Below are 461373 nucleotides of genomic sequence, written 5' to 3'. Positions count from 1 at the left end.
AGCGCCGCGAGCAGGTAGAAGGCCACCTGCCCACCGAACAGCGCGCGCGCCGCGTAGAGCGTCCATGAGGCGTCGCCGCTCGCCTCGGCGCCCATCCACGCGACCGTCGACGTGATCAGCAGCGCGACGAGCGCCCAGGGGCACACGAGGCGGAGCAGCTTGTGCGAGAAGATCTCGAACCAGGATGGGTTCCTGAACGGGACGAGGAGCGCCGGGAGCAGCGAAAAGAGCTGATAATTGCCGGCCAGCGTGCGCACCTTGCGGCCGAACTCGCGCTCGTCGCCGAACGCGTCGTCGTACGCGATCGCGTCGGGAGCAAACAGGATCGAACGCCCCTCGAGGCGGAGCCGCATCGGCACCCACATGTCGTCGAGGATGACGCCCTCCGGGAGATGGCTCATGTCGGCGCGGCGGATCGCATAGATGGGACCGGTCACGCCCACCATGCTCCTGAACCGCCCTTCCTGGAGGCGGATCCAGTTCTCGTAACGCCAGTACGCCCCCGACCCCGCCGATCCCTTCAGCACCAGGTTGCCAGAGACGCAGCCCGCGTTCGGATCGGCCAGGAGCCGCACGAGCGCGCGCAGCGCCCCAGGCACGAGCGGCTGGCGGATGTCCGTCATCAACAGCACCTCTCCCGTCGCGACCCCGAGCATCGTGTTCACGCCGATCGGCTTGCCACGACGCGCCTCGCTGACGATCACCTTCACCCGAGGATCGCGCTCGGCCAGCTGTCGCGCCACGAGCACGCTGTCGTCCGTCGAGCCGTCCGAGAAGAGCAGGACCTCCAGCTTGTCCTTCGGATAGTCGAGCGCGAGGAGGCTCTCGACCTTCGTCGGGAGATACGACGCCGCGTTGAAGACGGGAATGCACGCCGTCACCGTGGGGACGTAGTCCGGATCCTCCTTCCGCTGCGCAGGCCAGAGGCGCGCCAGGATGCCGATAACGATCGGGTACCCGAAGTACGTGTACACGAGCACCGCGACGGCCAGAAAGGAGGCAATAACCACGCTAAACTGTAGAGCGCCGGTCGGGGGCGGTTGTCAACCGACATGGATGGGCCACGCCGCGACACGGCCATTCATGTTGCACGCGCGTCACGCGCAGCACAGGACCGATGCGTGGCGCATGTCGCCCACGCCGTGAAGCGCGCCGCGTGAGGCGCGCCGCGCGCGCACGCCACACAGGCGCCGCGCGCCTCAGGTCATCACAGGACGCGCACGCCGCGCGCCGTCGGCGATCAGTCCCGCACCTTCACGCTCCGGATGATGTCCCCATCCGCGAGCGCAGCCCACGGCCCGGCAGCGGCGCCGACGGCCGCGTACTGGCCGTCGAGGTGCGGCGCGCGCGCGTGCATCACGAAGAGCTGGCTCGATCCGGTGTCGCGGCCGGCGAGCGCGACGCCGACCCGGAGCGGCTCGAACGCGACCGGCGACGTCTCGCAGCGCAGCGCCGGCCTGCCGGGCGGACCTCCTGCGCCGTCGCCGAACGGCGCGCCGAACTGGGTGACGAAGCCGGGCACCACGCGATGGACGATCTTGCCGTCGTAGTAGCCGGAGCGCGCGAGATCGACGAAGCGGGTCACCGCGACCGGCGCGAGCGCAGGGTCGAGCGTCATCGTGAGCTCGCCGGCGTCCGTGTCGAAGATCAGCGCCGCCGGCGCGCGCACGAGCGCGGAGGCCTCGGCAGGCACCTCACCGACCGGCGGCGCGACGGCCGGCCGCCCCGCCGCGCCCGCGTCCCCCGGCAGACCGGCGTCGCACGCGATCTTCCGGCCCCTGAGCACGCCGAGCGCCGTCCCGGCGCGCGCGCGCGTCGTGGGGTGGCTCGATCGGCAGAGCTGCTCCAGGCGAGCCTCCGCCGGCTTGAGCGCCAGCGCCCCTACCGCGTCGACGACCGCGCCGATCAGCTCCGGATCGTCGCGCGCGCCCGGGCGGTCGAGGATCGAGAGCAGCGCGGCCTCGATCGCCGGCGACGTGACCGCTGCGGGAGCGTCCTTCTCGTCGCTCCGCTTCCTGCGCTTCCGCTTCCCCTGCCCCGGCGCCTCCGACGCGCGCTGGGGCTGCCGCGCGATGACCTCCGCCGCGGCGGCGACGAGGCCCGGCTCCTCCGCGGCGAGCGCCTTCGCGAGCAGGTCGGGCGCGCCGGCGATCTCCTCGTGCGCGGCGATGAGCTCGATCGCGGCCTCCCGCGCGCGCAGATCGCCCGACGCGGCGTACGCGCGGAACGCAGCGAGCCGCGGGCCCGTGATGGCGTCGCGGCCGATCACCTCGACGACCGCCCGGGCGCCGATCGAGCCGCGCACCGGCGCGCCGGCGTCCGGCTTGCTCCCCGGCTCCGCCGGCGCCGTGACGTCACAGCCGAGCAGCAGCGGATCGCGGTAGTCCCCGCCCGCGAGGAGCCGGGCCGCGCCGCAGCGGAGCCACGCGACGCGGCGGAGGATCGCCGCGGGCGCGCTCGGCGGCGGCGGCAGGGCGGCGAGATCGCGGAGCGCCTTGCGCGCGGTGACCGCAGATCCGAGCGCGTCGAGCGCGGTGAGCAGCACGCCGAAGTCCTCGCTGACGAGGCCCGTGAGCGCGATCGGGTCCGCGCTCGGGGCGAGCGCGGCGACCGCGTCGGCGAGGGCGCGCTGGCCGGGCGGGCCGAGCCGCTTGAGGGCGCGCGCGGCCTCGGCGCGCTCGCTCGCGGTGAACACGCCCTTCGCGGAGAGCACGCGCGCGAGCTCGGAGGCGGCCGCCTCCCCTGCCCGGCCGAGCGCGCGCACAGCGAAGAGCCGCGCGTCGGAGGCCTCCGCGAGCCGCGCGGTCGCGACGTCGCGGATGCGGGGGATGACCGTGAGCGGGACGTGCTCGAGGCGCCCGATCGGGTAGAGCGCCTCGGGGACCGGCGGGCTCGCCGCGCTCCCCGAGGCGAGGTTGAGCAGCGCGACGAGCGTCTCCTCGCGCAGCTTGAGCTTGATCGCGGCGAGATCGCCGAGCGCGTACGCCGCGTGGATCGCGCGCTCGCGCGGGCCGTCGAGCCACGCGACCAGCGTCGGCTCCGACGCCTCGGCGCCGCACCGCCCGATGGCGCGGGCGAGCGCGCCGCCCGCGTCGAGCGGCGGCGCCGCTGCAGGCGCGCCGCCGCTCGGCGCCGCGGCGCTCGCCGCGCTCGCCGCGGCGCTCGCCGCACCCGCAGGGCTTGGGCGGGCGTCGCGGGCGAGGGCGCGCGCGACGAGCGCCGAGACCGCCTCGGCCTCGCGCTCCTTGCACGAGAACCCGAGCCCGTAGGCGGCCCACGCGACCACCTCGTCGTCCTCGTCGGCGAGCGCCCGCGCGAGCCCAGGCCACGCCGCGTCTCCGCCGATGCGCGCGAGGGCCCGCGCGGCGGCGCGCCGCACGCCGACGTCGCGGCTCTGCTGGTCCGCGGGGCTCACCTCCAGGGCGGCGCGGCGCTGCTCGGCGGCGAGGAGGGCGTCGAGCCGCCCCGCCGCCCCGGCGCTGGCGGCCGGCGTCGCCGCGGAGCTCCCCGCGTCGGGCGCAGGGCCCGGCGCCGGCTGCCCGGTGCAGGCGGAGAGGGAGAGGAGCAGCGCGAGGACGAGGAGAGGGGAGGAGCGCCTTCTCGGCATGATCACGGTTCACCCTGACGAGCGGTGTCGAGCAGCCAGGCGGCGCTCTCGCTGAGGATCCGCCTGCGGCGCATCGCGCGCGCGTCGAGCCACATCGAGATCACCTCGTGACCGCGCTGCCATGCGCGCGCAACCACCGGTTCGCCCACGCGCGACGCCGGCAGCCCGCAAGCGTCGATCCCGACGTCGTGGAAGTTCTGGAGAGCCCTGGCCATGTGCCAGGAGCAGGTGACGATCGCCGCGCGCCGCGCGCCCACGCGGCGCAGGAGCGCCGCGCTGAAGATCGCGTTCTCGTGCGTCGTCAGCGACCAGAGATCCTGCAGGATCGCGTGCGCCGGGACGCCGGCGCGCCGCAGCTCGGCGGCGAGCACGCGCGCCTCGACCTGCGCGCCCCAGCGGCGCCCGCCGCTGGCGATCACCCACGGCGCGACCCCGTCGCGGTAGGCCTCTGCGGCGCGCGCCGCGCGGCGCGCGCCGGGGGCCGCCGGGCGCCCGGAGGGAAACACCCTGCAGCCGAGGACGACGATGGCGTCCGCGTGGAGCGGCATGGGACGGACCATAGCCCATCGGCCGCGGCCTTCGCGTGCCCGCTGCGCTCGATCGTCCTGCCCTCCCGCGGCCGCCCGCGGGCCGTGCCGCTCCCATGCCTGCGCCGCCCTCAGGCCGACCTGTGGCCGCCACCTGCGCCCCCCGCCCAGCCGCAAGCGCCTCTGCCCCGCCGCCACGGCCTCTGCCCCGCCCCGCCGCCAGCGCCCCCCGCCCCGCCGCCCAGCCGCCGCGCGCTCCCGCCCCCCAGCGGCGGGCACGGCCTGCCGCTGGGCCCACAATCTATCCCCTGACTACATTGGCGCCTTGGCCCTGCTCCCCCGGCCAGGTCTCCACGTCTGCGACCTTCCTTGCTCCCGGTGCACCAGGCGGCTTGACGCTGCCCGCGCTCGGAATCTAATAGCTCTATCTTGAAACGGGCGGGGTTCAGCGAGCGAGGCAGGATGCGGATCAAGATGTGGGGGGTTCGCGGAAGCATCCCCACGCCCGGTGCAGGCACGGTCGAAGTAGGCGGCAACACGAGCTGCTATGAGATTCGTGCCGGTGAAACGCTGGTCATCCTCGATGGCGGGACGGGGCTCCGTCTCCTCGGCCAGGATCTGGTCAAGGAGATGCCCTTCGAAGCCTGGATGTTCTTCAGTCACGTGCACTGGGATCACATCCAGGGCTTCCCGTTCTTCACGCCCGCGTTCGTGCGCGGGAACAAGATCCATCTCTACGGTGGCCTCAACGTCTCCCGGACGCTCGAGGAGACGCTGGCCGGGCAGATGGACTACCCGAGCTTCCCGGTGCACCTCACGGAGATGGGCGCGGCGATGACCTTCCGCGATCTCTACGAGGGCGAGGTGGTCACGATCGGCCCGAACGATGATGTGCGCGTGACCAACGCGCGCGGCAACCACCCGAACGGCGTGTACGCGTACCGCGTCGAGCACGAGGGCAAGGTGGTCGTGTACATCACCGACTCCGAGCACTACGCGATCGTGGATCCGAAGCTGAAGAAGCTCGCGATGGGCGCCGACGTGCTGATCTTCGACGCCATGTACACGCCCGAAGAGTACGCGGGCGAGGTGGGCGGCGGCCCGAAGACAGGCTGGGGTCACGCCACGTTCGTCGCGGGCTGCGAGCTCGCGAAGGCGGCGGGCGCCAAGCAGCTCGTCCTGCACCACCACGACCCCAACCAGACCGACGCGATGGTGCGCGAGAAGGAGATGCGCGCCCGCGAGCTCTTCCCGAACACCATCGCCGCGCGCGAAGGCACGGTCATCGAGATCTAGCGCGACGCCTCGCCAGGCTCGCAGCGCGCCCCAATCGCCGCCCGTCTCCACCGACGACGGGCGAGTGCGCGCCGTCCCCAGCAACACCGCCGCGGCACTCTCCCGCACGCGTCCGCACCGCAGCGCGGCGCTCTCCCGAACCGCACGCGTCCGCACCGCAGCGCAGGCGCAGGGCTCTCCCGCACAGGAGACGGGCCCAGATCGGCGTTTTCGGCGCGGAAGCGCACTCCAGTGCGCTGAGCACCGAAAACGTCGAGATGGGCCCGTATCCGAAGCGGGAGAGCCCTGCGCCTAGGCGCTTTTGGCCATGGGCTCTCGGGTGATCTCTTCGATGCGCGCGCGCATCCGCTTCTTCGCGCGCTCCTCGATCTGCCGCACGCGCTCCTTGCTGACGCCGAAGTCGGCGCCGAGCTGCTCGAGCGTCACGGGGCTGTCCGTCAGCCAGCGCTGGTTCATGATGGAGCGCTCGCGGGGCGACAGCTCGTTCACGACCTGGAGCAGCGCGCGCGAGAGCTGCGCGCGCTCGTCGGCGTCGCAGGCCTCCTCCTCCGGCGTGTGCGCGTTCGACGCGAGCCGCTCCACCGGAGCGACGCCGTCCTCGGTCGGAGAGCGCTCCAGGCTGACGTCGCGCGCCATGAGCAGCGGCAGCAGCTCGGCCGCCCGCTCCTCCGACAGGCCGCTCAGCTCCGCGAGCACCGCCGGGTCCTTCTCGTGCGTCTTGCGGTAGATGCGCAGCGCGCGCCGCTCGCTCTTCGACGACCCGAGGCGCACGATCCGGTAGCCCCGCGCCACGTGCTCGCGGATCTCCGCCCGGATCCAGTAGGCCGCGTAGGTCGCCAGGCGGCAGCCGCGGTCCGGATCGAAGCGCTCCGCGGCCTTCAGGAGGCCGATGTTCCCCTCCTGCACGATGTCCTCCATCGGCAGCCCCCAGCGGCGGTACTCGAGAGCGATCGTCATCACGAACGGCAGACACGCCTCGATGAGGCGCCGGCCAGCGTCCTGGTCACCAGCTCGCCAGCGGAGCGCGAGCTCCCGCTCGGCGTCCGGGCTCAGGGTGGCGTAGTTCGCGAGCTCTGTACGATAAGCCGAGAATGCCGCACGATCCCAGGTGGCGCTCATGATCTCTCCGCTCTCCACCGCGCGCGCCGATCAAGGAGGGCTGGAGTGCGAGCCCCTGCGAGCCGGCGGGCGGCACCGGGGCAGATGCAGGCGCGATGCCGGGATAAACCCTAGGAAATCGCCTTTTTTTGCGCTGGAATGCGCAACGTGTTCGGATCCCTCGACGGAAGCGAAAGCTTTGCGGGAAAGCGGAGGAGCACGAATGCGCAGCGCTGAGCCCAGATCCACGGCGCACGAGCGGCGAACGAGGCGGACGAGGTGCGCGCTGAGGCTCCAGTCCGCGGGCGACGGCGCCGCCCGCGTGGCGCGCGCGCTCGCTCTCCGCACGGACGCCGCCACGGTCGCCCCTGCCCCCGCGCTCCGCATCGTGATATCCGGGGAGCAGTGAGGACGCGCGTCGCGGGCTCCGTCGCGTGCATCGCCGCAAGCCTGGCGACGCTCGCCTTGCTCTCGCGCGAGGCGGAGATCCCCCTCGCCAGGGCGCGGCGCGGGCTCGCGCAGCCCTTGCTCCACACCGTCGCGCCGGACGACGAGGAGATCGACGGCGTCGGCTGTGACCCGAACGCCCTCGACCGCGGCATCGCGGTGCCGACCGGGGCGCCGACGTCGCTCGGCTGCGAGCAGGCCCGCGCCATCGTGGCCCAGGCCCGCACCACGCTGGCCGCTCCGCCGCTCCGCGTCGATCCCGCAAAGTTTGCCGAAGCAACCTCCGACTGGCTGGATCCGCACGGCCTGTGGTCGGTCGCCCCCGACGCGCCCGTGGGTGCCTCGCTGCGGCGGGAGGCCGTCGCGCTCCTGGACGAGCTGCAGGCGCCCGTGGGCAGCGGGCCGTGCGCGGCGGCGCTGCGCGTCGGGCAGGAGCTCGCCCGGTGGTCGCGCGAGCTCGAGAGGCTCTTCGATGACGGCTACCGGCGCGGCCTGGCCAGCCCGCCCGCGACCCACGCCGCGGCGTGGGAGCTGGTGTCGTCGGCGCCGTTCGAGGACGGCGAGGTGACGCGCAGCGCCCGGGACCTCGCGCGCAAGCTCGGCCGGGAGGTCGGCGGGCTGCGCGCGCACCTCGGGGAGCCGCTCGACCGCTACGCCGACGCCGTGCGCGAGCGGGCGGCGCCCTCGATGAGCGAGGACGGCTGGGCGCGCACGGTGATCGCCGCCGCGGTGCGCGCCTACGTGCCCCAGCTGGACGCGCACGGCGCCTGGGCGCCGCTCGAGGAGGAGGTCTCCATCTACGATCTCGACCTCGAGGCGCACCCGCCGGCCCGGCTCTGGCAGGAGATGACGCGCACCGCGATCGGGGTGCGCATCGACCGCGGCGCGCTCGCGCCGCTCGAGGACGGAGACGTGGTGCTCCGGATCCAGGATCTGCCGATCTCCGGCATGAGCGTCGAGCAGGCCGAGCAGCTCGCCGTGCTGTCCGACGTGCACCCCGGGACGACCGCTCGCGTGGCGCTGCTGCGGCGCGGGGTCGCGGCGCCCCTCGAGCTGACCGTGGCGCCGCACCCGGTCGGACCGCAGCCGCCCGAGGCGGCGCCCTCCGAGCTGCCGCTCGATCTGGTGCGCTACGGCGACGGCAAGGTCGCTGTGATCGCCATCCCCGACGTGCCCGACGACCTCGGGGATCGGGTCGCGGCGGCGCTCCTCCGCGCGCGCGCGCAGGGCGACACGCGGGGCGTGATGCTGGACGTGCGCGCGAACGGCGGCGGCTCGACCGACGGCGCGATCGCCGCGCTAGGGCTGTTCTTGCCGGGCGTACCGCTGTTCCCGATGCGGCGCCGCGACGGCGGCGTCGAGGTGGAGCGCTCGCCCGACGTCCCGGAGGAGCGCGGGTGGAGCGGGCCGCTCGCGGTGCTCGTCGACGGCGACTCCGCGAGCGCGGCGGAGATGATCGCCGGCGCGATCGGCAGCTACCGGCGCGGCGTGATCATCGGCGATCGGACGTACGGCAAGGGGTGCGCTCAGGAATACCTCGACGACGACGCCCACGTCGGCGTGCTGCGGCTCACGACGCTCCTCTACGCGCTCCCCGACGGCGCGCCGGTGCAGAAGGTGGGCATCGTGCCGCAGGTGCAGCTGTCGCTGCCGGCGACGAGCGAGCGAGAGGCGCGCGTGGACCGGGCGCTCGGCCCGTGGCGAGGCCCCGACGTGCGCGATCTGCACCGCGTGCGCGACGTGCCCTGGCCGGCGCACGCAGGGCGGATAGGGCCCTGCCACGACGAGACGGTCTGCCGCGCGCTGCGGTCGCTCGGCGCGGTGCCCGCGGCAGCGCGCTGACGCGCGTCAGCGCGCTGCCGCGCGTCAGCGCTTCCAGAACTTGCCGAGGAGGCCGCCCGCGGGCGTCGGATCGTTGGTCGTGCGGCTCCGCATCTCCTGCAAGCGGACCTCGCGGATGGCGTCGAGGTTCTTGGGGTTGAGCTCTGCCGCCAGGCGGAAATCGCCGATCGCCTTGTCGATCCTCCCCGAGCGCTTGAGGAGCATGCCGCGGTAGAAGAGCGCCCGCTCGTAGCGAGGCTCCTTCTCCAGGACGGCATCCAGCGTCTGGATCAGGTCGTCGTAGTGCGCGCTCGTCGCCCCCTCCGCGAGCACAGGCGGGTCGCCGCGCCGCTGCGCCTGGATCCAGACGAGCAACGTCATGTACTCGGGCTGCTCCGGATCGGCGTTGAGCGCGCGCCGCGCGCGGGCCTCGGCGCCCGCGAGGTCGTTCTTCTTGAGCAGGATCTCGGCCTTCTGGAACTCGAGCGCGGCGTCGACGGCGCGGGCGATCTTCTGCTCATCCTCGGCGGGGGGCGGGGCCTCCTTCGGCGTCTGGTACTCGGCGCGCCGCTTCGGATCGCTCAGCGTCTGGTAGGCCTCGCTGATGCGGGCGAACACGCGCGCGACGAGCGGCTTGACGTCCTGGAGCTCCGCCGGCGTCCGGTCGGGGTGCCACCGCTTGGCGAGCGCGAAATAGGCGCTCTGCACGCGCTCCGGAGGGGCGTCCTCCGTGACGCCGAGCATCTCGAAGAAGCTCTCGCCGTCGATCGACGCGGCGCGCGCCTCGATCTCCGCGCGGCGCGCGGCGAGCTCGGGGTTCGGCGCGGCGCGCGGCAGCGGCGGGAGATCGGGCGCGAGCGCCGCCGGTCCCTGCGGCTTCGGCGGCTCCGCGGCGCGCGCCGGCGGCACAGGCGACGGCGCCTCGGCGCGCCCTGCCCCTCGCGCGGCCCTGCCCTCCGGGCCGACCGCCGCCATCTTGACGGTGGGCGCCTGCTGGGGCGGCGGCGCAACGCGGGCGCCGGTGAAGGTCGGCGCAGGAGGCGGCCTCAGCGCCTTGGGATCCACGCCGCGGTAACCGCCGCCCGGATCACCGCCGGACGCGCGCGGGTCGAAGGGCGCCACCGGGCTCGGGGTCAGCGCGCCCCTCGACGTTGCCGCCTCCGGCGCCGCGGCCGGGGGCGGCGCCGTGGAGCGGCGCGGGGCGACCGGGACCCCAGCGCGCCTGCTGGACGGCGCCGCGACGTCGTCGGGCTGCCGCTGCGGTGCGCGGCCTTCGGCCTCGCCGCGCGCCGGGCGTGGACCGGGCATCGTCGAGCCCGCGGTGGGCCGCGGCGAGCGCGCCGCCGCGCCGGACGGCTCGCGCTGGGGCGCCGTCCCCGCGTCGGCCGCTGGCGCACCAGCGGCCCGCTCCCGGCCGGGCCCGGCGGGACCGCCGACCCCGACAGGGCGCCGGCCCGGCGCGCCGAGCTCGAGGTGCCGCGTGATCGCGAGCGCGTAGATCATCAGCCGCACGACGCGCTCCTGCGCGACGCCGGCGGCGAGCAGCTCGGCCAGCGTCATGCGCCGCATCCGCAGGAGATCCACGATGGCCGCCTCGTCGCGATGGAGCTGGAACCGCTTCATCTCGGCCTCGGCGTGGAGCCCGAGCTGCCGGTTCTGGATCCGGTCCAGGGTCGTGTCGATCAGCGGATCGTCGGCGTGGAGCCGGACGCCCGCCATGATCACCGCGAGGGGCTCGCACCCGATGAGATCCGGACCGCCGTAGGACGACAGCAGGTTCTGGGCGTCGTAGTAGGCGTAACGCGTCGCGGGCGGGAGATCGTAGAGCGCGACCAGCTTGCGCACGAGCTGCTCGCGCAGCACGCCGAACACCGTCTCCCTGTCGAGCAGGCCCCGGGAGACGAGCAGCCGGCCATGCAGCACCCGTCGCTTGATGATGTCCCGGAGCGTCTCCCGGAGCGTCGCCTCGTCCAGGAGGCCCAGATCGAGGATCACCCGATCGAGCGGGGCGATGATCGTCCCGGTCCAGATCTTGGCCGGCACGCCGTCGCTGAAGAAGATGCCGTGGCGGACGCCGTCGGGGTCGATGAAGCACGTCGTGCCGGTGAGGCGCCGGTCGAGCATGTACACGAGCAGGTGGACGAGCGGCGTGCGCGCGAGCGTGCCCTCCGCGGTCGGCGGGTCGCCCGGCAACGACAGCACGGCGATCGGACCGGCCATCGCCGACGGAGGCAGATCAGACACGGGGTTGCGCTCGCGCCGCTGCGGCTGATCTCCCCAGCCGCGGGTGCGCACCGACGGCGGCCGCGCGCTCTCCTCGGGGACCTCGTCCGGATCGCTGTCTGTCTGCACCGACCACGACTCCTCTCCATGAGCGCCCGGGGCGGGCGAGTACGGGTCCGCCACCGCGGCGGGCTCCAGATGCGGTGGATCGGGCCAGCGCGCGGTCGTGCGCCCTGGCCGCAAGGTCGGAGAGAGCCTGCCGGACGGCGCAGGCGGCAGATCCGCGAGCATCCTGGCCTCCGCGCCGTCGTCGGGCAGCCCCCCGAACGTGGCCTCGGGCGGCGAGGCGGGCCCGCGGGCGGCGTCGCTGGCCCGCGGCTGCGTCCTCCGGCTCGCCGGCGCGTTGGTCATCGGCAGCGTGGGCGACGAGGGCCGCGTGATCTGCTGCTGCGGCGGCATGCGCAGGTTGCCGAGCGGCGACGCCGGCGCGTTGCGGATCGGCGGCGACTCTACGGCGAGCCCCTGCGAGCGGAGCGACACCTGCGGCGCCTCCTGGATCGCCGCGTGGGCGCGCATCGACGCGACGGCGGGGTCGTCGCTCGTCGCGACGATCCGGCGGATGTGCCGCGGCGGCTCGCCCTGGCGAGGCCGCTCGGCGAGATCGACCTCGAGGGCGCGCGCGATGGCGCCGCCGGCGGCGTCGAGGACCAGCCGGACGCGCGGCTGCGAGTACCGGGCCGGGTGCGCCGGCGTCTGCACGACGAGCGCGACCTCCCCGGTCGAGAGCTCCACGAGCGTGCCGGTCGGAAAGATGCCGAGCGCGCCCACGAGCAGCCGCAGCACCGCGCGGTCCGCCGGATCGGCCGCCTCCTGCTCGAGCTTGGCGATGGCCTCGTCGGCGGAGAGCGGCGCCTCGCCCGGGGCCGCCGTCAGGAGATCGTTGAAGGCGCGGGCGGTCGCGAGGAGCCGCGCCTGGAGCGTCGGCTGGCGGAGGCCGCGGTAGACCGGGCCGAGCGCCGGCTGGCGGCGAACCCAGTGCGCCTCGTAGGCCACGACGGTGCGCATCACGCTGGGCTCGTTGACGAGGCCGAGCGCGGTCAGCACGACCGCCGTGCCCGCCGGGACGTCCGCCTCCTGCTGCTCGCTCAGCTGCGGGACGAGCCCGCCCGAGCCGCTCGTCGCGGCGCCCGTGAGGCGCGGCCGGGCGATGTCGAAGAGCAGCGCCGCCATCGAGAGCCGCTGGAGCAGGACGACGTCGCTCGTGATCTGCCGCGCCATCGCGAGGCTCAGGATCGCGGTGTTCACGGCGCGCCCGGCGTCGTCGTGGTTCTGGTTGCGCAGCGCGGTGACGCCCAGGAAGGCCGGGGTCTCGTTCGCGGACAGGTCCACGAGGCGCTGCGTGATGCGCTTGACGCCCTGCCGCAGCGTGTACCGGCCGTGCCGCAGGTCGTCGTAGAACCGGCGGATGATCACGATCGCCGTCGCGTAGGTGCGCACGATCGCGGAGGTCTCGTCGCCCTCGCGATCGATCGCCACCTCGCGGCGGAGCACGGCCTCGTCCACGGCGCGCAGGCGGACGCGCGGCGCCGGGCGGTCGGCGAGCGCCGGCTTACTGCTGCGGAGGGCCTCGGCGAGCGCGGAGGCGAGCGCGTAGAGATCGCTCGCGCGGACGTCCTTGGCGACGCCGATCTCGGAGTAGCCGCAGCGGCTCAGGACGTCGCCGAGCTCGAGCGCGCCCTCGTAGACGGCGCGGTTCGCCTTGAGGAGCTGCCCGGAGACGAACACCGAGCCGCGGGTGAACAGGATCGAGACGTTGTGACCGGAGCGCTGGCCGAAGTCCTGGACCAGCGAGACCGTCTCCTCGACCTGCCGCACCATGGCCTGGTTGTCGATCGCGTGCAGCGTCGAGAGCTTCACCAGCCGGAAGAGGGCCTGCACCACGCTGGCGGCGAGATCGCGCGCTTGCTCGCGGCGGATGTTCTCCGACACGTTCTGGCTGATGACGTCGACCTGGGGCGCCATCAGGGGACCTCCCCGGCGGTCGAGATCCGCTTGCCGAGGCGCGCGGCGATGGCCTCGGCGGCGGCGCCCGCGGCGTCGCGCAGCGCCTGGCTGTTCCAGGGCCGCCGCTTCGTGGCCGCGAGCGCCGCGTCGAGCGCCTCCTGCGAGCGCGCCTCGCGGCCGAGCAGCTCCGCCGAGAGGCAGCGGGTCTGCTCCGCCGCGTCGTCCGCGAGGAGGCCGTGCCGCTGGAGCAGCTCGACGGCGACCGACTCGCCGCGCGCCGGGTTGAGCGTGTGGAGCGCGCCGAGGAACTCGCGCCGCTCGTCGAGCGTGAGCTGGTGGAACGAGCTGTCCTGCACGCGGCGGACGAGCAGCGGGCCGGCCGCGCGGACCTGGTGGTGCGCCAGCGTGCGGAGCGCCGCGACGCGCACGTCGGGCGGCGCCGACTCGGCGAGCGAGAGCAGCTCGTCCCGGATCTGCTCGGGGCTCGTCGCGAGGTGCGCGATCGCCTCGCAGCGGAGCGCCGCGTTCGCGCACCCGGAGAGCCGCTTCAGCGCGCCCAGGGCGCCCTGCGTCCGCGACGCGGCGAACATCTTGAGGATCGGGCGGGCGACGTCGAGATCCAGCGTCATGAGCGCGTCGACGACCCCCTCCTCGTGCCCGGGCAGCGTCCGCTCGACGTGGCCGAGCAGCGCGCGGCGCAGCGCCTCGTGGCCGGTGTGCCCCACGACCTCCATCGCGACGGGCAGGGTCTCGCTGCCGAGCTTGTGCAGGATGGGCGCGAGCCGCTGCGCGACCAGATCGAGGTCCACGGGGGCGGGCTGCGCCGCGCCGCCGGGGGCGGCCGTCATGACGACGCGCGTCGCCTCGCGGAGGAGCAGCCGCATCGTGTCGGGCGGGAACATCCCCCGGGCAAGCTCCGTCGCAAGCGCGCCCCCCTGCTGCTTGGGCGCGAGCGCGTCGAGGGCCTTCTCGATGGCGTCGTGCATCCCGAAGAGCACCTCGAAGCGGCGCGCGAGGATGAGATCGCGCGCCGAGGCGGCCATCGGCTCGGTCACGAGCTCGACGTCCTTGTACCGCCTGGCGTTCAGGAAGGCGTCGGCCACGACCTCGACGAAGCGCTCGCTCCAGCGGTCCGGGCTCATGACCAGCTGCGTGCCGAGCGCGCGCTGCGCGACGGGGTCGAGCGCGAGCGCGCTCGCGGCGCGGCGCGCGGCCCGCAGCGCGGCGGCGTCGGTGTCGATGACCATCGCGGCCGCCTCGGCGCGGTTCGCCTTCTCCTCGGCCGCGCGCCGGGCCATGCCCTCGAGGTCGTCGGCCTCGTGCCAGAACTGCTCGCGATCGGCCGCGTCCCCCTCGACGAAGATGCTCACCACGTCGTAGCGCACGTGCTCGAGGCGGCGCTCCCACAGGGCGGCCGCGACGTCGTCCTCCGGGGCGAGGTCGCGCAGCGGATCGAGCAGCAGCACCTCGCAGAGGGCGCGCAGCTCGTCCTCCGTGATGCCAGGGAGCAGCTGGACGCGCCGCACGCCGGCCGCGAAGAGGTTGTACGGGACGAGATCGAGCGGGTGCGACGGCTCCCACACCGTCCGCCGGCGATGCTCGAAGGCGTACGGCGTCAGCGTCCAGTGGACGAGGCTCCCGTCCGCGCGCAGCGCCTCCACGATCGCCTGGAAGGTCGCGCGGAGCTTGTTGTCCGCGTCCGGATGGCGAAAGCCGTAGTGACGCACCGCCGGGAGCAGCCGCTCCATGCGGCGGAACACCTCGGTGAGCCGCGTGACCGCGGGGTCGTCCGGCTCGGCCTCGCCCGGCTCGTCCTGCGGCACGGGCTCCTCCGCCGCCCGCATCCCGACGGCCGTGGGCGAGTCGTCCGGCGGGGGGCGCCTCGTGCTCTGCGGCGAGGAGCGGCGGGGGACGGAGACGCCGACCTCCTCGAGGACGCGCAGCACCTCCTGCCGCATCTGCTCGGCCGATTCGAAGCGGTTGCGCTTGTCCCAGGCGAGCGCCTTGTCGACGAGGCCGATGACCGAGGCGGGCAGCTCGGGCGCGATCCGCGCGAGCGACGGCGCCGGCGTCGTCGCTGCGAGGATGAACGCCTCGTTGTCCGAGCGCCCCTGGTGGAGGCGCTGCCCGCTGAGCACGGCGTACAGGGTCGCGCCGATCGAGAAGAGATCCGCCCGCCCGTCGACCCCCTCGGTCAGCCCCATCGCCTGCTCGGGCGCCATGAACGAGGGGGTCCCGAGCGCCGTGCCCGCCTTGGTCTTGTCGCCGGGCGCGCCGCGCATCCTCGCCACGCCGAAGTCGAGCAGCTTCACCACGTTGTCCTTCGTGATGAAGATGTTCGCGGGCTTCAGGTCGCGGTGGACGATGCCCTCCGTGTGGAAGCTCTCGAGCGTGAGGAGCACCTCCGCCGCGATCCAGAGCGCCTCGGCGACGGGGAGCTTCCGGCTCTTGCGCTTCCAGAGCTGCTGGACGGTCTCCCCGTCGAGCAGCTCCATCACGAGGAACGGCTCGTCCTGCTCGGTGATGTCGTCGTCGAGGATCGCGACCCGGCCGGGGTGATCGATCTTGTTGGCGACGTAGCCCTCGCGCAGGAACCGGTCGCGGATGCCGACGTCGCGCGCGAACTCGGCGTGCAGGATCTTCAGCGCGGCGCGCGAGCCGTTCCGGTGGTGGGTGGCAGCGTACACGGAGGCCATGCCGCCCACGCCGAGGAGCGAGTCGATCCGCCACTTGTTCTTGACGGTCATCCCGAGGCGGGCGCGCGCGCGCTGCTTCTCGTCCGGCGCGTCCGTGACTTCCGAGGGCGGAGGGATGACGGACTCGGGGATGACGCCACGTGAGGTCATTCGGCCACCGGAAGGCGGGAAATCGTATCACCTCCCCGCCCGCGCCAGGTTCCGGATTTCACGCGGGCGGGCGGCCGGCCTTACGGTCCCCCGCGCTCCCTCCGCGGGCGCCCCCGGCGACGCCGCGGGAGACCGCGATCAGGAGGCCCCCCGCGCGGCGAAGATCGCGCGACAGCGCGCGTCGTCGAGCACGGGGCGCACGCCGCGGTTCGATGGAAAGAGCGCGTTGAGGCGCGCGGTGACCGCAGGATCGCCGGTGAAGACGTCGATCTGGCGTCCGACGACCTTGATGCCGCGATCCTCGGCGACAAAGCACCCGTCGTGTCGACCCCCGCCCGGGAGCGGCAGCCCGACGAGCTCGGGCACGAAGAGGGACGTGCCGAGCGGAATCACGCTCGAGTCGACCGCGACCGTGCGCAGCGGCGTGATAGGGCGCCCGGTCGCGCCGCGGCCATACGGGAACCGCCGCGGATCGAGCCGCTCGAAGCAGACCTGCTGGCCGGTGCGCGGGCAGACATCGGCGCACGCGCAGCCGCGTCGCGCGAAGCTTACCGTGTCACCCGAAGCGAGCCGGCCGCTGCCCTGGACGCAGACCTGGTCGTGGAACGCGCGCGGGACGCTCGCGATCGGCGCGCAGGCAGCGTCGTAGAGGACCGCATCCTTCGGCCCTCCGCCCTCGCTCGGGAAGTCGTAGTAGGTGTTCCGGAACATCCCGGGTGCGAGCCCCAGCGCCGCCTGTGGCGCTGGCGCCGGCGTCGCGCGCGCGGGCCGGCCGTGCTCGCGCACGAGGATCGCGGGGTCGCCCTGCGCGGCGGCTACGCCCGCGGCGCCGCCCAGATCGGCCTGCGCCGCGCCGGGCGCCTCGCCCTGCGCGCCGTCGACAGTGGCGCTGGCGCCCCGGTCGCGATCGCCGTCGTCCGGGGAGGGCTCGTGGAGCCAGCCGCCGCCTCCGCGCGCGATCTGCGGCTCGCTCGAGCTGTCATGGACCCAGTCTGCGCCCCCCTTGGTCGTGCACCCCGCAGGGAGCGCGAGCAGGAACGCATGGATCCCGCCAAGGACGAGCGCTCGCGCGCGTGCCGCGCTCGTCAAAAGGCGCCTCCGAGCCGGGCGAGCTCCCGGATCGCCGCGGCGGCGACGTCGGCGCGCGCCCAGAACGCGGCGGGTGAGCCGGCGCTCTCGGGCGCGGCGCCGGCGGCGATCACCACGGGCGCGGTGTCGCCCGCGCCCGGCTGGCCAAGGCGGCTCGCGACGAACCGCAGCGGCTCGATCACCAGCGCGAACGCGATGTCCGAGCCGAGCGGCGCCAGCGCGGTCTTCATGGACGGGACCTCGCCGAGGCGCTCTCCCTGGAGCGCGGCGACCACGCTGCGGAGCCCCGCGCCCGGATCGTTGCCGACGGACGCGAAGAGGCCGTCGTCGCGGACCAGATAGAGCAGCTCGATCGACGACGGAGGGAGCGACGCTCCCTGCGCAGCGGGCCCGCCCTTGCCGCCTTGCGGCCCCGCGCCCTGCGGCCCCTTGCGCGCCGGCGCCCCTCCCGCGCCAGCGGGCTCGCTCGCCCCGGCGGTCCGCTCGAACCGCACCCGCCGCACGTCACCATCGAGCAGCGGAAGCGCCGCCTTGCCCGCGGAGACCCGGAGCCCCTCGCGCTGCAGCGCGGCCTTGATCGGCGGGAGCTCCGCGGTCCCGAGGAGATCCTGGATGGAGGCCTCGAGCTTGGCCCGATCGCCCACGGCGGCGCGCACGAACGCCGTGGGACCCGCGCCGTCGAAGCGGAGCCCGCCGGCGAACCAGTCGCCGCGCGCGTCCGACGCCGCGCGGATCGCGGCGCCGAGCCGCTCCCGCTCCGCGGGCGGGAGGTCGCCCTCGACGAGCCCAGCGAGGGCGTCGACGAGCCTGGGCACGTTCTCGGCCCGCGTCGCGGCCCGATCGCGGACCAGGATCCCGACGAGCGAATCGGCGGGCAGATCGAGCAGCGGCTTCACGTCGCCGACGGCGAGATCGGCCGACGCCTTCGACGCCGGGCCGCCCCCTGTCTTCGGCGTTCCGGCGACGCGCAGGTGCGCGTTCTCGTCCAGCACCAGCGTGAGGCGCGCTCGCTCGAGATCGCCGAGCATCGCGAGCGCGCTCTCGATCATCGGACCGAGCGGCACCGCGGTTGCGCGCGGCGCGCCGTCGGGCCCGCGCGCCTTGTCCCAGGCGCTCCGCGCCGCCTTGAGCACCGGGCCCTCGAGCGCGGCCCTCGGGATCTCGACCGCGAGATCCTCCTTCGGCACCTGCGCTTGCGGCATCGTCCGCGCGACGTACGGGCCCAGGGAGATCAGGTCGCCCGGCGTCTCCGCGACGAGCAGGTAGTTGCCGAGGACGCCGAGGGCCACCGGGCTCGCCCCCTGGAGCGGCTCGAGCAGCGCGATCGCGGTCGCCGCGTCGGGCTTCGCGCGGAAGCGCGCACCCTCGCCTCGCGTGAGCTGGTCGATGAAGCGTCCCCCGTCCTTCACGTGGATGCCGAGCGCGGCCCGCGGGCGCGCACCCTCCGCGGCCTCCACGGCCGCGCCGAGCACCGGCACCCCGCCGTCGATCTCGGACGCCACGGTGATGGGCAGGCCGAGCAGCGACGCCGCGAGGGCGCCGGCGCTGCTCGGGAGGAGCGCCGCCGAGCCGCCGATGAGGGCGCGCGCCTTGGCCCACGTGGCATCGGGCGTCGGGAGAAACGCCTCGGCGATGAGCCCCGCCGGCGCGGGAACGGGGCTCATCGCCGCGGCGCCGGCGTCGGACGACGCGCCAGGCGATTTGCAGCCCAGAGCGCCTGCGCTCAGGCCGAGGACGATGGCCAGGAGCGCCGCGGCGCCGCGGCGCACGGCAGAGGTCGATCGCACGATCACGACCCGAACGGTAGCGCCTTCCCGCCGCGGTCGACCACGAACCTGCAAAATCGCCGCGCGCGCCGGGCAACGCACGTGAGGTCCTCGCCGCCGAGCGACTCGTGCGCGAGGAAGCGACCCCCGGGCACATCGCATCGATCAGGCGAGGAACCGTCGGGCCGCGGTCGCGGACAGAGAGAGCCCTTGGCTGCAGCCGCGGGTGCACGCCCCGGCCGGACAGCGGCGAGCGGCGTGGCAGCTGCCCCCATCACCCCTGCGCTGGCCCGAGGCGGCCTCAGCGGAAAGCTGCGGAGCAGGCGCACCGCTGCGGTAAGCTCCAGGCGATGCCTCGCCCCGGCTACGACAGCGTGGTGCTCATCACCGGCTTCCCCAAGTTCATCGCGCGGAAGATGCTGCAGCACCTCCTCGCGTCGGAGCCGCGCACGCTCGTGTACGCCGTCGTGATCGCGAAGTCGTCGGCGCAGGCCACCGCGGAGCGCGACGCGCTCCCGGCGGCGGACCGCGAGCGCCTCGTGCTGCTCGAGGGGGACGTCGCGGCGATGGATCTCGGGCTGTCGGGCGCCGAGTTCCGGCAGCTGGCCCGCGAGGTCGACCGGATCCATCACCTCGCGCACGTGGGCCACGCCGGGGCCGACCGGAGCACCGCCCACGCCGTGAACGTCGTCGGGACGGCCGAGGTGATCGAGCTCGCCCGCGCCTGCACCTCGCTCCAGTGCCTCGTCCACCAATCGACCGCGTTCGTCGCGGGGGACCGGACGGGGATGGTGTACGAGGACGATCTCGAGGCCGGCCAGGCGTTCCGCAACCCCGTGGAGGAGACGCGGATGCGCGCGGAGGTGCTCGTGCGCCGGGCGATGCGCCACGTGCCGGCGGCGATCGTCCGGCCGACCACGGTGGTGGGCGACGCGACGACCGGGGAGATCGACCGGCTCGACGGCCTGTACCTCCTGGTGCTGCTCATCATGGCAGCGCCGGCCGACATGGCGATCCCGATGCCCGGCCGCGGCGACGTGCCGCTCAACATCGTCCCGATCGATCACGTCGTCCGCGCGACGCACGCGATCGGCCTGAACCGCCTCGCGCCGGGTCGCACGCTCCACATCACCGATCCGCACCCGCTGTCGGCGCGGCGGGTCTTCGATCTCATCGCGCGGGCGAGCGGCCGCCGCGCCGCGCGCGGTCACATCCCGTCGAACCTCGCCAAGGCGCTGCTCCGCACGCCCGGGATCGAGCGCTTCGTCCGCAGCCCGCGCGCGTTCGTCGAGCAGCTGATGACCCCGGTGCGCTACGACGCCCGGAACGCGGATCTCGTGCTCACGGCCGCGGGGATCGCGTGCCCGCCCTTCGAGTCGTACGTCGACGTGCTCGTCGGCGCCGTCCAGGAGCGCGTCCGCGAGCGGCGCGAGCGCCAGGAGATCGAGGTCAGCGCGGACGCCGAGCTCGACGTCGAGGATCCGCTGTCGTGAGGGGCGCAGCCCGCCCCGCAGCCCGCGCGGAGATCCCGGAGCGCCGCGCGGCGTCCTGCCGCGCCCTGCGGAAGTGCGCGCCGGCGCGGCCCCTCACCGGGGCGTCGCGGCGCGCCCTCGCGGCGCTGCTCGCGGCCGCGGCGCTCGGCTGCAGCGCGACGCGCGAGCACGTCGCGCCGCCCGCGCCCGAGGTGGGATCCGCGCCGCCCGCGCCTGCGCCCCCGCCGCGCCTCGCAGAGGCCCCCGCCCCGGAGACAGCCGCGCCGCGCCCCACGGAGGCCGCGCCGGCGCGCCCGCCAGAGCTGGATCTGCTGCGCCCCGAGGACGGGGCTTACGCCCACTTCTTCGCGGCGCTCCGCGCGCTCGAGCAGGGTCGCCGCCGGGATCACGTGCGCATCGCCTGGCTCGGCGACTCGCACGCCGCCGCGGACTTCTGGAGCGGCGCGGTCCGCACCGCGCTCCAGCGACGCTTCGGCGACGGCGGGCTCGGCTTCGTGCACCTCGGCTATGCCGCCTACCGCCACGACGGCGCGCGGTTCACGGCCGACGGCAAGTGGCGGCCCCGCCCGAAGTCTCCGGGCGGCTCCACGCCGGCCGACGACGGCGTCTTCGGGCTCGGCGGCATCCTCTTCGGCGCGCAGACGGCCCCGGTGCGCGCTGAGATCGCGCTCACCTCGGCGGGGCCTCCCGCGCGGCTGCTCTGGGACGTGTGCTTCCGCCCGAGCGCGCCGACCGACGAGGTCGCGGTGACGATCGAGGGCGGCCCGAGCGAGGTGCTCCGCGCGGCCGCGGGCGAGGCCCCCGGCGCGCTGCAGCACACGCGGCTGGCGAGCATGGGCGCGGTGAAGCTCGGCGTCGCGCCTTCGGGCGGGGCCGAGCTCTGCGGGCTGGTCGTCGAGCGCGATCCGGAGGCCGGGGCCGGGGTGGTGCTCGACACGCTCGGCATCAACGGCGCCCGCCTGGCGACGCCGCTCCGGTGGAGCGAGCTTGGCTGGGCCGCCGAGCTCGCGCGGCGCTCGCCGGAGCTCGTCGTGATCGAGTACGGCACGAACGAGGCGGGCGACGTCACCACGGATCCGTCCCTCTACGCGAAGCAGCTCGCCGAGCTGCTCGCCCGCACCCGCAGGGTGGAGCCCGACGCCGACTGCCTGGTGCTCGCGCCCACGGACCGGAGGGACGCGCCGGAGCGCACGCCCGTCGTCCGAGACGTCCTGCGCGACGCCGCGCGGGAGGGCGGCTGCGCGTTCTGGGACACGTACCACGCGATGGGCGGAAGGGGCTCGATCGAGACCTGGTACCGCGAGCGCCCGCCGCGCGCGTCGCGCGACGGCGTCCACCTGACCTTCCGCGGCTACCAGGAGCTCGGCGTGAAGCTCTCGAACGACATCCTCGAGCGCTATCGCCCCTGACGAGCGTCGCCGCCTCCGGGGTCGGTTCGACGCCGACGGCGGGCGGCCGGCCTGGTGGCCTTGCTCGTGCTTTCCGCTGTCGGTGCTCGATCGGCGTGAAGGCTTCTCACGCGCGATGGGCGAAGGGGGCACATGCTTCATGCCGGGGACGTTGCAGGAGGTCGCTTCCGGCTGATCCGGCAGATCGGCGCGGGTGGGATGTCGAGCGTGTGGTGGGCGCGCCATGAGCTCATCGGCCGGGACGTGGCGCTCAAGCTGTCCCCGGCGCTCCGGGACGAGCAGGTCGTCGGGCGCTTCATCCGGGAGGCGAAGATCATCGGCAAGTTCCAGCACCGGAACATCGTCGGCGTGGTCGACGCCGGGGAGCTCCAGGACGAGGGCTACCTCTTCCTGGCCCTCGAGCTCCTGCGGGGCTCGCCGTTCGCTGACCGCCTCCAGCCGAACCGGCCGCTGCCGCCCGAGGAGGTGGTGCCCGTCCTCATCGAGGTGTGCTGCGGGCTCTCGGCCGCCCACGCCGAGGGCGTCGTACACCGCGACATCAAGCCAGAGAACATCATGATGGCGATGGTCCCCGGCGAGGGGATCGTGCCGAAGATCGTCGACTTCGGCATCAGCCAGCTCACGGGCGCGGGCGACGCCATCACCGTCGACGGACAGCTGCTCGGAACGCCGTCGTACATGAGCCCGGAGCAGGCGCTCGGCAAGCGCACCATCGACGCGCGCGCCGATCTCTGGGCGGTCGGCGTGATGCTCTACGAGGCGCTCAGCGGCGCGCAGCCGTTCATCGGAGGCAACCACCACGCGGTCCTCCGGCGCATCCTCGAGACCGATCCCGCGCCGCTGCCGACCTCGATCCCGCCACGCCTCCGGAAGATCGCCGGCCGATGCCTCGAGAAGGACCCGGCGCGGCGCTATCCGGACGCGGCCTCGCTGCGCGCGGATCTCCAGGCCGCGCTCGACGATCTCGCCGCGAGCGCGCCCGCGCCGATCGCGGTCTTCTCGCCGCAGGTCGCCGGCTCGCGGCCCGGAGAGATGACGCGAGCCCGCGGCGCGCTCGCCGCGCCCCAGAGGCTCGCCGTTCGCGCCCTCGAGCGGCTCTGGACGCGGGTGCCACGGGCGCCTGGATGGCGGGAGGCGACGACGATCGGACGCACGCAGGGCGCCGCCGCCCCGCAGAGCGCGGCGCGCCGCGCGAGGACGATCCTGGCGATCCGGCTCGCGGGCGTGGCCGCGCTCGCGGCGGCGCTCAGCTCGGCCGCGCTGCGGGAGCAGGCGGACGCGGGGCCCGAGAGCGCGGCGCGCGAGAGCCTCCGCCCCGTGCTGGCCACGGCCTTCGCTGACAGCGGCGCCGCCCGGCGGCGCGGCGCCAGCGCGCCCGAGGCGACGCGCAGCGACACACCGCCTCGGAACGCGGCGAGCCGCGGCCGCGCGCCGGGCTCGCCCGAGCGCGCCTCGGAGGACCCGGGCATCGACGACGTCGCGTCGGCCTCCGAGGACAAGCCCCCGCGCGGGCAAGCGCCGCGCGGGCCATCTCGACCCCGCATCACGAGCCCCGGGTTCTGATGACCAGCGCCGCACCGATCACCGCTCTTCGCCGACGCCGCTGGCGGCGCGCCGCTGCGCTCGGGCTCGTTTGCTGGGCGCTGCTCTCGCCATCCTGGCTGCATGCGCAGGACGACAGCGCGACGCGCGCGCTGAGGCTCCAGTTCGCGCAGGGGCTGACGCTCGAGATCGCGGGGCGCTGGGCCGACGCGCTCGACAGGTTCGAGGCGATCGCCCGCCGGCGGCCGACGGCGAACGTGACGTACCACATCGCCCTCTGTCACGAGCGGCTCGGCCGGCTGCGCACGGCCGAGCGGACGTACCACAACGCGCGCGCGATCGCGGACGCGAACGCGCGGAAGGCGTCGCCGGGGGTGCTCGCCGAGATCGACGCGCGCCTCGAGGACCTCGAGGGACGGATGCCGAGGATCGTGCTGAACCTCGCCGGCGCGACCGACGGCGTGACCCTGCTGCTCGACGGCGAGGTGACGCAGCCATCGCGGGCGATCCGGGTCGATCCGGGCCCTCACGTCGCCGTGGCGTTCCGGCACGGGATCCCCGTCGCCGCGAGCGCCTTCTCGAGCCACGAGCGCCGAACCAGGTTCGTGACCCTGACCGTTCACCCGGTCGCGCTCCGCGTGTCCAGCGTGTCACGCCCCTGAGCTCGCCGAGCCGGCGCCCGCCTGAGGCAGGCGTGGCGGACGGCTCGCTCTCCTCGCGATCGCGCGATCGCCGGTTGGCCCTGCTCCTCGCGCGCGGCGCTGGCCGCGCTGGTCCGGAGTCCGGCGAGGCATTGCGGAGCCTGCTCCACCGTCAGCGGAGCTGACCTGGACGGCCCACACCGAGCTCCCCACACCCGTGCACCTGTGTGTGAACAGAGGGGCCCGCGCCCCTCGCTCCGGACATGATCGCGCAGCGGTGGCGCGCCTTCGAGGAGCGTCCCCGCCCCGCGGCCCCGCGGCTCGTCGCGGGCGTGTGACCGGCCTCGCGGAGCGCCCACGCGCCGGCGAGATCTCGCGAGCATGTGGCGTTTCGCCGCGCGCGCGGCGCTGGCCCGACCGTCCAGCTCCCGCTTGGATCCCGTGCGAGGCTCACCTGACAGGGCGCTCCGGACACGCCGAAACTCGCCGAGTCGCCGGCCGTGAACGCTGGATCCAGCTTCTGACGTCCTGATAGCATGCGAGTCCCATGGCGCTCGACAGGCCGCCCGGTGCGGGCTCTGCTTCGCGACTCGGCAACTATGAGCTGCTGAGAGAGCTCTCCGGCGGCGGCATCGGGTCCACGTGGCTCGCGCGGGCGTCCTCCGACGAGGGCGAGGCGAAGAGCGCGCCGCCTGTCACGATCCTGCGCATCTACCGGCACCTCACGAAGAAGGCCGAGACCACCGACAGCATCCTCCGCGAAGCCGGGATGGCGCAGCAGGTCCGCTTCCCCAACGTGCTCTCGGTGCTCGACGCCCGCATCGCCGACGGCGAGGTCTTCATCGTCTCGGAGTACGTGGAAGGCGAGCCGCTGGGCGCGCTGGTGCCTTTGGCCGGCGCGGAGGGGCTGCCGCCGCCGGTGTCTCTCCGGATCGCGATCGACGTGCTGCGCGCGCTCGCGTCCGCGCACACGGCGCAGCCAGCGCCGCTCGTTCACGGCGAGCTGAACCCGACCCACATCTCCGTCGGCATCGACGGCGTCACCCGGGTCGGCGGGCTCGGCGTCGCGCGGGCCATCGCCGGGCTCGCGCCCATGGGGACGAGGAACCCCGATCGGCTGGGCTATGCCGCGCCCGAGCGGGTCAAGGCGATGGCAGCGCACGCGGAAGCCCCGCTCGAGCCGCGCGCGGATCTCTTCTCGGTCGGCGTGGTCCTCTGGGAGCTGCTCGCGCGGCAACGGCTGTTCTCGTCGAAGCTGGAGGCCGCGGTCATCCAGAAGGTGCAGTCGGCGCCGATCCCGGCGCTCGCGGGGCTCGCCGGGGGCGCCGTCCCGGCCGAGGTCGTCGATGTCGTCCAGACGGCGCTCGAGCGCGATCCGGCGCGCCGCTTCGAGAGCGCCTCGGCGATGCTCGCGGCGCTGGAGGCCGCGGGAGCCGGGCGGATCGCCGGGGATGAGGACGTGGCCGCGGCGGTGAGCCGGCTGGCCGGCAAGACGATCGAGCCGCGCAGGACGATGATCGCGGCGGCCATGGCGAGCCCCGCTGGCGCGGACGGGTCGCGGCCGCCGCCGCGCGCGCGGGGGATGACGCTGGTGGGCGTGGCGATCCCCGCGGCCGACGGCGCGCTCTCCCCCCGCGGCGACAGCCCGCGTCAGGCGATCACCGCGCCGTCGCCGCGCGCGCGCGCGAACCCGGCGACGCCTGGCGCGCCGCCGGTGGCCGCGGGCGGCGCGATCGCCGCGAGCCAGGTTCGCCCGACGAGCGGCGCGACGGCGACGAAGGACGCCGCCGCGCCGAAGAACGGCCTGGCGGCCAAGCCGGTGGCCGGCGCAGGCGCGTCGAACGGCGCGGGACCTGCGGGCACCGATGCGGCGCACACCAGCATCGACACCGGGTGGGGCTCGGTGGACGAGGTCGCCGCGCGCGACCTGCCCGGGCCGCGGCGTCCCGCAGAGACCCTTCCGCGGATCGAGCTGTCGGGCCAGGGGACGGAGGACCGCGCCGCCGCCGGGACGAGCACCGAGCGCGCCGCTGCGACGGGGGCGGCCACGGCGAAGGAGCAGCCGCCCGCGCGGCCCGTCGCGCCGCGCCCGGGCGATCCGGGCGACCCCCTCGTGGGGGCGCGGGCGACGCCCACACCGGCCGAAGGGACGGCGCCGAAGCCGCCGACGCCGGCCGCGGGAGGGGCGTCCCCGAGGCCGCCTCGCCCGCCGCCGCCGGCTCGCGCGGCGTCGCCGGCGCAGCCCGAGACGCACGGCAAGGTCACCGCTGCAGCGCCCGCCGCTGTCGTGCCAGCGCTCGCGCCGAGCCCTCCGACGCCTCGGGTACCTGTGCCGCCCCCGGCTCCGCCGGCCGCTGCCACGCGCCGCACGCCCGTGGTGCCCGCCGTGACGCCGGCGCCACGCGCGGCCGCCACGCCCGCGCCGCCGCCGGCGAAGACCGCGAGCCGCGCGCCGGTGACACCGGCGGCGCCCCTCCCGCCGGCTGCGCACGCGCCCGCCGCGTCGGCTGAGCCTTCTCAGCCCCTGCCCCCCGCTGCGCCCGCGTCGGCCACCGCGCCTGCGATCCCTGTCGCAGCGAAGACCCCGCCGCCTCCGCCGGCGGCGGCCGCGCCTCCGGGCCGCGCGCCTGCGGTGGCTTCAACGCAGGAGAGCGCGCGCGGCAACGGTCCGGCATCGACCTCCAGCAGGACGGTCGCCACGCCGACCGGGATGCAGGGCCCGAACAAGCTCTGGGGTCGCGCGGCATCGGCCGTGGATCAGCTGGGTCCGGGGAGCACCCTCGGCCGCTACGAGATCCTCATGCCGGTCGCCAAGGGCGGCATGGCGGCCGTCTGGGCCGCGCGCCTGCAGGGCACCCGCGGCTTCAGGAAGATCGTCGCCATCAAGACGATGCTGCCCGACGTCTCCGACGACCCCGACTTCGAGTCGATGTTCCTCGACGAGGCGCGGGTCGCGGCGCGGATCCGGCACCCCAACGTGGTCGAGATCCTCGACCTCGGCGAGGAGGACGACGTCCTCTACATCGTGATGGAGTGGGTCGACGGCGAGACGGCCGGCACGCTGCAGAAGGCGGCGAAGCGGCTCGGGGGCATCCCGCAGCGGATCGTGCTCCGCATCGCCTCGCAGATCTGCGCGGGGCTCCACAACGCGCACGAGCTCCGCGACGACAGCGGCGTGCTGCTCGACCTCGTCCACCGGGACATCTCGCCGGCGAACGTGCTCATCTCGACCGCCGGGTTCGTGAAGATCGTCGACTTCGGCGTGGCGAAGTCGAAGGGACGCCTGCACGTCACGCGCGCTGGCGGCATCGTCAAGGGGAAGACGCCGTACCTCTCGCCGGAGCAGCTCGGCGGGCTCCCCATCGATCGCCGGAGCGACATCTTCTCGCTCGGCGCGCTGCTGTACGTGCTCACGACGGGGCTGCACCCCTTCCGCGCCGAGACCGAGCTCGCGACCATCGAGAACATCACCATCAAGAACCCGCTCCCCCCGCGCGAGCTGAACGGCGCGATCCACCCCGAGCTCGACAGGATCATCCTCAAGGCGCTCGAGAAGGACCCCGAGAGCCGCTTCTCGACGTGCGCGGAGATGCAGCGGGCCATCGATCAGGTGGCGTCGACGCTGGGCGAGCCCACGACCGACGAGGACGTGGCGGCCTTCGTGCGGCAGGCGATCGGCGAGATCCAGGCGAAGCGCGCGCAGGAGCTCCGCGACGCGATCGCGGCCGTCGACGCAGGCGCCGCCGTGAACTCGGAGCGCCGGCCCGCGGCCTCTCTGGAGGGCCACGCTGCGCTGGCCGACGTCGGCGTGGGCTCGCACGAGGGCGGTCCCGCCGCCGCGGCGCCTTCCCCTGCGGCAGCGGCGCCCGCCAGCGCCGGCCCGGCGTCCAGCAGAGGGGCGGCATCACCGATCGCGGAGAAGGACGAGGAGCCGCCGGTCAGCCTGGAGCCGATCTCGTTCGAAGAGATCGCCGTGTCGGCGCAGCCTGCCGAGGTGCCGCCGCGGCTCATCATCGCGCCCGCGCTGCAGGTCGACGTCACGCCCGGCGAGCTGGCCGAGCCGGTGAGCCCGCGGCTCGCCGCCCGGGAGGGCAAGCCGCTCGGCTCGTCCGCCAAGCGGATCCTCCCGGCGGCCGGTGTTCCCCCGACGAAGGTGCTCGCGGCGGCGGATCCGCCCGCGTCCCGGGCCGCGGCGCTCAGCGAACGCCTGAGGGGCGGCTCGCGGAGCCTCGCCCACGACGTCGGCGAGGTCACGGCGGTCGACCGATCGTTCGAGACCGGGGAGCGCCGCAAGCGGCTGCAGCTGATCGTGGCTGGCGCGGCGATGTTCTGCGTGGCGCTCGGGGCCGTCGCGCTGGTCGTGCGCGGCGGCGACGAGCGCTCGCGTCCGGAGATCGGCAAGGCGCGCGTCGATGCGTTGCCCGCGGCCGCGGCGGCCGACACCACCGCGACCGCGGCTGCGGCGGAGCCCGTCCCGGCTGCGCCCGTTCCGCCGGCGGAGCCTCAGACGGCGCAGCCGGCGTCGCCGCCCGCTCCCGAGGCGTCGGCGACGCCTCCCGAGGCGGCGCCGGCGCCCTCGCCGACGCCTCCCGCGGCGGAGCCGACGCCTTCCCAGACGGCCAAGGCGCCCGCGGCAGCGGCGGCGCAGCCCATCGCCGCGCCGCAGGCGTCGCGCCCACCGTCGACCGCGCGCCCCCGGACGACGTCCACGCCGGCGAAGCCTGCGCCCAAGCCAGCGACGACCGGCAAACCCACCCCCAAGAAGAAGTACAACCCATCGGGTATCTGAACACCGTGCGATCTCGACCCTGGCTCCGTGCGCTGCTCTTCGGTGCGGCATCTTGCCTGTGCTTGTGCACGCTCCCCGGGCCCGCAGCCGGCGCGGACGGCGCCGCGGCGACGCCCGCGCCGGACGCGGTGGAGAAGGCGCAGAACCACTTCAAGAAGGGCGCTGCCCTTTACGAGAGCAAGCGCTACGCGCTTGCGCTGGAGCAGTTCCGGGCCTCGTACACCACCGTGCCGAGCCCGAACTCCCACCTCTACATCGCGCGCTGCCTCGCGGATCTGGGCGATCATATCGAGGCGTACCTCGAGTTCGATCAGGTCGCGGCGGAGGCCGCGTCCCGGGCGAAGGACGAGCCGCGCTATGCCCAGACGGAGCAGACGGCGCAGCTGGAGCGCGACGACCTCGCGCGCAAGATCGCCCTCGTCACCGTCACGGTCGCGCACCCGGAAGCGGCGACCTCGCTCGCGGTGGGCGGCAAGGACGTCCCGCGTGAGCGGTGGGGCAAGCCGTTCCCGGTCAAGCCCGGGAAGACGGAGATCGTCCTGCGCACCAAGCTCACCTCGACGCCGCAGACCCTCGATCTCTCGGCGGGCGAAGCGAAGACCGTCGCGCTCGACGCCGAGCCGAGCGGCCCGACCGAGGCCGCCTCCGGCTCTCCGGCGCTCCTCGACGAGGGCCCGATCACGCCGTTTTCGGAAGCGCCCTCGCCGCGTGCGTACCTGCGGCCTTACGCCTTTGCCGCTGGTGGCGTGGGTGTTGCGGGGCTCGCCATGTTCACCGTCGCCGGGCTGATGGCGAACAGCACCTACAGCGATCTCTCCGAGACGTGCGGGGGCCCCTGCCCCGCCGATCGCCAGGAGGACGTCGACGCCGGCAAGACCCAGAAGACGGTCGCGAACATCGGCGTCGTGGTCGGCGCGCTCGGGCTCGTCACGGGCACGACCCTGTTCATCCTGAGCTTCACCGGAGGCGGCGCTGGCAGCTCGCAGAGCGCCACGTCCTCGACGCAGCTGCTCGTCGGCCCCGGTTTCGCCGGTCTACGCGGCACTTTCTAACGCGCGGGGCTCACCCGCTGCGGTGACGCGGACGCCCGAGCTCGCGGCGTTCAGAAAAAGGAACGGGCGGGATCGCTGCTGCGACCCCGCCCGCTTTGATGTCGATGCGCTCGCGGTTGGCGCGGAGCGATCAGCGACCGCCCGGGCCGCCCTTGGCGACCTTGGCCTTCTTGTCCCCGGAGTGGCCGTGGAACGTGCGCGTCGGGGCGAACTCACCCAGCTTGTGGCCGACCATGTTCTCCGTCACGAACACGGGAACGAACTTCCTCCCGTTGTGCACGGCGAAGGTCAGACCGACCGACTCGGGCAGGATCGTCGAGCGGCGCGACCACGTCTTGATCACCTTCTTGGCATTGGTCGCCTGGGCCGCCTGGATCTTCTCCAGCAGGTGACCGTCAATGAAGGGCCCTTTCTTGATGCTCCTCGGCATGACTAACCCTTGGTCCCGCGCCGCCGGACAATCATCCCGTCGGTGCGCTTGTTGTTCCGCGTCTTGAGGCCCTTGGAGAGCTGACCCCACGGCGAGCACGGATGGCGCCCGCCGCTCGTCCGGCCCTCACCACCGCCCATCGGGTGATCGACGGGGTTCATCGTGACACCGCGGTTGTGCGGCCGGCGCCCGAGCCAGCGCGAACGCCCCGCCTTGCCGAGGCTGATGTTCGCGTGCTCGGAGTTCGACACCTGCCCGATCGTGGCGCGGCAATCGAGGTGCACCTTGCGGATCTCGCCGCTCGGCAGCCGGACCTGCGCATAGTCGCCGTCCTTCGCCATGAGCTGCGCAGCCACGCCGGCCGAGCGCACGAGCTGACCGCCCTTGCCCTTCTTGACCTCGACGTTGTGGATCGAGGTGCCGGGCGGGATGAAGCGGAGCGTCAGGCTGTTGCCAGGCTTGATGTCCGCGTTCCGGCTCGCGAGCAGCGTCGCCCCGACCGCGAGGCCGTCGGGCGCCAGGATGTAGCGCTTCTCGCCGTCCACGTAGTGCAGGAGCGCGATGCGCGCCGTCCGGTTCGGGTCGTACTCGATCGCGGCGACCTTCGCCGGGACGCCGATCTTGTCGCGCCGGAAATCGATGATCCGGTAGCGCTGCTTGTGACCACCGCCGCGGAACCGCGACGTGATCCGGCCGTTGTTGTTCCGGCCGCCGGTGGACGTCTGCTGCTCCAGCAGCGACCGCTCGGGCTCGACCTTCGTGATCTCCTTGAAGTCGCTGACCGAGTAGTAACGCCGCGCCGGCGAGGTCGGCTTGAAGGATCTGATTCCCATCGCTATTCCGCCTTCTCGTCGAAGAACTGGATCTCGTCACCCTCCTTGAGGGTGACGATCGCCTTCTTCCAATTGCGCAGCTTCGCGTAGCCGCGCCCCATGCGCTTGTCCTTGCCGCGCATGATCAGCGTGTTGACGTCCACGACGCCCACCTTGAAGAGCGTCTGGATGGCGTCCTTGATCTGGATCTTGTTCGCCTCGCGGCGGACCTCAAAGATGACCTTGTTGCCTTGGTCGCGGAGCCGGCTCGACTTCTCCGTGAGGATGATTGGCCGGCGGATGATCTGCTCGGGCTGCATGTCGGACTCCCCTGACTAGCGAAGGCAACGCGCCTCGAGCGCCTTGGCGGCGTCCCTCGAGACGATGAGGTGGTCGTGCCTGAGGAGGTCGTAGACGTTGACCCCTTCCGGCGGCAGGTACTGGTGGTTCTCCAGGTTGCGGAGGCTCTTCACCAGCTTCTCGTTGCCGGCCGTGTCGACGACCAGCGACTTCCGATCCGCCTGCAGCGTCGTCAGCGTGGCAGCGATCGCCTTGGTCTTGATCTCGGAGACCTCCAGGCTGTCGAGCACGATGAGCCGCCCCTCCTTCGCGAAGAGCGAGAGAGCGCTCTTCAGGGCGCCGATCCGCACCTTGCGCGGCGGACGGTACGACCAGTCCTTCGGCTCCAGGGCGTGCGCCATGCCGCCGCCCGCGTGGTGCGGCGCGCGGATCGAGCCCTGGCGAGCGCGGCCGGTGCCCTTCTGGCGATAGAGCTTCTTCGTGGAGCCGGCGACCGCGCTCCGCTCCTTCGTGGCCTTGGTGCCCGAGCGGCGGGACGCGAGCTGCGCCTTCACGACCTCGTAGAAGAGGTGCTCTTTCACCTCGGTCCCGAAGACCTCGTCCGAGAGGTCGAGTTCGCCGACCTGCTCCCGCTTGAGGTTGTAAACGGTAACCTTCATGGTACCTGGACTCCTAGCTCTTGATCTCTACGTCGACGCCGGCCGAAAGGTCGAGCTTCATCAGCGCGTCGAGGGTCTGCTGAGTCGGCTCGATGATGTCGAGAAGCCGCTTGTGCGTCCGGATCTCGAACTGCTCGCGCGACTTCTTGTCGACGTGGGGCCCCCGGAGAACCGTGTAGCGGCGGATCTCGGTGGGCAGCGGGATGGGCCCCGCGACGTGCGCCCCGGTCCGCTTCGCCGTCTCGACGATATCGCTCGTCGACTTGTCGAGCAGCTGGTGGTCGAAGGCCTTGAGGCGAATCCGGATCTTGGTTGTATCAGCCATGGTGCTCTTCCTACGCGAGGATCTTGGTGACGACGCCGGCGCCCACCGTCTTGCCGCCCTCGCGGATGGCGAAGCGCATCTGCTCCTCCAGCGCGACCGGGGCGATGAGCTCGATCGTCATCGTGATGTTGTCGCCCGGCATCACCATCTTCACCCCCTCGGGGAGGTTCACCGTGCCGGTCACGTCCGTCGTCCGGATGTAGAACTGCGGCCGGTAGTTGGTGAAGAACGGCGTGTGGCGCCCGCCCTCCTCCTTCTTGAGGACGTACACCTCACCGGTGAACTTCGTGTGCGGCGTGATCGACCCGGGCTTCGCGAGCACCTGGCCGCGCTCGATCTCTTCCTTCTCCACGCCGCGGAGCAGACACCCGACGTTGTCGCCCGCCTGACCCTGATCGAGCAGCTTGCGGAACATCTCGACGCCGGTCACGACCGACTTCTTCGTGTCCTTGAAGCCGATGATCTGCACCTCGTCGCCGACCTTGATGATGCCGCGCTCGATGCGGCCCGTGGCCACCGTGCCGCGGCCCTTGATCGAGAACACGTCCTCGATCGCCATCAGGAACGGCTTGTCGATGTCGCGCACCGGCTCGGGGATGTAGCTGTCCAGCGCGCTGAGGAGCTGCTGGATCGTCTCTTCCCACTTCGGGTCGCCCTGCAGCGCGGGCAGCGACGCGCCGCGGACCACCGGCGCGTTGTCCCCGTCGAACTTGTACTTCGACAGGAGCTCGCGGACCTCCATCTCGACCAGGTCGAGCATCTCCGGGTCGTCCACCGCATCGCACTTGTTGAGGAACACCACGATGTGGTTCAGGCCGACCTGCCGGGCGAGCAGCACGTGCTCGCGCGTCTGCGGCATCACGCTGTCGAGCGACGACACGACGAGGATCGCCCCGTCCATCTGCGCCGCGCCGGTGATCATGTTCTTGATGTAGTCGGCGTGCCCGGGGCAATCGACGTGCGCGTAGTGGCGGTTCGCCGACTCGTACTCGACGTGCGCCGCCGCGATGGTCACCGTCTTGGTCTCGTCACGGACCGTCCCGCCCTTCGCGATGTCGGCGTACGAGATCGCCTTCGCCAGGTTGCGCTTCGACTGCACCTTGACGAGCGCCGCCGTGAGCGTGGTCTTGCCGTGGTCGATGTGACCGATGGTGCCCACGTTCACGTGCGGCTTCGTACGAGTGAATTTCTCCTTGGCCATGGCGTCTTTTTAACCTCGCTGCTTGGCGACGATCTCTTCCTGGATCGCTGCTGGAACCGGTGCGTAATGAGAAAACTGCATCGAATGGGTCGCGCGGCCTTGCGTCTTGGAACGGACGTCGGTCGCGTAACCGAACATGGTGGCGAGCGGGACCTCCGCGCGAATCACCCGGGTGTTCGCGCGCTGCCCCATATCGAGGATGCGGCCGCGCCGCGAGTTGAGGTCTCCGATGACGTCCCCGAGGTAGTTCTCGGGCGACACGACCTCGACGGCCATCATCGGCTCGAGGAGCACGAGCCCCGCCTTCTTCGCGCCGTCCTGGAAGGCCATCGACGCGGCGACCTCGAACGCGGGCCCGGAGGAGTCGACCTCGTGGTAGCTGCCGAAGTGGAGCCGCACCTTGATGTCGACGACGGGGTAGCCCGCGAGCACGCCGCGGCCCATCGCGTCCCGGATGCCCTTCTCGATCGAGGGGATGAACTCCTTCGGGATGATGCCGCCGACGATGTCGTTCTCGAACACGAAGCCCGCGCCGCGCTCGGCCGGCTCGATGTCGATCCTCACGTGACCGAACTGGCCGTGCCCGCCCGACTGCCGGACGAAGCGCCCCTCCACGTCCGTCGCCTTCTTCGAGATGGTCTCCTTGTAGGCGACCTCGGGCTTGCCGACGTTGGCGTCGACCTTGAACTCGCGCTTCAGGCGGTCGACGATGATCTCGAGGTGGAGCTCGCCCATCCCGGCGATGATCGTCTGGCCCGTGTCCTCGTTCGTGAAGGTGCGGAACGAGGGATCCTCGTAGGCGAGCTTCTGCAGGCTGAGCCCGAGCTTGTCGAGATCGACCTTGGTCTTCGGCTCGATGGCGATCGAGATCACGGGGTCGGGGAACTCCATCCGCTCCAGCACGATCGGGTGCTTCTCGTCGCAGAGCGTGTCCCCGGTGCGGGTGTCGCGCAGCCCCACGGCAGCGTAGATGTTGCCCGCGTAGCAGACGTCGATCTCCTCGCGCTTGTTCGCGTGCATGCGGAGGATGCGCCCGAAGCGCTCCCGCTTGCCGCGCGTCGAGTTGAGCACGCTGACGCCGCTCTTCGTCGTGCCGGAGTAGACGCGGAAGAAGGTGAGGTTGCCGAACTGGTCGTTCATGATCTTGAACGCCAGCGCCGAGAACGGCTCGTCGTCGCCCGCCTTGCGCGAGACGACCTTGTCCTTCTTGTCGGGCAGCGTCCCCTCGACGGCCGGGATCTCGACCGGCGACGGCAGATAGTTCACGACGCCGTCGAGCAGGAGCTGGACCCCCTTGTTCTTGAACGCCGAGCCGCACAGCACAGGGACGATCTTGAAGCCGAGGGTGCCCGCGCGGATGGCCGCGTGGATCTCCTGCTCGGTGATCTGGTCGATCTCGCCGGCGATGAACTTCTCCATCACCTTGTCGCTCGCGTCGGCGCACGCCTCGATGAGCTTCTCGCGGAGCTCCTTGCACCGCGGCAGGAGATCGCCCGGGATCTCCTGCCAGGCGTAGCGCTGGCCCTTCGTCTCCTCGTCGAACACGGCGGCCCGGAGGGTCACGAGATCGATCACGCCGCGGAACGAGTCCTCCGCGCCGAGCGGGTAGTGGATCGCCACCGGGTTCGCGCCGAGGCGCTCGCGGATGGAGTCGACGCACATGTCGAAGTCGGCGCCGACCTTGTCCATCTTGTTGATGAACGCGATGCGCGGGACTCCGTACTTGTCCGCCTGCCGCCACACCGTCTCGCTCTGCGGCTCGACGCCGTTGCCGCCGTCGAACACCGCCACCGCGCCGTCGAGCACACGAAGGCTCCGCTCGACCTCGATGGTGAAGTCGACGTGACCGGGCGTGTCGATGATGTTGATCCGGTGAGAGACGCCCTTCTCGGGGCCCTGCTCCGGCGCCCAGAAGCAGTTCGTCGCGGCGGACGTGATGGTGATGCCGCGCTCCTGCTCCTGGACCATCCAGTCCATCGTGGCTGCGCCCTCGTGGACCTCGCCGATCTTGTAGTTGACACCCGAGTAATAAAGGATGCGCTCGGTAACCGTGGTCTTGCCCGCATCGATGTGGGCCATGATCCCGATGTTGCGCGTCCGTTCCAGGCTGTACTCGCGTGCCACTTTTCCTTCTCCGTCGTGTGATGCGTGGGGTGAGGGTTTCGGACTCAGGATGCAAAACACCCTCTCCAGCCCGGCCCGCCGCCTTTGTGGCGGGCACTTGAACCTGGAGAGGGTGTCGGGGTACAGCAGCAGCTTTTCTAGGTCCCGCGAGGACGAGCGCTGTCGCGCTTCCTCGAGAAGACCGGCTCTGTAACCCGATCCTTATGTCAGCTGTGCCATCTCGCTCTACGCGTCTCCTCGCCTGGGAATCGGACCTGAAATGACGAACCAGCGCAGATCCGGGATCTGCGCTGGTCTCGCTGACCTACCAGCGGTAGTGGGCGAACGCCTTGTTGGCCTCCGCCATCTTGTGCGTGTCGTCGCGCTTCTTGACCGCGTTGCCGCGGTTCTGCGCCGCGTCGACGAGCTCGGCGGCGAGCCGCTCGCGCATCGTCTTCTCGCCGCGGCCGCGCGAGTAGGTCACGAGCCACCGCATCGCCAGCGCGACGCGACGCTCGGGGCGGACCTCGACGGGGACCTGGTAGGTCGCGCCGCCGACGCGCCGGCTCTTCACCTCGAGCTTCGGCTTCACGTTGTCGAGCGCCTTGCGGAAGACGTCGATCGGCTCCTCCTTGAAACGGTCGCGCACGATGTCGAACGCGCCGTAGAGGATCCCCTCGGCAGTCGCCTTCTTGCCCGACTGCATCAGGGAGTTCGTGAACTTGGCGACGAGCTTGTCCTTGTACTTCGGGTCCGGAATGATCTTCCGCTTCGGGACTTCGCGACGACGGGGCATCTTCGTTCCTCTGCTGGCTTTCGCGCGGTCAGGCCGTCAGGCCTTCGGGCGCTTCACGCCGTACTTCGAGCGCTTGCGGTTGCGGGTCGCTTTGTTGGTGGAGCTCGGCCCGGCAGCACCGGACGCGTCGAGCGTGCCGCGGACGACGTGGTAGCGCACGCCCGGCAGGTCCTTGACACGGCCGCCGCGGATGAGGACGACCGAGTGCTCCTGCAGGTTGTGGCCTTCGCCCGGGATGTAGCTCGTCACTTCCATCTGGTTGCTCAGCCTGACGCGGCAGACCTTGCGGAGCGCCGAGTTGGGCTTCTTCGGCGTGGTGGTGTAAACACGTACGCACACGCCTCGCCGCTGCGGGCAGGACTTGAGCGCAGGAGAGGCCGTCTTGTAACGAGCGGCCTCGCGGCCTTGGCGGATGAGCTGGCTGATGGTCGGCATAGTGACGCGGATTTCCACCTGAGGGATGGGGACGCGCAGGATACCCAGGAGGCGACCCATGTCAAGCGGGACGACACGCGTTCGTGTTGGATACGCCAGCGTGCCGTTCGTTCGCGTCGATCCCGTGCGTTGCGTCGTTGCGTCCGCCGCGTCGGTCGCATCGTTCACGTCGTTCACGTCGTTCACGTCGCTTGCGTTGTTCACGCCGGTCGCGTCGGTCTCGTCGGTCTCGTCCGTTGCGCTGGCTGAGGCGCTGCATCGTTCGTGTCGGGCGCGTCGGTCCCGCCGCGCCTGCGAGGGCCGTGTTCTGCGCGTCCCGGCCCCGCGCGACGAGCTCGTGGGTCGCTGCGCGCGGCGGGGGCCGTCCGTGCGCGTCTCGTTCGACGGGGCGCTCGGCGTGCGACGGCAGCTCCCGGGACGCGCGGGGACCTGCGCGCGCCGCACGAGTCGGACGCCGTCACGCGCCGCGGGCCCTTGGCGGCCCGCCTGCTGTTCGGTACGGTCGCTGCGTGGCGAAGAAGCTTTCACGCGCCCAGCGTAAAGAAAGCCGGCGCAAGGCGCCGCAGAGCAGCGCTGCGTCGAGGACTGCGTCCGGCGTGGACACGGAGGGCGCGGGGCCCTCGTCGCGAAGCGATCAGGGCGACAGCGCGACGGCGCGAGGCCCCGCGGTAGCGCGCGTCGATCCGACGGCGAGCCGAAGCGGCGACGACGCGCGCGGCGCACGCGCCGCCGCTGCGCCGAGCAGCGCAGAGCCCGCGCGGGCGCGCAACGCTGGCGATCGATCCCATCGTCGAGACGGCGTCGAGGCGCAGCCCGCGCGAGCGCGCGGCGGAAGCGCACAGACGAAGCCAAAGCGAGATCGCGTGCTCCTGGTGTTCCTGGGCCTCGTGGCGCTCGCCGCGGTGATCGTGTTCGCCGCGCAGTCCCCCCGCTCCCCGGAGCGCGCCGCGCCGGAGCCCGCGAGCGCCGCTCCGGCAAAGACACACGCTGCGGAGCCGTCCACCGCGTCCCTCGCCGCGCCGACGGCGACGGACGAGCTGCCGGCTCCGCCTCCCGTCGACTCGTCGCCGCCAACGATCGTCACAGCCGAACCGGCCGAAGCGGAGGCGGCGCGCGCTGCAACCCCGCAGCGAGGTGCAGCCGGCGCCTCGCCAGAGGGGACAGCTGCCAGCGCCGCTCCACCAGCAGGAGCGGCCACCGGAGCAGCCGCAGCCGCCCCGCCGAAGAAGCGCACCAGCGCGCCGAAGCCGGCCGCCGCGCCGCCCGTGGCGACATCGACGGCGGGCGCGACGCCGGCAGCGGGGGCGCCGGCAGCGGGGGCGCCGACAGCGGAGGCGGCGCCTCCGCCAGAGCCAGCGCCAAAGCCTGCCGAGCTTCCACACGAGTGATCGCAACCGCCGTGATGAAAGGACGCCCGAGATGCTTCGCTTGAATGCTTCGCCCGACGCCGCCCGAACGCCGGGCCGCTCGCCGCGCTCCCGCGCGCGGGCGCTCGCCCTGCCGCTCGGCGTCGCGCTGTCCGGCCTCCTCGCCGCGGCGACGGCGGGCGCGCAGCCGGCGCCGCAACCCGCTCCGCCGGCCGCCTCCGCGCCGCCCGCTGCCTCCGCGCCGCCCGCTGCCTCCGCGCCGCCCGCTGCCTCCGCGCCGCCCGCTGCCTCCGCGCCGCCATACCCGGTGGACTTCTCGCAGGAGGTCCCGCAGGCTCCGCCAGGCGCCTCGCCGGGCTATCCGCCGCCGGGTCCTCCGGGCGGCTACGCTCCTTACGGCGGCGCCTACCCTCAGCTCCCGCCGGGCTATCCGGTGAGCCCGGCGGAGGTCCCGCCTGCTCCGCCCCCGGTTCCCCTGCGCCGGAAGAGCGCGGGCCTGATGCTGGGAGGCATCGCGCTCACCGCCGGCGGCACGATCGCGTTCTTCACCGGGACCGGCCTGCTCGCGTCGGCGAGCAACCGATACGAGATCTACTGCGATTTCGGGGGCTTCACGGGCATCTGCGAGACGCGCTCCGATGGGCGCCGTCAGCTCGCCGGCGCGCTCGTCTCCGTGGCAGGCGGCATCATGATCGCCGTGGGCATCCCGCTCTGGGTCATCGGCGGAAAGAAGGTGCCGGTCAGCGACGCAGCGCCCAAGGCGTCTGTCCAGACCACGCTCTCGCTCGGCCCCGGCTCCGCCGCGTTGCAGACGCAGTTCTGAAGCGCTCCCCGCGCGCGAGGCCGCGGGGACGCCTCTGCTGCTCCTGCGCGTCGTCGCTCAGGGCAGGCCCTTCTTCTTCTTGGCGCCCTTGCGGTGGCGAGGCCCGCCGTCGTCCGTGCCCGCGGGCATGCGGAGGATGTGGAAGCGCCCGCCGCCGCGCGCCAGCGGGTCGCTGAGCTTCACCCGCTCGCGCGCGAGCTCGATGAAGCGGTGCTGCGACCGCAGCAGGGGGGCGCCGTTGGGCTGCTGGAGCTTGTGGTAGCTGCCGTCGCTCGCGAGCTCCCAGGTCCTCGTCGTGTCGGACATCACGGTGTTCAGCATGTCCTCCACGCGCGCGCGGGTGGCGGGCTCGACGATCGGGATCATCAGCTCGACGCGGCGATGGAAGTTGCGCGGCATCCAGTCGGCGCTCGACATGTAGATCTCCTCGTTGCCGCCGTTCGCGAACCGGAACAGGCGCTTGTGCTCGAGGAAACGATCGATGATCGCGCGCACCTGGATCCGCTCCGACAGGCCCGGGATCCCCGGCCGGAGGCAGCAGATGCCGCGCACGGCGAGCTTGATGTCGACCCCGGCCTGCGACGCCGAGTAGAGCGCGTCGATGACGTCGACGTCCACGAGCGCGTTCATCTGCGCCACGATCTCCGCCTTGCGCCCGGCCCGCGCGTGCGCCTCCTCGCGCGCGATGAGGCCCAGCACCGCCTCGTGCAGGCCGAGCGGCGCCACGAGGAGGCGGTTCCACTTGGGCGGCGCGCTGTAGCCTGTCAGCAGGTTGAAGAGCGACGTCATGTCCTCGCCGATCTCCCGGTTCGCCGTGAACAGGCCGATGTCGGTGTAGAGCCGCGCGGTCTGCGGGTTGTAGTTGCCCGTCGACAGGTGCACGTAGCGGCGCAGCTTGTCCTTCTCGCGCCGCACCACGAGCAGCGCCTTCGCGTGCGTCTTCAGCCCGAGCAGGCCGTAGATCACCTGCACGCCGCTCTGCTCGAGCGTCCTCGCCCACTGGATGTTGCTCGCCTCGTCGAACCGCGCCTTCAGCTCGACGATGGCCGTCACCTGCTTGCCGCTCTCGGCCGCGCGCGCGAGCGCCTTCAGGATCGGCGAGTCGCCGCCGGTCCGGTAGAGCGTCTGCTTGATCGCGAGCACGTTCGGGTCGTCGGCGGCGCGGGAGACGAACTCCGCGACCGGATCGAACGACTCGTACGGGTGGTGCAGGAGCACGTCCTGCTCCCGGATGACGGCGAAGATGTCCTCGACGTCCCGGAAGAGCGGCGGGACCTGCGGCGCGAACGGCTCGTCCCGGTACTCGCGGCGCTCGTCGTCCGCGACGATGCCCATCAGGTCGGCGATGTGGAGCGGCCCCGGCACCCGGTAGACGGCGTGCGACGCGTCGACCTTGAGCGCGCGGCAGAGCCGCTGGACCGAGGTGCCGGCGCCCTCGCCGAAGCCGATCTCCAGGCGCACGGCGTTGCCGCGATCGCGCCGGCGGAGCTCGGCCTGGATCGTCTCGAGCAGGTCCTCGCCCTCCTCCTCGTCGATCTCGAGGTCCCAGTTCCGGGTGACGCGGAAGGGGTACGTGCCGCGCAGCCTGCCCGAGGGGAAGAAGTCCTTCACGTGCCGGGCGATCACGTCCTCGAGCAGGACGAACGCGCGCGTCGCGCCCTCCACGCGGACCCGCATCAGCCGGCTCAACCCCGGCGGCACCTGGATGACCGCGAAGCCGGGCTCCTGCGCTTCATGCTCCCGGGAGAACATGATCCCGAGGTTGATCATCTTGTTGCGCAGGTGCGGGAACGGGTGCCCCGGGTCGATCGCGATCGGCGTGAGGATCGGGAAGATGTCCGTGCGGAACCGATCGTCGAGCGCGCTGAGCTCGGTCGCGTCGAGCTCATCGGGCCGGACGATCACGATGCCGGCGCGCTGGAGCGCCGGGATCAGATCCGAGTGCCACAGCTGGTAGGCGTCATCGACGAGCGCGTGGACCCGCGCGCTGATCGCCACGAGCTGCTCGTGGGGCGTGAGCCCGTCCGGCGGGACCTCCGCGATCGTGCGCTGCGTCTGCGCCTGGAGGCCGGCGACGCGCACCATGAAGAACTCGTCGAGGTTGGAGAAGAAGATGCTCAGGAACTTGAGGCGCTCGAACAGCGGCACCTCGTGCGACCTGGCCTCCGCCAGCACCCGCGCGTTGAACTCGAGCCACGAGAGCTCGCGGTTCAGGTAGTGCGTCGGGTCCCCCTCGATCGGGATCGCCCCCGGGGCGGCCGAGATCGATACCGGGCCGCTGGACGGGGCGGTGCTCCCCCCGGAGCGGGTGCTGGAGGGGCCGCACGGGCGCGACGCAGGCCCGGCGACCTGAGCTGAATCTACGTCGTCTTCGGAGTCGGGAGCGAGGGCACTATCTGGGGTGGACGGCGGGTCAACCATGATCGAAGCTCCGATTTTGCCGTACGTTTGATAGGGTTCAATTATGGAGTTTTGGCGACATCCTGGCGACCTCAGGGTGGCGTGCGACCGGGCGCGAGCGGCTGGGCGCCGCGTCGGCCTCATTCTGACGATGGGCGCGCTCCACGCAGGCCACCTCGCCTTGATCGCGGAGGCGCGGCGGAGGACCGACTTCGTGGCCGTGACCGTCTTCGTCAACCCGACCCAGTTCGGCGCGGGCGAAGACCTGGCGCGCTACCCGCGGACGCTCGAGCGAGACCTCGCCGCCTGCGCGGAGGCCGGCGCCGACGGCGTGTTCGCGCCGGACGTCGCGGCGATGTATCCGCCCGGCGACGAGACGCGCGTGCGCGTCGGCGCGACCGCGGGCCCGCTCTGCGGCGTCTATCGGCCCGTGCACTTCGAGGGCGTCGCCACCGTGGTGACGAAGTTTCTCTCGCTCGCCGGCCCGTGCGTCGCCATCTTCGGCAGGAAGGACTACCAGCAGCTCCAGGTCATCCGGCGGCTCGTCGCTGACCTGTTCCTGCCCGTCGAGGTCGTCGGGGCGACGACGGTGCGCGAGCCGGACGGCCTCGCCATGTCGTCACGGAACGCCTATCTCTCGCCCGAGCAGCGGAGCGCGGCGCGCGCCATCCCGCTCGCTCTCGCCGGCGCGTGCCGCGCCTTCGCCCGCGGCGAGCGGCGCGCCTCGGCGCTCCTCGAGCCCGCGCGCGCGCGCCTCGCGGCTGTCGCGACGAGCATCGATTATGTGGACCTCGCCGATCCGGAGTCCCTGGCGATCTGGAGCGACGCAGCGGCGATCGGCGATCGGGCGCTGCTGGCGGTCGCCGTCCGCGTCGGGACGACGCGGCTCATCGACAACGTGGTGCTCGGGGAGGACGCGCCGCCCGTGGCGGAGTCGACCGAGGAGGCGAGCTAGATGCCGAAGACGAGAGGCGAGCAAGAGAGCCCCGCGTCGCGCCCGGCGTGGGAGGCCGGCCGTGGCGTCTTCGTGGTGTTCGAGGGCATCGACGGCGCCGGCACGAGCACGCAGGCCGAGCGCTACGCGGCGCACCTCAGGGCGGCGCGGCGCATGGTCCACGTCACCCGAGAGCCGAGCGCCGGGCCGGTGGGCGCGCTGCTCCGGCAGGTCCTGACCCGCCGGATCTCGCTTCCCGGCGCCCGCCAGGCGGAGATCATGGCGCTCCTCTTCTCGGCCGATCGCCTCGATCACCTCGGCGCCGAGATCGAGCCGCTCCTCCGCGACGGGTATGTCGTGATCTCGGATCGCTACGACCTGTCGAGCCTGGCCTACCAGTCCACGACGGCGGGCGAGGACGGGGCGGGCTCCGGGGCCATCATCGAATGGATCCGTGAGCTCAACCGCCACGCCCTGAGGCCCGACGTCACGGTGGTGATCGACGTGGCGCCCGAGATCGCCGAGAAGCGCCGCCGCGGCCGCGGGGGGGCGGAGGAGCTGTTCGAGAAGACCGAGCTGCAGGCGCGGCTCGCGGAGGCATACCGCCGGGCGGAGGAGCTCGTCCCGGGGGACCGGGTCATCCATATCAACGGGGATGGCGCGGTCGACGAGGTCTCCCAGGCGATCACGGCGGCGCTCTCGGCCGTCGTGGAGCGGTGAGCCAGGGCCCCCGCTCGAACATCGGAGTCGAGCTGCCGAGGGCGCAAGGTCCCTGGGTCTCCCCGCGCCCCGTCATGCCGTCTAGGGGCAAGCTGCGTTCGTGATCTCCACATCGTCGATGTTCCAGCTCGACACGGTGTCGACGAAGGCCTCCCGCCCGATCTCGTAGCCGAAGCGGACCCGCAGGCCGGCGTTCTTGTAGCGCGTCAGGTCATAGACGACCTTCGTCCAGGCCGAGTCGCGGACGCCGGGGTACGCCCCCGACTCGAAGAGCACCTTCCAGCGGACGCCGTCATAGACCTCGACACGGTTCGTCATGTGAGGCGTCTCATCGCTGTTCAGGGTACGCCAGAACGTCAGGTACACGCCGCCCGCGACATCGGCGTTGACGACCGGGCTCGTCAGGTAGAAGTACGGGTGGACCCCGAGGGGCGCGTTCCCTCCGATGACCACGCCGGCCACCCCGTTGTCCGACGTCGCCGTGTGATCGAGCGCCGGATCGGCGTGCCCGTAGGTCTGCCCGGTTGACGCCTTCGCCGCGCCGATCTGCCAGGTCGGACCGAGCTCCCACCCGGCCCCGTCGCTCTCGAACGTATCCCGGAAATAGACCACCGGCGCAGCCGCCGCGGCGCCGCCCTGACAGACGCCAGCCAGGCAGGACTCCCCCACGGTGCACGAGTCGCTGTCAACGCAGACCCCGCCGTCGGGAACCGGGCGCGCCGTGCACACCCCGGCCTCGCTGCAGACGCCGCGCGTGCAACCGACCGCCTGCGAGAGGCACGACTCCCCGGGAGTGGGGATGGAAATACAGGCGCCGCTCTCGTCACAGACGCCACGATTGCACTCGTCGGTCCCAGAGAGGCAGGCGCCGCCCGGTCCAATCGGCTCAGCATAGCAATTGCCAGAGCCCGGATCACAGGCGCCATCGTTGCACCCGACGCTCAGCGCGCTGCAGTCCTTCGGGACGCCCCCCTCGCAGCGGCCGCTCTGGCAGGTCTTGCCGACCATGCAGAGATCGCCGGAGTCCGCGCACGGCGCCCCGTCGTTCCCCGGGACCGCCTCGCACGCACCGGTGGCCGGGTCGCACGCACCCACATGACAGGAGTCCGGTACGTGGAAGAAGAAGCAGTCCCGCGGAGTCCCGACGCAGGCGCCGTCCAGACACGCCGCGTCGAGGATACAGCGGTCTTCCGTCGCGCACGGGGCCCCGTTCGCCCTCGGCTCCACCCCGCAGCGAGGAGCGCCGCCCGCGTCGACGCACGTGACCACGTGACAGGCGTCCGGCGCGAGGCCGCAGTTCTCCTGGGCCCCGCCCTGACAGACACCCTCCGCGCACACCTCGCCGACCGTGCAGGCGTCCCTGTCGTCACAGGGCTCCCCGCCCGCGCTGGGGACGAGCTCGCAATCGCGCGTCGCCTCGTTGCACACGGCCACGACGCATTGCGAGGTCGGAACGAGCGAGCAGTCGATCCGGCACGGCGCGCCGTCCCCGCCTGCGCCGCCCCCTCCGCTCGAGACAGCCGCCCCAGCGGCGCCGCCGGCCCCCGCCGGGCCCGAGCTGCCCGCGGATGTCGCAGTCGAACAGCCGAGATCCGTCAGGGCGACAGCGGAAAGTACCCATGGAATCCACCTAGTCATGTTCGCCTCTTTCCAGCAAGCGTGACGCACCTCGTGGGAATTACGCGTCCTTCGCGGCTGCGCAAGGAAACATGATGTTCCGGCGCGCGAGCACCCGGAACGGTCGGCGCAATCAGCGACGAGCAAAGACGCCGAGCCCCGCCGCGCCGACGCGCGCGAGACCGGCGAGAGCAACGAGAGCAACGAGAGCTGCGACAAGCAACGAGAGCTGCGACAAGCAACGAGAGCCGCGACAAGCGACGAAAGAAGAGAGAGCAACGACAGCACGACACGAGCCGGGCTTACAAACCGGAGAGCCCCTATCGCGCCTCGATCGCGAACTGCATACACTGACGAGATCGTCTCGGAGCTCGGCCATCCCTCGATAGACAGACCACTTCGCGCGTGGAGCCCCGCGGCCGCGAGCCACGTCGCACCCAATTTCAGAGGAGCGCAGAGATGTCCTTCCGACGTCATTTCGTGTTTGCCCCTTTCCTCGTCGCCGCCGGGATCGCGGCGCAGTCGGGCGGCTGCGCGGCCACCGAGGACAAGAAGCCCGCGAACATCTCCGGGCCGGATGACGCCGCGAGCGGCGGCGGCGGCTCCTTCGGCGTGAGCAGCGCGAGCGGGAAGACGTCGCTCGGCGAGGGGGGAGGGCTCGGCGGCGCCGGCGAGGGCGGCCTCGGGGAGGGGTCCTCCTGCGCCCAGGCGAGCGCGGAGGCCACGCTCGTGCCGCTCGATATGCTCATCCTGCTCGACCGATCCGGCAGCATGCTCGGCTCGAAATGGGTCGGCGTCACGAATGCGCTCTCGGCGTTCGTGACCGACGCCGCCTCGGCCGGGATGAACGTGGGGCTCACCTACTTCCCGCGGAGCAGCAATGGGCAGAGCGACTGCAACCACACAAGCTACGACGAGCTCGCGGTCGCCATCGGTGAGCTGCCGCTGAACACGCCGGAGCTCACCGCCTCCATCCAGGGCACCTCGCCGGGCGGCGGGACGCCCATGCGCCCGGCGCTCCAGGGGGTGCTCATGAACGCGACCGCCTACAAGGACGCGAACCCTTCCCACAAGGTGATCGTCGTGCTCGCCACCGACGGCGATCCCTCGGGCTGCTCCGGAAACACCGTCGCGAGCACCGCGGACATGGCGCAGAAGGCCCTCCGCTACAACGGCGTCCAGACGTACGTCATCGCGGTGCAAGGCTCGACGCTCACCAACCTGGACCAGATCGCCGCCGCCGGCGGGACGACCCGCGCGTTCGATGTCACGGCGGACATCACGGCGTTCTCGGCGAAGATGTCCGAGATCCGCGCGTCGGCGCTCCCGTGCGAGCTCCTCATCCCGGCGCCGCCCGCGGGCGCGGTCCTCGACACGAGCCGGGTCGCTGTCAGGTTCGCGCCCGAGGGCGCGAGCCCGCTGGAGGTCCCGAAGGCGGACGACGCAGCGGACTGCGGCACGGGGCCGGGGTGGTATTACGACGACGAGGTGCTCCCGAAGAAGATCATCCTCTGCCCCGCGTCCTGTACGACGGTGCAACACGAGGTGCGCGCGGAGCTCGACGTGCTCTTCGGGTGTGCGCCGACGCTGAACTGAGCCGCGCTGGCCCCACCCCCGCCGCCCGCGCGGGGCTCACGGCCGCTTCGGCGCCGCCGTCTTCAGGGCGTCGAGCGCCGCGAGGAGCTCGGCCTCGGTGAACGGGAGCCTCGCGAGGGCCGCCTGCTCGTCGGCGAGCGCGAGCTCTATCTCGCGCTGCGCGTCGCGGGCGCGGAGGACCCACGCCGACGACTCCCCGGTGCGGTCGCCGAGGCGCACGGTGCCGGCGAGCATCTTCTGCCCCTTCTCCAGGAGCACGCGGTAGCGCAGGCGCATCGCCCCCTCGAACAGCTGCCTCTCCCTCGGGGTGTCGGCGCTCCGCGGCGGCGGGACCTGCATCACGTCGCGGTGGAGCTCCTTGTAGAGCTGCCCGATGCGGTAACCCGCCATCGCCGACCAGTGGGCGTCGAGGCTGCGCATGGCCTCGGTGTAGGCGCTCTGCGCGTCGAGCAGCCCCTGGCAGCGGCGCTCGAGCGCCTCGGCAAAGCTCGCCGGCACCGGCACGAAGGTGATCGCCTCGCTCCGGCGCCGCCGCACCTCGCCGAGCGCGAAGCTCACCTGCGCGAGCTCGATCGGCGGCTTGCCGGACTCGCCCAGCCGGTGCTCCTCGATGAGATCGCGCGCGAGCGCGACCTGGCGCGCCGCCTCCTCCACGAGATCCTGCTCGACCAGGCCGAGCGCGAGCGCGCCGCGCGCCTCGATCACCTCCAGCACGCTCAGATCGCCGAGGCGGAGCAGGCGGCGCGACACCTCGACGAGCTCGGGCCACCGCTCGAGGGCGGCCGCCGCGCGCGAGAGCCGGAAGAGCGCGCCGCGCGCGACCGCGTGGTCCGGGAAGCGCTGCGCGACCTCGCGGTAGCGCTCTGCCGCGAGCGCGCGGTCGCCGAGCGCCTCGTGCGCGACCCCGGCGTTGAACAGGCTCGGCGGCGCGACCTCGCCGTCGGGCGCGAGGCGCGCGAGCCGCTCGAACAGGGGCGCCGCCTCACGCGCCTTGTCGGCCAGGAGCAGCGCGCGCGCCCGCTCGAACTCCGCCGCGAGCTCGGCGTCCGAATAAGGCGACACGACGACCGGCGCGAGCTCGACCGGCGCGCGCGCCGAGGCCGGCTGCGGCGATCGCGCCCGCGCCGGCACGTTGGCCTCCGAAGTGCATCCGCCCAGGACGACCGCAAGGGCCAGGAGGGCGACCGAGGTGACGCTGGAACTCGACATTGCCGGGGAAGAATAGCCCCCCGCTCGAGGTTGTTCCGCAACGTGCATGGACGGAGAGTCTGGCCCGGCCGTCCGGGACACCGGTGGATTGCTGTACGCCTTAGGGCAATCCCTGGCTACAACGGCTGCTCTGTGAAATTGCAGAAGGGCCTCGCCCGACAAAAAGCCTGCATGGATCCGCCATGTTGCGGTAATCTCGCATTCGTTCATCAGGCCGCTGTCTCGGCGTGTAGCTCGGTCGGCGGCGATCTCCTCTCCAGCGACGATCAGAACGAGGGCTTCTGTTGTGGGCCCTCGAAGGCATCACGGCCCCGTTGTGGGGCCTTGGAGGTGGGCACATGAAGCATCAGATCATCTCTCCTCGCGCGGTGACTGCAATCGGCCCGGAGCAGCGGCTGAGCATGGCGGAAGCGCGTCATCGCGAGCTCGACTCACGCCTCAGGCAGCTGGGTCGACGGGCGTTCCTGACACCGGGGGAGAGAATGGAAGCCGCCCAGCTCAAGAAACACAAGCTCGCCGCAAAGGACGAGATCGAATCGCTGCGCCGGCGGGTGTCGTAGCGAGCGACCCCTAGCCGACCATCGATCCCGCGCCACATACGGCGCCCCCCGCCACGTTCCGTTCCATTCCAGACATCCGGCGCCGCAATGGGCCGCTCGCACGCTGTGCATGCCGCACGAATCTGCGCGCGCTGCAGAGGGATGCGCACACGCCCGCTCGCCACGGCGGACACACCGACGGGGACGCGCGCGCCGCGCGATGCTCGCCCCCGATTCGATGCCCGCGAGGCGCGATGTGCGAGGGCGTCAGCGCGCTGCGGTCAGAGCGTGGGCGCCGACGGCTCGGACGGCGGCTCCTCGGGCGAGGCGGGAGCGTCGGACGGCGGCGCGGCGCCCCCCTCCGGCAGCGTCTCGGCGCCGCCATACACGTCGCGGTTGAGGTCCGCGAGCGTCTCGGTCAGGCGGTTCTTCTGCTCGCTGGTGATGCCGCCGGGGGCCAGCTTCTCGGTCGCCGCGGCGAGCCCGAGCCAGTGGCGCGCGTTGTCGCGGTAGCCCTTGCGCGGATCGGCGACGCCGGTGCCCTGCGGCGCGAGCTCCGCCAGCCGGTAGTCCGTCATGCCCCGGAGGTAGGCGTACTGCGCCCGCTCCGGGACCGAGAACGAGTCCTGATCGTGCTCGAGCACCCGGAACAGCGCCAGCGCCTGCTCGAACCGGTTTGCCTCGTAGTGGCTGCGGGCGCGATCGAGATCCTGCGTGTAGGTCGCGCAACCCGACGCAAGGGCGAAGGACGAGAGAAGGAGGACGCACGGGACCAGGCGGCGCATGCGCGCAGGGTATCTCCCGCGTCGCCGGGCGATCAAGCACGAAGGCAGCGCACCACACACCACGCGCCACGCTGGCCGCTGACCCACGCCACGCCACGCCGCGCCGTCGCACGCCGCTCCGCATCCAGCGGATCGCCGTCAGCGCAGGAGCGTCGCGGCGAGCACGCCGCTGACCGCGAGCAGCGCGATCGCCAGCAAAACGACCGCCCAGACGAGGCCGCGCGCGGGCGCGACAGGGCGCGCGGCCGCGACCGCGCCCGGCCCCGTGGCCGACGACAGGGGGGCGACCGGGGGCTGCGGCGCAGCGGCGACCGGCGCCTGCCTGTCGCCCGAGGGCAAGGCCACCGTGTCGGCCGTCTCCCACACCCCGGCAGGGGGGCGCACAGCCGAGGGCGGCTTGCCGTCCGGGAGGCCCGCGGAGGAGCCGCGATCCATCGAGTCGGCGACGCCCGACGCCACCATGAACGCCTCGGAGAGCTCCCGGGCCGAGGCGAAGCGCGCGTCCGGCTCGACGGCAAGCGCCTTCCGCATCCAGGCCTCGACCTCCACCGGGATGGCAGCGCCCGGCGCCGCCGCGGACAGCCCGGGCGGGGGCGTCCCCAGGATCTTGGCGATGAGCGGCCCGAGCGCCGGGGCGGTGAAAGGGCGTTGCCCCGTGAGACACTCGTAGACCACGACGCCCAGGGACCAGAGATCGGACCGGTAATCGACGCTCTTCAGGCCTTTCGCCTGCTCCGGGCTCATGTAGTAGGGCGTCCCGAGGAGCGCCCCCGTGCGCGTGGGATCCATCCCCGTGATGGCGAGCGCGTCTGTCACCTTTGCCACGCCGAAGTCGAGGATCTTGACGATCTCCCCATCATCCTCGCGCGCGATAAAGAGGTTCTCCGGCTTGATGTCGCGATGGACGAGCCCGACCTCGTGGGCGCGCGAGAGGGCGCGGCAGACGTGAGAGACGATCTTCGCCGTCTCCGCCGGCGTCAGGCGCCTGCGCGCGGAGAGGCGATCGCGCAGGCTCTCGCCTGCCAGACACTCCATCGCGATGTACGGTAATCCATCGTCGGTGAGGCCATGGTCGAGCACCTTGACCACATGGGCGCTGCGGATCCGCGCCGCGATCTGCGCCTCACGGTCGAAGCGCGCCCGGGCGGTCGCGTTCTTCGCGGCCTCGACGTCGATGAGCTTGATGGCCACCGGCGTGCGCAGCGACAGGTGCTCTGCCAGCCACACCGAGCCCATCCCGCCCTTGCCGAGGAGCCGGGCAAGGCGGTACTTCCCGGCGATACGTTGACCTTCCATGGCGCGGGAGCAGGGTAACGCGGGGCGCGCTCGCCGTCAGTACGGGAGTTGGTCGACGATCCCCCGCGCTTGCGTCGTCGGCGCCGACGGCGGCGGCCCAGACGCCGGTGTCGCCGGTGTCGCCGGCGCCTTCAGCGTGCCAGAGAGAGCTCTCGATGAGGGCCGCCTGGACGACGACGCCGCGGACGGCGCGACGCCCGCGACCGCAGGCTCGTCCCGAGAGGGAAGGGCCGGAGCGGGCGCGCTCGACATGGCTGCTGGAGGCGCCGCGGCCGCCACGGGCGGCGGCTCCACCGCCGCTTCCGCCGAGGCGGGGACCGGAGCGGCAGACCCGTCCGGCGATGGGCGACGGAGCGCAGTGAACGCCGCCACGAAGGCCACCGCGAGGAGCGCTGCGACCGCGAGCGCCCTCTTCAGCGATCTCGCGCGCCCGCCGGGGGCCGCGAGGGCCGGAGGCGCCGCTACGGCTCCCGAGCTCGGAGACGCGGCGAGCGGCGCGAGCGCGCCGACGACCTTGCCTCCCGCGAGCGCGCCCGCCGACGAGGGATCGGCGTAGCGGCCGAGGACCTCGACGAGCGGCCCCAGATCGTCGAGCCGATCCTCGCGCCGCTTTTGCAGGCAGCGGTCGAGCACCCCGGCGACGTCCGCGGGCAGGTCGGGCACGGCCGAGCGGATCGACGGCACCTCGCGCTGCAGGAACGCCGTGTACATCTCGCCGAGGTTCTCGAACTCGAGCGGCCTCCGGCCGGTGAGCGCCTCGAAGAGGATGACGCCCATCGCCCAGATGTCCGCGCGATGATCGATGTCCTTCTCGCTCATCGCCTGCTCGAACGACATGTAATGAGGCGTCCCGAGGATCGAGCCGGTGCTGGTGTTGCCGCCCTGCGTCTCCGAGCTGATCGAGGTCGGGTCGAGCACCTTGGCGATCCCGAAGTCCAGCACCTTGGGAACGCACCCGCCGGCCTGCGGCTCCGAGAGGAAGATGTTGTCCGGCTTGAGGTCGCGGTGCACGATCCGCTTCTCGTGCGCGGCGCGGAGCGCTGACGCGACCGGCACGAGGAGGCGCGCCGCCTCGTACAGTTGCAGGGCGCCCCTGCGCTTGCGCAGCCCGGAGAGCGGCTCGCCGCGGAGCAGCTCCATGACCATCACGGGCGTGTGGTCCTCCTCGAAGACGTCGAGCACCTCGATCACGTTCGGGTGCTGGATCGCGGTCGCCGCCTTGGCCTCGCGGAGGAAGCGCCGGGTCTGCCCGGCGTCGACGACGCCGCGGATGATCTTGAGCGCGACGTCGCGCCCGGTGCCGACGTTCCTGGCCGCGTACACCTCGCCCATCCCGCCGCGGCCGATGAGGCGCTCGATCCGGAAGCGCCCGGCGATGATCTTGCCGGCCGGGAGGGAGCCCTGGAGATCGTCCGACACGAGCGGCAGCGTATCGTGGTTCCCCGCCGGACGCAGCGTATCGCGGTCGCCGGCCGGCCGGGAATCACGGCAGCGCGGTCACATCGGCTGTGCGCAACGGAAGCCGGTGGCCGGATTGAACGCCGACGCCCTCTCATGGCTGCGCGCCGTGGCCCGGGCCCCCAACTTGTAACCCGACCAGGAGCTCCCGCGATAGGAGAAGCTCGGCGCCGCGCCGGGCGCAGGCTCGCGACACACCGGATTGACGAGGAGCGGCCCGCCCGACTGCCAGCAAGGCGCGGCGTAGGGAGCGAAGGTGTCGGCCACCCACTCGGACATGCTCCCGGCGAGGTTCCGGATGCCAAGGGCGGTCACATCGCTCGGGGCCCCTCCGGCGACAGGCCCCCAGGGCACTGGCGCGTCGAGCGGGCGACAGCCGGAGTTCTCGAACACGTCCTGGTCGACCTCCCCGCTGCCCCTGCCCCTGCCGAGGAGCGCCATCGCGCAGAGATCCCCGCCGTTCCCCCAGGGATAGGCGGTCTCGTCATCGAGGTTGCCGGCCGCGTACTCCCATTCCGCCTCGGTGGGGAGCCGCTTTCCCAGCGCGGAACAGGCCTCCTCCGCCAGCGCGTGGGTGACGCAGTTGACGGGCAGCGCGTCGTTCGCGCCGTCGGACGCGCCGAGGTACGTGCAAGCGCCCAGGTCCGACCCCGGCGCGTCGATGTCCCTGGCAATTGGCGCCGATCGGATCTGCCCTGTCGCCACGAGCTCCCGGACCGTGCCCACGGTCACCTCGTCCGCGTCGATGGCGAACGCGCCGAGCTGCACGAGGCGCTCGGGCTGGCTCAGCTCGTCGAGATCGACGGTGTAACCGGGCCGCGGCGTCCCGAGAAGGAAGACCCCTCCGGGCACACACACCATCCCCGCCGGCACCGGCCCCTGGCAGGGTACCGGGGCCGCGCTCGGCCAGGAGCCGGGCTCGGGCCGGGCCTCGACCTCGGAGAGCAGCGGAAGCACCGGCTCCGGCGCGAGCGCGCCCGCCTCCGGGTCGCAGGTCGCGCGCTGCTCGGGGAGGCTCGGGACGCCGAAGCAGCGCATGGACAGATCGAGGGCGACGTGCGTCTCGCCATCGAGCGGCGGGAGCCTGGCCACGGCGTCGATCAGCGCCTGACCGCGGGGGAGGCCGTCGGGGCCCGCCTGCTCGGCCCGGTAGAGCCGCGCGCGGACCCGCACGGCGGCGCCTTCCTCCCGCGGGACCACGCCAAAGCTGACGGGCAGGCTGTCCGGCCCATCCACCCCGATGAGCCGCATGCAGCCGGTGCAGATCGCGCCCTCGCCCATCACCTCGAGCAGCAGGTGATCGCCGAACCGGGGCGCCGGTGCGTCGGTCGAGGCGCTGACGAGCCACTGGCGCGGCTCGGGCTCGCACGCCGAGAGCGCCGAGAGCAGAAACCCGGCAGCCGCGAGCGCCGTCGACAGGCCACGAGCCGTCACGGCGCACCTCCCGCGTAGACGCACCGGAAGCCGTGCAGCGAGTCCAGGACATCCCCTCTCCGGAACGCGGGCCTGGTGTTCGCTGGGCCGCTGGCCCAGTCTCCACCGCGGGCGGCGTGTGCGTTGATGCCGTCATCGTCGCAGCGGGGCTCGACGAAGATCCCGGGCGCGCTCCAGCAGCCCTCTCCATACGGAACCAGCTTGTCGGCGCACAGCTCGCTCAAGCTCCCGCCGAGATCCAGGACGCCATCCCTGGAGCTGTCGCCCAGGCCACCGCACGTCGCCGAGGGCCGATGCGAGCCGACCTCCTCCGGCCCCGGATCGCCAGGGCACAGCGTCCCCCGCCCGGCGCTCGCCGTGCAACACGCGGGAGACGCGTCACCCCAGGGATAGATCCGCCCCTGCCCTCGACCCCGCGCGGCGTGCTCCCACTGCGCCTCCGTCGGCAGATCACCGCCGCTCGCTCGGCACGCCTCCCGGGCAAGGCGCCAGGAGATGCAGTTGAGGGGATACCCATCGTTCGCTCCGTCGGTGGCGCCCAGCCAGCGGCAGTCTGCGAGCCCCGTCCTGCTCGGATCAGGCCCGGCGAGGTCATCGCCCTCGGCGTGGAGGAGCCCCTCGTTCAGCAGCGCACGGAAACGACCGACCGTGAACTCCGTCCTGTCCATGAAGAACGGGCCCACATGCACCGGCCGCGGCGGCACGACCGAGACGTAGCTCTGCTCGTCGACGCCGGCGAGCTCGGCCTGACCGATGACGCTGAATCCGCCGGGGATGCAGACGGCATCAGCGCCCTCGGGCGCGGCGCCGCAGGGGACCTCCCGCGCGCGCGGCCACATGCCGGCGCGCGTCGCGCCCATGTCGGCCTCCGATCCGACGAGGACGCCCTCCGATGGGGCCGCCATCCGCCGGATGGCGTCGATGCATGTGTGCGGCGGCTTGCGCAGCGACGCGGGCACACCCAGGCAGTCGGCCGAGAGCAGGAGTTGCACCGTCTCCACGCCGGACACGGGGAGCGCGATCTCGATCAGCCGGTCGATGGCGGCCTCTGGCGGAGGATCGATGGTCGAGAACACCCTCCCCTCGATGGAGTCCTTACCCCGCGCCGCTACGGCGCCGCGGAACGCTCGGATGCGCAGGCGGAGCACGGCGCTCTCCGCCTCCGGCGCGGCCACCCCGAAGGAGAACGGCCAGGACGAAGGGTCCGGCAGGACGAAGTTCGCCGTACAGTCGACGTCATCGATGCAGCCGGGACGCCACGCTTCGTCGAACCCGTCGATACGCACCGTATCGATGACCGCCTCCGGAGAGATGGAGGGGTCTGCCAGGAGCTGCGCAGCGACCGGCGCGTCGGTGTCCACGACGACGAGGAGCTGCGGTCGCTCTCGCTCGCCGCAGGAGCCGGAGAGCCCTGCCGCAGCGAGCACGACGAGGATCGAGAGCGCGCGTGTCGGTTCGACCACCTGCCGCCTTTCGCCTTTCTCGTTGCCGCCCGACAGGACCCAGGAGTAGTCTCCTCGCTATCATCGAGGAGGGGCGAGGCCAAGAGGGTTCTTTCGCTGCTCCACCCGAATCCCCCGAATCCCCCGAATCACCCGAATCCCCCGAATCACCCGAACATCGCTCTGCCGCTCGCGAGGAGATTGTATGTCGTGGGTCACCCGGCCTGTGCTCGCCGCGCTCTCCGTAGCCATCGCGGCGGCGCTCTCCCCCGCGTGCGACGGCGATTCCTCCTCCGAAGATCCGGGAGCGGCGGCGAGCACGGGCTCAGGCGCCGGCGGCGGCGGCAACGGTGGTGGCGGCGGTGAGGCCACTTACGGCGCGAGCGCGTGCGGCACGTGCGTGGAGCAGACAGCGTGCTTGTCCCAGGTGAACGCCTGCGCGGCCGACCCGGGCTGCGCCGCCTACCTCGACTGCCTCGACGCTTGTCCGCTGAGCCCGAGCGGGGACGCGGACATCGCGTGCGAGCAGGCGTGCCCGCCCGTCACCGGCTCTCTTGGCCAGAGCGCGAAACAGGCCTTCATCGACTGCCGCCTCGCCGGCCCGGGCGCGGCGTGCGCCGGTTGCGGTCAGATCCCCGCCCCGACAGACCCGGATTTCAACCAGACGTGCTCGCCGTCGACGGATCCGAACACCTGTTACAAGTGCGAGGACGAGCGCTGCTGCGAGACCTACCAGGCTTGCAGAGACGACCAGGATTGCCAGGACCTGGTCACGTGTGTCAAGGCGTGCGCCGAGGACCCGGATGATGCGGCCTTCTCGCCCTGCGAGAGCGCGTGTTACCAGGCGCACACCGCAGGTTACGTCGCCTACAGCCACCGGATGGCGTGTATGCAGTACTTCTGCTTCGACAACGACGCTTGCGGCAACGAGCCGCTGGACCCCTGCGTCAAGTGCCAGAACCTGCACTGCGCCGATGAAATGGCGGCTTGCCAGCACGAGTTCGAGTGTGCGTTGCTGGACAACTGCAAGGTCCCGTGCGACGTCGCGGACCAGGCCTGTCTCATGGAGTGTGATGCGATGTTCCCGGACGCGGTGGCGACCCACAAGGCCGGGCTCGATTGCGCGCTCGCCCACTGCGAGATCGCTTGCGGCGGGACGGACTGAGGGAGCGGCCAGGGACGAGGGGTACGATGCGGACGCGATGGATCCTGGGTGGCTTGGTCGTGGCGGCGCTCGAACTCTCGACGGCCGGACGCGCGCGCGCCGAGGCGCCGGACCCGGCGGCGGCGCCGGCAGAGGCGCCGGCGGTCGATGAGCGCACCGCGCGCGGCAGGGCGGCGTTCCTGCTCGGCGTGCAGCGATCGAAGGACGCGCAGTGGGGCGAGGCGCTCGCCGCCTTCGAGGAGGCGGCGGCGGCGCGGGACGCGCCCATCGTCCAGTACAACATCGGCTTCTGCGAGCGCGCCCTGGGCCGCTACGTCGCCGCGCGCCGCACCTTCCGCCGCGTGCTCGCGGGCACCGAGGGCCTGGCGCCCGCGCAGATCGACGACGCCAGGGCGTTCGTCGCGGAGCTGGATCAGCTCGTGGTCCGGGTGGCGGTCACGCTGGATCCCCCGGGCACCCCGCTGACCGTCGACGGGCGCGCGCTCCGGCTGGCCATCGACGATGGGACCCGGGTCTTCGTGACGCTCCCCGGGTCCGCCGAGCGCGCAGCGGCGCCGGGGGAGAAGACGTTCACCGTGGAGCTCGATCCCGGGGTCCACCTCTTCCGCGCGGCGCGGCCCGGGCGCCAGGATGCGTTCGTCCAGAAGACCTACAGGCCGGGGGACAAGGCCACGCTCGATCTGCACCTGGACATCCTCCCCGCGCATGTGGCCGTGCGCGCGGAGCCGGCGCAGGCGCTCGTGCGTGTGGACGGCCGCGAGGCCGGGCTCGCGCCCATCGACCTCGAGCGGCCGCCGGGGAAGTACAGGATCGAGGTGGTGCGGGACGGGTTCGAGACGTACGCGGCGACGCTCGATCTGCACGCGGGGCAGCGGGCGGATATGACGGCCAAGCTGATCCCCGTGCGGCCGTCGCTGTGGACGCGGTGGTGGTTCTGGACGGGCGCGGCGGCGGTGGTGACGGGGGGCGTGGTGCTGACGTACGCGCTGACGCGGCCGGAGCCGGACTACAACGGGGGGAGCCTGAACTGGGTCGCGGAGCCGGCGGCGATGAGGTGGTGAGACACCTCGCTCGCACGCGCGTCACCGCCGAAACGGTGGCCGTGACACGCGCGCGGCGACGGCTCGCTCCTGTGAGCGAGCAGCGGCTCACCCCCCGAGCCGCCTCCCGAGGAGCCGCGCGGCGAGCTTCCGCAGCCAGTCCGCCCGCCGGGCGTCGGGCGCGACGAGCCGCCCGGTGCGCGCGGCCTCCAGGATCGCCGCCGTCTCCGGCGTCGGGTCGGCGCACGCCTGCAGCACCCGGAAGACCGTCGCGTCCTCGTGCGCGACGCCCGCCTCCTCCACCCAGGCGTCCACCGACGCCGCGAACGCAGGATCCCCAGGGAACGGCTGCTCGACCGCGTTGCTCGGGCCAAGCCCGTTGATGCTGCTGATCACGAGGTCCTTGCGATCCTTGTAGGTCAGCCCCGCGAGCTCCTCGGGCAGCAGCGGGCGGCCGATCCAGATGTCCTGCACGCCCATGCCGAGCGGGAACTCGAGCCGCCGCTCGAGCGGCTCCGGCGGCAGCGCGCCGGAGAAGCGCACCGGCACCACCGGGACGCCCACCGCGAGCGCCATGTCGATGAACGAGCCGCTCATCTTGCGCACCGGCGTACGGCACTCGAGCGACCGCGTGCCCTCGACGTGCACCATCACGCCCTTGCCAGCCCCCTGCATCTCGGCCCCGAGCTCGGCGATGATGCTCCCGAGCGACGCCTTGTCCTCGCGATCGAAGTACGTGATCACCTTCGGATCGCGCGCGCCAGGGTACGCGAAGCAGTGCGCGAGCATCGTGCCGAGCCACGTCGCCCGGTGCTCGGCCTTGGCCAGCGTGACCGTCGAGACCTCCGTCAAGCCGGACACGGCGATGCCGAACAGCAGCGACTCCACGCCGACCTGGTGATTGCCGAGGTAGAGCAGGCTCCGGCCCTTCACAGCGCTGAACGCCTCGGGATCGACGACGTGCACCCGGCGGATGAACCGCTCGATGAGCCCGAAGTACAGGTCCTCCGCCGGCCACCGGCCGATGCCCATGGCCGCGCCCCAGTAGCGGCGGACCGGCGCGATGTCGATCACGGGCGGGCCCGCGTCGCGGACCGCGACCTCGGAGCCCTCGCGCGCCACGGTGAACGGCCAGCGCGTCAGCGGCTGCGCCGAGGAGACGCCGGCGAGGGACACCGTCGACGGGTGCACGCCCGCGCGCCGCGCGACGTGATCCTTCACCGCCGCCGCCTCGACGAGGTCGCCCGACGCGGCGTAGAGCTGCGCCACGGTGCCGGGCATCCAGTCCATCGTGCGCACGTCGGCGGGGCTGCAGCGCGCCTCGCCCGACGCCGCATCGACACGCGAGACAGCGAGGTCGACCGGCGCGCGATCGCGGAGGAACGCCCGGCGGATCCCGGGCGGCGCGCCGCCGATCGGCCCCTGCGGGAGCAGCACCTCGACCAGCCGGAGCTCCAGCCAGACGCGCTCTCCCGCCGCGGCCCCGGCCTGCGCGATGGCCTGCACCCGGAACGAGACGAAGCGATCGTCACGGCCCTCGTAACGCACCTCCACGCGCACCGGCGACTCGGGCGCCGGCCCGTACAGGCGGAGCGACGGGATGCGCGACGGGAACGCGATCTGGGCGGGCGGGCACTCTGGATCCCACAGCGACAGCCGGTCGTGCGGGATGGTGTGGGTCAGGGCGTCGAGCATGCCCTGGTGCAGCGTGCCGGGGGGCACCGAGCCCTTCGCAGGGTCCAGCACCGCCGAGGAGCCGCGCGCGCCGAGCCGGAGCGCCGTCAGGTACTGGAACGCAGGGCCGTGGAACAGCGTCCCCGCCGCGTACGGATCGTCCGCCTCCGGCGCGTCGAGCGCCGGCTCCGGCGCCGGGGCGGGCGGGTATTCGCGAGCCACCCGCACGCGGCCGGTGCACACGGGCTCGAACCGCGAGAGCGCCGGGTTCGATGCCTCGCGCCACGCGAGCAGCCGGACATCGAGGACGTCGCCCGATCCGGTCGCCTCGGCCTTGACGCGCACCGGCCCCGGCACGGGCAGCCAGCGCTGCACAACCACGTCCTCCACGGCCACGACCACGCTCCCCGGGCGCGCCCGCAACGCGGCGCCGGCCAGCCGGTCGACCATGCTCATCCCGGGGAGCGCCGGGACCGTCCACGTGGGGCGGTGGTCCGCCACCCACCCGTCCGGGTCCAGCACCTCCTCGACGTCGTCGAGCGCCGGCGCCGGCGCGGCCTTCGCCGCGGGCTGCTCCTGCGGGCGCAGGCGCGGGCTCCCGCCCACGGCGCCCCGGAGCGACGCGAGGCGGCGCGCGCTCGCGCGCGGGTCGAAGCCGACGTCGGACCGCGCCCGAGGCGAGGCGCCGTCGACGATCCGCACGCCGAGCGTCGCGCCGTAGATGCGCAGGCCGTCCACCCAGAGGTAGGACTCGGCGATGACGTAGGGCCCGCGGTCGTCGCGGCCGACCTCGAGGATGTCGGTGTCGACCGTCACCCGCCGGCTGGCCGGCAGCACCTGGCCCCGGTACCGCCAGGAGTGCTCGTGCCCCGTCATCACGGGCTCGAACCGCGGATCGCGGAGGCCCGCGTGGAGGTCCTGGTGCAGCATCCAGAACTGGATCGTCTGCAGCATCGCCTCGATGCCGAGCGAGCCTGGCTGCACGGGATCGCCCAGGAAATGGGCCTTGAAGAACCACTCCGACGCGTGGACGTCCCGCCGCGCGCGGAGCCGGCCGAGCCCCTTCCGGCCGCCGGCCTGCCACAGACCGTCGATCCGATCGATCATCAGCAGCGAGGGCCGCGCGAGCCCGAGCTTGCCGCCGCAGTACCGCGCGGGGCGCTCGCGGAGATCGACCTCGAAGTCGGACGGCTCATCGAGGGCGGCGACCTCCTCGGGCCTCGGCGGGATCCCGATCTGCGTCGCGAGCGCGGCCTTCGGGAAGAAGCCGAACACCGTGTCGAGGTCGTACACCCGCGCGCCGCCGAGGCTGCATTCGACCCGGAACGAGAGGATGATCATGCCGCCCGACCGCGACATGTTCGTGAGCCGCGATCGGGTGCGCAGCGCGCCGCCGGCCGCCGCCGGCAGGACCTCGGCGTGCAGCGTGCCCTTGCCGTCGAGGTTGCGGAAGTACAGCGCGCCGTCGGTCGAGAGCGCGCAGCCGGCGTAGCTCGCGAGCCAGCCGCACGTCTGGAGCGCGGCCTCGAGCACCACCGCGAACGGCATCGTGAGGCTCGCGTTCTCGTCGAAGTACCACGCTTCCTCCGGGACGTCGTACTCGACCTCGACCTCGGCGCCGGCCTTCATCGCCGCCATGGGGCGCGAGACCGACAGGACCCGGCTCATGAAGTGGTACGGCGGCCCCGGGAGCCGGGCGACGTGCTGGCCCCCGTCGAACCTGCGGTAGAGCGGGCCGAACGCGTCCGACGGCCTGCCCCAGGCGCAGGAGAGCAGGCTGCGGTAATCGAGCGGGAAGCCGCCGGCGTCCGCTGAGGCGCCGTCCGGCGGCGGCGCGCCCGTCTCGGACCAGGGGACGCGCGCGACCGGCACCGGCTCGACGTGGCCGTCGAGCAGCTCGGGGGCGCTCGTCAGCGGCCAGTCGGGGCTGAGGCGCAGGCCCACGCGGCGGGCGTGGAACGCCTTGAGGCCGTCGACCGTGCACAGGAAGTCGGCGAACACCGTCGGGCACGGGCCGTCGTGGACCTCCTCGACGAACACCTCGTAGGTGAGCACGCGGCTCGCCGGGACCACCTGGCCGCGGCAGCGGAGCAGGTAGGGGATCTCCGGCACGGGCTCGAAGCGAAAACCGTCCGCGTCCACCGTGAAGCCCATGGCCGCCATGTAGAACGCGAGCGCCTGCAGGCAGCCCTCGAACATGAGCGTCCCCGGCATGCAGGGGTCGTCCTTGAAGTGGCCCTCGAAGTACCAGCCGTCCTTCGTGATGGGCAGCGTGGCCCGGAGATAGCCGCGCTTCCACGGGCCGCCCGCCGGGTCGAACACGTCGACGCGATCGAAGAACAGCATGGGCGGGGCGCTGATCCGCGGCGTCCTGACGTGGGTGCTCAAACGATCGAAGCCGGGGCCGAACGCCGCCGCGCCGTCGCCGGCCGCGAACGCGAGGAGGTCGGCCCGGTCGAACGCGGACTTCTGGCACGCGATCCGGGGCGGATCGAGGCGGGCGGTCTTCGCAGGCTCGGCGGTATCCGCGTCCCAGAGGACGCCCCCGGAGCTCGCGAGCTCCTCGTCGGTGAAGAAGCCTGCCTGGCCCTTGCGCGTCTTCAGGCGCAGCTCGCCGCCGATCCGGCAGTCGTAGTGGAAGAAGAACAGGCGGACGTCGCCGTGCTTCGCGTGCCCGTCGACGTGGATGTCGTAGACGAGCGTGTCGCCCGGGCGCGGCAGGCCACCGTAGAAGGTGAGCTCGCAGCCGAGCAGGCGGTAGACGCGCTCGCCCTTGTTCTCGAAGTCGGCGCCGAGCCAGCTGATGAGCAGGAGGTCGGCCTGGCCGCTCTCGATCATGACGCCGGCCGGCATCGCGCCGTCGTGCAGGTACCAGGAGTCCCACCGCACGTCGGTCTCGGTCCACATCGTGCCGAGCTTCATCGAGCCGGGCTCGGCGTCGATCCCGGTGACCCGATCGGCGAGCAGGAGCGGCGGCATGGGCATGCGCACCTGGCGGCGATAGGCGTCCTGCCGGGCGAAGAGCGGGCCGAACACGTCGGAGATCCGGCCCGAGGCGAGGTGCTCGAGCTGCTCGCGGCTGAACCGGGGGCCGCGGGGCGCAACGGCAGGCGCCGCGGAGAGCTCCGGTTGGGCGGCGGGGCGCGGCGTAGGCGGCGGCGCGGCGGCGCGGCGCGGCGTAGACGGCAGCGCGGCAGCGGCGCGCGGCGCAGGCGGCTGCACGGCGGAGGGGCGCGGCGGCTCGACGACACGCGACGGTTCAACGACACGCGGCGGCTCGAACGGACGCGGCGACTCGGCGCGGGCGAGCTGCGGCGCAGCGGCGGGACGCGACAACTCAACCGGGCGCGGGGCATCGATCCGGACCGGCGCGGCGTGGGGCACCTGCGCCAAGGGGGCCTCGTACACCACCGCGGCTGCGCCCGACGACGCCTGCACGAGCGAGTCCAGCGCGCGCTGCCGCATCTGAAGGAACCGGCGGTGGACCTGAGCCTGCTGCTCCGCCCACTCCTTGTGGATCTGCGCGAGCTGCACGGTGAACGCCGCGGCGCCGGCGATCACATCGCCCGGGATGTCCACGGCAGCGGCCGCGACGACGGCCGGTCCGACCGGCGGCGGCTCCTCTGCGAGGCTCGCGGCGACGGACGTGACGACCGCCAGCCCGACCGGCGGCGGCTCATCCCAGGACGGCGCCTGATCCGCCTCGGCGGCAGAGAACCCCGTGGGCCCGGGGTACAGCGGCGGCAGGTCGTCGAGAGCGGACGGCAGAGGCGGCGCAGGTTCCATGGAGTCTCCGGGGGATGAACAGGAGGCCGCGCCGGGCACGACGATCGCCGGCGGGTGGGCGGGGAGCGTGAGCATCGGCCCCTCCGCCGATCGCGGCGGCGGGAGCGGCGCAGCAGGGCCGCCGGCCCCGATGCGGACCGACAGCGAGCCGCCGCCGAGGCCGGCGCAGCGGACCTCGGCGACCCGGATCTCGTCGGACCACGGCGCCCCGTCGGGCTTGCGGCCATGACGGCACGCGAGCACCGCGGCGGCCACGTGCAGCAGGCCCGAGGCGGCGTGCGCGTGGCCGAACCGCGGCGCGAGATCCGTGGACGACAGCACGAGGCCAGGGTCGCCCGGCTCGTCCACGACCACCGCAAGGACCGGGTGCCGCTCCCGGACGGCGTCGTCGAGGCGCTCGAGCACGAGCACCACGGCGGCGTCGCCGGGGGGCAGGCGGACGCCGAGCGCCTCGAGCGCGGCCACGTGGGCGGGCTCGCACGAGAGATCCACCGCGCCGACGATCGCCGCGTCCACCACGCCGGCGCGCAGGGCGCGGGACGCGACGCGCAGCGCCCAGGGGCCGGACAGCTCCTCGGCCGCGATCGTGAACGACGGCCCACCGACGTCGAGCTGGCTGTTCAGCCGGTTCGCGGGGATGTTGGGCATGTTCCCGACGACGCCCGCCGCCTGCAGCGCAGGGATGATCGCGTCCCGGAGCGCGCCGACGTCGACCGACGGACCGAGCCGCGCCGGCGCCGTCTCGGCGAGCCGCCAGCGCGTCATGTACCGGCACACCTCGGTGTCGGCGCCCATGCCGATGAGCACGGCGGTGCGATCGCGCGGCAGCGCGAGCCCCTCGGTGGCCTCGATCGCCGCCTCGAGCAACAGCGTCTGCTGGGCGAGCGCCTGCTGCAGATCGCGCGGCGGGAACCGGAGCCGATCCGCGGGCAGCGCCACGGTCGCCCGGCGGGGATCCGCGCCGCGACCCGAGAGGAGCGGCTCAGCGAAGGCCCGGACGCCGCTGAGCTCGCCGACGCACAGGCCCATGGCCACCACGGCCAGGGGGCCTGCCGGCGCGGGATGCGCGGCCGCGACAGGGCGCGAGGCAGCAGCGGCGGGCTGCGGCGCGGCGTGGGCCGCGCGGCCCCTCGGCGAGGACGGCTCGTACGCCTCCACGAGGAGGTGGGCGTTGTTCCCGCCGAACCCGAACGCCGACAGGCCCGCGAGCCGCCGCCCCTCCCACGGCTCGGCGCGCTGCAGCACCCGGAAGGGGCTCGCGGCCACCGCGTCGCTCAGCGGATCGGCGTGCAGCGTCGGCGGGCGGACGCCGGCCGCCATGGCGCCGAGCAGCTTGAGGAGCCCGGCCGCGCCGGCCGTCGTGACGAGGTGACCGAGGTTCGACTTGAGCGAGCCGAGCGGGACCTCGCGGGAGCCGAACACCTCTTTGAGGGTCGCGATCTCGGTCGCGTCGCCGAGGGGCGTGCCCGTCGCGTGGCACTCGAGCAGCGACACCTCGCGGGGATCGAGGCCCGCCATGGCGTACGCGGCCCGCATCGCGCGCAGCTGGCCCTCGACGGAGGGCGCCAGGAGGCCGCGGCCGCGGCCGTCGTTCGACAGGCCGATCCCGCGGATCACGCCGAGGATCGGCCTGCCCGCGGCCTCCGCGTCGGCCAGGCGCTCCAGGACCACGAACGCCGCGCCCTCCGCCGGGACCAGGCCGTCGGCCTCCGACGAGAACGGGCGGCTCTGCCCGGTGCGGCTCATGGCCGACAGCGCGCAGAACCCGATGTGCATGAAGAGGTCGTCCGAGCGGCACACCGCGCCTGCGAGCATCCGGTCGGCCTCGCGGTCTTGCAGCCGCTCGCAGGCGAGCGCGATCGCGTACAGCGACGACGCGCACGCGGCGTCGAGCGCGAACGCCCCGGCCCCGAGGCCGAGCACGTCGGCCAGCAGGTGGGCGGGCAGCCCCGACATGAACCGGTTGCGCGGATCGGGCCGCGGGACGCCGGCGAGATCGCCGAGCCACGTCGACTCGACCCACGCCGACATCGCCGACGACGGGAACGAGAGGTTCCCGAACACCGCGCCCGCGCGGTCGGACGGGCCCTCGTGACCCGCCTCGCGCAGCGCCTCGCGGCCCGCGTAAAGCACCCACTGGAAGAGCGGGTCGAGCGCGAGCAGGGACTCGGGCGGCCCGCCTCGCCGCGGGAACGGGTCCCTGGCGAGCACGCTGCGGAAGTGCTCGTCGAACCCGGTGACGTAGCCGCCGCGGTCGCTCCACGCGCGGTCCTTCGCGTCGCGCACGTCGCGCGCGTCGCGCGTGGAAGCCCCCGCGAGCGCGCGCTCGCGGGAGAGGCGCCAGCGGCCGTCGGGCGCGGCGGACAGGAGGTCCCTGCCGGCGAGCACGTTGTCCCAGAGGGCCGCGGGGTGGAGCGCGCCCGGGAGGACGCACCCGCGGCCGACGATCGCGATGGGCTCGAACACGCTGGCCTCGATCACGCCTGGCCGCGCGCCGTGTCGGGGCGCAGGACGTACTGCACGTCGCGCAGCTCCGCGACGAGCGAGCCGCGGTCGTCGACGAACGCGATGTCGGCCTTCGTGCGATCGCGGGCCACGATCTGCCCGCGCACCACCGCGCGCAGCGGGCCGTCGGACGGCCCCTCGGCGAAGGTGTGCAGCGCGCCCACGGACATCGGGAGCGCCGCGCCGCCGAGCACGTGCTGCGTCCACAGCGTCGCGAGCTGCAGCCCGCCGTCGAGCGCCGCGGGATCGGTCTTCCACGGCTGAGCCACCCAGCCGGCCTCGCGGAGGCCCACGACCGTCCCCGCGATCCCGTCGCGGCTCACGCCGTCGAGCTGTCGGATCACCTGGAAGTCGCGGCCGTGGAAGAGCGTGCGGCCGTCGTACAGCTCGCCGCCGGCGGGCCACGGGCCGAGCTCCGGCGCGGCCGGGCCCTTCGGGGCCACGCGCCCTTCGGGCTGCTGCATCTGGATGGTCGCCGCGTAGTGCAGCGCCCCCTGCGGCCCGCGCAGCTCCGCCGCGAGCACCGCGCCGTGGCCGTTGCTCACCTCGCGGCAGTCGACGCGGAACACCTCGCCGCCGGACTCGTACGCCGCGAGCTTGATCCCGCGCAGGACCCGCACGTCGCGGAGCTCGGTCACGACGAGATCCGGCCGGCACGCGCGCGCGGCGCGGGCGAACCACTCGAGCGCGATCACCACCGGCACCACGGGGACGCCGTTGATGGCGTGATCGCCGAGGTAGGGGTGCGTCGCGCGGTCCGCGCGGACGGCCAGCGCGACCCCGCCGCCGTGGCCCTGGGCCGCGAGCGCCTTCGGCTCCGCGCCGAGCACGAGCTCGACCGCGCCGGGCGGGGCGCCGCCTTGCCCGCGCGCGCCGCGATCGCCCGACCCGTCGCACAGCTCGTCGAGGAGCATCTTCGCGCCCGCGGCGAGCGGGATGAGCGGCACGCCGAGCTGCGCGAAGTGGGCCTCAAGCGCCGCGTTCACCATGCCGCCTTGCCAGGGACCCCAGCCGAGCGACTTCACCCGGCAGCCGGGGCGGCGGTCTGCCTCGGCGGCCGCGACCTTGTTCAGGACCTCGTTCGCCATCGCGTAGTCGCACTGCCCCTTGTTGCCGCCGCGCGCGGCGATCGAGCTGAAGAGGACGATCGCCTTGAGCGGGTCGCGCACGGTCGCGCCGAGCAGCGCCCGGAGGCCGTCGACCTTCGTGCTGAACACGCGCTCGAACTGCTCGACCGTCTTCTCGGCGATGAGCTTGTCGGCGAGCACGCCCGCGCCGTGGACGATCGCCGTGACGGGGCCGAGGGCGCCGCGCACGCCGTCGAGCGCCGCGGCCACCGCCCGCGCGTCGTTCACGTCGACCGGGACGTAGAGGGCCTCGCCGCCGGCGGCGCGGATCGCGTCGAGCGTCGCGCGGACCTCGCGGTTCGCGAGGATCTTCGCGACGCTCCGGCCGATCTCCGCCGGGGTCACCCGCTGGCCCGCGGAGGTCGCCGCCTTGACGAGCGCCGCCTTGAGCGCGGCCTCGCCGTCGGCGCCGCGGCAGGCGGCCGGCTCGTCCTCGAGCGCGGTGCGGCCGAGCAGCGCGAAGCGCGCGCGGCTCGCCCTGGCGAGCGCGATCAGCGTTGCCGCGGTGACGCCGCGGGCGCCGCCGCTCGCCACGACCACGTCGGACGGCCCGAGGGGGAGCGGCCCGGGCAGCGCGTCCTGCCGGACGCTGCGCGGGGTGGTGCGCCGGCCATCCGCGCGCAGGCCGATCTCGAGCTCGACGCCGCCGGACAGGAGCTCCGAGGCGATGGCCTCCGCGAGCTCGCCGTCGGAGCGGCCGGCGCGCTCGAGGTCGATCGCGCGGCAGGACGCCTCGGCCCACTCCAGCGCCGCGGTCTTCACGAGGCCCGTCAGCCCGCCGATCCAGGCGCGGTCCGAGCCCGCGATGCCGAAGTCGCCGCCGGTGTCCTGGACCGAGACGAAGAGGGCCGGCTTCGCCGCGATCGCCTGGGCAGCGAGGAACGCCTCGCGATGAACGGCGAGCGCCTCGTCGGCCGTGGCCAGCTCGCGCAGACCGCCGAGGAACACGGCGCCGCGCGCGCCGCGGGGCACGGCGGGGGCGTACTCGGCGGCGATCCCGCGCGCCGCGAGGGCCGCGACGAGCGCGGGGCCGACCGCGTCGTGGCCGGTGACCACGAGGGTGCCCGCGTCGAAGAGGCCGGGCATCGCGAGGCCGGCGGCGGGCGCCGGTTCCTCGACGAGCGTCCACCGGCCGAGGGGCGCGGAGGCCGGCTCCTCGGCGGGCTCTGCCGGGGCAGCGCCGGAAGTGACAGCGGCGGGACCGAGGCTCGCGCGGAGGTGGTCGACGACCTGCCCCAGCGTGCGCAGCTGCGCCAGCGCCGAGGCGTCGACCTCCGCCAGCCCGGGCGTCCCGTCGCGAACCGCCGACAGGATCTCCACCCGCTTGATGCTGTCGATGCCGAGATCGCTCTCCAGCTCCATCTGCAGCCCCAGCATCTCCGCCGGGTAGCCCGTCGTCTCCGCGACGACCGCCATCACCACCCGCTCCACCTCGGCCGCGCCGGGCGCCGCGCCGGACGCGACGGAAGGCGCCGCGATAGCAGGCGCGGTGGCGGCGGGCGTGACGACTGCCGGGCTGGCGCTGGCGGCCGGCAGCGAGGCGCGGAGGTGGTCGACGACCTGCCCCAGCGTGCGCAGCTGCGCCAGCGCCGAGGCGTCGACCTCCGCCAACCCCGGCGTCCGGTCGCGAACCGCCGACAGGATCTCCACCCGCTTGATGCTGTCGATGCCGAGGTCGCTCTCCAGATCCATCTGCAGCCCCAGCATCTCCGCCGGGTAGCCCGTCGTCTCCGCGACGACCGCCATCACGACTCGCTCCACCTCGGCCGCGCCAGGCGCCGCGGCGGAAGCGACGGCGGGCACCGCAGCGGTGGACGCCTTCGCGGCGGGCGCGGCGACAGCCAGACTGGCGCTGGCGGCTGGCCCGGCGGCCGGCAGCGAGGCGCGGAGGTGGTCGACGACCTGCCCCAGCGTGCGCAGCTGCGCCAGCGCCGAGGCATCGACCTCCGACAGCCCAGGCGTCCGGTCGCGGACCGCCGACAGGATCTCCACCCGCTTGATGCTGTCGATGCCGAGATCGCTCTCCAGCTCCATCTGCAGCCCCAGCATCTCCGCCGGGTAGCCCGTCGTCTCCGCGACGACCGCCATCACGACTCGCTCCACCTCGGCCGCGCCAGGTGCCGCGCCAGACGCGACGGCAGGCGCCTTCGCGGCGGACGCGGCGACAGCCGGACTGGTGCTGGCGGCAGGCAGCGAAGCGCGGAGGTGGTCGACGACCTGCCCCAGCGTGCGCAGCTGCGCCAGCGCCGAGGCATCGACCTCCGACAGCCCCGGCGTCCGGTCGCGAACCGCCGACAGAATCTCCACCCGCTTGATGCTGTCGATGCCGAGATCGCTCTCCAGCTCCATCTGCAGCCCCAGCATCTCCGCCGGGTAGCCCGTCGTCTCCGCGACGACCGCCATCACGACTCGCTCCACCTCGGCCGCGCCAGGTGCCGCGCTCGACGAGGCGGCAGGCGCCGCGACGGCAGGCGCCTTCGCGGCGGGCGCGACGGCCGCCGGACTGGCGCTGGCAGCCGGCCCGGCGGCCGGCAGCGAGGCGCGGAGGTGATCGACGACCTGCCCCAGCGTGCGCAGCTGCGCCAGCGCCGAGGCGTCGACCTCCGACAACCCAGGCGTCCGGTCACGGACCGAGGACAGGATCTCCACCCGCTTGATGCTGTCGATGCCGAGGTCGCTCTCCAGCTCCATCTGCAGCCCGAGCATGGAGACGGGGTATCCCGTCTTGTCCGCGACCACGTCGAGGACCAACCGCTCGATATCGACACGCGGCGCAGCGGCGACCGCTGCCTGCGTTGCCACGACGGCCGCAGGCGCGGTGACGGGCGCAGACACTGCCACCGCCGGCGCCGCGGCTGCCGCCTTCACAGCCGCAGCAGGCGCCGCGGTGGCCGCCTTTGCTGTCACGGCGGGCGCTGCAACTGCCACCTTGGCTGTCACGGCAGGCGCGGCCTGCGCCGGCAGCGCGACAGCCGTATGGAGCTCCCCGCCTGCGCCGTTCAGGCCGTCCAGGGCCACGTTGCTCTTGCCCTCGCCGGAGCGCGCGGTCGGCGCCCCTGCAGGCCGAACGGACGCCTCCGAGACAGGCCCCACATGCACCGGAGCGAGGAGAACCGGCGCAGGCCGGACCTCGGACACCGTCGTAGGAGCGACGGGGTACGGAGCGCCGGTCGCCAGCGCGGCAAGCCCTGCGAAGGACGCCTCGGCGGCCTGAAGGAAGGCGATGTGGCTCTCGGCCATCGTGCGCTGGTACACGCTGTGGGCTTCCGCCGTGGCGCGCTGCGCCTCCTGGTACGCGGCCAGCCACGACGCGCTCGCTGCCGGCCGAGACGCGCTCACCACAGGCGTCGACGAGCTCACTGCCGGCCGCGACGCGCTCACCACAGGCGCCGACGAGCTCACTGCCGGCCGCGACGCGCTCACCACAGGCGCCGAAACGCTCGCCACCGCAGACGCCGACGCGGTCACCGCCGGCTGCGACGCACTCACTAGCGGCCGCGGCGCGCTCACCACGGGCGCCGACGCACCCACCGCCGGCCGCGGCGCGCTCACCACAGGCACCGACGCGCTCGCCACCGGCGCCGACGCGCTCACCCCCGGCCGCGGCGCGCTCGCCACCGGCTGCACCGCTGCCCGCGCCGCCTCTGGCGCCGGCTTCTGCGCCGCCCGCGGCGGGCTCGCCGCCGGCAGCGCCTTCGCGCCCCCCTGCGGCGGGTACGGCTTGCCGTAGTTGCTGCCGTTGATCTGCAGCGCCAGCTTCGGCTTCGGCAGCGCCCGCGGATCGCTCGGCGCCGCGAAGCCCTCCCAGAGGACCCTCGCATCCAGCGGCACCCCCGCCACGGCGAGCCGCGCCACCGCCTCGAGCAGGCTCGTCACGCCGTGCTTGCCCTTGCGGTCGAGCGCCACCGCCCGGTGCGGCCGGCCGTTCAGGATGTCGCCGACCAGGTTCGTCAGCACCGAGCCCGGCCCGACCTCGACGAACGTGCGCACGCCGTCCGCGTACATCCGCTCGATCTCCTCCACGAACCGCACCGGCTCCGCGAGCTGCCGCGCCAGCCGGTCGCGCGCCGCGTCGCCGCCGCCCGCGTACGGCTCGATCTCCGCGTTGCTGTACACGGGCGCCGCCGGCGCCTCGACCGCGATGCCCGCCAGGAACTCGCGGAGCGGCGCGCTCGCCTCCGCCACGAGCGGCGAGTGGAACGCCGCGGCCACGTCGAGGCGCCGCGCCTGGATCCCGGCGCCCTTCAGCCGCTCCTCCGCCGCCTCGATCGCCGCGACCGAGCCCGACAGCACCACCTGCTTCGGGCCGTTGTGGTTCGCGATCACCACGCCGCCGAGGCCGAGCGCCCGCACCTCGTCGATCCCCCGCGGGACCGCGATCATCGCGCCCCGCTCCGACGACGCGGCGCCCATCAGCTCGCCGCGCCGCCGCGCCACGCGCAGGAGGTCCGCCGCGGACAGCGCGCCGGCCGCGTGCAGCGCCGTGATCTCGCCGAAGCTGTGGCCCGCGAACGCCTCGGCCCGCACCCCGAGCGCCGCGAGCAGCGCGAGGTGCGCGAGGCTCGTCGCGCCGATCGCCGGCTGCGCCCACCGCGTCTCGCGGAGCCGCGCCTCCTGCGCCGCCCGGTCCTCGTCCGAGAACACCGGCCGCGGGAACACCACCTCGTGCAGCGGCGCGTCCGCGATCGCGACGCCCGCCGCCGCGTCCCAGGCCGCGCGGGCCGGATCGAACGTCATCAGCGCGTCCGCGCCCATCCCGACGTACTGGCTCCCCTGCCCCGGGAACAGGAACGCCACCCGCCCCGGCGCCTCCCCGCTCGCGCAGTGGACGAGCGGCGCCGAGAGCGCCTGCTCCGGCCTCGCCTCGAGGTGCGCCGCGACCTGCTCGAGCTTCTTCCTGAGATCCGCCTCGTCCGTCGCGCACAGCCCGAGCCGCGCCGGCCTCGACGCGTCGAACGAGAGCACCGACTCCCGCGCCAGGAAGCGCAGGATCTCGGGCACCTCCGCCTCCTTCGCCAGCGCCCGCGCGCGATCCGCGAGCGCCGCCGGCGTGTCCGCCGACAGGAGGACCAGCTCCGCCGGCAAGGCCCGCACCCGCCACGCCTTCGGCGCCGGGCCCGTGTACTCCTCCAGCGCCACGTGGAAGTTCGAGCCGCCGAAGCCGAACGAGCTCACCGACGCCCGCCGCGGGTGGTCCCCCGGCCGGATCCACGGCCGCGCCTGGGTGTTGAGATAGAAAGCGGTCTTTTCTATGTCGAGCTTGGGGTTCGGCTTATCGACCTTGATGGTCGGCGGGAGCACCTTGTGGTGCAGCGCCATGATCGCCTTGAACAGCCCGGCCGCGCCGGCCGCCGCCTTGGTGTGGCCGATCTGCGACTTCACGCTGCCGAGCGCGCACCACTGGCGGTCTTCGCGCCCCGACTCGTCGAACATCGCGCGCAGGCCCTCGAACTCGGCCGCGTCGCCGGCCTTCGTCCCGGTGCCGTGCGCCTCCATCAGCTCCACGGTCTCGGGGCCGTACCCGGCGGCGGCGTACGTCCGGCGGATCGCCTTCGCCTGCCCTTCCGGCACCGGCGCGTACACGCTCTTGCTGCGCCCGTCCGACGACGAGCCGATCCCGCGGATCACCGCGTAGACCCGGTCCCCGTCGCGCTCGGCGTCGTCGAGCCGCTTGAGCGCCACCATCGCGATGCCCTCGCCGAGCAGCGTGCCGTCGGCCTTGTCGGAGAACGGCCGGCAGTCGCCCGACTTGGACAGCGCAGGCGTCTTGCTGAAGCACATGTACATGAACGCGTCGTTCATCGTGTCGCAGCCGCCCGCGATCACGAGATCGGACTGGCCGAGCGCCAGCTCGTTGATCGCCATCGACATCGCCGACAGCGACGACGCGCACGCCGCGTCGGTCACGCAGTTCGTCCCGCCGAGGTCGAGCCGGTTCGCGATGCGCCCGGCCACCACGTTCCCGAGCAGGCCCGGAAAGCTCGACTCCTGCCATGGCACGTAGTTGCCCGCGATCTTGTCGCAGGCGCGCTTCACCTCGTCCTCCGGATACCCGAGATCCCGGAGCGCCTTCGCCCACACCGGCCGCTGGATCCGGCTCACCATCGAGGCGAGCAGCTCCTGCGCGGAGGTGACGCCGAGGATCACGCTCATCCGCTCGCGGCTCATCGACTCGAACTGCCCCTGCGCCGCGTCCTCCAGGACCCGCTTCGCCACGATCAGCGCGAGCAGCTGCGTCGTGTCCGTCGCCGGCACGATCGAAGGCGGGACACCCCACTCGAGCGGATCAAACGGCACGTCCTTGAGAAAGGCGCCCCGCTTCGCATACGTCTTGTCCGGGGCGGACGGATCGGGATCGTAGTAATCCTCGATCAGCCAGTGGGTGCTCGGGACGTCCGTGATAAGGTCTGTCCCGGACAGGATATCGCGCCAGAAGCCGTGCGCATCGAGCGAGCCGGGGAAGATGGCGCTCACGCCGACGACGGCGATGTGCGGGATACGCGAAGACGAAGGGTGCATGAGGACCTCGGCAGGTGGTCAGGCGCTCAGGCGAGCGGGCGAGGAGTGAAGTGGAATGCGGCGCTCGGCACGGGAACGCCGTACGTCCGGAGCTGCTGCGCGCGCGTGACGACGGCCGCGCCCTCGAGCAGGTTGCGCGCGACCTGGACCGCCGTGCGGCGCGAAGGGTCCTCGAGGAACGACCCTTTGACCCAGCGATTGAACGCGCCCATGGCCGGGCCGCACCAGATCTGGTAATCGGCGCGGCGCTTCGGGTCCCCGGCGATCGCCCACTTGCTGGACATGCCGAGATACCAGCGGAAGATCAGCGCCATCTTGTGCTTCCGGTCGCGCGCGGCGCGCTCGAGCTCGGCCGGGTCGCGCTCGGTGAAGAACCGCTCGCAGCCCGCCCACACCTCGTCGCACGACATCTGGAACAGCTCTCTCTCGATGCGCGCGCGCACGTCTGCTGGCAGCGACTCGATGGAGTCGTGGGCGACGTAGAGATCGTAGAGCCGCTGCGCGCGCACCCCGAACATCGTGCCGCGCTTGAGCACCTGGACCTGCACGCCGAGCTCGAACATGTCGGCGGCCGGCGTCATCACCACGTCCGGGAGATCGGCCTGGGCCAGCATCTTCTTGCCCTCGTCGGACAGGCCCGACTCGATGCACGACTGGTTGACGGAGCCCGTGAGCACATACGCCGCCCCGAGCGCGAACGCGGCGGCGACCGACTCCGGCGTGGAGAGACCGCCGGCGGCGCCGACGCGGATCGGCCGGTGATATCCGTATTTCGCCGCGAGCTCGTCGCGGACGCCGAGGATCACCGGGAACAGGGCGACGAGGGGTTGATTGTCGGTGTGACCGCCGGAGTCCGCTTCCACGGTGATGTCCTCGGCGACCGGGAGGCTCCGCGCGAGCTCCGCCTCGTCCCGGGTGAGCCACCCGTTGCGAACGCAGGTATCGAGGATCTCGGCCGGCGCGGGCGACAGGAAGCGCGCGGCGACCTCCGGGCGCGAGATCTTCGCGAACAGGTGGTTCTTCCGGTCGACGCGGCCGTCGGGCAAGCGCTTGACGCCGCTGTAGGCGAACCGCACGACCATCGGGTTCAGGCCCATGTACGCGGCCGCCTCGGCCCTCCGGACTCCCCTCTTCAGGTAGAGCTCCACCGTATCACTCTCCAGCCTGGGCTGGTTCGGAGCGTGGATGAGGTTGCAGCCCCAGGTAGGGCCTTCCGTCCCGAGCGCCGCGGAGATCTCGTCAATCGCCTGCTCGATCCGGTGCAGCCCGAGGCCTGCGGCGCCGAAGAACCCCATCATGCCTGCCTTGGCCATCGCGATCGTGAGCCGCGTGGTGTGGATGCCGTTCGCCATCGCGCCGGCCACGTAGGGGAAGCGCAGGCCGTGGACCTCGACAAAGGAGCGGTCTCCGAGCCACTCCGGGTACAGGGCGGGCAGCGTGCCAAGGAGCGGGAACGTCGGGACCCCGTTGACCTGATCCTCGCGGAGGACAGCGCCGCCCCGGGACACGCCGACGCGCCCATCCGGCGTCTCACGCACCACGTGCACCGGCTCTCGCACGCAGGAGACGGCCTCCCGCAGGTCTGTCGATGTGAAGGCGGGGAGCCAGGGCCCGCTGCGCCAGATGCCGATCGGCTGGAGGCCGGCGCTGCGGATAACCTGCGGATCCTCAATCATGCTGAGCTGCCTCCTAATGACAAGCACGGCCTCTATAACACCCGTCGTGCGCCGCCTGCGGTAATGGTTCGGTCACGGCGCAACGGCACGCTGGACCCCTTCACCAGGCGATGAAAGCGCTTTCCCTCGGCTCCTCTGGGCCTGACGCGCCCTCGTGACGCACCGCGCCTGTGTTTCGTGTCTGTCACACGCGCGCCAGCGCGGCGGTCACCGCACAGGCGACGGGCCCGTCGCTCTATAAGGAATAGCCACCATCGCTGACGAGGAGCGCGCCCGTCATCGTGGCAGAGGCGTCGGAGAGCAGGAACGCGATGAGCCCGGCGATCTCGTCGGCGCTCGCGAAGCGGCCCAGGGGCGTCGACGTCGCCGCCATCTGATCGAACGCGGCGCGCTCGCTGCCGGCCGTCGTGACGAGCGCTGGAAAGAAGGGCAGCTGAGCCCAGAGCGGCGTCTCGACGCCGCCGGGCAGGACGCCGTTCACCCGGATCTTGTCGCGCGCGCCCTCCTTCGCCGCGACGCGAACCAGCTGCGCCGCTCCCGCCTTGGAGGCCCCATAAGCAGCGCTCCCCGGCTCGGCCTTCACGGCCGCGACCGAGGAGACGACGACAGCCGTCCCGCCACGACCGGCCTTCCTGAGGAGACGAAGGCCCGTCCGGAGCGTCAGAAAGACCCCATCGAGGTTCACGGAGAGGACCCGCCGCCAGTCGTCAAACGACGTCTCCTCGATCGGCGCGCCGTGGGCGATACCGGCGTTCGCGACGACATGATCGAGCCTCCCGAAGCGACGCTCGACAGCCTCCTCGATCTCGCCCCACGAGGCGTCGTTCCCCACATCCGCTTCGCGCAGCATCAGCTCCGGCCCGCGGAGCTCGCCCGCGAGGGCGTCGAGCGCGTCGCGGCGCCGATCGATCAGGACCAGGCCGGACGCGGTCTGCGATAGCTTGCGCGCGGTCGCCGCGCCGATACCCGACGCCGCTCCGGTGATGAGCGCGACTCCATCCACCATGGGCGTACCTCCTCTGGCTCTGGTCTCTAGCACGGCGGCGCCGCCGTGCGCAGGCGCCGGTTCAGGGCCGGTGGGACGAGGGGGAGACGCGCGCAGGCCAGCGCCGCCGGGAGGGCTCGACGGGACGGACGCCGGGCGCTACCACAGCGCCCAGCGGCGAGGTGAGCGGCGGATCCGACGCGCCAGCCTGCTCGAGCGTTATTTTACACGGCCGCGCGCGCTCAACCGAGGCGTTCCCGTGCTGAGCAGGTTTGATGTCGCCCGCGCTCGCCTTATGCTCCTGTGACGATACGACGATGAGACGTCTCTACCGCCTCTCTGCCAAGATCAGCAGGCTCCTCACGGCCCGTCGGACGCGCGAAGCACACGCGCGGACGCCCCGTGTGGCGCCGCCGGCCGAGGCCCCGACTGGCACCGCCGCCCAGGATCAGGAATGGACGCCGGGGCCCCTCGAGCAGCAGCAGGCGGTGCTGAAGTACGTCATCGCCAACGTCCCCCACGCCATCTTCTGGAAAGACCGTCACGGACGGTTTCTCGGGGGAAATCAGAACTTCCTCAATGACACCAACACGAAGGTGCTGGAGAACCTCGTCGGCAAGACCGATTTCGACGTGTGGGGGACCAAGGACGCCGAGTGCTTCGTGCGCATCGACCGGGAGGTCATGGAGGGCGGCACCCCGATGCTCGACATCGAGGAGCCGCTGCTCCGCCCGGACGGCGAGCAGCGGTTCCTGCTCACCAGCAAGGTGCCCATCCGCGACGAGCGCGGCGATGTGACGGGGATCCTCGGGATCTACGCGGACATCACCGAGCGCAAACGGATGGAGATCGAGCTCCAGAAGGCCAAGGAGGCGGCGGACGCCGCGGCCTGCGCCAAGGGGGAGTTCCTCACGGTGATGAGCCACGAGCTCCGGACGCCGCTCTCGCTCATCCTCGGACCACTCGAGTCGCTCCTGTCCAGCCGGGACGAACTGCTCTCGCCGCGGGTACGGGGGGACCTCGAGCTCATCCAGCGCAGCGGGCGGCGGCTCCGCCGGCTGGTCGACGATGTCCTCGATCACCAGAAGATCGAGGCCGGCAAGATGCAGATCGACTGGGAGGCCGTCGACGTCGGAGAGCTCGTCTCGGACATGGTGGAGGAGGCTCGCCCGGCGGCGGCGCGCGGCGGGCTCGATCTATCGATTCATGTCGATCCCGAGCTGCGGAGGGTCCCCGCCGATCGGCGCAAGCTCGAGAAGATCGCGCTCAACCTGCTGGGCAACGCGCTGAAATTTACCCCGCCTGGCGGTCGCGTCGCTGTCGACCTGCGGGCGCTCGATGGTCTGTTCGAGCTCTCGGTCGAGGACACCGGCCCTGGCATCCCGGCGGACAGGAGACACCTGCTCTTTCAACGGTTTCAGCAGATCGACGCCTCGGCGACGCGAAAGCACGAGGGGACGGGGATCGGGCTGTCGCTGGCCAAGGAGCTCACGGAGCTCATGGGCGGCACGGTCGGCGTGGAGAGCGAGCCCGGGATCGGCTCTCGTTTCTTCGTGCGGCTCCCGCGCGCCGCGGATTTCCTGGCAGCGCGGCGGGCGCCCATCGCGCCTGAGCCGCCGAGGTCACTCAACGGCACGGGCACCTCCGAGCCCCCCCCGTCGTCGGTCAACCTCCGCAGCTTCGAGGTGCCTCCGCTGCCCGCCGCAGGCGCGCCCCGCGCCGACGGCGGCGCGGAGGGGCCGCGCGTGCTCGTGGTGGACGACAACCCGGACATGAGATCGTACCTGGCGGACATCCTGTCGGCCGGACACGAGATCGTCCTGGCGACGAACGGCCGGGAAGCGCTCGAGTCGATCGCGGCGAAGCGGCCCGATGTCATCGTCTCGGACGTGATGATGCCTGAGATGGACGGATTCGAGCTGGTCAGGCGGCTCAAGGGGGATGCCGCGCTCCGGGACATCCCGGTCCTCCTCTTGACGGCCAGGGCGAGCGGCGCGGAGGCCGTGGGGGGGCTCGACGTCGGCGCCGACGAATACATGAGCAAGCCGTTCGACCCCCTGGAGCTCAGAGCGCGAGTCCGCGCCGCGGAGCGGCTGCACCGCGCCTATCTGGAGCTCGCGGCGAAGAACAGCGAGCTCGCGGCGGCGCTGGAGCGGCTCTCGGAGACGCAGCAGGAGCTCCTCCAGGCGGGCAAGATGGCGGCGATAGGGACGCTGGTGGCGGGGCTTTCGCACGAGATGAACAACCCGGTGTCGGCCATCCTGATGAACGCCCAGCTGCTGCTCAGGCGGCACCGGAAGGGGCACGGCCTGCCCGACGAGGCCTCGCTCCTGAAGGCGCTCAGCACCATCGAGCGGCAGGCGATCCGGTGCTCGGATCTCGTGACGGCGCTGCTCGAGTACTCGCGCGGCAAGCCGATCGGCCGGGAGCCGTGCGACGTGCGCGCGGCGCTCCGCCGCGCGGTCGACCTGTCCGCGCCGCGGGCGCGCGAGCGAAGGGTCCACCTCGAGGCGGACGGCACCTCATCGGCGCTGCCCGAGGTGCTCGTCAACGCATCGCAGCTCGAGTCGGCCTTGCTCAACGTGATAGGCAATGCGCTCGACGCCAGCCCTCACGGCAGCGCCGTGGTGGTCGAGGCTCGCCCGCTCCCGCGCGGGGACATCCACGGCGTGGAGATCGACGTGCACGACCACGGCTGCGGCATCCGCGCCGAGGACCTGAGCCGCATCTTCGAGCCGTTCTTCACGACCAAGCCGCCCGGGCAAGGGACCGGGCTCGGGCTGTCGCTGACGCACCGGTTCATCGAGGAGCACCACGGCAGCATCCGTATCGAGAGCGCGCTGGGCGAGGGCACGACGGTGCGGATGTGGCTGCCCGCGCTACAAGCGGAAGGGGCGGAGTGAGGCGAGGGAGCACGCATTCACGACCACGCCGGCCACGCCGGCCACGCGGCGTCAGCTCACCGGCGAGGCGCAGAGCTCCGCGGCGAGCGCCGCGCCCAGGGCGAAGAACGCCGGACGGGCGGGCTCCGGGCCACCGCCCAGCCGGCGCTCGAGCCGCGCCGGATCCCAGCCGCAGGCATCGTAGGTCTCCAGCGCATGCCGGTCGCGCCTGGACAGCCGGGCCCTCGCGCCGTGGAGCGCTGCGGTCATGGCCGGCAGCGCCGCGGAGAGCGCGCGGCCGGTCTCCCCCCAGTCGTCGAGCGACGAGGGGCTCTCCAGCACATCGACGACAAGGCCCGTGAAGAACAGGCCGACGACGGCCTCGCAGAGGCGATCCAGCGCGCCGCGCGCGGCGTCATCGCCCATCGTCCAGAGGGCCGGGTCCGGGTTGAAATAGCCCAGGAACGCTTGCAGCATGAGCATCGGCGTCTCGGGCATCAAGAAGCGACGCTCGCCCCGCTCGCGCGCCCGCCTGCGGAGCACGCGCATCATCGCGATCATGATCTCGCCGACCGCGAACCCCTGCTGCGCCTGCTCGGCGAGATCGTCGCCCATGTCCACCTCGACGCGGACTCCGGGGGCGAGCCGGGCGACGAACGAGATCCCGAGCGGGTGCACAAACAGAGTCCTCGTGGCGAGCATCTCGACGTCACGGAGGACATCTGCGGGGAGAATCGCCGCATAGGCGACGAGCGCACGCTGGACCGCGCCGGTGATGAGCGGGTCCTCCGGGACGTCGTCGACCAGGTCACGCAGGCTCATGATCGACTCCGCATGATCGCGGAATAGCACAGCTGGACGAGGAGCGGCGCCCGCTTCGCGCCGAACGCTCTCGATGCCGCCTGCGGCAGCGCGACATCGGATCTGTCATTTATTTGCGGCGAGCGATCTGTCATTTATTTGTGACGAGAGATCCCGTCATTTATTGATAATGAAAAGGGAGGGAGGCCACGGCGCCCCGCGACCCCCTCGAGCCTACAGCGCACCGCATCAAGCTCGTCCTCGAGGCGGAGCTCGATCTGCTTCAGGCCCTCGAGCTCTCCCACCCTCTCCTTGACGGCCGAGAGCCCTCGGCGATCTGGTCGTGGCGGGCCTTCGGTCTCCACGCCGTCGCGGTAGGGGGCGGGCATGGCGGCTTGGATGCCCTGGGGCGGCCAGAGATTGGCTCGGAGCCTGCGGCGCGACGGCAACGGATTTTGGCAGATCCGTCGGCGGCCGAGCGCGCGGCGCGCGCGCCGTACGGGCGTCCCTGTGTGGTAGCTTCGGCGCATGACCAGCGCGGGCGCGACGCTGCCAGTCCCGGTCGCGACGCCGCGTCGAGCCGCGTTGCGCGGCCATCTCATCGAGTTCCTGCTCGTCGGGGGCGCGACGCTCGTGCTCTTTCCGCTCGCGTGGCTCGCCCGCAGGGCCGTCGGGCTCGACGCGGCGGAGCTCGCGATCGGCTTCCTGACGTTCCACGCCGCGTCCGTGATCAACGATCCTCACTTCGCGGTGACGTACCTGCTGTTCTACAAGGACGCGAAGCGCCGCGCGTTCGGCGGCGCGTTCGCCCCGGCGCAGCGAGCCCGCTACATCGTGGCCGGTCTCCTGGTCCCGGTCGCGCTGCTCGCGTGGGCGATCGGGGCGCTCTCGACCGGCTCCGCGCGGTCGATGGGCTTCATGATCCAGCTCATGTTCCTCCTGGTGGGCTGGCACTACGTGAAGCAGGGCTTCGGCGTCCTGACGGTGCTCTCGGCGCGGCGTGGGTTCCGGTTCGGCCCCCTGGAGCGCAAGGTGTTCCTCGTGCACTGCTTCGCGGCCTGGGCTTACGCGTGGGCGAGCCCGGCGGATCCGGGCAGGGAGGTCGAGGAGAAAGGCGTTGTCTACACGTCGCTCGCGCACCCGCCGGCGCTCGAGCCCGTCACCGGGCTCGCGTTCGGGCTCAGCGCGCTCGCGCTGCTCTGGGTGATCGCGCGCAGGTGGCGAATGGAGCGGCGCCTCCCGCCGCTCGCGCCGCTGTCCGGTTTCCTCATCACGATCTGGCTCTGGACGGTCTACTCGAGCCTCGACCGGCTCATGGTGTACGTGATCCCCGCGCTCCACTCCGTTCAGTATCTTTATTTCGTCTGGCTCTTGAAGCGGAACGAGGCGCGCGACGCCGAGGGCCCGCCGCTGTTCGGGCGGCCGACCGGCCTGCGCCTCGGGATCCTGGCGGCGACCGCCGTCGGCCTCGGGTGGGTCGTGTTCCGCGGCGCGCCCGCGCTCTTCGACGGCGCGCACGGCGCGCACGGCGCGCTGGTGCTGAGCTCGAGCGACGGCGAAGCGATGTCCGACCTGGGCCCGACACCGTACTTCGCAGCCGTCTTCGTGTTCGTGAACATCCACCACTATTTCATGGACAACGTGATCTGGCGCCGGGAGAACCCAGAGACAGCGTATCTGCTGCGGCAGGACGACCGAGGCAGCGCGGCCGGCTGAGCGAGCAGCCCGGCGCGGCGGCGCCTCGACCACCCCGGCCGTGCGAAGACCGGAGCGCCGGCCGCCCCTCAAGGCCGCTTCACGCGCTCCTCTTCGCGGCCGCCCCCGCCGCGCGCGCGGCGAGCCGGACGGCGGCCGCCGCGGCGCCGAGCGCCGTCGCCGCGAGCAGGGAGACCCGCAGCCACGCGGCGGCGACCTTCTCTGGCCGGTAATCGGGCAGGTACGGGCGGGCGGCGCGCGGCAGCACCCAGGCCTCGCTCCCGGGGCCATCGCCGCCGATCGCGTGCACCACGCGCGCGAGGCGGGTGCCGGGGTACGAGCGGCTCTGCAACCAGGGGATGAAACGGAAGAAAGGGACGTGGCCAGGCGCCTGCCGCTCCATCCAGGCGAGCGCACGCTCCAGCTCGGCGGCCGTCGCGGGAGCGCCGCCGTCGCCTTCGAGTCGGCGCCATTCGCCATGGCCAGGCAGGAGCCACGCGAAGCGGAGGTGGCCAGCGCCCGCCAGCGCCACAAGGCGGCGCACGGAGCGGATCTGGCGCTCCCAGTCGTCCCAGCAGTGGAGCCGGAACGCCACGATCTGGCCGATGCGGCGCGAGTAGGCGAGGTGGTCGCCGGTGAACAGAAAGCGGCCCCGGTACAGCAGGCACATCGAGCCTGCGGTGTGGCCGGGCTGGGAGAGCACGGCGAGCTCGGCGCCGGCGAGGTCGCCGTCGGCGAGCGGCGAGCCGTCGAGGGCCATGGGATCGAGGCGGTCGCTGAGCTGGATCTCCACATCGGAGGTGGCCGGATTGCGCCCGTCGCCGCGCGCGATCACGTCCGAGGCGCCGAGGACGCGGCGGCACCCAGGGAAGCGGGCCGCGAACTCGGCGTGGTGCGCGGTGTGGTCACGGTGGGTGAGGAAGATCCACCGCACGCCGCCGTGCTCTTCGAGGAAACGGAAGACGGCCTCGGTCGGGCTCGGCAGGTCGACGAGCACGCCGCCGCCGGGGCGCTCGATGAAGTAGGCCGTCGCGCCCGCGTTTTCGCGCGCGGGATGGCCGAGGGCCCAGACGTCCTCTTCGATGCGGCGCGGCCAGGCGCGGAACGGGGCGCCGAGCGCTCCCAGCCCGGCGCGCGCGCGGGATGGCGACGATCGGAGGCGCAAGGCGTTGACCGGACAGGCGGCGACCGCCGAGCGCGCCGCCTCGAGGTCGGCCCGGCTCCGGGGCTGGCGCAGGATGCCGGTGAAGGCCCCTTCGTCATAGGTGCCCGCGAGCACGGCGGGGCCGCGGCGCCGGACGTCGCCGTCCATGGCTTCCCAGTGCGCGGGTGCGACCTCGCCCAGGAGCTCTGGAGCGAAGTTCCTGCAGACGCCTGCACCACAGCAGGCGCGCGTGACGTGAAGTCGTCCCCAGTCTCCCTCCTCGATATCGTCGCTCTGCGCATTGTCCATAGGCGAGCAGACTACCACGCTGTTCGCGAGCTGGCATGTGCGCCGATCGCCTCAAGCGGCCGGGCGCGCCGAGCAGGACAACCACCATGACATCATCACCACACCACCCGATCGTCCAAGTCGTACACCATCGTCCTCAGTATCTGTGACATCCGCGACGCGCGGAGATCGTCATGCCGGCGGCTGAATGCGCGCATCGTCTCGGTAGAAGAACGTGGATGGGGACATGGGAGCAGAAAGTTCTACCTCCGCGGCGGGACGTCGCGCCGGATCAGCAGAGACACCTCCATGACGTCAAGGCCGCCTGGAGAGATGCGTTTGCGCCGCCGTGACGCTCAGCCGCCCTGTTTCCCCGATTGTTTGGCGTCCTCGCCGAGGCCGCGCGCACAAGCGCGCTCCCTGACGGTGACCCATGAATCTATGAACCGGTTAATACAGCGCCGGGCCTGCAGGCCACGCGCCCGCAGCGCCTCGGCGAGCGCCGGCTGCGACGCGCCGCGGCATCATGGCAAACGCACGCGCGCGACGAAACCAGCACGAAACCGGCGGCGGCGGCGTGCCCAGCACGTGGCTGTTGACACTGAACCGATTAACACGTTTTATTTCGCCCCGTCATTGCCACCGTTCGCAGGGAAGAACCCATGAATCTCATCCAGCTCAGCCCACGCTTCTATGCCGCATTCCTCCTGTGCTTGACGGCCGCATGCGGGTCGTCGAGCGACGACACGCCGCCGGAAGGCTCGGGGGGCGGGTCGTCAAGCACCTCCGGAAATACATCGTCGAGCGCCTCGGGGGGCGGGTCGTCGAGCGCGTCCGGAGGCGCGTCGTCGAGCACCTCGACAGGCACGCCGGACGACACACCGGAGTTTCCGGACACGCCGAGGGGTGACCTCCTCGAGGACCTCTGGACGTCGTCTCGAGCCGGCAAGTTCCGGTTCGGTTACGAGAACGCCATCACGTGGGGGCTCTACGATCCGGGCACCAAGCAGTTCGTGTCGACCAACGACTGGTTCTCGAGCATGGCGGGCGCCGCCAGCCGCGGCGAGCGGGGCTGGTCGTCGGACGCCGGCTCCACCGTGGGAGAGAACCCCGGGTTGCTCGGCATCTCGCTCGACGCGATGGTCTTCGATCCGGTCCCCTGGAATCGCCGCGACGTCACCGCGGCCGCCGCGGCGTACATGCTGGAGCAGCCGGGCGGGATGGTGGCCTTCGACTGGCACACACCCCCGTGCAACTACGACATCAGCACCTCGGACTTCGCGGACGCCATCGAGACGCCGCTCGCCACCCTCTCGGTCGACGGCCAGAGCGTCCCGATTCACGCCCAGGGCGGAGGCACCCCGTTCTACGCCGAGACGTACTATTCGCGCTCCCTCGGCTCCAGCGCGGACATCCCGGAGAACTTGAAGTGCATCTGCAAGATCGCCAACGATGTGCCGATCGAGCAGGGGACCCACGCCGGGATCTCGGCGCGCGACTGGCTCGTCGCCCACGCGAAGTACGTGGCCCAGTTCTTCCGCGAGCACGGGCTCGACGGCAAGCCGATCGTCCTCCGTCCGTTCCACGAGCACACCGGCGGATGGTTCTGGTGGGGTCAGCCCTACTGGAACTGCCAGGCCCTGCTCGACGACGATCAAGCCGTCACCGGCCCCGCCGCCTACAGCGCCGCGTACCGCACGTTCGCCGAGGCCATCCGGAGCGAGCCGGGGATGGAGAACGTGATCTTCGCGTACTCGACGGACAAGGTGCGCAAGCTGAGCGACAGCTCGGTGACGCCCGCCGAGGCGAAGGTCAGGGATCCAGAGAGCCTCTCTCGTGACATGCTCCGGGCCCGCCTCCTCGGGGAGCTCACCGAGCTGGGCGCGGCGTACGAGAGCCCGCCCCAGGAGGCGATCGCGGCGCTCGAGGACGACAGCCAGCCGCCGTCCGCCCTGCTGGAGGAGTACTACCTCGAGGCGTACCCTGGCGACGACCTCATCGATATCCTCGGCATCGATCTCTATTACCCGTACGAGCGCGCGGCGTCCTCGGCAGATCTCGAGGACATGAAGGCGATGGCGAGCGCCGTCGCGGCGATCGGCGCGGCCAAGGGCAAGCCTCACGCGCTCACCGAGACGGGCACCTACCGGCTGCACCTCCTCCACCGGGTCAGCAAGCTCGCGGCGGGCGCGTCGCTCACGCTCTACCCGGCAGACCACGTGAGCAAGTGGCACGACACCCTGTTCGATCAGAGCCTGCGGACGGACTTCCTGGCCAACTACGGCCTCAGCTCGGCGGGCGCAGTCGCGCTCTCTTCCGCCGAGGTAACGAGCCTGTTTCCGGACGCGGGGCAGGGCGCGCTCACCGAGGACTGGTACAACACCCACCTCCTCGATCTCGCCAAGAGCGCCGGCGTCGCTTACGCGCTGACGTGGCAGACCTACTACGACGGCAGCGACTTCGACAACAAGGCCGTCTACTACTACGTTCCCTTCCCGGGCCACCCGGAGGCGGACAACTTCCGTCGCTTCGCGGAAGATCCGGCGGTCTGCTTCGGCGCGACAGCCTGCCAGTAGCCCGGCGAGGAGCGGGGCGCGGACATCCGCTCTAGACGTGAAGGACACGCCGAGCCGCAGGCCTCGCGGTCAGGCGTCGAGGGTCACGCGATCCCAGGCGGCCGAGAGCCGCCGGAGCGAGGGAGCTCCGGCGGCTCTTTCACTGTCATTGTCGCCGCAGCTGAGGGCGCCCTCCCCGGCGCGCGCTGGCCACGACGACCGCGCTGGAGTAAGGGGAGATCGTTCAGGAGGCACCATGGGCATCTCCATCGCGTACTCGGGCAAGCTCCGCGACCCGACCGTCGTCCCCGAGCTCGTCGCGGATCTCGCCGCCAAGGCCGCGGCCGCCGGCTGGCCCAGCAAGACCATGAAGGAGCTCATCGCCGATCGGCGCGTGACCTGCTCGGGTCTCGAGGGGATCACGCTCTATCCTCACCGCGAATGCGAGCCTCTCCATTTCCACTTCGACGCTGAAGGCACCTTCATCAACCACACGTACCACGCGCTGCTCAGCGACTCGAAGATGGCGGACATGATGCGTCAGGCGCTGGCGGAGTCCGCGGCCATCACGCGCAACCTCAGCCGCGCGTCGCAGGAGAAGGCGGGGCGCGGCGGAGGGCCGCGCGTCAGCGTCCCCAGCCTGCCAGAGGCGCCGGGGGTCGAGTTCTTCAAGGAGGGGAGCCGCTACAACTGGACGAAGACGCAGTTCGCCGGCCCCAAGGTGCACGTCGCCGTGTGCGCCATCCTGCGGTACGTCAAGCAGCGCTATGCGCCCGAGCTCGACGTCAAGGACGACAGCGGGTACTTCGCCGACGGGGACTACGAGAAGCTCGAGGGCCAGCTCGCCTACGTCGAACGCCTCACCTCGCTCGCATCGCAGGCCATCGAGGCCGCCGCCGCCGCGAGCAAGGGCCCGATGACGCTCGACGCGTTCGTGGACCGGATCAACGAGGAGCTCGCCGAGGCCAAGGACAAGCTGCACTGACGAGCGCCCGCGCCGCCGCCGCGGTGAGCGCGCCGCGGTCTCGTCGCGCGAGCCTCATCCCATCTCTCCCGCGAGGTCCGTCCGGGAGATCACGCGGCGCGAGGAGCGGGCGGGGGCGAACTCGCGAGGATCCGCGATAGCCCGCTTGACGTGTCGTCCACGCCTCGCTGTTCTCTCGTCATGAAGCTCAGCGCGCTCCGGATCGCCGAGCCTTGCCATGAGGACTGGAACGTCATGCCGGGCGACGCCCGGGAGCGCAGCTGCGCCGCTTGCCAGACGCGGGTCCTGAACCTGTCCGAGCTCTCCCGCGCCGAGGCCGAGGCAGCGCTCGCTCGCCGTCCCCCCGACGGCCGGCTCTGCGTGCGGTTCGCGCGCGACGAAGGCGGCGAGATCGCCACGCGGACCCACCAGGAAGAGCGGCTCCTCGCGGCGCTCCAGGCGCTCGCGGGGCGGCGGCGGGCAGAGGAGGCGCCGTGAGCCTCACCCGCGAGCAGGTCATCGCGTACATCGAGGGGCTCACGGCCGAGGAGCTGGGCGAGCTCACGAGCGAGCTCATGCAGCGGCTCGGTCAACCGGCGACCGAACCCGCGCCCCCGAGCTTCACCATGGGGGCCCTCCCGCCGACGCCCTGGTACGACGAGGACACGTCGGTGGTGCTGCGCAGCTTCGGCCGGGAGCGGATCGCGGTGATCAAGGCGGTCCGGGAGCTGTGGGGGCTCGGCCTGGACGACGCGAGGAGGCTCGTGGAATCGGCGCCGATCGTGCTGCGGGAGGGCTTGAACCGCATGGAGGCGCAGGCCGCAGCCGAGCGCCTCACGAGCGCGGGGGCGGAGGTCGAGCTGCGCTGAGGCGCGGTTGCCCCAACCCGGGTCGGGTCGGCTCACGCATCCGGGTGCTGCCCCAACCCGGGTTGAGGCGCGGCTGCCCCAACCCGGGTCGGGTCGGCTCACGCGTCAGGGGGCCCCTGCGCGTGCTGCCCCAACCCGGGTTGAGGCGCGGCTGCCCCAACCCGGGTCGGGTCGGCTCACGCATCAGGGGGCCCCTGCGCGAGCCCCTTGCCGAGCACATCGAGGACGGCCGCGGCGAGCTCCATCGCGCCCTCGCGCGGCAGATGGCCATCCAGGAACATGCGCGCGAGCCCGTAGACGATCGCCCGGCCCGCGACCTCGATGACGATGGGGTCGGTCGGGCGCAGCTCGCCCTGCGCGCGCGCCTCCTCGAGCATCTCCTGAAGCCGGGACCGCGCCTCATCCTCCGCGGCGACCAGCGCGCGCGCGTGCTCCGGATCGGCGCGCAAGGCAGGGCTGTTCAGGAGCTCGAACAGCGCAGGATGCTGGAGAGCAAAGCGGACCGAGGCGAGCCCGAGCGCGCGGAAACGCAGAAGCGGGGTGGGCGCCGCCGCGACCTCCGCCGCCGAGACGAGCTCGAACCGCTCGATCCCGGCGAGCGCGACGGCGCGCAGGAAATCCTCCCGCGAGGGGAAGTGACGGAAGGGCGCTGCCGGAGAGACGCCCACCCGCCGCGCCGCCTCGCGCACCCGGACCGCGTCGATCCCGTCTTCCTCCAGGAGCGAGAGCCCCGCGTCCACGAGGGCCCGCTTGAGGTCCCCATGATGGTAGCCGCGCGCCGGCCGCTTCGATGCCCTCCGCTCGGCAGGCGACTTCCTGGCGGGCGCCTTCTTGGCGAGCGACTTCCTGGCGGGCGCCTTCGTGGCTGGCGCCTTCTGCGCAGGCGGATCCTCGTCGCGCTTTCGACCCGGGGGCATGCCGCGCTTTCCGGGTGGCGTACGGCGGCGTCAAGGAGCGGCGTACGGCGGCGTTCAAGGAGGAGATTCGGCGACAGGGCGCCAGCTGCCCGGGTCCGCGGCGGCATCGGGTAGACTTCCGCATCGTACAGACGGCCGCATCGGGCACCTCGCGCAGCCGGAGTCCGCAGGGAGCAACCGGACGCCCAGGGCCCGGCTCCGCAGGATCCCGCTTGCGCCAATGTGATCGATGATTACATCACCAGCACCCCGATGTGATCACCGATCACATCGGCCCCCCCGGAGGTCCCATGTCCATCGCCCTGTCCGCCCCCGACTTCGACGCCGCCCTCGACGCCGCCTTCGCCGGCGCGGGGGGCGCCTCCACGGACGCCGCTCGCGGAGCGCGCGCCTTCGATCACCCGATCGACCTCGAGGCCGAGTACGGCTTCACGCCGCTCTCGGTCGAGGGGACGCTGCCTGAAGGCCTCGAGGGCACGCTCTTTCGGGTGGGCCCGGCCCGCGCGACCCTCTTCGGCGTCCGCGTGCCGCACTCTTTCGAGGCCGACGGAGGGGTGCTCGCGGTGCGGCTGTCGGGCGGCCGGGCGGAGGGCGCGCACCGCCTCGTGCGCAGCCGCGGCCTTGTGGAGGAGCTCGCGGCCGGGCGGCGCCTCTACGGCTCGACCCTGTCCTGGCCGAAGCGCGTGCTCCACGCGCTGCAGGGCAAGAGCAAGGGCAAGAACGTCGCGAATACGAGCCCCTTCATCGCCGGCGGCCGGCTGTTCGCTCTCGTGGAGTCCGGCAGGCCGACGGAGCTCGATCCCGCGACGCTCGACACGCTCGGCGAGAGCGATCTCGGCGGCGTGCTGGGTCCCACCTTCTCGGCCCACCCGCACCGGGTGACCGCCAGGAAGACGAGCTACAACTTCGGCGTCCGCTACGGGCGCAGGACCCAGCTCGACCTCTACGCAGTCGACGACGACGGGCGCGCGCGCGCGCTCGGCGCGGTGCCGCTCCCGGCGCCGGTGATGCTCCATGACTTCTGCGCCACCCGCCGGCACCTCGTGTTCTTCGTCTCACCCGCGATCATCCGGGTGGGGCGCGCGATGCTCCAGTGGGGAGGCTTCGAGTCCTGGGTGCGCTTCGAGCCCAGCCGGGGCACGGAGGTGATCGTCGTCGACATCGACGACGTCTCCCGCGTGCGCCGCTTCGGCGTCGACGCGTTCTTCCAGTGGCATTTCGCGAACGCCTACGACGACGGCGAGGACCTCGTCGTCGACCTCGTCCGCCACCGCACGCTCGCCACGCTCGGCGCGATCGGCAAGGACCCGGATCGGCCCGAGCTCGCCGCCGTCGAGGGCGGCGTCCTCGTGCGCCACCGCGTGCGCGCGAGCCGCGAGCAGCTCCTCGTGGAGGACCTCGGCGGCGTCGCCGGCGAGTTCCCGCGCGTCGACGCCCGGGTCGAGGGGGAGCGGCACGGCGTCGTCTTCCTCGCCACGAAGGGGCGGGCCGACGACCCGAACGGAAACGCCATCGCCCGCGTCGACGTCGACACGGGCGCGATCACCGTGGCGCCCATCGCACACCACGAGCGCCCCTCGGAGCCGGTCTTCGTGCCGCGCGCGCCCGGCGCTCCCGAGGGCGACGGCCACGTGCTCGCCCTGGTCACCGACGCGAAGGCCGGGAAGAGCGCGATCCACGTCTGGGACGCTGCGCACCTGGACGATGGGCCAGCGGCGCGGGTCCACCTGCTCCACGCGTCGCCCCAGACCTTCCATGGGGCGTTCCTGCCCCGCGCGGACTGAAAGCCGCTGCGTCCGCCCCGGCTGGCGCGTCGCCGTCAGGCCGCGAGAGGAGGCGGGGCCGCGCCGAGCGAGAGGCTCGTCGGGCCTCGAAAGCGCGGTGAGACGTGGAGCTAAAGCGACAAACGGGTTGAAACCACGAGAAAAAAATCGGGAATTTCACAGGGAGGCGGGGAGGCGGGGAGCGAGAGACGGCAAGAGGGAGAGATTCATTTTTTTCTTCCTCCCCGCCTCCCCTCCTCCCTGTGAAAATTCTCCGGGTCTCAACGTGATCGGTGTCTAGAAGATCGGGAGCCCGCTCATGGTCGAGTTGGGCACGGAGCGCCGCGAGTCCCAGTGCTCGACGATGTCGCCGCCCTCGACGCGGAACAGATCGTAGAAGCCATAGGCTGCGTTGTTGCGCTTCCCTTCCGACAGGGTGAAGACGAAGTTCCCGTCGGCGATGACGTGGTGCACCTTGACATAGCTGATGCCCTCGTCCTTCATGTACTCGACGAGCGCGGCGGGGCCGCTCGCGTCGGTGTCGCGGTGCTCGACGTAGCTCGCGCCGAGGAACTCCGACGCTCGCGCGTGCGCCCCTCCGATGAGCACGGCGTCGATGAAGCTCAGCACGTGCGCGCGGTTCTGCCCCGTGAGCGCCTCGTCCTCGACGTCCTTCGGGCCGTCCGTCGCCGAGGCCTGGTTCGAGTCGGAGTCCCAGTGCTCCATGATCCTGTCGTCTTTCACGCGGAACATGTCGAAGATCACGCCGGTCCCCGAATAGCGGCCCTGCACGACCACGAGATCGCACTCGCCGAACGTGCGCAGGCGCTGGTAGCTGAACGACCCCGACGTGACGATTCCCCGCATCAGGTTCTTGAGCGTGGCAACGCCGCTCGTCGCGATCGGGTTGTGCTGGAGGTAGGGATCGGCCCAATAGCGATCGATCGCCGAGACGTCCTTCTGGACGAACAGCGCATCGATGGCCTGCGCGACGAGGGCCTTGTTCGCGCGCGACTCCTCCGGATCGCAGCGGCTCCCGGCGCCTCCAGCGCCGCTGCCTCCAGCGCCGCTGCCTCCAGCGCCGCTGCCTCCAGCGCCGCTGCCTCCGGCGCCGGCGCCGCCCTGCGCGTCGCCGCCCGAGCCCTGCGCGTCGCCGCCCGAGCCCTGCGCGTCGCCGCCCGAGCCCTGCGCGTCGCCGCCCGAGCCCTGCGGCTCCCCGCCGCTCCCCGCGGAAGCGGGAGAACCAGCCGAGGACGTCGAGCCCGAGGACGTCGAGCCCGCGGGCGACGCATCGCCTCCCGCGCCACTGTTGCCCACCGACGCTGCTGTCGTGTTGCTGCCGGTCGTGCTGCCTTGATCGTCAGGCGTGTCGCCCGATTCGTCGGAGCACGCCACGAAGAGACAGACGGCCGCCAGCCCGATCCAAGGAGCGATGTTCACCCACGTCCCCTATCGCGCCGCGTGCCCAGAGGCAATCCGCGGTGCATGGATCGCGGAGCGTTTCAAACATGCTGAAGTTCTGAAGGAGCCTTTCGACCGGCGAGCTCAGCGTCTGCGCCGAAAAGTGAAGCGCCGCTCCCCACGCTCGAACGCTCACCCTCGCGTCGCTCGCTCTTTGGCGATCTCGTCGCGGCCGCCCTTCTCGACGAGCGCCGGGAACATCCTTCCGAGGCGCCAGAGGAAGCGTGCGCGTGAGGGGAGCACGATGACGGGCACGTCGTCGGCTGCGGCATCGAGCGCCTCGCGCGCAAGCGCGTCGGCCGGGTAAGGCGGGCCGGCAAGGGCCTCGAGCAGGCGTCTCGCGTTCGGAACCCACGGGACCGCCGGCAAATCGCGGGGATTCTCGGAGTCCAGGATCGGGGTCTCCACCGCGGCCGGGCAGAGCACGCTGACGTGGACGCCGTATGCCGCCGCTTCGATTCGCAGGCTCGTGCTGAGGCCGACGACGGCGTGCTTGGTCATCGCGTACGGCGTGAAGAGCGGTGCTGGACCCAGGCCGGCGAGCGAGGCCACGTTGAGGATATGGCCGCTCTTCTGACGCACCATGATCGGGTAGCCCACGACGATGCCGTGCAGCACGCCGCGCACGTTGATGTCGAGGACGCGGTCCCAGTGCGGGAGCGGGATCTCGTGCGCCTCGCCGGCGACGCCGATTCCCGCATTGTTGATGAGCAAGTCGAGGCGCCCGCCACGGGCCGCGGTGTCCTCGATGGCCTCGCGCATGCCCGCTTCGTCGCGCACGTCGAGCGCGCGCGACGAAGCACCGTTTCCAGCCTCGGCCGCCACCTTCGCAGCGGCGTCGCCGTTCACGTCCGTCACCGTCACTCGCGCGCCGCGCCGCGCGAGCTCCAGGCTGAGCGCTCGACCGATCCCCGAGCCGCCGCCTGTGATGAAGGTGACTGCATCTTTCCACGCTTTCTTCATGGGCTCTCCGAGCAGGACAGGCCATACGATAAAATCGCTCGTGTCAAGCTCCTGTTCGGCCGTATCACCGTCCGCTGAAACTGCATGCTAGCCGGCGGTTGGCCGCAGCGCTCGATGCCCTGTGGCCGCGAGCGCCGCAGCTGCCGCAAGCTTGTGTTTAGCTTGCCAAGGCAGCCCGATCGATCGACCCATCGCGGACAGAAAAGCGTTTACGTCTTCGCGGCCGAGCACCGTTGCAGCATCGCGAAACACACGCTCGCGGTCATACCAATGCACGGACCAGCCGCGCGCCTCGGCGGCGGTCGCGAGGGCCTCGCGATACATTACGGAGTCGGCGACCGTCTGCGCGCGATCGTCAGCGATCCGCTCCTCGGTCGTAGGCGGAAGCTTGGGGCACGCGCGGATCGCGATGCTCGCAATCGGCACGGGCGCCGCCGCGGCCAGCGCCTCGAGGCTCTCGCGCGGCGCGCGCGTGCGAGCGCCAGGGCGTCAGCGAGCGAAAGCGCTCGCGCTCCCGGGATGTTCAGGTAACGGCCCACCGCCCACGACCCTTCGTGGTGATGTAGGTGCGTCGGCAAACCGCGATCGGTGAGGTCGATGAGCCGACGATCGAGGAGCTCGCCGCCGGGCGTGACAGTGACGAGCACCGCCGAGTTACCGTGCTCGGCGACGCCGACGGTCGCGGCTCGCTGCGTTCGTCCTCTCGCCACATCTTCCTCCTTCGGGGGCGCGCACCTGCGGCTGACGCCGTCGCTCACTCTCGTCCGGATAACGACCAGGCTTATGCCGCGAGCGGGGGCGCTGCGCGCCCCCGCTCGTCGGAACCAAGCCTGAGTTGGGCGGCATGTTGTCCACCGACGAGGGCATGCATCGACACGAGGTCGCGGAGAGCTCATTCACATAGTGCCGAACGATTATCCGCGATCATATCTACCGAGCTGGCGCGCCCACTCAACGAGGTCGGCCATAGCGGCGGTCCCCGCGGCCACGTGCTTGATCAGCTCTTTGCGCTCAGCATCGAGTGCGGGATTGTGGAGGGCCGATGCCTGTGCACAGACAATAAACGCAACTGGCGTGAGGTACCGAACCTCGAGACGGGTCTTGAGGCGAATAGACTTACCGTCCCGAAAAACACGACCATCATCGTGCTCAGCACGAGTTACAACCATACTATCCGAGACGCCATACTCTTCGGAGTAGTAGCCAAATTCGTTCACATAGTTGCGCATCTCGTCCTGGTCTGGCACAGGGTAGAGTCCGATGGGAGGGTCTGCCTCGCACTCGACCAAGACAAAGTTTCTCCAATATGCTTCAGACGTGTAGGCGTGCACGGCGCGAACATTGAACAGCTCAGAGTCGATCCGGACGTGCCCCTTATCCACACGACGAAATTCGTCGATCGGCAATGAGCCGGATACGTTGAGGTACCAGAAAGGAGAAAACGCATCCGTTCCGAGCGGTCTCCTCAGTAGCACCGCAAGCCTGCTAATGCCTTCGTCGGCATTCTTCGCCAGAAACGTGCCCCTGACCCCGGGGAATGCGTCACGGAACCTGTCCAAGAACGCGACCGTGGTGTCTGAAAGACGATGGATCGGACGCAGCGCGGCATCGTCCCAATCATCGTCTTCCTCTGACACGGCGGCAACATCTTCGTCGGGTTCGTTGGTGACCCTCTCGGTAGAAGCGAAGGCCATTGCGGCATTTGAGAAGGTGGTGATCGGTGGTGGCCTGGAAGCACCGGGCGCTGGCTCTGTCGGTACGGCCGTGCCACCGTCCTGAGGGTCAGTCTCCCCTTGACTCATGCAGTCCACCGGAGCGGCGAGAACCTCCGGCGGACGGATCAAGGGGCGGCGAACCGAGCCGCGGCAGCCTCGATCCCGGCCGCCACATTGGTCCACGCCTCGTCACGGTTGGCCCAACTCGTCACGGGTTTGGCGTCCTTAGGCAAGGCCTGCAACTTAGCAAAAGGTGCACGGCTCCAATTGCAGTCGCGTAGGATGATCGGGAGCACAATTGCCTCTCGTGCGTCGTACCGTGCGAGCGCGCGCTTCATCTCGACGTCATAGCAGTAGTCCGACGCGAGAAAATCCGCGCTCACAAGAAGCAGGATTGCATGTGCGGCCTCGAGGTTCTTGTCGATGGCAGCCTTCCACTCTTGGCCCGCCCCAATCCTGCGATCGTGCCAACTGCGAATGACGCCCGTGCGCTCAAGAAGCTTTAGGTGGGTCGCAAGTTGATCGCGAAGTTCTTCGTCCTTATGAGAGTACGAAAAGAAGACATCGATCGCGTTGGGCATGGTGGCTCCGTGTTCCCGAAACTGATTCGTGTTCGCAGAAGACGAAAAGTGGACAGCGGGCGTCGACAAGACCATGCTGCGACCATTCGGTCCGCGCGTGGCCGAAACGAGCGATCGAAACACAGATCCTCCGCGCCCCTTGCCCACCTGAAGCAAGCCCTCTTCGACAAGCTGCTTCTTAATCTCGTCGTAGAACTGCTGTTCCCATCCGAGTTGACTTACCAGGCTCGCATTGGATACAGGGCTGCCATCTCCGGGAACGAGTGCGAGGAGCTCTCCCTGACGTGACTCCATCCCCCCGGAGGCAAGCATAACACTTCCCCCGCGACCTTTCCCTAGCCAGATCAATTCTTTCTGAAGTAAATTGGAACGTACGAGAAAGTACTTATCTTCGTCCCATCCAAGCATGTCGCGGAGGCTGCCATTCCCAAGCGCGGTGCCGTCCTTTGGCAGCAACGAGAGCATTCTCTCTTCGTTAGACCTCAACTGCTGGACATAAACCTCGCCCGGGCTGCATTCAGCGCCACCGAGGCCAATATTCTTAAGTAGCTTGTTGGCCCGATGCGCAGCTAGGCTGTTGCGCACGTCGTGTTCGTTGAGCGCAAAGGCCTCCGCTAGGTCGGCAAAGAGATCGTACTGGCGAATCGTGCCGACGGTCTGATCAGATAGAATCTCGCGAAGGTACCGCTCGCGCTCGTCGCGTTCGACTTTTCCCGGCCACGCAAAGTCGAACGCATTGTGAATTCGCATGCGAGCGGAGGCATGTTCGAGAACGAAGGCGACCATTCCAGCACTGAGGCTCGTCACACGCGCGATCTTGTCATCCAGTCTTTTCGCTTTGGCACCAGCGACGGTCTCGCAAGCGAGTTCGCCCGCGAGGTCTGGCCATTCGTCTACGAACACACTGCGAATCCGTGCATTCCCTCGAGCACCGTCTAGACGTCGGCGGACGGCTTGAGGAGACAATCTCGTCGTTTCGGCGATCTCGACAAGCAGATCCTCGCCGGAGGCTCGCACCTCAGTCACTGTGAGGTCACCGATCACGGGCATGCCCACGGAGACCAGCACACTTCGTCGCACATGTCAACGTCCACGCGGACTTCGCTCGCGAGCGGCCCGTCCAACGAGTGACGCTGTGCTGCGCCGCGCCGTGCCGAGCACAGCGAGACTCGGTGCGACGTCAGCAGCAGCGGCGAGTTGGGCGGCTCGATCATAGCGAGTCCTGGACCAGAATAAGATTGTCAAGCCGCCAGCCTGCTCGCTACCGAACGAATGCCGGAGGACCGGCAACGTCGATAGTCGGGACGTTGATATCGGATCGTGTATAGGTGGGCACCTCGACGCTTACCAGCAGGGCACCACGCAGCACCCCACCGCGCTGACGTTGTTCCACGTATACCCGAGTGACAGGAGCTGCGCGAAGCGTTGGGTGAAGGCGTCTGCCGGAACAAGATCCTCGCGCTCCACGCTCGTTTGGGTGGTGTCCGGAATAGTCGGTCTCCCAGACCGCGTGTCCGGAACCTGAAAATGCAGTGTCCGAAATGCTGATATCTGTTGTGACCTCGTGATCGGCCCGTAGGCTTCCGCCGGGAGTAAGTGACCCCCGCGACGCTTGCCGGCGCCCGGGGATCTTGGCCGAACCCCGCTGCAAACGAGGTCCGACGATGTTGACCCTAGCACCAACGTGAGGCAGCCCTGAGGTCAAGGGCTGCCTCATCGTTGGTGCTAGGTCATCGAGTGGCCTCGCTTACTCGCAGTGGAACCAAGGTTCTTCCGGCCCAACCTACCGGCGTTCAGCTGCGGGCGCTAGAGGGAGCGCGAGGCGCGACCGACAAGCTCGCCAGCTGCAACATCAATTTAGCCAGCATTTTACGCGTTGCTACTGCTGCCGGCGCTTCCCCGGTTCAAGCGTGTACTCTCGATACTCGCTTCGCGCAGGCGTGTAGGCTGCAAACGGCAACGACCACATTGTGTGCACTTGTTTCAGGTCCGGCCGCATGATCACCGGCTTCTCTGTTTGAATGCCGACTTCCACCCACGGCACAGCCTCCTCGTCCGGCGTCAGCGGTGGCTGCCACTTCCAAACTTCAGCTGGCGGCGCACCACAAGACCGTAAGGCGCTCTTGTCAGCAGCGAAGATTTTGTAGTCGTTGACATATAGAGCCACAGACTCAAGTCGCTCGAATAGTGGCGCCGTGACCCAAAGCATCATCGTTCCCTCATCAAAGTCCCTGAGATACTTGAACGGACCCTTGCCGAACATATGACTCGACGACACAAAGTCTCGCTGTCGGGCCTGCATCCCCAAACGCGTATCTTGGACGAACTCATCCGGCGCCTGCGACCAGATCAGCACGTGATCTCCAAATGCCAAAATTGGCCCCTCCGGCCCTTGAACTGTCAGGTAGGCGTCTCGGCCTCCAACATAGAGCGTTGGCGCGGGGTCTTCCGATCCCACCTTTGTCACTATGAACAGAAATCGAAAATGACCTAGATCGCTCGGTGAGTATCCACCATCTAGAGTCACAACGCCAGCGACGTGCCGAACAGGCTTCTCACATTCGTGCAAGAACTCTATGCGCGCAAGTTGTTGATCGACTTGATCAAAGCGACCAGTAAGCAGTTCCTCAATCCGACCACCGAGTTGGGCGAAGAAGGCTGCTTGCTCGGCATCCGACATCGATAGGCGGAGGTACTGATAGCGGTAGGCAAGGCCCTTGGGACTGTCGAGCCCTATGCGGAGCCGCTCGCGATAGAAAATCTCCACAAATTTCAACCTTGCCTTTCTCGCGTACGCCTCGAGGTCTCCGACCTCAGCCGGCGTTAGGTCGATGTTGGTGAAGAACACGAAGCCATAGAGATCGGCGCATTCAGCGAGGGCCTTATCCACGTCGGCGCGGAACTTGTCTCGGACCCAGGTCTTGTCATCGTGAGAGTCAATGGCGTTATTACGAAAACCGACTCCTCCCCAGACCAGGTGAGACCCGTCGAGCACGGCCTCGATGTCGCGTCCCCCATCGGGGCCACCCTTCGGGCGGCGTGGTCGAACGTTCGAGAATCGCTCGTCCAGCGCGAGCAGCCCAAGGCACAGCCGCTCACGTTCTGCTTGCCCCAGCGTCCAGGTTCGGAGACGCTCTTCTGTTTCCTGTGGCGTTGCCATTGTCCCTCAGCGGTTTTCACTCGTCTGGCTAACGACGGGTCGACTGGTCAACCTAAGCAGGTGGCCCAGGTCTGTCTATCGGGCGCCCTTGGTGACCTCCCGCACAGAGGATCACACAGATCCGCGCTGCGCCGCAACCACCGTGCGCTTTCCAGCGCCGCAGGGCAGAGCCGCCCAACACCGGCGGCAGGCGCCGATTTTCCGTAGTACTGGAGTGCGACGCCCCTCGGTCAGGCCGAGGTCACCAGGATGGCCGCGGCTCGCGCGGCCGCAGCTTCAGGGCTCGCCGGCGAGCTTCTTCACCGCGGCGAGCAAGAGATCCGGCTTGAACGGCTTGATGATCCAGCCCTTCGCGCCGGCCTTCCGGGCCTTCTCGATGAGCTCCGGCTGCCCCTCGGTGGTGAGCATCAGGATCGGAACGCCCGACGCGAGCCCCTTGTCCCGCAGGCTCTGGATCATCTCGATGCCGTTCATCACGGGCATGTTCACGTCCGCGATGATCATCGCCAGCTCATCCTTGTGGGTGGCGACCGCGGCGACCGCATCTCGGCCGTTGTCCGCTTCCAGCGTGCCATAGCCGGCCCCCGACAGGAGAATGCCGACCTGCTGGCGGACCGTACTCGAATCCTCGACGAGAAGAATTTTCTTGGCCATGTGACGTGTCTCCTCTTGCGTGTACGGCCATCCGGCTCAGAACAGCAGCACTTCGCCCTCGGGCTGCGGATCGGGCATGTTCACTTCCTCGAGCTCGAGCGCGTTATCGGGCGCCAGCGCGTCGAAGAGCACGACGAGCCGGTCGGGCCCCGCGGCGAACAGGAGCCGCCGGAAACCCTCGCTCTGCTCCTCCCTCGCGCGCAGGTGCTCGCCGATCGCGGCGCTCGGCGTCGAGAGCACGATGACCAGCCCGAGGTGGCGCAGGCGGTTCTTCACCCGGCCGAGGAGCTGGTTGGCGAGCTCGCTCGCCCAGTCGCACACCATGTCTTCGTCGATCTCGCGCTGCTCTCGCAGCGGGTGGCTTCGCATGATGAGCGCCACGGGCGCGACGATGGTCAGGCTCCCGCGCAGGTGGTCGCCCGTGAAGCCGATGAAGGAAACCACCGCGTTGCCCGGCGTCGCCTCCGACGCCGCGTCGTCCAGCCGACGGAGGTCGACGCCGTTGTCGCGAAACAGGTGCACGCACGACGAAGCGAGCTCCTCATGGATGCGGTCCCAGCTCTCCGAGTTCATTCCCCTCTCCTCGATCTCTCGCTCTGCATTGTCGATGTGCTCACCGTGTCACGCGCTCCCCGACGCCATACCCGGGCTCGATCCGCCCCGCGAAGGGGGAGGTACCAGCGAGCCCCGCCCGCTCGGAGGCGGCAGCGAGGCAGGGAGCGACACCCCCGCGGCGTCGCCCTGATCCCGGGGGAACCGGAAGCGGAAGGTCGTCCCCTGCCCACGCTCGGTGTCGAGCTCTATCCGGCCCGCGAGCCGCCGGCACTCGTGGAGCGCGACGCCAAGACCGACGCCGCGGCCGGAGACGTCCGTGACCTGCTCGGCCGTGCTGAAGCCGGGCGCGAACAGCGCGGCCTCGAGATCTCGCCGCGTCGCGCCCGAGAGCCCGACAGCCACGGCCTTCTCGCGCACGCGCTCCCAGTCGATGCCCGCGCCGTCGTCGCCGATCTCGATGACGATCTCGTCCGCCGTGGTCCGCGAGCGGAGCGTGAGCGTGCCGTTCGACGGCTTGCCCGCCGCCTCGCGCGCCTCCGGCCGCTCGATCCCGTGGTCCATCACGTTGCGCACGACGTGGCCCAGCGCCTGCCACATCCCGGCGAACCGCGACGCGGGCAGCCGGACGCCCCCGGCGTCGATGCGCACCTCGGGCTTCGGCTTGCCGAGCTTCCGCGCCAGCGTCTCGGCCTGGTCCTTCATCCGGCTGAACCGCACCTCGGTCCGCTCGTCGCGGAGGGCCGCGACGGCCCGCTCGATCTCGGCGGGGTCGCGGCGCTGGCGCACCATCGCGAGCAAGGCATCGACCTCTTCATGGCCGACGTCGGCGCGCGTGGACTGCGCCGTCGACGCGAGCAGGACGCTCACGCGCCCCACGAACGCGAGCCACACGTCCCTCAGCGCGTCGATCTGCTCGTCGGACGGCAACGCGCGCTCCTCGACGACGAAGCTCTCGATCTCGTGCGCCACCCTCGCCACGCTCGTCACGTCCCAGAGCCCGGCGTTCCCCTTGATCGTGTGCACGAGGCGCATCACCTCGTCCACCTCGCCGCTGGACCGCGCGCTCACCGCGTCGACGAGCTTGGTCGTGTCGTTGACGAAGCCGACGAGGCCGAGCCGATCCTTCACGGCCCGCTCGAACACCTGGATATACTCGTGCTGCTGCTCGGCCTCGCGCACCGAGGCGATCGTGGACGTGACGTCCGTGATCACCATCAGCGCCCCGCTGAACTGGCCCTCTCCCGAGAGGATCGGCTTGAAGCCGAGTGCGAGGTAGCGGCCCTCGCGGTGCAGGGTCTTCGGGAGCTGGTCGAGGACGACCTCGAGCGGGAGGAAGTCGTCGCAGGCGGCCTCCCACCCCATCCTGAGGAACGCGCGGACCCGCGGATCGTGGCCGGCGATGCGATCGGCGAAGTGCTCATCGAGCGCCGGTACGCCGAAGAGGCGCTCGAAGGCGGCGGAGTGCACGGGCTCCATCGTGCCGTCCCGGTGGATGGTCACGAGCGCCTGATCGACGTTGTCGAGGACGAGGCGCATCTCCCGGTTGCGCTTCTCGAGCTCCGAGGTCCGCTCCGCGACCGTGGCCTCGAGGTTCTGCCGGTGGCCCTCGAGGACCTCGTCGCGCGCCTGGATGCCCGCCAGCATCTCGTTGAAGGCGTCCGTGAGCGCCCCGAACTCGTCGTCGGCGGTCTTGCGGGCGCGCGTCGTGTAGTCGCGCGTCCGCCGGACGTGGGCCGCGGCCTCGCCGAGGACCTCGAGCGATCGGGAGATCCCCCGCACGAGGACGAGCGCCAGCGCGACCGACACGAGGAGCACGAACGCAGAGACCGCGACGCCGTCGCGCACCGTCCTCTGCGTGTCCGCGACCCGGGTCGCCGCGGCGCGCCTCATCCCGGAGATCGCCTCCTGCTCGATCGCGGCGAGCCCGTCGACGCGCCCCTGCTGCGCCTCGAACCACGCGTCGTGATCGATCGCCAGCGCCTCGTCCGTCGACGCGATCGCGGCGGCGCGCAGCTCGTCGGCGCGACGCACGCGCGGGTTGGAGCGGGCGGCGTCGTAGAGCGCCCGCGCCGGCTCCGACGCGTTGGCGATGAACTCCTCGTGATAGAGCTGCTCCTCCGTCATCAGCGTCACGAGCGTCTTGAACGCGCCCGGCTCGAACTGCGTGGACGCGAAGGCGTGCGCGAGCAGCGCGTGCTGGCGGCTGGCGCGCTCGGCGAACTCGTGAACAGCGACGATCGACTGGATCCTGCGCAGGAGCTCGCCTTCGTCGCTCAGCTCGGAGAGCCCGGCGTTGGCCCGGATGAGGCTCACGTTGATGCCGCCGAAGACCCTCAGCACGCTGTCGAGCGACACCGTCTTCGCGTCGGCCTGGCTCCGGAACGCGCCGAGCTCGCCGACCTTGGCGCGCGCCTCGGCGAGGTCGCGGGCGAGCCGCGGCGGCAGCCCGGAGAGGTCGCGCGCGGCCAGGAACGCGTCGAGGTGAGCGAGGCTCTCGTCGGTCGCCGCCCGCGCGTCCCGGAGCTGGCCGCCCGCGCGCAGGAGCTCCGCTGCGCGGTTGAGCGGCGGCGTGGCGCGCCGCTCGCCCTCGACGTCGGTCGACTCCGGCGGCCGGGCCTCCAGCCCCTCGACCAGCGCGGTCCACGCCCGCTCCTTCTGCAGGGCGTGCAGCGGCTGCGCCATGATCGAGGAGAGCTGCGCGAGGTCCTCGATCGAGCCTATCCCCGCCGCCCTCGCCGCCTGCTGCCGCGCGTCGCCGACGATCATCGCCGCCAGCAGCAGGGCCCCCGCGACGGGGACGCCGGCGAGCGACCACAGCTTCAGTCGAATCGAAGCGCTACGCACTGTCGGCATGCCCCCGTCCCCCCGGCGTGGCCCGCGCGGCGCGGCGCCCGCGCGCATCTCGTGTGCTTCGTGACGAGGGGTCTCGCGCGAACACCTCTCCCCCCGCGCGGCGCTCTCAGCATGAGCACCTGGCGAGCTGAGCCTTGCGCGCGACGCTGATGATGCAAACGACAATCAACGCGTGCACACGTGGAGTCATCATCGACGTTCGCCCGCACACCATGTGTGCTCTCCTGATTCACATTCTTTCCTGTTGTGATGTCTCACCCAGCTGTGGTGCGAGCGTGACGGAGCGCGTCGAGTTCCCCCCCGCCCTCGTTGCTGTGTATGCTACGCGTGAAGTTCGCGAGTCCGCAAGAGCGCGTGCGACGTCGGCTGGAGCCGCAACGAAGGCTCTGCGAACGGGGAGAAATCAATGATGATGGGTCGGAGTTCACTGCGGCGAGCGCGAGCACGGCGCCTCGCGCGCGCTTCGAGCGCAGCCATCGGAGCGGTGCTCGTCACGGCATCTCTCGCGCATGCGCAGAGCCCTGGCGCCGGCGTCGCCCCGGCGCCCGCCGCGACCGGAGCGCCCGCCGCCGCGCCTGCCACGACCGGAGCGCCCACGGCCGCGCCCGCCACGACCGGGGCGCCCGCCGCCGCGCCCGCCACCGGCGCAGCCGCGGAGACCCCCGCCGCCACCGGAGCGGCCGCCGCCGCGCCTGCCGCCGCCGGAGAAGATGCGATTGCCGCGCGGCTCGCGGCTTCAGAGAAGCGTTCGGCGGAGCTCGAGAAGCGCCTCGAGGCGGTCGAGGAGGCGCAGGCCGCCCCGCCTGAGCAGGACGACAACAAGGATCTCTTCCGGATCTACGGGTTCGTCGACGTCGGCGTCCAGCGCACATGGGTCCCGGAGAACTCGGGCCTCGCGGCCGCCCTCCCGCAGGCGAACGCCACGAACTTCGTCGTGGGGAACTTGAACCTTTACCTCGACGCGCAGCCGACCGATCACTTTCGCTTTCTCGGGGAGCTGCGGTTCACGACCGCTCCCGGCGGCTCCCCGGTCCCGGTGGATGCGGCGATGCTGCCGCCCGGCGTGGTGGCCCGGACGACCACGCAGCCATACGGGACCTTCGACTCGACAGCGATCGCGATGGGCTCGCCGATCACCTATGGGGGGCTCGTGTCGATCGAGCGCGCCCACATCGACTGGACGCGCTTCAACCTCTTCAAGGTGCGTGTCGGGCAGTTCTTTACCCCGATCGGCATCTACAACGTCGACCACGGGAGCCCGGTGCTCATCACCGCCGCCATCCCCTATTTCATCACATCACGCCTGTTTCCCACGCGGCAGACCGGGATCATGATCTACGGCAGCACGTTCGCGGGCCCGTGGGAGCTCGGGTACAACGCGTACGTGAGCAACGGGCGCAACGAGGACGCGCCGTTCGCCTTCGACGACAACCGCGGGTTCGGCGGCCGCCTGCACGCCAGCTATGAGGACCCCGGCAAGATGACGTTGAAGCTCGGGGCGTCGTTCATCGCGAGCAGCTCCCGCGACTGGGTCGCCGATTACAAGATCGGAGATTTCAACCCCGACATCCATGCGACGTGGTCGTTCCAGGAGTACACAGGGGCCGGCGACGTCTCGCTCGACATCGGGACCACCCGCCTGCGCGCGGAGGCCGCGGTCGTCCGCGTGGTCTACGACGAAGGGAAGCGCCAGGGGGGATTCGGGGTCTACGCGCCGGACGCCTGGAAGACCTCCACGTACGCCGTGGCGGCGCACCGGCTCGATTTCCTGAACATGGAGCCGTTCGTCATCGGCGCCGCCCTGCACGCGCCGTTCTACGGGCACGACACCATGTTCCAGCTGGGCGGCGGCTTGAACTTCTACATCACCCCGGACGTCACACTTCGGACCCAGGTGCTGCGCACGACGATGACCGTCCTGCGCGACCAGCCCCCGGGGGTGCCGGAGATCGAGGACTTCAACACCACGAGCGCGCTCGCGCGTCTGATCCTGGCCTTCTGAGAGAGGTTCGACGCAATATGAAGCGTTACTCCCTGCTGCTCCTCCTGGCCCTGCTCGGCATGACCCCATCGGCCTCGTCCTTCGCGGTCGAGGACGAGATCGTCATTGTAGTCAACCAGACCAACCCAGCGCGGGCTGCGAGCCGCGACACACTCCGCCCGATCTTCCAGACGACGCGCACGGAGTGGTCCGGAAGGTCGGTGATGCCGGTGAACCTCCCCGAGGACTCCCCGCTGCGAAAGCGCTTCGACATGGCGGTGCTGGGCCTCGATCCCGACGGCGTCGCCCGCTACTGGATCGACAGGAAGATCCGCGGCGGCGAGCGGCCGCCGCGCAAGGTGGCGAGTCCGAACGCCGTGCTCCGCGCCGTGGGCGAGGAGGCGGGCGGTATCGGGTACATCCTTGCCAGCGACGTGAACCCCACCGTCAAGGTGATCGCGCGCATCCGCGACGGCCAGGTGTTGCCGCCGTGAGTCCGTGGAGAGAGGAACGAACGATGGTCATTCACCCGTCTCGCATCATGCCGCCCGCCCGTCGCGGCGCCCTGGTCGTCGCCCTCGGCGCGATCTCCGCGGCGATGCTCGTGGGATGCTGGGATTCCGACCCCTGCGACCCGGGCCAGCAGGTCATCGGAAACGCGTGCTTCGCACCGTTCCCGCCGCCCGGCGCCACGAGCAGCGGCAGCGCCGTCGGCAGCGGTGGCAGCGACGCCACAAGCAGCGGCGCCACGGGCAGCGGCGGTAGCGACGCCACCGGCAGCGGCGGCAGCGGCGCTGCCGGCAGCGGCGGCGCCAACGGCAGCGGCGGTAGCGACGCCACCGGCAGCGGCGGCAGCGGCGCTGCCGGCAGCGGCGGCGCCAACGGCAGCGGCGGCAGCGGCGGCGCCACGGGCAGCGGCGGAGCCGGCGGTACCGGCGGCGGTAGCCCCTAGACTGCGCGGCGCGGGTGCCGCGCAAGGGTGCTCAGAACAGGATCACCTTTCCATCGAGCGGAAGCGGCGACGAGTTCGAGAACACCAGCGAGCTCTCGTCGAAGTCGCCGCCCAGCGTGACGACCACCTCGCCCTTCAACGTCCGGAAAGCATAGCAGAACTGCTGTTTGCTGCCCCGGTACCGGCGCGCCACGTCGCTCGCGCGGCGCAGCTGCGGCAGCTCGGCGTGAAGCGCTATCTGGAACCGCGCGAGGCGGCTCTTCACCTTGCCCATGAGCTGATTGACGACCTCGCGCATCCAGTCGTCGACGCTATCGAGCGTGGGCGGCAGCCCCGTCATCGCGCGAAACACGCCAGGGTGCGCTGACAAGGCGAGCACGCCGGAGAAGCCGGGCGCCGAGAACTCGACCGTGCTCGCAGGATCGCTGTGAACGAGCGCCTCGTCGCGGCTCTCCCCGCTGTCCGCAGGCGCTATGGCGACGCCGTAAAAGTGGAAGAGCTCCACGGTCGCGCCCTGAACGAGGACGTCGATGGTCCGCACTTTGCGCGAGGAAGCAGACCTTGGAGCAGGCGACCGCTCGCTGGACGGGCCGGAACGCCCGGGCCCGGACGGCTGCCCGGATCGAGGCGGGGGGATCGAATCGCGACGCTCCGCGCCAGGGCGGTCAGGGATGCTGTGCCCCGACCTCATGTCGGACTCACCCTCCCGTGTCGTGCCCCGCCGCCGCATGACAAACGCTCAACTTAGCTCATCTATCCCTTGAGGACCAATGCGGTCCTCGGACAGGACTCACGAGCACGCGACAGCTTATCTACCATGCTTGGTCACGTTTGACCACGTCCGTCAACGCTCGGCCACGCTTGACCACGTCCGTCAACGCTCGGTCATACTCGACCACGCGTGAGCACACCCACTTACCCGACTTACCGGACGCCGCGCTTTGCAGGGATGGCCGGCAGCGCGCGAAGCGGCGGGGTCCACGAGGAGATTGACACCGGCGAAAGTTCCAGGATTCCCTGATCGCCCGATGCTGAAGCGCAGAGATTTCCTTCGAGCCACGCTCGTCACCGCCGGCGCGCTGGTCATTCCGGCCTGCGGCGACAACCCCGAGACCATCAACCCGCTCGATCTCGATAACGAGCGCGAGCTCGCAGACGGCTCCGAGTACTTCCCCCAGTCGGTCGCCTCCGGCGATCCGCGCCCCGGCAGCGTCGTCCTCTGGACCCGCGTGCAGGACGGCGCGGATGATCTCGATCTCGAGGTCGAGGTCGCGACCGACGCCGGGTTCGCGCAGCGGGTGGCGCTCGACGCCGGACAGGCGAACGTGAAGGCGCTCGCGAGGCACGATCACTGCGTGAAGGTGAAGGTCCGCGGCCTCGCGGCGGGTACCGTCTACTACTACCGCTTCATCTACGTGAAGGGCGGCACGAGCTACGCATCTCGCGTGGGGCGCACCAAGACCGCCCCGGCCAACGACGCCGACGTCAAGGTCCGCTTCGCCTACGTGTCGTGCCAGGATTACGTGGGGCGGTACTACAACACCCACCTGGCGCTCGCCCAGGAGGAGCTCGATTTCTTCGTCCACCTCGGCGATTACATCTACGAGACGGACGGCGATCCCAGCTTCCAGAGCACGACCGGGCGCCGCGTCGTCTTCACCGACGTGGCCGGCAGCATCTCCCTCGGTGAGGGCGACGGCGCCTACCACGCGGCGAAATCGCTCGATAATTACCGGGAGCTCTACAGGACATACCGCTCCGACGCGAACCTCCAGAAGGTCCACGAGAGCTTCCCGATGATCGCCACGTGGGACGACCACGAGTTCTCGAACGACTGCTTCGGCGCCACGGCCACCTATTTCGACGGCCGGCAGGACGAGACCGACGCGGACCGGCGCAAGGCCGCGAACCAGGCCTGGTTCGAGTACCAGCCCGTCGATTACGGCGACGACGTCGAGCTCGACCCGGAAGCCTCGCTCCCGGACGAATTCCACATCTACCGCGACTTCGTGTTCGGCCAGCACGTCCACCTGGTGATGACCGATCTGCGCAGCTACCGGCCGGATCACCTCATCCCCGAGGACGCTTTCCCCGGCAGGGTCGCGCTCGATCAGCCGACGCTCGTGGCCGAGCTCGGGGAGGTCCCCGCGGCCGCCCTGCCCTACGTGGACGTGGAGACTTACGGCGACGGCATCTATGCGCCGGTCCTCACCGGGGCCGCGGAGACCGTGGGTTACGACCCCGCCGAGGTGACGGGGAACATCAGCGTCGCCTTCATCAACGAGATCGTCACCGCCGCGAACAAGGACCTGCCGGCGGACATGCAGATCCCGCTCATCGACGCCGCCGAAGCGGGCCTGGAGCGGGGCATCGCCTACGTGGATTTCGGCAAGATCAACGCGTACGGCATCATCGGCTCCCGCTACTTCACGGCCAAGGACACCTTCGATATCTACGCTGCCATCCGCTACAAGGAGACGCAGGGCGCGAGCGAGGACATGATGGGCGCCGAGCAGGAGGCCTGGTTCCTCGACACCATGGCAGGGTCGAAGGCGACCTGGAAGGTCTGGGGCAACGAGTTCTGCCTCGTCCAGCTCGCCGTCGATCTCAGCCCCTATTCCCTCCCCGCCCAGTTCAAGCGCAGCTTCTACACGACCACCGACGCCTGGGACGGCTTCCACAACAAGCGGGATGAGCTGCTCGAGAAGCTCGTCGAGCTGGGGGGCGTCGTGGCGATCACCGGCGACGTCCACGCCTTTTACGCTGGTACGCCCGGACTGAGAGGCGATCCCACGAAGAAGATCGTCGAGCTCGTGGGCGGCGCCGTCTCCTCGGCGTCCTTCCGCGAGATCCTGACGAGCCAGGTCTCGGGCGATCCAACGCTGCGCGGGCTCCCGGGCGCCGCGGCGCTCGCCCTCAGCATCGACACGCTGCTCACGTCGCCTGAGACGAAGATCAACCCGCACCTCGCCCACGCCAACAGCAACGCCCACGGCTATGTGGTGGTCGAGGCGAGCGGGCAAGAGCTCGTCGCCGACATGCGGAGCATCAAGGCCGCCGAAGCGCAGACCGACTACTCGGGAAGGATCGGTGATCTGAAGATCAGCAGCAAGCGCTTCCGCACCCTCCCCGGGAAGAGCGAGCTCTACACGGACGACGACGGCGCCTGGAAGCGCTGGGATCCCACGACGCAGGCGTGGGTCTGACGCCCGGCAGCCCTCGTACCTGATCGAAGGGACCGTTCACGGCATCAGGTGGAGCATCGCCATCATCCCCAGATCCGCGTGGTCGAGGATGTGACAGTGGAACATCCACATGCCAGCGCGGTCGTCGAACGGGATGGCGATCCGCACGGTCTCTCCAGGCACGAGGTTGACGGTATCGCGCCATGCGCGCACGGGCGGCTCGGCGCCGTCGATGTCGAGCACCTGAAAGAAGAACCCGTGCAGGTGGAACGGGTGATCGTAGTTGGTGGTGTTCGTCAGCGTCCAGATCTCGACCGTGTTCGTCTTGGCAGACAACATGAGAGAGCCGTCCGTCTGGCCGTTGATGCCGAGCACCGCTCCGTCGGCATCGCCCTGCTCCATGAACTCCACCGCCTGTCGTTGCGCGCCCGCGGTGTCGATCGAGGCGATCTCGGCCAGACGCTCGGGAAGCGGCCGTGCGCCGCGCCCCGGAGGCTCGTCGACCAGATCGAGACGCATGAGGTCCTTGGGCTTCTCTTCGCTCGGCAGGTGGAATCGATTCGCGTCGAGGAGCGGGATCACCACCGGCTCGCCCTCGACGGGCAGCATGGTGAGCTCGGCGCGCTCCCCCGGGGCGAGCGTCACCTCGTCCACTTGTAGCGGGCTCTCCGAGAGGCCCCCGTCTCCACCGATGAGCACGAGCGGCTGGCCCGGCACGGCGAAGCGGAAGTAGCGGCTGCGCGCGGCGTTGACCACCCGCCAGCGCTGCGGAACCCCCTCCCGCGCCTCGACCGTCGGCAGGATCTTCCCGTTGACCAGGACCGTCGCGCCCTCGCGCCCGAAGTAATCGCCGAACCATCCGCTCTCGTCGGCGGCGGCGAGCGAGCCGTCCTCCTCGATGGTGATGTCGCTCATCACGAGCAGCAGCTCATCGCCGAGCGGCGCCTCCTCTGCGGCATCCTCGACAACGAACGCGCCGTAGAGGCCCGCGCCGACCTGGGCGCTCGAGCGAAGGTGCGGGTGGTACCAGAACGTGCCGGCGTCCGGCACGGTAAAGGAGTACTCGAAGCCCTCGCCCGGCTCGATGGGCTTCTGCACGTGCTGCGTCCCATCCATGGCCGCCGGCACGCGCAGGCCATGCCAGTGGACCGTCGTCGCCTCGGGAAGGTGGTTCTCGAACTTCACCACCACGCGGTCGCCCTTCTTCGCGCGGATCGTCGGACCGGGGAGCATCCCGTTGTAGGTCCAGACCTCGGTCGTGAGCCCTGGGACCACCTCGATCTCAGCCACCTTGGCCTCGAGGTGCACCTCGACCACATCGGGCGCGGGGTCGTGATCCTCGGCATCCGGCAGCCGCAGCGCGTCGTCCCAGCCCGCCGGCTGCCGGAGGTCCGGCGGCGGCTCTTCCGCGCCGCACCCCACGAGCAAGCTCACGAGCGACAGGATCACCGCAATCTCTCCGGCAAAGAGTGCCGAGGACACGCATCCTTTGCGCCTTGCACGGGGCAAGGCGCATCCGATCGAGCGCATGCGCCGCCCTCTGCAAGGCGCGATCCCTCACGGGCGAGCCGACCTGGGTTGTGTGAGGTGACCCGCGGGCTGTGGAGTGAGCCTCGCCGCGCGGGGCTGTACGGCGCGGGCTACCGCCCGAACGCGCCGATCGTGAGGCTCGCGCCGTCGTTGCGCGCCCTGGCCTGCTGGTGCGGCGTGTACTGATGCTCGACCGGCGGGAGGCCGTCGAGCGAGGCGCCAGCGCCGATGAGCGGCGCGCTCGCGGCCGGCATGAAATCGTGGTCTGCCGCCGACGCGAACGCCGGATCGACGCCGAAGATCGAGTCGTCCAGGCCGTCCACCTGCCCGACCACCTTCACCACCTCCCGGATAGGATCGAACGGCAGCCACCCGTTCGTCACCCAGTTCCCGGACAGGGTGAGGGCCCCGGCGGCCACGCCGTCGCGATCCCCTAGGAAGGTGACCGCGCGGAGCTCGGTCGGCTCGAGGCTGCTGGCGAACACGTTGTTGCGGGCGTCGATCTGCTCGTCGTTGGTCGAGGCCTCGAACATCGCCGAGCGATTGTAGTCCTCGTAGTTGTCGTTCTTGACGAAGACGGTGTTGGCGAAGAAGTGGAGCGTGCCCTTCCTGTAGTACTCGGTCTGCCCGCTGTCCCCGCCATAGTGGATCATCGACGGGCCGTAGCCGTTGCGCAGGAGCACGTTGCCGTAAATGAACGTCTCGTGGAACGACGGCGATGCGACCGAGTCGGTCGCCTCCTGCGCGTCGACGAGGTCGATCAGGTGGGCGCCGTCCTCGATCCAGTTGTACCGGATGACGACGCCGGCCGAGCGCTCCTTGATGTTGTTGCCGTGGCCGCCGCGCGTGGGGCCGAAGCGGTTGAACTGGTAGATGACGTTCGAGGCCTCGTTGTAGACGTTGTGCTCGTTGTAATCATCCATGCCGTTGTCGTGGATGTAGTTGGATTCGATGAGCACGTTCGTGGTCAGGATATCCCCGCCGGCCGTGCCGATGAAGAGGCCATTGGCGTTCTCGTGCACCTCGCAGGCGCGGATGGTCACGTGATCGCCGCGCTCCACGAAGACGCCGGCCGCGTTGCCCGCGTAGTCCGCCCCTGACCCCGCCTTGTCGGTGAAGCGGTGGGGAGGCGCTGCGTTCTTGATCTCGAGCCCCTCGATCGTGATGTGGGTGGGCTCGAGCTCGTAGTCGTCGTCGTGCTTGTGCCCGACGATGATGAGCCCCCGCACCTGGTGGCCGTCGAAGGGGAAATCGAGCTCGGGCCGGGTGGTCGCGTCCTGACCGTCGATCACCGGCAGCTCGCCGTTCGGCCCCGGGACGCCACAGAGCCGGATCGGCTGCTCGGCCGTCCCCTGGCCCCCGAGCATGATCTTCTCGTGGTACCCCTCGGCACGCCAGAAGACGCGCACCGTGTCGCCGGCGACGAGCGATTCAAGCGGGACGTCGCCGATCGCCTCGAATTCCTTGCCAGGGCCGACCTGGTAATCCTTGCCGCTTCCGACGTGGCTGCAATCGATGTGAATCGGCGGAATGTTCACGACGGGCGGAGGGAGCGGCGCCGGACCGCCGCCACCATACGTCGTCCCGCCAAGCTCGCCGGTGCAACCGGCGGCGAGGAGCAATCCGGTCACGCAAGCTCGAACCCTCACAGAATTCTCCACGATATGGGCCATAAAAGCTCCACTGTAATTTTACAGATTGCGAGGCCTTCTCGCCTCGGTGAGGCAAGATGACACGCCGATCCACTTTGTCATGCGCCCAGACATTGCTGTGGTCGCATCTTCCGCCCCCCAGGTAGCAGGATGTAACCCAGACGCGCGCCAGATGTCGCTTTCGCAAAAGGCTTGCTGATGGCGCGTTCCTTACATCGACACATCTTCAACCATCGAACCCTCGATGATAACGGCGCTCCTGTGAGAAGAAATTGAGCCGCCAAGGACGCCAAGAAGGGATTTTTATGGCTCCTCTTGGGTTTTTGGGGTCCTGACGGCTCTCTTCAATCAACGGCCCCTCGCGTCATTCGAGTCGATGACGTAAGATGTGCACAGGGTGCATGGTCACCATGCATCCTTTGAGCTGGATCCCACCGAGGAGTTCGTTAAATCTCCACGATGGTTGGAAGCCCCGGTTCGGCGATCGCTCGATGCCGATCCCCGGCGGAAGGCGAACACACAGCACAGCGCGGCTCGATAATTCCCGGGAGAATCGAGTAGAGGCCCCTGCGATCCAGCCCGCTGTGTTCAGCGACCGCGCGAGGACTGATGCCATGAAGCGAACGAAGCCTGGCGGCGTGAAACCCCTCGACGTTCTCGATAGATTCACCGCGCCAGGGCGGCGCGCGGCGGCGCTCGCCGGCGCGATTGTCCTCGCGGCACCCCACCTGCTCTCGGGCTGCGTCGGCGACCTCGGAGGCGACCGCGGAGGCGACCGCGGCGGGTCGCCGAGCGCGAGCGGGCTGGTCGACGTCGCTCCGGCGGGGATGCGCCGGATGACACCGGAGCAGTTCACGAGCTCGATGCGCGACCTGTTCGGCGATCCGGGGCTCGAGCTCGACCTCGACCCGGACGCGGGAGAGGCCGCCTCGCTCCTCGCCGTGGACAAGCTCAATGCCGCGGCGGAGGCGATCGTCGCGCGGCGCGCGTCGTGGGGGACACCGGTGTTCCCGTGCGACACGAGCGGCGCGGACGACGAGGCGTGCGTGGACAGCTTCGTGCGGACGTTCGGGCGCCGCGCCTTCCGGCGCACGCTCGACGAGGCCGAGGTCGCGATGCTCAAGGGCCAGTACACCCGGGCGCGGAAGGAGCAGTCGTTCGAGGACGCCCTCCTCGTCGTGCTCGAGACCATGATCCAGTCGCCCAACGTCTATTACTTCGTCGAGCTCGGCCGCGACGGCGACGGGAGCGAGCCGCTCGCCTCCGGCGTCCGTCGACTCACGGGCTGGGAGCGGGCGTCGCGCCTGTCGTATTTCCTCTGGAACACGACGCCGGACGACGCGCTGCTCGACGCAGCGGAGTCCGGCGCGCTCGACACGGCGGAGGGCGTGCGCGCGCAGGCGGAGCGGCTCCTCTCGAACGACCGCGCCCGCGCCACGGCGAGGCGCTTCTTCGCCGATTGGCTGGAGCTCAATGGCACGAACAAGCACGCCTCGCTCGAGAGCGCGCCGAAGAGCCCCGAGATCTATCCCGAGGATTCACCCGCGCTGCGCGCTGCCATGCGCACCGAGCTCGAGGCCCTCGCGGAGCGCGTGCTCTTCGAGGGGGACGGCAGGTTCGAGACGTTGCTCACGACGACGGACGCCTATGTGAACGGGCCCCTCGCCGCGCTCTACGGGGTGGAGGGCCCCGCCGACGAGCGCACGTTCTCGTGGGTCTCCCTCCCCCGCGATCAGCGCGCGGGGATCTTCACGCGGGCGGCCTTCCTGAGCGTGTTCGGCAGCCTCGAGGTCAAATCGCCGATCCGCCGCGGCGCGTACATCCTGGAGCAGGTGCTCTGCCGCCCCCTCGGCCCGCCGCCCCCCAACGCGAGCGACGTGCCGGTCAAGGGCGGAGCCGTCGAGGAGAACGGCGAGGTGGTGCACAGGACGATCCGCCAGGACGTCGAGGCCAAGACGTCGAGCGGCGCCTGCGCGAGCTGCCACAGGCTCATCAACCCGATTGGCTTCGCATTCGAACATTACGACGCGTTCGGGCGATGGCAGCCGCAGGAGGCGGGCGGGGACGCGCAGGCACCCACCATGCTCGACATCGACGCACGCGGCAGCCTCCCTGCGCTCCCTCCAGACAACGATGGCGTGGAGGTCGACGGCGGCGTCGGGATGTCGGCGGCCCTCGCGGCGAGCCCCGCGGCGCGCGCTTGCCTCACGAAGCGCTTCTTCCAGACGGCGCTCCGGCGCGTCCCGATCGACCAGGATCTCGCGTCGATCGAGGCGGCCACGCCGACGCCCGAGAGCGGCGGCAGCATGCGTGATCTCATCCTCTCCCTCACGACAAGCAATGCCTTCTTGCACCTGCGCCAGATCGAGGAGTGAACCCATGAGCCGCGCCGCTTTCAGCCGAAGGAATTTCCTCCGTACCGCGACCGGTCTGTGCATCGCCCTGCCGTTCCTCGAGGCAACCCATGGGGACGTCTGGGCCGCGAATGGCAGGGCCAGGCGGTTCATCGTGTTCTTCAGTCACGGGGGCACGATCACGTCTCGCCACTCCTCCGGGGAGAAGGGGGATCCATGGAAGCCGGGCGCCTGGAGCATGCTCGACCTCTGGGCGCCCGGCGACGAGGGGTCGGCGCTCGAGGTTCTCGGCGAAGAGATGGCGCCGCTCGAGGCCCACAAGGGCGACCTCACCCTGCTCCGCGGCGTCGACGACGCCGCTGGGATGCTCCAGGGAGACTACGGCGGGCACCACGGCTGCTCCAACGCGACCGTGCTCACCTGCGCCGCTACGACCTCGGGAGGCGACGACGCCAGGGCGCTCGGCCCATCGATCGATCAGGTGATCGCGCAGCGGCTCGCCGGCGACAGCCCGGCGCCGTTCTCGTCGATCGATCTCATGGTCGACGGACACAACTACGGAGAGCCGCTGTACAACGCGGCGGGCGAGCAGGTGTCCAGCGAGAAGGACCCGACGAGCGCCTTCGACCGGCTCTTCCAGGATGTCACGGAGACCGCGTCAGGTCCGACGCCCGAACAGCTCCGGCTCCGCGCCCACCGGAAGAGCGTCCTCGACGGCGTGAGCGAGCACCTCGCGGCCCTGAAGGGGCGCGTGAGCGCAGCCGACAGGCACCTGCTCGACGCGCATGCCGAGCACATCCGGAGCCTGGAGAAGAAGCTCGAGGGCATCTCCAACCTGGCGGCCTGCACGAAGCCGGACGTCGGCGGAGCGCCCGTGTACCAGGGATACGGATCCTACACGGGAGGGGGAATCGAGGAGGCCGCTCCCCTGCTGGTCGACGTCCTCCTGCATGCGTTCCGGTGCGGTCTCACGCACGTGGCCACCTTCCAGGTCGCCGACGTCCTGACGAGCTGGCTGCCCCAACCCTACAGCACCGACCTCGGCCACAGCCTCGGCCACGCCGCCCTCGACGTCGGCCCGAGCGGCGCGGAGCCCGACAGGCTCGAGGACTGGCGCGCGACCATCCTCGCGAACCGCAACTGGCGTATGGAGCTCTTCGCACGCCTGCTCGACGGGCTGAAGAGCACCCCCGAGGGCGACGGCACGATGCTCGACAACAGCGTCGTGCTCTTCACGAGCGAGTTCGGGTGCGGCGGCGGGCACTCGCCCCGCGATATCCCCGTCCTGCTCGCCGGCAAGGCAGGCGGCAGGTGGGCGGGCGGCCGCCACGTCAACTACAACAAGCGCGCGAGCGCGGATCCCACCCAGTCCGAGTACGAGACCGACGCCTCGATGCACAACGTCTACACATCGATCCTGCGCGCATTCGGCTACGAAGACGAGCACTTCGGAAACGACAAGGCGTACAGGAAGGGCCCGCTCGCGGAGCTGCCGTGATGGCTTCCCCTCTCACCGCTGGCCATCGCTGCGGCGAGCGCGACGACGCTCGCGATGAGCCATTTCAACTCACGCCTGTTCGTCCTCGGGGTGAAGCACCGCGGACCCGGAGAAGGTAGGGTTGTCGCGCCTCGGGGGCATCTTGCTCATCGCCCGTTCGGCCATCGCGGTGATGGTGAGCGACGGGTTCACGCCCAGGTTCGACGGCACCATCGAGCCGTCGACCACATAGAGGCCCTCGTGGCCGAACACCTGGTTGTGCTGGTCGATCACCCCGCGCTCGGGGCTCTCGGCGATGGCGCAGCCGCCAAGGATATGCGCCGTGGTCGGCACGTTGAGCACCGCTTCGTTGATCGCGTTGCGCGGGGTGCCGTCCATCAACACAGCGAGCCGCTTGCCGACCTCGTTGGCGACGGGGATGTACGCCGGCGGCTTTGGCTGGTCGGGCGGCCTGTGGGTGGTCATGCCGCCGCGTTTCCAGACAAGCTGCATGTAATTGTCCAGCGTCTGCATCACGAGGAGGATCGTGGAGCGCCTGGCGAATTTGAACGGCAGGAGCCCGGAGATGAAGTCGATGGGGTGGAGCAGCCGCCGCCCCAGCCAGCGCAGCCAGCGCGGCAGGCCTGGCGCGTCGTCGGTGAGCACCGTGCCCAGCGCGCCCATCACGTCGGAGCCGGCCGGGTAACGCACCGGCTCGATGTGCGTGCGCGCGTCGGGGTAGATGCCGCTCGTGATCGCAATACCACGCGAGTAGTCGACCCGATCGTCGCTGGCCGTCACCCCGAGGATGACCTCGCTGTTGGTGCGCACGTGATGGCCGAGCTGCGGGGAGAGATGGGGTAACCGGCCCTCGGCCCTCGCCTTCAACAGGAGCTTCACCGTGCCCAGCACGCCGGCGCTGAGCACCACCGCGCGCGCCCGGAGCGTGCGGCGGCGCTTCCTGAGCAGCGCGGTGGAGCGCTCCAGGGTGAGCTCGTAGCCGCCGCCCGGGAGCGCGTCGATGGCGGTGACCAGCGTCTCGGGCTGGATGGTACAGCCCTTCTTCTCGGCCAGATAAAGGTAGTTGAGGTCGAGCGTGTTCTTGGCGCCGAAGCGGCAGCCCACCATGCAGCCGCCGCAGTGGACGCACGTGGCGCGCTCGGGGCCCTCGCCGCCGAAGAACGGGTCCGGCAGGCGCTGCCCCTCCTGCTCGCCCTCCCTCGCGAAGAGGACGCCCACGCTGGCGACGTGGAAACTGTCCCCTCGGCCCATCTCGTCGGCGATCTGCCGGAGTTGCCGGTCGGCCGGCCAGAGCTTCGGGTTCGGGGTCACGCCGAGCATCCGCTTCGCGAGCTCGTAGAACGGCATCAGCTCGTCGCGCCAGCGCGTGCCAGCCGGCCAGCCGGGGCTGGCGAAGGCCTCGGGCGGGGGCACCAGCAAGGTGTTGGCGTAGACCAGCGAGCCGCCGCCCACGCCCGCGCCCGAGAGGATGAGCGTGTCCCTGAGCAGCGTCAGCCGCTGGATGCCGTGACAGAGCAGCCTGGGCGCCCAGAGGAACTTCCGTACATTCCAGTTGGTCTTCGGGAAATCCTCCTTGCGCCAGCGCTTGCCGCACTCGAGCACGGTGACGCTGTAGCCCTTCTCGGTGAGGCGCAGCGCGGAGACGCTGCCGCCGAAGCCAGAACCCACGATGGCGAAGTCGACGTCGAAATCCATGCCGCCCGCTTCTCGAGGCGGAGTATGACCCGGTCAGTCTCCCGAGCCCACCGCGGACGCGGCTCGGCCTCGCGCCTCGCGCTCCGCCGACGAAGCGCCCGCGCTTCCACGCCGCCGCCGCCGCGAGCGACGCGCGCCGTCCTGGAGAGGCGTGCGCCTCCGCACGGATCTCGGCGGCCGGAGGACGCTCTCGACGTCCGCGGTGCGCCCAGGCCAGCGCGGGTGCTGGTCGGCTGCTCGCTGCGCAGCAGCGTTGCGCGGCAGCGCCCGGCGCAACACCTCCACCCGCGGTTTCCACCGCTGGTACGCCCCGTGCGTAGCGCCACCGCGGACGAGACGAGGAGACGCGAACCATGGGCCATCCGACGATTTACCCCACCGGGGTCACCCTCTATGACCCGGACCGGAGCTGGAACGGCTATACGATCTTCCAGGCTGCAGGGCTCGGCGCGCTGCTCATCGACATGAACGGCCGCGAGGTGCAGCTCTGGAGTGGGCTGCACGGGTTTCCCAACAAGCTGTTGCCCGGTGGACAGGTGTTCGGCAGCACCGGGGAGCGCGACCCGCGGCACGGGGCGCAGGACCAGATCGACCTCGTCCAGGTCGACTGGGAAGGCAACGTGGTGTGGCGCTTCGACCGCCTCGAGCACATCCACGATCCCGGCGAGGCGCCGCGCTGGCTTTCGCGCCAGCACCACGACTTCCAGCGGCAGGGCAATCCGGTTGGCTATTACGCGCCCGGCCAGGACCCGCTGGTCGACCGGGGGAGCACGTTCCTGCTCGTGCACGAGAACGTGCAGAACATCGCCATCTCCGAGCACCCGCTGCTCGATGACAAGATCATCGAGGTGGACTGGAAGGGCAACATCGTGTGGGAGTGGCGCGCCCATGAGCACGTCGAGGAGCTGGGCTTCGATGAGGCCGCGCGCGCCGCCCTGCGCCGCGATCCCAACCTGCGCGCGCCGGGTGGCAGCGTCCTCGGCGCGGGCCCCGCGGGCGGGGGGATCGGCGACTGGCTGCACATCAACTCGCTGTCTCTGCTCGGGCCGAACCGGTGGTACGACGCCGGGGACAAGCGCTTTCACCCCGACAACCTGATCTGGGACGCGCGCGAGGCGAACATCATCGCGATCGTCGACAAGAAGACGGGGCGGATCGTGTGGAAGCTCGGCCCGCGGTACGACGGCAACGAGGCGGAGCGCCGGCTCGGCTGGATCATCGGCCAGCACCACGCCCACCTCATCCCGCGCGGGCTACCGGGCGAGGGCAATCTCCTTGTCTTCGACAACGGCGGCTGGGCCGGATACGGCGCCCCCAACCCCGGCGCGCCGAGGGGCCTCAAGACGGCCCTGCGCGACCACTCGCGGGTGCTGGAGATCGACCCCACCACGCTGGAGATCCGCTGGCAATACACGCCCAAGGAGGCGGGCTTCGTGATGCCGCTCGACGCGGCGCGCTTCTACAGCCCCTTCATCAGCAGCGCTCAGCGGCTGCCCAACGGCAACACGCTCATCACCGAGGGCTCCGACGGCCGCATCTTCGAGGTCACCGCGGGGCACGAGATCGTCTGGGAGTACATCAGCCCTTACTGGCGCAAACCCCCGCTCAGCCTCAACCTGGTGTACCGGGCCTACAGGGCGCCGTACGCCTGGGTGCCCCAGCTCCCGGCGCCGCGGCAGACGCCGGTGCCGCGGCTCGACGTCACCACGTTCCGCCTCCCGGGCGCGGCGCCCCTCGGCCGGGACCGGGTGGTGGAGCTCCGCGGCGCCCAGGGCTACGCCGCCGAGGCGGATTTCTGCGTCGCGCCCACGGAGGGGAGCGAGGCGCAGAGGTGATCGGCGTCAGGCGGACCTGCGCGCGGGCGCCCACGTGCTCGGCGCGCTGCCGTGCGCCTCGCGGCGCGGCGAGCCGGCCTCGTCGGTCGCTGCGCGGAACGACGAGCGCTCGCTGCTGGTGACCGGCGGGGCGCTCGCGGAGGCGCCCCGGGACGCGCTGCGCGCGGCGGCCGCGCCCGGAGCCGAGGAGGCGTCGGCGGGCCTTCTGTGGTGGGGTGCGTGGCGGCCTGGTCCCGACGAGCGCGCGGTCGCCCGCGGCGGCGGCGCGGAGCCGAAGCGCCGCGACTCGACCGCGGTGCGCCGGGAGGGGTGAGCGCCCGGCTCCGAGCCCTCCAGCGGCTGCGCGCCATCCGGAGGCGCGGCGTCCCCCCACCGGTCGTCCCAGGCCTCGATCCTCGCGTCCGCCAGCTGGCGCGCGACCACCTCGAAGAGACGATCGAACGCGGAGCGCTGGGTCTGGTCGCGGGCCGTACGGTCCCGCTCCCCCGCAGGATGGGGGAGGAGAAGGATCGAAGCTATCCGGAAGTGAAGGCCAAAGGCGAGCACGACCTCGGATGCCCCAGCCGATCCTCGGCGGCCCGCCGCTCCCCTCGGAAATTCCCCCGAACCCGAGCACGCCGCCGGGGCTGCCGCAGCGACCGCAGCAACCCTCGCAAGAAATAAGGATTCCCGCCTCATACCCGTACGTACCCCGAGCGTTCTCGTTCGGCTCAACGAAAACGCACGGCGCTCTCAGCGGAAGTTTCCTGTTAGGAGCTCTTCCTTTGTGGCGGCGAGGCGGTCCGCGGGAGAAGAGGGAGCGCAGCACGACGATGAAGTTCCGTGTCTGCCGGAGGTCGTGGACGGCGCAGCCGACAATACGCAGCTGCGTTGACGCCATCACGCCCCCGATGACCGGCGTACGCTGGAGCGGCCCCTCTTCCGTGTCCTCGACCCCCTAGTTCCGTCCTCCAGAGGTTCGGCCAGGGATCCCGGCGAGAGATTTCAACGCAAAGTCGCAAAGTCGCAAAGTCGCAATAACAGACTTTGTGCATTTTTGCGCCTTTGCGCCCTTGGCGTCTTTGCGTCAAATTCTCGCTTCGTTCGCGAGACAGATCCCTGGCGGGACGATTCTGTGAGGGCGAACCGTCGCGATCCGGTGCTTTGCCCGGGATTTCAGGGAGGCCTGACGACGGATTGCAGCCCGTCGGTGGGGGTGGGCCCAACCGGCGAGCCTCGATCCTGGGAAGCTCGCGTCGGCCGACACGTCGCCTCGGGCCGTCGTGGTTGCCTCGCTCGCCGGCACCCTGAACCGCGCCGTCGTCCTTGGGGATGAGGAGGCGGCGCGGATCGTTCACGAGGCGATCGGTCGGCTGCTCGGCCTGGTGCCAGCACCGGAGGGGAGAGAAAGGTCGCGCCGACGGTAGCAAGCCGCATTGACGAGGCGCCCGGATAGGACAGGTGCGGAGCGGGCGAGCAACTCGCTGCAGCTCGACGAGATCATCGCGCTCTACGTTGGCAAGATCCTGAACGACCCGCTGCCTGTCGCCCTGGTGCACAACCATCACCCCATGGTGCCCAGATCGACGCTCGAGGCCGGCTTTCGGTGGACGCTGCACGGCCTCGACTCTGAGACGTTCCTCGAACGCCGCCGTTCCAGAACGCCCCCTGGCATCGTTCCGGCCATCTTCGCATACTCCGGACGTAATCCTCAGTGTCGCGGCGACGGGACGGCCGGTGCCCTCGACGAGCTGACGTGCCGGCGCGTTCCGCGCGTTTCGGGCGGAATCCCGCCCTCCCGCTCAGCGGCTGCTCGCGACCTGAGCGCCCTGCCCCAAGCGCTGGGCGAGGGAGCGGCGCGCCCACACGATGGCCGGCCCCGGGTGCTCGAAGACCGCCTGGGGAAAAGCCGGCGGCGACAGCCAGCGGATCGCCGTGAGCGCGCCGCGGGCCAGGGCGCTGCTGAGCACGTAGGCCTGCCCTGCGTTGTACATCCGATCAATGGCCAGAAGCCGCCGATCGGTGTCGGCCACGAGCTGCCGCTGCTTCGCCGAGATCCCGCGCGCCTTGCGGGCGTCGATGACGAGCGCATACGGCCCCCTGAGCGCCTCGCAGAAGGCGCAGAGCTCTTCGTGGAGGCGAATGAAGAGGTGTTCATCGAGCCGCTCCGGCAACGTGAACACGAGGAGCGGCGATTCCGAGTCGTCCACCCAGGGATGCTCCCACTGGTACATTGACATCGATCCTACCGGAGCGGTCGCCGAGGATGGAAGGCTTGCGTCCATGGCGTCGAACGCAACCGCCGCGCCCGCGCGGTGCCCCGCCTGCGCCCTGCGGGCGCCTGGGGAAGGTGCGCGACGGCCACGACGTGGCCTAGCGCGCCCACACGGCTCTCCGTCGCTGACGCACGCCGCCCTGGACCGCGGAGCACGGGACGTCTCCACCCGACCGGACGGCGCGGGGTGGGCCTAGAGCGACAAACGGGTTGAAACCCCATGCAAACAGCAGCGGATAGGAAACCATAGAGCTCTCGGCCGCACCAAGCCCCGTGGGAACGGCGCCGGGCGAGCCGTCTATCGCGCATCAAACACCCGCTCGCCCCGTCGCAGGGATCGCGCGCCGTGCATTGGGTGCAGCTCTGGCTCGACGACCGCGACGTGCGTTCGCCATGACGGGCTCGGGCCGGGTGCCCACCTACGACGCGTCGAACCCGAACGCCATCGGTTCCCACGTTGGATCGCGCGCGGGTGCTGCCGTTCGGGGCTGCGAGGGCAAGTTCAGATGATCGAGGATGCGGCGCACCACCGCTGAGTCGGTGATCGTGGAAAGCACGCGCATCCTCCGTTCGCATCTCGGGCAGCGGAGCGCATCGAAGCCGAACGAACGCTTCATGAGCACGGCCCACTCGACGTAGCGCGACGTTGCGAACAACTCCCCTTCGAGCAGCCGCCCCCAGGCGCGCCGAGCGCGAGGTTGGACGCTCGCTTTCGTGACGTTTCCGTCGTCAACGCGACTGCGAGGTGCGCTCCGGAAGCGTGGGTTTACCGAGTCGGGCGTGGTTGTGCTCGCCTCTCTTCGACGTCATGCTCGGCGAAGGAGGCGGCCCACTCGACGCGCTCGTCCGCTACGCACTGCCCGTCGGCGGCGGCCTCTACGTAGCTTCACCGTCCGAAGCATAGCTCCGCGAGGCCACTCCGTGACGCCGCCTCTTAAAGCTTGCCCTTTCGACTGGCCGCCATCCCCCAGTCGCTTCCCATTTCGCCCCACACCTCAGAAGGAGAACGGCATGAGCTACGAATCGAGACTAGGTCCTAGCCTGGTTGGCTATAACCTGACGCACTCGGGATACGAATACGTTCAGAGGATACTGGATCTCGGGATGCTGGAGGGGGAGCTCGGCCATATGAAGCCGACCCCCGCGGTGGCGGAAATCATCAAGGCGCTCCACACCGTCCTCGCGGGGGGCGAGGTAAAGATCGAGACGGTCCATCGGGGAAATCCAGACATCGTGAACGAGCTCCAGGAACGCACGGAGCAGATGCAGTACGACGCTAACACAATCAACGAGAAGAGCGGCTTCTACGTGACGCTTACCTCCTGAGCTTCGTGGCCATCGTTTCGACCCAACTCAATATGAGCGGCGGGATGATCTTCCAGCACGCGCTCCGCATCGTGTCGCGGAGCGAGCTCGGCGACGAGGCCGAGCGCGAGATTCTCCGCGCACTCGAGGCGGCGCGGCCTGGAAACCTCGCGTTTTCCTACCTCGCCACGGCGGGGCTCGAGCTCCCTCGGGAGCTCGTCCTCAATCGGTGCGCAGCGAACTTCTTCGGCTACGCGTGCATCAACCTCACCGACGATCTGTCGGACGGCGACTGCACGTACTTGCCGGAGCCCGCGCGCACCGGGCCGACGGTGCAGTACCTGCTCCAGAACCTCTTCGCCGCGACGATGGTGAAGGCGTCGATCCCCGCGGACACCATCGCGCACGTCGCCGCGGATCTCCTCGCCGCTGGCGCGGCGCAGCTCGCCGAGACACGCACGACCGAGTGGAACTACGCGCGCTCGCGGGCCCTCGCCGAGGGCGGCGCGGGGCGGCAGTGGGCGGCGTACGGGCGCGTCCTCTTCGCCGCGACGCCCCTCGATGAGCGCGGGCCGCGTCTCACCCACGACCTCGGCATCGTCGGGCACGTCGCCCGCGACGTCGAGTCCAACGACGTCCGCATAACGTCGCTCACGGAGGACGATCGAAATCGATTCTTGGACTGGGCCCGAATGCTCTCTCGCAATCTCAGAGAGGAGAACCTCGAATGGATCGAGCTGGGACTCCGGTCGACGGACCGAGCGCTGTGCCCTCGTCCGCGCTGACCACCTCCGATGGCATACGACCGACGCGCAACGAAATCGCCACTTACTACGACGAGAAGACGGCGCGCATCCTCGACAAGTACGGACCGGGTCCGAAGGTCCATTACCACACGGGTCTCGTGGACCGCGCGTCGGTCGTGCCGCACGCGCAGTCCGATCTGCGGCGGACCATGCGCTCCGCGCAGGAGGCGGTCCTCGTGTACATGGCCGACTCGCTGCCCGACCGCGGCCGCGGCGTCCGCCTCCTCGACGTCGGGTGTGGCCTCGGCGGCGGCTCGATCTTCTGGGCCGAGCGCGGCGCCCAGGTGACTGCGATCACCATCGCCGCGCGCCACGTCGATCTCGTGCGCGGCTTCGCGCGCGAAGCGGGCGTGGGCGGGCGCCTCGACGTCCTCTGCGCAGACGCGCACACGCTCCCGGGCGAAGCACTCTACGACGCCGCCGTCGCCGTCGAGAGCTCGTCCTACCTCGATCGCGCGGTGTGGCTCCGCCGCGTCGGGCGCTTGCTCCGCCGCGGCGGCACGGTCCACGTCTTCGACTGGATGGTGCCCCGCCCCGGCGCCGCCCCCGGCGTCGACGCCCACTGGAAGACGCGCATGGGCACACCCACCGAGTACGAGACCCAGGGCCGCGCGGGCGGCCTGCGCATAGCGGCGTACGAGATCCTGAACGATCGCACGAGCGACTTCTGGGTGCTCGCGCGGCGATGGAACGAGATGGCGCTCGCGGCGCCCGACCTCCCGCCCCCGGAGCGTGCGCGCCTCGAGCGATCGACGACCGAGCTCTCGGCCCTGGAGGCAGCGTTCCGCGAGGGCTCCGTGCTCTCCGTTCACATGGTGCTGGAGCAAATGGGATGACACAGACGATCGACATGCCGGACTTCGCCGCCGTCGGGCGGCACTACGACGCGAAGGGCACGGACGACCTCAACTACCTATCCTCGGAGGACGGCCTCATCGTCCACCACCACACCGGCTGGTTCGAGGGCGGCGTGGTCCCTCCGCTCGACGACGAGGCGAGCATCCTCCGCGAGCTCGGACGGAGCGAGACCCGCCTCACCGAGCTCGGCGCGCGGATGCTGGCGCTCCGGGTGGGCGAGCACGGGCTCGACTGCGGCTGCGGGCGCGGCGCATCGTCCCTCCTCTTCGCGAAGCACCATGGAGTGACGATGGAGGGCATCACCGTCTCCGCTACGCAGGAGGCCTTCGCGACCTCCGCAGCGCGGTCCCTCGGTCTCACAGCGACGGCGCGCTTCTTCGTGGAGAACGTCTACGATGCGAAGCGCCCGACCGCCGCGTACGACTTCGTCTGGGCCTGCGAGAGCACCGAGTACATGGCCGATCGCCGCGCGCTCTTCGCGGAGTGGGCCCGTGTGCTCAATCCTTCCGGCCGCGCAGTCGTCTTCGTCCTCACGTGCGTCGCCTCACGGCGCCATGAGATCGACGACGCGATCCGCGCGCTCGACACCCACTATGTCTCGCGCATCGGCGACCTCTGCGAGTACACCGACGGCGCCGCCGCGAACGGCATGCGCGTCGACGACGTGGTCGGCCTCGAGCGGGAGACCCTGCCCTACTGGCGCCTCCGCCTCCGCTCGAAGCACCGCGCCGGCACCGAGCCGCTCCTGATCCGCGCGTTCGAAAGTGGCGCCCTCCGCTTTCTCGCGATGCGGTTCGTGAAGCCGGGTTCGTAGGTTGAATTTTAAATCGAGCCGCGACCTCACCAAGGAACGGTCGTCGGGGTCCCCACCTGCGCACGCGCTGTCGGGAGTCCCACCTCGATCGGGGACTCGGCGATCTCCCCCTCGAACGCGGGGCTCCTCGCCCGAGTGTGGGCGGCGCCTCCGTGGACAACTTCAGATGAGCGAGGCTAGATGAAGAGGCAAGCAAAGCTCCGTCCACCCATTCCGAAATTCGACAGATTGCCACAACGCTTCTCATCCTGAGAATTCGTCGCATGCGGGCAAAGCGCGTAGCTCAGGATTAATCCGCTACCGAGGGTGAAGGCGCTGCATACGAGCCCGACTGGGCTCCACTTCTGCTGTACCTGACCAATGTGCCCATCGGGCTCGCTCGCGAGCGCCTCGTCCGTCTCGCCGATCGATTCCGCACCGCCGAGCACCGACGCACATGAGACGTCTTCGTAGCTCCCGGATGCGAGAGTGAGCGAGCCTGTCAACCAGTGCCACGGCCCTTTGTGGCTCCGGAGCGAAGCGCCCGAGCTCGGCACACGCTCGGATCCGCGGAGGCGTCCACTTCGAGCTGCAGCGGAGTTGCTCGTGCGATCGAGCGATGGAGAAGGACTCGCCGCAAACGAACAATTACGTTTATGGACGAACAATTGCACCGACTTGCGGATAGGAAAGCGGATAGGAAACCATAGAGCTCTCGGCCGCGTCGAGCCCCGTGGGAACGGCGCCGGGCGAGCCGTCTATCGCGCATCAAACACCCGCTCGCCCCGTCGCAGGGACCGCGCGCCGTGCATTGGGTGCAGCTCTGGCTCGACGACCGCGACGTGCGTTCGCCATGACGGGCTCGGGCCGGGTGCCCACCTACGCCGCGTCGAACCCGAACGCCATCGGTTCCCACGTTGGATCGCGCGCGGGTGCTGCCGTTCGGGGCTGCGAGGGCAAGTTCAGATGATCGAGGATGCGGCGCACCACCGCTGAGTCGGTGATCGTGGAAAGCACGCGCATCCTCCGTTCGCATCTCGGGCAGCGGAGCGCATCGAAGCCGAACGAACGCTACATGAGCACGGCCCACTCGACGTAGCGCGACGTTGCGAACAACTCCCCTTCGAGCAGCCGCCCCCAGTGCAAGACCGAGATCAGGGTCGGCTCAACTCGCACCGTGGGCTCGGCATGCGCGAGCGACCTCGCTGAGAGCGCCGGCGGAGCGCACGGCGACGCGGGCGCGGGCGATGCGGACGCGGCGGGCAGAGACGCGTGCCCCGAGCACGGCTCAGACTTCGCGGCGCGGGCCGGAGGTTTGGGTGTCACGAGAGAGCGCCACGACGAGCGAGGCGCGAACACGCCATGCTATCTCACAAGCGGGATCTTCGGCGGAGGAATCAAAGCCGCGAGCCGGGCCATGAACTCCATTGGACTCATGACGCGGTGAGTGCGTCCCCGCCGAGGTGTCTTCAGCAAGTACGCCATACGCCCATCGGGCAGGAGCTCGATTCGATCGAGTGCGAAGGCCGGGCGGGAGCAGTACCGCACGAGCCTCTCGCGCGCGGGTCGTCGACCGCCGTCATCCGCTGCGATGCGCACCGCGCAATGCACGTCGAACCCGTCGCACGCCGCGGAGAAGCGTCGCTCTCGGCGCTCGAAAGCCGCGTCGGGACTGTCCTTGTGCTCGTTTGGCCGCAAGCGCACGCAGCTCAAACGGCTGCTCGGCGAGACCACGCCCGAGCTCGCGTCGTGACCTCTGCTGTGGGCTGAATCGCTTGCCCCGACAGGGGTTTCACGACAGCGTTGCCGTCGTGAAGATCCTGGTGCTGGGCGGTTCGAAGTTCCTGTCCAAGGCGGTCGCGGCGGATGCCGTCGCCCGCGGCCACGATGTCACGTGCGCCAACCGTGGCACCTCCGGGTCAGTGCCCGAGGGCGCGGCGCTCGTGCGTTGGGACCGCTCCGAGCCGGTGCCCGCCGACCTCGCTGCCACGGCGTACGACGCGGTCGTCGACGTCGCCCGGGTGCCGTCGTGGGTGCATGCCGCCGTGGACGCCTTCCCCGACGCGCACTGGGTCTTCGTGTCGACCCTCAACGTCTACCCGGACCCTCACGAGCCGTTCGGCACGCCCGCCACGTCGCCGCTGCGCGAGCCGCTGACCGAGGACGTCGACCCGAGCTCGAGCCCGGAGGCGTACGGCCGGATGAAGGTCGCGTGCGAGCAGACCGTGCGCGCGGGCGCCGCGTCGGCGACGATCATCCGGCCCGGGCTCATCGTCGGGCCGGAGGACCCGACCGGCCGGTTCACGTACTGGCCCGCACGGTTCGCCGGCGGCGGCGAGGCGCTGGCCGGCGGCAGCCCGGACGACCGGCTGCAGGTGATCGACGTCCGCGACCTGGCGGCGTGGATCGTGACCTGCGCCGAGCAGCGGACGACCGGCGACTACGACGGCGTCGGCGAGGTGCTGCCCGCGGGTGAGCTGCTCGCCCGGGTGGCTGCCGGCGTCGGCGCGACGCCGGAGCTGACCTGGGTGCCGCACGAGCTCCTGGAGGAGCAGGGCGTCGAGCCGTGGGCGGGCCCGGGCTCGCTGCCGCTGTGGCTGCCCCGTCCGCTCTACGACGGCATGGCCGCACACGACCCCGCCCCGTCGTACGCTGCCGGACTGACCCTGCGACCGGTCGCGGACACCGCCCGCGACACCCTCGAGTGGCTGCGGGCGACGCCGGACGCCGTCGTCACGGGGATGACCCGGGAGCGCGAGGCCGAGGTGCTGGTGGCCACCCGGAGCTGACCGACCCTGCCTCGACTAACGCCGTTCGGGGCTGCGAGGCTTTGCCTGGGAAGGTACACCCACGCGCGACCGAGGCCCCATGAAAGCCGTGGAGACCTGGAAGGTCCAGGTGGGCTCCGCCGATGCCACCGTCAGCCGCACCAGCCACTTCTTCGGCCATGAAAAGGAGGTCCTCGTCGCCCACTTCGAGGGTCCTCCTCCCGCGCGCCGCAGGTACATGATCTACACCACCCGCCTCGACCGCGCCGCGTTCGATGGCCTGCTCGCGGCCATCCGTTTCTCCCCCAAGTGATCGGCCGAGCACCTCGCGACCTTTGTCGCGCACGCGGCGCGCACCTCCACGGCCCCGCTGCCGAAGTACGTTGTCGCCGCCTTCGCACCTGCGTCGCCCGCGCCTGCGTCGCCTAGAGTTGTTCGCAACGTCGCGCTACGTCGATTGGGCCGTGCTCATGAAACGCACCTTCTGATTCGATGCTTTGTGGCCCGGCGCCTCGGCCCGCCCGAGCTCGATCCGATGGCCATGTTCGTGGTGGGGTATGCGTCGGCCCGGGCGCTCGCCGCTCCGCCAGCGAGGCGCCGCAAGCCCCTCGCGGAGATCCTGATCCGCGGCTCGTGGGAAAAGACCTGAGCGTATCGTCCGGCGTCGTCCGGTCTGCGGTCGGCCCGGGCGCTTGCGGCGCCGGGCGCTCCGAGGCACGATCGAAATAAAGGAGGATTCGTGCCCATCCATTGGCCCACGGGCATGAAGGTCGCTCAGGTGCGGATCGCCCGACCGACGGACCGTCTCGAGGAGGTCGTCGCGTTTTACGAGCAGGGCCTCGGCTTGCCGCGCCTCTGCGCGTTCGAAGGACACGCCGGCTACGACGGGGTCGTGCTGGGCCTGCCGGGCCGCGAGTACCACCTCGAGTTCACCCGGCACGAGGCAGGCAGCGCGTGCCCGGCGCCTTCGCGCGACAATCTCCTCGTGCTCTACGTCCCCGATCCTGTCGAGCTCGAGCAGGTGCGCGGCAGACTGGAGGCGCTGGGGCACCACCTGGTTGAGCCCGAGAACCCCTACTGGCGCGACAAGGGGTTCACCTTCGAGGACCCCGACGGGTGGCGGGTGGTCCTTTGCCAGACGGCCGGGATCTGACGAACTGCCGTGTGAGACCCCTGGTCGCTCTCGCGTACTACCCGCTCTGGGCCGCTGCCGTGACGGTCGCGGTCACCGCGCTGCGGCTCGGGCGCAACGTGGGCCGCGGCCTCGTCGCCCTCTGCTTCTTCCTCGCCTTCTGGGTGACAGGGCTCATCCTGCTCGAGACCGACGGCACGCTCGCCCTCGCCGAGCACGTCCTCCCGAGCGGGCTCATCGTCTCCGCGGGCCTCGCCCACGCCTACGCCGACGTCACCGGCGGCTCGCGCCGCCCCGCCGCCCCGTCGTCGCGGCGTACGCCGTGAGCGCCGCGATCGCGCTGCTCGGGGCCGTCATGAGAAGGCGACGAGCACATCGTGACCGCAGCCAACGCAGTGACATCGGACGAAACCTCGCGCGAGATCGCCACAGGCGAGGTAGCCATCGAAGGCGGCGACAACGTACTTCGGGAGCGGGGCCGCGTACGTGCGCGCTGCGTGCGCGACGTAGGTCGCGAGGTGCTCCTGAACAAGGCCATACAACACGGTCTGATGCGGTTCGCGAGGCGCGTAGGCGTGCGGCGCTGGCCGCGAGGTCCTTGGACGCGCCGACAGCGGCCGAGACTCCGCTCGGGTGAGCATCCCGGCGGCTGCGAGCGAAACACGGGCCGCTCGTGCTCCGCAGGGATTTCTGACACGCGGAACTACCGACAGATACCCGTGATGCAGTTCTGTCCCTCGGCGCAGGCGGCGCCGCACGCCCCGCAGTTGCTCTCATTGTTGCTGAGGTTCACGCATCCGCTGCCGCAGTACGCCTGCCCCGCATTGCAGGAGCACTCTCCGGCGATGCAGAAGGCGCCTCCGCCGCATGTGTTGCCGCACGCCCCGCAGTTGAACTGATCGAGGTTCGTGTTGACACAAAGCGGATCGCAGTAGGTCTGCCCCCCCAGCGGGCATGTGCAGGCGCCGGCCTGGCAGGTCGAGCCCGCTTTGCACGTGGTGCCGCAAGCCCCACAGTTCATGTTGTCCGTCTGCGTATCGACGCATGTGGGATCACAGAACGTCTGGGTCGGGGGACACGGAGATTCGCTGGCCCCACCCTGTCCCCCCGAGCCGTCGACGCCACCTTGCCCCCCGGCGCCGCCGACGCCGCTCCCGCCTTGTCCTCCGACGCCCCCGAGCCCGCCCGCGCCGCCGGTGCCACCCGCGCCGCCGTCACCGCTCCCACCTTGCCCTCCGGCGCCCCCGAGCCCGCCCGCGCCGCCGTCACCGCTCCCGCCTTGCCCTCCGGCGCCCCCGAGCCCGCCCGTGCCCCCCTGCACGTCTCCACCGCTCCCCCCGTCCCCGCCGGTAGCGCTACCCGTGCTCGTGGTGGTGGAGCCTGACGTGGCGCTCGTCGCCTCCTGGGTGCTCTCGCTGCTGCTACATCCGACCATCGATACCGAACAGACGCCCACGCCCGCCAGCCAACCCAGGATCCACATGTTCACGCGCGCACGATGCATGTCGTCCTCCAGATGTAAGAGGTAAGTGGAGTCGTGCCAACATCATGGCTTGCTCTTGGCAGCTTCGACGACTCCCATGGACCGCTGTTGCTGCAGACGGCGCGCGCGGCTCAGCTTTCTTTCATCTCGAGTCCGAAGAGCGACAGCCTATGTGCGGGGAGCCACGGAGAGCCCAGAACGACACGTTCGCTCGCCCCTCGCGTCCCCCATGAAAGATGCGCCCGCATTTCAGCAGGACACACCTGAGCCCCGATACCGGCCGAACGGCCCCGTCCTCGACAAGGAGGAGCTCAACTCCCACCGTTGCGTCACCACGGCGGAGTCGGCCCACGACGAGGGTCGGCGGCGCACATGCGGAGTTGGGCTCTGCTCGGCGCGCATGCTTGGCGCCCTCCAGCGACCGGCAATAGCCAGTTCAGCGCGCTTTGCAGGAGCTTCAGATCACCTGAGCGCAGATCGCTCCGCCACACGCGCCGTGATGAATGTCTGGGCGAGGATCGCGGCGGCGGCTGTCAGGCATCCGATGTTCGAAAGCGTGACGTACAGCGTTGCCGCCATCCGCCTCACGCGCCCCGTCCAGCGCGCCCGACGGGCTCAACCGTCGTCGCGGCTGGGATCCAGCGGCGCGCCCTCGGCCGAGCGCGGCCGCCTCCGGTAGAGCAGCCGGCTCACCGGCAGCCCGTCGGCGATCGCGTGGTGCTCGCGGGGGCTCCGTGCGCCGTAGGGGTTCTCGGCGAGGTGCGGCGAGCCGGGCGCGTCGCCCGCCGGCTCGAACGCGGGGTGCGCGCCGATCTGCTCGGCGTACAGCACGCCGCGCTCCTCGACGTCGGTCTGCACGAAGAGCTCGCCGCCGTCCACGAGCAGGCGCGCCAGGCTGTCGAGCAGCCCCGGGCCCATCACGAGGCGCTTCGTGTGGCGCTTCTTCCACCACGGATCCGGGAAGTGCAGGAAAAATCGCGCGATCGACGCGTCGGGCCGGAGCCGCGCGAGCGCCTCGCGCGCGTCGGCGTTGAGCGCCCGCACCCGTCCGCCGAGGCCGCCCTTCCTCAGGCGCCCGTCGACGATCGCCGACCACTTCAGGCGGATCTCCAGCCCGAGCAGCCGCGCCTCGGGGCTCGCCGCAGCACGCTCGAACAGGAAGCCGCCGCGGCCCGGGCCGATCTCGATCTCGACGGGGCCGGCGCCCGGGATCAAGGCGTCGATGGAGACGTCGTCGCCGTCGGGGAAGCGAGGCGCGTCGGCGTAGGGGTGGTTCGGGCGCGGCTGGAAGACCATGGAGCCCCGGCGCTCTACCAAATGCCGGCCGCCCCCGCGCGGGAAATCCGCCGGCCACCCGGCGCGCGAAATCGCTGTCCCCGGGCGGCACGGTGGTATGCGTCGGGCCCCATGGCGGCACCTCCGGCCCCCTCCCGGCTGCGCGCCCTCGCCGCGCGCGCCCTCCCCTATGCGCCCGCCCTCGCCGCGAGCGGCGCGCTCGGCGCGCTCTGCATCAGGGCGATCGTTGCGCAGGCCGGGCGCCCGGCCCTGCCGCTCGACGACGCGTTCATCCATATGCAGTACGCCCGGCGGCTCGCCGAGGGCGGCTTCTTCAGCTTCGTCGCCGGCGACGGCTACTCGAGCGGCGCCACCAGCCTGCTCTGGCCCGTGCTGCTCGCCCCCTTCCACGCGCTCGGCCTGCGCGATCTCTCGCTCGTCTATGCGGTCTGGGCGCTCGGGCTCGTGTTCCACGCCGCGCTCGCCGTCGAGACCGCGCGCCTCGCGCGCCCCCTCGCCGGCCCCGCGGCCGCCGCCGGCGCAGGCGCGATGTGCGCCGGGTTCGCCGCGTTCGCGTGGTTCGCCTGGAGCGGGATGGAGACGGTCGCCTTCGCCTGGATCCTCACCCGCACCGCCCGCCTCGCGGCCACGCTCTGCGAGCCGGCACCGCCAGAGCCCGCCACCGACAGCGCGGCCTCCGCGCAGCCGCCCAGCGCCTCCGCGCAGCCGCCCAGCGCCTCCGCGCAGCCGCCCAGCGCCTCTGCGCAGCCGCACACCGCCTCTGCGCAGCCGCACACCGCCTCTGCGCAGCCGCACACCGCCTCGATCGCCCGCTCCCTGGCGCTCTGCGGCTTCGTCGCGCCCCTGCTCCGCCCGGAGGGCGCGCTCGCCTCCCTGCTCGCCGCGCTCGCGCTCGCCCTCTCGGCGTCACGCGCTGTGCCTCCAGCACCGCTCCCGGCGCCGCTTCCCTCCGCTCCACCGCGCTCCCGCGGCGTCGAGGCTCTCCGGCGCTCCGCCGGGCGCCTGATCGCCCTCGCGCCGCTCCTCGGTCCGCTCGTCGTGCCGGCCTTGAACCAGCTGCTCGCGGGCCACCCGACCTCATCGACGACCTCCGTCAAGTGGCTGATCGGCAACCCCAACTACGACGGACCGACGCTCAGGTCCGCGCTCCTCGACAACGTCCGGCTGCTCGTGACCGACGTGATCGACGGCGGCCAGTGGACGGCCGTCTTCCTCCCCGAGGGCTCCGCCGCCGTCATCGCCCTCGGCGCCGTCGCGCTCGCCGTGGCGGCGCACCGGAGGGGCCGCCCCGCGCACGCCGCGATCGTGGGCGCCCTCGCGCTCGGCGCGCTGCTGCCCTGCACGTACCTCAGCTTCCTCTGGAACCGCGTGCGGTACGTCTGGCCCTTCGCGCCAGCGTGGATCGTCATGGCCGCCTGCCTCGCGCGCGAGCTCGGCGACGCCGCCCAGCGGCTCCGGCCCTCGCTCCACTACGTGACGCCCCTCCTCGCGGGCGCGTTCGCCGGCGCCCTGGCCTCGCGGCTGCCGTGGGCCATCAACGACCTCGCCAACTCCGCCCGCGCGATCGATCGGCAGCAGGTCTGGCTCGGCCGCTGGGCCGCGCAGCACCTGCCGGAGGACGCCACGATCGGCGTCAACGACACGGGCGCGCTCGCCTACTTCAGCGGCCGCAGGACCTTCGACGTCGTGGGCCTGACCACCGAGGGGGAGGCGCGCTACTGGGTGGCCGGCGCCGGCTCCAGGTTCGAGCACTACGAGAAGCTGCCCCCGGAGCGCCGGCCAACCCACTTCATCGTCTACCCGCACTGGATGGCGTGCGCGCCCGTGCTGGGCCGCGAGCTGGTCGACGCCACCGTCGAGGACCAGGCCATCCTCGGCGGCACCACGATGATCGCCTACGAGGCGCGCTGGGACCTCCTCGGCTCAGGGGCGCTGCCGGTGCGGTCCGTGCCCGGCGAGCGGATCCTCGACGAGCTCGACGTCTCGGACCTCGAGTCCGAGGCGGCGCACGCCTATGCGCTCGATCCGCTCGCGGACCAGCGCAACATGGCGATCGCGCTCGCCGCGCCCGAGAGCAGCGCGCCAGGGGAGCTCGACCCCGCGCGCCCTGCGCTCGCGGACGGCGGCCGGTACCACCGGACAGCCGACCGCTTCGTCGCCCACCTCGCCGCGCCCCCCGCCGAGGCGCGCCTCGTGCTCCGGGTGGCCTCGGACGACGGCGCCGAGCTCGCCGTCTCCGTGGCGGGCGAGGCGATCGGCTCCGTCGATGTGCCGCGTGGACCGTGGGTGGAGCGGGCGCTGCCCCTCCCCGCCGCGCGCCTCTCGACGCCGGCCCCGATCGCGATCGCCCTGCGCCGCGGCGCTGGATTCCACGCCTTCCACTACTGGATCGCCGGGCGCTGACGCCGGCCCCCCCGCGCGGCCGGCTCCCGGGGAACACCACACCTTCTCACATCGAGCTCCCATCGAGTCGCGCCAGGGAGCAACTCCCGCTCCCAGGATGCCCTCTGGAGAGCGCTCCGGCGGGCTCTCGGCCCTCCACGTCGAGCGTTCAGGACAGTCATTGACGCATCCGGGCATTCGTGTAACATCGGGATGTTCGCGCAATACAGCAAGTCAGCGAACAGATTCGTTGCAGACTCGTGGGGGAGACCGGGCAGCGCGCTCCCGCTGGCGTCGCCACGCACAGCCATCGCCGGCGGTCCAGGCGTGCTCCAGGACCTCGGGCCATCGACACGCCGGCTCGCCCCGATCCTGTGCGCCCTGCCCGGCGCTCGCACGTGGGGGAATCGATGCGCAAGTCGGCTTTGCTCCTCTGCTCGCTGCTGTGCCCTCTCGGGGCGGCGGGCTCTTCCTGGGCGCAGACCCCGGGGAGCGAGGCGCTGGCCAGCGGCGATGACGGCGGTCAGGGGCAGTTCCTCTCGCTCGATCTCGAGGAGCTGCTCAACGTGAAGGTCTCGTCGACTGGCTTCTTCGAGACCGAGAGCAAGACGTCGACCGGGCAGGCGCGCCTCTACGACGCGCGGACGCTGAAGCTCTATGCCGTCCGCTCCCTCGACGACCTCTTGCAAGCCCACCAGCCCGGCGTCCTGATCGGCGAGCACGAGCGCACCTCGCGCCTCATCGGCGTGCGCGGCGTGCTCATCGACAACAACGCCAAGACGCTCGTCATGGTCGACGGCGTGAACACGAACATGCGCGCCCATTTCGGCGCCATCGGGAGCACGCTGGCCGTGCCCCTCACCGGAGACATCGAGCGGGTCGAGGTGATCCTTGGCCCCGGCGCCATCGTCCACGGCTCCGGCGCGATCAGCGGCTTCGTCAACGTCCTCAGGCCCACGGGGATCACCCGCCCCGGGCTCTGGGGCAAGGCGTCGTATGCCTCCGGCGACACGCGCACCCTGGAGGTCAGCTACGGCGGCCTGCTCAGCGAGAAGCACAACGCCGATTGCTTCCTCTACTTCGGCCACGCCGACAACGAAGGAGAGCTGCCCCAGGCGCCCCGGCCGAACACGGCGGAGCTGTATGGCAAGGCCTACGCCGCCGTCACGACGTCTCCCTTCCTGCACACCACGCGCGTCAACGCCCTCGGCGAGCCGAGCTACAAGGGCTTCGGCCGCTTCCGCTACGGCTCCGAGAGCAGCCCCGTCAGCGTCGATCTGCGGCTCGACTACGCGCAGACGTCGATGATGGGCAACGCCCCGAACAGGGCCTTGACCCGCGAGCAGCTCGCGGGCCAGTGGTCCGACAGCAACACCGGCCATGTGCGACAGAGGACGTTCGCCGTCACGCCGGAGATCCACGTCCACCTGTCCAAGCAGCACAAGGTCGAGCTGGTCCCGACCTTCTCGGCCTTCGAGACGGCCCTCGTCGCAGCCGACTGGGTCGTAGACGAGATGGCGAAGGCGTCCAATCCGGTCCCGGGCGGAGGGATCCTGCCGGTCGGGGGCCTCGGCGAGGAGCACCGGGACATCAAGGCGGTCTACAAGACGACGGCGCTGCCGAACAGCCAGATCGCGATCGGCGCGTCGGCGAGCCACAAGCGCTTCAACGGCCAGAGATCCCGCTGGGGACGGCTCTACGGGACCGCCTTCGAGTCCCCGGAGAGCTTCTCGTGGACCGAGCTCGCCGCCTTCGGCGAGAGCACGGCCACCTTCCACGATCTCACCGTCTCCGCGGGCCTGCGCTTCGATCACACCGAATTTGGAGAGCTGAACCTCCGTGGGGGCCTCTCGCGCGAGCCCGAGCCGGTGAACAGCCCCTCCTACCGCGTCGCGGCCGCCTACGCGATCAGCGACACGCAGAACATCAAGCTGTCCTACCAGAAGGGCTTCCGCTTCCCGGACGCCGCTTATTTCAACTGGCTCGAGCAATTCAACGCCGCCTTCGAGGACGAGCCCATCGCGCCGCTGCCCTCGCTCGTTCCGGAGTCCTCCCACCTCGTGGAGCTCGACTACATCGTGGGCCTGCTCGACGAGCGCCTCGCCCTCGACGTCGCGGTCTTCTATGAGCGCTACAAGAATACCCTCGGCTGGGTGTCGTGGGATCAGGTGCGGCCCGGGGACTTCGAGGAGCACGTGGCCCACAACCCCAGGCACCCGTCCGCGGGCGGCTGGTGGGGCAGCTTCTCGAACAGCACCGCGGACGTCGACGCCCTCGGCGGCGAGATCGGCGCGATCGGCGACCTCGGCGGCGGGTTCACGGGGGACCTCTGGTACAGCGTGTCGAAGCCGTTCGGCGCCGAGAGCGAGCTCAACATCCTGACCAACTGGGACGGCGAGACCTGGGCCAACTACCCCATCCACCTCGTCAAAGGCCACCTGAGCTACAGCGCTAGCCGGTTCACCGCCGGGCTCGCCGCGACCTTCCGGACTGGCATGAACAGCCACGGCTCCAGGGACGCGCCCGCCCACGACACGGACGAGCTGCCGCCCAGAGATCAGCTGGCGGCGCGATCGGCGTTCAACCTCGACGCTTCTGTGTCTTTCTCGCCGATCGAGCGCGTCTGGGTCTCCGTGTTCGGCAAGAACCTCACCTTCAACAAGGTCCCTCCACCGTCCTACGCCTCGCACCGGCTGATCATCACCACCGGTCGCCCCTACGTGGGCGCCTCGGTCGAGGCGTCATACTGACGCCGCCGGCCTGCGCGGGAAGGCGGCGCGCACGCGCACGCCGCGCGCGCACGACAGCGACAGCAGAACCGACGTCAGAAATCTCCTGACACCGCGCAGCCCGATACGAATGCACCTCCCTGGCGTCTGCCCTTGTGATAAATCGAGGACACCTTGTCCGAAGCAATGAGCCAGGGTCACGATCTGCTCGACGACACCCCGGACAAGGGCCTGCGCGAGAGGGCCGTTGTCGATTTCCTGCTCTTCGAACTGGGCGCTGTGACTTTCGCGCTGAGGGCGCAGCAGGTCGAAGAGGTGATCGCGTGGCGCGCCCCCATGCCGCTGCCGCGCACCGACCCCCGGGTGATGGGCATCCTCCAGGACCGGGGGAGGATCATCGTCATCGTGTCGCCCGTCCTCGCGGAGCCGGCGGCTACCCCGCTCCGCATCGTCGTCTGCCGCGCTGCGCGCGGCTACCTGGGATTGCCCGCCGGCAAGACGCGGTGTGTCGCCGCCATCAAGGTGTTCGGGGAGCCCGCGCCGAACGCCGTCGTCGACACCAGCGAGGGAGCAGTGACCTTCCTCGACGTGACCCACCTGGTCGACGCTTCCGACGCTGCGCCTCGGCCCTTCGCGGCGACGCGCGAAGCTCAGGGCATCTGGTCGAATCCATGAACGTTCCGAGCTCCCGATCGCCTGCGTCCAGGGCCAGACCGCCGCTCGATTCGGCCGATGAGGCGTCCCCGGCGAGCGCGACCCCGCTGCCGCGGTCGCAGGCGAGCGCGCCGGCGAGCACGCCAACAACCGCGCCGGCGAACGCGCCTGTGCTCGTGATCGACGACAGCGAGATCGCCCGAGAAGAGGTGTCTCGCGTGCTGCGCGCGGCCGGTTTTCAGGTGCTCGCGCTCCCCTCCCCCATCGGGGCGACGCAGGCCATCGTGCGGCACCAGGTGCGCATCGTCGTCCTCGACGTCTTCATGCCCACCATCCGTGGGGACCGGCTGCTCACCCTGTTCCGGAAGAACCAGCGGCTCGGGCAGCTCAGCGTCATCCTGATGTCCGGGCACTCCGAGCGGGAGCTCGAACAGCTGAAGCTGGAGGTCCAGGCGGACGCGGTCCTCTCGAAGCGCCACCTCGATCGTCTGCCGGCCCTGGTCAAGCGGCTCGCCGGCAAGGAGCGCTGAGGTGGGGACCGCGGTCGCCTGATGCCACGCCCGTCGAGGATCCGTCCGCGATCGTACAGAGCTCGCCAGCGGAACATGGTGTCTCCGATCTCGTCGATTCGAATGCTGATGGCCGCGGCGCTCCTCACGACCGTGAGCACCGAGAGCCGCTCTGCCGCCTCCGTCCCCTACGAGCTGCGGGGCGCCATCCTCCTGCGGTCGATCGGCTATGAGAGCGGGTTCGCGAGCCGCGCGGGCACGGCCGTGCTCGCGGTCGTCGGGGCGGAGTCAGGCGCGAGCGCGGAGGACGCGAGCGCGATGGCGGCCGTGCTCTCCAGGCTGGCCGCGAAGACGACCGTGGCCAAGCGGCCGGCGTCCGTCCTGCGCGTGACGTACAGCGGAAGGGCCCAGCTGCAGGAGGCGCTGCGCGCCGCCGGCGCCGAGGTGGTCTATGTGGCGCGCGGGCTCGCCGCGGCCATCCCGGACATCCCGTCGCGCGAAGGGGCCGTCGTCCGCATCGTCGTGTGCGGCGACGGCGACGACACGAAGCGCGGCTGCGCCGTCGCCGTGGGGCTCTCGGGCGCCAAGCCCGAGCTCCTGCTGAACGTGAAGCACGCCAACGCCATCGGCCTCCGCTTCGACCCGCAGCTCCTCCGGCTCGCCCGCATCGTCGACTGAGGCCCTCGCGACGTCCGTCACCGGACACCGCGCATCGCCGCTCGCAGGTTCACAGCGCACGGCTCACGGTTCACGACTCGCGATCTCGATACAGCGCCCCTCGTTCAGCGTCCGCCATCGCCGCCCCTCACCCGCCATGCTCAACTTTCGCTCTATCCGCTGGAAGATCGCCGCCCTCGTCGCGTCGGTGGCCATCGTGCTGTCGGCGCTGGATCTGTGGCTGATCCCCGAACACGCCGCGCGGGCGAGCGAGGCCGAGCTGCGCGAGCGCGCCGGGATCCTCGCGACCATGCTGAAGGAGCCCATCGGCGTGGCCATGGACCTGGAGCAGCCGCCGGAGACCTTCCCGGACACGCTGCGCACCGCGATGACCGATCCCCTGGTGAGCTGGGTGTCCGTCTACGACGCGAGGGGGCAGCGCATCGCCGCGATCGGCGCGCCGCAGGCGCCCGAGGGCGCGCGGGGCCGGGGCGACGCCGGCGTCGTCGTCAGCGAGGCCCCGATCCGGTCGCGGAACGGCGATCGCCAGCTCGGGACGCTGGCCGTCGGGCTGCGCAGCGACCGGATCGCCGAGCGCCGCGCCGACGCGCGCAGGACCATCGCCCTGCAATCGGCGGGGATCGCGCTGCTCGGCCTGGGCCTCGCCTGGGTCATCTCGGCGCGCATGACGCGCTCGATGGCGCACATCAAGGAGGCGGCGGACCGGATCGCCCGCGGCGACGTCTCGGCCCGGCTGTCCCTCAGGATCTCCGACGACGAGCTCGGGGACATGGCCAGCGCGTTCGAGCGGATGAACACCCAGCTGCGCCAGCTCCAGGAGACGGCCGCGCGGGTCGCGGGCGGCGATTTCACGTGCAAGATCACCGGCGACGGGGAGCTGTTCGCCGCGTTCCGCTCCATGGTGACGAGCCTCCAGGAGCTCACCTCGCGGATCGGCAACACCTCGGCGGAGGTCGCGTCGGCCGCCGCCGGCATGTTCTCGTCGGTGCGCGAGCAGGAGACGAGCGCGAGCCAGCAGAACGCGGCGCTCGAGGAGATCCGGCGGACCGTCGAGGCCCTGACCGCCAGCGCGGATCACATCGCGAAGGACGCGGCGACCGTGCACGAGATGGCGCAGCGGAGCCTCGTCAGCGTCCAGCACACGGCCGAGCAGACGCGCCTCGTCAGCTCCCACTCGGACCGCATCGGCGAGATCCTGTCCTTGATCCAGAGCATCGCCGACAAGTCGGACCTGCTCGCGCTCAACGCCGCGCTCGAGGGCACGAAGGCCGGCGAGGTGGGGCGCGGGTTCTCGCTCGTGGCCGCCGAGATGCGCCGCCTGTCCGAGCACGTCATGGACTCGGTGCGCGACATCCGGAGGCTCGTGGCGAACATGCACGCGGCCTCCCACGCGTCCGTGCTCGCGACCGAGGACGGGATCAAGCTGGCCCGCGACACGGCCGCGGCCGCCGCGCAGATCTCGGACGCGGTGGACCACCAGCGCGAGGGGACGGCGCGGGTCAAGACGTCGATCGTCGACATCGTCGGGGCGGTGAACGACGCGCTGACGAGCAGCGTGGCCGCGACGCGCTCGGCCGAGTCGCTGCTCCAGCTGTCGCACGTGCTCAAGACGACGGCGAAGGCCTTCCGGGTCAAGCCGCTGGGGGCGAAGGCCGGCAAGCCCGAAAGCGCGGAGGCGGACGCGGATGAGGAGCCGGGCTGATCTCGTCGCCGCGTTCCACCGGACCATGCCGGACCGCGTGGCCCAGGCGACGGACCTGTGGCTCGGCTACGAGCAGGGCCAGAGCGGCAACCTGCAGGTGCTGCGCCGGCTCCTGCACACGCTGAAGGGCGAGGCGCACATGCTGGAGCTCGCCGCGTGCGGCGACCTGGCCGAGCTGGCGGAGGACGTCATCGACGCGGTGCGGGGCGGCGCGCGCCCCACGCAGCTCACCGGCGACAGCCTCCTCGGCGCGCTGGAGGGGCTCGGGCTCCTGTCGGCGAGCCCCGGCGCCGAGGCGGCGCCCGAGCTCGAGATCGTGAAGGAGACCCTCCGCGCGGCGCGCGCGGAGCTCGGCGGCAGCGGCCCGCCCGCCGGCGAGCCCACGCCGCCGCTCGCCCCGCCGCTCGTGCCAGCGTCTGATGCGGTGCACGAGAGCGTCCTGCCGCCGCGCCTGGACCAGCCCGACGCGCCGCCCGACCCCGCCCAGCCGACCGCCCGCGCGGCCCTCGACGCCGAGGCCGTCGGGGCGCTCTTGCAGGAGCTCCAGCGGCTCCACGGCGAGCGGGAGGTCATCCAGCGGCGGCTCCGCGAGTCCCAGCGCATGCTCCGCGCGCTGCTCGTCGAGATCGACCCCCGGGGTGCGGATGTGGATCGATTTGCGGAGCGCATCGCGAAGACGCTCGGCTATGGCGCGGAGATCGAGCGCCTCCTGGGCGCCGTCCGGGCGGACTGGTCCAGCAACGAGTTCGCGACGGGGCGCGCCCTCGGCGAGCTCGACGAGGTGGTCCGGAGGGCGTCGGTCGTGCGCACCGAGCGCCTGCTGAACCAGGTGTCGCTCGCCGCCCGGAGCGCGGCGCGCATGCTCGGCAAGGACGTCGAGGCGCGGGTCGAGGGGACCGGGCTGCTCGACGCGGCCGTGGAGCGCCGCCTCGAGCCGGCGCTGCTGCACCTCGTGCGCAACGCCATCGACCACGGGATCGAGCCGGCGGACGTCCGGGCGCGCCGCGGCAAGCCCGCCCGCGGGACGGTGGCGGTGACCGTGGTCCAGACCGACGCCGCCGTGCGGGTCGAGGTGAAGGACGACGGCGGCGGGGTCGACTTCGCCCGCCTGCGCGAGGTGCTCGCGCCGTCGGTCCCGGGCGCCTCGTCCCTCGACGACGCCGAGCTCATCCCGTACCTGTTCGCGCACGGGCTCACGACGAGCCGCAGCGTCGGCGCGATCTCGGGCCGGGGCGTCGGGCTCGACATCGTGGCGCGCGAGATCGGCGCGCTGGGCGGGCAGGTACGGGTCGACTCGAAGCCCGGGCTCGGCACGACGATCCTGCTCGTGGTGCCGAAGAACCTGCACGGCGAGGAGGTGGTCCCCCTCTCCAGCAGGCGCTTCCGGTGCGCGGTGCCCACGCACGCCGTGCACTCGGTCGTGCTGCTGGAGGACGAGGAGCTCCTGCGCACCCCCGACGGGCCGCGCGTGCGCCTGACCAGCGGCGCCGACGCGGAGCTCGCGCCGCTGTACGCGCTCGGGGCGGTGCTCGGCGACGGAGGCCAGCCCGAGCTCGGGGACGCGGCGCTCGTGCTGCACCACGCCGCGGGCCTGTTCGCGGTGAGCGTGGACCGCTACGAGAACCCTCGGCTGGTCGCGCTCGTGCGCTCGGAAGAGATGCCCTTCACCTCGCCGCTCGTGCGCGGGGTGGCGCCGACGGCGGACGGCGAGGCGATGCTGCTCCTCGACGTGGAGCGGCTGTTCGCGTACGCCCGGCAGGCGCCGCGGGAGGCGCCCTTCGCCGCCGCCGAGCAGAAGCGGGAGCCGCTCGCGCTGGTCGTCGAGGACGCGCCCGTCGCGCGGGAGCTGCTCTGCGGCATCCTGCGGTCGATGGGGCTGCGCGTGGAGGAGGCGAGCGACGGACGGGAGGGGCTCGCGCGGGCGCGGGCGACGCCGCCCGACGTGGTGCTGACCGACCTGGAGATGCCCTACATGAGCGGCCTGGAGATGGTGGCGGAGCTCAGGCGCTCGCCCGGGCTCGCCCGGGTGCCGGTCGTGGTGCTGACGACGGCGGCGCAGGAGCAGAGCGAGGCCGCGCTGCGCGGGCTCGGCGTGCGGGCGGTGCTGTCGAAGCAGCGGTTCGTCGAGGAGGAGCTGCGCCGGATCATCGCGGCCAGCCTGGGGGGCGCGTGACGGCGCGCCCGTCGAGCGCCCTCGCGACCGTCACTTCGCCGCGGGTGAGGCGCCCGGCAGCGCGATGGAGATCTCGACGCGCCCCGGGGGCAGCTTGGTCTCCCCGAGCGCGGCGGCCGCGGGGTCGTTTTCGGCGTGCCCGACCGCCGACAGCCGGGCCCCTGCCACCGCGCACTTGTCCTGGAGGGTCTGCGTGACGGTCGCCGCCCGGACCGCCGAGAGCTCCCACGGCGTCGGATAGGCGGCCTGCAAGGGCGCCGGTACCGAGGCCGGAGGACCGCTGACCGCGCCGACGCGCAGCGGCGCCTGGCCGCCGCCGCTCGCGGACAGCACGCCCGAGACCTGGCACAGGAGGGCTTGCCCCTGCGGGCTCACGTCGACCGTGTTGGGGAGGAACACCGCGCTCTCCGAGAGCGCGACGAACGCCTGTCCGTCGGCGACCGCGACCGCCGCGACCCCTTTCTTGACGTGCTTGTCGAGCTTCCCCGCGAGCTCCGCCTTGATCTGCTCGACCCGCTCGACGCCCGACTTCTTCGCGGCCTCGGTCTGCTGCCGCTCCGCCTCGCCCTTCTCGATCTGCGCCGTCTTCGCCTGGAGCTCCCCGCGCACCTGGCTCAGCGTCTGTTCGAGCTCTTTGCCCCTCTGGTTCGACTTCCGCTGCTCTTCCAGCAAGAGCACGTGAGCGCGGTGAAGCGGGACGTAATATGCCGCCACGAACGCGGCGGCCGCGACGAGGAGGAGCGCCGGCATCACGCGCATCCAGCGTCGGAAGCTGGACGATCCAGCGCTGTTGCCGGCCGTGATCGCCTCATCCGCGATGTTCATGACTGCCTCCATGCTCCGCCGCCATCGCCGGCGAGAATACCGGCATGGCGAGGATCCCGCCAGCGCGACGGGTCACAGCGCTACGGCTCACACCTCAGTCATTGCAAAAATCCGCACCGTCTCGAAAGCACGCGGAGGCGCATGTCGGTGTGTACGGTGCGCTCGCGCCGTGGCATCCTCGGGGGCGCAAGGGAGGACTTTGTATGAAACCGCCGCCCCTTCCGGCCAGGCGCCCGGCGCCGCCCGTTCCGGCCACCGATGATCGCGAGAGTCTCTGGCACGTCGCGATCGCGCCTGACGACATCAAGGTGCTCACGTTGGAGAAGCTCGACGACCTGTTTCGTCTCGACGTCATCGACGAGACGACGAAGATATGGCGCCCTGGGATGGCCGCCTGGCAGCCGCTCGGCGTCGTGGCGGGAATCGAGCCGACGCCGCCCGAGCCTGCGCAGGTCCAGGGTCCTCCGCCGAGCACGGCGCGCCGGGGCCCGCCTCCGCCGCCTCCGCGCGCCCCTGCGCGGCGGAACATGGACTCCGACCATCCGACGCCGGTGGCGTCGAACATGTCCTCCACGATGCCGCTCGGCGCCCCGATGTCGCTCGGCGACACGATGCCGCTCCGAGCGCTGGACGACAGCTCCCCTAATCTCGTGACGCGGACCGAGGTGCAGGCGCCGCCTGCGGCGATGCTCGCGGCGTCTCGGCCCACCTCGCCGCCGTGGATGCCGGAGGCGCGGGCGCCGGAGTTGTTCAACGAGTCGCCCTACGCGGCGCCTCGCGCGCGCGAGACGGGCCGGGCGCAGCGCCTGACGCTCGCGCTGTCGGTCGTCGCGGGGCTGCTCGTGACGCTCTACCGCAATGACGTCCTCCTCGACGCCGCGCGCTCCTCTGGGCATCAGGGTGAGTATCTGAAGATCGAGACCGCGCTCGGCGGGCCTGGCTTCGGGACCCCACGCTCGATCGAGAAGCTCGAATTGTCCTCCGAAAAGACGCACTGACCGCGGAGGCGCTCACTCCGCCCCACCGGCCCAGAAGCTGAGCGCTGGCGTCCAGGCGCGAGCAGCAGGGGTCTCTCCGCCGGCCCCTGACCCGTCTCCGGCCACCTCGCTCGAAGGCGCCCTGCGCCGGAGCATGGCCGGTCGGCAACGTTTGCCGACCTGAGCGAACCTTGCGTTCTCCACCCGCGCCCATCGCGCAACGATTGCTCTCGGCGCAGCGCGGCCCCGGCAGCGCCGGCCGATGCCGCCTGGCGCGCCGGTTGCTCAGGAGCTCCGCCCGTGGAGGCTCGCTGCGCCGGAGCACGCGCTCCAGGGCAGCGGGCATTCCGCATCACATAACCGAGCTGCCTCCGTCTCATGAGAGCCAGCCATCAAGAGGAGTGGTCGATGAACATCCGAACTAGCCTTCGCGCGCTCGTCTTCGTGGGGTCCTGCATCGTTGCCGCGCCGGGCTGCGGCGCACCGGTGGAGGACGACGATCTCGCCTCCGGCTCCGTCGCGCTCGATGAGGGCAACGCCTCCGACGCCTGGACCACGGAGCCGAGTGACACGGTCGCGGCGTCGCGCCTCGAGGCCGAGGGAGACACAGCGGTCCCCACCGGGGAAGGCGATAACGCTTCGCTGCTCGCCGAGATGTCGTCTCTCGGCGCGGCCGATCTCGATCTGGGCGTCGAGGGCCGCGAGCTCGCCAACAGCGCCTCGCTGTCCAGCTGCACACCCGCGCTGATCGGCACCCAATACGAGAATTGGGTAGATATCGGCTGCGGTGGCCGCAGGGACACGACGTGCTGCTGGGGCTTTTCATGCACCACGTACTACAACGCGTGTTACCTGGAGCGCTTCCAGCGGCGCAACCGAAGCATCTATCGCTCCTGGGATTGCAGCACCACCTACGGCTCCTGGAACTACGAGTACAAGCTCGAGTCGCGTCCCGTCTGTCACTGACGGCGCGCTGCGCACCTCGACCCACGCACGTCGACCGTCGAGCTGCCCTTCCCCGGCGCGGCGCTCCATGGACGACCGCAACGTCCGTGCCGCTGGCGAGGCAGCTCGCTGAGAGTGTGCGCCTCACCACGTTGCCAGCCCTCTCGAGCGCGGCGCATAGGACACCTCACCACGATCCATCGGAGTGCTCGCGCGCTCGAGGTGTCATGACCGCCCTCCTTCGCCATGGAGAGGATCCCCCCTCGGGCGGTCGGATGGCGTTCGTGTTCAAACCTCCCACACGAGTCGCGAGAGCGCGGGAGCCATCAATTTCAGCAGTGTCTCGACATGACGCAGGCGCGTCGTGATGCGCGCTGTGTCATCCACGCTTCCACACGGATTGATCTTGACACTGCTGGGGTGCTTGGCGCTTGATATAGTAAGGACCTTACCCTAACCGGGGCACGCCTTACCGGATGTCACGCAATCCCCGGTTGTATGCCGAGATTTTCCCAGCGCGTCCGCCACGCCATGGCGCGGTGGGAACTGGTCATCACCGACATTTGAAAGTCCCTTGAACGAGACAGGGAGGTAGTCCTATGTCGCCCTTTATCTCACGCAACCTGGCTGTTGTTCTGGCTCAAGTTGGTTTGCTTACCACGGCTTCGTGGAGCCTCACCGGATGTGGCCAGGCGGGTCCCCCGGACGAGCCGCTCGAATCCCATGCTCAAGCCATCGTCAGCGAGGAGGCCGACGAGGCCGAGGATCCCGGTGATACCGACGATCCCGGCGATGGCGATGAGGTGTGCTCCGGCGAGGAGCCGACGTTCACCTCGCGCGAAATCGTACGGGATCTCTCGTTTCCGATGCGGATCGTCTGGGGGCCGGATGGCTACCTGTGGCTGACGGAGCGCACCGGGAAGCGGGTCGTGCGCGTGAGGCCGGAGGACGGCCTTCAGAAGACCGCGATCACCGTCTCGGAAGCGTTCCAGTCGGGAGGTCAGGACGGGCTGCTGGCCCTGGCGCTGCACCCGGATCTGCTCAAGCACAAAGGGAAGGACTACGTCTACGTCTCCTTCACCTACAACGTCGGAGCAGATCCAGCGGTGGACCGCAGGACGAAGATCCGCCGCTACACGTACAACCGGGTGACCGAGACCCTCGGGAGCCCTGTCGACGTCATCACGGGCCTGCCGGGGAGCGACGATCACAACTCCGCGCGGCTCCTGTTCGGCCCCGATGGGAAGCTCTATTACACCATCGGAGATCAAGGGAACAACCAGTTCGCCAGGATGTGCAACCCGAACCGCGCGCAGGAGCTGCCCACGGCGGCCGAGGTTGCGGCGCAGGACTGGCAGAAATACGTCGGCAAGATCCTGCGCTTGAACGTCGATGGCTCGATCCCGAAGGACAACCCGAAGATCGACGGGGTCCGCAGCCATATCTACTCGTACGGCCATCGCAACGCGCAGGGCCTCACGTTCGGCCGAGGCGGCAAGCTCTACGCGAACGAGCACGGGCCGAAGAGCGACGACGAGCTGAACCTCATCCAGGCCGGCAAGAACTATGGCTGGCCGTACGTCGCCGGCTACCAGGACGACCAGGCGTACACGTACGACAACTGGTCGGCCTCGAGCCCGACGCCGTGCAACGAGCTCTTCTGGAACGACTGGTTTCCGCCTGAGTCCGTGCCGCGGCAGCTGGAGAGCGCCTTCAGCCATCCGGACTTCACGGAGCCGCTCCTCACCTTCTACACCGTCCCCAACGACTACATCTTCTTCGACTGGGCGTGCGGGTTCAGCCAGTACATCTGCTGGCCGACGATCGCGCCCTCCTCGCTCCACTACTACCCTGCCGGGCACGGCATCCGCGGGTGGGGGCACTCTCTCCTGATGACCTCCCTCAAGAAGGGCGCTGTGTACCAGGTGAAGCTGAGCCCGAACGGGAAGACCGTGGAGGGCGAGCCCGTCGTCCTCTTCCAGACCACGAACCGGTACCGCGATCTCGCGATGAGCCCGGATCGCAAGACCTTCTACATCATCACGGACACCACCGGGAACACGAGCGGACCGACCGGCGGCGTCACGACGGTCCTGGACAACCCGGGGGCGATCCTCGAGTTCAAGTACACGACATCGCACTGAGCCAGCACCGGAGTCGCAGGGCCTGCGTCGTGCCGGCGCAGGCCCGCGATCTCGCGAAGGCCCCGCGCCGGCGCGCCCGACAGGCCCCCTGACGGGGCGCTGCGCTCAGTTCCAGAGCCGCCGCCTCGCCCCGGATCCGGAGAAGCCCAATCCCAGCTGCGCCGCCCTCACCCGGCGGTCCCAGCCCGCACGCACCGTCTTACAAGGTGTGAGCTGCTCCCCGTCACGATACGCGAGGCCGCTCGAGTCGCCGCGCCCGAAACGGATAGCGCGGCTGCCCTGTGTGTCAGTAGAATGGAGAATCCTTGAACTCTGAATGAGGTCGTAGTGGAAAATCATACCATGGTTAAACGAGGGCGCTTTGCCCGGTTTCACCGTTCCATCTCGCTCGCCCTGATCTCTCTGAGCGTTGCTTGCGGCCAGGCACCGGCTGGCGACGGCGCCGCGGCGCCGATCCCGTCCCTGATCGGGGATGTGTCGTTCTCCACGCCTAGCCAGACGTTCAGGGATCAGATCCAGGTGGGGATGTCCACGGCGATCGAGGGGGCCGAGATCCGCTACACGCTGGACGGGCTGCTGCCGACCGCGTCCTCCACGTTGTACACGGGCCAGCCCGTGACCCTCACCGTCACGACGCAGGTCCGCGCGCAGGCGTTCGTGGGAGGCGCCGCGAGCGGCGCGGTGAGCACCGGCATCTACATCGCGCGCACCTTCGACGCGACCTCCAATATCCCCATCGTGATCATGGACGGTTACGGCACGGGCAAGCCGACCGACAAGGAGGTCTACTTCGACGCGGCGGTGATGATCTGGGAGCCGGTCAACGGCGTGGCGTCGATCGCCTCGCTGCCCACGATGGCGATGCGCGGCGGGTATCACGTTCGCGGTCAGTCGTCGCAGAACTTCCCGCAAACGCCGTACAAGCTCGAGCTGTGGGGCAACGACGACAAGGACCTCGACTACCCGGTGCTGGGCATGCCCGCCGACTCGGACTGGGCGCTGATCCCTCCCTACTATGACCGCACGTTGATCCGGAATCCGTTCACCTTCACCCTCGGCCGTGACATGGGCCTCCAGGTGCCGCGCGTCGAGTTCGCCGAGGTCTACCTGAACTACGACGCGCGCGTCATCGGCGAAGCGGATTACCAGGGCATCTACTGGATCTCGGAGACCATCAAGAACAACAAGGTCCGCACCGATCTCAAGGAGCTCAAGGAGACGGACCGGGGACTGCCGGACATCAGCGGCGGCTACATCTTCAAGTTCGACCAGGCGGCCGCCGAGCAGCCGCAGCTCACCTGCACCGGCTCGGATCCCCTCCCGTCGTTCGGCTTCGGCGGCGGCGGGGGCCCCCGTCCCGACGAGGGCGGCACGTGCTGGATCGATCTCGAGGTCGTGGATCCCGATCCCCTGAACGACGAGCAAAAGACCTGGCTGACGCAGTACATCCAGCAGTTCCACGACAGCATCCATCAGACGCCGATCGGCGATTACTCGTCGTACATCGACGTGACCTCGTTCATCGATTACCTGATCATCAGCGAGCTGACGCTCAACGTGGACGCCTACGTGCGGAGCGCCTATTACTTCAAGGATCGCGATCAGAAGCTCAAGGCCGGCCCGCTGTGGGACTACAACTTCGCGCTCGGCGGGGTGGGCGCCCAGAGCGCGACGCCGCAATCGGAGGACGAGACCGGCTGGCGCTTCAGCGGCACGAGAAACGTCAACAACTGGTATCAGATGCTCACCGCAGATCCGAGCTTCATGGCGCAGGTGAAGGCGCGCTACACGGCGCTTCGCCAGACGCACCTGTCCGAGGCCGCGATCGAGCAGCGCATGAACAGGCTGAGCGCGCCGCTCTCGCAGGCCGTGGCCCGCGACTTCGCCAAGTGGCCGGTGTCGAGCGTCATCGAGTCGAGCGAGGGCTTCCTCGGCGGCCCCACAGCGCCGACGTGGGAGGGGCAGCTGCAGGGCATGCGCGACTTCCTGCGGGCCCGACTCGCCTGGATGGACGCCAACTTGCCGTGACGCGGCGCGAGCCGCCGCGCAGCTCGCGCGGCCCTTCTCGACCGCGCGCGACCAGGCGCTAGCTGCGCTGAAGCCGGCTCATGGCGAACGCGCCGTCGCCGAGGAGGGCCTGCGCGCCGAGCGCGATCATCAGGAAGGCGACGTACTCCCAGCCGCCCCCCTGGCCGGCGAACATCCAGCCGTTCGGCAGGTGCACGAGCAGCGCGCCGATCATCACCGGCAGGAGCAAGAGCGAGACCAGGCGCGTCCTGAGCCCGGCGAGGAGCGCCGCGCCGCCGAGCAGCTCGGCGAGGAACACCGGATACGCCGTCCAGCCCGGGAAGCCGCTCGCCGCGAAGAACGCGACGGTGCCCGGCAACGTGTACACGAGCGGCTTGGCGAGCGCGTGCGCCAGGAACACGGCGCCCAGCCCGAGGCGCAACATCAGCGCGGCCAGCTCGGCCGAGCGGGGAACGGAGAAGATCGTTTCGACACGGTTCATGGGTGATGCCTCCATGACCCGAGGAGTAAGCCCCGGCGCCGCGCCACGGTAGAGCGCGCCCGGGAACGAATTGTTCTCCGGGGAGAACGATCTGCCGCTACGCCCACGAGATCCCGCGGAACGCGGCCGCCAGGTGCTCGATGAGCCGCCGCACCCGCGCGGGCGGGCGCCGGCCGGCCGCGTGCACCGCGTAGATGCCCATGGGCCGGGGCGCGAACGCGTCGAGCAGCGTGACCAGGCGCCCGGCCGCGAGATCCTCGTCGACCATGAAGCGCGGCAGCACCGCGAGGCCGATCCCGGACACGGCCGCCTCGCGGAGCGCCGTCCCGTTGCTCGCCGTCAGCGGGCCGGAGACGGGGACGGAGATGCGCCCGCCGGCCCCGTAGAAGCGCCACTCGTCCTCGACGCGCAGGTGGAGGTAGCGCAGGCAGTCGTGGCGCAGGAGATCCCCCGGCTCCTCGGGCCGCCCCCGCCGCTCGAGGTAGCCCGGCGCGCCGACCACGTGCAGCGCCGTCGTGGCGAGCTGGCGCGCGACCAGGCTCGAGTCCTTGAGCTTCGTGATCCGGATGGCCAGGTCGACGCGCTCCTCCACCAGGTCGACGAGCCGGTCGTTCAGCATGAGCTCGACGTGCGCGCCCGGGCTCGCCCGGAGGAACCGCGCGAGCGGCTCCGCCAGGTACATCTGCGCGAAGCTGACCGGCGCGTTGAGCCGGATGCGGCCCCGGTCAGCGTCGGACGCGCCGCGCACCGCGGCGGCGGCCTCCTCGAGCACGCGCGCACCGCGCGAATAGAGGTTCATGCCGGCGTCCGTGACGGTGAGCTTGCGCGTGGTGCGCACGAGCAGGCGCTCGCCGAGGCGCTCCTCCAGGCGCGCGACCCGGGTGCTCACCATCGACTTCGACACCCCGAGCTCCGCCGCGGCCGCGGTGAACGAGCGGCGCTCCACGACGCGCGCGAAGCACAGCAGGGCGGGCAGATCGTCGAAGAGCGGGTCGACCATGCGCCCACTGTGCACGGCGGGGTGGATTGTTCGCAACGGCGAACATCCGGGGATCGGCGTCGCCCACGACGACCCCGCGAACACGCTACCGCGCGGCGGGCGGCCGGGGCCTCCTCGCGGAGCGCGATGTTCAGAGGAGACCAGGCGACAACGCCGTGACGCTCCGCTGGCCGCGTGACGCGGCGCGCGACCGCCGTACGCCTAGCGCACGGATCGGCACCCGGCTATAAAAGGACTCACCACACGAGAGGGGGTCGCATGGCCAGTTCATTCGGTTACCTGAGCACGAGCGTCGACGTCTCGTCCGTATCGTTCGACGCCATCAGCAAGTACATGCAAGTGCTCCTCCTGCGGAACTTCGCGACGGGGACGTGGGTCTTCAGCAAGGGCTCGATGCAGTCCGTCAAGGGGTGTGTGCTCGCGTCCCCGTCCCTGCCGGACGACAGGGGCCAGACCGACCAGGACTATGTGCACCACTGGATCCGGGACGCGGCCATTTGCATCCCGGAGGCGCTCGACAACCCGGTCTTCATGGCTCGAAACATCTGCGAGGATTACACGATGTTCTCGGCGCTGTGCCAGGAGAACGCCGAGCGAGCGAGCAGGTTCGCGCTGGCGTGCTTCCATATCGACGGCACCGTGCGCGACAACTGGACCTCGCAGACGGATGGCCCGGCGCACCGCATCCTGTCCCTCCTCGCCATCGAGGATCGGCTCTCGCTGCCGGCGCTCGCCACGGCCAGGTCCATCATCGAGAAGGACACCCGGTACCTCCTCTCGGCCTACAAGGAGCAGACGCACAACCTCTGGGAGGAGACGGCCGGGTTCAGCTTCTATGCCCGCTCCGTGCAGCGAAAGGCGTTCCTCTCGCTGATCAGCCGCGCCGACGAGCACGGGCTGTCTCCGTACATCAACGACATGTGGGCGGCCGCAGAGTGGCTGGGCAGCCAGATGGCGACGCACCAGGGCACGTACGACGGGCAGCCGTACTACGCGTCCATCACGGGGCCGAACGGCAGGCCCGTCGATGGCAGGGGAGCGACGCTCAACGTGGATATCGTCATGTCGGTCGTCTACGGATCCGCGAACTGTACGGACCCGGTGCTGCTCTCGACGGCTGCGCTGGTGCGCGAGGCGTTCGCCCAGAGCGACCGGCGGTACCGCATCAACGACGCCGATCGGGCGCTGCCTCGGAGCAGGGGGCCGATGATCGGGCGGTACCCTGAGGACACGTACGACGGCAACCTCTCGGATCATGGTCCGGACGCCGGTCACCCGTGGGCGCTCACGACGTGCAACTTCGCGGAGCTCTACTTCATGCTCGCAGCGAAGATCAAGAGCTCCCCCGGCGCCGTGCTCGTGAACGCCACGACGCAGAAGTTCTTCGCGCAGGTGGGCGTGAGCGATCCCGCGGATCCAGACATCGCCGCGAAGCTGATCGACGCGGGCGACAGGATGCTCGAGGCGGTGATCTACCACTCTGATCGCCTCCAGCTGAGCGAGCAGTTCGATCGCGACAACGGGTACGAATGCAGCGTGAGCGATCTGAGCTGGAGTTACGCCGCCTTCCGGAGCGCGGTCAGGGCGCGCGAGGCCGCTGTGGGGGACTTTCCAAGCCGCCACGGGTAGCCGGAGCGCGGCGCGCCCGTACGAGAGGTGCCCGGCGGCGAGGCTCGACGCAGGTCAGGTCAGAGCGTTGTCCTGACGGTTGAGCACAGCGTTGAAGACGACCGCCGGCACCCGCAGGCGCTCGTCGCCCTCGTAGAGCTGGCGCAGCTCGGCGAAGCGCGCGTCGGGCGAGCGGGTGATCGCCGCGAGCCGATCGAACAGCGCGAGCTGGTCGTCCCGCAGCGGCTCGTCGGGTCCAATCATCGCACCCCAGGCGTCCCACGGCAGCATCTCCATGTTGTTGAGCGCCGCGAGATCGCGCAGGACGTTGCCGCTGATGAACCAGAACCCGCGCATGTCGAACATGCCGAACTTCGACGGATCGGCCTCCCCGGCGCGGCACTGCGCCCAGGCGTCGCCCGCGATCACGAAGCGGTGGCGCGGCACGTCGAGCACATCGAAGTCGGGCTTCAGCGCCGCCCGTTGAACGTCGTCAATCTGCGCGTCGACGAGGATCCAGCGCGCCTCGGCGGCGTTCCAGTACTCACAGACCCAGTGGTCCACGAGGTCGCCGGCGTGGAAGTAGCCGCCGAAGCCGCAGCGGGCGCGGGCAGGGATCCCTTTGGCGCGCAGAAAGGCGACCAGCAGCACCGTGAAGTCACGGCAGGAGCCGACGAGGCGCGTGTCGAGCGGCCGGGCGGCGGAGAGCGGCCGATCGTCGTGGGCGAAAAGGCGATCCAGCCTCCGGTCCGTCGGGCGGAGGTGGGACTCGCCGCGGCGCTCGTCCGAGAGCTCCACGCCATAGGCCTGTGCCCAGTGCACATGCAGCAAGAGGCCCTGCACGACGCGCACGAGCGAGGCCACGTCGCCCGGCAGCTCGTCGAACCGGGGCGCGTGCGCGCCGCCGGACGTCATCGCCGCGGGGCGCGTGTAGAAATCGAGGATCTCTCGGGTGGTCGTCATCATTCGTTCTCCGCGAGGTAGTCCGTCCAGGGGATGGTGTCGTCTACCCGGAGAGGTCTAGATGAAAGCGGCATGAATTTCGAGCTTGACGGCAAGGCGCCGCCGTCATGGTCGCCCCCGCGCCGCTTCAGACCATCCCATCCTGATGACCTTGTTGCCGCCGTCAGGCTCGGTCCTCGGACGCCACCGTGATGGCGACGCTCCCCCTCTTGCGTCCCGTGTCGACATACCGGTGCGCCTCGGCGATCCGCTCCAGCGGATAACACCTATGCCCGCTCGACCGCTCGACCGTTCGCCCGGCGCGGCGCTGGACAGCCCCGCGCCGCTCGGGGAACACTCGGGCATATGGGATACGAGGGGGACGACGAGAGAGCTCAGCTGGTCCGCCGCCTGGAGGCGATGGAGCAGGAGATGGAATCGCTGCGGGCGGACGCACGCAGATGGCGCGCGCTGATGACGGCGCGCTGCCTCAGCGTGTCGATCCACCACCCCGTCGGCAAGACCCACGCCGTCAATGCCGGCTGGGAAGCGCTCTGGCGGGCCCCAGCCGAGGTTTTCTTGCAAATGAACTACAACATGCTGGAGGACGCGCAGCTCGTCGAGAACGGGATCATGCCGCACGTCGAGCGGTTCTTTCGCGGCGAGGAGGTCGCGATCCCGCCGATCAGCTACGACACCGACCTTGTCGAGGAGCTCACGGGCAAGAAGGGCGGAGCGGTGTGGGTCTGCTCCTTCGGCGTGCCGGTGCACGACGCCGGGGACGGCTTCGAGGGCGTGCTGTTCCAGTTCGCCGTCCCGGAGGCGGCCGAGATCCAGCACAAATACGAGGCCCTGATCGAGGAGCAGCGGACGCTCCAGGCGTCGCTGGAGGCGCGGAACCGGGAGCTCGAAGAGACGGTGCGGGTGATCGCGGCGCAGCGGGACGCGATCCAGGCGATGAGCGTCCCGGTGATCCGCGTCGCGGACGGCGTGCTCTGCCTCCCCATCGTGGGCATGATCGACGACGCGCGGGCCAGCATGCTCCTGGAGCGCCTGCTCGAGGCGATCGCCGCGCAGCAGGCGGCGCAGGTGCTGCTCGACATCACCGGCGTGCCGGCGCTCGACGCCCGGGCCGCCGCGCAGCTCGTCGGGGCGGCGTCCGCAGCGCGGCTGCTCGGCGCGTCCTGCACGCTGGTGGGCGTCTCGCCCGCGCTGGCGCAGACGCTGGTCGAGCTCGGCGTCGACCTCGGCGGCCTCGACACCGCGGCGACGCTGGCCGAGGGGCTGACCCGGGCCCTCGCCGCGCGCCGCGGGGCGGCGCAGCGGAGCGCGGCGGTCGCGGCGCGCGCGCCCGAGCGAGGCGAACGGGGAGCGGCGCAGCGGAGCGCGGTGGTCACGCCGCGCGCGCCCGAGCGAGGCGAACGGGGAGCGGCGCATCGGCCGGCGGCGCTGCTGCCCCCTGGAGAGGCTCTCTATCGCAAGCGGTGAGCGCTCGTCCGGCGACGGCGCCGTCCACCGGATGGCGAACGGCAGGGTCGTGAGGTTCAGGCCGAGCCGCGTCCCGTGCAGCGCAAGGCCGGCGCACGAGCAGAGCACTTAATCGGTTCAGAATTCCCCGCCGTGAGCAGGCGGCGCGCCCCGCCGACCCGGGATCGCGGCCGTGGAGGCGGCGGGGCGCCGTACCGGCGCGGCGAACCGCGGGCTGCGCTCCTTCGGCTCGCCTCTGGCCCCTCGCTCCTGCGCGCGGTCGTGGCGGCCGGGCGGCGCCATGCACGTCTTGCATGAGCTCCATGATGCATTCGAGTTGGAAGGGTGCCAACCGTCGCCATAAACACTCTCCGTCGCACCGATACGACGCGGGGGGCGCGAGGCGTCGAGACACGCGGGGCGACAGGAGAAGCAACCAGTGCGCGCACCTGTATATGCTTTGCTCTCATTGTGCTTGGTCGCCTGCAGCGTGGAGGGCTACAACGAGACCTCCGAGGAGATCGGCGCGGCGGACGACGCGCTGATCGGGGGGCAACCGGCGCTCGAATCGCAGTATCCGTCGACGGTCCTCGGCCCGGGGTGCACCGCGGCGAAGGTCGGGCCGCGTCACTTCCTCACCGCGGCACATTGCGTGGATGACGAATACGCCGCCACCGTGGCTGCGGGCTACGGGCCGGGCGGCTCCTACTCGGTCAGCGCCGACAACACGCCCCCGATCTCGCCGTACGTCAACCTGACGATCCAGCAGACCTATATCCATCCGAAGTGGCTCGAGGTCTGCGCCGCCGCGCTGGCAGGGGGAGCGGCCGATTGCGGGGTCAACGTCCTGAACCCGGGGTACGCGCCCGACCTCGCGGTGGTCGTCGTCAACGAGCTCTCGCCGACGATCCCGGCGGCCGTGGTGGACGGGGCGCCGGTCGCGGTGGGTGATCCCGTCGTGGCGACCGGCTATGGCTGCGAGAACCCCGGCGGCGGGGGCGGCGGCCTCTTCAAGCTCCAGGACCTCAGCGCGGCGCCTGCCTCGATCCTGGATCACCCCGGCTCGTACGTCTCTGGCACCGCGATCAACGACGTCGCCGCGGCCTACGTGCTCACGCCGGGTTATGCCAGCAGCACCACCTATGCCAGCCTGTGCCCCGGCGACTCGGGCGGCCCCCTGTATCGCCAGAGCGCGACCGACCTCGTGCTCGTGGGCGTCAACGCCTATTACACGTTCCCGTCCGGCTGGAGCGGCCCGGCGCCCTCGCAGACCAACTGGCACACGCGGCTCGACACGGCGGCGCGCTACCCGGTGACGACGTGGCTCCAGGGCCTCGGGGTGAGCGTGATCAACGGCGGCACCGCGCCGACCTGCGCCGACGGCGTCAAGAACGGCACCGAGACGGACGTCGACTGCGGCGGCACGTGCACGGCCGATTGCGCGAACGGCAAAGCGTGCGTCACCGGCGCGGACTGCACGAGCCTGAGCTGCGTGGCCGGCGTCTGCCAGCCCAGCACCGGGACGGCGCCGTGCAGCAGTCTGTGCACGGGACCCACCGTGTTCTCGAGCGCGAGCTACAGCTCGGGCAACCTCGGCTCCGGCGCGCGCTGCTTCGAGACCACGGCGAGCCTGAGCGGCGCCAACTGCGGCAACTTCGCGGGCGGCCGCACGTTCGCGGTCAACGGCACGACCGTGACGTGCAATGGCGGCAACATCACCCTGCCCGCGAAGCGAAACGGCGGATACTGCTTCCAGGCCTCCGCCGGCAACGAGGCGTGGGCTTACTTCACGAGCTGGTAGAGCCCGACGCACAGCGACCGGACCGCGGCCGCACCCCGGGCGGGGGCGGCCGCGGCCGTTCCATCACCGGGGCGCCGCGTCGGCCTTGGCGGGCGGGGCGCCGAGCCCGAGCTCCTTGAAGAGGAACGCAAACACGTCGGCTTGCTCCTCGATCTCCTCGGAGAGCGGTGTCCCGGCCCCGTGGCCCGTCGAGCCGCTCGCCCGGAGCAGGATGGGCGCCGAGCCCGACGAAGCCGCCTGCAGCCGCGCCGCCATCTTCCGCGAGTGCCATGGATCCACCCGCGGGTCGTTGGCGCCGGTCAGGAACAGGGTCGCCGGATACGCGGTGCCCTCCTTGACGTGGTGATAGGGCGAATAGCCATAGAGCGCCTTGAACTGCTCGGGATCCTTCACCGTGCCGAACTCGGTCACGTTGAACGCCCCGTTCGGCGTGAGCTCCACCCGGAGCATGTCGTAGATACCGACCTGCGACACCACCGCCTTGACCATCTCCGGGCGCTGCGTGAGCTGCGCTCCCATCAGCAGACCGCCGTTCGAGCCGCCGAGGATGGCGAGCCGCTGTGGGCTCGTGAGGCGCCCGTCGACGAGGTGCTGCGCGCACGCCGCGAAGTCGTCGAAGACATTCTGCTTCTTCGTCAGGTTGCCGCCGTGGTGCCACGCCTCCCCGAACTCGCCGCCGCCGCGCAGGTTGGCGATCGCGATCACCCCTCCCTGGTCGAACCACAGCCGCCAGAGCGGCTTGAACCCGGGAGCCATGCTCGTCCCGTAGCCGCCATATCCCGTGAGGAGCGCCGGCGACGTCCCGTCGAGGGGTGTGCCCTTCCGGCGCAGGATGTTGATGGGAACCTTGGTCCCATCCTTCGAGGTGCACGACTCCCGGGCGACCTCCACGTCGGCATAGGAGACAGGGGCCGTCATCGCGAGCGGCGTCTTCGTCACCTTGCCGTCCTTCGCCGAGTAGGTGAACCAGGCCGCCGGCTCGGTGTAGCTCACGCCGCGAAAGAGCATCTCGTCGCCTTGCGTGCGCACGAGCTGCCGCACCGAGGAGACCTGCGGGATCGGCACCGTCCCGAGCGCCTTGCCCTTCAGATCGAAGACGCGGACCTGCGACGGGCCGCCGAGCAGATCGCGGACGTAGAGCCGCCCTGTCGTGGGCAAGAAGTCCTGGATCACCGCCTCGCTCTCGGGCACGACGAGCTCCGCCCTGGAGAGGTCCAGCTTGCCCGGCGAGAGGCGCAGCACCTTGCCGCGCGGCGCGTCCTTGCGCGACAGGAGGTAGAGCCGGTCGTCGGCGCCGAACACGACCCGGATGACCTTGTCGGGCAGGTCGGCGAAGCGCGTCCATTTGCCCGAAGCGTCGAGGAGATAGTGCCAGTACTCGCCCCCATCGCCGTTCTGGACGCTGGCGAGCACGAGCTTGCCGCTCTCGCTCGTCGTGAGCTCCACCTCGGCGATGCGGGGGAACTCCGTGCCGAGCGCGTACTTGTCGTCCTTGTCCGGCGTGCCGAGCTTGTGGAAGTAGATCTGCTGAAAGAAGCCCATGTCCTCTCGCGGGCGCTCCCCGGGCCGAGGGTGCCGGGTGTAGTAGAACCCCTTGCCGTCGCCGGTCCACGCCAGGCTGCCGCCCGCGGTGCCGCTGTTCGCGTAAGGGACGGTGTCGCCCGTCTCCTTGCCTGTCGCCACGTCGTAGACGCGCACGGTGCCGCTCTCGGTGCCGCCTTCGGACAGGGAAACAGCCACCTTCTTGCCGTCGCGCGACGGGACGAACCAGTCGATGGTGGTGTGCCCTTTCGGGTCGATGACCTCTGGATCGACGAGGGTCCGCGCGGAGGCGGGGTCGTTCACGGACCTCAGGACGACGAGGAAAGGCTGCTGCTTCGGCGGCTGGTCCTTGAGCGCGAAGATCTGCCCACCGGCCTCGTCGAGCGCGTAGTAGTTCGCGGAGGTCGCCGACAGGATCTCCTGCACGCGCGCCCGGATGGCGCCGCGCGCCGGCACGGCGTCGAGGTACCCGCGCGAGAGCTGGTTCTGCTCGGCGACCCAGCGCTCGACCTCGGGGGAGCTCCCGTGCTCCAGCCACTGGTAGTCGTCGACGACCCGGGTGCCATGGTACTCGCTCGCCACGGGCCGCTTCGCGGTCGCCGGATAAAGAAGCCGCCCCGGTCCGGGGGGCGCTTCCGGCGCGGCGTGCGGCGGCGAGGTCGCGGCGGCCGGGGACGCGGCCGGCTTGTCCAGCGGCCTCGACGCGGGGGCGCTGCACGCCGCGAGCAGCGGCAGCGCCAGGGTGACGGCGGGGGTCGTGCGCAGGCGGTTCATGTCCCCGACGCTAGCCGGCGAGAGGGCGGTCACGGAAGAGGGCGAGCGCCGTCGCGATCCTGCAACCGTGCAAGCCGGCTCCTCGCAGAATCGAAACCCTCCCGATCGACGCCCGAGACATAAGTAGGGGATTTTCCGAAGTGTGTACCTGGTACGGAGGATGCTTAGTCGGGGACCAGCTCCGCCGGCGGCCTCCGCCTAACCCCCCGAGGCGCCCGGCGGCGCTGCTATTTTGTCCTCTTGATTTCGGGCAGCCGCTCTGGTCGCGGCGCCTCGATGGTTGAGGCCGCGGGGCGCCGACGCCCCTGCGTCGATGGCAGAGGTCGCCCAGGCACCCTGGGCACCGCGAGGCGCGGCGCCCTTCCTGCTACCCTGGGTCGCATGGCGACTCATGGGAACGAAGGGGCGGCTGCGAATGGCGAGGTCAGCGAGGTCGACGAGAGCGTCCTGAGGGATCTCGAGTCGAGGTACGCCGACGTGGCTTGTCCGGTGCACGGCGAGCCACCGAGCTTCGAGCTCGCGCCCGACGGCTCCGTGGTCGAGCGCTTCTGCTGTCCAGCGCTCCTCTCGATCGTCCGCGAGCTCCAGGTCGCCGCGGGCGAGCGCCCTCCGCCTCCAGAAGGCGAGGACGAAGAGGTCAGAGGCTAGTTCCGCCCACTGGAGTCCAGCCAGGGATCCGGGGGAGAGATTTCAACGCAAAGGCGCAAAGACGCAAAGGCGCAATAATGAACAAATATCATGCCTTTTTGCGTCTTTGCGTCTTTGCGCCTTTGCGTTGAAATCTCTCTCCGCTCGCGAGGCAGAGCCCTGGCAGGATCTCCGACCCGCGGAGCTGATTCCGCGTCACCTGAGTTCCTCCTCCGTGAGATGCCCACAAGGCGGGGGGAGGACCGTTCCCGGCCGGCGCGCTTTAAGCTGCGCGCCATGCTGGACATCGATCGCCGCACCTTCATCGCCGGCGCCGCGGCCTCCGGACTGCTCGCCTCGTTTCCCCGCCTCGCCAAGGGCGCGAGTGGCAAGGCCGTCGACCTCTCGCCGGTATACGACAAGATCGCCGAGCAGCGGAGGCAGTCGATCGAGCGCATCCAGCGCTGGATCCAGCAGCCGTCGATCTCGGCGCAGAACGTCGGCATCGCCGAGTGCTGCGACCTGACGATGGATCTCCTGCGCGACGCCGGCTTCGGAACGGTCAAGAAGATGAAGACCGACGGGCATCCGGGCATCTTCGCGACGCTCGACGCCGGCGCGAAGCAGACCATGGGCTTCTACTTCATGTACGACGTACAGCCGGTGGAGGAGAAGGAGTGGTCCTCGCCGCCCTTCGCCGCCGAGCTGGTCGACAAGGCAGACGTCGGCAAGGTCATCGTGGGGCGCGGCGCGGTCAACCAGAAGGGACCGCAGGGGGCGTTCCTGGCAGCTCTACACGCGGTGCGCGCCGCCGGCTTGAAGCTGCCGGTCAACCTGGTGGTGGTCGCCGAAGGGGAAGAGGAGCTCGGCTCGCCGCATTTCTCGCAGGTGGTGTGGAACGATGAAGTGATGAAGGCGCTCGAGAAATGCCAGGGCGTGATGATGCCGGCGGCGGACCAATCGCTGTCGGGCACGGTCAACGTCGTCCTGGGCGCGAAGGGTATCGTCTACGTCCAGCTGGAGGCGAGCGGCGAGGCGTGGGGGCGCGGCCCGCGCGACGGGGACATCCACTCCAGCATGAAGGTGATCGTCGACAGCCCGGCCTGGCGGCTGGTGCAGGCGCTCGGCACGCTGGTCTCAGCGGACGGCAACGAGCCGATGATCGACGGCCTCACCGACGCCGTGCGCCCGGTCTCGAGCCAGCAGAAGAAGCTGCTCGACGACCTGTCGGCGCGCTGGGACGACGCCGACTGGAAGAAGGTCTTCGGGGTCGACAGGTGGGTGAACGACCTCGACGAGCGCGCCATGCTCGAGCGCTACGTCTCGCGCCCGTCGGTGAACATCGACGGCCTCTACGCCGGTTACATCGGCGAGGGCTCCAAGACCATCCTGCCGCACCGCGCCTTCGCCAAGATGGATATCCGGCTGGTGCCGGACATGACCGCAACGGACGTGCTCGCCAAGCTGCGCAAGCACCTCGACAGGCGCGGCTACAAGGACATCGCTATCAAGAAACTGGGCAGCTACGACCCGACGGACACCGCGCTCGAGGCGCCGCCCATCCAGACCCAGCTCGCCGTCTACAAGGCCGCGGGCCTGGCCCCGGTGATCTGGCCGCGCTTCGCCGGCTCCTGGCCCGGCTACCTCTTCACGGGAAAGCCGCTCGAGCTCCCCGCCGGCCACGTCGGCCTCGGCCACGGCTCCGGCGCCCACGCCAAGGACGAATACTTCGTCATCGAGCCCGCCGCCGGCAAGAAGTACCTCGGCCTCGACGGCGCCACCCGCTCCTTCGTCGATTTTCTGTTCGCTCTCTGAAGCCCTCTGAGCTCCTCCCAGCGCTACTCGTCGAACGCCGCGCCCGCGATGACGTCGCAGAAGTGGATGGGTCGAAACCCGTCGAGCCTGCGCTCGCCGACGTCGGCCACGACCGGCGAGGCGGCCGCCGCCTCGTTTCGGCGGAGCAGCCCGCAAAGCGCGGAGGTCATCGCCTCCTTGAAGCCGAGCCGCGGGTAGCGCCCGAGCGCCTCCTCGACGATCCGATCGGGCAGGAGCGTCCGGGGCGCGTAGCCGACGTCGACGGCTGCGCCCATCTGGCAAAGGGCGATCTCCGGGCGCTTGCGCTGGGGTATCACCATGGTGGTGTGCAGGGCGATCGCGTCCCAGACGAGCTCCTGCTCGCGCGCGCCGACCCCGCGCGCCGCCAGGAAAGCCCTGGCCGCGTCGGCCCCCTCGACCTCGAAGCGCGTCTCGACAGGAGCCGAGTCGGTCAGGCCCAGATCGTGGAACACACACGCCAGATAGAGCAGCTCGCGGTCGTACGACAGCCCTCTGCTCCGCCCCAGCGCGTCCCCGAAGATGTACGTGCGCGCCACATGGTTGAAGAGGAACGGGGCGCTGACGGCCCTGGCGTGCTCGGTCGCCTCGGCACAAAGGGCGCTGTCCGGAATCTCGGGTAGCTCGATCGCATTCATTGGCTCCTCCCGGGTTTGCTTGGGCCTGGCTCGGGACGTCACGAAGCGCCGTCACGACGGCGCAGCGCCCGAGCCTGCGGACGGCCCGCGGCCGCGCCGCCGGCACGTCGCCAGTGGGTACCAGACGGCGCGTCTGTCCCAAAAGACAATGAAGCTGCAAATTCGGCCACGGCGGACACACTCGCTCTGTGGCGCGTGCGGCCCGGTCGGTCTGGTTCCTCGCCTTTCCCGACCCCGAGCGGCTCGTCTGAGCGGCGCCTCGCGCGCCCCTCCGGTGGGTCGCTTGAGCCAGCCGCCGCCACGCTTTATCCTGGTCGCCGGCGATGCTGCTCGGACACGACGCGCTGAGGAACCTCTGCCGGGCGCGGGACCTGCTCTCCGAGGTGCGCGAGTCGAGGTTGTCGATCGAGGACGTGGCGCGGGAGGTGGCGATCTCGCCCTATCACTTCATCCGGCAGTTCGAGGCGGTGTTCGGCGTGACCCCGCACCAGTACCGCATCCGGCGGCGCCTTGATCTGGCCAAGCAGCTCCTGGCGGCTGGACATCACTCGGTGACCGACGTGTGCATGGAGGTCGGGTTCTCCAGCCTCGGAAGCTTCAGCGCGCTGTTCGCGCAGCGGATCGGCGTGCCGCCGTCGGCGTACCGGCGCCGCGTGCGCGCGATGGTCCAGGTGCCGGGGAGGCTCCCGTGGGAGCTCGTCCCCGGCTGTCTCACCCTGATGGGCCGGCTGCCGCCGGGCGCGTTTCGCAGTTTTCGAGAAGCGTGAGCCGGGCGGCCCTGGCAGAGTCGGCCCGAACCGTCAGCTCAGCGAGGCGATCGATGAGGATCAAGCTCAACAGCATCATGGTCGAGGACCAGGCGCGCGCGCTCAAGTTCTACACGGAGGTGCTCGGCTTCAAGAAGAAGAACGACTTCCCGGTCGGGGAGTACCGGTGGATCACCGTGGTCTCGCCGGAGGGCCCCGACGACCTGGAGCTCGTGCTGGAGCCGAACGCCAACCCGGCGGCCAAGACGTTCCAGCAGGCGATGTTCGCGCAGGGCATCCCGCTCACCGCGTTCGAGGTGTCGGACCTCAAGGCCGAGTTCGCTCGCCTGAAGGAGCACCAGGTCGCGTTCACCCAGGAGCCCACGCCGATGGGCCCGGTCATGATCGCGGTGTTCTCGGACACCTGCGGGAACCTGATCCAGCTGTATCAGCCGCTCTGATACCGCATCACGGAGGCCACCCCAGCCCTGATGGGGTGTCGCCCAGGGACGAGCGGCTCGCAAGGCATTGCGCGCGTCACCGCGGTGGCGCTGGCGCTGGCTCGGCCTCGACGTCGCGGTCCTGATCGCGCCGGTCTCGACGGCACGGGCCGAGGTTCTTCAGCAGCTCGACGGGCAGCGCCACGTCGACCGAGAAGCGCTGCTCCTCCGGCTTGCTCGCCCAGGGAGGGCGCCGCGCCTGCGTCTCCACCCGCGCGTGGTCGAGCAGCTCGGCGAGCTCGTCATTGTCTTCGCGCTTCGCGTTGAGCCGCCCCATGGAGAGCGCAGCGCCAAACAGCTTCGACAGGTCGTCCATCTCCTGGCCAGCGGGGCCGGCGACCTCGGCGACAACGGCGACATCCTCCGAAGCGTCGACGTGGATCTCCACCCGCTCGACGGTCTCTCGGATCCGCTCGGCGAGCTTGTCCTGCTCCGACGGCAGCATCTTCGAGAGATCGTCGGGCGAGAGCACTCCATAGACGTCGCTGTAGGCCTGGTATTCCTGAAGGATGGATCCCTGCGCGGGATCGGTCGATTCGAGCCGATCGATCGCATCCTCGACGAGATCGGGCTCGGCACGCGGGTTCAAGATCAGGACGTCAGGCCCCCACGTCGCGACGCCCCTGCCCGTGTCCTTTTCCTCGTAGAGGATGCCTCTCTCCCCGTACGTTCGCGTGGACCATCGCTCACGCTCGAACCTCGCGCCCTCGAACGATCCCTGGAGCACAATGAGCCCCGTGCTCGACGCGGCGATGCGCTCCACGTCCTCCAGCACGTCGATCCCGTATCGGTCCTTCAAGCGCGCGAAGCCGGCGCGCTCGTCGCCGCGCGACAGCATGCAATCGAGCCAGATCTGCATGATCGGCGACTCTTTGAGCGCCTCGATCTCGAACACCATGGCCGAGCGCTTCGGATCGGCGGGCAGGGCGGCGAGCACCGGGTCGCGCTTCCATTGCGGCGCTTCGACGCCGGGCGGCGGCGCGGACAGCGGTGGCAGCGTGCGGCGACGGCTGGCTCGCTCCACCTCTGCCGGCTTCGGATAGCGCGGAAACTCGATCTTCCGGGGCCGGACCGTGGGCTTCTCCTTGTCACCGCGCGACATCAGCCACGCGGCGAGCGCGAGCAGGACCATCGCCGCCGCGAGCCACACGCCCCGCTTCTTCATCGGTCTCATCGGGCCATCACCCCCGCCCAGGCGCCGCGGAGCTGCCGATGTCGATCGCTCACCGCCTCGTCCAGCATCGCCGCTTCACCCTAGAAATCCTTCTCTTCGAACACGTGGATGCCCACCGCGAGCGCGGCCAGGCCGAAGATGAGCAGCCCTGCCACCTGGCTGGCGAGCACATCCCCCTTGATCGCCGTCGCCACCGCGATATCCGCCGACGCGTCGGCGAGCGCCGACACCCGCGGCAGCACGAGCGTCACCGCGCGGAAGGCCCCGCGGGCAAGGCCAGGCTCGAAGAACGAGTCGAGCTGCTCGCGGTACCCCGCGATGATGCCGAGGAAGAACAGCGCGATCCCCACCGCCGCGGACAGCGCGGCGCTCCGCACCATCACCGCGGTCGTGAGCATCGCCCCGTAGATGCCGGCGAACGTCGCGCTCGCGAGGAACGCGGCCACGATCGGGCTCGCCATCCACACGCCCGCCCTCAGCCCGAAGATGACCGTGATCCCGAGGGCGCCGTACAGCGTGCTGAGGAGCGAGAGCGCGAGCACGCCGAGGAACGTGCCGAGCAAGAGCTCGAACCGCCGCACGGGCAGCGAGAGCAGGTGCTCGATGCGCCCCGGCGCCAGCAGGCTCGGGCCGAAATCGGCGCAGGAGACGATCCCGAACGCGAGCCCCCCGTAAAACAGCACGTACGCCAGCGCGCGGCCGACGTAGCGGAGCGCGACGTCGACAGAGCGGATCTCGCCGCGGCCGAGCTCCCTGCCGAAGAGCCGCGTCGCCGCGAGCGCGCCGTCCACCACCTCGAGCTGCAGCGCGCTCCCGATCACCACGAGCGCCAACGTGACGCCGATCCCGAGGGCGAGGAACCACCGCCGCGACGAGGCCTCGCGCAGGAGGTCGCCGGCGACGCTGAGCGCCGCCCTCACGCCACACCTCCGCGGGCGCCGCCCGCGCCCAGCGCCTCGGCCAGCACGTCCTCCAGGTCGCGCAGGTCCCGCGACAGCTCGACGAGCAGGGCGCCGGCGCGCCGCGCCTGATCGAGCGCCTCGTTGAGCGCTGCAGGGCTCTCGGCCTCCAGGCGCCACCCGCCCTCCCCGTCGATCGGACGGAACCCGAGCGCGGCGAGCCTCGCCGCGTCGACGCCATCCGCGAACCGCACGCGGTACGCCGTCTCGCTGCCGCACAGCTCGACGAGCGCGCCCTCGCGCACGAGCCGCCCGCCCGCGAGGATGCCGATGCGGTCGCAGATGCGCTCGGTCTCCGACAGGAGGTGCGAGTTCAGGAACAAGGTCGCCCCCCGCGCGCGCTCTTCGCCCAGGATCCTGCGGATCTCGGCGCGGCCGAGCGGGTCGACGCCGTCGGTGGGCTCGTCGAGCACGAGCAGCTCCGGCTGCCCGAGCAAGGCCGCGGCGAGCCCGAGGCGCTGCCGCATCCCCTTCGAGAACCCGCCGATCTTGCGGTCCGAGTCGACCCCTAGCCCTACCCTCTCGACCAGCGCGCGCAGCGCGCCCTCGCCGAGGGAGAGGCCCTTCATGCGGGCCACGCTCGCGAGGAACTGCCGCGGCGTGAACGCGCTGGGCAAGAAGAGCCGCTCCGGCAGGTACCCGATCTTGGCGCGCACGCCCGGGTCCTCCGGCTCGCCGCCGAGCACACGCACGGTGCCGCTCGTGGGGCGCACCACGCCGAGCAGCGTCTTGATGAACGTCGTCTTGCCCGCGCCGTTGAGGCCGATGAGCCCGAAGGCGGCGCCGCGCTGGATGGCGATGTCGAGGCCTGCGAGCGCCGTCTGCCCGCCGCTCCGGCGGAAGAAGCCGCGGTAGACCTTCCTCACGGAGGACGCTTCGATGGCGAGCACGGCGGCGTAGTCTGGCCGGCCGACCGCCCCACGCAAGTGGAATGCCCGTGGCGAGGGAGAGCGGAGCAGGAATCCTTCAGTCGCGACGGCGCGACCAGGCGCGTGCTGAGTCCACCTCGAAACACAGGTTCAGATCCCAACCCATCGTGAGGGAGCGGGAAGTCCAGGCGCTCCGGAGGCGTTCCGGCCCCATCCTCCGCCCGCGGGCAGCGTCAAGCGCCAAGGAGCACGTGGTTATGACAGACCATGTCCGACCGGGTCTACGCCTCGATCACCCCCCGTCCTCTCCAGTTCTCCACAGGGGTTCTCCACAGGACATCCCCTGGATAACAGCTGGATTCTGTCGATTACCTTTGCCGCGCGCGCCGCCTCTCGTCATGGCCACTCGCGCGGCCTGGAGGCGCCCCGTGCCGCCGGGTGAGCCGCGCCCGACCACTCACGCAACCATTCGTAATTACAACACTTTTTCGACCAACGGCGCATCCGTCCGCCCTCGACAGGTTGGGACAATGTCCGTCCGACCGATCCCTTTCCTGACGGGTCGAAGATGACTATCCATGGTAGACACCAAGGACGCGGCGCGACGGCGTGTCTCTCGTACGACGCGTGTCAATGGCGCGCCGGAATGCTTCGTTTTGCAGGAGACTTCATGGAAAAGATCTCGCTCACGTACTTTGTCGACTTCGTTCTCAAGGCCGGGACGCCCAAGCTGACCGGCGTCAGGGAGTTCAAGGAACGGAAGGACGAGCTCTACACGGACTTTTACAGGCAGGTGCGAGAGGCGATCGTTGACATGCACAGGAGCGGAAAGCCCACCAGCGTGCTCGACGGCTTCCTCGCCGCGCAGCACGACGAGCGGCGCCGCCGCATCTACCCGTCGGTGGTGAATGGATATCGCAAGTTCCTCGCCTCGGCGAAGATGACCTGGTTCGAGCCGCCGGCGTCGACGTACCGCCTGGGCGATCTCGAGATCAACGTCAATCCGGAGCTCGGGCTCATCATCGATGGGACGCCGCACGTCATCAAGATGTATTTCCGCGGCGAGCCGCTGTCGTCCAAGCGCGTCTCGGTCGTGCTGAACCTGCTCATGAACGGGCTCGCGGAGAGCACGCCGGGCGGCGCCTTCGCGGTGCTCGACGTGCGAAACGCCAAGATTCACACCTTCAAGGTGCCGAACCCGCGGCTCAGCCTGCTGCTCCGCGGCGAGGCGGCCTCCTTCGCCACCATCTACACCGGGCTCTGATCGCGGCGGCGCCGCGCGAGGCGGCGCCGCGCAGCGCGGACATCACGCCACATCATCACTCGATCACCTTTCCGGGGTTGAGGATGCCGCCCGCGACCGCGCGCGCCTCGGCCGCGGCGTCATTTCCATCGAACACGACCAGAGGGTGAAAATTGCCGTCGCCCGCGTGCGCCACCGTCGCGATGGTGGTCTGCGTCGCGGCGGCGATCGCCTCGATTCGACGGAACATTTCCGGCATCTGCGGCAGCGGCAGGATCGTGCGGTCCATGATCTGAACAAGGCCGGCGCCGCAACGCCTTGCGCATTTACGCAACACGGAGCGCGGTGTTCCCAGCAATCGTGAGAGCGCCGCTCGCACTTGTGGCGCTCAAAGAGCCCTTCTCGACCACAGCGTATCGCTGTCTGCGTGATGGCACGGTCGCTGCACTCGGCAGCTACGCGCTGCCGTGGACCTCGCGGTGGGCAGCGTCGCGTATCCAGCCTTCGTCTGACGGGAGAGAAGGCTGCTGCGTACGTCGCGACTGTTACGAGTTGCTTGAACGATAGTCAACAGAGGAAGGTAGAGACATGCTCAACGTCTTGAAGCCGATCGCGCGCGGTACGATCGCCGTCGCGCTGGTCACCACGGTTCCGGCCTGCGAGAGCAGCAAGGAGGGCGCCGAGGGGACCGGCACCATCCAGGCGGCGCTCACGATGGGTGGCGAGCGACACGATGTCACGGCGATTCATTACAAGGTCGTCGACGCCGGCAGCACCTGCAGCGGCGCGGCGATCGCGGAGACCACCAGCGCCCTGGAGCCCGAGGCGCTCCCGGGCACCGTGCTCACCGTGGGCGCGGGGACCCACGCCGGGGCGGATGGGCTGTTTGTGCTGCCTTCCGGGGACTACCGCGTTTGCGTGCTGCCGATGAGCGCCGACGCGCCGTCGAAGGAGTGCGCTCCCGCCGAGGGGACGGCGTCCGTCTTCTCCGGGGCCACGACCGAGATCGTGCTGGTGTCGCAGTGCGGCGGGGATCAAAACGGCGGGCTGGACGTGGTCGTGGCGCTGAACGACCCGCCGAAGTTCAACGACCTCGACATCACGCCGAGCAAGTTCATCACCCAGTGCGAATCGGCGGTGATCACCGCGGCCGCGGAGGACCCGGACGGCGATCAGATCGTCTATTCCTGGTCGCTCGTCTCGAGCCCGGCCGGCGCCGCGCCGAGCCTTCAGGCCGTCGACGGCGTGGCCACGTTCTCGACGAACGCGCCGGGCGACTACCAGGTGCAAATCACGGCGACCGACGTGCACGCGGCCTCGAGCTCCCTGACCTTCCCCATCCACGTGTCGGCCGACAACTGCGGCTGCACGTGTCCCGAAGGCTTCACGACGCTCCCGGACGGCAACTGCGCGCAGAGCTACGACATCGGCGCGGACCTGCTCGTCAACCAGGACCAGAGCTGCGACGATAGCGGAGTCAATCGGCACAACGGCTGTTCCGGCCCCTATGGGTTCCAGTGGAACGATGTCGGCGCGTTCGGCTCGGTGGTCCAGGTCGACGTCGAGCTCGAGGCGGGCATCGACTGCAGCGGCGGCAGCCGGACGGCGACGCTCAACGGCGTCCCGATCGGGAGCTTCGACAGCGTCGGCACGTGCGACTGCTTCTCGCCGCACGGACTCGTCTCGTTCCCGGGCGTGGATGTCAGCTCCTATGTTCAAGGTGGAACGAACTCGGTGTCCATCAGCAGCGTCAGCTGCGATGGGCTGAGCCAGAGCGAGGCGCTCGGCGGCGCGTACGCGCGCGTCACCGTGACGTACAGCTGCGGCGCGGACGCGTGCGAGGGCGTGACGTGCGCCCCGCAGGATCAATGCCACGTGGCGGGCTCCTGCGACCCGGCGACGGGGCTCTGCTCGAACCCGAACGCGCCTGACGGCACGGCGTGCGACGACGGCGACCCGAGCACGCCGACGTCGGTCTGCGTCTCCGGCACGTGCAGCAACGGCGTCCTCACGCACCCGCTCTTCGCCAACGGCCCGGGCTTCAGCTGCCCGACGGGCCAGACGAGCTTCGCGTACGCCGGCGCGCTCGATCCGACGAGCTCGGAGCAGGCGCGGGCGGCGTGCGAGGCGTGCTACGGGGTGGGCGCGTGCTTCCTCGAGTCCGCGGACTGCGCCGGCCTCGGCTGGGGCCCGCGGCCTCCGGGCGAGTACCAGTGCGGCGAAGCCTACTTCGGCTTCGAGAACGGTTGCAGCGGCGACGACGGGCGCGCGTGGGGCATCTGCAACTCGTACGATTCGTACGGCTACTGGGGCCGGTTCTAGCGCGGAGCGCGACGGCGCCGCGGGCGCGCCCGCGGCGCCGCTCTGACAGGGCTCACCACGTACGCCCTGCATGCCCTCATCGCGGCTGACGCCGCACCTCACGCATCGGTACCCGCCTGGGATGGGGCGCGCCGCTTCCGCCCGGGCGGCCCGATGCGATGGGTCGGCCGGCGCGAGCTCGCCCCGCTCAGCGGCATGGTGGGAGGCAGTGGCCATCGTGCGCTGGACGGCGCGCAGGTGTCCCGCACGTCCCCACCACGAGATTGATGAGCCGCGGCGCCCCGGCGGACGCACTGCTGTCCAGGAAGTCGAGGGAATGCCACGACCGAGCCGGCGCTCGCCGGCGAGGCACGGCATGGCAACGGAGGAACCGATGGTCCGTAGGACTCGTATCGCGCTGGCGTCTCTCACGCTCGCGCTCCTTCCCGCCTGCGGCGAGGCCACGGCGACGGCCAACGCGGAGATGGCCCTGAGCGAGGAGCTCGGCGCCGCGGCGCTGGTCGAGGAGCACGACGAGGGGAATGTCGCCTGGCGGATCGACGGCGACGGCCAGGTGAAGGCCGCGATCACCGCAAGCTCCGGTGTGCGCATCAAGGAGGACGTCGGCGGCACGCTCGTCTGGAAGCTGCCGTCCGGAGAGGCGCGGACGATCCCGCTCGCGATCGACGCGAGGACGGGGCTCCTGGTCGCGGCGGGGCCGAAGCTCGAGGCGGACCTGACGGAGATCAGCTACACGCTCACGATCTCGGGCAAGCCGTGGAGCGGCGTGCTGCACGTGCCCGTGGGCGGCACGGCGGAGCTCGTGGCGAGCGCCAGGGTGAGCGCGGAGAGCAAGGTGTCCGAGGTCACGGTGGGCCCCCACGGCGGCTCCGTCCAGGTGGTCGGTGACGACCGGCTCGAGATGGTCGCCAACGAGGCCACGGGAGAGGTGCGCGTCTATGTGCTCGATGCTCACCTCAAGCCGGTCGCCATCGAGGGGCGAACGCTCAAGCTGGGTCTCGTGGCCGAGCGACCCGAGGTGCTGATCCTCGCGCCGGCCTCTGCTGGATTCTACTTCGTGGGCAAGCTCGCGGCGGTGGTGAACCCGCTCCGACTGACGGTCGCGCTCGGATTCCGCGGCACGACGCGCGTGGCGCTCTGGGGCTACCGGCCCGGCGTGCGCGTGATCGCGACGGCCGCGCGGGCGCCGCGGGTCAACATCCTCGTGAAGAGCTTCGCCGATGGGCCTGACGTCGACGTGCACACCGGCGCGCGCGCCGACGTGGATGTGAAGGTGCACGACCATGATCGCGGCGGCGACAAGGTCAAGGTCATGATCCACGACAACGACCATGGCGGCGGCGACAAGGTCAAGGTCATGATCCACGACAAGGATCATGGCGGCGACAAGGTCAAGGTCATGATCCACGACAAGGGTCATGGCAGCGGCAGCACCAAGGTCATGATCCATGACAAGGATCATGGCGGAGGCGGCACCAAGGTCATGATCCATGACAAGGACCATGGCGGCGGCAAGGCGAACGCGCATGGGAGCGGCGGCGGCGCGGCGAAGGCAGGCAGCGCCAAGGGCAAGCGCTGAGCTGCGCCGAGCCCCAGGTGCCGCCGTCGGGGCTTGACGTCCCCGAGACATCTGGACTTCCTTCCCCGGTGCGGCCCGAGGCAACGACAAGGCGGACTCCACCATCGTCGCCCGTTCGGGTCACCCGGCCCCTTGCCACCCCTCCTCCCCGTCAAGCATACTCCGATCACCAGGCGCCGTAAGAGCGCCCCAGTCGCTCGCGCCGCGTGCGGGACGAAGCGGAATGTCCCGGCCTTCGACCCTCGAACCAGGTACAACGCGAGTTCTTGACGAGCAGGGAACCGACGGTAGAGTACCGCCGACTGGCAAGCGCTCTTCCATCGCTCCTCGCGCGCGCCGGCCGTAAGAAGTCCCGTCGCAGCTGCACCGACGCACACGCTTTCCAGCGCTGGTGCTTCCGCATGCTGACACGGAGTTGAGCTCGCCTCGCCCGGGCGTTCCTCTGTTGCATTCATGCATGCACATGGCGATGCCCTGCCCGCCGGGCTCGCGACGGGTGACGATATCGAAGCGAGAGGTTGACAGCGATGCATACGAGAGTGCTCTGGGGCTCTGGCTTCGCTCTGTTGATCGGGTGTGCCATCGGTGTGCCGCTCAGCGCGGTCCTCGCCGACGAGCCCGAGAACACGGCAGGGTTCCGCAGGGCAGTGACCCTGGCGGGGATTCGCGAGCACCAGCTCGCGCTGCAGTGGATCGCGGACGCCAACGGAGGCAAGCGGATCGCCGGCACGCCCGGCCACGATACGTCGGCGAATTACGTCGCTGCCAGAGCGGCAGCGGCGGGGTACGACGTGAGCGATGACCACTTCGAATTCGAGCTCTCGACCGACCGAACACCGCCGATGTTCCATGTCGTATCGCCCAGCACGGTGACCTTCGAGGCTGGTCTTGACTATGCTACGATGAGATATTCCGGCTCGGGTGACGTGACCGCGCCGCTCTACGCGGTTGCATTGGAAGTGCCGTCTCGACCCGACCCCGGTCCACCCAGCGGCTGCCGGCCAGAAGACTTCGCGGGGTTCCCGGCAGGAGCGATCGCGCTCATTCAACGTGGCGGTCCTGGCTGCTTGTTCAGGCAGAAATACCAGAACGCGCTGGCTGCCGGCGCTGCGGGCGTGATCATCTTCAACACGGGGACTCCCAACCGGATTCACCTGAGCATCGGCACGCTCGGCGCTCCCCAGGGCCCGGTGCCCGCGATCATCACCAGCTTTCCCGTGGGGGACACCCTGAGGAACGGTGTCTTGAACGGCCCAACCGGTCTGACGGTGCGCCTCAGGGCCGACGTGTTCGCGGAGCGCCGGCAGACGCGCAACGTCATCGCGGAGACGCTGGACGGGGATCCAGATCATGTGATCGTGGTCGGCGCGCACCTCGACAGCGTCGAGAACGGCCCTGGGATGAACGACAACGGCAGCGGCTCCGCTGCCATCCTGGAGATCGCCGAGGCGTTCGCCTCTCAGCGACGCGAGCCGAGGAACAAGCTGCGCTTCATCTGGTTCAGCGCCGAGGAGCAAGGGACCATCCACCTCGGCGCGGACCACTACGTGGCGGGGCTTTCACAGCAGGAGAGGGATCAGATCGAGGTGATGCTGAACTTCGACATGCTCGGCTCGCCGAACTTCGTCCGGTTCGTGCACAACGGTACCGGCGCTCCGAGCGGCTCGCGCGCCATCGCGAAGGTATTCACCGACTATTTCGCGTCCCAGCGGCTCGCGAGCGCGCCGGCGCCGCTCGACGGTCGCTCTGACTACGCTCCGTTCCAGGCCATTAACATCCCGGTCGGCGGAGTGCACAGCGGCTTTGGCGGCTTGAAGACGGCAGGCGAGGCGCGCCGCTTCGGCGGCGTGGCCGGAGAGCAGTACGACGACTGCTACCATTTGAAGTGCGATAAGTTCGCCAACAACAGCGCCACCGGGCTCGACCAGCTATCGGACGCGGCGGCGCACGCGGTCCTCCTCTTCTCGAAGCGCAACTTCCGGAAAGACCCCCTCATGGACCCGCCGGCGGGGTCCGCCCAGCAAGCAGGCGACGCCGCGCCGATCCTCGCGGGCGACTCCGACGTCGAGTAGCAGCGGGCTCCGTCGCTGTCGCGCGCGCCAGCGGGCTCCCGCCCTCAGGGCGTGAACATGCCCGTGTACGTCTGTGACTGGGCCAGCGTCGCTCCTCGGTACTTGAAGGGCGCCTGTCGCGTGTGCGTGCCCAGGTACGCGGTGATCTGCACGCTGTAGTACCGCCCGCTCTCGAGCACGCCCTCCGGCACCTTGACCGTGGTCGCCGTGGTGTCGACGCTGAGCACGCTGGTGCGCTGGCTCAGCACCGCGCCGTCCGCGTCCTTGACGTCATCGTAAAGGAAGACGACGACGTGATAGCCGTCCGGCGCGCCCAGGTCCGGCGGCTCGAAGGTGATGGTCGGTGTCGCGCCGGCCCCCTCGGTCACCGTGTCCACTGGCAGGCTCACGCCGTCGATCCGCGGATCCCGCGGCAAGCCGAGCAGCGGCTCCACCGCCGCGCCGTTCGCGTCCTCGGCGCTCGTGGCGACCGAAACGAAGCCGCGCAGGCTGTCCTGGACCTCATCGACGGGATGCATCACCCGCGTGCGGAACGTCACCCTCACGTCGAGCAGCTCCATGCCTCTCTCGGCGTACGGATTGCCGTACTGGTACGTCGCCGCGTGGTCGCCGGGGTGGAACGTCGTCAAGGCAGCGTTGCACCCATCCGGGCAGAGCTCGGGCTCGCATGTGTTGTCCGTCGAGTAGCAGATCGGGTCGACCGGCTCCTGGCCGCTCGTGACCTGCGCCTGAAGCAACGTGGGTGTGCTTCCATAAAGGGGCACGCCGGTGCCGGGCTCCTGGTACATCGCCATCGAGGTGACCGTGCTCGAGAGGACGGCTGGCGCGTTCGCCGTCACCTGCGCGATGAACCGCGATATCCTGAGATCGGCCGCGAAGCTCGACAGCTCGAGCGGCGCAAACGAGCCGCCGAGGGCGATCGCCTCCCCGTCTTGCATGTTCACCTCCCGCGTCGAGAACGACGCTTCCGCCGCCTCGTAGGTGAACGAGGACCAGGGATCGTGCGGGTCCGCCTCCTCCGGCGGCGAGCCCACCTGGTGCTCGATGAGCTGGGTGACGTGCAGCACATCGCCCTGGGAGCCGTCGACCAGCGGCCGCCCGCCGTCGTGCGACGCCGGGAAGACCTTCGCCCGCCAGTTGAACGCCCAGCCCGAGCAGGCCGTGTCCCCGTCGGCGGGCGCGCCTTTCGTCCCCTCCTCCGGGACGAGCGAGGCGAGCGCGTCGACATTGAAGCTGTAGAGCTCGAGCCTGTCCTGGAGCGGCTGGACCACCGCGCCCTCCGTGTCGAAGCTGAACTGGTGCCAGGGCTTGAGCCCGTCCGCGGTGAGCGCAGCCTCGGTGTCCTGCGTCGCGTTGCCGTTGTCGGGCCGCCCGGAGTACGCGCGACCGAAATCGACGGTGCGCGCCGTCGCCTGCAGCATCGATCGGCTTTTCGGCGCGTTCGTCGCGCGCTCGTCCGGCGCGGTGGTCGTCACGATCCAGTACTCGCCCTCGGGCACCGCCGGGATCTCCCAGCGCGAGCCGTCAGCCGACAGCGCGCCCGGGAAGGTCTGCACCGCGCCGTCCGCGGCGATCACCTGGGCCTCGACGGACTCGTACTTCGACATGTCCCGGCTCACGGTGATCTCGCCGCCCTCGGTGACGTACCGATCGGTCAGGCCGAGGACCACGCCCTCGAACGGCTCTCCGTCATCTCCACATCCCGGGACGGCCGCAAGGATCGCTATCACCAGCACTGAAGAGAGATGAGTCCACGTGCGCATCGTCCCAGTAGACGAAAGCGTGAGGAAGCAGTGCAAGCGGAAAATTCCGCCCGGCTCGTTTCTCCCTCAGGCGCGCTCGCCGCGGCCGCTCACGCGGCGACGAGCATCCGTTCCCCGTCGCGCCGCGCCGCCGCCCACGTCTCGTCCCAGGCGGCGTCGGCCTCCGCGCGCCGGAGCCGGCCGAAGGCCTGCACCTCCTTCCGCTCGCCCTCGACCTCGGCGTCGTCCGCCGGCGGCGCCGGCGCCGGCCCGGTCATCGCGTCGCCGACCGCCTCGCGCACCTCGCGCCCACCCTCGGCCAGGCAGTAGGCGAGCACGCGCCACCCGAGCTCGGCGTGCAGCGCCTCGTCGCGCGCGATCTCGCCGAGCGCCGTGCGCACGCCCGCGTCCTTCGCGCCCGCCAGCGACCGGCGCGCCCGGGCCGCCGCCGCGCCCTCGCCAAGACAGCCGTCGTGCCACGCCTCGAGCGCCATCCGGACGAGCGCCGCCTGCCGGTCCGCGTCGCGCGCCGCCGGAGGCGGGAGAAGCGCTGGCCTCAGGCGCCACCCCGCGAGCGCGCTCGCGATCTCGCTGCACCGCGCCGTGTGGCGCACCTCATCGCCGAGCGCGGCGAGCGCCCGCGCCACGAGCGACGCGGGCGCCCCCACCGCCGCGAGGTCCCGCGCGAGGGCGAGGAACGCCGGGATCGAGCCGCACTCGGCCCGCGCGCTGTCCAGCCACGCAGCCGCGAGCGCCGCCCGGGTCGCGCGATCGAGCCGCGCCGGGGGCGACGCAGCGGGGCCCAGCCCGAGCACCGGCGGGAGCACCACCCCATCGGCCGTGCGCAGCGGCCGGCCGTCGATGGCATGGGACCGCTCTCCGAAGGGCCGATTGGCGCGGACACCCATGCCAAACATCCCCTCGGGGACGAACAGCTCGCCCGACACCGGAATGACCGCGCGCGCCGAAAAATCGACGACCACCGGCTCGAACAGGCTGGCCATCGCGCCGACGTGGAGGCCGTGCTGCGCCGGGAACTGGTCGCTGATGCGGGTGCGGTACGTCCAGCCGAGCTCACCGTCGATGCTGCAGGCGACCTCGGGGGAGTTGCCCGAGGTATCGCCGCCGCCGTGGCTACCGATCGCGAAGCGGCCGGCAGAGAAGTCGAGCCATGTCGCCTGCGCGAACGGACCGAATCCCATGTGCCCCGAGTCAAACGCTCCTGCGAAGCTGCCCTCCATGAGGAACGTCCCGCGGAGGTCGGCGCCAAGACCGAAGGCGAGCTTCTGGCCGAAGGAGACCGACACGGAGACCCCGACCGACATGGCGAAAGCATCGTCGTCGGCGCGCGCCTGGCCGGGCAGCGAGACGAGGGCGGCGACACCGAGGGCGGCGAGCGTGGGCGGGAGCGCGCGGGAACAAGAAGACATGGAACCTCCGTAAGCCAAAAGGGGAGCCAAGGATCGATCTCAGCTCCAAATTTACCAGAGGGCGCGAACCGGCACGACCTCGGTGGATGACGGAAAGCGGCTCTGGAGGACGGGAGCTCGCGCCGCGCAGTCCGCTCAGAGATCCATCTCGCCGCGCGACCGACGGCGAACGCGCTCGTGGCGGAGAAGGCGTCACGCGCAACAGAGCGCGACCTTCTGGGCGGGACCTCACATCCAAGAGCCCGCGAAAAAAGATTGACCCTCGACGCCGCGGCGTCGCCACATAGCCATCTGGGTGTTGCAAAAAGTTTGCCGAATTGAGAAATTCCCCTCGCCAGGCGGATGGGGCACCGGCGCGTTCGGCTGGGTCGCAGCCCCCTGTCTTTCGCCTGCTCGATCTCGGGGGTGCGGCCGGCAGCAACCACACGTCGGGCTCGGGGGGCGCAGGGCGGTGGGCTCCACGGCGATCGCGCCCGGCCGGGTCGATCGGGTCATCTCGTCCCCGATCGAACGGCCGTTGGTGATCGCGGGGCTCACCTCCTGCGACGACAGCACGCAGCGCCCCGAGGGCAGGACCTGCCGCGCGCCCTCCCATGCCAGTGACCCTCGCCGCTCCGCGGCTGCCCTTCCTGCTTAACACGAGAAAGGAAACGGAGACCATGACACGCACTTATCGCCACTTGATGCTGCCTCTGACCCTCGCGCTCTTCTCGCACGTGGTCGGCTGCTCCGGTTCAGACTCGGATGCGGACGCCTCGAGCGATGGATCGACCAGCACCTCATCCACCTCCGGCGGCAGCACCACCTCATCCACCTCCGGCGGCGGCACCTCATCCACCTCCGGCGGCGGCACCACCTCGTCCACCTCCGGCGGCAGCACCACCTCATCCACCTCCGGCGGCGACACCACCTCATCCACCTCGAGCGGCGACACCACCTCATCCACCTCGAGCGGCGACACCACCTCGTCCACCTCAGGCGGCGGGACGACCGAGAAATTCAGCTTCTTCGTGACCAGCCTCGCCGCCATGCGGGAGCTGTCGGGCTCCCAGGACGGCTTCGGGGGCGACCTCCGCTTCGGGGAGACGGGGGCAGGCGCCGGTCTCCGCGGCGCGGACAAGATCTGCGCGACGATCGCCGAGAAGAGCCTCCCGGGCGCAGGAAGCAAGATGTGGCGCGCGTTCCTGAGCGCCGCGGCAGGCGAGGACGGGAAGCAGGTCAACGCGATCGACCGGATCGGCGAGGGGCCCTGGTACGACCGGCTCGGCCGGCTGGTCGCGAACGAGAAGGAGGAGCTGCTCAACACGCGTCCCAGCGGGGCCGACGAGGCGATCATGAACGATCTGCCGAACGAGGACGGCGTCCCCAACCACCAGCCCGATCCAAACCAACCCGCTGTCGACAACCACGACACCCTGACGGGCTCCAACGCCCAGGGGCAGCTCCAGGGCGCCACGGCGACGTGCAAGGACTGGACGGCCAAGACGGGAGACAGGGCCGAGGGTGGACCGCAGCTTGGACACTCGTGGCCGCGGGGCGGCGGCGGCGGCCCGGGCGGGGGCGGGAGCGGGTCCCACTGGATAACGTCTCACAATGCACCGGGGTGCGCGCCGGGGGTCACCATCGTGGACGTAGGAGGCCCCCAGCAGGGCTCGAACACCGTCGGCGGCGGCGGCGGCTACGGCGGCATCTACTGCTTCGCCCTGACGCCCTGACGCAGGCAACCCGGCGCGCGCCGCCTCCCGGCCGACAACGCCATGCGCCGCCCCGAGCTGCCGGCTGAACGACGAGTTCATCGAGCTCACCGCGGGGGCGTCGTGCTGGATCGGGTACCCCTCTTCCCGGCGTCAGCGACCGCCGAAGCCGGGAGCGAACAGGGCCGTCATCCGATCCGGACGGCTGGCGCCGAGACGGACCATCGCGTCGTCGGCCGTCCGGACGAGCGCGCGGCCCTCATCACCGCCAAGCACCTCCCCTAGCCGCCTGCGCGCCGCCGCGGCGCTCAGCCCGATCTCGCTCGCGTCGAACCCGGCGATCGCCGCCTCCAGGTGCGTGCGCGCGAGCGCCGCGTCGCCGCGCGTCCAGGCGACGGCGGCCAGCGTGAGCCACGCCTGGGCGCTCGCCCAGCCCACCCGCTCCCGCAGGAGCACGCCGGCCACGCGCTCCGCGGTGCGCAGCAGCGGGGCCGGATCCGCCGCGCTCGCGACCGCGTCGAGCGCCGCCCGCCCGCGCAGCTCGATCGCGCCGATCCGCATCGGGCTCATGCGCAGGTACGTGGAGGCCTCGACCGTCGGCCACGCGGCCGTCAGCCGGCGCCACGCGGCGCCTGAGTCCTCGCAGTACAGATCGATGAGCACGCCCGCAAAGAGCCCAAAGAAGTGCTGCAGCTGGAACCCCTGCTGCCGCCATGCCGCGAGGGCCTCCGCGAGATCCGCGCGCGCACGCGCCGGGTCGTCCGCGGCGAGCGCGACCAGGGTGTGGCCCCCCGTGACCATGCGCAGCGACGTGACGGTATACCTGTCGCCGCGCGCCTCCGCTTCCTTGATCCAGGTGGAGAGGCGCTGGGCGAGCCTCCTCAGATCGCCGAGCTTGCTGAGCCCGATCATGCAGATGGTCTGCGCCGTGCCGATCTCCCAGGCCACCCCGGTGCACCGCTCGCGGAAGATGCGCTCTGCCTCCTCTGCGTGCATCACCGTCTCTCGAAACGACGTCTCGTGAGCGGCGATCGCCCGCTGGATCCGGAGGACGCCCTCGGCGCGCGCGTCGCCGGAGCGCTCGAGGAGCGGCGTCACCGCGGCGATGGCGCGCTCCACGGAGCTGCCCGCCGACTTGCCGATGATCGACGCGAACAGCGCCATGAACGCGAGCCCGAGCGCGACGCGCCCCGGCTCCCTCGCGGCCAGCGCGAGGAGGATGTGCTGCGCGTGAAAGCCCACCGCGCGCACCGGATCGACCGCGCAGAGCCCGAGAAACGCAGAGAAGCAGACGTCGACGCGGCGAAGCTCGCCGGGATCGATCTGGCTCGCGTCGCGCTCCTTGAACCCGAAGCCGCGCAGGGCGAGCCGCGTCCGGTGAACGAGCGCCGCGGCGAGGGCGCGACGCTTCGTCTCGGGGTAACGCAAGCCCGTCTCGGAGAGCACCTCCCGGAGCACCGCGACGCCCTCTTCCGTGTGGCCGCTCGTCAGGAGCTGCTCGGCCGCGAGGCGCTTGCAGTCGAGGACGACAGAGGCCGCCGCGGCGTCCGCCGCGCCGAGGTAGGCGCGGGCGGCGTCGGCGCCGCGGCCCGCGTTCGCGAGCGCATGGCCGAGCTGCAAGAGGAGCCCGTGCCGGCGCTCGCTGCCCGCCGGCGCGCAGTCGAGCGAGAGCTGGTAGAGCCGCGCCGCGTTCTCGAACGCGAGCGCAGCGGCGGCCCTGTCCGCCGCCTCCGCAGCGTACGCGCCCGCCCTGTCGACGTCGCCTGCGCCATGGAAGTGACGCGCGATCTGCTCGGGATCAGCGCGCCCCAGGGCCGCGAGCTCCTCGCCGAGGCGGCGGTGATGGTCCTTGAGCCGCGACGGCTCGATCTGACCGGACGCCGCCTCGCGCACCCGGTCGTGGTACGCCTCGACAGGATCGGCCTCCTCGAGCCCGCCGGTGCGGACCAGGTGCCATGTCCGCAACGCGTGCAGCGCCGAAGCGGCGTCCCCCTGCAACCCGGCGGCCCTGAGCGCGACGCGCTGCTCGATGGGGAGCCCGGCGACGGCGATCACCTCGAGGAGCCGCCGAGCGTCCGCCGGCAGATCCGCGAACCTCGCCAGGAGCAGCGCCTCCAGCGACACGGGCGGCGCCGGGGAACAGGCGTCCTCGTGACCCGGGTGAACCGGCGCTGTGCGGCCCAGGTGAAGCGCGAGCTCCGCCAGGAAGAAGGGGCTGCCCTCGGACTCGCGGGCGAGATCCGACGCCTTGTGCGAGGGGCCGTGGCCGCCCAGGAGCGAGCGAGCCAGCGACTCCGCTTCTTCACGAGCGAGCGGGCCGAGGCAGAGCTTCCGGTGCTCGGTGGCCCCCGTCCACCTGGGCGCCGGAGCGCCGAAGAGCTCCCGCAGGAATGGACTCGATGCCTCGTCCTCGGACCGATACACGCCGAGCATGAGCATCGAGGGCGGATCGGGCGGGCCGAGGAGGTCAGCGAGGAGCAGCGCGCTGTCGCGGTCGCCCCACTGCAGATCGTCGATGGACACGACGAGCGGCCCCTTGTCGGCGAGCGCCGACAGGAGCTCCTTCAGCGCTCGAAACGCGCGGAACCGGAGCTCCTGGGCGTCGTGGATCTCGAAGGCGCGCCGCGGGACGTCCTCGATCGCCGCGACGACGCGCAGGGCGGGGAACACGCGCACGAGCTCGTGGATCCCGCGCGGCAGGAGGCCCGCGGCCTCGGAGCGCGGCAGCCGCTTGAGATGGCGGCAGAGGGCGTCCAGCACGCTGTCAAAGGCCTTGAACGGGACGGACTCGCGCTCATAACACCGGCCCGCCAGGACCACCGCGGCGCGGCGGCTGCGCAAGTCGTCGAGGAAATGCTGGACCAGCGCCGACTTGCCCATGCCGGAGCGGCCATGGACGTAAACCGCCACCGGGCGGCCAGCTCGCGTCTCGTCGAACGCTCCCTGGAGCGCTCGCAGCTGCTCGCCGCGTCCCATGAACAGCGCGCGAGGGAGCGGCGTCGGCGCCTCGCCGCCAGGCGGCGGAGCGCCGGGCCGGGGAGCGGCGCCCGGCGCTGCCGCGAGGGCGACCGCCGCCTCGCGGAGGACGCGCAGCACGTCCGCGCCCGTGGCCCGCGCGCGCGGGTCGCGCTGGAGGAGCTGCAGGCACAGATCGCTCAGCGCCCGAGGTGCGTCCGGCGCGATGAGGTGAGGCGGCGGCAGCTCGCCGAACGCCTTGGCCTCGACGATGTCGAAGAGACTGCCGCTGAACGGGGTGCGGCCGGTGAGCGATACGTAAAGGATCGCGCCGACCGCGTACCAGTCCGCGGCGGCGGACAGCTCTCCACGCATGTGCTCCGGCGCCATGTAGATGGGCGTCCCGGCGACGGGGGCGTCTGTCTCGGCGGTCGCGAGCGCCGTCCTGCGAGCGCCGGTGTCGCGGGCGATGCCGAAGTCCAGCACGACCACCCGTCCGCTCTGGGCCACGAGCACGTTCGAGGGCTTGAGATCCAGGTGCAGCTTGCCCGCGCTGTGCAGCGCCTCGACGGCGTGCACCAGCTGTTCGAGCGCCTGGCAGAGGCGGGCCACGTCGACCTTGGGCTGTGACGCGGGCTCGCCGCCGGAGGCCGTCGGCGCCGCGTCGTCGTCGCGGGGCGAGGGCGCGCGGCCGTCGAGGTTCGCCTGACGGGTCGTGGCCGCCGCGGGGGAGGTCGGCTCCGGGACATGCGCCGGCGAGCCCGGGGCGGCGAGCTCGCCCCCGCGGACGTACCTGGTGAAGCTCACGCCGGAGACGAGCTCCATCGTGAAGAACCAGCGCCCCTGCGCGGAGATGAGCTCGTAAAGCGTCACCAGGTTCGGATGGGCGATGTCCGCGATGGCGCGGAACTCGTTCTTGAGGCGGAGGATGTCGGCGGCCTCCATCCGGAGCAGCGTCTTGAGCGCCACATCGGCGCAGCGAAGCCGATCGTGAGCGTGATAAACGACCCCCATGCCGCCCGCACCGAGGCGGGCGCGGATCTGGAAGCGGTCCGTGCCGCCGAACCCCTCGGCAGCCGGACCGTCAGCTTCGCTGTCCATCTGACCCATCCTGCCTCCGCGACGCGCCATCCTAAACAGCGCGCCCGCCGCGCGCCAGAGCGCACGCCGCGTCGGCGGCAGACGCCGGGGAGCCGTGGAGGCTGCCGGCGCCGCGATCAGCCCTGCCGCCGACGGCGGAGCGCCGCCCATCCTCCTCTGCGCGCCGCGGCGCGGTCACCGGGAGCCATCACGGCATGACGGCGAGCGAGCCCAACAGTCTTATCGAAAAGCGGATGACCACGCCCACCTCACGTGACAGGAGATCTCTTATGCGCCCGCCCCTCCGGAGAGGCGACGTCAACTCGAGAGTTCGATCGACACCCCAGGAATGCTCTCGGAGCTCCTGTCACCACGCGCAGCGCGCAGACCTCACCCCGGCGCAAAATCATCGAACAATGCGCGACTTCGGCATCGTTCCGGTGACATCGCCGCAAAATCGTTTTGGCAGATGCGCCGCTGAGATGTTGATTGCACAGGAGACGTATGCGCTGCATCATGGCCTCGCACCCTCTGCGCAAATCCAGACATGACGAGCAAGCTCGCACTTCGCTCTGTAGACGGTGTGCAGGAGCCACCTACAGAGATCCCCTGCTCCCCGCCCGGCGCCCCGACGCTGGCGCGCTGGAACGACGGTGAGTCGCGTGCGTTCGTCGAGGCGCTGACAACGGCGATGAAGGCAGACGACGCGGCGTGCGCCGGCCTCTCGCACGAGCAGCGATGGGCGCTGGCAGAACGCCTGGACGCCATGGTGCGGGAGACGCTGGAGCAGACCACCCAGCCCGAGGCGGCGACCGGCGCCGTCGGCTTCACGGCGCTCTACGATCTCTGCTGTGCGCTCAGCTTCGCGGCGAGCCTGGAAGAGATCGCGGAGATCGTCGCGGGCTATTCCCTGCCGCTCGGCGCAGAGGTGTGCATGCTCGTCACCTTCACGGGCCGAGGCGAGGAGGCGGCCGCCTCCGCCCAGCTCGCCGCGGCGTGGCCGCTCGGCGCGGAGCTCCCCGGCATCCAGGAGCGCTTTTCGTTGCGGGAGTCCCCGCTGCGCCAGCTCCTGCTCGCCCAGGAGCTCGTGATCTCGGAGGACGTCGCGCACAGCCATGCGATCGACGCGGCATCGCGGCGGGCGCTCCTCGCGGCGGGGTGGCGGTGCGTGCTGTCTGCGCCCCTCCTGCTCCGAGCGCGGCTGTCGGGGCGCCTGCTCCTGGCGTGGCCGGCGCCGCGCCGCTTCAGCGCCCAGGAGATGAGGCTCATCACGAGCCTCGCGAACCAGGCATCGGCCGTGGCGGAGCGCATCGTGCTGATGGAGGAGTCGGCGCGCCAGGTGCGCGAGCTGGAGCGGCTTCGCGCGGATCTCGAGGCCGCGATAAGCGCGCAGCGGGAGCTCGTCCGAGAGCTCAGCGCGCCGCTCATCCCGGTCGCCGACGGTGTGGTCGTGATGCCGCTCATCGGTCGGCTCGACGAGGCGCGCCTGAGCCAGGCCCGCCGCGTGCTCCTCGACGGCGCGGGGCGCGGCCGCGTGACCGCGGCCATCGTCGATCTCACCGGCGTGCCCGCGGTCGATCCGCCCGCGATCGATGGGTTCTCGCGGATCGCGCAGGGGCTCCACCTGCTGGGCGCTCGGACCGTGATCACCGGGATCCGCCCGGAGGTCGCGCGGGCGCTGGTCGATCTCGGCGCGAGCCTCGGCGGCTTCGCGGTCCGACCGACCGTCGAGCGCGGCATCGCGCTCGCCATGGGCCGATCGCTCCACCGGACAGCCTGACGAGCGGCCCGCCCGCGGCGGCGCACGCGCGAATGCAACGAAGAGGAGGCGCAGATGAGCACGACGAGCATTGATGTGAGAGCGCCGGCGCTTTCGTCCGCCGGCCATGCCGCCCCGAGGACACCGGCGGCGAGCGGCGCCGAGGCGCAGGCTCACGTTCTCTTCCTCTGTACCCACAACAGGGCGCGCTCTCAGCTCGCGGAGGGCATCCTGCGGCACCTGAGCTACGACCGGATCAAGGCGTCCAGCGCGGGCTCCGAGCCGTCGATCATCCACCCCCTCTCGGTGCGCACCCTCGCGTCGATGGGCATCGACGCCAGCGGGCAGCGATCCAAACACATGGATGAGCTCGCCGGCCAGCGCTTCGATTACGTCGTGACGGTCTGCGACCGCGTGCGCGAGGTGTGCCCCACTTTCCCCGGCGCCCCGGAGAGGCTCCACTGGAGCCTCTCCGACCCGACCGCGGTCGTGGGCTCGGAGCCCGCGCTGCGCATGGCCTTCCAGCAGACCGCGCGACAGCTGGAGATGCGGATTCACCAGCTCATCACGCGCATCGCGGCGAGCCGGCGCGCAGAGCGCTGAGGTCGGCTCTGCGCTCCGGACGGGTGGGCTGGGTCAAGGAGAGAGGGGGAGACGCCGTCCGCTGGCGTCTCTGAGGAGCGGGCTCCGCGATCAGTCGCAGGGCCCGAGGTCGGCCCACTCGGCCGGGCACCAGAAGGTCGGGTTGCTGGGCGGGCAGCTCGGGTGCGACCACCAGATCTGCTGGGTCGCCGACCAGAGGTGGCCTCCATCGGTGACCAGCGTGGAGGGCGTATACACCTGTGCCGACAACCACGCGGGCACGCCGCTGCAGGAGTTCGCGGGCGACGTGCAGGCCTCCCAGGTCGACGGCGACGCGCTGAGGTTCTTGTTCTGGTAGACGTAGGGAGCGGCGTCGTGGAATGACCAGGTGCTCGCGCCCGACATGTTCTGCCAGGCGCCCGAGGTCGTCTTCACCTGCTGGCGAAGCATCTTGATGGGCGCCTCGCAGGAGACCTGCGGCTCGGGGTACTGCGGGCCCACGTCGGCGAAATGCTCGATGTCGTGCGCGTACATCTCGACGGTGCTTCGCGCGTCCTGGGCGAGGAACTGCCAGCCGGCGCCGTCCTTCATGTCGACATAGAGGCAGAGCTGGGCGCCGGTCACGCTCGCGACGCGCTCGGGCGTGCACCACTCGTACTTGAAGACGACCTGCTGCCCGGGCTGCAGATCGCCGAGCGAGCCGCCGCAGGTGCCCCCCGAGCCCCACTGGGTGTTGCAGCTCGAATGATTCCCTGTAACGCCGTTGTCATCTCCGAAGTAGTAGACGAACCACCCGTCCGGGCTGTGGTAAATGCCGGACTCCAGATTGTAGTACCACTGGCCCACCGCGGTCCAGGCCGTGGACTCGTTCAGAAGCTCGGGGACCTGCCACTCGATGAGCCAGCCGCGGGTATCCCCGACGGTGCCCGTGTAGCTGCTCGTCAGATCGTAAGTTCCGCGCTGGCTCGCCACCCCGAGGCTCTCCTCTTCGTCCGCGCTGGCACCGGCGGTGCATGCGGCGGCGCCGAGGGCTCCGAGGAGCAACATCGCCGCGCCAATTCGCGGCAGGACAGCGCGTGACGGACGGAGAGAACAGGGTTGCATCGACAGAGTGCTCTTCTCGATCATAAGGATTCTCCTGAGAGCGATGTTTTCCCCCGCGGCGCTGAATAGCGCGGACCGAGGCCGCCCACCGTTAAGTCGTGTTAAGGCGAACGACGTGATTCAGGGGTGAGGCGCTGGGCGCGCGCGGGGCAGGCCGATGCGCTGGTGGCGGCGTGGAGAGCAGCTCAGCCCGCGTCTGCGTCGATGATCTCGATGCGGTTCCCGAACGGATCGTCGGTGTGGAACCGCCGCACGCAAGAGATTCGCGGCGCGCCACGGGAGCGAGGCGCGCGAGGAGAAGCGATTCGACATGGGTTGTCTCCATCGAAAGGACCGCATCGTGCGGTCGTTGAGTACGTGGAGAGACCAGTTCAATTTTTGGGCGATGGTTGCGCGAGGCCGAGCGATTCGAGCCTGCCGCGGTATGCCGAGCCGGGAAATCGATCGAGCAGGCTCGCTGCGCGGGCGCGCGCCTCGGCCGCCCGGCCGAGGGCGAGCAGGGCGCGGATGGCGATGATCTCGCGCTCCTGAGCGAGCGCGCCGGCGGGGAAGCGCCGCGCATGCTCGACCGTGAGCGCGAGGGCCGAACCCGGGTCGGTGCCGAGCGCGTCCTGCGCGCGATGGAGCAGCTGGATCTCGGTCTCCGCCTCCTCCGCGGCGCCGGCGGGAAGAGGGCCCGCGCTCGCGGGAGCCCCGCCGTTCAGCGCGCCCGATAGGGGGATCGCCGCCTCCTCGCCGCTCCGCGCTGCAGCGCTGGCGCGCGGGAGGAGCTCGCCGTGCGGCGCGATCGCGCTCGCGGGCTCGCTCGCCGCGCCGCGGGCGGCCTCCGGTCCAGCGTATCCGGCGTCATCGAGGCCGGGATCCGCGGGTGGCGAGGGGGTGGGCGCGGGCACGGCGACGCTCGGCCCAGCGGCGCTCGCGCCCGCGGCGACCGCGATGGCGCCGGGCGCGGCGTCGCGCGGCTCGGTAGCGGCGTCGCGCCACCACACGCCGCCCACGACGCCGAGCCCGAGGAGCGCGCCCAGGAGCGCGCTGGAGATCACCGAAGGCCCGGCGGCGGCGGCGAGGTGCCCGGGCGCGACCGGAGGCGACGGGGGCGGCGAAGCGACCTGGGGCGCCCCGGCCGGCGGCGAAGCGCCCGGCGGCGAGCCGCCCGAGGGCGGGAGCGGCCCGAGCGGGAGGCGCGCGGCGAGGCGCGCGAGCTCCGAAGGCCCCGGGAGCTCGCGCTGGCCCGCGCGCAGGACGGCGCGCACGGCGCCGGTCGTGCCAGAGGACGCGTCGGAGAGCCGCGGCGGATCCTTCGGTTTGCTCAAGGCACGCTCCTCCCGGCCGTCGCGCGCCGCAGGGCGGCCTCGACCACCCGGCGCGCCGCGTAGAGCCGCGCGTACGCCGTCTGGAGCGGGCAGCCCACCGCCTCGGCGACCTCCGTCATCGGCAGCTCCTCCAGCTCGAAGAGCACGAACACCGCGCGCTTGTCGTCGTCGAGCGTCTGCACGCACGCGTCGAGGAGCGCGCGCGCCTGATGCTCCTCGAGCGCCCCGTGCTGGTCCTCGGGCGCTACCTGCTCGGGCAGCTCGGCGCGCGTGGACTCACGGCGCCGGTGGGCGCGCTTGCGGTAATCGGCGGCCACCCGGACACAGATACCGTAGATCCACGTCTGGACCGACGATCGCCCCTCGAAGCTCGCGAGGCGACGGTGGACGATCATGAAGACCTCCTGGCAGACGTCCTCCGCGTCGGCCTCGTGGACACCGAGCCGCCTCAGCGCCCGCCACACGAAGGGCGCGTGATCGAAGAAGAGCTGCTCGAAGGACGGGGCCGGGCCTCCCTGCGCGGCGATCGCGCGCGGCGGGTCTTCGCACGCGGTGGCGAGCAGGGGCATGCGCTGGGGTGAGTGGACGCCTGGCAGGCGTGTTTTGAGACAATCGACGTGGCCCGGTCACGGCAGCTCGAGGCCGAGGCCGAGGTCAAGGATCGCCGACACCGGCGACGCATGAAAGACGTCGCGCCGCTCCCCCGCCTCGTCGGTGTAAAAATACACATCGCGCACGATCGGCACCGCGATCCCGAGCCCGACGGCCCCGAACAGCGGGCCCACGAAGCGCCGCCGCACGCGCGTGTCGAGGCTCAGATCGAACACGAGCCGCTCGTGGCGGAACCTGCTCGGCACCGCGGCTCCCTCGACGCGCAGCGATCCCACCATCGCGCCGGCGCAGCCCGAGAGCGCCGTCCCGCCGCGCGCGATCTCGACGGGGCACACGGACAGCCTCCCGTACGCGAGCAAGAACGCGGGCGATCCGGGCGCCTCGCCCGCGACCGAGCTCTTCCACAGCGCGCCGCCCAGCTCGAACCCCGGCCCGCGCGGCGGCGTCGCGTGCGCGCGAACCCCGACCCCGACGTTCGCGGGCCCAGGCGTGAGCCCGAGCCCGCCCACCGCCTCCACCGCGCCTCCCACCCGCCAGGGAGCGCTCGGCGCCGCTGGAGCAGGCGGACACGCCGGAGGCGCGGCAGCGTTCGTCGCGCTCGGGGGCTGCGGGGCAGGCCGCGCCGCCGCGCCCGTGCCCGGCGCTCCCCAGGCGGCGGCCGCGGCCGGGCCGCCGGGGCGCACGAGCGAGGCGTCCGGGTCGACGAGCAATGCGATCACGAGCTCGAGCTGATCGTCGATCGTCCGACAATCGACCTGCTCGGCCTCGATCTCCCGCGACCCGATCGCCGCACCGCCCTCGCCGAAGACCCGGATCGTCGCCCGCCAGACGCCCGCCTCCTGCGAGCGCTCGATCCGCCCTTCGATGGCCACCTCGCCGCGGGTGGGCGGCACGAACGCCGCGCGCCCGAGCCGCCGCTCCACGGCCTGCGCGAGCGTCCGCGCGTCGATGCACGCCTCGGCCCCGGGCATCCTCACCCACGCGAGCGACGAGGTGCGCGGGGCCGCACCTGCGGGACGACCGAAGCTGCCCAGCGCGGCCCCGACGAGGAGCGCGAGCGCCGCGGATCTCATGCGGCAGCTTATCCAGGCGATCGCCGACGCCGTCAAGCGCCGGACGCGTCGCGGTCGCGAGAGCAAGCGCGGCACAACATCGCTGTCACAAGACAGCGAGAGACAACGAGACAGCAGCTGCCCGGACCTTGGCTTGAAATACCCCACGAAACTGGCGTCGCCGAGCGCCCCAGCGGCCGATGCGGTCTCCCTCCGGGAGACATCGATTCAACCGGAGGCCCGCTCATCGGCGCGCCGTCTCCCATTCGGGGCTGCTCAGGAAGTACGTATCGTAGAGCTCCTGCACGTCGCGCAAGGTCTCGGGCGGCTCCTCGCCGTAGGCGATGCGCGTCAGCTTGCGGAAGTAGTCGAAGCGCTCGACCCCTGGGGTGATGACGACCAGGAGCTCTGCGCCCTTGCCGCGCGCGGCGGCGAACGCGTGGGCGACCCGCGGAGGGACCACGAGAAGATCGCCCTTCTCGGCCGTCACGATGTCGCTCCCCGAGAGGACCTGCACGGCGCCGTCGAGCACATAGAACATCTCGGCCGAGGCGTCGTGACGATGGGGCCGCGCGCCGTCCGCGTCCTTCGCGAGCGTCACACGTACTGTGGAGAGAGCTCCGCCTGTCGCGCTGCTGTCCGCGAGGAGCTGGATCCGCGCGGCGGGAGAGCCGACGATCTCAGCGTCAGCGCCACGGACGACGACCGACCGATCGAAACAAGGCTGGATGATCGACATGCCGCCCAGTGAAGCACCCGTGGAGAGAGCGCTCACCTGGAAAAACGTACGGAGCGCTCCCGCAGGTTGTGGGAGGAGCTCGCCCCTTCGATGGCGGATGCTTTGTGGAGCGGATGGAGGTGATGTCGCTGTTCCAGGAGGTGGACAGCGCGTCTGTCACCTGGGACGAGCGCGCTTCACGGGGCGCTCGGGCGGGGAGCAGCGTCGGCGCCGGGGGCCATGCACACCTTGAGGCCCTCCTGCAGGTTGCGCAGCGTGATCATTCTATCGAGATCCATGCCCACGGACACGACGGTCTGAGCCACCGCGGGCCGGATACCGGTCACCACAACGCGGGCGCCGAGCAGCTCCACCGCGCGCACGATGCGGATCAGGTGATCGGCTGTGCTTGTGTCCACCGCCTCGACGGCGGTCAGATCCAGGATGACGTGGCGCGTCTGGCTGTCGACGATCGCGCCGAGCAGCCGCTCCATCAGCGCGGACGCGCGCTGGTTGTCGAGCACTCCCATGACAGGGACGGTGAGCACGCCGTCCCACACCTGGATGATCGGCGCCACCATCGCGCTGAGCGCCGTCTCCTGCAGCTGGATGAGCTCCAGCTTCTCGCGCAGCGCGAGCTCGGTCCTCTCCCGCTCGGCCACCTCGTTCCTGAGCCTGGACAGCGCGACCGCGAGATCCGAGCTCGTGCCCCGATCGGCCTCGAGGAGCGCCGAAAGCCGCGCCTCGATGGTCTTGTCGGTCGGGCGGACCAGGAACTCGTCGTACGCTGCGCCCTGCGCCGCGAACACCGTCTGTTCGGCCCAGCAAGGCACCCCGAACAGGCGCTCGGTGATCCCGGCCAGCTTGCCGGCCATCATCGCGCTCCCCCAGCTGACCCCCAGCGCGCGCTGGTAGATTGCCTCCCAGCTGTTGACGGTGCGGTACCGGGCCTCACGGCGCTCGCGGTCCACCGCGACGACCTCCCACCGCCCCCACCCGGCCGGCCAGGCGATCTCGGACATCTGACGCATGCCCTCCTCGAAGCTCGGATGCGCGCCGATGACCGACCAGTCGCCATCGACGCTCTGCTGTCCCCCGAGCTGGAGACACAGGTTGAAGCGCTCGACCCCCACCATCGCCACCATGCCCGACATCAGGCCGGCCACCGTGCTCGGGATCCACATGCTCAGGGTAGGCATCCCGGCCCACAGGTTAATGCCGTTTTTCAGGTCCCATTCGATGTCGAATCCAGAGATTGTTACCCGGGAGGTAGTCATAAACCCAGCTGGTCGCGAGATGACGCGCGGAGCCGGGGCGCCACATGCGCTGCGTTCCGCGCCGCGGGCGCTCCTTGCCTGAAGCACGCCGGAGCGGCAAGCCAAAGCGCTACCGCGCCGGCGCGGAGGCACAACCTGGATCGATCAAGTAGGCTTCGACTCTCCTGTGGGGTTCTTTCCAGCGACGCGCGCTCGCCAGGAGGTCGAGGAGACGGCGCCTGCTCAGGTGAGCGGCAGGGCGCCCCCGGTGTTCAAGACGCCCTCGCCGAAGCTCTTGACGTCTTCGAAGCCCATGTAGTGGAAGCAGCTCACGAGCATGTCGGCGAAGGAGCGATCGCCCCGGAAATCCACCAACCGCCCGCGCCGGAAGTAGTCGTGGGCCTTGCCCGCGAGGACGACCAGGCTGTCCTCGATGCTGTGGCTGTCGCCCTGCCCGAGCTCGTTCCAGTGCACGACGAGCGTATGATCCCAGAGCGTGCCGTCGCCGTCGCTCGTGTTCTTCAAGATCTCGTAGAGCTTCGTGTTCTGCTCCCAGAGGTGCCTGTGGATCTTGCGCACCTTGGCGAACGAGTCGTCGTCGCTGTTGTGCGAGATGTCGTGGTGCCCATCGCTGAGGCCCAGGTTCGAGTAGACGCGGTTGCTGGTGTTGCCGCTCCAGTTGAAATGCACCACGCGCGTCAGATCGCAGGCGAACGCGAGGGCGCTGATCTTGAAGAACAGCTCGCCAATGATCGCGTGGTTCTCGTCGGCGTAGGGGTTGATCTTCTCGCCGAGCGGGGTCTGCACGCAGGCGGCCGCGCCGTTGCCGGCCTGGAGCGCGCGCTCGACGTCGCGCATCGCGTCGAGGTGCTGCTGGATCTTGGCGCGGTCCTCGGCGCCAACCCTGGTGAGGAGGGAGTTCCCCTCTTCGCGCACCAGATCGATGGCCGACTGCTTCTTCGCCAGGCGCCTCAGCACCTCTTGCTGCGCGCCCCCGTCGCCGGGCATGGAGGCGAAGATCCGGGCGTAGGCCTCGTACGGGTCGGTCTCCGGCGGGATCGGGTTCTGCTCGCCCGCGGGCCCCGCGTGGGAGTGGGTGTTCCAGATGTCGTTCCACTTGTCCCCGACGCGGTACACGAGGTGCCGGTGCGCGAGGCTCTCGTTGGCTTCCAGCACGCGACCGCCGATCGCATAGTCGGCGCTCGGCCCCTCCACGTAACCGATGGTGCTCTCGGTGCCGCCGATGGGGAACGACCCGGTGCCGGACTTCCACGGGGCGAGCGAGCTGCCGCCCTGCTGGTGGTTGTCGGCCCGCTCGGACTCCGGCAGATCGTAGAAGTGCTTGTGCAGGTTGTTGAGAAAGAGGAGATCCTCGCGGTACGGCTCGAGCGGGGCGAGGAACTCGCCGAGCTGAAAGCTCGTCTCACCGCGGGCGTCGAAGCGCCTCTCCGTCTCGTCGCCGTTCGCCTGGAACACGAACATGATGCGGCGCGGGGACGGCGTCGTCTGGGCTCGCGCGCGGCTCGAACGCATCGCATCGAGGAACGGGAGCGCGAGCGCAACTCCGGATGCGCCACGCAGGAAGGTACGGCGGCTCAGAGGTTTCATTGTTTCTCCGGGACGATGACGGGGCGGTAGCGGAAGGCGTCGGTCTGCGTGAGCGCGACCACGAGCTCGGACAGGCTGTAGCCGCTGTCCTTGAACGCGAGCGAGAGCGACGCCATCGAGCAGCGATCGGCGTCGGCCTTGTCGCGACCGTAGAAGAAGCGGAAGTTTTGCAGCACGTAGCAGGCGCGCGCCTCCTCGCTCTGCGCGAGGCGCTGGCCCAGCTCGGCGGCGTTCGCCACAGGGCCGTTGACGTCGCGCGTGCTCGAGATGGCGCTGGAGGTGTCGATCGGCCTGCCGGCCTCGTCCGTGGTGCGGGGGCGGCCCACGGCGTCGAACGACTCGAACACGACGCCGATGGGATCCATCAGCGCGTGGCACCCCGCGCAGCTCGGCTCGGTGCGGTGGAGCTCGAGGCGCTCGCGCTGCGAGAGCCCCTCTCCCAGGCCCTCGAGATCGAGCTTCACGTCGTTGGGCGGCGCGGGCACGATCTGGCACAGGAGATCGGTGCGCACCTTGAGGCCGCGGCGGACGATCGACGTGCGCGTCGCCTTGTCGCGCGTGAGCATCATGCCCTGGGTCAGCACGCCCGAGCGGCCAGGCATGTCGACCTTGATGAAATCGTCGCCGCTCACCCCGCTCACGCCGTAGTGCTGCGCGAGCGCGCCGTTCACGAAGCTGTAGTCGGCGGCGAAGAGGTCGTCGAGCGAGCCGCTCGGGCTCGCGAACAGGTCCTGCACGAACGCGCGCGTCTCCTCTCGCAGCAAGTCGGGCAGGTTGCGCGAGAGGTCCGGATACACCTCCGGATCGCGGTTCATGCTGCTCAGGATGTCGGTGTCGAGCCACTGGTCGAAGTACTCGAGCAAGCGCTCGGCCTTGGGATCAGCCAGCATGCGCCGCACCTGGGCTTCGAGCTGCTCTGGCGTGCCGAGTTCGTCCGCCTCCGCCGCCCGCGTGAGCTCCTCGTCCGGCTGCGACTGCCAGACCAGGTACGAGAGCCGCGAGGCCATCTCGTACGGCGTGGGCTCGGTGACGTCACCCGTGCTCGCCTGGCCGAACTCGACGCGATAGAGCACGTTCGGCGACTGCAGCATGCTGAAGACGACCCACTCGATGCCGTCTTCGAAGGTGTACCCGTCCGATCCTGCGGTGAAGCGCTCCTCGTAACTCTGGATCTCGGCTTCTGTGAGCGGCCGACGGTACGCCTTGGCGCCGAAGGTGCGGATGAAGTCGCGCGCGCACTCGAGCTCACCGATCTCCTCCGGATCGCAGGAGACAAGGCCCGAAGCACGGGACGCGACAGCGGCGACCTGCTCCGCGGCGTCGAGGAACTTCTGCGCGACCAGCGAGCCGACGGACAAGAAGCTCGCGTTGTTGCGGAAGCCGAGTGACTCGGACTCGTTCGGAAATGTGGCGATCACCTTGTCGACGGTGGAGGCCACGCCCGGGACGCCGGAGAAGAGATCCTTCACCGTGTTGGCGTACTCGTAATTGCTGAGACGGCGGAGCGGCGCCGTACCGGGCTGCGGCGTCTGGCAGAACGCCGAATCCAGCACGTCTTCCGGGGGCTGGACGACCCCAGGATCGTCCCCGCCGGGGCCTGTGCCAGACCCCGTGGACTGGCCGGACCCGCCGATCTGGCCGTTGCAAGCCGCGACGAACGCGAGCAAGAGCGGCGCAGCGTACCTGAGTTGCGAGCCGAAAAGCTCGAGAGGCCAGCGATGCGTGTGTTGCTCGGGGTTCACCGTGTTCTCCACGCCGCGCCCGACGAAAGGCACGAGTTGGTGCGAGCGCCGACCACATGGATCGGCGCCGGCACGGGTTCCCGACGCTGCGACTCAACAGCGCCGATTTGATATTATGTACCAGAACCTGTCCCGTCCGGCTCACGGCAGAGGTCGATCGCGAACATTTTTGTGCCCCAACGACCCACCAACCCACCCATTTTATCTACTATCGTCGCGTTTTTGAACCCCGACGGTAGCGGCGCGCGACACCTCACGACACATCACTGCCGACATCAAATACTTCAACTACCAATGATTTCGACGGCTGGACGTGGGGACGTGGGGACGTGGGGACGTCGGAGTCGCGCTGGAGGAGCAGGCGCCTTCCTTCCGCCATCAGGTCGTGGCACCATCGCCGCGCCAGGCGCCGTTGGAATCAACAGACGCTCGCGGAGGTGCGGCCGATGGGGGTCAAGGTTCTCTTCATCGTCAAGGAGATAGAGGGGGCCGAGCCGCTCGGCGCCCTGTACGTGGCGGGCTGTCTGGAGCAAGCGGGCCACGAGTGCAAGTTCATCGGCACGCGCGGCAACGATGTCCTCGCCGAGGTGCGGCGGTACGGGCCGGACGTCATCGCCTTCGGGGCGACGACCGGGCTCCATCGCTATTATCTCGGGCTCAATCACCACATCAAGCAGCATTACCCGAAGGCGGTGTCGCTGATGGGCGGGCCGCACGCGACCTATTACCCGGAGGTCATCCAGACGCCGGGGCTCGACGTGGTATGCCAGGGCGAGGGCGAGGACGCCGCTGTCGAGCTGTGCGACGCGCTGGCGCGCGGCGACGATCACCGCGGTATCCGGGACCTCTGGGTCAAGTCGGAGGGGAAAATCTACAGGAATCCAGCGCGCGAGCTGCGCCGCGACCTCGACGCGATCCCCTTCCCTTCGCGGCATTTGCTCTACGAGTACGACGACAGCCTGCGGCGGCGCCCCCTCAAGTCGTTCACCACGAACCGGGGGTGCCCCTTCCCTTGCAGCTACTGCTTCAACCCGTCGCTGGTCGAGCACTACGGCTCGAGCTGGAAGAAGGTGCGCATCCGTAGCCCCCAGAACGTCGTGGCCGAGCTCGTCCACGTGATGAAGCAAGGTCCGCTCCAGTTCGTCGGCTTTCGCGAGAGCATCTTCGTGTACGACGCCGAGTGGCTGAGGCAGTTCGGAGAGCTCTACCGGCGTGAGGTGAAGCTGCCTTATTACTGCCACCTGCGCGCCGACATGATGACCGAGGAGATGGTGGATCTCCTCGCGTGGTCTGGCTGTTACACCGTCAACGTCGGCATAGAGACCGCGAACCCCGAGCTCGCGAACGGCGTCTTGCGGCGCCAGATCCGGATGGACCGGCTCGTCCACGGGATCCGCCTCCTCAAGCGCGCGGGGATCGTGGTCTTCGCCGACAACATCCTCGGCATCCCGGGCGGGACGCTCGAGGACGACCTGGCGACGCTGGAGCTCAACATCGAGCTCGACGTGGACTACGCCGCCGCCACCTTGTGCACGCCCTATCCGGGGACGGGCATCGCTGCATACGCGGTCGAGCACGGCCATTTCAGCGGGGACTTCGACCTCATCGATGACAGCTATTACACCGAGTCGGTGCTGCGCTTCTCGTCCGATGAGGAAAAGCGGCAGATCGAGAACCTGCACAAGGTGTTCGCGGTCACGGCCGCCATTCCTGCGCTGCTTCCGCTCGTGAGGCGGCTCATCAGGCTCCCGCCCAACGATTTCTTCTATGCGATGTTCCGCGCCTGGTACCTCGTCTGCCACATGACGGACGTGATGCCGCGCCGGCTCGAGCTCGCCGAGCTCGTCAACAGCGCGCTCTCGATCTTCGGGGTGTACCGCGGCGCCGACGAGAACCGGTATCCCGCCCCGGCCCCCGAAGCGTTGCCCGTCGTGGCGCCGCCGGCGCAGGCTGCCTGCGGGGACACGAGGACCATCCAGCTGAGACGCCGCCCGCGGATCGCGGCGGAGAGCGCGGAGGCGCCGGATGTTCGCTGATCCGAAGAAGGTCGGGCTGCGACGGCTGAAGAGGCGGCTCAAGGCGGGCGCGTCGATCGCGATCGCCATGGCCGCCGGGGCGTTCCTTGCCTGCAAGGGCGGCGCGAGCGACCCAGGCGCGTCACCGAGCGGCCCCGACGCGCGGACCGGCCCTGACCGGCGGGGCGCGGCCGGCGGGAGCAGCGACCAGCGCGCGCCCGCCCCGACCGGCGGCTCCGTGAACGAGGGCGCCTCCGACGCCGGCGATGCGATGGATGCCACGGCGCCTGCGGATGCGGAGGCCGGCGAGGCCATCCTGGTCCGCGACGCCGGCGCCCCCGCGGACGCCGGCGCCGGCGGGGCGATGATGGTCCCGAGCGGCAAGCCCGACGCCGGCGTGAAGCCCCGCGCACCGCACGTGGACAAGGAAGAACACCGCAAGGGGATGCCGGTGCGGGACAACCTCCTCGAATGATCCCGGGGGCGCGCGACCCGGTGGTGGTCAACGTTGCCCGAGAAAGATCACAGGGAGACGGGGAGACAGGGAGATTTACTAAGTTTTTTCTCCCTGCCTCCCTGCCCCAATTTGACCAGTATCCGCGGCGCCGGGATGCGCTGCGCTTGCGAAAAGAAGCGCGCCTGCCGGCGCTGAGGTCACCCGCGCGCTGTCGCGCCGCCGCACTCGGGCCTCGCGGACGGGCGCACGCCCGCGAGGTAGGCCCGCGGCGTCACCCCGAGCAGCGACCTGAACTCGGCCGTGAGGTGGGCCTGGTCGTAGAAGCCGGTCTCCAGCGCGAGCCGCGCGAGGCTCGTCGTGGCGAGGCGCTCGGCGGCGCGACGGATACGCGCGATGCGCGCGTAGCGCTTCGGCGAGATGCCGATCTCCTCGTGGAAGAGCGCGCGCAGCGTCCGCTCGGCGACGCGGAGGCGCCGCGCGAGCGCGGGGATGGAGGCGTCCGAATCGGGTGAGGCGGAGGCATTGAGGCAATCGACGGCGCGGCGCAGGAGCGCCCGGCGCGCGGGGGCGTCGTCCGTCGCGCCGAACGCGCGGCAGAGGGCATCCTCGAGCAGGCGCACCGCCGCGGTCGGGTCCCCGCCGGCGCGCGCGAGCGCATGGCGAAGCTCGCGCGCGCGTGCGCCCCAGAGGTCGTCGAGCGGGACGACGCGATCGACGAGCTCGTGAGCGGCGACGCCGAGCGCGGGCCGCGCGCCCCCGGGGTGGAACGAGACGCGAGCATAGAGAGGCACCGCGCCCGAAGGCTTGAACGTGGCGCGCTGAAGCGGCCCCACCGCGGCCACGACCGGCTCGCCGCCAGTCCAGCACGCGACGAGCGACGTGGTCCCGCTCGGCAGCCGCGTCCACCCCGCGGGCGGCGAGGGGACGGCGCTCATCACGTGGACGTCGGAGACCCAGGAACGGAGCGGCGCGCGCGGCGAGAGGTCACGGCTGTCCGAGCGGGAGGGCGGGAGCAAGGGCGCAAGCACGACGGCAGTGTAGCGCGCGCGGCCTCCGCCGCCTCGGCCGTCGCGCGCCGTGGAGCTCGTACGTCATGCCGGAATCTCCAAGAGCCGGCTTCGCCGAGACAGCAGGCTTCGCTCTCGAAACGGAGGTGTTCATGATCCTTGTTGCTGGTGCGACAGGCACCATCGGTCGCGCGTTGATCCCACAGCTCCTCGCGGCCCGGACAGACGTTCGGGTGCTCACCCGCGATCCCGCCCGCGCGCGTGCGCTCTGGGGGAGCGACGTCGACGTGGCCTGCGGAGACTTCACGGATGCGCCGTCGCTCGGGCGCTCGCTCGAAGGCGTTGACCGCGTCTTCTTGCTCACCGCGCCGGGGCCGACGGTGGCCGATCACGACCGCGCGATGGCCGCGGCGGTGATGGGCTCGCGGGTCGAGCAGATCGTCAAGCTCTCGGCTTACGGCGCCGAGCAAGAGGACCTCATCGCGTCTGGCTGGCATCGGGCCGGAGAAGAAGCGGTGATCGCGACGGGGCGCCGCTTCACGCTGCTCCGGCCGGCGGGATTCCACTCGAACGTGCTCGCATGGGCCGCCAACGTGCGCGCCGGCGCCCCGATCGAGGTCTCGACCAGCACAGGGAAGCACGCGGTCGTCGACCCGCGCGACGTCGCGGCCGTCGCCGCCCGGGCGCTCACGTCAAACGATCACGACGGGCGGGCGTATACGCTCACCGGGCCCACCGGCCTCGACGCATACGAGCAGATCGCGATCCTCGCCGAGGCGCTCGGGCGCCCGATCGCCGCCGAGGACGTCACCGTCGAGCACGCGACGGCGAAGATGCGGGCGGCCGGCGCCCCGGAAGCGTTCGTCGCGGCGGTCCACCAGGGCCTCACGTTCCTGCGCGACGGGCGCGCGTCGGCGCCGACGGACGACGTCGCCACGGTCCTCGGCCGCCCGCCGCGGCCCTTCGCGGCGTGGGTCCGGGATCACCTCGACGCATTTCGCTGAGCGCCCGCGCCAGCGGCGCGGCGGCTGAGCCCCTGGATCGGCGATCGGCTCGGCCGCGCGCGGCGAGCGCCGCCGGAGCCACGCTGCTCCTCGGACCGAACCGGTGCAAGACGCATCCGTCCGGCAGCGCGCATGAAGCGGAACGTCGCAGGCACGGCGCATGATGCCTTGGAGCATTGCTGGCAGTACCCGCCCTCTACTGAGCAAGAGATCAGCAACACGCATGCCACAAACCGTCCAATCGGATGGTTTGCCTTCACCGAAGCCAATGATACTCTTCTTTCCAGGGCTCTCGCATTCCAGGTTCGCCCTGCGCGTCCTGAGGATGGAGGGCCACTGTTCGACCTGGCCGATCGCACGAGGGCATCCGCCACGTCATGGGCTCGCTCTCGACGTGAGGCCGTGGGAACGAGGACGCCAGATGGTGTGGAACACGCAGTGAGGTGGACCCATGGCAATCTCTTCGAATGCCGGCTTATGTGTCTCAGCCATCATGATCTCGCTCTCCGCCGCTGCAGGCTGCGGAGGCGACGCCGAGATGGCCGCGCTCGGAGAGGTCCGGGAAGCGCTCCCGGCGTCCTCTCACCCCGGCAACCCGAACCCTGGCCTCGTCGTGAATCCCGGCGCCCGCGGCGAGCTGTACAGCAAGCTGGCTGCGCGTTGGTGGCAGTGGGTCTTCTCCATCGAGGGCACCAGAAATCCCTTGTTCGATGCCACAGGCGAGCACGCGCTCGAGGGACAGAGCAGGCCCGTGTACTTTCTCGCGGGGGTGTACTGCATCATCCAGCCCGACGGAAGCTGCGATCCCGCGGAGGACGAGGTCGTCCGTCGCATCCAGATCCCGCCCGGTGTCCGGCTGTTCTTTCCGATCGTGAACACCGAGATCGACGACTTCAACCTTCCGGCTTTCCTCCCGCCGCAATGTATAGAATTCTACGATCCAGAAACCAACACCGTCACCGACAAACCTGCGTGTGCGACGGCGGTAACGGACCAGTTCGACTTCGCGTCCGCGACGCTCGACGGTGTGGAGATCGCTGGGCTGAATCCGCCGGCGGACTCGATTTACCGAGTTCAATCCGACGAGTTCAGCTACACGGTGCCGGATGACAACATCTTCGACGTCCTCGACGTGGAAGCGGACGCGATGACCGTAGGGCCGGCGATCACCGAAGGCATCTACCTGCTCCTGAATCCGCTGCCGCCGGGCGAGCACACCCTGCACTTCGAGGGCGCGAGCGAGGAGCTCGGCTTCAGCTTATCGATCACGTACATCATCGAGGTCACCCGCGGCCGCTGAGCCGCAGAGGTATGCCGCCGAGGGGCCCGGCCTCGGGCGATCATTTGTAGAAGCCGACGTCGTCGATGTAGACGTCGAAATCCTCGCCTTGCACGAACCCGAACTCGATCGCGAAGAGCCCTGTGAGGTCGATGGCCTCGGCGGTTGGCTCGGCGTCCCCGCCGCCGCGCGCGAACTCCTCGAAGGGGATCACGACCGGGGCCCACTCGGTGCCGAGGCGCGCGGTGAATGACCAGTCGTCGAAGCACGGATTGGCCACGTCCTCTCCCGATTCATCGCAGATCCCGCCCGCGGGGTCCGAGGTCTTGTCCGTGATGTTGACCTTCATGGTCGTCGCCGCGCCCGCGTCGCCGAGCTTGGCCCAGAACACGATACCGCTGTACGCCGACGCGTCGTAGGCGAGCAGGCCCCCGTCGGGGCCGTTCAGCGCGAAGCCGGCCCCGGCGCCCCACTCGGTGAAGCCGGATCCGAACGTGTGCATCGCCATCGTGCTCTCGCCGCGCGGCTCCGCGAGCTCTTCCGGGATGAACCCGACGGGATTCTCTTCCGTGTAGACCGGGGGAGTCTGCGTGCCCGTCCCATCATTGAAGCTGTACCAGTAGCCGACCCTGCCACCCGCCTCATCGATGGCGCTGTCGCCGTCTTCCATGTCGTCGATCAGATCGACGTCGGTGGGGACGACCACCTCGCCCCCGCCTGCGCCTGCGCCGGCTTCGCCGCCCGCGCCTGCGCCGGCTTCGCCGCCCGCGCCGCCCGCGCCGCCCGCGCCCGACGACAGGCCGCCCGTCGCACCGCCCGCTCCGTCCACCAGGTGGTAGCTGTCGTCCAGCCCCACGAGCGTGGTGCATCCACCGGCTGTGAGCGTCCACGCCGCGCACATCCATGCTGCACGCCTCTTCGCCATATCTTCTCCTACCACCACCGCGTGGGCGCGGTCCACCGCAGCGCCACCGCGCCCACGGCACCCCGGAAAGGCTGCCGCCGGCGTTGGACGGATCTGCCCTGCGGCGCTGGACTACACTCGGGACTTGCGGCGCAGCGCCGATCCGTGAGACCTTCTGTGCATGAGGTCAACCAGCGCGCCTGAATCGACAGGTATGGTCCGGCGGCCTCGATTGACCAATTGACTATTCTTTGGGCAGACCGCCAGGCTGCGATATCGCCCCCAAATCATCCAACTCATCTGAAGACCGATAAACACTACCGTGCCAAGCGTGTTCCTCAGCTACAGCCACAAGGATAACGACTGGAAACAGCAGCTTGTCACACATCTAGAGGCGATTCGGGCGCCACTGGATTTGTGGGACGAGACGCGTATCGCGCCGGGCGACGCTTGGAAGGACGCGATCCGAGCCGCCATTGACGATGCCACCGTTGCGATTCTTATTATTTCTGCGGACTTTTTATCTTCTAAGCTGGTCGCCGGCGAAGAGATCCCACGGTTGCTCGCACGTCGTCACGGCCACGAATTACGTGTAATTCCAATCATTGCCAGGGCATGCCAATGGCAGCGCATCCAGTGGCTGGAGAAGATCGAGGTACGCCCGAGATGCAAAACACCATTAGCTGCATTGACAGCACACCAGGTCGATGAGGTCCTTTCAAGTGTTGCGGGAGAGGTCGTTGATCTGGCCCAAGTTCCCTCACCCCGCCAACAAACAGGATTGGACATCGCCGAACCAACTCACCTTGACGCAGTTCTAGAGGAGGCCCTTGCCCGTTTGGCGGGACGCTTGGTGAAGCTGTTCGAGGAGAAGGACCAGCAGGACGGGGTCGCGCGGCATAAGCTTAATACTGAGTTGAAGGAGGCGCGAAAGGCACTAACAAATCTCAATGATGACCTAGCACAGAAACGCGAAGACTCGGCGGGACACAAAGAATTGATGCTGCGAGCGGAGCGCCTGAATGCTCAACTTCGCCAACTCCAGGCTCGCTATGCCTCTCTCCTTGGACAAAGGGCACTTGACCTCGGCCCATCAATCCAGGAGGTTCGCAGCACTCTGATGAAGGATCTCGACAAGACCGCGAGATGGGCGCAGCAAGTCAACTTCTTAGACGCCCGAAAAAGTAGAGATCTTGAGCATATCTATATCCACTTGGACGTCTTTCTATATCCACGCAGAATTCGGGCAACCCGGGAGGAAATAATATCAAAAATTCCATTCGAGCAGCTTTTGACACATACAACCAACCATGTCGCCCTACTCGGTCAGCCCGGCGCCGGTAAGACGACCTCAATAAAGCGACTGTTCCTCACACTGATCCGACAATCTCGGGATGCCCCATCTTTCACTTTGCCTCTAGTCCTAAGATTCCGCGATCTGAATTCGCCGACAAAGGATAGTTCTATCATTGCTGGAGTTCTATACGGGCCGCTCTTGGGAGCCCTTCGGATTCATGTCGACATTGGCGAGAAGCTGCTGCGTGATGACTATCGCCCGGAACTGCGCGACTACTATCGCATATTGGTCACCTCTCTACTTGATGCTCTGAATGCCACCGTCATCCTAGACGGGTTTGATGAACTGGTCGAGGAGCGAAGTCGTGACGCCGCGATCGCAGAAATTCGCGAATTGGCGCTCAATCTTTCTCGGGCGCGGCTAGTGCTCACCTCCAGAACTGGAGACTTCAATTTCAGCGTTGATAGAATGGATCAGTTCGAGATCGCGCCACTTGCCCCGGAGCAAATCAGCAACTTCGCAACAAAATGGCTCGGTGGAACGACTCAGGCACAAGAATTCGTGGCACAAGTTGCCTCGAGCCCATTTAATGACACGACCATCAGGCCGCTCTCGCTCGCGCACATTTGTGCGATCTACGAGCGCGCTGGAAGTATACCCGACAAGCCCAAGGCGGTGTACAGGAAGGTCGTTGGGCTATTACTGGAGGAATGGGACGAGCAACGTTCAGTAAGGCGCAGTTCCGTGTACCAAAATTTCACACCTGACCGCAAATTCGAATTCCTGGCTGCGCTAGCGTTCGTGCTAACAACAACGTTCGGAACAAGCACATTCAACACCGAGACCCTCACGCGCGCCTACCGTATCATTCACCCGTGGTTCGGACTACCATCAAACGATGTAAATTATGTCGTTTCGGAGATAGAGGGTCACACGGGCCTATTCCTACGTATCGGGTATGAACAATTCGAGTTTGCCCACAAGTCTCTCCAGGAATACCTAGCTGCTGAGTACATTGTTCGACTACCCGAGATCCCCCGAGATTCCGCCACATTGTGCAGAGTACCGAACGAGCTCGCGATAACCGTGGCAATCTCGTCGGACGCCGCCGGATACCTATCGATCATCGCCTTGGACGTATTTCATCGGCAACAGCTTCCGAGGGCCTTCTACGACGTATTCATTGATCGGCTGCTCTCAGAACACGTGGACCTTGGCTTAGATTCCACGGCTGCCTTGGCGCTCACAGTACTCGTGAGTCTGTGGTCGTGCAAAGGCGGCCGATCCGATGCGAAGAGCACACCGAACGAAGTTTCGGCGGTTACGCTGGATCGCCTCTGCGACCAGTTCACCACTTTGCTTCGCGGACCAGGTAGAGACGCCGTGGAGAGGAACTACGTGGAGTGCGCCACCCACCCCAGCGGCTTCGTTGAAATGAAGAGGATACAGCAGCCCAAAGGCCATCGACTTCCGACACGGCTTTTTTTGCCAAAACGATTAGTTAGACTTCTACGTCAATAAATGCGACTGCTACATACACAGAGCGCGCTCTCTTCATGGCAGCTCAGTACCGTCATGTCACCGCGGGTCCCGTCCCGCAAGTACGCCGTGCATCACGACGAAGGAGGCGCTGCCCGACATCAAATTTTGGTCTATTGAACGGGCTTCGCCTGCCCGCAGATCAATTACACGTTAGCCAGACACCAACTCTACCACACAATACCGCGGTCACCCAAAGATACCATCGTAGGCGTCGTCGAAAAGCCGTTCGCTAACGACAAGTGCCCTGCTCACCTGGAAGGTTTCCCTCACTGCGTCGGTTAACACGAAGGGCTTCCGCTGTGCCAAGCAGGGCTGAACTACGTTTCGGCTACAATGCTCTGGCGGTATGCACGAAAGGCGATCACTAGTTGGGATTCCATCGAGGGCCATAAGTACTTTGCTCCCCGCATCCTCGAGCCATCGGCGACCGTTGACGGTGAAGCTGAGCACGTGATACGCGTTGAACACATTCTCACAAGCCGTCACAAATATCGCCTACGCGCCATAAAGATTGGCGGCATGTTGAGCGCCCGACTGTGCTCGCGCTCTTCAGTGCGCGCTGGCAATCCTAATCGCAGAGCGGTCTAATGTCGGCTCGCAGCGGACGACGGAGCGCGTCAACATTGGTGTCCGATAATTCGTCAGGTCGCCGTGAGTGCTGTAGCCTCGTACGGATGATGGGTGAGAGCAAGGAGGCGCTCGCCCCAGCGGCGTGCCTGCTCCATCGTGGCAAACGTGCAGGGTGGGTACTTGGGCCGGCGACTCTTTGCCGACGCACCACCCGGTCGGGTCAGATGCGCCTGCTCTCGTCCATCCACACCTCCGGTGCGGGTTTGCACGCAGCGCAGAGGCGGCCATGACAGCAAGCGGGTCGCTCAACGCGCCCAGCGGCTCTGCGGAATTCTATCCAGGGCGTTCGAGGGTCCGAGGCGCTCACGCACCAGGTCGAAGTACGAATAATGCGTATATTATGGAGTTTTGTTAATTTCTTCGTGACCGTCCATGAGCCGTTACAACCTGAGGTGTGAGCGCTACACTGAGCTCAGCCCCTATGTCCGTCCATGCCATCCGAATTGAAGAGCGCCTCTGGTCGAGCGCGTCGCCGCTCCGCAGGCAGGAGTGGCGCACGATCACGACCGATATCGTCTCCGGCGAGCCGCCCTGGCCCTCGCGCGAGCCCTGCACCCTCGTCGCCGGTTGCGACGACAGAGACCTCCACTTCGTCTTCACCGGGAGCTCCCTCTCGGCAGACGCCCTCGCCCTCGCGCGGGCGGAGGTCGCGCCGCTCGTGGGCGAGTACGTGGGCCTCATCAGAAAGCTCTCCGGGGGCGACCTCCACGCCGCCCACATCGAGCCCCTCGATATGGCCAAGCGCGTCCTCCACGACACCGGCGCGAGGCGGATAGGCGCCCTCCTCCCCGACCTGAGCCCGAGCTTCGAGACGCGCCGCCGCTTCTTCTCGCTCGTCGTCTCGCTCCTCGTCGACACGACGCGCCTCGGCCCGCTGCCAGCACATCAGCACGATCGAAGGCGCGTGCGGTAGCGGGCGTCAGCCCCTCGCAGCCACGGCGTCAGGGCCCCCCCGATCCCGCGGAACCTCTCGCCGGCAGCTCGGTGTCGAACCGGTGCACGGCCGCCCCCGAAGCGACGACGAGCGGCGGTCACCCGCACAGGAGACGGGCCCAGATCGGCGTTTTCGGCGCGCAGGCGTGCTCAGGCACGCCGAGCACCGAAAACGTCGAGGTGGGCCCGTATCCGCAGCGGGTGCCCGCCGTTCGATCAGCGGGCGCCCAGGAAGTCTAGCTTGCCGATCTCGAGCCCGTTGTGGCGCAAGATCGCGTAGGCGGTCGTCACGTGGAAATAGAAGTTGGGCAGCACGAAATTCAGCAGGTAAACAAGGCCCTTGAATTGCAGCGTCTGATCGCGCGCCGGGATGGCGATATCGCGGTCCTCGGAGCCATCGATCTGCTCGGGCCGGAGGCTGTTCAGGAACGCGACGGTCTTGGTGATGCGGGCCTGTAGCTCCTCGAAGCTGGCCTCGTTGTCCTCGTACTTCGGCAGGTCCACGGCCGCCAGCCGCGCTCCACAGCCCTTGGCCGAGTCGGAGGCGATCTGCACCTGGCGCGTGAGCGAGAGCATGTCCGGGGCGAGGCGCGCGTCGAGCAGGACGCGAGGCTCGATCTTCTTCGCCTCGGCGTACGCGGCGGCCTTGGTGAGGATCGCCGAGAGGTTGCCGAGCATCCTGACGAGCACCGGGACCGAGGCCTGATACATCGAGATCGTCATCTTCTCATCTCCTTGCTATCGCACGGTTCAGCCAGCGCGTTCCCCGCACGGCGCACGCGGCGCGGCGCCGACGCACCCCCCGGCGGGGACGCGAGCAGGCGCGAACATAGGGCATCCTGCTCGTCAGGCAAGCACGCGCGCTCACGCAGGGGCCGCCCGCGCCCCCCGGGCGCCCGAGCACGGCGCTCGTTCGCCGGGATCCACGCACTCCAGCGCAAAGGACACGCCCGCCGGGCGCTCCGCTTCATGACGCGCTCGTGAAGTAATGTAAAGAGCATTGACTAACAAGCTTCGATGACGGGGTGCCGCGGCGTGAGGCTCCGTGCCGGGGAGGGAGCGCGACGGGAGCGCGCTGTGATGGCCCTCGACGGCCGCGGGGGCGGCGCGCTATAGGGGGCGCCGATGCGGAACATCCTTTTCCTCTGCTTGTTCACGGCTGCGCTCGCGACCGCGTGCGGCTCCACGACGACCGACCCGGAGCCGACCGGGAGCGGCGGGTCGGCCGCCAGCTCGACGAGCGCCAGCTCGACGACCTCCAGCTCGGCGACCTCCAGCTCGGCGACCGGGACATCGTGCGTCCCTGGCGAGACCATGTCCTGCACCTGTCACGCCGCCAGCGCGCCGGGCGTCGCGACGTGCCTCGCCGACGGCAGCGGCTACGGGCCGTGCATGGAGCAAGACGGCGGCGACTGCGGCTGTCCCCTCGGGCGCGGCGACGGCTGCTGCCCTGGAGACGGCATCTGCTGTGCGTGCGTGCAAGGCTGCGATCCGAGCACGGATCCCCTGCAAGATCCCGAGACAGACGCGCTCATCGCCTGCGTCTGCGCGACGGGCGTCTGCGCCGAAGAGTGCGAGACGGAGTGCGCCGGCCAGGGGATCGCGGCGGACTGCAGGGCGTGCGTGCAAGAGGCGGGCGCGGACGCGTGCAAGGCGGAGTACGAGGCCTGCGGCGGGACATGAGCCGCTAAGTCCTCTCGGGCTCTGCCGCTCTCACCTGCAGCAGCGCCTCGATCCGCCGGAGCAGCTCCGCCGGGTCGATCGGCTTCGGCAGCACGCGTCCTCCGTGGGCCGAGAGGAACCGCCGGCTCACCTCGCTCGTGCCCCCTCCGGTCATGAACAGCACCCGGTCGACGAGCGCCGGCAGCTCCGCCTCGAGCCACTCGTGGAGCTCTATCCCGGTGCCGTCCTGCATCACGATATCGCAGAGCACGACATCGAAGTCCGCGTCCAGACGGAGCGTCCTCTGGGCCTCTCTGCCCGAGCGCACGCAGACGACCTCGTGCGACGCCTCGAGGAGCCCGCGCAGCGCGCGCAGGAGGAGGGGCTCGTCGTCCACGATCAAGATCCGGGCGCGCCGCGTCGGCTCCTCATCATCCCGCGCGGCCGCAGGCGGCGCGCGACGAGGGGTGCGCTCGGCGCTCGCCGCGCTCGCCCAGACGGGCAGCCGGACGCGGACGCAGGTGCCCACGCCGGGCTTGCTGCTGACGCCGATGGTACCGCCGCACGACTCGACGATGTTGCGGCAGATCGCGAGTCCGAGCCCCGTCCCCTCCCCCGCGCGCTTCGTGGTGAAGAACGGCTCGAACAGCCGGTGCATGTGCTCTTCGGGCACGCCGCAGCCAGAGTCGACGATCTCCGCGACCACCTCCCGGCCCTGATCGCGGGTCCGCACCTCGACGACGTTGTCGGCGACGCGCCCCTCCCGGATCGACTGCGCTGCGTTGATGAGCAGGTTGACGAACACCTGCGTCAGGCGCCCCTCCGCGCCGCTCACGGGAGCCACCGAGGCGAGCTCGCGCACGACCCGCGCGCGGTGCTTCATCTGGGAATGCACGATGTTGAGCGCGCTCTCGATCACCGCGTTGACGTCGGTCGGCCCGGTCGCCTCGTTCGCCTCCGCGCGCGCGAACACCCCGAGATCCCCGACGATGTCCACCACCCGCGCAGCGCCGTGGCGGGCGTCCGCGAGCGGCTGGGCGAGGGGCTCGGTGGCGACGCCCTTGTCGGCCAGCCGCCGCACCTCGCGGGCGAGCAGCTCGAGGTTGGCCACCACGTACGCGAGAGGATTGTTGATCTCGTGGGCCACGCCCGCCGCCAGCTGGCCGACCGCGGCGAGCCGCTCGCTGCGCTCGAGCCGCAACCTCAGCTCCTCGGCCCGGCGCCGCCCGGTCACGTCGCGCAGGAGCGCCATGCGCGAGGGGCGCCCCTGCCAGTCCACGTCGACCCAGCGAACGTCGATGACGACCTGCTGCCCTCCGATCTCCAGGCTCGTCTCGCCGGCGCAGAGCGCCGCCGGACAGCCCCGCCCGGCGACGGGGCGCCCGTCGCCCAGCAGCGACTCTGCAGCGGGGTTCGCGAAGAGCACCGTCCCGGAGGGATCCAGCACGATCACCCCATCGGCGCTCCGGGCGATGAGCTGGTGCAGGTTGGCCTCGTTCTCCCGGGCCTCCGCCATCGCCCGCGCGAGCTGCGTCAGGAGCTGCTGGCGGCTGACCGCATAGCGGATGGCTCGCCACAACGTGTCGGCGTCGAGGCCCCGCTTCACGAGGTAGTCCTGCACCGAGGCGCCGAGCGCGCGCTCCGCGAGGCGGACGTCGTCGTGGCCCGTCAGGACCACGATGGGCACATGGGGGTCCACCGCCCGCACCCGCTCGACCACCTCGATGCCCTCGCCATCGGGCAAGGAGAGGTCGAGGAGGACGACATCCCACCCCTCGTTCACGCGCGTGAGCCCGGCGGCGAGCGTCTCCGCGTGCGCGAGCTCGGCGCGCTGCCACGGCACCGCTTCGAGGTGGCTTTGCACGACGGAGGCCGCGATGGCGCTGTCCTCGATCAGCAGGAGGCGGAAGCAAGGCGCAGGCGGCGCCCGGCTGGGTTCAGCGGACATGGTGACCCCCTGAGAGCTAAGGAACTCCAACGCTTTCCCGGAAGTCAAGCGCCTCGCGCCCTGGCCGCACCAGCGGATCGCAGCACGGGCGGAGCGGGGATCGCCGCGCTCCTCCGCGGCGGACGATGCAACGCACTATTCCGGCGTCGCTGGTGGTCAACTTTGCCCGAGAAAGATCACAGGGAGACGGGGAGACGGGGAGATTTGCTGAGTTTTTTCTCCCTGCCTCCCTGCTTCCCTGTCCAAATTTGACCCGTACCCCGGCGTTCGAGGACCGGCTGCGCCGTCGGAGCTATCGTCGCTCGAAGCCGCGCCGTCGGCGCTATCGTCGCCGGCAATGGAGTTCCTTCCCTTCCCGAAGATGCCGTGCCTCGGCGCGAGCGACGCCCCGACCTGGGTCGCGCTCGAGAAGATCCACGGCGCGCAGCTCGTGATCGGCGTGGACGCGGCCGGCGTCCATTTCGGCAAGCGCAAGGAGTGGCTCCGGGACGAGGACCCCTTCTTCGGCTGGCAGCTGCTCCGCGCGTCGCTCCGGGACGCCGCCCGCGCGGCGTACGCGGCGGTCGGCGCGGCGCGGCTCGTCCTCTACGGCGAGCTCTTCGGCGGCGGCTACCCGCATCCGGACGTGCCCTCCGGCGGCGTGAGCCCGGTGCAGACCGGGGTCTGGTACGCGCCCGACCTGCGGTGGGCGCCCTTCGAGCTCCGCGCGGTCGACGGCGGCGAGGACGCCTTCCTGGCCTGGAGCGAGGCGGCCCAGGTCGCCGCCGCGGCGGGCCTCATGATGCCCCCGCTGCTCGCCCGGGGGCGCAAGGCGGAGATCGCCGCCGTGCCCGAGCGCTTCCCGTCGCGCGTCGCGTCCGCCCTGGGGCTGCCGCCCCTCGGCCCGGAGAACCTCGCGGAGGGGCTGGTGGCCAAGCCCGACGTCCGCATGCCGGCCGGGGCCTACATGGCCTTGAAGCGCAAGATCGCCGAGATGCGCGAGGACCGCTTCGACGAGAGCGCGCCGTGGGACCCGGAGCGTCCGGTCGACCTCGCCACGCTGATCCGCTGGGGGGAGCGGCTCGTGAACGGCCCGCGCCTCGCGTCCGCCGCGTCGAAGGTGGGGCGCCACGACCGGGCTGCGGTCGACGAGGAGGCGGCCCTCGACGTGCTGGTGGACCTCGAGGCGGCGTTCCCCGGCGCGATGCGCGCCCTCTCACCCGAGGACGGCGAGGCGCTGGAGCGCGCCGTCAGGACCGCCATCGCGGCGGAGCGGGTCTGAGCCGCGGGGCGGAGCGCTCGAACGCGAGCGACGCCGGCCGTTCGCTATCATCGCGTGATGCTGCCCCACCCGCCGCGCGTCGTTCGACTGGTCCTCCTCACCGCGAGGGGTGAGCTCGTGGGCGCGCTGCCGCCCTATCCGGTCGCGATGCCGTGGTGGCAGGACGCCCGCTCGGTCGTCAAGGGTGCCCGCGAGCGCTTCGGCCTCCAGGTGACGGTCCTCCGGATGCTCGCCGCCGAGCTCCCGGCCCCCCACGGCGGGACGGTCACCTACCTCGCGGAGGCGGAGATCGACGCGCCGCCGCCCGGCGTCGAGCCCTGGCGCGGGGCGCTCGACGACCACCCGCTCCGGCAGCCGTGGGCGCGGCCGGGCGGGCCTGCAGACGACCTGGCGTGGGCGGACGCCGTCCTGCGCGATCGGGGCCTCGCACGGACGGCGCCCGCCGAGCAGATGCGGTCGTGGAACCTGTCGAGCCTGTGGCGGCTCCGTGCTGGCGACCAGACGGTCTGGCTGAAGCACGTCCCTCCCTTCTTCGGGCACGAGGGCGCCGTGATCGCGCGGCTCGCGGGCGGGCCCGTGCCGGCGCTCCTCGGCCACGACGGCCGGCGGATCCTGATGCGGGAGATCCCGGGCGGGGATCTCTACGAGGCCGAGCTGCCGATCCGGGAGAGATTGGTCTCGCTGCTGGTCGGGCTGCAGCGCGACGCGAGCCCGCAGGTCGACGAGCTCCTTTCGCTGGGGCTGCCGGACTGGCGCCCGCCGGCCCTGATCCGGCTCATCGCGGGCGTGGTGGCTCGGACGCCCGAGCTGTCCGCCGGCGATCGCGCGACCCTCGACAGCTTCATCGATGGCCTGCCCGAGCGCTTCGCTCGCCTGGCCGAGGCCGGGCTGCCCGACACGCTGGTTCACGGCGACTTCCACGTCGGCAACGCCCGAGGCGACGCGACGTCGGCCGTCCTGCTGGACTGGGGCGACAGCGGCGTCGGGCATCCGCTGCTCGATCAGCCAGCGTTCCTCGACGGGGCACCGCCCGGCGCCGTCGAGCCGCTCCGGAGCTTCTGGAGCCGCGCGTGGCGCGCCGCGATCCCGGGCTCCGACCCCGAGCGCGCCGCCGAGCTGCTCGCGCCCGTCGCAGCGGCCCGGCAGGCGGTCATCTACCGCAAATTCCTCGACAACATCGAGCCGTCGGAGCACCCCTACCACGCGAGAGATCCCGTGGAGTGGCTCGCGCGGACAGCCGCGATGGTGCGCTCTCGAGCCTCCTAGCCAGTTGAACACCGCGGCTACCGAGCTCTCGGACGGTCGGCGACACGCCCTCCCCGCGGCCCGCCTTCCTCGTGAACGTGTACAGCAGGAAATAGCAGAACGCGAGCATCGCCACGGTGAGCACCGTGTACCTGTCGTCGTTCCATGAGCTCCACCTCCAGATGCCTTGGCTGAGCGCCGCCAGGCCGAGGAGGGGGACCTCGAGATGCCGCCTCAATCGGGTGAGCGGGGCGCTCAAGATCATGAACACATAGTAATAACAGGTGATCTGGGACAGCAGGATGATGAAGATCTGCGCCAGGCACTCCCCCACCCAGAGCGAGCGCACCCGCCGAGCCACATAGACGAAGATCGCGAAGCTCGCGGCGACGATCGAATACGCGACGCCTCGGTACTTCGCATAACGCTCGCTGCGCATTCGCTTCCACACCTCGAATGAATCGGCGAGCGTGATGTCCTTCGTGTACTTCATCCTGCCGGACTCAACCCCTGTTCCGAACCTGTGGGCGACGAGGACCCGCAGACCCATGTGGTTCGTGACCGGGGTCTGGTCGTGCACCTTGAGCGTGTGCTCGTAAAACTGCTGATACGAATCCTTGCCAGCGACCGCGATGCTCGCGGGGATCAGCACGGCCGCGGCCAGGACGCCGCCGATCAACGCCTGCACGTGGGACCGCGCCATGCGCTTGTGCCGGAAGAGGTAGCTCCCTGCGACGGTGAGCCACCCGATGACGGCGATGCCCGGGAAGACGCGGAGCAGGCCTGCGTAGACCATGCTCGCGCCGGCGAGCTTGAAGTACCTCTTGCGCACCAGGCAGGCCGAGAGGACGAGGAAGAAGAGCCAGTCATTCCGGAGGAAGCCGCCGCCCGTCCAGAAGAACGGTGCCGGCGACTGACACCCCCAGAAGATCACCGCCACCGCGCAGACGCGCCACCCGAAGGCCCAGTAGAGGGCAGCGAACACCCCGAGCAGATAGGCGATATCGAAGCTGGCGAGGAGCTGGAGGTAGCCTGTCGTGGCCGGATGCAGCTCGGCCAGGATGCGCCCCATGATCGTCCAGACCGGCGGCGGGTTGTAGCCGTGGTCCTTGGCCATGTCCTCCCAGTAGCCCTTCTCCGAGGCGGTCCGGAAGAACCGCACGTCCGCCTTGAAGGCCCCCCAGCGCTCGGGAGAGAAGCGCGCCTTGCAGGCCTCGGGGTGCTCCAGGAGCCCGCCGACGGGGATCAAGAGGTTGTCCACGCCGAGGTTCCGGATCTTCTTGTCCGGCGCGCGCACCTCCGCGCTCATATCGATCGTGACGGGCTGACCGGTGCGCTCGTCCGTAAACGTGACGACCCCGAGCTCGTCCTGCGCGATGACCGTGCACTTGTAGAGGTCGTCGTACGCCATCTCGGGGAAGTACTTGGCCCCGAGGTAGTAATGATAGTGCTCCCAGCGGTGGTAGAAGGAGGGGTAGGCGAAGTGAAAGCCTTCGAAGTACGCGACGACCGCCACGGCCGAGACCCCGAACGCGGCGCGCTTCTTCCACCGCTCGGCGATCGGCCGGCCCTGCCGTCCGCGGCGCGCCTCGGAGAGGAGGCCTAGCACGGCGGAGGACGCGATCGCGCCCTTCGTGATGTCGAGGGCGAGGGGGTAGTCGGCGGCGTACCGATGAATCAGGGAGAAGAGCACCGCGGCGCCGGCGAGAACCGCGAGGCACCAGGCGATGAAATGACGGCGGCTCGCGGCGGGCCCGGCGGCTCTGGCACGTTCCTGGAGGGTGGTGTTCATCCGAGTGGTGGCCGGCGCTGCGTGTCTCAGCTCGCTAGGGCAAGCGCGAGAGCTGCTGGACCCGCTGCACCGCGGCCGGCTCCGCGGAAGGTGGTTGGAGGGCCGCGCCGGCGCGCGTCGAGCCCGTCGGGTGGGTCGGACCGCCCGCCGCGCCCGCCCAGGGCCCATCGCCCAGCTCCTTGCTGCAAGCGCCGCAGAGCAGCGCCAGCACGACGGGCAAGGCGCGGCGGAGGTTCGTCTGTGCTCTCGCGCTCAAGAGAATGTCCTTTCACCCGTGGAGATAGCGCCAACCTGGACCCATGGGAAGCACCAGAATCGAAATGGCGATGGGTCCGGCTCGGCAGCCGTGGCCTTCGACCTCGCGCTGGGCGAGCGTTCGCCCGTTCCGCGGCGACCCGGCGCCGAACGCCGCCGGCCTCCCTTGACAACTTAGGACTCCTAAGTTAAATGAGGGTCATGGGTCGCTCGCTCCCGCTCTTCTTCGAGGAGAACTCCGAGCCGATCGATCGGCGCATCGCGGTAGGGCTTCGAAAGCTGGGGCTCGCCATGAAGCTGCAGGCGTGGGAGCAGGCGAACCACGAGGGCCTGTCGCCCACGCAGGGGCAGATCGTCGCGACCCTCTCGCTCGAGGGGCCGCTCAGCGGGAGCGAGCTCTCGCATCGCCTGGGCGTCACCCTGGCGACCATCAGCGATTCGGTCCGAACGCTCGTGGACAAGGGAGCTGTCGTCAAGCGCCCCGACCCGCGCCACCCGCGAGCGAGCCTGATCGAGCTCACGCCGCACGGGCGCGCGCTCGCGCAGAAGGTAACGACGTTGCCCGACGCCATCGTGTCCGCGGTTGGCGCGCTCTCGGTAGTGGAGCAGGAGGCGTTCCTGGCTGGGGTCGTGAAGATCATCCGTTCCTTGCAGATCAGCGGGCATATCCCGGTGAGCCGCATGTGCGTCACCTGCAAGTACTTCCGGCCGAACGCGCATGAAGGGGCGCTGCCCCACCACTGTGCTTTCGTCGACGCGCCGATGGCGGGGCGACACCTGAGGATCGATTGCGGCGAACACGAGCAGGCTGAAGGGCAGCAGCGCGAAGACGCGTGGAGGCGCTTCGTCCAGCCTGACTAGAGGGGTGCTCATCCTCGCGGGATACGGGCTCAGCCGCCATGCAGGCGGCTGGAGCCGCTGCGGGAGGTTGCTCCGGATCAGTGGACAAAAAAACCGCCAAGACGCCAGAAGACGCCAAGATCCTTGTGATTTTCTGGCGCCTTGGCGTCTTGGCGGCTCATTTCTCGGTTGATCAACGTGAGCGGTGCTCCAGAGCACCGCTCTACCTGCGATAGCTTTCCCGAGGCCTGTCTCTGGCTCCTCGCTCCGGGCCTGCGCTCCCGCGACCGCGGAGCGCTGCCGGCACACGCGCCGGCCCTGCCATGAGGAATCGAGGCCGAGCTTCGGGCGAACAACCTACCGGCCAGTCGCCGTCGCGACGACCGTTTCAACGCCCCGAGCACGTCGCTCGGGGTGAGCGCGGGGTATTGCCCGCAGAAGGAGTGAACGATCATGACCATCCATGGATACACGTATGGAACAGGCGCCGTCGCGAAGTCCCCGGTTCTGCCAGCCGACTTCGAGGACATGAAGAAGAGCGCCCTCTTCGCGGAAGAGGACGTGAAGTACCTGCGCCTCTCGCACGACGTCGTGAAGGATCAGATCGAGCCGATCCTCGATGTCTGGTACGGCTTCGTCGGCGCGAACCCGCACCTCCTCGCGTCCTTCACCGGCAAGGCGGACGGCAAGCCGCTCGGCGACTACCTCGGTGGGGTCCGCAAGCGCTTCGGCCAGTGGATCCTCGACACGGCGCGCGCGGAGTACGACCAGAAGTGGCTCGACTACCAGCACGAGATCGGCCTCCGCCACCACCGCATCAAGAAAAACACGACGGACGGGGCGCCGTCGACCGACCTGGTGCCGTTTCGCAACCTCTTCGCGCTCATCTTCCCGGTGACGCTCACCCTGAAGCCGTTCCTCGCCAAGAAGGGCCACTCCGCCGAGGAGGTCGAGAAGATGCACGCGGCGTGGGTCAAATCCTGCCTGCTGCAGGTGACGCTGTGGAGCTACCCCTACGTGAAGGAGGGGGACTTCTGACGCGCTGGCCGCCCTGCGCCGCTTTGCGTGCTCTGCCCGGCGCATCGAGGCGCCCGGAACCCCTCTGCGCGTCGGGCACCGTCCGGATGGGGTCTGTGGACCAGCACCCCATCGCCTGCCCGCTGGTGTGGTAGACAGGGGCTGGACTTCCTCGCTCAGGGGTGAGCTATGGCCCGTGCCTTCCCGTTTTTCTCGCCGGAAATGCAGCAGGACCCGTATCCGCACTACGCGCAGGCGCGCGCGGAGGAGCCGATCTTCTTCAGCGAGGAGATGGGCATGTGGGTGGCCGCTCGACAGGCGGATGTCGCCGCCATCCTCCGCGACACGGACCGATTCTCGTCGCGGCTCACCACGATGAGCGTCAAGGAGCCGCCGCCCGAGGTCGTGGCCGTCCTGCGAAGGGGGTTCCCGCGGACCACCTCCATCATCCACCTCGACCCACCGGAGCACACCTCGGTCCGGCGGAAGATGAACGCCGCCTTCAGCGCCGAGCGAATCGCCTCCATGGAGGGCGCCATCTCGACGCTGGCGAACCAGCTGGTGGCCTCGTTCGAGGCGGAGGGTCGGGCAGATCTCATGGCGCGCTTCTGCGGCCCGCTGCCTGTGGCGGTCATCGCGGGCATCCTGGGTGTCTCGCCTGCCGACGCCGGCAGGTTCGGTCAATGGGCAGATGACGCGGCTCGCCTGCTCATGAGCGGTCAACTGCCGACCGACGCGTGGGTGAAAGCGGCCGAGAGCTTCGTCACCATGCAGCATCACCTCGCGGGGCTCCTCTCCGCGCGGCAGAGCGCGCCTGCCGACGACCTCCTCACCGTCCTCGTCCAGGCGGCCACGGACCCGAGCGGTCAGCTCGACATGGCCAAGGCCGTCAGTTATGCGACCGCGTTCGTGTTCGCGGGCCACAAGACCACAACGGACTTGCTCGGCAACGCGGTGCATCTCTTGCTCCTGCACCCTGACAAGCTCGCGGCGCTCGTGCGCGATCCGTCCCTCGCCGCCGCCGTCGTGGAGGAGACGCTCCGCCGGGACTGCCCGGTCCCCGGGACGACCCGTGTCGCCAACGTCGACGTGACGATCGGAGACGTCACGATCCCCAAGGGCGCGCGGGTCTTCGTGCTCCTGGGCTCTGCCAACCACGATGAGGCCGTCGTTGAAGCCCCTTCGAGGTTCGAGCCCGGGCGCCCCGACGGCGGCGAGCACCTCGGGTTTGGCCGCGGTGTGCACTTCTGTCTCGGCGCGCCCCTCGCGCGGCTCCAGGGGCGCGTGGCGCTCTCCGCGCTCACGCAGCGCTTGCCAGGCCTCCGCCTCGCGAGCGATCGGCCGGTGCAGTTCCGGCAAGTCACCATGTTCCGAGGCCCCGTGTCCCTCGATGTCGCCTGGGACGTCAACGATCAGGGATCGAGCGCGTGAGGAACGTACGGGAACGCAGGTGAGGTCGTGGGCGCGCTGCTGCCCTATCCTGCCGCGGTGGCGGAGAGGTTGAATGGTTCCCGTCAAGCCGGGACAGGTCGCGCGGTCGGGGATTGACATCTCCGAGGCGTTCAGATCTCATCCTCGCGCATGATGCGCGAAAAATTCGGACATGGCGGACGCTCGGGCGCCAGGCCCAAGCTGGGTTTCATTCTGGGGCTCCTCCTCGTCGCGGCCTGCGGTCAGAAGGTGAGAACATTCGAGTCGTCGTCGAGCTCCAACGACGTGGGCAGCGGCGGAAGCGGCGGTCATGCGGGCAGCGTCGGCAGCGCGACAGGCGGCGACGGGACCGGAGGCGACGGAGCGAGTAGCGGCGCGGCAGGCGGCGACGGGGCGGGCGGCGACGGGGCCGGGGGTGACGGGACCGGGGGCGAAGCTCCCCCGCCCCACTGGGATACGTTCGAGCGCATCGGCCATGACGATCTCGCCAATCAGATCTCGAATTTCCTTCCGCAGGTCGCGGTCTCGGCCAACGGCGACGCGCTGCTCGTGTTTTATGATCAGGACACCGTCTGGGCGCGCCGCTATGTCAAGAAGAGCGACAGCTGGGACCCGCTGCTGCAGGTCAACGACGCGGCCACGAGAGGCGTGAACGCCAGGGTTGCCATCGACGCCAATGGCAACGGGGTGGTCGTCTGGTATTCGGCCTCGGTGGGCGGCGGCGTGTTCGGCAAGCGGTTCACGGCGCCGCTCGGATGGCCCGCCGGGTGGGGCACAGTCGAGACGATCGACGAGGGCACCTCGGGGATCTCGAAGCATTCGACGACGGTCGCGATGACCCCCGCCGGCCATATCGCCGTGGGGATCGACGTGAACACCGTCGACACCTCGGCGCGTGAAGGATACCTGGCCATTTACGAGGGCGGGCAGGGCTGGCAAACACCGGTGAAGGTGTCGGGGAGCACGACCAGCTGCAACGGCACGGCTGTCGGCGTCTCGACCGTGGGCACGACGCTGCGCGCGGTGGCCGCGTGGTACCAGTCGGACGGCAACGGGCGTCTCAACGTGCTGGGTAACGTGGTTACCTACGATCTGACGACGCACAAGGGCAGCGCGGAAGGCCCGAAGCCGCTGGAAGCGGACGACACGCTCGACCACTTGAGCCCACGCGTCGTGATGGACGGCAACGGGAACGCGATGGTCGTCTTCCTCCAGCGCGACTCGACCTCCTCGGTGTCGCACGTGATCGCGAATTCCTATTCAGGGGGCGTGTGGGCCGGAGCGACCGGCGTGGATACCGCGGGCCAACGAGCGAGTGAGTATGCCGTCACGATGAACGCGGAGGGTGACGGGGGCGTGGTGTTCCGTCAGTGCGGCGCCGGCTGCGCGATCTGGGCGCGGCGCTTCTCGGGGGCGACGTTCCAGCCAGCCGACAAGCTCTCGGCCGACGAAGATAGCGTGAGCGGTCCCGAGATCGCCGTGGATGGGGCCGGGCGCGGGCTCGCCGTGTGGACCCAGAAAGCCGCCGCCCTCCGGTCGATCTTTGCCAGCGAGCTCTCGCCCGCGCAGGGATGGACGGAGGCCCACGCGCTGGAGGACGACAACGCCGCCGAGCACTGGGAGCCGACGGTGGGCTTCGGCCCGAGCGGGACCGGGATCGCCGCGTGGGTGCGCGAGACGACGATGAACGACCTCATGCGTCGCTCGATCTTCGCCGATGTTTACAAATACTGAGGACGGAGCTGGGCGCCCGCTCCACGACCCTCTGAGTCCAGGCGTCCACGGTCCTTGTGAGCCTTCAGCCGGGTTCTAAGAGCTTTTACGCGCTCATCCGCAGGCCGGCGCACGCAGGGGGGGCTCAGGGCGGGGGCACGTTGATCAGGCGGGCCGCGCACCGGCCGCCCTGGCAGAGGCAGCCGCCGCCGCAATCCATCGTTCCGGCCCGGCACTCCTGCGTGCACATCAGGCCTCGATCACATAGCGGCGCGGTGGCCTTCGCGATGCACGCGGCCGCGTGACACGCGCACACGGGCACACAGTCCGCGTCGCTCTTGCACGGATCGCTGCCCACGACGATCCGCTCGCCCATCGGGGCGGCTGCCGGCGGCGCGGCGGGCTCTTCCGCCGGGGGCGGGTTCGTGCCGGGAGGCGCGGGCGCGTTCGTGCCGGGAGGCGCGTTCGCGCTGGGAAGCGCGTTCGCGCCGGGAGGCGCGTTCGTGCCGGGAGGCTCGTGCGCGGACGCCCTGCACGCAGCGCCGCAGAGCCCCGCGGCCAGGATGACGCCCATCGACCCATCGAGGATGTGTCTCATGCGCGTGCTCTCTCACGGATCGCCACGACGTTCCACCCGGCCCGCGAGCTCAACCTCGCCCAGGGCCGCCCCGGAGCGGCGGCCGGCGGACCACGGCGGCCGCCCGGCGGCCTACCACCCCGCCCCCCTCGGCCGCCCCGGCGATCCGGAGCCCGGCCGCCCCGCCGGGCCGAAAATAAAAAAATCGTCGGCCCCATGTCGAGCAGGCGCGCCGTGCTCCGACATCCAGGCAAAGCGCAGTCGCGGTGACCGCGCCGCCCTCACCTCACCGCCGGGACCGACCCCGGCCAGGAGCCCCGATCATGACCACCACGCAGAAGATCAAGACGTGCCTCTGGTTCAGCAACAACGCGGAGGAGGCGGTGAAGTACTACCTGTCCATCTTCAAGGACTCACGGATCCTCTCGGAGCTCCGCTCGGGAGACGCGGGTCCGGGGCCCAAGGGCTCGCTCGTGATGGCCGAGTTCGAGCTGAACGGCCAGCGGCTCATGGCCCTGAACGGCGCCCGCCAGAAGTTCAACGAGACGTTCTCGCTCGTCGTCACCTGCGAGACGCAGGAGGAGGTCGACGAGCTCTGGAGCAAGCTCACGGCCGACGGGGGCGCCGAGAATCAATGCGGGTGGCTCGGGGACAAGTTTGGCGTGTGCTGGCAGATCGTCCCGTCCGCCTTGATCCGGCTCATCCAGCACCCGGATCCGGCCAAGGCGGGGCGGGTCATGCAGGCGATGATGCAGATGAAGAAGATCGACATCGCGCGAATCGAGGAGGCCGCCCGATAGGCGCCCTCGTCCCGCCCGCCCGAGATCCGGCCAGGGCTCGTCGGACCGCGCCCCTCACGCCAGCGCACGGATCGCGCGCAGCACCGCCTCGACGTCCGCCTCGGAGTTGAGCAGGCTCGGCGCGACGCGGACATACGCGGTCGCGTACGGCGACGTCGACGCGATGATCTTCCTCTCGCGGAGCCTCCCCACGGCGGCCTCCGGCGTCATCCCCGCCACCTCGAAGCACACCATCCCCGCAGAGAGCGCGTCGTCGAGCGGCGTGTGCAAGGTGACGTGGCCCATCCCCTTGAGCCCTTCCTTGCACTGCCGGTTCAAGGCGTGGATCCGGGCCGCGACCCTGGCCTTGCCGATGCCCCGGTGGAACGCGAACGCCGCGGGCAGCGCCCACCGGTGCTCGAAGGAGTGGAACCCTCCGGGAGACATCATGTCCGCGGTCGTGGGCGGCGGCTGCTGCTCCCGGAGCCAGGCTTCGTATGCAGCCTTTCCGAAGGACGGGATGCTCGGGCGCAGCGCCGGCCAGAGCTCGCGCCTGCCCCAGAGCACGCCGGTGCCCCGCGGCCCGAACATCCATTTGTGACAGCCCGCGGCGAAGAAGTCGCAGCCGAGATCGGCCATCGTGGCGTCCTCGACCCCGAGGCCGTGCACGCCGTCCACACAGCAGACGACGCGCTCCCCCGGCGCCCGGCCCTGGTTCGCCCTGGCGACGACCTCGGCGATGGCGCGCACCGGCGTCTTCACGCCCGAGCTCGAGTGGACCCACGTGATCGCCACGACCCGCGTGGCCGGGGTGAGCGCCTTTTCGATCGCCCCCGCCATCTCCGTCGCCGTCGCGGCGCTGCCCCTCGCATAGAGCGCGATCTTCCGCACCACCGCGCCGGTCCGCTCCGCGGCGAGCCGGAGCGACTCGTGCGTGGAATAGTGATCGTGCGCCGTCGTGAGCACCTCGTCGCCGGCTTTGAGCGGAAGGCCGAGGTACAGCGACGCGAGCCCCATCGTGGTGCTGTCCGTCAGCGCGATCTCCTCGGCCCCGACGCCCATGTACGCCGCGGCCGCCTCCCGCACGGGCGCCAGATCCTCGTGCGCGTGGAGCGCGTCCACCGGGTTCTCGTCGAGCTCCCTCCGCAGCCGCTCGATCGCCTCGCGGACAGGCCGCGGGTGCGAGGCGAGCAGGAAGCCCGTCATGTGGATCCACGCCGGCGACAGATTGAACTCGTCGCGGACGCTCTGCCATGGATCGGCCCGCGCCTTCCGGCGAGCGCTCGCGGTCGCCATCGCCCCCGAGCCCGCACAGCCCGCGGCGCCCATCACCAGCAGGCCTGCGAGCAGGCTCCGCCTGGGTAGCTTCGTCGTCATCTGATCCCCCCTCCGTGCCGGCGCGGCGGCTGCCCGCCGGCGCCGCAGCATCGCTCGGCCGGGAGCGCCGCGCTCCCGCGAACAGAGAGGTCGAATCGCGCCGCCCCGGGCGAGCGGCGCCGCCGGGGCCGGCGAGATCAGGGCGCCGGGTTCGGGATCCGGGCGTGGATCTGCTCGATCTCGGCGAGCACGTCCGCGCCGAGCACCACGCCTGCGCTCTTCACGTTCTCCTCGAGCTGCTCGAGCGTGGTCGCCCCGAGGATGGTGCTCGCCACGAACCATCGGCTGCGCACGAAGGCGAGCGCGAGCGACGCCGGGCTCAGGCCGTGGGCGCGCGCGAGCTTGACGTAGGCCCGCACCGCCTCGTCCACGTTGGGCTTCCTGTAGCGCTGGCCGAAGGACTCGAACCGGGCGAAGCGCGAGCCCGGCGGCGGCCCGCCAAGGTGCTTGCCCGTGAGCAGGCCGAACGCGAGCGGGCTATAGGCGAGCAGCGGCACGTCTTCCCGGCGCGAGGCCTCCGCGAGCGCGGAGTCGAACGTGCGGTTGACGAGGCTGTAGGCGTTCTGGATCGACACCGGCCTGGGGAGCCCGAGCTGCGCCGCGACGCGGCTCCACTGCGCCACCCCCCAGGCGGTCTCGTTGCTGAGCCCGAAATACCGGACCTTGCCGTCGCGGATCACCTCCGCGAGCGCCGCGAGCTGCTCGGCGATCGGCGTGCTCGAGCGCTCGTTCGCCGGATCGTAGGCGCTCGCGCCGAACTGCGGCACGTACCGATCGGGCCAGTGGATCTGGTAGAGATCGATGGTATCGGTCCTGAGGCGCCGCAGGCTGTCCTCGACGGCGCGCCGGACGTTGGCGCGGTTGATCGCGAGGGAGCCGCCGCGCACCCACGGGATCGGGCGGCCCGGCCCCGCGATCTTCGTCGCGACGATCACCTTGTCGCGCGGCCGCTGGCTCAGCCACTCGCCCACGTAGCTCTCCGTGCGCCCCTGCGTCTCGGCGCGGGTCGGCACGGGGTACATCTCGGCCGCATCGACGAAGTTGATGCCCGCGTCAAACGCGTAGTCGAGCTGCGCTCTGGCGTCCTCGAGCGTGTTCTGCTCGCCGAACGTCATCGTCCCAAGGCAGAGCTCCGAGACCCGGAGCTCACTGTCACCAAGCTGTCGGTAGTGCATCGCTGTCCCGTCCGTTGGACCTCCAGTACCACGAGGCCGGGCCAACGTCCACTATAGCGGACAAACTATCTTTCATAACGGACAAACACGTCTTCCGGCTCAAACGCGCTCGGGTGGCTGGAAGCAGCGCTTGCTGGCCAGAGGCTCCTCGAGGAGCGACGTCAATCGCTCGATCTGGATGGGCTTGACGAGGTGCGTCTCGAACCCTGCCCCTTCCGAGCGCCGGAAATCCGCCTCCTGCCCATAACCGGTGATCGCGATCAGGCGAACGCGCTCACCCGCCGGCTGCTCGCGGAGGCGCCGCGCGAGCTCGTAGCCGTCCATCACCGGTAGCCCGATGTCGAGCAGCGCGACGTCGGGCGCGAACTCCTCCGCGATCCGGAGCGCGGACGGGCCGTCGGAGGCGACGCGCGTCGTGTGCCCCAGGGCGCTCAGCGACTCGGCCAGGAGCTCGACCGCATCGAGGTTGTCGTCCACCAGCAGGATGCGACGCCGGTCGGCGGGAGCCGGAGTCCCCTGCATCCCGGCCGGCGGGCGCGCCGGCGCGGCCTCGGGCGAGCGCAGGTTCGCCGCGGCCGGTAGTCGGACGGTGAACTCGCTCCCGCGCCCGCGGCCCTCGCTGTGCGCGCTCACGCGGCCGCCGTGCATCGCGATGAGGTTGTGCACGATGGCGAGGCCCAGGCCCAGGCCGCCCTGGGATCGATCCAGCGCCTGGCGCTCCTGCACGAAGCGCTCGAAGACGCTCGCCAGCATCTCGGGGGCGATGCCGATGCCATTGTCGCGCACCGAGAGGACGACCTCGCCCTCCGTGCGCTCGGCCCGGACGGCGATCTCGCCGCCGCTCTCGGTGTACTTCGCTGCGTTCGTGAGCAGGTTCGAGACCACCTGGGCCAGCCTCATGACGTCGCCGTCCACGGCCAGGCCGCTCGAGGGGACCGCGACCGTGAGGTGGTGCCGGCGCTGCTCGAGCAGCGGGCTCACCAGCTCGACCGCCTTGGCCACGACCTCCGCGATCTCGATCCGCTGCTTCTTCAGCTCGACCTTGCCCCGCGTGATCCGGGAGACGTCGAGCAGGTCGTCGACGAGCGTCGTCAGGTGCTTGATCTGGCGCTCGATGACGAGCCGCTCGCGCTCGGCGTGCCCTCCGGCGCGGAGGCGCATCAGGTGGAGCGCCGTGACGATCGGGGCGAGCGGGTTCCGCAGCTCATGGCCGAGCATCGCCAGGAACTCGTCCTTCGCGCGGTTCGCCCGCTCCGCGTCGCGCCGCGCGTCCTCCGCGCGGCGCAGCAGCTCCTCGCGCTCCTGCGCCACCGCCTCGAGCGTCTTTCGCGCCTGCACATACTCGGTGACGTCGAGCGAGATGACCAGGATCCGGACGAGGGAAGCGCCCGGCTCGCGCATGGGGTGCAGGTTGAAGCTCCAGTACGATTCTTCCAGCGCGCCGCGCCCGCGATCGAGGTCGAAACGGTAGCCGTGGGTGACGAACGGCTCGCCCGTCGCGTAGACCCGGTCGAAGACCTCGAGGAGCGGCGAGCCGACGATCTCCGGGAAGGCCTGCGCCAACGTGCGTCCGATCACGTCGCGATGACCCACCATGGCCACGAAGTGTGGGTTCGCCATCTCGATGACGTGCTCGGGGCCACGGTAGACGGTGATCCCGACGGGCGCCTGCTCGAACACCGCGTACATCTTCTCGCGCTCCCGCTCCGCGGCCCGCCGGTGCTCTGCGAGCTGGAGGTGGGTCGCGACGCGAGCCACGAGCTCGCGCGCGGAAAACGGCTTCACGAGGTAATCGTCGGCGCCGGCCGCCAGCCCCTCGACGCGGGACTCCTCGCCCGCGCGCGCCGAGAGCATGATCACCGGCACGCCCTGCGTCACCGGATCGGCGCGCAGCGCCCGGAGCAGGCCGAAGCCGTCGAGGCCCGGCATCATCACGTCGGCGACGACGAGATCCGGCGGCGACCGCCGGGCGATCTCGAGCGCGGCGGCGCCGTCGCTCACGGCCTCGACGGTCCACCGCTCGTCGAGGATGCGCCGCACGTACATGCGCATGTCGGCGTTGTCATCGGCGAGGAGGATGCGCGCGCTCGGGTCGAGCTGGGCCGCGACGTGGTCGGGCTCGACGCGCTCGCCCGAGGCGATCCCGTCGGCTGGCGCATCCGCGACGAGCTGCCACCGCAGCGCCTCCTCGACGTAGGGCGCGGCGCCGGTCGCAGTCGACGCGAGCGTCTTCTCGGCATGGATGCGCTCTGCCGGGAGGTGCGCGAACCCGCGCGGGATCGTGATCGTGAACGCGGTCCCCTCGCCCAGGCGGCTCTCCGCCTGGATGCTGCCGCCATGCAGCCGCACCAGCTCATGCACAAGCGCGAGCCCGATCCCGGAGCCCTCGTGCGTGCGCGCGCGCGCCCCCTGGACGCGGTGGAAGCGCTCGAAGAGGTGCGGCAGCTCGTGCTCGGGGATGCCGGTGCCCGTGTCGCGCACCACGAGCTCGACGTCGTCCTCGCGCAAGCAAAGCGACAGGAGGATCTCGCCCTCGAAGGTGAACTTCAGGGCGTTGGACAGCAGGTTCAGCACGATCTTCTCCCACATGTCCCTGTCGACAAAGACCGGCTCCGGGAGCTTCGGGCAGTCCACCTTGAACGCGAGCCCGGCTCGCTCGCTCGCGGCGCGGAACGCGCTCGCGAGATCGGCGGTGAAGCCGGCGAGGTCCGTCGGCTCGTAGGACGCCTGAGCGCGGCCCATCTCGAGGCGGGAGAAGTCGAGCAGCGCGTTGACCAGCTTGAGCAGGCGCAGCGCGTTGCGGTAGGCGAGCGAAAGGTGCTCGCCGGCCAGCGCGCGCTCCGGCGACGCGAGCGCGTCCTCCATGGGGCCGAGCATCAGCGTCAGCGGCGTCCGGAACTCGTGGCTCACGTTGCTGAAGAACAGCGTCTTCGCGCTGTCGATCGCGGCGAGCTCCTCGGCGCGCCTGCGCTCTTCCTCGTAGGCACGCGCGTTCGCGATGGCGGTCACCACCTGATCGGTGATCAGCCGGAATAGCCCGCGATACGACTCGTCGAGCAGGCGGCGCGGGCTGACGCCGCCGACGAGGAAGCCATACGGGCGAGGTTGTCCCGGCCGCGAGAGGCGCAGGACGATCGCCTGCTCCGGCGCGCTGCCCCAGCGGCCGCCGGACAAGGCGCCAAAGCGGGCCGCGAGATCGCAAACGAGGAGCTCGCCAGAGGCGCGCGCCGCCTCCGCGAGCGGCCAGGTCGAGGCCTCGTCGCCTCGATCGTGGAGGGAGATGCGCGCCGGCTTCGCCGCTCCCTCGTATCCGTCGAGCCCGCTCGCGCCGACGAGGCGCGCGTCGCCCGTATCGCTGTCCAGAAGGTAGAGCAGCGAAAACGGCAGGTCGGCGTCGTTCGCCGCGAAGATCTCCACGGCTGTGCCGCACGCCTCCTCGGCCGACTTCGCCTCGGCGGAGCGCGTCGCGAGATCGCGCAGCATGCGGAGCTGGCGCGCGTCGAGCACTTGCTCCGTGGTCTCCTGCACCGTGACGAGGACGCCGGCGACCCGCTGGTTGTTGCCGGGTATCGGGCTGTAGGAGAACGTGAAGTACGCCTCCTCGACGAAGCCTCGCCGGTTCATGGGGAGCATGAGGTGCTCGCTCCACGTCGCGGGCCCCCCGTCGAGCACGCTCTGCGCCATCGGGCCGATGACGTCCCAGATCTCGGCCCAGACCTCGACCGCCGGGGCGCACATCGACGCAGGGTGTTTCATGCCCAGGATGGGCCGATAGCCATCATTGTAAATGTGCAGCATTTCCGGCCCGAGCAGCGCGAGCATGGGGAACCGATTGCCCAGCACGAGGTCGACGACGGTCTTCAGGCTTATCGGCCATGTCGCGACGGGGCCGAGCTTCGTCTTCGCCCAGTCGATCGAGCGCATCAGCGCGCCCATCTCGCCGCCCCCGGCGAGGCAGGCCTCGGCGCTCGCGTCCAGGGCGCCGCCATCGGGCGAGGGCTCGACGACATCTGAAGATTGCTTCCGTATGCCGGCTGGCCGCATGCACCGCCATGGTGGATGAAATCCACGGCTTTTGCCACCGGGACACGCGCGCACGGCTCAGGCGCCTCAGGCCTTGAGCCGCCCGGCGGCGAGGACACGGGCGAGCGCCGCGGCCTCCAGGGACGGCGCGGCGGCGCTGTACGGCAGAGCGTGATCGCCTGAGAGGGGCGGGGCGAACGGCGAAGCCTGCGCCCGAAGACCTGGAGCTCGCCTCCCGCGGCGCAGGGGTCCCCGACCGCTGCCGCCTCGCAGAGGAGAATCACCTCGCCGAGGAGCAGCGCCTCCGGAGACGGCCTTGCGAGGGCTCAGGGCATTCCCAAGCAGTAGCGAGGCTCTTCGAAGCTTCGTATGGATTGACCATCTTCGCTGACGTTGAGCGTGAAGTAGCTATAGGCGGAGCCCACCTCACATTGCTCTCCGTACTCTTGCGGACCAGCCGTCGTCCCGCCGATGGGATCGAGCCATTGTTCGACGCTGGGCGTTGACGATTTCCATACCTCAGGCGTCGAGCAACCAAACTGGACCTGGTACACATGCTCCGCGTCGTATGTATACCTGAACGCCACGACGTTCTTGGGGTAATCGCAGAACTTGGAGACGTGCGAGCCCGCCATGCTGCCGGCCACGGGGCCGGCATCGTACCCGTCCCCCGTGTGACCGTCGCTCTGAAAGTCAGCGCAATGAAGAACGAACCCGTTGAGCCACGCGTCACCCCAGACGCGGGCGCCCACGGCAACCCCTTCGCCGGGCACGCACTCCTGGATCATCACGTCGCCGCCCATTGCGCCGCCGCCCGCGCCGCCCGCCTCACCGCCTCCCGCTTCGCCTCCGCCGCCCCCGGCGCCGCCCACCTCGCCGCCTCCCGCTCCGGCGCCGCCGCCACCGGCGTCACCGCTTCCGCCAGCTCCTCCAGCAGCCTCCCCGTTGAACTCGAGCGTTCCTACCCCCGAGATCAGCGTGCATCCCGCGGTCGCGGCGAATCCTACGACCAGAACACCCACCCTCGCAATTCGCATGCGTTGCGTATCCATTGTTCCTTCTCCCGTCAGAAGCTGCCTTGGTCTCGCCGCGGCGCGCGTCGCCCAAGCGCTCCGGGCGCGGTCACGTCGTGTCGTGCATGAGCCCTCGCCGAACTCCAGCGGGACGAGCCTGACGTGGATCACTCGGCCCTGCAGGCCGGAGGCTCCTCGAGGAGCGCCGACAATCGATCGATCTGGATGGGCTTGACGAGGTGCGTCTCGAACCCTGCCCCCTCCGAGCGCCGGAAATCCCCCTGCTGTCCGTAACCGGTGATCGCGATCAGGCGAACGCGCTCACCCGCCGGCTGCTCGCGGAGGCGCCGCGCGAGCTCGTAGCCGTCCATCACCGGTAGCCCGATGTCGAGCAGCGCCACGTCGGGCGCGAACTCTTCCGCGATCCGGAGCGCGGACGGGCCGTCGTAGGCGACGCGCGTCGTGTACCCCAGGGCGCCCAGCGACTCGGCCAGGAGCTCGACCGCATCGAGGTTGTCGTCCACCAGCAGGATGCGACGCCGATCGGCGAGAGGTGGAGTCCCCTGCATCCCGGCCGGCGGGCGCGCCGGCGCAGCCTCGGGCGAGCGCGCGTTCGCCGCGGCCGGCAGCCGGATGGTGAACTCGCTCCCGCGCCCGCGGCCCTCGCTGTGCGCGCTCACGCGGCCGCCATGCATCGCGATGAGGTTGTGCACGATGGCGAGGCCCAGGCCCAGGCCACCCTGAGATCGATCCAGCGCCTGGCGCTCCTGCACGAAGCGCTCGAAGACGCTCGCCAGCATCTCGGGGGCGATGCCGATGCCATTGTCGCGCACCGAGAGGACGACCTCGCCCTCAGCGCGCTCGGCCCGGACGGCGATCTTGCCGCCGCTCTCGGTGTACTTCGCTGCGTTCGTGAGCAGGTTCGAGATCACCTGGGCGAGCCGCGTGACGTCGCCGTCCACGGCCAGGCCGCTCGAGGGGACCGCGACCGTGAGGTGGTGCCGGCGCTGCTCGAGCAGCGGGCTCACCAGCTCGACCGCCTTGGACACGACCTCCGCTATCTCGATCCGCTGCTTCTTCAGCTCGATCTTGCCCCGCGTGATCCGGGAGACGTCGAGCAGGTCGTCGACGAGCGCCGTCAGGTGCTTGATCTGGCGCTCGATGACGAGCCGCTCGCGCTCGGCGTGCCCTCCGGCGCGGAGGCGCATCAGGTGGAGCGCGGTGACGATCGGGGCGAGCGGGTTCCGCAGCTCGTGCCCGAGCATCGCCAGAAACTCGTCCTTCGCGCGGTTCGCCCGCTCCGCGTCGCGCCGCGCGTCCTCCGCGCAGCGCAGCAGCTCCTCGCGCTCCCGCGCCGCCACCTCGAGCGTCTTTCGCGCCTGCACATACTCGGTGACGTCGAGCGCGACGACCAGGATCCGGACGACGACACCGTCCGGCTCACACATGGGGTGCAGGTTGAAGCTCCAGTACAACTCTTCCCGCACGCCGTCGCCGCGATCGAGGTCGAACCGGTAGTCGTGGGTGACGAACGGCTCGCCTGTCGCGTAGACCCGGTCGTAGACCTCGAGGAGCGGCGAGCCGACGATCTCCGGGAAGGCCTGCGCCAACGTGCGTCCGGTCACGTCGCGATGGCCCACCATGGCCACGAAGTGCGGGTTCGCCATCTCGATGACGTGTTCGGGGCCACGGTAGACGGTGATCCCGACGGGCGCCTGCTCGAACACCGCGTACATCCTCTCGCGCTCCCGCTCCGCGGCCCGCCGGTGCTCTGCGAGCTGGAGGTGGGTCGCGACGCGAGCCACGAGCTCGCGCGCGGAAAACGGCTTCACGAGGTAATCGTCGGCGCCGGCCGCCAGCCCCTCGACGCGGGACTCCTCGCCCGCGCGCGCCGAGAGCATGATCACCGGCACGCCCTGCGTCGCCGGATCGGCGCGCAGCGCCCGGAGCAGGCCGAAGCCGTCGAGGCCCGGCATCATCACGTCGGCGATGACGAGATCCGGCGGCGACCGCCGGACGACCTCGAGCGCAGCGGCGCCGTCGCTCACGGCCTCGACGGTCCACCGCTCATCGAGGATGCGCCGCACGTACATGCGCATGTCGGCGTTGTCGTCGGCGAGGAGGATGCGCGCGCTCGGGTCGAACGGGACCGAGAGGTGGTCGGACTCGACACGATCGGCCGAAGCGAGCGCCAGGGCCGGCGCATCCGCGGCGAGCTGCCACCGCAGCGCCTCCTCGACGTAGGGCGCGGCGCCGGTCGCCGTCGACGAGAGCGTCTTCTCGGCGCGGATGCGCTCCGCCGGGAGGTGCGCGGACCCGCGCGGGATCGCGATCGTGAACGCGGTCCCCTCGCCCGGACGGCTCTCCACCCGGATGCTGCCGCCGTGCAGCCGCACCAGCTCATGCACAAGCGCGAGCCCGATCCCGGAGCCCTCGTGCGTGCGCGCGCGCGCCCCCTGGACGCGGTGGAAGCGCTCGAAGAGGTGCGGCAGCTCGTGCTCGGGGATGCCGGTGCCCGTGTCGCGCACCACGAGCTCGACGTCGTCCCCGCGCGCGCGGAGCAACAGGAGGATCTCGCCGTCGAACGTGAACTTCAGGGCGTTGGACAGCAGGTTCAGCACGATCTTCTCCCACATGTCCCTGTCGACGAAGACGGGCTCCGGGAGCTTCGGGCAGTCCACCTTGAACGCGAGCCCCGCCCGCTCGATCGCGGAGCGGAACGCGCTCGCGAGATCGGCGGTGAGGCCAGCGAGGTCCGTTGGATCGTAGGACGCCTGCGCGCGGCCCATCTCGAGGCGGGAGAAGTCGAGCAGCGCGTTGACCAGCTTGAGCAGGCGCAGCGCGTTGCGGTGAGCGAGCGAAAGGTGCTCGCCAGCCAGCGCGCGCTCCGGCGACGCGAGCGCGTCTTCCATGGGGCCGAGCATCAGCGTCAGCGGCGTCCGGAACTCGTGGCTGACGTTGCTGAAGAACAGCGTCTTCGCGCTGTCGATCGCGGCGAGCTCCTCGGCGCGCCTGCGCTCTTCCTCGTAGGCGCGCGCGTTCGCGATGGCGGTCACCACCTGATCGGTGATCAGCTGAAACAGCCCGCGATACGGCTCGTCGAGCAGGCGATGCGGGCTGACGCCGCCGACGAGGAAGCCATACGGACGAGGTTGGCCCGGCCGCGAGAGGGGCAGGACGATCGCCTGCTCCGGCGCGCTCCCCCAGCGGCCGACGGGCAAGGCGCCAAAGCGGGCCGCGAGATCGCTCACGAGGAGCTCGCCAGAGGCGCGCGCCGCCTCCGCGAGCGGCCAGGCCGAGCCCTCGTCGCCTCGATCCTGGAGGGAGACGCGCGCCGGCTTCGCCGCTCCCTGGTACCCGTCGAGCCCGCTCGCGCCGACGAGGCGCGCGTCGCCCGGGTCGCCGTCCAGGAGGTAGAGCAGCGAGAACGGCAGGTCGGCGTCGTTCGCCGCGAAGATCTCCGCGGCTGTCGAGCACGCCTCCTCGGCAGACTTCGCGTGGGCAGAGCGCGTCGCGAGATCGCGCAGCATGTGGAGCTGGCGCGCGTCGAGCACTTGCTCTGTGGTCTCCTTCACCGTGATGAGGACGCCGGCGACCCGCCCGGCGTCGCTGGGTATCGGGCTGAAGGAGAGCGTGAAGTACGTCTCCTCGACGAAGCCTCGCCTCTGCACCGGGAGCAGGAGGTGCTCGCTCCACGTCGCGGGTCCCCCGTCGAGCACGCCCAGCGCCATCGGGCCGACGACGTCCCAGACCTCGGCCCAGACCTCGGCCGCCGGGGCGCCCATCGACGCAGGGTGCTTCATGCCCAGGATGGGCCGATAGGCATCGTTGTAGATCTGCAGAAGCTCCGGCCCGACCAACATGATCATGGGAAACCGATTGCCGAGCACGAGGCCGACCACGGTCCTGAGGCTTATCGGCCATGTCGCGACGGGGCCGAGCTTCGTCTTCGCCCAGTCGATCGAGCGCATCAGCGCGCCCATCTCGCCGCCCCCGGCGAGGCAGGCCTCGGCGCTCGCGTCCAGGGCGCCACCATCGAGCGAGGGCTCGGCGACAACTGAAGATTTCTTCCGTATGCCGGCTGGCCGCATGCACCGCCATGGTGGATGAGATCCACGGCTTTTGCCACCGGGACACGGGCACACGGCTCAGGCGCCGCTGGCCTTGAGCCGCCCCGGCGGCCAGGAAACGGGCGAGCGCTGCGGCCGCCGGGGACGGCGCGGCGGCGCTGTACGGCAGAGCGTGATCGCCTGAGAGGGGCAGAGCGAACGGCGAAGTCTGCCAGTCCGTCGACGTCGCTACTCGACGATCACGTTCACGACCGCGGTGGGCAGCTCGAAGGGCACCGTGACGGACCACGAGTCGGCGGCGGTGAGGGTGTTTTCGTCATAGCCGACCATGAACGTGGCTGACAGCTCGTGCGCTCCATCCTCGACGAGCTGGTAGCGCCCGCAGGTCGTGTCGGGCTCGCTGGGCTCGGTCGAGCACGCCGCGACGACAGGGATGCGCTCGATGGCGCGCAGATCCCATGCGAGCTCCACCGTCTCGCCGGGGCCAAGCGCGCTGGGGAGCGGCCAGCAGGCCGGCAAACCCGGCTCTCCCGCGAGCAGCCCTTCGCACATCGGCGGCGCGCTGTTGCCGCTGAACAGGCTCTGTCCGTCGACCCTCCAGTCGCCGCCGCCACAGGCGTCCCAGCGCGGGTTTTTGATGAAGTCCGGATAGTACACAGGGACATCGCGCTCGTTCGTGATCACGATCTTCACCGACGCCTCAGGCGGCGCGGCGTCCTTCATCGCCGTACAATCATCGACGCTGCCTTGCTGGGTATCCGAGTCATCCACGAGATCACGGCGTGCGGTGCTGCGTGGCCATCATGGATGGGCGTTGGCCGACGACGTCGAACCAGCGCCCCAGGCCGCTCCGGCCGCTCCGCCACGGCCGATCGGGCCAGCGGAAGTCGAGGTAGCCGAGCGCACAGGCGATCGAGACCGCGCCGATGTCCGCGAGCCCCGTCGATAACGTTCCGGCGTCCCGCTCCAGCCTGTCCAGGCCGGCCTCGATGGCAGCCGCCTGGCGCTGCATGACGCCGCTGGATCGCTCGTTGGATGGGCGATGTTCGTCGGCGAAGAGGCGCCCGGCAGCAGCGTTGATACCGTCCGCGATGCCTTGCTGGAGCAGGGCGCGCCACCGCGCCTCTCCCGGCGCTGGGAACAACCCGCCGGCCGCGAGGTGGTCCAGGTATTCGCAGATGAGCGCCGACTCGAAGAGCACCTGCCCATCGTCCAGGACGAGCGTCGGGACCTTGGCCAGCGGGTTCAGGGACCGCAGCGCCGCGTCCGACCAGGGATTGACCAGCACAAGCTCGATCCGGTCTCCCAGCTGCAGCTCGTGGGCGGTGACCCGCACCTTGCGGGCAAAAGGGGATGTGGGCGCGTAGAAGAGCTTCATGGCGAGCAGCACCCTACCGGGCGCGGAGATGGGCAAGGGAACAACGATTCGATGGGTTCACGCGCGAAGCGCCGCACGCCTCAAGGAACAGGAGATCTCTTGCACGATCCGCCCGCTCCTGGAACACGGACGTTCGCTAAGGCGGCGGCCAGCGGACGCCGAGCCCCTGGTGCGGCGAGTCGGCGCTCAGGCGGACATCGTCCGCAGGGGCCGGCAGCGCGCGCCACACGTCGGGGTGCTGATCGGGCTGCTTGCCCTGGCTCTCGGCGAGCGCCTCGTAGAGCGCGCCCTGGTGGAGGACGTAGGCGCCCTTCGGGTACGTCACGGCGCGCTCGTCCGGGCTGAGCGTCGCGCGGTCGGTCCACCACTCCACGCGCCGGTAGTTCTCGTCGAGGGCGCCCCCCATGAAGTCGCGGAAGCGGACCCGGTCCACCGCGGCCGTCGGGTTGTCCTCGGCCTGCACGCTGTCGAAGAGCCACTTGATGAACGGATAGGGCCCGTCCACCTGGTTGCCCTTCAGGATGTGCGGGTTCGGCGCGTTGCTGCCCACCGCGAAGACCTGCACAGGCTCGTCCGCGTCCGGATACACCTCGCCATAGTTGAAGTGGAACCCGAGGAAGACGTTGCGCTCGAAGCGTATCGTGGCGCCGGTGTCCACCGCATGCGTGTACACGCCGCTCAGCGACGTGTCGGCGAAGTAGTTGTCCGTGAACGAGACCGTGTCCGAGGGCGAGCGCGGATCGCCGTCCACCCGCGTCGGGAACAGCTCGACGAAGAGGTCGCCCGTCCCGATCACGATGTTGTGGTGGAAGCTCGAGCTGCCATAACGCTGGCCGAACTGCACGTTGCCGTCCTGGTAATGGTCGAACGCCGACCGCCACCGGACCGCGCCCGGCCCGATGACGTTGTGGTGGATCTCGCAGTCCGAGCCGAGTTGCCCGACCTGCAGCGCCTCGGTGCCGGTGCGGAGGAACCGGTTGTCGTACACCTCGAGGCGCTCGAACGCGTGCTGCGGCTGCGCCTGGGTGCTGCCGAAGTAGATCCCCTCCGAGCCGACGTCGTGCACATAGAGGTCGTGGATCTTCACGTTGCGCATCGTGGCCTGCCCGTCGTCGTCGGTCTTGGCGACGATGCCAGCGAACTCGGCGCGCGCGACCTCGAGGGTATCCAGCTCGAAATCCGAGGCTCCTCCGCCGATGGCCAGCCCAGAGAGGCCCTCTTTGCTGAACGCGTCGTCGATGAAGATGCCGTACGTCCCCTGGCCATGGGCGAACGCGCCCTCGGCGTGACCCCGGAACCCCTCGTCTCCGGTCTTCGAGACAGGATCGTGCCGGCCGGTCAGGATCCAGCCCTTTCCGCCCTTGATCACGAACACGTAGTTGGCAGCGTCGCCCCCGACCTTGACCTGTCCGCCGAGGTTCGTGATCACGAGCGGGCGCTCCGCGCTCCGCGCGGGCAGGGCGCCGAGCAGGATGCTCCGGTAGTGGCCAGCCGGAATGTAGAGCCGATCGAGCGCGCTCCAGTCGACCTCCGGGAATGACCCGGCGAGATCGGGATAGGCGATCTCGGGGAGCTCACCCTCCCTCGGGGCCGGCTCCGGCAGCGTGAAGGTGGTCGTGGCCTCGCCGAAACGACCGTAGGCCGGGACGCCCGGCGTGGAGCCCCCCGCGCCAGGCGTGGAACCGCCGGCGGCGCCCGCGCCAGAGGTGGAGCCGACGCCGCCCGTGCCAGGCGTGGAGCCTCCGGCGCCAGCGGTGGACTCCGCATCATTGCCATCGCCGCCGCACGCCGCCATCGCGACGAGCAGGACACCTATCCTCGCGCCTTGCCGCATCCACAGGAGGATACGCCATCAGCCGGGCACACCGCGCCGAAAGCCACGCACCGCGCGCCGGTGCGTGGGAGCTGGTGTTCAGAGCCGGGTGGACATGACACCAGCTGCGCCGCTCAGCAGCGCTTCCATCGCGTCAACCGGCGCGTCTGACGGTGTCCGCGCGGTCGTCCTCTCGCCGCCTGGCCTGACGGTAGCCCATGGGGCTCACGCCGTGGGCGCGCGCGAAGGCGCGCGCGAACGCGGGCTCGCTGTCGTAGCCGACGCGGGAGGCGACGAGCTTCACCGGGAGCGTCGTCTCGCCGAGCAGGACCGCGGCGCGCTCGAGGCGCAGCCGGCGCACGTGGTGGCCGAGCGGCTCGCCCAGGAGCGCCGTCGCGCGCGCCGCGAACGCGGATCGCGAGAGCCCGGCCGTTCGCGCGAGGTCCCCGAGCTCCCACGCGCGCTCGGGCGAGGCGCGCACCCGCGCGAGCGCGGCCGCGATCGGCTCGTCCCGGAGCGCGTCCCGCCGCGGCAGCGACGCCGCAGGGTCGCGCAGCGCGCTCGCGAAGAGCGCGTGCGCCCACGCCTCGCCGACGGAGCGGCGCAGCGCCGCCGACAGGGCCGGCGGGCCGGCGAGCAACGCGAGCGTGTCGTTGAGCCAGCGCGCGAGCCCCGGCGTCGCGCCCGCGACGTGCACCGCCGGCGGCAGCAGGGCGACCCACGGCGCGCCCGCCGCGTCGACGTGCAGGTCGACGACGACGAGGCGCGTGTCCGGCGGGGCCTCCGTGGCCAGGGCGTCCTCGGCCACGGCGCGCATCCCGCGACAGAGGGCCTCCGGGTGCGCGAGCGAGGTCGTCGGCCGATCGCGGATGGCGTGCTCCTCGGCGCGCGGCAGGAACACGAGCTCTCCCGCGCCGAGCGCGAGCCGCCGGCGCGCGACGTCGATCCACCCGCCGCCGCGGAGCGCCGCGTACACCCGGGCGGAGGCGCGCTGCGCCGGCTGCCGCTTGCCCCAGCGATCGCCGAGCGCGAAGCGCATCACCTCGGCCTCGCGGAGCACGACGCTCCGGGCCAGCTCGTCGAACGCGGCGGACATGGCGCGATCGACTCTACATCACGCGGCCGCCCGCGCCACGCCGGCGCGCGCGACCCGCCACGAGGGCGGCGCCGGCCGTGGACCGTGGACGCGCGGATCGTGGAGCTGGACGCGCTGCAATCGCGGCGCCCCTACGCTGGCCTCGTCGACACGAAAGGAAAGGACATCCCATGACGCACCCCCTGCCGCATTCCCGGCCGCTCGACGCCGCGCAGGCGCTCGACGCGCTCCTCGATCTCATCGGTCGTGACCTGGAGCGCTGGCTCGACCTCTTCGCCGAAGACGCAACCGTCGAGTTCCCGTATGCGCCAGCGCTCGGCGCGCCGGCGCGCCTCGAGGGCAAGGCGGCCATCCGGCGCCATTTCGAGGGCATCCTCCAGAGCTTCCACGGGCTCGAGCTCCGCGGCGTGCGCCGGTATCCGACGACCGATCCCGACGTCGCGCTCGCCGAGGTGCACGGCTCGGCGACCATCGGGCCCGCGCGCAAACGCTACGAGCAAGACTATGTGATGATCGTCGCGACGAGGAACGGCCGAGTCGTGCGCTACCGCGAGTACTGGAATCCAGCGCCCGTCCTCGAGGCATTCGGCGACGAGCTCAACGCACATCGCGAGGGGGCGTCATGAGGGCGCGCGCAGGGAGCGACGGGCCGCTCGTCCTGATCACCGGCGGGACAGGCACCACCGGGCGAGCCGTCGCCGCGCGGGTCGCGGCCGCCGGAGCGCGCGTCCGCACCGCGAGCCGGGCGGCGCCCGCCGCTCGCGACGGCGTCGAGCACGCCCGCTTCGACTGGGCCGACACCGCGACGCACGAGGGCGCGCTCCGCGGCGCCGATCGGGTGTACCTCGTGGCGCCCGCGATGGTCGAGGATCCCTCGGCGCTCATGCTGCCCTTCGTCGAGCGCGCGCTGGCGAGCGGGGCTCGCCGCCTCGTCCTGCTCAGCGCGTCGGCCGTGCCAGAGGGGAGCCCCGGGCTCGGCCTCGTCCACAGCGCGCTCCGCGAGCGCGCTCCAGAATGGACCGTCCTCCAACCGTCGTGGTTCATGCAGAACTTCATCGATCCGCGCCACCCGCACGCGGCGGCGATCGCCGGGCGCGGCGAGCTCACGACCGCGACGGGCGGCGGCCGCGTCGGCTTCGTCGATGCCGACGATATCGCGGAGGTCGCCGCGCGCGCCCTCCTCGACGGCGCGCCGCACAACACATCGCACGTCATCACCGGCCCGGAGGCGCTCAGCTACGATGACGTGGCGGCCATCGTATCCCGCATCGCCGGCCGGGCGATACGCCACGTCACGGCCAGCGAGGAGAACGCACGCGCGTACCTCGTCCGAGCGGGGATCCCCGCTCCCTACGCCGCGCTCCTTGTGAGCCTCGACCTCGCCATCCGCGACGGGGCCGAGGACCGCGTCACCGACGTCGTTCAGCGCGTGACAGGCCGCGCGCCCCGCGCCTTCAGCGACCTCGCGCGTGCCCACGCGCACGTCTTCCGTGGGGAGCCCAACGCGCGCCGCGGCGGCCCGGCCGCATAGCGACGTCCGAGCCGCCGGGCCCCGCCGCCTCAAGCCGACAAGCGAGCTCCACGACGACCTGCCTTCACGCTCTCCCGATGTGCCCGACCTCACTGCGGCGACCACACCCCTCGTCCAGCTCCCCGTTCTCCTGTAACCTGATCAGCTGCGGGCAGGCAGCGCCTTCGCGGACACCGCACCTGCAGCGCTCGTCGGCCGGACAAGTCAAGGTCGAAGCACGACCGGGGGAGATTGGCGATGGGGACGAAGGACCGCGTGGAAGACTGGCATGACGTCCTGGACAACGCTTCGCTGGGCGTCCATCTGGTGGACGCGAACGGCAAGATCCTGTGGGCGAACAAGCTCGAGCTTGAGCTCCTCGGTTATGCGCGCGAGGAGTACATCAATCGACACGTCACCGACTTCCACGTCGATAAGGACGTGATCGACCAGATCCTCTGCTCGCTCGCGGGCACCGGCAAGCTGGCCTCCTACCCGGCCCGCCTCCGCGCCAAGGACGGCAGCATGAAGCACGTGCTGATCAACTCCAACGTCTTCAAGCGGGACGGCCAGTTCGTCCACACGCGCTGCTTCACGAGCTGTATCTCGGAGACCGTCTATGAGCAGCTCAAGAGCGAGATGCTCCGGGGGCGTCGTGCCGGGTGAGCGAGCGCAGGCGATCCTACGCTACATCGAGCAGCTCAAGGAGGGAGACGCGGACGAAGCGCTCGCCGGCAGCTCGGACCTGGGCGACGATCTCGGCGCGATCGCGGCGGCGCTGGGGGAGCTCGGGGATGCGCTGAGGGAGCGGGAGGAGCTCGTCCAGATCGCCCAGGCGGTCGCGGCGAGCAACCTGAGGCGGCTCGACGACCTCGCGCAGGAGCTCTCGCGCACAAGGGCCCTCAACGCGGAACAGCAGGCGACGATCCGCACGCTGTCGACGCCGATCATCCAGGTCTGGGAGGGCGTGCTGATGATGCCGGTGCTCGGCGCTGTCGATGTCTGCCGGGCGGACCAGATGATGCAGGCGCTCCTCGGCGCGGTGTCGAACACCCATTGCAGGGTGGTGATCATCGATCTCACCGGCGTCGACTCCATCGACGCCTCGCTCGGGAACATCCTTCTATCGCAGGTCCGCGCGGTGGAGCTCCTCGGGGCGAAGGGGATCATCGTGGGCATCCGGCCCGACGTGGCGCGCGGCCTCCTCGTGGACGGCGTGGACATGTCGCGGGTATCCACCTTCGCGCGGCTCCGCGACGCGCTCGTCACCTGCATGAAGCAGGCGCCGCGGCGCGCGGGCCCGGTCAACTGACGGGCCGAGCAGCGCGCCGGGCGAGGCACGGCGCGTCACCCGCGCCAGAGCTCCTTCGCGCCGTCGGCCATGAACTGGACGGCGATGGCGGCCAGGATGAGGCCCATGACGCGCTCGAGCACGGCCACGCCGGACGCCTTGAGCGCCCGCTGCACGAGCCCCGCGCCGCGCAGCACGAAGTAGGACGCCACGAAGGTGATCGCCACGCTGGCGAGCACAAGCGCCATGGCCACGGGGTCGCTGCCCCCGCGTGACATCAGCACCATCACCGTCGCGATGGCGCCCGGCCCGGCCAGGAGCGGCATGGCCAGGGGCACCAGCGCCACGTCCTCCTTGGCGATGCCCTCCTGCTCCTCCGACGGGGTGGTGCGCGTCGCCGAGGAGCGGGCGCGCAGCATGTCGAGCGCCGTGACCAGCAGCAACAGCCCGCCCGCGACCCGGAACGCGGCCAGCGAGACGCCGAAGACCTTGAAGACGACGCCGCCGAAGAGGGCGAAGAACAGCATGAGCCCGCCGGCGACGGCGCACGCCCGCCGCGCCGTGCGCCGCACCTTCTCCGGCGGATCCCCCGCCGTCATCGTGAGGAACAGCGGCACGATGCCGATCGGATCCACGACGAAGAAGATCGCCGATAACGACACGAGGAAGGTCGAGACGTAATGGGCCATGCTCATCGGATGCGCTGCGGAGCCCGCGCGCCAGGCGCATCTCCCACATCCCGGGCGGCCGCGCCAGAACAGCGTCGCGGAGGGACGAAGCGCTCGTCAAACCGCGGCGCGCGCCGCTACGCAGCCCCGTTCCCGTCATCCCCTGTCGAGATGTGGCGCTCGACCCGCTTCGCGACCGTGAGGACGAACAGGGTAATTGCGCTCCCGGCCACGACGAGCCGCCACAGCCCGTATCCGGCGCTGATGCCGAGCGCAGCGGAGACCCAGATGGCCGCGGCGGAGGTGAGCCCTGTCACCCTCGGTCTTGGTTTGCCGCTGGAGCGCTCCTGGGACTGGAGGATCTCACCCGCGCCCAGGAAACCGATGCCTGCCGCGATGCCCTGGGCGACGCGGCTGGCCGAGTCCTCCGAGGCTTCCATCGCGGCCATGACGAAGATCGCGGCGCCGACGCTCACCAGCATGTGCGTCCGCAGCCCGGCTGGCTTGCCAGCGGCGTGGCGCTCCCAGCCGACGAGCGCGCCCGAGATGAGCGCGAGACCGAGCCGGAGAAAGAGGTTCAACCAGGTGCTCCGGGACGGATCCAGCGGGCTCATGCCGACGCCGTAAAGGGCCGAGCGCCCGAACGCAAGGGCCCCTGACCAGGTGTCTGGCACGGTGCCTGGAACCGTTGGTGTCTGACCCGGGTCGGGCCGCACGGGCTGCCCCTGAGGTCAGGCATCGGGGCTGTCGGTGTCGTCCGGAGCCTTGCGCGCAGCCTCCGCAAGTGCCTGGTAGCGCTTGCGAAACTGATCGAGCGCGCCCTCCTCCAGCTCCTCGAGATCCAGCAGCGCGTTGCGGGCGCCGTGCGTCGCGCGAATCAGCTCGTCGAGCTTGATCTGCATCGCCTCGGTGTCGCGCGTCTGCGTGTTCTGGATCAGGAACACCATGAGGAAGGTGACGATCGTCGTCCCCGTATTGATCACGAGCTGCCACGTATCGCTGAAGTGGAAGACGGGCCCGGTGACCGCCCAGACGACGATGACAGCCACTGCGAGCACGAACACCTTTGGCCGCCCGCAGAGATAGGACGTCTGCTTCGCGAACCGCGAGTACCAGGTTTTGTTGTGCACCGTCGCTCCTTTCCACGACCGCTCGCTCGGGCTTCGTGAGTGCAAGTGCCGAGCCACGGCTCCGGCCGCGCGGGATTCCGCGCATGAGCAACGCCAGGGGCGCGAGATCGCGCGCCACAGCCCGAGCGCCACGAACAGCCGGCGGGGTCGGAACCTCCGCAGCGCCCGGGCGCACCGCCGCAGAGGGCGTCCGTGGTCGAGACCGGCGGGGCTACCCTCACGACTCACGATGACGCGCGTGCTGGCTCTTCTGTAGCAAAATGCATCACTCGCCCGACTCGCTGCTGCGCGCGAGGAGCGGTAATCGAAACTACCATGCTGGACCGGATCGCGGATCCCTGGGGCGCCCGGACGCCGTACGGGCGGGACGAACCGTGGCCGACACGCGTCGATCAGCGCCTCGATCCCGGCCTCGCCGAGGGCGACGTGGAGCGCTGGGTGCATTCCGCCTGCGTGCTCTGCGCGAACGGCTGCGCTCTCGACATCGCGGTCAAGGACGGGCGCATGGTCGGCGTGCGCGGACGCGGCGCGGACCACCCCAACCACGGTCGCCTCGGGCCCAAAGGCCTCTTCGGCTGGCAGGCGAACCGCGCGCGCGACCGGCTCACCCGGCCGCTCGTCCGCCGCGGCGACAAGCTCGTCGAGACCGACTGGGACACCGCCATGGGCGCGATCGTCGCGCGCTCCAGGGAGATCCAGGCGAAGCACGGCGCCGGCGGCCTCGGCTTCTACAACTCCGGGCAGCTCCTGCTCGAGGAGTACTACACGCTCGCGCTCCTCACGCGCGGCGGCCTGGGCACACCGCACGTGGACGGCAACACCCGCCTCTGCACCGCGACGGCGGCGCAGTCGATGCGCGAGAGCTTCGGATGCGACGGGCAGCCAGGCTCGATGTCCGACGTGGACCGCTGCGATACGCTGTTCCTCGTCGGCTACAACGTCGCCGAGACGCAGACCGTCTTCTGGATGCGCATGCTCGACCGGCTCGAGGGACCCGACCCGCCGCGGCTCGTGGTCGTCGACCCGCGCCGCAGCGTCCCCGCGCGGCGCGCCGACGTCCACCTCCCCATCAAGGGCGGAACCAACGTCGCCCTGCTCAACGCGATCCTCCACGAGATCCTCAGGAACGGCTGGCTCGATCGCGCGTTCGTCGACGCCCACACGATCGGCCTGGACGCCCTCGCCGCGCTGGTAGACCGCTACCCGCCCGCGCGCGCGGCGTCGATCTGCGGCGTGCCGGCCGATCGGATCCGCGAGGCGGCGCGCATCCTCGGCTCCTCAGAGCGCCTCTTCTCTGCCTGCCTCCAGGGGGTCTATCAGTCGAACCAGGCCACCGCCGCCGCCGTCCAGGTGAACAACATCCACCTCGTCCGGGGGATGATCGGGCGGCCCGGCTGCGGCGTCATCCAGTCCAACGGGCAGCCGACCTCGCAGAACACCCGCGAGACGGGCTGCAATGGCGAGATGCCCGGCTTCCGCAACCACCGGAACCGGCGGCACATGGAGGAGCTCGCGCGGATCTGGAACGTGGATCCCCTCGTGATCCCGAGCTGGGGAGCGCCCACACACGCGATGAAGATCCTCCGCTACGCGGCGGAGGGCTCGATCAAGCTGCTCTGGATCATCGCCACCAACCCCGCGGTCTCGATCCCCGAGCTGCGCCGCCTCCGCTCCACCCTCGATCAGGAGCCCCTCTTCGTCGTCGTCCAGGACGCGTTCCTCACCGAGACGGCGCGCCACGCCGACATCGTGCTGCCAGCGGCGATCTGGGGAGAGAAGACAGGCACGTTCACGAACACGGACCGGACGGTGCACCTCACCGAGAAGGCCGTCGAGCCGCCGGGCGAGGCGCGTTCGGATCTCGACATCTTCCTCGATTACGCGCGGCGGATGGATCTCCGGGACAAGGACGGCGCGCCGCTCATCAAGTGGCGCACGCCCGAGGAGGCGTTCGAGGCGTGGAAGCTGTGCTCGAAGGGCCGCCCCTGCGATTACACGGGCATCACCTACGACAGGCTCCGCGGCGGCGGGATCCAGTGGCCGTCCACCGAGGAGCGCCCGGAAGGGACGCCGCGGCTCTACGCAGATCACCGCTTCTTCAGCGATCCGGAGGTGGCGCAGGACTTCGGCCACGATCTCGACACCGGCGGCGCGCGCTCGGAGACGGAGTTCCGGGCGCTGAACCCGGCTGGCCGCGCGTTCCTCCGCGCGTCCGAGTACCTGCCTCCCATCGAGGAGGCGGACGACGACTACCCGTTTCTGCTCACCACGGGGCGGACTATCTACCACTTCCACACGCGGACGAAGACGGCGCGCGCGCCGCAGCTCCAGCGGGCCGCGCCCGATGCCTGGGTCGAGATCGCCGCGCCCGATGCGCGCCGGCTCTCCATCGAGGAGGGCGACTGGGTCCGCGTCGAGTCGCCGCGCGGCCACGTCGTGGTGCGCGCGCGGATCAGCGAGATCCGCGAAGGCGCCGTGTTCATTCCCTTCCACTACGGCACCTGGGACGAGGGCCCCGAGGGCCACCGCTGGCCGCGCGCCGCGAACGAGCTGACGATCTCCGCGTGGGATCCGGTGAGCAAGCAGCCCTGTTTCAAGGTGGCGAAGGTCAAGCTCCTCAGGGTGGCCGCGAGCGGCGGGGTGCCCTCGCCCGCCCCGACGACGGGGGCCGCGGCGCCCGCCCCGGGTGTCGTCGTGCCGCCCACGGTGGGCGGCCCGGCAGCCGAGGCATCCAATCCCACGCCGGGCCGCTGAGCGAGAGGAGGTCGAGTTGCTCCTGGGAAACGCGCTCCACACGCTCCACGAGGCCGAGGCCAATCTCGGGGAGTCGTTCCGCGCCGTGGCCGAAAGGCACGCAGACCGCCTCGACATCGCCCATCTCTGCCGGCGCTTCGCCGCGCAGTGCGAGCGCCGCGCCGAGGGGCTGCGGCCGTTCGCCCGGAAGCACGGCGCGCGCCTCGAGGGCGCGCTGGAGCGCCGGATCGGCGAGGAGCTGCGGAGCGGCGCGCGCCGCGCCCTCGCGAAGGTGCGCCCTCGGACGGGCGTGGCCGGCGCCGTCCTGCTCGCCGACCTGCGGCGCCTCTACCCGATGGCGCACGACTGCGAGATCGGCTGGGTCCTCATCGGCGAGGCAGGGCACGCGGCGCGCGACGAGGGGCTCAAGGCGTTCGCGGAGGCGGCGCTCCCGGAGAAGCAGGTGCAGATCCGGTGGCTAGCGACCACGCTGCGCGAGAGCGCCGTGCAGATCCTCGTCTTCTCCTGATCTCTGCGCTCGAATCTCTCGGCTCGACGCGCTCGGCGCGATCAATAGTGCCAGTTGCCTCGGAACGCCTGCGCGAGCACCACGATGAAACCGACGACGACCAGCGCGGCGAGGGCCACCAGGGCGAGCATCCCGATCGCGGCGGTGCGGATGCCTTTGCTCGGCTGGCTCGCTGACGACTTGAAGACGAGCTGAATGCCGAAGAGGCCACCGAGCGCGCCCCATCCGGCGTAGATGACAGGAGAGGCGAGGTCGGCGCCGAGGAGCGACAGGAGACCTGGCCCGGGCCGGAGCCCGGGATGGTGGGCGCGCACGGATCTCTCCAGGAGGAGGAGTATCCCGACATGGATGCCCAGCGCGATGAAGCCCGCGAGACCGCCCGATATCGCGCCGCTCACGGCCGCATCGCCGTTGCTGAGCTTCTCGCCCGGGTTCTTCCTGAGGTACATCCAGAGGCCAATCCACACACCCGCGATGGGGAGCATGCCATAAAAGAATACCCACACCGGATGGAACGATGGCATGGGCGTGAGCAGGCCGCCGATGGCGCCGCCGATGAGCGCTGTCTTCGCAAGGCGCGCATAGCCTCTCGACGCCGTGGTGTCTCGCTCGCTCATCCCAGCCGATTCCACCGTAGTTGACCCGCGCCGCTCAGTCGAGTGGCACAGGCGAGGACGCCGAGGCGACCAGGTAATCGTGCGCGAAGGCCCCGCGCTCCTTCGCGAGGGCGAGCGGGACAGGCCGGTAGAGCAGCGTGGCGGTGACGTTCGCGGTCGCCGAGCAGCCCGCGGGGATCGCGAAGCCGTGCGACGTCACCGCGACGCTGCCCGGCGCGATGCGGTTGTCGCTGGCGATGTCGACGGCGCGGTGCTGCGGCGCGTGCCGCGCGCCCGCCGGATCGACGAGCACCTTGGCGAAGGTATAGCCCGCGGCGCCGGCGAACGCGGCCGCGGGCTCGCCGTCAGCCGGCGCCGCGGCGAGGGGCGCGCCGAGGTAGGCGATATCCCCGTCCTGCGCGGGGATCGCGCCGCTCAGGGTGATCGCACCGCCGCCCGCGGCGACCACCCGCGCCTCGCCGACCGGCGCGCGGATCTCGAGGCCCTTGTCCGCGGCGTCGAGCGACGGGTCCGCGAAGCGGCCGAACCCGGTGTAATCGTCGTAGACGCCGGTCGGCCGGACGATCCGCACCACGTCGCCCGCCCTCGCGCGCGCCGCGCCCTCCTCCCAGGCGAGCTGGGCGCCCGTCAGGGCCGCGCCCTGGCCCACGCGCGCCTCTGCGAGCGCGCCGCCGGTGTCGTTCACCGTCATGCCGCTCGACGGCGAAAGGGGCGCGCCGCACGCCTCCGCCGTGACGAGGAGCACGAGCGCGCGCATCGGCTCCCCGGTCGGGACGGCGTGGCCCGCCGCGCCGCCGGCCAGGGAGACCGTGACCGCGAGCTCGCCCGGCGCCGCCGAGGCGTTGATGCGGACCTCGACAGCGCCCTGGATGAGCCGCGGAGAGCCCTCCAGCGGGCCGCGGAAAATGTGGGAGCGGACCGTCCCCGCCGGGCGGACGAAGCCGAGCGAGACGCTCGCGTTCTCCTCGTTCGTCACGTCGAGGCTGCTCTTCAGCGAGAGGACCCCTGGCATGTGGCAGGCCTGGCATTGCGTGGCCGGGCGGTTCCAGGAGCTCGCGGCCCACTCGGAGAACGTCTGATGGATCGGGAGCCCGTCCGGCCAGCGGGCCGGATCGAGCGCCGCGCCCGGCAGGAGCGCCGCCTGCTTCTGCTCGTGGCAGCCGCCGCAGAACTCCGAGGCCGAGAACTTCGGCTGGTAGCTGCCGCCCATGAACCTGTTCGGCACGTCCGGCCGCGGGCCGAACATCACCTCCAGGAGCCTCGACGAGGGATCGGGGGAGCTCCTCTCCTGCGGGCGCTGGACGATCAGGGCGCCGGCGACCCCGGGCGGCTTGCTCAGATCGACGTCGCGGATCTTGTGGCAAGCGTCGCAGTGATCGCCCTTCTCGAACGCGATGCCGGTGGCCTCGAGGAGGTCTCGCCCGCCCGCGGGGCCGTCGATCCCCGCAGCGTGGCAGTCGGCGCACGCGCCGAACGCCGCCGGGCGCACGGCCTCGGGCAGCGCGGGATCGTCGCACGACGGCAGCGCTCCCCCGCCGCACGAAGGGTTGAGATCCGGCAGCACGCCGCTCCCGAGATAACACCGCATCGCGGCGCTCCCCTCGCTGCCAGGGACGCGGCCGGCCTTCCAGCGCCCGCCCGCGGCGCCGCACGAGGCCTCGTCCGTGTGGGCCATCGAGACCCCGGCGTAGATGGCCTGGAGGAGCGGGCTCCTGGCCGACCGCGCGTGCCCCGACTCGAGGAACTGGGCCACGAGCGTCGTGTGGCAGTGATCGCAGAACCGCGTCGAGTTGTGCGGGTCGCCGTCGCCCGGCTCGCCGTAGGTGTAGCCGAGCGCGTTGTCCGGCGGCGACGCGCGGCGAAGGACGATCTCCACCGGCCCGTCGGGGACGATCTCGAATTCGGTGCCGTCTGTCCGGTATCCGATCTTCGCCGCGACCACGGTCGGCTGGCCCGGGATGTCCCGCGTGATCTCGATGGAGAACGCGCCGTCCGGGCCGGTCACGAGGGCCGGCTCCCCACCGGCCTGCATCACGATGGCGCCCTCGAGCGGCGCCGCGCCGTCGGTGACGACGCCGGTCACCGTGAACACGCGCGGCAGCTCCTCCAGGGCGCCTCCAAAGCCCGTGGCCGCGCTCACACACGTGGTCGTCGTCACCGGGTGCGCGCCGGCGCCCTGGCCGCCACCGCCGTGGCCGCCCGGCGGCGGCTCCCCCGCGCACGCGCCGCCGAGCAGGCTTGCGGCGAGCGCCGCCGGAAGCGTGGGTATTCGTGGCCGGGTCAGGGTTCGCGCCGCCGTTCGCATCCCGGGGAATCGCCACCGTAAACCCAGCTCGGCCGCCTGTCGACGAGGTAGCGATTGCCCTGCGCGCGCTCTTGCCGCCCGTGGACGGGCGCCGCCGCTCTGGACAGGCAACATCGATCCGGCACCGGACCTCCCGCGCGAACGCCCGCACACGCCCGGGTGACGGGCTCGTCCATGTCCTCGATGCTCGCGTCGCCTTGCCCTCCGTGCCGGACGTCGAGCGATGCGCCCGCGTCGCCAGCGAGCTGGGCCGTGAGGACGTCTCCGGCACGGAAGCGCAAAGCCGGCAGGAACGGCACTCCCCGCGAGGGCGCCGGCGAGCTGCTGGCCGAGCTCGGCATGGCGCCGAACCGCCGGCGGGGCGATTGCGACGTGCCGCTGCGTGCCGCATGAAGCTGCTGCCCGATCGCCGCGGCTCGTTGCGCCACGTGGGGATGGGTGGAGGCGCGAGCAGCGGCGCGGGGTGGGGATTTCCTCGACAGGAAAGGAGGCCATCTTGGCGATGCATTCCCCCGAGGCCGAGGCGGATAGGCTCCCCGAAGCGCCCGCGGTGTCGCGCGCCTACGCCTGGCTGGTCTTTGCCTTGAGCTTTGGCCTGCTGCTGTCCGACCACATGTCGCGGCAGGTCCTGAGCGCGGTCTTCCCGTCGCTGAAGATGGAGTGGGGCCTATCCGATACGCAGATGGGGGCGCTGAGCGGCATCGTGGCGCTGATGGTCGGTCTGCTGACCATCCCTTTGTCGCTGCTGGCCGATCGCTGGGGTCGCGTCCGGAGCATGACCCTCATGGCGACGGTGTGGAGCGTGGCGACGCTGGGTTGTGCGCTGTCGGCCAACTTCGGTGAGATGTTCGCCGCTCGTCTCGTGGTCGGCGTCGGGGAGGCCGCGTATGGCAGCGTCGGCACCGCCGTTGTATTGGCGCTGTTTCCGCGCCATCAGCGGGCCAGCCTGAGCGGCGCCTTGTTGGCCGGCGGCGCCTTCGGCGCCGTGCTGGGCATGGCGCTGGGCGGCTACATCGCTGCAAGGGCGGGCTGGCGCTGGGCGTTCGGCGCGATAGCCCTGTTCGGCCTCATCCTGGTCGTGATTTACCGCTCTACCGTGACCGAACAACGGCTGCGACCAGCGCATGATGTCCAGCGCGCCGCCGTCGAGCAGCCCCCTGCGCGCCGGCCATTGACGTTCCGCTTCGTGCTGAAGGCGCTGTTTTCCACGCCCTCGTTCGTCTGTGTCTGTGTCGGCAGCGGTCTGCAGCTGTTCATCATGGGCGCCGTGGTGGCCTGGATGCCCAGCTACCTGAACCGTTACTACGGCATGGAGATCGCTTCCGCGGGAGTCACCGCGGCCGTCTTCGTCCTGATCGGTGGCGTCGGCATGACGGTCTGCGGTGTGTTGACCGATCGGTTGAGCCGCCATCGGCCGGCCCGCACGTGGCGGATGGCGATCGCGTACAGCCTGACCTGTTGCACGTTGCTGGGTGTGGCTTTCCGGCTTCCAGCGGGCGGCCTGCAAATGGTGCTGATGGGGGCCGGCGCGTTGTTCATGGGGGGCACGGCCGGCCCGGCCGGCGCCATGGTCGCCGGCCTCATTCCGGCGTCCATTCATGCGACGGCGTTCGCGACGCTGGCGCTGGCCAACAACCTGCTCGGCCTGGCCCCGGGGCCAGTGGTGCTCGGCGTCCTAGCCGACCGCATCGGCCTCCTCCGCGCCCTGCAGGTCATCCCGTTCGTCGCGCTCGCGGCTGCGCTGGCCTTTGCCCTGGGCGAGCGGCACGACCCGGATGGCTCCGCGCGCCGGCGCGCGGGCGGCGGCCCATCCGGCGGATGCTGACGAAGAGACGTTACCTCGACAGCAGGAGCTCCGAGGACGGAGACTCCGGCGCTCCGGCCTTCGAGGGCTGCGCGACCGGTCGTTGCGGCGACGGCGAGGACGGCGGGACAACCCCCCACGACATCGGCCCCCGCGACGGCGGGGGCGCCGGCGGGGGGGGCGCCGGCATCAGGGGCTGCGCCGGCGGATCACCCAGCTCGGCCGCGCTGAGCTGCTGTGTACTGCCGTCCCCGGACAGCGTGGTCTCCGTCGAGACCGCATAGGCCTCGGCTTGCTCGAGGACCCGCACGAAGTTCCCGCCCAGCAGGCGGAGGATGTCCGCATCCGAATAGCCGCGACGGATCAGCTCCAGCGTGATGTTCGGGGCTCCGGCGCTGCCTGCGAGCCCCTCCTTGAGCGCCTCGCTCCCCTCGAAGATGGAGCCGAGGGCGACATGCTCGATCCCCGCGACCTTCACCACGTGGTCGATATGGTCGACGATCCGCCACAGCGGCGGCGTTTTCTGCCCCTCCTGGGCCCTGAGCTTCTCGATCTCCTCGCGGAGCGCCTTCGTGTCGCCCGGGAGCCTCTCGCCGAGCTCCTTGAGGTGCGCCCCGTACTTCTGCGCGAAGCGCGCCGACTGCTCGGCATACGCCTCGTCCAGGAAGAGCGCCCAGGAGTTCACCATGACGAGGCCGCCGTTCTCCGCGATCGCGCGCAGCATGTAATCGTCGAGGTCGCGGCGGCGGTGGCCGGCGGCGGGCATCGTCGAAGAGGTGATGATCGGCGCCCTGGCCACCTTCATGACGCCCTGGAACGTGCTGTCCGATCCATGCGAGACGTCGACCAGCATGCCGATCCGTTGCATCTCGCGGACCACGGCCTCACCGAAGGGGGAGAGGCCGCGGTCGCGGACGTACCCGGGATCGAGGGCTCCTCCCGCGGAGCCTGCCCAGTCGTTCGTGGTCATGTGCGTGAGCGCCATGGTGCGGACGCCAAGGCGATAGAACGAGCGCAGCGCAGGCAGGGAGTTCTCGATGGCGTGCCCGCCCTCGATGCCCATGAGCACGGCGATCCTGCCTTCGCGCTCGGCGCGGCGCATGTCTTTCGCGTTGCGCACGAGCATCAGCGTCTCGCGGTGGCGCTCGATCTGCCGGTGGGTCGCTTCGATGAGATCGAGCGCGCGGCGCGAGGCGCTGCCGCCGAGCCGCGAGGACGAAGGCGGCGCGGACGGGCTGACGTGGATCGGGAAGAACGCGCCGGTGACGCCCGCCGCCTTGATCCTGGCGACCTCCTCGGCCATCAGCTCGTCGTCCGAGCTCACCTGGGCGAACGAGCCGCCGAGGAGCAGCGAGGGCACGCCGCTATGGCCATCCACGAGGATCGCCTTGGCTTGCAGCCGCGCGGCCCGCTGCTCCGGCGTCTCGAGTCCCGGTGGGATCGCCGAGAGATCGGGCGCCGACGTGTACCAGGGCCCGACGTCGTTGGCGGACGGCGCGACGACATCGGGCGCCGCCGCGGGCGCAGGGGAACGAACGCAGGCCGCGAGCGACGCCGCGGCGAGGAGCGCGAGGCATGGCGAAGTGCGCATGATCGGATCGTACCATGCGAGCTCGGCGGGAAAGCTAGCCATGATGGCGGCAGGATCGTGCGCCGGAGAGGCGAGGCAACAGCGCCGCTGGGCACCGACATATCGGTCCTGGTGGTGGCCCCCATGCCTCGACGGCCCCCGTTGTGAGCCACCGTGGCGCAGAGCTGGCGCCGCCGGCGCGCGCCGCGGAGCCGCGACGGACAGAGCAACAAGCGGGTTGAAACCCCAGAAAAGAGCAGGATCTTGAGCCGCCGAGGCGCCAGGGACGCCAAGAGAGGATTCTGTTCTTGGCGTCCTTGGCGGCTGGCGGCTCATTTCTCGCTCGATCAACGTGCTCGGCGTCCTAGACTCGGACCGAAGACCCGATGTCGCTCCGACAGCGCGACTACATCCTCCGCATGATCGAGCAGCTCGCCGAGGCCATCGGCCGGGTCGCCGGGCTCCGGCGCGCCGGCCAGCTCGACGAGGCGGAGCTGCTCGTCCGCACCACCGCGGACGGGCTCTTCGGCCCGATGCGGGACATGCTCGACCGGCTCGACGCCGCGGGCGCGGCCACCCTGCTCGGAGACCACGAGAAGATCGGCGCGTACGCGGCGCTCTGCGCGGAGCAGGCCGAGATCCTCGAGCTCCGGGGCCGGGCCGCGCAGGCGCTCGCGGAGCGCAGGCGCGCGCTCGAGCTCTACCTCGAGGCGGTGAGCCGCGCGCCCGAGGGCAGCCCCCGCGCGCAGGAGGCCGCGCGCGCGCTCCTCGCCCGGCTGGACGCCGCGCGCCTGCCGGAGCGGTACCGCGCCCTCGCCGCGAAGCTCGGCTGATCGGCGCAGCGGGGCTCGCCTGCCGCGCGCTCGACCGCCGCGCGCGAGCTCGACCGAAGCGCCGCGCTCCACGGTGCCGTTCGCCGGGCGCGCGCTGCGCCCCACGCCGGATGCCGGGTTGCGACCGCGCTGGCGCGCGACCATGACATGGGGAACCCCGTGGAGACGACCCCCTCGTCCGCCAGCTTCGCCGCGCTCGGCATCGCCCCTTCGCTTCTCGGTGTGCTCGCCGAGCTCGGCTACGAGGAGCCCACGCCGATCCAGCGCGAGGCGATCCCGCACCTCCTGACCGGGCGCGACCTGCTGGGGCAGGCCGCCACCGGGACCGGGAAGACGGCCGCGTTCGCGCTGCCGCTGCTCCAGCGCCTCGAGATCGGCGGCGAGCCGCCTCGCCTCCCCGAGGCGCTCGTGCTCGTACCGACCCGCGAGCTGGCGATGCAGGTGGCCGAGGCGATGCACCGCTATGGCCGCCGGCTCGGCGTGCAGGTGCTGTCGGTGTACGGCGGCCAGCCCTTCGGGCAGCAGCTGCGCGCGCTCCGCCGCGGGGTCCACGTCGTCGTGGCCACGCCGGGCCGGACGCTCGACCACATCGGGCGCGGCACGCTCGCGCTCGACGGCATCCGCACCGTCGTGCTCGACGAGGCCGACGAGATGCTCGACATGGGCTTCGCCGAGGCGCTGGAGGAGATCCTCTCGGCCACGCCGGCGGCGCGGCAGACCGTGCTCTTCTCCGCGACGCTGCCCCCGCGGATCGCCGCGATCGCCGGCCGGCACCTGCGCGAGCCGGTGCGGGTCAAGATCGCGGGCGAGAAGGCGGCCCCTGGCGAGCTCCCCCGCGTCCGCCAGACGGCGTACATCGTGCCGCGGGCGCACAAGTCCGCTGCGCTGACCCGGGTGCTCGACATGGAGGACCCGTCGTCCGCCATCCTCTTCTGCCGCACCCGCAACGAGGTCGACGAGCTGACCGAGGCGCTGCGCGCCCGCGGCTACGAGGCCCAGGCGCTCCACGGCGGGTTCTCGCAGGAGCACCGCGATCGCGTGATGGCCCGCTTCCGCGCCGGCACGGCCGAGCTGCTCGTCGCCACCGACGTCGCGGCGCGGGGGCTCGACATCGAGCATGTCTCGCACGTCATCAACTACGACGTCCCCTGCGCCCCCGAGGTGTACGTCCACCGCATCGGCCGCACGGGGCGCGCCGGCCGCGAGGGCGCGGCGATCACGCTGGTCGAGCCGCGGGAGCACTACCTGATCCGCAACGTCGAGCGGCTCACCGGGCAGCGCATCGAGGCCGCGACCCTCCCGACCGTGGCCGACCTGCGCGCGCGCCGCCTGGAGCTGACGCGCGCCTCGCTGCGGGAGGCGCTGATCGAGGGCGGCGCCGAGCGGTTCCGGGTCGTGGTCGAGGGGCTCGCCGACGAGTTCGACCTGATGGACATCGCGTCGGCGGCGGTGAAGCTCGCCCACGACGCGACGGAGGGGGACCGGGAGGAAGACGAGGCGGAGATCCCGTCGTTCCGGCCACCTCCGCGCGGGCCGGAGCGCGCCCGCGACGACCGCTCGGCGCGCGGTCCCGCGGGGCCGCGCGGGCGCCCTGGCGAGGCGCAGGCGCGGCCGCGGCGCGAGGGGCGGGAGGCGCGGGAGACCGACGGCAACATCGCCCGGCTGTACGTCAGCGCGGGGCGCGCCGCGGGCATCCGGCCGGCCGATCTGGTCGGCGCCATCGCGAACGAGGCGTCGCTGAGCTCCCGCGACATCGGCGCGATCGAGATCGCCGACGGCTTCTCCACGGTGGAGGTCCCGGCCGACGCGGCGGACGCCGTCATCGAGGCGCTGCGCGCCACACGGCTGAAGGGCCGCAAGGTCCAGGTCCGCCGGGACGACGCGGGGTCCCGCGAGCCGCGAGGCGGCGCGGCCGAGGCCCGCGGCGAGGCGGCTGAGGGCCGAGGCGGGGCGGCTGAGGCCGGACCGCGCGCCGGCGCGGCCGAGACCCGGAACGGCGCGGCGGGCATGGCGCCCCCGCGGCGTCGCCCACGGGCCTGAGTTCCACGAAGGCCTCGGCCGGCGCCTACGCCACGCGAGAGCCGAAGAAATAGCAAATCACCACGGGAGCTCAGGTCGACGAGGTGGCCAGGGGCGCCGTGTTCCTGGTGACAATCCCGCAATCGCACTCGATGAGTTCTCGTGTTCCTGGCGGCACTCCACGTGCCCTGGCGGTTAGCGCGCCGCGCCAGTTCGCTTCGCTATCAGCCGCTGATAGCCAGCCGGCGTGTACTGAAGACGTCCAGATCGCGGGAAAGGATCTCCGATGTGGCGATGTTAGCCATGGCCTTTCGTTGCCCTTCGAATCGGTAGGATCCGGACACGTGACGTTGTCCCGTCGACGGTGACAATTGCACCGCGATCGAGCTCGTCGGCATGATCGCGAAGCACGCGGACGACATCGTCCCCTATCGCGTTCGGGAGAGGATCCAGGGTTCGAACCTGCAAGATGCTCGGACCGCTGGCGCCGGTGGTAGCGAGGATGATACTGAACTCGAGATCGTGCGTGAAGACGATGTACCCGCCCTGGCGTGCTCAGGCCATCAGCTCTCGATCCTGTGCTCGAGGGTCGCCGATTGCAGACCAGTGAACGGCCTCTACCCCCTCGTCCTTCAGGAACGGTGCCCAGGTCGGCGAGAGGTTCATGTCCACCAGAACTTTCATGAGGCCTTCAGCGGGAGCTCAACCTCCTCGACGCGCCATGCCGCATAAGAGAGCGCCGCCATCACGTCGTCCCTCTCGAGGTAGGGGTAGAGCGTGAGCACCTCCTCGACCGGGTGCCCCGCAGCCAGAAGTCCCAGGATGGTGCCCACCGTCACCCTCATCCCTCGGATGCAGGGCCGGCCACCCATCACGGCGGGGTCGTGCGTGATCCGCTCCAGCAGCTCCGTCGTCATGCTGGCGAGGCTACCTCATCGTTGCCTCCTCGGCTCCCGTCAGTTGCTTTCTCGGCGAACGCGCGACGGCACCGGCGGGCGGCACGGTCGGCGCCCGAACTGCCGCGGCCGGTCGCGGTGGCAGCAGCGACGCGGCCCATGGCCGGCTCGATGCGGGCATGGCGCCCCCGCGGGGCTGCCCTCAGGCCTGAGCGCCGCAGCCGCCCAGGGCGCCAGGCTCAGTCGGCGGTGGTCTTCCGCCGCTGGAACTGGGCGAACAGCGTGGCGCGGACGTCGTCGTGCAGCGGCTCGCCCGGGAGCCCCTGGAGCGCGTCGATCGTCAGATCCATCTGCTTCAGGTAGGTGCGACACCTGTCGCACCACGCGAGGTGCCGCGCGCAGCCCTCTTCCTGCTCGGAGGACAGCTTTCCCTCGCTCCTGTCGGTGATCATCTCGGTCAGCTGACAGCACGTGACGATCATGCGCGCTCACCCCCTCGTCATGTAGCGCTCGAGCGCGGCCCTGAGCTTCGATCGGCCACGGTGCAAGAGGACCCGCTGGTTCGCCTCGCTGATACCCAGGATCTCGCAGACCTCGTCGGAGGGACACCCCTCCACGTCGCGCAAGAGGACCACCGCGCGCTGTCCAGGCGCCAGCGTCTCGAGCTCTCGCTGCAGCACGGCGCCTATCTCCTTGCGCAGCAAGAGCACCTCCGGGCTCTGCTCCGTCCACGGAACAGGCGGAGTCGCCCAGTCGCCCGTGCTGTCGAATCGGGCCGGATCGACCGCCGGCTCGCTGCCGTGCTCCCCGTCCTCCAGCCAGGAGACAGGGACCATGCGCTTCTCTCGAGTGCCCCACGTCCTGGCGCGGTTCGTCAGGATCCTGAACACCCATGTCTTCAGCGCAGAGCGCCCCTCGAAGCGCACGAGCCCATCGAAGACCGCCGCCCAGGTCTCCTGGACGACCTCCTGCGCGCCCGCGGGGCCGGCGACCGCCCTTGCGAGCCGGAGCATGGGTGTGTGGAGCTGGTTTACGAGCTGCTCGAAGGCCTGCTCGTCTCCCGCGACCAGCCGGCGGACGAGCGCGATGTCGTCCGCCGGCGCCGCGCATACGGGCACGGGCGCAGCCGCGCCGCCCGGCGCAAGGAGCGGGCCTACCTCGGCCGATGCGCGCTGCGCCGGTGCGGCCTGTTTGCCGTCGGCGGCGGCCGAGGGGTCGTGGGACACGCGGAGCACGGTATCACGCCGCCGAGCCCCGCATCAATCGACGCGGCGCCGGGGCGGCTCGCCCCGCGGAGGACGGCGGACACCGCCCCGGTCAGAGCGACCTCAGCGCGTCCGTGACCTCCTCCGGCTTCGTCAGGAAGGGGGCGTGGCCCGCGTCGATCGAGATGACCCTCTCGCACGGCAAGGCGGTGTATTGCTGCTTCTGCTCTGCAGGGCTGATGGCGAGATCCTTGAGCGCCTCGATGTAGACCCGGGGGACCCTCCCCCACCTCTCCTCCGTGACATGGATCGGCTCGTCGAACGGCTTCGCGGGCTCCTCGCGCAGGTGGTTCTCGAGCCGCGCGACGTCCTCCGGAGAGCAATCCTGGCAGAAGGCGTTCGCGGCCCATCCCTCCTTGAAGGTCAGCGTCGTGCCGTCTTCCGAAGCGGCCGCGTACTCCTTGATCGCGGCCGCTTCGTCGTCGGCCCACTCCTGGCCCAGCGACTGGCCATCTTTGAGCAGGAACGCGGTCAGGTAGACGAGCGTCTTCACCTTGTCGGGCCGCTGCTCGGCGGCCTGGCTCACCACGGTGCCGCCCATGCTGTGGCCGACGAGGATCACGGGGCGCGAGGCGCTGTCGATGGCCTCCACCACGGCGTCGGTATAGGCCTGCAGGCCGGCGTCCGCGACGGGCGTCTGGTCGTCGCCGTGAGCGGGGAGATCGAGGGCGATCACCTCGTTGCCGCCGGCCTCGAGGAGCGGCACCACCTTGTCCCATGCCCATGCGCCCACGAAGGCGCCGTGGACGAGAACATACGTGTTCTTGTCCGAGCCCTGGGCCCCGCCCCCCGCGCCCCCGTCCGTGTCGCTGCCGCCGCAGCCGGGCAGCGCGGACGACATGAGCGCAGAGGCCGAGATCATGGTGCCAAACCGCAGGACCTTGCGAAGCAGACCGTTCATGGATGTCTCCTCATCGTCGCGAGGCTCTCCTCGAGCGCGACGTCATCGGTATTTCGACGTGCGATGGATGCGCGCGCCTCTGCGCCCGGGCGTGTCCCCGGCGCCGTGACGGCTATCCCGCTACCTGCACAGTCTCGGAGGCGGTCCGAACGTTACAGCCCCATCGAGGAATCGTACGGGGCTGTGGCCGCGTCCCTTCCCAGGCGGGACGGCGCCGGGCACGGGGCCGCCGGCGCGCCCGGTGACCCTGGTGGCGATGGGCGTTCTGGGCTAGACGCGTCGCCATGCCATCGGAGAGCGCCATGCCTGGCCGAGACGATCTCGTCGAGCGCGACCGCCGCTGCGTGATGCACCCCTACGCGGCGCCCCTCTCGAGCGCGCCGCTCTTCGCCGTCGAGCGCGCCGAGGGCGTCCGCCTCACCCTGACGGACGGCCGCGAGCTCATCGACGGCATGGCGTCCTGGTGGGCCGCCATCCATGGCTACGCCCACCCGGCGCTGACGGCGGCGATCAGCGCCCAGCTCGGGCGGATGAGCCACGTGATGTTCGGGGGCCTCACCCACGCACCGGCGGTCGAGCTGTGCGAGGCGCTGGTGGCGCTCACGCCCGAGCCGCTGACGCGCGTCTTCCTCGCCGACTCCGGATCCGTGTCGGTCGAGGTGGCCATCAAGCTCGCTCTCCAGTTCTTCATCGCGCGGGGGCAGCCCGAGAAACGCCGCCTGCTCAGCGCGCTCGGCGGCTACCACGGCGACACGTTCGGCGCGATGGCGGTCACCGATCCCGTCAATGGCATGCACCACCTCTTCCGCGGCGCGCTCGCGCAGCACCTGTTCGCGGAGGCGCCCGGGCCGGCGTTCGACGCGCCCTGGTCGCCGGACGCCCTGAGCAGCATGGCCGCGCTGCTCGAGCAGCACGCGCACGAGGTCGCCGCCGTGATCCTCGAGCCGATCGCGCAGAACGCCGGCGGGATGCGCTTCTATCACCCGCAGTACCTGCGCGAGCTGCGCGCGCTCTGCGACCGCCACGGCGTGCTGCTCATCTTCGACGAGATCGCGACCAATTTCGGCCGCACCGGGGAGCTGTTCGCGTGCCAGCACGCGGGCGTCGCGCCAGACATCATGTGCCTCGGCAAGGCCCTCACCGGCGGCACGATGACCCTGGCCGCCACGCTCTGCACCGAGCGCGTGGCCGCGACGATCGCCGGCAACGAGCCGCGCGTGTTCATGCACGGCCCGACGTACATGGGCAATCCGCTCGCCTGCAGCGTCGCGCTGGCCAGCATCCGGCTCTTGCTCGCCTCGCCGTGGCGCGCGCGCGTCTCGGCCATCGAGGCGCAGCTGCGCCGCGAGCTCGCCCCGTGCCGCGCGCTCGACGCGGTGGCCGACGTGCGCGTGCTCGGCGCCATCGGCGTGGTCGAGCTCAAGCAGCCCGTCGACACGGCGCGCGTGCAGCCGGCGTTCGTGGAGCGCGGCGTCTGGTTACGGCCTTTCGGGAAGCTGGTCTATACCATGCCGCCTTACATCATCGAGCCAGCCGACCTATCGCGCATCAGCGAGGCGATCGTGGGCGTGCTGTCGGGGCTCTGAGCCGCGGGACGGCGCCCCTCGGGTGAAGGGCGCCCTTGAATCGAACCTGGACGCGCGCCTGGACAGCCCGCCGTGCTAGCGTGCACGCGCAAGCCATCGCTCCGGCGCACACGGAGCACACACGACCACGGGAGATACGAAGATGACCAAGGGCGCATGTCTATGCGGGACTGTCCGCTTCGAGATCGACGGTCCGTTCCAGACCATGCTGAACTGTCACTGCTCGATGTGCCGCAAGTTCAACGGCACGGCGTTCACCACGGCCGTTGTCGCGCCGCTGCCCGGCTTTCGCTGGCTCGCCGGCGAGGACGCCATCCGCCCCTCCTGCGCGAGCGACCGTCGCTCCTTCTGCGCCACCTGCGGCTCGGCCACGCCGATGCTCCGCCCCGAGAGGCAGCTCGCCGTGCTCCATGCCGGCAACCTGGAGGGCGATCTCGGAATCGAGCCGAGGTTCCACCAGTTCGTCGGCTCCAAGGCGCCCTGGTACACGATCACGGATTCCCTGCCGCAGTTCGAGGAATGGCGGCCCGAGATGCAGGCGCCGGTCGTCTCGCGCCCCGCGGTCGAGCCGAAAGAGGGCGTCACCCAGGGGAGCTGCCTGTGCGGCAGTGTGGCCTTCGAGTTCGACGGCACGCCCCTCCGCATGGTGAGCTGCCACTGCGCGCGCTGTCGCCTCGGGCGCAGCTCCGCGCACGCGACCAACGTCTTCGTCGCCCTGGACAACTTCCGCTGGATCCACGGTGACGCGCAGATCGCGAGCTACAAGGTGCCCGACGCGCGGTTCTTCACCGTCGCGTTCTGCAAGCGCTGTGGCGGCGCGGCACCGCGCCAGTCACCCGAGCGCGGCTTCGCCGTGGTGCCCGCGGGCGTGCTCGACACCGATCCCGGCATCCGCCCCGCAGCCCACATCTTCGTCGACTCCAAGGCGAGCTGGTTCCCGATCACGGACGACCTGCCCAGGTTCGCCGAGTACCCGCCCCAGGCCTGACGAGGGCATCGGGCAATCAGCAACAGCACCTTCACCGTACGGGCGTCCTGGAACGCCCACGTGCACACGCGGTCACTCAGGCCCCCGGGCGCCGCCCGGCCCGCAGCGCGTCTCGCCGAGCGAGCAGCCACGTGTGCGCCTCGCCCTCCGTGTCGAAGAACTGCTGAGGGTAGGGCTGTCCTGTGAGCATCTGCACGCCCTTCGCGAGGAGCGCCACGATCACGCGCATGGAAAAGCTCGCTCCGATGATCGCGACCGCATCGATGCGCGCTCCCCGCATTTCTTCCGTCACCGCCTTGCGCACCGGCGCCGAGACAGGGCCCATGTGACGCACGTCGGCGAGCACCAGGACGTCGCGGCCGCTCTCCGCCACGCGCTGGATCGCGCCGAGGACAGCGCGCACTCGATCTTCCGTGACCTCGCCGTGGATCGCCACCCGCACGATGCCGTCGGGGTCGTCACGAACATCGGGGCTCGCTGCGTTGAGGCCGAGATCGCTCATGCCAACCATGCTAGCGCCTCGGCCGCGCGGCGGGGCGCAACCTCTCACGGTCCGCCGAGCTCAGCTGGAGGTCCGAGGCGAGCCCGACCGCCACGATCACGCGATCTGCCACGGCACCGCCACCGTACGGGCTGTCCTGGAACGCCCCCGAGCACACGCGCGATCACTCAGGTGCCCGGGCGCCGCCCGGCCCGGAGCGCGTCTCGCCGAGCGAGCAGCCACGCGCGCGCCTCGCCCTCTGCCTCAAAGAATTGCTGTGGATAGGGCTGGCTTGTGAGCATCTGCACGCCCTTCGCGATGAGCGTCGCGATCACGCGCAGCGAAAAGCTCGGTCCGATGATCGCGACCGCACCGATGCGCGCGCTCCGCACCCCGTCCGCCGTCACCTTGCGCGCCGGAGCCAGGAAAGAGCCCATGCGACGCACATCGGCGAGCAGCAGGACGTCGCGGCCGCCCTCCGACGCGCGCTGTAGCGCAGCGACGAGAACGCGCGCTCGGTCTTCCGTGAGCTCCCCATGGATCTCCAGCCGCAGGATGCCGTCGGGCTCCTCACGAACATCGAGGCTCGCGTCCTCGGGGCCGAGATCGCTCATGCTCCGCATGCTAGCGCCTCTGCGGAGAAGAGATCCAAACGTTTCGGACACGTCAGGCCCCAGCCGCGCAACCTGCCCCGGATGGACAGAGCATTCTCCTGTGTGTTCCGACCCCCTCCTGGGAAAGCTACCTTGTATCAACAGCTGACCCGCACGTCGAAGTGGCCGCCTTCACTCCGCGGCTCCGCCGTCGCCCGGCGCGCTTCCGAGAAGGCCTGAGTCAGTCGTCAACACGACGGAAGCCGCCGCTCGGGCCCGCGCGCCCTCACGGCCGTCCGGGCCCGGCTGGATGTCCGAGGCGAGCCCGACCGCCGCGAGCGCGCGGATGAACAGGAAGGCGAGGTCGTGCTGCCCGGGTGCCATCGCTTGCCGGGCGGCGCGCGGGAAGGCGTGGTGGTTGTTGTGCCAGCCCTCGCCGAAGGTCAGGACCGCCACCCAGCCCACGTTGCGGCTCCCGTCGCGGGTATCGAACGCGCGGTTGCCGAAGCGGGCCGCGTGGCAGACGGAGTTCACCAGATAGGTCGCGTGCATCCAGCACACGAGCGGCACGAAGAACACGAAGGGCACCGCGGCCCAGCCGAGGGCGAGACCGGCGAGCAGCAACGCCGCGACCTGCGGGGCGAAGCGCCAGCGGAGCAGCCACCGGTAGTAGGGATCGCCGACCAGATCGCGGCCGTATTTCTCCGGATCGCGGGGGTCGGTCGAGCCATCGTCGAGGATCCACCCGAGGTGGGCGTACCAGAGGCCGCGGCGCGGCGAGTGGACGTCGCCTTCGCGATCGGTGTGGGCGTGGTGCCGCCGGTGCGTGGCCACCCACGCGATCGGGCTGCCCTGGCCGCTGATCATCGCCACCGACACGAGCGCATACTCGACCCATTTCGGGCAGCGGAACGCGCGGTGCGAGAGCAGCCGGTGCAGGCCGACCACGGTAGAGAGCTGGAGCGCCGCGTAGAGCGCTGCGGCGAGGGCGATGAAGCTCGCCCGGATCGGCAGGAACAGCCCGAGGAGGGCGCCGGCGTGCACCAGGGCGAAGTAGGCGATCGCGACGAGGCGGGTGCGGCCCTTCATGACGGATCCCCTCACGCTGCCGCGCTGGAGCGGCCCGCCCGGCGGGGCCGGATCCGCGCAAGGCCGCGCGGATCTGCGCGGCAGGACGACGCCTCGATGCGCTGCGGCTCGAGGCCGAGCTCCCGCATCTTCTCCGCGTCCCAGGCCTCGATCGGATCGCGCCCGGCGATGTAGCTGCGTGAGCGGTTGGCGAGCGGCGCGCGCAGGCTCATCACCTCGGGCGCCGACATGACGACACACGCCTTGTAACGGGGCAGATCGCTCGTCATCAGCCGATTCCACACGTGGCGGCCCACGTTGTGGAGGCTCCCGAGCGCGCGGCTCAGGCGCTGGAAATGGTCGATCACCTCCGAGGGGTGCAGCCGAGGCGGGCGGTGGCAGAGGGTGTATCCATCGAGGTCCCGGCTGATCACCCCGGGAAGGAGCCGGCCCTCGGCCGCCACCTGCGCAAAGAAGGGCGTCTCCGGGTACGGGCAGACGATGCCAAGGAAGGTGGGGCAGTGATCGCCGAGATCATGGAGGTACTCGGGCACCCGCTGGAGGTAGTCGTTGGTGTCCCCGTCCGCGCCCACGAGGAGCCCGAAGGAGAGGACGATGCCACTCGCGAAGGCCCGCTGAATGACCTCCCGGACCTCGCTCAGCTTGTTCTGGCCCTTGTTCATCGAGCTGATCGACTCGGGGTTCAGCGACTCGAGCCCTGTATAAACGTAGCGGCACCCTGCCCGCCCCATGAGGCGCACCAGCTCCGGGTCGCGCAGCACGTTGAACGTGAGCGCGCAGCCCCAGATCTTCTTGAGGGGCATCAGCGCCTCGCAGAGCTCGCGCAGGTAGCGGGGCGAGCCCCCCAGGTTGTTGTCGAGGAAGCTGAACACATTGTTGGTCACGCCCGGGATGCGCTGGTTGAAGATCATCCGGTCGCGGATGTCCCGGATCACGTGGTCGATGGGGCGATAGCGATACTGTTCGTGCCCGGTCAAAACGCAGAAGTTGCAGGAGAAGGGGCAGCCGCGCGACGCCTCGATGCCGGGCAGGCGGACGAGGTTGTTCCGGTAATCGACAAGGTCATAGCGGTAGGTGGGGATCTGCTCCGGGGGCACCGGCGGGAGCGCATAGACGGGCTGGAGCTCGCCCCGCTGGAAGTCGGCGATGAGGGCCGGGAGGTTGGCCTCCGGGTCCTCCGCGACCACGGCGTCGAAGTACTGCAGCGCGTCCGCCCGGAAATGGCTCGCATGCCGCCCGCCGGCGACGGTGGTCATGCCTTGCCGCCGGAACAGGGTGGAGAGGACCTTGGTGTGCTCGTAATAGGCGTGCAGGTACGAGAAGAACACAAGGTCCCAGTGGCGGTCGAGCGGGATGTCCGTTTCCTTCTCGTTGTAGAGCTCGATCTCGGCGTCGGGCGGGCACAGGGCCGCGAGCAGCTCGGGCACCGACGATTGCATGATCGAGCGCTCCTTGCGGAGCAGTCGGCTCGGGTGCGTATAGGTCGAGATGATTGCGATGCGCATCGAGGACACTCCTGGTTCAGTTCAGGACGTATCACACCCTCGAGGCAAGGGGGGCGGAGACGAGGAGGCGGGCAGGTGCGCTACAAATGCGCCCTACACTGAGTAGAGGTCAGTCCAACGAGCACTTCACACGACATGAGGACACAAGAGGCACCTCAGTCGGCCCCCGGATCCCCAAGCGCTAACCAGGCTCGTCCGGTCGCGCTCAGGGGCACGAACCCCCTCCACCCCACCATCGTCACCAACGTTTACGTGAACGTTTACGTGGACGTTTACGTGGACGTTTACGTGAACGTGGTCGTGGTCGTGGTCGTGGTCGTCAACGGTAAGCCGTGAACGACCACGACCACGACCACGTTCACGTAAACGTCCACGACCACGACCACGTTCACGTAAACGTAAACGTTCAGAGACAGTAGAACGCGACGCTAATCTTGGTTAACGCCCAGGCCCGGTCCCACCCCCGTCATGGTCGCGTAACCGAATCGCACGATTAAAATGTAATTCATACCACAATCATCAACAAGCTCATCACCGAATCGAAACATCTCCTCGCGCAGCATCCCGGGCTCCGGGGGTCGACCGGACTGGCCAGTTGCGATTTCACGGAGACGTGACATTCACAACGCACGTTCTGGCGTAGTGTGAAAGTGGCCGCCGCTGTCTGCCTCGGCCATTTCTTGCACTCGTCTTCGAAGGCCAACAGGTGTCATCGTGCTAAAGTTATCCTTGTTCCCGCGCGCCCTCTCGCGCGCGGGGTATTCTCTTCTCCGGCGTGACCGCATTCGATGGGTGTCGGCCATGGCGCTCGCGACCGCCTGGGGCTGCGGCGGGTCGCCGGAACCTGGCGAGCTCGGGACCGCCGAGCTCGCCGCCACCCTCCCGAGCGGGCGCGTGGTCATCAGCCAGGTGTACGGCGGCGGGGGCAACGCGGGGGCCGTCTTCACGCACGACTTCGTCGAGCTGTTCAATCGGTCGAACCAACCGGTGTCGCTCGCGGGGTGGTCCATCCAGTACGCGAGCGCCAGCGGCACGGGCGCCCTCGGGGCCACGACGACGCAGCTCACGGAGCTGCCCGCGATCACCCTGCAGCCCGGCCAGTACTTCCTCGTCCAGGAGGCCGGGGGCTCTGGCAGCGGCGCGCCGCTCCCCGCCGCCGACCTCGTCGATGCGACCCCCATCAACATGAGCGGCTCGGCCGGCAAGGTCGCCCTCGTCCGGCAGGCCACGGGCCTCGGCTGCAACGGCGGCACCGCGCCCTGCTCGGCGGCCCAGGAGGCGCTGATCGAGGATCTGGTCGGCTTCGGCGCGGCGAGCTACTTCGAGGGCACCGCGCCGGCGCCGGCGACCGCCAACGCGACGGCGTCGCTCCGGCAGGGCGCTGGCTGCCAGGACACGGGCAGCAACGTCGACGACCTCTCGACCGGGACGCCCACGCCCCGCACCACCTCGACCGCGGCGCTCACGTGCGGCGGCGACACCCCGCCGGCGGTGACCTCGACAGCGCCCAGCGACGGCGCGACCAGCGCCGACCCGACCGCGAGCCTGAGCGTGACGTTCAGCGAGGCCGTGGTCGTCACGGATGCCTTCGAGCTCTCCTGCGCGGGCAGCGCGCGCCCATTCGCGGTCAGCGGCGGCCCCCTCGCCTTCACGCTCACGCCGGCCGAACCGCTCCCCCCGAACACCGCGTGCCTCCTCGTCGTCCGGGCGAGCGGCGTGCAGGAGCAGGACCCGGGGAGCAACGGGACGATCGATCCCTTGCCCGCCGACGTGTCGCTCTCGTTCACCACGGCGCAGGCGGCGCAGGCTATCGCGATCCACGACATCCAGGGGCGCGCGCACCTCTCGCCGCGTTCGGGCGCGGTCGTGAAGACGACTGGCCTCGTGGCGACCCTGCGCAGCAACGGCTTCACCGTGGAGTCGCCGGCGCCGGACAGCGATCCGGCCACCTCCGAAGGTCTGCTCGTCTTCACCGGCGCTGCGCCGTCGGTGAGGGTCGGCGACCTTGTCGAGCTCACCGGCGAGGTCACGGAGTACCGCGCCGGCTGCGCGGACCCGTGCACGCCCTCCCGCGGCAGCGCGTACCACAACCTGACCGTCACCGAGCTCGCCCGCCCGCAGATCACCGTCCTCTCGAGCGGCCATGCGCTGCCGGCCCCGGTCTCGATCGGCTTCGCGCCCGGCGCGCGCCGTCCCCCGACGCAGGCCATCGAGGACGACGCCAGCGGCAGCGTCGAGGCCGCGAACAGCTTCGACTCCGAGGCCGACGGCATCGATTTCTGGGAGAGCCTCGAGAGCATGCGGGTGAGCATCAACGCCCCTGCCGTCGTGGGCCCCACCCGCGAGTTCCCGAGCTCCGGGACCGCGGAGATCGCGCTGGTCCCGGGCGACCGCGACGCGGGCACGGGCGACGCAGCCGGCCTGCGCAGCGCGCGCGGGGCCGTCGTCGTCAGCCCCGGCGACTTCAATCCCGAGCGGATCCTGCTCCAGGTCCCCCTGCGCGCCTCGGCGCCCGCGCTGGACGTGGGCGCCACGTTTGCCGGGCCGATCGTGGGCACGGTCGACTACAACTTCGCCAACTACAAGCTCCTGCCGGTCAACGACGCGCTCCCCGCGGCGACCTCGACGCTCTCGCGCGAGGTCACGTCGCTCGGACCGCGGACCGCCGACGACCTCGACGTGGCCGCGTTCAACGTCGAGAACCTCGATCCGGGCGACCCGCAGGACAAGTTCGATCGCCTCGCCCGGATCCTCGTCGAGAACCTCGGCAGCCCCGACCTGGTCGCGCTCGAAGAGGTCCAGGACAACAACGGCCCGACCAACAATGGAGTGGTGGACGCCTCGACCACGTTCGCGCGGCTCATCGCCGCGATCGCGGCCGTGCCGGGCGGCCCCACCTATGAGTTCCGCAGCATCGATCCGACCGACGGCACGGACGGCGGGGAGCCCGGCGGCAACATCCGTGTGGGCTTCCTGTTCCGGACCGACCGCGGGCTCGAGTTCGTCGATCGCGCGGGCGCCGGCGCCCTGACGCCAAACGAGGTGCTCGGCGGCGCAGGCAGCGTGTCGCTGCGCTACAGCCCCGGCCGCATCGACCCGGGCAATCCGGCCTTCGCCAGCAGCCGCAAGCCGCTGGCAGGCGAGTTCCGCTGGAACGGCCAGCCGCTGTTCGTGGTGGCCAACCACTGGAACTCCAAGGGCGGCGACGAGCCGCTCTACGGGCGCTTCCAGCCCCCGACCCTCTCGAGCGAGGTCCAGCGGAGGCAGCAGGCCACCGTGGTGGCCGGCTTCGTGCGGCAGATCCTCGACAGCGATCCTTCCGCCAACGTCGTCGTCCTGGGCGACCTGAACGACTTCCAGTTCTCGGCGCCGCTCGGCATCCTCAAGGACGCCGGGCTGACAACGCTCATCGAGACGCTCCCGCCGGAGGAGCGCTACACGTATGTGTTCGACGGCAATGGCCAATCGCTCGACCACACGCTGGTCAGCGCCAACCTGGCCGGGCCGAAGCTCGTGGGCTTCGACGTCGTCCATGTCAATGCGGAGTTCGCCGACCAGGCCAGCGACCACGACCCCGGCGTCGCGCGCTTCCGCATCGCGCCCGCGCCGGACATGGATGGCGACGGCGTGCCCGACGCGAGCGACAACTGCCCGGCGGAGCCCAACGCCTCCCAGGTGGACTCGGACGGCGACGGCCTCGGCAACACCTGCGACCTCGAGTGCATCAGCCTTCGGCGCGGCGCGTTCGGGGGCGTGCAGGACTCCTTCGTCGAGGGCCCCACGACGGGGTGGGCGTACGGCGCGTATCCCTACCTCATCACGAGCGCGAGCGCGGTCCAGCCTGCGACGGCGGTCCTCGCCTACGATCTGTCGTTCATCCCGGAGGGCTCCAGCGTGACCTCGGCGACGCTATCGCTGTCGTATGCCTGGAAGCCTGCGGGCAGCGTCGTGACCGTGCACGGCGTGAACGGCGCCTGGGAGGAATCCACGCTCCATGGGGGCGGGTTCAGCGGATACAGCCCGGCCGTCGAGGCCTCCCTCACCACGCTGGCGCAGACCGACGCGTTCGTCACCGCCGATCTGACGTCCCTCGTGCAGGGCTGGGTCAACGGCGCGCAGCCGAACCACGGTGTCGCGCTGGTCGACGGGAGCAACAGGACCGACTTCCGCGCGAGCGAGTATCCCGACGCCGCGCGCAGGCCGAAGCTCGACGTCTGCTACTACGCAGCCGAGTAGCCCGCCGGATCGACCGCCCGCGCCCGCCCAACCGCTCTCGGTGACATCGCTCAGCCGCCGCGCCGCCTGCGGCTCCCGCGCCTGCGCAGGAAGTCGATGAAGGCCGAGAGCTTGGGCGGCACGTGCGCCCGGCTCGGGTAGTAAAGGAAATACCCCGGGAAGGGCGGGCAGAAACCCTCGAGGACGCGCGCGAGGCGCTTGCCGTGGAGCTCGTCCCGCACCGTCGCCTCCAGGACGTAGGCGAGCCCGATGCCGTCGACGGCGGCGCGGACCATGAGATCGGGATCGTTGCACACGAGAGGCCCGCTCACCGCGATGTCGAAGTCCTTCCCGTTCTCGGTGAACTCCCACCTGTAGACATTCTGGCTCGTGATCTGCCGGTAATTGATGCACGCGTGCGCGTGCAGGTCGCGCGGGTGCTTTGGCTTCGCGCGCGCTGAAAGATACGCCGGCGACCCCACGACGGCCATGCGCTGGTCCTCGCTGACGCGGACCGCGATCATCTCGCTGTCGAGCGTCTCGCCGAGGCGGATGCCCGCGTCGAACCCTTGCGCGACGATGTCCGCGAGCCCGTCCTCGATCGCCACGTCGACGCGGATCTCCGGGTAGGCCGCGACGAACGCCGCGAGCACCGGCTCGATCACCTGCCGGCACGCGATCCTCGGGACATTCAGCCGCAGCGTCCCCGCGGGTCGATCGCGCAGCTCGTCGAGCGCCTCGAACGAGGCGCGGACCTCCGCGAGCGCGGGCCGGAGCCGCTCGAGGAAGCGGGCGCCGGCCTCGGTCAGGCCCACGCTGCGCGTCGTGCGCTGGAGGAGCCGCACGCCGAGCCGCCGCTCGAGCCCGGTGATCGTCTGGCTCACCGCCGAGGGCGTCACGCGCAGCTCCGCCGCCGCTCGGGTGAAGCTCCGCTTCTCGGCCACGACGAGGAGCACCGACAGGCCCGCCAGGTCGTCCTGGATCATGAAGTTCAGCTTAACATCCCGTGCAGATTCACCCCGTTTTTCGGCGGAGCACCGCGATGTAGGCTCCCCGTCGAAGGCACAGGAGAGAGACCCATGAGCACTGCAAACAACGGTTCCAGGATCTGGTTCATCACCGGCGCGTCCTCGGGCTTCGGCCGCGCGATCGCCGAGGAGGCGCTCCGGCGTGGCGACTCGGTCGTGGCGGCGGCGCGCGGCGTCGACGCGCTCGCGGGCCTCGCGGCGGAGGCGCCAGGGCGCGTCGAGGTCGTGAAGCTGGACGTCACGAAGCCGGACGACATCCGCCGCGGCGTCGCGGCGGCGCTCGCGCGCTTTGGCCGGATCGACGTGCTTGTGAACAACGCGGGCTACAGCCTGGTCGGCGCGGTCGAGGAGACCAGCGACGAGGAGCTCCGCGCGGCGATGGAGGCGATGTTCTTCGGCGCCGTGGCGCTCACCCGCGAGGTGCTGCCGCACATGCGCAGCCGCAAGAGCGGCGCGATCGTCCAGATCACGAGCATGGGCGGCCTCACGACGGGGCCCGGCTTCGGCGCCTATTGCGCCGCGAAGCACGCGCTCGAAGGGCTCTCGGAGTGCATGGCCGCCGAGCTCGCGCCGCTCGGCGTCCGCGTCCTCATCGTCGAGCCGGGCGCGTTCCGCACGCGCCTCTTCGGGGGCGCCTTCCGGTCCATGCCGGCGCTCGACGCCTACGCGCCCACCGTCGGCGCGACGCGCGCGTACGCGGCCGGGTCCGACGGATCGCAGCCGGGCGATCCAGCGAAGGCGGCGCGCGCGATCATCGATGCGGTCGGGCTCGACCCGATGCCGCTCCGCCTGCCGCTCGGCGCCGACGCGGTGGGCGGCATCCGCGCGAAGCTCGCCAGCGTCGCGGCCGACGTCGACCGCACCGAGGCGATCGCGCTCGACACCACGGTTGACGCCGCGGCGAGCGGCGCGTGACAGGAACACGCACGGCGCGGTGAGGCCGGCGCTCACCGGGAGCGCCAGGGCCGTCCCTCCTCTCAAGACCGTCGTCGCCTCTCCGTACGCGGGCACATTCCCCGCCGGATTCATGGAGGGCAAGATCGGCTCGGCGACGATCACCTCCACAGGCCCGATCCTCGCTGTCGCGAACGAGGGCACCAGCGTGTCCGTGGCCGGAGCGGACTGCCTTGGCTACTACGACGGGCTCGCCGCGCCGCTGGTCAAGCACCGGTATCCCTTCCCTGGCAGCGCCTACGAGGCCAGCGCGAAGGTGACGATCCTGAACGCGGGGGATCAGGCCGTGGCGATCACGGGCACGTTCACCTGCCGCGATGCCAGCGATAACACCTTTGCCTCGTACAACAAGGTCCTCACCGCGCAGCCGGGCGCGACGGTCGACTTCTCTCCTGCGTCGATCGGCGTCATCCCCGAAGGGAAGCTCTGCGCGGCCACGTTCACCACCCCGGCGAACCTCTTGCACAAGCTGGCGGCCACGATCACCGAGACCCACGTGAGCATGACGCCTGACGGCGCGACCTACGAGGGGATAGGTCTGTAACTTCCAGGGACCGCCAGGGGCAAGGACTATCTGGGCTTCCCCACCCCCATGGTCACTGCGCTCAGGCGGGGACCTTCGCGGCGGAGTACTGGAACAAGTTCGTCGACCGGTTCCTCAAGGGACAGTCCGTGAGCACGGCAGACCTCTTCACCGAGAGCTTCACGTTCGACGCTGCCAAGTGGCAGGACGGGGACATTCGCACGCTGGACTGAAGCGCTTCAGGCTGCCCTTCGCGTCGGGCCAGCGCATCACTTCGCGCCAGCGCGCCGCAGCACCTCGGCGCGCTCGGCGTCGGTCGGCTCGCGCTGGCAGTCCTTCCCGGCGCTCTGCAGGACATCGAGCTGGCGAACGAGATCCTGGGGATCCACGCTCAGGCATCCTTCCTCGAACTCGGAGCACTCGGCGACCGAGAGCGCGGTCCCCGCGACATAGCGGCAATCGGGATCCCCGGGCGGGTACCTCAGGAACGTGGAGGCATTCTTGAAGAGACACGCCGCGTCCGACGGTGTGTTCGCCTTCTTGCAGCGGGCGGCGGCGATGCGCGCCATCCGGTCCAGCTCGGCCGCCGGATACATGGGAACCCGGGGGCGAGCGGGCTCAGCGCTCGCGGCGCCGGCGGCCCGCGGGCCCGCGGCGGGCTGCGGCGCTCCAGAACACGCGCTCGCGAGGAGCGCGCACGCGCCGGCGAGGACGAGCAACGACCCCCCAGGCCTCATGGAGCGACAAGTACCATACCCGCTTCATCGCCCGCAACGCAGCGAGGTTCCTCCGGCGCCCGCCGTCCAGCGGTCACGCGGGGACCATGACGGCGCGCCAGCCGGCGCGCGCGTGGCTCGAGACGTGAGCAGACGGGGGCGGCGCAACGAGCTAGAACCAGGCGGAGTGAACAGGGAGAGAACCGTGGCCGCCGCGAAGTCCACCCGGAACGATGTGCAGGGCGCTCTGGAGCTCGCGGTGTTCGCCGGGGGCCGCGTGACGCGGCACCCGCTGCCAGCCGAGGGCCGGGTGTCGCTCGGCCGGTCGCCGGAGAACGACGTCCCGATCGACGACAGCTCCGTCTCGCGCCGGCACGCGATCATCCACCTCGGCCCGCCCATCGCGATCGAGGACCTCGGGAGCGCGAACGGGACCCGCCTCCGCCGCGAGCGCAGCGCCGGGCCGACGACCAAGCTCCTCGAGCTCCAGCCCGAGCAGGGCAAGACGATGGAGCTCTCGGTCGGGGACGCGGTCAACCTCGGCTCGACGCTGATCGTGATCCTGCCGCGCGAGGGCGCCGCGAGCGCAGCCCCGGGCCAGGGGCAGGGCCAGCCCATCGTGCTCGACCCGGCCATGGAGCGGCTCTACGCGCTGGCCGAGCGCGTGGCCGGCGCGCCGATCACCGTGCTCTTGCTCGGCGAGACGGGCGCCGGCAAGGAGGTGCTGGCCGAGCACATCCACCGGCGCTCGCCGCGCGCGCAGGGGCCCTTCGTGCGGCTCAACTGCGCGGCGCTCTCCGAGTCGCTCCTCGAGAGCGAGCTGTTCGGCCACGAGCGGGGCGCGTTCACGAGCGCGGTCCAGACGAAGCAGGGCCTCCTGGAGACCGCCGAGAAGGGCACGGTGCTGCTCGACGAGGTGGGCGAGCTGCCGCCCGGCATCCAGGTGAAGCTCCTGCGCGTGCTCGAGGAGCGGAAGGTGATGCGCGTCGGAGGGCTGAGCCCGCGGCCCATCGACGTGCGCTTCATCTCGGCGACGAACCGCGATCTGGCCGCCGAGGTGAAGCGGGGCGCTTTCCGGGAGGACCTGTTCTTCCGGCTGAACGGCATCGCGCTGACGATCCCGCCGCTCCGGGCGCGCATCGCCGAGATCGCGCCGCTCGCTCGCTTGCTCGCCGATCGGACCGCGGGCGCGCTCGGGCGCCCGGCGCCGGCGTTCGCCCGCGAGACGCTCGCCGCGCTGGAGGCGCACGGCTGGCCCGGCAACATCCGCGAGCTGCGCAACGTCATCGAGCGCGCGGTCGTGCTCTCCGGCGGGGACACGCTGCTCCCGGAGCACCTCCTGCTCGACGCCGCCGCTGCGCTACCGGCCGCGCCCGCCGAAGCGCGCCCCGCGGCGGCGCCCGCCGAGACGCGCCCCGTGGCGTCCCCCGCCGAGACGCGCCCCGCGGCGGCGCCCGCCGAGGCCACCGCGCCCGCCGGCACCGCCCCCCCGGCCGAGGGCGCAGGCGGCCTGCGGAGCGAGCTCGACGCGATCGAGCGGCGGCGGATCGTCGATGCGCTGGAGCAGTGCGCGGGGAACCAGACGCAGGCCGCGGCGCTCCTCGGCATGCCCCGCCGCACCTTCGTGGCCCGGCTGAGCGCCTACGGCATCCCGCGGCCGCGCAAGGGCAAGGCCACGCGCTGACGCGCGCCGGCGGCGCAGGGCCTCACTTCGAGCCGAGGAGCTTCAGCAGCTCTGCCCGCTCGGAGTCGGTCGGCTCGCGATTGCAGTCCTTGCCGGCGTTCTGCAGGGCCGCGAGCTGGTGGTCGAGATCCTTCGCGTCCACGCTCTGGCAGCCCTCCTCGAAATCGGAGCACTCGGCGACGGACAGCGCGGTCCCCGACACGTAACGGCAATCCGGGTCCTCGGGCCGATATTTGAGGAATGGAGTGGCCTCGGTGAGGAGACACGCCGAGTCCGAGGGCGCATTCGCCTTCTTGCAGCGCGCGGACGCGACGCGAGCCACCCTGCGCAGCTCCTCGAGCGGATAGCGGCGGCTCCGGGGACCGGCAGGGCTCGCCTCGGCGGTGTCCCCGGCCGGGGCCGCCGGCTGAGCGACGGCCACCGCCGGGGCACCACCCCCCAGGCTCCCCGGTGTCGAGGGCGAGGGCGGCGAAGAGGAGGCGCACCCACAGGCGAGAAGCGCGGCAACTGTGATGAGATGAGTTCCCCCAACCTTCATAGTCAACACATATCACACCTTGTCTCGCACTTTCAATGCAGAGCTCACCCGCCGAGCGCCGATCCCACTCATCAGCACGAGTAAAAATCTACAGTACGAGCACCCCATCGGACGACGGGGTGAGGTCCACGCTCGGGAAGGCTGGTTGAGGATGCGCCGAGCGGCGCTCGCGCAAGCGCCGCTCGCGCAGGTCTTGCTCAAGTTGAGCGAGGGTGACCCGACCTGCGGCGCCGGGACGCGACAGCTCCTCGGATCCGGCCTGAATCCTCGTTTCCTCGCGGTGGCATGACGCCTGCTGAAAGGCCAAGCGCCGCGCGCAGCGCCGCTATCTCGGCAGGAGAGCGCGCAGGCACACCTCGAAGGGAGCTCCATCATCATGCGTGCATTGTTCGCTTCGCTGTCCTTCTCGTTGCTCGCTGGTTGCGCCGTGGCGTCCGCTGAAGAGGCCGCCGCAGAGGATCTCGCCCCGCCGGACGCGGTCGAGCAGTCGGCGGCCAGCAACGCTGTCGCCTTCTCCTCGGCGGCGACGTTTCAGGCAGAGACGCCGTTCTATATCCCGCCGCGCGTCGGCGGTGATGCCGACTTCGGCGGGCACGGGCCGCGCACCACTCTGGAAGTGGAGCTCCACGTCTTCAATGGCAACGAGGTCTGGGCGTCCGTCCATATCGACGCCATCGAGACGAAGAGCGACTGGACGCGCGCCGAGGGGACCGGCTGGTTCCACCTCTACACCGCGCCCCGAGAGATCACCGGGATCCTCAGCCCCACGTACTTCGAGCACGAATACCTCGACACGAACCACGCCCACGACCTCTTCGCGTTCTCGACCGGCAGCCTCGTCTCCCTGCTCGACTATGTCGGCGACACGAAGGGCAGCGAGGCGGGGACCAGGACCGGCGTCCAGGTCTTCTTCCAGCCCATCACCGTGGGTCTCCTGTGAACCCCGGCGCGAGCGCACGCCCGGAGAGGTCCGCCTCTCCGGATGTCGCGCTCGCGCCGGACAAGCCGTCGAACATTCCAAGGTTTCACACACGAGACGAGGAGTTCATCAAGCCATGAGCACTGTATCAAGCATGGGCGAGCTGGGTGTCACGCGGGGAGACCTCTTGCCCAAGGGGACGGATCAGCCGGACCGAACGCAGATCCCCATCGACTCGAAGCTCCGCTTCATCGAGACGAGCAACGGGAACCCGCTCCTCCAGGTGGCCGTGACGGGCGTGACGCCCCCCGGCGGATTCACGGCGAAGACCGAGTACTGGTCGAGGCTCAGCCCCTTCAAGTCGAGGGCGATCACCCTGGTCTCGTTCGGGTTCACGAACCGCCCGGGAACGCCGGACTACCCCAAGGAGTTCCGGGACTGGCTCGTCGGGGGCAGCGTCCTCTCGACGGGCCAGGAGGCGTCGGGGCAGCAGTGGACTCAGGGCATCTACCAGCCGACCTCTCCGGCCAGCGCGCTCTACTGGGCCGTCGATCCCGACGGGCCGCTCGGGCGCCGGATCGCCCTCCTCGTGGAGCTCGGCAGCGCCGGCGAGCTGCGCAACGCGATCTGGTACAAGATGGAGCGGCCCCAGAACGGCCTCATCTTCCAGCACACCCCGAGCAAGGTGAACTTCACGCAGGTGTTCGTGGGGGATACGCCGTCGAGCGATCCGCGCGACATCGACCCTCAGAGCGCCTGGTACCATTACCATGGCGTGATGAGGCCCGCGTGAGCGGCCCGCTCGCTTGACGCTTCGCCCGGGGGCGCCGCCTCAAGCGCACCCGGGCAGGCCTCCAGTGCAGGCGGCGGAGCGCTGAGGCGCTCACCCCGGCGCCGGGCGCGCCAGCCGGAACCCGATCCCCCCGAAGCGATCCCCGGGCTTGCCCGCGAAGCGCCCCGCCGCGCGGCAGAGGTTCGGCGACGTCGACCACGCGCCGCCCCGCGCCGCGCGGAAATCCGCGTCGCCGTCGTCGGCGGGATCGAGCAGCACGATCCCCGCTTCGGTCCGCGCCCCCTCGCGCTTCCACGCGTTGATGCACCAGTCGCGCACATTGCCCGCCGCGCCGCGCAGCCCATAAGGGCTCTCGTCCTGCGGGAAGTCGTCGACGGGCCGCCGGCCGGCGACGCCCTCATGGCTGCCCAGCATGCAACCCCAGGTCGGCTCCAGGAAATCACCCCAGGGCATGCACCGGCCGTCGGCGCCCCGCGCCGCCTTCTCCCATTCAAGCTCGTTCAGGAGGCGCCACGGCGCGCCCGTCCCGGCGGCGTACCACGCCGCATAACGCATCGCCGCCCGCCAGTGGACGAACGCGACGGCCATCCGCGGCTCCTCCTGGACGTCGGTCGGAATGCACCCGAGCCGAAAACGGCCGTCGTCTCCCCGCTCGAACCGGAGCGAGTCCGGGCTCGATCCCGAGGCGGCGCGGCCGAGCGAGAGGCGCGGGCAGCACTCGAGGGCCTCGGCTTCCCGCCCGCTCGCGACGAGCGCGTTGAGGAAGGTGAGGTACTCGGCATTGGTGACCGGGTGCCTCCGGACGATGAAGCCATCGCACCAGAGCCGCGTCCGCGGGAGGCTGTCCCCCGCGTCCGGATCGCCGCCGGCGAGGAACCAGCCGGCCGGCACGTAGAGGTCGTCCTCGCCGAGCTCGCCGAGGCGAAGGAGGCGCACCGGGTGGGCCCCTTCCCCGCCTGGCCGGACGCCGTCCCAGCGCCGCCCGCGCTCGATGAGCACGGGATAACACGCGTCGTGGTGCCCCGGCGCGCGCAGCGTGAGCAGGTAGCTGCCGCGCGGGAGCGCCACCGCGAGCAGGGGCGTGGGGCCGAGCTCGCGCGCGAGCTCGGGCACGAGCCTCCGGTCGCGCTCGACGTAGCGGTGGAGGGAGACCTGCGCCCCCTCGGGCACGGTCGCCAGCGTGAGCGCCCCGTCGCCGGCGAGCAGCACCGCATGGCGCCCGCGGTCGTGCTGCCGGAGGAGCGCCTCGGCGCGCGCCGCGCCCCGCGGATCCCGCGCCTCCTCGGCCAGGGCGAGCTCCTCGGCGTAGTGGTCGGCCAGCGCCTCGTGCGCCTCGCGGAGATCCGGCGCCTCGTTCAGCGCCGAGCGGAGGACCTGCATCCACTCGACCTGGCCGAGCGACGCCTCCCGCTCCAGGCGCTCCGCCTCGTCCTCGATCCTCCACCCGCGCGCCTTCTGCTCGGCCGGATCGAACGAGCTCAGGCCGTCGAGGATCGCCCGCGCCTCGTCGCGCAGCGCCCGGGCGCGCGCCCGCGTCGCCTCGATCTCCGGCCGGATCGCGCGGGCCCTGTCCACGATCGCGAGCGCGCGCTCGCGCCGCCGCGCGCCGTCGAGCCAGCTCCGGACGTCGGCCGCGAGCGCGGCCGCGTCCGGGTGGCGAGCCTCCGGGGCGAGCGCCATCGCGCGGGCGCAGATCGCCGCGAGCTCCGCGGGCACCTCGTGGGGGGCGCTCGCCTCGACCGGCCTGAGCCCGCCGGTGAGGAGCGCGCTCCAGATGGCCGCGGGCTGGCCGCCGTAAGGGTGGCGGCCGGCGAGGACCTCATAGAGCACGACGCCGAGCGCGTAGACGTCGCTCGCCGCGCCGAGGCGATCGCCCTCGCCTCGCGCCTGCTCCGGGGCCATGTAGAGCAGCGTGCCCAGCACCTCGCCGGGCTGCGTGAGCGGGGCCGCCTCGATCACGTCCGCCTCGCCCACGGCCCCGGGCGACCCGCGCAGCGGCGCGGCGGGCCGCGCGAGGCCCCAGTCCATCACCAGGACCTCGCCGAACTCGCCGATCATCACGTTGGCGGGCTTGAGGTCGCGGTGCATCACGCCGCGGCTGTGCGCGTACGCCACGGCCTCGCAGACGCGGAGGAACGTGTCGACCGCCCGCCGCAGCGCGACGGGCGAGAGGCTCCCGCCGCCGGCCGCGTACGCCTCGGCGATCACCTCGCCGAACGTGCGCCCGCGGACCTCCTTCATCGTGAACCACAGCCGCCCGTCGGCGAGCTCGCCGCACTCGTGCACCGGCACGATCCCCGGGTGCTGGAGCGCCGCGGTCAGGCGCGCCTCGGCGAGGAAGCGGGCGCGATCGGGCGTCGCGTCGCGGGCATCGGACGACTGGATCTTCATCGCGAGCACGCGCCCCAGGATGCGATCGCGCACGCGGCGCACCTCGCCCATGCCCCCGCGCCCGATGCAGCCGAGATCCTCGTAGCGCTCCTCCGCGGACAGGCGCTCGGGGGCCGTGACGGAGATGGGCGGCTGCTCGGGCGCCGTGGCGCCCGGGGTCTCGCGCAGCCTGAACGTGACGTCCGACGCGGCGCCGGCCGGCGGCGCGCTGCCCGACTCGATCGCGTCGGGCGCGCCGCATGCGGGCTGCGTCAGCGCCATCCGCTCGCGCTCGCTGAAGCTCATGCGTCGTCCACTCCGCGGATCGCGCCGGGGAGCTCCCCAGGGCCGAGGTCCGCGCCGACTCTATCGTCCGGGCGCGCCGGGCTCAACCCGACAGGCGCTGTAAGGCCCGATTTTCGCCCCCATTGAGTCTATCCTCTCGCAAGCGATCGTTCTTCGCAAGACTGGTTCTTCGCGAACGTGGATCCACCTTGTCCGCCCCGCTGCGCCGACCCGGACCGAGGCGCGGCGGCCCCCGGAGGACTCCATGAGCGACGTCACCATCCTCTTCGGAAGACCCCATGTCCCTCAGTTTGCCGATGATCGCTTCGAGATCGACGTGCTGGCCGCCGAGGAGCTCGGCATCGAGTCTTACGCGATCCCGCTCGACCCCGTCGTGAATGGCGAGCCTGAGCGCGCTTTGCGCCGGCTGCCAAGGCCCCGGTACCGGACGTGGCTCTACCGGGGGTGGATGTTGAGTGAAGAAGAATACACGGGCCTGTACGAGGCCATGCAGGACCGCGGCGAGGAGCTCGTCGTCGATCCGGAGAGCTTCGCCGAGGCGATGTACATGCCCAATTACGTCCCGCTGCTCGGCGACAAGACGGCGCCCACGCGGTGGACCGAAGGCGAAGACGTCCGGGAAGCGTGGGAGGCGGCCCTGGAGCTCGGGCCGCCGCCGTGGGTGGTCAAGGACCACGTGAAATCGGTCAAGGAGCTCTGGCATCGTGCCTGTTTCGTGCCCGAGGGCGCCACGTACGACGATTTCGCCGAGGTGTGCGAGAAGATCCTGGAGCTCCGCGGGGACCGCTTCGAGCGGGGGTTCGTCGTGAGAAAGTACCTCGACCTCGCGACGCTGCCCGGCTGGGCGCCCGGCCAGCGCCGCGTGACCGACGAGCACCGCCTCGTGTTCTGGGAGGGGCGGCTGGTGGCGCACGCGCCCTATTACGACGTGGACTCGACGCTCGAGGATCCGGGCCAATTCGCCCATCTCGGGCAGGTCATCGGCTCCCCGTTCTTCACGGCGGACGTGGCCCGGCTCGAGCGCGGTGGAACCACGGTGATCGAGATCAACGACGGCGGCTGTTCGGTCTTCCCCGAGCAGATGGATCCGCGCGACTTCTACGGGGCGGTGCTGGGCTGAGGCGCCGGCGGTAGTGGAGTGAACCCTCCGCCCACGCGGGTCGCGAGGACTCACACGGCGCGCGCCGTCGCGGCCGCTCGCCCGGGCTCAGCTCACCCGCCGAAGGCGGATGGCTTGTGATGCCGCCCCCGGCGGGAGGGGCGCGACGTCGGGCGTCGCGTCGAGGAGCGGGCGCGACGCCGGGCTTGGCAGGTGGCGTGGGTACTCCGCGAGGCGGTGCGGGGCGGGTTCGGGTAATATCGCCTCCCATGGGTCCAGCAGTGTTCCCGGAGGCAGGGGCCGTGTTCGCAAGCAGCTACCGTGTCCTGCGGCCGCTCGGGGGAGGAGGGATGGGCGCCGTCTACGTCGTCGAGCACATCACGACGGGGGCGCAGCGAGCTCTCAAGATCCTCCGGCGGGAGCTCTGCGGCGACGAGCGCCTCGTCCGCCTCTTCCAGCAGGAGGCCCGGATCGGCCACCGCATCTCGAGCGATCATGTGGTCGACGTCATCGACGCCGGCGTCGCGGAGGGGACTCCATGGCTCGTGATGGAACTGCTCCAGGGTGAGACTCTGGCAGAGCACGTGTGCCGCGCGGGGCCGCTTTCTCACGCCCGCGCTGCGGATATACTGGCGCAGGTCGCGCACGCGCTCGCGGCGGCGCACGCCGAGGGCGTCGTTCATCGTGACGTCAAGCCCGAGAACATCTTCATCGCCGCATCGAAGCGGCAGGGTGAGTCTCTGCTCGTCAAGCTGCTCGACTTCGGTGTGGCCAAGGTTATCGAAGAGGCCCGGCTGACGGGCACGCTCGTCGGCAGCCCGCTGTGGATGGCTCCTGAGCAGCTCACGGGAGCGCCCATCACCCCTTCCACCGACGTCTGGGCGCTCGGATTGCTCACCTTCTGGGTGCTAACCGGAACCACATACTGGTCGCTCGAGGATCGAGCGCTCCTGAGGCACCTGATCGAGGTAAGCCGTGAGGCGTCCATGCCTCCCCCGTCCGCCTGCGCCACGAGGAGCGGGCGCGCCGCGCTCCTGCCGCCGGGGTTCGACGCGTGGTTTACCCGCTGCGTCACGCCGTCCCCGCAGGCCCGCTTCGCCGAGGCGGGCGCCGCGTTCGACGCGCTCCGGAGCCTGCTCCGCGATCCGGGGGCGCCGGGCGCCGATCCGACAATTCGCGCAGCTTGTGGGCCGGGCTCGCGTCACCTCGACGGGCTGGAGGACACGATTTCAGGGATTGCCGCCGCGCCGACGGAGCAGGCGGACCGCCCGGCTTCGACGGGTGCCGGTGAGCGTGTCGCCGGAAGCGCGCGGCGCGACGCGCCTGTCGGCTATCTCGCGGCCCTCGAGAAAGACATCCGTCATCAACCGCTGGGCGTGGACCAGGAGGGCGCCGCGCTGCGCCTCCTCGAGGAGGTGTACGTCGAGCTCCGCATCGCCGACCGCCGGTATATCGAGCGCGCGGACCGCATGCCGCTCGAAGGGAAGCCGCAGACGCTCGAGCGCTTCCTCGACCTGCCGGCGCCGCGTTGCTTCAGCGTGCTCGGCGAGCCGGGAAGCGGCAAATCGACGCTGCTCAAGCACCTCGCGCTGGTGCGCGCGGAACGGAGCCGCGGCGAGCTCGAAGCGGGCCGCGATCCGGGGGCAGCCGCCATTCCGGTGCTCATCCGGCTCGCCGAGCTGGACGCGTCGGGCGAGGGGCTGATCGAGTACGTCGAGCGGACGCGCGGGCGCCTTGGGCTCCCGGCAGGTACCGGCGCGGCGCTCGCGGAGCAGGCGGCCGCGGGCCGGGTGCTCTTCCTTCTGGATGGGCTCGACGAGGTGCCGGGCGATCGCCTCGACGCGCTGCTCGCCCACGTGCGCCGCATCGCGGGCGAGCGCGCGTGGCTCGACGCCGGCTGCCGCGTGGTGGTGACGTCGCGCCCGTTCGGTTATCAGATGCCCGCGGCCCAGTTCGCGGCGCTCGAGCTGCTCCCGCTCACCGCGGCAGCTCAGCGCCTCCTGCTCGACCACTGGCTATCCTCCCGCGAGATCAGCGCGGCGCAGATCGATCGCATCACAGCAGCCATCCAGTCGCAACAGAGCCTCCGGGCGCTCGCCGGCAATCCATTCCTGCTCACGCTGATGGCGCTCGTCGCGCTGGAACCGCTCCGCACCGGCGCGCCGATCGAGCTACCCGCACGCCGCGCGCAGCTCCTCGGCGAAGCGATCGATCACCTGCTCCGCGGCAGGCCCCGCGCGTCGCCGACTGCACCGCCGCTGCGCGAGAGGTCCCGCGTCCGGCAGACGCTGGAACAGGTCGCGCTCGACCTGCTCCGGCTCGGCGCAGGGCCATATGAGCTCGAGTGCGTCCTCGACGCTCTGCGCGCGAGCGACGCGTTCTCTCGGCTCGCGAAGGTGCGGCCCGCGTGGGACGATCCCGAGGCGCTGCTTGGAGACGTGGCGCAGGCGACCGGGATGATGGTCCCGGTCGACGCTGGCCGGTCGAGGTGGCGGTTCCAGCACCGCGCGCTGCAGGAGCGCCTCGCCGCAGCGGCGCTGCACAGCGCGGGCCCGCCAGCGTGGCAGGCGCTCGCGCGGCAGCTCGGGCGCGACTCCGCTGCGCTCGGGCAGTGGGCCGAGACGTTCGCGCTTCTTTCCGGTGAGCGAGGCGAGGAAGAGCGGCTCCTCCGCGATCTCGCCGATGTGAACCCGGACCTCGCGATCCGTGCGCTGGGCTCGGCCGGCGACGGCGCCGTGAGGCCAGAGACGCTGCTCGAGCTCGTGGGGCTAGAGGCGGCCCGCGACGCGTGGGAGAAGCGGCGCGATGTCATCCGCGAGCTCGCGGAGCGCCTCGGGCCGACCCGCGACGGTGTCGGCTTGTTGCGCCAGATCCGACGAGCGACGACCCACGGCGCGGACCTCTTCTTCGTTCGCGAAGCCCTGGAGTCCATCGCCCAGAAGGCGCCCGGTCCCGCGATCGCTGCAGCCGCCAGGGCGGAGCTCTCGTGCTTCTTCGATCATCTCGCAGAGCCGCCGGATCTGGGGCTGGAGCTCGTGGAGCTGCCGAACGGCGTGCGCCTGCCCTGCTGGTGCGAGGTGACGGGGCTAGGGCCGCCATTCAAGATCGGGCGCGTGCCCGTGACGAATGCGCTCTACGAGCGGTTCGATCCGGATCACCGCATCGAGCGCGAGTTCGTAGACCGGATTCCATCCTGCGAGCTCGACCAACATCCCGTGGTCAACGTGACCTGGTACGAGGCGGAGATGTTTTGCCTCTGGCTCGGCCAGCGAAACCCCGGTGTGCGGCTGCCATCGGAGGAGGAATGGGAATACGCTGCCACCCTGGGGACGGGCCGAGAGTTCCCTTGGGGACTGGAGGAGCCGACCCCGGATCTCGCCAACTTCGACGAGCACGTGGGTTGCACGACGCGCGTCGGTGCATACGCCAAAGGAGCTGGCCCGGTGGGCACGCTCGACCAGTCAGGCAATGTGTGGGAGTGGTGCCTCGACGCCTGGGATTCCGAGGTGCAGGCGAGGCGACGAGCCTTCACGCAGGAGGGTGCCCACATTGACACGGCGACAGACACGGACATGGGCACCAGCGATGTCGTGCGGGTCGTTCGAGGTGGCTCCTGGGCGCGCAGCCCTGGTTTCCTGGCCGCGCGCTTCCGTTTTGGGGAGTGGGCCTGGTACCGGCACAACGGCCTCGGCTTCCGGTGTTTGATGCCGGCGGGTTGACCTGACGTGCGCCTCGACGCCTCGGCCGCACGCGAAGGCCTGTGAATGGGGCCAACGAGAGCGGTCTCGGCTTGAGCCGGCGCGCGCCTGCCAGGAGCTCCGTTCACTCGCGCGTCGTCAGCCGGTGATCGGGCTCCGTCATGTGGATGCCACCATGCACTTGTGCATCGAGACCGCGTGATTCGGCTCCAACGCCTTGTCATCTAGTTGATGGCTCGGCCGAACCTGCTCTCGGGCAAACAGGGGACGTCGACGCACCGCTCTTGGCGACCTGCTGGTGCTCGAGACGCGCGGGACAAGCCGACAGACGGCTCGCTCAGGAAAGATAGAGCGCAACGACGCTTCCGAAGAATGCCAGCATGCAGATCGCAACCCGCAGCCTGTGCCAGTCACCCCAGCGCTCAAGCTCCACCGGCAGGTCCTTGGGGTCGATGGTCGCCTGCGCAAAGGCGTCGTTGGCGCGCTTGAAATAACTGAAATAGATCGCGACCAGCGAATTCGCCAGCACAGCAACCACCGTCGACACCCACACAGCCCTGCTGGCAGCCAACCAGGCAAAGACGGCAGCGACCAGCGCGGCGGCAGGAGTCACCGCCGTGATGGGCGCAAAGAAGCGAAACAGGCGCGGCGCGTACTGGGGATGCAGACGATAGAACTCTTCAGCGTTCAGGGTCTTCCAGTAGGGCACCAGCAAGGCGCCTTCAGCCCAGAGCGCTCCTGCCAGCAAGCCCAGCAGCACCACGCTCACGACCAGACAAATCTCAAACAAGAGGTTCATTCCGGTCTCGCAAGAATCATGTCATTCGCGAACATGAGCCACGCGCGGCCCGCCAGGGACCGCGGAGCAGCCATCAGGAGCGCGCCGGCAAGATAGCTGCCCCGGCGCGGGAGCATGAGGGTCAGGGAGCGGCGCCATGGTCGGCCTCGACGATGCCCGAGACCGCGAAGCGTGTCGAGGCCCACCTCGTCGTGAATGGCGACCCGGAGCGACGAACCCCCTCCACGGGGGCCGGGCAGTTCGGCACGACCTCGCGCAACAACGGGCGAGCTCGGGCGCCGCCGCCTCAGGTTGGCATCAACAGGCTGCGCGCCTCGGTGCGCAGCACGACGGCCTGTCCCAGGCTCTGGATGGCCTCGGCCGGCACATCGAGGAACCCCGCGTGGAGGAGGCTGCGCTGGACGCCGAGGGCGTCGGCCACCTCGGAGCGGAGCTTGACCCGCACCCCGGCGAGCTTGAACGAGTCGCTGTCGAGGTAGAGCTGCTCCACCTCGCCGATGACGCTCCCCTGGGCGTCAACCACCGAGTGCCCCCGCACATCCTGCTCGTACGTCAATCGCATGGTGCTTGCTCCGCGCGGAGCGAAGCACGACGCAGGCCACCCGGCCGCCGCCACGCCGTATCTCTCGCACGCACCGCGGCGAGCACGCCTTGATCAGCCCTCGACCTCGGCCGGGCTCGGCGGGCCCGCCGAAGGTGCGTCCAGAGCGATGGGCGCCGGCAGCCTAGCTGCGCAGCGCGGCCGTCGCCTGGGGCCGAAGCGCGGGGCGCGGACGCAGCGCGGGGCGCGGGCGCTTGGCCATCTCGGCCTTCTTGGGCACGGACGGCCTCGCGTCGGCTCTCCAGGGCTGGAACCGCTCGTCCTTCCACATCACGAGGCCGCCCGAGAGGGGCGCCTCGGGACCCGCGTCGTCCTCGGACCGCAACCAGACGAGGGGGCGCGCCTCGAAGACGGGCTGCGTGCACGCGATGTCCTCGAACGCCGCGGACCAGGAGCCGGTGTTCCCGAAGAACACTCCGTCTTCCCAGCTCCCCTCCGGGTTGTGGGTGTGCCCGAAGATCACGGCCTTGGCGCCGTGCGCCCCGGCCACGGACCGCGCCGCACGGTTCACGCCCTGCCAGACCGCGTCGAGCGTGGGCTTCGGGACCGCGCACTCATACGCGACGAGGAGCGTCGGCGCGAGCAGCGCCGCCGCCGCGAGCCCTCCCGGCATCCAGCACAGGCACGCGAGCGCCGCGAGGATCCCGATCGCCGCGAGCCCGAGGCGATCCAGCCAGAGCTCGCGGGCCACACGGCCGAGGCAGTCCTCGGCCGGCCGCGCGAACAGCCGCGCGTGCTTGACCACGGCGGGGAAAGGCGCGCCCGTCTCACGGGCGGCCGCGGCGAGGTCCGCACGCCGGAGCGCCCGGCGGCTCGGGTCACGCCGGCGCACGAGCTCGATCATCGTGCGCAGCGCGCCCACGCCGAAGGCGAAGACGAGGGAGCGGCCAGTGAACAGGTAGTACCGCATCCAGTGAGAGAGATAGCCGAAGCCGGAGAGCATGAACGACGAGTCGACGTGCGGGTTGAAGTACCCCATGCGCGACACGAGCAGGCGGCTCACGAGCGAGCCCATCGTCGGCTGGATCTCCCCCAGATTCCGGCCGAACGGCGCCATCGGGTAGCGATAACAGCAGTACGAGTCGTACTGATTGCCGTGCTCGATGATGACGCCGTCGTGCGTGCGGTGGAACCAGGCGCGGAAGGCCACCCGCGCCGCGAGCGCCGCGCGGAGGTCCTCGGTCGAGCCCGCGGGGAGGCCACCCTCCCGGGTGGAGAGCTCGTGCATGGCCGCGTCCACGACGCTCCGCTGCACCGCCTCGCGCACCTCGGGCAGCGTGAGCTGGATGTCGTGGTTGCCCGCCACGAAGACCGCGGTGTGCCCGTCCGCGACGATCCGGCCGACCGCCGCGACGAACACCGGGTGATCGCGCAGGATGGCCTCCATCGCCGGCACGGCGTGCTCGGCCGTGCGCGGCAGGTCGTGGACCACGCTCTCGTTGCCGATCACCCGAGGCGCATCCAGGTCGAAGATGTCGCCGTTCAGGACCAGCGTTAGCTCGTCGCGCTCCGCGCCGAGCCCCCCGGAGCCGCCCGCCCCCCTCCGGACCTCTCCCCGGAGCGCGTCGAGCATCGCCGCAATCTCCCCGTCCGGGGAGTACGGCGCCTGCCGATAGCGCATCCAGAGACCGTCGGACGGCTCGAGCTCACATAGATGGATGTCTGAGATAGCCACCGTGTGATGCATCGGCGGGAAAACTGACATGAGCACGTCTCCACGCCAGCCACAGGACCGTCAAGACTTGGTGTCACCGGGCGTGGAGAGCGCCCTGCTGCAGTGCGCCCGGAGCGTGATCCAAAGCGCAAACACGCTCAGCACACCTGTTCGCCACGGTGCATTCCCGTGAATGTCGCGCGCTCGCCACAAGCGAACTCAGAAAGATCGAGCAGGAAGCGCATTGAGATCTCGGCTCCTGGATTCTCACCAAGAGAGCCACTGACCGAGCGGACCCCATCTGGTTGGGGCTCAGTCGCACCAGAACACATGATGTTGTGGTCCCCCCCGGACGCAGCGAAGCCCTGGCGAGCTCGGCGAGCGGCCCCATCTTTCCTGGGCGGTCGCCGGCGCGATGTTCCGTCCGGGGGCGCGCGAGCCCTGGGGGCGCCGGCCTCTGGTACGATGCACACTGGCGGAGCGAGGTGGACGCAAACCATACTCGCTGGACGGACCGCTGAGCCCGTGTGGTGTTCCGCGGGGGGAGCTCCGCGACAGAGAGGTGACCATGTCGACCCATTTCATCGACGGCAGCTGGGTGACCGGCGCGGGCGAGCCGTTCGCGAGCCGGAACCCCGTGACGCAGGCGATCGTCTTCGAGGGGCGCGCCGCGAGCGAGGAGCAGGTCGACGCGGCCGTGGCGGCGGCGCGCGGCGCGTTCGCTGCGTGGCGCGATCGCGGCCTGGAGGAGCGGGCGGCGCTGGTGAAGCGGTTCGCCGGTCTCCTGGGCGAGCACAAGGCCCGGCTCGCGGACGTGATCGGGCTGGAGACGGGCAAGCCGCGCTGGGAGGCGCTCACCGAGGTCCAGACGATGATCGGCAAGATCGACGTGTCGCTGATGGCCTGGCGTGAGCGGACGGGCGAGCGTCAGGCCGAGGCGGGCGACGCGACGGCCGTGGTGCGGCACCGGCCGCACGGCGTGGTCGCTGTGCTCGGGCCGTACAACTTCCCGGGCCACCTGCCGAACGGCCACATCGTCCCGGCCTTGATCGCGGGCAATTGCGTTGTGTTCAAGCCCTCGGAGCTCACGCCGAGGGTCGCGGAGGAGACAGCGCGGCTCTGGCAGGAGGCGGGCATCCCGGCCGGGGTGCTCAACCTGGTCCAGGGGGGGAGGCGCACCGGCGTTGCGCTCGCCGGTCACCCGGGCATCGACGGCCTCTTCTTCACGGGCAGCTCCGGCACGGGCTCCGCGCTGCACCGGCAGCTGGCAGGTCAACCGGAGAAGATCCTCGCCCTGGAGATGGGCGGCAACAACCCGCTCATCGTCCAGGACGTCGCGAACACCGAGGCGGCGATACACCATATCCTTCAGTCGTCCTTCATCTCGGCGGGCCAGCGGTGTACGTGCGCGCGGCGGCTGCTCGTGCCGGCGACGCCAGAGGGCGACGCGCTGTTGGCGCGCCTGGTCGACGCGGCGTCCCAGCTCAAGGTGGGCAGGTACGACGACGCAGAGCAGCCCTTCATGGGCGCGGTGATCTCGCTCGCGGCGGCGGATCAGCTGCTCGCGGCGCAGGCGCGGCTGGTCTCGCTCGGCGGCGAGGTGCTGCTGGAGATGCGCCGGATCGAGGAGGGGACCGCGCTGCTCTCGCCCGGCATCCTCGATGTGTCGGCGATCAAGGAGCTCCCGGACGAGGAGCATTTCGGGCCGCTCGTGCAGGTGCAGCGCTACGAGAGCTTCGATGAGGCGCTCTCGCTGGCCAACCGCACGCGTTATGGGCTCGCGGCCGGGTTGATCTCGGATCGCAGGGAGCTCTATGAGCGGTTCTGGCGGGAATCCCGGGCGGGGATCGTCAACTGGAACAAACCGCTGACGGGGGCGTCGAGCGCGGCGCCGTTCGGTGGGGTCGGGAGCAGCGGGAACCACCGGCCGAGCGCGTATTATGCGGCGGACTACTGCGCGTATCCGGTCGCGGGGCTGGAGGCGGCGGCGGTGGCGCTGCCTGGGCAGCTGGCGCCGGGGATGCGGCTCAACAACTAGAACCAGGACCAGGGCGCAACGGCCGCCGGGGAGAGGGGAGGGGGCGCGCGGGGGTGAGGGGGCCCTTCCCGCGGACTCGCGCCTTGTGGTGGCTATGGCCGGCTGTACGGGAGAGGAAGATCTGGGGGCGACTGGCTGCGGAGCAGGCCGGCGCTCGGATCCGCGGGGCCCTTCCCCCTCTCACCCCCGCGCGCCCCCTCCCCTCTCCCCGGCGGCTCCAGGGTGGAACGGGCGGGTTGGATGACGATGGTTTGACAGGGGTCAGGAGGCGGAGCTCTGGGGGCCTAGCTCTATCGGGATGGCGGTGAGGCCGCGCATGCCGGGGTTCATGCGCCAGGTCAGCGGGCCAGGGGATAGCTCGGCGTCGGGGAAACGCCGGAGGAACGTGGAGATGGCAGCTTGGGCCTCGACCCGGGCGAGCGCGGAGCCGGCGCAGTAATGAACGCCCACGCCGAGCGAGATGTGACGGATGTCGGTGCGGCGGAAATCGAGCCGATCGGGGTCGGGGAACTGCGCGGGATCGCGGTTCGCCGCGCCGAGCACGAGGAAGGCGCGATCGCCCTTCGGGATCCGCACGCCGTCGAGCTCGATGTCGTCGAGCGCGACGCGGCTCATCCATTGCACCGGAGAGTCGTATCGGAGCAGCTCCTCCACCGCCGGGCCGATCAGGGACGGGGTGCCGCGCAGGGCATCGCGCTCGGAGCGGTGGCGGAGGAGCGCGAGCAGGCCATTGCCGATGAGGTTCTTCGTCGTCTCGTGGCCGCCGAAGAGCAACATGCAACATGTCGAGAGCAGCTCCTGCTCGCCGAGGATCGTGCCCTGCTCCTCCGCGATGATGAGCTGGCTGAGCAGGTCGTTGCCGGGGCTCTGCCGCCGAGCCGCGATCACGCCGCGGAAATAGTCCTCCAGCTCGGCCACGGCGCTCAGCGCGCCGCCCGCGATCTCCAGCGTCGGCCGGCCCGCGCCAAGGAAGCCGCTGAGCGCGTTGGACCAGCCCTTCAGCCGGTGCCGGTCCTCGACGGGGACACCGAGCACCTCGCCGATCACGAGCAGCGGCAAGAGGTCGCCGAGATCGCGGAGGACGTCCATCCGGCCCGTCGGGGCGACCGCGTCGAGCAGCTCGTTGACCAGCGTCTCCACCCGGGAGCGCAACCCCTCGACGAGCCGCGGCACGAACGCCTTGTTGATCAGCGAGCGGATGCGCGTGTGCTCCGGCGGGTCGAGCAGCAAGGCCCACGACGCCAGGTTGCGGCGCAAGGGCTCCAGCCGCTGCCGCACCTCATCAGGCAGCTTCGTCACGAAGGCGCTGGAGCGCTTCGCCGAGAGGCGCGGGTCACGGAAGCCCGCCGCAACCTGGTCGTAGCGGGTGATGAGCCAGCCGTTGTAAGCCGCGCTGAAGTACACGGGCGCTTCCTCGCGCAACCTGGCGTACACGGGGTACGGGTTCGCGAGGGTCTCCGGCGACTGGAGGCGAAAAGGATCGAGATCAGCGTCCGCCGCTGCATTGGCCGCGGGCGGTGCGTCGGGCTTCGGTGCGTCGGGCGAATTCATCGGGCCAGGGTACGACGGTCACGCCCGCTTGGGAACCGGCGCGACCGACGCCCGCCCCAGGCCGGCCTCCCCGCCAGCGCACGGGCGCGCGGCCGCCCTTGGCTACAGCGGCTTCCGCCCGCCTCTGCACCATGCCGATCAGAGCGGCGGTCTCCCGCACAGGAGACGGGCCCAGATCGGCGTTTTCGGCGCGCAAGCGCACTCCGGTGCGCTGAGCACCGAAAACGTCGAGGTGGGCCCGTATCCGAAGCGGGTGACCGTCGCTCTAGGCCCAGAGCTTGATTCCGCCGAGCAGGCCAGCGACGTTGTCCACCACGACGACGTTCTCGGGCAGCCGCGAGGCGTCGAGCAGGCGCGCGTTGCCGCCGCCGAGGTAGAGCTTGCGGTAATTGAAGATCGGCTCGACCTGCTCGATCATCTTGCGCACACGCTTGTTCCAGCGCTTCGGGCCGATGCGCTTGCACTCGGCGTCGAACACGCGGTCCTCGTACTTCAGGTCCCTCTTTCCATACGGGTGGTGCCCGAGCTCGAGGTTCGGCACGTACCGGCCGTCGATGTACAGGGCGCAGCCGAGCCCCGTGCCGAAGGTGAGCACCATCTCGAGCCCCTTGCCCTCGATGACGGCGAGCCCCTGAATGCCCGCGTCGTTGGCGACGCGGACAGGCTTGCCAAGGCGGCGCTCGACGGCCTCGCCGAGCGGGTAGCCCTTCCACTTCTCGTTGTCGAGGTGCGGCGCCGTCTTGGTCACGTTCTCCATCACCACGCCGGGGAAGCCGATCGAGACGCGATCGAACTCCCCCTGCGCGCGGGCGATCTCCTCGATGAGGTCGAGGATGGGGTCCGGCGAGGCCGGCTGGGGCGTCGGCACGCGCACGGGATCCGTCATCGGAGTCCCCTGCTCGTCGAGGATGGTGGCCTTGATCCCCGTTCCGCCGATATCGATACAAAGCGTGCGCATGATCCCTCTGTCTCCCCCCGGAGCTCTTCCTCCGGGGCCGCCGCGGATGCGCCCACGCGCCCGCGTTCGGGGCGGACATAATCTAGAGCTCTGGCTGCGCGTCAACAGGCGCCGCAACGGCGCACGCCTGAGCGGCCTACCACGCCCCCGGCGCGCGCCTTCTTGCGCACGCTCCCCTCGGCGCCTACGGGCGCGCACCCGCCCCTCGGTGCCCCGGCCGCCGCGCCGCCCGCCCCCGGGCGACGCTCAAGGCGAGCCGCAAGCGTCGCACGCGACGCTCGGCGGCGGCGCACCGTTTGCGAGCCCGTCGAGCCACTGCACGAGGCGCGCTCCATGCGACTCGATGGTGTAAAATTCCGGCCGCCAGAGGATGCAGTGCGCGGTGCCGACGGCAAGGAACGACCTGAAGTTCGGCGTCGATGCCTCGATTTCGGCGATCTCTGCCCTCATGGCGTCTGACCACGCCAGGGCGTCACCGCCGCCCATCGCGCTGAAGAAGAAGGCCTGGTCCTCATCATAGGCGGTGTTGTACTGCGACAGGCGCATGTCAGGGTAATGGGCGCCGATCTTCTCGTAGAGCACCGACAGCCGCGCGAGCTCGGCCGGGTCGAGGCCAGGTATCCATGTGGGATAAGCGCCCTCGGGCTTCCAGGAAGGAAGGCTGTCCCTGAAGAACGTCTCCGTGATGATCCCTGCCCCGCTGTCGGCGAACTCGATGACCGACGCGCTCTTGTAGTGCTCTCGCAGGTGCGCGGACCAGAGGATGGCGCCATACGCGCCCGCGCTGCAGCCCGTCACGAAGATCTTCTCTGGCGCGGGGACGTTCTCGTAGACCCAACCGAGCGCCGCGCGGACGTTGACGGCGCCCTTGTGCTGGATGGTGACGGCCTGGTCCCCCTCCCCATACGTGGCCACGTTGTCGCCCCAGTGGATGTCCCCGGTGCAATAGGGGATGTACACATGGTGCCAATCCTTGAAGGGGTTGTCCGGGTTCTCGTGATCGTAGATCCCGGTCGTCAGGGCGTCCTCGCCGACCGTCTCCTGGAAGAGCGCCCCCGCGAACGAGCACGTGGTTGCGTCCCAGCACGCTCCGCCGCCGCGGAACTCGACGATGAGGCGATTGACGGTGCCCGGACGGACGAAGTACTTGAAAGGATCACCGCGCGAGCACGTCGTCTCGCCGCCCGGCTCGATGGAGTTCCAGCCGGACGGCAGGCTCAGGATCCCGTCCCGTGGCTCGCTGCTCGTGTTTTCGTGCTCGGCGGACGTGCCACCACAGCCGAGGACAGCGAGCGGGCAGAGCAGGAGTTGAACCGGAAGGGGCGGAACGATCTTGAATCGCATGGAGAGCAGAGAATACCACTCCATGACGCGCGGGCATCATCCGCCGGTGACGGCCGGTTCGCGGCGCCCTCGCGTCATGGCACAGGGGCGTGCTCTGCCCACAGCTGCGCCGCGGCCTCGCCGACCGCGCGGCGGATCGACCCCTCATCGAGGCGGGCACGGTCGCGCGGCGCGAGGGCAGCGCAGATGCCGAGCGCGACGAGGTAGAGGGCGCCGATGAGGCCGATCCAGCGCAGGCCGGACGCACCCAGGCGTGAGATGATCTCGATGGGCACGATCTGCGCGCGGATCTGGACGGCCCCGATCACGAGCACGGCGCGGTCTCCTTCCTGGAGCTCGATGTCGGCCGGGCCCGTCAAGAGGCGCGCGAGCCCGTCGGCGCCGTGGAGGCGCGCCCGCGTCCGCCGCGGCACGTGCAGCACGTAGCGGGCGCCGATCACCTCCGCGATGACCGGGGCCGCTCTATCGAGCTCCCCCGACGGCACGCGCACGATGGACGCGGGCGTGTCGCCGATGTGCGCGCGCCCCTCGGCGAGCACGTGGCGGACACCGAGCACGTCTTTGCCTCGGACGGCGACGAGCTCCAGCGCGCGCCGCGCAGAGGTGCTCGCCGCGGGCGGCCGTGACCTCCGGTTGCTGACGGGTTCGGCCGCCGATGCCTCATTAGGCCCTTTCGCCATACTCTCCAGCCCCCTTCGTCGGCCGCCGGCAGGGCTCGACTCGACATGTCACCTGAAGACCCTGCCCTCGGCGGCGCCGCCCCGCGCGCTTCCGGATCACTCCCCTTCCCTGGCTCCTCTGGCATGGAGCGTTCCGTGGCCGAGCGCGCAGGGACGTGGCGGCCCGACGGTCCGCGCCGGCGCATGAGGCCCCGGAGGACGCGCCCTGCGACCGCGCGCCGAGGCGCGACGGGGGACGCCCGCCCCGGGGGCAGCGCCGCCGCTCCGGGCACGGCGCGCGGCGCGCGACGCGGCGCGCCGTACACGGAGCTCCGCCCCTATTTCGTGGCGCCCTCCCGGCGCTGGTGTAGATCGCCGCCCGTGAGGAAGCGCCCCCTCGGCAAGACGACCCTTCAGGTCTCGGAGCTCGCCCTAGGCACCTGGGGACTCTCCGGCGACGGCTACGGTCCCATCGCCGACGTCGAGATCGATCGCGTCATCGATCGCGCGCTCGCGGTCGGCATCGACCTCTTCGACACCGCCGACGTCTACTGCCGCGGCGAGATGGAGCGCTGCCTCGGCAGGCGGCTCAAGGACGCCGGCACGACGTACGTCGTCACCAAGATCGGCACCGTTCGCGACGGCGACCCCCCGACGAAGCGGTTCGACCCGGCCCACCTCCGCACCGCGTTCGAGCGGTCGCAGGAGCGCCTCGCCCGCGAGGTGGTCGACGTCGTCCTGCTCCACAACCCCACCGTGGCCGCGATGCAATCGGGGGAGGCCCTCGCCTTCCTGAAGGACCTCAAGCAGGCCGGGAAGATCCGCGCCTACGGCGTGAGCGCCGGCTCCGCGGACGTCGCCCGCTCCGCGCTGCGCGACGAGGTCGACGTCATCGAGATCGCCTACAACGCCTTCCTCCCCGGCGACCTCCACGACGTCGCCAGCGACGTCTCCGAGTCCGGCGCGGGCGTCCTCGCCCGATCGGTGCTCGCGCACGGGCTGCTCGCCGGCCAGTGGAGCCCCGAGCGCGAGTTCTACCTCGACGATCACCGCCACCAGCGGTGGACCCGCGACGAGCTCAAGACCCGCATCCGCCAGCTCGACGCGCTCAGGCCGCTGGTCTCGGGCGCCGTCACCTCGCTCCGCTCGGCGGCCCTGCGCTTCGTGCTCGCGAACCGCGTCGTCTCGTCCGCCGTGCTCGGCCCCCGCTCGGTCGCCCAGCTCGACCAGCTCGTCCGCGAGGCCGGCATGCCGCCCTACCTCCAGGACACGGCGCTCACGGAGCTCTCCGCGCGCCTCAAGCAGGTCGGGATCGAGGGGTGAGCAGGATGGACCAGAACGACAGGGAGCTCGACGAGATCGTCCGCATCGCGCGCGCCGCGGCGGCGATCGTGATGGACGTGTACGCGACGCCGTTCGCCGTCGAGATGAAGGGCCCCGGCGACCCGGTGACCCGCGCCGATCGCGAGGCGAACGCGCTCATCTGCAGCAGGCTCGAGGCCGCGTTCCCTGGCGAGGCGATCCTCGCCGAGGAGAGCGTCCCGACCGGAGACGAGCTCGCCGCGCGCCTGCGGAAGGAGCGGGTGTTCTTCGTCGACCCGCTCGACGGCACGCGCGAGTTCGCGGACAGGAACGGCGAGTTCGCCGTGATGATCGGGCTCGCGGTCCGCGGCCGCGCGGCGCTGGGCGTCGTGGTGATGCCCACGACGGGCGAGGCGCTGGCCGGCCGCGCCGGCGAGGGCAGCGTCGCCTTCCTCGAGGCGAGGGACGGCAGCCGCAGGCCGCTCCGGGTCTCGGCCGTGAGCTCTCCGGCCGACGCGACGCTCATCATCTCGCGCTCGCACCGGCCGAAGGAGCTCGAGCCGCTCCTCGCGCGGCTCGGCATCTCGAAGGTCGTCCCCTGCGGCTCGGTCGGCGTGAAGATCGCCCGGATCGCGACCGGCGAGGTCGACCTCTACGTGCACGGCGGAGGCGGCGCCAAGCTCTGGGACAGCTGCGCGCCCGAGGCCGTGCTCCTCGGGGCGGGCGGCAGCTTCACCGACCTCTCGGGCGCGCCCATCGACTACACCGGCCCCGGGCTCAAGCTCGGCCGCGGCATCATCGCCTCGAACGGCGCCCTCCAGGCCGCCGTCGTCGCCGCGGCGAGGTCGGAGCTCGGCTGAGGCGCGATGCGGGGGCAGGCCGAGATCGTCATCATCGGCGCGGGGATCATGGGCCTCGCGATCGCCTACAACCTCGCGCGGCACCACGGCATCACCGACGTCGTCGTCGTCGACCGGAGCTACCTCTGCGGCGGCGCCAGCGGGCGCAACGGCGGCGGGGTGCGGGCGCAGTTCTCGAGCGAGGGGAACATCCGGCTCATGCAGGAGAGCATCCGCATCTGCCGGGATTTCGCCCGCGAGATGAAGATCAACATCTGGTTCCGGCAAGGCGGTTACCTCTTCCTCGTGCGCAGCGAGGCGGGCCGCCGGACGCTCGAGAAGAGCGTCGCCGTGCAGAACGCGTGCGGCCTCGGGACGCGGATGCTCACCGCCAACGAGGCGCGCGCGATCGTGCCGCAGCTCTCGACCGACGGCGTCGTCGCGGCGAGCTACAACCCCGACGACGGCGTCGTGTTCCCCTGGCCGTTCGTCTGGGGCTACGCCGAGCGCGCGCAGAAGCTCGGCGTCGACATCGCCACCTTCACGAACGTCCTCGGCTTCCGCACGCAGGGCGCGCGGATCGACGCCGTGGTCACCGACCGCGGCGAGATCCGGACGCACCGGGTCGTCAACGCCGCCGGCGCGTGGAGCCCCGAGATCGCGCGCATGCTCGGCGTGGAGCTGCCCAACCACCCGCACCGCCACGAGATCTGCTCGACCGAGCCGCTCAAGCCCTGGCTCGGCCCGCTCGTCGCGGATCTCTCGAACGGCCTCTATTTTTCCCAGTCGATGCGCGGCGAGATCGTGGGCGGCATCTCCAACGAGGACGTCCCCGACGGCCTCGACATGGGGTCGAGCCACAAGTTCCTCGCCCTGTACGCGCGGGCGCTCGTCGCCGCGTGCCCCCTCCTCGGCAGCGTCAAGGTGCTGCGGCAGTGGGCCGGCTGTTACGACCTCACCCCAGATCAGAACCCGATCGTGGGCGGGGTCGACGAGGTCGAGCACTTCTACCAGGCCTCCGGTTTCATGGGCCACGGCTTCATGATCGCGCCCGTCATGGGCAAGCTCCTCGCGCAGCACATCGCCGAGGGCGCCTCCCTCCCCCTGTTCGATCGCTGGAACCTGCGGCGCTTCAGGGAGGGCCGGCTCCTCAGCGAGGCGATGATCATCGGCTGAACGCCTGCCCCGGCGGCGCGGCGGCCGCGCTTCGACGTGCCGCACGTGCCGCACATGCCGCGCGCCCTGCGCCGCGCTTCGCCTATACTCGCGCCCCTTCGCCATGGGTCACCTCGTCCTCGTCACCGGCTCCTCCAGCGGCATCGGCCTCGCGACGGCGGTCGCATGCGCGGCGGCGGGCCACCGGGTCATCGCCACGATGCGCCGCCCCGAGAAGGCCAGCGCGCTCCTCGCCGCCGCCGGGGCGCGGGGCGTCACGCTCGAGATCGAGCAGCTCGACGTCGCCGCGGCGAGCGCGCCCGAGAGGGTCCGGGAGATCCTTCAGAAGCACGGCCCCGTCTACGCCCTCATCAACAACGCCGGCATCGCGGTCGGCGGCGCCTTCGAGGAGCAGGCGGACAGCGACGTCCGGGCGCAGTTCGAGACCAACGTCTTCGGGCTGATGGCCGTGACGCGCGCGGTGCTGCCGGCGATGCGCGGCGCGGGGCGCGGCCGCATCATCAACGTCTCGAGCATCTCCGGGCTCGTCGGCCTCCCCGGCGTGAGCGCCTACGCGGCCACGAAGCACGCCGTCGAGGGGTTCAGCGAGGCGCTGCGCTGGGAGGTCGCCCCGTTCGGCGTCCACGTCTGCCTCGTCGAGCCCGGCACCTTCAAGACCGAAATTTTCTACGAAAACCAGCGGCGCGGCGCCCACGTCTCGCTCGACGGCCCTTACGGCGCGATGACCAGGGCGATCGAGCAGATCGTCCTGAAGGACGCCGCCAAGGCGCCGCCGCCCGCCCCGGTCGCGGCGGCGATCCTCCGCCTCATCGACGACGCATCGCCGCCTTTCCGGACCCTCGTCGGCCGGGACGCACGGGCGCTCGTCGCGCTGCGCCGTGTCATCCCCGACCGGCTCTTCGCCACGGGGATCCGCCGGCTCGTCTCGGCGCCGCGCTCGCGTTGACACGTTCTCTGACGGCGAATAGCGTCGGCTTCGCCGTTTCCATGGCGGAGCGGCGCCACGTCGTGGCCGAAGGGGGGCCGCGCCCCCTGCCGCGCGCTGTTTTTGTCCACTTTCGTCCCCTCAGGCTAACGAAGGCTAGCCGCTGACCGCCTCCCCTGAAGCGCACCGTGCGACGGCGAGGTCAGGCCGGCAGCATCACCGAGGTCCCGGAGGAAACACCATGTCCCGCTCAGCACGCAGCATCCTGCCGCTCCTTCGCTCGCTCCTCCTGGGGGCCGCCACCGCGTCGTCGATGGCGCTCTCCGCAGGGGTCATCGTCGGATGCGGCGACGAGAACGACCCCGAGACGCACGTCAAGCGGCTCGACGACCCGGCCACGCTCACCGCCTCCGTCAACCGGCTCGTCCAGTTCTTCGAAGACGCGATGACGCGTGACAACAAGGATCGGAACGGCCCGACCGTGAAGCCGCTCCTCGACAAGATCATCGAGCCGATGACGCAGAAGTGCGTGGCCGGCGATCTCGACGAGCGCACGAACTCGAAGCTCATCAAGTTCATCTCCGACACGAGGGACCCGCGCGGCGAGGCCTGCCTCATCAAGGCGCTCAAGGACTACAAGCCCGAGTCCACCGAGGAGGACGTCCGCTGGGCCGTGCGCGGCCTCGGCGCGATGAAGTCGGAGAAGGCCGCCGAGCCGCTCATGGCCGTCTTCTCGAAGCTCCAGCACGGCAAGCCCAAGGGCTCGACGATCTCGCGCGACGTGCACGACGCGATGGTCGACATCAACAGCAAGTCCTGGGAAGACGGGCTCATCACGATGATCGGGCGCCCGATCAACGACCCGAAGGACGTCGGCACGATGCGGAACGAGCTGTTCTGGCAGATCACCGCCGCGGAGCTGCTCGGGTGGCAGCGCAGCGAGAAGGCGGTCGTGCCGCTGCTCAAGGTGGTGCTGTCGCCGCTCAAGGCGGACGCGGCCACGACGGCGATCCTCGCGCTCACGAAGATCGGCAAGCCCGCGATCCAGCCGACGATCGCGCTGCTCCAGGGCGACCAGAAGGAGCTCGTCGAGTACTCGAAGGTCGAGAACCTGAAGGGCGCCGGCGGCGACAAGGCGAGCGCGGAGCAGAAGAAGGCCGCGGAGACCGCCCACGTGGCGGCGGCCGCGCTCGTCCTGGCGACGATCGGCCGGCAGGAGTCGTCGCAGCCGCTGCTCGCCGCGCTCGAGAAGGCCGAGGACGTGCCGCGCGCCATCATCGCGCGCGAGCTGACCAAGGTGCCGAAGACGCCGGAGACCCTCGCGGCCTTCCAGGCGGCCTACGACAAGACGCCCGCGGGGCTCGAGATGCCGCCGGCCGGCATCAACGCGCGGGTGATGCTCGCCGAGGCGGCGAGCAACTTCTTCGACGCGAGCCTCGTGCCGTGGCTCGTGAAGAGCGGCCTCGAGGCGCGCGGCGAGGAGGACGACGTCGCGCAGATCCGCGACGTCTCGCTGCAGACGGCGCTCAAGCTGATGAAGCCCGACCAGATCGCCGACGTCGACCGGCTCGCGGGCACCCGCACGAGCGGCGGCGGCACGGTCGGCAAGTCGATGGAGAAGGAGATCAAGATCGCGAAGGACCTGCTCGCGGCCTGCGGCACCAAGCTCGAGTGTTACGTCGGCAAGCTCGGCGATCCGGCGTCGCAGGCGAAGGAGACGCAGTTCCAGGGGATCAAGTCCGCCTACATGACGGGCGTGTTCGGCACCCCCGAGGTCCGGCAGCAGATCATCGACGCGATGCCGAAGGTCTCGAACGCGGCCGTCCGCTTCGTCTCGGTCTCGGTCATCGACTCCCTCTCGCCGAAGGGCGACGCCGAGGTCGCGACCAAGCTGCAGAAGATCGTCGACGAGGGCGAGGCCTCGAAGGATCCCGAGAAGATCGCCGGCAACGCGCCCTTCAAGACGGTCATCTACCGCCTCACCGCCCGCGCGCAGTGATCGCCGCACCGCCGTGCGCCCCGTCCCGCGGTCGGCCTGCGGACGGGGCGCATGGGGCGCGTGAAGCACGCCAGCGGCCACATCACCCAGATCCAGATTTTCCTTGATCGACGCCGCCCGGGGGCGATGCTTGCGCGACGCTCGCGCGGCGCTCCACTGATGCGCCTGGCTCCTGATTTTTCCTTGGCGTCTCCGCCCTCTTGACGGTTTACTCCGGCCCTTGTCACGGGGTCTTCCCGGCTGAAGAACGAACCATGATCGTGCTCGAGGTAACCCAGGGTCTCGCTGCCGGGCGCACCTTCGAGCTCCAGGGCGAGCTGATCACGCTCGGGCGCTCGTCGGACAACCGCGTCGTCCTCGACGATCGCCACGTCTCCGGGGCGCACGCGCGCATCGTGAGCGGCGCGGACGGGGTGATCCTCGAGGATCTGCGCTCCACGAACGGCACGAGCGTGACGCGTCGGGGCGAGCGGCTGGAGCTCGGCGCGGGGCGCAGCGCGCTCGCCCTCCAGACGGGGGACGTCATCGAGCTCGGCTCCGGGGACGCGGTCACCCGGATGGTGGTGAAGATCCCGGAGGAGGCCGACGACGCGCGGGTCGTCTCGATCCGCCGCCTCGACGAGATCGAGCCTGCCGAGGCGAAGATCGAGCGCGATCCGAGCGCGCTGTCGGCGATGTACGCGGCGCAGAAGCGCATCGGCGCGGCGAACGATCTGGACGAGGTGCTCGCCGAGATCGCCGACGCGGTGCTCGCGCTGGTGCCGAGCTCGACGCACGTCACGGTGGTGCTGCGCGACGACGATCAGGAGCCGGGCGCGGCGCCGGCGGCGTTCGTGCCGGTGCTGACGCGGGTCCGGTCCGCGTCGGGCAAAGGGGGGCCGCCTGCAGGGCCGGTCCCGATCACGCGCAGCGTGTACCGGAAGGTGATCAAGGAGCGGGCGGCCGTGCTCGCCGCCGACGCGCCGATCGAGGTCGGGCAGTCCGAGTCGCTGATGGGCGCCTCGATCCGCAGCACCCTCGCGGTACCGCTCTGGAAGGGCGAGGAGATCATCGGCGTGCTCCAGGCCGACAACCGGAGCGTGCCCGGGATGCTGAACGCCGGCGACCTGGAGACGCTCCTCGTGCTGGCCGCCAACGCGTCGCTCGCGGTGGCGAACGCCCGGCTCATCAAGCGGCTCGTGCTCGCGGAGGAGCGGCTCCAGAAGGAGAACAGCTTCCTCAAGGGGCGCGAGGAGCGTCGCCGGGGCGGCAGCGGGGGCGCGGTCGACATCATCGGCAACAGCGACGCGATGCGAAAGGTCATCGGTCAGCTCGACAAGGTGGTCGACACGCGCGTCACGGTGCTGATCGAGGGCGAGACGGGCACGGGCAAGGAGCTCATCGCCGCCGCCGTCCACTACCGCTCCCGCCGCCGCGACAAGCTGTTCGTCGCGCAGAACTGCGCGGCGCTGGCCGAGAGCCTCCTGGAGAGCGAGCTCTTCGGCCACAAGAAGGGGTCCTTCACGGGCGCGACCGAGGAGAAGAAGGGGCTGTTCGAGATCGCGGACGGGGGCACGCTCTTCCTCGACGAGATCACCGAGACGCCGCTGTCGCTGCAATCGAAGCTCCTCCGGGCGCTCCAGGAGGGCGAGATCCGCCCCGTGGGCGCGACGAGCCCGAAGCACGTCAACGTGCGCATCGTCGCCGCGACGAACCGGAACCTCGAGGACGAGGTGGCCAAGGGGCGGTTCCGCGAGGACCTCTACTACCGCCTCAAGGTCTTCCCGATCCGCCTGCCGCCGCTGCGAGAGCGGCGCGACGACATCCCGCTGCTCGCGGCGCACTTTCTGGAGCGCTACGCGGACGAGATCGGCAAGCCGTGCGGCGGGTTCAGCCAGCAGGCGATGGAGCTCATGGTCGCGTACGACTGGCCGGGCAACGTGCGGGAGCTTCAGAACGAGGTGCAGCGGATCGTCATCCAGCTGGAACCGGGGGCGTTCGGGACGCCAGAGCTGCTCACGCCGAGGATCCGGCAGGTGGAGGGGCTCGTCGCGCGGGCGGGGACGCCGAAGGGGTCGCTCAAGGAGATGATGGACGCGGTCGAGAAGTTCTTCCTCCTGGAAGCGCTGCGCGGGCACAACAACAACAAGACCAACGCGGCCAAGTCGCTCGGGATCACGCGCGAGGGGCTGCACAAGAAGCTCCGGCAATACGGGATCTGACGGAGAGGGCTCACCAGGACGCGGGGGAGCCCTCGGGAGGGGGTGTCGCGCGCGGGGCCGGCGGGGGGCCCTTCCCACGAACTCGCGCCTTGTGGTGGCTATGGCCGGCTGAACGGGGGAGGGAGAACCAGGAGCGGGTGGCTTCGATGCGGGCCGGCGCTCGGGTTCGTGGGGCCCTTCCCCCGCCGGCCCCGCGCGCGACACCCCCTCCCGAGGGCTCTCTCCGAGGGATGGGAAAGAGCGGTTTCGAGGGGGCGCGCGGGCGGGGTGGAGAGCGGGGGGGATGAGTTGGGGGAGTTGCTGACGGGCTCTACGCGGCGTGGCGGGGGACGCTGAGGTCTGGCCGCGAGGGCGGGAGGTCGGCTCTGGTTAGCGCTTCGGATTGACGCGCATCTGCTTCGATAACTGCTTCCAGCGCCGCTTCTCCTCGATCCTCGCGCGCACATCCTGTTGGCCGGCGAGGTAGCGGCGCTCCGCTGCCAGCTTGAGGTAGGCACCGAGGCGCTCGGGATCGAGATCGCCGTCCTTGATGGCACGGAGCACCGCGCAACCAGGTTCGCCGTCGTGGGCGCAGTCCCGGAAGCGGCAGGCCGCGGCGCGGGCCTCGACGTCGTCGAAGCCGGCCGGGGCGGTGCCGCCCGCGGACCAGAGGCCGAGCTCCCGTATGCCCGGCGTGTCGATGAGGAGGCCACCACCAGGGATCACGAACAGCTCCCGGTGGGCCGTCGTGTGGCGGCCGCGCTCGTCCGACGCCCGGATCGCGCCCTCGCGCTGGAGCTCCGCGCCGAGCAGGCGATTGCTGAGCGCGGACTTCCCCACGCCGGACGAGCCGACGAGGGCGATGGTCTCCCCTGCCCCGATCTCGGCGCGGAGCGCGTCGAGGCCGGCGCCGGAGAGCGCGCTGACGAGCGCGATCGGCGCGGTGGGGGCGACGTCCCGCGCCGCGTCGATGAACCGCGCCGGATCCGGGCAGACATCGGCCTTGTTGAGCACGAGGACCGGGCGAGCGCCGCTGTCGAGGACGGCGTCGATGTAGCGCTCCAGGCGGCGCAGGTTGAAGTCGGCGTTCAGCGACGTGACGATGAACACCTTGTCGATGTTGGCCGCGAGCACCTGGGCCTCCACCGTGGACCCCGCGGCCTTGCGGCGCAGGCACGTGCTCCGCGTGAACGTGTGCACGATGTACGAGGGCCCGGCGCTGTCGCCAGGCCTGAGCCCCACCCAATCACCGACGGTGGGGAGCGCCGCGCGGTCGGCAGCCTCATGCGCGAGGCGGCCGCTGACCACCGCGAGGCGCGGGCCATCCGCGGTCTGAACGTGGTGCCTGGACGCGGAGGCGAGGACGACGCGCGCAGGCTGCACGGCATCCTTCAGACAAGCGAGCTGGCTCGCGAAGAAGGGAGTCCATCCAAGCCCGACCAGATCGGGCTGCATTTCGTGCTGCGAAGACGGATCAACGAGAGAATCGAGGTCAGTTTGCATGACAGACGAGCGCTCCATGGCGTTCGGCCGCGCCCGAGCTCGGCGCGCGGCGATCGACGGACAGGGCGCGGCGGCGCGCAAGCGCGCCCGCGCCGGCCATTCCACACGCGGGGCCGCCGCGGAGCGGAGCTCGTCGATCGATCAGGACGTCACGCCAGAAGGCACACCCGGCCAGGGCAGATCCCTGCGAGGGGCACGCTCAGGGCACACGCGCGCCCCTCAGGGCACGCGGACAACGTCGCGAAGACGTGGAGACGAGCTCAGCCGGCCGCGGCGGAAACGACGGCGGCGGCACAATGGGTGAGCGATGTGTTGACACTCATGACCTGTCCTCCGTGTTCGGCTCACGTCACCACGACGCGACAGCAACCAGAATCCTATAGACCCGCCCCGACGTCAAGCGCTCCCGGGTCGGCCCGGCCGCATCGACAGCGAGCGCGCGCACGGAGCACGTTTGGCGCAACGAACGTGCGGAGCCCGCCCTGGGAGAGCAACGAGCGCGCGGCGAGCTGCGGCGCATGCGGCGAAGCGGAGAGGAGCGTGGGCCGGACGGAGGCGCGCGGGACGTGGGATGCCCTCGTTCCAGGTGAACGACAGTGGGTCGACAATTTCCGCTCGGCCGATGGTTGCCAATGGTTGCCGATAGTTGGAAGACCGACGAAGCCGGACGAGACCGCGCCTTCCCGGCGAGGCCACCCCGCCCTCCGGCCCTGACGGCCGCGGAGGTTGCGAGGAGCGCCTCGCCGCACTAGGGTCCTCCGCTCCATGCCCACACACTTCGAGCTCGTCTCCGAATTCAAGCCGTGCGGTGACCAACCTCGCGCGCTCCAGGAGATCTGCTCCGCTTTCGAGCAGGGCGAGGCCTTCCAGGTCCTCCTCGGCGTCACGGGCAGCGGCAAGACGTTCACCGCCGCCAAGGTGATCGAGAAGCTGCAAAAGCCGACCCTCATCATGGCGCCGAACAAGACGCTGGCGGCCCAGCTCTACGGCGAGATGCGGGAGCTCTTCCCCAACAACGCCGTCCACTATTTCGTCAGCTACTACGACTACTACCAGCCCGAAGCCTACGTCCCGACGAGCGACACGTACATCGAGAAGGACGCGATCATCAACGACGCGATCGACCGCATGCGCCACGCGGCGACGCACGCGCTGCTCTCGCGACCGGACGTGATCATCGTCGCCTCCGTGAGCTGCATCTACGGCATCGGCTCGGCCGAGAGCTACCACGGGCTCCTGATCAAGCTCGAGCGCGGCACCGAGATCCGCCGCGACGAGCTCCTGCGGCGGCTCGTCGACATCCAGTACACGCGGAACGACGTCGATTTCCACCGCGGGACGTTCCGCGTCCGCGGCGACGTCGTCGAGATCTTCCCGGCCTACGAGGAGGCGCTCGCGATCCGGGTCGAGTTCTTCGGCGATGAGATCGAGGCCATCAAGGAGGTCGACCCGGTCCGCGGCAAGGTGGTGGGCCAGCTCGATCGCTACGCGGTCTTCCCCGGCTCCCACTACGTCACCGAGCAGCAGCAGCTCAGGCTCGCGATCCAGGCGATCCGCGAGGAGCTGCGCGAGCGCATCGACCACTACGACAGGGCCGTGCGATTCCTCGAGAAGCAGCGTATCGAGCAGCGCACAATGTACGATCTCGAGATGCTGGAGCAGATGGGGTTCTGCAACGGCATCGAGAACTACTCGCGCCACCTCTCGGGCCGGAAGGCCGGCGAGCCCCCGCCGACGCTGATCGACTATTTCCCGAAGGACTTTCTCCTGATCATCGACGAGTCGCACCAGACCGTCCCGCAGGTCGGGGCGATGTACCGGGGCGACCGGGCGCGGAAGGAGACGCTTGTCGAGTACGGGTTCCGGCTCCCCAGCGCGCTCGACAACCGGCCGCTCAAGTTCGAGGAGTTCGAGCAGCACTACGCGCAGGTCCTCTTCGTGAGCGCGACGCCCGGCGATTACGAGCTGCAGAAGTCGGCCGGCTCGGTCGTCGAGCAGATCATCCGGCCGACCGGGCTCATCGATCCGCAGATCCAGATCCGCCCCGTGTCCGGTCAGGTCGACGACCTGCTGGCGCGCATCCGGGAGCGGGTGAGCCGCGGCGATCGCGTGCTCGTGACGACGCTGACCAAGCGGATGGCCGAGGATCTGACCGAGTACTACACGGAGCTCGGCATCCGGGTCCGCTACCTCCACTCGGACGTCGACACGCTCCAGCGCGTGGAGATCCTCCGCGATCTCCGGCGCGGCGAGTTCGACGTGCTGGTCGGCATCAACCTGCTGCGCGAGGGGCTCGATCTCCCCGAGGTGTCGCTGGTCGCCATCCTCGACGCCGACAAGGAGGGCTTCCTCCGGAGCCCGCGCTCGCTCATCCAGACGATCGGCCGCGCCGCCCGCAACGTGCACGGCGAGGTCGTGATGTACGCCGATCGCATCACCGAGGCGATGAAGCGCGCGATGGACGAGACGAACCGGCGGCGCGCGATCCAGGAGGCGTACAACAAGGAGCACGGCATCACGCCGGCCACGGTGAAGAAGGCGATCCTCGACCTGTCGCCCACCTCGGGCACGCGCGATTACTACGCCGTGCCGAAGGGGCCGGCGAAGCCCGCGGCCGAGGCGGCGCGCGCCGCGGTGGACCTGGTCGACCAGATCGACGCGCTCCGGCAGGAGATGTTCGCGGCGGCGGAGAACCTGGAGTTCGAGAAGGCGGCGCGGCTGCGCGATCAGCTCCGGCAGCTCAAGGCGCAGCAGGGGGACGGGGATGCTGGCGCGGCGCGCGAGGCGGCCGAGGAGAAGCCGGCGCGCTCAGGGCGGCCGGCGAGCCGGCGCGGTCCGGGCGGCAAGGGGGGCGGGAGGCCTGCGGCGGGCGGCAAGGGGGGCGGACGGGCGGCGGCGGGGCGAGGGGGCGGGCGCTACCGATAGCTACGGAGCCCGCGGGGGAGGAGGCTGCGCGCGCGGGGGGGCGGTGGGCCCTCCCACGAACTCGGGCCTTTTGGGGGGCTGTTGCCGGCTGGACGGGGCGGGGCGAGTCCGCACGGCGAGAGCTGCGCTGCGGGCCGGCCCTCGGATTCGTGGGGCCCGCCCACCGCCCCCCCGCGCGCGCAGCCTCCTCCCCCGCGGGCTCTTTGTGGGGGGTGGGGGGATGGGGGGGATGGGGGGATGGGAGGGCTGCTGGCGCTACGACGGAGCGGGAGGTCGCCTGGGCGTGAGGCGCGAAGGGGGGAGTGGTAGTTCGGCAAACGCTCTTTCGGTAAAACGTCCTTTTGCTTCGTGCGGCGCTCTATCGGCGTCGACCCTGCAGCGCGGCCCTGTTAAGGGGGCTCAGGCATGGTCGTCTCGTCCGATCCGATACTCGTCACCGTCACCGGCAGGGACCACCCTGGCATCACCGCTCGGCTCACGGGCATCCTCAGCGACATCGGCGCCACGCTGCTCGACATCGAGCAGGTGGTGGTGCACGGAAACCTGAACCTCGCGCTCCTCGCGCTCTTCCCCGAGACACGCAGCGGACTCAAGGAGCTGCTGTTCGCCGCGAAGGAGCTCGGCGTGACGCTCGACTTCAAGCCGCTCGACGGAGGGGCGCCGCGGCGCGCGCCCGGGAGCCGGTACGTGGTGACTGCCATCGGCCGCGAGCTCGGCGCGAAGCCGCTGCACGACGTGGCCTCCACACTCGCTGCCCACGGCGCGAACATCGAGAAGATCGCGCGGCTGTCAGTCGAACGCCTCTCGTCGGTGGAGATCCAGGTGCTGCTCCAGCGCGAGGAGGAGGCCGACGCCCTCAAGCAGGCCCTCCTCGCGCTCGCGACGCAGAACAGCTTCGACCTCGCGCTGCAACGCGAGGGCCTCTTCCGACGGAGCAAGCGGCTCGTCGTGATGGACATGGACTCGACGCTCATCCGGATCGAGGTGATCGATGAGCTGGCGCGCGCGAAGGGCGTCGCGGAGCAGGTGGCGAAGATCACCGAGCGCGCGATGCAAGGGGAGATGGATTATGACGAGTCGCTCCGCCAGCGGCTCTCGCTGCTCCGCGGGCTCGACGTCGGCGTGCTGCGGAAGCTCGCCGCAGAGCTCCCCATCACCGAGGGCGCAGAGACGCTCATCCGGGTGCTGAAGCGGCTCGGCTACCGGACCGCGGTGATCTCCGGCGGCTTCTCGATCGCAGCGGAGGCGCTGAAGGCACGGCTCGGGATCGACTACGCCTACTCGAACGCGCTGGAGGTCGTGAACGGACAGCTGACCGGCCGGGTCACAGGGCCGATCGTCAACGCGCAACGCAAGGCCGAGCTGCTCGAGACCATCGCCCAGGCAGAAGGCGTGTTGCTCGATCAAACCATCGCCGTGGGCGACGGCGCCAACGACCTCCTGATGCTGCAGAGGGCCGGCCTCGGCGTCGCGTTCCGCGCAAAGCCCAAGCTGCGAGAGGCCGCCGATACGTCCCTCTCCGCAAGCGGCCTCGACGCCATCCTCTTCCTGCTCGGCATCACCGAACGCGAGCTCCTCGAGGTGGCGTGAACGGCACGACACGGCCTGTCCGCCAAGCAGCGGAGTCCCGTGGGACGCAGCGCCACGCTTGACAGGCAGGCCCCCGCGCGACGGCGCGCCGCGCTTGACAGGCGCGCGCGCCCACAATACTGAACCGATTCAGTTCACGGCTGGCCTGTCGACACCGGACGCCTGACGCCCGGGACGATCTCGATCCGAGCGCTCGATCCGCCGAGGTCTGGCGGGCGCGGATCAAAGCGCGGGCGGCGTCGTCGCGGCGCCGAGCGTGTCGCGCCAGCCGGATCAGCTGAGGAGGTTCTCCCATGAAGAGCTTGTTTGCGATGGGCGCCGGGGCTGCGCTGCTGATCGGCGCGTGCAGCTCGACGGACAACACGTCGGACAGCGTGTCGAGCACCAGCGCCAGCGCGGCGTCTGCCGGGGGCGGGGGTGACAGCTCGAGCAGCGGGGGCGGCCAGGCCGGCGGCGACGACGCAGGCGGCGGCGGCGAAGGCGGGAACCCCCCCGTGGACACGACCGAGCGGGCCTACGCCGCAGACGACAGCAATATCCAGTACTCCGGCAGGATCGACTTTTCGGATCCCAAGAAGCCGAGGTTCTCCACGCCGGGCGTGACGATCCAGGCGAACTTCAGGGGTAGCTCCGTCGCCGTCACGCTCGATGACGAGCACAAGTGGGACAAGTATTTCAACTACATCGACGTCATCGTCGATGACGGCCCGGCGAAGAAGATCCAGCTGCTCGCCGACGCCACCGACTACGAGGTGGCCTCGGATCTCCCGTATGGCGAGCACAAGGTGACGGTGGTCAAGAGGACGGAGGCGTCCATCGGGTACGCCGAGTTCCTCGGCTTCAAGTTCGGCGGAGAGATCCAGGCCCCACCACAGAAGCCGAGCCGGAAGATCGAGTTCATCGGCGACTCGATCACCTGCGGCTCCGGGATCGAAGCGGCCAACAACTCGCCTCAGTGCGAGGAGGACGGCTGGGGACAACCCTACCACAACGCCCGTCTCTCCTACGGCGCCGTCGTGGCACGGGAGCTCGGCGCGGAGTACCACGTCACCGCGGTGTCGGGGATCGGGCTCGTCAGGAACTACAGCTTCGAGTACGACGCCAGGCCGATGCCGGAGGTCTATGACCTCCTGTTCCCGGAGCTCGAGGACTCTCCCGCATGGGATCACGCGCGGTTCGTCCCCGACGCGGTCGTGGTCGCGCTGGGCACCAACGACTTCTCCCCGGGAGACAGCGAGCGGCCCAAGTTGGATGCCGCGTCGTACGCGGACACCTACATCGATTTCGTCACGAGGCTGCGGGGTTACTACCCCGAGGCCCACATCTTCTGCATGTCGAGCCCCATGCTCGGCGACGGCTGGCCCGAGGCCACGGACATGTCAGCGACCGATCACAAGGCCAGCTTGACGCTCGTGGAGCAGCACTTCGCGGCGAACAACGACGCGCGGGTGCACAAGGTCGTCGTCAGCAAGGCGGCCGGCAAGGGCTGCGGGACGCACCCGGACGCCGCGGAGCACGAGACGATGGCGGCGGAGCTCGCCCCGGCGATCAAGTCGGCCCTGGGCTGGTGAACTCGGCGCGCTGACCGGCCCCTCGCGGCCGTCCGGCGCGGCGCCTCGCCCGCCTCGCCTGGCCAGGCGACGGTGTGGGAGGGGCTGCGCCGGGCTCGTCGCTCGCTCGCGGCGCCCGGCCCTGCGCGGCGTTCGGCTCGCCCGCGGGCCGTCGTGCTATCCAACCGGGGCCATGCGAGGGAGCCGGTTCACACGGCAGGCGCGATCCGTCGCCTGGAGCGGAGGTGATGGGTGAAGCGTCCGACGATCACGGACATCGCGTGGCGTGCGGGGGTGTCCAAAGGAGCGGTGTCGTATGCGCTGAACGGCAGGCCCGGCGTGTCGGAGCCGACGCGCGAGCGGATCCTGGCCATCGCGGCGGAGCTCGGCTGGCAGCCGAGCAACGCGGCGCGGGCGCTGTCCGACGGCCGCGCCGGCGCCGTCGGCCTGGTCATCGATCGGCCCGCGCACATGCTCGGCATCGAGCCGTTCTTCATGCAGCTCATCTCCGGCATCGAGGCGGAGCTGTCCGAGAAGGCCGAAGCGCTGCTGCTCAAGGTCACGGAGGATCGCGTGACCGAGGTGGAGACCTACCGCCGCTGGTGGGCCGAGCGGCGGGTCGACGGGGTGATCCTTGTCGACCTCTGCGACGACGATCCGCGCGTGAAGCTGATCGAGGAGCTGAAGCTCCCGGCGGTGGTGATCGGCGGGCCGGCCGGCAAGGGGCAGCTGCCCGGGGTGTGGAGCGACGACGCGAGCGCCATGCGGGCCGTCGTCGACTACCTGGCCGCGCTGGGCCACCGGTCGATCGCGCGGGTCGCCGGCCCCGCGGAGTTCGTGCACACCGCGGTCCGGACCAAGGCGTTCACCGCGGCCGCGCGCCAGCGGCGCCTGGATCGGGTGCAGACGGTCCACGCCGACTACACGGGCGAGGCAGGCGGGCAGGCCACGCGGCGGCTCCTGGCCGAGGCCTCGCCGCCGACGGCCATCGTCTTCGACAACGACGTGATGGCCGTCGCCGCGCTCGCGGTCGCCCACGAGATGCGCGTCCCCGTGCCGGAGCGCCTCTCGATCGTGGCCTGGGACGACTCGGCGCTGTGCCAGCTCGTCCACCCCGCCCTGACCGCGGTGCGCCGCAACATCGCCGAGCACGGCTCCCGCGCCGCCGCGCTGCTCCTCCGCCTCGTCGCCGGAGAGCCGGTCACCGACGACGAGTGCAGCGCGCCGACGCTCGCGACGCGGGGCAGCACCGCCCCGCCCCCCCGCGCATGAGCCGGCCTCGCCCGAGCGAGGGCGAGGCCCCGTACGGGCGTGTAGACTGAACCGATTAAGTGACGTAAACTGAACCGATTAAGTGACCTGCCCGCCGCTCGCGCCTCGAGCGCGCGGCCCGCGCCGCGAGCAGGGGGACGGACGGTGTTCGAGAGCGCCGCTCTGCATGACCAGGACGTGAGGACTATGCACCGCAATTTCGCCAAAGTCGCAGTTCGTCAACAGGCGGTCGCCTGGCTGGGGGCCAATTTCTGGTCGAGGCGCGGCGGCCCGCTCATGTGGCAGAGCTATGATCCGTTCGTGATCCGCGAGGAGCTCCGGGTGCTCGCCGATCACGGCCTGACCATGACCCGGTCGTTCTTCTACTGGCCTCACTTCATGCCGGAGCCGGACCGGATCGACGAGGACTGCGTCGCGCGTTATGCCGATTTCCTCGAGGCGCACGTCGAGGCGGGCCTCACGACGATCCCGACCCTCCTCGTCGGCCACATGTCCGGCGAGAACTGGGATCCGGCCTGGCGGCGCGGGCGGGACCTCTATGGCGACGTGTGGATGGTGGCCCGGCAGGCCTGGTTCGCCGAGCAGATGGCGCGGCGCTTCGCGGGGCACCGGGCGGTGACGGGCTGGCTGGTCTCCAACGAGATGCCGATCTACGGCGAGCGCGAGCGCTCGATCCGCGAGAACGTCACGAGCTGGGCGAGCCTGATCGTGCAGGCGCTGCGGGCGGGAGGGGCGAGCCAGCCGATCTCGATCGGCGATGGCGCGTGGGGCATCGAGGTCACGGGGAACGACAATGGGTTCTCCGTCCGCGATCTCGGCGCGCTCGTCGACTTCCTCGGCCCGCACGTGTACCGGATGGAGAACGACCTGGTGCGCCAGCACTACGGCGCGGCGTTCGTCTGCGAGCTCACGGGCTTCCTCGGCAAGCCCGTCGTGCTGGAGGAGTTCGGCGTGTCATCGGCGTTCGCGTCCGACGAGAACGCCGCGCACTACTACCGGCAGGTCCTCCACAACACGCTGCTGGCCGGCGCCACCGGCTGGATCGGCTGGAACAACACCGATTTCGATCTCATCCATCAGGATCCCTACAGGCACCACCCTTTCGAGCTCCATTTCGGGCTGACGACCGTCGATGGCCGCCCCAAGCCGCAGCTCAAGGAGATGGCCCGCTTCGCGAAGGTGCTCTCCGACATCGACGTCCTCGGCTGTGAGCGCGAGCCGGCCGACGCAGCGCTGATCGTCCCGTCGTACCTGGAAGGTGCGTTCCCGTTCACGGAGGCCGAGGACCGCAGCTACCTGTTCACGATGCTGCGGCAAGCCTACATCGCGGCGAAGGAGGCGGACCTGCCGGTCGGGCTGACGCGGGAGCGAGACGGGATCGCCGAGGACTGCCGGCTTTACCTGCTGCCGTCGGCCAAGCAGCTGACCGCGCCCACATGGCATCTCCTGGAGCGGCTGGCGTCCGCCGGCGCGGTCGTCTACGCGTCGTACTGTCACGGCACGCACGGGTCGCAGCGCGGGCCGTGGTATGCGCACCTCAACGCGATGTTCGGTGTCGAGCACCAGCTGCGCTACGGGATGGTCGATCCGATCGAGGACGACCGCGTGAAGCTCACCTTCGAATGCCAGTTCGGCACGATCGCGGCGGGCACGACGCTCACGTTCCCGGTCTCAGGCACCGAGCACAGCCGCGCTTACCTGCCCGTGCGGGCCAGGGGCGCGGAGGTCGTCGCGGTCGACCAGCGCGGCCGGCCGGCGCTGCTGCGGCGCAAGATCGGGAGCGGCAGCGTCGTGCTCTGCACCTATCCTATCGAGCACTTCGCCGCGGCGACCCCCCGGATCAACCCGGAGCCGACCTACCAGCTCTACGACGCGCTCGCCGAGCTCGCCGGCGTGAAGCGGGCGGTGACGGTGGACGACCCGCGCGTCGCGGCGGACACGCTGCGCCACCGGGATGGCCGCCGCTTCATCTTCCTGGTCAGCCAGGCGGATCAGCCGCTCTCGGTGAAGCCCGCCGCGGCCTCCGGGCACCTGACCGAGCTGGGCGGCAAGTCCCCGGTCCACGCCGTGGAGCTCGCCCCGTACGACGTGCGGATCCTCGAGCTGCGGCCGGGGCCGCGGTAAGCGCGGGGCCGCCAGCCGTCGCCTCAGTACCAGCGCGGCGTGCCGCAATCGATGTGCAGGTGGTCCCGGTGGCTCGCGTCGAAGTCCGGGCCGAGGACGCGCGCGGCCGCCCCCTCGGCGCGGAGCCGGCGGCTCACGCCCCGGAGGAAGCGCCCCTCACGGGTGCTCGGGTCTTCCCCGTGGAGCACGTAATCGCGGAGCACGCTGATCGCGCGGCCGCGCTTCGGCGAGAAGCGCGCGATATCGAATGCATTGCCGAACGAGTGCTCGCTCAGCCCCTCGCTCCACGGGCGCATCCTGCCGACCACTTCGCGGCAGGCATAGCTCCCCAGGGTGTTGATGCGGACGATCTGCGAGCTCAGGTGCGCCTCGGCCTCTTCCTGGATCACGCGCTCCATATCGGCCAGCCGGAGGGCGAGCGAGCAATCGACTTGCAGCGGCGGCGAGTAAACGATGCCGGTCGGCCCGCGGCTCAGCAGCACGCCGTGGGGGATGCCACACCCCTTCTTGTTGGGCTTCTCGGTGTCCGGCAGCGACTGGAACCGCGCTCCCGCACGCTTGAGGGCATCGCGGCAATCCGCCCCTGCGGCCGCAACGATATGGTTCCACTGGCGCTGCGCCCGCGGAGGCCGCTCGCGGAGGCCGGCAGCGTCGGCGAGGTGCTCGATCCAGGGGCCGGCCCATTCCGGCGATGTCGCCGGCGCCACGGGTGGTCCCGCGGCACCGGTGGGCGCTGCTCCCGCGGAGACCGGCGCCCCTCCGGCCTCTACCGGTGCTGCTCCGGCGAGGGCTGGCGCGCCGCCGGGGGCCGGCGCCGCGAGACGGCCGGGCGCGGTTCCTCCGCGCTCCGCGAGCGTGGGACCGCTGTGAGAGCAGGACAGCGCCGAGCTCATCGCCGCCGCAGCGAGCACCAGAAGAAAGCGTGCGTGCACATCGATGTCCGTACCGCCGCGAGCGGCCGGCGCAAGGTGCGCGATTCCCATTCAGGCGCTCTCGCCCACACCACTGCCGCGTTCGCCAGCCTCAGCCCTGTGCCGCGCTGCCTCCGCCAGCCGCTCCCCCGCGACGCCCGCGCTCGTCCATCTTCGCATTCTCTTCCGGTTCCGGTTCCGGCGCGCTCGGCGCCGAGAACCGGAGCAGGAGCAGCCCGGCCAGCGAGACGACCATCCCTGCGAACGTCACGCTCCAGGGCAGGAGCTCTCCTTCGAGGACGCCTTGCGCCCACGACGGCTTGAAATAGAGGAGCGACACCGCGAGCCCGTTGTTCAGGGCGTGAAGCAGCGCCCCGGGCAAAACGGAGCCTGTGCGGTGGCGCGCATAGCCGAGCGCCAGCCCGAGCGAGAACGTCGGCAAGAGCCGGTACACCGACCCATGCGCGAGCCCGAAGAGGAGCGCCGACACGCCGATCGCCACCGCGGGCCCGGCGCGGCGCAGGCCTGCGTAGACGAGGCCGCGGAACAGGAGCTCCTCGCAGACGGCCGGCGTGACGGCGACGAGCAGCAGGACGATCGGGTACGGCTGCCCGCCGAGCAGCACGAGCTCGCCTAGCTCACGGGCGAAGGGCTCCGGCGCGGGGAACCACCGGAGGACGGTGCCGCCAATCGCGGCCCACGCCGCGACCCCGAGGAGCAGCGCCCCGGCGAGGCCCCGGACCGAGGCCGGCCTGAGGCCGAGCGTCGCCCGCGGCGAGTAGCCGAAGCCGGCGACCAGCGCGAGGGTCGGGACCAGGAAGAAGCCGACCTGCGAGACCGCGAGCTGGACCGCCACGCTGGTGCGGGCGATGAGCAGGCTGCCATAGAAGAAGAGCACCTGGACGCCCGCGAACGCCACCAGCGAGAAGCTCGTCGAGGGCGCCCCGCCGGCCCGGCGCCCCAGGCCGAGCACGGCGCGCGCCGACTCGTGCCCCCCGAGGAGCACGCTCTCGCGCTCGAAGACGCGCGCGGCGAAGAGGAGCGCGAGGCAGGCATAGAGCGCCGAGGAGACGAGCGCCGTGAAGAGGAGATCGGCCGGCGCCTCTCCGACGAACAGCGCCTTGATCAGCACCGCGATGTTGAGGACCGGGGCGTAGGCCGTCCACGGGTTGAGCTCGACCACCGGCAGGGCCGTGATGCCCGCGAGCAGCGAGAGCGGCAGGTACGCCGGCATGAGCGCGTTCTGACCGTCCTTGAAGTCCTTCGCGAACACGGCGAGCGCGAGGAACAGCGCCGAGAACAGGAGCGTGACCGGCACGAGCAGCACGAACGTCAGCGCGAAGGTGCCGGGGCCGACGACCATCGCGTCGGGCAGCAACCGGCTCACCGTGAGCGACATGCTCACCACGTTGCCGAGCGCCGTGAGCAGCGAGATGACCCACACGGCCAGGAACTTCCCCGAGATGATCTCGATGGGCCGCACGGGCGCGCACAGCAGCGTCTGCATCGTGCCGCGCTCCTTCTCGCCGGCCGTGAGATCGATCGCCGGGAGGAAGCTGCCGAGGAGCGACATCAGGATCAGCAGCATCGGCATCATCGCGCCGAGGATCTGGCCGACCTTGCGGCTGTCCGCCGCGACGTCGCGCGGCACGACGTCGAACGCGCGCGAGAACCCCTCGGGCAGGCCGCGCTCCGCCTCTCGATCCGCGACGATGGCCGTGCGGGCGCGCCGCAGCGCGCCCTCGAGGCGCGCCTCTGCCGTCGCCGAGTCGGCGCGGACCGAGTCGAAGTAGATCGCGACGGCGCCCTTCCCGCCGCGCCCGAGCTCGGCCCCCAGCGATGGCCACGGGATGAGCACCGCGTCGACCTTGCGCTCGCTCACGGCGGCGCGCGCCGCGGCGAGCACGGGGTTCTCCGGCTCGATCCACCTCGGCGGCTCGGCTTCGGCCTCGGGGGGCGGCGCCTCGCCCTCGTCCGGCGCGGGCGCTGGCTCCACCGGCGGCGCGAGCGCCCCGGAGAGGAGCCCCTCGCGCACGTCGGGGGGCGCGCCGGCCCACGGCGCGAGCTCGATCTTGCCCGCCGCCGAGAGCCTCGTCTGCAGGCCCTCGGCGAGCTCGCCCCAGACCGCGATCCTGGACGGGCGCGCCTCGCGCGCGGCCGCTTCGAAGCCGACGAGCTTGCTCATCGCGAGCGCGAAGAGCGGATAGAGGAGGAGCGGGACCACGACGAGGCGCACGAGCGTGCGCCGATCCCGGAGCGACTCGACGAGCTCCTTGCGGAGGATCGTCCAGACGATGGCGAGCCTCACGGCGCCTCAGCCCCCGGCGCGGGCGCGCCGGCGCGCTCGGGCGTATCGCGCGCGGCGCTCGGGCGGCTCCGCTCCACATGGTGGAGGAAGGCGTCGGTCAGGTTCGTGGTGCCGGACCGCCCGAGGAGCTCGGGCAGGGTGCCGGCGTCGACGACGCGCCCCTCGTGCATGAGGGCGATGCGGTCGCAGAGGTACTCGGCCTCGCTCATGATGTGCGTCGAGAAGAGGATGGCCCTGCCCGCAGCGCGCTCCCGCCGGATCGACGCGACGATGAAGCGGCCGCTGAGGATGTCGAGCGCGGTGGTCGGCTCGTCGAGGATGAGCACCTCGGGCTCGTGGAGGAACGCGCGCGCGATGTTGGCGCGCTGCTTCTGCCCCGTGGAGAGCGTGCCGCACGGCCGCGAGGCGAACGCGTCCATCTCCAGGTCGGCCACGAGCGCATCGATCCGGCGCGAGAGCGCCGCCTCTTCCATGCCGTACAGCCGACCGAAGTAGCGGAGCACCTCGCGGGGCGTGAGCCGCTGGTAGAGCTGCGTGTCCCCGGAGAGGAAGCCGAGGCGCTGCTTCGCCTCGAGCGGCCTCGCGGCCAGGTCGACGCCGCCGACCAGGATCTGCCCCTGGTCCGGCGACAGGATGCCGGCGAGCATCCGCAGGGTCGTCGTCTTGCCCGCGCCGTTCGGCCCGAGCAGCCCGACGATCTCCCCGGCGTGCACGGCGAGATCGACCCCGTCCACGGCCGTGACGGCGCCGTACCGCTTCACCAGACGCTCGGCGCACAGGGCGGGGCGCATGGAAGCGTCTCCTAGTTCGGTCCGCGGCGCGGCGCAAAGCGCCGTTCGTACGGGCCCGCACGCAGCGCGGCCCCGGCGCACCGCTCCCCTGCTCGCGCCGCCCGGCCGTCTCCGTCCAGTCTCCGTCCAGTCTCCGTCCAGGCAGCGTGGCAGCGCCGCCCCTCGACGTCCGCCGCGGGCCCCCTAGACTACGCTGACGTCCATGCCAACGTCCTCGATGCCCTATCGCAACCGTACGACGTCCGAGCCGGTCCAGTGCCCCTGCGGCCACGGTCGCGATCATTACATGGTGAGCGCCGAGGCGGAGTACCGCGTCCTCGGGTACATCCAGCTCGCGTTCGGGATCTCGGCCCGGCCGACGAAGGTGAAGTACAGGTGCCGGCGCTGCGACACGGTCTTCGCGACGACGAAGGATCCCGCGGTCCTCGACAAGCATTACTGACGCCGAGGCCTCCAGCGCGATCAGGCACCCTCCCCAGCCGTGGTCGCCTCGCTCGGCACGCGCTGTGGCATACTTGTCGCCGATGCGGCAACAGCTCTTAACGATATCGCTCGTGATGCTCGGCGCGGCGGCCTTCCCGGCCGGCTTCCTGGCAGTCGCCTGCTCGCCGGCGGAGCGCTCGTTCGGCGATGACAGCAGCGGCGGCGGCGCGACCGGCGGCGCGTCGCCGACCGGCAGCGGCGGCGCGTCGCCGGTCGGCAGCGGGACCGGCGGCGGCGTGAGCGCCGGCGACGGCGGGGGAGGAGGAACCGGCGGAGCTGGCGGAGGGGACACGCCCCCCTTGCCGCCAGAGGTCGTCGCCACGGGCCTTGACGACCCGTACTCGATCGCGGTCGACGACCAGAGCGTCTTCATCCTCTCCACCTCCACGCTGCTGCGTTGCCCCCTGGCAGGCTGCCCGGCTCCGGTGGTCCTCGCCGAGGGGCTCGGGCCTCCCACGAGCGCCGTCATCGCCACTCCGTACCTCATCGGGGTGGATCCGAATTTTGTTCACTGGCTGAGCTCCCCGAACGATGGAGGGTCGCGCCGTTACTACAGATGCCCGGCGGCCGGTTGTTTCGGCAAGTCGCCGGTGGAAGTGTTGGAGTCCATCGTGGGCAACCTGAATCAGATCCAGGTGAGCGATGACGGCGTGGCGCGCATCTCGGACAAATTCGATGTCCTCGAGTGCGATAACGGCCAATGCGCGCGGATCCGCTGCGTGAGCGCGGACGGGATCCGTTCGTTCGTCATGGATGGGACGACCGTCTACTGGGCCCACGCCACCGATCCTGGAGGCGTCTATTTCTGCGATCCCGGCAATGCCGACGGCGCGATCCAGCTCCACGCCGAGCACGGCGTCGTCATGGCAATCCACGACGGGATTCATTACGTGATGAATGCAGCCAAGAATACCATTTTCGCGTGCAAGAAGACCGGGTGCGGCGGCAGCCCGACCACCTTTATCGAGGGCGAGCCGTCGTTGAGCAGCATGGCTGTCGGCCCCACAGGCGTGTACTGGACCGCTCTCGGCACGGGCATGAGCGCAGACGGCGTCGTCAAGATGTGTCCGCTGGACGGGTGCGGCGGCGGCCCTCGGGTCATCGCCTCGAACCAGGCGCGGCCGACGAGCGTCCGCCTCCGGAACGGCTTCGTCTACTGGTCCAACCGCGGCTTGCCCGGGAGCCCGATGTCGGGTGAGATCGTGCGCGCTGGCCTCTGACGCGCGGCCGGGTTCGCAGCGGCGCACAGAGCGCTCGATCTGCCGCCGCCCCGGCCTCCCCGACCGGCGGCCCGCGGCCCTCGCGCGCCGCCAGCAAGAACCCCCTCGCCACTCGCTGCATTTCAGGACACCCTGCGCGCTCGCCATGCGCGCCTCTCGCAGCTCGCTCCCCGCTCTCCCAGCGCACCTGCTGCGCGGAGGCCGACCGGCCTCCGCAACAGCCCGCCGCCGGAGCACGCCATGAAAGGACGCGTCCTCATCGTCGCCGGGTCCGACTCGGGCGGCGGCGCCGGAATCCAGGCCGATCTCAAGGCGGTCACCGCGCTCGACGCGTTCGGCGCGACGGCGATCACCGCGCTCACCGCCCAGAACACCCGCGGCGTCGACGCCGTATTCCCGGTGCCCCCCGACTTCATCGGTCGCCAGATGGAGGTCGTGCTCGACGACATCGGCGCGGACGCCATCAAGACCGGGATGCTCCACTCGGCCGAGGTCATCGACGAGGTCGCGCGCGTCTACGAGCGCCTCGGCCGCGGCGCGCCGCTCGTGGTGGACCCAGTGATGGTCGCCAAGGGCGGCGCCCGGCTGCTGAAGCCCGACGCGGAGGGCGCCCTGCGCGCCCGGCTCCTGCCGCTCGCCGCGCTGCTCACGCCGAACATCCCCGAGGCCGAGGCGCTGACCGGCGTGGTCATCGACAGCGTGGACGCCATGCGCAGCGCCGCCGCGCAGCTGCTCGCCATGGGGCCGCGCGCCGTGCTGCTGAAGGGGGGCCACCTCCCGGGCGCGACGGTCGTCGACGTCCTCCGGACCGCGCCGGGGCCCGGCGCCTCCGGGCTGCCGGAGGGCGAGCAGCTGTTCGAGGACGCGCGCATCGAGACGCGCGCGACCCACGGCACGGGCTGCACGCTCGCCTCGGCCATCGCCGCTGGCCTCGCCCAGGGCCTCGCCCTCGTCCCGGCTATCGGGCGCGCGCGGCGCTACCTCCGCGAGGCGATGCGCTCCGCGCCGGGGCTCGGCCAGGGCCACGGACCGCTGAACCACGCCCACACGGCGCGGCCGTTCCCCTGAACAGCGCGGCGCGCCGCGCGCGTCTGTGGACGGCCGCCGCGGCTGCGCGCCGCGGCCCCCGCACGGCGGCCAGGCGGCTCTGCGCAGGAGCGGCGGGGCGGTCCCGTGCGGCGCCGAACGGGCCGCCTGCAGCGCTTGTGCAACGACTCGTTGCGCCCGGCGCTCGAATGGACGACCCTGCGCGCAGTCCGTATCGGCGTCCCGGCGCGTCTCCTTCGGCGCCGTCGCGGAGCTCTTCCTCACCCTTCGTGCGCCCGTGGCCGTGACCAAAGATCCCCTCCCTCCCATCGACGTCGGAACGGTCATCAACGACCGCTACGAGGTCCTGAAGAGCATCGGCAAAGGCGGCATGGGCGAGGTGTTCTTGGCCTTCGACCGCCTGACCCAGCAGCAGGTGGCGCTCAAGGTGGTGCCCGAGGCCTCCGCCATGCCCGGCGACGACGAGGCCCTGCGACAGGAGGTGATCCTCGCGCAGAAGGCCCGCCACCCGAACGTCTGCCGCGTGCACGACCTCGCGCCGAGCCCGTGGGGGCCCATCCTCGTGATGGAGTACATCCCCGGGCAGACGCTCCACAACCACATCCGCAAGCGCAAGACGTCGGGCGGGTTCAGCGCCGACGAGTTCCGAAAGATCTCGACCGACGTCTGCGCGGGGCTCGCCGCGATCCACCAGCAGGGGCTCGTGCACGGCGATCTGAAGCCCGGCAACGTGATGGTCGCCGACGATCGCGCGGTCATCCTCGACTTCGGCTTCGCGAAGGAGCGCGCCCGCGCCGCCGTGCGCAAGCCGGGCGCGCCTCCGGACGGCGGCACGCCTCACTACATGTCGCCGGAGCGGCTGCGCAGCGGCGGCGCGAGCCCGGAGGACGACGTCTACGCCGCGGCGCTGACGCTCTGGGAGATGTGGACCTGCCGCGTCCCCGAGCCCGGCTACAAGCCGCGGCTCAAGACGATGAAGCAGCAGATCACGTTCGACGTGCCCGCTGCGCTGACGAACGACGAGATCAGGCAGATCTTCCGCGCGCTGAACCCGGATCCGCAGATGCGCCCGCAGGCGCGGCACATGCGGTTCTTCAACCCGACGCAGACCACGACTGCGCCGATCCAGCTGCCGCGCGAGCGCATCGATCCCGGCCCCGCGCCTGGGCGGGCCATCAAGACGCAGTTCACGCCCGGCGCGCAGTCGCTGCTCATCACGTACGCCACGAACGCGCCCGACAGCGTCTCCACCCTGTTCCCGCTGCAGAAGCCGGTGCTCTCCATCGGCCGCCGCAGCGATCAGGACCTCGTCCTCGCCGAGGCGACCGTCTCCGGTTCACACGCGCTCCTTCGCTGGCAGACGGGCTCCTGGCTGGTCGAGGATCTGAACAGCACCAACGGCACGTACGCGGACTTCCCCTTCGAGCGCAAAGCGCAGGTCTCGCTGCTCCATGGTGCCGAGGTGCAGCTCGGCGAGTGCCGCCTCATGGTGGTCACGTTCGGGCCCGACTCGCCGCACCACGACAAGGCGAAGCGCTACCTCGCCCGGCGCGACGGCCTCACGGGGCTGCTCGTGCGCGAGTACCTGATGAAGGCGATCGACGAGGACGGCTTCTTCGCCGAGTGGGCCGAGGTGCCGATGCAGATCGCGCGCTTCGAGCTCCGCGGCCAGAACGGCCTCGTGAGCTTGCGACCGACGATCCTCGAGATGCTCGCGCTGCGTAAGGCCGCGCTTCAGGTCGTCGATTTGACCCAGACGCTGCTGCTCAGCCTGACGCCGGCCGCGGCAGGGCGCACCGGCCCGCTCACGTTCGTCGTCTCCATCGTCGGTCCCAACCTGGACGAGGCCCAGCACGTGGTCGAGCAGGTCGTCGCGCAGGTGCAGGGCACGCTCCCCGAGACGCTCGAGCTGACCGCCACGCTCGTGAAGTGCGAGCCTGGCCGCCCCGCGCGCACGCTGATCGACTGAGGCAGGCCGCCGGGTCGTTGCTCGACCGTCGCTCAGCCACCGGGCCGTCGCTCAACCGCAGGGCCGTGGCTCGACCGTCGCTCAACTACTGGGCCGTGGCTCGAGCGCGTGGTCCGTCACGAAGAGACGGAGCCCATCACCAAGCGCACCGCGCCGGCAGCACACCGCGCAGCGCCTGCACCCTGTGCACGCTGCGAGCGCTCTTGCGCGACGGGGCCGCTCCCAGCTCGGAGCAGCAAGCGGTACTGGACGGCGAACGGCTACTGGACGGCGAGCGGCTGCTGCGCGGTGAGCGGCTGCTGCGACGGCCCGCTGCAGGCCTCGCCCGGAGCGGCGACGCGATCGAGCACCACCTCGCCGGTGGACTTCCGGACGTCGATCTCGCCCTGCCAGATGAGCTCTGCGCTGCCCTGGGCGTCGACGACGTCGCGCAGCAGCCGCACGTAGACCTTGTGCTGGGCGACCTCGGGAATCGCCACCGCGAAGTCGAACGCGCAGACCGAATCACACCTCGGATTCGCCGCGTCGGGCTCGTCCCGCTCGGTGATCTCGTAGATGCTGTCGATCCTGTCGACGTGCATCGCGCGCTGGCCGCAACAGTTCAGCAGGAGCCGGCTGTTCGCGATCTTCAGGGCCCCGCTCGACCGGTCGTAGCGCCAGCGCAGGACCTCGGCCCCGCAGTAGCTCTCCTCCCCCTCGGAGGCGAGCCGCCGCTCCGGCTCCACGAACCCGCCGGCCTCGCTCACGAGCCCCACCTGCGCGGGCTCCGCCTCAAGGCACGCGCTCAGAGCAAGCAGCGACCCCACCGTTGCAAGCGCTCCACAGACCCCCAGGTACTTCATGCCCCGACTTCCTTGGCTGTCCCGCGACACTGTTTAAATACGCCCAAAGACAAAGAACCAGGGCCTCTAGAAACGCGCTTCACGTGTCCGCTACCTGCGCCTAGGGATTCAGCTGCAAGCCGACGTACGTAAGGTGCGAACGCACGCCGCACCCCGGAGCAGCTGCACGCACATTCGAGTGTGATCTACGGGTTTCTGGAAACCTTGTCCAGGCGAAAGTGGTAGAATTAGCCCGATTCTCTGACCATGAACGTCATGGTCGGTCGACCTGCTCCGCCATCCCACCCATCGCGAACCGAGCTGCGCGGCGGGAGATTCGCGAGCTCTCCCCCTGTCGACCGCGGGCGCGAGGTGCTGCGGAGCGATCCGGGGAGCGTGGGCTCAGCGCCTCATCGCGCGGCGACCGTCTTGCTGCGCTGGCGCGGGGAGCCCTTCGCCTGGCAGCCGGCTTCCGCGGGGGTTTCGTCGAGGACGACGGCGCCGGCGGAGACGCCCAGATCGAGGGAGCCGCTCCAGATCACGGCCGGGCCACCCTGCTGATCGACGACGTCGCGCAGCAGCTTCACGTAAATGTCGCCCTGCGGGACGTCGTGCACGCCGACGGACAGATCGAAGGCGCACTGCTCGCTGCAGCGACCTCCGGCGCCGTCCGGCGCGTCCCGCTCGGTGACCTCGAAGAGGCTGTCGATTCTCTCGACGTGGATCGCGCGCTTCCCACAGCAGTCGAGCATCAAACGGGCATCGGCAAGTCGGAGCGTCGCCCCAGGCTCATCGTACTGCCAGCGCAGCACCTCGGCGCTGCAGTAACCGCCGTCCTCCGCCGCGGCGAGCCGGTGCTCCGGGTTCCTGAACCCCCCCTGCTCGCTGATCTTCGCTTCCTGAACCGCCGCCACCTGGCTGCAGCCACCGGCGCAGAAGGCCCAGACGATCGCGATGGCGGTCCAGATACGGCTCGACACCATGCACTTCTCCATTTCCTCTTGGCTGGCTGGCCAGGGCGGTTCGTCCCAGTTTCGGTGCAATTTTCCAGCCAACTCTCCCCCTGAGCAGTCCGGAGGCTAACCGCGACCGACGCGGTGGGCCAAGGAAGCGGGGCTGCGTGCGCGGTCTCCTTCACCTTCGCTCGCAGCAGGGGCGCGGGAGGGCGCGCAGGAACTACCCACGTCAGACGTGTCGGGACGTAAAAAGTTGTCGGGGAGAGAACGCTTGGCTCAGCCACGATGCGGGCGGCCCTCGATCGGACACACGCCGGATGTCCGGGCCGTGCCCCGCGGCTCGCCCGCGTCAGTTCTTCGCTTCGACGGCCTTGCCGGGCGGAAGAGGATCCCAGCGCAGCGAGTCTCCGAGGAGGTTCGAGATGCGCTTCGGGCGCTGCCCGTCGACGCGCATGACGTAGAGCCCTGGCCCCTCGCCGGAGGTGCGCGTGGAGAAGAACGCCACGAGCCGCCCATCGGGGCTGCAGGCCGGGTACCCGTTCCTGCCCTGATTCTGGGTCAACCGCACGAGGCCGCCGCCCGTCTCCCCCGAGGCGACGAGATCGGTGTTCTTTCCCACGCCGACGGCATAGACGGCCTTCACGCCGTCGGGGTGGTTGCAGAACGTGGGCGCCGAGGCGAAGAGCCCGTCCGGAGAGATCGCCTTGCCGCCGACGTAGATGCGCTGCCCGTACCTGCCCTCGCCGGAGAAGGCGAGCTTGCCGGTCGGCGTGAACACCGGGTGGAGCGCCATCTCCACCTCGGACGCCGGCTTGATGCTCTGGAGATCGGGCCCGGAGAACAGCTTGATCGTCGACCCCACCCCGACGCTGAGGGCGACCTGGGCGCGATCCTTCGAGAACGCGATCCCGTAGACCGAGCCCTTCACGGGCAGCGGGAGCGGGCCGCCGGCGGGCGTGAAGACCTTGTACTCGTCGCCCTTCACGCTCGCCGCGTAGTGGAGCTGCTCGTTCTTCCCGAACGCAGGGGCGATGGCGGTCTGGTCGGGCGGCGAGACGGCCTTGGCGTCATGGCCGTCGGCGTCGATCGTGAAGACGCGTCGCAGCGAGCCCGAGCCCGAGGCGAACGTCATGTGGCTGGCGAAACCGCCGTTCTGGCCGGTGAGGGCGCCGATCAGCTGGTCGGCCACCCGGTGCGACTCGAAGCGCACGTCGCGGAGCGGCACGATGAACTTCTTGTCGAACACCGGAGCCTGCCCGCGGTTCACCAGGAACGCCTGGCCGACGAGCTCGACCTTGTCAGCGGCGACCTTCTTGCCGCTCACGCTCACGACCGCCTCGACCCCCTTCGCGGACCACGCCTTCACATCCACCGGGCTGTCGGAGAGGTACAGGCCGTCGGGCGCGGCGCTGTCGGGTAGCACCTCGAACTCGCCGCACAGCTCGAGATCGCGCCGGACCACGCTGTGGATCGTCACGTCCTCGGGGTCCGATACGAGCGACGGCAGGACGCCGATCTTCGGGAGCGGGCGCGTCGCGCCGGCCACGACCGTGATGTGGCCGAGCAGCTCATCCGGGTTGGGCGGCGCCGCCGAGGAGGCCGGCGCCTGCGCAGGAGCAGGGGGAGTGGCGAGCGCGGCGGCGGCGAGCGCCAGGACGCCGAGGGCGTATCGAGCTAGTCGCATGTGGTCTCTCTACAGACGAACGTGACGCTGACCTGCTTCTGCCCGAGGTTGGGATAGTTCTCGGGCGGCGGCGGCAGCGACTGCCCCTTCGCTGCCTCGAGGGTCGCCTGCGCGGCGGCGTCGAAGGCGGGATTCCCGCTCGGCGTCAGCGTGTAGCTCACCATCTGCCCGTCCGACAGGACGATCACCGCGCGCGGCTTGTGCTTCGTGAGCTCCTCCGGCGGGAGCCCCGAGCCGTTCACGCGGAACCTGCTCGAGAACCAGCCCGCGATGCGGGCCAGGTACAGATCCACCGCGCGCGCCTTGAGGGGATCGGTCTCGGTCCCCTCCTTCACGCCGTCCTCGTGGCCCTCCTGGTCGACGTTGGCGGCCGGGGCAGCGTCGGTCTTCGGATCGAGCTCGGTGTCGACCTGCTTCGCGATCTCGGCGTCGGGCGGCGGCGGCGGGGTGCCCGCGTCGGCGATCTTGACCTCCGGGGGCGGGATGTCCGCCTCGGTCTTGCCCGCGCTCGGCGACACGAACGCCTTCTGCTCGACGCGCGGCTTGGGCGTCTGGCGCACCCACCGGTCGGGCAGCTTCATCTTGTCGCGCTTGCCGCCCAGCTTGAGCAGCGGCGTGTCCATGTCGAGCACCGGCACGACCTTCACCGGGACGCTCGGCCCCTTGTCGATCTCGGGCGCCGCCGCGGGCACGGCGAGATCGGCCAGGCTGACCGCGACGGCGGCCCCCGCTTGCACGGCCAAAGCCACCGCGAGGGCGAGCGCGATGTCCCGCGGGCGGAAGTCGCTCGCCGGCCGGCGCTGACCCGGCGGCGTCCTCGGTCCGGGCGCGCGCGCCGCAGCCGTGCTCACGGCGCCGATCCCCCCGGCCGAGGCGCTGCTCCCCCGGGCCGCGGCGCCGATCCCCCGGGCGGCGGCGGCGCGCCCTCCGGCTCGATCTCCGGCTGGACGAGGAGGTTCAGCCCCTCGACCCCGGCGGCCCGGGCGGCGGCGACGACCCGCGCCACGGCGCCGTAGCGGGCGTCCTTGTCGGCGCGGATGTAGAGCTCTTTCTCCTTCTGCACGCGCCCGTTCGAGGCGAGCACGCCCTCGATGTCGGCGGTCGCGTCGTCCTCGCCGAAGAGGATCTTCTCTTCCTTCGTGACGGTCACGACGAGCTTCGTGTCCTTCGTCGGCGCCTCCTCGGCGGAGACGTTGGGCAGCTCGACCCGGAGCCCTGCCGTGAGCAGCGGGGCCGTGACCATGAACACCACGAGGAGCACGAGCATCACGTCCACGAGCGGCGTGACGTTGATGTCGCTGAAACCGCCGCCGCCCCGCCGCCTGCGCCCTCCACCGACCGACATGCCCATGATCGGCCCTGCCCCTCAGCCCTTCGGCATCACCGGCGTGGGCCGGTCGCTCGACCGCTGGAGCGCCAGCGGGATGGACTCCTGCATCCCCCGCGCGGAGAGCGACGCGATCTCCACCCAGCCCTCGCTCGCGGCCTCGAGCGCGGCGAGCAGGTCGTCGATGCGCTTGTTGATCCCGTTGTAGGCGATGACCGCGGGGATCGCGGCGAACAGCCCGATCGCGGTCGCGATGAGCGCCTCGCCGATGGCCGGGGCGACGACGGGCAGCGACGCGCTCTTCTGCTGACCGATGCGGAGGAACGCGTCCATGATCCCGTAGACCGTGCCGAACAGGCCGATGAACGGCGACGCCGCCGCGATCGACGAGAGCGTCGGCATGAGCGCGCTCGCGCGCTGCGTCTCGGTCACGATCGCCCGCTTCGCGATCGAGTCGAGGAGCCGGCTCGTCCCGACGCGGCGGCTGAGCTCCATCACGACGCGGGCGCCGGGCGCGTCCGCGTGCCGCTGCGCGAGCGCGAACAGCTGATCGGGCGAGTGGGCGTGCGCCGACTCCTGCTCGAACCGCGCCTGCTGCGAGGCGAGCCGCGCGAGCTGGAGGACCTTGAGCACGGCGATCACCCAGACCAGGATCGCCGCGAAGATCAGCAGCCAGACGACGAGGAAGACGGGACCGGAGGCGTGAAGGACCAGGGAGACGGGATCGAGCTTGATCGGGACCGCCGTCGCCGGCTCAGGGGCGCTTTGCAAGAAGGCCATTTCGATCTCTTCGGGTCAGGGAGTCGGCTCGTCAGGGTTCCGCACGCGCGGCCCCGTTCGGTGGAGTTTGCGGCCGCGGCCCCCTCTCTCGCCTGGAAGCGCGGCCGTGGCCCTCTTCAATATCGCCCAGCGCCGCACGCGGCGCGGCGCTCAGTCCGCAAGCAGGATGTCGACCTTCCGGTCGCGCGCCCAGCCCTCTTCGTCCGTGCCGGTCGCCTCGAACTCGCCCTTCGACGAGGTCGCGATGCGGCCCTGCTCGAGGCCCTTCTTACCGAGGTACTCCGCGACGCTGCCGGCGCGCTTCTGGCCGAGGCCCAGGTTGTACTCCGTCTCGCCCCGGGGGTCGGCGTGGCCGATGAGCTTCATCCCCTTGCCCTTGAGCGGACCCGAGACGAAGCAGCGCGCGAGCGCGTCGAGCACGCCAGCCGCCTCGCCCTCGATCGCCGTCGAGTCGAACGCGAAGCGGGCGGTCGGCAGATCGCCGCAGGCCTTGAGGATCTTGTCGTCGATGCGGATCGATCCGCTCGTCGGCTTCGCGGTGTCCTGCTTCGGGGCAGGCGCGGCGGCGGTCTTCGCCGCCGGAGGGGGCGCGACATCGCTGGCGACATTCGCCGGCGGCTGCGGATCGGAGCCGCAGCCGGCCGCGAAGGCGGCTAGGGGCGCCGAGACCACGAGGATCAACGCAGGCAGTTTTGTCATGGGCATGCCGTTACCACGCCGGGAGGCGCGTTGCAGCATTTTGAGCGCCCGCCGGCGAGCCGGCGCGCCGGGATGACAGGCATTCCGTTAAAGTGCCGCGATGAATCGCCCGATCCAGGCGCGGGAATATTTTGGGCACCAACGGGTTGGCCCACCTCGCGCCCCCCGGGCCATCGGCTCAGCGCTCCTCTCGCTCGGCGCAGCGGCGTCGGTCGCGCTCGCCGCCCCTCACGCGGCGCGGGCCGAGGTGCAGGTGCAGCGCACGTTCTTTCGCCTGCCCTCGTCGAACGGCTTCGGCGCGGTGCTCCTCGATCTGGGCGCGGCGAAGCTCACCCACTTCCGCGAGCGCCTGTTCGCCACGGAGGAGCCGCTCCTCGACGAGCGCGGCGAGGAGGTCTGGATCGGCAACCAGCCGCAGGCCGTACGCACGCGCGATCTGCTCTACGACGCGTACTTCGGGCTGCGCTCCGACGGGCACCAGCGGTGGCTGACCAAGGTCCCCGTCGACCTCGACGCGAGCGGCTACGCCGGCTGGACCGACGGGCAGCGCGGCGGCACGGGCGTCGTCACGATGGTGCAGCGGGTCGGCAACCTCGAGTGCACCCAGTTCTTCTTCGCGCCGCAGGGGCTCCCGCAGGCGGGGTTCGTGATGGCGATGCGGGTCGAGAACCGGGGCGAGCGGCCGGCGGAGGGCGTGTCGGCGTTCTCGCTGCACAATTTCCACCTCGGCTTCGGTCGCCCGGGCGTGATGACCGACATCGGAGAGTCGGGCGAGACCGTCGCCTACGACGCGGGCCAGGGCCGGCGCGACTTCCTCGAGCGCGCCTTCGCCGGCGTGGTGGTCGCGCGCGCTCTCGAGCCCCCCGCGCGCCACGGCGCCTCCAGGGCGGGCAGCCCGCCGGACCTCGACGTCTACCGGATCGTCGCGGACGACGGCGGCGCCGATCTGCCGGACCTCGACGGGGCCGCGCCCACCGCGGACGGCTCTGTGAGCGCGTTCCAGTGGGACCTCGGCAGCATCGGCCCCGGCGAGGCGCGGTGGGTCGGCGTGGCGTTCGCGCACCACGGCGACCCCTCGGGCGCGGCGGACCCGCTCGTGCAGGGCGCCCTCGACGCGTACCTCGGCGCGAAGCGCGCGGCGGAGGTGGTCGCGGACGAGATCGCCGCATACCGCGCGTTCCAGGGCTCGATCCAGGTGCCGCCCTCGGCGTCGCCCGAGGAGACGGCCTTGCTCCGGCAGTCGGCCGTGACGCTCCGAATGGCGCAGTCCCGCGAGAGCCACGCCTTCTTGCGCGAGCACCTGACGCGGGACTTCGAGCCGCGCGCCACGCGCTTCGGCACGACGCTCGGCGGGGCGCCGGCCACGCTGCCGGCCACCATCACCCACCGCGGGCACGGCGCCGTCCTCGCGAGCCTCCCGCCGGGCGAGTGGACGGTCGCCTGGATCCGCGACGGCGCCTACGCCACCGTCGCGATGGCCGCCCTCGGCATGCAGGCGGAGGCGCGCGACGCGCTGCGGTTCTACCTCGACGCGGAGGCAGGGCGCTTCCAGGGCTGGAGCGAGCTCGCGTCGTACGACATGCCGCCGTACCAGATCAGCCTGGTGCGCTACCACGGCTTCGGGGTCGAGGAGACCGACTTCAACGACTTCGGCCCGAACCTGGAGTTCGACGGGTTCGGCCTGTTTCTCTGGGCGCTGCGCCAGTACGAGGAGCTCACCGGGGATACGGGCTTCGTGGACGAGCGCTGGGCCGCCGCGTCAACGAAGGTCGCGGACGCCCTCGTCGCGCTCATCGATCCCGACACGGGGCTCGTCCGGAAGGACTCGTCGATCTGGGAGACCCACTGGAACGGGCGCGAGCGGTCCTTCGCGTACACGAGCATCACCGCGGCGCGCGGCCTGTGCGACGCGGCGGCCATCGCGGAGCGACGGGGTGAGGCCGACCGGGCCGCGGCGTACCGCGGCGCAGCGGAGCGGCTGCGCGCCGCGATCGCCGCGCGGCTCACGGACGCCTCGGGCGCGCTCGCCGCGAGCCAGGAGGAGCTCGCGTCGGGCGCGGGCTACTGGGACGCGGCGGTGCTCGAGGGGATCGCGATGGGCCTGTTCGATCCGCGGGGGCGCATCGCCGCCGCCACGCTCGCCGGGCTCGACGACCACCTGCGCGTCCCCGCGGGCGCCGGGTGGTCCCGGAACGACGATCGCACCGATCACGCCGGCGCGGATGACCTGAGCCCCTGGGGTAGCGAGTACGACAGCGCCGAGTGGGTCGTGACCGACCTGCGCGGCGCTGTCGCGGCGCGGCTCATGGGGGACGTCGCGCGCTCGGACCGGCTGATCCGGTGGGTGCTCGATCAGTCGGCCGCGAACTACCTCGCGATCGCGGAGACCTACGACGAGATCCGCGGCACCTACAAGTTCAACGCGCCCATGGTGGGGTTTGGCGCGGGCGTCTACGCGCTCGCGCTCGCGGCGCGCGACGGGCTCGCCGTCGGTCCAGCGTGCGGCGCGTACTTCGAGGAGAGCGCCGCGAGCGGCAGCGGCGCCGGCGGCGGCCCCCCGAGCAGCGGCGCAGGCGGGGCGGGCGCAGGTGGGGCGAGCGCCAGCGGAGCGGGCGCCGCCGGAGCGGACGCCGCCGGTGGCCGCGACCATGACAGCAACGGCGGCGGCGACAGCAGCGCCGATCTCCGGAAGGACGCCGGCTGCGGCTGCCGCCTCGCGAGCAGCGGCCATGGCGCCGCGCCCTCGGCGCTCGCGGCGGCCGTGGCCGCGGCCGGCCTCACGCGACGGCGCCGGAGAGCGCGGCGCTGACGCTCGCCGAGCGCGCGCCCTCGGCGCGGGCTATTCCTCGCTGGTGTCGGCCTGGCGCTGCGTCTCTGCAGCGGCGGGGGGCGGGGTGTCGGCGACGGCTGCAGCCATCGCGTCGGTGAGCGACATCGGCGGCTGGGCCCGAGACACCTCCTCGGACGCGAGCGAAGGCGACGGCTGACGCTCAGGCCGGGCGCGGGCCCCCGCAGCGGCGGGCGGGCGCACCCCCGCCCCGGAGGCCTCGCGCGCGCCCGTCTCCGGTGCGGCGCGCGGCTGCGGCGCCGCGACGGGCTCGGCGGCGCTGGCCTCGTCCTCGTCGGCCGCTGGCGCGCGCGCGTCGAGCCCGCGCAGCGCCGTCCTCCGGGGGCCGGGCGCCTCGACCGGCACGCTCACCTCGCGCGCGATCTCCCCGGCCCGGGACACGCCGCGCTGCGCTGCAGGCGGCGCGTCATCCCCCGGCGCGCGCGACATCCGGCCGACGATCAGCGTGAGCCCGACGGCGATCACCAGGGCGCCGGCCACGGTCGCCGCCGCGAGGATGCGCACGCGGGCTCGTGATCGCGCCCGTGAGGGCATCGCGACAGGCACGAGCGCGTCGTGGACGCGCATCACATCGCTCACGCTCGGCGCATCGACCCCGACCGGCGCCGTACCCGCAAACGCGGTCGAGGCGGTCGACGCTGCCGACTCCGCGCCCCGGATCGCCTGCGGCGCCGTCTGGCCCACCGCCGCCGGAGCGACCGGGCCGCTGCCCGGCGCGACCGAGGTCGCCGCCGGCGCGCTCGACGTCGTCGTCGCGGCGGGAAGCGTCGCGATGAACGACTTCAGCGCGAGCGACCGGAGATCCATGATCGTCGGGTCATCGTCGCTCCGTGGCACCGAGGGCGCGCTCGATCGCCGGAGCGGCGGCGGAGGCCGGCTCGATCGCCGGCCGGCGCCTCCCGCCGGGGGCGCAGCCGCACCCCTCCCGTGCGCACGGAGCATCGCACCGCCGCAGACGCTGCACTCGAGCGCAGCCCCGCCGCGCGCGTCGCTCGACACCGTGGTGACGATTCCGCAGATTTCGCAGGTAACGTCCATGAGCCCCCCGCAGGCCTCGCAACACGACAGCGGCGAGCGCCCGCCACGCCAAACTGTGATTCAAATTACATCTTGAGTATGGCGCGCGAGGGGCGGCCATGCATGCGGTCTCCGCGCGGCATTTCCGAGAATCGAGCGCGTGACGGCGTTGCACTGCCATCCAGGACGGTCGACGCTGGGCAAGAGCCGTCCTGGACCGAAGGTTTCCCGGGTGGGCGCTTGCGATGCCGGCCTTCAGGCCGCTGTGGTAAGAGCCGCGCTTCGATGTGGTCGGGAGCGGACCACCGGTCCGCTCGACGTGGTCGCGGCTCCCTGCCGGGGGTCACGCTGACATCGGTCTGGGGGCCGCGACCGGTCTCCGAAGCGCCGGGAGGAGTTCGAGAATGGGTCTCAGCGAAACGCTGCTCGATGCGAACAAGAAATCCAAGGTCGTCGCCGACTGTTGCACGCTGGTCGACGAGGAGGTGGCTTCGAAGAGCGGACTCTCCGGCCTGGCGGTCAAGGCCGGCTACGCGGCCGTGAAGGGCATCAAGCCCGGCTTCATCCAGCAGGTGGTCGAGAAGCTGCTGCCCGAGTTCGCCAAGAAGCTCGATCCCATCTGGACCGAGGCCTCGAGCAGCGGGAACCCGAGCTCCTTCTTCACGTCGAACCGCTCGCGGGTCGCCGACGCGCTCCTGAGCATCACCGACGAGAAGGCGAAGTCCTCGTCGAGCGGCGTGGTGCGCGGCACCTACGAGAAGCTGCGCGGCTCAGCGAAGAAGAACGTCGAGGAGGCGGTCCCGCGCCTCGCCCAGCTGATCCAGAAGCACACCGCCTGAGCGGTTCGGCGCAGCAGGCCCGCTTCACGCCGGCCTGCTGCGCGCCGCAGCGAGGCGCCCCCGCGGCCGCGTGCGCGGCGGAGGGCGCCCCTGCGATCGGCTCTCAGCCAGGCTCGCCGAAGCTCCGCGCGAAGAGATCGCGGATCGCGTCGCGGCCGGCGTCGTTGAGATCCTGCGTGCCGATGCCGGCGAAGTTCTCGCAGGTGATGCTCGGCTGCCGCGCCATCTCCCACGCCGAGCCGCTCCAGCGGAACCAGCCGCGCTTCTCCTGATCGTAGACGAACAGCTGCTTCTTCCAGAGGCGCGCGAGCTCCGCGCCCCAGCCGGTGCCGCCGCGCACGGTGCCGTCCTCCTGGAGCGTCCCCACGACGAAGACCTGGCTGGCCGCGTTGATCTGGTGCCAGATCGTCTGGAGGATGTTGCGCACGAGCGGGATCTCGCTCAGCACGCGGCCGAGGCGCCGGGACACGTAGACGAGGCTGAAATCGCCCTTGCGCAGCTCGTCGTCCCCCAGCACGACCACGCCGCGCTGGCGCTCGAGGAGCCGATGGCCCTCGAAGCTGTAGTTCAGCTCCTGCACCCCGTACCGCTCGGCACATGCGCCGAACTCGGCCTCGGCCCCCTTGGCGCCGCCCGAGTGCACGCGGAAGGTCCGCGGGTCCTTCGGCCGCTCCGAGGGGGGGCGCACGTCCTCGTCGATGACGCGCATCGAGTGAGGATCGAGGCGCAGGTGGAGATCGGCGAGAGCCTTGTTGCCGTGGTCCTTCAGCAGCCGCACGCGAACCACGTCGCGCTCCGGCTGCAGGTAGACGACCACGCTGAGGTGCCGCTCGACCCGCTGGAGCGCGGCCGGGAGCTTGCCCGGAGGGCCCGCCTCGTCGACCTGGGCCGCGACCCAGACCTCGGCGGAGCGCTCCTTCGCGAGCTTCCCGAGCGCCTCCATCGCCTGCTCCGACGCGACCGCCACGTCGAAGCCGTCGACGATGATCACGTCGGGCTCGAAGTGGGCGACGCCGCGCGCGAAGGCCACCGTCTCGAGCATCTTCTCGACCCACAGGCGCGCCGCCTCTTCGGGCGCGTCGGCCGACGCCTTCACGTGGCCGAGGTGCGAGTAGATCTGCCGGTGCCGCTCGACCTCGAGCCGGACGGCCTCCGGCTCCTCGAGCCGCATCGACTGCGCGAGATCGTGGAAGATCTCGTCGTAGTACGCGCGGACGTGATCGACCGCGTTCTCGTGCGAGATGTGGAGCACCCGGCGATCCCGGAGCAGATCGTCGAGCGCGATCTGCACGAGCAACGCCGTCTTGCCCACGCCGGGCCGGGAGACGATGACGCCGACGTTGCCGCGACCCAGCCCGCCGTGCATCGACCCCTCGAAGACCCGCATGGGGCTCCGCTCGTTTACCTCTTTGCGGTACATGCCGACCCCCTCACTTGGCCTTCTTCGCCTGCTCTTCCCGGTACTTCTTGATGAGCTCCTCACCAAGCGCCGCCGGAAGAGGAGCATAGCGCGAGAACTCCATCGTGAACTCGGCTTTGCCCTGGGTTGCAGAGCGGAGGACCGTCGAGAAGCCGAACATGTCGGAGAGCGGCACCTCGGCCTCGACGCGGCAGAAGCCGTCCGCCTCGGTCGAACCGACGATGATGCCGCGCCGCTGCATGAGGATGCCGACGATGCCGCCCTGGAACTCGCTCGGCCCCTCGCAGGCGACCTTCATCAGCGGCTCCAGGATCTGCGGGCCGGCCTTGGGGTACGTCTCGCGCCAGGCGCCGCGCGCGGCCTCCTGGAAGGCGATGTCGGACGAGTCCACCGCGTGGGCCGCGCCGTCGTCGAGCGTGACCGACACGCCCGTGACGGGCGCGCCGATGAGCTGCCCCTTGGCGAGCATCGACACGAAGCCCTTCTCGACCGCCGGGATGAACTCGCGCGGGATCGCGCCGCCGACGACCTGGTCGTCGAACCGGAACGGCGCCTCCGCCCACGGCTCGATGAAGCCGCCGACCTTGCCGTACTGGCCGGAGCCGCCGGTCTGCTTCTTGTGCGTGTAGTTGTAGTCGACGCGGCGCGTGATCGTCTCGCGGTAGGCCACGCGCGGCGGGCTCGTGATGACCTCGGCCGAGTACTCGCGCTTCATGCGCTCGATGTAGACGTCCAGGTGGAGCTCACCCATGCCCTGGATGATCGTCTCGCCGCTCTCCGGATCGGCCCCGACGCGGAAGGTCGGGTCCTCCTTGGTGAAGCGGCGCAGCGCCTTCGACATGTTCGCCTGGGACTTGTTGTCCTTGGGCGTCACCGTCAGCGAGATGACCGGGTCGGGCACGTGCATCGACGTCATCGCGACGCTCAGGCCGCCGTCGGTGAACGTGTCCCCGGAGTTGCAGTCGATGCCGAAGATCGCGACGATATCGCCCGCGCTCGCGCCCTCGATGTCCTCCATCTCGTCCGCGTGCATGCGGACGATCCGGCCGACCTTGTGGCGCTTGCCCGTGCGGGTGTTCGTGACCTCTTTCCCGCGGCTCAGGGTGCCCTGGTAGATGCGGATGTACGTGAGCTGGCCGAAGCGGCCGTCCTCCAGCTTGAACGCCAGCGTGACGAGCGGCGCCTCCGGATCGCTCGACAGGACGACCTCGGCCTCGTCCTTGTCGAGATCCACGGCCTTGTTCGTGATGTCGGCTGGCGTCGGGAGGTAGCGGGTCACGCCGTCGAGCAGGACCTGCACCGCCTTGTTCTTGTAGGCCGACCCCATCATCACCGGGACGATCTGGAGCTTCACGGTCGCCTCGCGGATCGTCTTCTGGAGGAGCTCCTCGGTGACGCGCTCCTCGAGGATCGCCTCGGTGAGCTCGTCGGAGTACATCGAGAGCGCGTCGAGCATCTCCTCGCGCGCCGTCTTCACCTCGTCGGCCATCTCGGCCGGGATCTCGCCGGCGACGATCTTCTCGCCGTTCGCCCCCTCGAACCGGTAGGACTTCATCGCGATGAGGTCGACGACCCCCTCGAACTTGTCCTCGAGCCCGATCGGCAGCTGCAGCAGGACCGGGTTCAGGTTGAGCTTCTCGCGCAGCTGCGCGCGGACCCGCAGCGGGTTCGCGCCGGCGCGGTCACACTTGTTCACGAACGCGATGCGCGGGACGCCGTAGCGGCGCATCTGGCGATCGACGGTGAGCGACTGGCTCTGCACGCCGGCGACGGCGCAGAGGACCAGGATCGCCCCGTCGAGCACGCGCATCGCGCGCTCGACCTCGATCGTGAAGTCCACGTGGCCGGGCGTGTCGATCACGTTGATCTGGTGCCCGTTCCAGAAGCAGTGCGTGGCCGCGGACTGGATGGTGATCCCGCGCTCGCGCTCGAGATCCATCGAGTCCATCTTCGCGCCGACGCCGTCCTTGCCCTTGACGTCGTGGATGGCGTGGATTCGCTTGGTGTAAAAGAGGATGCGCTCGGTCAGCGTTGTCTTGCCCGAATCGATGTGGGCGCTGATCCCGATGTTGCGCAGCTTGGACAGTTCGCTGATCACAGAAGGCTCCCCGCCGCGCACCCGTGAGGGCGTGCCCGTGGAGGGCGTGCGGCACGCATCGAACGTCAGCCAGGCGGCGCACTCTTGCGATCGCCCAGTCAGAAATTCGGCGCGGCTCTTAATTCGGCCCCATGGCCAGCGCCAGGGGGAAAATGATCGTACGTGAACATTTCACGCTACTTGGCTTGAATCCTGGAAAGCCCGACCGTCTCGTCCCACTCCGATCCGTAGCCCTCGTAGTGGATGCGGTAGCGCTCTTGACCGACGATGCCGGTGACGACCGCCGGGTACATCTGCCCGTGCCACTCGACGCGGACCCTGTCCCCGATCTTGTAGACGTTGGTCTGCGACGCCTGCAGCCCCTTGCTCCGGACCTTCGGCGGCGGCGGCGGGTGGACGACGTTGCCCTCGACGAGACCGCGGATCCGTTCGCGAGGTACAACTTCGTCCCAGATGTCGTCGTATCCCTGGTAGTGGATCTTGAACTTCGTCGGACCCACGACCTCGATGACCTCGGCCGGGTAGACGTTCCCTTCCCACGTCACGAGGACGTGATCGCCGATGGCGTATTGGCGCTTGCAGCCCCCCAGAACCAGGGCGAGGGCCAGGAGGAGGGCCGCGGCGTGAGCGCGCGCTGCGGGCATACTTCCCGCCCGCCTTACCGTCCTCGCCGACGCCCCGCAAGAGGCTTCGCTCAGGGACGCGCGCGGGTCGGCCGTGGACGGCGCCGGGCCGTTCTGCCGCAAGCCGCGCCAGGCCGTGCCGGGCCGTTCTGCCGCAAGCCGCGCCAGGCCGTGCCGGGCCGTTCTGCAGCACGCCCGCCGCGCCCCATCTCGACGCCCCCCAGGGCGCTGCAGCGGGGCACGAACCCGTGTAGAGAACGCCCATGACCCGAGATGTTCGTCCTGGTACGGGGACCCTCTCCCGCCCGTGCCCGTGCGGCTCGGGGCGTTCGTACCGCGAGTGCTGCGCCCCCTGCCATCTGGGCGATCGCGAGGCGCCCGACGCCGTGGCGCTGATGCGCTCGCGGTACGCCGCGTTCGCGGTCGGAGACACCGCCTACCTCTGGCGGACGCTGCACATGGGCCACCTCGACCGCGGGCGCGACAGGGACCAGGTGCTCCGCGAGCTGAAGGTGACGATCCACCACCACCGGTACCGGGGCCTTCAGATCCTCGACAGCCTGCAGAGCGGCGACTCGGCGTCGGTGCTGTTCCTCGCGAAGATCTTCGAGGCAGGCGTGGATCGCTCGTTCGTCGAGCTGTCCGATTTCCTCCACGACGGCGAGGGCTGGCGCTACCTCCACGGCGTCGCCATCCCGCGCGCCCGCATCAGCGTCCTGCCCGACGAGCTGACGATCGCCCGGTTCTCATCGCTCGCCAGCTGACCGGCCCTCGCCGGCCGACCGGGCGCTCACGCGGCCGGTACGCCCTCGGCTGGATGACCAGCCTCTCGCGTGGCCGATGCGCCTCAGCCCGTCGAGGCGCCCGAGGCGCGTGCCTCGTGCCACCCCATCGCCTCGACCACGGCGCGGTTCTTCTCCATCCACACCGCGATGCGCTCGCGCGTCGTCCGGTAGGCGTACTCCAGGATGGCGCGCCGCGCGCGCAGGTTGGCGGGGTTGTGGAGGAACAGCAGCGCGTCGTTCCGCGCGGGCTCGAGCACGAGGACCTGCATCTTGCCCTCGGCGAGCGTGCGCCCCACCGCCTGGTGGAGCCGCGCGTGCGCGCCGATCCGCATCGCCTGGTTGAAGATCCAGAGCATGCCCTTGTCGCGCACGCTCTCGCGCACCCCGTGCCCTGTCGGGACGGGGCGGTGCGCGGTGGAGACGGGCACGAGCGGGCTCACGACGATCGTGAGCTCCACGCCGGCGGCCTGCGCGAGATCGAGGTGCGCCACGTGGCCCAGCCCGCCGTCGAGGTAGTGGCGGTGCTCGACGCGCACCGGCGAGAAGAACAGCGGGAGCGCGAGCGACGCCGCGCAGGCGAGCGACACCGGGACATGGTCGAACCCCTCGGCGCCGAAGATGACGCGCTCGCCCGAGTCGAGGTCGTGCGCCGGGATGCGCAGCGTCCGCGGCATCGCGCGGAACGAGTTCGGGATGCCGCGCCTCAGGAAGAACTCGGCGAGGAACCGCTCGTAACGATCGAGCTGAAAGAGCCCCGCAGGGAGCGAGTCGTTGAAGCGATCGAGCTGCTCGAACAGGTACTGCTGCGCCGGCGCGTTCGGGGTCGCGTCGCCCCGGGTCGTGAGCCGGACGATCGCGTGGCGGAGCGCGACCAGGCTGGTGCTGAGCGCGCGCCGCCACTCGCCGGCGTCGATGTGGAGGAGGTGGCTGCGCTCCAGCGGGAAGAAGTTGTCGACCGGATCGAGCAGGGCGCGGTAGAGCCGCTCGATCGGGATGCCGCCCGCCAGGGCCGCGGCGACCGCGGCGCCGCTGCCGTGACCGAGGTAGAGCGAGAAGCTCTGGTTGTCGATCCCCTCGACCCCATCCTCGAGCGCCGCGAGCGCGCCGATCTGGTAGAGCGCGCCCGTCAGGCCGCCCCCTGGCAAGCAGAGGCTGACGCGCGCGCGCTTCGCCCCGGCGCGCGGGGCAGCGCGGCCCTCGCCGCTCGCGTCCACGGTCCCGGGGGAGCGGACCTCGCCGTCCCCCGCTGCGATCTGCGCGGATCGGCTCTTGCCGCCGCCTTGGCTCTCGAACGCCGGCATCATGAGAGGTCCTTTTCCCTCGCGCGGGCCGCCCCCTCGGCGCGACGGCCGAGGACGCAGGCGAGCGCGGTCAACACGAGCGCAGAGGCGGAGCTCACCGCCACGAGCCACACCGGGCTCGCCGCGGCGCCGGCAGCAGAGGGCGCGTCCTCGACGGCCCCCGCGCTCGCCGCGGAGACGAGCGTGAAGCACTGGATGGCGTTGTAGGTGCCGTGGAGGAGGATGGACGGCAAGAGCGAGCCGCTCGCGACGCGCAGGACGCCGAGGGCCACGCCGAAGATCCCGATCGGCAGGAACTTCTGCCACCCGACGTGGGCCGCCGCGAAGAGCGCGGCCGTGATCGCGATCACGAGCGGGGCGCGGTGCGTCCAGCGCAGCGGGCGGGCGAGCGCTCCCCGGAAGAAGACCTCCTCCAGCGCAGGGCCGAGCACGATGAAGATGAGGCCGAGCGCGGCCCGCTCGGGCGCGCTCGCGTCGACGAAGACCCGGACGAGCTCCGCGTCGTCGATCCCCGACGGCCAGCGCGCCTCGATCGCCGTGTAGAGGGCCGCGATGGGCCCCTCGAGCGCGAAGCCGAGCGCGATCGCGAGCGGGTAGAACGCCACGTGCGTCCCGCGCAGACCAAGGAACTGCCGGATCGACGCGCGCGGCGCGTGCACCTGGAGCACGCCGAAGAGCCCGAGCAGGTACGCCGCGGCCTGGCACGCGAAGCTGCCGATGACGTCGAGCTTCGGCGCCGGCCGGAACGAGCCCGCGCCGTCGAGCGCCGGCTCCATCCGGAAGGAGGAGATCAGGCCGAGCAGGAACAGGAACAGCGCGGTGACGCCCACGGTCCAGCCGATGGCCCCGGGGATCGACATCGGTCGCTCCTCGCCGCCTCGCCGGACGAGCGGACCGGGCCCTCCGCCGCTCGGCGGAGGGTCAGGGGTGCCGTGCAGATCGCTCATCGACCTCGCAGATAAGGCAGGACGCCCCGCTTCACGACCGTGTCCGTGCCGAGGCGATCGCTCGTCTCCGGGTAGTCGATCGTTGTGTGCAGCCCCCGGCTCTCGTGCCGGGCGGAGGCGCAGCCGACGATGAGCTCGGCCACGGTGGCGATGTTGCGCAGCTCGAGCAGATCCCGGGTGACCAGGTGCTTCCAGTAGTACTCGCGGATCTCCTCCTGGAGCAGGGAGATCCGCCGGGCGGCGCGCCGGAGGCGGGCGTCGGACCGGACGATGCCGACGTAGTTCCACATGGTGCGGCGCAGCTCGTCCCAGTTGTGGGCGACGACGACCTCCTCGTCGCTGGCGACCGCGTTGCCGACCTGCCACTCGGGCACCTCGGGGAACGGGCTCTGCCGCAGCTCGGCGATCTGGGTGCCGAGGCGCGCGGCCGCGCGATGGCCGAAGACGAGCCCCTCGAGCAGCGAGTTCGAGGCGAGCCGGTTCGCGCCGTGCAGCCCTGTGCACGTGCACTCGCCGATCGCCCAGAGCCCGGGGATCGTCGTCCTGCCGTAGAGATCGGTGGTGATCCCGCCGCACATGTAGTGGGCGGCCGGCACGACGGGGATCGGCTGCACGGTGATGTCGATGCCGTAGCGGAGGCACTGCGCGTGGATGGTCGGGAAGTGCTCGCGGACGAAGCTCGCGGGCCGGTGGGTGATGTCGAGCAGCACGTAGTCCGAGCCGGTCCGCTTCATCTCGAAGTCGATGGCCCGCGCCACGATGTCGCGCGGCGCGAGGTCCTTGCGCGGATCGTGGCTGGCCATGAAGGCTGTCCCGTCCGGCAGCCGGAGGATGGCGCCCTCGCCGCGCAGCGCCTCGCTGACGAGGAAGCTCTTTGCCTCCGGATGGAACAGGCACGTCGGGTGGAACTGGTAGAACTCCATGTTCGCGACCTCGGCGCCCGCCCGGTAGGCCATGGCGACGCCGTCGCCCGTCGCGACGTCGGGGTTCGTCGTGTAGAGGTAGACCTTGCCTGCGCCGCCGGTCGCGAGCACGGTCGCCCGCGCGAGGTAGGTCTCGACGACGTGCGGCTTCGAGGCCGGCCGGTGCCGGGGCGCTGGCCGCTCCGAGTCGCGCAGCCGCGGCCCGCCCTGGTTCAGCGCGGCGTCGGTCTCGTCGAGCACGTAGGCGCCGGCGCAGATGTCCGGCCCGCCGAACCGGGACAGCGGGATGAGGTCGATCGCCGTGTGGTGCTCGGCGAAGCGGATGTTCGGGTTCTGCCGGGCCTGCTCGAGGAGCGCCCGCTCGATCTCGAGGCCGGTGGCGTCGGCGGCGTGCACGATCCGCCGCGCGGAGTGCCCTCCCTCGCGCCCGAGGCGCACCTGGCCGTTCTCGTGGTCGAACTGGGCGCCCCGCGCGATGAGCTCGCGCACCCGCTCGGGCCCCTCCCGCGCGCAGATCTCGACGACCACCTCGTGACAGAGGCCCGCCCCCGCCTCGAGCGTGTCGGCGATGTGCGCCTCGGGGGAGTCGTCCGGGGCGAAGACCGCCGCGATGCCGCCCTGGGCGTACTTCGTGTTGGACTCGTCACGCGCGCGCTTGGTGACGATGATCACCTCGCCGTGCTCGGCCGCCTCGAGCGCGAAGGTCAGCCCAGCCACACCGCTACCGATGACGAGGAAATCGGTCGTTATCGCCACGGCCCGGAGGGTAGCAGGAGCGGGGCGCACGGAGGTAGGCCGTGGTGCGCTTCCTGCGTGCGACGGCGCTGCGGCCAGGCGTTCGGGCGGGAGGCCAGCGGGGCCGGGTGGAGCGGAGCGCCGGCGTGAGCCTGCGCGAGGCGCGGGCGCACGCACGGGCTGATCGTGCTCATGGCCGAGCGCCTCGGCCGTCGCCGGCGCGCGCCAGGGCGCACATCGCGCGCTCGGGCTCGCAGCGTTCGCTCATGAGCGGAGTCCATCCATCAGAAGCCGCGACTCGCGCAGATGGCGCGCCGCGCGCAGCAGCTCGCGATGCGCAGCGAGGATACAGGAGATGCGGTGTTATGGCACGATACGACAGATTCCCGGAGAGCACATCAGAGCCAGCGTCCTCCACACCGTCTGGTCGGCTCGCTCGATCCAGCCCCGTCGCGAAGGGGCCTCTCGCTCAGGAATCCTCGCCCTTGCGGTGCGCCGAGGGCACGAGCATCAGCTTGGGGCGACGCTTGCTTCGCGCTTTAGGACCGCCTGCCGGGCGTGGGTTCTTCGCCCACAAGAGGCTCTGCGATGCCGGCAGCCTCGGCCCTGACGGCGGCGCGAGCTCCTCCTCCACCGCCGCCTCTTCGCGAGCCGCCCGCTCCGCGATGCAGTGCACACAATACTTCTCAGGATCCCAGTCGATGTCCTCGAGACCCAGCCTCCGTACCCACATCCGCTCCCACTCCCCCATTTTGCTCAAGCTGGGGCGCTTACCAGAGGGAGGAGGGTCGTCTCCGCGAGACCTTCGGCGCTTCGGCATGGGGCTCCTTGAATTCGGGCGGCGCCCATTCTGCCGGCAACGAATGAGCTCGCCAAGGGGTTTCTTCGAACCATCGTGCCGTTTCGCTCGTGCCGTTTCGCTCGTGCCGTTTCGCTGAATTACGTTCAGCAGTCCGAAATTGCCACGAAATCATACCGTCTCTCATTTTTTCTACAGCGCTCGCGGCGACCAGCGGTCCAGCGGGCTCTGCTCGCCCCAGCTCCCGGCATGGCGCCTCGACAGATCGCCGCGCCGCCCTTCGCACCGCCGCTTCACGCCTGCGCGCCGCCGCCCCTCCCGAGCCCCGCGGCACGAGCGGGACGGGATGGGTCGCCTCCGCCATCACCTCGCTGCCCTCCAGCCCTTCCCCTTCTGCACCGCTCCTCCTCGTGAGCTCCAACCGTCAGATGCCGCCGATGCGCGCGAGAAGGCACATTGCCGGTTCGGGCTCGCCTTTCTCATCGGCGCAGTCGATCAGCAGGCTGGCCGCGAAGCGCAGCTCGCGGTGCGCTGCGAGGATGCCGGCGATGCGGTCCTCGGACACCGTGCCCCAGAGGCCGCCTGAGCCCACGAGGAAGACGTCGCCTGGCTCGGTGCATTCGACCTGGATCTTCATCTCCCCCGCCGTCTCGCAGCCGAGCGCGCGCGTCGCCGCGTTCGCGTGCTGGGCCAGCATGGCCAGTACATCCGGCGAGACGGCGCCATCCGACATGCCCACCTCGCCCGCCGCGAGATCACGCGTTCGCGCCTCCAGCTGCCCACCACGGAATCGATAGGTACGCACCTCGCCGACGTGGGCGATGTACGCCGCCCCTGGCGCGAGCAGCACCCCCGCGAAGCTCGCGGGTACGCCGTACCGTCCTGGCTCCCGGCGATCGCGCTCGGGGTGGCAGCTGCCGCGTCGACGCGGACTCATCATGAGCCGCACCTCGTCCCGGCGCTGCGGCGCAATCATCTCACCAGCACAGACGTCGTCCACACCGTCTGCCTCGATGGCGGCATGCACCATCTCGATCGCCGTGCGGGCGACATCTCCGCCAGGGCCACCCTTGACCAGGAACAACCCCAGACAAGGAAGCTCACCGGAGCGCTCCTCGTTGCTCGCACAACGCCTCGACACAGGGGCATCCGCCCCCGCCTCGATGGCGAGCGTTGGACACACCATCATTCACCTCGCACGCTCGTCGCAAGACGAGCCGAGCCCGGGCGCACCGCACCCGCGGTGCACCGATTCCTACTCTGTCGCCCTGCGCACGGCGCAGCCGCCGTGCGTCCTCAGCGCGGCCTGGGCCGTCAACGGCTGCTCGCTCGATCCGGCCCGCTCGTAACGAGGCCTTTCGATCAACCGCTCGCTACTCGTCGCGCTCGAGACGAGCCAATCGCACCAGCTTCAGCAGCAGCCGCATGCAGCGGCCCTTGCTCCGCCTTCTGCGCCTGCCCACCCGCGGTGGAGTCTTTCCCCACCCAAGGCTCCGCCGCAGCTTCGGTCGGTCCCCCGGCCGTGATGCAAGCTCCGCCATCACCGCTTCCCGAGCCGCTCTCTTCTCGATGCAGTGCTCGCAGGACTCCTCCGGGTCCCACTCGACGTCCTCGAGACCGAACCGCCGTACCCACATCCGCTCCCACGCGAGCCTCGCGCTCAGGCTGGGGCGTCTTCCCAAGGGAGGGACATCGTTTCCGCTGGACTTCCGGCGCATCGGCAGGGGCTCCGTGGGAGCGAGCGGCGCCCAGTCTGCCGGCAACGAAAGAGCTCGCCAAGGGCTTTCTTCCAGAAAGCGACGCCCTTTCGATAACTTACGCGCAGCCAGGCGGAGTCGTCACAAAATCGTACGGTCGTTCTCGCTTTCTCCGCCGCTCGCCAGCGGCAGCGGTCCAGCGGGCTCTACTCGCTGCCGCGGCCGCGCGCGCGCACGTCACCCACGGGATACACCTCGCCCCTTCGATCGCGCTTCACACGATCGACAGCACCGCCTTCCTTCTTCCGCCGCACCTCGCGGCGGCGGACGGCGCCACCGGCGACGCCGCCTGCGACCTCGTCGCTCGCTCACGGAAATTCCTGCGCAGCAGAGCCCACCCGGCTTGAAGGTCGCCGCCCGCACCTCCCTTGCCCCCACCGAGCTCTTCCCTGGCGGCGGCGGAGACGGCTACCGGCGCCGGCGGCGGCTCCGCCACCGCCGCACCAGCCCCCGCCCGCGACGCGCTCGTCCCCCCTTCCATCTTCGCGCCAGACGACGCCTGCCCGTCGCTCTTCTCCAGCACCATCGCCGGCCCCGCAGCTGTCGCCTGTCCTTTTGCCACCCGCACCGTCTCGCCCACCGGCAGGTACCCCGCCAGCCTCACCTCTATCCGGTGCTCCCCTGGCTCGACGAACATCTCCCGTTCCAGCTCTTCGCACCACGCTGCTCGCGCTGGGGTGCAGAGCAAGACGGAGAGCAACACAACGATGCCCACCCCCGGCCCGTGCTCGGCGCTACGCGCCTGCGCGCGGTCCGCCCCTCCCAGGTCCCGCGCTCCGCGCGGGACGGGAGGGGTCTCGCCTGCAACGGCGGTTCGGAGTCCAGCGCCACTGCGCCTCTGCCCCGCCGCCACAGCACCGCGATGCTCCGACGCCGCGTAAAAGCGATCTGCTGCCGGGCTGCCTTCAGCGACCGTAGGTTGGTATCCGGGTTTCCGGCCCGACGCAGAAGCAGTCAGCAGATCATCGGTCCCTCCGCCCGCGCCTCTTGCGATCCACGCCAGGGTGGTGAAGTTTTCAGCGCCGGGCAGCCCACCGTGCCGCGTCTCCGCGACAAAAGAGTCCCTATCACCCCGGCTCGGGGCGTGTCCATTCATTTCTTGTCTCCTTCTTCAGTTCAGCTGCTCACGGAGCACCGCGCTCGTCAGGCACACGCATGCATTACGTTCAGCTCTCTGAAATTCTCACTCCATCTCCGCCATCGTCGACCGTCACCGATCGCAGCTCGCATTGCCCGTGAAGTCCCAACATTCTCCGCTCACGCCCACCTCGCCGACGTTTCCACCCGGCGCCGTGCCTCCTCCCTCACCCGCTGTGCCCCCCATGAAGTTCGCCAGCGTCATCGCAGCACCCGGCACCGCCGCGTAAGCAAGCCCCACCGCATGCCCACCTCGACCGCCGGCCCCGGGGCCGCCCGCTCCACCTTGACCGCCTCGGCCGCCATCGCACCCACGGATCGAGGGGGACACTCCCGATGCATTTCCGCCAGGGCCACCGGCCCCGCCGTTTGCTCCGCTCCGTCCGACCACTCCATCTCCGCCGTTACCTGCCTTGCCCACCGCGATGCTCACCTCCGTGAGCACCAGCTTCGTCCCCAGGCTCACGATCCCGATGCTTGACCCGCCCGCCTTCCCACCACCGCCGCCCTTGCCTCCGCAGCCTCCGGCTCCGCCTCCGCCACCGTTGGCGCCGGGGCCATCTACGGGGTTCGCGGCGGGCCCGCAGAACCGCCCTGCTTTCGCGCCTCCGCCGCCACCTCCCCCTTGACCTCGCTTCCCAGGTATCCCGCTACCGCCGTCGCCGCTAACGATGCCGGCCAGCGTCAGTTGCGTGTCGCTGCCGGCCTCGCCGGCACTGCCGGGATCACCACTTTTGCCGTCTTCCCCGCGCCTGCATTCGCCGGCGGCATCCGCCTGTCCGGTACCTCCGAGGCCCTTGTTGTTCGGGTTCGGCTCCGGCAACGGCGCACCGTCCGCCCCCTTCTGCCCGTTGCCCTCGTCGATGCCCGTGGTCCCGCCGAGTCCACCGGCGCCGCCGCGCGTTTCGCCGTCCTGGCACATCGTCACGCCGGGCTCGCCGCCGAAGACGACCTCGCACGCATCGGACACCACCTCCGACGCGCTCGCCCCCGCCTGCGACGCCTCCGTCGGCGTCTCGCCGTTCGCGCCGGCCATCCCATTGCCCGCGGTCACATCCACCTGGACCAGTTCTGCATCGACGTCCGCCACCGCCACGCTGATCGATGACCCGCCCGGCTCCGTCGCGCTCGCCGCATGGATCGCGAAGCTCCTCACCTTCGCCCCGCTCGCGGCCTCCGACACCGTGAGCGCGATCTGGTTCGCAGGCGCCTCGATCGCGCTCCGCGCCTCATCGCTCCACGTCCACTCCGCCTCACAGTCGAAGCCCCCGATCACCTCGACTCCGGCCTCGATCGTCACGCTCTCCGGGAACGGCTCGCTCGCGCACACCAGCACCCGCTTGCCGTTCGCTTTCGCTACTGCCTCCCCGAGAGACACGTACGGCTTCGCCTTCGTCCCGTCTCCCCCCGGCTCCGCCGTCGCGCTCGCGAACACCGCGCACTCATCCGTCACTGTGCTCGCGTCCTGCGTCGGGTCAGCCTCGCATGCGGGGTTCGGGACACCGCCGCCTGTGCCATCCCACAGCCCGCGGTGATGCTCACACGACAGGGTAACCTCACAATCCTCCGCGACGTTGCTCCATACCGTGTCGCAACCGACGGTGCAAACGACCAACCCCAAGGAATACAGCTGCCAGCGAACTTGATTCCTCTTCATATCACCCTCGTTTCGGCTCGTCACCATGCCCCCCGCACCGCAATTCCCCCGTAACCGATGTGCGCTTCGGGTAGAGCACGCACCTTGTCTGACGGCTTGGTCCACGAACGCGGCCAAAGCGCATAGGTCGCGGCTGCGATGGCCAGCACGCCCGATGCTGTGTACGCCACGGTTGCTGCACGCCCGAATGTGTCGACGCGGAAGGCCGCTGTCCGAAGCTCAGAGCACGCCTGGTGGTATCTAGACGGCGCATCCGCGCAGCCACCGCCGGCGTTGAGGATTGCATTGGCCTGCGCGCGCCCATCCGCGCTTGCCTTGTTCGACGCCATCGTCATCCCGATCCCCACGCCAAGCCACACCGCGCTCGCCGCCCCCAGCGTGATCACCGGCACCCAGTTCCTCTTGTCCAGCAGCGGTCGCGGCTCCACCAGCACCGCCGGCGGCTTCGCCACGGGCCCGACGATCCCCGCACCCGTCAGACTCCCGCCCCCCTCCGTCGTCGCTCCCGCCGCCGTTGGCCCGTCGCTGTTCGCCAGCACCGCGTCGGCCGTCTCCTCCATAACCACCCGCACCCGCTGCTCGCACCACGCAGTTCGTGCGGGGGTGCTGACAACGGCTGCAATGAGCACGAGGATGCCCACCCCCGGCCCGTGCTCGGCCCTGCGGGCCTGCGCGCGGTCCGCCCCTCCCAGGTCCCGCGCTACGCGCGGGACAGGAGGGGTCTCGCCTGCGACGGCAGTCCGAGTACCAACCTGGCGGCGCTTCCATCCCCCTGCGGCCGCGCCTCGAAGCTCTCCCGCTGCGCAAAAGCGATCTGCTGCCGGGCTCCCTTCAGCGACCGTCGGATAACATCCGCTCTCGCGGCCCGACGCAGAAGAAGTCAGCAGATCAACGGTCCCTCCGCCCGCGCCTTGGGCAGTCCACTCGAAGGTGGTGAAGTTGTCAGCGCCGGGAAGCCCGCCGTGCCGCGTCTCCGCGACAAAACGGTCCCTACCACCCCGGCGCGGGGTGCGTCCAACCATTTCTTGTCTACTCCTTCAGCTCAGCTGCTCGCGGAGCACTAGATTCGTCAGTCGCTCATCCGCATTGCGCTCAGCTCTCGTAAATTCTCAATCATTCTGACCGCGCTGCTCACTTCACTGGCCGCAGCTCGCATTGCCCATGAAGTCCCAACATTCTCCTCCCACGCCGACCTCGCCGGCATTTCCCCACCCGGCGCCGTGTCCCTGCCCTCGCCCGATGTGCCCCATGAAGTTTGCCAAGGGCTTTCTTCCGACATCGAAGCTTTTTCCCCCAGTTACGTGTAGCCATGCGGAATCGTCACGGAATCGTACGGTCGTCCTCACTTTCTCCACCGCTCGCCGGTAGCTGCGATCCACGGGGCTCTGCTCGCCGCCGCGCACGTCATCCGCGGGCACACCTCTCCCCATCGATGGCGCTTCGCGCGATCGCCAGTTCCTCCTTCCGCCGCGCTTCTCGGCCCTGCGGGCGGCGTCGATGACGCCGCCCGCTACCTCATCGCTCGCTCACGGAAACTTCTGCTCCGCCGCTGCCGTGCCTTCCGCGCCTGCGTTCTCCGACACGTTGTTGCTTCCGCCAGGTCCCCCGGCGCCGGGCGTGCCCGGTTGCAGCATCGTCTGCCCTTCTTGCTTCACAGGTTCGCCTCGGTACGCGATCGCGAACGACGGCCCACCGAGGCCTCCTCCTCCTGGACCGCCGGGACCGCCTTGGCCTCCCTTCCCGCCATCGCACGCATTCTTCGAAATGCCGACCCCCGTGCCGCCCGTTCCGCCGAGCCCACCGGCTCCGCCCGGCTGCAAGTCGCCGCCCGGGCCTCCCTTGCCTCCGTCGCCCGCCTTCAGGACGCAGTCCTTCAGCGTCACCTTCCCCTCCACGCTCGCAAGCGCGATACTCGCCCCGCCCGCTCCACCGCCTTGGCCCGGCAGCCCACCGCAGCCCCCGGGTCCGCCGCTGCCTCCGCTCGCTCCAGCTCCCCGCACGCCCGCGCAGATCGCTGCGCCGCCCTTCGCGCCGCCGCCGCCACCTCCACCTTGCCCTGGTTTACCCGCTTTGCCGGCGCCGCCGCTCGAGCCCGTGTAGCCGGACGAGTTCAGCGCGCCGACGCCACTCGCGGCGTCGCCAGCGTCGCCGGGAGCGCCATTGTCGCCGCCCTGGCCAGTTCCACCGGCAGCACAACTCCAGTCGCCTGCCGCCGGCTCTCCGGAACCTGCTGCGCCGAGGGCGCCTGACGCTCCGATGTCGCCGCCAGTGCCATTGGTCACATTCCCATCACCGCCACCACCGCCGATCGACAGCTCCCCGCCGCACTCGTTGACCACCTGGGCGCCACCGGCCAGCGTCATGTCTGGCCCAGGCATGCCATCAACATCGCTGCATGCGTTCGTTCCGGCATTCCCAGGCGACGCCTGCGCCGGCGCCTCGCTCGGAGCATTGTCTCCCTCCGCGCCATCCGCTCCGTTTCCCGCGATCAGCTCGCAACTCGCCAGCTCGGCCGTCACTCCATCCACCAGCACCGCGATCGACGACGCTCCCGGCGCCTGCGCATCCGCCGCGCGGATCGCGAAGCTCCTCACCTTCGCCCCGCTCGCGGCCTCCGACACCGTAAGCGCGACCTGGTTCGCAGGCGCCTCAATCGCGCTCCGCGCCTCCTCGCTCCACGTCCACTCCGCCTCGCAGTCGAAGCCCCCGATCACCTCGATCCCTGCCTCGATCGTCACGCTCTCTGCGAACACACCGCTCGCGCACGCCAGCACCCGCTTGTTCCCCGCGTGCACCACCGCCTCCCCGAGCGACGCGTAAGGCTTCGCCTTCGTCCCGTCTCCCCCCGCTTCCGCCGTCGCGCTCGCGAACACCGCGCACTCGTCCGTCACCGTGCTCGCGTCCTTCGTCGGGTCCGCCTCGCATGCGGGGTTCGGCACACTGCCGCCACCACCGTCGAGATAATGAGGACACGTGCGCAGGAACTCGCAGTCATCCGCCAGCCCGACAGACAGATAGTCGCAGCCGCTCGCCGCCATGGAAACTGCACCCCAGCTCATCAACCGCGTCATCCATCTGTTCCTCATTGTGCTCACCCTCACCCCGCTCACCACACTCCCACGATGAAGACACCGCCCCCGTCTGCGTACGCCTGGGGCAAGACGCGCAGCGCTCGACCCGTCGATGTGGCGCGTTGAGGCCACAGTGCATACGTGGCGGCGGCGATCGCCAGCGCCCCCGACGCCGCATAGCTGACCACGGACACCGTACCTAAACGAGCCGCGCGCCCCGCCTCACGCTCCACGCCGCGGCATCTGTAGATCAAGTCGCTCGGCGGCTCGATGCACTGTCCGTGCATCTGCTGGATCTGCGCTCGATGTCCATCCGCGTCGCTCCGCGCATTTCTCGACGCCACCGTCATCCCGATCCCCACGCCGAGCCACACCGCACTCGCCGCTCCCAGCGTGATCACCGGCACCCAATTCATTCTCTTGTCCGGCAGCGGTCGCGGCTCCACCAGTACCGCCAGCGGCCCCGTCACGAGCCCGACGATCCCCGCACCCGTCGCGCTCTCGCCACCCTCCGTCGTCGCTCCCGGGGCTGTCGACGCCTCGTTCTTCGCCAGCGCCGCGTCGGCCGTCTCTCCGATGGCCACCCGCACCCGCTGCTCGCACCACGCAGTTCGCGCGGGGGTGCTGACGACGACTGCAATGAGCACGAGGATGCTCATTCCCGGCCCATGCTCGGCCCTACGGGCCTGCGCGCGGTCCGCCCCTCCCATCTCCCGACCTACGCACGGGACGGGAGGGGTCTCGCTTGCGACGGCAGTTCGGGGTCCAGCGAGGCGACGCGTCCATTCCCCCGCGGTCGCGCCTCGAAGCTCTCCCACCACGCAAAAGCGACCTGCTGCCGGGCTCCCTTCAGCGACCGTCGGATAACATCCGCTCTCGCGGCCCGACGCAGAAGAAGTCAGCAGATCAACGGTCCCTCCGCCCGCGCCTTGGGCAGTCCACTCGGAGGTGGTGAAGTTGTCAGCGCCGGGGAGCCCACCGTGCCGCGTCTCCGCGACAAAACGGTCCCTACCACCCCGGCGCGGGGTGCGTCCAACCATTTCTTGTTCTCTCCTTCAGCTCAGCTGCTCACAGGCCGCAATCCTCGTTTTCGACCAATCGCATCCCCTTGAGCCCTACACAATTGTCACTCGGCAGCACGCATTTCTCGCTGCGCAGGCGATCGCCATCGATTGCATTCCCTTGAGAATTGCGAATTTGTCACGCAACGCCACTTTTTCTCGCACTGCCCACAGTTCTCGTGTCCACCGAAGTCCCGGCACGCTCCGCTCGTCCCCAGTTCGCCAGCGTTCCCGTCGGCCTCGCGTTGCCGCCGTCACCTGCGGTACCGGCGGAGCATCCGCTTGATGCCGTGCGGGTCACCCGCAGGACGCACCTCTCCCCGTCGATCGCGTTCCCTGCGATCGCCAACACCTCCTTCCGCCGCACTTCGCGCCGGCGAGCGACACCGCCCGCTACCTCATCGGTCGCTTACGGAAACGCCTGCTCCGCCGCCGCAGTGCGTTCCGCGCCCGCGTTATCCGACACGTTGTTGCTTCCGCCGGCTCATCCAGCGCCCGGCGTGCCGGGCTGTAGCGTCGTCGGCCCTTCCTGCGTTACCGCCTCGGTAGGCGATCGCGAACGACGGCCCACCGAGGCATGCTCCTCCTTGAATTGCATTCCGTTGAGCTCTACGAAATTGCCACGCAGCAACACCTCTTTCTCACTGCCCGCAGCTCTCGTTTTCACCAAAGTTCCAGCACGCTCCGCTCGCTCCGGGCGTACCTGCGTTCCCGCCCGGCCCCGCGCTGCCGCCGTCCCCAGCTGCGCCTTCGGTGAAGCCCTTCAGCGCGACCGCTGCGCTCGGCGCCACCGCGTACGCAATGCCCACGGCGTGACCGCCTCGACCGCCGGCGCCGGGACCGCCCGCTCCGCCTCGGCCGCCATCGCCACCGCGGCAGCCGGGAATTGACGGCGGCTTTTCCGACGCAGTTCCGCCGGCGGCGCCGACGCCGCCGTTGGCCCCGTTCTGCCCGTCGGCCCCATCTCCGCCCTTCCCCGCCTTGCCCGCCGTGACGCTCACCTCCGTCAGCACCAGCTTCGTCCCCATGCTGAGGATACCGACGCTCGATCCGCCGGCCATCCCCCCGCCGCCGCCCTTTCCGCCGCAGCCGCCGGCCCCCCCGCCGCCGCCGCTCGCGCCCACGCCATCGACGAAGTTTGAGGCGAGCGCGCAGAACATCCCCGCCTTGGCGCCGCCGCCGCCACCGCCCCCTTGACCACGACCGCCCGTCATGCCTTGGCCGCCGTCTCCACCGCTAAGCCCGGTGAGCGTCAGCGTAGCGTCCTTGTTAGCGGGGCCCGCGGCACCGGGCGCACCGGGCGCACCATCTTCTCCACCCCGGCAATTGCCCGTCGCACTGGTCTGTCCAACCCCGCCGAGCCCGTACTCCTCGGGGTTTTCTTCCGGCAACGGCGCACCGTCCTCCCCGCGCGCCCCGTTGCCCTCCTCCGTCCCCGTGATCCCCCCGGTCCCGCCGTCTCCCCCGCGCGTCTCGCCGTCCTCACACGTCGTCGCGCCCGCGGTGCCGCCGATGACCAGGTTCGGCGCGGCGCACGCATTCGACGGCCGCGTCTGCTCCGTGTCTGGTGCGTTGGCTCCCGCCTGCGGCGCCTGCGTCGGTGTCTCGCCGTTTGCTCCGTCCATCGCATCGCCCGCCGTCACGTCCACCTGCGCAAGCTCCGCCTCGACGTCCGCCACCGCCACGCCGATCGACGACCCGCCCCGCTCCGTCGCGCTCGCCGCGCGGATGGCGAAGCTCCTCACCTTCGCACCACTCGCGGCCTCCGACACCGTGAGCGCGATGTGGTTCGCAGGCGCCTCGATCGCGCTCCGCGCCCCCTCGCTCCACGTCCACCCCGCCGTGCAGTCGAAGCCCCCTATCACCTCGATTCCTACCTCGATCGTCACGCTCTCCGCGAACGCCCCACTCGCGCACGCCAGCACCCGCTTGCCGTTCGCGTTCGCCACCGCCTCCCCGAGCGACACGTACGGCTTCGCCTTCGTACCGTCGCCTCCCGCCTCCGCGGTCGCGCTCACAAACACCGCACATTCGTCCGTCACCGTGCTCGCGTCCTGCGTCGGATCTGCCTCGCACCCGGGGTTCGGCGTGCTGCCTCCGGTGCCAGACGGATAGAAGTGGTCGCAAGTCACCAGGCGCTCACAGTCTTCTGCCAGATGGCTCCAGAAGCTGTCGCAACCACCAACCGCCAAGACAAGCGTCAACCCGCCGAGCGCTCTGCGCATGTTCCGCACGTTTTTTGCCTTTCGGGAATCCATCACCAAGCCCCCATCACGGCGAAGCCTGCACCGCCAGAGTGCATCGTGGGCAGAGCAATGACCGGCTCGCTACGCTTCGACTTCGGCCAAAGCACATAAGTGACCGCGCCGATCGCGAGCACGCCCGATGCGATATAAGCGACCCGAGCGACGTTCCCCAAGGTGTCGGCACGCGATAAATCGCTCTGGACCTGCTCGCACCGCCCAACCCACGAGGGTTGCGGTTTCACGCACTGCGCACCGCCCTGAACAATCTCAGCGGTCTGCTTACGTGCGTCATCGCTCGCGTTGTTCGACGCCACCGTCGTCCCGATCCCCACGCCGAGCCCCACCGCGCTCGCGGCCCCCAGCGCGATCACCGGCACCCAGTTCCTCTTCTCCGGCACCGGCTGCGGCACCACCGGCGGCCCCGCCACCGGCCCTCTCGCCCCCGCCCCCGCGCTCCCGCCCCCCTCCGTCGTCCCCGCCGCCGTCGCCCCCTCGCTCTTCACCGGCACCATCGCCAGCCCCACGTCCGCCGTCTCGCCCTTGGCGCTCTTCACCGCCTGGCTCACCGGCGCATACCCCTCCAGCCTCGCCTCTATCTGGTGCTCACCTGGCTCGACGAACACCTCTCCTTCCAGCGGCGCCCGCCCCACCGCCTTGCCGTCCACAAGCACTTCCGCCCCCGCCGCGCTGGCCGTCACCCTCAGCGCCCCCACCTGCGCTCTCGACTCCGCCAGTCGCTGCTCCGCCGTCGGCTTCAGCTTCGCCACCGTCTTGACCAGCGGCCAGTTCCTCAGCGCGAACGACAGATGCTCCGCTGCTTCTCGGTACTTCTTCAGCTGGTACTTCGTGTTCCCGAGGTTGTACGCCACATCGAACGTCGGGTTCAGCTCCCACGCAGACTGCAGCTCAGCCTCTGCCTCCACGTATTTCTTGTCCGAGTAGAGACGCAGCCCTCGCCGAAAGGACTCATCGGCACGTGTCACCGCGTCGGCGTTGGCGGGCGCCGCCTGCGGCGTGGCGGGCTGCGCGGCAGCGATCTCAGGGACGGCGATCAGCGTCGCGGCACTGAACAACACAGCAAGGGATCGGCAGTTCATCATCATGGCTCCACGCGGTTTCACTCCATCACGTCATCGGCGAGCGGCTTCTCGGTGGGCGCAGGCGCAACGGGCGTCTGCGGAACGTGCGGCGCCGCACGCGTCGGCCGCGCGGGTACGGGCGACACTGGCCCTGGCGGCGGTGGCGGCGCTGGCGGTTGGCTCGCGGACGCGGTGTCGTCGAGGCTTGGCTCGACCGCCTCCGGCGGTGCCGGCGCCACTGGCGGCAACAGCTCCGAGGCCTCCGGCGGCGCCTGCGTGCTCGGCGCTGGCGCCCCGCTCGACGGCGGCGCCGGCTCCTGCTCTTTCGGCGGCGTCTCTCGCCGCAGGACCGTCGCCAGCACGAACGGCATGCTCACCGCGAGCACTGCGAGCACCACCATGAGCCACGTCGGCATCCAGGGTCGGCGCCGGCCCGCCGCCGGCGCTTCAGGCGGCGGCTTCGGCGTCACCACCGGCGGCGGCGTCACCGGCAGCAACGACGACGGCAGCAGCGCCTTGTCGATCGGCGGCAGCGCCCGGTCCGCCCACTGGCTCTGCGCCATCGCTCCCGGCTGCACTGGCGCGCCCTGCTGCTGCACCGGCGCGCGCTGCGGAGCCGCCGCGCCCCCGTATAACGGCACACGCTGCGTCACCTGCGCCACCTGCTGCACCGGCACGCCCTGCACCGGCGCGCGCTGGGGAGCCGTCACGCCCTGATGCGGCACCGCCGCGCTCGGCAGCGCCGCCGCCCCATGCTGCTGCGCCGCCGCCCCGTGCTGCTGCGCGACCGCCCCGTGCGGCGCTGCCTGCTGCGGCGCCGTCACCGGAAACGGCGGCGTTACCGCCTGCACCGGCAGCGGAGTCCGCCCCGTTTGCCCCGGCAGCGGAGGCGGCACCGCTTGCGCCGGATACGGCGGCGGCACCGCTTGCGCCGGATACGGCGGCGGCGCCGCTTGCACCGGAAGCGGCGGAGGTCCCGTTCGCTCCTTGGACAGCGCCGGCACCACCGGGAACTGGAACAGCGGCTGCCCCGTCGGCTTCTGCTGCTGCATCTCCGACAGCGCCCGGTCCAGCTCCGGGTTGTTCAGCGCCTGCTGCAGCTTCCGCTCGGCCACCTCAGGATCCGCCTCGCGCCGGATGCTCTCCAGATCTGGCAGGTACTGCCGGATATCGTCGCTGTCCTTGTTGCTGCCCATCTCGAAGACCTCTCTCCTCAGCGACTAGAACGGCCTGCACCCCACCGCAGGGCACGGCTTGGCTGGCTTCGTGCCCCCTGCTTGCGCTGGCGCTGCCGCCTTGGCCGGCGCCGTCTTCTTCCGCTCCTCGATCACCCGCAAAAACGATGGCTTCTGCCGCTTCGGCATCGGGTAGAAGTCCTCGTCGTCGTCCGTCGCGGCCGGCGCTGCCTTCACAGGCACCGCCTTCGCCGCCGCCTGCTCCTTCGCCGCCGCCTGCTCCTTCACCGTCGCCGGTTGCTGCTGGGGAGCAGGCGTCTCGGCGGCCGCTGCCGCCCCTGCCTTCTCCGCTGCTCCGGCCTCCACCGCCGCCTCGGCCGCCGCCGCGCTCGCCGTCGCCTCCGGCGCGGGCGCCTCCGGCGCAGGCGCCTCGGGGCTCGCCTCGGGCGGCGGCGGCGCAGGCGCCACCGCTGCCGTCGCTGCGCTCGCCGTCGCTACATTCGCCGTCGCTGCGCTCGCAGTCGCGCTCTCGGCCGGCGCCATCGAGGCCGCCGGCTCTCCTGTCACCGGCGCCGGTGCCGTGTTGCGCACCGAGCGGAGCGCCAGCACCGCGCCCACACCTCCCAACGTGAGCGCCAGCGCCACCAGCGGCGCCAGCGCGTATGCCCGCGGCGCGCGTCGCCGCTGCGTGAGCAGCGCCGCCGGAGCCGCTGTCATCGGCGTCTCTTTCCGCAACGACTCCGCCGGTCCGGCGCTCGGTGCTGTCACCGAGCTCGGCGCCGCTGGCCGCGCTGCGACCGGCAGCGGCGCTCCCGCTCGCGGCGGCTCCAGCGCCGAGAGCTGCGGCGTCACGTACGGCAGCTCCACCTCTTGCGGCGGCCGCGGTGCCGGCGGTACCGCTCGCTGCGCCTCTCTCGATGACGTTGCATGCTGCGTCTCGATCACCGGCAACGGCGGCGGCCCTCCGTACCCCTGCGCCCCCGCATGCGACGCCGGCCCCCCGTACGCCTGCGGCAGCGGCGGCGGCCCGCCATGCGACTGCGGCAGCGGCGGCGGCCCTCCGTACCCCTGCGCCCCCGCATGTGACGCCGGCCCCCCGTACGCCTGCGGCAGCGGCGGCGGCCCTCCATGCGCCTGCGCCCCCGCGTGCGACGCCCGCCCTCCATGCGCCTGCGCCCCCGCGTGCGACGCCGGCCCCCCGTACGCCTGCGGCAGCGGCGGCGGCCCTCCATGCGCCTGCGCCCCCGCATGAGACGCCGGCCCCCCGTACGCCTGCGGCAGCGGCGGCGGCCCTCCGTACCCCTGCGCCTGCGGCATCGGCGGCGGTCCCGCGTACGCCTGCGCCCTCACCTCCGCCGGTGGCAACGGTCCCCCATACCCCTGCGCCCCCGCCTGCGGCATCGCCGGCGGCCCCGTCCGCTGCGCCATCCGCTCCGCCCACGTCCCCGCGAGCTTCGCCGTCGACTCCAGCGGCTTCAGCGCCGGCAGCGGCTCCGTATGCCCCACCCCCCGCCCCCGCGGCACGCGCGACGCCGGCGCGAACGGCAGCGCGCTCGCCGGCGCCACGAACTGCTCCAGCGGCGCCGTCTCCCCGTGCACCACCCGCCGCGCCCGCTTCTCGCCCTCCGCGCTCCCTCGCTCCATCTCGCCCTCCTGCCGCGCCTCCTCCGTCTCCTCCTCGCCCGCCCGGCCCGCTTCGCGCGTCTCGTCCTCCACCGGCGCGCTGTCCTCCAGCGCCACCCCCGCGAACGCCGCCTGCCGCTCCGCCTCCATCCGCTCCTGCGCCAGCCGCTGCGCCAGCACGTGCCCCGCCGGCACCGTGTCCCTCAAGAGCGCCCGCAGGTCCCGCGCCACGTCGTCGAACCTCGGATACCGCTCCTCGCGGTCGATCGCGATACAACGCGCCACCACGGGCCACACGAACTCGGGGCAATCCGGCACGATCTCGTGCACCGGCTCCGGCGCCGCAACCAGATGCCCTGTCAGCGTCTCCTCCGCCGTCGCAGGCTCGCTGTCGTCCAGGAACAGGTGCTTCCCCGTCAGCACCTCATAAAAAATCGCACCGAACGCGTAGATGTCCGTGCGCCCATCCGGCCTCGCCCGCTCCACGCGCTCTGCCTTCTTCGACGACGTGTAGAGCATCTTCACCTGCTCCGGCGAGATGTACCGCACCGTCCCCACGTCCGGCAGATCATCGGTGTTCATCCCCCCGTCCGCGAACTTCGCTATCCCGAAGTCGAGCAGCCACACGTGCCCTTTCGCGTCCGCCTTCGTCCCGACCATGATGTTCTCGGGCTTCAGGTCACGGTGCCATATCCCCTTCGAGTGCACGAACGTCATCGCGTCCGCCACCTGCAGCATCACGTGGATCGCGCTCAAGAAATCGAGACGGTACGCCTTGTTCAGCAGCTTCCTCAGCGTCCTCCCCTCGAGGTAATCCATCACGATGTACGCCACGTGATCCGGCGACACACCCGCCTTCCTCATCCTCACGATGTTCGGGTGCTTCAGCTTCGGATAGAACTTGCACTCCTGCCGGAACCGCCTCGCAAAGTCCTCTCTCTTCAGGTGCCGTGGCAGCATGCACTTGATCGCCACGACATCTTCCGAGTACTCCTCCACCGCTCGGTAGACCTCTCCCATCCCACCCGCGTCGATCACCTCCGTGATCCGGTAGTCCAGGAACACGTCCCCGGCCTTCAGCGCCTCCCGCGCCATCACAGGACCCCCATCCCGCGCAGCACCAGCGCCGCGAGCACCGAGAACAGCACCGTGCTCGCCAGCGTCAGCCCCGCGAACAGCCGCGCGTCCACCGGCGCCGCCCCCGCCTCCACGGCCACGCCCGCGCCAGCCCCGCTGCTCCCCTCCGGCCTTGCCTCGAACCACGCCCTGCTCTGCGGCCCCCGCCCTGCCTCCGCCTCCGGCACCCGCGCCGCTCCTCCCCACGCCCCCGCCCCGCCCCACGCCCCCGCCCCGCCCGGCCCTTCCACCACCCCCAGCTCCGCCCCGATCCGCCCCAGCGCCGCCGCGAACGCCTCGGCGCTCTCGAACCGCTCCTCCGGCCGCTTCGCCAGCGCCTTCAGCACCGCCCGGTCCAGCGCCGCCGGGATCGGCTGCGCCGCGTACCGCGACGGCGGGGCCGGCGTCTCCACGACGTGCGCGCGCAGCAGCGCCAGCGCGTCCTCGACATGGGCGAACGGACCGTGCCCCACAACCAGCGTATACATCAGCAGCCCGACCGCATACACATCTGCCCTGGCGTCCACCGGCTGGCACTGCGCCTGCTCCGGCGAGGCCGTCCGCGGCGTCCCCACGAGCAGCCCAGCCTCGGTCGGATACGCCGGCGCGGGCACGGGAGGCGACGGCTCCGCCCCCGGCGCCGCCTCGGCGACGGCGCCGTCGAGCACCTTTGCGACGCCGAAGTCGAGCACCTTCGCGACCCGGGCGCCGCCCGGCGCCGCCGCCCCCGGCGCGCACAGGAACACGTTGTCGAGCTTCACGTCGCGGTGCACCAGACCCACCCGGTGCGCCGCCGCGAGCCCCGCCAGCACCTGCCGCACCAGATCGATCGCCTCGGCCACCGGCAGCGGACCGCGCCGCTCGAGCTCCTCCCCCAGCGTCGTCCCTCGGAGCCGCTCCATCACGAAGTACGGGCGCCCCGACGGCGTCTGCCCCAGATCGAGGACCGACACCACGTGCGGCGACGACACCGCCGCCAGCGCCCGCGCCTCCACCTGCAGCCGGTCCGCGAACCGCGGATCGTGCGCCAGCGCGCGGCGGACGAGCTTCACAACGACCCGCTTCCCGAGCGCGCGGTGCTCCGCCTCGACGACCTCCCCCATGCCCCCACGCCCGAGCACCCGGACCGCCCGGTACGGCGTTCCTTCCAGCACATCCCAGGCGCCGCCCGAGCGCCCTGAGCCGTCTGTGGTGCGGCGTTCCACCAGCGAGGTCTCCTGAGATGGAAATCACGACCAGGGGGCCGGTTCAGACAAAGAAAATGCACCCCCCGCGTCGATTCATGAAAACCTACATTAAATCAAGGTGTTGCCAGCCCGCCGGGACCCCGGGCCAGGCCCCCAGCGCAGGGCCCCGGCCCGCGCCCGGCCTGGCCCCGCCGCCGGGCGCGGACAAAAGATCCTCGCGCGTCGCTTTCCTTGTCTGAAACGCCCCCTTGGAAGTGATTTAGGAGAAGGAACGGGCGCCCACGCGGGCCCCCCTGCGCGAGGTCACCATGACGCACGACGCTTCCGACGAGCCCGACGCGCTGGAGCCGCCCGGCGGCGCCGATCCCATCCTGGAGGACTGCCTCGCCGACGCGCTCGGCCCGTACCTCGGCGCGCTCTCCCCCGACGAGATCGAGGACTACCGCAGGCTGCTCACGATCTTCATCAAGACGCACCCCGTCGCCGCGCCGCTCTACGACCGCCTGCGGGCCCGGCCTCCGGTCCCCTCGGAGAGCGGCGAGGTCGCCCGCGAGGCGTCGTCACAGCGCGCCGGCGGGCCCGCGGCTGGCGAGGCGGCGGCGGCGCGCCGCGACGGCACCTTCGGTGGGCGGCGGTGACACGCGGCCAGCGCCCGTCTCCACCTCCCCCTGACCAGGAGCGCGTGCTGGAGGCGCTGCCCATGGCCCGCCACGTCGCGCGCACGACCGCGCAGGTCCATGGAGTGCGGACGTCCGAGCGCCTCAAGGACTGCGAGCAGGCGGCCTACCAGGCGCTCCTGGAGGCCAGCCCCGGCTACGACCCGACCCGCGGGGTCCCGTTCGCCGTCTATGCGTGGAAGCGGGTCGCCGGCGCCGTCCTCCGGCTGATCACCCGCGAGGCGTCGTTCCAGCGGGCCGGGCTCGACGCCTTCCTCGATGCGGCCGAGTCGGTGCGCGACACGAGCGACCCGTTCGCCGACGACGACGCCGACGCGCGGAGCCAGCTCCTGGAGCCGTGTCGCGCGCTCGTCTTCGCGCGCTTCGTCGCGCACACCGGCGAGCGGCTCAAGGCGCACCCGGAGGACGCCCTCGCGCGCGCCCGCGCCTTCGAGGCGCTCGGCATCGCGCTCCGCGGCCTCGACGAGCGGGAGGCGCGCCTCATCGAGCTCCGGTACTGGCGAGACCTCTCCTGGGCCAAGGTCGCGGCCGAGCTCGGCGTCCACGAGAAGCACGCCATGCGCATGGACGAGCACCTGCGCAGGCGGCTCCGGGGCGATCTGCGGGCGAGCGACGTCGAAGAGCCGCCGCCGAGCGAGGGGGCCTGAAGGGACCTCCGCGCCGGGCCACCCGAGCTTCCGGCGCAAAAGGCAATTACAGGCGATAACACCGTCCTCCCTCCTTGAGCCCCTCTTGAGTCGTCAATGAGCTGCGATTGAGCCGTAAATGAGCCGTAAATGAGCCGTAAATGAGCCGTAATCGAGCGGCGGCGCCCCTCCCGGACGCGCCGCAGGCCGACTCGAAACCTCGCGCCGCGCAGAAGAGCCTTTACAACTCCCATTCTGCCTGAGAGCGTGACGGATGGTGCATTCCCCGGCGCGTCGCCGGAGGACAACCAAGGAGGCACCATGGCCCTCAAAGACCTCTCTCCTCGTCAAATGGTCCAGATCACCGGCGCCTGGCTCGACCCGGAGCGCGAAAGGCCGCGCCTCGTGTCGCTGAAGCGGTGTGCCCCGCTCATCGACGATATCGAGGAAGCGCACGAAGGCGTCTTGAAGTCGCACCGGCGGCAGAAGAAGGCGGACGACCAGCTCTCCGAGATCCAGCAAAAGCTGGTCGCGACCGATCAGATCCATGATCGCAAGGCCCGCGGCGCCCATGCGGTGCTCACCGGCTTCGCCGATCTGGCCGACGACGCCGAGGACGCGGCGATCTACCTCGAGATCCGCGATCAGCTCTTCGCGTACGGGCTCAAGTTCATCGGGGCGAGCTACAGCGATGAGGCAGGCGAGGTGAAGCTCGCGCGCGACCGGCTGACGCCGGAGTCCAAGGCGGCGCTCAGGGCGCTGCCGACGCCGGGGGGCAACCTGCTCAAGGCGGTGCAGTCGTGGTTCGCCGCGGGCGACGAGCTCGGCAAGCTCGACGCGCAGCGTATCCACCTTTCGGCGGAGGACCGGCCCGGCGCGGCCGACTCGCCCGGCGGGCAGCTCCGGGCGCGCAACCGCTGGATCAAGGTGGTGCGCAGCGTCCTCCAGATGCTGGAGCTCGAGGGGGCCGACGAGGAGACGGCACGCCGGCTGCTCGCGCCGCTCCAGCGGGAGACAGCCAAGGCCGAGCGCCGGCGCTCGGGCGGCAAGGAGGAGACCGACGTGGAAGGCGGCGCGCCGCCCGACGCCGGCGAGCCAGCGATCAACGAGGGAGCCCCGGCGACTGGCGTGGATTGACGGAGTAGGCCCTCCGCAGGGCACTCCTGGCTGACTCAATCCGTTACGAGCCCCCTCCGCAGGGCACTCCTGGCTCACTCGATCCGTCACGAGCCCCCTCCGCAGGGCACTCCTGGCTCACTCGATCCGTCACGAGCCCCCTCCGCAGGGTCCTCCTGGCTCACTCGATCCGTCACGAGCCCCCCTCCGCAGGGTCCTCCTGGCTCACTCGATCCGTCACGAACCCCCTCCGCAGGGTCCTCCTGGCTCACTCGATCCGTCACGAACCCCCCTCAGCCACCCCCCTTTCAACGGATCAGCTCCGTTGCGCCCCCCCTCCACCACCCCCTCTCAACGGCTCCGTTGCGCCCCCCCTCCGCCGCCCCGTCTCAACGGATCGCATCCGTAAACGCCCCCTACGCCACCCCCTCACAATGGATCACCTCGCCTCTCCCCGTTCCGCGAGGCCCCTCACAGCCTCCCGCCCTTCGAATAGGCCGTAGCGCCTGCTTGACGCACCACGTCGGCGCTGCCATGACCGGCTCCCTCCGCCTCGGGCGTGCTGTTTCAGCCGCGCGCGCCGGGTCCACGCATGGGTCCGCCGGCCCGGCTGCCGCATGCGTGGCGCGTCCTTGCCGAGGCGGACTACGCTCTGCGTTACCACACAGCAACAGGAGCCACCGAGCCGTGAAGATCCTCGTTCCGCTCAAGCGCGTCGCCGATCCGGATAACGCGAACAAGGTGAAGATCCCCGCTTCCGGGGACAAAATCGAGACGACCGGGCTCGAGTGGAAGCCGAACCCGTTCGATGAGTACGCGCTCGAAGCGGCGCTGCGCCTGACCGAGGACGGCAAGGCGCCCAAGACGCGGGCGGGCGAGGTCGTCGTCGTCACCTTCGGACCGAAGGAGACCGAGCAGACCCTCCGCGCCGCGCTCGCCACCGGCGCCGACAAGGCGATCCGGGTCGACGTCACCGACGACAAGCTCGACGGCGACCTCCTGGCCCGCGCCCTCAAGACGCTCGTCGAGCGCGAGAAGCCCGACGTCGTGCTGATGGGCAAGCAGGCCGTCGACGGCGACTCCAACCAGGTCGGCCAGATCCTCGCCGAGCTGCTCGACTGGCCGCTCGCGACGTTCGCCGCGACCATCAAGGAAGAGAAGGGCGCGCTCCTCGTCGGCCGCGAGGTCGACGGCGGCGTCTCCACCCTCCGCGTGCGCCTGCCGGCCGTCGTCACCGTCGACCTCCGCATCGTCGCGCCGACGAGCGTTTACTCCCAGAAGACGGCGCCCGCGTTCAAGTACAACGACGGCGTCCGCTTCGCGGCGCTCCCCGCGATCATGGCCGCCAAGAAGAAGCCCCTCGCCGAGGTGAAGCTCGCCGACCTCACCGCGGACCAGGCGCTCAAGGTCCAGTACACCGCGTTCCAGCCGCCCCCCGCGCGCAAGGCGGGCATCAAGGTGAAGGACGTCAGCGAGCTCGTCTCGCGCCTCAAGAACGAGGCGAAGGTCCTCTGACGGGACGCAGCGAGACGAGACAAGACGGGACAAGAGGTCGATGACATCGAGGGTGCCGCCGACGCGGACCCCGGCCCGCAGCGGCGGGTCGTGCAGGAGGGATCATGGCTGACGTTCTCGTGGTGGCCGAGGCCGCCGATGGAAAGCTGAAGAAGACGACGCACTCCGCGGTCACGTTCGCGAGGCAGGCGGCGGCGGCGCTCGGCGGGACGTACTCGATCCTCGTGATCGGCGACGCCCTCGGCGACGCGGCCGCCGAGGCGGCGACGCTCGGCGCGGCCAAGGTGCTCGTCGCCCAGGCGAGCTCGCTGAAGGACTACGTCGCCGAGCGCTACGTGCCGACCGTCGCGGCGGCCGCCAAGGGCGCCGCCGTCGTCGTGGGCACCGCGAGCGCCTACGGCAAGGACCTGCTCCCGCGCGTCGCGGCGCGGCTCTCGGCAGGGTTCGCGAGCGACATCTCCGAGCTCCTCCCCGAGGGGAACAAGCTCAAGTACAAGCGCCCCATGTACGCCGGCAACGCGTACGGCGTCTGCACCATCTCGACCCCCATCCAGGTCGTGAGCGTCCGCCAGAGCGCGTTCGCCGCCGCCGAGCCCACCGGGTCGAAGTCGTCGATCGAGCAGGTCGCGGTCGTCCCGCCGAGCGCGGCGGCCGAGCGCGTCGAGTTCGTCTCCTTCGACCAGGTGAAGAGCGAGCGCCCCGAGCTCACCGAGGCCAAGGTCGTCGTCTCCGGCGGCCGCGCCCTGAAGGAGCGCTTCAACGAGGTCCTCGACCCGCTCGCCGACGTCCTCGGCGCCGCCGTCGGCGCCAGCCGCGCCGCGTGCGACGCCGGCTACGCCGCCAGCGACCTCCAGGTCGGCCAGACGGGCAAGGTCGTCGCCCCCTCGCTCTACGTCGCCGTCGGCATCTCGGGCGCCATCCAGCACCTCGCAGGGATGAAGGGCTCGAAGGTCATCGTCGCCATCAACAAGGACGCCGACGCGCCCATCTTCCAGGTCGCCGACTACGGCCTGGTCGCCGATCTCTTCGCGACCGTGCCCGAGCTCGTGAAGCAGATCCAGGCCGCCCGCAGCTGATCCTCGCGCGACCGACACGGTCGACGCAACGAGCGCAACCAACGCAACGGACGCGACCACCACGACCGGCGCAACCAACGCAACGGACGCAACCAACGCAACGGACGCGGCCGCCGCGAACGAAGCGACCAGCACAACCGACCCCGCCGGGGTGCACCTCGTCCGCCCTCCAGCGACGCGGGCGTACCCCGGCTCACCGGATGAGTCCGTCCAGCGAGAAGTTCACGTTCACGGGCGCGATTTCCGTGTCAGGTCGCGCACGTAGCATCTTGTTCGCGTCCTGCGGCCGTGGGATCCCTTGACCTCTATGCCCGAACGCCCGGACATGCCGATCGTCGCGGCGCTCGCGCAGGCGCGGGCACTACTGTACGACACGGCCAGGACGACCGAGCAGCGGCGGCTCATCGGCCCCACGGTCATGGAGATCGACCGCGCGATCGTGAGCCTCGATCCGACCGCGAGCGCCTCCTTCGAGCTCACGCCGCTCGCGGCGTCGGTGCCGCCGGTCGACACCGAGGTCGAGGCGCTGCGCCGCGAGGTCGAGCGGCTGCGCGTGATCACCCAGCACGAGCGCGGGCTCCTCGACGCGCTCCTCAGCGAGAGCCCGCACGGCATCATCGTCTCCGACAGCCAGGGCAAGCTGATCCTCCAGAACCGCGCCTCCGAGCGGATCTGGGCCGGCAGCTCCACCGCCGAGAACGTCGAGGGCTGGGGGCGCTACCGCGCGTTCCACCCCGACGGGCGGCCGTTCGAGGGCGGCGACTGGTCGATGGCGCGGTGCCTGTCGCGCAGGGAGACCGTCCCCGCGGAGGAGATCCACTTCCAGCGCTTCGACGGCACCCACGGGATGCTGCTCGGCAGCTGCGCGCCGCTCTTCTCGCCCGACGGCGAGATGCTCGGCGCGGTGTCCATCTTCGCCGACATCACCCAGTTCAAGCAGCTCGAGGCGGACCTCCGGGTCAGCAAGACCAAGTTCTCGACCACCCTGAAGAGCATCGGCGACGCGGTGATCTCGACCGACGGCACCGGGCGGATCGACTTCATGAACGCCGTGGCCGAGACGCTGACCGGCTGGACGCTCGACGAGGCGAAGGACCGCCGCCTGTCCGATGTCTTCCGGATCATCTCCGAGCAGACGCGCGACGACCTCGACAACCCCGTCACCGAGGTGCTGCGCCACGGCGGCATCATCGGGCTCGACGACACCACGCTGCTGCTGCGCAAGGACGGCTCGGAGCTCGCGATCGACTCGAACGGCGCGCCGATCCGGAGCGAGGAGGGCGAGCTCGTCGGGCTCGTGCTGGTCTTCCGCGACGTGACCGAGAAGCGGCTCGCCGACAAGCGGCGCTACTTCATCGGCGAGGCGAGCCGGCAGCTCGCGCTGTCGGGCCTCGACTACGAGACCACGCTGGCCAACGTCGCCCGCCTCGCTGTGCCGCACATCGCCGACGCCACGGTGGTGGACATCGTCGAGCCGGACGGCTCGCTGGGCCGGCTCGCGGCCGTGCACGCGAGCGAGACGAAGAAGGCGCTGGGGCGGGATCTCCCGGCCCGCTACCCGAGGGATCCCGAGGTGCCGCGCGCGGTGCACACGGTGCTCCGGTGCGGCGAGTCGCTCCTCCTCACCGAGGTCGAGGGCATGGCGTGGCAGCGCGCGGCGTCGCTGAAGCCCGGCAACGAGTGCTGGTCCGGCGCGCACGACCCGGCGTACCTCGCGCTGCTCCGGGAGCTCGGCGTCCGCTCGGCGATGATCGTGCCGCTGCGCGCCCGGGACCGGACGCGCGGGGCGATCACGCTGCTCTCGACCGAGTCGAGCCGGCGCTACACCGTCGAGGATCTCGCGCTCGCCGAGGAGCTCTGCAACTTCGCCGCGCTCGCGCTCGACAACGCCCAGCTCTACCGCGAGTCGCAGCAGGTCAACCGCGCCAAGGACGAGTTCCTCGCGACGCTCTCGCACGAGCTCAGGACCCCGCTCACCGCGATCCTCGGCTGGGCGCGCATGCTGCGGCAGGGCTCGCTGAAGCCGGACACGCACGTCCGCGCGCTGGAGGCGATCGAGCGCAACGGCACGCTCCAGGCGCAGCTCGTCGAGGATCTCCTCGACGCCTCCCGCATCATCACCGGCAAGCTGCGGCTCGACGTGATGCTGGTCGACCTGCCGCCGATCATCAACGCCGCCATCGACGCGGTCCGCCACGGCGCGGACGCGAAGGGGATCGAGCTGCTCGTGCAGCTCGACCCGAACGCGGGGCCGATCTCGGGCGACCAGACCCGGCTGCAACAGGTGGTGTGGAACCTCCTGTCGAACGCGATCAAGTTCACCCCGCGCGGCGGCAAGGTCTCGATCCAGCTCGGCAGGGCCGAGGGCGTGGCCCGCATCCAGGTGAGCGACACCGGCCAGGGCATCGTGCCGGAGTTCCTGCCGTACGTGTTCGACCGCTTCCGCCAGGCCGACAGCACGAGCACGCGGCCCCACAGCGGGCTCGGGCTCGGCCTTGCGATCGCCCGCCACCTCGTCGAGCTCCACGGCGGCACCGTGAAGGCGGAGAGCGCCGGGGACGGCAAGGGCGCGACGTTCACGGTGGACATCCCGCTCGCGCCCCGGGGCGCCATCGCGGCGCTCCGGAGGGCCGATGGGCTGGTCCCCCTGTCCAACGAGCCAGAACCCACGCTCCAGGGCGTCCGGGTGCTGATGGTCGACGATGAGCCGGACGCGCGGGAGCTCGTGACCACGGTGCTGGAGCGCAAGGGGGCGAGCATCACGGCGGTCGCGACGGTCGACGAGGCGCTGTCCGCGATCCAGCGCGAGAAGCCCGACGTGATCCTGAGCGATCTCGGGATGCCCGGGGAGGACGGCTACAGCCTGATCCGGCGCCTGCGCGCGCAGAGCCCCGAGCAAGGAGGGCGCATCCCTGCCGCGGCGCTGACCGCCTACGCGAGCGCCCAGGACCGGACCCGCGCGCTGCTGGCCGGCTTCCAGTCGCACGTGCCCAAGCCGATCGAAGCGTCCGAGCTAGCGGCCGTGATCGCCAACCTGGCCGGCCGCACGGGGTAGTACCGCAGCCGACCACGCCCACCCCAACGTGGACGTGAACGTGGACGTAAACGTGGTCGTGGACGTGGACGTAAACGTGGTCGTGGTCGTGGACGTAAACGGTCAGCCGTAAACGTCGACGCCCACGGCCAGGAAGGCCCCCGCTCCCGTCCCCCTGCCGGCACGCCAAAACGACGAAGGGCGGCTATCAGGCCGCCCTTCGTGGAACCCCGCATGAACTGAGTCGGGGCGAGAGGATTTGAACCTCCGACTCCTCGGTCCCGAACCGAGTGCGCTACCAGGCTGCGCTACGCCCCGTTCGCTGCCCCAAGAGCAACGCCCGCTGAACAGCGGGCGCGCAACATCGCCAAGAGCGAGCCGCTTGTCAAGACGAAATGACCAGGGGTCCACCGCCGCACCGCGGGCTCGCCCCGCATCCCCAGGAGCGCCCGCGCACCACATGACAGCCAGATGACAAAAAACGGCAAGAATTCGCTCACTTCGGGGCCACCCCGGCGCCCCGGACGTTTCACGAAGCCAAGAATCGTGGGAGCGCAAGAAAAAAGTCCCGTCCTAACTTGCTCAGGCCGTGTTAAAGTGTCACTGGAATCCCGATGTTGCCGAAAGGAAGCAGAGAGCGAGGCGTCTGGTGCGCCGGTGAGGGCCTCGCCCCCTGCTCGCGCAACTTGAGCAGGGGACCGCACAGGCGGCCCCTTCCAGAACGGACCAGGGCGACCGGCCGGCTCCGGCGGTCGTGACGTGAGAGGAGGAACAGGTGGCAATTGAGCTTCCCGCTGTACGCATTCTGATCGTCGACGACGACCGCGCGATCTGTGACTACATGCAGACGCTGCTCGAGCGCGACGGGTACCAGGTCAAGACGCTGGGCGACCCCACGACCGTGGAAGAAGAGGTGCGCACGGGCGGCTACCACCTCATCATCCTCGACCTGATGATGCCGAAGCTCGACGGCATCGAGGTGCTCAAGCGCATCCGCAAGGTCGACAACGACATCGCCGTCGTCATCTTCACCGGCTTCCCCAACCTCGAGAGCGCCGTCGCGTCTATGAAGCTCGACGCGGTCGATTACATCAAGAAGCCGTTCAACGTGGACGAGTTCCGCGAGGTGCTCGCCCGCGTCATGCGCAAGAAGGGCCTCGCACGCACGCCCGAGGAGCAGCTCCACCGCGTCATCGGCGACACGATCAGGAACCTCCGCAAGGACAAGGACCTCACGCTGAAGCAGATGGCGCGCCGCACCGGGCTCAGCGTGTCGCTGCTGTCGCAGATCGAGCGCGCCGAGTCGTCGGCGTCCATCTCGTCGCTCTACAAGATCGCGGTCGCGCTCGAGTCGCGCATCCAGGACCTCTTCGGCCACTACTGATCCGCTCGCCGAGCGGCACCACCTGGCCCGCCGCGCGCGTCGTGGACGCGCGCCCGGGCCAGCGCCGCATCAGCGCCGCGCGCCGCGCTCGATCGCCGCGTCGAGCTCGTCGGGCGCGAGGCCGGCGATCGCCGCCACCCGCGCGCCCGCCGTGTCGAAGACGATCACGTACGGCAGCTTCGAGACCTGCTTCAGGTACCGCCGGGCGAGCGGGCTGTCCCAGTCGACGATGTCGAGCTTGCGGTACGCGACGTCCTTGCGGGCCTCGAGCACCGTGACCATGTGTGCGTCCAGCTTGCGGCAGGGCATGCACCAGCCCGCCACGAAGTCGATGACCGTGACCTTGCCCGGGACGATCTGCGCGCCGAGGTCGGGGATGTCCGCGCCGCCCTCCTCGATCGTCCGGGCGTCCGCGCCCTCGGGGAAGGTCGCCCAGCCGAGGTACTGCCCCTGGCCGGCGCCGAGCACCGCCTCGAACCCCTCGTCGGCGGCGAGCCGCTTCACGGTCCCTGCGACGTCGAACGACCGCGACGCGGTGACCGAGATCTCGGCGCGGCGCCTGTTGAAGGCGGCCGAGTAGACGCCCGGGCGCTCGCGGAGATCCGCGACGAGCTCGGCTCCGCACGCCTCGCAGTCGATCTTCCGCAGCGAGACGACCGTGGTGCTCGCGCCCTCCGGGACGGGCTGCGCGCCGCCGCAGGCAGCTAGCCAGCCGCCGAAGGCAGTCAGACGGAGGGCCGAGGAGAGGGCGTTCGCGCTTCGCACCGCGTCCTTCAAGGTACCTTGCCCGCCTTCGCCGCGCGGCGCAACGTCGTGTAGGCTGGGCCGCGATGAGTTCCGTCGTGACCCGTACCCTGCCGGCCGATCACGTCACGCCGGTCCGCGCCTACGCAGCGCTCCGCGCCCAGTCGCCGGGCCGGTCGTCGTTCATGCTCGAGTCCGCCCTGCCGGGCGAGCGCTGGGGCCGCTACGCGATCCTCGGCTACAGGGCGCGCGCCGAGACCCTCCTCCCGAGCGGGTTCGACCCGTTCGCGACGCTCGCGGACGGGCTCGCGCAAGCCTCGGTGCGAGAGACGCCGGACGCACAGGACACGGCGCGCGACCTGGCGGCCCGCGTCGGTCAGGCATGGGTCGGCTTCCTCGCCTACGATGCGGTGCACCTGCTCCTGGGCGTCGAGCCGTGGCCCGACGAGGCGTACCTCGGACGGGTCATGAAGGACGCGACCGTTGTCGTGTTCGACAACGTCGCGCAGACCATGACCATCGCCGGCCAGTCGCAAGGCGCCGTGAACCGATGCGCCTGGGAGCTGTCGCACGGGCCAGAGCAGATGAGCCTCCCCGCGCTCGATCCGCAGGCGCTGCCAGAGCACGTCGAGACGCCTGTGGCCGACGAGGACTTCGCCGCGAAGGTGGCCGCCGCGCACGAGCGCGTCGCGGCCGGCGAGGCGAAGGAGGTCGTGCTCGCCCGCAGGTTTCGAGCCCCGCTGCGCGGCGCCGATCCGTTCGACGTGTACCGGGCGCTGCGGGTGCTCGCGCCGTCGACCCACCTCTACTTCCTCGACTTCGCGGAGTCGCCGTTCGCGCCCGGGCTCACCGTGGCAGGCGCGTCGGGCGAGACGCTCGTCCGCGTCGAGCGCGCTCCATCGGCGGGGCCGAGCGCAGGCGACGCGTCGCCCGTCGAGGCGCTGCGCGCCGCCTTCGCGCGCGGCAGCGCGGTCGGCGCGCCGGCGGCGCGTGCGAGCGGCGTCAGCCGCCGCCTCGAGGTCGGCCCGCGCCGGATCTACGGCGGGTCGGTCGGGTACTTCGGGCCGGAGGGCGCGGAGATGGCGCACACGCTCGGCGCCGTCTGGGTCGAGTCGGGGTACTTCGAGACGATGACCGGCGCGCGCATCGGGAACGGGAGCGACCCGCGCGCGGCGTCGGAACGGACACGCGGCGACGCGCGCGCGGCGCTGTCGGCGATCCGCGCGGCGCAGGAGGCGCGCAAGGCGAGCGACGCGGCCGCGGAGAAGAGGGCCGCCGCTGAGAAGGCCGCCGCTGAGAAGGCCGCCGACGACGACGCGGTCCGGAGCGCGTAGCGCGCAGCGCTCAGTCGTGCAGCAGGCTCTGGCGCGCGCGCGCGCCCGTGGGAACCGCCCCCGTGGCGGTGCCTGGCCGCGCGAGGCGCGACGAAGCGGCGGCCTGGGGCGCGGACGCCGCCGCGCGGGCGCCGCGCTGAGAAGGCTCGGGTGGCGCCATCCGCGCCGACGGCGAAGCGGCCGCCTCGAGCGCGGCGGCGCGCGCCGCCTGGGCCCTGCCGGCGGCGAGCACCGCCGTGAGCACGGCCGCCCTTGCGCCGGTCGCGGCCATCGCAGGCCTCGGGCGCTCGGGCCGCGTGAGCGTCACGAACGTCGCGACGCCCATCAGCGCGACGAGGCCGGCGGGGAGGAGCCATCCCAGGCGCGCGGGCGACGCGAGCCCGCGCAGCACATTCGCGCTCTCCGCGCCGAGCAGGGTGTCCGGCGGCGTCGTGCGGCTCGCGGTCGGCGGCTCGGAGCCGGCCTCCGGCCGTACGGTTGCGCGAGGGGGCGCGGCGTTCGCCTGGGCGAACGCCGCGACCGGCGCCCGCACCGAGGCCACGCCGGAAGCGCGCGCCGACAGGGGCGGGCGCTGGAGGCCAGAGGAGGGCGGCGGCGCGTGCTCCGCGATGCGGGCGAACGACGCCACCATCTCCTCCACCGAGCGGAAGCGCCGGGCCCGGTCGCGCGCGAACGCCTTCTCGAAGAAGCCGTCCAGCACGGCAGGCAGCCTCGGCGCGAGCCGCGTCGCGACCGGCACCGGCGCGAGCAGGATCTTCGAGGCGACGACGCTGGCGATGTCGCCGGGGAACGGGAGGTGACCTGTCACCGCGCGAAACAGGATCGCGGCCAGCGACCAGAGATCGGTCTGCGCGTCGAGGGTCCGCTCCGCCCGGATCTGCTCCGGGCTGAGGTAGTGGAGCGCGCCCGCGCTCACCTCGGCCGCGATCTCGCCCACGAGCCGCGGCGCGAGCGCCCTCGGGAGGCCGAAGTCGAGCACCTTCACGACCTCCTCGTCGCCCTCCAGCGCGAGGAAGAGGCTCTCCGGCCGGAGGCCCTGGTGAAGGAGGCCCGCCGCGTGGGCGGCCTGCAGGGCGTCGCCGGCCTGCGCCGCGATGCGCGCGGCCTCCTCCAGCGAGAGCCGGCCGCGCCGGACAAGGCGCGCCGCGAGATCCTCACCGGAGAGCAGGTCCATCGCCAGGTAGACCACGCCGTCTTCGGTGCCGTGATCGCGCACGCTCACGACATGCCGCGAGGAGAGCTCCGCGGCGGCGCGGACCCAGCGGTCAAGCCAGAGGATCTCTCCCGTGGCGCCAGCGTCGGGGTCGAAGAGCTTCAGGGCGACGCGAGCGCCCGGCTGGAGCTCGCGCGCGGCCCAGACCGAGCCTCGATCGCGCGCGATCCGCGCGAACGGACGCGCGAGCTGCCTCTCCAGCAGATACTTCCCCCCAACGATGGTGCCCGGTGAGATGTCCATTGGTTACCTGAGCCTCCTCCCCCACCGTAAAGTTGCACATACGCCATGCGGCGCAATTTGGCGTTGCGGATCGCTGCACGGTTTGCTTGTGCGATCGCCTCGACCGTGCAGGCGGCGGGAGCGTTCGCACCGCACGCCGCGCGCGGGAAGGGGCGAATCGTGTCGCGGAGCACAAGGAGCCCGTCCCGGTTGGGGCGGACCAAACCCGGCCGCCAAGGTCGGTGCAGTGTCAGGCGCGGAGTGGCTCCTTACCTGGCCAGGCGGAATCAGGGCGGCCGCGAAGCGGACACCGGGGCGTGGAGCGGGGCGAAGCCGCGAGGAAACAGAGCCAGTTCCGCCCGCGCGATGCCGCCGTGAAGCGGCGCAGAATTCCGGCCAATCCGGGCCGGGCTTCTGGCGCGACTAGGGTTCTGACGGCTGCGGGGCGGGCGAAAACCGGAGCGGTACGACGACGCGCAGGTCGCCGCCCTCCGGCGCCGGGAACGTGAGCGCTCGCGCGCGCCGGAGCACGCAGCGGGTGAGCCGTTCGTCCGGGAAGCGCGACTCGGCCTCGAAGGCCTCGTCGACGGCGCCGCCGTCGGTGACGTGGAAGCGGATCGCGAGGCGGCCCCAGAGCGCCGGCGCGCCCGCGAGGGCTTCGTCGTAGCAGCTCCGCCACACCGGCAAGGCCTCGGCCAGGGCCGCGGAGATCGCGTCCGGCTGGAGCTCGCCTGGGCCAGGAGCGAGGACGGACGGCGGAGGCTCGACCGGCTCGTCGCCCGGATAGACCTGCAGTGTGGCCACGACCGTCGAGCCGGCCTTGGCCCCGGGGAGCGGGAGCGAGCGCGCGCGCGCGGCGAGGCACGAGACGACGTCCGGCGCGGAGAGCGTGGACGAGGTGGCGCGCGCCCCCGTGACCTTGCCGGCGCGGCTCACCGTGAGCCGCACCGTGGTCTTGCCGTGCAGCGTCGGGTCCCGGTACGCGCGCAGGCGGTAGCACGAGTAGACGTGGACCCAGAGGTGCCGCCGGGCGATGCGCTGCACCTCGCTCGCCTTGAGCGGACCCTTCACCTGGTCGATGTCCACGATGATCCTCGGCAGCGGGTGCCCCTCCGCCGGAGGCGGCGGCGCGGGGGGATCCCCCCTGCCCCCGGCGTTCCATCGATTCTGCTCCGCCGCCTCGGCCTGGCCGCGAGGCACGAGGTGGCGGCCGAGCTTGTAGGGCGGATCGATCGCGATCGAGGGCCCCTGCGAGGCGCCGCGCGCGTCGCCCTCGGCGGCCGCCGCGGACGGGTCTCCGAGGGAGGCGCCCGGCACCGCAGGCGAGACCGCCGGAGGCGCGGCCGGGGCGCGCGGCTCCGTGGAGGAGGCGGCAGGCGCCAGCGCGTCCACCCGCCGGGGCGGACCGGCGGCCGGGGCGGAGAGGCCGGCGGCGCGCGGGGCCGGGCGCGGCGTCGCCGGCGAGGCGCACGCGGCGAGCGCGACGACCACGGCGAGGAGCGGACTGTACGCGCGGCCCGCGCCGCGCCGGGAGGCCGCGCTCAGAACCGGAGATCGCCGCGCGGCGCCTCCACCTTGCCGTCGAGCGCATCGATCGCCTTCGCGACCTCGGGGTCGTCGACGGTGGGGACGTGCACCACGAACTTCACGTAGAGATCCCCGGGCTCCTTCGCCTTGCGGGCGATGCCCTTGCCGCGGAGCCGCATCACCTGGCCGGTCTGGGTGCGCGCCGGGATCTTGAGCGTCACCTCGCCGTCGGGCGTGGGGATGCGGATCTTCTCGCCCCGGTAGGCCTCGCCCAGGGTGACGGGGACGTCGAGGTGGAGGTCGTCGCCCTCGCGCTTGAAGAACGGGTGCGGCGTGACGTGGATGTTGAGCAGCAGATCGCCGGGCTCGCCGCCGCCCATGCCCGGCGAGCCCTGGCCGCGGATGCGCAGGCGGCTGCCCTCGGCGGCCCCGGGCGGGACGCGCACCGTGACCGGCTCGGGATCGCCCTCGCGCTGGAGCTGGAGCGTCGTGCCGCGCACCGCCGACACAAAATCGATGGTGAGGTTCTGCTCGATGTCGCCGCCGCGGCCGCGCGCGGGCTGCGGGCGGCGGCCCGCGCCAGCACGGCCGCCACGGCCAAAGAGGTCGCCGAGGATGTCGCTGAGGTCGCCTCCGCCGGGGGCGTTGCCGAAGATCTCCTGGACGTCGAAGCCGCCGGGGCCGCGGCCCCCGCCGCCGGCCCGCGCGTTCGCGTAGCGGCGGTAGGCGCGGGCGCGCTCGGGGTCGAAGTTCTGCGAGAGGCTCTCCTCGCCGAACTCGTCGTACAGCGCGCGCTTCGTCTTGTCGCTCAGCACCTCGTGAGCCTGGTTGATCTCCTTGAACTTCTGCTCGTTGGCCTTCCCCGGGCTCTTGTCCGGGTGGTACTTCATCGCGAGCTTGCGGAACGCCTTCTTGATGCTGTCCTCGTCCGCGTCGCGCGAGACGCCGAGCACGGAGTAGAGATCACGAGCCATGGTCGTCCGTCATCGTTCTGGTCCGCGGGAGGTGCGAGGCGCGCGGACCGCTGCGGGCCTTCATCGGGCCGAAACCTAGATCTCCCGTCGGTCCTCGTCCACTGGGGGCCGCCGCCTGCACGAGCGTCAGCGGTGGAACGCGCACGGCGCGGCGCGCCTCAGGCGCTCACCCGGAATGTCGTACCGGTGGGAGAGTCGGCAACCTCGATGCCGTCGCGCTCGAGCTCCTTGCGGAGGGCGTCGCCCCGCGCGAAGTCCTTCGCGGCGCGCGCCGCGGCGCGCTCGGCGAGCTTCGCCTCGATCGCCTGCCGGGTCGTGCCGAGGAGCCCGAGGCGCTGCTCCTGCGTGCGGGCCTGGTAGACCGGAGACGGCGTCTGCAGCAGGCCGAGGGCGTCGAGCGAGGACCGCAGGGCCGCGTGGAGGCGGCGCGCGAGCGGCGGGGCGGCGCGGGCGACGTCCTGGTCCTTCCCCCGCCGCTGCGCGGCGTCGGCGAGCTCGTTGGCGGCCTTGGCGACCTCGGCGATGATCGAGAGCACGACGGGGGTGTTGAGGTCGTCGTCGAGCGCGGCGGCGGCGCGGCCCGGCGCGCCGTCCGCGAGCGCGGCGAGCGCCGCGAACCCCTTCGGGAGCCGCGCCGGCAGCTCCGGCGCGGCGCCCTCGCCGGCGTCGGGCGAGCCGGCGAGCGCGGACAGCGCGGAGAGTCGATCGAGCGTCGCGTACAGGTAGTCGACGCGGCGCTCGGCCTCGACCACGCCGGGGAAGACGACGCGGCCGTCGTCGCGCTTGTGGGTGTCGAACTCGAGCGGGCCCCGGTAGTGGACCGTGAGCAGGAAGTAGCGGAGCGCCTCCGGGTCGTTGCGCGCGTAGACGTCGCGGAGCTTGACGAAGTTGCCGAGCGACTTCGCCATCTTCTCCTTGTCGACGTTGACGAAGCCGTTGTGGATCCAGATCGAGGCGAGCGGCGCGTCGTCCGGATGGGCGGCCTCGCTCTGGGCGATCTCGTTCTCGTGATGGGGAAAAACGAGATCCATGCCGCCGCAGTGGACGTCGAAGCCGGCCCCGAGGTAGCGGCCCGCCATGGCAGAGCACTCGATGTGCCACCCGGGGCGCCCCTTGCCCCACGGGCTGTCCCAGCCCCACCCGCCGGGGGCCACCCCCTTCCAGAGCGCGAAGTCGAGCGGATCGCGCTTGTCCTCGCACGGACCGACGCGCGCGCCGACCCGCAGATCGTCGAGGTTGCGCTTCGAGAGCTTGCCGTAGGAGGGGAAGCTGCGGACGGAGTAATACACGTCGCGCACGTCGGGCGCGTCGCCGGGCCGCTCGACGACATAGGCGGCGCCTCGCTCGATCAGCCGCTCGACGAGGGCGATGACCTCAGGGATGTGCTCCGAGACCTTCGGCTCGGCGTCGGGCGTCAGACAGCCGAGGGCGGCGACGTCGTCCTGGTACAGGCGAGCCATCCGCGCCGACAGGTCCATGGGCGGCTCGCCGGACTCGGCTGACCGCTGCAGGATCTTGTCGTCGACGTCCGTGACGTTTCGAACGTAGACGACGCGCAGGCCGCGCGCCCTCAGGTGGCGGACGAGGATATCCGGGGCGAGCGCGGCGCGGCCGTGCCCCACGTGCGCGACGTCGTAGGTGGTCGGGCCGCAGCAGTACATGCGGACCTCGCCAGGCCGCCGCGGGGCGAGCGGGGCGAGCTTCTGGGTCAGCGTGTCGTGGAGGCGCAGGGCGGACATCGGCCGGGGGTCTATCAAGGCAGGCGGATGCTGTCACGGGCCCGCGTGCTTAAGGTGATCGCGATGCTGCCCGTCCGTGACCAACTGCCCACCCGCAAGCTGCCGGTCGTCAACTACGTGCTGATCGCGCTCAACATCGTCGGTTTCTTCTGGATGCGATCGCGGATCGCGGCCGGATTCCCGCCCGACCGGCTGCTCTCGGCGTGGGGCCTCGTCCCCGCCCAGCTCCTGGAGGCGCCGAGCGACGCGTGGTGGACGGTCTTCAGCAGCATGTTCCTGCACGATCCGACGGGGTGGGCCCACCTCGGCGGGAACATGCTGTTCCTCTGGATCTTCGGCGACAACGTCGAGGACGCGCTGGGGAGCGTCCGCTACGCGGCGTTCTATGTGCTGTCCGGGATCGCCGCCGCGGGCGCGCAGGTCGTCATCGATCCCGGCTCGACGATCCCGATGGTGGGCGCCTCGGGCGCGATCTCGGGCGTGCTGGCCGCGTACGCGTCGCTCTACCCGCGATCGCCGATCACGGTGCTGAACCCGATCTTCCTCCTGTGGTTCATCTTCGGGCTGTTCCTGAACCTCCCGGCGTGGCTGGTCATCCTCGAGTACTTCGTGGTGAACCTGCTGAACGGGCTCGGCTCCATCGGCGTGCGCGGCGGCGGCGTGGCGTTCTTCGCGCACCTCGGCGGGTTCGTCGCCGGGCTCTTCCTCGTCCGCATCTTGATGACAGGGCGCACCCGGCGCGACCACGAGCGCTGGCAGCAGTTTCGCCCGTCCCCCCGGCGCCCCGCTCCCCGCCGGGCTGCGCCGTGGGACGCGCCGCGGCGGCGAGACTCCTGGTAGCGGGGAGGTGCGACCTGGAGCGACCCGAGGTGCGGCGTCCGGTACGCGGCGCGCATCGAAAAAGCCGGTGAGATCCGAAGGATCTCGCCGGAACGGCCGGGCTGCTCGCGGTTCGCCCAGGATGCAAAAGCGTGATAGCGTCGGCCCGCTGCGATGCGACGACCCCTTCGAAGGCGCCTCACCGCCGCCGGTTCTGCGGCCGAGGCAGCGGACCCCCGAGCCTGGCTCCTCGCCGTCGCGATCGCGCTCGCCGGCTGCGGAGGGTCGTCGTTCGACGGAACGGTCTACCGCGGCACGGACGTGGCGTTCCGCGTGCCCCCGGCGCCGGCGAGCTGGAGGCGGCTCGAGGTGTCGGACGCCGCGGTGGCGTACCGCGACGACGCGAACGGGGCGACCATCGCCCTCAACGGGCGCTGCCGGAACGAGGAGGACGTCCCGCTCATCTCGCTGACCAACCACCTCTTCCTGCACTTCACCGAGCGCGAGGTGCTGAAGCAGGAGGTGGTGCCCTTCGACGGGCGCGAGGCGATGCACACCGTCGTGTCGGCGAAGCTCGACGGGGTGCCGAATGTCTTCGACATCTGGGTGCTCAAGAAGAACGGCTGCGTGTACGACATGCTCCTCATCGCCGATCCCGCCCGCTACGCCGCCAGCGAGCCGCCGTTCACACGGATGGTCCGCGGCTTCTCGACCCTGCCGACCGCGACCGATGACGACTGATCGCAAACGGCTCGTGGCGGCGCCGCCGACCGCCTCGAACGGCCCGCCGGCCGCCTCCTCCGGCGGGGGCTCGACCAGCGTGCCCCCGCAGAGCCTGCAGCCGACCAGCGTGCCCCCGCAGAGCCAGGCGCCGAACAGCCTGCCCCCTCCGCCGCTCCCCCCGCTCCTCGCCCGGTTCAACGAGAACGCTGTCGCGTTCGTCGAGCACCTCGGGCAGTTCGGGCGGATGACGTGGGGGGCGATCAAGTCGATCTTCGAGCGGCCGCTCGAGATCCGCTCGACCCTCTATCAGATGGAGGCGCTCGGCGTCCGCTCGGCCGCCATCGCGTCGGTGACGGCGCTGTTCGTCGGGATGGTCATGGCGGTGCAGTTCGCCATCGGCCTGCAGAAGTTCGGCGGCATGGAGTACACGGGCCGCATCATCGGCCTGTCGTTCTCGCGCGAGCTGGCGCCGACGCTGACGGCGGTGATCGTCGGCGGTCGCATCGGCGCCGGCATCGCGGCCGAGGTCGGGTCGATGGCCGTCACCGAGCAGATCGACGCGATCCGCGCCCTCGGCGCCAGCCCGCTGAAGAAGCTCGTCTTGCCGCGGCTGCTCGCGAGCGTCGTGGTGATGCCCGTGCTCGGCGCGTTCGCGCTCGTGCTGGGCTTCAGCGGCGCGATGCTGGTCTGCGCGACCGAGTTCGGCATCCCCGCCGGCTTCTTCCTGAGGACGGCGCTCGGCTCCGTCACGTTCATGGATTACTTCAGCGGGATGTACAAGACGCCCTTCTTCGGGGCGATCATCGCGCTCGTCGGGTGCCACTTCGGGCTGATCACGCGGGGCGGAACGGAGGGCGTCGGCCACGCGACCACGCGCACGGTCGTGGTGACGTCGATCGCCATCCTGATCGCCGACTTCTTCCTGACCAAGATGTCCATCCTGCTCTTCCCGACCCGGTGAGCAGGGGCGGTCCGGGAGGCGCCCAGATGCCGCCGCCGACGTCGCAACAAACGCTGGCCGGGTTGCTCGCCGGGCTCCTGCCGGTGCTGCTGGCCGGGATGCTGTTCGGGGTTGCCGCGTGCCAGGGAGAGGCCGGGAGGGAAGGCGGGGTCGCGGAGGTGAGCGACGGCGGCGCCGCGCTCCCGGAGGGCGCACCGACGCCGCGGCGGCCGACGCGGCACTACCACCTCCGCCGGACGGACGACGGGTGCGAGATCTTCTGGATCGACGGGGATCTCGTCTCCGCGTCCCAGGCGGTCGTGTGCCCGCCCGACCTCGAGGTGGGCGAGCGCCTCCGCCTGACCGGCAAGACATGCCTCCGCGAGTCGGCGCAGACTCCCGCGCGCGCCGTGCCCGTCGTCTGCCCGCTGCCGCTCATGACCATGGAGAAGGCGGACAGGGCGCCGCCCGACGCCGGCGCGCCGCTCGACGGCGGCAAGCGAGACGGCGGGTAAGAGAGGCGGGCAAGAGGCGGGGCGCTCGAGGGCACAAGCGCGCAGCCGACCCCGTCCCGGGAGCATCGTAGTCCGGGGGGGTAGCGTCATGCGGCACGCGGATACCGTCGTGATCGGATCGGGCGCCGGCGGGCTCACTGCGGCGCTCGCCCTGGCGCGCGCGGGACAGAAGGTGCTCGTCGTCGAGCAGCACTACCTCCCCGGCGGGTGGACCCACAGCTTCTCGTTGAACGGGTACCTGTTCAGCCCGGGAGTCCATTACATCGGCGGGCTCGGCCCGGGGGGCGCCGTGCGGCGGCTCTACGAGGGGCTCGGGCTCTCGGGAGATCTCGAGTTCTGCGAGCTCAACCCGGACGGGCTCGATCACCTGATCATCGGCGACGAGCGGCTCGACGTGCCCAAGGGCCTCGATCGGCTCATCGCCCGGCTCACGGCGCGGTTCCCGCACGAGGCCGCGGGGATAGCGCGGTACTTCCGCGTCCTTTGCGGGGTCAACGACGAGCTCGGGCGGCTCGAGGCGATGCTCGAGTTCCCGAGGGTGCTGCTCGCGCCGTTCAAGGTGCCGAGCCTCGTGCGCTGGGGCCTCCGCACCCAGGAGGATCTGCTGGACGCGACGATCCGCGATCCCCTGCTGCGCGCGTTCCTGTCGGCGCAGGGGGGCGATCACGGCCTCTCGCCGTCGCGCGTGGCGCTGCCGGTCCACGCGGGCATCGTCTGCCATTACCTCGACGGCGGGTACTACCCGCGCGGGGGCGCGAAGCGCATCCCGCTCGCGATGATCAGGGCCCTTCGCCGGCTCGGCGGGCAGGTGCGGACGCGCGCGCGGGTGAAGCGCATCCTCGTCGAGCGAGGGAGAGCGGCCGGCGTCGAGCTGGAAGGGGGAGACGTCCTGCGCGCGGCGAGCGTCATCTCGAACGCGGACCCGGCGATCACCTATGGAGAGCTGCTGCCGCCCGAGCTGACCGCCCGCGAGCGCCGCAAGGTCCAGCGGATGGAGTACTCCGTGAGCCTGCTCAGCGTGTTCTGCGCGGTGGACATGGACCTCCGGTCGATGGGTTACGACTCAGGCAACTACTGGTGGTACCGCGGGCGAGACGTGGGGCGCCTCTACGAGCGCATGGCGCACCAGCTGCCGGGCGGCGCGGTGGACGGGCTGTTCCTGACCATCACGACGCTGAAGGATCCGGGCCACCCGACCCGGGGCAACCACCACACGATCGAGATGTTCACGTTCGTGCCCCACGGCCCCTTCACGCGCTGGGAGAAGACCCGCACGGGCGAGCGAGGGGCGGACTACGAGGCGTTCAAGGAGTCGATCGGAGATCAGATGATCGCGGCGGCGGAGAACGTCATCCCAGGCATCTCGCGCGCGCTCGTGTTCCGCTCGGTGGCGACGCCGCTGACCAACGACTTCTACTGCGCTACGCACCGCGGCGCCGCCTACGGCACCGCCAAGACGAGGTGGCAGCTCGGCCCGCTGTCGTTCTCCATCAGGACGAGGATCCCGGGGCTGTACCAGTGCGGCGCCAGCACGCTGAGCCACGGGGTGGCAGGCGCCGCGATGTCGGGCCTCATGGCCGCGCAGCGGATCACGGGCGCGGCGCGCACAGAGGATCTGCTCGGGCCGGCCGACGGCTCGCTGCGGATCTACCCCGCCGATCGGCCGGAGGAGTGGCTGCACGAGCAGAGGAAGGCGAGCGCGGCGGCGCAGGCAGATACGGGCGACGAGGTCCACGAGGGGACGTGAGCCGCGCAGCCGCCCTATCGAGCGCTAACCGGCCGGCGTCTTGGACCGGAACGTGATCTGCACGAGCGGCATCACGTCGGGATCGTCCTGCGTCTCCCGCTCGAACTGGAGCACGTCGTAATAGCCGCACCGCGGCCTGCCCGGGTAATCGCGGCAGACCTCGGGCCGGGCCTCGTAGATGGTGCAGCCGCGGGTCGTGAGATCGAGGAAGCGGCAGACCCTACCGAGCACCGGATCCGACTGCCGCCGGAGGATGCGCTCGTCGTTGTAGCGCTTCGTGAAGCGCTCCTCGGCGGCCTCGAGCGTGAGGTCGAAATGGCGGGCGAGCCGCCGCAGGTCGCGCGGAGTGACCTCGACCCGCTCGTAGATGGAGCAGCAGTAGGCCGGGCACTTCGAGCAATCGTAAGAGACGCGGGGCTTGGCCTTGAGGGTCGTCGTCATGGATCGTGAGGGACGTGCAGCCGATGCCGGAGCGGAGAGGCCGAGCGCTCGCTGACGGGCAGCGGAGCATACGCGGCCGAGCAAGCCTCCGCGACGGCGAAGTGCTCGCCACGACGCGCGCTCAACATAGCGCCACGGTGCAATCGTGCGATGAGAACGCGATGAGAACGCGATGGGAGCGCGATGCGCGATGACGGCGTGACGATGACGCGATGAGGCGCGGGTGGCGGGTAAAGACGAGCGTGCGAGCGCACGAGCGCCCGCCCGCCTTCACTCGTTGAAACCGAGCTGCTCCCGCGCCTCGGTCAGGCCGTCGCTCACGGCGAAGACGATGAGGTCGCGCGCCTCCGCGTTGCGCCCGATCCAGGTGACGCGGTCCTTGCCCGCGGCGGGCGGCGCGTTCGTGTTGCCGCCGGACCAGGCGATGCCCGTGAGGACGACGTTGATGTCGCCCACGGCGAGGAACGCGGCCCGGTTCCCCCAGCCGTTGATCGCGGTGTTCAACGTCGAGGCGCGGTTGCCGATCGAGCCGATGACGTCGGCGGCGAGCACGCTGATCTTCGGATCCACGCCGCTCGCCATCACCCGCTCGATGCGGCTCTGGTACTCGCGCAGGCGCCCGGCGTCCGCGCCCTGCGGCGACCACGTCGGGGCGAACGCCTTCAGGTAAGCCGCGAGCAGCGGCCAGAGATCGATCGGCGCCGTCCGCGAGAAGGCCGAGGCGTTGGTCTGGAGGATCTTGACGGCGCGGTGGATGAGGGCGAGCCGGACGTCCTCGCGCGGCGAGGTGACGAGCGCCTGGCCAAGGACGATCTTGGGCGGGCTCGTGGACGCCGGCACGCAGACGGCGCCGAGCGCGCCCGTCATGTAGACCTGCAGGCCGGGGAGGCCGTACGCGGCGCCGATGCCGCGCGCCAGATCGGTGATCTCGGCGTGCTGGGGCGGCAGCGGCGTCGCGCGGATCGAGTCGAGATCGAACGGCACCGCGGCGTCGAGCAGCGGGCCCGTCTTGAGCAAGAGCTCCCGGAACGCGGGGGTCATGAGCTCCGGCGCGAGGTGCGCGTCGAGGCGGGCCGGACCGGCGGCGTTGCCCGCGCCGCCCATCGCGGCGTCGCGGCCGTCGAGCGCGTCGACCGTCGCGCGCGCGATCCTCGCGGCGCCGGCGCGGCCGCGGAGCTCCGCGACCGTCGCGACCGTCGAGAAGAGGTAGGGCTCGAAGCGGCCGGTGTTGAGCGCGCGGCGCGCGTCGGCGAGGGCGCGATCGAGCAGGGTGGTCGCCGCGGAGGCCTGCTCGGTGCGCTGGTAGTAGCGGGCCAGCGCGCCGAGCGCGAAGTCGTCCTTCGGCCACGTCTTGCGGGCGGTGAGCAGCGTGGCCTCGGCCTTCTTGGCGTCCCCCATCGCCTCGTAGATCTCGGCGAGCTCCGCGGTGCGGCGGCACTTCTGCTCGGGCGCCTCCGCGGCGTTGATGAGGAGGTTCTGCTGCTCGAGCGCGCGGGCGCCGTCGCCGGCGCGCTTGTAGAGCGAGACGAGGCGCTCGCGCGCGCTCACGTCGCCCGGCGCGCGCTTCAGGATCTCCTGGTACGCGAGCTCGGCGCGCTCCGCGTTCGGGAGGTGCTCGTCGTAGAGCTCGCCGAGGCGGAGGTAGATCGCGACCTGCTTCGCGGGCTCGGGCACGAGGCGCGCGAGGCGGATCCATGCCTGCTCGGCGCCGGCCCAGTCGCCCTCGCCGGCGCAGACGTCGGCGAACGCGGACAGGGCCTCGACGTGATCGGGGTTCGCGTCGAGCGCGGCGGCGAGCGCGCGCTTCGCGGCCGCCGCGTCGCCGACGTCGGCGAGCGCCCGGCCGCGCAGGACCTCCATCTCGACCCGCTCCGCGGGATCCGTCACCGCCTCGAGGCGGCGCTCGAGGAGCGCGGCGAGCTCGGCGCGCGCCCCCTCGGCGATGTAGATGGCCCTGAGCCGCGAGAAGACGTCGGCGTACGACGGATCGACCGTGGCGACCGCCTCGAGGACGTCGCGCGCCCGCGCGACGTTCTGGACCTTGTCCTGCCAGAGCACGGCCGCGGCGTAGAGCGAGTGCGCGCGCCCCTCGGGGCCGACGCTCGCGCCCGCGGCGGACTCGAGCGCCGCGGCGGCGGCCGCCGGGTCACCGCCGCGATCGAGCGCGTCGGCGAGATCGAGGTGCGCGACGAGGTAGTGCGGGACGAGCGTGATCGCGTGCCGGAAGAAGGCGACGGCGTCCTCGATCGAGCCGGCCAGCAGGGCGTCCCTGGCGGCGCGCACCGAGAGGGCCGCGGCCTCGGACGGGCGATCGGTGCGCTCGATGAGCTGGCGATCCGCCTCGATCGCGAGGGCGTGATCCGCCTTCGCGCGGGCCTGGGCGGCCATCTGGCGCAGCGCCCAGATGCCGCGGGGCTCGTTCCTGTACGCGATCTGGACCGGCTCGAGCGCCTCCTCCCACGGGAGCAGGCGCAGGCGCAGCCGCGCTGACAGGAGCGCGTGGGCGATCGCCTCCGGGCCGTCGAGGACACGGGCGATCTCGAGGGCGATCGGCTCGAGCTCCTCGTCGCGGCCTTCGCCGATCAGGTAGGAGGCGACCCGGCGGAGCGTCGGCAGGTGGTGCGGCGTCTCCTCCAGGATGGAGCGGCGCCAGAGCAGGGCGCTGCCGGCGTCCTTGCGCCCTTGCTCGTCGAGCTCCGCGAGGCGCTCGTAGATGTCGAGGCGCTCCGCGGCGTCCGCCGCCTCGCGGGCGCGCGGGATCAGGGCGTCGACGAGCTCTCCAGCGCCGTGGCCCGCGACGGCCGCGCGGTAGAGGGCGATCGGCGCGAGCGCGTTGTCCCCGGCGGAGATCGCCTGGCGGGCGCACGCGGCGGCCTGCGCGAGATCGCCGGCGCGCTCGTAGTCGAGGGCGGCCTCGAGCGCGAGGCGAGCGGCCTCGATGCCCGCGGCGGCGCGGTCGTCGCCCGAGCGGCCGGCGTCGCCATCGCCGCCCGCGTCGAGGGCGCGCAGGAGCTCGGCGGCGCGCTCGGCGCGCCAGGAGGCGCGGTCGGCGGGCGGCTCCGGCGCGAGCCGCTCGAAGAGCTCGCGCAGGCCGATGTCCTGGGGGCGCGAGCGGTGCGCCGTCTCGAGGAGCGACGCGGCGGCCGCGGGGTCGGCCTCGGCGACGAGGAGCGCCTCGCGGACGAGATCGTGGGCCCGCTCGAGGGGATCGGCCGCGCCCTCGCGGCGGGTCCTGAGCCACTCGAGGAGGCCGTCGCGGTCCACCCGGGCGCGCGCGCTTCGCTCGCCGAGGTGGAGCGCGACGGGGAGCTTCGGATCGATCTGGGCGGCGCGCGAGAGCAGGCGCTCGCCCTCCTCGTTGTCGCCGCCGTCGAGCAGGCGGATCGCGGCCTCGGTGACGAGCACCGCGGCCCGCGGCCCCTCGTCGAGCGTGAGCGCGTGCTCCGCGAGGATGCGGGCCGCGCCGACGCCGCTCTCCTGCGCGGCGCGGGCGCGCGCGGCGCCCTCGTGCTGCGGGTCCGCGGCGCGGGCGCGATCGAGATCGCTCATCGCCGCGCGCTGATCGCCCGCGATCTCCGCGAGGACGGCGGCGGCGAGCGCGCAGTCGCGCTCGGACGCGACCTCGCGCAGCGACGCCACGGCCCTGGCGACGCGGGCGCCGCGATCGCCGTCGAGATCGAGCTCGAGCGCGAGGGCCCGGAAGAGCGGGCTCTCCGGCGCGGTGTCGCCGTAGGTGACGACCGCGCGGGAGAAGGCGTCGCTCGCGTCGACGCCGCCCTCGGCGGGGACGGCCTCGCGCGAGAGCGCGCGGCCGAGGGCCGCGGCGGCGCGGGCGCTCGGGCCGCCGAGGGGGCGCACGCCCCTCGACGCGGGCGCGCCATCCACGGAGGCCACCGCGCCGTCGCCGCCGGCGTCGCTCAGGGCGGCGCTCGCCGCGGCGCAGAGCGGCGCGAACTCGGGATCGTCGGCGAGGGCGTCGAGCCACGGGTCGATCTCGCCCGCGGAGCCGCCGGCGAGCGCCGAGAGGACGATGCGATCGGCCGGCGAGAAGGCGCCGCTGTCGTCGATCGTCGCGTCGCGCACGGCGGCGGCGTCGCCGAGCTCGATCGCCTGCGCCGCGAGGGCGCGGCGCGCCTGGCCGCCGTGCGAGCCGGAGGCGACGCTGCGGAGCGCGCCGAGCGACGCCGGGCGGGTCTCCTTGCGCGCGGCGCTCAGCGCGGCGGTGAGCCACGCGACGGCAGGCGCGAGCGAGGTGCCGCGCAGGGGCTCGAGGGTCGCGAGGCCCTCGGCGAGGTCGCCGGCGCCGAGCAGGGCGCGGGCGCGGAGCAGCGCCTCGTACGGCGTGGCGGGGGCGGCACGGCCGCGCGCCGGCCGCGGGGCGCCGCGGTGCGCTGCGACCTGAGTGCTCGCCGCGGCGAGCGGCGCGAGCTCGGGCGCCTCGGGGAGGCGGAACTTCGCGAGCACGGCGGAGGCGGCCGCGTCCGAGTCCGGCGCGGCGAGCGCCTCGCAGAAGCGCTGGACGTGCGCGCGCGGATCGGCAGGGTGCGTCCGCGCCGCGAGCTCGAAGCGTTTGTGGGCGCCCTCTGGATCCGCGAGCGGGATGCGGGAGAGCTCTGCGCCGAGGACGAGGTTGTGGCAGCGCGCGGCCGGCGTGCCGAGGACGCGGGTCTCGCTCTCCAGCGCCTCGAGCGCGGCGGGCAGATCCCCCTCGCGCATCAGGAGGCCGCGGAGCTGGCGGTGCGCGAAGATCAGGCTCGGGGCGAGATCGCGCGCCTCGGCGGCGATGGCGCGGGCGGTGGCGTCCTCCCCGGCCATCACGTAGAGCTCGGCGACGGGAAGCAGCGCGCGCGCCCGGGCCGCGGGGTCCTCGATGAGCTCGGCCTCGGAGCGGAGCCACGCGGCGCGCGCCGCCCACACGTCGCGCTGCTGCGACTGGACGAGGATCGCGCTCGCGTCCTGCTCGCCGTCGAACACCGAGGCGGGCGGCGGGATCGACGCCAGCGGCGGGAGGCTCTCGGGCGCGCGGGAAGGAGGCGACGACGACGGGCCCGCAGGAGGCGCCGACGGGACGCGGGCTGACGACGACGGGCGCGGCGGCGACGACGACGGCGCGCGCGGCGGCGACGGCACGAACGACGCCGACGGCACGAACGACGCCGACGGCCGGACGTGGGACGGCGCAAACGGGCGCGGCGGCGACGACGACGACGCGCGCGGCGATGATGACGGGCGCGGCGGCGACGACGACGGCGCGCGCGACGACGACGACGGGCGCGGCGGCGCGAACGCGACGCCGCTGTCGGGTCTCCGGGTCGCGACGCGCGTCTGCGCGAGATCGTCCTCGAGCTCTTCATCGGTCGGCTCGGCCGGCCCGCTGATCAGGCTGGACTCGTCCACGAGCTCGCCGGGATCGCTGTCGGCGGCGGGCTGATCCCAGCGGCTGGTGGAGGCGGACGGCTGGCCGGCGTACGGCCGGGTCCTGGGCCCAGGCTCGTCGAGGGCGTTCGTCTCCTCGTCCTCGATGCCGTGCGTCTCCTCGTCGTCGAAGGCGGGCGCCTCCGCGAATCGGCCGCTGCTGGCGCCGCTGGGCGGCGCGAACTCGAACGGGGAGTCGCCGCCGTCGGGGATGGGCGTCGCGCGGTCGCCCGGCTCGGCGGTGTCCTCCTCGAACACAGGCTCCCGGCGCACGGACGGCGGCGGCGGCGGGGCGGCGTGCTGCGGGCGCGGCGCCGTGAACCTCGCGGACGGGGCCGGCGGCGGGATCTTCGGCGTCCGATCGCCGGGCGTGAGCTCGGCGCCGAGCGACGCCTTCACGTCGCCCGGCCTGCTGCCCGTGCGGGGCGGGGCTGCGGGGCGGGGAAGCGACGGGGGGCGCGGCGGCGGGATGGGCGCCGGGGGCCGGCGCGTCCCGTGCAACGCCGGCGCCGAGGTCACGACCCCGTCGTCGGCGTCCTCGGCGCGCTGGTCCTCGAACAGCATGTCGAGCAGCGCGTCGCTCTCTCCGGCGCTCTGCGCGGGCCTCGCGGGCGCGGGCACGGGCTCGCGAGAGAACAGCTGCTTCAGGCCGCCTACGCCGGCGCGCTCGCCCTCCTCGGCGCCGCGGATCGACTGGATGAGCTCTTCGGGGATCTTCGCGAGGAGCGTGGCCTCCTCGACGTCGCCCTCCTCCGAGACCGCCGCGCCGTACATCGCCGGCGGGGGGACCGTGATCTTCTCCTGCGACGGCGCGCCCTCGTCGCCGCCGCCGCCAGAGGAGCTCTTGGATTGCGGATTCTTGCTCACCGGACCCCCATGCCGAGCTTCTTCCGGAGCTCGAGGTAGCTCTGCGAGAGGACGAACGCGACCAGCTGGCGCGCCCGCTCGCTCTCGGCGACGACACCGCCGAGCTGCTCGCGCGGGGTATTGAGGATGTCGGAGAGGACCAGCGAGACGTCGCCGGCGGCGATGACGGCCATGCGGTCGATGCTCCTGCGCGCTGCCTGCGCCCAGCGGAGCGGGTCCTGCTGGCTCGAGACGATGCGCTGGCAGACGTCGGCGATGGCCTTGCGGGTCGCGCGCGACATCTCCTTGTGGATGGCGCGCGAGACCTCGCCGAAGACGGCGTAGGGCGGCTGCGGGACCGTGAAGCCCGCCTCGATGCACGCGGCCGCGACGAGCGAGGCGACGGTGCTGTCGTCCCGCGTCCTGAGCGACGAGATGCCCCGGCGCAGCGCGAACGCCTCGCGCGCGATCGCCGAGCGCGAGGCGGCGTCGAGCGGCGTCGTGATCTCGGGGCCGAGCACGAGCGCCGGCAGCTGGCCGTAGACGCCGGTCGCGCCGCGAGGGCTCGGGCCGCCGACGTAGAGCTCGAAGTCTGTCTCGAAGCTGAGCGCGCCCATCCACTCGGCGACCGCCACGCGCAGCGGGTGGCCGCCGCGCGAGTCGATGCGGTCCTTCTTGCCGACGCCGAGCGACACGAGCGAGGGGCCGAGCGCCATGCAGATGGTCTCGGCCATCTTCGCGAACAGCTCCCCGACCGGCCCGGTGTCGAGCGGATCGGCGATGTCGGCCATGGCCTTGGCGTCGAGGGCGATCTGCGGCCGCGCCGGGACGCGGGTGTCGATCTTCCTGAGCTCCGCGGAGATGCCGTCGTCGATGCGGACGAGCGAGACGAGCGCGCCGAGCGTGGCCTGCCGGAGCGCCGCGTCCTGCCCTGCGCCGGCGATCTTCGCGAGGAGCGCGACCCGGTCCGCGTCGAGCGGCTCGACCGCGAGCGCCTGGATCAGCGTCGCCTTGGCGCGGCCGAGCACGCGGGTGCGGAACGCGGGCTCGTAGTCCGTGGTGAGGACGAGATCGATCGCCTCGCCGTCGTCCGGCGCCTCTTCGAGGAGCTTCGCGACGGCCCGCTCGGCGCGGCGCGGCGCGCGGAGCTGATCCCGGTAGATGGCCATCGCGAGGCGCGCCGCCTCGATCCGCCCCCCGGGGGTGTCGCGCTCGACCATGAGCTCCTCGAGCAGGCGCGTCGCCTCGTCCCAGGAGCCGACGCGGGCGGCGACCCGGACGAGGCGCTCGCGGACGACGAGCGTCGACAGCCCGGCCCGGTGCAGGCCGATCAGCACCTCGAGCGCCCTGTCGTGCTCGCCGAGCTTCTCGTAGGCGTCGACCGCGGTGATCCCCGACATGAGGCGCTGCTCCCCCGGCGCCTTCGCGACGCGCGAGAGCTCGGCGTAGAAGGCGGCCGCCTGGCCGAGGTCGCCCTGCGCCTTCGAGATGTCGGCCGAGAGCGCCAGCGCGCCGATGTGGTCCGGCTCGAGCAGCGTCACGTTCTCGAGCGCGGCAAGCGCGTCGTCGAGCCTGCCCTTCTTGCGGAGCACGCGCGCGCGCTCCCAGAACAGCTTGCAGAGCTCGAGGTCGTTGTCCGCCACGCCGAGCCGCTTCTCGATGATGTCGAGCAGCCGATCGTCCTCGTTGCGCGCGCGGACCCGGCGGAACAGCCGGTCGAAGGCGACGCCGCGCCGCGGGTCGCGCGCGAACGCGCGATCGAAGGCGATCTCCGCGTCCTCGTGGGCCTCCGTGTGCTGGAGGAGCAGGAGCCCAGCGCTCTCCCAGAACCCCGCGCCGCGCGCGTCGTCCCTGCAGAGCGCCCCGAGCTGCGCCGAGGCGAGCGCCGTCGACACGGGGTCGCGCAGCGCCTCGGACGTCGCGCGGACGCCCTCCCAGGCGGCGACGTCGTCGGGCCGCCGCTCGACGACCGCGCGGAACGCGTCGAGCGCGCGCTCGTGATCCCCGGCCGCGAAGTCCGACCAGCCCGCGAGGCCGAGCGCGGTGAGCTGCGCCTCCTCGCCGAGCGCGTCGCCGAGCCCGTGCAGCGCCGCGGCGCGGCGCCGCGGATCGCAGCCGGGGAGCGCGAGCTCGAGGTTGGCGAGCTGCGCGGGCGCGTGCTCGCCCGTCAGGAACGGCCGCGGCAGGTTCGGCTGATCGAGCGCGCCGACGATCGCGGCCGAGGCCTCCATCGCGGCGCGGGCCTCGCCCTCCATGTGCTGCGCGAGCGCGCTCCGCGCGGCGACCTCCGCCTCGCGGTCCTCGGCGCCGAGCGCGGCGCCGAGCCACTCGAGCTCGGCGTGCGGGCTCGGGTCGGCCGCGGCCCACGCCGCCGCGCGCGCCGCGGTGCGCGCGCGATCCTGGTCCAGGGTCCGCGCGAGGCGGAAGCGCTCGGCGTGCGCGATCGTCGCGGCGCCGTCGCCGCGCTCCTCGATGTAGTCGAGCGCGCGCTCGACGGCGCTCCGCTGCTCGAGGGCCGGCTGCCAGAGGAGCCGCCCGAGCGCGGCGGCCAGGGCGAGGTCGTCGCTCGCCTGCGACTCCAGCGCCTCGAGCGTCGCGAGCGCCTCGTCGGCGTCGCCGCCCTCGGCCGCGCCGACCTCGAGGCCGAACCGCGACAGCGCGAGCGCCGCCGGGTCCTCGCCCGCCTCGCCGGCGACCTCGAGGGCGCGGCGCCGGCTCTCCAGATCGCTCGCCTCGTGGCCGCGAAGGGCCCAGGTGAGCGCCGTCGCGCCGGCGCGCGGCGCCTTGCCGCGCGCCGCCTCGAGCTCCTCGACGGCGCGCCCGCGCTCGCCGGCGCGCCAGAGCAGGATCGCCGCCTCGATGTGCAGCGCCGCCGAGAGATCGGCGTCGTCGATCGCCGCGGCGCAGGCCGAGAGCGTCGCGGCCGCGGCGGTGGGGCTCCCGGCGCGCCGGTGGAGCTCGGCCAGGAACACCGCGATGACCTCGTCGTCCGCGGATCGCTCGAAGAGCGCGCGGAGCCGGCTCCGGGCGCGATCCAGATCGCCGCCGCGCGCGCTGCGCAGGGCGGCGACGAGCCACAGCCCGCGCGCGGTCTCCTCGCCCTCGACCTCGGCGAGCGCCTCGATGACCGTCGGCGAGCGCCGCGGGCCGGCGGCGCCGGGCTCGTCGCCGCGCTCGCGCCGGCTGCGAACGAGATCGACCGCGAAGGCGCCGAGCGCCCGCCCGAGCCACGCGTTCGGCGTGGCGCCGTCGTCGGCGCCGGCGTTGGCGAGCTCGGCGAACGCGCCCTCGGCGCCGTTCGCGTCCCCCCGGAGGAGGCGGCTCCGGCCGATCTCGAACCACAGGCTCGCCTTCTCGGCCGGGTCGACGCCCGTCGAGAGCAGCCGCTTCGTCGACTCCTCGTACCAGGCCGCGTCGCCGCGGAGCGCCGCGAACGACCGGCCGAAGCGCGCGAGCACGCCCGGGTGGACGCCAGCCATGCCGGCCTGCGACAGGGCCGCCTTCGCCGCGCCGACGTCATCCGTCCGCACCGCCCAGACGTAGGCCGCGAGGAGCAGCGCGCGCCCCCTCGCGTCGTCGCTCGTGTACGAGGCCGCCGTCGCCTCGAGCGAGGCCGCGAACGCGGATGGATCCTGACCATCTCCGAGGAGATCGATCTCCAGCGCGCGGGCCGGGATGCACTGCGGGTCGGCCGCGAGCGCGCTCCGGAGCGCCGCGAGCGCGGCCTCGCGATCGCTCGCGAGCGCCGCCGCCTCGGCGACGCGGAGCCACAGGGCCGCGGCGCCGGGCCCGCTCGCGCCGCGCGCGATCTCCTGCTTGGCCAGGCTGGCGGCGGCCTCGGCCTCGCCGGCGGACTCGAGCGCGGCGATGCGCGCCCGGCCGAGCAGCGTCGACTGGGGCAAGCGCTCCGCGGCCCGCTCGAGGAGCGACGCGAAGCCGCCCGTCCCGGCCCGCTGCGTCAGCTCGGCGGCGCGGAGCCACGCGTCGGCCGCGTGCTCCGGCTTGCGCAGGGTCCGCGGGACGCCGTTGGCGTCGCCGCTCGCCTCGTCGTCGAGCGCGTCGGCGATGAGCTCCGCCTGCCCCTCGAGGGCGCGCGCGAGCGCGCCGAGGTCCTCCTCGCGCCGGGCGATGACCTCGAGCGCGAGCTGCGACCTGAAGCGCGCCCGCCCCTCCAGCGCGGCGGCCGCGTCGAGCAGCTCGTAGGCGCGCTCCACGTTCTCGGTCGCCGCCGCGAGGTCGGCGAGCTCGATGAAGAGCAGCCCCTTCCACGTCGCGTCTGTCGCGAGCTCCGCGCGGGCCTCGAGCGCGCGCATCCGGCCGGCGAGGTCCCCTTCCTTGGCCGCGATGAGCTCGAGCTCGAGCCACGGGGTCGCGTCCTCCGGGTTGCTGAGCGCCGCCTCTTCGAGCGCCTCCTTGGCCGCCGCGAGGTTCTGCTCGTGGTCCTGGAGGTACGCCGCGCGCTCCCAGAACGAGCGCGCCCGCTCCTCGGGCGTGGCCGCGGCGCGCGTGAGCGCGTCGAGCAGCTTGCCGAGGTTCTTGATGGACTTGCGCCGCGTGAGGATGCGGACAAGCGCCTCGAGCGGCTCGCGGAACTGGGGATCCGCGTTGAACGCGGCGAGGTAGTCGCGCGCCGCCGTGGGCTCCTCGCCGAGCGCCTCCTCGAGCGCGCCGAGCTCGTGCAGCAAGAGCGCCTGGAGCTGCCGCTCCGGTTGCTCGCCTTGCTCCGCGCGGAGCCGCGCGATCAAGGCCGTCATGCTCTCGGCCTGCCCCTCGGGTGCCTGAACCGTCATCTCGCTCGCGACGCCTCCGAACGGGGTCTCATCTGTGCGCAAAGCATGACGATGGCGGAGAGTAGCGAACCGAACCTGACGGAGTAAAGCGCGCCGGGCAGGGAGCGGGCTCGAACAGCGCCGAGGTGCGTCGAGTGGCCTGGCCCCTGGCCGCGCGCGCGGTCGGTCGAGCGGCTGACACGAATGTGCGCGCGCCCGCGCCCGGCGAGGAGATCCGCGGGGCGCGCCGGTCGACGCGTGCGCCGCCGGAACCACCGGAAAACGAAGAACGGTGGGCGCGCTCGCGCGCGGCGCCGCGCGGCGCGACGCGCGGAGGTCGCTCGCTCGCGAGGAGAGGGCGGGGTTGCGGGGCTGAGGAGGAGGAGGAGGGAGCGCGCGTCGACCGGGGCGCCGCGCGCTGCGGGGCGGCTCGGTCGATCGCGCCGCCGGGGCGCGCCTGGCCCGGCTGCCGGGCTAGGCCCTGCCCAGCACGGCGTCGAGCTTGTCGTTGACCTTCGACTCGACCATGCCCTTCATCGCCTTCAGCAGGAACGGGAGATCGATCTCCACATGGACCGCGGACGCCTCGACGCGCACGAGGCCCTTCGTTCCCTTCGCGGCGCCGCCCGGCGCCTCGAACCGGATGACGTCGCCATCCCATCGCCACTGGATGCCGAGCTTGTCTTCCATGCCCCGCGCAAGCTCTTCCGCGCGCTTCCTGGCCTCGTCCTTGGTGAGCGCGTGCTGCCGACGGATGTCGATCGTCGCCATACCGTATCTCCACTCGTTCGCGTCCACGGCGACGCGCCGCGCGCGGTACGCTCTACTTACTCGATCCGACGCGCGATCCAAAAGCCGCGCGGCGTATCGACCGGGCCGCTCACGCCCCCCTTGGGGAGGCTGAACAGCTCGTACTCCGGCGCGGGTTCGAGCACGCCGCGCGGGATGTAGCCGAGGTCGTCGGTCGACCCCTTGTCGCCCTTCTCGATGGCGGCCTTGAAGTCCGTCTTGGCCACCTCGGCGAGCTCCCTGGCGAGCGCCAGCGCGGCGTCCTTGGAGCGCGCGGTCGGCGCCGCGCCCTGCGCGCCGCGGTACTGGATGAGCACGACGCCGAAGCGCACCTTCTTCGGCGCCTCGGCCGGCAGCGAGGGCGGCGCCGCTCCCGAGAGGAGCGTGACGCCCGCGTCGGATCGCCCCGCTGGCTCGGGGCCGCTCTCCTGGACGATGCCCTCTGCGCCGGCGTCGCTCCCCGCGTCGGCGTCGCCCGCCGCGGCCGTCGCAGGCGGGGCAGCGGCGTCGGCGTTGGCGGCGTCGGCGCCTGCGTCGGCGGGCGCGCTGGCCGCGCCGCGCCCCTTCGAGCCGCCGTGCGTGATGACGAACGCCAGCGCGCCCGTGAAGAAGAGCGTGTAGATGACCGCCGTCGAGCGCTGCATGAGCGGCAGCGCGTTAGCACAAGTGGAGGACGCTTGGCGAGGCCGCGATGGCGACGCGCGCCGCCCGCCGAACGGTGTCGCCGTGGCCTTGCCGTCCCCGCCCGCCCCGCGTCCCTCCGTCCCAGGCCGCCCCGCGTCTGCGCCCGGCTTCCGGACCAAGCACGCGATGTGCCCGAGGAAGTCGCCGATTTGAGGGCGCCCGGCAGAAGAGGCGATCCAAGGACCACAACCCCTGCTAGTAAGGAGAGCGGATGTCGGGGCATCCCGGCCTTTTGTAGGTCGAACGAGCGTGGGGGCGCCTGCGAAGGCGCTCGCAGCGCCGGCATCGGGTCGGGAAGCATGATCAAGGTCGAGTGCGACGGGTGCAAATCGCCGTACCAGGTCGACGAGAAGCGTGTCCCCCCTGCGGGGCTCAGGATGCGCTGTCCGAAGTGCGGTACGAGCCTGCTGGTGACCAAGGGGGGCGCAAGCGCAGCGCCTGCGCCGACGCCTGTGCCCACCCCCCCACCGCGGGCCGGGGCAGGAGGCCTTCAGCTCTCGGAGCGGAGCGCCCCGGCGGGGCCCGAAGACGCCGATCTGCCCATGGCGGCGCCGGAGGACGTCGCATTTCCCGCGGTCGCGCCTCCCCGACGCCCGGGGCCGGCGCCGGCGCCGGTACCGACACCGCCGCGCCGCGCGGCGCCTGCGGCGCCCCCGCCACCTGCGCGGCCCGCGCCGCCTCCTGAGCCGCCGGGTCCGGAGGTCTTCGGCGAGATCGGCTTGCCGGACGTCCCCGATCGCCCTGCCCCGTCCGATCGGCGAAACGCCAAGACCGTGCCGCAGCGGCGCGGCTTCGGCGAGATCGATCTCATGGTCGAGCTCCCGAGCCCGACGGACGCCGAGGTGCAGGGGCTCAACCCGGACGATCTGCCGGTCGTCTACGGCAATGCGCCCGGGGGGCCGGTGGCGCTCCCGGCGCGATCGCGCGCGGAGTCCCGCACCGCCCCGGCGACGCCGACCGCGTTCGCCGGTACCGACCTGCCGGCGCGGGTCGAGCCGCTGCCTCCGAGCAGCCGGCGCACCCTCGGGTTCGGCGAGCGAGAGTCAGCGCCGGGCGCCCCCTCGGCGCCTGGTGCGCGGGACGCGGGGCTCGGCGCGCGAAACGCCGGGGCCACCACGCAGCCGCTCGGGCGCGGGCGCACCCGCGGTGCGGGGGACGCGCCCCCGCGCGTGGCCCCGGAGTACGATTTCGGAGACCTGGACGACGACGCGCCCCCGGCTCCTCCGGCGCGTTCCAGCAGCGGATCCATGTCGTTCGGGTTCGGCGAGCTCGAGCTGCCTCTCGAGGGCGACGGCGACGCCGAGCTGCCCGCGATGTCCCCCGGCGACCTGCCCATCGTCGCCGGCGATCTGCCGATCTCGGCCCCGGCCGTCATCGGCATGCCCGCCCCGTTCTCGAACACGGGCCTGCCCACGCCGGCTTCCGCGCCGCTCCCCTCGCCGGCGCGCGCCGGGCTCCCGGCCGCGGCCCAGGCGGGCTTCCCTGCTCCGGCCCCCGCGGGCTTCCCCACGAAGGCCACCGGCCCCGCCCTTCCCACGAAGGCCACCGGCTCCGCCCTCCCCGCGAAGGCCGCCGGCTCCGCCCTCCCCGCGAAGGCCACCGGTGCCGGCTCACCTGCCGGACCGGGGACCATCGTCGGCGCCGAGCTCTTCGACGAGGCCCCGCCGGACTACGACGACTCGCGCGTGGGCGCCGCATTCCAGGCGCCCGGGCCGCGCCCCCTCCCGCCGCAGGCAGCGCCTGAGCCGCCCAGCAGCGGCGCCATGCCGCCCGTCGACTTCGGCGCCGTACCCCCCGCCGACTTCCTCGCCGCGCCGCCCGCCGACGTCCGCACCGCGCCCACCGCCAGCTTCGGCGCCGCGCCGCCCGCCGCCGGCCGCGCCGCGTCCACCACCGGCTTCGGCGCCGCGCCCACCGCCGGCTTCGGTGTCGCCGATTTCGGCGACGAGATCGCGCTCGGCGAGAGCGTCACGCAGCTCGCCCCCGGCGCCGCGCCCGCCCCTTACGATCCGTCCGACCGCTCCGGGAACTTCACGCAATCGCCCGCGGACGCCGACGATCGGGGCATCGAGCTCAGCGAGCCGCACCCCAGCGTCGGGGACGAGGTCGACCTGACGGGCGCGGGCACCGAGATCGGCGACCTGAGCGCCGGTCCCGGGGCGCAGGTCGAGAAGCCTGCGGCGACCACGGAAGCACCGCCGCAAAAGTCGAAGATCAAGCGCTACGTCGTGGCGGCGCTCGCGGTCGCCGCCGTCAGCGGCGGCGCGCTCGCGCTCGTTCCGGACGTCGGCGCCTTCGGCGTGAACCTCATCAGCGATCGGCTCAACGCCTTCGCGCACGAGGGGGCGCTCGCCGAGCTCCGCCAGCGGACCCAGACGGCCTTCGGCAAGGACACCGCGTCGGCCGCCAACGGAGCGCTGAACGACGCGAACGCCGCGCGGGGCAATGCGCCGCGCCACCGGCCGACCATGGCCTACGCCGCGTACATCGCCTTCGCGCGGAGCATCCGCTTCGGGCACCGCACCGTCGACGACGCCTTCGGCAAGGAGATGCTCACGCTCGCGAGCTCCCATCCGAGCGACCTGCTCTCCCTGGCCGTCGCGGCGCAGGCCGCGGCCAGCGGCGAGCTCCCGCGCGCGCGACAGGCCGCGCAGGCGCTCGCCGCGCAGCTCAAGGACGACATCGACCTCGCCGTCCTCTCGGCCGAGATCGAGCTCGCCGCCAAGGACGCCCCCAAGGCGATCGCGGCGTGGCAGCACGCGAGCGGCCTCCAGAAGAGCGCGCGCACGCTCTACGGCCTGGCCCGGGCGCAGATCCTCGCCGGGGACGCCGCGGGCGCCGAGGCGAGCGCCCGAGGCGCGCTCGAGGCCTCGCCCGACCACGTCGGGGCCCGCACCCTGATCGCGTCGGTGCTCTGGCAGACCCCGGGCCGCGAGCAGGAGGCGCTCGATCTGCTCGGCAAGGTCACCGGAGACGGCCCGATCCGGGCCGCCGCGAGCGACCCCGAGATCGTCGATGCGTACACGCTGCTCGGCACCATCCACCTCACGAAGTCGCGCATGAGCGCGGCGGAGCAGGCCTTCGCCGCCGCGGTGAAGCTCGATCCGCAGGCGGTGCGCGCGCTGATCGGCAACGGCGAGGTCCTCTACCGGTCGGGCCGCTACTCCGAGGCGCAGGCGCGCTTCGAGGCCGCGGCCCGCGCCGACGCCCAGAACCTCGCCGCGCAGCTCGGCAAGGCGAAGACCTGGCTGGCGCAGGAGCGCATGAAGGAGGCGAAGGACCTCCTGAAGGAGCTGCAGAAGACGCACGCGGCGGCCCCGCAGGTCGCTTACTGGCTCGGGCGTACCGAGCTCGCGCTCGGCAACAAGAAGGACGCGGAGCAGGGGTACCTCGACGCCGTGAAGTCGACCGAGAACCTCCCGGAGGTCGTCGACGCCTACGTGGCGCTGGCGTCGCTCCTGTCCAGCATGGGCCGCAACGAGGCGGCGGCGGAGAAGCTGTCGGAGGCGACGGCGAAGTTCCCGGACCTGCCCGCGCTGCACAAGGCCAAGGCGGAGGTCGCGCTCCAGACCGGGCGCTACGACGAAGCCCGGCAGGAGCTCGAGCTCGCGCTCGCGAAGGAGGACGACCTCGGCAGCCAGTTCAAGCTGGGCGTGGCGTACCGTCGCCTGCGCCGGTTCGACGACGCCGCGAAGGTCTTCGACAAGGTCACGGCGGCCGACAAGGACTACCCGGGCCTCGCGCTCGAGCGCGGGCTCCTGTTCGAGGAGACCGGCCAGAGCGAGCGCGCGCTGGAGATGTACGCCGACGCGCTCCGCAAGGCACCGAACGACATCGACCTGAAGCTGCGCGTCGGCTCGACCCAGGTCATGGCGGGGCACGCGAGCCAGGCGGAGCCCATCCTGCGCGACGTGCTCAAGGATCGCGCGAACTCCGCCGAGGCGAACCACTTCCTCGGCCGCGCGCTCCTCGTGCGCGGCACGAACATGGCCGAGGCGCTGCGCTTCCTGGAGCGCGCCGCGGAGCTCGATCCGAACCGCGCCGAGTACCACCTCTACGTCGGTTGGGGCGCCAACGAGACGGCCCAGACCGCGCGCGCGGAGATGGCGCTGAAGCGCGCGCTGGAGCTCGACGCGGAGCTCGGCGACGCGTACTGGCAGCGCGGCGTGCTGCTGCAGAAGCAGGGGGCGAGCCGGGACGCGCTGGCAGATCTGAAGATCGCGCTGGAGAAGCGGCCGTCCCGCTACGAGGCCTACGCCACGATGGCGCTCTGCTACCAGGATCAGGGCAACTGGGCGGCCGCGGAGGACGCGTGGCGCAGGGCAATCGCGTCCAACGACAAGGTCCCCGAGTGGCACTACCGCCTCGGCAAGATCTACGCGTCGCGCGGCAACCGGGCCGGGACCGCGAGCGAGATGGAGCAGGCGGTCACCCTGGGCGAGGCGCCGGACCGCTCGACCCCGCCGTGGCTGTTCGACGCGCACTTCCTCCTCGCCGAGGCGCTCCGCGCGACGAACAACCGCGAGAAGGCCATCCACCACTACCAGCGCTTCCTGGAGACAGCGCCGACAGACAACGCCTACCGGCGCGACGCGGAGCAAGCGCTGGAGGGTCTGGGCGCGGGAAAGGGACGCTGAGGCGGAGCGAGCGCCCGGCGCTCGGCTATCCTGGCGGATGACCCCATCCGTCAACGCCCGCCTCGCGGTGCGCGCCGACATGCCCGAGGTCGCGCGCTTCGCCGCGCAGCTCGTCCGCCTGCACCACGCCCTCGATCCGCACCGCTTCATGTGCCTGGAGCCGATCGAGCCGGGTTACGAGCGATGGCTCACGAGCGAGCTCTCCAACCCCGACGCCGCGATCGTCGTCGCCGAGCGAACCGGCGCCGAGCCGGCGCTGGTCGGCTACGCCTACGGCCGCCGGGAGCCGCGCGACTGGAACAGCCTCCTCGACACCTGCGGCGCCCTCCACGACATCTATGTGGCTGAGCCCGCGCGCCGGCTCGGCGCGGGCGCGATCCTCCTGGAGGCCGTCATCGCGCGCCTCCGGACCCTGGGCGCGCCGCGCATCGTGCTCCACACCGCGACGCAGAACGCCGCCGCGCAGCGCCTGTTCGAGCGGTTCGGCTTCCGTCGCACGATGATCGAGATGACGCTCGGGATCGAGTGACCGCGGCGCCCGCCCCGCTCTCGGCGCATCGGCCGCTCCTCGATCCGAACATCCGAATCCGATGGCGCTCCCGGCGCGCACGACGAGGGCGATGGACTCATGAGCTTCAGCCTCCCCGGCGCGATCCCGAGAGCTCCACGGCCGTCTGCGCCCACACCATCGTGTCGCGCGGCTCACCCGCGGGCGTCAGGGTGTTCGCCTCGAGCGTCGTCACATGCCGGTACCCGAGCCGCCGGGGCACGGCGGCGCTCGCGGTGTTCCGCGGATCGCAGCGGATCTCGACGCGGCTCACGCCGAGCTCCTCGAGCGCGACCCGGGTCAAACCTGCCACCGCCTCGGTCGCGTAACCGCAGCGCGTCGCCGTCTCCCGGAGCCAGTAGCCGATCTCGAACGCGCCCGGGCCGATCCGCGGGTGTAGCCCCGTACCCCCGAGCACGTCGCGCTCGTCGCGCGTGAAGATGCCATAATGGAAGTCGCGTCCTGCCGTGAAGTCGTCCCGGAACTTCTCCAGAAGCGCGGCGGTCGCCTCCATGGATGCAGGCTCGTGCACGGCCCACGGCATCCAGGACCGCAGGTGCGCAAGGCTGGAGTCGATCGCCTCCCTGATCAGGGGCGCATCCTCGGGCCGCCACGCTCGCAGCGTCAGCCGAGCGGTCAGGATGCGGTCCGGCGGGCGTTCACCTGTCATCGCGTCGCTCCATGCCTGTCGCCGTCATGCGCTGGACGACGAGAACGCTGTCTTGCGAAGGCCATCGGCCCACGCGACGGTCGCGTCCCGGACCCTGCGAACCATGGAGTGCTCCGGCGTCGAGGCAAGCAGTCGTCACGCCATGCAGCTTACAACGAAGACCTCCCTCGCACATCCGTGCCAATCCCCCGCCAGCGCGGCGTTCATCGCCGTTGCACACCGGTCCACACACCTCTTGCTGAGAACATCGACGCTACCGCGGAGCGCCTTGACATGTCCGTCATAGCAGAGTACCGTCCGCCATAGAAGAGTAAGGCGGAAAACATCAGCGCGCCCTCCCGGCACACCGGGAGGAGATCCACCTCCACGCCTGCGCGTGGACGACGGATGACCGCTCGAGCAGAGGTGCCATTGGCTGAGGTGGCGCGGACTGCGAACCATGACACGAGGAGGAAGGATGAAGATCTGAGCACGCCTCATCCCGACGGACGCGACGCCTCCCGGGTACTCGACCTTCGATCAGCAGAGGCCTTCCCACGCCCCACGCCGGATTCACTGCTGCCTCAGCAGCACATCACCAGCAATCCCTGCTCCCGTCGCAGCAAGCGCGCGGCCAGCGCGAACGATTGTGATCCGTTCCTGCAATAGAGCTCTGGCACGCTCCCTGCTCCCTGCCACGACGACGGCCCGTGAGCTGAGCACACCCCCTGCCTGAGAGCAGGAGAGCTCTTCGCGTGGCGCACGCCATCAAGGAGAACAGGATGACGAAGCTGCGACTCTACAGCGCGAAGGCGTGCCCCTTCGCCCACCGCACCCGGCTCGTTTTACAGGAGAAGGCGATCGACTTCGAGCTGACCGAGATCGATCTGCAGAACAAGCCGCGGGCGTTCGTCGACGCCTCGCTCTACGGCAAGGTCCCGGCGATCGAGCACGAGGGCCACCGCATCTGGGAGTCGGCGATCATCAACGAGTACCTCGAGGAGGTCTTCCCCGAGCCGCGGCTCCTGCCCAGGGAGCCGGGCAGGCGCGCCCTGGCGAGGATCTGGATCGATTACGCGAACACGCGCCTCGTGCCGGCGTTCACCCAGCTGCTCAGGGCCGAGACGCGGGACCAGGAGGCGGAGGGGCGCAAGGCGCTCGGCGACGTGCTGGCCTTCATCGAACGTGAGGCGCTGGCGAGGTCGTCGGGCCAAGGGCCCTACTGGCTCGGCGCCGAGGTCAGCCTCGTCGATCTCTCCTTCTATCCATGGTTCGAGCGGCTGACGGCGGTCGGCCGCCTCCGCGACTTCTCCGTCCCCGCGGAGCTCACGCGGCTCCGGGCGTGGATCGAGGCCGTGCAGGCGCGCCCCGCGGTCCGCGCCATCCAGAATCCTGTCGAGTTCTATGTGGAGCGCTTCGCGAAGTTCGTGAAGCCGGCGGCGACGACGGCCGCCTGAGCGGCGAGGGACAAGGGACATCATGTTGAGACTCTGGGGTCACAAGAATTCTTCGAACGTGCAGAAGGTCCTCTGGGCGCTCGACGAGCTCAGGCTCGATTTCGAGCGCATCGACGCCGGCGGGCCGTTCGGTCGCGTCAAGGACGCCGACTATCTCACCCTCAACCCGAACGGGCTGGTTCCGACGCTCGAGGACGGTTCGCTGGTGCTCTGGGAGTCGCACGCGATCGTGCGTTATCTGTTCTCGCGCTACGGGTCACCGCCGCTCCAGCCGAGCGATCTCGCCGACAAGGCGCGCGCCGACGCCTGGACCGACTGGCAGTTTGGGACCCTGTGGCCGCCGATCCGGACGCTCCTGGTGCAGCTCGTGCGCACGCCCGAAGAGCGCCGCGATCAGGCCGCGATCGAGGCCGCGCGCAAGTCGGCGCTCGCCGCGCTGGGGATCCTCGACAGGCAGCTGTCACGGCACCCGTGGGCCGCGGGAGAGTACTTCACGTTCGCCGATATCCCGCTCGGGGTCGCGGCGCAGCGGTGGTACAATCTGCCAACCGAGCGGCCCGCGCTGCAGCACGTCGACGCGTGGTACGGCCGCATCAAGCGCCGGCCTGGATTCGAGCGATGGGTGGACCTGCCCCTGGGATGAGAGCGGGGCGCATCTTCGTGCGCTACGGGCTCATCCGCAGAGTGAAGCTCGCTGCGGCGTACTTTCGTACGCCTCACTCGCCTGCCTAGCGGCTGAGCCCGTATCACACGAATCTGCACCCCGCTCGTGGCGCGCCCCGCGGGCGCTTGCTCTGCCCTCTCGTATCCGCGTCTCCTCTCGCGGACTGCCCCTCAGAACATCGGAAGCTCGGTGTCCAGCCCGAGGAGCACACGGCCCTGGACCTCGCGCGTGTGCGGGGCGACGAGGGCGTGCTGCGTGACGGCGTGAACGTCGCGGAAGCTGCGTTGAAGAGGGCTCTCCGCGTAGAGCGCCGCGGCGCCGCCCGCCGTGTACGCCAGATCGACGGCGCGCGCCGCGCCGAGGGCCGCGTTCGTCGCGGCGAGCCGGACGCGCGCCCGGTCCCGCAGCGAGATCGACCTGCCAGAGACCGCGGCGTCCCAGACGGCGCCGACGGCCTCGAAGAGGTAGGCCCTGGCCGCGCCCAGCGTGGCCTCGGCCTCGGCCACGGCGAGCGCCGTCGATGGCCGCGCCCCGAGCGACGGCGTCGCTCCGATCGGCCGCTTGGTCGCCGCGAGCCGGACCAGCTCATCGATGGCCGCGCGCGCCATCCCGAGCGCGGTCGTCGCGACCGCGCTCGCGAGGAAGCCGAAGAGCGGGAACACGAAGAGAGGCCCTGGATGGGTCGGCGCCGTCATCGGGAGTCGGATGCAGCGGCTGCTCGGCACGAAGACGTCGACGACCGCGAAATCGTGGCTCCCGGTGCCGGCAAGGCCGGAGACGCTCCATGTATCCAGGATCTCGCACTCCGAGGCGCGGAACATCGGCACGACGGCCTCGGGGACGCCCCCGGGCAGCATGCGCGGGGCTATCCCGTCGAAGACCACCGCGGTGCCGCCCAGCCAGTCGCAATGATGACAGGCGCTCGCCATCGCCCACCTCCCGGCGACCCGATATCCTCCCTCGACCTCGACGGCGCGCCCGCTCGGCGCGAAGACGCCGGCGGTCACGGCATCCGGGCTCGCGTGCATCTCTTTGCCCCCCTCCGCCGGGATGTACGCCTCGAACGCGCCGGTCGTGCCGCAGATCATGGCGCACCACCCCGCCGCGCCGTCGGCGCGCGAGAGCTCCTCGATGACCTGCAGCGCCGTGAGGGGGTCGGCCTCGAGCCCGCCCAGCGCGCGCGGACGACACATGCGGAAGATGCCCGACTCCCGGAGCGCCCTCGCGACCGGATGGGGCAGACGGCGCTCGCGCTCTCCCCGCTGGGCGTGCTCCTGGACGAGCGGAACGAGGCTGCGCGCCGCGTCGAGGAGCGACGCGGGCGCGGCGGAGGACATCGTGGTCATGGTGCTCGACTCACCCCTTCCTTGGCGGCTGCGCATAGCGCGACTCTTCAGCGTAGTATTCGGGGAACCCCACGATCTCCTGGAGCGCCGCGAAGCTCATCCGCGGATCGGGGTGCTGGCCGGCGCGCAGGGCCGCGAGCGCCTCGCGCATGGCGGCGGCGGCGACCGAGAGCAGGGTGAGCGGATAGGCCGCGATCTTGTAGCCGATCGCCTCGAGCTCGGCCGGCGGCAGCACCGGCGTCCTGCCGTGATCCACCATGTTGGCCATCGTCGGCGCGCGCACCTCGCGGCAGAACGTTCGCATTTCCTCCACGCTCTCGGGCGCCTCCAGGAACACGATGTCTGCCCCGAGGTCGGCGAACGCCCGCGCGCGGGAGAGCGCCTCGTCGAAGCCGTGCGTCTGGCGGGCGTCGGTGCGGGCCATGATGAGCACGCCGGCGCCCTCGTCGCGCGCGTCCACGGCGGCCTGGACGCGGGTGAACGCCTCGTCGCGGGACACGACCTGCTTGCCGCGCGTGTGGCCGCAGCGCTTGGGAGCGACCTGGTCCTCGATCATGACGCAGGCCAGCCCGGCCTGCGCATAACCGCGCACCGTGCGCTTCACGTTCATCGCATTGCCGTAGCCCGTGTCGCCGTCGCCGAGCACCGGAATCGAGACAGCGCCGCAGATCGCCCGCGCCTGGTCGACCATCTCACCATACGAGATCAGCCCCGTGTCCGGCGCGCCGAGGCGCGCGGCGGAGACCGCGAAGCCGCTCATGAACGAGAGCGAGAAGCCGGCCTGCTCGATCAGCCGCGCCGACAGCGCGTCGAAGCAGCAAGGCATGACGAGGAGGCCGGGCGAGGTGAGCAGATCGCGGAGCTTCTGAGCGGGGGACACGGCGGGGACGATACCGCGATCGGCTGCCCGTAAGGCAAGCGCGAAGGGCCGAGAGGCGGCGCGCGCCGGCGTGCGCCGCCGCACGCTGCCGCACGCTGCCGCACGCTGCCGCACGCTGCCGCACGCTCAACGAGCGCCCGCACGAGCAAGAGGGATGGACGGGGGCGCGCGCCGGCGTGCGTTCCTGTTGCGGGCCCCCGGCGCCCGGGAGCAGGATGGGCCTGCGATGATGCCGCACAGGAGAGGGGCATGAGCACGGTTTCATTGAAGGAGATCGCGATCGACGGCCGCCCGGCCAGCGTCCACGTGGGCGGGCAGGGCGAGCCGCTGCTGCTGGTGCACGGCGCCTGGGGCGGGGCGCCGATGCACTGGGCGCCTGTCTGGGAGCGATTCTCGGAGCGCTTCCAGGTGATCGCGCCCGATCTGCCCGGCATCGGGCGCACGGACACCCCGGGGCTCGGCTCGCTGGGCGCCTATGCGCGCTGGCTCGAGCGGCTCCTGGACGAGCTGGGTGTCGCCAGCGCGTGGTGCGTCGGCAACTCCTTCGGCGTATCGGTCGTATCGAGCTTCGCTACCCTGTTCGCGTCCCGCTGCCGAGGGCTCGTGTTCGTCAACGGCGTTCCCATCCCCCCGCTGCCGCGCTTCGTCGGCTGGCTCGGAGCGCGGCCGCTGCCCCGCCGGGTGCTGCGCGCATTGATGCGGAAGCAGACCTATAGCCCGGGGGTCCTCGGCCGCGCCTACGCCGATCCCGGCCGCGCCCCGGCTGCCCTGCGGGACGTCCTGGAGAGCGCCAATCCACCTCCGCTGGAGGCGGTGATCGACGCCGCCATCCAGGGAGGTCTCAGGGCCCCGCTCAGCCTGAATCCCCTCCTCGTCTGGGGAGAGGCGGATCAGCTCCTCGGCAACAGCGCGGACGACGCGAAGAAGCTTCACGCGTCGCTACCGGGGTCGCAGCTCACCTTCATCCCGGCGACAGGGCACATGCCGCAGGTGGAGAACCCCGAAGCGTTCGTCGACGCGGTGTCGCGGTTCATCGAGGCGCGCGCGGCCGCCGCCCGTCCGCGCGGCTTCGGCGGTCAGGCCAGCCCGGGCGCATGAGCGCCGGCGGTGCCAGGCGAGTCGCTCTCAGGGCATCGTGGTGACCCGAGCGCGCTTGCTGAGCTGGACCGCAGTGTAGAGCAGATAGAGCCCGGCGAGCCCGACGAGCACGTAGATGATGCGGCTGAGGGCGCTGAGCCTGCCGAAGAGCCCGGCGATCACGTCGAACTCGAACAGCCCAACGAACCCCCAGTTGACCGCGCCGATCACGACGAGCGTGATCGACGCCCACGTTAGCCCTGAGAACCCACGGTTGACCTGCTCCATGACCCCGGCAGAAGCATGTGCCGCGCCGCGCGGTGCGTGCACCGCGCGCCCGCTGCGGCGTGACCGCGCGTCGCGCTGACGCCGCTGGCTCGCCGCGCCCGCGCCTGCGCCGCCGGCTCGCCGCGCCCGTCAGGCCGCGGTGCTCACGGCGCGCGGGCCGGCGTGACGTCGAGCAGGGAGGGCAGGATCGCGCCGGAGCCGCCGGTGAACACGACATCGCAGAGGCCGGAGATCGCGCTCGGCTCGACGTTGACCTCGGCGATGAGGGCGCCGTGGCGCTTGGCCATGGGGACGAAACCGGCGGCGGGATACACCACGGCCGACGTACCGACGACGAGCAGGAGATCGCAGCCCTCGACGCCGGCAGCCGCCGCGGCGAGATCGCTCTCCTGGAGGGCCTCGCCGAACCAGACCACGTGAGGGCGAAGGACGCCGCCGCAGCGGCAGCGGGGCAGCTCTGCCGCCGTGAAGCGGCGGGCGGGGGCCTCCGGATCGGGGGAGCCGCTGCCTGCGAAGGCGGGCGTGATGGGCACGTCGCGGTTCTCGGTCACGCTCTCGCACGAGAGACAGCGCACCTGCCATAGCGAGCCGTGGAGGCGCACCGGGCTCCGGGAGCCCGCCTGCTCGTGCAGGCCGTCGATGTTCTGGGTGATCAGGGTGAAGACCCTGCCGGCCTCCCGCCACCACGCCTCCAGCTGCGCCAGCGCGTGATGACCCGGGTTCGGGGCGCAGCCGAGGGCGCGCTCCCGGCGGTGATTGTAGAACTCCCAGACGAGGCCCGGATCGCGCTGCCACGCCTCGGGCGAGGCGAGGCTCGTCGCCTCGTACCGCCGCCACAGCCCCCCAGCGCCGCGGAACGTGGGGATGCCCGACTCCGCCGAGACGCCCGCGCCCGTCAGGACGGCGATCTTCCTGGCGCGGCACAGGGTGGACTGGAAGCGCTCGCGGCTCGTTTCGCTCATCACGGACCCCCTGAGGATAGATCGAGAAAGAGGCAGGCGGAGGGCCCGACGCCAGCTCCTGTCGATTTCGGGTGTAAGCCGGCCGAGACGACCGCGTTTCCCTGGCACTCGGACGCGCCGAGCCCCGCCACAGCGGGCCCCGGCCGCGAGAGCCCCCTCGTCGGCTCGCCGGACAACCGGCGACACGCGGCGTTCACGCAGCGAAAGCGGCGAGGGGTCCGTCTCGCCCGTGGAAAACGCACTGTGGGGCCCCCGCGCGTGCGGCCCCCACAAGGACCTGTGTGTGGCGATCGGCGATGGCCGACCCACGAGAACGTACAGCAGGGATCCGCCCTCGCGATCCCCTTCAAGGAGGACACCTCATGCGCACCCGGCCCCTCGATCTCGTCGCCCCCGCCCTCGTCACCGCGCTGCTCATCGGCTGCGGTGGCTCCACGCCTGCCCCCACGGCGGCGACCGCATCGGCCGCGCCGACCGAGGCCGCCGCCGGGCAGCCCATGCAGCCGGAGTTCGACGCGCCGCAAGACGAGGGCCGCACGTCCACCGCCAAGCGCGAGGAGGCCGCGGCGAGCGACGCGGTCGACCGTGACGCCGCGCCCGCGGAGGCTGCGCCGCCGCCGGCCCCGCCCGTGGCGGCCGCCCCTGTGACGCCCACGCCCGGGCCCGCGCAGTCGCGGGCGACCAAGGCGGGCGCCGCGCGCGGGGCCGACGCGCGCATCCAGGTGACGGGCGGCGCGCCCGCGCCCAAGAAGGCGCCCACCCCGGCGGCGACCGCCGTGGCGCGCCCCGCGGCCCCGCCCGCGGCCGTCGCCGTCACCGCGCCCGAACCCCAGGGCAGCGAGACGTACCGGGACTACGGCGTCAACCCGGTCGAGGACCCCGCGAAGGACCGGCTCTCGACGTTCGCGATCGACGTGGACACGGCCTCTTACGCCATCGCGCGCCGCAAGATCATGGATGGCGCGCTGCCCCCGTATCAGGCCGTGCGCGCCGAGGAGTTCCTCAACTACTTCGATTACGGCTACGCGTCGCCCGCGACAGGCCCGTTCGCCGTGCACCTCGCGGCCGCGCCCTCGCCGTTCACGTCGGGCCACCACCTCGTGCGCGTGGCGGTCCAGGGCAAGCGCGTGCCGGTCAAGGAGCGGACCCCGGTGCACCTCGTGTACCTCGTCGACACCAGCGGTTCGATGCAGTCCCCGGACAAGATCGAGCTCGCGAAGAAGAGCCTGAAGATGCTCACCGACACCCTCAAGCCGGGGGACACCGTCGCGCTCTGCACCTATGCGGGCAGCGTGCGAGAGGTGCTCGCGCCGACGGGCATCGAGAGCAAGGGGAAGATCCTCGCGGCCCTCGACGACCTCACCGCGGGCGGCTCCACCGCCATGTCGAGCGGCATCGATCTCGCTTACAGCCTGGCCGAGCGGACGCTCGTGAAGGGGCACGTCAACCGCGTCATCGTGCTCTCCGACGGAGACGCGAACGTCGGCCCGACCTCCCACGACGAGATCCTGAAGACCATCAAGCGCGCGAGGGACAAGGGGATCACGCTGTCCACCATCGGCTTCGGCCAGGGCAACTACAAGGATCTCATGATGGAGCAGCTCGCCAACCAGGGCGACGGGAACTACGCCTATATCGACAGCGAGGCGCAGGCGCGGCGGGTCTTCTCCGAGCAGGTCGGCGGGATGCTCCAGGTCATCGCCCGCGACGTGAAGATCCAGGTCGAGTTCGACCCGAGCTTCGTCAAGAGCTACCGGCTCATCGGCTACGAGAACCGCGACGTGGCCGACCGGGACTTCCGGAACGACAAGGTGGACGCCGGCGAGATCGGCGCCGGGCACAGCGTGACGGCCATCTACGACGTCGAGCTCAAGGCCCCCGCGCTGAAGGGCGAGGGCGCGGCGCCGGTCGTCGTGCGCCTCCGCCACAAGGCGCCGCTCGGCTCGAACACGGCCGAGGAGACGCTGGTCAAGATGGCCCCGGGCGCCATCGCCCCCACCTTCGACGCGGCGCCGGCCGACTTCCGCTTCGCGTCCGCGGTGGCAGGGTTCGCGGAGGTCCTGCGCCACAGCCCGCACGCGCGCTCCTGGAGGCTCACCGACATCGAGAAGATCGCGAGGGCCGCCGCGTCCAGCAAGGGTGATCAGCAGGAGTTCATCGGCATCATCCGCCGCGCCGGCGCGCTCGCCAACGGCAAGACCGACGCCGTGGCCGTGAACGCCGACTGACGCGCGCGCCGTGGGCGGACGGATGAATCGCCCGCCGCCCGGAACGCACCTGACGAGCCCCGTTGGCCAGCCGCCTCCGGGGCTCGTCATTGCCCTCTATCAACCAATACCCTCTCCACTTCTCCCGGCCGCCCCCGTGCGCTCGGGGGACCCGGCCGGCGCCGCCGCGTTCGTGGTATGCGGCGGAGATGGGATTGCTCGCGATCTGCGGCTCGATCACCGCCGATCTCATCGGCTACGGCCCGCGGCTGCCGCGCCCCGGCGAGTCGGTGCTGGGCCGCCGCTTCCTCGTCGCGCCGGGCGGCAAGGGCGCGAACCAGGCGGTCGCGGCGGCGCGCTCGGGCGCGCGCGTACGGCTCGCGGGCGCGCGCGGCGACGACGCGCACGGCGAGCTCTGCGCGGCCGCGCTCGCCGCCGACGGGGTGGAGCTCTCCGCCGTGGCGGTCCACCGCGGCGCGACGACGGGCGTGGCCCTGATCTGCGTCGACGAGGCCGGAGAGAACCAGATCCTCGCGATCCCCGGCGCCAACGCGCTCGTCACGCCGCCCTCGCCGTGCGGGGCCTCGGTCTGGCTCTGCCAGGGCGAGATCCCGGCCGCGGCGATCGACGGCGTGCTGGCGGCAGCGCGGGCCGATGGCGCGCTGTCGATCTGCAATCCGTCGCCCGCCAACGCCATCGATCCCGAGCTCATCGGCCGGTTCGATCTCGCCGTGGTCAACGAGCTCGAGCACGAGGCGCTGCGCGGTCACCTGCCGGAGCGCGTGGTGCTCACGCGCGGCGCGCGCGGCGCGGTGCTGCTGCCGTCGGGCGAGGAGCTCCCCGCCCTGCCGGCCCGCGCTGTCGACACGACGGGCGCCGGGGACGCCCTCACGGGCGTGCTCGCCGGCGGGCTCGCCTCCGGGATGGCGATCGAGGCCACACTCCGGTTCGCGATCGCGGCGGCGGGCATCTCGGTCGAGCGCGAGGGGTGTCAGACCTCGTATCCGACACGCGCCGAGGTGGAGCGCCGCCTCGAGCGCTCCACGGTTCCGTGACGGCCTCTCCTCCCGGCGTCACAGGGCACCTCGCCCATCACGCCCCCGCGCGGTGAGCGCCGCGCCTCCGGGAGTTGACGCTGCACCTCGCCAGCAAGGGCGGCTATCCTGGCGGCATGACGAACTTTCGCGGGCCTGCGATAGCAGCGCTCGTCGGCCTCTCGGCCTGCGGCGTCCAGGAGCGCAACTTCGCGGGCGCGGGCGGGTCGGGCGGGTCGGGCGGCGGTGATGGCGCCGGGACGACCGAACATTCCAGCGCGAGCGCCGGCACGAGCGCGAGCGCCGGCACGAGCGCGGCGACCGGCTGCACGCAGGTCGAGGATTGCTTCAATGGCGGCGACGACGACTGCGACGACGCCGTCGACTGCGCGGACTCGGACTGCGCGGAGGGCGCGGTCTGCCTGACGGCACCCACGAACTTCGAGCTTGGCGTCGTTGTGGACGCGACCGAGCCGTGCCCTGGCGGGTTCACCGCGAAGGAGACGCTCCTCTTCCGCGGCCTCTCCGGCAGCGGCTGCGAGGGCTGCGGCTGCACGCCGAACCCCACCGACTGCGCGGCGGATCTCTACCTCTACGCCGACGAGTCGCAGTGCGAGGCCGACGAGGGCGGGACGCGCGGCACGCTCGCGAAGCGGGTCGGGTTCACGTGCGACGCGAAGCCGATCAACAACGGGTTCGTCGACTGGGGCGGCGTGCGCGCGGGCCTCTTCGACGTGATCCAGAGCTGCACCGCGACCGGCACGGCGATCCCCGCGCCGGCGACGTGGACCGAGTCCAGGAAGTTCTGCCACGCGACCCCCGGCGTGGGCTGCGGCGCCGGCGAGGCCTGCGTCCCGAGGCAGGCCTCGCCGGCGACGCAATGCGCGCTCGTGTCCGGCAGCGCCACCTGCAGCGGCTATGCGCGGCGCGAGAGCGACTGGTTCCGGGGGTACAACGACACCCGGACGTGCTCGTCGTGCTCGTGCACCGCGAGCGGCGGCGACTGCAACTACGTGCGCGTCGAGCTCGGCAACGACTACTCCTGCTTCGATCACGCCCAGATCTCGCAGGGCGGGCGGTACTGCGGGTACGCCTACTCGCCCCCGGCTCACCTCGTCGGCACGCCGACCAGCTCCACCTGCACCGCGCGCACGAACCTCAGCGGCTCGCTGGATCCCACGGGGCAGTCGACGCTCTGCTGCGTCGAGTAGCGGATGCTCCTGCCGCGCGCTCGCAGGCAGCTCCTCGCCGCGCTCTCGGCCGCCGCCGCGGCCGGCGCGCTCGCGGTGGCCGGCTGCGCCGAGCCCGCCGCGGTCCGCGCCGCGCCGGCCTCGCCGCGCAGCGCTGCGTCGACCGGCGCCGGCGCTGGCGACCCGTCCTCGCCCGCGGGCCCCACGGCGGCGGGCGCGGGCCCGGCGGCGCCGGCGGCGGGCCCCGAGCGCCGGGCCAGCCTCCAGTACCACCTCAACGATCGCGCGTTCCCCTCGCCGCTCATCGACGCCGTCGTGGCGGGGCAGCCGGCCGTGCTGATCGTCGACACCGGCGCCTCCCACCACGTCCTCGCCCGCTGGCTCGCCGACGAGCTCGCGCTGCCCCTCTCGACCGCAGGCGACGTCGCCGTCGACCACGCGGGCAGGCCCCTCGCGGTGTCCCGCCTTGAGAACGCGAGCCTCGCGCTCTCCGGGTGGGGCCGGGTCGAGGTCTCCGCGCTGCTCGTCATCCACATGCCCGACGTCCTGCAGCGCATCGGCATCGGCGGCATCGTCGCGCCTCAGGAGCTGGCGGGGCCGGGCCGCGCCGTCGTGCTCGACCTGCGCGAGGGCCGGATGACCGAAGCTCCGCGCGACGAGGCCGCACGCGCGCTCCGGGCGCGGTTCGGCGAGGCCGCCATCGTGGAGCTCGCCCGCTGCGGCGGCCCGAACCAGGGCAGCGAGCTCACCGCCAGGGCGAGCGTCGAGGGGATCGACGTCACGCTGAAGATCGACTCGGGGGCGTCGCAGAGCTCGCTCTTCGCCGTCTCCCCCGCGGGAAAGCGGCTGTCGCGCCGGGCGACCGGCGGCAGGAGCGCCTACGCCGCCTCAGGCAGGCACACCGTTCCCGTCCTTTCGGGCGCTCGCCTCCGGATGGCGGGGTTCGACGCCGCCGCGGATATCGATCTTCTGCCCGGCGAGCAGCGGGCGACCTGTCCGTCGGACGGATTTGCCGGCATGGATGTGCTCCGCACCTGTGTGCTGGTGCTCGCCGAGGACGGCGGCGTCGCGGCCTGCGCCCCGCGATGATCCGGTGAAGGACCGCGCGACGTGCGTTCGGCGCGAGCGCGGCGCGTGATCGACGAGGCGCGCTGCGGCAACCGCGGCGCGCGGTCAACGAGGCACCCCGCGGCAACCGCGGCGCGATCGGCGCCGAGCCAGCGAGCGGACCGCCATGCCTCAGCGGAGGCGCGATGCGTCGTGGTAGAAGGGGCGCACGCGTGGACGCCTCTGTCGCCGCGGCAGGGGGAGAGATCCGTTCCTCCGCGAGGCCGGGGCGCCCGCGGCGGTCGGGAGGCATCATGACGACAGGTTTCGAGTTCTTGACCCAGGACGACGAGCGGCTGCTGCTGGAGAAGTCGAGCTGCGTCACCTACCGACCGGGCGAACAGATCCTCGAAGAGGGCTCACGAAGGCAGGGCATCTTCATCGTGCGCAGCGGCCTGGTCGGGGTCGAGGTCGCCCACCTCGGGCGCGGCGTGGCCCTCCGCCAGCTCGGCCCCGGCGCCATCTTCGGCGAGATGTCGTTCCTCGAGAGCGCGGCCGCGAGCGCCTCCGTCGTCGCCCGCGAGGAGTGCACGCTCGACGTCATCGAGGGCCCGTATGTGCACTCGCTCCTCGCCTCCGTCCCCGGCCTCGCGGCGCGCTTCTACCAGTCGCTCGCGATCATGCTCGCCCAGCGCCTCCGCGAGAACACCGCGATGCTCCCGCCGCTCCTCGTCGAGGACGTGCCGCAGGTCAACCGCTTTCACGCGGCGAGGACGGGCCAGGCCGGCACCAACAACATCCCTCCGAAGCTCATCGACACGGTCGAACAGTTCAAGTTCGAGATGATGATCGCCGACAGGATGGTGAAGGAGGCCAAGCAGCCCGAGGCGGAGATCCAGGAGAAGGTGAGCGCCGCGTGCCAGACCATCGTGTCCGCGCTGCGCGAGCACATCGAGCGCGAGCGCCACCTCGAGAAGGGCATCGGCGCCTATGTCTTCCGCGAGACCTTCTCGCTCTTCATGCTGAGCCGCACCGTCGACCGGTGCTACACGAAGCCGCGCGGCTACGCGGGCGACTTCTACACCATCGAGATGATGTACAACGACGAGCCCGCGGGCGACGGCCGCCTCGGCCGCTTCATCGATCAGTGGGGGCTCGCCATCGACGCCTGCCGCGCCGTCAAGAACCGGAGAGGCGTGCTGAGCCGCGCGATCCGGGACGCCTGCAGCGCGCACGCGTCCGGCCCGGTCCACATCACAAGCCTCGCGAGCGGCCCCGCCCGGGAGCTGTTCGACCTCTACGCTGAAGGGGGCGAGCCGCCCGACATCAAGGCGACGTGCATCGATATCGACAACCAGGCCCTCGCCTACGCGGCCGGCATCGCTGACCAGCTCGGCGTCATGGACCGCTTCAGCTTCGCGCAGGACAACGTGGTGCGGCTGGCCCACGGCCGCGGCAGGACGGTCCTCAAGCCCCAGCACATGATCTACAGCATCGGGCTCACGGACTACCTCCGCGACGACCTGGTCGTGGCCCTCCTCAATTGCATGCACGACAAGCTCCTGCCCGGGGGCGTCGCGGTCGTGGGCAATTTCGGGGTGAACAACCCGAGCAAGGCGTTCATGGACCACGTCCTCGAATGGGAGCTGATCCACCGCAGCTCCGACGATCTCAAGACGCTGTTCGCCCGGTCGAAGTTCGGGAGCACCCCCGTCGAGGTGATCGCGGAAGAGGCGCAGGTGAACCTGTTCGCCTTCTGCACCAAGTGGTGAGACGCCCCGCTTCAGAGCGGCGGTCACCCGCACAGGAGACGGGCCCAGATCGGCGTTTTCGGCGCGGAAGCGTACTCTTGTGCGCTGAGCACCGAAAACGTCGAGATGGGTCCGTATCCGCCCGCTTGAGAGCGGCGGTCACCCGCACAGGAGACGGGCCCAGATCGGCGTTTTCGGCGCGGAAGCGTACTCTTGTACGCTGAGCACCGAAAACGTCGAGATGGGTCCGTATCCGCCGCGGGTGACCGCCGCTCAGCGAAGCCAGCGCACTTCGTACTCGCACGTGGGGTGTCCCTCGAAACGGCACTTCGTGTGGAGGCTCTGCCCGCCTCGCGCGCCCGAGAGCCGGAGCGCGTTCTCCTGCCACGCCGGCACCGCGTCTCTGCAGGTCTGGCGCCCCGGGTCGGACTGCGGGTCGACTCCCAGGTAAAGTATCAGCCGGAAGAACCGCTCTCCCTCGGCGAGGGGGGCGAGCCGGCCGCCGTTGAAGTACATGCCCCACATCACGCCGGCCTGCCGCATGACGAGCGCGGGCGTGCCGAGCTTGAGCAGCACCTTGTGCGCGAGCGTCAGGTCCTGCTCGGCCACGTAGGCCGCGAGATCGCGGATGACACCGGACCGGTTGGGCCACCGCGAGATCTCGTCCGCGATCGCGTTCCAGACCGAGATGGGATACCAGCTGTGCGCCGCGAGATCGGGCGCCGCGAAGACCGCCCGCGCGGCTGCAGGCAGCTTGGCGTCGAGGGCGGACATGGCCTGGCTCCCCCACCGCGTCTGCAGGTAGGTCCTCGTGTGCATGAGCGCCGACCCCCGGATCTTCATCGCCAAAGCCGCCCGTCCAGGATAGATGCACCCGGGCGGTGGGGGCCAGCGTGGCGCGCTGCGGACCGCCGCGCACGCGCACGCACATGCCGACGATCGCGCGCAAAGGCGCTGCGAGCCCGCCCCCCGCGACGCACGAGCGCGCTCACTGGAGCCGCTCGGCGGTCGGAGCCGGCGGCGGGGCGCCGCCGGAGCCCTTCGCCCGTCGCGCCTGCGCGGACGCGTCGAGCACAGCGCGCACCGCCTTCGCGAGCTGCGTCGGCGTGTACGGCTTGGCCAGGAAGTGGGCGACCCCGTCGAGCAGATCGCCCTGGAGGAGGGCGTCCTCCGTGTAGCCCGAGGCGTAGAGCACGGGCAGCGGGGCGCGCGCGCGGGCGAGCGTCGCCGAGAGCGCGGGGCCGCGCGCGTCCGGCAGGACCACATCGCTCACGAGCAGGTGGATGGGGCCTGGATAGGCGGCCGCGAGCGCGATCGCCTCCTTCCCGCTCCGCGCCGCGAGGACCGAGTAGCCGAAGGCGCGCAGCGCGGCGACGCAGAGCTCGCGCACCTGCGCCTCGTCCTCCACGACGAGCACGGTCTCCACGCCCCCGACGGCCGCCGCGGTCGCCCTCACAGGCTGCTCGCAGGGCACGCCGCGCACGCGCGGGAAGCAGATCGTGAAGCGCGTGCCCTGGCCGGGGGCGCTGGCGAACCAGATGTGGCCGCCGTGCTGCTTCACGATGCCGTGGCACGTCGCGAGCCCGAGGCCCGACCCCTTGCCCGGCTCCTTCGTCGTGAAGAACGGCTCGAACACGTACCTCTGGACGGCGTCGTCGATGCCCTGCCCGGTGTCCGTGACCGTGAGCTCCACGTAGTCTCCGGGCTCGATCTCTGGCCTCCACTCTCCGTCGCCCGCGCCGAGCGCCCTGTTCACGGTCTCGATCACCAGGCGGCCCCCGCCGGGCATCGCGTCGCGCGCGTTCACGGCCAGGTTCATGAGCAGCTGCTCGAACTGCCCCCGATCGATGTGGATGGGCCAGATCTGGCTCCCCGGCAGCACGACGAGCTCCACGTCCTCGCCGACGAGCGGGCGGAGGAGCGGCTCGACCCCGAAGATCAGCGCGTTCGGGTCGACCACGCTCGGCTGGATCAGCTGCTTGCGCGCGAAGGCGAGCAGCTGCCGCGTGAGCGCCGCGGCCCGCTCCGCGGCGGTGCCGATCTGCGTGAGGTGCTCGGCGACGGGCGACGCCACCGGCACCTTGCGCACCGCGAGCTCCCTGTGCCCGAAGATCGCGGTGAGCATGTTGTTGAAGTCGTGCGCGACCCCGCCGGCGAGGCGCCCGATCGCCTCGAGCTTCTGGCTGTGAAGGAGCTGCTCCTCGAGGCGCCGGCGCTCGGTGATGTCGAGGCTCGTGCCGACCAGCCCGGTGATCGTCCCGGCGTCGTCCGTGAGCAGTTGCGCCGCCATCTGCACGTGGCGCAGCTCCCCGCTGGACGGGCGCACGACGCGGCACTCGACGGGGCTCGCGATGCCGAGTGGCGACGCGGTCTCCGCGCCCCCGAAGACCCGGTGGCGATCCTCGGGGTGGATGAGGCCAGCGAAGAGCTCGAACGTCGGGCGCACCGAGAGATCGACGCCGAGGATATGGTAGAGCTCCTCGGACCAGCAGATCGTCCGCGACGCGATGTCGTAGGACCAGCTGCCCACGTGGGCGATGCGCTGCGCCTCCTTCAGCATGCGCTCGCTGCGGCGGAGCTCCTGCTCGGCGCGGCGGCGATCGGTGAGGTCGACGACCGCGCCGAAGAAGCGGGACGGCGGCCCCGCCTCCTCGACGACGGGCAGGCTGCTCAGCAGGCACTCCCGCACCGTTCCATCCCGGTGGCGCACGCGGAACGCGATCGCGCCGGACCCCTCTCCGGTCTCGTTCGCCAGCTGCAGGCCGGTTTGCAGCCGCTCCCGGTCGTCGGGGTGGACGGCCTCGAGGAAGGTCTCCGTCGAGGGCGTATCCGTCTCGGGATCGCGGCCCAGGATCCGGAAGAGCTGCCGCGACCAGGTGCTGCTGCTCTGCCCGAGCTCCCAGAGCCAGTTGCCCATCTGCGCCGCCTGCTCGCCCTCGTCGAGCTGCCGCCGCGCTTCCTCGACGAGGGCGGAGCCCCTCGCGCTGCCCGGGTCTCTGGCCGGCGCGTCCGGGCCTCGCGCGGCGGCGCTCCGACCTGGCGCGCGGGCGAGGGCCAGCTCCCGCTCCAGCTCGGCGACGCGCGCGCGGAGCGCGTCCAGCTCACGGCTCCCAGCTGCGCTCATGGCCGTCCCGTTCCTCGCTGGGGCAGAGCGGTGCTCATGGCCGCCCATTGTATGCCGCAGGCGGCCCGCCGGGGACTCCTCATTCTGCGGCCCCCGCCGCGGGCGCGCCTGGTTTCATCAGGGCTCCGCCGCGAACCCCGGCGTGCGCCGGCGTGCGCCGCCTGATTCTGTGCGTCAGCAATCCCGCCAGTGATTGCTGACGCACAGAGCTAGCTCCGCCGGCGCAGGAGCAGCGTTCGCGTGATCTCCACGACCTTTTCCTTCACCCTGCCCTCGGCCTTGCCGAGCTCGGGTGTGAACAGGTCAGCGCCCTGCTCGATCAGGGCGCGCGGCGGCGTGTTCTTCACGCCGACGATCCGGAAGGTGACGCTCCCGGCGCCGCTCTTGGCCTCTTCCCTGGCGATCACCTTCGACGCGGCGAACAGCGTGTCGCCCGCGAGCACGCCGCTCGGGTGCGCCCCCTCGTCGAGGCCGAGGTCCCAGACGCCGCACCCGGCCGTGTCCCGGCTCGAGAGCGCGAGCACCCAGGACAGCACGAGCCCCCCGTGGACGACCCGCGTCTTCGCGAAGGAGCTCGACCTGGAGTACTGCTCGTCCACGTGCAGCGGGTGCGAGTTGCGCAGGAGGGTCGCGAGCTGCATGTGCTCGCTGTCCCCGATGGTCCTGCCGACCTCGTGGGTGATCACGTCGCCGACCTCGAAGTCATCCCACGCGCAGGCGAAGCCGCCCTGGCGCGCCGGCGGCGGCAGCGGAGCGTCGAGCTCCTTCGGGAGGCGCGCCGGCTGCGCGTCTGGCTGCGCGACCGCGTGCGGCGCGTCCTCGGGGCGCTCCGCGACGCGGCCAGGGGGCACGAGCGCCTTGCGCTCGAACGAGCAGACGAGCAGCCCGTCCTGGTTCACCACCTGGGTCCTGACGTGCACGACGCCCTTGTCCCCCGTCGAGACCGGCTTCTTGCCGATGACCAGCGAGCTCGCGCGCAGCGTGTCCCCCGGATAGCAGGCCGCCGGGAACCGGACGTCGGTGTAGGCGAGGTGCGCGATCGCCTGCTCGCTCACGTCGTGCACGCTGAAGGAGATCCCCAGGTTGAGGAGCAAGAGCGGGCTCACCGGCCTGTCCCTGAGCCCCACCGACCGGGCCGCGACGCGGCTTGCGTACGTCGGGATCGCGTCCTGGAACGAGGCGGCGAAGAGCGCGAGCATCCCCTCGTCCACGGTGACGTCCCAGGGGTGGGCATACACCGCGCCGACCGTGAAATCGTCGAGCTTGCGGCCGTAGCGAGGAGAGCGGACGCGGACCATCGGTCCGCGCGATCATGGCACAGGCGCGCTCGGCTGACGACGGCGCGCGCGCCGCGCCTGCGCCGCACCTCCGCGCCATGTACACCGCGCCACACCGCGCCACACCGCGCCACGCCGCGCCTCTGCGCACGCGCTTGCTCGCTGGTGCACGCGCTCGGCCGTCCGCTCGCTCGCGCCTCCGCGCTGCAGCGCGCCGCGGCGGAGCGCGCCTCAGGGCAGCGGCCCTTCGAGCAAGGCGCGCGCGATGCCCTGCGCGAGCACCTCGTGCGGGCCCAGCTGGAAGAAGAGGCTGCGGGCGTCGAGCAGGAGCCTCGCCGCGGTCGAGCTCTCCGCATAACCGCTCGCCCCGTGGATCTGCATGCAGGCGTCGGCGGCGTCCCAGGCCACGCGGCTGGAGTAGAGCTTCGCCATCGCCGACGTGAGCTCACACGGCTGCCCCGTGTCCGCCACCTGCGCCGCGGCGCGCGTGAGCTGCCGCGCGGCGGCGACGCGCGCGATGAGCCCTCCGAGCCGGTGCGCCACGCGCGGGAAGGAGATGAGCTGCGACCCGAACTGCACCCGCGTCTTCGCCCGCTCGAGCGCGAGCTCCAGCGCGGCCTGCGCCACGCCCACGCCGCACGCGGCCGCGTAGGTGCGACCGGTCACGAGCGCCCGCTGGATCTGGGCGATCCCCTCGCCCTCGCGCTCGCCGAGCAGGGCCTCGCGGCCGATCTGGAGCCCCTCGATCCGGAGCTCGTAGTGCCCCATGCCGCGCTGCCCGAGCGCCCGCAGCTCGGTCCCGGCGATCCCGGCGTCCGGGAAGTCGGCGCCCGGCGCGCCGCGCCGCTTCGCGATGACGAAGAGGCTCGGCCCGAGCGGCAGCTGCCCCTGTCCTCCTGGCGTCGTGGTCCTCGCGAGGGTGAGCACCAGGTCGGCGCGGGACGCGCCGGTGACCCACGCCTTCTTTCCGATGAGGAGATAGCTGCCGTCGGCCTGGCGCTCGGCGCGCGTGACGACGCGCGCGAGGTCCGAGCCGTACGCCGGCTCCGCGAACGCGAGGGCGCAGCGCGCCTCGCCGTTCGCGATGCGCGAAAGCCAGGTCCGGCGCTGCAGGTCCGTGCCGGATCGGGCGAGGAGGTCCGACGCGATGGAGGCCGTCATGGTGAGCACGCCGAAGCCGAGCGAGCCGCGCGCGAGCTCCTCGATGGCGGTCGCCATGGCGGCCACACCGAGTCCGTCGCCCCCGTGCTCGGGCGCGGTGGCGAGGCGGAACACCCCGAACTGCCCCATGCGGCGGACGATCGACTCGGGGATGAGCCCGTTGCGGCGGTGGATCTCGGGGGCGAGCGGCTCGACGAGGCGCTCGACGAAGTCGCGCATGTTGTGCCGGATCCAGCCGATGCGCTCGTCCTCCGCGCCAGCGCTGGCGGGGATGCCCTGCTCGGCGGCCGCGCGCGCGATCGAGGCGACGGCGACGCTGGAGCCCGCGTCGCGCGCCCACGCCGCGACCGCCGGGTGGCCGATCGCCTTGGCGACCTCGTCGTCGCGGAGCTCGAGCTCGCCGAGCGGCGCGATCTCCCCGCCGCCCAGATCGACGCCGCCGCGCAGCGACAGGAGCAGCGCCCCTGCGTGCGCCTCGGCGACGGCCCTCGCCTCCCCGCCCGCCTCGCAGGCCCAGCTCGCGAGCGAGCGGCATGCCTCGATCTCCGCGTAGAGGTGGGCGAGCGCGTGGGCGGCGACCTGGTGTCGATCGAGCAGCATCCGCGACACGTGCAGCGGCACGGCGGCGCCCGCCCGGATGAAGCTCGCGCTCCGCGGCGCACCCCGGAGGGCGGTGCCCACGGCGCTCCCGACGTCCACCACCCGGTCGCGGAGGCGCCCGCGCGCGACGCGCGCGAGCTGCTCGGCGGAGGTGATCGCCTCGCGCATCCCCCCGGGACTGTCGGCCTCAAGCTTGCGAGAAACGATCGTGGCGTGTTGCTCCCGAATCGCCCTCATCCCCCAATCCCCCCGCTCGCAGACTATGACCCACGCCTCGCTTCACCGGACGCAGGACACAGCGCCTCACCACCGCTCCACAGCCACGCTCCCCGCGGCAGACGCGGAAAGGCCCGCCGAGGATGCCACCCCAAACCGCGTTCGTCGAGCCTGGGCGCAGCCTCACTATCACGAGGCGACAGCGCATTAAGGCCGTCCCTGAATTTGCCTCACGTCGGCTTCACTCGGGCTTCACGTCAGTCCACGTCGGCATCAACCGTTCCGTCCCGCGACGCGCAAACACCCCAGCTCCACTCCAGGTCATCAGTCTCAGACGTCCCGAGTCCCCCCGACGACCGCCCCTCTCGGACATACGTCAGGCCGCCCGAGCCGTTACATGGAGCTCACGGTCGGGAGCGCCGCCGCCGGCCCCCTGCAGACGCGCAGGAGCCTGTCCCCCAGCTCGACCGCCCACGACCGCACGTCGTCGGCCCGCGGGCACTGCGGCACCGCCTCGACCGCATCCTGGATGAGCCGCTGCAGCAGCCGGGTCGTGCCGGAGAGCCCGAGCTCCAGCGCCGTGTTCGGGCGCCCGAGCGCCCCGTCGCGCCCCGCCGGCTTGCCCATGTCCTCCGGCTTCCCGACCAGGTCGAGCACGTCGTCCGCGACCTGGTACGCCTCGCCGATGCGCTGCCCGAGGTCGCCCCAGGCGGCCCCGTCCTGGCCTGCGGAGAGCGCGCCGAGGGTCGCCGCCGCCTCGAAGAGCGCGCCTGTCTTCGCGCGCCGGTAGGCCGATATCGGGACCTTCGCCTCCGACTCCCACGCCTGCCCGGCGATGATCCCCTGCGGCATCCCGACGCCGCCCGCGAGCACCTCGAAGAACCGGACCGCCCTGCGCGCGTCGGTCACGCCGCTCGCCATCGCGTGAAAGGCGCCGCGCGCGAGCGCCTCGAAGGCGAGCACGATCAGCTGATCACCGGCGAGCACCGCGATCGGCTCGCCGAAGGCGCGGTGGACCGACGGCCGGCCGCGCCGGATCGGCGCGTCGTCGAAGCAGGGGAGGTCGTCGTGGACGAGCGACGCGCAGTGGATGAGCTCCACCGCCGCCGCCGCGGCGTCGGCGGCCTCCGGCGCGGGATCGCCGTACGCCGAAGCGACGGCCAGGCAGAGCCGCGGCCGGATGCGGGCGCCTCCAGGGAAGAGGGCGTGCTGCGTCGCGGCCAGGAGCCCGGGCGGCGACGCGGGCGAGGAGAGCGGCTCGATGGCGGCGAGGAGGACGCGCTCGATCCGGCGATCGAAATCCATGGGGCGCGAGTCTTGGCGAGCCTCAGGGGCTTGTCAATAGTTTGAACATTAGTTAAACAAAGTATAGACAAACCACCTCCGACGCGTACACTCCGGCCATGGCGGAAAGGAGCGATCGCGTCGTGGTGATCGGCGGGGGTATCGGCGGTCTGACCTCGGCCGCGCTCCTTGCTTCGAGCGGGCTCGACGTGGTGCTACTCGAGCGGGCGCCGCGCGTCGGCGGAAAGATACGCGAGGTGGTCCTCGGGGACCGCCGCGTCGGCGCCGGCCCAACGGCGCTCACGATGCGGTGGGTCTTCGACGAGATCTTCGCCTCGCTCGGGCTCCGCTTCGGGGACCACGTGCCGCTCCGCCGGGCCGAGACGCTCGCGCGCCACGCCTGGCCGGGCGGCTCGACGCTCGACCTCTTCGCGGACGTCGAGCGCAGCGCGGACGCGATCGGCGCGCTCGCGGGGGCGCGGGAGGCGGACGGATACCGCCGGTTCTGCCGGTACGCGCGCGAGATCTTCGACGTGGTGGAGGCGCCGTTCCTGCGCGCGGAGCGGCCCACGCTCAAGACGATCCTGAGCACGGCGGGAAGCCTGGGCCTCGGCGGGATGATGAAGATCGACGGGCACCGCACCCTCCACCGCGCGCTCGGCGACTTCTTCGCGGACGCGCGCCTCCTCCAGCTGTTCGGGCGCTACGCGACCTACTGCGGCTCGTCGCCGTACCTCGCGCCTGCGACGCTGGGCGTCATCGCGCACGTGGAGCGGGAGGGCCTCTGGCTCCCCGAGGGCGGGATGGGCCGCGTCGCCGAGGCGCTCGCCGCGGCGGCGGCCCGCGCGGGGGCGACGCTGCGCTGCGGCGCGCACGTCGCCGCCATCGAGGAGGGGCGCGGCCGCGCGACGGGCGTCGTGCTCGACGGCGGCGAGCGCATCGAGGCCGACGCCATCGTGCTGAACGCCGATCCGGCGGCGCTCCGGGTCGGCCTGTTCGGCCAGCGCGCCGCCCGCAAGGCGCCGGGGAGCGAGCCGCGGTCGCTCTCGGCCGTCACCTGGGCGCTCGTGGCCGAGGCGAGCGGCTTCCCCCTCCTCCGGCACAACGTCTTCTTCTCCGGGGACTACGAGGCCGAGTTCCGCGCGCTGTTCGACCGCGCCGAGCTCCCGCGCGACGCCACGGTCTACGTCTGCGCCGAGGACCGCGGGCACGAGCCGCCGCCGGAGCCCGGCGAGGCCGGGGCGCGCCCGGGCGCCGAGGGGGGCGGAGAACGGCTGTTCTTCATCGTCAACGCCCCTGCGACCGGTGATAAACACACCCCGTCATCCACGGAGATCCACGAATGGGAGCAGCGCGTGTTCCAGCAACTGCAGCGGTTCGGCCTCGCGCTGAGGAGCACGGGCCTCTCCCCGGTGGCGACGACGCCGGCGGACTTCGAGCGGATGTTCCCGGCGACGGGGGGCGCGCTGTACGGGCCGGTGTCCCACGGGTGGAACTCGACCTTCGCGCGCCCGGCCTCGCGCTCGAAGCTCCCGGGCCTGTACTTCGCCGGCGGGAGCGCGCACCCGGGGGCGGGCGTGCCGATGGCGGCGCTGAGCGGCCAGCTCGCGGCGCGGAGCGTGATGGAGGACCTCGCTTCGACCTCGAGATCCCGAGCGGCGGCTACGCCTGGTGGTACCTGGACGCGGTGAGCGACGACGGGCAGAGCGCGATCACGATCATCGCGATGCTCGGGAGCGTCTTCTCGCCGTACTACGCCAAGGCGCGATCGCGCGGCGCCGCGGACCCGCTCATGCACTGCGCGATGAACGTCGCGCTGCACGGCCCGCGCGCCGATCGCTGGGCGCTGACCGAGCGGCCGCGGGGCGCGGTCTTCAGGTCGCCGCGGTCGCTCGCCATCGGCCCGAGCCTGATGGAGTGGTCCGGGGGCGAGCTCCACGTCTCCTTCGACGAGATCACGGCGCCGCTGCCCTCCCGGCTCTCGGGGACCGTGCGCGTCCGCCCGTCCGCGCCCGGGCCCGCGGCCGACGGCGCGCATCATGGCGTCGCCCTGGACGGGCGGGGGCTCCACCGCTGGACGCCCATCGCACCGATCGCCCGGGCCGAGGTCGAGCTCTCGCACCCCTCGCTGCGCTTCTCGGGCAGCGCCTACCTCGACACGAACGCCGGCGAGGAGCCGCTCGACCACGCCTTCGAGCGCTGGACCTGGTCGCGCGCGGTCGGCTCGGACGGGATCGCCCTTACCTACGACGTCCGGCGCCGCGACGGCACGCGCATGCTCCTCTCGCCCGCGTTCGACGCGGCGGGCGGCGCGCGCGAGCTCCCGCCGCTCGCCCCGCGGCCGCTCGGCGACACGCGCTGGGGCATGGCGCGGGAGATCGCCGCCGACCCGGGGTCCGCGCCGCGGCTCCTCCGCACCCTCGAGGACACGCCGTTCTACGCGCGCTCCCTCGCGGCCGCGACGTTCGGCGGCAAGCCGGCGACGGTCGTCCACGAGGCCCTCTCGCTCGACCGCTTCACCAGCCCCTGGGTGCAGCTCCTCCTGCCGTTCCGCATGCGGAGGGCGCGATGACGCTCGCGATCTGGATCGCCACGGCGCTCGCCGCCTTCGCGACCATGGAGGTGTGGGCCGCGCTCCTCCACGGCAGGGTCTGGCACCACGCGCTCTGGAGCATCCACCGCTCCCACCACACGAAGCGGCGCGGCGCCTTCGAGAAGAACGACGCGCTCGCGTTCCTCCACGCCCCGATCGCCGCCGGGCTCATCATCTACGGCTGCGAGGGCGCGCCGGGGCCGCTGCGCGAGGCCGCGTTCGGCTTCGGCCTCGGCATGACCGCCTTCGGCCTCGCCTACGTCCTGGTCCACGACGGCCTCGTCCACCAGCGGCTCCCGGTCTCGGGCCTCGCGCGCATCCCGTACCTCGCGCGCGTCCGCGACGCGCACCGCGTCCACCACGGCACCGGCGGCCCGCCGTACGGCCTGTTCCTCGGGCCCCTCGTCCTCGCGCGGCGCTCCGCCGCGGGTGCGCGCGCCGAGCGCTCCGCGCAGCGGGCGCGGTAGCGCTTCAGCGGGCGCGGTAGAGCTCCCTCGCGAGCCCGGCCCCCCAGCGGCCGATGGCCCGGAGCGGCAGCGCGCTCACGACCTCGCGGTACACCTCGGGCCGCCGCGCCGCCGTCTCCCGCAAAAACCTCACGAAATCGGCCGGCTGCATCTCGTCGCGCAGCAGCGCCGCGTACGCGTCGTTGCCCATCGCGTGGAGCACGGCGAAGGCCGTGTTGAGGAGCGCGTTCATCTCCCCTGCCCTCGCCCCGCCGGCGGGCTTCGCCATGAGGGCCGCGAGCGCGCCGGTGCCCGAGTGCACCGGCGCGTCACGCGCCGCGGCCAACGTACGACGCGCGCCCGGCTCCCGGACAGCCCGCGCCAGCTCGGCGGCCGTCGTCGCGAGCTCGCGCACGTTCGCGCCGAAGCCGCAGAACGTCAGCGGCGAGTGCCGCGCCGCCGCGTCCCCCACGAGCCGCACCCGGCGCCCCGGCGCGCGCGGCGCGGCCGACAGCCGCGACCAGCCGGGGATGAACCCGAACGTCGGGCGGACGAGGCGCGCGTCGCCCTCCTTGTAGCGCGAGAGGAGCCGGAAGAACCGCGCGTAGAGCGACAGGAGCGCGCCGGGCCCGACGTCCCCGGAGCGCGCGTAATAGAAGAGGTAGATCGTCGTCTCGCCCGGCCGCCCCGGGAACGCCTCCCAGAGGTGCTGCCTGCCCTCCTCGACGTCCTCCGTTGTGGCGAGGATCTCGCCGACGTCCGGCCGGATCCGCCGCTCCCCGTCGCCCTCCGAGAGCCCCGTGAGCACGCCGCCGACGGTCGGGCAGAGGAGGTCCGCGGTCGCGTAGGGGCTCGCCGCCCCGCGCGCGTCGACGAGGAGCCGCGCGGACAGCGCGCGCGGCGCGGCGCCCGGCTGCGCCTCGGCCACGGCGAGCGCGACCGCGTCCGGCCCCTCCGCGTGCCCGAGGAGCGCGTGCCCGTCGAGCAGCGTCACCCCCAGCGCCGCGGCCCGGGCCCGCGCCGCGGCGAGCAGCCCCCCCGCGTCGATGGCGTGGTCGAGCACGCCGCGCACCGGGTACGTCCCGCCGCCGTGCCAGCGGCAGAGCCCCTCGACGTAGCGGGCGATGACGAGCCGCTCGATCTCGTCCCCCGTGAAGATCCCCGACGCCGACAGCGCGGCCACCTCGGCCGTCCCGGCGTTCCACTCCCGGTGCGCGGCGCCGATCCGCGCCCGGTCGAGCACCGCGACGCGCAGCCCGGCCGACGCGAGCAGCGGCGCGAGCAGGAGCGACAGCCCACCGCCCGCGACGACCACGTCGTAATCGGCGATCGCGCCCCGATCCGGCGGCCGCGGCGAGGGTCCCGGCCGAGGCGCCGGGGCGGCCCGCGCCGCGTCGAGGTGCTCGAGGCGCGCGAGCAGCGCCTCGCCGCCCGCCTCGCGCACGCGCCCCCGCGCCGCGTCGATCTCTCGCGCCGCGGAGCCGGACGCGCCGCCGCCGCTCATCGCGCTCCCACCAGGGCGCTCATCGCGCCGCTTGCGCCGGCGCTCATCGCGCCGCCTCCAGGAGGAAGCGGACCTCGTCGAGCGGCGGCGCCGCGCCGTGCTCGCGGGCCTCCGCGCTTGCGACGGACCTGCGGAGCAACGCCCGCAGCACGAGCCACGCCTTGCGGCCTGGCGACACCACGGCGCGTGTCGACACCGAATCGAAGCCTTGGCGCGCGATGACCCGCCCGATGTCGGCGTAGATGAGCCGCGCCGCCTGGATCGCGGGGCGGCAGTCGCGCGGCAGCATCGGGATGCCGGCGCCCGCGCGGAGGTAGAGCGCCTCTGCCTCGGCGAGCAGCCGCGCCACGAGCCGCCCCAGCCGGTCGTCGAACACCGGCCGCGCGAGCCACCCGTCCGGCGCGATCCCGGCCTCCCGCATCCAGGCGAGCGGCAGGTAAATCCGCCCGCGCCGCGCGTCCTCGCCGACGTCGCGCGCGATGTTCGTGAGCTGCATGGCGACGCCCAGGTCGCACGCCCGCGCGAGCGCGTCGGGCCCCCGCGCCCCCATGAGCGTCGACATCGTCGCGCCCACGGTGCCCGCGACGCGCGCCGCGTAGGCGTTCAGGTCCGAGAGCGTCTCGTAGCGGCGCCCCTCCGCGTCCCACGCGAACCCCTCGAGCAGCGCCTCGATGAACGCGCGCGGCAGCCCGTGCTCCGCCATGACGTGGGCGAGCGCGCGATCGACCGGGCTGTCGTCCGGCCTGCCCGTCGCAGCGCGCGCGAGCCGCTCCCGCAGCGTCGCGACGGCGGCCGCGGCCGCGGACGGCGGCGCGTGCTCCCCGAGCTCGTCGACAGCGTCGTCGGCGACCCTGCAGAACGCGTAGAACGCCGCCGCCGGCTCCCTGACCCGCGCGGGCAGGAGGAGCGCCGCCGCGGCGAAGCTCTTCGACCCCTTGCGCAGGAGGTCCCTGCACGCGGCGAAGTCCGCCGCCGACGCTTCAGGCGAGCTTCGATGCATCCGGGACCACCCGATCCAGCACGCGGGCCGACGAGAGCACCCCGGGCAGACCGGCGCCCGGGTGTGTGCCTGCCCCGACGAGGTAGAGGCGCTCGATGTCCTCGCTCGCGTTGTGGGGCCGGAAGAAGGCGCTCTGCGCGAGCACCGGCTCCGGCCCGAACGCCGCGCCCCGGAACGACAGCAGCCGGTCCTGGAAGTCCTGCGGCGTGAGGAGCCGCGAGCTCGCGAGCGCGCCCTCCAGCCCTGGCAGGAGCGTCGCCTCGAGCAGCGCCGAGATGGAGCGCCGGTACCGCTCCTGGGCCGTGGGCCAGTGGGTGCCGCTGAGCAGGTTCGGCACCGGGGACAGCACGTAGAACGCGTCACAGCCGGGCGGGGCGAGCGCCGGATCGGTCGCGGTCGGGCGGTGCAGGTACAGGCTGAAGTCGTCGGCGAGCACGTGCTTCTCGAAGATGTCCTCGAGCAGCGGCTTGTAGCGCGGGCCGAGGAGGATCGTGTGGTGAGCGACGCCCGGGTACTGCCGGCGCGTGCCGAAGTACCACACGAAGAGGCTCATCGAGTAGCGCTGCCGCTCGATGCGCCGGTCGGTCCAGCGCTTCCGCGCCTCGGGGGGCACGAGGTGCCGGTAGGTCCACGCCGAGTCCGCGTTCGAGACCACGACGTCGGCGGCGAGCCGCTCCCCCGACGCGAGCTCCACGCCCCGGGCGCGGCCGCCCTCCACGGAGATGCGCCGCACCTCGGCGCCGCACCGCACGGAGCCGCCGAGGCCCTCGATGAGCGACACGAGCCCCTTCACCAGCGCGCCCGTGCCGCCGATCGGGAAGTGGACGCCCCAGTTGCGCTCGAGGAACGCGATCAGGCTGTAGATCGAGGTCGTCGAGAACGGGTTCCCGCCGACGAGCAGCGGGTGGAAGCTCAGCACCTGGCGCAGGCGATCGTCCTTCACGTGCTTCGCGACCAGGCCGTACACCGTGCGGTAGCTCTCGAGCCGCACCATGTCCGGCACGATGCGCGCCATGTCCGTCCACGACCCGAACGGCACGTGCGCCAGCTCCTCGAACCCGACGCGGAAGATCGCCTCGCTCCGCCGGACGAAGCGCTCGTAGCCCTCGACGTCTCCGGGTGAGAAGCGCGCGACCTCGGCGCGCATCGCGGCGGCGTCGCCCGTGTAGTCGAACGTCGCGCCGTCGTGGAACCGGATCCGGTAGAACGGCGCCACGGGCCGCAGATCGATGTCGTCGGCCATGTTCCGGCCGCAGAGCTGCCAGAGCTCTTCGAGGAGGAACGGCGCCGTGATGACGGTCGGCCCCGCGTCGAAGGTGAACCCGTCCTGGCGGTGGACGTACGCGCGCCCGCCCGGCTCGTCGAGCTTCTCGACGACCGTGACGTCGTAGCCCCGCACCCCGAGCCGGACGGCCGCCGCGAGGCCCCCGAAGCCGCTGCCGATCACGACGGCGCGCGGCGCGCGCGCTCCGCGGAGGACGCCGCGCGCGCGGGCCGCTCGCGGGGGAGCGGCCACCTCGTCGCCCGGCGAGGCGTCAGGCCTCGCCGGATGCGCCGGATCCTGCGCCGAAGAAGCGCTGGTGTTTTGCATGACGTCCAGTATAATGTTTGTCCTAGCCTTTGACAAAGGCGAAAGACGTCGGCAGGAGGGGGTCTTTCTGGGCCTCGCTGCCCGCCGTTCCGATGCATCCCGGTGCGCCGGGCCGGCGCGGACGGCCGCGGCTCGGCGGGTCCTAGCAAGGTTTATCCAGTTGAGCCGCTACAGAATCCATGTCGTCTCGGAGATGTGTGGCGTGTCCTCGGCGACGCTGCGTGCGTGGGAGCGCCGTTATGGCGTGCCGTCGCCTGCGCGCACAGCGTCGGCGTACCGCCTGTACAGCGACGACGATGTGGCGGTGATCAAGAAGATGCGCGACCACGTGAACGGCGGGATCGCCGCGGCCGAGGCGGCGCGCATGGTGCTCGAGGCGGCAGCGCCTCGCGCGCCGGCGGGCCCGAGCGGCGGCGACGCGTTCGCGAGGGCGAGCGAGCGTATCGTCGACGCCGCCGTCCGGTTCGATCCTGACGGCCTCGAGGCCGAGGTGAACCGGGCCCTCTCGCTCGGCCCGGCGGTGACGATCTTCGAGCGCGCGCTCGGCCCGGCGCTCGAGCGCATCGGCGATCTCTGGCTCGCGGGGAAGATCACGGTCGCGCAGGAGCACCTCGCCTCGCAGGTCCTCGGCGCGACGCTGCTGCACCTCTTGCGGCTCGCGCAGCCCGGCGAGAGCGGGCGGCGCGTGCTGCTCGCGGCCTTCGCCGACGAGGATCACGTGCTCGGGCTGTTCGGCATCGGCCTGCGCTTCTGCTCGTGGGGCTTCCGCTCCGTCGTGCTCGGCGCGAGGACGCCGCCCGCCGCGATCGCGCGGGCGGTCGAGGCGCTCGCGCCGGACCTCGTCGCGCTGACGGTCGCGATCCCGCCGCTCCCGCCGGCGGCGCGGGAGCTCATCGACGCCTACGCGGACGCGTGCCGTGGCGCGCCGTGGATCGTGGGCGGCGCGGGCGCCGGGGCGCTCCGGCCCTTCATCGAGGCGCGCGGCGGCCTCGTGGCGGCCGCGGAGGCGGCGGAGATCCGCGCGCAGATCGAGTCCGCGCTGCACGCGCGGCGGCGCCGCAAGGACGGGCGCTGAGCGCGCGCCCCGCCGGCCGGGGCGTTCGCTGCGGTCAGCCCTCGACTTCCTTGCGGAGCAGCTCGATGACCTTGCTCTGCGACTCCGGCTTCAAGGCGCCTTCGGCCGCGAAGAGCACGTGGCCGTTCTTGCCGACCACGACGACGTTGCTGACGCCGCGGCGGAGCTTGTAGGCCGTACGGAAGGAGCCGTCCCAGTCGCAATAGATGGTCCCGCCGACCTTCCTCGACTCCTCCCGGATGGCGTCCTTCACGAACCCTCGCGCCGGCCAGAAGTCGTAGGAGCTGACGTCGGCGATCGCGGCGACGGCGATGCCCCGCCGGTAGCGGTCGCCTTTCGTGAGCTTCGCCAGCGCGTCCTTGAGCGCCTGGTTCTGGGTCTTCGAGTCCTTGTCTTCGTAGACGATGAGGATCGGCTTGCCTTGAAGCGCCTTGAGCTGGAGCTCGCGGCCGTCGGCGTCCTCGACGCGCGCGTTCGGCGCCCGGTCGCCCTCCGAGGGCAGCGCCAGCGCGGCGCCCGAGATCAGCGCCAGGGACAGCGCCGCGGCGGAGGCGACCGAGCGGAGGCGGGCGGCAACGGCGCCGCGGCGGCGGGAGGCGGGCGGGCAGGGCTGCATGTCCGGGGTCTCTAGCGCTTTCCGGGATGCGCTCCTAGGGCTGTTCAAGGCGGCAGGCTCTACCGGGCGCCGGCATGGCTGGCTCCGACGAGGCCGGTCGCCACCACCTCTCCCGGCGGTCTGCTTCGGAGGGGCGGCGGCTGGCCGTGCTCTTGACACCCCACGTGCCGTGCAAAGATTGGGCGGTGCGAAGAGACCGGCTCTCGGAGCCAAGGTCCCGTAACGCTACAACAAATCGACCGTCGCGAGCAGGGTGACGGCGCCGCGGGCGGAGCCCCGGCGCGCGCCGCGCGCGGCGGTCATGGAGGATTGACCATGCTGCACCGAACCACGGAATTTGATCGCGCGTTTGCCATGATGGATGAGCTTCGCCGGCGCCTGGATTGGGTGTTCGAGGAGGTGGACGCGCCCCGCGCGTCGCTCCGCGGCGATTTCGACCAGACGTCCCGGTACGCGGGGGGTCCGCGCATCCACCTGTTCGACACGGGGAGCGCCCTTGTCATCAAGGCCGATCTCCCGGGTCTGGCAGAGAAGGATGTCCAGATCTCGCTGAATCAGGACGTCCTGACGCTGAGCGGCGAGCGCAAGTCGGATGCGCCGGAGGGCTACCTCGTCCACCGCAAGGAGCGGGGCGGGGTGCGCTTCAGCCGGAGCTTCACGCTGCCGAGCAAGGTCGATCCGGAGAAGACGACAGCGGTCATGAAGAACGGCGTGCTGACGCTCACGCTGAACAAGGCCGCCGAGGCGCAGCCGCGGCAGATCGCGGTGACGGCTCGCTGAGCGAGCTGAGAGCTGAAGAACGAAGGAAGAGGAGAGCGACGATCCTGCGATGAGCGGATCTGGCGTGTACCGAGGAAGGAGCGATGAACATGAGCACCGATCGCAGCTTGACCCACCGTGCCGAGAACAACCCCGAGAAGATCCAGCAGCGCCCTGCGGTGGCGCCGGCGGTCGACATCTATGAGAGCGCCGAAGAGCTCCTGGTCGTGGCGGATCTCCCGGGCGTGAATCAGGATCGCCTGGCCGTCCGCGTGGAGAAGGGGGAGCTCACCTTCGAGGGCCGGCGGACCGAGGCGGCCGAGCGGGAGCTGGGCGCGGAGGGCCTGCCGGACTTCCGCCGCAGCTTCGTGGTCCCGCAGGGCATCGATTCCGAGAAGATCTCCGCGGATCTGCGGGCGGGCGTCCTGCGGATCCACCTGCCGAAGAGCGCGTCGCTCAAGCCGCGTCAGATCCCGATCCGCGTGAGCTGAGGCGATATGCGAGGTGTCGAGGCACCGTGTTGCCGATCACCGGCGACCCCCTCCGGGGCGGCGTCGGGGCGGCGCGCGGTGCCTTTCGCGCGATCCGGGGCGCCCTCGGCCGAGGAGCCCTGTCCTGGAGACGCTGGTTTCGGCTCACCCTGCATCGCTTCGTGCGCCAGCGCGAACGTCCGGTTACGGCGCCCTGCCTTCGACGGTCAGGGTCCACTTCGCGTCCTCGCCGCACGCGGTACCATCCACATGACGCACCTCGATGAGAAACCAGAGGTGATCGTCCGGGCCAGTGCGATCATTCCATGTCGTCATGAAGGACTCAGGTGTTCCTTGCCCCCTGACGCCGGACGCGAAGCAATCCGACGCATTCACCTCGATCTCCCCCTGATAGACGATCAGATCAAAATTCATCCCCGGCGGGGAGGTGAGCGTCGCTTGAAAGCGCTCGGTACCGGGCCAGTTCACCTCATCCATGACACGGACCTTGAACCACTTCGACGTGGTTCCTGTCGCTGTCTCCGCAGCCCAATCCGCGCCGTCATCGCCCGGGAGCGTCCCGAGATCCGCTGCGAGAGCGCACGTGTTCGGCGCCGCATAGTCGCACTCGGCCACCGCTCCCCCACCGCCGCCCTCGCCCCCGTCGCCTTCATTGCTGCCGGCGTCACCGCCCTCGCCTTCAGCGCCGCCGACCCCGGTGGAGCCGACGCTCACGCTTGAACTCGAGCTCACGGACAGGTCTCCCCCTCCGGCGCCGCCATCACCGCCGAGTCCGCCGCCGCCAGCCTGCTCCTCGTAGTATCCGGGCAGCAGATCGTCGGTGCCGTTGGCGCACGCGGCGAGGGTGAGAAGGACCGCAGGAACGACAAGCAGCCGGCCGGGCGTGTGCATTGCACGCATTCTATCTGCTCTCGCGACAGCGGTCCAAGGAAGCCACGAGGCAAAGTGAGATACCGTGGCGTCGTTCATCACCGCCAGAAACGGCGACAACCGTTCAAGTTGTTTTCATTACCTCGAACCTGAATTTCCTCGAAAATCGATGAGGGACTCGGCCCGAAGCCGCTGACGGTAACGTCCTCGTTACACATCCGCGACTCGATGCCTGGCGTACCACCGTGAGATGAGTAAGGAGACCTCACCTCCGGGCCCGTCCCGGAGACCCCTCCACGCCAGCGCGGCGCGGACCGGACCAGGGGCGCCGCGCCCCCTCCCCCCACCCGCCCGCGGGCCCGCGCCGTCCCGGCTGGTGCCGGCGCGCTTCCGCGACGTCGCGCATTTCGATAGTCTCGGCGCCGCTGAAGCCCACCCTCGACGCCTTGCTCTCGCTGCGCGCGAAGACGCTGCTGGCGATCACCGCCACGCTGCTCGGGCTCAGCTTTGCCCTGTACGGCGTGTCCTCGAGGGCGCTCCTCGCCAACTCGATGGCCGCCGAGGCGCAGGACACCCGCCGCACCGTGCAGGTGGCGCTCAACCTCTTCCGCCAGGCCAGCAGCGACTTCAACGCCCGCTGGACCGACTGGAGCCAGTGGGACGACGCCTACGCGTTCGTGCAGGACGGCAATCAGGAGTTCGTTCGCTCGAACCTCGTCGCCCAGCTCTTCGACATCGCCCGGATCGATCTCGCGGTCTTCGCCGGCGCCGACGGAACCCCCGTGTACAGCACCGGCTACAACCACGCCACGAAGAGCTGGGCCCCCCTGCCGCGCGGCGTCGCCGAGCGGCTCCGCGTCGGCGATCTCCTCTTCGGGCGGGACACGCCCGGCAACGCCGTCCGAGGCGGCATCGTCCTCTTGCCGGACGGGCCGATGCTCCTCTGTTCCCAGCCGAGCGTCGGCAGCTCCGGCCGCGGACCGGTCGCCGGCACCGTCACGTTCGGGCGCTTCTTGACCGACGCCGAGATCAGGCGCCTCACCGAGCCCGCCGGCCTCTCGCTCGCCGTGCGCCGCCTCGACGATCCCCAGCTGCCCGACGACTTCCGCGACGCGCGCGCCGCCCTGTCCGACCGCGACCCGATCCTCGTCCACCCGCTCGGTGGCGACAGGATCGCCGGATACACCGTCCTCAACGACATCGACGGCAAGCCGGCGCTGCTCGTGCGCGTGGACAATGACCGGGCCATCCTCAGGATGGGCCATGACACATTGCGTTATCTCGTGCTCGTGACCGTGGTCGTGGGCCTGGTCTTCGGCGGTGTGACGCTGCTGCTCCTGGAGAAGCTTGTGCTGTACCGGCTCGCCCGCCTCAGCCGGGAGGTCACGGAGATCGGCGGCGTCGGCGACCTCTCGGCGCGGGTCGCGATGCCGGGCACCGATGAGCTCGCGCGCCTCACCGGCTCGATCAACGGCATGCTGTCGGCCCTGGAGGCGAACGCGCGGCGGCAGAGCCAGCAGAAGGCGGCGCTCGAGCAGGCGAAGGCGGCGGCAGAGCGAGCTCATGAGCGCTCGGACCGGCTCCTCCTCAACATCTTGCCGAGGACGATCGCCGATCAGCTGAAGGAGCACGAGCAGCTCATCGCCGAGCATTTCGAGGAGGTGACCGTCCTCTTCGCGGACATCGCGGGCTTCACCCCGCTGGCCGCGCGGCTCCCCCCGGCGGAGCTCGTCGGCCTGCTCAACCGGATGTTCTCCTCGTTCGATCAGCTCGCCGAGCAGCACGGACTGGAGAAGATCAAGACCATAGGAGACGCCTATATGGTCGTCGGCGGGCTGCCGGCGCAGCGCCCCGATCACGCGAGGGCCATCGCGCGGATGGCGATCGCCATGACGCACACCGTGCGCCAGTTCGTCGGCGACGACGGCGAGCCGTTCCAGCTCAGGATCGGCATCAACACCGGGCCTGTCATCGCCGGCGTGATCGGCAAGAAGAAGTTCAGCTACGACCTCTGGGGCGACGCGGTGAACGTGGCGAGCCGCATGGAGTCGAGCGGAGAGCCCGGTCGGATCCAGGTGAGCGAGGCGAGCTATTCCCTGCTCGCGCGAGATTTCCTCCTCGAGGAGCGGGGCCTCGTGGCGATCAAGGGCAAGGGCGCGATGAAGACCTATTGGCTCATCGGCGAGAACACACCGCAGTAGCGCGGCGCGCGCCACGACCCACGCTCGTTCGCGCTCGTTACCACGCGATTGACAGGCGCCCGGCCGATTGACGAGGCCCCCGGCCGATTGACAAGGCCAGGCGGGCGTGCAATGGCTGCCCGCCCGATGTCAGACCAGGAGCGACGCGCCCTCATGGACAAGCAGGCCCCGCACGAGACGACGCTTCCCGTCACCGTCCGCGAACCGGGCCCCGGAGAGGACCGCGACGAGCTCGTGCGCCTCCTCTTCGGCGACGCCGCAGCGTCGGCCAGGCGGCCCGAGGAGTACGAGGCCCGCTATCCCCGGCGCGCGCTGCCCAAAGGCGCGATGGTCACCCGCTACGCGCCGAGCCCGACCGGGTTCATGCACATTGGCGGCATCTTCGTGTCGCTCATCAACAAGCGGCTGTCGCTCCAGAGCGAGGGCGTCTTCTACCTCCGCCTCGAGGACACCGACGTGAAGCGCGCCATCCCCGGCGCGCTCGACACCATCGTCGACTCCCTCGCGCGCTTCGATCTCTCCCCTCAGGAGGGCGTGCTCCGCGCGCCTGCGAAGGACGGAGACGCGTCGTCGCGAGGCGAGTTCGTGCAGCAGGGCAGCTACGGCCCCTATATCCAGACGGAGCGGGTCGAGATCTACCGGGATTACGCGATCGACCTCATCCGCCGCGGCTTCGCCTACCCCTGCTTCTGCACCGTCGAGGAGCTCGACGCCATCCGGCAGGAGCAGATGGCCCTCACGGTGAAGCCCGGGGTCCACGGCCGGTGGGCGAAGTGGCGCGACGCGCCGCTCGCCCGGGTGAAGGAGGCGCTCGCGGGCGGCACCCCGTTCGTGCTCCGGCTGCGCGCCCCGGACGACGTCTCCGGCCGCGTCGAGTGGAAGGACGGCGTGAAGGGCGTCATCTCGATGCCCGTCAACGATCTCGACACCATCCTCCTCAAGTCGGACGGCATCCCGACCTACCACTTCGCCCACGCGATCGACGATCACCTGATGCGCACGACGCACGTGATCCGAGGCGACGAGTGGATCTCGTCGATGCCGCTCCACCTGCAGCTCTTCCGCACGCTCGGCTTCAGGCCGGTCGAATACGCCCACGTCCCGCCGATCCAGAAGCTCGATCGCGCGGAAGAGGTCGACCCGGAGACGGGCGAGACGAAGGTCTCGGACGCGCGGCGCAAGCTGAGCAAGCGCAAGGACCCCGAGGCGAACATCGCCTATTACCGGGAGATCGGCGTCCCGGAGGCGGGCACCATCGAGTACCTCCTCAACATCGCCAACTCCGCGTTCGAGGACTGGCGCAAGGCGAACCCCGACAAGCCCTATTCCGCCTTCCCCCTCAAGCTCAACAAGCTCGCCCCCGGCGGCGCGCTGAGCGACATGGTGAAGCTGAAGAACGTGAGCCAGGCGGTCGTGAGCCGGATGAGCGCCGAGGAGGTCTATGCCCAGGGCCTCGACTGGGCCAGGGAGCACGACAAGGAGCTCGCCGCGCTGATGGAGCGAGATCCGGAGTACACGAAGCGCGCGCTCGGCATCGAGCGCGGCGGCAAGAAGTCGAACAAGCGCATCACCACCTGGCCCGACCTGCGGCCCCAGCTCTTCTTCTTCTACGACGAGCTCTACAGCGGCGTCGATGCGTTCGATTTCCCCGAGAACGTCCCGGAGGGCGATCGCCAGCCGCTGCTCCGCCAGATGCTCGACACGTTCGATCCGGCCGACTCGAAGGAGGCATGGTTCGAGAAGATCCGGCAGATCGCGGTGGCCACGGGCTACGCGGGCGAGGTGAAGCAGTACAAGGCCTCTCCCGAGTCGTGGAAGGGCCATGTCGGCGACGTCTCGATGCTCCTCCGGGTCGCGGTCTGTGGGACCAGGAACAGCCCTGATCTGACCGAGGTCATGGCGGTGCTGGGCGAGCCGCGGGTGCGGGCGCGCATCGCGCGCTTCCTCTGAGGCGCGGCGTGACGAGCCCGCGGGCCGCGCGACGAGGGCGCGGCCGGCAGCGGCAGGAGGAAGAGCGATGAGCGAGGTGTGCCGGTTCGCCCCGTCGACCACCGGGCCCGCCCACCTCGGCACGCTCGCCGCGGCGCTGCTCTCCTGGCTGGACGCGCGGTCGCGGGGCGCGCGGCTGGTCCTCCGGCTGGAGGACCTCGATCCCGACCGCTGCCGGCCCGAGTTCGCGCGCGCGATCGAGGAGGATCTCGCGTGGCTCGGGCTCGATTTCGACGAGCGCGTCGAGCAGCACGCGCGGAGGGCGCACCACGAGGCGGCGATGGACCGGCTCGAGGCGCTCGGCGCGCTGTACCCCTGCTCTGCGACGCGCGAGGAGGTGCGCGCGATCGGCCGGCGCGCCCCGGACGGCGGCTTCGCCTACGACAACCGCGCGCGCGGCCGCGCGCTGCCGCCTGGCGGGTGGCGCGCGAGCGTGGAGCCGATCCGGGCGCGGCTGCCGGACGGCGTGTTCCGGCCCCTGGACGAGGGCGGGCTCGACCTGTCGCAGGAGCCCGCGGTCGCGATGGGTGATCCCGTGGTTCGCCGGCGCGACGGCGCCTTCTCCTACCAGCTGGCGGTGGTGGTCGACGACAGCGCAGCGGGCGTCACGCGCGTCGTCCGGGGGCGCGACATCGCGCCGAGCACCGCGACGCAGGCGGCGCTCCAGGCGCTGCTCGGGCTGCCAGCGCCGGTCTACCGGCACCACCTGCTCCTCCTGGAGGAGCGCGGCGGCAAGCTGGCGAAGACGCATGGCGCGGCGCGCGGGGCGGCGCTCGCCCAGAGCGCGCCCGCGCTCGCCGGCGCGCTCGCTTGCTGCGTCGGCCTGCGGGATCGCCCCGAGCCGTGCACGCCGACGGAGCTGCTCCGGGAGTTCGACTGGTCGCGCGTCGCGACCGCAGACCGCGTCGTGAGCCTCCGCGACGGCTCGCTCACGCTGACGGCGAGCGGGCCCTGAGCGGCGCGTAGATCAGGCGATCAGGCGGGCAGCGGCGAGACGGCGCGCCCCAGCATCGGGAACCACGTGAGGATCGCGTTCGGCCGCGGGAGATCGTCGTCGTCGTCGTCGTCGCGCCGGCCATTACGCCCGCGGCGGGAGCGGCTGCCAAACAGCGTCCAGGCGCGCCACGCCTGCTCAGCGAGGTCGCGCGCCCGTCCCGACGAGGTGTCATGTCCAAGGAGCATCATGTGTGGCTGCCGCTTACCACAGGTCCGCGTCGGCGCGCCAGTGTTCCACGCTGAGGCCACGCGAACGTGACCGTCCCGATGACCGGCCGTGGTGCCCGGACGTCCCTGCTCCTTCACGGCGCGCGGGCTGCAACCCCTCCACGGCGCGCGGATGCAGCGACCCGGCGCTCGACCTCCCGGGTCGTAACCGCAGCACCGCAGCCTGGCGACCCTCGCTGGAATGCGCCATGAACGTCGCCCGGACTCGTTCATGGCCACCGCCCCCGCCGCCCTGAAGCCGTCGTCGCCCTTCGCCGCCTTCACGTCGCGCGATTTTTGCGTCTACGCGGCGGCCCGCCTGCTGGCCACGGTGGCGTACCAGATGCAATCGGTCGCCGTGGGGTACCAGATCTACAACCTCACGCGAGATCCGCTCGCGCTCGGTTATGTGGGGCTCGCCCAGTTCCTCCCTGTGGCGGGGCTGTCCCTGGCGTCCGGGCACGCGGCGGATCGCTTCGATCGGCGGCGGATCCTCGTCGTTTGCTACCTCACCTCGGCGCTCGCGGCGCTCGCGCTCTTCTTCCTCGCGCGCTCGCCGAGCCCGAGCTTGCCGGCGATCTACGGGGTCCTCGTGCTCCTCGGAACGGTGCGCGCCTTCCAGGGGCCGGCCGGCTCGGCGCTCCTGCCCACGCTCGTGCCGGCGGAGCACTTCCAGAACGCGGTGACGTGGCAATCGACGCTCTGGCAGGTCGGCGCCATCGGCGGGCCGAGCCTGGGCGGGCTGCTCTACGCGCTCTGGAAGGCGCCTGCGCCCGTGTACCTGAGCGCGAGCCTCGCGCTCGCCGCGGCGTGCGCCGGGCCCCTGGCCGTGCGGGCGCCCGTCGGCCGCCTGGAGAGGAAGCCGCCGTCGCTCGCCACGGCGCTCGCCGGGCTGCGCTACGTCTACCGGAAGAAGGTCCTCCTCGCGTCGATCTCGCTCGACTTCGTGGCCGTCTTCCTGGGCGGCGCGGTCGCGCTGCTGCCCATCTACGCGACCGACGTGCTCGGGGTCGGCCCGCAGGGGTTCGGCTTCCTGCGCGCCGCGCCGGCCGTGGGGGCCGGGCTCATGGCCGTGGTCCTCGCCTTCCGGCCCATCACGCGGCGCGCCGGGCCGAGGATGCTCCTCTGCGTCGGGCTCTTCGGGCTCGCTGCCGTCGTGTTCGGCCTGTCGCGGAGCTTCCCCCTCTCGCTCGTCGCGCTCACCGTGATGGGCGCAGCCGACATGGTGAGCGTCGTCGTGCGGATGACCCTGGAGCAGCTCGCCACGCCGCCCGAGATGCGCGGCCGCGTGAGCGCGGTCAACATGGTGTTCGTCGGCGCCTCGAACGAGCTCGGAGAGCTCGAGTCGGGCACCCTCGCGAGGCTCATCGGGACCGTGCCCACCGTGGTGTTCGGCGGCCTCGGGACGATCGCGGTCGTGCTGCTCTGGGCATGGCTGTTCCCCGAGCTGCGCGCGGTCGACCGGCTCGAAGACACGCGCGCCACCTCCGAAGAAGACGCCGCCGAGAAGGCCTGACGCGCGCCGCGCGTCGAGCGCGCGCAACACATCATCGCTCCACGCCGGGTGAGGGCCAGTCGCGCTCTCGAGGGCTGGAGGCGACCAATCCATTCGTGAGCCCCGCGGCGAGCGCGCGAGACAACTCGGCGCGAATTTAACCGCGAGCTCGCCCGCAATCTCGCCAGGCCGAGCGCAATCCAATGCAACGGAACGGAACGGAACGGAACGTAACGGAACGTAACGGAACGTAACGAAACGTAACGGAACGCAACTGAACGTAACTGAACGCAACCGAACGCAAATCCAGTGCGAAAACGATTGCGCACCACGTACGACGCACTGCTTCCCAAATCATTCGCGATTTGACGAGGACGTTATAATGCACACTGAGCGGCACGCGATCATACAACGCACGACGACAATCCCAGCTAGGCTGTCCGAATCGCTTGACACCGAGGTAGCCGAGGACCTTACATGTCTCATGGATACGATTATCGCGTGGGCTGTTGGTATCATGATGACATGGGCCCCGCCTGGGAAGAGCTTCATCAAGGACGCGGTCGAGACGCCCGAGGAAGGACGCGTGCGCTACCACGAGATCGCGCGCGCGGCGGCGAAGGTTGCCTATGATCCTGCATTGAAGCCGCTCTTCGGCGGCCCGCGCGGTCGAGCCGAGACGATGGCGCTGCTCTTATCGATCGCGTATTTCGAGAGCGGCTACCGTCGCGACGTGGACCTCGGGCTCGGGAAGCTAGCGCGCGGCTCGGGGGTCGACTCCTGTCTGCTCCAGGTCCGCGTCGGCGCCGGCAAGACCCGGGAGGGGTGGTCGCACGAGGATCTCGTCGGGGATCGCGAGAAATGCTTTCGCGCCGGACTCGCGCTGATCAAAGGATCTTTCGGAGCATGCCGGAAGCAGGAACCGCGCGACCGGCTCAGCGCATACACGCGCGGCAGGTGCATCGACAACGACAAGCATTCGAGGGCGCGTATTGGACGCGCCCTGAACGTGCCGCGCGCGCCGATGACGGACGCGGGGGTGCTCGCCGCAATGCCAGGGCGCGACCCCCTCCCCGCCGCGCCGCCGAGCGCGCCGTCCGCGACCGGAGCGGCCAGAACGGTCGCACCAGTCGGAACCGCCGGAAACGACAGCTAACGCGGCGAGGAATGCGGGTGATTGTCCAGCGCGCGAGCGCGCAGCGATTGCCCTGCGCACGACGGCTCCGGCCGCGCCTTGCGACCCGCTGGAGGCGCGCTCAGCCCCGGATCAGGTTCGTGGCCGCCTCGGCGGTGAGATAGCTCTTGCTCTTCATTCCCAGGCGGATGGACGACAGGCTCACGTCGGTCTCGCCCTGGAGCGCGGCGATCGTCAGCGCGTTGTGGCAGTAGATGTTGATGAGCTTCGGGCTGCCGCCGCTCCTCGCGTGCAGCAGCTGCTGCGACGCGAGGTCCAGCTGGAGCCCCCGCCTGCTCCCTCCGACCGAACGCATCCTGAAGTCGATGTATTCGATCATTTCCTGCTGCGTCATGCCGGGCAAGAGGAGCGACTGAGCGCCGGAGTAGAGCTCGCGAGGCACGCCGTTCGAGGCGAGGGTCGCGGGGAGATCGGGGGCGCCCACCAGGATCATCGACAGCTTGCCCGCCGGGGCGCAGCGCAGGATGTCATGGAGCTCCATCAGGAGATCGTGATCCTCCGGATCGACGCCGTCGACGACCAGCACCGCGATCGCGTCCGACCCGGCGCGGAGGAGCGCTTGCCCGAGGAACGCGTCGACGAGGAACTGCTGGCTCAGCGTCGGTGTGATGGCCGTCGCCCCCACCTGCCTGCACAGCGACACGAGCGGCCGCGTCCCGAAGAGCAGCTGCGGCTCGATCGAGAAGACATGGATCCGCGGGACCTTGTTCTTGATCATCTCACAGACGAAGGTCCGGCCGCTCCCCGGCTCGCCCACGAGGATCGCGGGGCGCTGCCCGGCGACGATCTGCGACGCCAGCGTCCTCAGGATCCAGGCATAAGGGCCTGCGTCCCAGAAGTAGCTCGGCTGCCGGATGTCGCTGAACGGATAGCCGGTCAGCCCGAAATGATCCCGGTAGCTGTACTGGCCGGTGAAGTGCCCGACGGCCGTCGAGCTGTTCACCAGGATCGTGCCCGTCGGCGTCGCGAGCGGGCCCCTCGGCGGCTCAGGGAGCTCGCTTATCCTCGTATCGGCGAGATCCATGGGTGTGCCCAGCAGCGCGCTCTTCGGCTCCTGCATCTCTCGCGGCCTGACGCTGCTGCGCCGGAGCATCAGCATGTCCTCGAGGAACGCCACGATGTGCCCGGCCGACGGCCGCTCCTGCGGCCTCTTCGACATGCAGCGGCGCAAGAGCTCCGCGAGGAGCGGATCGATGTCCGGCATCGCCAGCTTCGGATCCGGGACGGGCGCGTGGCAATGCGCCTGGAAGCAGCCAGCGAGATCCCGCGCCGAGAAGGGCGTCCTGCCCACGAGCAGGTGGTAGAACGTGCAGCCGAGGCTGTAGATGTCCGACGGAGGCGCGATGTCTTGCCCGGTCCATTGCTCCGGGCTCATGTAGAACGGCGTGCCCTCCAGCGTGCGGGCGGCGCTGCTCCCGAGCGGGCCGCTCTCTGGATGGGACGCCAGACCGAAGTCGGCGATCTTGAGCGTCCCCGACGCATTGAGGAGGAGGTTGGCGGGCTTGATGTCGCGGTGGGAGATGCCGAACGACGCCGCGAGCTCGAGCGCCGCCGCAGCCTCGCGCATCTTCTCGATCCCGAACTGCTCCGGCAGGCGGCCGCCGTGCTGCTTGGCCGCCTGCGCCATGGTGAGGCCGTGGACGTACTCCATGGCGATGTAGCGGACGTCCTCGTCCTCGCCGACCTGGAAGATCTGCACCACGTTCGGGTGGAGGAGGCGCGCCGCCGCGCGCGCCTCGCGCAGGAAGCGGTCGCGCCGCTCGGGATCGGTGTCCGCGCTCCCCTTCGCGATCAGCTTCACCGCGACGTCGCGCTGGAGCACGCTGTCCCTGGCCAGGTACACGGCGCCCATCGCGCCGATGCCGAGCAGCTGGATCAGCTGGAATGGTCCCAGCCACTGTCCCGCCAGGTGGGTCAGCGTACTCGCAGGCTCCGCGATCATCGGACTCTCATTCCCATCTTGCCATCAAACCCCTGCGCTCGCCGGGCGAATGCGTCGGCTCCAGCTCACGACCCGCACGAGGAGCTCACAGCTGCCCCGCGCCGGGCCCCGCGTCGCTCCGCGCCCGACCCCGCCCCAGGATGTGTCCCATCGTGAACGCGGAGAGGACGAGGACCGTGACGATGATCGGCACGGCGTAGGTCGCGAGGGACGCGATGTTGGGCGCGGCGCCCGCGCCGGCCGCGGCGCCCACGCCGGCCGCAGCCTTGTCGGCGCCGCCCACCGTCATCAGGATGGCCGTGGCCATCGAGGCGGCGATCGAGAGCAGGGCGATCGCGAGCCCCGCGGCGAGGCCGCTCGGGCCTGTCGGCTCCAGCACGACAGGCGCCGCGACCGCCGGGGACGCGAGCGACGGCGAAGCGACCGGGACCGTCACCAGCGGACCGTCCAACCTGACATGGACGTTCACGACCATGTCCTGGCCGGCCCACGGGATGACGAGCCCCTGCGGGCTCGCGCTCGCGACGGCAGGGGGCGCTGCGGATGCCGGGCGCGCCGCCGCCCGGGAGTCCTCGTGGTTGATACCGCTGGTCATCATGGCCTCATGTGCGGGGTTGGTCTGGTAGTGCAGCGTGTCGGCGTCCTCGTCGAGCGGGCCCGGGCGCCTCTTCGCCGGCATCACCTCCGTGACGCTCGACGGGGCCGGCGCGCGCAGCTCGGACAGGGGAGGCCGCTGCGCTGGCGCCCGCTCCCGCGCGGGCGCGGCGTCGGCCTTGCGACCGCCCCCGCTCGCGACGTGATCTGCGGCCGCCTTCTTCATGACGTCCGCGATCACGCCGTAGACCTCGGTCCATGCCGACTCGACGTCGCGCGTGAAGCCGTCGCCCAGCCCTTCGCGCAGCGTCCAGAGCAGCGCCTCGCCCACCACGTCGTAATGGCGATCGACGACCATGTAGCCGTGGTGCCGGACGCCGAGCGCCTGGAGCACCGGCACGAGCCTGCCCAGGTTGTTCAGCCCATCGACGGCCACGGCGAGCGTCTGCATGAGCTTCTTCTTCTGCTCGGCCATGTCGTTCTTGAACAGCGGCCGCACCGACGGCTCGAGCTCGAAGAGGCGGTCGTAGAAGAGCGCCGCCGCGGCGTCCGAGATGGGCATCACCTTCGCCCACGATCGCTGCACGAGCTCGATGGTGCGCAGGCTGATCGGCGCGCCAGCGGGCGCGGCTGCGGGCGCGGGGGCCGGCGGCGGGTCGCCCTGCCAGGGCGGCACGACCCCGACGAGCGTCCGCGAGGCCTTGGTCGACGAGGGCGGCGGCACCGACTTCGGCATCTGCACCGCCTGCTCCACGGGCGCCGAGCGCTGCGCCGGCTGCGAGGGGCCGATCCGCGGGGCGTCCCTCCCGGCCGGGACCGGCGAGGGGTGCGGCTGCGCGACGCCCACGGTCGCGTGCGCCGCGGCGGCCTTCTTCATGACGTCCGCGACCACACCGTAGACCTCTTTCCACGCGGACTCGACGTCGGTCGAGAAGGCGTCGCCGAGCCCCTCGCGCAGCGTCCAGAGCAGCGCCTCGCCCACCAGGTCGTAATGGCGATCGACGACCATATAGCCCTGGTGCCGGACGCCGAGGGCCTGCAGCACCGGCACGAGCTTGGGCAGGTTGTTCAGCCCATCGACGGCCACGGCGAGCGTCTGCATGAGCTTCTTCTTCTGCTCGCCGATATCGTTCTTGAACAGCGGCCGCACCGAGGGATCGAGCGTGAACAGGCGCTCATAGAACAGCGCCGCCGCGGCGTCCGAGATGGGCATCACCTTCGCCCAGGACCACTGCACGAGCTCGATGGTGCGCTGGCTCAGGAGCTCCGGCGGCTGCGCGCTGCGCGCCTTGTTGAGGAACTCGGGCGCGCCGTAGGCCCCCGGCCCTCGCTGGGTGGCAGGCCCCGTGGAGGGCAACGCACGCGCCGCGGGCGCGGGCGCGCTGACGCTGCGTTGCGGCTTGGCTGCATCCCCCGGCGTCGCGGCGCCGCGCGTGTTGGTCGAGGGTGCGAAGGGATCGTTCGGTTTGGCCATCGTGGTTGTCCGCTGGAGGTTACCGGGAATGCGCCGGTGAGGTGCGCGCCGCGGCGCGCGTGTTCAGAGCACAGGAGCCGCCTCTATCGCCATCCTACATCACGGGGCCGGCGCCTGCCTACGGCGCGGCGAGAGGGCTGCGCCGCCGGCGCGAGACGCCTGTGGAAGCGCGCGCACCAACGCGACCAACGCCCGAGCAACGCCCGACCAACGCCCGACCAACGCGCGAGCAACGCCCGAGCAACGCGCGCAGATCGCGGCGACCTCGCCGGGCGCGCGGCTGCGCGACAAGCGGACCGAGACCGGGGATGTGGTGCTGGCGAACGGCACCTGTGCCGGCCGCGTAGCGGTGCGCACTCCCGGAGCGACACCGACCCGGAAGGATCCACTTATACAACCCGCGACTCGCGCGACGGGTGCGACCGCGGAACGACAGGTGGCGGGCGGTCCGCAACGGGTCCGACCGGACCGGATCGCCCGCGGCTCCGACCGCGGCCCCTTCTCCCGTAAGGATGCCGCGAGGAGGAGCGGCGTCGGCACCTCCACCACACCGCGAATCACGAGCTGATGGAATCAGCTCGCCTCAGCGCATCTCGCGCGCTCCGCGCAGCGCAGCGTGCCACGCGCTCGCCACCGACGGACAGGGCATCGGAGCGGCAGCGCGCCGGAGCCGCAGAGAGCGATTGAGTTCACTTCATCGACGCTTGGTGTTCCAGAAGGGGTGTGCCTCTTATCGTCCTTGCGCTCGGCGCTCGATCCGCTCCGTGTCGCCGCGCTCCGATGGAACGACTTGGACCCAGGGCGCGCGACGCCGCCGGGACGACCAGGACCTCGCCCGAGAGGCGCACACCAAGCGAGCAGGCAAAGCGCGCGACGAGCAACGCTCACCTGAAGGGGCCGGACGGCGGGATCGCTCAGACCGCCTCTCCGACATCACGCTCGGCGTCAGCGGATGACCCTGAAAACGAAAAACGCGAGGTGGCCTTTCGGCCAATCCTCGCGTCCTCTTGCTACTTGGGTCGTGGTTGCGCGGGCGGGATTTGAACCCACGACCTTCGGGTTATGAGCCCGACGAGCTACCAGGCTGCTCCACCGCGCGAGAGGGAATCTACTCACAGCCTCGCGGCGGTCAAGGATTCTCTCACGGCCCGGTGTCGATTGTGTCCATCTCCCCCTCGGAGGCTTTCCGAGGCCTGCCGAGGCCTGCCGAGGGTGGCGCACGTCGGCTGCGCCCGGGCGGTCCCTTCGTCCCCTGCCCCTCAGCCCAGCCAGTCCGGCACGAGCGGCGACGGCGCCGCCGTCGAGATCACCCAGAGCTGGTGCGCCGCGCGCGTCGCCCCGATGTGGAGCAGGTGCCGCGACTCGTCGTCCGCCGAGTAGGTCGACGCGTTCACGTCGACCAGCACCACATAGTCGTACTCGAGGCCCTTCACCTGCCGGACCTCCGTCACCTCGACGCCGGGGCGGAACGCGAAGTCGTAGGCGCGCACGCGCCGGAGGTTCGGGATCTCCGCCATCCTGAGGGCGTCGTAGTAGACGTCCGCCTGCTCGGGGTGGCGCGCCAGGATCGCCAGCGTGGCGCGGGGCTCGCGCGCGAACAGCGGGCGGATCGCGTCGGCCAGGAACGCGACGGCCGCGCCGGCGCTCGGGAAATGGTGGTGCTCGACCGGCGCCCCGCTGCGCGGGGCGAGGGGCGGCGTCGGATCCGCCAGCGGGCCCAGCACCGCGCGGGCGAACGCGAGCACCTCGCGCGTCGAGCGGTACGCGATGCGCAGCGGCTCGACGTCGACCCGCGACAGGCCGAGGTCGTCGAGCGTCGTCCGCCAGTCGCGGAAGCCGGAGTCCATGAAGAGCCGCTGCGCCGTGTCGCCCGCCAGCGTCACGCTGCGCGGCTCGGCCACGACGCCGAGCAGCACCGCGAGGTCGATCGGGGCGAGATCCTGCGCCTCGTCCACGAAGAGGTGCTCGTAGACGAGCACGTTCTTCCCCTTGCGGAGCTCGCCCCGGAGCAGCTGGTACGCCCGCAGGAGGAGCGCGTCGTCCTCGGGGTCGAGCACCGCGCGGTCGTCGCTCGAGACCTCGCGCGCGTCCGCGCCCCGGTCGTCGTCGTCGTCCGCGGGCTCGTCGGCCATCGCCGCCTTGCGCTCGGCGCGGTCGCCGGGGTCGAGATCGAGCACGGCCGGGCAGCGGTCCGCGCACCAGCGCCACGCGCGCTTCACCTGCTCCGGGCCGAACTCGGGGTCGCCCGCCGCCTCGAAGGCGGCCATCACCCGGTCGAGATCGGTGAGCACATCCGCCCAGAACGCGAGGGTGCCGCGCGAGTCGCGCCGCGCCCGCGCGTCGTCCTTGAGCTCCCCCGCGCGCTGCTCGAGGAGGTGGAGCATCGCCGGGTGGGTCTTGTAGCGGGTCACGACCGAGGGCGTGTTCTCCTCGACCGGCGCCTCGAGCCACGGGAACGCGCGCTTCCGGGCTGTGCGCGCCCACTCGGAGAACGTCTCGACCGCGATGCCGCCCAGGCCGAGCGCGGGGAGCGCCTCGCTGATGTACGCGCGGAGCGCGGGGCTGCCGACGATGACGAGCATCTTGTCGGCGGTGAAGCGGCGGCCTCCGTTGTAGGAGAGGAAGGCGAGCCGGTGGACGCCGATCGTCGTCTTGCCGCTGCCGGCGCCGCCCTGGATGACCACGATGCCGGCGTCCGGCTTCGAGATGAGCTCGAACTGCCGCGGGTCGAGGAGCGCCGCGATCTCCGGGAGGTGCCGGTCCTCGCGGGCGTGGAACGCGGCCCCGGTCCCGAGCCCGCCGCGGGCGCCGCCCGCCGCCGCGCGCGCGATGTCGCGCATGTCCTCGGGGCGCACCGCGCTGCCCTGCCCGCCGGAGAGCTCGGTCGACCGCGTCGCGATCTCGCGGAAGCCGCCCGAGGGCCCGCGCACGAGCGTCCCCTGCGGCGCCGAGATGCGATAGAGCTCGCCGTCGTCGATGGTCACGGTGCGCCGCACGAGCACAGTGCCCTCGACGTCGCGCTCGCCGAAGGTCTCCTCGTACTCCGCGCCCTCCTCGTAGCGGTAGTAGATCTGGCTGACCGGGGCGTGGCGCCAGTCGACGATCCGCACGCCCGCGCTCGCGTCGACGAGCGTCGTGCGCCCGATGAGGACGTCGCGCTCGGGGCGGCCCTTCTCCCGGAGGCGCAGGTGGCCGAAGTAAGGCGACTTCGGATCGACGGGCTCGACGACGTTCTCGTTCCGCCGCGCGGCGATCCCTTGCAGGCGCTCCATCTGCTGCACAAGCGCCGGCACGTCCTCCAGCCGCGCCGCCGCGATCTGATCGCGCAGCGAGAGGAGCTGCTCCTCGTAGTTCTCGGCAGGCGGCGGGCGCGACGGCTTGGTCGCGGCGGCGGCGAGGTGCGCGGTGACGCGGGCGAGCAGCGCCTCCTCCTCGCCGACGATCGCCGCGCCGCGCTCGCTCAGCCCGGCGCCGGGCGCGCTGTCCGTGGGCGGCGTGGGCCGGGCGGATGTCATGACGGTGGCCGAGGACGGCGCGGTGGACTGATCTCGGGTGTGCGTGGGGCTCGTAGAACGATTCGCGGTCACGGGGATGCCGATGCGATGGAGGATGAGGTGACAGGCTGAGCCGGAGCGTCAGCACGCCAGACATCCGTCGCGGCCCGTTGACGCAGGAGGGTCGGACCTATTGACCGATCCGGCTCAGCTCCGCAACCGCCGCGTGGGGCCCCCCACGCTATCAGCGTTTCGGCGCGTTTCGGCGCACCTCGAGGGGGCGGTTCGCGCCTCGGCGGGCCGCCACGCGCCACGCAAGCGCCCTCGGTGCGTAACGTGCCCCGCGTCCGAGGGCGGATCCGCCGCGGGCGGTGGCGTTCTGGATTGAGGTCACGTGGGCGGACGCCGTAAAAGGCAGCGATGCAAAACTGCGCGACCCGGTCCGACCGGCTCCTCGAGCTGATCCTCTTCTCGCTGCGCGACCGCGGGGCGCTCTGCGCGCTGGTCCTCGCCGCCTACCGCGCCGAGCTGACCAGCCTGCTCGACCGCGTCTCCTCGGGCTCGATCGGGGACGACGACGATCGGGAGGTCGCGCCGCACGCCCGGGGGGACCGCGCTGGCGGATCCCCGGCGCGCGCCCGTGCCGAGGGGCGCCGCACGGAGGCCCGGATCAGCGAGGAGGACGCGTTCCTCATCTACGATCTCGCCGGGTGCATCGCCGAGGCGGCGGGCGCGGCCCGCCTCCCGGTCGTCCGCCGCGACGCGCTCGCCCTCCGGGAGAAGGCGGCCGAGGTGCACGCCGGCGGCGAGCGCGCTGAGCGGGACATGTTCGCGGCCGGGCTCAGGGTGATCGACCGGATCCTCGACGCGGCCCGCGCGCAGCCCTCGCCGCGGAGCGAGCCTGCGAGCAAGGACCTGAACTGAGCGGGACTGAGCGGGATTGAGCGAAACCGCGCGCTGCCCGCGGGCGGCGCGGCGCGACGCGCTCCAGGCCGCTCCCGCGATCTCCGTCCGCAACTCAACGGAAAGAAAGGGGGCGCGGCGCATGCACCTCCGGAGGACGGGGCTGGGAGGCTGCGGCGCGAGCCCTGCTCGGGCGCGGGCGTGCGTGCACGCCGGGCGCTCCATCGATGGCCTGCTCCCTGCACCGGGTGCCGCCGCGAGGCGCTCCGCCTCGGTCCCTGGGGCGGGCTCGCGTCCCGGCGGGTCGCGCTCGCGCCGAAGGACAGCATGAGCACCCCCTGCGCCGGCTCCCTCTCCGCGCCGCGAACGCTGCGAAGCCCGCTGTGGCGCGCGGCCTCCAGCGCGCCGATGCGCGTCTCCTTTGCCGGGGGTGGCAGCGACCTGCCCGGCATCGCCCGACAGGACGGCGGGCGCGTCGTGGGCGCCGCGATCGATCTGCGCGTGCGCGTGATCGTGGAGCCGTTCGATCGAGGCTGGGTGCGGCTCGAGCTCGCCACGCGCGGCGAGGGACGGGCGGAGCCCGACCCGACCGAGGGCGCCGGCGGCGCCGGAGGGGCGCGCGTCCTCCTGCGGCGCCGCGCGGATCCTCCGCGCGACGATCTCGCCTTCCGCCTGATCGAGGCGACGCTCTCCGCGGCGGGCGTGGGCGACGGGGTCGCCCTGCGGGTCGAGAGCGAGATGTCGCCCGGGGCCGGCCTGGGCGGCAGCGCGTCGGTGGCGGTGGCGGCGCTGTTCGCGCTGCGCGCCTCGATCGGAGAGGCCGTCGCGCCGGAGGACCTGGCGCGCGAGGCGGTCGCGATCGAGCGCGAACGCCTGTGCAACGCGTGCGGCGCGCAGGATCAGGTGTTCGCGGCGTTCGGGGGGCTGCTCGATCTCGCCTTCGACGCCGGCGGCTGCTCGGGGGTGCGGCCGCTCGCGATCGGCTCCCCGGACCTCGTGCCCGCGCTCTCGGCGGGGCTGCTGCTCGTGGACACGGAGGTGCGGCGCGTGTCGGGCGAGGTGCTGGATCGGATGGACTCCAGCTCGGCGTGCGACGCCAAGGGCGAGCTCGTGGCGGCGGCCGGCGAGGTCGCGCGCGGCTTCGAGATCGGCTCGCTCTCGCTGGTGCTCTCGGGCATGCGCCGGGGCGCGGCCGCGAAGGTGCGCCTCTCGACGGCGGCGAGCGCGCTCGCGCTCTCCCTGGAGCGGCGGCTCGACGGCCTCGGGGTCGAGGTCCTCCGGGTGTGCGGCGCAGGCGGCGGCGGGCACATCCTCGCGTGGGCGCCCGCCGAGCGCCACGCGCGCATCCTCGAGGCGCTCGGCCCGTGCCTCGTGCGGCGTCCCGCGCTCGGCGCCCCCGGCGTGCGGCTCGACGGGGGCTGACGCGGGCTGACGCGCGCCGCTAGGCGCTCGTCCTGAGGCGGGATTTCCGGGCGCCGCGATCGAGCGCGAGCCCGATGAGGCGCTCGATCAACTCGCGCGCGGGGATGCCGCTCGCCTCCCAGAGCTTCGGGTACATCGAGATCGCCGTGAAGCCGGGGATGGTGTTGATCTCGTTCACGTAAAGAGCGCGATCGGGCGAGAGGAAGAGGTCGACGCGGGCCATCCCCGACGCCTCCAGCGCGCGGAACGCGCGGAGCGCGACCAGCTGCACGGCGTTCGCCTCGGCCGGGGAGAGGTCGGCCGGGATCCGGATCGTGGCGCCGTCGGCGTCGATGTACTTCGCGGCGTAGGAGTAGAAGCCGTCGGCGTGCCCGACCACGATCTCGCCCGGCACGGAGGCGATGGGGTCGTCGTCGCCGAGCACGGAGCACTCGATCTCGCGCACGCCCTCGATGCCCTGCTCGCAGACGATCTTCAGGTCGAACTCGAAGGCGTGCTCGACGGCCGCCTCGATCTCGGAGCGCGCCTTGACGCGCCGGACCCCGACGGACGACCCGAGGTTCGCGGGCTTGACGAAGATCGGCCCGAAGCCGGGGCTGCCGGCGGCGGAGAGGGCGGCGATCTGCTCGATGCACGCGCCGCGATCGCGGTCCCACGCGGCCCGGCGGAGCGTGACGTGGGGGACGATGGGGATCTCCGCCTCGCGGAGCAGGCGCTTCATCACGTCCTTGTCCATCCCCACGGCGGAGCCGAGCACGCCGGAGCCGACGTACGGGACGCCGGCGAGCTCGAGGAGGCCCTGGACGCAGCCGTCCTCCCCGGTGGGCCCGTGCAGGACGGGGAAGACGACGTCGATCGGGGAGCGCGCGCCGCCCGGCACGGTCAGCGTGGCCTCGCCGGCGGGCCCGGGGTGGGCGTCGAGGGCGATCTCCGGCATCGCCTCGTTCAGCCGGGCGAGGCGGGGGTCGCGCGCGGCGCCGAGGAGCAGCGCCTCTTCCTGGAGCAGCCAGCGGCCGGACTTGTCGATGCCGATGAGCACCGGCTCGAAGCGGTCGCGATCGAGCGCCTCGACGACGAAGCGGGCGGACAGGAGGGAGATCTCGTGCTCGGCCGAGCGGCCGCCGAAGAGGACGGCGACGCGCACCTTGGCGGGGTTCCGCATGGCGGCACCCTAGCCGCGATCGCGCGCGGGGGTGAAGAAGCCGGCGACTTGAGCGATTCGAGCGACTCGAGCGACTCGAAGAAGACGGCTACTCGGAGAGGACGCGGAACGACTTGCGGACCGTCGCCATCGCCACGCGCGCGACGTGTCCGTCGGCGAGCTCGACGTCGACGGCGGTGAGCTGGCCCTGACGCTCGATCAGCCTGGCCACGCTCACCCTGGAGCCCCGGGCGACCTCGGCGCGCGCGACCTTGACGTCCGCGAGCGCCTCCAGCTGAACGCCGACGGCGATGCCGTTCGCCACCTTTGCCGGCGTCTCCTCGCTCGCCCCGGCCGCTCCGGCGGGGACGACCACGGCGAGCGCCGCGACGACCGCAACGATGAAGCCGCCCGTCGTGCCCCTTCGACTGCAGGTGAGCATCGCGCCCGATTCTACGCGGAAGGAGAGCGATGTCACCTGCGTTGTCACCGGATCGGCGGTCCGTCCGGGGAGCCCTCCGCGACGACATCGAGCGCGACTGTCGGCACAGAACGCAGGGGTGCATCGTCCCCATGGATGGAGCGTGCCCCAGGAGCGGGCGCCCCGAGCAGGGAGCTCAGCGCGCTCCAAGCAGGGCCGCCCCGGCGAGCTCCGCGACGCGGCGTCGAGCTCGGCAAAAAGGGTCCCAATCTACGGACCTCGCTCGTGTCCGATAAAGGCGAGGAGGCATGATGAAGCCGCGATCGCTTATTTCAGTCACAGCCGCGCTGCTGTTTCTCGGCGTCTCGATCCCCGAAGCAGCTGCGGAGGACAAGACACCGACCAAGCAAGAGAATTACAGTTATACGTTCACCGACGATCTACTGGATGCCTCGAACAGCTCCGCGACAGGCGCCATGCTCCAGGTCCGACAGCCCGGGCGCCGCGACAGGCTGCTCCGGCCGAGACTCCACTTCATCCCGGAGATGCTCAAGTCGGTCGAAACGATGTAATGGGGCGTGCCGCCTCCTCGACGGAGGAGGAGCCGACGAGGAAAGGATCGCGCAGCGGTCGATCGGCCCCGCCCACGGGACGAAACGGGCACCGCGCCGAAGCTAGGCTCCGGTCGATCTCCGGCGCCGCTCGCGCACCTTGCCGAGCTGGAGCACGATCTCGTGCATCCTGCGTTGCTCACTCTCCACCATCTGCTCGAGCTCGCGCTGAAACCATACGCCGAGCGTGCTCTCGATCGAGCGCGGGAGCCCCAGATCGCCCGGCTCCTCGGTCATCCAGAGGAGCTGCAGCCCGGAGGCCTCCAGCTGGTTGCGCGCGTACTGCATCGCGAGCTGGATCGCCTGCACACCGTCGATCCCGTACACGCACTTGCTGCATCCGTCGTCCAGGCCCTCGAAGACGACGGGACATGCCCAGTCCACCCCAGGAGGGCTCACCTCGAACGGCCGTCCAATCTTCAAGATAATTTCTCGCCCAGGCTGACCTTCCACGCTGTAGCGACGCTCCGCGATCGGCGAATCCTTCTCATCCATGCGATGAGGCTAGTACGAGAACTCGACCGGGCAATACACGAGCCAGCCAAGGGAGCTGGCATGCACATTTTCCCAGCACCGGCGGCGCCTGTTCCGTGGCTGCGCTCGGCAGAACCCCCCGTGTCAGAGAAGTTGGCGCCCGATCACCGGCCCGCGGCCCTGTGCTGGGAAGCTGACGTGGAAGTCACTGACGCGGGGGACACCCATAAGTCCCATGGATCCGGCTTCGATGCGTTTCATGCGCTGTATGGCGCGCTCTACTTGATCCCATCGATGCTTTCCAAGCATGGATCAGTTGGCCGGCTCTCGTGGCAGAAATGCAGTGTGTCGGATTCCCAGAGATCGATATTTCGATACCATAAGCCAATGGCCTCGTTGGTGTCGCAGACGCGCGCCTAGGCGCTTCATGCAGAATTGCTCGGCGCGCGCCAGTTCGGGCGGTGAACGCTCCACGCCGCATCAACCAGCCCGCCGAGCGATGGATTCCCGGCGGCCCGACGGACACGGGTTTCCCTCAGGACGCCTACGGCACCCAGATCCCGAGGCCGCGGACCGACACCAGCGCGCCGATCGGCAGCGAGCTGTACGCGACGCCCACGCCATCCACCGAGAAATCGCTGCGCCGGAGCGGCAGTAGCGCGGAGGCGCTGACGTCGAGGCCGATCGGACCTGTCAGGCTCGCCAGCGATAGCTCGAGCGGCACCGCCAGCCACATCTTCTCGGCAACGTCGTTCCGCGTGTAGCCGCTCGCCACCGCCTTCTGCCAGCCGGCGTGAATGCCAGAGCACACATCGAAGCGCAGCGCCTCTGAGCCTGCGGCAGCCATGCAGGCGCGGCCGACGCCGCCGAGCATCGTTTCGCGGAGCTCCCCCGGACCGTGCTCCAGCGTCTGAGGAACGAGCCAGAGCGCGCCCATCGTCGCTCGAAGTCGCGCGCCGCCGATACCGACCTCCGCGGAGAGCGCAGGAGCAAACGGGCGCACCACGCCGAACAGACCGATGGCGCCAACCGCGAGCGTGAGCCGCGTGGGGGTACGCCCTGCACTCGGAGCCTCGTTCTCCCGCTCGCCGCCGCCAGGTCCCGCGGGCCTGGGCCGCGAGATGGCCGCCGCCGCCGCTTCGGGGGCAGGCGCCGCCGCTTCGGGGGCAGGCGACGCCCCGGCGCCCACGTCGGCCTCCGGAGCTCGCGACGACGGCTCCCGCGCGTCGGAGTCGAGCAGCAGCGCGAGCGTCACTGCCGTCGCCTGCTCGAGCCCGGAACAGCCGCGGCTGCGATCGCGCAGCTCGCGTGCGCCGGTCCCGCTGCGGATGGACGCGCGAAAGCCGTCGGCATCCCGGGTGAACTCGACGAGGTAAGAGCCGCTCGCACCCGTCTCCGGTCGGCCGCGCAGCTGCTCGACTCGCTCGATGAGGCGCGCCGCATCCGGGCAGCTCTCGGCGCCAGCGCCGCGCGTCACGCTCAGAAACGGCTCGGTTTGTGCCGTAGCAGTCCCCGAAGCGGTCAACATCGCACAAAAAGCCACGGAAAGAGCGCGACGCCTCCGCATGGGGACGACGCGAGGGTAGCCGCCGCGCGGTGAACGCGCATTTTTTTGTGATCGTCTCGGGCGAGCAGCCCCACTAGGTAGCCGAGTGGTATCGTTCCTGCATAATTCCGCGCTCGAGCCTGCGGCATCTGCTCATCTCGTTCGCTGACAGGTCACCGGGACATTACGGGCATGAGCACACCGGACGCAGAGTTTCGAGCCCTCTACGACGCGCACTTCAACTTCGTCTGGTGCTCGCTCAGGCGCCTCGGGGTGCGCGAGGCGGACGTGCTCGACCTGGCGCAGAAGGTGTTCTTGACCGCGCACTTCAAGCTTTCCGAGTTCGAAGGTCGATCGCTCGTCACGACATGGCTCTTCGGTATCTGCCAGCGTGTTGCGAGCGACTACCGGCGCTCCGCGCGGCTCCGGCGCGAGGTCACGACGGACGCCGCGGAGATGGACCTCTACGGCGGCGCGTCCGAGGAGCTCGCGCTGAGCGCGGAGTCGCGGCAGCGCGCTCAGGCGGCCGAAGCCATCTTGAACAAGCTGCCGGAGCCGCAGCGCCTCGTGTTCGTCCTGTTCGAGCTCGAGGAGAAGTCGGGGCAGGAAATCGCGGACCTCCTGGGAATTTCCGTGGGCACCGTGCGCTCGCGCCTTCGCCTGGCGCGCGAAACCTTCTCGCGCGAGGTCAAGCGCCTCGCGCTGGCACAAGACACGAGCCGAAAGGAGGCCGTGTGATGGGGGATCCTGAACGGCTGCTGAGCGTCAAGAGCGGAGCGGACTCGCTCGAGCGGGAGCTCCTGGAAAGCGTGCACCACGTGGGTCCGCCCGAGGGCGCGAAGGAGCGCGCATGGCGCGGCATCGCGGGCCAGCTGGCGGCGGGGACGGCCGTCGGCGCCAAGGCCGGCTCCAGCGCGGCCGCTGCCGCGAAGGCTGGAGTCGGTTCGCTGTTGCCGTCGGCGGTCTCGGTCAAGGCAGCGGCGTGGCTCGTGGGCGGCGGTCTGGCGCTCGGCGGAGGTTACTGGGCCCTCTCCTCCTCGGCCGAGGCGCCTGCACTGCCCCGCACGGCGGCCCCGGAGCGCGCGCCGGAGGATGTGTCGAAAGCCTCGGTGGCGCCTGTGGCGGAGCTCAAGGCACTTCCGGAGCCGCCGCTCGATGTACCCGCCGAGGTGGAGCCGACCCGGAGGCCGACCGGACCGAAACCGACGGAGACCGATCTGTTGCGCGCGGAGAGCGCGCTGCTCACGGAAGCGCGCGCCAAGCTGCGCTCCGGAGACGTGGCGGGAGCCACGGCGCTCCTCGAGCGCCTGCGCGCGCAGTTCCCGAACGGCATGCTCCGGCAGGAGCGCGAGGTGCTCGCCATCGACGAGCTGGCCGCGCGCGGCAACACGCAGGAGGCGAAGCGGCGCGCTCAGGCCTTCGTCAAGCAGTATCCCAAGAGCCCCCACAGCGCGAAGCTAAGGCGGTTCCTGGATCAGCCGTGAAGCGCTGCTCGGCCGCTCGCATCATGGCGTTCGGCTGCCTTGCGGCCACCGGGTGTGATGCGGAGATCACCTCGGTCGGAGCCTGGGCTCCTGTCGTGTCGGGATCTTCGTATATCGAGGCGGAGCTCGGAGAGCTGAGCGACGGCTTCACCGTGGATGAAGACAGCCGCGCTTCCGGGGGCCGCTTCATCGCCCCCCCGCCCGGGGCGCCCTCGGACGACGCGCCGGGGCTCGCGCGAGCGAGCTACCGCTTCGAGGTGCCGAGCGGGGCAGAGTACCTGATCTGGGGGCGGATCCACGCTCCGGGCGCCAGCAACAACCGCTTCTGGTTCCAGGTGGACAGCGGCCCCTGGTACCTCTGGCGCATCAGCGTCGGCGACATCTGGTTCTGGGACGATCTCCACGACAACACGCTTTATGGCGAGCCGCTCCGCTTTCCCCTCTCGGCCGGAGCTCACGAGCTCGTCATCGCGAACGCCGTCGAGGGCGTCCGGCTGGATCGGCTGTACTTCACGCCCGACGGCGATGAGCCTCCAGGTAATGACACGCCCTGCGCTCCACCACATTCGATCGAGATCGGCGGTGAATGCCTCCCGAGCTGCGGCGCCTTGAAGGGAACCGCGTGCGGAGACGTCCCGTGCGCCGGGCGCGAATTGCTCGAAGCCTACGATTGTTTTGTGTGCTGCCACATCGAAGGATCATGAGCCGGGGGCGCCCCCACCATCGGGTCGGACCTCGGTGACCATGGCCCCACCTCTTCGTACCAATCGAAACGTCTCCACGTCTCGACGATTAAAAAGGTGATCGCGCCCGAGCTAGTCTCCCACCGAGCCGGAGTAGCCAACAGCTTCGAGCGGAGCCCTTAATGACTACATCATCGATTGAACAATTCAAGTCTCACGGAAACGTGGGCTTGCTCGCCGTGGCGCTCGCGCTGTCGGCGTGCATCGGTAACCTGGGCAGCGAAGACGGCATATCGCCCGGGGATGTCACAAGCGGCACAACTGGCACGAGCGGCAATTCGAGCAGCAGCAGCAGCAGCAGCAGCAGCAGCGGCGGCTCGGGGTCGGCGGGCCCCGGCGAGCCATTGAGGTGCGACACGAGCACCATCGATCCTGGGCCTTCGCCGATGCGGCTGCTCTCGCGGGATCAATACATGAACACCGTGCGCGACCTCGTCGGCGACGTGCCGGGCCTGGATGCAGCGCTCGGCCCCGCCGTCGAGGCGTCGTCGTTCGGCCTCTTGCAGCCGGACGTGACGCAGGTCGAGCTCGAGCATTTCCAGGACGCGGCGGACGTCATCGCCGCGGCTGTCGTCGGCAATCCGGCGGCGCTCGACAGGATCGCGCCTTGCGAGGCCGGAGCCGAGCCGAGCGAGTGCGCGCGCCAGCTGGTCGTGGACTTCGGTGCCCGCGCCTACCGCGCGCCGATCACGGACGCGGCGGACATCGAGCGACACCTGCAGCTCTTCGATGTGGGCGCGGAGACAAGCTACGAGCACGGGGTCGAGCTCCTGCTCCGCGGCATGCTGCAGTCACCGCGCTTCCTGTACCGCGTCGAGATCGGCACCTCGGAGAAGGTGAGCGATCGCGCCGTGAAGCTCTCTCCGTACGAGGTGGCCGCCCGCCTCTCGTACATGCTGTGGGGCACCCTGCCGGACGCCAGGCTGAGCGAGGCCATCGAAGATGGCAGCCTGACCACGAAGGAGGGCATCGCGGCGCAGCTCGGCTGGATGCTCGCGGACGAGCGCGGCGAGAAGCTGGTCAATCGCTTCCTCGGCGGCTGGACGCACCTGAACGGCCTGAACAGCCTGGTGAAGGACGAGGACGCCTTCCCCAAGTGGAAATCGCGGTCGTTCCGCGAGTCGCTGCGCGGGCAGGCCGACGCCTTCTTCGACCACGTGCTCAGCAACGAGGGAGGCAAGCTGAGCGCGCTCCTCACCTCGACGACGGTCTTCTATAACGAGGATCTGGGCGGGTACTACGGCGTCACCGGCGACGACTCCTTCCAGGCCCTGCAGCGCACGGACGGCACCGCCTCGGGCATCCTGACGCTCCCGGCGCTGCTCGCCATCCAGGCGAAGCCCGCAGAGAGCTCGCCGATCTACCGAGGGAAGTTCGTGCGCGAGGCGCTGCTCTGCCAGCAGCTGCCGGCCCCGCCGGCGAACATTCCCAAGCCGCCCGAGGTCGACCCGAACAGCTCGACCCGAGAGCGGCTGTCGCAGCACGAGGTGGACCCGAGCTGCGTCGGCTGCCACCAGCTGCTCGATCCGATCGGCTTCGGCTTCGAGCACTTCGACTCGCTCGGCCGCTACCGCGAGCTCGACGGCGGCGAGCCGGTCGACGCGAGCGGCAAGGTCATCGCCACCCGCGACATGAACGGCGATTTCGATGGCGTGGCGGCGCTCGGCGCAAAGCTCGCGGGCAGCGCCGAGGTGGAAGAGTGCGTGGCGCGCCAGTGGTTCCGCTTCGCGATCGCCCGCTTCGAACAGGACATGGATGGTTGCTCGATGGAGAGCTTGCTCGAGACCTTCAAGGCCGCCGGCCAGGATCTGAACGCGCTTCCCCGCGCCGTCGTGGAGACGGACGCCTTCCTTTACCGCCGCCCGATCGATACGAAGGAGACGCCATGAACCGAAGAGGCCCTATCGACCTCCGCACCCAGATCAGCCGCCGCAAGCTGCTGGGCGGGCTCGGCGCCCTGACCGTCGCGCTCACGAGCCCCATCTGGCGGAGCTCCACGGTGTTTGGTCAGGACGCCAAGCAGCCGGGCGCCAAGCGCTTCATCGGCATCTTCTCGGCGAACGGCACGGTGCCATCGGCGTTCTTCCCGGCAGGGGACGCGCACGAGGCGCCGCTCACGCTCGGCCCGATCCTGGCGCCGCTCGAGGAGCACAAGCAGAGGATGCTGGTGCTCAAGGGCGTGCACATGAACTCGACGGTCGAGGACGAGCTCGGCGTCCCGAGCGAGAACAAGCCAGGCGGCCCGCACATGAAGGGCCCCGGGGCGATGCTCACGGGCGGCTCGCTGCTCGCCGGCAGCTTCACGGGCGCGGGCGGCCCTGCCGGCTGGGCGGATCGCATCTCTGTCGACCAGTACATCGCCAATCACATCGGCGGCAACAGCCAGTTCCCGTCGCTCGAGTTCGGCGTGCGCATCGAGGGGCAGGAGCCGCTCCGCGTCGTCTCGTACCGCGGTCCGAACCAGCCGAACACGGCCGTCGACGACCCGTTCCAGATGTACGCGCGCATCTTCGCCAACGCGGACCTCTCCGAAACGGAGCTGCAGCGGCTGATCGCCGAGCGCCGGAGCGTGCTCGACTTCCTCAAGGACGACATCGGGCGCCTGAAGACGCGCGTCAGCTCCGAGGACAAGGCGCGGCTCGAGGCGCACCTCGGCGGCATCCGCAACATCGAGCAGCGGCTGCAGAGCTCCGCGGTCTCGTGCACGCCGCTCACGTTGCCGGAGAAGTTCGACACGCGAGCGATGGAGAACTATCCGAAGGTCGGCCGGCTGCAGACCGATCTGATGCTGCTCGCGCACATCTGCGGCTTGACCCGCGTCTCCACGTTCATGTGGGCCAACGCGGATAGCTGGCAGTACTATCCCTGGATCGGCGTGAACGAGGAGCACCACGAGCTCTCCCACGCCGGCGACAACGATGCGGTCGCCAACGAGAAGCTCGTGAAGATCAACGTCTGGCACAGCGAGCAGCTGAAATACATGATGGATCAGCTGGCGCTCGCGAAGGAAGTGGACGGCAGCTCAGTGCTGGACAACACCCTGCTGCTCTGGGGCAACGAGCTCGGCGTCGGCAACACGCACACGTACAAGGATATCCCCTGGGTGCTCGCGGGCGGCGCGGGCGGCTACTTCAAGATGGGCCGTTACATGAAATACACCGACCTGCCACACAACAACCTGCTCGTGTCGGTGTGCAACGCCATGGGCCTTGACGACGTGACCACCTTCGGCATTCCCGGCGTGTGCACCGGGCCGCTGCCGGGCCTCGTGGCCTGACCCCCCATTTCGCCTCGCATCCCCGGGCGCGCCACGCGCGCCACGCGCGCCGCGCACGCCAGGCACGCCGCCGGGCGGGCAGGCGCCCGGCGCCAGGATCCGGGTTGCCCCGGGCGGCCTCGGCCACTACGCTCCGACACATTTGGCTTGTGAGGAACCGTGGTCCATGCGCCAGCTCAGTCCGCGTTCTCTGATTTCGTCCTGCTCCTTCTCTCCGCAGCGCCCAAGCTCGGGCTGCCGATCGACGCGGTCCTGCGCAACGCCGCGCTCCCGCCGGAGGCGCTCCGCCAGCGCGGGTTGCCGATCTCTCTGAGCGTGGCGCGGCAGATATGGTCCTCCGCCGAGAAGATGAGCGGCAATCCGCTGCTCGGGCTGCACGCCGCGCAGGGGCTCGAGGTCGGCTCGCTCGATCTCCTGGACTACCTGACACGCAGCAGCAGCAGCTTTGGCACAGCGCTGGAGCGCGTCATCCGCTTCGCTCCGCTGGTCGCCAATGGGGGCGTCCTGAGCCTCGAGGTGACCGGTCGCCGCGCGCATTTCCGCCACGTCTCGCCGGACGGCGTGCCCGCCGTCGCGGACCTCATCGTCAGCTTGATGGTGCTCCGGACGCGGGCGTTCTCGGGCGAGCACATCCGCCCGCAGGCGGTGCGCTTCCGGCACCGCCGCGAGCGCGTCGCAGGCGAGTACGAGCGCGTCTTCGACGCGCGGGTCGAGTTCGATGCCCCCTGTGACGAGCTGGTCTTCGATCGGGATCTCCTGGAGCTGCCCTTCCATTCCGCCGAGCCGCGCCTCTGTGAGATCCTCGAGGACTGCGCGGCGGCGCGCCTGCAGGCGCTCGGCAAGGCGAGCGGGGCGCCGGCGGCCGCCGCCGTCCCGTCGAGCTTCGTCGATGACGTCCGACAGGCCCTCCAGCTCTGCATCGCCCAGGGCAACCCGAACATCGATCGCGTCGCCGAGCACCTCGGCGTGAGCTCGCGGACGGTCCAGCGGCTGCTGCGAGAGCAGGGCACGTCGCACCGCGCCCTGTTGATGGAAGCGCGAACCGAGCTGGCGAACCGCTACCTGGCCTCGTCCAACCCAACGAGGCGCGCGCTCGCCGCCGGGCTCGGCTATGGGAGCACGCGCTCGGTGTCCCGCGCGCTGCGCCGCCGGTGAGCCGGAGCTCACCGGCGGTCCCGATAGACAGGGACGCCACGCGCGCGCGGTCCATGACGAGTCAGCGGCGCGTCGCGCCGAGACCGTCACGCAGCGTCACGGATACCATTGAATCCGAAGCTGCCTGTTGCTGGTCGTGCTCACCTGGTAGACAACGTCGTTCGCGGTGCCCGGGAACGGGATCGTGGTCGTCGAGGACCAGCTGTTCGACGGGGCGTTCTGGGGCGTCCCGCCGTTGACCGATACGCTGACGCCGTTCAGCGGCACGCCGTCCGTCGGGCTCATCTGCAGCGTCAGGGTCGACGGCGTCCAGCCGGTCGGGAGGCTCGTTCGATCGATCCGGAAGCACGAGGTCCCGTTGACCGACGCGACGATCGCCGTGCTCATCGGCCCGATGCTCTGGCAGGGAGGCGCGGGGTCCTTGTAGAACCCGAACGTGTGCTGCCGCGTGAACATCGGGATCGTGGCGCTGCCGGCGTAGTCGGCGAACACCGTGACGTCGTGGCTCCCCACCTCGGCGAACTGGCCGACCTTCAGCGAGTAGACACCGTCGTTGGCCGTCGTGTCGCCGTGCGCGGCGGCGCCGTCGTCGTGGAACGACAGGGGCGTGACCGCGCCGCTCGGGCCGGTCATCTCCGCGCTGACCGTGGCGCCCACGACCGGGCTGCCCAGGTGGGTCACCTCGGCCTCGACGACGAGCGGCGCCGTCCCGACGCGCAGCGTGCTCGGCGTGACCTGGAGCTTGATCGTGTCGGCCAGGGTCGATACCGCGGAGTAGACGTAGATGGGCTGATCCGAGGTGTTGACGGCGCAGAACTGCCAGAACCCCTCCTCGTACGCCTGCGTCAGGTTCAGGGAGAAGCGCTTGAAGTTCTCGGCCGAGAAGAAGGTCAGGTCGGAGCCAGACGCGGCGAAATTCGCCTCGGTGATCTCGGACGTCTGATCCCACGGAGGAAGCAAGTAGACCTCCGGCGCGGCCGCCCCGACGAAGATCATCGTGAAATCCACGATCTGCGCCGCCGAGACCAGCGTGTCCGCGCACGCGAACGACAGCGGCGACGAAGGCGACGGAGGCGGGATCTGCGTCAGTCCCTGGTCGATCATGCCGCCATCGCGGCAATCGTTCGCCATGCGGTTGAACGCGCCGATCAGCTCGAGCTGATCGACCGCGGTGTCGCTGTCGGCGCGCAGGTAGAGCCCTGGCGAGAACCCGTAGTTCGCCGCGATGTCGCTCATCATCGCCTCATCCGCCCCCGACCCGAGCGCGATCGAGTGGACCTCGTCCACGCGGCTGAAATAGTCCGCGTAGACGTCGCTCGGGGCCGGCGGCGTGTTGTGCTGCCCGTCGGAGAGCAGGATGACGCACTCTCGCGCGCTCTTGGTCGGGCTCTCGGAGACCAGCATGTCGAGCGCCTCCTGGAGGCCGGCCCCGATCGAGGTCGACCCGTCGGCGACGAGCGCCTCGACCGCCGTGTCCAGGCCGGACGCCGGCAGCGCCGTCATGGGGTACGTGACCGACGAGGTGTCGGAGTAGCTCGCGACGCCGAGCAGCTCGGTGAACGACTGCGACGCTGGCACGTTGCTCGATATGAGCGTGTTCCAGTAGATCTTGGCCGCCTTCTTCGCGAGCTCGATGCGGTCGCCGTACATGCTGCCGGACCGGTCGATGATCACCACATGGTTGGTGTCCAGCGGGGCGACCTGGGCCAGCGCCGCCGACGCCCCCGCCATGCTCATGAGGAGACCGCCAGCGACGCCTGCAAACATTCTGAATGAGCTTCTCATCATCTCCAATCCTTCTTGAGTGTCGATCAAAACCAAAGGTCGAGAGCGGGGCGCGGCTTCGTATCTGCGCCCCGCCCTATCGCGCCGGCGTTCAGGGCCTCCGGAACACCACCTCGAGCTTGGGGCGCCGCGCGGCGTTCGCGTGATCGCTCGACGTGAACGAGACCTCTCGCCACTTCACCACCTCGTCCTGGAGCCGCATCAGGAAGCCGCGGTTGTTCGCGGGCGCGCTCAGCATGTCCCGCACGAGCGCCGTCACGTCGACGCGCTCGTAGTCCTGAACGTCCGACGTGCTCTGCGGCAGGAGCACCTGGTTGAGCGTCGTGGTCGTGGGCTGGTTGGCCCAGGTCACGGTGTTCTCCTGCCACGCCGAGGTGACGCGCTGGAGCAGGAAGGCGTTGGAGCCGCCGAGCGTCGCGTGCCCCGGGGAGAGGCCGTTCGAGGTGCCCTGGCCGTAGAGGCGCGCGCCGGGATCGGCGTAGAGGCTGAGGCGCGCCCGCTCGATCGTGGAGCCCGCCGGGATGGTCGACAGATCGAAGCGGAAGAGGCTCCGGTTCGTGTATTTGACGTCGCTGGACGTCCACAGCCCCGCGGTCAGGTTCGGGGAATTCCCGTTGTTGGTCCCGGCGCCCGAGCTCAGGCTGGTGATGGTCGCGTCGACGCCGGCGCTGCCGGGCTGGATCTCCAGCCGCTCCGGCGCGTTCTCGCAGCGGCCGCCGGCGGTGAACACGCCGCTCACCGCGTCGCACTGCGCCTCGTAGGTCGGCGTGTGGCAGGTGCCGTCGGGCTCCGTGCACGAGCCGATGGGCTCGGCCCCGCAGGCGTCGATCTGCGCGCAGCTGTAGCCGCTCACGAAGTAGCCGCCGGCCTCACGGCAGCTCGCGCTGGAGCCGATGCCGCCCGTGCCGAGATCGGTGCAGGTCTGGGACCGGCAACACGCGCCCTTCGTCTCGAGGAGGCAGCTCGACGAGCAGCCGTCTCCGCTCTGCGTGTCGCCGTCGTCGCACTGCTCGGACGCCTGCTTCACGCCGTCGCCGCAGCAGCGCTCGACGGTCACGCCCGCGTTCTTCACGACGGAGCACTGGATGACGTCGTCCTCGGGGCCCTGGCACGTCCCGCTCACGCACGTCTGCCCCGGTCCGGTCGTGCAATCCGCGTCGTCCATGCACGTGCAAGGCACGGTGTCCTCGGAGTGGTCGTCGAAGCACGCCTCCACCTCGGCGAGCCACGTCTCGGCCAGGGCGCTGCGGCGCACCAGGTTGAACGCCTCGAGCCCGTTGCTCGTGTCGTACAGGATCTTGGTCAGATCGAACGTGGGCGTCGGGTTGTTGACGACGGCGCCGCTGAAGTCGCCGAGCCGCAGCTGGTTGGAGACGGGGGAGCGCTGCGTGTCGAGGCAGCCCCAGTGCATCAGCAGGTACAGGTGCGCCTCCTGACACGGGAAATTGAGGTTGCCACGCAAGCCGCTCACCGGTCCGACGTAGGAGCAGGTCCCGGTCACGAACGTCTCGGCGAGCGCGTCCTTGTCCTGCAGCCAGTCCATCATGGGCCGACCGTCGATGCAGAGGTTCTCCATCGTGGACACCTGCTCTCCCAGCGCGAAGCCGAAGTCGATGACCTCCTGCACGCTGGCCTTCACGTCGTCCGTGGTGGGGGGCAGCGGGTCCTCCGCGTAGAGCGGCATCTCGTCCTTGCACCACGAGAGGAAGTCGGCGGTCTCCGACGTGATGGCCGCGTAACGGGTCACCTCCTCCTTCTGGTAGTTCGTCACCTCGCCGAGCGACGTGCTGTCCCACTGGTACGTCGCCTCGAGCCCTGGCTGGAACTTGGCCTTGGCGACCGAGCCGATATCCCAGGATCGGCGCCAGTCCCACAGCGTGAACTTCCTCGGCTTCTTGAAGAGCTTGAACTCGAGGCCGACGTGGATGCCCGCGTTGAGCGCGGCGATCAGCTCGATCTCGCTCATGCCGTAGGTGGCGATCGCGTGGGCGGGCGCCTCGGGGTTCCTGAGGCCCCAGATCACCTGCTCGGCGTACTGGGCGCCGGCCTGCGGCGCGCACGCGCCGTCGGGCGTGCAGACCTGACCGTAGCCGCAGACGGTGTCCGCGGTGGAAGAATCGTAGTTGCAGCGGCGGGTGCACGCGCCCTCGACGCACGTGCGGCCTGGCTCGCTCGCGCAGCTCGGGTTCGGCTCCCCGCTGCACAGGCAGGGGACCGGCGCGCCGCCCGCGGTGCACAGCTTCTTCACGGCGTCGCAGGTCTCGCCGCTCGCGCAGTCGGCGTTCGACGTGCAGCCGCACGCGGACTGGAAGCCGGCCTGGAGCGGGTGGCAGCCGGGGCCCCTCCAGTCGACGACATCGCTCCGGGTCTCGGTCACGCAGCGGTACGCACCGAAGTTGCCGGGGCACTCGGACTCCGTGACGTCGTACACGACGGCTCCCGGGACCGATGCGTCGCAGTTGCTCCCGAGCTTGCGGACCGTATACGGCAGCGTATCGCTCACATAGATGTCGCCCGACGGCAGCACGGCGAGGCCGCCGGGCAGCTCGAAGACGGCCGTCGTGACCAGGCCGTCCTGCCATACGGTGCCAGGCGCGCCGGCGACCGTGGCCGTGGCGCCGAGCGCCGGGTCGAAGCGCCGGATTCGACCAGGCCTGTTGCCTTCGCCGATGAACACGCTGCCAGCGCCGTCGATCGCCAGCGCCTGCGGCGAGGTGAGCCGGGCGGCCGTCCCGACGCCGTCCGCGGAGCCCGCGGCGCCGTTGCCTGCCACGGTGGTGACCATCGAGGTCGCGATCTCGTACCGGCGCAGCGAGTGATTGAACGCGTCGGCGATGTAGAGGTTGCCGCGCCCGTCGGCGACGATGCCGGCCGGCTCGGCGAAGCGCGCGGTCGTCCCCACGCCGTCGGCGTTCCCGG

Annotated in this window: 338 protein-coding genes, 2 tRNA genes and 1 pseudogene (2 of these 341 running past the window's edge); 161 read left to right on the top strand and 180 right to left on the bottom strand. The window is 71.1% G+C overall.

What is annotated here, in order from left to right; all coding sequences use genetic code 11:
• The 3 genes from WME79_RS04455 to WME79_RS04445 form a co-directional block, all read right to left on the bottom strand.
• On the bottom strand, positions 1-1010 hold the 5' portion of the coding sequence (locus WME79_RS04455; protein WP_437532323.1) for a glycosyltransferase family 2 protein. It extends 115 nt beyond the left edge of the window; 1010 of the gene's 1125 nt are visible here — the first part of the coding sequence; its start codon is at positions 1008-1010; its stop codon lies off the left edge, out of view.
• A 230-nt stretch (positions 1011-1240) separates the two neighbouring features.
• The gene (locus tag WME79_RS04450; RefSeq protein ID WP_437532321.1) at positions 1241-3607 is read right to left on the bottom strand and encodes a peptidylprolyl isomerase; all 2367 of its coding nucleotides are present in this window, start codon (positions 3605-3607) and stop codon (positions 1241-1243) included.
• 2 nt (positions 3608-3609) lie between these two features.
• Positions 3610-4155, bottom strand: a complete 546-nt coding sequence (locus tag WME79_RS04445; RefSeq protein WP_437532318.1) for a YdcF family protein — start codon at positions 4153-4155, stop codon at positions 3610-3612.
• A gap of 453 nt (positions 4156-4608) precedes the next feature.
• Here WME79_RS04445 and WME79_RS04440 point away from each other — a divergent pair, with 453 nt between their 5' ends.
• Entirely contained in the window at positions 4609-5430 is an 822-nt protein-coding gene (locus WME79_RS04440; RefSeq protein WP_237245092.1) for an MBL fold metallo-hydrolase, read from the top strand.
• Between the two features lie 291 nt (positions 5431-5721).
• On the opposite strand, the gene WME79_RS04435 is transcribed toward WME79_RS04440, so the two are convergent.
• Positions 5722-6549 (bottom strand): sigma-70 family RNA polymerase sigma factor, encoded by an 828-nt coding sequence (locus tag WME79_RS04435; protein WP_437532315.1) that lies wholly within the window; start codon positions 6547-6549, stop codon positions 5722-5724.
• A gap of 384 nt (positions 6550-6933) precedes the next feature.
• Here WME79_RS04435 and WME79_RS04430 point away from each other — a divergent pair, with 384 nt between their 5' ends.
• On the top strand, positions 6934-8817 hold the full coding sequence (locus WME79_RS04430; protein WP_437532313.1) for a S41 family peptidase: 1884 nt from the start codon (positions 6934-6936) through the stop codon (positions 8815-8817).
• Between the two features lie 24 nt (positions 8818-8841).
• Here WME79_RS04430 and WME79_RS04425 read toward each other — a convergent pair whose 3' ends face one another.
• The 4 genes from WME79_RS04425 to WME79_RS04410 all read right to left on the bottom strand — a co-directional run bounded on the left by WME79_RS04425 (position 8842) and on the right by WME79_RS04410 (position 18751).
• The gene (locus WME79_RS04425) at positions 8842-13041 is read right to left on the bottom strand and encodes a DnaJ domain-containing protein (RefSeq protein ID WP_437532310.1); all 4200 of its coding nucleotides are present in this window, start codon (positions 13039-13041) and stop codon (positions 8842-8844) included.
• The gene (locus WME79_RS04420) at positions 13041-15869 is read right to left on the bottom strand and encodes a protein kinase domain-containing protein (protein WP_437532307.1); all 2829 of its coding nucleotides are present in this window, start codon (positions 15867-15869) and stop codon (positions 13041-13043) included. The genes WME79_RS04425 and WME79_RS04420 overlap by 1 nt, the downstream gene beginning before the upstream one ends.
• Positions 15870-16007: 138 nt before the next feature.
• Entirely contained in the window at positions 16008-16958 is a 951-nt protein-coding gene (locus WME79_RS04415; RefSeq protein WP_437532305.1) for a 3D domain-containing protein, read from the bottom strand.
• Complete coding sequence (locus WME79_RS04410; RefSeq protein ID WP_437532303.1) at positions 16955-18751, bottom strand: hypothetical protein; 1797 nt, start codon at positions 18749-18751, stop codon at positions 16955-16957. The genes WME79_RS04415 and WME79_RS04410 overlap by 4 nt, the downstream gene beginning before the upstream one ends.
• Positions 18752-19074: 323 nt before the next feature.
• On the opposite strand from WME79_RS04410, the gene WME79_RS04405 reads away from it, so the two are divergent.
• The 6 genes from WME79_RS04405 to WME79_RS04380 all read left to right on the top strand — a co-directional run bounded on the left by WME79_RS04405 (position 19075) and on the right by WME79_RS04380 (position 29650).
• Entirely contained in the window at positions 19075-20217 is a 1143-nt protein-coding gene (locus WME79_RS04405; RefSeq protein WP_437532300.1) for an SDR family oxidoreductase, read from the top strand.
• The gene (locus tag WME79_RS04400) at positions 20214-21626 is read left to right on the top strand and encodes a GDSL-type esterase/lipase family protein (RefSeq protein ID WP_437532297.1); all 1413 of its coding nucleotides are present in this window, start codon (positions 20214-20216) and stop codon (positions 21624-21626) included. Before WME79_RS04405 ends, WME79_RS04400 begins: the two co-directional genes overlap by 4 nt.
• A gap of 132 nt (positions 21627-21758) precedes the next feature.
• Entirely contained in the window at positions 21759-23189 is a 1431-nt protein-coding gene (locus tag WME79_RS04395; protein ID WP_437532294.1) for a protein kinase domain-containing protein, read from the top strand.
• Positions 23189-23830, top strand: coding sequence for a tetratricopeptide repeat protein (locus WME79_RS04390; protein ID WP_437532291.1), 642 nt, complete (start codon positions 23189-23191; stop codon positions 23828-23830). The genes WME79_RS04395 and WME79_RS04390 overlap by 1 nt, the downstream gene beginning before the upstream one ends.
• A gap of 526 nt (positions 23831-24356) precedes the next feature.
• A complete protein-coding gene (locus WME79_RS04385) occupies positions 24357-28598 on the top strand; it encodes a protein kinase domain-containing protein (RefSeq protein WP_437532289.1) in 4242 nt (1413 codons plus the stop codon).
• Positions 28599-28603: 5 nt separating this feature from the next.
• Positions 28604-29650 carry a tetratricopeptide repeat protein gene (locus WME79_RS04380; RefSeq protein ID WP_437532287.1) on the top strand — a complete coding sequence of 349 codons (1047 nt, stop codon included), beginning with the start codon at positions 28604-28606 and terminating at the stop codon, positions 29648-29650.
• A gap of 130 nt (positions 29651-29780) precedes the next feature.
• Here the strand turns inward: WME79_RS04380 and rpsS are convergent, their stop codons facing one another.
• From rpsS to rpsL, 9 genes are all read right to left on the bottom strand, one after another.
• The gene (rpsS, locus tag WME79_RS04375; RefSeq protein WP_012233480.1) at positions 29781-30080 is read right to left on the bottom strand and encodes a 30S ribosomal protein S19; all 300 of its coding nucleotides are present in this window, start codon (positions 30078-30080) and stop codon (positions 29781-29783) included.
• A gap of 2 nt (positions 30081-30082) precedes the next feature.
• Positions 30083-30913 (bottom strand): 50S ribosomal protein L2, encoded by an 831-nt coding sequence (gene rplB / locus WME79_RS04370; protein ID WP_437279857.1) that lies wholly within the window; start codon positions 30911-30913, stop codon positions 30083-30085.
• 2 nt (positions 30914-30915) lie between these two features.
• Entirely contained in the window at positions 30916-31212 is a 297-nt protein-coding gene (locus tag WME79_RS04365) for a 50S ribosomal protein L23 (RefSeq protein ID WP_012233478.1), read from the bottom strand.
• Positions 31213-31227: 15 nt separating this feature from the next.
• Entirely contained in the window at positions 31228-31851 is a 624-nt protein-coding gene (rplD, locus tag WME79_RS04360; RefSeq protein ID WP_272100107.1) for a 50S ribosomal protein L4, read from the bottom strand.
• A gap of 13 nt (positions 31852-31864) precedes the next feature.
• Complete coding sequence (gene rpsJ, locus WME79_RS04355) at positions 31865-32176, bottom strand: 30S ribosomal protein S10 (RefSeq protein WP_012233476.1); 312 nt, start codon at positions 32174-32176, stop codon at positions 31865-31867.
• 10 nt (positions 32177-32186) lie between these two features.
• Entirely contained in the window at positions 32187-33377 is a 1191-nt protein-coding gene (gene tuf, locus WME79_RS04350; protein WP_437327643.1) for an elongation factor Tu, read from the bottom strand.
• A gap of 9 nt (positions 33378-33386) precedes the next feature.
• Positions 33387-35501, bottom strand: coding sequence for an elongation factor G (fusA, locus tag WME79_RS04345; protein WP_437532282.1), 2115 nt, complete (start codon positions 35499-35501; stop codon positions 33387-33389).
• Positions 35502-35805: 304 nt separating this feature from the next.
• Positions 35806-36276: a 30S ribosomal protein S7 gene (gene rpsG, locus WME79_RS04340; protein ID WP_012233474.1), complete on the bottom strand. Its 471-nt coding sequence runs from the start codon at positions 36274-36276 to the stop codon at positions 35806-35808.
• Between the two features lie 36 nt (positions 36277-36312).
• Positions 36313-36711: a 30S ribosomal protein S12 gene (gene rpsL, locus WME79_RS04335; RefSeq protein ID WP_012233473.1), complete on the bottom strand. Its 399-nt coding sequence runs from the start codon at positions 36709-36711 to the stop codon at positions 36313-36315.
• Positions 36712-38130: 1419 nt separating this feature from the next.
• Here rpsL and WME79_RS04330 point away from each other — a divergent pair.
• On the top strand, positions 38131-38901 hold the full coding sequence (locus tag WME79_RS04330; protein ID WP_437532280.1) for a hypothetical protein: 771 nt from the start codon (positions 38131-38133) through the stop codon (positions 38899-38901).
• A 57-nt stretch (positions 38902-38958) separates the two neighbouring features.
• Here the strand turns inward: WME79_RS04330 and ppk1 are convergent, their stop codons facing one another.
• On the bottom strand, positions 38959-41322 hold the full coding sequence (ppk1, locus tag WME79_RS04325) for a polyphosphate kinase 1 (RefSeq protein ID WP_437532277.1): 2364 nt from the start codon (positions 41320-41322) through the stop codon (positions 38959-38961).
• Between the two features lie 43 nt (positions 41323-41365).
• Here ppk1 and panC point away from each other — a divergent pair, with 43 nt between their 5' ends.
• Both panC and tmk read left to right on the top strand, forming a co-directional pair.
• Positions 41366-42256 carry a pantoate--beta-alanine ligase gene (gene panC / locus WME79_RS04320; protein ID WP_437532274.1) on the top strand — a complete coding sequence of 297 codons (891 nt, stop codon included), beginning with the start codon at positions 41366-41368 and terminating at the stop codon, positions 42254-42256.
• Entirely contained in the window at positions 42257-42955 is a 699-nt protein-coding gene (tmk, locus tag WME79_RS04315) for a dTMP kinase (RefSeq protein WP_437532271.1), read from the top strand.
• A gap of 81 nt (positions 42956-43036) precedes the next feature.
• Here the strand turns inward: tmk and WME79_RS04310 are convergent, their stop codons facing one another.
• Positions 43037-44593 (bottom strand): hypothetical protein, encoded by a 1557-nt coding sequence (locus tag WME79_RS04310; protein WP_437532268.1) that lies wholly within the window; start codon positions 44591-44593, stop codon positions 43037-43039.
• 438 nt (positions 44594-45031) lie between these two features.
• Here WME79_RS04310 and WME79_RS04305 point away from each other — a divergent pair, with 438 nt between their 5' ends.
• Positions 45032-46168 carry a vWA domain-containing protein gene (locus WME79_RS04305; RefSeq protein ID WP_437532267.1) on the top strand — a complete coding sequence of 379 codons (1137 nt, stop codon included), beginning with the start codon at positions 45032-45034 and terminating at the stop codon, positions 46166-46168.
• A gap of 36 nt (positions 46169-46204) precedes the next feature.
• On the opposite strand, the gene WME79_RS04300 is transcribed toward WME79_RS04305, so the two are convergent.
• Entirely contained in the window at positions 46205-47377 is a 1173-nt protein-coding gene (locus tag WME79_RS04300; RefSeq protein WP_437532264.1) for a tetratricopeptide repeat protein, read from the bottom strand.
• Positions 47378-47715: 338 nt separating this feature from the next.
• Between WME79_RS04300 and WME79_RS04295 the strand changes: the two genes are divergently transcribed.
• Positions 47716-47937, top strand: coding sequence for a YdcH family protein (locus WME79_RS04295; RefSeq protein ID WP_437532261.1), 222 nt, complete (start codon positions 47716-47718; stop codon positions 47935-47937).
• A 260-nt stretch (positions 47938-48197) separates the two neighbouring features.
• Here WME79_RS04295 and WME79_RS04290 read toward each other — a convergent pair whose 3' ends face one another.
• The 5 genes from WME79_RS04290 to WME79_RS04270 form a co-directional block, all read right to left on the bottom strand.
• Complete coding sequence (locus WME79_RS04290) at positions 48198-48701, bottom strand: hypothetical protein (protein ID WP_437532259.1); 504 nt, start codon at positions 48699-48701, stop codon at positions 48198-48200.
• A 138-nt stretch (positions 48702-48839) separates the two neighbouring features.
• Positions 48840-49997: a serine/threonine-protein kinase gene (locus WME79_RS04285; RefSeq protein ID WP_437532256.1), complete on the bottom strand. Its 1158-nt coding sequence runs from the start codon at positions 49995-49997 to the stop codon at positions 48840-48842.
• A 36-nt stretch (positions 49998-50033) separates the two neighbouring features.
• Positions 50034-51416 carry a serine/threonine protein kinase gene (locus tag WME79_RS04280; RefSeq protein ID WP_437532254.1) on the bottom strand — a complete coding sequence of 461 codons (1383 nt, stop codon included), beginning with the start codon at positions 51414-51416 and terminating at the stop codon, positions 50034-50036.
• A gap of 78 nt (positions 51417-51494) precedes the next feature.
• Positions 51495-52889: a formylglycine-generating enzyme family protein gene (locus tag WME79_RS04275; RefSeq protein WP_437532251.1), complete on the bottom strand. Its 1395-nt coding sequence runs from the start codon at positions 52887-52889 to the stop codon at positions 51495-51497.
• A complete protein-coding gene (locus tag WME79_RS04270; RefSeq protein ID WP_437532248.1) occupies positions 52886-54352 on the bottom strand; it encodes a formylglycine-generating enzyme family protein in 1467 nt (488 codons plus the stop codon). The genes WME79_RS04275 and WME79_RS04270 overlap by 4 nt, the downstream gene beginning before the upstream one ends.
• 184 nt (positions 54353-54536) lie before the next feature.
• Between WME79_RS04270 and WME79_RS04265 the strand changes: the two genes are divergently transcribed.
• Positions 54537-55496: a hypothetical protein gene (locus tag WME79_RS04265; protein ID WP_437532246.1), complete on the top strand. Its 960-nt coding sequence runs from the start codon at positions 54537-54539 to the stop codon at positions 55494-55496.
• A 26-nt stretch (positions 55497-55522) separates the two neighbouring features.
• The gene (locus WME79_RS04260) at positions 55523-56557 is read left to right on the top strand and encodes a PEGA domain-containing protein (RefSeq protein WP_437532243.1); all 1035 of its coding nucleotides are present in this window, start codon (positions 55523-55525) and stop codon (positions 56555-56557) included.
• 87 nt (positions 56558-56644) lie between these two features.
• On the opposite strand, the gene WME79_RS04255 is transcribed toward WME79_RS04260, so the two are convergent.
• The 4 genes from WME79_RS04255 to WME79_RS04240 form a co-directional block, all read right to left on the bottom strand.
• The gene (locus WME79_RS04255; RefSeq protein ID WP_437532240.1) at positions 56645-64462 is read right to left on the bottom strand and encodes a beta-ketoacyl synthase N-terminal-like domain-containing protein; all 7818 of its coding nucleotides are present in this window, start codon (positions 64460-64462) and stop codon (positions 56645-56647) included.
• Between the two features lie 11 nt (positions 64463-64473).
• Positions 64474-72147, bottom strand: coding sequence for an SDR family NAD(P)-dependent oxidoreductase (locus WME79_RS04250; protein ID WP_437532237.1), 7674 nt, complete (start codon positions 72145-72147; stop codon positions 64474-64476).
• A 26-nt stretch (positions 72148-72173) separates the two neighbouring features.
• Complete coding sequence (locus WME79_RS04245; RefSeq protein WP_437532234.1) at positions 72174-73823, bottom strand: PfaD family polyunsaturated fatty acid/polyketide biosynthesis protein; 1650 nt, start codon at positions 73821-73823, stop codon at positions 72174-72176.
• A 235-nt stretch (positions 73824-74058) separates the two neighbouring features.
• Positions 74059-74829: an SDR family NAD(P)-dependent oxidoreductase gene (locus WME79_RS04240; RefSeq protein WP_437532231.1), complete on the bottom strand. Its 771-nt coding sequence runs from the start codon at positions 74827-74829 to the stop codon at positions 74059-74061.
• A gap of 296 nt (positions 74830-75125) precedes the next feature.
• Here WME79_RS04240 and WME79_RS04235 point away from each other — a divergent pair, with 296 nt between their 5' ends.
• Positions 75126-77711, top strand: a complete 2586-nt coding sequence (locus WME79_RS04235) for an ATP-binding protein (protein ID WP_437532228.1) — start codon at positions 75126-75128, stop codon at positions 77709-77711.
• Between the two features lie 51 nt (positions 77712-77762).
• Here the strand turns inward: WME79_RS04235 and WME79_RS04230 are convergent, their stop codons facing one another.
• Positions 77763-78512, bottom strand: coding sequence for a hypothetical protein (locus tag WME79_RS04230; protein WP_437532225.1), 750 nt, complete (start codon positions 78510-78512; stop codon positions 77763-77765).
• Positions 78513-79076: 564 nt separating this feature from the next.
• Between WME79_RS04230 and WME79_RS04225 the strand changes: the two genes are divergently transcribed.
• On the top strand, positions 79077-80207 hold the full coding sequence (locus WME79_RS04225) for a hypothetical protein (RefSeq protein ID WP_437532222.1): 1131 nt from the start codon (positions 79077-79079) through the stop codon (positions 80205-80207).
• Positions 80208-80286: 79 nt separating this feature from the next.
• Here WME79_RS04225 and WME79_RS04220 read toward each other — a convergent pair whose 3' ends face one another.
• Complete coding sequence (locus WME79_RS04220) at positions 80287-81639, bottom strand: MBL fold metallo-hydrolase (protein ID WP_437532219.1); 1353 nt, start codon at positions 81637-81639, stop codon at positions 80287-80289.
• A 641-nt stretch (positions 81640-82280) separates the two neighbouring features.
• Here WME79_RS04220 and WME79_RS04215 point away from each other — a divergent pair.
• From WME79_RS04215 to WME79_RS04200, 4 genes are all read left to right on the top strand, one after another.
• On the top strand, positions 82281-84194 hold the full coding sequence (locus tag WME79_RS04215; RefSeq protein ID WP_437532216.1) for a glycosyl hydrolase: 1914 nt from the start codon (positions 82281-82283) through the stop codon (positions 84192-84194).
• 235 nt (positions 84195-84429) lie between these two features.
• A complete protein-coding gene (locus WME79_RS04210) occupies positions 84430-85158 on the top strand; it encodes a hypothetical protein (protein WP_437532213.1) in 729 nt (242 codons plus the stop codon).
• A 180-nt stretch (positions 85159-85338) separates the two neighbouring features.
• On the top strand, positions 85339-85635 hold the full coding sequence (locus WME79_RS04205) for a hypothetical protein (RefSeq protein WP_437532211.1): 297 nt from the start codon (positions 85339-85341) through the stop codon (positions 85633-85635).
• On the top strand, positions 85632-86006 hold the full coding sequence (locus WME79_RS04200) for a ribosomal protein bL12 (RefSeq protein ID WP_437532208.1): 375 nt from the start codon (positions 85632-85634) through the stop codon (positions 86004-86006). Before WME79_RS04205 ends, WME79_RS04200 begins: the two co-directional genes overlap by 4 nt.
• A 176-nt stretch (positions 86007-86182) precedes the next feature.
• Here the strand turns inward: WME79_RS04200 and WME79_RS04195 are convergent, their stop codons facing one another.
• Positions 86183-86923: a WHG domain-containing protein gene (locus tag WME79_RS04195; RefSeq protein WP_437532206.1), complete on the bottom strand. Its 741-nt coding sequence runs from the start codon at positions 86921-86923 to the stop codon at positions 86183-86185.
• 290 nt (positions 86924-87213) lie between these two features.
• Between WME79_RS04195 and WME79_RS04190 the strand changes: the two genes are divergently transcribed.
• The gene (locus tag WME79_RS04190) at positions 87214-88707 is read left to right on the top strand and encodes a carotenoid oxygenase family protein (protein ID WP_437532203.1); all 1494 of its coding nucleotides are present in this window, start codon (positions 87214-87216) and stop codon (positions 88705-88707) included.
• 276 nt (positions 88708-88983) lie between these two features.
• Here the strand turns inward: WME79_RS04190 and WME79_RS04185 are convergent, their stop codons facing one another.
• The 9 genes from WME79_RS04185 to WME79_RS04145 all read right to left on the bottom strand — a co-directional run bounded on the left by WME79_RS04185 (position 88984) and on the right by WME79_RS04145 (position 100628).
• Positions 88984-90126 (bottom strand): nuclear transport factor 2 family protein, encoded by a 1143-nt coding sequence (locus WME79_RS04185; RefSeq protein WP_437532200.1) that lies wholly within the window; start codon positions 90124-90126, stop codon positions 88984-88986.
• Positions 90127-90279: 153 nt separating this feature from the next.
• The gene (locus tag WME79_RS04180; protein WP_437532197.1) at positions 90280-91110 is read right to left on the bottom strand and encodes an SDR family NAD(P)-dependent oxidoreductase; all 831 of its coding nucleotides are present in this window, start codon (positions 91108-91110) and stop codon (positions 90280-90282) included.
• Between the two features lie 87 nt (positions 91111-91197).
• A complete protein-coding gene (locus WME79_RS04175) occupies positions 91198-91536 on the bottom strand; it encodes a hypothetical protein (protein ID WP_437532194.1) in 339 nt (112 codons plus the stop codon).
• A gap of 488 nt (positions 91537-92024) precedes the next feature.
• On the bottom strand, positions 92025-92804 hold the full coding sequence (locus tag WME79_RS04170) for a hypothetical protein (protein ID WP_437532191.1): 780 nt from the start codon (positions 92802-92804) through the stop codon (positions 92025-92027).
• Between the two features lie 146 nt (positions 92805-92950).
• Positions 92951-94456, bottom strand: a complete 1506-nt coding sequence (locus WME79_RS04165; protein WP_437539761.1) for a toll/interleukin-1 receptor domain-containing protein — start codon at positions 94454-94456, stop codon at positions 92951-92953.
• 829 nt (positions 94457-95285) lie between these two features.
• The gene (locus WME79_RS04160) at positions 95286-96566 is read right to left on the bottom strand and encodes a hypothetical protein (RefSeq protein ID WP_437532188.1); all 1281 of its coding nucleotides are present in this window, start codon (positions 96564-96566) and stop codon (positions 95286-95288) included.
• Between the two features lie 276 nt (positions 96567-96842).
• Positions 96843-97220: a response regulator gene (locus WME79_RS04155; protein WP_437532185.1), complete on the bottom strand. Its 378-nt coding sequence runs from the start codon at positions 97218-97220 to the stop codon at positions 96843-96845.
• 36 nt (positions 97221-97256) lie between these two features.
• The gene (locus WME79_RS04150; protein WP_437532182.1) at positions 97257-97793 is read right to left on the bottom strand and encodes a chemotaxis protein CheX; all 537 of its coding nucleotides are present in this window, start codon (positions 97791-97793) and stop codon (positions 97257-97259) included.
• A 48-nt stretch (positions 97794-97841) separates the two neighbouring features.
• Positions 97842-100628: a nitrate- and nitrite sensing domain-containing protein gene (locus WME79_RS04145; RefSeq protein ID WP_437532179.1), complete on the bottom strand. Its 2787-nt coding sequence runs from the start codon at positions 100626-100628 to the stop codon at positions 97842-97844.
• A gap of 484 nt (positions 100629-101112) precedes the next feature.
• On the opposite strand from WME79_RS04145, the gene WME79_RS04140 reads away from it, so the two are divergent.
• From WME79_RS04140 to WME79_RS04130, 3 genes are read left to right on the top strand one after another with little or no spacing between them, the layout of a single operon-like run.
• The gene (locus tag WME79_RS04140; RefSeq protein WP_437532176.1) at positions 101113-102630 is read left to right on the top strand and encodes a hypothetical protein; all 1518 of its coding nucleotides are present in this window, start codon (positions 101113-101115) and stop codon (positions 102628-102630) included.
• A 17-nt stretch (positions 102631-102647) separates the two neighbouring features.
• Positions 102648-103103, top strand: coding sequence for a hypothetical protein (locus tag WME79_RS04135; RefSeq protein WP_437532173.1), 456 nt, complete (start codon positions 102648-102650; stop codon positions 103101-103103).
• Positions 103104-103126: 23 nt separating this feature from the next.
• Positions 103127-103561 carry a hypothetical protein gene (locus tag WME79_RS04130; protein WP_437532171.1) on the top strand — a complete coding sequence of 145 codons (435 nt, stop codon included), beginning with the start codon at positions 103127-103129 and terminating at the stop codon, positions 103559-103561.
• A 31-nt stretch (positions 103562-103592) separates the two neighbouring features.
• On the opposite strand, the gene WME79_RS04125 is transcribed toward WME79_RS04130, so the two are convergent.
• The gene (locus WME79_RS04125; protein ID WP_437532169.1) at positions 103593-104102 is read right to left on the bottom strand and encodes a chemotaxis protein CheX; all 510 of its coding nucleotides are present in this window, start codon (positions 104100-104102) and stop codon (positions 103593-103595) included.
• Between the two features lie 487 nt (positions 104103-104589).
• On the opposite strand from WME79_RS04125, the gene WME79_RS04120 reads away from it, so the two are divergent.
• Entirely contained in the window at positions 104590-106767 is a 2178-nt protein-coding gene (locus tag WME79_RS04120) for an alkaline phosphatase D family protein (RefSeq protein ID WP_437532166.1), read from the top strand.
• Between the two features lie 36 nt (positions 106768-106803).
• On the opposite strand, the gene WME79_RS04115 is transcribed toward WME79_RS04120, so the two are convergent.
• Entirely contained in the window at positions 106804-108228 is a 1425-nt protein-coding gene (locus tag WME79_RS04115) for a multicopper oxidase family protein (protein ID WP_437532163.1), read from the bottom strand.
• A 158-nt stretch (positions 108229-108386) separates the two neighbouring features.
• Positions 108387-109907: a right-handed parallel beta-helix repeat-containing protein gene (locus WME79_RS04110; RefSeq protein WP_437532160.1), complete on the bottom strand. Its 1521-nt coding sequence runs from the start codon at positions 109905-109907 to the stop codon at positions 108387-108389.
• A gap of 635 nt (positions 109908-110542) precedes the next feature.
• Here WME79_RS04110 and WME79_RS04105 point away from each other — a divergent pair.
• Together WME79_RS04105 and WME79_RS04100 are read left to right on the top strand one after the other, a co-directional pair.
• Complete coding sequence (locus WME79_RS04105; RefSeq protein ID WP_437532157.1) at positions 110543-112303, top strand: DUF1592 domain-containing protein; 1761 nt, start codon at positions 110543-110545, stop codon at positions 112301-112303.
• Between the two features lie 4 nt (positions 112304-112307).
• On the top strand, positions 112308-113780 hold the full coding sequence (locus WME79_RS04100) for a DUF1552 domain-containing protein (protein ID WP_437532154.1): 1473 nt from the start codon (positions 112308-112310) through the stop codon (positions 113778-113780).
• Between the two features lie 69 nt (positions 113781-113849).
• Here the strand turns inward: WME79_RS04100 and WME79_RS04095 are convergent, their stop codons facing one another.
• A complete protein-coding gene (locus tag WME79_RS04095) occupies positions 113850-115475 on the bottom strand; it encodes a GMC oxidoreductase (protein WP_437532152.1) in 1626 nt (541 codons plus the stop codon).
• Positions 115476-115828: 353 nt separating this feature from the next.
• On the opposite strand from WME79_RS04095, the gene WME79_RS04090 reads away from it, so the two are divergent.
• The 3 genes and pseudogenes from WME79_RS04090 to WME79_RS04080 form a co-directional block, all read left to right on the top strand.
• Positions 115829-117310: an aryl-sulfate sulfotransferase gene (locus WME79_RS04090; protein WP_437532149.1), complete on the top strand. Its 1482-nt coding sequence runs from the start codon at positions 115829-115831 to the stop codon at positions 117308-117310.
• Between the two features lie 34 nt (positions 117311-117344).
• On the top strand, positions 117345-117623 hold the full coding sequence (locus WME79_RS04085; protein ID WP_437532146.1) for a hypothetical protein: 279 nt from the start codon (positions 117345-117347) through the stop codon (positions 117621-117623).
• A gap of 1102 nt (positions 117624-118725) precedes the next feature.
• Positions 118726-118917: pseudogene (locus tag WME79_RS04080) on the top strand (DUF6999 family protein); the annotation flags it as partial.
• A 174-nt stretch (positions 118918-119091) separates the two neighbouring features.
• Here WME79_RS04080 and WME79_RS04075 read toward each other — a convergent pair.
• Positions 119092-119499 carry a hypothetical protein gene (locus tag WME79_RS04075; RefSeq protein WP_437540130.1) on the bottom strand — a complete coding sequence of 136 codons (408 nt, stop codon included), beginning with the start codon at positions 119497-119499 and terminating at the stop codon, positions 119092-119094.
• Between the two features lie 1076 nt (positions 119500-120575).
• Between WME79_RS04075 and WME79_RS04070 the strand changes: the two genes are divergently transcribed.
• From WME79_RS04070 to WME79_RS04055, 4 genes are read left to right on the top strand one after another with little or no spacing between them, the layout of a single operon-like run.
• A complete protein-coding gene (locus WME79_RS04070) occupies positions 120576-120890 on the top strand; it encodes a hypothetical protein (protein WP_437532143.1) in 315 nt (104 codons plus the stop codon).
• Between the two features lie 44 nt (positions 120891-120934).
• Positions 120935-121654, top strand: coding sequence for a hypothetical protein (locus WME79_RS04065; RefSeq protein WP_437532140.1), 720 nt, complete (start codon positions 120935-120937; stop codon positions 121652-121654).
• A complete protein-coding gene (locus tag WME79_RS04060; RefSeq protein WP_437532137.1) occupies positions 121597-122511 on the top strand; it encodes an SAM-dependent methyltransferase in 915 nt (304 codons plus the stop codon). The genes WME79_RS04065 and WME79_RS04060 overlap by 58 nt, the downstream gene beginning before the upstream one ends.
• Positions 122508-123347 (top strand): SAM-dependent methyltransferase, encoded by an 840-nt coding sequence (locus WME79_RS04055; RefSeq protein WP_437532136.1) that lies wholly within the window; start codon positions 122508-122510, stop codon positions 123345-123347. Before WME79_RS04060 ends, WME79_RS04055 begins: the two co-directional genes overlap by 4 nt.
• Positions 123348-124691: 1344 nt before the next feature.
• Here the strand turns inward: WME79_RS04055 and WME79_RS04050 are convergent.
• Positions 124692-125030, bottom strand: coding sequence for a transposase (locus tag WME79_RS04050; protein WP_437539759.1), 339 nt, complete (start codon positions 125028-125030; stop codon positions 124692-124694).
• A gap of 107 nt (positions 125031-125137) precedes the next feature.
• Between WME79_RS04050 and WME79_RS04045 the strand changes: the two genes are divergently transcribed.
• The 5 genes from WME79_RS04045 to WME79_RS04025 all read left to right on the top strand — a co-directional run bounded on the left by WME79_RS04045 (position 125138) and on the right by WME79_RS04025 (position 127552).
• Positions 125138-126115: an NAD-dependent epimerase/dehydratase family protein gene (locus tag WME79_RS04045; RefSeq protein ID WP_437532133.1), complete on the top strand. Its 978-nt coding sequence runs from the start codon at positions 125138-125140 to the stop codon at positions 126113-126115.
• 79 nt (positions 126116-126194) lie between these two features.
• Positions 126195-126407: a hypothetical protein gene (locus WME79_RS04040; RefSeq protein ID WP_437532131.1), complete on the top strand. Its 213-nt coding sequence runs from the start codon at positions 126195-126197 to the stop codon at positions 126405-126407.
• 186 nt (positions 126408-126593) lie between these two features.
• Entirely contained in the window at positions 126594-126743 is a 150-nt protein-coding gene (locus WME79_RS04035) for a hypothetical protein (protein WP_437532128.1), read from the top strand.
• 114 nt (positions 126744-126857) lie between these two features.
• Positions 126858-127247 carry a VOC family protein gene (locus WME79_RS04030; RefSeq protein WP_437539757.1) on the top strand — a complete coding sequence of 130 codons (390 nt, stop codon included), beginning with the start codon at positions 126858-126860 and terminating at the stop codon, positions 127245-127247.
• Between the two features lie 11 nt (positions 127248-127258).
• Complete coding sequence (locus WME79_RS04025; RefSeq protein WP_437532126.1) at positions 127259-127552, top strand: hypothetical protein; 294 nt, start codon at positions 127259-127261, stop codon at positions 127550-127552.
• Positions 127553-127929: 377 nt separating this feature from the next.
• Here WME79_RS04025 and WME79_RS04020 read toward each other — a convergent pair whose 3' ends face one another.
• On the bottom strand, positions 127930-128730 hold the full coding sequence (locus tag WME79_RS04020; protein WP_437532123.1) for an MXAN_6577-like cysteine-rich protein: 801 nt from the start codon (positions 128728-128730) through the stop codon (positions 127930-127932).
• Between the two features lie 594 nt (positions 128731-129324).
• Positions 129325-130005, bottom strand: coding sequence for a tRNA (guanine(46)-N(7))-methyltransferase TrmB (gene trmB / locus WME79_RS04015; RefSeq protein WP_437532120.1), 681 nt, complete (start codon positions 130003-130005; stop codon positions 129325-129327).
• Between the two features lie 111 nt (positions 130006-130116).
• On the opposite strand from trmB, the gene WME79_RS04010 reads away from it, so the two are divergent.
• The 7 genes from WME79_RS04010 to WME79_RS03980 all read left to right on the top strand — a co-directional run bounded on the left by WME79_RS04010 (position 130117) and on the right by WME79_RS03980 (position 140832).
• On the top strand, positions 130117-132408 hold the full coding sequence (locus WME79_RS04010) for a hypothetical protein (protein ID WP_437532117.1): 2292 nt from the start codon (positions 130117-130119) through the stop codon (positions 132406-132408).
• A gap of 389 nt (positions 132409-132797) precedes the next feature.
• Entirely contained in the window at positions 132798-135137 is a 2340-nt protein-coding gene (locus tag WME79_RS04005; RefSeq protein ID WP_437532115.1) for a TonB-dependent receptor, read from the top strand.
• A 153-nt stretch (positions 135138-135290) separates the two neighbouring features.
• On the top strand, positions 135291-135791 hold the full coding sequence (locus WME79_RS04000) for a chemotaxis protein CheW (RefSeq protein WP_437532112.1): 501 nt from the start codon (positions 135291-135293) through the stop codon (positions 135789-135791).
• Between the two features lie 155 nt (positions 135792-135946).
• Positions 135947-136300 (top strand): response regulator, encoded by a 354-nt coding sequence (locus WME79_RS03995; protein WP_437532109.1) that lies wholly within the window; start codon positions 135947-135949, stop codon positions 136298-136300.
• A 75-nt stretch (positions 136301-136375) separates the two neighbouring features.
• Complete coding sequence (locus tag WME79_RS03990) at positions 136376-136957, top strand: YfiR family protein (protein WP_437532106.1); 582 nt, start codon at positions 136376-136378, stop codon at positions 136955-136957.
• A gap of 136 nt (positions 136958-137093) precedes the next feature.
• Positions 137094-138659 (top strand): methyl-accepting chemotaxis protein, encoded by a 1566-nt coding sequence (locus WME79_RS03985; RefSeq protein WP_437532104.1) that lies wholly within the window; start codon positions 137094-137096, stop codon positions 138657-138659.
• Complete coding sequence (locus WME79_RS03980) at positions 138643-140832, top strand: hybrid sensor histidine kinase/response regulator (protein WP_437532102.1); 2190 nt, start codon at positions 138643-138645, stop codon at positions 140830-140832. The genes WME79_RS03985 and WME79_RS03980 overlap by 17 nt, the downstream gene beginning before the upstream one ends.
• Positions 140833-140862: 30 nt before the next feature.
• Here the strand turns inward: WME79_RS03980 and WME79_RS03975 are convergent, their stop codons facing one another.
• Positions 140863-141657, bottom strand: a complete 795-nt coding sequence (locus tag WME79_RS03975) for a hypothetical protein (RefSeq protein ID WP_437532100.1) — start codon at positions 141655-141657, stop codon at positions 140863-140865.
• A 203-nt stretch (positions 141658-141860) separates the two neighbouring features.
• Between WME79_RS03975 and WME79_RS03970 the strand changes: the two genes are divergently transcribed.
• From WME79_RS03970 to WME79_RS03955, 4 genes are all read left to right on the top strand, one after another.
• Entirely contained in the window at positions 141861-142655 is a 795-nt protein-coding gene (locus tag WME79_RS03970) for a DUF4339 domain-containing protein (protein ID WP_437532097.1), read from the top strand.
• A gap of 387 nt (positions 142656-143042) precedes the next feature.
• Positions 143043-143600, top strand: coding sequence for a hypothetical protein (locus WME79_RS03965; RefSeq protein WP_437532094.1), 558 nt, complete (start codon positions 143043-143045; stop codon positions 143598-143600).
• A 629-nt stretch (positions 143601-144229) separates the two neighbouring features.
• Complete coding sequence (locus WME79_RS03960) at positions 144230-145723, top strand: glucose/sorbosone family PQQ-dependent dehydrogenase (protein ID WP_437532093.1); 1494 nt, start codon at positions 144230-144232, stop codon at positions 145721-145723.
• Positions 145724-146065: 342 nt separating this feature from the next.
• A complete protein-coding gene (locus WME79_RS03955; protein WP_437532090.1) occupies positions 146066-147751 on the top strand; it encodes a CotH kinase family protein in 1686 nt (561 codons plus the stop codon).
• Between the two features lie 58 nt (positions 147752-147809).
• Here WME79_RS03955 and WME79_RS03950 read toward each other — a convergent pair whose 3' ends face one another.
• Together WME79_RS03950 and WME79_RS03945 are read right to left on the bottom strand one after the other, a co-directional pair.
• On the bottom strand, positions 147810-148232 hold the full coding sequence (locus WME79_RS03950) for a DoxX family protein (RefSeq protein WP_437532087.1): 423 nt from the start codon (positions 148230-148232) through the stop codon (positions 147810-147812).
• Between the two features lie 97 nt (positions 148233-148329).
• Positions 148330-149247 (bottom strand): LysR family transcriptional regulator, encoded by a 918-nt coding sequence (locus tag WME79_RS03945; RefSeq protein ID WP_437532084.1) that lies wholly within the window; start codon positions 149245-149247, stop codon positions 148330-148332.
• A gap of 243 nt (positions 149248-149490) precedes the next feature.
• Here WME79_RS03945 and WME79_RS03940 point away from each other — a divergent pair, with 243 nt between their 5' ends.
• Complete coding sequence (locus WME79_RS03940) at positions 149491-150861, top strand: glycoside hydrolase family 15 protein (RefSeq protein WP_437532081.1); 1371 nt, start codon at positions 149491-149493, stop codon at positions 150859-150861.
• Positions 150862-150915: 54 nt separating this feature from the next.
• Here WME79_RS03940 and WME79_RS03935 read toward each other — a convergent pair whose 3' ends face one another.
• Positions 150916-151803 (bottom strand): transglutaminase domain-containing protein, encoded by an 888-nt coding sequence (locus WME79_RS03935; protein ID WP_437539755.1) that lies wholly within the window; start codon positions 151801-151803, stop codon positions 150916-150918.
• A 345-nt stretch (positions 151804-152148) separates the two neighbouring features.
• On the opposite strand from WME79_RS03935, the gene WME79_RS03930 reads away from it, so the two are divergent.
• Together WME79_RS03930 and WME79_RS03925 are read left to right on the top strand one after the other, a co-directional pair.
• Entirely contained in the window at positions 152149-153270 is a 1122-nt protein-coding gene (locus tag WME79_RS03930) for an STAS domain-containing protein (protein ID WP_437532079.1), read from the top strand.
• A gap of 454 nt (positions 153271-153724) precedes the next feature.
• Entirely contained in the window at positions 153725-155050 is a 1326-nt protein-coding gene (locus WME79_RS03925) for a trypsin-like serine protease (RefSeq protein WP_437532076.1), read from the top strand.
• Between the two features lie 63 nt (positions 155051-155113).
• Here WME79_RS03925 and WME79_RS03920 read toward each other — a convergent pair whose 3' ends face one another.
• Positions 155114-157366, bottom strand: a complete 2253-nt coding sequence (locus WME79_RS03920) for a prolyl oligopeptidase family serine peptidase (protein ID WP_437532073.1) — start codon at positions 157364-157366, stop codon at positions 155114-155116.
• A 381-nt stretch (positions 157367-157747) separates the two neighbouring features.
• On the opposite strand from WME79_RS03920, the gene WME79_RS03915 reads away from it, so the two are divergent.
• Both WME79_RS03915 and WME79_RS03910 read left to right on the top strand, forming a co-directional pair.
• Positions 157748-158014 carry a hypothetical protein gene (locus WME79_RS03915; protein ID WP_437532070.1) on the top strand — a complete coding sequence of 89 codons (267 nt, stop codon included), beginning with the start codon at positions 157748-157750 and terminating at the stop codon, positions 158012-158014.
• A 276-nt stretch (positions 158015-158290) separates the two neighbouring features.
• A complete protein-coding gene (locus tag WME79_RS03910; RefSeq protein WP_437532067.1) occupies positions 158291-159808 on the top strand; it encodes a M20/M25/M40 family metallo-hydrolase in 1518 nt (505 codons plus the stop codon).
• Between the two features lie 23 nt (positions 159809-159831).
• Here WME79_RS03910 and WME79_RS03905 read toward each other — a convergent pair whose 3' ends face one another.
• Complete coding sequence (locus tag WME79_RS03905; protein ID WP_437532064.1) at positions 159832-160464, bottom strand: HD domain-containing protein; 633 nt, start codon at positions 160462-160464, stop codon at positions 159832-159834.
• Positions 160465-160787: 323 nt separating this feature from the next.
• On the opposite strand from WME79_RS03905, the gene WME79_RS03900 reads away from it, so the two are divergent.
• Positions 160788-161231, top strand: a complete 444-nt coding sequence (locus tag WME79_RS03900) for a helix-turn-helix transcriptional regulator (protein WP_012233393.1) — start codon at positions 160788-160790, stop codon at positions 161229-161231.
• 53 nt (positions 161232-161284) lie between these two features.
• On the top strand, positions 161285-161671 hold the full coding sequence (locus WME79_RS03895; RefSeq protein WP_437532060.1) for a VOC family protein: 387 nt from the start codon (positions 161285-161287) through the stop codon (positions 161669-161671).
• 76 nt (positions 161672-161747) lie between these two features.
• Here the strand turns inward: WME79_RS03895 and WME79_RS03890 are convergent, their stop codons facing one another.
• The 3 genes from WME79_RS03890 to WME79_RS03880 all read right to left on the bottom strand — a co-directional run bounded on the left by WME79_RS03890 (position 161748) and on the right by WME79_RS03880 (position 164709).
• Positions 161748-162875: a hypothetical protein gene (locus tag WME79_RS03890; RefSeq protein WP_437532057.1), complete on the bottom strand. Its 1128-nt coding sequence runs from the start codon at positions 162873-162875 to the stop codon at positions 161748-161750.
• 89 nt (positions 162876-162964) lie between these two features.
• Positions 162965-163804, bottom strand: a complete 840-nt coding sequence (locus tag WME79_RS03885; RefSeq protein ID WP_437532055.1) for a hypothetical protein — start codon at positions 163802-163804, stop codon at positions 162965-162967.
• Positions 163801-164709 carry an ABC transporter ATP-binding protein gene (locus WME79_RS03880; protein WP_437532052.1) on the bottom strand — a complete coding sequence of 303 codons (909 nt, stop codon included), beginning with the start codon at positions 164707-164709 and terminating at the stop codon, positions 163801-163803. The genes WME79_RS03885 and WME79_RS03880 overlap by 4 nt, the downstream gene beginning before the upstream one ends.
• Before the next feature lie 673 nt (positions 164710-165382).
• On the opposite strand from WME79_RS03880, the gene WME79_RS03875 reads away from it, so the two are divergent.
• A complete protein-coding gene (locus tag WME79_RS03875) occupies positions 165383-165976 on the top strand; it encodes a hypothetical protein (RefSeq protein WP_437532050.1) in 594 nt (197 codons plus the stop codon).
• A gap of 55 nt (positions 165977-166031) precedes the next feature.
• Here the strand turns inward: WME79_RS03875 and WME79_RS03870 are convergent, their stop codons facing one another.
• Positions 166032-166244, bottom strand: coding sequence for an FAD-linked oxidase C-terminal domain-containing protein (locus WME79_RS03870; RefSeq protein ID WP_437532047.1), 213 nt, complete (start codon positions 166242-166244; stop codon positions 166032-166034).
• 299 nt (positions 166245-166543) lie between these two features.
• Here WME79_RS03870 and WME79_RS03865 point away from each other — a divergent pair, with 299 nt between their 5' ends.
• The 3 genes from WME79_RS03865 (at position 166544) to WME79_RS03855 (ending at position 171928) form a co-directional block, all read left to right on the top strand.
• On the top strand, positions 166544-168277 hold the full coding sequence (locus tag WME79_RS03865) for a hypothetical protein (RefSeq protein WP_437532043.1): 1734 nt from the start codon (positions 166544-166546) through the stop codon (positions 168275-168277).
• A gap of 373 nt (positions 168278-168650) precedes the next feature.
• Positions 168651-169856 carry a hypothetical protein gene (locus WME79_RS03860; RefSeq protein WP_437532041.1) on the top strand — a complete coding sequence of 402 codons (1206 nt, stop codon included), beginning with the start codon at positions 168651-168653 and terminating at the stop codon, positions 169854-169856.
• A 527-nt stretch (positions 169857-170383) separates the two neighbouring features.
• Entirely contained in the window at positions 170384-171928 is a 1545-nt protein-coding gene (locus WME79_RS03855; RefSeq protein ID WP_437532038.1) for a M20/M25/M40 family metallo-hydrolase, read from the top strand.
• A gap of 44 nt (positions 171929-171972) precedes the next feature.
• Here WME79_RS03855 and WME79_RS03850 read toward each other — a convergent pair whose 3' ends face one another.
• The 3 genes from WME79_RS03850 to WME79_RS03840 form a co-directional block, all read right to left on the bottom strand.
• Positions 171973-173658, bottom strand: a complete 1686-nt coding sequence (locus WME79_RS03850) for a hypothetical protein (RefSeq protein ID WP_437532036.1) — start codon at positions 173656-173658, stop codon at positions 171973-171975.
• Between the two features lie 122 nt (positions 173659-173780).
• Positions 173781-175100, bottom strand: a complete 1320-nt coding sequence (locus WME79_RS03845) for a hypothetical protein (protein WP_437532033.1) — start codon at positions 175098-175100, stop codon at positions 173781-173783.
• A gap of 670 nt (positions 175101-175770) precedes the next feature.
• Positions 175771-176130 carry a hypothetical protein gene (locus tag WME79_RS03840; protein WP_437532031.1) on the bottom strand — a complete coding sequence of 120 codons (360 nt, stop codon included), beginning with the start codon at positions 176128-176130 and terminating at the stop codon, positions 175771-175773.
• On the opposite strand from WME79_RS03840, the gene WME79_RS03835 reads away from it, so the two are divergent.
• On the top strand, positions 176111-176815 hold the full coding sequence (locus tag WME79_RS03835) for a hypothetical protein (RefSeq protein ID WP_437532028.1): 705 nt from the start codon (positions 176111-176113) through the stop codon (positions 176813-176815). The two genes, WME79_RS03840 and WME79_RS03835, sit on opposite strands and share 20 nt — an antisense overlap.
• A gap of 132 nt (positions 176816-176947) precedes the next feature.
• Here WME79_RS03835 and WME79_RS03830 read toward each other — a convergent pair whose 3' ends face one another.
• Complete coding sequence (locus WME79_RS03830) at positions 176948-180850, bottom strand: serine/threonine-protein kinase (RefSeq protein WP_437532025.1); 3903 nt, start codon at positions 180848-180850, stop codon at positions 176948-176950.
• Between the two features lie 526 nt (positions 180851-181376).
• On the opposite strand from WME79_RS03830, the gene WME79_RS03825 reads away from it, so the two are divergent.
• Together WME79_RS03825 and WME79_RS03820 are read left to right on the top strand one after the other, a co-directional pair.
• On the top strand, positions 181377-182609 hold the full coding sequence (locus WME79_RS03825) for a GAF domain-containing protein (RefSeq protein ID WP_437532022.1): 1233 nt from the start codon (positions 181377-181379) through the stop codon (positions 182607-182609).
• A 54-nt stretch (positions 182610-182663) separates the two neighbouring features.
• Positions 182664-183191 carry an arsenate reductase ArsC gene (locus WME79_RS03820; RefSeq protein WP_437532019.1) on the top strand — a complete coding sequence of 176 codons (528 nt, stop codon included), beginning with the start codon at positions 182664-182666 and terminating at the stop codon, positions 183189-183191.
• 90 nt (positions 183192-183281) lie between these two features.
• Here the strand turns inward: WME79_RS03820 and WME79_RS03815 are convergent, their stop codons facing one another.
• The 8 genes from WME79_RS03815 to WME79_RS03780 form a co-directional block, all read right to left on the bottom strand.
• The gene (locus WME79_RS03815) at positions 183282-184217 is read right to left on the bottom strand and encodes a hypothetical protein (RefSeq protein WP_437532016.1); all 936 of its coding nucleotides are present in this window, start codon (positions 184215-184217) and stop codon (positions 183282-183284) included.
• 428 nt (positions 184218-184645) lie between these two features.
• A complete protein-coding gene (locus WME79_RS03810; RefSeq protein WP_437532014.1) occupies positions 184646-185587 on the bottom strand; it encodes a hypothetical protein in 942 nt (313 codons plus the stop codon).
• Positions 185584-186156, bottom strand: a complete 573-nt coding sequence (locus tag WME79_RS03805) for an RNA polymerase sigma factor (protein ID WP_437532011.1) — start codon at positions 186154-186156, stop codon at positions 185584-185586. The genes WME79_RS03810 and WME79_RS03805 overlap by 4 nt, the downstream gene beginning before the upstream one ends.
• 57 nt (positions 186157-186213) lie before the next feature.
• Positions 186214-187272: a hypothetical protein gene (locus WME79_RS03800; RefSeq protein ID WP_437532008.1), complete on the bottom strand. Its 1059-nt coding sequence runs from the start codon at positions 187270-187272 to the stop codon at positions 186214-186216.
• A 223-nt stretch (positions 187273-187495) separates the two neighbouring features.
• Entirely contained in the window at positions 187496-187990 is a 495-nt protein-coding gene (locus tag WME79_RS03795; protein WP_437539753.1) for a cupin domain-containing protein, read from the bottom strand.
• Between the two features lie 176 nt (positions 187991-188166).
• Positions 188167-189168: an STAS domain-containing protein gene (locus WME79_RS03790; protein WP_437532006.1), complete on the bottom strand. Its 1002-nt coding sequence runs from the start codon at positions 189166-189168 to the stop codon at positions 188167-188169.
• A gap of 300 nt (positions 189169-189468) precedes the next feature.
• Positions 189469-190758, bottom strand: a complete 1290-nt coding sequence (locus WME79_RS03785; RefSeq protein ID WP_437532003.1) for a DUF1552 domain-containing protein — start codon at positions 190756-190758, stop codon at positions 189469-189471.
• A 71-nt stretch (positions 190759-190829) separates the two neighbouring features.
• The gene (locus WME79_RS03780; RefSeq protein WP_437532001.1) at positions 190830-192575 is read right to left on the bottom strand and encodes a DUF1592 domain-containing protein; all 1746 of its coding nucleotides are present in this window, start codon (positions 192573-192575) and stop codon (positions 190830-190832) included.
• A gap of 446 nt (positions 192576-193021) precedes the next feature.
• On the opposite strand from WME79_RS03780, the gene WME79_RS03775 reads away from it, so the two are divergent.
• The gene (locus WME79_RS03775; protein WP_437531998.1) at positions 193022-194611 is read left to right on the top strand and encodes a B12-binding domain-containing radical SAM protein; all 1590 of its coding nucleotides are present in this window, start codon (positions 193022-193024) and stop codon (positions 194609-194611) included.
• A complete protein-coding gene (locus tag WME79_RS03770; protein WP_437531996.1) occupies positions 194601-195065 on the top strand; it encodes a hypothetical protein in 465 nt (154 codons plus the stop codon). The genes WME79_RS03775 and WME79_RS03770 overlap by 11 nt, the downstream gene beginning before the upstream one ends.
• A 179-nt stretch (positions 195066-195244) precedes the next feature.
• Here the strand turns inward: WME79_RS03770 and WME79_RS03765 are convergent, their stop codons facing one another.
• Complete coding sequence (locus WME79_RS03765) at positions 195245-196075, bottom strand: helix-turn-helix domain-containing protein (protein WP_437531993.1); 831 nt, start codon at positions 196073-196075, stop codon at positions 195245-195247.
• A gap of 131 nt (positions 196076-196206) precedes the next feature.
• On the opposite strand from WME79_RS03765, the gene WME79_RS03760 reads away from it, so the two are divergent.
• Together WME79_RS03760 and WME79_RS03755 are read left to right on the top strand one after the other, a co-directional pair.
• Positions 196207-197058, top strand: coding sequence for an NAD(P)H-binding protein (locus tag WME79_RS03760; protein ID WP_437531990.1), 852 nt, complete (start codon positions 196207-196209; stop codon positions 197056-197058).
• Between the two features lie 451 nt (positions 197059-197509).
• Complete coding sequence (locus WME79_RS03755; protein WP_437531988.1) at positions 197510-198358, top strand: hypothetical protein; 849 nt, start codon at positions 197510-197512, stop codon at positions 198356-198358.
• Positions 198359-198398: 40 nt separating this feature from the next.
• On the opposite strand, the gene WME79_RS03750 is transcribed toward WME79_RS03755, so the two are convergent.
• Entirely contained in the window at positions 198399-199262 is an 864-nt protein-coding gene (locus WME79_RS03750; RefSeq protein ID WP_437531985.1) for a hypothetical protein, read from the bottom strand.
• 310 nt (positions 199263-199572) lie between these two features.
• Between WME79_RS03750 and WME79_RS03745 the strand changes: the two genes are divergently transcribed.
• Complete coding sequence (locus WME79_RS03745) at positions 199573-202059, top strand: TIR domain-containing protein (RefSeq protein ID WP_437531983.1); 2487 nt, start codon at positions 199573-199575, stop codon at positions 202057-202059.
• Between the two features lie 1072 nt (positions 202060-203131).
• A complete protein-coding gene (locus WME79_RS03740) occupies positions 203132-203623 on the top strand; it encodes a UPF0262 family protein (RefSeq protein WP_437531981.1) in 492 nt (163 codons plus the stop codon).
• Positions 203624-203859: 236 nt separating this feature from the next.
• Here the strand turns inward: WME79_RS03740 and WME79_RS03735 are convergent, their stop codons facing one another.
• Complete coding sequence (locus WME79_RS03735) at positions 203860-204366, bottom strand: DUF1993 domain-containing protein (protein ID WP_437531978.1); 507 nt, start codon at positions 204364-204366, stop codon at positions 203860-203862.
• Between the two features lie 402 nt (positions 204367-204768).
• On the opposite strand from WME79_RS03735, the gene WME79_RS03730 reads away from it, so the two are divergent.
• Positions 204769-205326: a hypothetical protein gene (locus tag WME79_RS03730; protein ID WP_437531975.1), complete on the top strand. Its 558-nt coding sequence runs from the start codon at positions 204769-204771 to the stop codon at positions 205324-205326.
• A gap of 4 nt (positions 205327-205330) precedes the next feature.
• Here WME79_RS03730 and WME79_RS03725 read toward each other — a convergent pair whose 3' ends face one another.
• The gene (locus WME79_RS03725; protein ID WP_437531972.1) at positions 205331-207253 is read right to left on the bottom strand and encodes a response regulator; all 1923 of its coding nucleotides are present in this window, start codon (positions 207251-207253) and stop codon (positions 205331-205333) included.
• 337 nt (positions 207254-207590) lie between these two features.
• Between WME79_RS03725 and WME79_RS03720 the strand changes: the two genes are divergently transcribed.
• Together WME79_RS03720 and WME79_RS03715 are read left to right on the top strand one after the other, a co-directional pair.
• Positions 207591-208514 carry an RNA ligase family protein gene (locus WME79_RS03720; RefSeq protein WP_437531969.1) on the top strand — a complete coding sequence of 308 codons (924 nt, stop codon included), beginning with the start codon at positions 207591-207593 and terminating at the stop codon, positions 208512-208514.
• Between the two features lie 57 nt (positions 208515-208571).
• Complete coding sequence (locus tag WME79_RS03715) at positions 208572-209780, top strand: aminoglycoside phosphotransferase family protein (protein ID WP_437531966.1); 1209 nt, start codon at positions 208572-208574, stop codon at positions 209778-209780.
• Here the strand turns inward: WME79_RS03715 and WME79_RS03710 are convergent.
• Positions 209665-211551: a hypothetical protein gene (locus tag WME79_RS03710; protein ID WP_437531963.1), complete on the bottom strand. Its 1887-nt coding sequence runs from the start codon at positions 211549-211551 to the stop codon at positions 209665-209667. The two genes, WME79_RS03715 and WME79_RS03710, sit on opposite strands and share 116 nt — an antisense overlap.
• 34 nt (positions 211552-211585) lie before the next feature.
• A complete protein-coding gene (locus WME79_RS03705; RefSeq protein WP_437531960.1) occupies positions 211586-211807 on the bottom strand; it encodes a hypothetical protein in 222 nt (73 codons plus the stop codon).
• Positions 211808-212007: 200 nt separating this feature from the next.
• Between WME79_RS03705 and WME79_RS03700 the strand changes: the two genes are divergently transcribed.
• The 4 genes from WME79_RS03700 to WME79_RS03685 all read left to right on the top strand — a co-directional run bounded on the left by WME79_RS03700 (position 212008) and on the right by WME79_RS03685 (position 216828).
• On the top strand, positions 212008-212667 hold the full coding sequence (locus tag WME79_RS03700) for a MarR family winged helix-turn-helix transcriptional regulator (RefSeq protein WP_437531958.1): 660 nt from the start codon (positions 212008-212010) through the stop codon (positions 212665-212667).
• Between the two features lie 432 nt (positions 212668-213099).
• Positions 213100-213684, top strand: coding sequence for a protoglobin domain-containing protein (locus tag WME79_RS03695; RefSeq protein ID WP_437531955.1), 585 nt, complete (start codon positions 213100-213102; stop codon positions 213682-213684).
• Between the two features lie 168 nt (positions 213685-213852).
• On the top strand, positions 213853-215094 hold the full coding sequence (locus tag WME79_RS03690; RefSeq protein ID WP_437531953.1) for a cytochrome P450: 1242 nt from the start codon (positions 213853-213855) through the stop codon (positions 215092-215094).
• 150 nt (positions 215095-215244) lie between these two features.
• A complete protein-coding gene (locus WME79_RS03685; RefSeq protein WP_437531950.1) occupies positions 215245-216828 on the top strand; it encodes a hypothetical protein in 1584 nt (527 codons plus the stop codon).
• Positions 216829-216952: 124 nt separating this feature from the next.
• On the opposite strand, the gene WME79_RS03680 is transcribed toward WME79_RS03685, so the two are convergent.
• Positions 216953-217405: a hypothetical protein gene (locus WME79_RS03680; protein WP_437531947.1), complete on the bottom strand. Its 453-nt coding sequence runs from the start codon at positions 217403-217405 to the stop codon at positions 216953-216955.
• A gap of 302 nt (positions 217406-217707) precedes the next feature.
• On the opposite strand from WME79_RS03680, the gene WME79_RS03675 reads away from it, so the two are divergent.
• On the top strand, positions 217708-218184 hold the full coding sequence (locus WME79_RS03675; RefSeq protein WP_437531945.1) for a VOC family protein: 477 nt from the start codon (positions 217708-217710) through the stop codon (positions 218182-218184).
• Positions 218185-218238: 54 nt separating this feature from the next.
• Here WME79_RS03675 and WME79_RS03670 read toward each other — a convergent pair whose 3' ends face one another.
• The 9 genes from WME79_RS03670 to WME79_RS03630 all read right to left on the bottom strand — a co-directional run bounded on the left by WME79_RS03670 (position 218239) and on the right by WME79_RS03630 (position 234108).
• Positions 218239-219540, bottom strand: coding sequence for an aminotransferase class V-fold PLP-dependent enzyme (locus WME79_RS03670; RefSeq protein WP_437531942.1), 1302 nt, complete (start codon positions 219538-219540; stop codon positions 218239-218241).
• A 137-nt stretch (positions 219541-219677) separates the two neighbouring features.
• Complete coding sequence (locus WME79_RS03665) at positions 219678-220715, bottom strand: aldo/keto reductase (protein ID WP_437531939.1); 1038 nt, start codon at positions 220713-220715, stop codon at positions 219678-219680.
• 99 nt (positions 220716-220814) lie between these two features.
• Entirely contained in the window at positions 220815-224759 is a 3945-nt protein-coding gene (locus WME79_RS03660; protein ID WP_437531937.1) for an ATP-binding protein, read from the bottom strand.
• Positions 224760-225064: 305 nt separating this feature from the next.
• Positions 225065-225775 (bottom strand): hypothetical protein, encoded by a 711-nt coding sequence (locus tag WME79_RS03655; protein WP_437531934.1) that lies wholly within the window; start codon positions 225773-225775, stop codon positions 225065-225067.
• Positions 225776-225918: 143 nt separating this feature from the next.
• Positions 225919-229842: an ATP-binding protein gene (locus WME79_RS03650; RefSeq protein WP_437531931.1), complete on the bottom strand. Its 3924-nt coding sequence runs from the start codon at positions 229840-229842 to the stop codon at positions 225919-225921.
• Positions 229843-230049: 207 nt separating this feature from the next.
• Positions 230050-230544, bottom strand: coding sequence for a hypothetical protein (locus tag WME79_RS03645; protein WP_437531928.1), 495 nt, complete (start codon positions 230542-230544; stop codon positions 230050-230052).
• 52 nt (positions 230545-230596) lie between these two features.
• On the bottom strand, positions 230597-231235 hold the full coding sequence (locus tag WME79_RS03640; RefSeq protein WP_437531925.1) for a glutathione S-transferase N-terminal domain-containing protein: 639 nt from the start codon (positions 231233-231235) through the stop codon (positions 230597-230599).
• Between the two features lie 100 nt (positions 231236-231335).
• Positions 231336-233033 carry a right-handed parallel beta-helix repeat-containing protein gene (locus WME79_RS03635; RefSeq protein ID WP_437531923.1) on the bottom strand — a complete coding sequence of 566 codons (1698 nt, stop codon included), beginning with the start codon at positions 233031-233033 and terminating at the stop codon, positions 231336-231338.
• A gap of 133 nt (positions 233034-233166) precedes the next feature.
• On the bottom strand, positions 233167-234108 hold the full coding sequence (locus WME79_RS03630; protein WP_437531921.1) for a helix-turn-helix domain-containing protein: 942 nt from the start codon (positions 234106-234108) through the stop codon (positions 233167-233169).
• Positions 234109-234278: 170 nt separating this feature from the next.
• Here WME79_RS03630 and WME79_RS03625 point away from each other — a divergent pair, with 170 nt between their 5' ends.
• The 4 genes from WME79_RS03625 to WME79_RS03610 all read left to right on the top strand — a co-directional run bounded on the left by WME79_RS03625 (position 234279) and on the right by WME79_RS03610 (position 236930).
• Positions 234279-234734, top strand: coding sequence for a nuclear transport factor 2 family protein (locus WME79_RS03625; RefSeq protein WP_437531918.1), 456 nt, complete (start codon positions 234279-234281; stop codon positions 234732-234734).
• The gene (locus tag WME79_RS03620) at positions 234731-235639 is read left to right on the top strand and encodes an NAD(P)H-binding protein (RefSeq protein WP_437531915.1); all 909 of its coding nucleotides are present in this window, start codon (positions 234731-234733) and stop codon (positions 235637-235639) included. Before WME79_RS03625 ends, WME79_RS03620 begins: the two co-directional genes overlap by 4 nt.
• A gap of 237 nt (positions 235640-235876) precedes the next feature.
• A complete protein-coding gene (locus tag WME79_RS03615) occupies positions 235877-236284 on the top strand; it encodes a PAS domain S-box protein (RefSeq protein WP_437531912.1) in 408 nt (135 codons plus the stop codon).
• A complete protein-coding gene (locus WME79_RS03610; protein ID WP_437531909.1) occupies positions 236238-236930 on the top strand; it encodes an STAS domain-containing protein in 693 nt (230 codons plus the stop codon). The genes WME79_RS03615 and WME79_RS03610 overlap by 47 nt, the downstream gene beginning before the upstream one ends.
• A 35-nt stretch (positions 236931-236965) precedes the next feature.
• On the opposite strand, the gene WME79_RS03605 is transcribed toward WME79_RS03610, so the two are convergent.
• The 3 genes from WME79_RS03605 to WME79_RS03595 all read right to left on the bottom strand — a co-directional run bounded on the left by WME79_RS03605 (position 236966) and on the right by WME79_RS03595 (position 238707).
• Entirely contained in the window at positions 236966-237598 is a 633-nt protein-coding gene (locus WME79_RS03605; RefSeq protein WP_437539751.1) for a MarC family protein, read from the bottom strand.
• Positions 237599-237714: 116 nt separating this feature from the next.
• The gene (locus WME79_RS03600) at positions 237715-238191 is read right to left on the bottom strand and encodes an MgtC/SapB family protein (protein ID WP_437531906.1); all 477 of its coding nucleotides are present in this window, start codon (positions 238189-238191) and stop codon (positions 237715-237717) included.
• A gap of 117 nt (positions 238192-238308) precedes the next feature.
• A complete protein-coding gene (locus tag WME79_RS03595; RefSeq protein WP_437531903.1) occupies positions 238309-238707 on the bottom strand; it encodes a low affinity iron permease family protein in 399 nt (132 codons plus the stop codon).
• Positions 238708-239022: 315 nt separating this feature from the next.
• Here WME79_RS03595 and WME79_RS03590 point away from each other — a divergent pair, with 315 nt between their 5' ends.
• Together WME79_RS03590 and WME79_RS03585 are read left to right on the top strand one after the other, a co-directional pair.
• Positions 239023-241461 carry a molybdopterin oxidoreductase family protein gene (locus WME79_RS03590; RefSeq protein WP_437531900.1) on the top strand — a complete coding sequence of 813 codons (2439 nt, stop codon included), beginning with the start codon at positions 239023-239025 and terminating at the stop codon, positions 241459-241461.
• 16 nt (positions 241462-241477) lie between these two features.
• Positions 241478-241969, top strand: coding sequence for a hypothetical protein (locus WME79_RS03585; protein ID WP_437531897.1), 492 nt, complete (start codon positions 241478-241480; stop codon positions 241967-241969).
• A 41-nt stretch (positions 241970-242010) separates the two neighbouring features.
• Here the strand turns inward: WME79_RS03585 and WME79_RS03580 are convergent, their stop codons facing one another.
• Together WME79_RS03580 and WME79_RS03575 are read right to left on the bottom strand one after the other, a co-directional pair.
• On the bottom strand, positions 242011-242586 hold the full coding sequence (locus WME79_RS03580; RefSeq protein WP_437531895.1) for a hypothetical protein: 576 nt from the start codon (positions 242584-242586) through the stop codon (positions 242011-242013).
• 34 nt (positions 242587-242620) lie between these two features.
• On the bottom strand, positions 242621-244891 hold the full coding sequence (locus WME79_RS03575) for a hypothetical protein (RefSeq protein ID WP_437531892.1): 2271 nt from the start codon (positions 244889-244891) through the stop codon (positions 242621-242623).
• Between the two features lie 502 nt (positions 244892-245393).
• On the opposite strand from WME79_RS03575, the gene WME79_RS03570 reads away from it, so the two are divergent.
• Positions 245394-246716: an MFS transporter gene (locus WME79_RS03570; RefSeq protein ID WP_437539749.1), complete on the top strand. Its 1323-nt coding sequence runs from the start codon at positions 245394-245396 to the stop codon at positions 246714-246716.
• A 10-nt stretch (positions 246717-246726) separates the two neighbouring features.
• Here WME79_RS03570 and WME79_RS03565 read toward each other — a convergent pair whose 3' ends face one another.
• Positions 246727-248286: a dipeptidase gene (locus WME79_RS03565; RefSeq protein WP_437531890.1), complete on the bottom strand. Its 1560-nt coding sequence runs from the start codon at positions 248284-248286 to the stop codon at positions 246727-246729.
• A 365-nt stretch (positions 248287-248651) separates the two neighbouring features.
• Here WME79_RS03565 and WME79_RS03560 point away from each other — a divergent pair, with 365 nt between their 5' ends.
• A complete protein-coding gene (locus tag WME79_RS03560) occupies positions 248652-249098 on the top strand; it encodes a hypothetical protein (RefSeq protein WP_437531887.1) in 447 nt (148 codons plus the stop codon).
• A gap of 147 nt (positions 249099-249245) precedes the next feature.
• On the top strand, positions 249246-251138 hold the full coding sequence (locus WME79_RS03555; protein WP_437531884.1) for a DEAD/DEAH box helicase: 1893 nt from the start codon (positions 249246-249248) through the stop codon (positions 251136-251138).
• A 534-nt stretch (positions 251139-251672) separates the two neighbouring features.
• Here WME79_RS03555 and WME79_RS03550 read toward each other — a convergent pair.
• The 5 genes from WME79_RS03550 to WME79_RS03530 form a co-directional block, all read right to left on the bottom strand.
• On the bottom strand, positions 251673-251783 hold the full coding sequence (locus WME79_RS03550; protein WP_437539747.1) for a hypothetical protein: 111 nt from the start codon (positions 251781-251783) through the stop codon (positions 251673-251675).
• 14 nt (positions 251784-251797) lie between these two features.
• A complete protein-coding gene (locus WME79_RS03545; protein WP_437531881.1) occupies positions 251798-252034 on the bottom strand; it encodes a DUF433 domain-containing protein in 237 nt (78 codons plus the stop codon).
• Positions 252035-252252: 218 nt separating this feature from the next.
• Positions 252253-252495 carry an anti-sigma factor family protein gene (locus WME79_RS03540; protein WP_437531878.1) on the bottom strand — a complete coding sequence of 81 codons (243 nt, stop codon included), beginning with the start codon at positions 252493-252495 and terminating at the stop codon, positions 252253-252255.
• Between the two features lie 6 nt (positions 252496-252501).
• The gene (locus WME79_RS03535) at positions 252502-253239 is read right to left on the bottom strand and encodes an RNA polymerase sigma factor (protein ID WP_437531875.1); all 738 of its coding nucleotides are present in this window, start codon (positions 253237-253239) and stop codon (positions 252502-252504) included.
• Between the two features lie 91 nt (positions 253240-253330).
• Complete coding sequence (locus WME79_RS03530; RefSeq protein ID WP_437531872.1) at positions 253331-254179, bottom strand: alpha/beta fold hydrolase; 849 nt, start codon at positions 254177-254179, stop codon at positions 253331-253333.
• Between the two features lie 302 nt (positions 254180-254481).
• Between WME79_RS03530 and bioA the strand changes: the two genes are divergently transcribed.
• Positions 254482-255765: an adenosylmethionine--8-amino-7-oxononanoate transaminase gene (gene bioA / locus WME79_RS03525; RefSeq protein WP_437531870.1), complete on the top strand. Its 1284-nt coding sequence runs from the start codon at positions 254482-254484 to the stop codon at positions 255763-255765.
• A 142-nt stretch (positions 255766-255907) separates the two neighbouring features.
• On the top strand, positions 255908-256753 hold the full coding sequence (locus tag WME79_RS03520; RefSeq protein WP_437531867.1) for a GFA family protein: 846 nt from the start codon (positions 255908-255910) through the stop codon (positions 256751-256753).
• A gap of 76 nt (positions 256754-256829) precedes the next feature.
• Here the strand turns inward: WME79_RS03520 and WME79_RS03515 are convergent, their stop codons facing one another.
• From WME79_RS03515 to WME79_RS03500, 4 genes are all read right to left on the bottom strand, one after another.
• Complete coding sequence (locus tag WME79_RS03515; RefSeq protein ID WP_437531865.1) at positions 256830-257255, bottom strand: STAS/SEC14 domain-containing protein; 426 nt, start codon at positions 257253-257255, stop codon at positions 256830-256832.
• A gap of 167 nt (positions 257256-257422) precedes the next feature.
• Positions 257423-257848, bottom strand: a complete 426-nt coding sequence (locus tag WME79_RS03510; RefSeq protein WP_437531862.1) for an STAS/SEC14 domain-containing protein — start codon at positions 257846-257848, stop codon at positions 257423-257425.
• A 171-nt stretch (positions 257849-258019) separates the two neighbouring features.
• Complete coding sequence (locus WME79_RS03505) at positions 258020-258916, bottom strand: acyl-CoA desaturase (protein ID WP_437531859.1); 897 nt, start codon at positions 258914-258916, stop codon at positions 258020-258022.
• Positions 258917-258927: 11 nt separating this feature from the next.
• Positions 258928-260421 (bottom strand): B12-binding domain-containing radical SAM protein, encoded by a 1494-nt coding sequence (locus tag WME79_RS03500; protein WP_437531856.1) that lies wholly within the window; start codon positions 260419-260421, stop codon positions 258928-258930.
• A gap of 135 nt (positions 260422-260556) precedes the next feature.
• Between WME79_RS03500 and WME79_RS03495 the strand changes: the two genes are divergently transcribed.
• Positions 260557-260757: a hypothetical protein gene (locus tag WME79_RS03495; RefSeq protein ID WP_437531853.1), complete on the top strand. Its 201-nt coding sequence runs from the start codon at positions 260557-260559 to the stop codon at positions 260755-260757.
• A 465-nt stretch (positions 260758-261222) separates the two neighbouring features.
• A complete protein-coding gene (locus tag WME79_RS03490; RefSeq protein WP_437531851.1) occupies positions 261223-264657 on the top strand; it encodes a DNRLRE domain-containing protein in 3435 nt (1144 codons plus the stop codon).
• Positions 264658-264707: 50 nt separating this feature from the next.
• On the opposite strand, the gene WME79_RS03485 is transcribed toward WME79_RS03490, so the two are convergent.
• Positions 264708-265622: a LysR family transcriptional regulator gene (locus WME79_RS03485; protein ID WP_437531848.1), complete on the bottom strand. Its 915-nt coding sequence runs from the start codon at positions 265620-265622 to the stop codon at positions 264708-264710.
• A gap of 93 nt (positions 265623-265715) precedes the next feature.
• Between WME79_RS03485 and WME79_RS03480 the strand changes: the two genes are divergently transcribed.
• Positions 265716-266579: an oxidoreductase gene (locus WME79_RS03480; protein ID WP_437531845.1), complete on the top strand. Its 864-nt coding sequence runs from the start codon at positions 265716-265718 to the stop codon at positions 266577-266579.
• Positions 266580-266598: 19 nt separating this feature from the next.
• The gene (locus WME79_RS03475) at positions 266599-267162 is read left to right on the top strand and encodes a hypothetical protein (protein WP_437531842.1); all 564 of its coding nucleotides are present in this window, start codon (positions 266599-266601) and stop codon (positions 267160-267162) included.
• A 248-nt stretch (positions 267163-267410) separates the two neighbouring features.
• Here WME79_RS03475 and WME79_RS03470 read toward each other — a convergent pair whose 3' ends face one another.
• Positions 267411-267878 (bottom strand): hypothetical protein, encoded by a 468-nt coding sequence (locus WME79_RS03470; RefSeq protein WP_437531840.1) that lies wholly within the window; start codon positions 267876-267878, stop codon positions 267411-267413.
• A 166-nt stretch (positions 267879-268044) separates the two neighbouring features.
• Between WME79_RS03470 and WME79_RS03465 the strand changes: the two genes are divergently transcribed.
• A complete protein-coding gene (locus WME79_RS03465) occupies positions 268045-269541 on the top strand; it encodes a sigma 54-interacting transcriptional regulator (protein ID WP_437531837.1) in 1497 nt (498 codons plus the stop codon).
• 22 nt (positions 269542-269563) lie between these two features.
• On the opposite strand, the gene WME79_RS03460 is transcribed toward WME79_RS03465, so the two are convergent.
• Positions 269564-269962, bottom strand: coding sequence for a hypothetical protein (locus tag WME79_RS03460; protein WP_437531835.1), 399 nt, complete (start codon positions 269960-269962; stop codon positions 269564-269566).
• A 493-nt stretch (positions 269963-270455) separates the two neighbouring features.
• On the opposite strand from WME79_RS03460, the gene WME79_RS03455 reads away from it, so the two are divergent.
• Positions 270456-271019 carry a hypothetical protein gene (locus WME79_RS03455; RefSeq protein ID WP_437531832.1) on the top strand — a complete coding sequence of 188 codons (564 nt, stop codon included), beginning with the start codon at positions 270456-270458 and terminating at the stop codon, positions 271017-271019.
• A 115-nt stretch (positions 271020-271134) separates the two neighbouring features.
• Complete coding sequence (locus WME79_RS03450; RefSeq protein ID WP_437531829.1) at positions 271135-271791, top strand: hypothetical protein; 657 nt, start codon at positions 271135-271137, stop codon at positions 271789-271791.
• Positions 271792-271881: 90 nt separating this feature from the next.
• Here the strand turns inward: WME79_RS03450 and WME79_RS03445 are convergent, their stop codons facing one another.
• Positions 271882-274467, bottom strand: coding sequence for a protein kinase domain-containing protein (locus tag WME79_RS03445; RefSeq protein ID WP_437531827.1), 2586 nt, complete (start codon positions 274465-274467; stop codon positions 271882-271884).
• Between the two features lie 244 nt (positions 274468-274711).
• On the opposite strand from WME79_RS03445, the gene WME79_RS03440 reads away from it, so the two are divergent.
• Together WME79_RS03440 and WME79_RS03435 are read left to right on the top strand one after the other, a co-directional pair.
• Positions 274712-275587: an ATP-grasp domain-containing protein gene (locus WME79_RS03440; RefSeq protein WP_437531824.1), complete on the top strand. Its 876-nt coding sequence runs from the start codon at positions 274712-274714 to the stop codon at positions 275585-275587.
• 197 nt (positions 275588-275784) lie between these two features.
• Complete coding sequence (locus WME79_RS03435) at positions 275785-279285, top strand: protein kinase domain-containing protein (RefSeq protein ID WP_437531821.1); 3501 nt, start codon at positions 275785-275787, stop codon at positions 279283-279285.
• A gap of 316 nt (positions 279286-279601) precedes the next feature.
• Here the strand turns inward: WME79_RS03435 and WME79_RS03430 are convergent, their stop codons facing one another.
• The 3 genes from WME79_RS03430 to WME79_RS03420 form a co-directional block, all read right to left on the bottom strand.
• A complete protein-coding gene (locus WME79_RS03430; RefSeq protein ID WP_437531818.1) occupies positions 279602-280063 on the bottom strand; it encodes a hypothetical protein in 462 nt (153 codons plus the stop codon).
• Positions 280064-280349: 286 nt separating this feature from the next.
• Positions 280350-280625: a PRC-barrel domain-containing protein gene (locus WME79_RS03425; RefSeq protein ID WP_437531816.1), complete on the bottom strand. Its 276-nt coding sequence runs from the start codon at positions 280623-280625 to the stop codon at positions 280350-280352.
• A 163-nt stretch (positions 280626-280788) separates the two neighbouring features.
• Positions 280789-282285 (bottom strand): hypothetical protein, encoded by a 1497-nt coding sequence (locus WME79_RS03420; protein ID WP_437531813.1) that lies wholly within the window; start codon positions 282283-282285, stop codon positions 280789-280791.
• A gap of 601 nt (positions 282286-282886) precedes the next feature.
• Between WME79_RS03420 and astD the strand changes: the two genes are divergently transcribed.
• The gene (gene astD, locus WME79_RS03415) at positions 282887-284356 is read left to right on the top strand and encodes a succinylglutamate-semialdehyde dehydrogenase (RefSeq protein ID WP_437531810.1); all 1470 of its coding nucleotides are present in this window, start codon (positions 282887-282889) and stop codon (positions 284354-284356) included.
• Between the two features lie 261 nt (positions 284357-284617).
• Here the strand turns inward: astD and WME79_RS03410 are convergent, their stop codons facing one another.
• From WME79_RS03410 to WME79_RS03395, 4 genes are all read right to left on the bottom strand, one after another.
• On the bottom strand, positions 284618-285907 hold the full coding sequence (locus WME79_RS03410) for a cytochrome P450 (RefSeq protein ID WP_437531807.1): 1290 nt from the start codon (positions 285905-285907) through the stop codon (positions 284618-284620).
• A 265-nt stretch (positions 285908-286172) separates the two neighbouring features.
• A complete protein-coding gene (locus WME79_RS03405) occupies positions 286173-286865 on the bottom strand; it encodes an ROK family protein (protein WP_437531806.1) in 693 nt (230 codons plus the stop codon).
• A 246-nt stretch (positions 286866-287111) separates the two neighbouring features.
• On the bottom strand, positions 287112-288233 hold the full coding sequence (locus WME79_RS03400) for a pectin acetylesterase-family hydrolase (protein WP_437531803.1): 1122 nt from the start codon (positions 288231-288233) through the stop codon (positions 287112-287114).
• Positions 288234-288283: 50 nt separating this feature from the next.
• Positions 288284-288766, bottom strand: a complete 483-nt coding sequence (locus WME79_RS03395; RefSeq protein ID WP_437531800.1) for a hypothetical protein — start codon at positions 288764-288766, stop codon at positions 288284-288286.
• Between the two features lie 483 nt (positions 288767-289249).
• Here WME79_RS03395 and WME79_RS03390 point away from each other — a divergent pair, with 483 nt between their 5' ends.
• From WME79_RS03390 to WME79_RS03365, 6 genes are all read left to right on the top strand, one after another.
• Positions 289250-290191, top strand: coding sequence for an aldo/keto reductase (locus tag WME79_RS03390; protein WP_437531797.1), 942 nt, complete (start codon positions 289250-289252; stop codon positions 290189-290191).
• Between the two features lie 5 nt (positions 290192-290196).
• On the top strand, positions 290197-291030 hold the full coding sequence (locus WME79_RS03385) for a 3'(2'),5'-bisphosphate nucleotidase CysQ family protein (protein ID WP_437539745.1): 834 nt from the start codon (positions 290197-290199) through the stop codon (positions 291028-291030).
• A gap of 6 nt (positions 291031-291036) precedes the next feature.
• Entirely contained in the window at positions 291037-292185 is a 1149-nt protein-coding gene (locus tag WME79_RS03380) for an NAD(P)/FAD-dependent oxidoreductase (RefSeq protein WP_437531795.1), read from the top strand.
• 103 nt (positions 292186-292288) lie between these two features.
• Positions 292289-293131 (top strand): SDR family oxidoreductase, encoded by an 843-nt coding sequence (locus WME79_RS03375; RefSeq protein WP_437531792.1) that lies wholly within the window; start codon positions 292289-292291, stop codon positions 293129-293131.
• Positions 293132-293351: 220 nt separating this feature from the next.
• A complete protein-coding gene (locus WME79_RS03370) occupies positions 293352-295109 on the top strand; it encodes a hypothetical protein (RefSeq protein WP_437531789.1) in 1758 nt (585 codons plus the stop codon).
• 254 nt (positions 295110-295363) lie between these two features.
• Entirely contained in the window at positions 295364-297310 is a 1947-nt protein-coding gene (locus WME79_RS03365) for a sigma 54-interacting transcriptional regulator (protein WP_437531786.1), read from the top strand.
• 369 nt (positions 297311-297679) lie between these two features.
• Here WME79_RS03365 and rsgA read toward each other — a convergent pair whose 3' ends face one another.
• Complete coding sequence (gene rsgA / locus WME79_RS03360; RefSeq protein ID WP_437531783.1) at positions 297680-298672, bottom strand: ribosome small subunit-dependent GTPase A; 993 nt, start codon at positions 298670-298672, stop codon at positions 297680-297682.
• Positions 298673-299557: 885 nt separating this feature from the next.
• Between rsgA and uvrB the strand changes: the two genes are divergently transcribed.
• The 5 genes from uvrB to WME79_RS03335 all read left to right on the top strand — a co-directional run bounded on the left by uvrB (position 299558) and on the right by WME79_RS03335 (position 308253).
• The gene (uvrB, locus tag WME79_RS03355) at positions 299558-301717 is read left to right on the top strand and encodes an excinuclease ABC subunit UvrB (RefSeq protein WP_437531780.1); all 2160 of its coding nucleotides are present in this window, start codon (positions 299558-299560) and stop codon (positions 301715-301717) included.
• 405 nt (positions 301718-302122) lie between these two features.
• A complete protein-coding gene (serB, locus tag WME79_RS03350) occupies positions 302123-303307 on the top strand; it encodes a phosphoserine phosphatase SerB (RefSeq protein WP_437531778.1) in 1185 nt (394 codons plus the stop codon).
• Positions 303308-303600: 293 nt separating this feature from the next.
• On the top strand, positions 303601-304878 hold the full coding sequence (locus WME79_RS03345) for an SGNH/GDSL hydrolase family protein (RefSeq protein ID WP_437531776.1): 1278 nt from the start codon (positions 303601-303603) through the stop codon (positions 304876-304878).
• A gap of 231 nt (positions 304879-305109) precedes the next feature.
• A complete protein-coding gene (locus tag WME79_RS03340) occupies positions 305110-306129 on the top strand; it encodes a LacI family DNA-binding transcriptional regulator (protein WP_437531773.1) in 1020 nt (339 codons plus the stop codon).
• Between the two features lie 186 nt (positions 306130-306315).
• Positions 306316-308253: a glycoside hydrolase 5 family protein gene (locus WME79_RS03335; RefSeq protein WP_437531770.1), complete on the top strand. Its 1938-nt coding sequence runs from the start codon at positions 306316-306318 to the stop codon at positions 308251-308253.
• A 23-nt stretch (positions 308254-308276) separates the two neighbouring features.
• Here the strand turns inward: WME79_RS03335 and WME79_RS03330 are convergent, their stop codons facing one another.
• From WME79_RS03330 to WME79_RS03320, 3 genes are all read right to left on the bottom strand, one after another.
• On the bottom strand, positions 308277-308960 hold the full coding sequence (locus WME79_RS03330) for an extensin-like domain-containing protein (protein WP_437531767.1): 684 nt from the start codon (positions 308958-308960) through the stop codon (positions 308277-308279).
• A gap of 316 nt (positions 308961-309276) precedes the next feature.
• Positions 309277-311472 carry an ABC transporter permease subunit/CPBP intramembrane protease gene (locus tag WME79_RS03325; protein WP_437531764.1) on the bottom strand — a complete coding sequence of 732 codons (2196 nt, stop codon included), beginning with the start codon at positions 311470-311472 and terminating at the stop codon, positions 309277-309279.
• The gene (locus tag WME79_RS03320) at positions 311469-312263 is read right to left on the bottom strand and encodes an ABC transporter ATP-binding protein (RefSeq protein WP_437531761.1); all 795 of its coding nucleotides are present in this window, start codon (positions 312261-312263) and stop codon (positions 311469-311471) included. Before WME79_RS03320 ends, WME79_RS03325 begins: the two co-directional genes overlap by 4 nt.
• A 202-nt stretch (positions 312264-312465) precedes the next feature.
• On the opposite strand from WME79_RS03320, the gene WME79_RS03315 reads away from it, so the two are divergent.
• From WME79_RS03315 to WME79_RS03300, 4 genes are all read left to right on the top strand, one after another.
• Positions 312466-312705, top strand: a complete 240-nt coding sequence (locus WME79_RS03315; RefSeq protein ID WP_437531758.1) for a hypothetical protein — start codon at positions 312466-312468, stop codon at positions 312703-312705.
• Between the two features lie 112 nt (positions 312706-312817).
• Complete coding sequence (locus WME79_RS03310; protein WP_437531755.1) at positions 312818-313966, top strand: hypothetical protein; 1149 nt, start codon at positions 312818-312820, stop codon at positions 313964-313966.
• 240 nt (positions 313967-314206) lie between these two features.
• Complete coding sequence (gene thiD / locus WME79_RS03305; protein WP_437531752.1) at positions 314207-315034, top strand: bifunctional hydroxymethylpyrimidine kinase/phosphomethylpyrimidine kinase; 828 nt, start codon at positions 314207-314209, stop codon at positions 315032-315034.
• A gap of 262 nt (positions 315035-315296) precedes the next feature.
• A complete protein-coding gene (locus WME79_RS03300; RefSeq protein ID WP_437531749.1) occupies positions 315297-316982 on the top strand; it encodes a protein kinase domain-containing protein in 1686 nt (561 codons plus the stop codon).
• Positions 316983-317242: 260 nt separating this feature from the next.
• Here the strand turns inward: WME79_RS03300 and WME79_RS03295 are convergent, their stop codons facing one another.
• The 7 genes from WME79_RS03295 to WME79_RS03265 form a co-directional block, all read right to left on the bottom strand.
• Positions 317243-317824 (bottom strand): hypothetical protein, encoded by a 582-nt coding sequence (locus WME79_RS03295; RefSeq protein WP_437531746.1) that lies wholly within the window; start codon positions 317822-317824, stop codon positions 317243-317245.
• A 389-nt stretch (positions 317825-318213) separates the two neighbouring features.
• Positions 318214-318786: a hypothetical protein gene (locus WME79_RS03290; RefSeq protein ID WP_437531743.1), complete on the bottom strand. Its 573-nt coding sequence runs from the start codon at positions 318784-318786 to the stop codon at positions 318214-318216.
• 322 nt (positions 318787-319108) lie between these two features.
• Entirely contained in the window at positions 319109-320443 is a 1335-nt protein-coding gene (locus WME79_RS03285; RefSeq protein ID WP_437531740.1) for a tolB protein, read from the bottom strand.
• Entirely contained in the window at positions 320434-321294 is an 861-nt protein-coding gene (locus tag WME79_RS03280; protein WP_437531737.1) for a TonB C-terminal domain-containing protein, read from the bottom strand. Before WME79_RS03280 ends, WME79_RS03285 begins: the two co-directional genes overlap by 10 nt.
• On the bottom strand, positions 321291-321788 hold the full coding sequence (locus tag WME79_RS03275; RefSeq protein ID WP_437531735.1) for a biopolymer transporter ExbD: 498 nt from the start codon (positions 321786-321788) through the stop codon (positions 321291-321293). Before WME79_RS03275 ends, WME79_RS03280 begins: the two co-directional genes overlap by 4 nt.
• Before the next feature lie 21 nt (positions 321789-321809).
• Complete coding sequence (locus WME79_RS03270) at positions 321810-322550, bottom strand: MotA/TolQ/ExbB proton channel family protein (RefSeq protein ID WP_437531733.1); 741 nt, start codon at positions 322548-322550, stop codon at positions 321810-321812.
• A gap of 150 nt (positions 322551-322700) precedes the next feature.
• Entirely contained in the window at positions 322701-323255 is a 555-nt protein-coding gene (locus tag WME79_RS03265; RefSeq protein ID WP_437531730.1) for an OmpA family protein, read from the bottom strand.
• Positions 323256-323349: 94 nt separating this feature from the next.
• Here WME79_RS03265 and WME79_RS03260 point away from each other — a divergent pair, with 94 nt between their 5' ends.
• Positions 323350-326058, top strand: coding sequence for a glycoside hydrolase family 15 protein (locus WME79_RS03260; protein WP_437531727.1), 2709 nt, complete (start codon positions 323350-323352; stop codon positions 326056-326058).
• Positions 326059-326088: 30 nt separating this feature from the next.
• Here WME79_RS03260 and WME79_RS03255 read toward each other — a convergent pair whose 3' ends face one another.
• Entirely contained in the window at positions 326089-326904 is an 816-nt protein-coding gene (locus WME79_RS03255; protein WP_437531724.1) for a hypothetical protein, read from the bottom strand.
• Between the two features lie 614 nt (positions 326905-327518).
• On the opposite strand from WME79_RS03255, the gene WME79_RS03250 reads away from it, so the two are divergent.
• Entirely contained in the window at positions 327519-327953 is a 435-nt protein-coding gene (locus WME79_RS03250; RefSeq protein ID WP_437531721.1) for a DUF6918 family protein, read from the top strand.
• A 103-nt stretch (positions 327954-328056) separates the two neighbouring features.
• On the opposite strand, the gene WME79_RS03245 is transcribed toward WME79_RS03250, so the two are convergent.
• From WME79_RS03245 to WME79_RS03235, 3 genes are all read right to left on the bottom strand, one after another.
• Positions 328057-329373, bottom strand: a complete 1317-nt coding sequence (locus WME79_RS03245; protein WP_437531719.1) for a hypothetical protein — start codon at positions 329371-329373, stop codon at positions 328057-328059.
• A gap of 10 nt (positions 329374-329383) precedes the next feature.
• The gene (gene fusA / locus WME79_RS03240) at positions 329384-331471 is read right to left on the bottom strand and encodes an elongation factor G (RefSeq protein WP_437531716.1); all 2088 of its coding nucleotides are present in this window, start codon (positions 331469-331471) and stop codon (positions 329384-329386) included.
• A gap of 176 nt (positions 331472-331647) precedes the next feature.
• Positions 331648-332115, bottom strand: coding sequence for a Tudor-knot domain-containing protein (locus WME79_RS03235; RefSeq protein WP_437531713.1), 468 nt, complete (start codon positions 332113-332115; stop codon positions 331648-331650).
• Between the two features lie 242 nt (positions 332116-332357).
• On the opposite strand from WME79_RS03235, the gene WME79_RS03230 reads away from it, so the two are divergent.
• Positions 332358-332858: a YchJ family protein gene (locus WME79_RS03230; protein ID WP_437531710.1), complete on the top strand. Its 501-nt coding sequence runs from the start codon at positions 332358-332360 to the stop codon at positions 332856-332858.
• A gap of 83 nt (positions 332859-332941) precedes the next feature.
• On the opposite strand, the gene WME79_RS03225 is transcribed toward WME79_RS03230, so the two are convergent.
• The 14 genes from WME79_RS03225 to WME79_RS03160 all read right to left on the bottom strand — a co-directional run bounded on the left by WME79_RS03225 (position 332942) and on the right by WME79_RS03160 (position 354711).
• Entirely contained in the window at positions 332942-334183 is a 1242-nt protein-coding gene (locus WME79_RS03225; protein WP_437531707.1) for a patatin-like phospholipase family protein, read from the bottom strand.
• The gene (locus WME79_RS03220) at positions 334180-335040 is read right to left on the bottom strand and encodes a CPBP family intramembrane glutamic endopeptidase (RefSeq protein WP_437531704.1); all 861 of its coding nucleotides are present in this window, start codon (positions 335038-335040) and stop codon (positions 334180-334182) included. Before WME79_RS03220 ends, WME79_RS03225 begins: the two co-directional genes overlap by 4 nt.
• 83 nt (positions 335041-335123) lie before the next feature.
• On the bottom strand, positions 335124-336806 hold the full coding sequence (locus tag WME79_RS03215) for an L-aspartate oxidase (protein ID WP_437531701.1): 1683 nt from the start codon (positions 336804-336806) through the stop codon (positions 335124-335126).
• Positions 336807-338008: 1202 nt separating this feature from the next.
• Positions 338009-338725 carry a PP2C family protein-serine/threonine phosphatase gene (locus WME79_RS03210; protein WP_437531699.1) on the bottom strand — a complete coding sequence of 239 codons (717 nt, stop codon included), beginning with the start codon at positions 338723-338725 and terminating at the stop codon, positions 338009-338011.
• 830 nt (positions 338726-339555) lie between these two features.
• Positions 339556-339978, bottom strand: a complete 423-nt coding sequence (locus WME79_RS03205) for a hypothetical protein (protein ID WP_437531698.1) — start codon at positions 339976-339978, stop codon at positions 339556-339558.
• Between the two features lie 573 nt (positions 339979-340551).
• Positions 340552-341931, bottom strand: a complete 1380-nt coding sequence (locus tag WME79_RS03200; protein ID WP_437531695.1) for a hypothetical protein — start codon at positions 341929-341931, stop codon at positions 340552-340554.
• Between the two features lie 224 nt (positions 341932-342155).
• Entirely contained in the window at positions 342156-342776 is a 621-nt protein-coding gene (locus WME79_RS03195; protein WP_437531693.1) for a hypothetical protein, read from the bottom strand.
• An 885-nt stretch (positions 342777-343661) separates the two neighbouring features.
• A complete protein-coding gene (locus WME79_RS03190) occupies positions 343662-345206 on the bottom strand; it encodes a hypothetical protein (protein ID WP_437531690.1) in 1545 nt (514 codons plus the stop codon).
• Positions 345207-345241: 35 nt separating this feature from the next.
• Complete coding sequence (locus WME79_RS03185) at positions 345242-345865, bottom strand: hypothetical protein (RefSeq protein ID WP_437531687.1); 624 nt, start codon at positions 345863-345865, stop codon at positions 345242-345244.
• Positions 345866-346908: 1043 nt separating this feature from the next.
• A complete protein-coding gene (locus WME79_RS03180) occupies positions 346909-348399 on the bottom strand; it encodes a hypothetical protein (protein ID WP_437531685.1) in 1491 nt (496 codons plus the stop codon).
• Positions 348400-348524: 125 nt separating this feature from the next.
• Complete coding sequence (locus tag WME79_RS03175; RefSeq protein ID WP_437531682.1) at positions 348525-349616, bottom strand: PEGA domain-containing protein; 1092 nt, start codon at positions 349614-349616, stop codon at positions 348525-348527.
• 14 nt (positions 349617-349630) lie between these two features.
• A complete protein-coding gene (locus WME79_RS03170) occupies positions 349631-350788 on the bottom strand; it encodes a hypothetical protein (protein WP_437531679.1) in 1158 nt (385 codons plus the stop codon).
• Positions 350789-350812: 24 nt separating this feature from the next.
• Complete coding sequence (locus WME79_RS03165) at positions 350813-353485, bottom strand: protein kinase domain-containing protein (protein WP_437531676.1); 2673 nt, start codon at positions 353483-353485, stop codon at positions 350813-350815.
• Complete coding sequence (locus WME79_RS03160) at positions 353485-354711, bottom strand: serine/threonine-protein kinase (protein ID WP_437531674.1); 1227 nt, start codon at positions 354709-354711, stop codon at positions 353485-353487. Before WME79_RS03160 ends, WME79_RS03165 begins: the two co-directional genes overlap by 1 nt.
• A 290-nt stretch (positions 354712-355001) precedes the next feature.
• Here WME79_RS03160 and WME79_RS03155 point away from each other — a divergent pair, with 290 nt between their 5' ends.
• From WME79_RS03155 to WME79_RS03130, 6 genes are all read left to right on the top strand, one after another.
• Entirely contained in the window at positions 355002-355331 is a 330-nt protein-coding gene (locus WME79_RS03155; RefSeq protein ID WP_437531671.1) for a hypothetical protein, read from the top strand.
• Positions 355332-355393: 62 nt separating this feature from the next.
• The gene (locus WME79_RS03150) at positions 355394-356017 is read left to right on the top strand and encodes a sigma-70 family RNA polymerase sigma factor (RefSeq protein WP_437531668.1); all 624 of its coding nucleotides are present in this window, start codon (positions 355394-355396) and stop codon (positions 356015-356017) included.
• A 300-nt stretch (positions 356018-356317) separates the two neighbouring features.
• Positions 356318-357133: a hypothetical protein gene (locus WME79_RS03145; RefSeq protein ID WP_437531666.1), complete on the top strand. Its 816-nt coding sequence runs from the start codon at positions 356318-356320 to the stop codon at positions 357131-357133.
• 666 nt (positions 357134-357799) lie between these two features.
• Positions 357800-358627 carry an electron transfer flavoprotein subunit beta/FixA family protein gene (locus tag WME79_RS03140; RefSeq protein WP_437531663.1) on the top strand — a complete coding sequence of 276 codons (828 nt, stop codon included), beginning with the start codon at positions 357800-357802 and terminating at the stop codon, positions 358625-358627.
• Positions 358628-358731: 104 nt separating this feature from the next.
• A complete protein-coding gene (locus WME79_RS03135; RefSeq protein ID WP_437531660.1) occupies positions 358732-359703 on the top strand; it encodes an electron transfer flavoprotein subunit alpha/FixB family protein in 972 nt (323 codons plus the stop codon).
• A 307-nt stretch (positions 359704-360010) separates the two neighbouring features.
• Positions 360011-362758, top strand: a complete 2748-nt coding sequence (locus WME79_RS03130; RefSeq protein WP_437531657.1) for an ATP-binding protein — start codon at positions 360011-360013, stop codon at positions 362756-362758.
• A 223-nt stretch (positions 362759-362981) separates the two neighbouring features.
• On the opposite strand, the gene WME79_RS03125 is transcribed toward WME79_RS03130, so the two are convergent.
• Positions 362982-363055, bottom strand: a tRNA-Pro gene (locus tag WME79_RS03125).
• A gap of 457 nt (positions 363056-363512) precedes the next feature.
• Between WME79_RS03125 and WME79_RS03120 the strand changes: the two genes are divergently transcribed.
• Positions 363513-364121 (top strand): response regulator, encoded by a 609-nt coding sequence (locus WME79_RS03120; RefSeq protein WP_012233257.1) that lies wholly within the window; start codon positions 363513-363515, stop codon positions 364119-364121.
• A 69-nt stretch (positions 364122-364190) separates the two neighbouring features.
• Here WME79_RS03120 and WME79_RS03115 read toward each other — a convergent pair whose 3' ends face one another.
• On the bottom strand, positions 364191-364886 hold the full coding sequence (locus tag WME79_RS03115; protein WP_437531653.1) for a TlpA family protein disulfide reductase: 696 nt from the start codon (positions 364884-364886) through the stop codon (positions 364191-364193).
• 77 nt (positions 364887-364963) lie between these two features.
• On the opposite strand from WME79_RS03115, the gene WME79_RS03110 reads away from it, so the two are divergent.
• Positions 364964-366199, top strand: coding sequence for a chorismate-binding protein (locus WME79_RS03110; RefSeq protein WP_437531650.1), 1236 nt, complete (start codon positions 364964-364966; stop codon positions 366197-366199).
• Positions 366200-366209: 10 nt separating this feature from the next.
• Here the strand turns inward: WME79_RS03110 and WME79_RS03105 are convergent, their stop codons facing one another.
• From WME79_RS03105 to cysS, 4 genes are all read right to left on the bottom strand, one after another.
• Positions 366210-367655: a protein kinase domain-containing protein gene (locus WME79_RS03105; protein ID WP_437531648.1), complete on the bottom strand. Its 1446-nt coding sequence runs from the start codon at positions 367653-367655 to the stop codon at positions 366210-366212.
• 402 nt (positions 367656-368057) lie between these two features.
• Positions 368058-369125, bottom strand: coding sequence for an AgmX/PglI C-terminal domain-containing protein (locus tag WME79_RS03100; protein WP_437531645.1), 1068 nt, complete (start codon positions 369123-369125; stop codon positions 368058-368060).
• 50 nt (positions 369126-369175) lie between these two features.
• Positions 369176-370135, bottom strand: a complete 960-nt coding sequence (locus WME79_RS03095; RefSeq protein ID WP_437531642.1) for a DnaJ C-terminal domain-containing protein — start codon at positions 370133-370135, stop codon at positions 369176-369178.
• Positions 370136-370293: 158 nt separating this feature from the next.
• A complete protein-coding gene (cysS, locus tag WME79_RS03090) occupies positions 370294-371874 on the bottom strand; it encodes a cysteine--tRNA ligase (RefSeq protein WP_437531639.1) in 1581 nt (526 codons plus the stop codon).
• Positions 371875-371937: 63 nt separating this feature from the next.
• On the opposite strand from cysS, the gene WME79_RS03085 reads away from it, so the two are divergent.
• The 5 genes from WME79_RS03085 to WME79_RS03065 all read left to right on the top strand — a co-directional run bounded on the left by WME79_RS03085 (position 371938) and on the right by WME79_RS03065 (position 376618).
• Positions 371938-372714: a rhomboid family intramembrane serine protease gene (locus tag WME79_RS03085; RefSeq protein WP_437531636.1), complete on the top strand. Its 777-nt coding sequence runs from the start codon at positions 371938-371940 to the stop codon at positions 372712-372714.
• A gap of 153 nt (positions 372715-372867) precedes the next feature.
• A complete protein-coding gene (locus WME79_RS03080) occupies positions 372868-373434 on the top strand; it encodes a hypothetical protein (protein ID WP_437531633.1) in 567 nt (188 codons plus the stop codon).
• Positions 373424-374377: an MlaE family ABC transporter permease gene (locus WME79_RS03075; protein WP_437531630.1), complete on the top strand. Its 954-nt coding sequence runs from the start codon at positions 373424-373426 to the stop codon at positions 374375-374377. Before WME79_RS03080 ends, WME79_RS03075 begins: the two co-directional genes overlap by 11 nt.
• A gap of 26 nt (positions 374378-374403) precedes the next feature.
• Entirely contained in the window at positions 374404-374871 is a 468-nt protein-coding gene (locus WME79_RS03070; protein WP_437531627.1) for a hypothetical protein, read from the top strand.
• An 88-nt stretch (positions 374872-374959) separates the two neighbouring features.
• Complete coding sequence (locus WME79_RS03065) at positions 374960-376618, top strand: phytoene desaturase family protein (protein ID WP_437531625.1); 1659 nt, start codon at positions 374960-374962, stop codon at positions 376616-376618.
• A 24-nt stretch (positions 376619-376642) separates the two neighbouring features.
• Here WME79_RS03065 and WME79_RS03060 read toward each other — a convergent pair whose 3' ends face one another.
• The 5 genes from WME79_RS03060 to WME79_RS03040 form a co-directional block, all read right to left on the bottom strand.
• On the bottom strand, positions 376643-377059 hold the full coding sequence (locus WME79_RS03060) for a YkgJ family cysteine cluster protein (RefSeq protein WP_437531622.1): 417 nt from the start codon (positions 377057-377059) through the stop codon (positions 376643-376645).
• Positions 377060-377329: 270 nt separating this feature from the next.
• Complete coding sequence (locus WME79_RS03055) at positions 377330-383341, bottom strand: hypothetical protein (protein ID WP_437531619.1); 6012 nt, start codon at positions 383339-383341, stop codon at positions 377330-377332.
• A complete protein-coding gene (locus tag WME79_RS03050; protein WP_437531616.1) occupies positions 383338-388110 on the bottom strand; it encodes a hypothetical protein in 4773 nt (1590 codons plus the stop codon). Before WME79_RS03050 ends, WME79_RS03055 begins: the two co-directional genes overlap by 4 nt.
• Before the next feature lie 453 nt (positions 388111-388563).
• Positions 388564-388860: a polyhydroxyalkanoic acid system family protein gene (locus tag WME79_RS03045; RefSeq protein WP_272097713.1), complete on the bottom strand. Its 297-nt coding sequence runs from the start codon at positions 388858-388860 to the stop codon at positions 388564-388566.
• Positions 388861-388916: 56 nt separating this feature from the next.
• A complete protein-coding gene (locus tag WME79_RS03040) occupies positions 388917-389522 on the bottom strand; it encodes a peptidyl-prolyl cis-trans isomerase (protein WP_437531613.1) in 606 nt (201 codons plus the stop codon).
• Positions 389523-389861: 339 nt separating this feature from the next.
• On the opposite strand from WME79_RS03040, the gene WME79_RS03035 reads away from it, so the two are divergent.
• Positions 389862-394199 carry a tetratricopeptide repeat protein gene (locus WME79_RS03035; RefSeq protein ID WP_437531611.1) on the top strand — a complete coding sequence of 1446 codons (4338 nt, stop codon included), beginning with the start codon at positions 389862-389864 and terminating at the stop codon, positions 394197-394199.
• Between the two features lie 37 nt (positions 394200-394236).
• Positions 394237-394728, top strand: coding sequence for an N-acetyltransferase family protein (locus WME79_RS03030; RefSeq protein WP_437531608.1), 492 nt, complete (start codon positions 394237-394239; stop codon positions 394726-394728).
• A 106-nt stretch (positions 394729-394834) separates the two neighbouring features.
• On the opposite strand, the gene WME79_RS03025 is transcribed toward WME79_RS03030, so the two are convergent.
• Positions 394835-395416, bottom strand: coding sequence for a GNAT family N-acetyltransferase (locus tag WME79_RS03025; RefSeq protein ID WP_437531605.1), 582 nt, complete (start codon positions 395414-395416; stop codon positions 394835-394837).
• Between the two features lie 761 nt (positions 395417-396177).
• On the opposite strand from WME79_RS03025, the gene WME79_RS03020 reads away from it, so the two are divergent.
• Both WME79_RS03020 and WME79_RS03015 read left to right on the top strand, forming a co-directional pair.
• Positions 396178-396852, top strand: a complete 675-nt coding sequence (locus WME79_RS03020; protein WP_437531603.1) for a glutathione S-transferase family protein — start codon at positions 396178-396180, stop codon at positions 396850-396852.
• Between the two features lie 22 nt (positions 396853-396874).
• Positions 396875-397495, top strand: a complete 621-nt coding sequence (locus WME79_RS03015; RefSeq protein WP_437531601.1) for a glutathione S-transferase family protein — start codon at positions 396875-396877, stop codon at positions 397493-397495.
• A 191-nt stretch (positions 397496-397686) separates the two neighbouring features.
• On the opposite strand, the gene WME79_RS03010 is transcribed toward WME79_RS03015, so the two are convergent.
• Positions 397687-398862, bottom strand: coding sequence for an acyl-CoA dehydrogenase family protein (locus tag WME79_RS03010; protein ID WP_437531599.1), 1176 nt, complete (start codon positions 398860-398862; stop codon positions 397687-397689).
• 10 nt (positions 398863-398872) lie between these two features.
• Positions 398873-399742: an isocitrate lyase/PEP mutase family protein gene (locus WME79_RS03005; protein ID WP_437531597.1), complete on the bottom strand. Its 870-nt coding sequence runs from the start codon at positions 399740-399742 to the stop codon at positions 398873-398875.
• A 249-nt stretch (positions 399743-399991) separates the two neighbouring features.
• Between WME79_RS03005 and WME79_RS03000 the strand changes: the two genes are divergently transcribed.
• A complete protein-coding gene (locus WME79_RS03000; protein ID WP_437531595.1) occupies positions 399992-400840 on the top strand; it encodes an alpha/beta fold hydrolase in 849 nt (282 codons plus the stop codon).
• Between the two features lie 27 nt (positions 400841-400867).
• Here the strand turns inward: WME79_RS03000 and WME79_RS02995 are convergent, their stop codons facing one another.
• Together WME79_RS02995 and WME79_RS02990 are read right to left on the bottom strand one after the other, a co-directional pair.
• Positions 400868-401107 carry a DUF378 domain-containing protein gene (locus WME79_RS02995; protein WP_437531593.1) on the bottom strand — a complete coding sequence of 80 codons (240 nt, stop codon included), beginning with the start codon at positions 401105-401107 and terminating at the stop codon, positions 400868-400870.
• A gap of 143 nt (positions 401108-401250) precedes the next feature.
• The gene (locus tag WME79_RS02990) at positions 401251-402069 is read right to left on the bottom strand and encodes an SIR2 family NAD-dependent protein deacylase (RefSeq protein ID WP_437531592.1); all 819 of its coding nucleotides are present in this window, start codon (positions 402067-402069) and stop codon (positions 401251-401253) included.
• A 362-nt stretch (positions 402070-402431) separates the two neighbouring features.
• Here WME79_RS02990 and WME79_RS02985 point away from each other — a divergent pair, with 362 nt between their 5' ends.
• The 5 genes from WME79_RS02985 to WME79_RS02965 all read left to right on the top strand — a co-directional run bounded on the left by WME79_RS02985 (position 402432) and on the right by WME79_RS02965 (position 409319).
• Complete coding sequence (locus WME79_RS02985) at positions 402432-404297, top strand: vWA domain-containing protein (RefSeq protein WP_437531590.1); 1866 nt, start codon at positions 402432-402434, stop codon at positions 404295-404297.
• Positions 404298-404485: 188 nt separating this feature from the next.
• Positions 404486-405331, top strand: coding sequence for a ribokinase (locus WME79_RS02980; protein WP_437531588.1), 846 nt, complete (start codon positions 404486-404488; stop codon positions 405329-405331).
• A 116-nt stretch (positions 405332-405447) separates the two neighbouring features.
• On the top strand, positions 405448-406521 hold the full coding sequence (locus WME79_RS02975) for a hypothetical protein (RefSeq protein WP_437531586.1): 1074 nt from the start codon (positions 405448-405450) through the stop codon (positions 406519-406521).
• 3 nt (positions 406522-406524) lie between these two features.
• Positions 406525-407589: a retropepsin-like aspartic protease gene (locus tag WME79_RS02970; RefSeq protein WP_437531584.1), complete on the top strand. Its 1065-nt coding sequence runs from the start codon at positions 406525-406527 to the stop codon at positions 407587-407589.
• Positions 407590-407861: 272 nt separating this feature from the next.
• Positions 407862-409319, top strand: coding sequence for a cyclic nucleotide-binding domain-containing protein (locus WME79_RS02965; RefSeq protein WP_437531582.1), 1458 nt, complete (start codon positions 407862-407864; stop codon positions 409317-409319).
• Between the two features lie 252 nt (positions 409320-409571).
• Here WME79_RS02965 and WME79_RS02960 read toward each other — a convergent pair whose 3' ends face one another.
• The 5 genes from WME79_RS02960 to WME79_RS02940 all read right to left on the bottom strand — a co-directional run bounded on the left by WME79_RS02960 (position 409572) and on the right by WME79_RS02940 (position 416981).
• Positions 409572-410141, bottom strand: a complete 570-nt coding sequence (locus tag WME79_RS02960; protein WP_437531580.1) for a hypothetical protein — start codon at positions 410139-410141, stop codon at positions 409572-409574.
• Positions 410142-410286: 145 nt separating this feature from the next.
• Positions 410287-412422: an ATP-binding protein gene (locus WME79_RS02955; RefSeq protein ID WP_437531578.1), complete on the bottom strand. Its 2136-nt coding sequence runs from the start codon at positions 412420-412422 to the stop codon at positions 410287-410289.
• A 209-nt stretch (positions 412423-412631) separates the two neighbouring features.
• Positions 412632-413720, bottom strand: coding sequence for a MaoC family dehydratase (locus WME79_RS02950; protein ID WP_437531576.1), 1089 nt, complete (start codon positions 413718-413720; stop codon positions 412632-412634).
• A 210-nt stretch (positions 413721-413930) separates the two neighbouring features.
• Entirely contained in the window at positions 413931-415697 is a 1767-nt protein-coding gene (locus WME79_RS02945) for an acyl-CoA dehydrogenase family protein (protein WP_437531574.1), read from the bottom strand.
• 372 nt (positions 415698-416069) lie between these two features.
• Complete coding sequence (locus tag WME79_RS02940; protein ID WP_437531572.1) at positions 416070-416981, bottom strand: polyprenyl synthetase family protein; 912 nt, start codon at positions 416979-416981, stop codon at positions 416070-416072.
• Positions 416982-417079: 98 nt separating this feature from the next.
• Between WME79_RS02940 and crtD the strand changes: the two genes are divergently transcribed.
• Genes crtD through WME79_RS02925 form a run of 3 tightly spaced genes read left to right on the top strand, consistent with a single transcriptional unit; the run spans position 417080 to position 420020 of the window.
• A complete protein-coding gene (gene crtD, locus WME79_RS02935; RefSeq protein ID WP_437531570.1) occupies positions 417080-418651 on the top strand; it encodes a 1-hydroxycarotenoid 3,4-desaturase CrtD in 1572 nt (523 codons plus the stop codon).
• Entirely contained in the window at positions 418648-419532 is an 885-nt protein-coding gene (locus WME79_RS02930; protein ID WP_437531568.1) for a carotenoid 1,2-hydratase, read from the top strand. Before crtD ends, WME79_RS02930 begins: the two co-directional genes overlap by 4 nt.
• Positions 419529-420020: a beta-carotene hydroxylase gene (locus WME79_RS02925; protein ID WP_437531566.1), complete on the top strand. Its 492-nt coding sequence runs from the start codon at positions 419529-419531 to the stop codon at positions 420018-420020. The genes WME79_RS02930 and WME79_RS02925 overlap by 4 nt, the downstream gene beginning before the upstream one ends.
• Positions 420021-420024: 4 nt before the next feature.
• Here WME79_RS02925 and WME79_RS02920 read toward each other — a convergent pair whose 3' ends face one another.
• Genes WME79_RS02920 through WME79_RS02910 form a run of 3 tightly spaced genes read right to left on the bottom strand, consistent with a single transcriptional unit; the run spans position 420025 to position 424094 of the window.
• Entirely contained in the window at positions 420025-421503 is a 1479-nt protein-coding gene (locus WME79_RS02920; RefSeq protein ID WP_437531564.1) for a lycopene cyclase, read from the bottom strand.
• A gap of 43 nt (positions 421504-421546) precedes the next feature.
• The gene (locus WME79_RS02915; RefSeq protein ID WP_437531562.1) at positions 421547-422503 is read right to left on the bottom strand and encodes a phytoene/squalene synthase family protein; all 957 of its coding nucleotides are present in this window, start codon (positions 422501-422503) and stop codon (positions 421547-421549) included.
• Positions 422484-424094, bottom strand: a complete 1611-nt coding sequence (locus WME79_RS02910) for a phytoene desaturase (RefSeq protein WP_437531560.1) — start codon at positions 424092-424094, stop codon at positions 422484-422486. The genes WME79_RS02915 and WME79_RS02910 overlap by 20 nt, the downstream gene beginning before the upstream one ends.
• A gap of 160 nt (positions 424095-424254) precedes the next feature.
• Here WME79_RS02910 and WME79_RS02905 point away from each other — a divergent pair, with 160 nt between their 5' ends.
• On the top strand, positions 424255-425169 hold the full coding sequence (locus WME79_RS02905) for a MerR family transcriptional regulator (protein WP_437531558.1): 915 nt from the start codon (positions 424255-424257) through the stop codon (positions 425167-425169).
• 34 nt (positions 425170-425203) lie between these two features.
• Here WME79_RS02905 and WME79_RS02900 read toward each other — a convergent pair whose 3' ends face one another.
• Complete coding sequence (locus tag WME79_RS02900; protein WP_437531556.1) at positions 425204-425785, bottom strand: YtfJ family protein; 582 nt, start codon at positions 425783-425785, stop codon at positions 425204-425206.
• 315 nt (positions 425786-426100) lie between these two features.
• On the opposite strand from WME79_RS02900, the gene WME79_RS02895 reads away from it, so the two are divergent.
• Both WME79_RS02895 and WME79_RS02890 read left to right on the top strand, forming a co-directional pair.
• Positions 426101-426565 (top strand): Hsp20/alpha crystallin family protein, encoded by a 465-nt coding sequence (locus tag WME79_RS02895; RefSeq protein ID WP_437531554.1) that lies wholly within the window; start codon positions 426101-426103, stop codon positions 426563-426565.
• Between the two features lie 89 nt (positions 426566-426654).
• Complete coding sequence (locus WME79_RS02890) at positions 426655-427035, top strand: Hsp20/alpha crystallin family protein (protein WP_437531552.1); 381 nt, start codon at positions 426655-426657, stop codon at positions 427033-427035.
• A 183-nt stretch (positions 427036-427218) separates the two neighbouring features.
• Here the strand turns inward: WME79_RS02890 and WME79_RS02885 are convergent, their stop codons facing one another.
• Positions 427219-427926 (bottom strand): hypothetical protein, encoded by a 708-nt coding sequence (locus tag WME79_RS02885; RefSeq protein WP_437531551.1) that lies wholly within the window; start codon positions 427924-427926, stop codon positions 427219-427221.
• A 425-nt stretch (positions 427927-428351) separates the two neighbouring features.
• On the opposite strand from WME79_RS02885, the gene WME79_RS02880 reads away from it, so the two are divergent.
• From WME79_RS02880 to WME79_RS02870, 3 genes are all read left to right on the top strand, one after another.
• Positions 428352-430106: an adenylate/guanylate cyclase domain-containing protein gene (locus WME79_RS02880; RefSeq protein ID WP_437531550.1), complete on the top strand. Its 1755-nt coding sequence runs from the start codon at positions 428352-428354 to the stop codon at positions 430104-430106.
• A gap of 153 nt (positions 430107-430259) precedes the next feature.
• Positions 430260-432056, top strand: coding sequence for a glutamate--tRNA ligase (locus WME79_RS02875; protein WP_437531548.1), 1797 nt, complete (start codon positions 430260-430262; stop codon positions 432054-432056).
• A gap of 67 nt (positions 432057-432123) precedes the next feature.
• Positions 432124-433050: a glutamate--tRNA ligase family protein gene (locus tag WME79_RS02870; RefSeq protein WP_437531546.1), complete on the top strand. Its 927-nt coding sequence runs from the start codon at positions 432124-432126 to the stop codon at positions 433048-433050.
• Positions 433051-433070: 20 nt separating this feature from the next.
• Here WME79_RS02870 and WME79_RS02865 read toward each other — a convergent pair whose 3' ends face one another.
• The gene (locus WME79_RS02865; protein ID WP_437531544.1) at positions 433071-433280 is read right to left on the bottom strand and encodes a hypothetical protein; all 210 of its coding nucleotides are present in this window, start codon (positions 433278-433280) and stop codon (positions 433071-433073) included.
• Positions 433281-433530: 250 nt separating this feature from the next.
• Here WME79_RS02865 and WME79_RS02860 point away from each other — a divergent pair, with 250 nt between their 5' ends.
• On the top strand, positions 433531-434814 hold the full coding sequence (locus WME79_RS02860; protein ID WP_437531542.1) for an MFS transporter: 1284 nt from the start codon (positions 433531-433533) through the stop codon (positions 434812-434814).
• A 361-nt stretch (positions 434815-435175) separates the two neighbouring features.
• On the top strand, positions 435176-435949 hold the full coding sequence (locus WME79_RS02855; RefSeq protein WP_437531540.1) for a hypothetical protein: 774 nt from the start codon (positions 435176-435178) through the stop codon (positions 435947-435949).
• A 100-nt stretch (positions 435950-436049) separates the two neighbouring features.
• On the opposite strand, the gene WME79_RS02850 is transcribed toward WME79_RS02855, so the two are convergent.
• The 4 genes from WME79_RS02850 to WME79_RS02835 form a co-directional block, all read right to left on the bottom strand.
• Positions 436050-437930, bottom strand: coding sequence for a protein kinase domain-containing protein (locus tag WME79_RS02850; protein WP_437531538.1), 1881 nt, complete (start codon positions 437928-437930; stop codon positions 436050-436052).
• A gap of 85 nt (positions 437931-438015) precedes the next feature.
• Positions 438016-439998, bottom strand: a complete 1983-nt coding sequence (locus tag WME79_RS02845) for a globin family protein (RefSeq protein WP_437531537.1) — start codon at positions 439996-439998, stop codon at positions 438016-438018.
• Between the two features lie 1022 nt (positions 439999-441020).
• Positions 441021-441097, bottom strand: a tRNA-Met gene (locus WME79_RS02840).
• A 160-nt stretch (positions 441098-441257) separates the two neighbouring features.
• Positions 441258-443513 (bottom strand): ATP-binding domain-containing protein, encoded by a 2256-nt coding sequence (locus WME79_RS02835; protein ID WP_437531535.1) that lies wholly within the window; start codon positions 443511-443513, stop codon positions 441258-441260.
• A gap of 399 nt (positions 443514-443912) precedes the next feature.
• Between WME79_RS02835 and WME79_RS02830 the strand changes: the two genes are divergently transcribed.
• Both WME79_RS02830 and WME79_RS02825 read left to right on the top strand, forming a co-directional pair.
• On the top strand, positions 443913-444416 hold the full coding sequence (locus tag WME79_RS02830; protein WP_437531533.1) for a hypothetical protein: 504 nt from the start codon (positions 443913-443915) through the stop codon (positions 444414-444416).
• Positions 444417-444722: 306 nt separating this feature from the next.
• Positions 444723-445817, top strand: coding sequence for a GHMP family kinase ATP-binding protein (locus WME79_RS02825; protein WP_437531531.1), 1095 nt, complete (start codon positions 444723-444725; stop codon positions 445815-445817).
• Between the two features lie 19 nt (positions 445818-445836).
• Here the strand turns inward: WME79_RS02825 and WME79_RS02820 are convergent, their stop codons facing one another.
• Together WME79_RS02820 and WME79_RS02815 are read right to left on the bottom strand one after the other, a co-directional pair.
• On the bottom strand, positions 445837-446979 hold the full coding sequence (locus WME79_RS02820) for a D-alanine--D-alanine ligase family protein (protein ID WP_437531529.1): 1143 nt from the start codon (positions 446977-446979) through the stop codon (positions 445837-445839).
• 88 nt (positions 446980-447067) lie between these two features.
• Positions 447068-447400: a hypothetical protein gene (locus WME79_RS02815; RefSeq protein ID WP_437531527.1), complete on the bottom strand. Its 333-nt coding sequence runs from the start codon at positions 447398-447400 to the stop codon at positions 447068-447070.
• Between the two features lie 287 nt (positions 447401-447687).
• Between WME79_RS02815 and WME79_RS02810 the strand changes: the two genes are divergently transcribed.
• Positions 447688-447951: a hypothetical protein gene (locus WME79_RS02810; protein ID WP_437531525.1), complete on the top strand. Its 264-nt coding sequence runs from the start codon at positions 447688-447690 to the stop codon at positions 447949-447951.
• Positions 447952-448053: 102 nt separating this feature from the next.
• Here WME79_RS02810 and WME79_RS02805 read toward each other — a convergent pair whose 3' ends face one another.
• Together WME79_RS02805 and WME79_RS02800 are read right to left on the bottom strand one after the other, a co-directional pair.
• Positions 448054-448485 carry a DUF6968 family protein gene (locus tag WME79_RS02805; protein WP_437531524.1) on the bottom strand — a complete coding sequence of 144 codons (432 nt, stop codon included), beginning with the start codon at positions 448483-448485 and terminating at the stop codon, positions 448054-448056.
• Positions 448486-449008: 523 nt separating this feature from the next.
• Positions 449009-449941: a hypothetical protein gene (locus WME79_RS02800; RefSeq protein WP_437531522.1), complete on the bottom strand. Its 933-nt coding sequence runs from the start codon at positions 449939-449941 to the stop codon at positions 449009-449011.
• A gap of 261 nt (positions 449942-450202) precedes the next feature.
• Here WME79_RS02800 and WME79_RS02795 point away from each other — a divergent pair, with 261 nt between their 5' ends.
• The 3 genes from WME79_RS02795 to WME79_RS02785 are packed head-to-tail and all read left to right on the top strand — an operon-like array spanning position 450203 to position 452198.
• Positions 450203-450748 carry an RNA polymerase sigma factor gene (locus tag WME79_RS02795; protein WP_437531520.1) on the top strand — a complete coding sequence of 182 codons (546 nt, stop codon included), beginning with the start codon at positions 450203-450205 and terminating at the stop codon, positions 450746-450748.
• Positions 450748-451494: a tetratricopeptide repeat protein gene (locus WME79_RS02790; RefSeq protein WP_437531518.1), complete on the top strand. Its 747-nt coding sequence runs from the start codon at positions 450748-450750 to the stop codon at positions 451492-451494. The genes WME79_RS02795 and WME79_RS02790 overlap by 1 nt, the downstream gene beginning before the upstream one ends.
• Positions 451491-452198, top strand: coding sequence for a hypothetical protein (locus WME79_RS02785; RefSeq protein WP_437531516.1), 708 nt, complete (start codon positions 451491-451493; stop codon positions 452196-452198). Before WME79_RS02790 ends, WME79_RS02785 begins: the two co-directional genes overlap by 4 nt.
• A gap of 193 nt (positions 452199-452391) precedes the next feature.
• Here WME79_RS02785 and WME79_RS02780 read toward each other — a convergent pair whose 3' ends face one another.
• Positions 452392-452604, bottom strand: a complete 213-nt coding sequence (locus WME79_RS02780) for a hypothetical protein (protein WP_437531514.1) — start codon at positions 452602-452604, stop codon at positions 452392-452394.
• 46 nt (positions 452605-452650) lie between these two features.
• Between WME79_RS02780 and WME79_RS02775 the strand changes: the two genes are divergently transcribed.
• The 3 genes from WME79_RS02775 (at position 452651) to WME79_RS02765 (ending at position 456669) form a co-directional block, all read left to right on the top strand.
• Positions 452651-454126 (top strand): DUF1592 domain-containing protein, encoded by a 1476-nt coding sequence (locus tag WME79_RS02775; RefSeq protein ID WP_437531512.1) that lies wholly within the window; start codon positions 452651-452653, stop codon positions 454124-454126.
• Complete coding sequence (locus WME79_RS02770) at positions 454123-455514, top strand: DUF1552 domain-containing protein (RefSeq protein ID WP_437531511.1); 1392 nt, start codon at positions 454123-454125, stop codon at positions 455512-455514. Before WME79_RS02775 ends, WME79_RS02770 begins: the two co-directional genes overlap by 4 nt.
• A 159-nt stretch (positions 455515-455673) precedes the next feature.
• Positions 455674-456669: an AraC family transcriptional regulator ligand-binding domain-containing protein gene (locus tag WME79_RS02765; protein WP_437531509.1), complete on the top strand. Its 996-nt coding sequence runs from the start codon at positions 455674-455676 to the stop codon at positions 456667-456669.
• A gap of 96 nt (positions 456670-456765) precedes the next feature.
• Here WME79_RS02765 and WME79_RS02760 read toward each other — a convergent pair whose 3' ends face one another.
• Together WME79_RS02760 and WME79_RS02755 are read right to left on the bottom strand one after the other, a co-directional pair.
• Positions 456766-458457, bottom strand: a complete 1692-nt coding sequence (locus tag WME79_RS02760; RefSeq protein WP_437531507.1) for a VWA domain-containing protein — start codon at positions 458455-458457, stop codon at positions 456766-456768.
• Positions 458458-458545: 88 nt separating this feature from the next.
• On the bottom strand, positions 458546-461373 hold the 3' portion of the coding sequence (locus WME79_RS02755) for a DNRLRE domain-containing protein (RefSeq protein WP_437531505.1). 2797 nt of this gene lie beyond the right edge of the window; the window shows 2828 of its 5625 coding nt (coding positions 2798-5625); the start codon falls outside the window, past its right edge; the stop codon is at positions 458546-458548.

It is taken from the genome of Sorangium sp. So ce726 (genome assembly GCF_051521405.1).
In the GTDB taxonomy this organism is placed as follows: domain Bacteria; phylum Myxococcota_A; class Polyangia; order Polyangiales; family Polyangiaceae; genus Sorangium.
This window is presented reverse-complemented; position numbering and strand designations above follow the sequence as displayed.

Bases quoted from the DNA above. Each gene is read 5' to 3' on its own strand.
- WME79_RS04450 (WP_437532321.1), bottom strand. From the start codon at position 3,607: ATGCCGAGAAGGCGCTCCTCCCCTCTCCTCGTCCTCGCGCTGCTCCTC.
- WME79_RS04445 (WP_437532318.1), bottom strand. From the start codon at position 4,155: ATGCCGCTCCACGCGGACGCCATCGTCGTCCTCGGCTGCAGGGTGTTT.
- WME79_RS04440 (WP_237245092.1), top strand. From the start codon at position 4,609: ATGTGGGGGGTTCGCGGAAGCATCCCCACGCCCGGTGCAGGCACGGTC.
- WME79_RS04435 (WP_437532315.1), bottom strand. From the start codon at position 6,549: ATGAGCGCCACCTGGGATCGTGCGGCATTCTCGGCTTATCGTACAGAG.
- WME79_RS04425 (WP_437532310.1), bottom strand. From the start codon at position 13,041: ATGGCGCCCCAGGTCGACGTCATCAGCCAGAACGTGTCGGAGAACATC.
- WME79_RS04420 (WP_437532307.1), bottom strand. From the start codon at position 15,869: ATGACCTCACGTGGCGTCATCCCCGAGTCCGTCATCCCTCCGCCCTCG.
- WME79_RS04405 (WP_437532300.1), top strand. From the start codon at position 19,075: ATGCCTCGCCCCGGCTACGACAGCGTGGTGCTCATCACCGGCTTCCCC.
- WME79_RS04395 (WP_437532294.1), top strand. From the start codon at position 21,759: ATGCTTCATGCCGGGGACGTTGCAGGAGGTCGCTTCCGGCTGATCCGG.
- WME79_RS04390 (WP_437532291.1), top strand. From the start codon at position 23,189: ATGACCAGCGCCGCACCGATCACCGCTCTTCGCCGACGCCGCTGGCGG.
- WME79_RS04385 (WP_437532289.1), top strand. From the start codon at position 24,357: ATGGCGCTCGACAGGCCGCCCGGTGCGGGCTCTGCTTCGCGACTCGGC.
- rpsS (WP_012233480.1), bottom strand. From the start codon at position 30,080: ATGCCGAGGAGCATCAAGAAAGGGCCCTTCATTGACGGTCACCTGCTG.
- rplB (WP_437279857.1), bottom strand. From the start codon at position 30,913: ATGGGAATCAGATCCTTCAAGCCGACCTCGCCGGCGCGGCGTTACTAC.
- WME79_RS04365 (WP_012233478.1), bottom strand. From the start codon at position 31,212: ATGCAGCCCGAGCAGATCATCCGCCGGCCAATCATCCTCACGGAGAAG.
- rplD (WP_272100107.1), bottom strand. From the start codon at position 31,851: ATGAAGGTTACCGTTTACAACCTCAAGCGGGAGCAGGTCGGCGAACTC.
- rpsJ (WP_012233476.1), bottom strand. From the start codon at position 32,176: ATGGCTGATACAACCAAGATCCGGATTCGCCTCAAGGCCTTCGACCAC.
- tuf (WP_437327643.1), bottom strand. From the start codon at position 33,377: ATGGCCAAGGAGAAATTCACTCGTACGAAGCCGCACGTGAACGTGGGC.
- rpsG (WP_012233474.1), bottom strand. From the start codon at position 36,276: ATGCCCCGTCGTCGCGAAGTCCCGAAGCGGAAGATCATTCCGGACCCG.
- rpsL (WP_012233473.1), bottom strand. From the start codon at position 36,711: ATGCCGACCATCAGCCAGCTCATCCGCCAAGGCCGCGAGGCCGCTCGT.
- WME79_RS04330 (WP_437532280.1), top strand. From the start codon at position 38,131: ATGCTTCGCTTGAATGCTTCGCCCGACGCCGCCCGAACGCCGGGCCGC.
- ppk1 (WP_437532277.1), bottom strand. From the start codon at position 41,322: ATGGTTGACCCGCCGTCCACCCCAGATAGTGCCCTCGCTCCCGACTCC.
- panC (WP_437532274.1), top strand. From the start codon at position 41,366: ATGGAGTTTTGGCGACATCCTGGCGACCTCAGGGTGGCGTGCGACCGG.
- tmk (WP_437532271.1), top strand. From the start codon at position 42,257: ATGCCGAAGACGAGAGGCGAGCAAGAGAGCCCCGCGTCGCGCCCGGCG.
- WME79_RS04310 (WP_437532268.1), bottom strand. From the start codon at position 44,593: ATGACTAGGTGGATTCCATGGGTACTTTCCGCTGTCGCCCTGACGGAT.
- WME79_RS04305 (WP_437532267.1), top strand. From the start codon at position 45,032: ATGTCCTTCCGACGTCATTTCGTGTTTGCCCCTTTCCTCGTCGCCGCC.
- WME79_RS04300 (WP_437532264.1), bottom strand. From the start codon at position 47,377: ATGTCGAGTTCCAGCGTCACCTCGGTCGCCCTCCTGGCCCTTGCGGTC.
- WME79_RS04295 (WP_437532261.1), top strand. From the start codon at position 47,716: ATGAAGCATCAGATCATCTCTCCTCGCGCGGTGACTGCAATCGGCCCG.
- WME79_RS04290 (WP_437532259.1), bottom strand. From the start codon at position 48,701: ATGCGCCGCCTGGTCCCGTGCGTCCTCCTTCTCTCGTCCTTCGCCCTT.
- WME79_RS04285 (WP_437532256.1), bottom strand. From the start codon at position 49,997: ATGGAAGGTCAACGTATCGCCGGGAAGTACCGCCTTGCCCGGCTCCTC.
- WME79_RS04265 (WP_437532246.1), top strand. From the start codon at position 54,537: ATGTCGTGGGTCACCCGGCCTGTGCTCGCCGCGCTCTCCGTAGCCATC.
- WME79_RS04260 (WP_437532243.1), top strand. From the start codon at position 55,523: ATGCGGACGCGATGGATCCTGGGTGGCTTGGTCGTGGCGGCGCTCGAA.
- WME79_RS04250 (WP_437532237.1), bottom strand. From the start codon at position 72,147: ATGCACCCTTCGTCTTCGCGTATCCCGCACATCGCCGTCGTCGGCGTG.
- WME79_RS04245 (WP_437532234.1), bottom strand. From the start codon at position 73,823: ATGATTGAGGATCCGCAGGTTATCCGCAGCGCCGGCCTCCAGCCGATC.
- WME79_RS04240 (WP_437532231.1), bottom strand. From the start codon at position 74,829: ATGGTGGATGGAGTCGCGCTCATCACCGGAGCGGCGTCGGGTATCGGC.
- WME79_RS04235 (WP_437532228.1), top strand. From the start codon at position 75,126: ATGAGACGTCTCTACCGCCTCTCTGCCAAGATCAGCAGGCTCCTCACG.
- WME79_RS04230 (WP_437532225.1), bottom strand. From the start codon at position 78,512: ATGAGCCTGCGTGACCTGGTCGACGACGTCCCGGAGGACCCGCTCATC.
- WME79_RS04220 (WP_437532219.1), bottom strand. From the start codon at position 81,639: ATGGACAATGCGCAGAGCGACGATATCGAGGAGGGAGACTGGGGACGA.
- WME79_RS04215 (WP_437532216.1), top strand. From the start codon at position 82,281: ATGAATCTCATCCAGCTCAGCCCACGCTTCTATGCCGCATTCCTCCTG.
- WME79_RS04210 (WP_437532213.1), top strand. From the start codon at position 84,430: ATGGGCATCTCCATCGCGTACTCGGGCAAGCTCCGCGACCCGACCGTC.
- WME79_RS04205 (WP_437532211.1), top strand. From the start codon at position 85,339: ATGAAGCTCAGCGCGCTCCGGATCGCCGAGCCTTGCCATGAGGACTGG.
- WME79_RS04195 (WP_437532206.1), bottom strand. From the start codon at position 86,923: ATGCCCCCGGGTCGAAAGCGCGACGAGGATCCGCCTGCGCAGAAGGCG.
- WME79_RS04190 (WP_437532203.1), top strand. From the start codon at position 87,214: ATGTCCATCGCCCTGTCCGCCCCCGACTTCGACGCCGCCCTCGACGCC.
- WME79_RS04180 (WP_437532197.1), bottom strand. From the start codon at position 91,110: ATGAAGAAAGCGTGGAAAGATGCAGTCACCTTCATCACAGGCGGCGGC.
- WME79_RS04170 (WP_437532191.1), bottom strand. From the start codon at position 92,804: ATGGCCTTCGCTTCTACCGAGAGGGTCACCAACGAACCCGACGAAGAT.
- WME79_RS04165 (WP_437539761.1), bottom strand. From the start codon at position 94,456: ATGCCCGTGATCGGTGACCTCACAGTGACTGAGGTGCGAGCCTCCGGC.
- WME79_RS04160 (WP_437532188.1), bottom strand. From the start codon at position 96,566: ATGGCAACGCCACAGGAAACAGAAGAGCGTCTCCGAACCTGGACGCTG.
- WME79_RS04155 (WP_437532185.1), bottom strand. From the start codon at position 97,220: ATGGCCAAGAAAATTCTTCTCGTCGAGGATTCGAGTACGGTCCGCCAG.
- WME79_RS04150 (WP_437532182.1), bottom strand. From the start codon at position 97,793: ATGAACTCGGAGAGCTGGGACCGCATCCATGAGGAGCTCGCTTCGTCG.
- WME79_RS04145 (WP_437532179.1), bottom strand. From the start codon at position 100,628: ATGCCGACAGTGCGTAGCGCTTCGATTCGACTGAAGCTGTGGTCGCTC.
- WME79_RS04135 (WP_437532173.1), top strand. From the start codon at position 102,648: ATGAAGCGTTACTCCCTGCTGCTCCTCCTGGCCCTGCTCGGCATGACC.
- WME79_RS04130 (WP_437532171.1), top strand. From the start codon at position 103,127: ATGGTCATTCACCCGTCTCGCATCATGCCGCCCGCCCGTCGCGGCGCC.
- WME79_RS04120 (WP_437532166.1), top strand. From the start codon at position 104,590: ATGCTGAAGCGCAGAGATTTCCTTCGAGCCACGCTCGTCACCGCCGGC.
- WME79_RS04105 (WP_437532157.1), top strand. From the start codon at position 110,543: ATGAAGCGAACGAAGCCTGGCGGCGTGAAACCCCTCGACGTTCTCGAT.
- WME79_RS04100 (WP_437532154.1), top strand. From the start codon at position 112,308: ATGAGCCGCGCCGCTTTCAGCCGAAGGAATTTCCTCCGTACCGCGACC.
- WME79_RS04095 (WP_437532152.1), bottom strand. From the start codon at position 115,475: ATGGATTTCGACGTCGACTTCGCCATCGTGGGTTCTGGCTTCGGCGGC.
- WME79_RS04090 (WP_437532149.1), top strand. From the start codon at position 115,829: ATGGGCCATCCGACGATTTACCCCACCGGGGTCACCCTCTATGACCCG.
- WME79_RS04070 (WP_437532143.1), top strand. From the start codon at position 120,576: ATGAGCTACGAATCGAGACTAGGTCCTAGCCTGGTTGGCTATAACCTG.
- WME79_RS04065 (WP_437532140.1), top strand. From the start codon at position 120,935: ATGATCTTCCAGCACGCGCTCCGCATCGTGTCGCGGAGCGAGCTCGGC.
- WME79_RS04060 (WP_437532137.1), top strand. From the start codon at position 121,597: ATGGATCGAGCTGGGACTCCGGTCGACGGACCGAGCGCTGTGCCCTCG.
- WME79_RS04055 (WP_437532136.1), top strand. From the start codon at position 122,508: ATGACACAGACGATCGACATGCCGGACTTCGCCGCCGTCGGGCGGCAC.
- WME79_RS04040 (WP_437532131.1), top strand. From the start codon at position 126,195: ATGAAAGCCGTGGAGACCTGGAAGGTCCAGGTGGGCTCCGCCGATGCC.
- WME79_RS04030 (WP_437539757.1), top strand. From the start codon at position 126,858: ATGAAGGTCGCTCAGGTGCGGATCGCCCGACCGACGGACCGTCTCGAG.
- WME79_RS04020 (WP_437532123.1), bottom strand. From the start codon at position 128,730: ATGCATCGTGCGCGCGTGAACATGTGGATCCTGGGTTGGCTGGCGGGC.
- trmB (WP_437532120.1), bottom strand. From the start codon at position 130,005: ATGGTCTTCCAGCCGCGCCCGAACCACCCCTACGCCGACGCGCCTCGC.
- WME79_RS04010 (WP_437532117.1), top strand. From the start codon at position 130,117: ATGGCGGCACCTCCGGCCCCCTCCCGGCTGCGCGCCCTCGCCGCGCGC.
- WME79_RS04005 (WP_437532115.1), top strand. From the start codon at position 132,798: ATGCGCAAGTCGGCTTTGCTCCTCTGCTCGCTGCTGTGCCCTCTCGGG.
- WME79_RS03990 (WP_437532106.1), top strand. From the start codon at position 136,376: ATGGTGTCTCCGATCTCGTCGATTCGAATGCTGATGGCCGCGGCGCTC.
- WME79_RS03985 (WP_437532104.1), top strand. From the start codon at position 137,094: ATGCTCAACTTTCGCTCTATCCGCTGGAAGATCGCCGCCCTCGTCGCG.
- WME79_RS03980 (WP_437532102.1), top strand. From the start codon at position 138,643: ATGAGGAGCCGGGCTGATCTCGTCGCCGCGTTCCACCGGACCATGCCG.
- WME79_RS03975 (WP_437532100.1), bottom strand. From the start codon at position 141,657: ATGAACATCGCGGATGAGGCGATCACGGCCGGCAACAGCGCTGGATCG.
- WME79_RS03970 (WP_437532097.1), top strand. From the start codon at position 141,861: ATGAAACCGCCGCCCCTTCCGGCCAGGCGCCCGGCGCCGCCCGTTCCG.
- WME79_RS03965 (WP_437532094.1), top strand. From the start codon at position 143,043: ATGAACATCCGAACTAGCCTTCGCGCGCTCGTCTTCGTGGGGTCCTGC.
- WME79_RS03955 (WP_437532090.1), top strand. From the start codon at position 146,066: ATGGTTAAACGAGGGCGCTTTGCCCGGTTTCACCGTTCCATCTCGCTC.
- WME79_RS03950 (WP_437532087.1), bottom strand. From the start codon at position 148,232: ATGAACCGTGTCGAAACGATCTTCTCCGTTCCCCGCTCGGCCGAGCTG.
- WME79_RS03940 (WP_437532081.1), top strand. From the start codon at position 149,491: ATGGCCAGTTCATTCGGTTACCTGAGCACGAGCGTCGACGTCTCGTCC.
- WME79_RS03935 (WP_437539755.1), bottom strand. From the start codon at position 151,803: ATGACGACCACCCGAGAGATCCTCGATTTCTACACGCGCCCCGCGGCG.
- WME79_RS03930 (WP_437532079.1), top strand. From the start codon at position 152,149: ATGGGATACGAGGGGGACGACGAGAGAGCTCAGCTGGTCCGCCGCCTG.
- WME79_RS03920 (WP_437532073.1), bottom strand. From the start codon at position 157,366: ATGAACCGCCTGCGCACGACCCCCGCCGTCACCCTGGCGCTGCCGCTG.
- WME79_RS03915 (WP_437532070.1), top strand. From the start codon at position 157,748: ATGGCGACTCATGGGAACGAAGGGGCGGCTGCGAATGGCGAGGTCAGC.
- WME79_RS03910 (WP_437532067.1), top strand. From the start codon at position 158,291: ATGCTGGACATCGATCGCCGCACCTTCATCGCCGGCGCCGCGGCCTCC.
- WME79_RS03905 (WP_437532064.1), bottom strand. From the start codon at position 160,464: ATGAATGCGATCGAGCTACCCGAGATTCCGGACAGCGCCCTTTGTGCC.
- WME79_RS03900 (WP_012233393.1), top strand. From the start codon at position 160,788: ATGCTGCTCGGACACGACGCGCTGAGGAACCTCTGCCGGGCGCGGGAC.
- WME79_RS03895 (WP_437532060.1), top strand. From the start codon at position 161,285: ATGAGGATCAAGCTCAACAGCATCATGGTCGAGGACCAGGCGCGCGCG.
- WME79_RS03890 (WP_437532057.1), bottom strand. From the start codon at position 162,875: ATGAAGAAGCGGGGCGTGTGGCTCGCGGCGGCGATGGTCCTGCTCGCG.
- WME79_RS03875 (WP_437532050.1), top strand. From the start codon at position 165,383: ATGGAAAAGATCTCGCTCACGTACTTTGTCGACTTCGTTCTCAAGGCC.
- WME79_RS03870 (WP_437532047.1), bottom strand. From the start codon at position 166,244: ATGGACCGCACGATCCTGCCGCTGCCGCAGATGCCGGAAATGTTCCGT.
- WME79_RS03865 (WP_437532043.1), top strand. From the start codon at position 166,544: ATGCTCAACGTCTTGAAGCCGATCGCGCGCGGTACGATCGCCGTCGCG.
- WME79_RS03860 (WP_437532041.1), top strand. From the start codon at position 168,651: ATGGTCCGTAGGACTCGTATCGCGCTGGCGTCTCTCACGCTCGCGCTC.
- WME79_RS03855 (WP_437532038.1), top strand. From the start codon at position 170,384: ATGCATACGAGAGTGCTCTGGGGCTCTGGCTTCGCTCTGTTGATCGGG.
- WME79_RS03845 (WP_437532033.1), bottom strand. From the start codon at position 175,100: ATGTCTTCTTGTTCCCGCGCGCTCCCGCCCACGCTCGCCGCCCTCGGT.
- WME79_RS03840 (WP_437532031.1), bottom strand. From the start codon at position 176,130: ATGGCGGCGAGGCTGGTCACGAAGAAGCTGAATTTCTCGGTCGTCCCG.
- WME79_RS03830 (WP_437532025.1), bottom strand. From the start codon at position 180,850: ATGGACAGCGAAGCTGACGGTCCGGCTGCCGAGGGGTTCGGCGGCACG.
- WME79_RS03825 (WP_437532022.1), top strand. From the start codon at position 181,377: ATGACGAGCAAGCTCGCACTTCGCTCTGTAGACGGTGTGCAGGAGCCA.
- WME79_RS03820 (WP_437532019.1), top strand. From the start codon at position 182,664: ATGAGCACGACGAGCATTGATGTGAGAGCGCCGGCGCTTTCGTCCGCC.
- WME79_RS03815 (WP_437532016.1), bottom strand. From the start codon at position 184,217: ATGTTGCTCCTCGGAGCCCTCGGCGCCGCCGCATGCACCGCCGGTGCC.
- WME79_RS03805 (WP_437532011.1), bottom strand. From the start codon at position 186,156: ATGCCCCTGCTCGCCACCGCGTGCGAAGACCCGCCGCGCGCGATCGCC.
- WME79_RS03800 (WP_437532008.1), bottom strand. From the start codon at position 187,272: ATGAGATCCGCGGCGCTCGCGCTCCTCGTCGGGGCCGCGCTGGGCAGC.
- WME79_RS03795 (WP_437539753.1), bottom strand. From the start codon at position 187,990: ATGTCGATCATCCAGCCTTGTTTCGATCGGTCGGTCGTCGTCCGTGGC.
- WME79_RS03790 (WP_437532006.1), bottom strand. From the start codon at position 189,168: ATGCCTACCCTGAGCATGTGGATCCCGAGCACGGTGGCCGGCCTGATG.
- WME79_RS03785 (WP_437532003.1), bottom strand. From the start codon at position 190,758: ATGCGTTCGAGCCGCGCGCGAGCCCAGACGACGCCGTCCCCGCGCCGC.
- WME79_RS03775 (WP_437531998.1), top strand. From the start codon at position 193,022: ATGGGGGTCAAGGTTCTCTTCATCGTCAAGGAGATAGAGGGGGCCGAG.
- WME79_RS03770 (WP_437531996.1), top strand. From the start codon at position 194,601: ATGTTCGCTGATCCGAAGAAGGTCGGGCTGCGACGGCTGAAGAGGCGG.
- WME79_RS03760 (WP_437531990.1), top strand. From the start codon at position 196,207: ATGATCCTTGTTGCTGGTGCGACAGGCACCATCGGTCGCGCGTTGATC.
- WME79_RS03755 (WP_437531988.1), top strand. From the start codon at position 197,510: ATGGCAATCTCTTCGAATGCCGGCTTATGTGTCTCAGCCATCATGATC.
- WME79_RS03750 (WP_437531985.1), bottom strand. From the start codon at position 199,262: ATGGCGAAGAGGCGTGCAGCATGGATGTGCGCGGCGTGGACGCTCACA.
- WME79_RS03740 (WP_437531981.1), top strand. From the start codon at position 203,132: ATGTCCGTCCATGCCATCCGAATTGAAGAGCGCCTCTGGTCGAGCGCG.
- WME79_RS03735 (WP_437531978.1), bottom strand. From the start codon at position 204,366: ATGACGATCTCGATGTATCAGGCCTCGGTCCCGGTGCTCGTCAGGATG.
- WME79_RS03730 (WP_437531975.1), top strand. From the start codon at position 204,769: ATGCGGAACATCCTTTTCCTCTGCTTGTTCACGGCTGCGCTCGCGACC.
- WME79_RS03725 (WP_437531972.1), bottom strand. From the start codon at position 207,253: ATGTCCGCTGAACCCAGCCGGGCGCCGCCTGCGCCTTGCTTCCGCCTC.
- WME79_RS03720 (WP_437531969.1), top strand. From the start codon at position 207,591: ATGGAGTTCCTTCCCTTCCCGAAGATGCCGTGCCTCGGCGCGAGCGAC.
- WME79_RS03715 (WP_437531966.1), top strand. From the start codon at position 208,572: ATGCTGCCCCACCCGCCGCGCGTCGTTCGACTGGTCCTCCTCACCGCG.
- WME79_RS03710 (WP_437531963.1), bottom strand. From the start codon at position 211,551: ATGAACACCACCCTCCAGGAACGTGCCAGAGCCGCCGGGCCCGCCGCG.
- WME79_RS03700 (WP_437531958.1), top strand. From the start codon at position 212,008: ATGGGTCGCTCGCTCCCGCTCTTCTTCGAGGAGAACTCCGAGCCGATC.
- WME79_RS03695 (WP_437531955.1), top strand. From the start codon at position 213,100: ATGACCATCCATGGATACACGTATGGAACAGGCGCCGTCGCGAAGTCC.
- WME79_RS03690 (WP_437531953.1), top strand. From the start codon at position 213,853: ATGGCCCGTGCCTTCCCGTTTTTCTCGCCGGAAATGCAGCAGGACCCG.
- WME79_RS03685 (WP_437531950.1), top strand. From the start codon at position 215,245: ATGATGCGCGAAAAATTCGGACATGGCGGACGCTCGGGCGCCAGGCCC.
- WME79_RS03680 (WP_437531947.1), bottom strand. From the start codon at position 217,405: ATGAGACACATCCTCGATGGGTCGATGGGCGTCATCCTGGCCGCGGGG.
- WME79_RS03675 (WP_437531945.1), top strand. From the start codon at position 217,708: ATGACCACCACGCAGAAGATCAAGACGTGCCTCTGGTTCAGCAACAAC.
- WME79_RS03670 (WP_437531942.1), bottom strand. From the start codon at position 219,540: ATGACGACGAAGCTACCCAGGCGGAGCCTGCTCGCAGGCCTGCTGGTG.
- WME79_RS03665 (WP_437531939.1), bottom strand. From the start codon at position 220,715: ATGCACTACCGACAGCTTGGTGACAGTGAGCTCCGGGTCTCGGAGCTC.
- WME79_RS03660 (WP_437531937.1), bottom strand. From the start codon at position 224,759: ATGCGGCCAGCCGGCATACGGAAGCAATCTTCAGATGTCGTCGAGCCC.
- WME79_RS03655 (WP_437531934.1), bottom strand. From the start codon at position 225,775: ATGCGAATTGCGAGGGTGGGTGTTCTGGTCGTAGGATTCGCCGCGACC.
- WME79_RS03650 (WP_437531931.1), bottom strand. From the start codon at position 229,842: ATGCGGCCAGCCGGCATACGGAAGAAATCTTCAGTTGTCGCCGAGCCC.
- WME79_RS03645 (WP_437531928.1), bottom strand. From the start codon at position 230,544: ATGAAGGACGCCGCGCCGCCTGAGGCGTCGGTGAAGATCGTGATCACG.
- WME79_RS03635 (WP_437531923.1), bottom strand. From the start codon at position 233,033: ATGCGGCAAGGCGCGAGGATAGGTGTCCTGCTCGTCGCGATGGCGGCG.
- WME79_RS03630 (WP_437531921.1), bottom strand. From the start codon at position 234,108: ATGTCCGCCGCGTTCGACGAGCTGGCCCGGAGCGTCGTGCTCCGCGAG.
- WME79_RS03625 (WP_437531918.1), top strand. From the start codon at position 234,279: ATGACGCACCCCCTGCCGCATTCCCGGCCGCTCGACGCCGCGCAGGCG.
- WME79_RS03620 (WP_437531915.1), top strand. From the start codon at position 234,731: ATGAGGGCGCGCGCAGGGAGCGACGGGCCGCTCGTCCTGATCACCGGC.
- WME79_RS03615 (WP_437531912.1), top strand. From the start codon at position 235,877: ATGGGGACGAAGGACCGCGTGGAAGACTGGCATGACGTCCTGGACAAC.
- WME79_RS03610 (WP_437531909.1), top strand. From the start codon at position 236,238: ATGAGCAGCTCAAGAGCGAGATGCTCCGGGGGCGTCGTGCCGGGTGAG.
- WME79_RS03605 (WP_437539751.1), bottom strand. From the start codon at position 237,598: ATGGCCCATTACGTCTCGACCTTCCTCGTGTCGTTATCGGCGATCTTC.
- WME79_RS03600 (WP_437531906.1), bottom strand. From the start codon at position 238,191: ATGAGCCCGCTGGATCCGTCCCGGAGCACCTGGTTGAACCTCTTTCTC.
- WME79_RS03590 (WP_437531900.1), top strand. From the start codon at position 239,023: ATGCTGGACCGGATCGCGGATCCCTGGGGCGCCCGGACGCCGTACGGG.
- WME79_RS03580 (WP_437531895.1), bottom strand. From the start codon at position 242,586: ATGAGCGAGCGAGACACCACGGCGTCGAGAGGCTATGCGCGCCTTGCG.
- WME79_RS03575 (WP_437531892.1), bottom strand. From the start codon at position 244,891: ATGCGAACGGCGGCGCGAACCCTGACCCGGCCACGAATACCCACGCTT.
- WME79_RS03570 (WP_437539749.1), top strand. From the start codon at position 245,394: ATGCATTCCCCCGAGGCCGAGGCGGATAGGCTCCCCGAAGCGCCCGCG.
- WME79_RS03565 (WP_437531890.1), bottom strand. From the start codon at position 248,286: ATGCGCACTTCGCCATGCCTCGCGCTCCTCGCCGCGGCGTCGCTCGCG.
- WME79_RS03560 (WP_437531887.1), top strand. From the start codon at position 248,652: ATGTCGCTCCGACAGCGCGACTACATCCTCCGCATGATCGAGCAGCTC.
- WME79_RS03555 (WP_437531884.1), top strand. From the start codon at position 249,246: ATGGGGAACCCCGTGGAGACGACCCCCTCGTCCGCCAGCTTCGCCGCG.
- WME79_RS03550 (WP_437539747.1), bottom strand. From the start codon at position 251,783: ATGAACCTCTCGCCGACCTGGGCACCGTTCCTGAAGGACGAGGGGGTA.
- WME79_RS03545 (WP_437531881.1), bottom strand. From the start codon at position 252,034: ATGACGACGGAGCTGCTGGAGCGGATCACGCACGACCCCGCCGTGATG.
- WME79_RS03540 (WP_437531878.1), bottom strand. From the start codon at position 252,495: ATGATCGTCACGTGCTGTCAGCTGACCGAGATGATCACCGACAGGAGC.
- WME79_RS03530 (WP_437531872.1), bottom strand. From the start codon at position 254,179: ATGAACGGTCTGCTTCGCAAGGTCCTGCGGTTTGGCACCATGATCTCG.
- bioA (WP_437531870.1), top strand. From the start codon at position 254,482: ATGCCTGGCCGAGACGATCTCGTCGAGCGCGACCGCCGCTGCGTGATG.
- WME79_RS03520 (WP_437531867.1), top strand. From the start codon at position 255,908: ATGACCAAGGGCGCATGTCTATGCGGGACTGTCCGCTTCGAGATCGAC.
- WME79_RS03515 (WP_437531865.1), bottom strand. From the start codon at position 257,255: ATGAGCGATCTCGGCCTCAACGCAGCGAGCCCCGATGTTCGTGACGAC.
- WME79_RS03510 (WP_437531862.1), bottom strand. From the start codon at position 257,848: ATGAGCGATCTCGGCCCCGAGGACGCGAGCCTCGATGTTCGTGAGGAG.
- WME79_RS03505 (WP_437531859.1), bottom strand. From the start codon at position 258,916: ATGAAGGGCCGCACCCGCCTCGTCGCGATCGCCTACTTCGCCCTGGTG.
- WME79_RS03500 (WP_437531856.1), bottom strand. From the start codon at position 260,421: ATGCGCATCGCAATCATCTCGACCTATACGCACCCGAGCCGACTGCTC.
- WME79_RS03495 (WP_437531853.1), top strand. From the start codon at position 260,557: ATGAGGACACAAGAGGCACCTCAGTCGGCCCCCGGATCCCCAAGCGCT.
- WME79_RS03490 (WP_437531851.1), top strand. From the start codon at position 261,223: ATGGCGCTCGCGACCGCCTGGGGCTGCGGCGGGTCGCCGGAACCTGGC.
- WME79_RS03485 (WP_437531848.1), bottom strand. From the start codon at position 265,622: ATGATCCAGGACGACCTGGCGGGCCTGTCGGTGCTCCTCGTCGTGGCC.
- WME79_RS03480 (WP_437531845.1), top strand. From the start codon at position 265,716: ATGAGCACTGCAAACAACGGTTCCAGGATCTGGTTCATCACCGGCGCG.
- WME79_RS03470 (WP_437531840.1), bottom strand. From the start codon at position 267,878: ATGAGGCCTGGGGGGTCGTTGCTCGTCCTCGCCGGCGCGTGCGCGCTC.
- WME79_RS03455 (WP_437531832.1), top strand. From the start codon at position 270,456: ATGCGTGCATTGTTCGCTTCGCTGTCCTTCTCGTTGCTCGCTGGTTGC.
- WME79_RS03450 (WP_437531829.1), top strand. From the start codon at position 271,135: ATGAGCACTGTATCAAGCATGGGCGAGCTGGGTGTCACGCGGGGAGAC.
- WME79_RS03445 (WP_437531827.1), bottom strand. From the start codon at position 274,467: ATGAGCTTCAGCGAGCGCGAGCGGATGGCGCTGACGCAGCCCGCATGC.
- WME79_RS03440 (WP_437531824.1), top strand. From the start codon at position 274,712: ATGAGCGACGTCACCATCCTCTTCGGAAGACCCCATGTCCCTCAGTTT.
- WME79_RS03430 (WP_437531818.1), bottom strand. From the start codon at position 280,063: ATGAACCTCTTGTTTGAGATTTGTCTGGTCGTGAGCGTGGTGCTGCTG.
- WME79_RS03425 (WP_437531816.1), bottom strand. From the start codon at position 280,625: ATGCGATTGACGTACGAGCAGGATGTGCGGGGGCACTCGGTGGTTGAC.
- WME79_RS03420 (WP_437531813.1), bottom strand. From the start codon at position 282,285: ATGCGCTATCGGCAGGCGCCGTACTCCCCGGACGGGGAGATTGCGGCG.
- astD (WP_437531810.1), top strand. From the start codon at position 282,887: ATGTCGACCCATTTCATCGACGGCAGCTGGGTGACCGGCGCGGGCGAG.
- WME79_RS03410 (WP_437531807.1), bottom strand. From the start codon at position 285,907: ATGAATTCGCCCGACGCACCGAAGCCCGACGCACCGCCCGCGGCCAAT.
- WME79_RS03405 (WP_437531806.1), bottom strand. From the start codon at position 286,865: ATGCGCACGCTTTGTATCGATATCGGCGGAACGGGGATCAAGGCCACC.
- WME79_RS03400 (WP_437531803.1), bottom strand. From the start codon at position 288,233: ATGGAGTGGTATTCTCTGCTCTCCATGCGATTCAAGATCGTTCCGCCC.
- WME79_RS03385 (WP_437539745.1), top strand. From the start codon at position 290,197: ATGGACCAGAACGACAGGGAGCTCGACGAGATCGTCCGCATCGCGCGC.
- WME79_RS03380 (WP_437531795.1), top strand. From the start codon at position 291,037: ATGCGGGGGCAGGCCGAGATCGTCATCATCGGCGCGGGGATCATGGGC.
- WME79_RS03375 (WP_437531792.1), top strand. From the start codon at position 292,289: ATGGGTCACCTCGTCCTCGTCACCGGCTCCTCCAGCGGCATCGGCCTC.
- WME79_RS03370 (WP_437531789.1), top strand. From the start codon at position 293,352: ATGTCCCGCTCAGCACGCAGCATCCTGCCGCTCCTTCGCTCGCTCCTC.
- WME79_RS03365 (WP_437531786.1), top strand. From the start codon at position 295,364: ATGATCGTGCTCGAGGTAACCCAGGGTCTCGCTGCCGGGCGCACCTTC.
- uvrB (WP_437531780.1), top strand. From the start codon at position 299,558: ATGCCCACACACTTCGAGCTCGTCTCCGAATTCAAGCCGTGCGGTGAC.
- serB (WP_437531778.1), top strand. From the start codon at position 302,123: ATGGTCGTCTCGTCCGATCCGATACTCGTCACCGTCACCGGCAGGGAC.
- WME79_RS03345 (WP_437531776.1), top strand. From the start codon at position 303,601: ATGAAGAGCTTGTTTGCGATGGGCGCCGGGGCTGCGCTGCTGATCGGC.
- WME79_RS03335 (WP_437531770.1), top strand. From the start codon at position 306,316: ATGCACCGCAATTTCGCCAAAGTCGCAGTTCGTCAACAGGCGGTCGCC.
- WME79_RS03320 (WP_437531761.1), bottom strand. From the start codon at position 312,263: ATGCGCCCCGCCCTGTGCGCCGAGCGTCTGGTGAAGCGGTACGGCGCC.
- WME79_RS03315 (WP_437531758.1), top strand. From the start codon at position 312,466: ATGCCAACGTCCTCGATGCCCTATCGCAACCGTACGACGTCCGAGCCG.
- thiD (WP_437531752.1), top strand. From the start codon at position 314,207: ATGAAAGGACGCGTCCTCATCGTCGCCGGGTCCGACTCGGGCGGCGGC.
- WME79_RS03295 (WP_437531746.1), bottom strand. From the start codon at position 317,824: ATGAAGTACCTGGGGGTCTGTGGAGCGCTTGCAACGGTGGGGTCGCTG.
- WME79_RS03290 (WP_437531743.1), bottom strand. From the start codon at position 318,786: ATGGTGTCGAGCCGTATCTGGACCGCCATCGCGATCGTCTGGGCCTTC.
- WME79_RS03285 (WP_437531740.1), bottom strand. From the start codon at position 320,443: ATGCGACTAGCTCGATACGCCCTCGGCGTCCTGGCGCTCGCCGCCGCC.
- WME79_RS03275 (WP_437531735.1), bottom strand. From the start codon at position 321,788: ATGTCGGTCGGTGGAGGGCGCAGGCGGCGGGGCGGCGGCGGTTTCAGC.
- WME79_RS03270 (WP_437531733.1), bottom strand. From the start codon at position 322,550: ATGGCCTTCTTGCAAAGCGCCCCTGAGCCGGCGACGGCGGTCCCGATC.
- WME79_RS03265 (WP_437531730.1), bottom strand. From the start codon at position 323,255: ATGCCCATGACAAAACTGCCTGCGTTGATCCTCGTGGTCTCGGCGCCC.
- WME79_RS03260 (WP_437531727.1), top strand. From the start codon at position 323,350: ATGAATCGCCCGATCCAGGCGCGGGAATATTTTGGGCACCAACGGGTT.
- WME79_RS03255 (WP_437531724.1), bottom strand. From the start codon at position 326,904: ATGGATCTCCGGTCGCTCGCGCTGAAGTCGTTCATCGCGACGCTTCCC.
- WME79_RS03250 (WP_437531721.1), top strand. From the start codon at position 327,519: ATGGGTCTCAGCGAAACGCTGCTCGATGCGAACAAGAAATCCAAGGTC.
- WME79_RS03245 (WP_437531719.1), bottom strand. From the start codon at position 329,373: ATGTACCGCAAAGAGGTAAACGAGCGGAGCCCCATGCGGGTCTTCGAG.
- WME79_RS03235 (WP_437531713.1), bottom strand. From the start codon at position 332,115: ATGCCCGCAGCGCGCGCTCACGCCGCGGCCCTCCTCCTGGCCCTCGCC.
- WME79_RS03230 (WP_437531710.1), top strand. From the start codon at position 332,358: ATGACCCGAGATGTTCGTCCTGGTACGGGGACCCTCTCCCGCCCGTGC.
- WME79_RS03225 (WP_437531707.1), bottom strand. From the start codon at position 334,183: ATGATGCCGGCGTTCGAGAGCCAAGGCGGCGGCAAGAGCCGATCCGCG.
- WME79_RS03220 (WP_437531704.1), bottom strand. From the start codon at position 335,040: ATGTCGATCCCCGGGGCCATCGGCTGGACCGTGGGCGTCACCGCGCTG.
- WME79_RS03205 (WP_437531698.1), bottom strand. From the start codon at position 339,978: ATGTTCGTCGAGCCAGGGGAGCACCGGATAGAGGTGAGGCTGGCGGGG.
- WME79_RS03190 (WP_437531690.1), bottom strand. From the start codon at position 345,206: ATGACGCGGTTGATGAGCTGGGGTGCAGTTTCCATGGCGGCGAGCGGC.
- WME79_RS03185 (WP_437531687.1), bottom strand. From the start codon at position 345,865: ATGAGCATCCTCGTGCTCATTGCAGTCGTCGTCAGCACCCCCGCGCGA.
- WME79_RS03175 (WP_437531682.1), bottom strand. From the start codon at position 349,616: ATGATGATGAACTGCCGATCCCTTGCTGTGTTGTTCAGTGCCGCGACG.
- WME79_RS03170 (WP_437531679.1), bottom strand. From the start codon at position 350,788: ATGGGCAGCAACAAGGACAGCGACGATATCCGGCAGTACCTGCCAGAT.
- WME79_RS03165 (WP_437531676.1), bottom strand. From the start codon at position 353,485: ATGGCGCGGGAGGCGCTGAAGGCCGGGGACGTGTTCCTGGACTACCGG.
- WME79_RS03155 (WP_437531671.1), top strand. From the start codon at position 355,002: ATGACGCACGACGCTTCCGACGAGCCCGACGCGCTGGAGCCGCCCGGC.
- WME79_RS03150 (WP_437531668.1), top strand. From the start codon at position 355,394: ATGGCCCGCCACGTCGCGCGCACGACCGCGCAGGTCCATGGAGTGCGG.
- WME79_RS03145 (WP_437531666.1), top strand. From the start codon at position 356,318: ATGGCCCTCAAAGACCTCTCTCCTCGTCAAATGGTCCAGATCACCGGC.
- WME79_RS03135 (WP_437531660.1), top strand. From the start codon at position 358,732: ATGGCTGACGTTCTCGTGGTGGCCGAGGCCGCCGATGGAAAGCTGAAG.
- WME79_RS03130 (WP_437531657.1), top strand. From the start codon at position 360,011: ATGCCCGAACGCCCGGACATGCCGATCGTCGCGGCGCTCGCGCAGGCG.
- WME79_RS03105 (WP_437531648.1), bottom strand. From the start codon at position 367,655: ATGGACATCTCACCGGGCACCATCGTTGGGGGGAAGTATCTGCTGGAG.
- WME79_RS03095 (WP_437531642.1), bottom strand. From the start codon at position 370,135: ATGGCTCGTGATCTCTACTCCGTGCTCGGCGTCTCGCGCGACGCGGAC.
- cysS (WP_437531639.1), bottom strand. From the start codon at position 371,874: ATGTCCGCCCTGCGCCTCCACGACACGCTGACCCAGAAGCTCGCCCCG.
- WME79_RS03085 (WP_437531636.1), top strand. From the start codon at position 371,938: ATGCTGCCCGTCCGTGACCAACTGCCCACCCGCAAGCTGCCGGTCGTC.
- WME79_RS03080 (WP_437531633.1), top strand. From the start codon at position 372,868: ATGCGACGACCCCTTCGAAGGCGCCTCACCGCCGCCGGTTCTGCGGCC.
- WME79_RS03075 (WP_437531630.1), top strand. From the start codon at position 373,424: ATGACGACTGATCGCAAACGGCTCGTGGCGGCGCCGCCGACCGCCTCG.
- WME79_RS03070 (WP_437531627.1), top strand. From the start codon at position 374,404: ATGCCGCCGCCGACGTCGCAACAAACGCTGGCCGGGTTGCTCGCCGGG.
- WME79_RS03065 (WP_437531625.1), top strand. From the start codon at position 374,960: ATGCGGCACGCGGATACCGTCGTGATCGGATCGGGCGCCGGCGGGCTC.
- WME79_RS03060 (WP_437531622.1), bottom strand. From the start codon at position 377,059: ATGACGACGACCCTCAAGGCCAAGCCCCGCGTCTCTTACGATTGCTCG.
- WME79_RS03050 (WP_437531616.1), bottom strand. From the start codon at position 388,110: ATGACGGTTCAGGCACCCGAGGGGCAGGCCGAGAGCATGACGGCCTTG.
- WME79_RS03045 (WP_272097713.1), bottom strand. From the start codon at position 388,860: ATGGCGACGATCGACATCCGTCGGCAGCACGCGCTCACCAAGGACGAG.
- WME79_RS03040 (WP_437531613.1), bottom strand. From the start codon at position 389,522: ATGCAGCGCTCGACGGCGGTCATCTACACGCTCTTCTTCACGGGCGCG.
- WME79_RS03035 (WP_437531611.1), top strand. From the start codon at position 389,862: ATGATCAAGGTCGAGTGCGACGGGTGCAAATCGCCGTACCAGGTCGAC.
- WME79_RS03030 (WP_437531608.1), top strand. From the start codon at position 394,237: ATGACCCCATCCGTCAACGCCCGCCTCGCGGTGCGCGCCGACATGCCC.
- WME79_RS03025 (WP_437531605.1), bottom strand. From the start codon at position 395,416: ATGACAGGTGAACGCCCGCCGGACCGCATCCTGACCGCTCGGCTGACG.
- WME79_RS03020 (WP_437531603.1), top strand. From the start codon at position 396,178: ATGACGAAGCTGCGACTCTACAGCGCGAAGGCGTGCCCCTTCGCCCAC.
- WME79_RS03015 (WP_437531601.1), top strand. From the start codon at position 396,875: ATGTTGAGACTCTGGGGTCACAAGAATTCTTCGAACGTGCAGAAGGTC.
- WME79_RS03010 (WP_437531599.1), bottom strand. From the start codon at position 398,862: ATGACCACGATGTCCTCCGCCGCGCCCGCGTCGCTCCTCGACGCGGCG.
- WME79_RS03000 (WP_437531595.1), top strand. From the start codon at position 399,992: ATGAGCACGGTTTCATTGAAGGAGATCGCGATCGACGGCCGCCCGGCC.
- WME79_RS02995 (WP_437531593.1), bottom strand. From the start codon at position 401,107: ATGGAGCAGGTCAACCGTGGGTTCTCAGGGCTAACGTGGGCGTCGATC.
- WME79_RS02990 (WP_437531592.1), bottom strand. From the start codon at position 402,069: ATGAGCGAAACGAGCCGCGAGCGCTTCCAGTCCACCCTGTGCCGCGCC.
- WME79_RS02985 (WP_437531590.1), top strand. From the start codon at position 402,432: ATGCGCACCCGGCCCCTCGATCTCGTCGCCCCCGCCCTCGTCACCGCG.
- WME79_RS02980 (WP_437531588.1), top strand. From the start codon at position 404,486: ATGGGATTGCTCGCGATCTGCGGCTCGATCACCGCCGATCTCATCGGC.
- WME79_RS02975 (WP_437531586.1), top strand. From the start codon at position 405,448: ATGACGAACTTTCGCGGGCCTGCGATAGCAGCGCTCGTCGGCCTCTCG.
- WME79_RS02970 (WP_437531584.1), top strand. From the start codon at position 406,525: ATGCTCCTGCCGCGCGCTCGCAGGCAGCTCCTCGCCGCGCTCTCGGCC.
- WME79_RS02965 (WP_437531582.1), top strand. From the start codon at position 407,862: ATGACGACAGGTTTCGAGTTCTTGACCCAGGACGACGAGCGGCTGCTG.
- WME79_RS02960 (WP_437531580.1), bottom strand. From the start codon at position 410,141: ATGAAGATCCGGGGGTCGGCGCTCATGCACACGAGGACCTACCTGCAG.
- WME79_RS02955 (WP_437531578.1), bottom strand. From the start codon at position 412,422: ATGAGCGCAGCTGGGAGCCGTGAGCTGGACGCGCTCCGCGCGCGCGTC.
- WME79_RS02950 (WP_437531576.1), bottom strand. From the start codon at position 413,720: ATGGTCCGCGTCCGCTCTCCTCGCTACGGCCGCAAGCTCGACGATTTC.
- WME79_RS02945 (WP_437531574.1), bottom strand. From the start codon at position 415,697: ATGAGGGCGATTCGGGAGCAACACGCCACGATCGTTTCTCGCAAGCTT.
- WME79_RS02940 (WP_437531572.1), bottom strand. From the start codon at position 416,981: ATGGATTTCGATCGCCGGATCGAGCGCGTCCTCCTCGCCGCCATCGAG.
- crtD (WP_437531570.1), top strand. From the start codon at position 417,080: ATGGCGGAAAGGAGCGATCGCGTCGTGGTGATCGGCGGGGGTATCGGC.
- WME79_RS02925 (WP_437531566.1), top strand. From the start codon at position 419,529: ATGACGCTCGCGATCTGGATCGCCACGGCGCTCGCCGCCTTCGCGACC.
- WME79_RS02920 (WP_437531564.1), bottom strand. From the start codon at position 421,503: ATGAGCGGCGGCGGCGCGTCCGGCTCCGCGGCGCGAGAGATCGACGCG.
- WME79_RS02915 (WP_437531562.1), bottom strand. From the start codon at position 422,503: ATGCATCGAAGCTCGCCTGAAGCGTCGGCGGCGGACTTCGCCGCGTGC.
- WME79_RS02910 (WP_437531560.1), bottom strand. From the start codon at position 424,094: ATGCAAAACACCAGCGCTTCTTCGGCGCAGGATCCGGCGCATCCGGCG.
- WME79_RS02900 (WP_437531556.1), bottom strand. From the start codon at position 425,785: ATGCAGCCCTGCCCGCCCGCCTCCCGCCGCCGCGGCGCCGTTGCCGCC.
- WME79_RS02895 (WP_437531554.1), top strand. From the start codon at position 426,101: ATGCTGCACCGAACCACGGAATTTGATCGCGCGTTTGCCATGATGGAT.
- WME79_RS02890 (WP_437531552.1), top strand. From the start codon at position 426,655: ATGAGCACCGATCGCAGCTTGACCCACCGTGCCGAGAACAACCCCGAG.
- WME79_RS02885 (WP_437531551.1), bottom strand. From the start codon at position 427,926: ATGCACACGCCCGGCCGGCTGCTTGTCGTTCCTGCGGTCCTTCTCACC.
- WME79_RS02875 (WP_437531548.1), top strand. From the start codon at position 430,260: ATGGACAAGCAGGCCCCGCACGAGACGACGCTTCCCGTCACCGTCCGC.
- WME79_RS02870 (WP_437531546.1), top strand. From the start codon at position 432,124: ATGAGCGAGGTGTGCCGGTTCGCCCCGTCGACCACCGGGCCCGCCCAC.
- WME79_RS02865 (WP_437531544.1), bottom strand. From the start codon at position 433,280: ATGATGCTCCTTGGACATGACACCTCGTCGGGACGGGCGCGCGACCTC.
- WME79_RS02860 (WP_437531542.1), top strand. From the start codon at position 433,531: ATGGCCACCGCCCCCGCCGCCCTGAAGCCGTCGTCGCCCTTCGCCGCC.
- WME79_RS02855 (WP_437531540.1), top strand. From the start codon at position 435,176: ATGCACACTGAGCGGCACGCGATCATACAACGCACGACGACAATCCCA.
- WME79_RS02850 (WP_437531538.1), bottom strand. From the start codon at position 437,930: ATGATCGCGGAGCCTGCGAGTACGCTGACCCACCTGGCGGGACAGTGG.
- WME79_RS02845 (WP_437531537.1), bottom strand. From the start codon at position 439,998: ATGGCCAAACCGAACGATCCCTTCGCACCCTCGACCAACACGCGCGGC.
- WME79_RS02835 (WP_437531535.1), bottom strand. From the start codon at position 443,513: ATGACATCCGCCCGGCCCACGCCGCCCACGGACAGCGCGCCCGGCGCC.
- WME79_RS02830 (WP_437531533.1), top strand. From the start codon at position 443,913: ATGCAAAACTGCGCGACCCGGTCCGACCGGCTCCTCGAGCTGATCCTC.
- WME79_RS02825 (WP_437531531.1), top strand. From the start codon at position 444,723: ATGAGCACCCCCTGCGCCGGCTCCCTCTCCGCGCCGCGAACGCTGCGA.
- WME79_RS02820 (WP_437531529.1), bottom strand. From the start codon at position 446,979: ATGCGGAACCCCGCCAAGGTGCGCGTCGCCGTCCTCTTCGGCGGCCGC.
- WME79_RS02815 (WP_437531527.1), bottom strand. From the start codon at position 447,400: ATGCTCACCTGCAGTCGAAGGGGCACGACGGGCGGCTTCATCGTTGCG.
- WME79_RS02810 (WP_437531525.1), top strand. From the start codon at position 447,688: ATGATGAAGCCGCGATCGCTTATTTCAGTCACAGCCGCGCTGCTGTTT.
- WME79_RS02805 (WP_437531524.1), bottom strand. From the start codon at position 448,485: ATGGATGAGAAGGATTCGCCGATCGCGGAGCGTCGCTACAGCGTGGAA.
- WME79_RS02795 (WP_437531520.1), top strand. From the start codon at position 450,203: ATGAGCACACCGGACGCAGAGTTTCGAGCCCTCTACGACGCGCACTTC.
- WME79_RS02790 (WP_437531518.1), top strand. From the start codon at position 450,748: ATGGGGGATCCTGAACGGCTGCTGAGCGTCAAGAGCGGAGCGGACTCG.
- WME79_RS02780 (WP_437531514.1), bottom strand. From the start codon at position 452,604: ATGGTGCTCGTGTCGCACCTCAATGGCTCGCCGGGGCCCGCCGACCCC.
- WME79_RS02775 (WP_437531512.1), top strand. From the start codon at position 452,651: ATGAACACCGTGCGCGACCTCGTCGGCGACGTGCCGGGCCTGGATGCA.
- WME79_RS02770 (WP_437531511.1), top strand. From the start codon at position 454,123: ATGAACCGAAGAGGCCCTATCGACCTCCGCACCCAGATCAGCCGCCGC.
- WME79_RS02760 (WP_437531507.1), bottom strand. From the start codon at position 458,457: ATGATGAGAAGCTCATTCAGAATGTTTGCAGGCGTCGCTGGCGGTCTC.